The sequence below is a fragment of the Nonomuraea sp. NPDC049129 genome (assembly GCF_040648495.1).
In the GTDB taxonomy this organism is placed as follows: Bacteria; Actinomycetota; Actinomycetes; order Streptosporangiales; family Streptosporangiaceae; genus Nonomuraea.
Genome location: NZ_JBEZDU010000005.1, coordinates 114,678 through 563,843, shown reverse-complemented (window position 1 = coordinate 563,843; position 449,166 = coordinate 114,678). Strand labels below are relative to the sequence as shown.

At 69.5% G+C, this 449,166-nt stretch carries 433 protein-coding genes, 6 tRNA genes, 2 pseudogenes and 1 riboswitch (2 of these 442 running past the window's edge); of the genes and pseudogenes, 239 read left to right on the top strand and 202 right to left on the bottom strand.

Translation table 11 applies throughout. The features are described 5' to 3' along the window. Window positions 1–210: the 3' end of a flavin reductase family protein gene (locus AB0B64_RS18630; protein ID WP_357950005.1), read on the top strand. It extends 276 nt beyond the left edge of the window; only the last 210 of its 486 coding nucleotides appear in the window; the start codon falls outside the window, past its left edge; the stop codon is at window positions 208–210. 34 nt (window positions 211–244) lie between these two features. Here AB0B64_RS18630 and sppA read toward each other — a convergent pair whose 3' ends face one another. The 5 genes from sppA to AB0B64_RS18605 form a co-directional block, all read right to left on the bottom strand. Continuing rightward, a complete protein-coding gene (sppA, locus tag AB0B64_RS18625) occupies window positions 245–1,942 on the bottom strand; it encodes a signal peptide peptidase SppA (RefSeq protein ID WP_357950008.1) in 1,698 nt (565 codons plus the stop codon). An 82-nt stretch (window positions 1,943–2,024) separates the two neighbouring features. Next, the gene (locus AB0B64_RS18620; protein WP_357950010.1) at window positions 2,025–3,422 is read right to left on the bottom strand and encodes a S8 family serine peptidase; all 1,398 of its coding nucleotides are present in this window, start codon (window positions 3,420–3,422) and stop codon (window positions 2,025–2,027) included. 110 nt (window positions 3,423–3,532) lie between these two features. Further along, window positions 3,533–5,413: a S8 family serine peptidase gene (locus AB0B64_RS18615; protein ID WP_358178593.1), complete on the bottom strand. Its 1,881-nt coding sequence runs from the start codon at window positions 5,411–5,413 to the stop codon at window positions 3,533–3,535. 65 nt (window positions 5,414–5,478) lie between these two features. Further along, window positions 5,479–7,638, bottom strand: coding sequence for a 1,4-alpha-glucan branching protein GlgB (gene glgB / locus AB0B64_RS18610; protein ID WP_358178710.1), 2,160 nt, complete (start codon window positions 7,636–7,638; stop codon window positions 5,479–5,481). 127 nt (window positions 7,639–7,765) lie between these two features. Next, the gene (locus tag AB0B64_RS18605) at window positions 7,766–10,852 is read right to left on the bottom strand and encodes a BTAD domain-containing putative transcriptional regulator (protein ID WP_358178591.1); all 3,087 of its coding nucleotides are present in this window, start codon (window positions 10,850–10,852) and stop codon (window positions 7,766–7,768) included. Between the two features lie 82 nt (window positions 10,853–10,934). Between AB0B64_RS18605 and AB0B64_RS18600 the strand changes: the two genes are divergently transcribed. Further along, window positions 10,935–11,774: an NAD(P)-binding domain-containing protein gene (locus tag AB0B64_RS18600; RefSeq protein ID WP_358178589.1), complete on the top strand. Its 840-nt coding sequence runs from the start codon at window positions 10,935–10,937 to the stop codon at window positions 11,772–11,774. A gap of 7 nt (window positions 11,775–11,781) precedes the next feature. Here AB0B64_RS18600 and AB0B64_RS18595 read toward each other — a convergent pair whose 3' ends face one another. The 3 genes from AB0B64_RS18595 to AB0B64_RS18585 all read right to left on the bottom strand — a co-directional run bounded on the left by AB0B64_RS18595 (window position 11,782) and on the right by AB0B64_RS18585 (window position 17,062). Beyond that, window positions 11,782–13,146, bottom strand: a complete 1,365-nt coding sequence (locus tag AB0B64_RS18595; protein ID WP_357950022.1) for an aminoglycoside phosphotransferase — start codon at window positions 13,144–13,146, stop codon at window positions 11,782–11,784. A 3-nt stretch (window positions 13,147–13,149) separates the two neighbouring features. Beyond that, complete coding sequence (treS, locus tag AB0B64_RS18590; RefSeq protein WP_357950024.1) at window positions 13,150–14,850, bottom strand: maltose alpha-D-glucosyltransferase; 1,701 nt, start codon at window positions 14,848–14,850, stop codon at window positions 13,150–13,152. A gap of 70 nt (window positions 14,851–14,920) precedes the next feature. Further along, the gene (locus tag AB0B64_RS18585) at window positions 14,921–17,062 is read right to left on the bottom strand and encodes an alpha-1,4-glucan--maltose-1-phosphate maltosyltransferase (RefSeq protein WP_358178587.1); all 2,142 of its coding nucleotides are present in this window, start codon (window positions 17,060–17,062) and stop codon (window positions 14,921–14,923) included. 238 nt (window positions 17,063–17,300) lie between these two features. Here AB0B64_RS18585 and glgP point away from each other — a divergent pair, with 238 nt between their 5' ends. Continuing rightward, window positions 17,301–19,883, top strand: a complete 2,583-nt coding sequence (gene glgP, locus AB0B64_RS18580) for an alpha-glucan family phosphorylase (protein ID WP_358178585.1) — start codon at window positions 17,301–17,303, stop codon at window positions 19,881–19,883. A gap of 67 nt (window positions 19,884–19,950) precedes the next feature. Further along, window positions 19,951–20,847, top strand: coding sequence for a MurR/RpiR family transcriptional regulator (locus AB0B64_RS18575; protein WP_225292140.1), 897 nt, complete (start codon window positions 19,951–19,953; stop codon window positions 20,845–20,847). On the opposite strand, the gene AB0B64_RS18570 is transcribed toward AB0B64_RS18575, so the two are convergent. Further along, window positions 20,810–22,738 carry an N-acetylmuramoyl-L-alanine amidase gene (locus AB0B64_RS18570; RefSeq protein WP_358178583.1) on the bottom strand — a complete coding sequence of 643 codons (1,929 nt, stop codon included), beginning with the start codon at window positions 22,736–22,738 and terminating at the stop codon, window positions 20,810–20,812. The two genes, AB0B64_RS18575 and AB0B64_RS18570, sit on opposite strands and share 38 nt — an antisense overlap. A gap of 111 nt (window positions 22,739–22,849) precedes the next feature. Here AB0B64_RS18570 and AB0B64_RS18565 point away from each other — a divergent pair, with 111 nt between their 5' ends. Further along, a complete protein-coding gene (locus AB0B64_RS18565) occupies window positions 22,850–23,707 on the top strand; it encodes an NAD(P)-dependent oxidoreductase (protein WP_358178581.1) in 858 nt (285 codons plus the stop codon). A gap of 2 nt (window positions 23,708–23,709) precedes the next feature. Next, window positions 23,710–24,483, top strand: coding sequence for an enoyl-CoA hydratase-related protein (locus AB0B64_RS18560; protein WP_358178579.1), 774 nt, complete (start codon window positions 23,710–23,712; stop codon window positions 24,481–24,483). Window positions 24,484–24,543: 60 nt separating this feature from the next. On the opposite strand, the gene AB0B64_RS18555 is transcribed toward AB0B64_RS18560, so the two are convergent. The 7 genes from AB0B64_RS18555 to AB0B64_RS18525 form a co-directional block, all read right to left on the bottom strand. Further along, window positions 24,544–25,896 carry a glycoside hydrolase gene (locus AB0B64_RS18555; RefSeq protein WP_358178577.1) on the bottom strand — a complete coding sequence of 451 codons (1,353 nt, stop codon included), beginning with the start codon at window positions 25,894–25,896 and terminating at the stop codon, window positions 24,544–24,546. Window positions 25,897–26,053: 157 nt separating this feature from the next. Further along, window positions 26,054–26,788, bottom strand: a complete 735-nt coding sequence (locus tag AB0B64_RS18550; RefSeq protein ID WP_358178575.1) for an SDR family NAD(P)-dependent oxidoreductase — start codon at window positions 26,786–26,788, stop codon at window positions 26,054–26,056. Then, window positions 26,785–27,453 carry a VC0807 family protein gene (locus tag AB0B64_RS18545; protein ID WP_358178573.1) on the bottom strand — a complete coding sequence of 223 codons (669 nt, stop codon included), beginning with the start codon at window positions 27,451–27,453 and terminating at the stop codon, window positions 26,785–26,787. Before AB0B64_RS18545 ends, AB0B64_RS18550 begins: the two co-directional genes overlap by 4 nt. Beyond that, window positions 27,450–28,448 carry a permease prefix domain 1-containing protein gene (locus tag AB0B64_RS18540; protein WP_358178571.1) on the bottom strand — a complete coding sequence of 333 codons (999 nt, stop codon included), beginning with the start codon at window positions 28,446–28,448 and terminating at the stop codon, window positions 27,450–27,452. The genes AB0B64_RS18545 and AB0B64_RS18540 overlap by 4 nt, the downstream gene beginning before the upstream one ends. Further along, on the bottom strand, window positions 28,445–28,789 hold the full coding sequence (locus tag AB0B64_RS18535) for a PadR family transcriptional regulator (protein ID WP_357950051.1): 345 nt from the start codon (window positions 28,787–28,789) through the stop codon (window positions 28,445–28,447). The genes AB0B64_RS18540 and AB0B64_RS18535 overlap by 4 nt, the downstream gene beginning before the upstream one ends. A 631-nt stretch (window positions 28,790–29,420) precedes the next feature. Then, window positions 29,421–29,867, bottom strand: a complete 447-nt coding sequence (locus AB0B64_RS18530) for an ATP-binding protein (protein WP_358178569.1) — start codon at window positions 29,865–29,867, stop codon at window positions 29,421–29,423. Further along, window positions 29,864–30,130 (bottom strand): hypothetical protein, encoded by a 267-nt coding sequence (locus tag AB0B64_RS18525; RefSeq protein ID WP_358178568.1) that lies wholly within the window; start codon window positions 30,128–30,130, stop codon window positions 29,864–29,866. Before AB0B64_RS18525 ends, AB0B64_RS18530 begins: the two co-directional genes overlap by 4 nt. A 261-nt stretch (window positions 30,131–30,391) precedes the next feature. On the opposite strand from AB0B64_RS18525, the gene AB0B64_RS18520 reads away from it, so the two are divergent. From AB0B64_RS18520 to AB0B64_RS18505, 4 genes are all read left to right on the top strand, one after another. Further along, window positions 30,392–31,279 (top strand): helix-turn-helix transcriptional regulator, encoded by an 888-nt coding sequence (locus tag AB0B64_RS18520; protein ID WP_358178566.1) that lies wholly within the window; start codon window positions 30,392–30,394, stop codon window positions 31,277–31,279. 2 nt (window positions 31,280–31,281) lie between these two features. After that, window positions 31,282–31,518 carry a DUF397 domain-containing protein gene (locus AB0B64_RS18515; protein ID WP_358178564.1) on the top strand — a complete coding sequence of 79 codons (237 nt, stop codon included), beginning with the start codon at window positions 31,282–31,284 and terminating at the stop codon, window positions 31,516–31,518. A 456-nt stretch (window positions 31,519–31,974) separates the two neighbouring features. Continuing rightward, window positions 31,975–32,178, top strand: coding sequence for a DUF397 domain-containing protein (locus AB0B64_RS18510; protein ID WP_358178562.1), 204 nt, complete (start codon window positions 31,975–31,977; stop codon window positions 32,176–32,178). Between the two features lie 162 nt (window positions 32,179–32,340). Further along, the gene (locus AB0B64_RS18505) at window positions 32,341–32,874 is read left to right on the top strand and encodes a GNAT family N-acetyltransferase (RefSeq protein WP_358178560.1); all 534 of its coding nucleotides are present in this window, start codon (window positions 32,341–32,343) and stop codon (window positions 32,872–32,874) included. Window positions 32,875–33,027: 153 nt separating this feature from the next. Here AB0B64_RS18505 and AB0B64_RS18500 read toward each other — a convergent pair. Continuing rightward, window positions 33,028–33,135: pseudogene (locus AB0B64_RS18500) on the bottom strand (daunorubicin/doxorubicin resistance ABC transporter ATP-binding protein DrrA); the annotation flags it as partial. A 249-nt stretch (window positions 33,136–33,384) separates the two neighbouring features. On the opposite strand from AB0B64_RS18500, the gene AB0B64_RS18495 reads away from it, so the two are divergent. The 5 genes from AB0B64_RS18495 (at window position 33,385) to AB0B64_RS18475 (ending at window position 38,950) form a co-directional block, all read left to right on the top strand. Further along, the gene (locus AB0B64_RS18495) at window positions 33,385–33,789 is read left to right on the top strand and encodes a hypothetical protein (protein WP_358178558.1); all 405 of its coding nucleotides are present in this window, start codon (window positions 33,385–33,387) and stop codon (window positions 33,787–33,789) included. Window positions 33,790–33,945: 156 nt separating this feature from the next. Further along, complete coding sequence (locus AB0B64_RS18490; RefSeq protein ID WP_358178556.1) at window positions 33,946–35,217, top strand: serine hydrolase domain-containing protein; 1,272 nt, start codon at window positions 33,946–33,948, stop codon at window positions 35,215–35,217. 294 nt (window positions 35,218–35,511) lie between these two features. Next, window positions 35,512–35,949, top strand: coding sequence for a Fur family transcriptional regulator (locus AB0B64_RS18485; protein ID WP_357950071.1), 438 nt, complete (start codon window positions 35,512–35,514; stop codon window positions 35,947–35,949). 84 nt (window positions 35,950–36,033) lie between these two features. Continuing rightward, window positions 36,034–38,265 carry a catalase/peroxidase HPI gene (gene katG / locus AB0B64_RS18480; RefSeq protein ID WP_357950074.1) on the top strand — a complete coding sequence of 744 codons (2,232 nt, stop codon included), beginning with the start codon at window positions 36,034–36,036 and terminating at the stop codon, window positions 38,263–38,265. 136 nt (window positions 38,266–38,401) lie between these two features. Then, window positions 38,402–38,950, top strand: coding sequence for an SIS domain-containing protein (locus AB0B64_RS18475; protein WP_358178554.1), 549 nt, complete (start codon window positions 38,402–38,404; stop codon window positions 38,948–38,950). Between the two features lie 4 nt (window positions 38,951–38,954). Here AB0B64_RS18475 and AB0B64_RS18470 read toward each other — a convergent pair whose 3' ends face one another. Continuing rightward, complete coding sequence (locus tag AB0B64_RS18470) at window positions 38,955–39,758, bottom strand: alpha/beta hydrolase (protein ID WP_358178552.1); 804 nt, start codon at window positions 39,756–39,758, stop codon at window positions 38,955–38,957. Window positions 39,759–39,818: 60 nt separating this feature from the next. Between AB0B64_RS18470 and AB0B64_RS18465 the strand changes: the two genes are divergently transcribed. Continuing rightward, a complete protein-coding gene (locus AB0B64_RS18465) occupies window positions 39,819–40,238 on the top strand; it encodes a MarR family winged helix-turn-helix transcriptional regulator (RefSeq protein WP_358178550.1) in 420 nt (139 codons plus the stop codon). 54 nt (window positions 40,239–40,292) lie between these two features. Here the strand turns inward: AB0B64_RS18465 and AB0B64_RS18460 are convergent, their stop codons facing one another. The 3 genes from AB0B64_RS18460 to AB0B64_RS18450 form a co-directional block, all read right to left on the bottom strand. Next, window positions 40,293–40,838, bottom strand: coding sequence for an RICIN domain-containing protein (locus AB0B64_RS18460; RefSeq protein ID WP_357950084.1), 546 nt, complete (start codon window positions 40,836–40,838; stop codon window positions 40,293–40,295). 248 nt (window positions 40,839–41,086) lie between these two features. Beyond that, entirely contained in the window at window positions 41,087–41,626 is a 540-nt protein-coding gene (locus AB0B64_RS18455; protein ID WP_357950087.1) for a DinB family protein, read from the bottom strand. Between the two features lie 53 nt (window positions 41,627–41,679). Continuing rightward, window positions 41,680–42,657 carry a phosphotransferase gene (locus AB0B64_RS18450; RefSeq protein ID WP_357950090.1) on the bottom strand — a complete coding sequence of 326 codons (978 nt, stop codon included), beginning with the start codon at window positions 42,655–42,657 and terminating at the stop codon, window positions 41,680–41,682. 390 nt (window positions 42,658–43,047) lie between these two features. Here AB0B64_RS18450 and AB0B64_RS18445 point away from each other — a divergent pair, with 390 nt between their 5' ends. The 11 genes from AB0B64_RS18445 to AB0B64_RS18395 all read left to right on the top strand — a co-directional run bounded on the left by AB0B64_RS18445 (window position 43,048) and on the right by AB0B64_RS18395 (window position 55,400). Continuing rightward, window positions 43,048–43,536, top strand: coding sequence for a hypothetical protein (locus tag AB0B64_RS18445; RefSeq protein ID WP_357950093.1), 489 nt, complete (start codon window positions 43,048–43,050; stop codon window positions 43,534–43,536). After that, window positions 43,527–44,732: a DUF6395 domain-containing protein gene (locus AB0B64_RS18440; RefSeq protein WP_357950096.1), complete on the top strand. Its 1,206-nt coding sequence runs from the start codon at window positions 43,527–43,529 to the stop codon at window positions 44,730–44,732. Before AB0B64_RS18445 ends, AB0B64_RS18440 begins: the two co-directional genes overlap by 10 nt. Continuing rightward, window positions 44,720–44,980: a hypothetical protein gene (locus AB0B64_RS18435; protein ID WP_358178548.1), complete on the top strand. Its 261-nt coding sequence runs from the start codon at window positions 44,720–44,722 to the stop codon at window positions 44,978–44,980. The genes AB0B64_RS18440 and AB0B64_RS18435 overlap by 13 nt, the downstream gene beginning before the upstream one ends. Continuing rightward, window positions 44,977–45,819 carry a M55 family metallopeptidase gene (locus AB0B64_RS18430; RefSeq protein WP_357950102.1) on the top strand — a complete coding sequence of 281 codons (843 nt, stop codon included), beginning with the start codon at window positions 44,977–44,979 and terminating at the stop codon, window positions 45,817–45,819. The genes AB0B64_RS18435 and AB0B64_RS18430 overlap by 4 nt, the downstream gene beginning before the upstream one ends. Window positions 45,820–46,030: 211 nt before the next feature. Further along, window positions 46,031–47,581, top strand: coding sequence for an FAD-dependent oxidoreductase (locus tag AB0B64_RS18425; RefSeq protein WP_358178547.1), 1,551 nt, complete (start codon window positions 46,031–46,033; stop codon window positions 47,579–47,581). Between the two features lie 59 nt (window positions 47,582–47,640). Beyond that, a complete protein-coding gene (locus AB0B64_RS18420) occupies window positions 47,641–48,153 on the top strand; it encodes a YbaK/EbsC family protein (protein WP_358178545.1) in 513 nt (170 codons plus the stop codon). A 134-nt stretch (window positions 48,154–48,287) separates the two neighbouring features. After that, the gene (locus AB0B64_RS18415) at window positions 48,288–50,378 is read left to right on the top strand and encodes a protein kinase (RefSeq protein ID WP_357950110.1); all 2,091 of its coding nucleotides are present in this window, start codon (window positions 48,288–48,290) and stop codon (window positions 50,376–50,378) included. 16 nt (window positions 50,379–50,394) lie between these two features. Next, window positions 50,395–52,194: a serine/threonine-protein kinase gene (locus AB0B64_RS18410; protein ID WP_358178543.1), complete on the top strand. Its 1,800-nt coding sequence runs from the start codon at window positions 50,395–50,397 to the stop codon at window positions 52,192–52,194. A 34-nt stretch (window positions 52,195–52,228) separates the two neighbouring features. Further along, a complete protein-coding gene (locus AB0B64_RS18405) occupies window positions 52,229–53,446 on the top strand; it encodes a serine/threonine-protein kinase (protein WP_358178541.1) in 1,218 nt (405 codons plus the stop codon). Between the two features lie 200 nt (window positions 53,447–53,646). Next, window positions 53,647–54,426 (top strand): electron transfer flavoprotein subunit beta/FixA family protein, encoded by a 780-nt coding sequence (locus tag AB0B64_RS18400; protein ID WP_358178539.1) that lies wholly within the window; start codon window positions 53,647–53,649, stop codon window positions 54,424–54,426. Window positions 54,427–54,446: 20 nt separating this feature from the next. Continuing rightward, complete coding sequence (locus tag AB0B64_RS18395) at window positions 54,447–55,400, top strand: electron transfer flavoprotein subunit alpha/FixB family protein (protein ID WP_358178537.1); 954 nt, start codon at window positions 54,447–54,449, stop codon at window positions 55,398–55,400. Window positions 55,401–55,418: 18 nt separating this feature from the next. Here AB0B64_RS18395 and AB0B64_RS18390 read toward each other — a convergent pair whose 3' ends face one another. From AB0B64_RS18390 to AB0B64_RS18360, 7 genes are all read right to left on the bottom strand, one after another. After that, window positions 55,419–56,861 (bottom strand): HAMP domain-containing sensor histidine kinase, encoded by a 1,443-nt coding sequence (locus AB0B64_RS18390; RefSeq protein WP_358178535.1) that lies wholly within the window; start codon window positions 56,859–56,861, stop codon window positions 55,419–55,421. Beyond that, entirely contained in the window at window positions 56,858–57,565 is a 708-nt protein-coding gene (locus AB0B64_RS18385) for a response regulator transcription factor (RefSeq protein ID WP_357950122.1), read from the bottom strand. The genes AB0B64_RS18390 and AB0B64_RS18385 overlap by 4 nt, the downstream gene beginning before the upstream one ends. A 48-nt stretch (window positions 57,566–57,613) precedes the next feature. Beyond that, on the bottom strand, window positions 57,614–58,378 hold the full coding sequence (locus AB0B64_RS18380) for a hypothetical protein (RefSeq protein WP_358178533.1): 765 nt from the start codon (window positions 58,376–58,378) through the stop codon (window positions 57,614–57,616). Next, the gene (locus AB0B64_RS18375) at window positions 58,375–59,274 is read right to left on the bottom strand and encodes an ABC transporter ATP-binding protein (RefSeq protein WP_357950127.1); all 900 of its coding nucleotides are present in this window, start codon (window positions 59,272–59,274) and stop codon (window positions 58,375–58,377) included. The genes AB0B64_RS18380 and AB0B64_RS18375 overlap by 4 nt, the downstream gene beginning before the upstream one ends. Before the next feature lie 155 nt (window positions 59,275–59,429). Continuing rightward, window positions 59,430–60,104: a rhomboid family intramembrane serine protease gene (locus AB0B64_RS18370; protein ID WP_358178531.1), complete on the bottom strand. Its 675-nt coding sequence runs from the start codon at window positions 60,102–60,104 to the stop codon at window positions 59,430–59,432. A gap of 76 nt (window positions 60,105–60,180) precedes the next feature. Next, window positions 60,181–61,359 carry an MFS transporter gene (locus tag AB0B64_RS18365; protein ID WP_358178529.1) on the bottom strand — a complete coding sequence of 393 codons (1,179 nt, stop codon included), beginning with the start codon at window positions 61,357–61,359 and terminating at the stop codon, window positions 60,181–60,183. A 111-nt stretch (window positions 61,360–61,470) separates the two neighbouring features. Beyond that, the gene (locus AB0B64_RS18360) at window positions 61,471–61,977 is read right to left on the bottom strand and encodes a TetR/AcrR family transcriptional regulator (protein WP_357643534.1); all 507 of its coding nucleotides are present in this window, start codon (window positions 61,975–61,977) and stop codon (window positions 61,471–61,473) included. A gap of 53 nt (window positions 61,978–62,030) precedes the next feature. On the opposite strand from AB0B64_RS18360, the gene AB0B64_RS18355 reads away from it, so the two are divergent. Next, entirely contained in the window at window positions 62,031–63,194 is a 1,164-nt protein-coding gene (locus AB0B64_RS18355) for a cysteine desulfurase family protein (RefSeq protein WP_357950135.1), read from the top strand. A gap of 262 nt (window positions 63,195–63,456) precedes the next feature. On the opposite strand, the gene AB0B64_RS18350 is transcribed toward AB0B64_RS18355, so the two are convergent. After that, window positions 63,457–64,509 (bottom strand): DUF695 domain-containing protein, encoded by a 1,053-nt coding sequence (locus tag AB0B64_RS18350; protein WP_357950137.1) that lies wholly within the window; start codon window positions 64,507–64,509, stop codon window positions 63,457–63,459. A 79-nt stretch (window positions 64,510–64,588) separates the two neighbouring features. On the opposite strand from AB0B64_RS18350, the gene mnmA reads away from it, so the two are divergent. Next, window positions 64,589–65,650 carry a tRNA 2-thiouridine(34) synthase MnmA gene (gene mnmA, locus AB0B64_RS18345; protein ID WP_358178527.1) on the top strand — a complete coding sequence of 354 codons (1,062 nt, stop codon included), beginning with the start codon at window positions 64,589–64,591 and terminating at the stop codon, window positions 65,648–65,650. A 41-nt stretch (window positions 65,651–65,691) separates the two neighbouring features. Here the strand turns inward: mnmA and AB0B64_RS18340 are convergent, their stop codons facing one another. Continuing rightward, on the bottom strand, window positions 65,692–66,324 hold the full coding sequence (locus AB0B64_RS18340; protein WP_358178525.1) for an MBL fold metallo-hydrolase: 633 nt from the start codon (window positions 66,322–66,324) through the stop codon (window positions 65,692–65,694). Between the two features lie 23 nt (window positions 66,325–66,347). Here AB0B64_RS18340 and AB0B64_RS18335 point away from each other — a divergent pair, with 23 nt between their 5' ends. The 8 genes from AB0B64_RS18335 to gatB all read left to right on the top strand — a co-directional run bounded on the left by AB0B64_RS18335 (window position 66,348) and on the right by gatB (window position 76,918). Continuing rightward, window positions 66,348–67,340 carry a methionine synthase gene (locus AB0B64_RS18335; protein WP_357950146.1) on the top strand — a complete coding sequence of 331 codons (993 nt, stop codon included), beginning with the start codon at window positions 66,348–66,350 and terminating at the stop codon, window positions 67,338–67,340. Window positions 67,341–67,354: 14 nt separating this feature from the next. Then, complete coding sequence (locus AB0B64_RS18330; protein WP_358178523.1) at window positions 67,355–67,774, top strand: hypothetical protein; 420 nt, start codon at window positions 67,355–67,357, stop codon at window positions 67,772–67,774. Window positions 67,775–67,860: 86 nt separating this feature from the next. Then, the gene (ligA, locus tag AB0B64_RS18325; protein WP_358178521.1) at window positions 67,861–70,044 is read left to right on the top strand and encodes an NAD-dependent DNA ligase LigA; all 2,184 of its coding nucleotides are present in this window, start codon (window positions 67,861–67,863) and stop codon (window positions 70,042–70,044) included. A 150-nt stretch (window positions 70,045–70,194) separates the two neighbouring features. Continuing rightward, window positions 70,195–72,267, top strand: a complete 2,073-nt coding sequence (locus AB0B64_RS18320; RefSeq protein WP_358178519.1) for an EAL domain-containing protein — start codon at window positions 70,195–70,197, stop codon at window positions 72,265–72,267. 126 nt (window positions 72,268–72,393) lie between these two features. Beyond that, entirely contained in the window at window positions 72,394–72,693 is a 300-nt protein-coding gene (gene gatC / locus AB0B64_RS18315; protein ID WP_101787882.1) for an Asp-tRNA(Asn)/Glu-tRNA(Gln) amidotransferase subunit GatC, read from the top strand. Then, window positions 72,690–74,180, top strand: a complete 1,491-nt coding sequence (gene gatA / locus AB0B64_RS18310) for an Asp-tRNA(Asn)/Glu-tRNA(Gln) amidotransferase subunit GatA (protein WP_358178517.1) — start codon at window positions 72,690–72,692, stop codon at window positions 74,178–74,180. The genes gatC and gatA overlap by 4 nt, the downstream gene beginning before the upstream one ends. A gap of 35 nt (window positions 74,181–74,215) precedes the next feature. Beyond that, window positions 74,216–75,271 carry an AAA family ATPase gene (locus AB0B64_RS18305; protein ID WP_358178515.1) on the top strand — a complete coding sequence of 352 codons (1,056 nt, stop codon included), beginning with the start codon at window positions 74,216–74,218 and terminating at the stop codon, window positions 75,269–75,271. Window positions 75,272–75,412: 141 nt separating this feature from the next. Further along, the gene (gene gatB / locus AB0B64_RS18300) at window positions 75,413–76,918 is read left to right on the top strand and encodes an Asp-tRNA(Asn)/Glu-tRNA(Gln) amidotransferase subunit GatB (protein WP_358178513.1); all 1,506 of its coding nucleotides are present in this window, start codon (window positions 75,413–75,415) and stop codon (window positions 76,916–76,918) included. A gap of 137 nt (window positions 76,919–77,055) precedes the next feature. Here the strand turns inward: gatB and AB0B64_RS18295 are convergent, their stop codons facing one another. Continuing rightward, entirely contained in the window at window positions 77,056–77,745 is a 690-nt protein-coding gene (locus AB0B64_RS18295) for a TetR/AcrR family transcriptional regulator (protein ID WP_358178511.1), read from the bottom strand. Window positions 77,746–77,829: 84 nt separating this feature from the next. Here AB0B64_RS18295 and AB0B64_RS18290 point away from each other — a divergent pair, with 84 nt between their 5' ends. Beyond that, complete coding sequence (locus tag AB0B64_RS18290; RefSeq protein ID WP_358178509.1) at window positions 77,830–78,744, top strand: TIGR03564 family F420-dependent LLM class oxidoreductase; 915 nt, start codon at window positions 77,830–77,832, stop codon at window positions 78,742–78,744. Between the two features lie 67 nt (window positions 78,745–78,811). Here the strand turns inward: AB0B64_RS18290 and AB0B64_RS18285 are convergent, their stop codons facing one another. Next, window positions 78,812–80,002, bottom strand: a complete 1,191-nt coding sequence (locus AB0B64_RS18285; RefSeq protein ID WP_358178507.1) for a hypothetical protein — start codon at window positions 80,000–80,002, stop codon at window positions 78,812–78,814. A 285-nt stretch (window positions 80,003–80,287) separates the two neighbouring features. Beyond that, on the bottom strand, window positions 80,288–80,518 hold the full coding sequence (locus tag AB0B64_RS18280; RefSeq protein WP_357950173.1) for a hypothetical protein: 231 nt from the start codon (window positions 80,516–80,518) through the stop codon (window positions 80,288–80,290). 161 nt (window positions 80,519–80,679) lie between these two features. Here AB0B64_RS18280 and AB0B64_RS18275 point away from each other — a divergent pair, with 161 nt between their 5' ends. Beyond that, complete coding sequence (locus AB0B64_RS18275) at window positions 80,680–81,057, top strand: hypothetical protein (RefSeq protein ID WP_358178505.1); 378 nt, start codon at window positions 80,680–80,682, stop codon at window positions 81,055–81,057. Window positions 81,058–81,436: 379 nt separating this feature from the next. Here the strand turns inward: AB0B64_RS18275 and AB0B64_RS18270 are convergent, their stop codons facing one another. The 4 genes from AB0B64_RS18270 to AB0B64_RS18255 form a co-directional block, all read right to left on the bottom strand. Continuing rightward, window positions 81,437–81,886 carry a VOC family protein gene (locus AB0B64_RS18270; RefSeq protein ID WP_358178503.1) on the bottom strand — a complete coding sequence of 150 codons (450 nt, stop codon included), beginning with the start codon at window positions 81,884–81,886 and terminating at the stop codon, window positions 81,437–81,439. Window positions 81,887–81,981: 95 nt separating this feature from the next. Continuing rightward, window positions 81,982–83,508, bottom strand: a complete 1,527-nt coding sequence (locus AB0B64_RS18265) for a tripartite tricarboxylate transporter permease (RefSeq protein ID WP_357950181.1) — start codon at window positions 83,506–83,508, stop codon at window positions 81,982–81,984. Then, window positions 83,509–84,021 (bottom strand): tripartite tricarboxylate transporter TctB family protein, encoded by a 513-nt coding sequence (locus AB0B64_RS18260; RefSeq protein WP_357950184.1) that lies wholly within the window; start codon window positions 84,019–84,021, stop codon window positions 83,509–83,511. Continuing rightward, window positions 84,021–84,995, bottom strand: coding sequence for a tripartite tricarboxylate transporter substrate binding protein (locus AB0B64_RS18255; RefSeq protein ID WP_357950187.1), 975 nt, complete (start codon window positions 84,993–84,995; stop codon window positions 84,021–84,023). The genes AB0B64_RS18260 and AB0B64_RS18255 overlap by 1 nt, the downstream gene beginning before the upstream one ends. Before the next feature lie 157 nt (window positions 84,996–85,152). On the opposite strand from AB0B64_RS18255, the gene AB0B64_RS18250 reads away from it, so the two are divergent. The 3 genes from AB0B64_RS18250 to AB0B64_RS18240 all read left to right on the top strand — a co-directional run bounded on the left by AB0B64_RS18250 (window position 85,153) and on the right by AB0B64_RS18240 (window position 89,498). Beyond that, a complete protein-coding gene (locus AB0B64_RS18250; RefSeq protein ID WP_358178502.1) occupies window positions 85,153–86,727 on the top strand; it encodes a sensor histidine kinase in 1,575 nt (524 codons plus the stop codon). Then, window positions 86,724–87,386, top strand: coding sequence for a response regulator (locus tag AB0B64_RS18245; RefSeq protein ID WP_358178501.1), 663 nt, complete (start codon window positions 86,724–86,726; stop codon window positions 87,384–87,386). The genes AB0B64_RS18250 and AB0B64_RS18245 overlap by 4 nt, the downstream gene beginning before the upstream one ends. A 345-nt stretch (window positions 87,387–87,731) precedes the next feature. Beyond that, complete coding sequence (locus AB0B64_RS18240; RefSeq protein ID WP_358178499.1) at window positions 87,732–89,498, top strand: VanW family protein; 1,767 nt, start codon at window positions 87,732–87,734, stop codon at window positions 89,496–89,498. 63 nt (window positions 89,499–89,561) lie between these two features. Here AB0B64_RS18240 and AB0B64_RS18235 read toward each other — a convergent pair whose 3' ends face one another. Next, complete coding sequence (locus AB0B64_RS18235) at window positions 89,562–90,635, bottom strand: PQQ-dependent sugar dehydrogenase (RefSeq protein ID WP_358178497.1); 1,074 nt, start codon at window positions 90,633–90,635, stop codon at window positions 89,562–89,564. A 29-nt stretch (window positions 90,636–90,664) separates the two neighbouring features. Here AB0B64_RS18235 and AB0B64_RS18230 point away from each other — a divergent pair, with 29 nt between their 5' ends. The 6 genes from AB0B64_RS18230 to AB0B64_RS18205 all read left to right on the top strand — a co-directional run bounded on the left by AB0B64_RS18230 (window position 90,665) and on the right by AB0B64_RS18205 (window position 98,464). Beyond that, a complete protein-coding gene (locus AB0B64_RS18230; RefSeq protein ID WP_357950199.1) occupies window positions 90,665–91,573 on the top strand; it encodes a 2-hydroxyacid dehydrogenase in 909 nt (302 codons plus the stop codon). Between the two features lie 237 nt (window positions 91,574–91,810). Then, window positions 91,811–94,444, top strand: coding sequence for an EAL domain-containing protein (locus AB0B64_RS18225; RefSeq protein WP_358178495.1), 2,634 nt, complete (start codon window positions 91,811–91,813; stop codon window positions 94,442–94,444). A 202-nt stretch (window positions 94,445–94,646) separates the two neighbouring features. Further along, entirely contained in the window at window positions 94,647–96,383 is a 1,737-nt protein-coding gene (locus AB0B64_RS18220) for an acetolactate synthase large subunit (RefSeq protein WP_357950204.1), read from the top strand. Beyond that, window positions 96,380–96,904 carry an acetolactate synthase small subunit gene (gene ilvN, locus AB0B64_RS18215; RefSeq protein ID WP_225292071.1) on the top strand — a complete coding sequence of 175 codons (525 nt, stop codon included), beginning with the start codon at window positions 96,380–96,382 and terminating at the stop codon, window positions 96,902–96,904. Before AB0B64_RS18220 ends, ilvN begins: the two co-directional genes overlap by 4 nt. Before the next feature lie 22 nt (window positions 96,905–96,926). After that, entirely contained in the window at window positions 96,927–97,910 is a 984-nt protein-coding gene (gene ilvC, locus AB0B64_RS18210) for a ketol-acid reductoisomerase (RefSeq protein WP_357950756.1), read from the top strand. A 341-nt stretch (window positions 97,911–98,251) separates the two neighbouring features. Continuing rightward, window positions 98,252–98,464, top strand: coding sequence for a hypothetical protein (locus AB0B64_RS18205; RefSeq protein ID WP_358178493.1), 213 nt, complete (start codon window positions 98,252–98,254; stop codon window positions 98,462–98,464). Between the two features lie 596 nt (window positions 98,465–99,060). On the opposite strand, the gene AB0B64_RS18200 is transcribed toward AB0B64_RS18205, so the two are convergent. Together AB0B64_RS18200 and AB0B64_RS18195 are read right to left on the bottom strand one after the other, a co-directional pair. Beyond that, entirely contained in the window at window positions 99,061–99,600 is a 540-nt protein-coding gene (locus AB0B64_RS18200; RefSeq protein WP_358178491.1) for a hypothetical protein, read from the bottom strand. A 20-nt stretch (window positions 99,601–99,620) separates the two neighbouring features. Next, a complete protein-coding gene (locus tag AB0B64_RS18195) occupies window positions 99,621–100,748 on the bottom strand; it encodes an XRE family transcriptional regulator (protein WP_358178489.1) in 1,128 nt (375 codons plus the stop codon). Window positions 100,749–101,182: 434 nt separating this feature from the next. On the opposite strand from AB0B64_RS18195, the gene AB0B64_RS18190 reads away from it, so the two are divergent. Together AB0B64_RS18190 and AB0B64_RS18185 are read left to right on the top strand one after the other, a co-directional pair. Further along, window positions 101,183–101,395: a hypothetical protein gene (locus AB0B64_RS18190; protein ID WP_357643600.1), complete on the top strand. Its 213-nt coding sequence runs from the start codon at window positions 101,183–101,185 to the stop codon at window positions 101,393–101,395. A 105-nt stretch (window positions 101,396–101,500) separates the two neighbouring features. Then, complete coding sequence (locus tag AB0B64_RS18185; protein WP_358178487.1) at window positions 101,501–102,676, top strand: low temperature requirement protein A; 1,176 nt, start codon at window positions 101,501–101,503, stop codon at window positions 102,674–102,676. On the opposite strand, the gene AB0B64_RS18180 is transcribed toward AB0B64_RS18185, so the two are convergent. Then, window positions 102,673–103,296, bottom strand: coding sequence for a TetR/AcrR family transcriptional regulator C-terminal domain-containing protein (locus AB0B64_RS18180; RefSeq protein WP_357950218.1), 624 nt, complete (start codon window positions 103,294–103,296; stop codon window positions 102,673–102,675). The two genes, AB0B64_RS18185 and AB0B64_RS18180, sit on opposite strands and share 4 nt — an antisense overlap. A 68-nt stretch (window positions 103,297–103,364) precedes the next feature. Here AB0B64_RS18180 and AB0B64_RS18175 point away from each other — a divergent pair, with 68 nt between their 5' ends. Next, a complete protein-coding gene (locus tag AB0B64_RS18175; protein WP_358178485.1) occupies window positions 103,365–103,922 on the top strand; it encodes a peroxiredoxin-like family protein in 558 nt (185 codons plus the stop codon). A 4-nt stretch (window positions 103,923–103,926) separates the two neighbouring features. Here the strand turns inward: AB0B64_RS18175 and AB0B64_RS18170 are convergent, their stop codons facing one another. Together AB0B64_RS18170 and AB0B64_RS18165 are read right to left on the bottom strand one after the other, a co-directional pair. After that, entirely contained in the window at window positions 103,927–104,517 is a 591-nt protein-coding gene (locus AB0B64_RS18170) for a class I SAM-dependent methyltransferase (RefSeq protein ID WP_358178483.1), read from the bottom strand. Between the two features lie 131 nt (window positions 104,518–104,648). Beyond that, window positions 104,649–105,587 carry an adenosine deaminase gene (locus AB0B64_RS18165; protein ID WP_358178481.1) on the bottom strand — a complete coding sequence of 313 codons (939 nt, stop codon included), beginning with the start codon at window positions 105,585–105,587 and terminating at the stop codon, window positions 104,649–104,651. A gap of 88 nt (window positions 105,588–105,675) precedes the next feature. Between AB0B64_RS18165 and AB0B64_RS18160 the strand changes: the two genes are divergently transcribed. Next, window positions 105,676–106,812 carry a helix-turn-helix domain-containing protein gene (locus AB0B64_RS18160; RefSeq protein WP_358178479.1) on the top strand — a complete coding sequence of 379 codons (1,137 nt, stop codon included), beginning with the start codon at window positions 105,676–105,678 and terminating at the stop codon, window positions 106,810–106,812. A 3-nt stretch (window positions 106,813–106,815) separates the two neighbouring features. Here the strand turns inward: AB0B64_RS18160 and AB0B64_RS18155 are convergent, their stop codons facing one another. Further along, entirely contained in the window at window positions 106,816–107,997 is a 1,182-nt protein-coding gene (locus AB0B64_RS18155; protein WP_358178477.1) for an amidohydrolase family protein, read from the bottom strand. A gap of 218 nt (window positions 107,998–108,215) precedes the next feature. Between AB0B64_RS18155 and AB0B64_RS18150 the strand changes: the two genes are divergently transcribed. From AB0B64_RS18150 to AB0B64_RS18135, 4 genes are read left to right on the top strand one after another with little or no spacing between them, the layout of a single operon-like run. After that, a complete protein-coding gene (locus AB0B64_RS18150; RefSeq protein WP_357950232.1) occupies window positions 108,216–109,259 on the top strand; it encodes an ABC transporter substrate-binding protein in 1,044 nt (347 codons plus the stop codon). After that, complete coding sequence (locus AB0B64_RS18145) at window positions 109,256–110,008, top strand: ABC transporter ATP-binding protein (RefSeq protein ID WP_357950235.1); 753 nt, start codon at window positions 109,256–109,258, stop codon at window positions 110,006–110,008. The genes AB0B64_RS18150 and AB0B64_RS18145 overlap by 4 nt, the downstream gene beginning before the upstream one ends. Beyond that, window positions 110,005–110,763 (top strand): ABC transporter permease subunit, encoded by a 759-nt coding sequence (locus AB0B64_RS18140; protein WP_358178475.1) that lies wholly within the window; start codon window positions 110,005–110,007, stop codon window positions 110,761–110,763. Before AB0B64_RS18145 ends, AB0B64_RS18140 begins: the two co-directional genes overlap by 4 nt. Beyond that, a complete protein-coding gene (locus AB0B64_RS18135; protein ID WP_358178473.1) occupies window positions 110,760–111,539 on the top strand; it encodes an ABC transporter permease subunit in 780 nt (259 codons plus the stop codon). Before AB0B64_RS18140 ends, AB0B64_RS18135 begins: the two co-directional genes overlap by 4 nt. 14 nt (window positions 111,540–111,553) lie before the next feature. On the opposite strand, the gene AB0B64_RS18130 is transcribed toward AB0B64_RS18135, so the two are convergent. The 4 genes from AB0B64_RS18130 to AB0B64_RS18115 all read right to left on the bottom strand — a co-directional run bounded on the left by AB0B64_RS18130 (window position 111,554) and on the right by AB0B64_RS18115 (window position 115,439). Then, window positions 111,554–111,952: a hypothetical protein gene (locus AB0B64_RS18130; protein ID WP_358178471.1), complete on the bottom strand. Its 399-nt coding sequence runs from the start codon at window positions 111,950–111,952 to the stop codon at window positions 111,554–111,556. Window positions 111,953–112,146: 194 nt separating this feature from the next. Next, entirely contained in the window at window positions 112,147–112,926 is a 780-nt protein-coding gene (locus AB0B64_RS18125; RefSeq protein ID WP_357950245.1) for a CAP domain-containing protein, read from the bottom strand. A 281-nt stretch (window positions 112,927–113,207) separates the two neighbouring features. Continuing rightward, window positions 113,208–114,752, bottom strand: coding sequence for a D-alanyl-D-alanine carboxypeptidase/D-alanyl-D-alanine-endopeptidase (dacB, locus tag AB0B64_RS18120; RefSeq protein WP_357950247.1), 1,545 nt, complete (start codon window positions 114,750–114,752; stop codon window positions 113,208–113,210). 138 nt (window positions 114,753–114,890) lie between these two features. Continuing rightward, a complete protein-coding gene (locus AB0B64_RS18115; protein ID WP_357950249.1) occupies window positions 114,891–115,439 on the bottom strand; it encodes a DUF1707 and FHA domain-containing protein in 549 nt (182 codons plus the stop codon). Between the two features lie 88 nt (window positions 115,440–115,527). On the opposite strand from AB0B64_RS18115, the gene AB0B64_RS18110 reads away from it, so the two are divergent. From AB0B64_RS18110 to AB0B64_RS18100, 3 genes are read left to right on the top strand one after another with little or no spacing between them, the layout of a single operon-like run. Then, on the top strand, window positions 115,528–116,040 hold the full coding sequence (locus AB0B64_RS18110; RefSeq protein ID WP_357950251.1) for a PadR family transcriptional regulator: 513 nt from the start codon (window positions 115,528–115,530) through the stop codon (window positions 116,038–116,040). After that, window positions 116,037–116,717 (top strand): ABC transporter ATP-binding protein, encoded by a 681-nt coding sequence (locus AB0B64_RS18105; RefSeq protein WP_358178469.1) that lies wholly within the window; start codon window positions 116,037–116,039, stop codon window positions 116,715–116,717. The genes AB0B64_RS18110 and AB0B64_RS18105 overlap by 4 nt, the downstream gene beginning before the upstream one ends. After that, window positions 116,714–119,275, top strand: coding sequence for an FtsX-like permease family protein (locus tag AB0B64_RS18100; RefSeq protein WP_358178467.1), 2,562 nt, complete (start codon window positions 116,714–116,716; stop codon window positions 119,273–119,275). Before AB0B64_RS18105 ends, AB0B64_RS18100 begins: the two co-directional genes overlap by 4 nt. A gap of 161 nt (window positions 119,276–119,436) precedes the next feature. Here the strand turns inward: AB0B64_RS18100 and AB0B64_RS18095 are convergent, their stop codons facing one another. Then, entirely contained in the window at window positions 119,437–120,291 is an 855-nt protein-coding gene (locus AB0B64_RS18095; protein ID WP_358178465.1) for a hypothetical protein, read from the bottom strand. Window positions 120,292–120,529: 238 nt separating this feature from the next. On the opposite strand from AB0B64_RS18095, the gene serA reads away from it, so the two are divergent. Beyond that, complete coding sequence (gene serA, locus AB0B64_RS18090) at window positions 120,530–122,119, top strand: phosphoglycerate dehydrogenase (RefSeq protein WP_358178463.1); 1,590 nt, start codon at window positions 120,530–120,532, stop codon at window positions 122,117–122,119. Window positions 122,120–122,578: 459 nt separating this feature from the next. Here serA and AB0B64_RS18085 read toward each other — a convergent pair whose 3' ends face one another. Genes AB0B64_RS18085 through AB0B64_RS18065 form a run of 5 tightly spaced genes read right to left on the bottom strand, consistent with a single transcriptional unit; the run spans window position 122,579 to window position 127,290 of the window. Continuing rightward, window positions 122,579–123,388, bottom strand: coding sequence for a class I SAM-dependent methyltransferase (locus tag AB0B64_RS18085; protein ID WP_358178461.1), 810 nt, complete (start codon window positions 123,386–123,388; stop codon window positions 122,579–122,581). Window positions 123,389–123,417: 29 nt separating this feature from the next. Then, entirely contained in the window at window positions 123,418–124,293 is an 876-nt protein-coding gene (locus tag AB0B64_RS18080; protein ID WP_358178459.1) for an ROK family protein, read from the bottom strand. After that, window positions 124,290–125,474 (bottom strand): sugar ABC transporter permease, encoded by a 1,185-nt coding sequence (locus tag AB0B64_RS18075; RefSeq protein ID WP_357950271.1) that lies wholly within the window; start codon window positions 125,472–125,474, stop codon window positions 124,290–124,292. Before AB0B64_RS18075 ends, AB0B64_RS18080 begins: the two co-directional genes overlap by 4 nt. Then, window positions 125,471–126,190: an ATP-binding cassette domain-containing protein gene (locus tag AB0B64_RS18070; RefSeq protein ID WP_357950274.1), complete on the bottom strand. Its 720-nt coding sequence runs from the start codon at window positions 126,188–126,190 to the stop codon at window positions 125,471–125,473. The genes AB0B64_RS18075 and AB0B64_RS18070 overlap by 4 nt, the downstream gene beginning before the upstream one ends. Next, window positions 126,190–127,290 carry a sugar ABC transporter substrate-binding protein gene (locus AB0B64_RS18065; protein ID WP_358178457.1) on the bottom strand — a complete coding sequence of 367 codons (1,101 nt, stop codon included), beginning with the start codon at window positions 127,288–127,290 and terminating at the stop codon, window positions 126,190–126,192. The genes AB0B64_RS18070 and AB0B64_RS18065 overlap by 1 nt, the downstream gene beginning before the upstream one ends. A 107-nt stretch (window positions 127,291–127,397) precedes the next feature. Here AB0B64_RS18065 and AB0B64_RS18060 point away from each other — a divergent pair, with 107 nt between their 5' ends. The 3 genes from AB0B64_RS18060 (at window position 127,398) to AB0B64_RS18050 (ending at window position 130,979) form a co-directional block, all read left to right on the top strand. Continuing rightward, window positions 127,398–128,573 (top strand): ROK family transcriptional regulator, encoded by a 1,176-nt coding sequence (locus AB0B64_RS18060; RefSeq protein WP_357950280.1) that lies wholly within the window; start codon window positions 127,398–127,400, stop codon window positions 128,571–128,573. A 64-nt stretch (window positions 128,574–128,637) separates the two neighbouring features. Then, window positions 128,638–129,684: a 3-isopropylmalate dehydrogenase gene (locus AB0B64_RS18055; protein ID WP_357950283.1), complete on the top strand. Its 1,047-nt coding sequence runs from the start codon at window positions 128,638–128,640 to the stop codon at window positions 129,682–129,684. 197 nt (window positions 129,685–129,881) lie between these two features. Continuing rightward, a complete protein-coding gene (locus AB0B64_RS18050) occupies window positions 129,882–130,979 on the top strand; it encodes a branched-chain amino acid aminotransferase (protein WP_357950286.1) in 1,098 nt (365 codons plus the stop codon). Window positions 130,980–131,458: 479 nt separating this feature from the next. Here the strand turns inward: AB0B64_RS18050 and AB0B64_RS18045 are convergent, their stop codons facing one another. After that, a complete protein-coding gene (locus AB0B64_RS18045; RefSeq protein WP_358178455.1) occupies window positions 131,459–132,028 on the bottom strand; it encodes a TetR/AcrR family transcriptional regulator in 570 nt (189 codons plus the stop codon). 89 nt (window positions 132,029–132,117) lie between these two features. On the opposite strand from AB0B64_RS18045, the gene AB0B64_RS18040 reads away from it, so the two are divergent. From AB0B64_RS18040 to AB0B64_RS18020, 5 genes are all read left to right on the top strand, one after another. Next, a complete protein-coding gene (locus AB0B64_RS18040) occupies window positions 132,118–133,083 on the top strand; it encodes a 2-dehydropantoate 2-reductase N-terminal domain-containing protein (RefSeq protein WP_358178453.1) in 966 nt (321 codons plus the stop codon). Window positions 133,084–133,394: 311 nt separating this feature from the next. After that, window positions 133,395–133,697 (top strand): hypothetical protein, encoded by a 303-nt coding sequence (locus AB0B64_RS18035; RefSeq protein WP_358178451.1) that lies wholly within the window; start codon window positions 133,395–133,397, stop codon window positions 133,695–133,697. A gap of 8 nt (window positions 133,698–133,705) precedes the next feature. Continuing rightward, entirely contained in the window at window positions 133,706–134,119 is a 414-nt protein-coding gene (locus tag AB0B64_RS18030; protein ID WP_358178449.1) for a hypothetical protein, read from the top strand. Between the two features lie 156 nt (window positions 134,120–134,275). Beyond that, window positions 134,276–135,040, top strand: coding sequence for a GNAT family N-acetyltransferase (locus AB0B64_RS18025; protein ID WP_358178447.1), 765 nt, complete (start codon window positions 134,276–134,278; stop codon window positions 135,038–135,040). Window positions 135,041–135,462: 422 nt separating this feature from the next. Next, window positions 135,463–136,089 (top strand): Uma2 family endonuclease, encoded by a 627-nt coding sequence (locus tag AB0B64_RS18020; protein ID WP_358178445.1) that lies wholly within the window; start codon window positions 135,463–135,465, stop codon window positions 136,087–136,089. A 117-nt stretch (window positions 136,090–136,206) separates the two neighbouring features. On the opposite strand, the gene AB0B64_RS18015 is transcribed toward AB0B64_RS18020, so the two are convergent. From AB0B64_RS18015 to AB0B64_RS18005, 3 genes are all read right to left on the bottom strand, one after another. Beyond that, window positions 136,207–136,437: a hypothetical protein gene (locus tag AB0B64_RS18015; protein ID WP_358178443.1), complete on the bottom strand. Its 231-nt coding sequence runs from the start codon at window positions 136,435–136,437 to the stop codon at window positions 136,207–136,209. Between the two features lie 50 nt (window positions 136,438–136,487). Beyond that, window positions 136,488–136,844 carry a hypothetical protein gene (locus AB0B64_RS18010; protein ID WP_358178441.1) on the bottom strand — a complete coding sequence of 119 codons (357 nt, stop codon included), beginning with the start codon at window positions 136,842–136,844 and terminating at the stop codon, window positions 136,488–136,490. Window positions 136,845–136,941: 97 nt separating this feature from the next. Beyond that, window positions 136,942–138,111, bottom strand: a complete 1,170-nt coding sequence (locus tag AB0B64_RS18005) for a helix-turn-helix domain-containing protein (RefSeq protein WP_358178439.1) — start codon at window positions 138,109–138,111, stop codon at window positions 136,942–136,944. Window positions 138,112–138,170: 59 nt separating this feature from the next. Between AB0B64_RS18005 and AB0B64_RS18000 the strand changes: the two genes are divergently transcribed. Continuing rightward, window positions 138,171–138,506, top strand: a complete 336-nt coding sequence (locus tag AB0B64_RS18000; RefSeq protein WP_358178437.1) for a hypothetical protein — start codon at window positions 138,171–138,173, stop codon at window positions 138,504–138,506. Between the two features lie 7 nt (window positions 138,507–138,513). On the opposite strand, the gene AB0B64_RS17995 is transcribed toward AB0B64_RS18000, so the two are convergent. Both AB0B64_RS17995 and AB0B64_RS17990 read right to left on the bottom strand, forming a co-directional pair. Further along, window positions 138,514–138,813, bottom strand: coding sequence for a heavy-metal-associated domain-containing protein (locus tag AB0B64_RS17995; RefSeq protein WP_358178436.1), 300 nt, complete (start codon window positions 138,811–138,813; stop codon window positions 138,514–138,516). Continuing rightward, a complete protein-coding gene (locus AB0B64_RS17990; RefSeq protein WP_358178434.1) occupies window positions 138,810–139,097 on the bottom strand; it encodes a nuclear transport factor 2 family protein in 288 nt (95 codons plus the stop codon). Before AB0B64_RS17990 ends, AB0B64_RS17995 begins: the two co-directional genes overlap by 4 nt. A 223-nt stretch (window positions 139,098–139,320) precedes the next feature. On the opposite strand from AB0B64_RS17990, the gene AB0B64_RS17985 reads away from it, so the two are divergent. Next, window positions 139,321–139,935, top strand: a complete 615-nt coding sequence (locus AB0B64_RS17985; RefSeq protein ID WP_358178433.1) for a TetR/AcrR family transcriptional regulator — start codon at window positions 139,321–139,323, stop codon at window positions 139,933–139,935. Between the two features lie 528 nt (window positions 139,936–140,463). Then, window positions 140,464–141,717: an ATP-binding protein gene (locus tag AB0B64_RS17980; protein WP_358178432.1), complete on the top strand. Its 1,254-nt coding sequence runs from the start codon at window positions 140,464–140,466 to the stop codon at window positions 141,715–141,717. Window positions 141,718–141,815: 98 nt separating this feature from the next. Here AB0B64_RS17980 and AB0B64_RS17975 read toward each other — a convergent pair whose 3' ends face one another. Continuing rightward, window positions 141,816–142,283: a cupin domain-containing protein gene (locus tag AB0B64_RS17975; protein ID WP_358178430.1), complete on the bottom strand. Its 468-nt coding sequence runs from the start codon at window positions 142,281–142,283 to the stop codon at window positions 141,816–141,818. A 141-nt stretch (window positions 142,284–142,424) separates the two neighbouring features. On the opposite strand from AB0B64_RS17975, the gene AB0B64_RS17970 reads away from it, so the two are divergent. Beyond that, window positions 142,425–142,790, top strand: a complete 366-nt coding sequence (locus AB0B64_RS17970; protein ID WP_358178428.1) for a VOC family protein — start codon at window positions 142,425–142,427, stop codon at window positions 142,788–142,790. On the opposite strand, the gene AB0B64_RS17965 is transcribed toward AB0B64_RS17970, so the two are convergent. Continuing rightward, window positions 142,771–143,985, bottom strand: coding sequence for an FAD-dependent monooxygenase (locus AB0B64_RS17965; RefSeq protein ID WP_358178426.1), 1,215 nt, complete (start codon window positions 143,983–143,985; stop codon window positions 142,771–142,773). The two genes, AB0B64_RS17970 and AB0B64_RS17965, sit on opposite strands and share 20 nt — an antisense overlap. Window positions 143,986–144,182: 197 nt before the next feature. Here AB0B64_RS17965 and AB0B64_RS17960 point away from each other — a divergent pair, with 197 nt between their 5' ends. Further along, complete coding sequence (locus tag AB0B64_RS17960) at window positions 144,183–145,424, top strand: helix-turn-helix domain-containing protein (RefSeq protein WP_358178424.1); 1,242 nt, start codon at window positions 144,183–144,185, stop codon at window positions 145,422–145,424. Between the two features lie 294 nt (window positions 145,425–145,718). On the opposite strand, the gene AB0B64_RS17955 is transcribed toward AB0B64_RS17960, so the two are convergent. Next, a complete protein-coding gene (locus tag AB0B64_RS17955; protein ID WP_357950319.1) occupies window positions 145,719–146,111 on the bottom strand; it encodes a nuclear transport factor 2 family protein in 393 nt (130 codons plus the stop codon). A gap of 144 nt (window positions 146,112–146,255) precedes the next feature. On the opposite strand from AB0B64_RS17955, the gene AB0B64_RS17950 reads away from it, so the two are divergent. Further along, window positions 146,256–146,819 (top strand): PadR family transcriptional regulator, encoded by a 564-nt coding sequence (locus AB0B64_RS17950; protein ID WP_357950322.1) that lies wholly within the window; start codon window positions 146,256–146,258, stop codon window positions 146,817–146,819. Between the two features lie 109 nt (window positions 146,820–146,928). On the opposite strand, the gene soxR is transcribed toward AB0B64_RS17950, so the two are convergent. Further along, complete coding sequence (gene soxR / locus AB0B64_RS17945; RefSeq protein WP_357950325.1) at window positions 146,929–147,378, bottom strand: redox-sensitive transcriptional activator SoxR; 450 nt, start codon at window positions 147,376–147,378, stop codon at window positions 146,929–146,931. A 153-nt stretch (window positions 147,379–147,531) separates the two neighbouring features. On the opposite strand from soxR, the gene AB0B64_RS17940 reads away from it, so the two are divergent. Further along, a complete protein-coding gene (locus AB0B64_RS17940) occupies window positions 147,532–148,317 on the top strand; it encodes an erythromycin esterase family protein (RefSeq protein ID WP_358178422.1) in 786 nt (261 codons plus the stop codon). Window positions 148,318–148,380: 63 nt separating this feature from the next. Here the strand turns inward: AB0B64_RS17940 and AB0B64_RS17935 are convergent, their stop codons facing one another. Beyond that, a complete protein-coding gene (locus AB0B64_RS17935) occupies window positions 148,381–149,025 on the bottom strand; it encodes an O-methyltransferase (RefSeq protein ID WP_358178420.1) in 645 nt (214 codons plus the stop codon). Between the two features lie 211 nt (window positions 149,026–149,236). On the opposite strand from AB0B64_RS17935, the gene AB0B64_RS17930 reads away from it, so the two are divergent. The 3 genes from AB0B64_RS17930 (at window position 149,237) to cimA (ending at window position 152,351) form a co-directional block, all read left to right on the top strand. Then, window positions 149,237–149,878, top strand: coding sequence for a TetR/AcrR family transcriptional regulator (locus AB0B64_RS17930; protein WP_357950334.1), 642 nt, complete (start codon window positions 149,237–149,239; stop codon window positions 149,876–149,878). 62 nt (window positions 149,879–149,940) lie between these two features. Beyond that, window positions 149,941–150,591, top strand: coding sequence for a thioredoxin domain-containing protein (locus tag AB0B64_RS17925; RefSeq protein WP_357950337.1), 651 nt, complete (start codon window positions 149,941–149,943; stop codon window positions 150,589–150,591). Between the two features lie 179 nt (window positions 150,592–150,770). Beyond that, window positions 150,771–152,351: a citramalate synthase gene (gene cimA, locus AB0B64_RS17920; RefSeq protein ID WP_357950340.1), complete on the top strand. Its 1,581-nt coding sequence runs from the start codon at window positions 150,771–150,773 to the stop codon at window positions 152,349–152,351. A 5-nt stretch (window positions 152,352–152,356) separates the two neighbouring features. Here cimA and AB0B64_RS17915 read toward each other — a convergent pair whose 3' ends face one another. The 4 genes from AB0B64_RS17915 to AB0B64_RS17900 are packed head-to-tail and all read right to left on the bottom strand — an operon-like array spanning window position 152,357 to window position 157,283. Then, a complete protein-coding gene (locus AB0B64_RS17915; protein WP_357950343.1) occupies window positions 152,357–153,379 on the bottom strand; it encodes an ABC transporter permease in 1,023 nt (340 codons plus the stop codon). Beyond that, window positions 153,372–154,877, bottom strand: a complete 1,506-nt coding sequence (locus AB0B64_RS17910) for a sugar ABC transporter ATP-binding protein (protein ID WP_357950346.1) — start codon at window positions 154,875–154,877, stop codon at window positions 153,372–153,374. The genes AB0B64_RS17915 and AB0B64_RS17910 overlap by 8 nt, the downstream gene beginning before the upstream one ends. After that, window positions 154,867–155,934: a sugar ABC transporter substrate-binding protein gene (locus AB0B64_RS17905; protein ID WP_358178418.1), complete on the bottom strand. Its 1,068-nt coding sequence runs from the start codon at window positions 155,932–155,934 to the stop codon at window positions 154,867–154,869. Before AB0B64_RS17905 ends, AB0B64_RS17910 begins: the two co-directional genes overlap by 11 nt. 41 nt (window positions 155,935–155,975) lie before the next feature. Further along, a complete protein-coding gene (locus AB0B64_RS17900) occupies window positions 155,976–157,283 on the bottom strand; it encodes an enolase C-terminal domain-like protein (RefSeq protein WP_358178416.1) in 1,308 nt (435 codons plus the stop codon). A 226-nt stretch (window positions 157,284–157,509) separates the two neighbouring features. Here AB0B64_RS17900 and AB0B64_RS17895 point away from each other — a divergent pair, with 226 nt between their 5' ends. Next, window positions 157,510–158,226 carry a FadR/GntR family transcriptional regulator gene (locus AB0B64_RS17895; protein WP_357950355.1) on the top strand — a complete coding sequence of 239 codons (717 nt, stop codon included), beginning with the start codon at window positions 157,510–157,512 and terminating at the stop codon, window positions 158,224–158,226. A 353-nt stretch (window positions 158,227–158,579) separates the two neighbouring features. Here the strand turns inward: AB0B64_RS17895 and AB0B64_RS17890 are convergent, their stop codons facing one another. Next, a complete protein-coding gene (locus AB0B64_RS17890) occupies window positions 158,580–159,050 on the bottom strand; it encodes a MarR family winged helix-turn-helix transcriptional regulator (RefSeq protein ID WP_357950358.1) in 471 nt (156 codons plus the stop codon). 150 nt (window positions 159,051–159,200) lie between these two features. Here AB0B64_RS17890 and AB0B64_RS17885 point away from each other — a divergent pair, with 150 nt between their 5' ends. Genes AB0B64_RS17885 through AB0B64_RS17875 form a run of 3 tightly spaced genes read left to right on the top strand, consistent with a single transcriptional unit; the run spans window position 159,201 to window position 161,450 of the window. Beyond that, window positions 159,201–159,824 (top strand): NAD(P)-binding domain-containing protein, encoded by a 624-nt coding sequence (locus tag AB0B64_RS17885; protein ID WP_357950361.1) that lies wholly within the window; start codon window positions 159,201–159,203, stop codon window positions 159,822–159,824. Between the two features lie 52 nt (window positions 159,825–159,876). Next, window positions 159,877–160,818 carry an SDR family oxidoreductase gene (locus AB0B64_RS17880; RefSeq protein WP_357950364.1) on the top strand — a complete coding sequence of 314 codons (942 nt, stop codon included), beginning with the start codon at window positions 159,877–159,879 and terminating at the stop codon, window positions 160,816–160,818. A gap of 56 nt (window positions 160,819–160,874) precedes the next feature. After that, a complete protein-coding gene (locus AB0B64_RS17875) occupies window positions 160,875–161,450 on the top strand; it encodes an NAD(P)-binding domain-containing protein (RefSeq protein WP_358178414.1) in 576 nt (191 codons plus the stop codon). Between the two features lie 245 nt (window positions 161,451–161,695). On the opposite strand, the gene AB0B64_RS17870 is transcribed toward AB0B64_RS17875, so the two are convergent. Next, on the bottom strand, window positions 161,696–163,327 hold the full coding sequence (locus tag AB0B64_RS17870; RefSeq protein ID WP_358178412.1) for a heparinase II/III family protein: 1,632 nt from the start codon (window positions 163,325–163,327) through the stop codon (window positions 161,696–161,698). Between the two features lie 139 nt (window positions 163,328–163,466). Between AB0B64_RS17870 and AB0B64_RS17865 the strand changes: the two genes are divergently transcribed. Further along, complete coding sequence (locus AB0B64_RS17865; protein ID WP_358178410.1) at window positions 163,467–164,063, top strand: cyanamide hydratase; 597 nt, start codon at window positions 163,467–163,469, stop codon at window positions 164,061–164,063. Window positions 164,064–164,104: 41 nt separating this feature from the next. Here AB0B64_RS17865 and AB0B64_RS17860 read toward each other — a convergent pair whose 3' ends face one another. From AB0B64_RS17860 to AB0B64_RS17835, 6 genes are all read right to left on the bottom strand, one after another. Then, window positions 164,105–164,686 (bottom strand): alkaline shock response membrane anchor protein AmaP, encoded by a 582-nt coding sequence (locus tag AB0B64_RS17860; protein WP_357950376.1) that lies wholly within the window; start codon window positions 164,684–164,686, stop codon window positions 164,105–164,107. After that, a complete protein-coding gene (locus tag AB0B64_RS17855; protein WP_357950379.1) occupies window positions 164,683–165,360 on the bottom strand; it encodes a DUF6286 domain-containing protein in 678 nt (225 codons plus the stop codon). Before AB0B64_RS17855 ends, AB0B64_RS17860 begins: the two co-directional genes overlap by 4 nt. Before the next feature lie 16 nt (window positions 165,361–165,376). After that, window positions 165,377–165,913, bottom strand: a complete 537-nt coding sequence (locus AB0B64_RS17850; protein ID WP_357950382.1) for an Asp23/Gls24 family envelope stress response protein — start codon at window positions 165,911–165,913, stop codon at window positions 165,377–165,379. Continuing rightward, window positions 165,910–166,095, bottom strand: a complete 186-nt coding sequence (locus AB0B64_RS17845) for a hypothetical protein (RefSeq protein WP_357950385.1) — start codon at window positions 166,093–166,095, stop codon at window positions 165,910–165,912. Before AB0B64_RS17845 ends, AB0B64_RS17850 begins: the two co-directional genes overlap by 4 nt. After that, a complete protein-coding gene (locus AB0B64_RS17840) occupies window positions 166,092–166,433 on the bottom strand; it encodes a hypothetical protein (RefSeq protein ID WP_357950388.1) in 342 nt (113 codons plus the stop codon). Before AB0B64_RS17840 ends, AB0B64_RS17845 begins: the two co-directional genes overlap by 4 nt. A 101-nt stretch (window positions 166,434–166,534) precedes the next feature. Continuing rightward, window positions 166,535–167,002: an Asp23/Gls24 family envelope stress response protein gene (locus AB0B64_RS17835; RefSeq protein ID WP_357950760.1), complete on the bottom strand. Its 468-nt coding sequence runs from the start codon at window positions 167,000–167,002 to the stop codon at window positions 166,535–166,537. Window positions 167,003–167,200: 198 nt separating this feature from the next. On the opposite strand from AB0B64_RS17835, the gene AB0B64_RS17830 reads away from it, so the two are divergent. Next, on the top strand, window positions 167,201–167,977 hold the full coding sequence (locus AB0B64_RS17830) for a fumarylacetoacetate hydrolase family protein (protein ID WP_225291995.1): 777 nt from the start codon (window positions 167,201–167,203) through the stop codon (window positions 167,975–167,977). Further along, window positions 167,970–169,343: a glutamate--tRNA ligase gene (gene gltX, locus AB0B64_RS17825; RefSeq protein ID WP_357950391.1), complete on the top strand. Its 1,374-nt coding sequence runs from the start codon at window positions 167,970–167,972 to the stop codon at window positions 169,341–169,343. Before AB0B64_RS17830 ends, gltX begins: the two co-directional genes overlap by 8 nt. A gap of 99 nt (window positions 169,344–169,442) precedes the next feature. On the opposite strand, the gene AB0B64_RS17820 is transcribed toward gltX, so the two are convergent. Next, window positions 169,443–171,410, bottom strand: coding sequence for a M3 family metallopeptidase (locus AB0B64_RS17820; protein ID WP_358178408.1), 1,968 nt, complete (start codon window positions 171,408–171,410; stop codon window positions 169,443–169,445). A gap of 164 nt (window positions 171,411–171,574) precedes the next feature. Between AB0B64_RS17820 and AB0B64_RS17815 the strand changes: the two genes are divergently transcribed. The 4 genes from AB0B64_RS17815 (at window position 171,575) to AB0B64_RS17800 (ending at window position 172,512) form a co-directional block, all read left to right on the top strand. Continuing rightward, a tRNA-Gln gene (locus AB0B64_RS17815) sits at window positions 171,575–171,646 on the top strand. A gap of 55 nt (window positions 171,647–171,701) precedes the next feature. Beyond that, window positions 171,702–172,265, top strand: a complete 564-nt coding sequence (locus tag AB0B64_RS17810; protein ID WP_358178406.1) for a hypothetical protein — start codon at window positions 171,702–171,704, stop codon at window positions 172,263–172,265. 80 nt (window positions 172,266–172,345) lie between these two features. Continuing rightward, window positions 172,346–172,421 (top strand) — tRNA-Glu (locus AB0B64_RS17805). A gap of 18 nt (window positions 172,422–172,439) precedes the next feature. Next, window positions 172,440–172,512, top strand: a tRNA-Glu gene (locus tag AB0B64_RS17800). Between the two features lie 144 nt (window positions 172,513–172,656). Here the strand turns inward: AB0B64_RS17800 and AB0B64_RS17795 are convergent. Further along, window positions 172,657–174,375: a hypothetical protein gene (locus tag AB0B64_RS17795; protein ID WP_358178404.1), complete on the bottom strand. Its 1,719-nt coding sequence runs from the start codon at window positions 174,373–174,375 to the stop codon at window positions 172,657–172,659. A gap of 58 nt (window positions 174,376–174,433) precedes the next feature. Next, window positions 174,434–175,150 carry an IclR family transcriptional regulator gene (locus AB0B64_RS17790; RefSeq protein WP_357950403.1) on the bottom strand — a complete coding sequence of 239 codons (717 nt, stop codon included), beginning with the start codon at window positions 175,148–175,150 and terminating at the stop codon, window positions 174,434–174,436. Between the two features lie 97 nt (window positions 175,151–175,247). Here AB0B64_RS17790 and leuC point away from each other — a divergent pair, with 97 nt between their 5' ends. From leuC to AB0B64_RS17770, 4 genes are all read left to right on the top strand, one after another. Then, window positions 175,248–176,636 (top strand): 3-isopropylmalate dehydratase large subunit, encoded by a 1,389-nt coding sequence (gene leuC / locus AB0B64_RS17785; protein ID WP_358178402.1) that lies wholly within the window; start codon window positions 175,248–175,250, stop codon window positions 176,634–176,636. 12 nt (window positions 176,637–176,648) lie between these two features. After that, window positions 176,649–177,236, top strand: a complete 588-nt coding sequence (gene leuD, locus AB0B64_RS17780) for a 3-isopropylmalate dehydratase small subunit (protein WP_357950408.1) — start codon at window positions 176,649–176,651, stop codon at window positions 177,234–177,236. After that, on the top strand, window positions 177,215–177,454 hold the full coding sequence (locus AB0B64_RS17775; protein WP_357950411.1) for a hypothetical protein: 240 nt from the start codon (window positions 177,215–177,217) through the stop codon (window positions 177,452–177,454). The genes leuD and AB0B64_RS17775 overlap by 22 nt, the downstream gene beginning before the upstream one ends. Before the next feature lie 98 nt (window positions 177,455–177,552). After that, window positions 177,553–177,852 (top strand): HU family DNA-binding protein, encoded by a 300-nt coding sequence (locus AB0B64_RS17770; protein ID WP_225291986.1) that lies wholly within the window; start codon window positions 177,553–177,555, stop codon window positions 177,850–177,852. A 52-nt stretch (window positions 177,853–177,904) separates the two neighbouring features. Here the strand turns inward: AB0B64_RS17770 and AB0B64_RS17765 are convergent, their stop codons facing one another. Both AB0B64_RS17765 and cofC read right to left on the bottom strand, forming a co-directional pair. Further along, on the bottom strand, window positions 177,905–178,135 hold the full coding sequence (locus tag AB0B64_RS17765) for a hypothetical protein (protein ID WP_357950414.1): 231 nt from the start codon (window positions 178,133–178,135) through the stop codon (window positions 177,905–177,907). Between the two features lie 75 nt (window positions 178,136–178,210). After that, window positions 178,211–178,846, bottom strand: coding sequence for a 2-phospho-L-lactate guanylyltransferase (gene cofC, locus AB0B64_RS17760; RefSeq protein ID WP_357950417.1), 636 nt, complete (start codon window positions 178,844–178,846; stop codon window positions 178,211–178,213). 74 nt (window positions 178,847–178,920) lie between these two features. Here cofC and AB0B64_RS17755 point away from each other — a divergent pair, with 74 nt between their 5' ends. The 3 genes from AB0B64_RS17755 to AB0B64_RS17745 all read left to right on the top strand — a co-directional run bounded on the left by AB0B64_RS17755 (window position 178,921) and on the right by AB0B64_RS17745 (window position 181,843). Further along, entirely contained in the window at window positions 178,921–179,631 is a 711-nt protein-coding gene (locus AB0B64_RS17755) for a lysophospholipid acyltransferase family protein (RefSeq protein WP_357950420.1), read from the top strand. Between the two features lie 4 nt (window positions 179,632–179,635). Then, window positions 179,636–180,646, top strand: a complete 1,011-nt coding sequence (locus tag AB0B64_RS17750; protein ID WP_357950423.1) for an NAD(P)H-dependent glycerol-3-phosphate dehydrogenase — start codon at window positions 179,636–179,638, stop codon at window positions 180,644–180,646. A gap of 102 nt (window positions 180,647–180,748) precedes the next feature. Further along, window positions 180,749–181,843, top strand: a complete 1,095-nt coding sequence (locus tag AB0B64_RS17745; protein ID WP_357950426.1) for a D-alanine--D-alanine ligase family protein — start codon at window positions 180,749–180,751, stop codon at window positions 181,841–181,843. A 4-nt stretch (window positions 181,844–181,847) separates the two neighbouring features. On the opposite strand, the gene AB0B64_RS17740 is transcribed toward AB0B64_RS17745, so the two are convergent. Together AB0B64_RS17740 and AB0B64_RS17735 are read right to left on the bottom strand one after the other, a co-directional pair. Then, on the bottom strand, window positions 181,848–182,288 hold the full coding sequence (locus AB0B64_RS17740) for a DUF3515 domain-containing protein (RefSeq protein WP_357950429.1): 441 nt from the start codon (window positions 182,286–182,288) through the stop codon (window positions 181,848–181,850). Window positions 182,289–182,302: 14 nt separating this feature from the next. Continuing rightward, entirely contained in the window at window positions 182,303–182,536 is a 234-nt protein-coding gene (locus AB0B64_RS17735; protein WP_225291979.1) for an Lrp/AsnC ligand binding domain-containing protein, read from the bottom strand. 47 nt (window positions 182,537–182,583) lie between these two features. On the opposite strand from AB0B64_RS17735, the gene AB0B64_RS17730 reads away from it, so the two are divergent. From AB0B64_RS17730 to thiD, 3 genes are all read left to right on the top strand, one after another. Further along, window positions 182,584–183,612: a thiamine-phosphate kinase gene (locus AB0B64_RS17730; protein ID WP_357950432.1), complete on the top strand. Its 1,029-nt coding sequence runs from the start codon at window positions 182,584–182,586 to the stop codon at window positions 183,610–183,612. A gap of 127 nt (window positions 183,613–183,739) precedes the next feature. Next, window positions 183,740–185,704 carry a hypothetical protein gene (locus AB0B64_RS17725; protein WP_358178400.1) on the top strand — a complete coding sequence of 655 codons (1,965 nt, stop codon included), beginning with the start codon at window positions 183,740–183,742 and terminating at the stop codon, window positions 185,702–185,704. Between the two features lie 104 nt (window positions 185,705–185,808). Continuing rightward, window positions 185,809–186,603: a bifunctional hydroxymethylpyrimidine kinase/phosphomethylpyrimidine kinase gene (thiD, locus tag AB0B64_RS17720; protein ID WP_358178398.1), complete on the top strand. Its 795-nt coding sequence runs from the start codon at window positions 185,809–185,811 to the stop codon at window positions 186,601–186,603. 167 nt (window positions 186,604–186,770) lie between these two features. On the opposite strand, the gene rpmB is transcribed toward thiD, so the two are convergent. Beyond that, window positions 186,771–186,956, bottom strand: coding sequence for a 50S ribosomal protein L28 (gene rpmB, locus AB0B64_RS17715; protein ID WP_049556934.1), 186 nt, complete (start codon window positions 186,954–186,956; stop codon window positions 186,771–186,773). A gap of 201 nt (window positions 186,957–187,157) precedes the next feature. Here rpmB and AB0B64_RS17710 point away from each other — a divergent pair, with 201 nt between their 5' ends. From AB0B64_RS17710 to ftsY, 12 genes are all read left to right on the top strand, one after another. After that, window positions 187,158–188,792 carry a DAK2 domain-containing protein gene (locus tag AB0B64_RS17710; RefSeq protein WP_358178396.1) on the top strand — a complete coding sequence of 545 codons (1,635 nt, stop codon included), beginning with the start codon at window positions 187,158–187,160 and terminating at the stop codon, window positions 188,790–188,792. A 34-nt stretch (window positions 188,793–188,826) separates the two neighbouring features. Continuing rightward, window positions 188,827–191,004 (top strand): ATP-dependent DNA helicase RecG, encoded by a 2,178-nt coding sequence (gene recG / locus AB0B64_RS17705; RefSeq protein WP_358178394.1) that lies wholly within the window; start codon window positions 188,827–188,829, stop codon window positions 191,002–191,004. Window positions 191,005–191,434: 430 nt separating this feature from the next. Continuing rightward, complete coding sequence (gene rsmD / locus AB0B64_RS17700) at window positions 191,435–192,001, top strand: 16S rRNA (guanine(966)-N(2))-methyltransferase RsmD (protein WP_358178392.1); 567 nt, start codon at window positions 191,435–191,437, stop codon at window positions 191,999–192,001. A gap of 15 nt (window positions 192,002–192,016) precedes the next feature. Next, the gene (coaD, locus tag AB0B64_RS17695) at window positions 192,017–192,493 is read left to right on the top strand and encodes a pantetheine-phosphate adenylyltransferase (protein ID WP_219530151.1); all 477 of its coding nucleotides are present in this window, start codon (window positions 192,017–192,019) and stop codon (window positions 192,491–192,493) included. A 174-nt stretch (window positions 192,494–192,667) separates the two neighbouring features. Continuing rightward, window positions 192,668–193,114, top strand: a complete 447-nt coding sequence (locus AB0B64_RS17690) for a YceD family protein (protein WP_357950450.1) — start codon at window positions 192,668–192,670, stop codon at window positions 193,112–193,114. Between the two features lies 1 nt (window position 193,115). Further along, window positions 193,116–193,295, top strand: a complete 180-nt coding sequence (rpmF, locus tag AB0B64_RS17685; RefSeq protein ID WP_033409409.1) for a 50S ribosomal protein L32 — start codon at window positions 193,116–193,118, stop codon at window positions 193,293–193,295. A gap of 239 nt (window positions 193,296–193,534) precedes the next feature. Further along, a complete protein-coding gene (gene rnc, locus AB0B64_RS17680) occupies window positions 193,535–194,254 on the top strand; it encodes a ribonuclease III (protein WP_357950763.1) in 720 nt (239 codons plus the stop codon). Beyond that, window positions 194,255–195,100 (top strand): bifunctional DNA-formamidopyrimidine glycosylase/DNA-(apurinic or apyrimidinic site) lyase, encoded by an 846-nt coding sequence (gene mutM / locus AB0B64_RS17675; protein WP_357950453.1) that lies wholly within the window; start codon window positions 194,255–194,257, stop codon window positions 195,098–195,100. Between the two features lie 67 nt (window positions 195,101–195,167). Further along, complete coding sequence (locus AB0B64_RS17670; protein ID WP_357950456.1) at window positions 195,168–195,437, top strand: acylphosphatase; 270 nt, start codon at window positions 195,168–195,170, stop codon at window positions 195,435–195,437. A 191-nt stretch (window positions 195,438–195,628) separates the two neighbouring features. After that, window positions 195,629–195,823 (top strand): hypothetical protein, encoded by a 195-nt coding sequence (locus AB0B64_RS17665; protein WP_090938435.1) that lies wholly within the window; start codon window positions 195,629–195,631, stop codon window positions 195,821–195,823. A 184-nt stretch (window positions 195,824–196,007) separates the two neighbouring features. Next, window positions 196,008–199,691, top strand: coding sequence for a chromosome segregation protein SMC (smc, locus tag AB0B64_RS17660; RefSeq protein ID WP_358178708.1), 3,684 nt, complete (start codon window positions 196,008–196,010; stop codon window positions 199,689–199,691). A 143-nt stretch (window positions 199,692–199,834) separates the two neighbouring features. Further along, the gene (ftsY, locus tag AB0B64_RS17655) at window positions 199,835–201,022 is read left to right on the top strand and encodes a signal recognition particle-docking protein FtsY (RefSeq protein WP_357950458.1); all 1,188 of its coding nucleotides are present in this window, start codon (window positions 199,835–199,837) and stop codon (window positions 201,020–201,022) included. An 85-nt stretch (window positions 201,023–201,107) separates the two neighbouring features. On the opposite strand, the gene AB0B64_RS17650 is transcribed toward ftsY, so the two are convergent. From AB0B64_RS17650 to AB0B64_RS17640, 3 genes are read right to left on the bottom strand one after another with little or no spacing between them, the layout of a single operon-like run. Continuing rightward, window positions 201,108–201,890 carry an ABC transporter ATP-binding protein gene (locus tag AB0B64_RS17650; protein WP_357950460.1) on the bottom strand — a complete coding sequence of 261 codons (783 nt, stop codon included), beginning with the start codon at window positions 201,888–201,890 and terminating at the stop codon, window positions 201,108–201,110. After that, window positions 201,887–202,969 carry an iron chelate uptake ABC transporter family permease subunit gene (locus AB0B64_RS17645; protein WP_358178390.1) on the bottom strand — a complete coding sequence of 361 codons (1,083 nt, stop codon included), beginning with the start codon at window positions 202,967–202,969 and terminating at the stop codon, window positions 201,887–201,889. Before AB0B64_RS17645 ends, AB0B64_RS17650 begins: the two co-directional genes overlap by 4 nt. Next, entirely contained in the window at window positions 202,966–204,000 is a 1,035-nt protein-coding gene (locus AB0B64_RS17640; RefSeq protein ID WP_358178388.1) for an iron ABC transporter permease, read from the bottom strand. Before AB0B64_RS17640 ends, AB0B64_RS17645 begins: the two co-directional genes overlap by 4 nt. Window positions 204,001–204,206: 206 nt before the next feature. Between AB0B64_RS17640 and AB0B64_RS17635 the strand changes: the two genes are divergently transcribed. Then, window positions 204,207–205,172: an iron-siderophore ABC transporter substrate-binding protein gene (locus AB0B64_RS17635; RefSeq protein ID WP_358178386.1), complete on the top strand. Its 966-nt coding sequence runs from the start codon at window positions 204,207–204,209 to the stop codon at window positions 205,170–205,172. 137 nt (window positions 205,173–205,309) lie between these two features. Here the strand turns inward: AB0B64_RS17635 and AB0B64_RS17630 are convergent, their stop codons facing one another. Next, a complete protein-coding gene (locus AB0B64_RS17630) occupies window positions 205,310–206,386 on the bottom strand; it encodes a PLP-dependent cysteine synthase family protein (RefSeq protein WP_357950470.1) in 1,077 nt (358 codons plus the stop codon). Window positions 206,387–206,630: 244 nt separating this feature from the next. On the opposite strand from AB0B64_RS17630, the gene AB0B64_RS17625 reads away from it, so the two are divergent. Next, window positions 206,631–207,215 (top strand): sigma-70 family RNA polymerase sigma factor, encoded by a 585-nt coding sequence (locus AB0B64_RS17625; protein WP_225291958.1) that lies wholly within the window; start codon window positions 206,631–206,633, stop codon window positions 207,213–207,215. A gap of 28 nt (window positions 207,216–207,243) precedes the next feature. Here the strand turns inward: AB0B64_RS17625 and AB0B64_RS17620 are convergent, their stop codons facing one another. Both AB0B64_RS17620 and AB0B64_RS17615 read right to left on the bottom strand, forming a co-directional pair. Continuing rightward, on the bottom strand, window positions 207,244–208,188 hold the full coding sequence (locus AB0B64_RS17620; RefSeq protein WP_358178384.1) for a sensor histidine kinase: 945 nt from the start codon (window positions 208,186–208,188) through the stop codon (window positions 207,244–207,246). A gap of 193 nt (window positions 208,189–208,381) precedes the next feature. Next, window positions 208,382–209,215: an EamA family transporter gene (locus AB0B64_RS17615; RefSeq protein WP_358178382.1), complete on the bottom strand. Its 834-nt coding sequence runs from the start codon at window positions 209,213–209,215 to the stop codon at window positions 208,382–208,384. An 89-nt stretch (window positions 209,216–209,304) separates the two neighbouring features. Between AB0B64_RS17615 and AB0B64_RS17610 the strand changes: the two genes are divergently transcribed. From AB0B64_RS17610 to AB0B64_RS17585, 6 genes are all read left to right on the top strand, one after another. Continuing rightward, entirely contained in the window at window positions 209,305–209,880 is a 576-nt protein-coding gene (locus AB0B64_RS17610; RefSeq protein WP_357950478.1) for an XRE family transcriptional regulator, read from the top strand. 173 nt (window positions 209,881–210,053) lie between these two features. Continuing rightward, window positions 210,054–210,482 (top strand): hypothetical protein, encoded by a 429-nt coding sequence (locus tag AB0B64_RS17605; protein WP_358178380.1) that lies wholly within the window; start codon window positions 210,054–210,056, stop codon window positions 210,480–210,482. 64 nt (window positions 210,483–210,546) lie between these two features. Next, complete coding sequence (locus tag AB0B64_RS17600) at window positions 210,547–210,852, top strand: hypothetical protein (RefSeq protein WP_357950483.1); 306 nt, start codon at window positions 210,547–210,549, stop codon at window positions 210,850–210,852. 22 nt (window positions 210,853–210,874) lie between these two features. Beyond that, entirely contained in the window at window positions 210,875–211,711 is an 837-nt protein-coding gene (locus tag AB0B64_RS17595) for a polysaccharide deacetylase family protein (RefSeq protein WP_357950485.1), read from the top strand. Window positions 211,712–211,768: 57 nt separating this feature from the next. Continuing rightward, complete coding sequence (locus AB0B64_RS17590; RefSeq protein WP_357950488.1) at window positions 211,769–212,419, top strand: DUF2461 domain-containing protein; 651 nt, start codon at window positions 211,769–211,771, stop codon at window positions 212,417–212,419. 20 nt (window positions 212,420–212,439) lie between these two features. Next, window positions 212,440–213,933, top strand: coding sequence for a DUF2079 domain-containing protein (locus AB0B64_RS17585; protein ID WP_358178378.1), 1,494 nt, complete (start codon window positions 212,440–212,442; stop codon window positions 213,931–213,933). On the opposite strand, the gene AB0B64_RS17580 is transcribed toward AB0B64_RS17585, so the two are convergent. From AB0B64_RS17580 to AB0B64_RS17570, 3 genes are all read right to left on the bottom strand, one after another. After that, on the bottom strand, window positions 213,896–216,433 hold the full coding sequence (locus AB0B64_RS17580; protein WP_358178376.1) for a hypothetical protein: 2,538 nt from the start codon (window positions 216,431–216,433) through the stop codon (window positions 213,896–213,898). The genes AB0B64_RS17585 and AB0B64_RS17580 overlap by 38 nt on opposite strands. Before the next feature lie 116 nt (window positions 216,434–216,549). Continuing rightward, window positions 216,550–218,400 (bottom strand): translational GTPase TypA, encoded by a 1,851-nt coding sequence (gene typA, locus AB0B64_RS17575; protein ID WP_358178374.1) that lies wholly within the window; start codon window positions 218,398–218,400, stop codon window positions 216,550–216,552. A gap of 58 nt (window positions 218,401–218,458) precedes the next feature. After that, complete coding sequence (locus AB0B64_RS17570) at window positions 218,459–219,040, bottom strand: TetR/AcrR family transcriptional regulator (protein ID WP_357950499.1); 582 nt, start codon at window positions 219,038–219,040, stop codon at window positions 218,459–218,461. 100 nt (window positions 219,041–219,140) lie between these two features. Here AB0B64_RS17570 and AB0B64_RS17565 point away from each other — a divergent pair, with 100 nt between their 5' ends. The 5 genes from AB0B64_RS17565 (at window position 219,141) to AB0B64_RS17545 (ending at window position 226,165) form a co-directional block, all read left to right on the top strand. Next, window positions 219,141–219,884 (top strand): AMP-binding protein, encoded by a 744-nt coding sequence (locus AB0B64_RS17565; RefSeq protein WP_357950501.1) that lies wholly within the window; start codon window positions 219,141–219,143, stop codon window positions 219,882–219,884. Between the two features lie 53 nt (window positions 219,885–219,937). Next, a complete protein-coding gene (locus AB0B64_RS17560) occupies window positions 219,938–222,355 on the top strand; it encodes a LuxR C-terminal-related transcriptional regulator (RefSeq protein ID WP_358178373.1) in 2,418 nt (805 codons plus the stop codon). 56 nt (window positions 222,356–222,411) lie between these two features. After that, window positions 222,412–222,843, top strand: coding sequence for an AMP-binding protein (locus AB0B64_RS17555; protein WP_358178371.1), 432 nt, complete (start codon window positions 222,412–222,414; stop codon window positions 222,841–222,843). 28 nt (window positions 222,844–222,871) lie between these two features. Further along, window positions 222,872–225,349 (top strand): LuxR C-terminal-related transcriptional regulator, encoded by a 2,478-nt coding sequence (locus AB0B64_RS17550; protein ID WP_358178369.1) that lies wholly within the window; start codon window positions 222,872–222,874, stop codon window positions 225,347–225,349. 63 nt (window positions 225,350–225,412) lie between these two features. Further along, window positions 225,413–226,165 (top strand): alpha/beta fold hydrolase, encoded by a 753-nt coding sequence (locus AB0B64_RS17545; RefSeq protein ID WP_357950511.1) that lies wholly within the window; start codon window positions 225,413–225,415, stop codon window positions 226,163–226,165. A 192-nt stretch (window positions 226,166–226,357) separates the two neighbouring features. Here the strand turns inward: AB0B64_RS17545 and AB0B64_RS17540 are convergent, their stop codons facing one another. After that, on the bottom strand, window positions 226,358–227,791 hold the full coding sequence (locus AB0B64_RS17540; protein ID WP_358178367.1) for an aldehyde dehydrogenase: 1,434 nt from the start codon (window positions 227,789–227,791) through the stop codon (window positions 226,358–226,360). A 130-nt stretch (window positions 227,792–227,921) separates the two neighbouring features. Then, window positions 227,922–230,939 (bottom strand): M14 family zinc carboxypeptidase, encoded by a 3,018-nt coding sequence (locus AB0B64_RS17535; protein ID WP_358178366.1) that lies wholly within the window; start codon window positions 230,937–230,939, stop codon window positions 227,922–227,924. Between the two features lie 201 nt (window positions 230,940–231,140). Here AB0B64_RS17535 and AB0B64_RS17530 point away from each other — a divergent pair, with 201 nt between their 5' ends. Further along, on the top strand, window positions 231,141–232,031 hold the full coding sequence (locus tag AB0B64_RS17530; protein ID WP_357950518.1) for a hypothetical protein: 891 nt from the start codon (window positions 231,141–231,143) through the stop codon (window positions 232,029–232,031). Window positions 232,032–232,069: 38 nt separating this feature from the next. Here AB0B64_RS17530 and AB0B64_RS17525 read toward each other — a convergent pair whose 3' ends face one another. After that, complete coding sequence (locus tag AB0B64_RS17525) at window positions 232,070–233,398, bottom strand: GH1 family beta-glucosidase (protein WP_358178364.1); 1,329 nt, start codon at window positions 233,396–233,398, stop codon at window positions 232,070–232,072. A gap of 93 nt (window positions 233,399–233,491) precedes the next feature. Here AB0B64_RS17525 and AB0B64_RS17520 point away from each other — a divergent pair, with 93 nt between their 5' ends. Beyond that, window positions 233,492–234,142 carry a TetR family transcriptional regulator gene (locus tag AB0B64_RS17520; RefSeq protein WP_357950523.1) on the top strand — a complete coding sequence of 217 codons (651 nt, stop codon included), beginning with the start codon at window positions 233,492–233,494 and terminating at the stop codon, window positions 234,140–234,142. A gap of 91 nt (window positions 234,143–234,233) precedes the next feature. Here the strand turns inward: AB0B64_RS17520 and AB0B64_RS17515 are convergent, their stop codons facing one another. Then, window positions 234,234–235,157 (bottom strand): aldo/keto reductase, encoded by a 924-nt coding sequence (locus tag AB0B64_RS17515; protein WP_357950526.1) that lies wholly within the window; start codon window positions 235,155–235,157, stop codon window positions 234,234–234,236. 97 nt (window positions 235,158–235,254) lie between these two features. On the opposite strand from AB0B64_RS17515, the gene AB0B64_RS17510 reads away from it, so the two are divergent. The 5 genes from AB0B64_RS17510 to AB0B64_RS17490 all read left to right on the top strand — a co-directional run bounded on the left by AB0B64_RS17510 (window position 235,255) and on the right by AB0B64_RS17490 (window position 240,643). Continuing rightward, window positions 235,255–235,614, top strand: a complete 360-nt coding sequence (locus AB0B64_RS17510) for a MerR family transcriptional regulator (RefSeq protein WP_357950528.1) — start codon at window positions 235,255–235,257, stop codon at window positions 235,612–235,614. 35 nt (window positions 235,615–235,649) lie between these two features. Next, the gene (locus tag AB0B64_RS17505; RefSeq protein ID WP_357950531.1) at window positions 235,650–237,080 is read left to right on the top strand and encodes a penicillin-binding transpeptidase domain-containing protein; all 1,431 of its coding nucleotides are present in this window, start codon (window positions 235,650–235,652) and stop codon (window positions 237,078–237,080) included. A gap of 468 nt (window positions 237,081–237,548) precedes the next feature. Continuing rightward, a complete protein-coding gene (locus AB0B64_RS17500; RefSeq protein WP_357950534.1) occupies window positions 237,549–238,847 on the top strand; it encodes an ABC transporter substrate-binding protein in 1,299 nt (432 codons plus the stop codon). Between the two features lie 60 nt (window positions 238,848–238,907). Beyond that, the gene (locus AB0B64_RS17495) at window positions 238,908–239,789 is read left to right on the top strand and encodes a sugar ABC transporter permease (protein ID WP_358178362.1); all 882 of its coding nucleotides are present in this window, start codon (window positions 238,908–238,910) and stop codon (window positions 239,787–239,789) included. Beyond that, a complete protein-coding gene (locus AB0B64_RS17490) occupies window positions 239,786–240,643 on the top strand; it encodes a carbohydrate ABC transporter permease (RefSeq protein WP_358178360.1) in 858 nt (285 codons plus the stop codon). The genes AB0B64_RS17495 and AB0B64_RS17490 overlap by 4 nt, the downstream gene beginning before the upstream one ends. Here AB0B64_RS17490 and AB0B64_RS17485 read toward each other — a convergent pair. From AB0B64_RS17485 to AB0B64_RS17445, 9 genes are all read right to left on the bottom strand, one after another. After that, the gene (locus AB0B64_RS17485; RefSeq protein WP_357950542.1) at window positions 240,633–241,652 is read right to left on the bottom strand and encodes a 2-hydroxyacid dehydrogenase; all 1,020 of its coding nucleotides are present in this window, start codon (window positions 241,650–241,652) and stop codon (window positions 240,633–240,635) included. The genes AB0B64_RS17490 and AB0B64_RS17485 overlap by 11 nt on opposite strands. Continuing rightward, entirely contained in the window at window positions 241,649–242,263 is a 615-nt protein-coding gene (locus AB0B64_RS17480; protein WP_358178358.1) for a histidine phosphatase family protein, read from the bottom strand. The genes AB0B64_RS17485 and AB0B64_RS17480 overlap by 4 nt, the downstream gene beginning before the upstream one ends. Next, entirely contained in the window at window positions 242,260–243,756 is a 1,497-nt protein-coding gene (locus AB0B64_RS17475) for an FGGY family carbohydrate kinase (RefSeq protein ID WP_358178357.1), read from the bottom strand. Before AB0B64_RS17475 ends, AB0B64_RS17480 begins: the two co-directional genes overlap by 4 nt. Further along, complete coding sequence (locus AB0B64_RS17470; protein WP_358178355.1) at window positions 243,753–245,228, bottom strand: FGGY-family carbohydrate kinase; 1,476 nt, start codon at window positions 245,226–245,228, stop codon at window positions 243,753–243,755. The genes AB0B64_RS17475 and AB0B64_RS17470 overlap by 4 nt, the downstream gene beginning before the upstream one ends. Further along, window positions 245,228–246,460, bottom strand: coding sequence for a sugar ABC transporter permease (locus AB0B64_RS17465; protein WP_357950554.1), 1,233 nt, complete (start codon window positions 246,458–246,460; stop codon window positions 245,228–245,230). Before AB0B64_RS17465 ends, AB0B64_RS17470 begins: the two co-directional genes overlap by 1 nt. Next, a complete protein-coding gene (locus AB0B64_RS17460; RefSeq protein WP_225291926.1) occupies window positions 246,457–247,248 on the bottom strand; it encodes an ATP-binding cassette domain-containing protein in 792 nt (263 codons plus the stop codon). The genes AB0B64_RS17465 and AB0B64_RS17460 overlap by 4 nt, the downstream gene beginning before the upstream one ends. Before the next feature lie 18 nt (window positions 247,249–247,266). Continuing rightward, window positions 247,267–248,355, bottom strand: coding sequence for a sugar ABC transporter substrate-binding protein (locus AB0B64_RS17455; protein WP_357950557.1), 1,089 nt, complete (start codon window positions 248,353–248,355; stop codon window positions 247,267–247,269). Between the two features lie 256 nt (window positions 248,356–248,611). Then, window positions 248,612–249,577 carry a sugar-binding domain-containing protein gene (locus AB0B64_RS17450; protein WP_225291924.1) on the bottom strand — a complete coding sequence of 322 codons (966 nt, stop codon included), beginning with the start codon at window positions 249,575–249,577 and terminating at the stop codon, window positions 248,612–248,614. 122 nt (window positions 249,578–249,699) lie between these two features. Continuing rightward, a complete protein-coding gene (locus AB0B64_RS17445; RefSeq protein ID WP_358178353.1) occupies window positions 249,700–250,686 on the bottom strand; it encodes a winged helix-turn-helix domain-containing protein in 987 nt (328 codons plus the stop codon). Window positions 250,687–250,797: 111 nt separating this feature from the next. Between AB0B64_RS17445 and AB0B64_RS17440 the strand changes: the two genes are divergently transcribed. After that, window positions 250,798–252,093: an MFS transporter gene (locus AB0B64_RS17440; RefSeq protein ID WP_358178351.1), complete on the top strand. Its 1,296-nt coding sequence runs from the start codon at window positions 250,798–250,800 to the stop codon at window positions 252,091–252,093. Here AB0B64_RS17440 and AB0B64_RS17435 read toward each other — a convergent pair. Next, a complete protein-coding gene (locus AB0B64_RS17435; protein WP_357950565.1) occupies window positions 252,059–253,027 on the bottom strand; it encodes a LacI family DNA-binding transcriptional regulator in 969 nt (322 codons plus the stop codon). The genes AB0B64_RS17440 and AB0B64_RS17435 overlap by 35 nt on opposite strands. Before the next feature lie 81 nt (window positions 253,028–253,108). Between AB0B64_RS17435 and AB0B64_RS17430 the strand changes: the two genes are divergently transcribed. Further along, window positions 253,109–254,290: an MFS transporter gene (locus AB0B64_RS17430; RefSeq protein ID WP_358178349.1), complete on the top strand. Its 1,182-nt coding sequence runs from the start codon at window positions 253,109–253,111 to the stop codon at window positions 254,288–254,290. A 13-nt stretch (window positions 254,291–254,303) separates the two neighbouring features. Beyond that, window positions 254,304–254,963: a hypothetical protein gene (locus AB0B64_RS17425; RefSeq protein ID WP_358178347.1), complete on the top strand. Its 660-nt coding sequence runs from the start codon at window positions 254,304–254,306 to the stop codon at window positions 254,961–254,963. Window positions 254,964–254,978: 15 nt separating this feature from the next. Here the strand turns inward: AB0B64_RS17425 and AB0B64_RS17420 are convergent, their stop codons facing one another. Continuing rightward, window positions 254,979–255,536: a cysteine dioxygenase family protein gene (locus tag AB0B64_RS17420; protein WP_358178345.1), complete on the bottom strand. Its 558-nt coding sequence runs from the start codon at window positions 255,534–255,536 to the stop codon at window positions 254,979–254,981. After that, window positions 255,533–256,393: an amidohydrolase gene (locus AB0B64_RS17415; protein ID WP_357950577.1), complete on the bottom strand. Its 861-nt coding sequence runs from the start codon at window positions 256,391–256,393 to the stop codon at window positions 255,533–255,535. Before AB0B64_RS17415 ends, AB0B64_RS17420 begins: the two co-directional genes overlap by 4 nt. 213 nt (window positions 256,394–256,606) lie before the next feature. Between AB0B64_RS17415 and AB0B64_RS17410 the strand changes: the two genes are divergently transcribed. Continuing rightward, window positions 256,607–257,611 (top strand): LacI family DNA-binding transcriptional regulator, encoded by a 1,005-nt coding sequence (locus AB0B64_RS17410; protein WP_358178344.1) that lies wholly within the window; start codon window positions 256,607–256,609, stop codon window positions 257,609–257,611. A gap of 197 nt (window positions 257,612–257,808) precedes the next feature. On the opposite strand, the gene AB0B64_RS17405 is transcribed toward AB0B64_RS17410, so the two are convergent. Further along, on the bottom strand, window positions 257,809–258,243 hold the full coding sequence (locus AB0B64_RS17405) for an aromatic amino acid lyase (protein ID WP_358178342.1): 435 nt from the start codon (window positions 258,241–258,243) through the stop codon (window positions 257,809–257,811). A gap of 5 nt (window positions 258,244–258,248) precedes the next feature. Continuing rightward, on the bottom strand, window positions 258,249–258,626 hold the full coding sequence (locus AB0B64_RS17400) for a phage holin family protein (protein WP_358178340.1): 378 nt from the start codon (window positions 258,624–258,626) through the stop codon (window positions 258,249–258,251). A 154-nt stretch (window positions 258,627–258,780) separates the two neighbouring features. Between AB0B64_RS17400 and AB0B64_RS17395 the strand changes: the two genes are divergently transcribed. Continuing rightward, window positions 258,781–259,056 (top strand): hypothetical protein, encoded by a 276-nt coding sequence (locus AB0B64_RS17395; protein WP_225291914.1) that lies wholly within the window; start codon window positions 258,781–258,783, stop codon window positions 259,054–259,056. Between the two features lie 149 nt (window positions 259,057–259,205). On the opposite strand, the gene AB0B64_RS17390 is transcribed toward AB0B64_RS17395, so the two are convergent. Together AB0B64_RS17390 and AB0B64_RS17385 are read right to left on the bottom strand one after the other, a co-directional pair. Next, window positions 259,206–259,985, bottom strand: coding sequence for an FAD:protein FMN transferase (locus AB0B64_RS17390; RefSeq protein WP_357950589.1), 780 nt, complete (start codon window positions 259,983–259,985; stop codon window positions 259,206–259,208). A 49-nt stretch (window positions 259,986–260,034) separates the two neighbouring features. Then, the gene (locus tag AB0B64_RS17385) at window positions 260,035–260,748 is read right to left on the bottom strand and encodes a hypothetical protein (RefSeq protein ID WP_358178338.1); all 714 of its coding nucleotides are present in this window, start codon (window positions 260,746–260,748) and stop codon (window positions 260,035–260,037) included. Window positions 260,749–260,800: 52 nt separating this feature from the next. Here AB0B64_RS17385 and AB0B64_RS17380 point away from each other — a divergent pair, with 52 nt between their 5' ends. The 3 genes from AB0B64_RS17380 to AB0B64_RS17370 all read left to right on the top strand — a co-directional run bounded on the left by AB0B64_RS17380 (window position 260,801) and on the right by AB0B64_RS17370 (window position 262,490). Beyond that, window positions 260,801–261,193, top strand: coding sequence for an OsmC family protein (locus tag AB0B64_RS17380; RefSeq protein ID WP_358178336.1), 393 nt, complete (start codon window positions 260,801–260,803; stop codon window positions 261,191–261,193). A gap of 250 nt (window positions 261,194–261,443) precedes the next feature. After that, window positions 261,444–262,367 carry a nucleoside hydrolase gene (locus tag AB0B64_RS17375; protein WP_357950598.1) on the top strand — a complete coding sequence of 308 codons (924 nt, stop codon included), beginning with the start codon at window positions 261,444–261,446 and terminating at the stop codon, window positions 262,365–262,367. Between the two features lie 46 nt (window positions 262,368–262,413). Beyond that, window positions 262,414–262,490: transfer RNA gene (locus AB0B64_RS17370), tRNA-Lys, on the top strand. A gap of 131 nt (window positions 262,491–262,621) precedes the next feature. Here the strand turns inward: AB0B64_RS17370 and AB0B64_RS17365 are convergent. From AB0B64_RS17365 to AB0B64_RS17355, 3 genes are read right to left on the bottom strand one after another with little or no spacing between them, the layout of a single operon-like run. After that, complete coding sequence (locus tag AB0B64_RS17365; protein ID WP_357950600.1) at window positions 262,622–263,455, bottom strand: ABC transporter permease; 834 nt, start codon at window positions 263,453–263,455, stop codon at window positions 262,622–262,624. Continuing rightward, a complete protein-coding gene (locus tag AB0B64_RS17360; protein ID WP_357950602.1) occupies window positions 263,452–264,417 on the bottom strand; it encodes an ATP-binding cassette domain-containing protein in 966 nt (321 codons plus the stop codon). The genes AB0B64_RS17365 and AB0B64_RS17360 overlap by 4 nt, the downstream gene beginning before the upstream one ends. A gap of 60 nt (window positions 264,418–264,477) precedes the next feature. Further along, window positions 264,478–265,203 (bottom strand): helix-turn-helix domain-containing protein, encoded by a 726-nt coding sequence (locus AB0B64_RS17355; protein WP_357950605.1) that lies wholly within the window; start codon window positions 265,201–265,203, stop codon window positions 264,478–264,480. Between the two features lie 168 nt (window positions 265,204–265,371). On the opposite strand from AB0B64_RS17355, the gene AB0B64_RS17350 reads away from it, so the two are divergent. After that, window positions 265,372–265,593 carry a hypothetical protein gene (locus AB0B64_RS17350; RefSeq protein WP_358178334.1) on the top strand — a complete coding sequence of 74 codons (222 nt, stop codon included), beginning with the start codon at window positions 265,372–265,374 and terminating at the stop codon, window positions 265,591–265,593. A gap of 79 nt (window positions 265,594–265,672) precedes the next feature. Further along, on the top strand, window positions 265,673–265,918 hold the full coding sequence (locus AB0B64_RS17345) for a hypothetical protein (protein WP_357950609.1): 246 nt from the start codon (window positions 265,673–265,675) through the stop codon (window positions 265,916–265,918). A 93-nt stretch (window positions 265,919–266,011) separates the two neighbouring features. Here the strand turns inward: AB0B64_RS17345 and AB0B64_RS17340 are convergent, their stop codons facing one another. After that, a complete protein-coding gene (locus tag AB0B64_RS17340; protein WP_357950612.1) occupies window positions 266,012–266,860 on the bottom strand; it encodes a DeoR/GlpR family DNA-binding transcription regulator in 849 nt (282 codons plus the stop codon). 298 nt (window positions 266,861–267,158) lie between these two features. Between AB0B64_RS17340 and AB0B64_RS17335 the strand changes: the two genes are divergently transcribed. From AB0B64_RS17335 to AB0B64_RS17315, 5 genes are all read left to right on the top strand, one after another. Next, entirely contained in the window at window positions 267,159–268,466 is a 1,308-nt protein-coding gene (locus tag AB0B64_RS17335; protein ID WP_357950615.1) for a sugar ABC transporter substrate-binding protein, read from the top strand. A gap of 220 nt (window positions 268,467–268,686) precedes the next feature. Beyond that, complete coding sequence (locus AB0B64_RS17330; protein ID WP_357950617.1) at window positions 268,687–269,490, top strand: sugar ABC transporter permease; 804 nt, start codon at window positions 268,687–268,689, stop codon at window positions 269,488–269,490. 6 nt (window positions 269,491–269,496) lie between these two features. After that, window positions 269,497–270,339, top strand: coding sequence for a carbohydrate ABC transporter permease (locus AB0B64_RS17325; protein ID WP_358178332.1), 843 nt, complete (start codon window positions 269,497–269,499; stop codon window positions 270,337–270,339). A gap of 53 nt (window positions 270,340–270,392) precedes the next feature. Beyond that, entirely contained in the window at window positions 270,393–271,253 is an 861-nt protein-coding gene (locus tag AB0B64_RS17320) for a ketose-bisphosphate aldolase (RefSeq protein WP_358178330.1), read from the top strand. Between the two features lies 1 nt (window position 271,254). After that, complete coding sequence (locus AB0B64_RS17315; protein WP_357950627.1) at window positions 271,255–272,454, top strand: ADP-dependent glucokinase/phosphofructokinase; 1,200 nt, start codon at window positions 271,255–271,257, stop codon at window positions 272,452–272,454. A 12-nt stretch (window positions 272,455–272,466) separates the two neighbouring features. Here the strand turns inward: AB0B64_RS17315 and AB0B64_RS17310 are convergent, their stop codons facing one another. The 3 genes from AB0B64_RS17310 to AB0B64_RS17300 are packed head-to-tail and all read right to left on the bottom strand — an operon-like array spanning window position 272,467 to window position 274,318. Beyond that, window positions 272,467–272,907, bottom strand: a complete 441-nt coding sequence (locus AB0B64_RS17310) for an NADAR family protein (protein ID WP_357950767.1) — start codon at window positions 272,905–272,907, stop codon at window positions 272,467–272,469. Beyond that, the gene (locus AB0B64_RS17305; protein ID WP_357950630.1) at window positions 272,838–273,734 is read right to left on the bottom strand and encodes an FAD-dependent monooxygenase; all 897 of its coding nucleotides are present in this window, start codon (window positions 273,732–273,734) and stop codon (window positions 272,838–272,840) included. Before AB0B64_RS17305 ends, AB0B64_RS17310 begins: the two co-directional genes overlap by 70 nt. Then, window positions 273,731–274,318 (bottom strand): TetR/AcrR family transcriptional regulator, encoded by a 588-nt coding sequence (locus AB0B64_RS17300; protein ID WP_357950633.1) that lies wholly within the window; start codon window positions 274,316–274,318, stop codon window positions 273,731–273,733. Before AB0B64_RS17300 ends, AB0B64_RS17305 begins: the two co-directional genes overlap by 4 nt. A gap of 71 nt (window positions 274,319–274,389) precedes the next feature. Between AB0B64_RS17300 and AB0B64_RS17295 the strand changes: the two genes are divergently transcribed. After that, complete coding sequence (locus tag AB0B64_RS17295) at window positions 274,390–275,067, top strand: HD domain-containing protein (protein WP_358178328.1); 678 nt, start codon at window positions 274,390–274,392, stop codon at window positions 275,065–275,067. A gap of 4 nt (window positions 275,068–275,071) precedes the next feature. Here the strand turns inward: AB0B64_RS17295 and AB0B64_RS17290 are convergent, their stop codons facing one another. Next, a complete protein-coding gene (locus tag AB0B64_RS17290) occupies window positions 275,072–275,782 on the bottom strand; it encodes an FCD domain-containing protein (RefSeq protein ID WP_357950638.1) in 711 nt (236 codons plus the stop codon). A 190-nt stretch (window positions 275,783–275,972) separates the two neighbouring features. Between AB0B64_RS17290 and AB0B64_RS17285 the strand changes: the two genes are divergently transcribed. From AB0B64_RS17285 to AB0B64_RS17255, 7 genes are all read left to right on the top strand, one after another. Next, window positions 275,973–277,580 (top strand): ABC transporter substrate-binding protein, encoded by a 1,608-nt coding sequence (locus AB0B64_RS17285; RefSeq protein ID WP_358178326.1) that lies wholly within the window; start codon window positions 275,973–275,975, stop codon window positions 277,578–277,580. A gap of 4 nt (window positions 277,581–277,584) precedes the next feature. Further along, window positions 277,585–278,544: an ABC transporter permease gene (locus AB0B64_RS17280; protein ID WP_358178324.1), complete on the top strand. Its 960-nt coding sequence runs from the start codon at window positions 277,585–277,587 to the stop codon at window positions 278,542–278,544. Next, window positions 278,544–280,478, top strand: coding sequence for a dipeptide/oligopeptide/nickel ABC transporter permease/ATP-binding protein (locus AB0B64_RS17275; RefSeq protein ID WP_357950646.1), 1,935 nt, complete (start codon window positions 278,544–278,546; stop codon window positions 280,476–280,478). The genes AB0B64_RS17280 and AB0B64_RS17275 overlap by 1 nt, the downstream gene beginning before the upstream one ends. Continuing rightward, the gene (locus tag AB0B64_RS17270; protein ID WP_357950649.1) at window positions 280,471–281,460 is read left to right on the top strand and encodes an ABC transporter ATP-binding protein; all 990 of its coding nucleotides are present in this window, start codon (window positions 280,471–280,473) and stop codon (window positions 281,458–281,460) included. The genes AB0B64_RS17275 and AB0B64_RS17270 overlap by 8 nt, the downstream gene beginning before the upstream one ends. Next, a complete protein-coding gene (locus tag AB0B64_RS17265) occupies window positions 281,457–282,362 on the top strand; it encodes a dihydrodipicolinate synthase family protein (protein WP_357950652.1) in 906 nt (301 codons plus the stop codon). Before AB0B64_RS17270 ends, AB0B64_RS17265 begins: the two co-directional genes overlap by 4 nt. Window positions 282,363–282,434: 72 nt before the next feature. Then, window positions 282,435–283,121 carry a hemerythrin domain-containing protein gene (locus AB0B64_RS17260; protein WP_358178322.1) on the top strand — a complete coding sequence of 229 codons (687 nt, stop codon included), beginning with the start codon at window positions 282,435–282,437 and terminating at the stop codon, window positions 283,119–283,121. Next, window positions 283,118–283,615, top strand: a complete 498-nt coding sequence (locus AB0B64_RS17255; protein ID WP_357950657.1) for a DUF4232 domain-containing protein — start codon at window positions 283,118–283,120, stop codon at window positions 283,613–283,615. Before AB0B64_RS17260 ends, AB0B64_RS17255 begins: the two co-directional genes overlap by 4 nt. 74 nt (window positions 283,616–283,689) lie before the next feature. Here AB0B64_RS17255 and AB0B64_RS17250 read toward each other — a convergent pair whose 3' ends face one another. The 3 genes from AB0B64_RS17250 to AB0B64_RS17240 form a co-directional block, all read right to left on the bottom strand. Continuing rightward, window positions 283,690–284,634: a sugar kinase gene (locus tag AB0B64_RS17250; RefSeq protein WP_358178320.1), complete on the bottom strand. Its 945-nt coding sequence runs from the start codon at window positions 284,632–284,634 to the stop codon at window positions 283,690–283,692. A gap of 164 nt (window positions 284,635–284,798) precedes the next feature. After that, entirely contained in the window at window positions 284,799–286,604 is a 1,806-nt protein-coding gene (locus AB0B64_RS17245) for a protein kinase (protein ID WP_358178706.1), read from the bottom strand. A gap of 92 nt (window positions 286,605–286,696) precedes the next feature. Further along, window positions 286,697–287,251 (bottom strand): GNAT family protein, encoded by a 555-nt coding sequence (locus tag AB0B64_RS17240; protein WP_357950663.1) that lies wholly within the window; start codon window positions 287,249–287,251, stop codon window positions 286,697–286,699. A gap of 110 nt (window positions 287,252–287,361) precedes the next feature. Between AB0B64_RS17240 and AB0B64_RS17235 the strand changes: the two genes are divergently transcribed. After that, window positions 287,362–287,643 (top strand): hypothetical protein, encoded by a 282-nt coding sequence (locus tag AB0B64_RS17235; RefSeq protein ID WP_357950666.1) that lies wholly within the window; start codon window positions 287,362–287,364, stop codon window positions 287,641–287,643. Window positions 287,644–287,713: 70 nt separating this feature from the next. Here AB0B64_RS17235 and AB0B64_RS17230 read toward each other — a convergent pair whose 3' ends face one another. The 3 genes from AB0B64_RS17230 to AB0B64_RS17220 are packed head-to-tail and all read right to left on the bottom strand — an operon-like array spanning window position 287,714 to window position 290,914. Then, window positions 287,714–289,540 carry a transketolase gene (locus AB0B64_RS17230; protein ID WP_357950668.1) on the bottom strand — a complete coding sequence of 609 codons (1,827 nt, stop codon included), beginning with the start codon at window positions 289,538–289,540 and terminating at the stop codon, window positions 287,714–287,716. 46 nt (window positions 289,541–289,586) lie between these two features. Next, a complete protein-coding gene (locus AB0B64_RS17225) occupies window positions 289,587–290,651 on the bottom strand; it encodes an SDR family oxidoreductase (RefSeq protein ID WP_357950771.1) in 1,065 nt (354 codons plus the stop codon). A 5-nt stretch (window positions 290,652–290,656) separates the two neighbouring features. Beyond that, window positions 290,657–290,914, bottom strand: coding sequence for a hypothetical protein (locus tag AB0B64_RS17220; RefSeq protein ID WP_357950670.1), 258 nt, complete (start codon window positions 290,912–290,914; stop codon window positions 290,657–290,659). A 55-nt stretch (window positions 290,915–290,969) separates the two neighbouring features. Between AB0B64_RS17220 and AB0B64_RS17215 the strand changes: the two genes are divergently transcribed. From AB0B64_RS17215 to AB0B64_RS17205, 3 genes are read left to right on the top strand one after another with little or no spacing between them, the layout of a single operon-like run. After that, a complete protein-coding gene (locus AB0B64_RS17215; RefSeq protein WP_357950673.1) occupies window positions 290,970–291,962 on the top strand; it encodes a DNA topoisomerase IB in 993 nt (330 codons plus the stop codon). 47 nt (window positions 291,963–292,009) lie between these two features. Further along, the gene (locus tag AB0B64_RS17210) at window positions 292,010–292,258 is read left to right on the top strand and encodes a BON domain-containing protein (RefSeq protein WP_357950676.1); all 249 of its coding nucleotides are present in this window, start codon (window positions 292,010–292,012) and stop codon (window positions 292,256–292,258) included. Beyond that, window positions 292,251–292,976, top strand: coding sequence for a metallophosphoesterase (locus tag AB0B64_RS17205; RefSeq protein ID WP_357950678.1), 726 nt, complete (start codon window positions 292,251–292,253; stop codon window positions 292,974–292,976). The genes AB0B64_RS17210 and AB0B64_RS17205 overlap by 8 nt, the downstream gene beginning before the upstream one ends. Window positions 292,977–293,006: 30 nt before the next feature. Here AB0B64_RS17205 and AB0B64_RS17200 read toward each other — a convergent pair whose 3' ends face one another. The 3 genes from AB0B64_RS17200 to AB0B64_RS17190 all read right to left on the bottom strand — a co-directional run bounded on the left by AB0B64_RS17200 (window position 293,007) and on the right by AB0B64_RS17190 (window position 295,664). Further along, the gene (locus AB0B64_RS17200) at window positions 293,007–294,791 is read right to left on the bottom strand and encodes a SpoIIE family protein phosphatase (RefSeq protein ID WP_358178318.1); all 1,785 of its coding nucleotides are present in this window, start codon (window positions 294,789–294,791) and stop codon (window positions 293,007–293,009) included. A gap of 136 nt (window positions 294,792–294,927) precedes the next feature. Further along, a complete protein-coding gene (locus AB0B64_RS17195; RefSeq protein ID WP_165959640.1) occupies window positions 294,928–295,077 on the bottom strand; it encodes a GPGG-motif small membrane protein in 150 nt (49 codons plus the stop codon). Window positions 295,078–295,178: 101 nt separating this feature from the next. Beyond that, window positions 295,179–295,664: a DUF1360 domain-containing protein gene (locus AB0B64_RS17190; protein WP_357950683.1), complete on the bottom strand. Its 486-nt coding sequence runs from the start codon at window positions 295,662–295,664 to the stop codon at window positions 295,179–295,181. 86 nt (window positions 295,665–295,750) lie between these two features. Between AB0B64_RS17190 and AB0B64_RS17185 the strand changes: the two genes are divergently transcribed. Further along, entirely contained in the window at window positions 295,751–296,347 is a 597-nt protein-coding gene (locus AB0B64_RS17185) for a nucleotidyltransferase (RefSeq protein ID WP_357950686.1), read from the top strand. A 103-nt stretch (window positions 296,348–296,450) separates the two neighbouring features. Here AB0B64_RS17185 and AB0B64_RS17180 read toward each other — a convergent pair whose 3' ends face one another. After that, complete coding sequence (locus tag AB0B64_RS17180; protein WP_357950689.1) at window positions 296,451–296,795, bottom strand: PRC-barrel domain containing protein; 345 nt, start codon at window positions 296,793–296,795, stop codon at window positions 296,451–296,453. A 356-nt stretch (window positions 296,796–297,151) separates the two neighbouring features. Here AB0B64_RS17180 and AB0B64_RS17175 point away from each other — a divergent pair, with 356 nt between their 5' ends. The 5 genes from AB0B64_RS17175 (at window position 297,152) to AB0B64_RS17155 (ending at window position 303,127) form a co-directional block, all read left to right on the top strand. Continuing rightward, window positions 297,152–297,985 carry an SAM-dependent methyltransferase gene (locus AB0B64_RS17175; RefSeq protein ID WP_358178316.1) on the top strand — a complete coding sequence of 278 codons (834 nt, stop codon included), beginning with the start codon at window positions 297,152–297,154 and terminating at the stop codon, window positions 297,983–297,985. 256 nt (window positions 297,986–298,241) lie between these two features. Further along, on the top strand, window positions 298,242–299,300 hold the full coding sequence (locus AB0B64_RS17170) for an EamA family transporter (protein ID WP_358178314.1): 1,059 nt from the start codon (window positions 298,242–298,244) through the stop codon (window positions 299,298–299,300). Window positions 299,301–299,467: 167 nt separating this feature from the next. Continuing rightward, complete coding sequence (secA2, locus tag AB0B64_RS17165) at window positions 299,468–301,648, top strand: accessory Sec system translocase SecA2 (RefSeq protein ID WP_358178312.1); 2,181 nt, start codon at window positions 299,468–299,470, stop codon at window positions 301,646–301,648. A 45-nt stretch (window positions 301,649–301,693) separates the two neighbouring features. After that, window positions 301,694–302,068 (top strand): VOC family protein, encoded by a 375-nt coding sequence (locus tag AB0B64_RS17160; protein WP_357950700.1) that lies wholly within the window; start codon window positions 301,694–301,696, stop codon window positions 302,066–302,068. A 174-nt stretch (window positions 302,069–302,242) separates the two neighbouring features. After that, entirely contained in the window at window positions 302,243–303,127 is an 885-nt protein-coding gene (locus tag AB0B64_RS17155; protein WP_357950702.1) for a DMT family transporter, read from the top strand. Here AB0B64_RS17155 and AB0B64_RS17150 read toward each other — a convergent pair. Next, complete coding sequence (locus tag AB0B64_RS17150) at window positions 303,030–304,295, bottom strand: FAD-dependent monooxygenase (protein ID WP_358178310.1); 1,266 nt, start codon at window positions 304,293–304,295, stop codon at window positions 303,030–303,032. The two genes, AB0B64_RS17155 and AB0B64_RS17150, sit on opposite strands and share 98 nt — an antisense overlap. A gap of 82 nt (window positions 304,296–304,377) precedes the next feature. Between AB0B64_RS17150 and AB0B64_RS17145 the strand changes: the two genes are divergently transcribed. Continuing rightward, on the top strand, window positions 304,378–304,962 hold the full coding sequence (locus tag AB0B64_RS17145; RefSeq protein WP_358178308.1) for a TetR family transcriptional regulator C-terminal domain-containing protein: 585 nt from the start codon (window positions 304,378–304,380) through the stop codon (window positions 304,960–304,962). A gap of 183 nt (window positions 304,963–305,145) precedes the next feature. Here the strand turns inward: AB0B64_RS17145 and AB0B64_RS17140 are convergent, their stop codons facing one another. Further along, window positions 305,146–307,659: a hypothetical protein gene (locus tag AB0B64_RS17140; protein WP_358178306.1), complete on the bottom strand. Its 2,514-nt coding sequence runs from the start codon at window positions 307,657–307,659 to the stop codon at window positions 305,146–305,148. Between the two features lie 12 nt (window positions 307,660–307,671). Beyond that, window positions 307,672–308,250, bottom strand: coding sequence for a GNAT family protein (locus AB0B64_RS17135; RefSeq protein WP_357950711.1), 579 nt, complete (start codon window positions 308,248–308,250; stop codon window positions 307,672–307,674). A gap of 107 nt (window positions 308,251–308,357) precedes the next feature. On the opposite strand from AB0B64_RS17135, the gene AB0B64_RS17130 reads away from it, so the two are divergent. Genes AB0B64_RS17130 through AB0B64_RS17120 form a run of 3 tightly spaced genes read left to right on the top strand, consistent with a single transcriptional unit; the run spans window position 308,358 to window position 311,805 of the window. Then, window positions 308,358–309,560, top strand: a complete 1,203-nt coding sequence (locus tag AB0B64_RS17130) for an acyl-CoA dehydrogenase family protein (protein WP_358178304.1) — start codon at window positions 308,358–308,360, stop codon at window positions 309,558–309,560. After that, on the top strand, window positions 309,557–310,717 hold the full coding sequence (locus tag AB0B64_RS17125) for an acyl-CoA dehydrogenase family protein (RefSeq protein WP_357950716.1): 1,161 nt from the start codon (window positions 309,557–309,559) through the stop codon (window positions 310,715–310,717). Before AB0B64_RS17130 ends, AB0B64_RS17125 begins: the two co-directional genes overlap by 4 nt. Then, entirely contained in the window at window positions 310,714–311,805 is a 1,092-nt protein-coding gene (locus tag AB0B64_RS17120) for an acyl-CoA dehydrogenase family protein (RefSeq protein WP_357950719.1), read from the top strand. Before AB0B64_RS17125 ends, AB0B64_RS17120 begins: the two co-directional genes overlap by 4 nt. On the opposite strand, the gene AB0B64_RS17115 is transcribed toward AB0B64_RS17120, so the two are convergent. Then, window positions 311,764–312,354 carry a TetR/AcrR family transcriptional regulator gene (locus tag AB0B64_RS17115; protein WP_357950722.1) on the bottom strand — a complete coding sequence of 197 codons (591 nt, stop codon included), beginning with the start codon at window positions 312,352–312,354 and terminating at the stop codon, window positions 311,764–311,766. The genes AB0B64_RS17120 and AB0B64_RS17115 overlap by 42 nt on opposite strands. A gap of 170 nt (window positions 312,355–312,524) precedes the next feature. On the opposite strand from AB0B64_RS17115, the gene AB0B64_RS17110 reads away from it, so the two are divergent. After that, window positions 312,525–313,289 carry a nuclease-related domain-containing protein gene (locus AB0B64_RS17110; RefSeq protein WP_357950725.1) on the top strand — a complete coding sequence of 255 codons (765 nt, stop codon included), beginning with the start codon at window positions 312,525–312,527 and terminating at the stop codon, window positions 313,287–313,289. Here the strand turns inward: AB0B64_RS17110 and AB0B64_RS17105 are convergent. Both AB0B64_RS17105 and AB0B64_RS17100 read right to left on the bottom strand, forming a co-directional pair. Next, a complete protein-coding gene (locus AB0B64_RS17105) occupies window positions 313,286–314,647 on the bottom strand; it encodes a VWA domain-containing protein (RefSeq protein ID WP_358178302.1) in 1,362 nt (453 codons plus the stop codon). The genes AB0B64_RS17110 and AB0B64_RS17105 overlap by 4 nt on opposite strands. Further along, complete coding sequence (locus AB0B64_RS17100) at window positions 314,644–315,480, bottom strand: MoxR family ATPase (RefSeq protein WP_358178300.1); 837 nt, start codon at window positions 315,478–315,480, stop codon at window positions 314,644–314,646. The genes AB0B64_RS17105 and AB0B64_RS17100 overlap by 4 nt, the downstream gene beginning before the upstream one ends. Window positions 315,481–315,580: 100 nt before the next feature. On the opposite strand from AB0B64_RS17100, the gene AB0B64_RS17095 reads away from it, so the two are divergent. Then, window positions 315,581–315,654 (top strand) — tRNA-Lys (locus AB0B64_RS17095). A 143-nt stretch (window positions 315,655–315,797) separates the two neighbouring features. Here the strand turns inward: AB0B64_RS17095 and AB0B64_RS17090 are convergent. The 3 genes from AB0B64_RS17090 to AB0B64_RS17080 form a co-directional block, all read right to left on the bottom strand. Continuing rightward, window positions 315,798–316,295, bottom strand: a complete 498-nt coding sequence (locus tag AB0B64_RS17090) for a universal stress protein (protein WP_357950733.1) — start codon at window positions 316,293–316,295, stop codon at window positions 315,798–315,800. A 39-nt stretch (window positions 316,296–316,334) separates the two neighbouring features. Beyond that, window positions 316,335–317,765, bottom strand: a complete 1,431-nt coding sequence (locus AB0B64_RS17085; RefSeq protein WP_358178298.1) for an MFS transporter — start codon at window positions 317,763–317,765, stop codon at window positions 316,335–316,337. 128 nt (window positions 317,766–317,893) lie between these two features. After that, window positions 317,894–318,052 (bottom strand): hypothetical protein, encoded by a 159-nt coding sequence (locus tag AB0B64_RS17080; RefSeq protein WP_358178297.1) that lies wholly within the window; start codon window positions 318,050–318,052, stop codon window positions 317,894–317,896. A gap of 237 nt (window positions 318,053–318,289) precedes the next feature. Here AB0B64_RS17080 and AB0B64_RS17075 point away from each other — a divergent pair, with 237 nt between their 5' ends. The 4 genes from AB0B64_RS17075 (at window position 318,290) to AB0B64_RS17060 (ending at window position 322,094) form a co-directional block, all read left to right on the top strand. Further along, window positions 318,290–318,571, top strand: a complete 282-nt coding sequence (locus tag AB0B64_RS17075) for a metal-sensitive transcriptional regulator (RefSeq protein ID WP_357956311.1) — start codon at window positions 318,290–318,292, stop codon at window positions 318,569–318,571. Window positions 318,572–318,593: 22 nt separating this feature from the next. Beyond that, window positions 318,594–318,806, top strand: a complete 213-nt coding sequence (locus AB0B64_RS17070; protein ID WP_357956308.1) for a cation transporter — start codon at window positions 318,594–318,596, stop codon at window positions 318,804–318,806. Continuing rightward, window positions 318,803–319,777, top strand: a complete 975-nt coding sequence (locus AB0B64_RS17065) for a hypothetical protein (RefSeq protein ID WP_358178295.1) — start codon at window positions 318,803–318,805, stop codon at window positions 319,775–319,777. Before AB0B64_RS17070 ends, AB0B64_RS17065 begins: the two co-directional genes overlap by 4 nt. Window positions 319,778–319,850: 73 nt before the next feature. Continuing rightward, on the top strand, window positions 319,851–322,094 hold the full coding sequence (locus AB0B64_RS17060; RefSeq protein WP_357956305.1) for a heavy metal translocating P-type ATPase: 2,244 nt from the start codon (window positions 319,851–319,853) through the stop codon (window positions 322,092–322,094). Between the two features lie 71 nt (window positions 322,095–322,165). Here AB0B64_RS17060 and AB0B64_RS17055 read toward each other — a convergent pair whose 3' ends face one another. The 3 genes from AB0B64_RS17055 to AB0B64_RS17045 all read right to left on the bottom strand — a co-directional run bounded on the left by AB0B64_RS17055 (window position 322,166) and on the right by AB0B64_RS17045 (window position 323,613). Further along, window positions 322,166–322,384: a hypothetical protein gene (locus AB0B64_RS17055; protein ID WP_357956304.1), complete on the bottom strand. Its 219-nt coding sequence runs from the start codon at window positions 322,382–322,384 to the stop codon at window positions 322,166–322,168. A gap of 168 nt (window positions 322,385–322,552) precedes the next feature. Continuing rightward, entirely contained in the window at window positions 322,553–323,089 is a 537-nt protein-coding gene (locus AB0B64_RS17050; protein WP_358178293.1) for a hypothetical protein, read from the bottom strand. A 227-nt stretch (window positions 323,090–323,316) separates the two neighbouring features. Then, the gene (locus AB0B64_RS17045) at window positions 323,317–323,613 is read right to left on the bottom strand and encodes a hypothetical protein (RefSeq protein WP_357956300.1); all 297 of its coding nucleotides are present in this window, start codon (window positions 323,611–323,613) and stop codon (window positions 323,317–323,319) included. Between the two features lie 134 nt (window positions 323,614–323,747). On the opposite strand from AB0B64_RS17045, the gene AB0B64_RS17040 reads away from it, so the two are divergent. From AB0B64_RS17040 to AB0B64_RS17025, 4 genes are all read left to right on the top strand, one after another. Beyond that, complete coding sequence (locus AB0B64_RS17040) at window positions 323,748–325,115, top strand: tetratricopeptide repeat protein (RefSeq protein WP_357956297.1); 1,368 nt, start codon at window positions 323,748–323,750, stop codon at window positions 325,113–325,115. Between the two features lie 13 nt (window positions 325,116–325,128). Further along, a complete protein-coding gene (locus AB0B64_RS17035) occupies window positions 325,129–325,611 on the top strand; it encodes an NUDIX domain-containing protein (protein WP_357956294.1) in 483 nt (160 codons plus the stop codon). Beyond that, window positions 325,611–325,931, top strand: coding sequence for a cyclic-phosphate processing receiver domain-containing protein (locus AB0B64_RS17030; RefSeq protein WP_357956293.1), 321 nt, complete (start codon window positions 325,611–325,613; stop codon window positions 325,929–325,931). The genes AB0B64_RS17035 and AB0B64_RS17030 overlap by 1 nt, the downstream gene beginning before the upstream one ends. Window positions 325,932–326,117: 186 nt before the next feature. Further along, the gene (locus tag AB0B64_RS17025; protein WP_357956291.1) at window positions 326,118–326,408 is read left to right on the top strand and encodes a hypothetical protein; all 291 of its coding nucleotides are present in this window, start codon (window positions 326,118–326,120) and stop codon (window positions 326,406–326,408) included. A gap of 64 nt (window positions 326,409–326,472) precedes the next feature. On the opposite strand, the gene AB0B64_RS17020 is transcribed toward AB0B64_RS17025, so the two are convergent. Further along, window positions 326,473–327,807: a hypothetical protein gene (locus AB0B64_RS17020; RefSeq protein ID WP_358178291.1), complete on the bottom strand. Its 1,335-nt coding sequence runs from the start codon at window positions 327,805–327,807 to the stop codon at window positions 326,473–326,475. Here AB0B64_RS17020 and AB0B64_RS17015 point away from each other — a divergent pair. After that, a complete protein-coding gene (locus tag AB0B64_RS17015) occupies window positions 327,801–328,292 on the top strand; it encodes a hypothetical protein (protein ID WP_358178289.1) in 492 nt (163 codons plus the stop codon). The genes AB0B64_RS17020 and AB0B64_RS17015 overlap by 7 nt on opposite strands. A gap of 91 nt (window positions 328,293–328,383) precedes the next feature. Here AB0B64_RS17015 and AB0B64_RS17010 read toward each other — a convergent pair whose 3' ends face one another. After that, complete coding sequence (locus AB0B64_RS17010) at window positions 328,384–328,968, bottom strand: NUDIX domain-containing protein (RefSeq protein WP_358178287.1); 585 nt, start codon at window positions 328,966–328,968, stop codon at window positions 328,384–328,386. A 172-nt stretch (window positions 328,969–329,140) separates the two neighbouring features. On the opposite strand from AB0B64_RS17010, the gene AB0B64_RS17005 reads away from it, so the two are divergent. From AB0B64_RS17005 to AB0B64_RS16970, 8 genes are all read left to right on the top strand, one after another. Further along, window positions 329,141–329,779 (top strand): sigma-70 family RNA polymerase sigma factor, encoded by a 639-nt coding sequence (locus tag AB0B64_RS17005; RefSeq protein ID WP_357956280.1) that lies wholly within the window; start codon window positions 329,141–329,143, stop codon window positions 329,777–329,779. A 69-nt stretch (window positions 329,780–329,848) separates the two neighbouring features. Then, the gene (locus AB0B64_RS17000) at window positions 329,849–330,088 is read left to right on the top strand and encodes a zf-HC2 domain-containing protein (RefSeq protein ID WP_357956278.1); all 240 of its coding nucleotides are present in this window, start codon (window positions 329,849–329,851) and stop codon (window positions 330,086–330,088) included. Window positions 330,089–330,237: 149 nt separating this feature from the next. After that, window positions 330,238–331,443 (top strand): ergothioneine biosynthesis glutamate--cysteine ligase EgtA, encoded by a 1,206-nt coding sequence (egtA, locus tag AB0B64_RS16995; protein WP_357956276.1) that lies wholly within the window; start codon window positions 330,238–330,240, stop codon window positions 331,441–331,443. After that, entirely contained in the window at window positions 331,440–332,732 is a 1,293-nt protein-coding gene (egtB, locus tag AB0B64_RS16990; protein WP_357956273.1) for an ergothioneine biosynthesis protein EgtB, read from the top strand. The genes egtA and egtB overlap by 4 nt, the downstream gene beginning before the upstream one ends. 1 nt (window position 332,733) lies before the next feature. After that, window positions 332,734–333,432: an ergothioneine biosynthesis protein EgtC gene (gene egtC / locus AB0B64_RS16985; RefSeq protein ID WP_358178285.1), complete on the top strand. Its 699-nt coding sequence runs from the start codon at window positions 332,734–332,736 to the stop codon at window positions 333,430–333,432. An 18-nt stretch (window positions 333,433–333,450) separates the two neighbouring features. Then, window positions 333,451–334,422 carry an L-histidine N(alpha)-methyltransferase gene (gene egtD / locus AB0B64_RS16980; protein ID WP_358178284.1) on the top strand — a complete coding sequence of 324 codons (972 nt, stop codon included), beginning with the start codon at window positions 333,451–333,453 and terminating at the stop codon, window positions 334,420–334,422. 176 nt (window positions 334,423–334,598) lie between these two features. Next, a complete protein-coding gene (locus AB0B64_RS16975; protein ID WP_357956265.1) occupies window positions 334,599–336,371 on the top strand; it encodes a cellulase family glycosylhydrolase in 1,773 nt (590 codons plus the stop codon). 56 nt (window positions 336,372–336,427) lie between these two features. Next, window positions 336,428–337,492: a cellulose binding domain-containing protein gene (locus AB0B64_RS16970; protein ID WP_357956262.1), complete on the top strand. Its 1,065-nt coding sequence runs from the start codon at window positions 336,428–336,430 to the stop codon at window positions 337,490–337,492. Window positions 337,493–337,508: 16 nt separating this feature from the next. Here AB0B64_RS16970 and AB0B64_RS16965 read toward each other — a convergent pair whose 3' ends face one another. Further along, complete coding sequence (locus AB0B64_RS16965; RefSeq protein ID WP_358178282.1) at window positions 337,509–338,444, bottom strand: carbohydrate kinase family protein; 936 nt, start codon at window positions 338,442–338,444, stop codon at window positions 337,509–337,511. A 10-nt stretch (window positions 338,445–338,454) separates the two neighbouring features. Continuing rightward, complete coding sequence (locus AB0B64_RS16960) at window positions 338,455–339,639, bottom strand: hypothetical protein (RefSeq protein WP_358178280.1); 1,185 nt, start codon at window positions 339,637–339,639, stop codon at window positions 338,455–338,457. Window positions 339,640–339,888: 249 nt separating this feature from the next. On the opposite strand from AB0B64_RS16960, the gene AB0B64_RS16955 reads away from it, so the two are divergent. Further along, a complete protein-coding gene (locus AB0B64_RS16955; protein ID WP_358178278.1) occupies window positions 339,889–343,029 on the top strand; it encodes a BTAD domain-containing putative transcriptional regulator in 3,141 nt (1,046 codons plus the stop codon). Between the two features lie 163 nt (window positions 343,030–343,192). Here the strand turns inward: AB0B64_RS16955 and AB0B64_RS16950 are convergent, their stop codons facing one another. Both AB0B64_RS16950 and AB0B64_RS16945 read right to left on the bottom strand, forming a co-directional pair. Further along, a complete protein-coding gene (locus AB0B64_RS16950; protein ID WP_358178276.1) occupies window positions 343,193–345,181 on the bottom strand; it encodes a tetratricopeptide repeat protein in 1,989 nt (662 codons plus the stop codon). Between the two features lie 383 nt (window positions 345,182–345,564). Further along, window positions 345,565–345,818: pseudogene (locus tag AB0B64_RS16945) on the bottom strand (Scr1 family TA system antitoxin-like transcriptional regulator). A gap of 228 nt (window positions 345,819–346,046) precedes the next feature. On the opposite strand from AB0B64_RS16945, the gene AB0B64_RS16940 reads away from it, so the two are divergent. The 4 genes from AB0B64_RS16940 (at window position 346,047) to AB0B64_RS16925 (ending at window position 349,123) form a co-directional block, all read left to right on the top strand. Further along, entirely contained in the window at window positions 346,047–346,952 is a 906-nt protein-coding gene (locus AB0B64_RS16940; protein WP_357956247.1) for a LysR family transcriptional regulator, read from the top strand. Between the two features lie 328 nt (window positions 346,953–347,280). Next, window positions 347,281–347,439, top strand: a complete 159-nt coding sequence (locus tag AB0B64_RS16935; RefSeq protein WP_357956244.1) for a hypothetical protein — start codon at window positions 347,281–347,283, stop codon at window positions 347,437–347,439. Between the two features lie 135 nt (window positions 347,440–347,574). Next, on the top strand, window positions 347,575–348,750 hold the full coding sequence (locus AB0B64_RS16930) for a mannonate dehydratase (RefSeq protein ID WP_358178274.1): 1,176 nt from the start codon (window positions 347,575–347,577) through the stop codon (window positions 348,748–348,750). A 13-nt stretch (window positions 348,751–348,763) separates the two neighbouring features. After that, the gene (locus tag AB0B64_RS16925) at window positions 348,764–349,123 is read left to right on the top strand and encodes a DUF4259 domain-containing protein (protein WP_358178272.1); all 360 of its coding nucleotides are present in this window, start codon (window positions 348,764–348,766) and stop codon (window positions 349,121–349,123) included. 80 nt (window positions 349,124–349,203) lie between these two features. On the opposite strand, the gene AB0B64_RS16920 is transcribed toward AB0B64_RS16925, so the two are convergent. The 3 genes from AB0B64_RS16920 to AB0B64_RS16910 form a co-directional block, all read right to left on the bottom strand. Beyond that, entirely contained in the window at window positions 349,204–349,866 is a 663-nt protein-coding gene (locus tag AB0B64_RS16920) for a DUF4097 family beta strand repeat-containing protein (protein WP_358178704.1), read from the bottom strand. A 324-nt stretch (window positions 349,867–350,190) separates the two neighbouring features. Continuing rightward, entirely contained in the window at window positions 350,191–350,580 is a 390-nt protein-coding gene (locus tag AB0B64_RS16915; protein ID WP_358178270.1) for an Appr-1-p processing protein, read from the bottom strand. A gap of 64 nt (window positions 350,581–350,644) precedes the next feature. After that, window positions 350,645–351,799 carry a beta-1,3-glucanase family protein gene (locus AB0B64_RS16910; protein ID WP_358178268.1) on the bottom strand — a complete coding sequence of 385 codons (1,155 nt, stop codon included), beginning with the start codon at window positions 351,797–351,799 and terminating at the stop codon, window positions 350,645–350,647. A 147-nt stretch (window positions 351,800–351,946) separates the two neighbouring features. Between AB0B64_RS16910 and AB0B64_RS16905 the strand changes: the two genes are divergently transcribed. The 4 genes from AB0B64_RS16905 to AB0B64_RS16890 are packed head-to-tail and all read left to right on the top strand — an operon-like array spanning window position 351,947 to window position 354,764. After that, window positions 351,947–352,627 (top strand): class I SAM-dependent methyltransferase, encoded by a 681-nt coding sequence (locus tag AB0B64_RS16905; protein ID WP_358178266.1) that lies wholly within the window; start codon window positions 351,947–351,949, stop codon window positions 352,625–352,627. Window positions 352,628–352,673: 46 nt separating this feature from the next. Then, a complete protein-coding gene (locus AB0B64_RS16900; RefSeq protein WP_358178264.1) occupies window positions 352,674–353,129 on the top strand; it encodes a MarR family transcriptional regulator in 456 nt (151 codons plus the stop codon). Continuing rightward, window positions 353,126–353,953: an ATP-binding cassette domain-containing protein gene (locus AB0B64_RS16895; RefSeq protein WP_357956226.1), complete on the top strand. Its 828-nt coding sequence runs from the start codon at window positions 353,126–353,128 to the stop codon at window positions 353,951–353,953. Before AB0B64_RS16900 ends, AB0B64_RS16895 begins: the two co-directional genes overlap by 4 nt. Next, the gene (locus AB0B64_RS16890) at window positions 353,913–354,764 is read left to right on the top strand and encodes an ABC transporter permease (protein ID WP_358178263.1); all 852 of its coding nucleotides are present in this window, start codon (window positions 353,913–353,915) and stop codon (window positions 354,762–354,764) included. Before AB0B64_RS16895 ends, AB0B64_RS16890 begins: the two co-directional genes overlap by 41 nt. A gap of 1 nt (window position 354,765) precedes the next feature. Here AB0B64_RS16890 and AB0B64_RS16885 read toward each other — a convergent pair whose 3' ends face one another. From AB0B64_RS16885 to AB0B64_RS16825, 13 genes are all read right to left on the bottom strand, one after another. After that, window positions 354,766–355,998 carry an amidohydrolase gene (locus tag AB0B64_RS16885; protein ID WP_357956220.1) on the bottom strand — a complete coding sequence of 411 codons (1,233 nt, stop codon included), beginning with the start codon at window positions 355,996–355,998 and terminating at the stop codon, window positions 354,766–354,768. After that, window positions 355,995–357,977, bottom strand: coding sequence for a hydantoinase B/oxoprolinase family protein (locus AB0B64_RS16880; protein ID WP_358178262.1), 1,983 nt, complete (start codon window positions 357,975–357,977; stop codon window positions 355,995–355,997). The genes AB0B64_RS16885 and AB0B64_RS16880 overlap by 4 nt, the downstream gene beginning before the upstream one ends. A gap of 2 nt (window positions 357,978–357,979) precedes the next feature. Next, window positions 357,980–360,043, bottom strand: a complete 2,064-nt coding sequence (locus AB0B64_RS16875) for a hydantoinase/oxoprolinase family protein (RefSeq protein WP_358178260.1) — start codon at window positions 360,041–360,043, stop codon at window positions 357,980–357,982. Beyond that, entirely contained in the window at window positions 360,040–360,852 is an 813-nt protein-coding gene (locus tag AB0B64_RS16870; RefSeq protein WP_357956212.1) for an ABC transporter permease, read from the bottom strand. The genes AB0B64_RS16875 and AB0B64_RS16870 overlap by 4 nt, the downstream gene beginning before the upstream one ends. Then, entirely contained in the window at window positions 360,845–361,708 is an 864-nt protein-coding gene (locus AB0B64_RS16865) for an ABC transporter permease (protein WP_358178258.1), read from the bottom strand. The genes AB0B64_RS16870 and AB0B64_RS16865 overlap by 8 nt, the downstream gene beginning before the upstream one ends. Beyond that, window positions 361,705–362,874 carry an ABC transporter ATP-binding protein gene (locus AB0B64_RS16860; protein WP_357956207.1) on the bottom strand — a complete coding sequence of 390 codons (1,170 nt, stop codon included), beginning with the start codon at window positions 362,872–362,874 and terminating at the stop codon, window positions 361,705–361,707. Before AB0B64_RS16860 ends, AB0B64_RS16865 begins: the two co-directional genes overlap by 4 nt. After that, the gene (locus tag AB0B64_RS16855) at window positions 362,853–363,905 is read right to left on the bottom strand and encodes an extracellular solute-binding protein (RefSeq protein ID WP_357956205.1); all 1,053 of its coding nucleotides are present in this window, start codon (window positions 363,903–363,905) and stop codon (window positions 362,853–362,855) included. Before AB0B64_RS16855 ends, AB0B64_RS16860 begins: the two co-directional genes overlap by 22 nt. A 204-nt stretch (window positions 363,906–364,109) precedes the next feature. After that, a complete protein-coding gene (locus AB0B64_RS16850; protein ID WP_357956203.1) occupies window positions 364,110–364,919 on the bottom strand; it encodes an ABC transporter permease subunit in 810 nt (269 codons plus the stop codon). Continuing rightward, complete coding sequence (locus tag AB0B64_RS16845; RefSeq protein WP_357956201.1) at window positions 364,916–365,584, bottom strand: amino acid ABC transporter permease; 669 nt, start codon at window positions 365,582–365,584, stop codon at window positions 364,916–364,918. The genes AB0B64_RS16850 and AB0B64_RS16845 overlap by 4 nt, the downstream gene beginning before the upstream one ends. Before the next feature lie 2 nt (window positions 365,585–365,586). Continuing rightward, window positions 365,587–366,423, bottom strand: a complete 837-nt coding sequence (locus AB0B64_RS16840; protein WP_225292269.1) for a glutamate ABC transporter substrate-binding protein — start codon at window positions 366,421–366,423, stop codon at window positions 365,587–365,589. A gap of 9 nt (window positions 366,424–366,432) precedes the next feature. Further along, on the bottom strand, window positions 366,433–367,176 hold the full coding sequence (locus AB0B64_RS16835) for an amino acid ABC transporter ATP-binding protein (protein WP_308016144.1): 744 nt from the start codon (window positions 367,174–367,176) through the stop codon (window positions 366,433–366,435). A gap of 95 nt (window positions 367,177–367,271) precedes the next feature. Further along, complete coding sequence (locus tag AB0B64_RS16830; RefSeq protein WP_358178256.1) at window positions 367,272–368,108, bottom strand: glutamate ABC transporter substrate-binding protein; 837 nt, start codon at window positions 368,106–368,108, stop codon at window positions 367,272–367,274. Beyond that, the gene (locus AB0B64_RS16825) at window positions 368,105–368,791 is read right to left on the bottom strand and encodes a response regulator (protein WP_358178254.1); all 687 of its coding nucleotides are present in this window, start codon (window positions 368,789–368,791) and stop codon (window positions 368,105–368,107) included. Before AB0B64_RS16825 ends, AB0B64_RS16830 begins: the two co-directional genes overlap by 4 nt. A 169-nt stretch (window positions 368,792–368,960) precedes the next feature. Here AB0B64_RS16825 and AB0B64_RS16820 point away from each other — a divergent pair, with 169 nt between their 5' ends. Further along, window positions 368,961–371,894, top strand: a complete 2,934-nt coding sequence (locus AB0B64_RS16820) for a response regulator (protein WP_358178252.1) — start codon at window positions 368,961–368,963, stop codon at window positions 371,892–371,894. 63 nt (window positions 371,895–371,957) lie between these two features. On the opposite strand, the gene AB0B64_RS16815 is transcribed toward AB0B64_RS16820, so the two are convergent. Next, complete coding sequence (locus AB0B64_RS16815; RefSeq protein ID WP_357956191.1) at window positions 371,958–372,383, bottom strand: hypothetical protein; 426 nt, start codon at window positions 372,381–372,383, stop codon at window positions 371,958–371,960. On the opposite strand from AB0B64_RS16815, the gene AB0B64_RS16810 reads away from it, so the two are divergent. The 3 genes from AB0B64_RS16810 to AB0B64_RS16800 are packed head-to-tail and all read left to right on the top strand — an operon-like array spanning window position 372,361 to window position 373,916. Beyond that, window positions 372,361–372,711: a hypothetical protein gene (locus tag AB0B64_RS16810; RefSeq protein WP_357956189.1), complete on the top strand. Its 351-nt coding sequence runs from the start codon at window positions 372,361–372,363 to the stop codon at window positions 372,709–372,711. The two genes, AB0B64_RS16815 and AB0B64_RS16810, sit on opposite strands and share 23 nt — an antisense overlap. Continuing rightward, window positions 372,711–373,589: a hypothetical protein gene (locus AB0B64_RS16805; protein WP_357956186.1), complete on the top strand. Its 879-nt coding sequence runs from the start codon at window positions 372,711–372,713 to the stop codon at window positions 373,587–373,589. The genes AB0B64_RS16810 and AB0B64_RS16805 overlap by 1 nt, the downstream gene beginning before the upstream one ends. Window positions 373,590–373,598: 9 nt before the next feature. Next, window positions 373,599–373,916 (top strand): YbaB/EbfC family nucleoid-associated protein, encoded by a 318-nt coding sequence (locus tag AB0B64_RS16800; protein WP_357956184.1) that lies wholly within the window; start codon window positions 373,599–373,601, stop codon window positions 373,914–373,916. 10 nt (window positions 373,917–373,926) lie between these two features. On the opposite strand, the gene AB0B64_RS16795 is transcribed toward AB0B64_RS16800, so the two are convergent. Then, a complete protein-coding gene (locus tag AB0B64_RS16795) occupies window positions 373,927–374,313 on the bottom strand; it encodes a nuclear transport factor 2 family protein (protein ID WP_357956182.1) in 387 nt (128 codons plus the stop codon). Window positions 374,314–374,315: 2 nt separating this feature from the next. Beyond that, a complete protein-coding gene (locus AB0B64_RS16790) occupies window positions 374,316–375,128 on the bottom strand; it encodes a glucose 1-dehydrogenase (RefSeq protein WP_357956180.1) in 813 nt (270 codons plus the stop codon). A 67-nt stretch (window positions 375,129–375,195) separates the two neighbouring features. Between AB0B64_RS16790 and AB0B64_RS16785 the strand changes: the two genes are divergently transcribed. The 3 genes from AB0B64_RS16785 to AB0B64_RS16775 all read left to right on the top strand — a co-directional run bounded on the left by AB0B64_RS16785 (window position 375,196) and on the right by AB0B64_RS16775 (window position 377,275). Continuing rightward, window positions 375,196–375,624, top strand: coding sequence for a MarR family winged helix-turn-helix transcriptional regulator (locus AB0B64_RS16785; protein ID WP_357956179.1), 429 nt, complete (start codon window positions 375,196–375,198; stop codon window positions 375,622–375,624). A 94-nt stretch (window positions 375,625–375,718) separates the two neighbouring features. Beyond that, window positions 375,719–376,375: a CDGSH iron-sulfur domain-containing protein gene (locus tag AB0B64_RS16780; RefSeq protein ID WP_357956176.1), complete on the top strand. Its 657-nt coding sequence runs from the start codon at window positions 375,719–375,721 to the stop codon at window positions 376,373–376,375. A gap of 42 nt (window positions 376,376–376,417) precedes the next feature. Beyond that, the gene (locus tag AB0B64_RS16775; protein ID WP_357956173.1) at window positions 376,418–377,275 is read left to right on the top strand and encodes an aldo/keto reductase; all 858 of its coding nucleotides are present in this window, start codon (window positions 376,418–376,420) and stop codon (window positions 377,273–377,275) included. Between the two features lie 17 nt (window positions 377,276–377,292). Here AB0B64_RS16775 and AB0B64_RS16770 read toward each other — a convergent pair whose 3' ends face one another. After that, on the bottom strand, window positions 377,293–377,829 hold the full coding sequence (locus AB0B64_RS16770; protein WP_357956171.1) for a PadR family transcriptional regulator: 537 nt from the start codon (window positions 377,827–377,829) through the stop codon (window positions 377,293–377,295). 56 nt (window positions 377,830–377,885) lie between these two features. Here AB0B64_RS16770 and AB0B64_RS16765 point away from each other — a divergent pair, with 56 nt between their 5' ends. The 4 genes from AB0B64_RS16765 (at window position 377,886) to AB0B64_RS16750 (ending at window position 381,792) form a co-directional block, all read left to right on the top strand. After that, window positions 377,886–379,334, top strand: coding sequence for an MDR family MFS transporter (locus AB0B64_RS16765; protein ID WP_357956169.1), 1,449 nt, complete (start codon window positions 377,886–377,888; stop codon window positions 379,332–379,334). Between the two features lie 47 nt (window positions 379,335–379,381). Then, window positions 379,382–379,582, top strand: a complete 201-nt coding sequence (locus AB0B64_RS16760; RefSeq protein ID WP_357644044.1) for a DUF5302 domain-containing protein — start codon at window positions 379,382–379,384, stop codon at window positions 379,580–379,582. 165 nt (window positions 379,583–379,747) lie between these two features. Further along, a riboswitch (cyclic di-AMP (ydaO/yuaA leader) is annotated at window positions 379,748–379,882 on the top strand. 180 nt (window positions 379,883–380,062) lie between these two features. Next, window positions 380,063–380,821: a hypothetical protein gene (locus AB0B64_RS16755; protein ID WP_357956164.1), complete on the top strand. Its 759-nt coding sequence runs from the start codon at window positions 380,063–380,065 to the stop codon at window positions 380,819–380,821. A 125-nt stretch (window positions 380,822–380,946) separates the two neighbouring features. Further along, entirely contained in the window at window positions 380,947–381,792 is an 846-nt protein-coding gene (locus tag AB0B64_RS16750; RefSeq protein WP_357956162.1) for an alpha/beta hydrolase, read from the top strand. A 115-nt stretch (window positions 381,793–381,907) separates the two neighbouring features. Here the strand turns inward: AB0B64_RS16750 and AB0B64_RS16745 are convergent, their stop codons facing one another. The 4 genes from AB0B64_RS16745 to AB0B64_RS16730 are packed head-to-tail and all read right to left on the bottom strand — an operon-like array spanning window position 381,908 to window position 383,964. Then, on the bottom strand, window positions 381,908–382,279 hold the full coding sequence (locus tag AB0B64_RS16745) for a hypothetical protein (RefSeq protein ID WP_357956160.1): 372 nt from the start codon (window positions 382,277–382,279) through the stop codon (window positions 381,908–381,910). 18 nt (window positions 382,280–382,297) lie between these two features. Continuing rightward, window positions 382,298–382,672, bottom strand: coding sequence for a roadblock/LC7 domain-containing protein (locus tag AB0B64_RS16740; protein WP_357956157.1), 375 nt, complete (start codon window positions 382,670–382,672; stop codon window positions 382,298–382,300). 29 nt (window positions 382,673–382,701) lie between these two features. Beyond that, on the bottom strand, window positions 382,702–383,583 hold the full coding sequence (locus AB0B64_RS16735; RefSeq protein ID WP_357956155.1) for a hypothetical protein: 882 nt from the start codon (window positions 383,581–383,583) through the stop codon (window positions 382,702–382,704). Window positions 383,584–383,586: 3 nt separating this feature from the next. Then, window positions 383,587–383,964 (bottom strand): roadblock/LC7 domain-containing protein, encoded by a 378-nt coding sequence (locus tag AB0B64_RS16730; RefSeq protein WP_357956153.1) that lies wholly within the window; start codon window positions 383,962–383,964, stop codon window positions 383,587–383,589. Window positions 383,965–384,198: 234 nt separating this feature from the next. Here AB0B64_RS16730 and AB0B64_RS16725 point away from each other — a divergent pair, with 234 nt between their 5' ends. Then, entirely contained in the window at window positions 384,199–384,801 is a 603-nt protein-coding gene (locus AB0B64_RS16725) for an NAD(P)H-binding protein (RefSeq protein ID WP_357956151.1), read from the top strand. Between the two features lie 29 nt (window positions 384,802–384,830). Here the strand turns inward: AB0B64_RS16725 and AB0B64_RS16720 are convergent, their stop codons facing one another. Then, on the bottom strand, window positions 384,831–386,096 hold the full coding sequence (locus tag AB0B64_RS16720) for a DUF4032 domain-containing protein (RefSeq protein WP_358178250.1): 1,266 nt from the start codon (window positions 386,094–386,096) through the stop codon (window positions 384,831–384,833). A gap of 22 nt (window positions 386,097–386,118) precedes the next feature. On the opposite strand from AB0B64_RS16720, the gene AB0B64_RS16715 reads away from it, so the two are divergent. Beyond that, window positions 386,119–387,687 (top strand): DUF885 domain-containing protein, encoded by a 1,569-nt coding sequence (locus AB0B64_RS16715; protein WP_358178248.1) that lies wholly within the window; start codon window positions 386,119–386,121, stop codon window positions 387,685–387,687. Window positions 387,688–387,691: 4 nt separating this feature from the next. On the opposite strand, the gene AB0B64_RS16710 is transcribed toward AB0B64_RS16715, so the two are convergent. The 3 genes from AB0B64_RS16710 to AB0B64_RS16700 form a co-directional block, all read right to left on the bottom strand. Next, window positions 387,692–388,330 (bottom strand): class II aldolase/adducin family protein, encoded by a 639-nt coding sequence (locus AB0B64_RS16710; RefSeq protein ID WP_357956144.1) that lies wholly within the window; start codon window positions 388,328–388,330, stop codon window positions 387,692–387,694. A gap of 104 nt (window positions 388,331–388,434) precedes the next feature. Next, complete coding sequence (locus tag AB0B64_RS16705; RefSeq protein WP_358178246.1) at window positions 388,435–389,085, bottom strand: NAD(P)H-binding protein; 651 nt, start codon at window positions 389,083–389,085, stop codon at window positions 388,435–388,437. A 46-nt stretch (window positions 389,086–389,131) separates the two neighbouring features. Further along, a complete protein-coding gene (locus tag AB0B64_RS16700) occupies window positions 389,132–389,773 on the bottom strand; it encodes a DsbA family protein (protein WP_358178244.1) in 642 nt (213 codons plus the stop codon). 140 nt (window positions 389,774–389,913) lie between these two features. On the opposite strand from AB0B64_RS16700, the gene AB0B64_RS16695 reads away from it, so the two are divergent. Further along, window positions 389,914–390,825, top strand: coding sequence for an AraC family transcriptional regulator (locus AB0B64_RS16695; protein ID WP_357956137.1), 912 nt, complete (start codon window positions 389,914–389,916; stop codon window positions 390,823–390,825). Window positions 390,826–390,937: 112 nt separating this feature from the next. Beyond that, window positions 390,938–391,525 (top strand): HD domain-containing protein, encoded by a 588-nt coding sequence (locus tag AB0B64_RS16690; protein WP_357956135.1) that lies wholly within the window; start codon window positions 390,938–390,940, stop codon window positions 391,523–391,525. Window positions 391,526–391,692: 167 nt separating this feature from the next. Here the strand turns inward: AB0B64_RS16690 and AB0B64_RS16685 are convergent, their stop codons facing one another. Then, a complete protein-coding gene (locus AB0B64_RS16685) occupies window positions 391,693–392,277 on the bottom strand; it encodes a TetR/AcrR family transcriptional regulator (RefSeq protein WP_358178242.1) in 585 nt (194 codons plus the stop codon). 73 nt (window positions 392,278–392,350) lie between these two features. On the opposite strand from AB0B64_RS16685, the gene AB0B64_RS16680 reads away from it, so the two are divergent. The 7 genes from AB0B64_RS16680 (at window position 392,351) to AB0B64_RS16650 (ending at window position 399,260) form a co-directional block, all read left to right on the top strand. After that, window positions 392,351–393,424, top strand: a complete 1,074-nt coding sequence (locus tag AB0B64_RS16680) for a PfkB family carbohydrate kinase (protein ID WP_358178240.1) — start codon at window positions 392,351–392,353, stop codon at window positions 393,422–393,424. A gap of 52 nt (window positions 393,425–393,476) precedes the next feature. Continuing rightward, the gene (locus AB0B64_RS16675) at window positions 393,477–394,691 is read left to right on the top strand and encodes an aminotransferase class III-fold pyridoxal phosphate-dependent enzyme (RefSeq protein WP_357956127.1); all 1,215 of its coding nucleotides are present in this window, start codon (window positions 393,477–393,479) and stop codon (window positions 394,689–394,691) included. A gap of 192 nt (window positions 394,692–394,883) precedes the next feature. Continuing rightward, window positions 394,884–396,329 carry an N-acetylglucosamine/diacetylchitobiose ABC transporter substrate-binding protein gene (ngcE, locus tag AB0B64_RS16670; protein WP_357956125.1) on the top strand — a complete coding sequence of 482 codons (1,446 nt, stop codon included), beginning with the start codon at window positions 394,884–394,886 and terminating at the stop codon, window positions 396,327–396,329. Between the two features lie 3 nt (window positions 396,330–396,332). Beyond that, the gene (locus tag AB0B64_RS16665) at window positions 396,333–397,247 is read left to right on the top strand and encodes a sugar ABC transporter permease (RefSeq protein ID WP_357956123.1); all 915 of its coding nucleotides are present in this window, start codon (window positions 396,333–396,335) and stop codon (window positions 397,245–397,247) included. A 1-nt stretch (window position 397,248) separates the two neighbouring features. Then, the gene (locus AB0B64_RS16660; protein ID WP_358178238.1) at window positions 397,249–398,124 is read left to right on the top strand and encodes a carbohydrate ABC transporter permease; all 876 of its coding nucleotides are present in this window, start codon (window positions 397,249–397,251) and stop codon (window positions 398,122–398,124) included. 9 nt (window positions 398,125–398,133) lie between these two features. Continuing rightward, window positions 398,134–398,409, top strand: a complete 276-nt coding sequence (locus AB0B64_RS16655) for a 4a-hydroxytetrahydrobiopterin dehydratase (protein WP_358178236.1) — start codon at window positions 398,134–398,136, stop codon at window positions 398,407–398,409. A gap of 71 nt (window positions 398,410–398,480) precedes the next feature. Then, a complete protein-coding gene (locus AB0B64_RS16650) occupies window positions 398,481–399,260 on the top strand; it encodes a hypothetical protein (RefSeq protein ID WP_358178234.1) in 780 nt (259 codons plus the stop codon). A 368-nt stretch (window positions 399,261–399,628) separates the two neighbouring features. On the opposite strand, the gene AB0B64_RS16645 is transcribed toward AB0B64_RS16650, so the two are convergent. Beyond that, a complete protein-coding gene (locus tag AB0B64_RS16645) occupies window positions 399,629–401,026 on the bottom strand; it encodes a M6 family metalloprotease domain-containing protein (protein WP_358178232.1) in 1,398 nt (465 codons plus the stop codon). 138 nt (window positions 401,027–401,164) lie between these two features. Between AB0B64_RS16645 and AB0B64_RS16640 the strand changes: the two genes are divergently transcribed. Together AB0B64_RS16640 and AB0B64_RS16635 are read left to right on the top strand one after the other, a co-directional pair. Continuing rightward, the gene (locus tag AB0B64_RS16640; RefSeq protein ID WP_358178230.1) at window positions 401,165–402,265 is read left to right on the top strand and encodes a low temperature requirement protein A; all 1,101 of its coding nucleotides are present in this window, start codon (window positions 401,165–401,167) and stop codon (window positions 402,263–402,265) included. Next, window positions 402,262–402,591 (top strand): nuclear transport factor 2 family protein, encoded by a 330-nt coding sequence (locus AB0B64_RS16635; RefSeq protein WP_358178228.1) that lies wholly within the window; start codon window positions 402,262–402,264, stop codon window positions 402,589–402,591. The genes AB0B64_RS16640 and AB0B64_RS16635 overlap by 4 nt, the downstream gene beginning before the upstream one ends. A 64-nt stretch (window positions 402,592–402,655) precedes the next feature. On the opposite strand, the gene AB0B64_RS16630 is transcribed toward AB0B64_RS16635, so the two are convergent. Further along, window positions 402,656–403,027, bottom strand: a complete 372-nt coding sequence (locus AB0B64_RS16630; protein ID WP_358178226.1) for a hypothetical protein — start codon at window positions 403,025–403,027, stop codon at window positions 402,656–402,658. Continuing rightward, complete coding sequence (locus AB0B64_RS16625) at window positions 403,024–403,578, bottom strand: MarR family transcriptional regulator (protein ID WP_358178224.1); 555 nt, start codon at window positions 403,576–403,578, stop codon at window positions 403,024–403,026. Before AB0B64_RS16625 ends, AB0B64_RS16630 begins: the two co-directional genes overlap by 4 nt. 212 nt (window positions 403,579–403,790) lie before the next feature. On the opposite strand from AB0B64_RS16625, the gene AB0B64_RS16620 reads away from it, so the two are divergent. Next, window positions 403,791–404,174 (top strand): hypothetical protein, encoded by a 384-nt coding sequence (locus AB0B64_RS16620; RefSeq protein WP_358178222.1) that lies wholly within the window; start codon window positions 403,791–403,793, stop codon window positions 404,172–404,174. 152 nt (window positions 404,175–404,326) lie between these two features. On the opposite strand, the gene AB0B64_RS16615 is transcribed toward AB0B64_RS16620, so the two are convergent. Beyond that, a complete protein-coding gene (locus AB0B64_RS16615) occupies window positions 404,327–405,286 on the bottom strand; it encodes a pirin family protein (RefSeq protein ID WP_358178220.1) in 960 nt (319 codons plus the stop codon). A gap of 123 nt (window positions 405,287–405,409) precedes the next feature. After that, window positions 405,410–406,951 carry a serine hydrolase gene (locus tag AB0B64_RS16610; RefSeq protein ID WP_358178218.1) on the bottom strand — a complete coding sequence of 514 codons (1,542 nt, stop codon included), beginning with the start codon at window positions 406,949–406,951 and terminating at the stop codon, window positions 405,410–405,412. Between the two features lie 192 nt (window positions 406,952–407,143). On the opposite strand from AB0B64_RS16610, the gene AB0B64_RS16605 reads away from it, so the two are divergent. Together AB0B64_RS16605 and AB0B64_RS16600 are read left to right on the top strand one after the other, a co-directional pair. Next, the gene (locus AB0B64_RS16605; protein ID WP_358178216.1) at window positions 407,144–408,886 is read left to right on the top strand and encodes a sensor histidine kinase; all 1,743 of its coding nucleotides are present in this window, start codon (window positions 407,144–407,146) and stop codon (window positions 408,884–408,886) included. Then, window positions 408,879–409,547: a response regulator transcription factor gene (locus tag AB0B64_RS16600; RefSeq protein WP_357956092.1), complete on the top strand. Its 669-nt coding sequence runs from the start codon at window positions 408,879–408,881 to the stop codon at window positions 409,545–409,547. The genes AB0B64_RS16605 and AB0B64_RS16600 overlap by 8 nt, the downstream gene beginning before the upstream one ends. Window positions 409,548–409,564: 17 nt before the next feature. Here the strand turns inward: AB0B64_RS16600 and AB0B64_RS16595 are convergent, their stop codons facing one another. Beyond that, window positions 409,565–410,410, bottom strand: a complete 846-nt coding sequence (locus AB0B64_RS16595; protein ID WP_357956090.1) for a fused MFS/spermidine synthase — start codon at window positions 410,408–410,410, stop codon at window positions 409,565–409,567. Window positions 410,411–410,511: 101 nt separating this feature from the next. On the opposite strand from AB0B64_RS16595, the gene AB0B64_RS16590 reads away from it, so the two are divergent. The 4 genes from AB0B64_RS16590 (at window position 410,512) to lat (ending at window position 414,693) form a co-directional block, all read left to right on the top strand. Continuing rightward, window positions 410,512–411,972, top strand: coding sequence for a penicillin-binding transpeptidase domain-containing protein (locus tag AB0B64_RS16590; protein WP_358178214.1), 1,461 nt, complete (start codon window positions 410,512–410,514; stop codon window positions 411,970–411,972). 76 nt (window positions 411,973–412,048) lie between these two features. Then, the gene (locus AB0B64_RS16585; RefSeq protein WP_357956085.1) at window positions 412,049–412,696 is read left to right on the top strand and encodes a hemolysin III family protein; all 648 of its coding nucleotides are present in this window, start codon (window positions 412,049–412,051) and stop codon (window positions 412,694–412,696) included. Window positions 412,697–412,796: 100 nt separating this feature from the next. Then, a complete protein-coding gene (locus AB0B64_RS16580; RefSeq protein WP_357956083.1) occupies window positions 412,797–413,330 on the top strand; it encodes an HdeD family acid-resistance protein in 534 nt (177 codons plus the stop codon). A 76-nt stretch (window positions 413,331–413,406) separates the two neighbouring features. Next, on the top strand, window positions 413,407–414,693 hold the full coding sequence (gene lat / locus AB0B64_RS16575) for an L-lysine 6-transaminase (protein WP_358178212.1): 1,287 nt from the start codon (window positions 413,407–413,409) through the stop codon (window positions 414,691–414,693). A gap of 378 nt (window positions 414,694–415,071) precedes the next feature. Here the strand turns inward: lat and AB0B64_RS16570 are convergent, their stop codons facing one another. Beyond that, window positions 415,072–415,809, bottom strand: coding sequence for a TetR/AcrR family transcriptional regulator (locus AB0B64_RS16570; RefSeq protein WP_357956079.1), 738 nt, complete (start codon window positions 415,807–415,809; stop codon window positions 415,072–415,074). Between the two features lie 269 nt (window positions 415,810–416,078). Between AB0B64_RS16570 and AB0B64_RS16565 the strand changes: the two genes are divergently transcribed. Beyond that, on the top strand, window positions 416,079–417,542 hold the full coding sequence (locus AB0B64_RS16565) for a serine hydrolase domain-containing protein (RefSeq protein WP_358178210.1): 1,464 nt from the start codon (window positions 416,079–416,081) through the stop codon (window positions 417,540–417,542). 258 nt (window positions 417,543–417,800) lie between these two features. Here AB0B64_RS16565 and AB0B64_RS16560 read toward each other — a convergent pair whose 3' ends face one another. The 9 genes from AB0B64_RS16560 to AB0B64_RS16520 all read right to left on the bottom strand — a co-directional run bounded on the left by AB0B64_RS16560 (window position 417,801) and on the right by AB0B64_RS16520 (window position 427,667). Beyond that, window positions 417,801–418,571 (bottom strand): helix-turn-helix transcriptional regulator, encoded by a 771-nt coding sequence (locus AB0B64_RS16560; RefSeq protein ID WP_357956075.1) that lies wholly within the window; start codon window positions 418,569–418,571, stop codon window positions 417,801–417,803. Between the two features lie 370 nt (window positions 418,572–418,941). After that, entirely contained in the window at window positions 418,942–419,169 is a 228-nt protein-coding gene (locus AB0B64_RS16555; protein WP_357956073.1) for a response regulator transcription factor, read from the bottom strand. A gap of 156 nt (window positions 419,170–419,325) precedes the next feature. After that, window positions 419,326–419,401, bottom strand: a tRNA-His gene (locus tag AB0B64_RS16550). 66 nt (window positions 419,402–419,467) lie between these two features. After that, entirely contained in the window at window positions 419,468–420,061 is a 594-nt protein-coding gene (gene orn / locus AB0B64_RS16545) for an oligoribonuclease (RefSeq protein WP_358178208.1), read from the bottom strand. Window positions 420,062–420,131: 70 nt separating this feature from the next. Next, window positions 420,132–421,265, bottom strand: a complete 1,134-nt coding sequence (locus tag AB0B64_RS16540) for a DUF2510 domain-containing protein (RefSeq protein ID WP_358178206.1) — start codon at window positions 421,263–421,265, stop codon at window positions 420,132–420,134. A 102-nt stretch (window positions 421,266–421,367) separates the two neighbouring features. Next, complete coding sequence (locus tag AB0B64_RS16535; RefSeq protein WP_358178204.1) at window positions 421,368–422,723, bottom strand: hypothetical protein; 1,356 nt, start codon at window positions 422,721–422,723, stop codon at window positions 421,368–421,370. A 23-nt stretch (window positions 422,724–422,746) separates the two neighbouring features. Further along, window positions 422,747–424,375, bottom strand: coding sequence for a serine/threonine-protein kinase (locus AB0B64_RS16530; RefSeq protein ID WP_358178202.1), 1,629 nt, complete (start codon window positions 424,373–424,375; stop codon window positions 422,747–422,749). Between the two features lie 113 nt (window positions 424,376–424,488). Continuing rightward, window positions 424,489–426,942, bottom strand: a complete 2,454-nt coding sequence (locus AB0B64_RS16525) for a serine/threonine-protein kinase (protein ID WP_358178200.1) — start codon at window positions 426,940–426,942, stop codon at window positions 424,489–424,491. Between the two features lie 86 nt (window positions 426,943–427,028). Continuing rightward, window positions 427,029–427,667, bottom strand: coding sequence for a pyridoxamine 5'-phosphate oxidase family protein (locus AB0B64_RS16520; RefSeq protein WP_357956063.1), 639 nt, complete (start codon window positions 427,665–427,667; stop codon window positions 427,029–427,031). 71 nt (window positions 427,668–427,738) lie between these two features. Here AB0B64_RS16520 and AB0B64_RS16515 point away from each other — a divergent pair, with 71 nt between their 5' ends. Continuing rightward, window positions 427,739–429,124, top strand: coding sequence for a PLP-dependent aminotransferase family protein (locus AB0B64_RS16515; RefSeq protein ID WP_358178198.1), 1,386 nt, complete (start codon window positions 427,739–427,741; stop codon window positions 429,122–429,124). Between the two features lie 45 nt (window positions 429,125–429,169). On the opposite strand, the gene AB0B64_RS16510 is transcribed toward AB0B64_RS16515, so the two are convergent. Next, window positions 429,170–430,276 carry a DegT/DnrJ/EryC1/StrS family aminotransferase gene (locus AB0B64_RS16510; RefSeq protein ID WP_358178196.1) on the bottom strand — a complete coding sequence of 369 codons (1,107 nt, stop codon included), beginning with the start codon at window positions 430,274–430,276 and terminating at the stop codon, window positions 429,170–429,172. After that, window positions 430,273–431,355, bottom strand: a complete 1,083-nt coding sequence (locus tag AB0B64_RS16505) for a GNAT family N-acetyltransferase (protein ID WP_357956056.1) — start codon at window positions 431,353–431,355, stop codon at window positions 430,273–430,275. Before AB0B64_RS16505 ends, AB0B64_RS16510 begins: the two co-directional genes overlap by 4 nt. Window positions 431,356–431,508: 153 nt before the next feature. On the opposite strand from AB0B64_RS16505, the gene AB0B64_RS16500 reads away from it, so the two are divergent. The 9 genes from AB0B64_RS16500 to AB0B64_RS16460 all read left to right on the top strand — a co-directional run bounded on the left by AB0B64_RS16500 (window position 431,509) and on the right by AB0B64_RS16460 (window position 441,553). Continuing rightward, window positions 431,509–432,549 carry a phosphotransferase family protein gene (locus AB0B64_RS16500; RefSeq protein ID WP_358178194.1) on the top strand — a complete coding sequence of 347 codons (1,041 nt, stop codon included), beginning with the start codon at window positions 431,509–431,511 and terminating at the stop codon, window positions 432,547–432,549. Window positions 432,550–432,602: 53 nt separating this feature from the next. Next, entirely contained in the window at window positions 432,603–433,352 is a 750-nt protein-coding gene (locus tag AB0B64_RS16495) for an SDR family oxidoreductase (protein WP_358178192.1), read from the top strand. 94 nt (window positions 433,353–433,446) lie between these two features. Next, the gene (locus AB0B64_RS16490; RefSeq protein ID WP_358178190.1) at window positions 433,447–434,832 is read left to right on the top strand and encodes a xylan 1,4-beta-xylosidase; all 1,386 of its coding nucleotides are present in this window, start codon (window positions 433,447–433,449) and stop codon (window positions 434,830–434,832) included. A gap of 428 nt (window positions 434,833–435,260) precedes the next feature. Next, entirely contained in the window at window positions 435,261–437,138 is a 1,878-nt protein-coding gene (locus AB0B64_RS16485; RefSeq protein WP_357956332.1) for an ABC transporter ATP-binding protein, read from the top strand. 331 nt (window positions 437,139–437,469) lie between these two features. Next, the gene (locus AB0B64_RS16480) at window positions 437,470–438,897 is read left to right on the top strand and encodes an ATP-binding protein (RefSeq protein WP_358178188.1); all 1,428 of its coding nucleotides are present in this window, start codon (window positions 437,470–437,472) and stop codon (window positions 438,895–438,897) included. 65 nt (window positions 438,898–438,962) lie between these two features. Then, window positions 438,963–439,382 (top strand): roadblock/LC7 domain-containing protein, encoded by a 420-nt coding sequence (locus tag AB0B64_RS16475; RefSeq protein WP_358178186.1) that lies wholly within the window; start codon window positions 438,963–438,965, stop codon window positions 439,380–439,382. Beyond that, window positions 439,379–439,738, top strand: a complete 360-nt coding sequence (locus AB0B64_RS16470) for a DUF742 domain-containing protein (protein WP_357956041.1) — start codon at window positions 439,379–439,381, stop codon at window positions 439,736–439,738. Before AB0B64_RS16475 ends, AB0B64_RS16470 begins: the two co-directional genes overlap by 4 nt. A gap of 31 nt (window positions 439,739–439,769) precedes the next feature. Next, window positions 439,770–440,327, top strand: a complete 558-nt coding sequence (locus AB0B64_RS16465; protein WP_357956039.1) for an ATP/GTP-binding protein — start codon at window positions 439,770–439,772, stop codon at window positions 440,325–440,327. Beyond that, the gene (locus AB0B64_RS16460; protein WP_357956036.1) at window positions 440,324–441,553 is read left to right on the top strand and encodes a cytochrome P450; all 1,230 of its coding nucleotides are present in this window, start codon (window positions 440,324–440,326) and stop codon (window positions 441,551–441,553) included. Before AB0B64_RS16465 ends, AB0B64_RS16460 begins: the two co-directional genes overlap by 4 nt. A gap of 60 nt (window positions 441,554–441,613) precedes the next feature. Here the strand turns inward: AB0B64_RS16460 and AB0B64_RS16455 are convergent, their stop codons facing one another. From AB0B64_RS16455 to AB0B64_RS16445, 3 genes are all read right to left on the bottom strand, one after another. Further along, window positions 441,614–443,206 (bottom strand): alpha/beta hydrolase, encoded by a 1,593-nt coding sequence (locus tag AB0B64_RS16455; RefSeq protein WP_358178184.1) that lies wholly within the window; start codon window positions 443,204–443,206, stop codon window positions 441,614–441,616. A gap of 120 nt (window positions 443,207–443,326) precedes the next feature. Continuing rightward, entirely contained in the window at window positions 443,327–443,752 is a 426-nt protein-coding gene (locus tag AB0B64_RS16450; RefSeq protein WP_358178182.1) for a nucleoside deaminase, read from the bottom strand. 11 nt (window positions 443,753–443,763) lie between these two features. Next, window positions 443,764–444,618 (bottom strand): LLM class flavin-dependent oxidoreductase, encoded by an 855-nt coding sequence (locus AB0B64_RS16445; protein WP_357956028.1) that lies wholly within the window; start codon window positions 444,616–444,618, stop codon window positions 443,764–443,766. A 93-nt stretch (window positions 444,619–444,711) separates the two neighbouring features. Between AB0B64_RS16445 and AB0B64_RS16440 the strand changes: the two genes are divergently transcribed. Next, window positions 444,712–445,167: an Lrp/AsnC family transcriptional regulator gene (locus tag AB0B64_RS16440; RefSeq protein WP_357956026.1), complete on the top strand. Its 456-nt coding sequence runs from the start codon at window positions 444,712–444,714 to the stop codon at window positions 445,165–445,167. Here the strand turns inward: AB0B64_RS16440 and AB0B64_RS16435 are convergent. Both AB0B64_RS16435 and AB0B64_RS16430 read right to left on the bottom strand, forming a co-directional pair. Then, window positions 445,146–446,327: a DUF418 domain-containing protein gene (locus tag AB0B64_RS16435; RefSeq protein WP_357956024.1), complete on the bottom strand. Its 1,182-nt coding sequence runs from the start codon at window positions 446,325–446,327 to the stop codon at window positions 445,146–445,148. The genes AB0B64_RS16440 and AB0B64_RS16435 overlap by 22 nt on opposite strands. Window positions 446,328–446,405: 78 nt before the next feature. After that, window positions 446,406–449,166, bottom strand: partial view of a hypothetical protein gene (locus AB0B64_RS16430; RefSeq protein ID WP_358178180.1) — the 3' portion only. 104 nt of this gene lie beyond the right edge of the window; only the last 2,761 of its 2,865 coding nucleotides appear in the window; its start codon lies beyond the right edge, outside the window — the gene reads right to left on this strand; its stop codon occupies window positions 446,406–446,408.

Below are 449,166 nucleotides of genomic sequence, written 5' to 3'. Positions count from 1 at the left end.
GCGGGCATCGCGCACCACCGCGGCACCCTCTCGGACGCGCTCGTCGTCGAGGGCGGCGTCGCGGCCCTGGAGGCGGAGACCACCCAGGTGGTCCCCGCCGGGGATCACACGCTGTTCATCGCGCGTGTGCTCGCGGTGCCGTATGTCACGCCCTCGCTCCAGCCGCTGGTCCGGCTCCGCGCCCGCTACCGCCCGATGGGCGGCTCCTGACGAAAGAGCCCACCGGACATCACGTACGGCGGTCTCAGCGAATCGTGTACCAGCTCGGGAGGGTCAGCGGCCCGGCGGCCGGGAGGCCCAGCTCGGCGGAGAGCCGGGCGAGCGGCCCCCAGGCTTCCAGGCGGACGCGGGCCAGCGCGGCGGCCTTGTCCTCGCTCGACTCCGGCCCCAGCAGCCGCTCCAGCGGGTTGAGCCGCGGATAGACCCGCACGGGCGCCTCCGCGCCCAGGCCCGCGCGCTTCCTGGCCATGCCGAGCGCGTCCTCGAGGCCGCCCAGCTCGTCGACCAGGCCACAGGACCGGGCGTCGGCGCCGGTCCAGACGCGGCCGCGGGCCAGCTCGTGGGCGCGCTCCCGGGTCAGGCCGCGACCCTCGGCGACCTTGCCCACGAAGTCATCGTAGATACGGTCGAGCCAGGCGTTGACCCGCTCCCACTGCTCGGGGGAGAAGGCACGCGTCGCGGAGAACATGCCCGCGTTGGCGCCCCCGGCCACCAGCTCGGAGTTGACGCCGACCTTCTCCAGCAGCTCCCGCATCACCGGCTTGCCGGCGAACACGCCGATGGAGCCGGTCAGCGTGCCGGGCTGGGCGACGATCACGTCGGCGGCCATCGAGACGAAGTAACCGCCGGACGCGGCCACGTCGCCCATCGACACGATCACCGGCTTGACCTTGCGGGCCAGCACGACCTCACGCCAGACCGTGTCCGAGGCCACGTACGAGCCGCCGGGGCTGTCCACCCGGAACACGATCGCCTTGACGTGCTCGTCGCGCCGGGCGGCCCGCAGCGCGGCGCTCACCGTGTCGGAGCCCATCGCGCCGCCGCCGCCGAGCGGGCTGCGTCCGCTGCGGCCGGACCTGATCTGCCCGTTGCCGTGGACGAGCGCGATGCCGTCGGCCGTCGGATGCGGCAGCTTGCGTACGGCCGCGGCCTTGGCGTAGCGGGAGACGTACTGCAGGTGCGGCTCACCACCCGCGGCCCGCTTGACCTCGTCGTACACCTCGTCGCGGTAGGCCAGCCCGTCGACCAGGCCGGCCTCCAGCGCCTCGGCGCCGATGAAGGGCCCCTGGTCGATCAGCTCGCGCACCTTGGCCGGGTCGAGCCGGCGGCCCTCGGCGATGCCCGCGCCGACCTGCTCGATGACCGACTCGACGATGCGGGTCATCGACTCGCGGTGCGGCTCGGTCATGTGGTCCTGGGTGAACATGTTGGCCGCGGTCTTGTACTCGTGCCGCTGGCCGACCTCGTAGTCGACGCCCAGCTTGGCCAGCGTGCCCTTGACGAACCGCTGCTCCAGCGCCACGCCCGTCAGCCCCACGTCGCCGCTCGGCTGCAGGTAGATCCGCTCGAACGCGGTGGCCAGGTAGTAGGGCACGGTGGCGTTGCCGAACTCGCCGAACGTCTCGGCGAAGGCGACCGTCAGCTTGCCCGAGTCCCGGAACTGGGTGACCGCCTGGCGCAGCTCCTGCACCATCGCCAGACCGAGCGGGTTGCCGCCCATCTTCACGATCAGTGCCTTGACCCGGGAGTCCTGCCTGGCCCGCTTGAGGCCCGAGAGCACATCGGCCAGCCGCGTCTTGCGCATGGACAGCACAGCGGAGAGCGGGTCCGCCGGTGGCCCTTCGGTGAGCCCTTCGGTCAGATCGAGCTCGAGTACCAGCGGGGCGGTGCGCCGCTGGCGAAACCTGTCAACGGTATCCAAGATCGCCTTGCCTGCGTCCATAAAAGCCACCCTAAGCGGCAGGAGTCGGTCATGGGTTGACCAAACTCCTGCCGAGGGCCGGACGGCAGGCCGGGGCGAGGGTTTAGAGAGCGGACCGGGCCGGGAGGATCGCCCTGGCCAGGTTGATCCGTTCGGTGCTCACCTCGGTGAATTCGCTGCTGTAGGAGATGTCCATGCCGGTGTTCTGCAGCTTCGCCATGACCTGGGCGACGCTCAGGCCGGGAAAGGCCTGCTTCATCACCGCGAACCCGCCGGTCACGTGCGGCGCGGCCATCGAGGTGCCGCTCAGCTCCGCGAAGGTGCCACCGGGCACCGACGAGTTGATCTTGACGCCGGGCGCGAACACGTCCAGCATCGCGCCGCGGTTGGAGAACGAGGCGATCTGGTCACTGTCGTCCGTGGCGCCCACCGCGATGGCGCTGGAGACGCAGGCCGGAGAGGCGACGCCGTCGTTGCCGGAGTTGCCCGCCGCGATCACGGGCGCCACACCGAGCGCCCGCAGGGCGTCGAACTGCGCCTTGTGCGCGCCGGCCCGCGGGTCGTTGTCGCACGGCTCGGTCCACATGCGGCCGCCGCCGAGGCTCATGTTCACCGCGGCGATGTGCCGCGCCTTGGCCGCCTTCGCGACGTACTCCAGCGCGAGCTTCTGGTCGGAGGTGTAGCTCAGGAAGCACGGGGTCGCGGGGGCTCCCGCCGCGCCGCAGGCCGTGGCGCTGTTGATGCGGGTGAAGACCTGGATGGGCAGGATGGCCGCGGCCGGGGCCACGCCGTTGGACGGAGCGCCCCGCACCATCGCGCCCGCCGCTATGCCCGCCACGTGCGAGCCGTGGCGGCACTGGTTGACGCCGTTCGCGATGCACAGCGGGGTCTCGGCGTTCGCCGCGCCGAGGCCGGTCTGGCTGGGCTGCCCGTTGGGGCAGAGCGAGACGGCCTCGACGCTCGGGTTCGCGGAGGAGAAGCAGGCTTCGTCCGTGATCCGGCCGGCGAAGAACGGATGGTCCTCGTCGATGCCGGTGTCGAGGATGGCGACCGTGGCGCCCTTGCCGGTCCAGCCGGCCGCGTTGGCCCGGTCGGAGCCGATCACCTTGGTGCTGACGTCCAGGAGTTTGGAGTTGTCGTCCATGAAGGCCGAGCTCAGCTCGTCCTGGTAGACGGATTTGACGCGGAGGTCGTCCCTGAGCGCGTCCAGGCACGCGTCGTCGAGTTCGGCCACGAAGAAGTTCGGCGACTTCGCCGTCTCGACGATCCGCGCGGCCGCGGAGGCCGCCATGATGTCCCTGGCGACGGCCTCGCCGTCCTGGCCAGGATGGAGCTCGACGATCGAGCGGACGCGCTGCGTCCTCTGCATCTCAGCGATGAGCGCCGGGCTGATGAGCGGGCCGCCGGCGCGGCTGTCCGCGCTGCCGGCCGGGGCCGCGACGAGCGCGGCCGAGACCGTGGCGAGCGCGACCATACCGGTCAGCAGCGGTCGTAGCTTCACTGGTTCCTCCGTGGTGGGGAAAGGCATACTGCCTGCACAGTCCCCACCCGCGAGAAGGGTGATGTCGCTGTTTCCCAAGTGACGCATCTACGCCAGAGAAACCTTTGCCGCTACTTCGGCAGGACGCTCTTCGCCGCCTTCTTCAGCGCGGCACTTGTGGCTTTGGTGGTGAGTCGCACCTTTTCGGCGGACTTCAAGGTTGTTGTCCCGTTGGTTCCGTGGGCCCAGTTCAGCCAGCCCGTCAGCAGGGCGGCGTCCAGCTTCGCGCGGTTGGTCTTGCTGGCCTTCAGCACCCGGTACGCGGTGCCCAGGGATGACGCCTTGGTCAGCTCGGGGAAGACCGTGCTGGCCTTCTGCACCAGGCTCAGGTAGCAGGTGAGCGTGGCGTCGGGCAGCTTGCCGGTGCTCCGGTGCAGCTCCACGGCCCATTTCTTGGCCGTCAGGCGGGTGCCGGTCGTACCGCGCGTACACACCGTGGCGGGGGCCTTGGGCGTGACCGTCACGGTCACGGTCACGGTGAGGGTCGGCAGCGGGACCGGCGTCGGGCTCGTCTCCGACGGCTCGGGCGTCGGCGTGGGGCCGCTGCTGTCCGACGGCTCGGGCTCGGGGTCGGGGTCGGACGGGTCGGGGTCGTCGGGGGCCGGAGCCGGGGTCTGGGTGATGGGCGGCTGCGGCGCGCTGCCGGTCAGCGCGGCGAGCACGTCCAGGCGCGGCGTGGTGACCTGGGTGCCGTCGGCGACCTGATAGACGTACGGGCGGCCGCTCGACTTGAGCTTGTCGATCAGCTCGGTCATCGGGGACTGCGGGGACTGCGCCTTCAGCAGCGCCAGCGCGCCCGCCACGTGCGGCGTCGCCATCGAGGTGCCGCTGTAGATGGCCGTCTGGTTGTCGGGCACCGAGGAGTCGATGTCCACACCCGGCGCGAACAGGTCCACCCCGGCGCCCCGGTTGGAGAAGTCGGCGATCGCGTCGCTGTCGTCGTTCGCGCCCACGGCCACCGCGGAGGTGATGCAGGCGGGGAACGAGGCGCCCTCGGAGTACTCGTTGCCAGCCGCGACCACGGTCGCGATGCCCTTGGCCAGCAGGGCGTCGATCTTCGGCTTGAAGATCGCGCCCTCCTCGCTGTCGTCGCACGAGGTCTCGGGCAGCCCGCCGCCCAGGCTGAGGTTCACCGCGGCGATCGGCTGCGCCGAGGCGGCCACGTAGTCCATGGCCAGCCGCAGCGACGACTCGTACGCCAGCAGGCACGACGGCTCGCCGTAGCAGACCGACTCGTCGTTGACCCGGCTGAACACCTGCACCGCGACGATCCCCGCGCCGGGCGCGACGCCGCCGTTGCCCGCCGCGATGCCCGCGACGTGGGAGCCGTGGTCACACAGGTTCTCCCCGTTGGCCAGGCACTTGGCCGTCATGGCGTCGGCCGCGCCCTTGCCGGTCTGCGTGGTCTGGTGGTTCGGGCACAGCGACTCCACGCCCTCGTCCACCGCGGAGAAGCACGCCTCGTCCACGATCCGGCCGCCGAAGTTCGGGTGGTCCTCGTCGATGCCGGTGTCGAGGATGGCCACCGCCTGGCCGGTGCCGACGAAGCCCTGGGCGTGCGCTTGGTCGGCGCCGATCTGGGTGAGGTTGTTCGCCGCACTCGGGGGATAGGCGCGATCACGGTGGATCGAGGTGACGCGCGAGTCCGCGGCGAGCGCGGCCAGCTCCTCGGCCGTGCCCTGGACCACCATGAACGGCTGGCTCTCCGGCCGCAGCACGACGTCCACGCTCTCGGCCGCCGCCTGCTTGGCCACCGGCGCGTTCTGCGCCGGGTCGCTCAGCTCGACGATGGCGCGCACGGTGCCGCCGCTGAGCGCCAGGCCGTCTTCGAGCTTCTCCTGGGTCGCGCTCGGCGACGGGGTCGGGGTAGACGTGGGGTCGTCGGCGAAGGCCGGAGCGGCCGGCACTAAGGCCAGCAGGATCGCGCACACGATCAAGGAGCGAAGTCGCACGATCCCGGAGTTTAAGGGGATTTATCCGGCGCGCACAGGGGTGGCGGGCCCCTCTCAGCGAACTCTCACTCACTTCCCAGCGCGTCGTGACGCAGCCACACGGCGCCCAGCGGCGGAACCCGCAGCGTGGCGGAGTGCGGCAGGCCGTGCCAGGGCTCCTCGACGGCCTGGACCTCGCCCATGTTGCCGACCCCGCTGCCCCAGTAGTCGTAGGCGTCGGTGTTGACGATCTCCGTCCACTGCCCGCCGTACGGCAGGCCGAGCCGGTAGTTCTCGTACGGCCCGCCGCTGAAGTTGGCCACGCACGCCACCGCCGACCCGTCGGCCGCGTAGCGGACGAACGAGAAGGTGTTACCCCGCGCGTCGTCGGCGTCGATCCAGCGGAAGCCCTCGGGCGCCGCGTCCTGCTCCCACAGGGCCGGGGTCTCGCGGTAGAGCCGGTTGAGATCGCGCACCAGCCGTTGTACGCCGGCGTGCCCGTCGAACTCCAGCACCCACCAGTCGAGCCCGCGCTCCTCCGACCACTCCGAGCCCTGGCCGAACTCGCCGCCCATGAACAGCAGCTGCTTGCCCGGGTGCGCCCACATGAACGCGAGCAGGGCCCTGAGCTGGGCGAAGCGCTGCCATTCGTCGCCCGGCATCTTGCCCAGCAGCGAGCCCTTGCCGTGCACGACCTCGTCGTGGGACAGCGGCAGCACGAAGTTCTCGGAGTAGGCGTACATGAGCGAAAAAGTCATCTGATGGTGGTGGTACTGCCGAAATATCGGCTCATGTCGTAGATAGCTGAGCGTGTCGTGCATCCAGCCCATGTTCCACTTGAAGCCGAACCCGAGCCCGCCCAGGTGCACGGGCCGCGACACGCCCGGCCACGCCGTCGACTCCTCCGCCACGGTCGTGATGCCCGGAGCCTCCCGGTAGCAGACGGAGTTCATCTCCTTGAGGAACTCCACCGCGTCGAGGTTCTCCCGGCCGCCGTAGATGTTCGGCGTCCACTCACCCTCGCGCCGCGAGTAGTCGAGATAGAGCATCGAGGCGACCGCGTCGACCCGCAGCCCGTCGATGTGGAACTCCTTCATCCAGTAGAGCGCGTTGGCGACCAGGAAGTTGCGCACCTCCCGGCGGCCGAAGTCGAAGACGTAGGTCCCCCAGTCGGGGTGCTCGCCACGGGCCGGGTCGGCGTGCTCGTACAGCGGCGTGCCGTCGAAGCGCGCCAGCGCCCAGTCGTCCATCGGGAAGTGCGCGGGCACCCAGTCCAGCAGCACCCCGATCCCGGCCTGATGCATCCGGTCCACCACATGCCTGAACTCATCGGGCGTCCCGAACCGGGCCGTCGGCGCGTAGTAGGACGTCACCTGGTAGCCCCACGACCCGCCGAACGGGTGCTCGGCCACCGGCAGTAGCTCCACGTGCGTGAAGCCCATGTCCTGGACGTAGTCGACGAGCTGCTCGGCCAGCTCCAGATAGGACAGACCGGGCCGCCACGACCCCAGGTGCACCTCGTAGACGCTCGCCGGACCCCGCTGCGCGTTCTTCTCGGCGCGCTCGGTCATCCACGAGTCGTCTTCCCAGGTGTAGGCGGACTGCTCGACCACGGAGGCGGTCTGCGGCGGCACCTCGGTACGCCTGGCCATCGGGTCGGCCTTGTCCCGCCACACGCCGTCGGCGCCGAGGATGTGGAACTTGTACCGCTCGCCCCGCCCCAGCTCGGGGATGAACAGCTCCCACACGCCGGAACGGCCCAGCGAACGCATCGGGAAGGCGGTGCCGTCCCAGTGGTTGAAGTCGCCGACGACCCGGACGCCGCGCGCGTTCGGCGCCCAGACGGCGAACGCGGTGCCGTCGACGTCCTCGTGCCGCATCACGCGCGCGCCGAGCACCTCCCACAGCCGCTCGTGGCGGCCCTCGCCGATGAGGTGCAGGTCCACCTCGCCCAGCGTGGGCCAGTGGCGGTAGGGATCACGGGCCTGGTACGGCTCGGAGCCCGCGTACTGGACGCTGAAGGAGTAGGAGGGCACCTTGTCGAGCCCCTTGACGGTGGTCTCGAAGACCCCGTGGGCTTGATGCTTGAGATCGTGGGCCGTCCCGTCGTCCAGCACCACGCGGACCCGTTCGGCCAGCGGGCGCAGCGTACGGAAGGTGACACCGCCCTCGACGGGATGTGCTCCCAGCACGGAATGCGGATCGTGGTGTGCTCCGCCCGCGAGTCGGTCGAGCTCTGTCCTCATCGGCATGCTCCCACCCTGCCCTACGTCAGACCTACAACCCAGGCACTGCCCGCATTCACGCAGACAATCACCGAAAGTGCGAAATCTTGGGTTTATCGCGAGCCAACGACGGGGGTAAATGCCCGCTTTAAGAAGGGTTCTGGATGGTCTGCGGGGGCGCAAGCGCCGTCCGTACCGAGGCCGCGATCCGGTCGACATCGCCGCGTTCCGCCTCGGGCAGCGGGGCGCCCACCGACACCCTGAGCGCATCCGCCGTGGTCAGGAGCCCGGCCGCCTCCTCGTGCCGGCCGTCGAGCGCGTGGGCGCCCGCCAGGCCCTCCAGGGCGAGCGCGATCGCGCGCGGATCGCCCACCCGCCGCGCCACCGCCAGCCCTTCGCGCTGCCACTCCAGCGCGGCCACCGCGTCCCCGCGCTGCTCGGCGACGAACCCCAGCTCGGCCAGGATCAGCGCCGCCCCCGGCTCGCCGGCCACCTCACGCACCCAGCGCAACCAGCGGCGCAGCAGCCGTTCCGCCTCATCGAGCCGCCCCTGCCGCCGGGCGACCAAGGCCAGCCCGACCTCGGCGAACTCCTCCAGCGGCACATCCGACCGGGCGACGGCCAGCCGCCGGGCCCGCTCGTGCAGCTCCCGCGCCCCGTCGAGGTCTCCGGTCAGCAGCGCCACCCGGCCCAGCCTGGACAGCGCGCCGGACACCTCGCTCTGCAGCCCAAGCTCCTCGGCGCCGCGCAGCCCGTCGCGCCGCAGGTCGGCGGCCCGCACGTAGTCGCCGGTGATCTCGGCCAGCGTGCCAAGGTTCTCGGCGGCCCGCATCTCACCCCACCGGTCGCCCACCTCCCGGAACAGCTCCAGCCCCTGCTCCCCGTCCTGCCGCAGCGCCGCCAGATCGCCGCGCAGCAGCGCCCGCCTGGCCCGCAGGCTCAGCGCCGCCGCCGTGCCCCACCGGTCGTCCAGGGCGAGGAAGGACTCCAGCGCGCCGTCCAGCAACGCGTCGGTGACCACCGGGTCGTCATAGCCGTACAGCGTGAAGGCAAGGAACCACCGCGCCCTGGCCCGGCGCACCGGATCCGTGATCGCGGCCGGCAGTTGCTCCACACCGGGGGCCCGCCCCTGCCCGGACAGCATCCGCAGCCCGGCCAGCCAGACACGGGCCTGCGCGTCGTCGGCGGCGGCCAGCACCGCCTCCAGGGTTCGCTGTCCCTCGCCGAGCCTGCCGCGCAGCACCCAGTACCAGGCCAGCGCGTTCACCAGCCGGACCGCCACGTCCGTTGCGCCGCGCCGGAGCGAGGTCTCGATCGCGGCGCGCAGGTTGGCCGCGTCGGCGTCGAGCAGCGCGAGCCAGTGTCGCTGCTCGGGTCCGCGCAGGCCCGGCTCGGCGCGTTCGGCGAGGTCGGCGTGGTGGTGGGCGTGCCGTAGCCGGACCGCCTCCGTCTCACCCGCTTCGGACAGCCGTTCCAGGCAGTACGCGGCCACCGACTCCAGCAGCCGGTACCTGCCGCCGGGGGTCCGTACCACCAGCGACCTGTCCATCAGCCTGGCCAGCAGGTCGAGCACGTCCAGGCCCGGTTCGGCGCAGATCGCCTCGGCGGCTTCGAGCGTGCAGCCGTCGGCGTGCACGGCCAGGCGCCGCAGCACGACCCGCTCGCCGTCGGTCAGCAGCTCCCAGCTCCAGTCGATCATCGCCCGCAGCGTCCGCTGCCGCGCGGGCGCACCTCGATGTCCCGTGGCGAGCACCCGGAACCGGTCGTCGAGCCGGGCGGCCAGCCGACGCGGAGTGAGCGCCCGCAGCCGGGTGGCGGCCAGCTCCAGCGCCAGCGGGATCCCGTCGAGCCGCGCGCAGATCTCCGCCACGCCGTCGTCGTCCGGCCCGATGCCCGCCCTGGCGGCGAGCAGCCGTGCGGCGGCCTCCGGCCCGAGTGGCGGCACGCTCCACAGGACCTCGCCGGGGACACGCAGCGACTCCTGGCTGGTCGCCAGGACGCGCAGCTCGGGCGCGGCCCGCAGCAGCCGCTCGGCCAGCTCGGCGACCTGGTCGACCACGTGCTCGCAGTTGTCGAGGACGAGCAGGGTCGCGCTGGTACGGAGCGCGGCGGCGAGCCGGTCGACCACGGACCCGGGCGAATCATCCCTGACCCCCAGCACCGTCGCCACCACCTCGGCCACCACGCCGTCGGTGGGGGAGGTGGCCGAGGCCAGCTCGACCAGCCACACCCCGCCGGGGAACGGCCGGCCGGGCTCGGCCGCCGCCTCCAGGGCGAGCCGGGTCTTACCGACCCCGCCCGGCCCGGTCAGCGTGACGAGCCGCCCGGCCCGCAGCAGCGACCGCACCTCGGCCACCTCCGCGTCCCGGCCGATCAGCTCGGTGAGCGGGGCGGGCAGGTTCGTCGCGGGCGGCCCGGCGAGCGATCCGGCCGGACCGGAGCCCTGCGGCGCTCCAAGAGGCGCGGGCGGATGGGAGTGCGTCGGGTCCATGGGCAGTGCGGGTGGGTCGAGGATCGGGTCCTGGCGGAGGATCGCGGCGTGCAGTGCCGTCAGTTCGGGTGCCGGGTCGATGCCCAGCTCCTCAGCCAGCAGCCCGCGCAGCTGCGCGTAACCGGCCAGCGCCTCGCTCTGCCGCCCCGCCCGGTACAGCGCCCGCAGGTGCGCGGCCCGCAGCCGCTCCCGCAGCGGGTGCGCGGTCACCAGCTCGGCCAGCTCGGCCGCCAGCGCCCCGTGGTCGCCCAGCTCCAGCCGCGTCTCGGCCAGCTCCTCCAGCGCGACCAGCCGCTGCTCCTCCAGCCGGTCGACGGCCGCTCTGGCGAAGTCGCCGAACTCGGCGTAGGGAGCCCCCCGCCACAGGCCGAGCGCCTCGGTCAGCAGCGCCTGCCGTACCCGCGCGTCGTCGCTCCGCCCGGCACGGGCGAGCAGGGACTCGAACAGGCCCGCGTCCACCTCCTCCGCGTCCACCGCGAGCAGGTACCCCGGCGGCCGGAAGGCCACCAGTGAGCGGTCGCCGAGCGCCCGGCGCAGTTGGGAGACCTTGACGCGCAGCGCGGCGGGCGCGTCGGCGGGCGGGCGGTCGCCCCACAGGTCCTCGATGAGCCGGTCGGTGGAGACCGGCCGCCCCCGGTGCGCCAGCAGGTCGGCGAGCAGCGCGCGGACCTTGGCCTCGGGCACCTGGACCGGCTGCCCGGCCGGCGTCCACACCGAGAGGGGGCCCAGCACCCCGAATCTCATCAGCCCCCCATAACAAACTCCGAACCCGACCATAACCCCCGGCCAGCAATGTGGAAGCCGTCAACGGAAAGGACTGCTCAGCATGCGTATCTCTATCCTCGGCCTGGGCCTCATGGGCCAGGCCCTGGCCCGGACCCTCGTCGGGGCCGGTCATAGCGTCACCGTGTGGAACCGTACGGAAGGCAAGGCCGACGGCCTGGGCGCCACCGCCGTGGCGACCGCGGCGGAGGCGGTCGCGGCCAGCCCGCTGGTGATCGTCTGCGTGCTCGACTACGCGGCCGTACGGGAGCTCCTCGGCTCGGTACGGCTGGACGACCGGGTCCTGCTGAACCTCACCAACGGCAGGCCGGCGGAGGCCCGCGACATGGCGGAGTGGGTGGCCGAGCGCGGCGGCGACTATCTGGACGGCGGCATCATGGCCGTGCCCCAGATGATCGGCACGCCCGGCGCGCTGATCCTCTACAGCGGCTCGCCCACCGCCTTCGAGCGTTACGAGGAGGCGTTGGGCGTGCTGGCCAGGCCCCGCTACCTGGGGGCGGACGCGGGGCTCGCACCGCTGTACGACCTGGCCATGCTCACCGGCATGTACGGCCAGATCGCCGGGTTCCTGGAGGCGGCGGCGCTGATCGCCTCGGAGAAGCGGCCGGTGGCGGAGTTCACCACGGAGCTGCTGGTGCCATGGCTGAACGCGATGGCCGGGCAGCAGCCCCGGATGGCGGCGGACATCGAGGCGGGCGCCTACATGACCGACGTCTCCAACCTGGAGATCAACCAGGTGGGCATGGTCAACCTGATCCGCGCCTTCGAGGAGCAGGGGGTGAAGCCGGACCTGCTGCTGCCCATGAGGGAGGTCCTCGACCGGCGGGTGGCGGCCGGCAACGGCGCCCACGGCCTGTCGAGCCTGATCGAAGAGCTCCGTTAGCGACAGGTCAGCGGCGGAAGGCGGCCAGCGGGATGCGGATCCATGAGGGCCGGTTGCGGGCCTCGTAGACCACCTCGTACACCGCCTTCGACAGCTCGAACGCGCGCAGCAGGGCCGCGTCCGCCGAGGTGATCACGCCGCCGCCCTCGGTGTAGCCCTCCAGGAAGGCGGCCCTGTTGCGGTCGGCCCACTCGGCGGCCCGCTCCTCCAGGGATTCGGGCTGTGAGTGGTCGGCCAGCAGGTGCCTGGCCGCGTAGTCGAACGAGCGGAGCATCCCGGCCACGTCGCGCAGCGGGGACGACAGGGCCCGGCGTTCGGCCAGGGGCTGGCCCGGCTCGCCCTCGAAGTCGAGCACCACCCAGCCGGTCGCGATGCGCATCACCTGGCCCAGGTGGTAGTCGCCGTGCACCCGTTGCACGGGCACCTCGACGGTCAGGTCCTCCACCGCGTGGTAGGCGGCCTCCAGCGCGTCGACGTGCTCGCGCAGCTCCGGCACCTCGCCCACGGCCCGGCCCAGCCGCCGCCGGAAGCCCTCGGCCATCCGCTTGACCTCGTGCACCTCGATCAGGTCGGTGGGGAAGGCGGTGGCCAGCTCGTGATGGACGTGGGCGGTGGCCACGCCGAGCCGGTGCGCCTCGGCGGCGAAGTCACCTCCGACCTCGCCCGCCGAGAGCTCGGGCATCGAGCCGTACAGGTCCCGCACGCTGGCCAGGGCCAGGTCCCAGCCGTCGTTGGCGGTGGAGAGGTATTCCTGCATGATGGCCAGCGTCGTGGCGGTGCCGTCGAGGTCGGTCTCGATCCAGCCGTACGGCTTGGCGATGTGCGCGGACTCCAGGGCGTCCAGCGCGGTGACGATCTCCAGCTCCGGGTTCACGCCGGGGATCAGGCGGCGGAAGAACTTGCAGATGTAGGCGTCCCCGTACACCAGGGAGGTGTTGGACTGCTCGGCGCCGAGCACCAGGCTGCGCGGTGAGGTGTCGATGGTGACGCCGGGCAGGTGGCGGAAGCGGACGGTGTCCCAGCCGCAACCCTCGGCCATGCACTCCAGGACCCAGTGGGTCAGGGCTTGGTCGTGGACGGCGTCGTAGACGTACCACTCGGGATGGTCGGGGCCGTTTTCGAAGGCGTAGGGGCCGTGCGTGCCGATCAGCGCGTGTTTCAGCCGGTCGGGCAGCTCGGTCCGCATTCCGAGCAGGATCTGGTAGCGCTCTCTCGACGCTCCCTGCCAGACGGACACGATCAGGTGGCGGAGGCCGGGGTCGTCGGCGTCGATCACGACGTCCGACTCGATCGACAGGGAGTCGATCGCGCGCCCCTTGCCGCCGAACCATCGTTGGCGACTGATCCATGCGGCAAGGAGCTCGTCAAGCACGTCTTACTCCTCCTGGGTGAAGGCCGGTGGGAGTGTGAACCAATAGAACCCATGCCCGGGAAGCGTCAAAAGATACGGAAGTTCGCCAATTGCCGGGAATGGAACTCCACCCATCGTCTCAACGGGCGAGACGCCGACGAATCTGCGCAGGTCAAGCTCGACCGGCTGGGGGAAGCGCGAGAGGTTGTTCACGCACAACATCCGGTCGTCGCCCAGCTCGCGGACGAACGCCAGCACGCTCGGGTTGGAGGAGTTGAGCTCGGTGAACTCACCCAGGCCGAACACCGGGTGCCGCTTGCGGATCTCGATCATGCGCTTGGTCCAGTGGAGCAGCGATCCGCCGCTCTTCTGCTGCGCCTCGACGTTGAGCCCCTGGTAGCCGTAGATCGGGTCCATGATGACCGGCAGGTAGAGCCGTCCCGGGTCGCAGTCGGAGAACCCGGCGTTGCGGTCGGGGTCCCACTGCATGGGCGTGCGTACGCCGTCGCGGTCGCCGAGCCAGATGTTGTCGCCCATGCCGATCTCGTCGCCGTAGTAGAGCACCGGCGAGCCGGGCAGCGACAGGAGCAGCGCGGTGAACAGCTCGATCTGGTTGCGGTCGTTCTCCAGCAGGGGTGCCAGGCGCCGCCGGATGCCGACGTTGGCCCGCATGCGCGGGTCCTTGGCGTACTCGGTGTACATGTAGTCGCGTTCCTCGTCCGTGACCATCTCGAGCGTCAGCTCATCGTGGTTGCGGAGGAAGATCCCCCACTGGCAATGTTCCGGAATCTTCGGGGTTTGGGCCAAGATTTCGGAAATGGGGTAGCGCGACTCCCTGCGTACGGCCATGAAGATGCGCGGCATCAGCGGGAAGTGGAACGCCATATGGCACTCGTCGCCCCCGCCCACCGGGTCGCCGAAGTACTCGACCACGTCGGAGGGCCACTGGTTGGCCTCGGCGAGCAGCACCCGGTCGTTGTAGAGCCGGTCGACCTCCTTGCGGATCCGCTTGAGGTAGTCGTGCGTGCGCGGCAGGTTCTCGCAGTTGGTGCCCTCCTCCTCGAAGAGGTACGGCACGGCGTCGAGGCGGAACCCGTCGATGCCCAGGTCGAGCCAGAAGCGCAGCACCTCCAGCATCGCGTCCTGCACGGCCGGGTTCTCGTAGTTGAGGTCCGGCTGGTGGTGGAAGAAGCGATGCCAGTAGTACTGGCCGCGGACCTGGTCATAGGTCCAGTTGGACGTCTCGGTGTCGATGAAGATGATCCGGGCGTCGGGATAGGCGCTGTCGTTGTCCGACCAGACGTAGAAGTCGCCGAACGGCCCCTCCGGGTCGTGGCGCGCGGCCTGGAACCAGGGGTGGGCGTCGCTCGTGTGGTTCATCACCAGGTCGGCGATGACTCGCATGCCGCGTTTGTGGGCCTCATCGACGAGCTTCACGAAGTCTCCGAGATCGCCGAACTCCGGCAGGATCTTCATGAAGTCGGCGATGTCGTAGCCGCCGTCGCGCAGCGGTGACTCGTACAGCGGCAACAGCCACAGACAGTCCACGCCGAGCCACTGGAGATAGTCGAGCTTGCTGATCAGGCCCTTGATGTCACCGGTGCCGTCGCCGTTGGAATCGGCGAAGCCCCTGATCAGAACCTCGTAGAAGACCGCGCGCTTGTACCAGTAGGGGTCGCGCGGCTTCTCCTCGTCGAAGGGGTTGGGAATGGGTGTGGAGCTCATGAGCACTCCCTTGGGCTCATGAAGGAGGCGCTTTCACACACGTTGAAGACTCCCCGCTGAATTCTGTGTTCTACCGTGGCGCGGCTCGTACGGTGAAGATGTGGGCTGGCTGGATGTGGGGGTCGAGGCGAACGTAGTTGTTCTGCCGCCAACGGTACGACTCGCCCGACAGTTCGTCGTCGACGACGAACTCGGCATTCCAGTCGAGACCGAGGGCCGGCATGTCCAGCTCGACCGCCGCCTCGTGGGTGTGGTGTGGGTCGAGATTGACAACCGCCAGGACGACATCGCCCAGCCCGTGCCGTCGTGTGGCGGGGTCATAGGCGCCCGGCAGGCGCTTGGAGAAGCACACCATGTCCGGTTGGTCAACCCGGTGGAACCGTAGATTACGCAACTCCTGCAGCGCTGGATGTGCTCTTCGGAACAAATTCAGGTGGGTGATGAACGGCGCCAGGCTCCACCCTGCCCGCTCTGCCTCCGCCCAGTCCCGCGGTTTGTACTGATATTTCTCACTATCTAGATATTCCTCACTACCCGGGCGGACAGGGACATTTTCCCCAAGCTCGTACCCGGAATAGACGCCCCAGGTGGGTGAGGCGAGCGCGGCGAGCACGGCACGGATCCGGAAAGCAGGATTTCCGCCGTGTTGCAGGTATTCGTGAAGAATATCCGGTGTGTTAACGAACACATTGGGTCGCAGGAAGTACGACGTCTCCCGGGCCAGCTCGGCGAGGTAGGTCTCCACGTCGTGCTTGGAGTTCTTCCACGTGAAGTACGTGTAGGACTGGTGGAAGCCCACCTTGGCCAGCGTCTGCAGCATCGCCGGCCGGGTGAACGCCTCGGCCAGGAAGATCACGTCCGGGTCGGTCGCGTGGATGTCGGCCAGCAGCCGCTCCCAGAACCCCACCGGCTTGGTGTGCGGGTTGTCCACGCGGAAGATCCGTACGCCGTGGTCCATCCAGTGCCGCAGGACCCGTCTCACCTCGACGTAGATCCCCTCGGGGTCCTTGTCGAAGTTGATCGGGTAGATGTCCTGGTACTTCTTCGGCGGGTTCTCGGCGTAGGCGATCGTGCCGTCGGCCCTGATCGTGAACCACTCCGGGTGCTCCTTGACCCACGGATGGTCGGGGGAGCACTGCAGCGCGAAGTCGAGCGCGACCTCCATGCCCAGCTCGCGGGTGCGGTTGACGAACTCGGCGAAGTCCTCGATCGTCCCCAGGTCGGGATGGAGCGCGTCGTGGCCGCCGTCGTCGGAGCCGATCGCCCAGGGCGATCCCGGCTCGTCGGGCTCGGGGCTCAGGGTGTTGTTGCGCCCCTTGCGGAACGTGAGGCCGATGGGATGGATCGGCGGCAGGTAGACGACGTCGAAGCCCATCTTGGCGATCGCGGGCAGACGCTTGGCCGCAGTCTGGAAATTTCCGGACTTGGAGACGCCGGACTCGTTGATGACCGCGCCCTCTGACCTGGGGAAGAACTCGTACCAGGAGCCGTACAGCGCCCGGCGCCGGTCCACCCTGATCGTCCGCGGCCGGGCCCTGGTCACCAGGGCGCGCAGCGGGTGCGCCTCCAGCAGCGCCGCCGTCTCCGGCAGCTGCGCGATGGACAGCCGGGCCCGGGGGTCCAGTTGCTCGTCGCGGAGCGTGGCGGCGACGGCCAGCAGCGCGGCGCGGTGGCCGCACGTGCTGTCGCCGTTGCCGTTGACCTTGGTGGATGGCTTGGTGGATGGCTTGGTGGATGGCTTGGTGTCGGTGGCCCGGCCGGTCCTGGTGTGGGCCGCGGGATGCCCGTTCCCGTTGCCGGGGGCGGGACAGTCCGCCTGCCGTACGGCCTTGGCGGCGCGCTCGAACAGCCGGGCGCCCTCCTCGCACATGAGGTCGCTGTCCATGCCCCGCGGGATCTTGATCTCCGCGTCGTGCAGCCAGGTAGCGATGGGGTCGCTCCACGCCTCCACCCTGAACAGCCAGTCACCCTCGGCCGGCAGGCACACGTCCAGGCCCCACCTGTCGGTGCCCGGCGCGAGCTCGCGCATCGGTCTCAGGCGGCCTCGCTTCCCATCGGGCGCGGTGAGCACAACGCCCGCGGCCACGGCGTCGTGGCCCTCTCTGAACACGGTCGCCGAGACCTGAAAGGTCTCGCCGGCGACCGCCTTGGCGGGCCACTGCCCGCAGTCGACGACGGGGGAGATGTCCGTGATGGGAATTCGTCCGATCATCGCATTTCAAGGTTGCGACGGCACGCTCGGTACCGCCGGAGGCTTCCGTGGTAGGAACGATCCTTGCATGTAAATTGTGGGCAGCAGTGGAGGACCTCCCGAGTGTCCCCAGGAGAACCGACATTGGTGGAAGTTGCCCCAATATTTCCTCTTCATGCTTCTTCTCGGAAGGGGTTTGAACGGCCTTGCCGAAGGTGAGGGACTGAGAGGTCCCTCCTAGCCCATAGGGTTCGAAAACGTGAGAGCAATCCGCCGGTTCACCGTCCGCACTGTCCTGCCCGCGGAGTTGGCCGCCCTCGGCGAGCTCGTGCACAACTTGCGCTGGTCATGGCACCCGGAGACGACCGACCTCTTCGCCGAGGTCGACCCGCGTCTCTGGGAGCAGGTAGGGCACGACCCCGTCGCCCTCCTGGGCGCCGTCGACCACGCCAGGCTGGCCGAGCTGGCCGCCGACCGCCGATTCCTGCGCCGTCTCGCCGATGCCGCCGACGACCTGCGCGAATACATCACCGCGCCGCGTTGGTATCAGACGCTGCCCGACGCCGCGAGCGCCATCGCCTACTTCTCCCCCGAGTACGGCATCGCCGCCGCACTCCCTCAATACTCCGGCGGCCTGGGCATCCTGGCCGGCGACCACCTCAAGACCGCCAGCGATCTCGGGGTGCCGATCCTCGCGGTCGGCCTGCTGTATCGCCACGGCTACTTCACCCAGTCGCTTTCGCCAGAGGGCTGGCAGCTGGAGCACTACCCGTCACTCGACGCGGGCGGCCTGCCGCTGACCCTCCTGAAGGAGGAGGACGGCACCCCCGTCAAGATCCGCATCTCCCTGCCCGGTGAGCGGGTGCTGCACGCGCAGATCTGGGTGGCCCAGGTGGGCCGGGTGCCGCTGCTGCTCCTCGACTCCGACGTGGCCGACAACGACGCCGCGGCCCGCGACGTCACCGACCGCCTCTACGGCGGCGGCACCGACCACCGGCTGCTGCAGGAGCTGCTCCTGGGCGTCGGCGGCGTACGGGCGATCCGCGCGTACTGCCGCATCACCGGGCACGCCGAGCCCGAGGTGTTCCACACCAACGAGGGCCACGCCGGCTTCCTCGGCCTCGAACGCATCCGCGAGCTGACCGAGTCCCGCCTCTCCTTCGACGAGGCGCTGGAGGCCGTACGCGCGGGCACGGTCTTCACCACGCACACACCGGTGCCCGCGGGCATCGACAGGTTCCCCGTCGACATGATCGAGCGCCAGTTCGGCGGCGACAACGCCTGGCCGACCGTGCCCGTCGAACGCATCCTCGCGCTCGGCGCCGAGGACCAGCCCGGCCGGTTCAACATGGCGATCATGGGCATGCGGCTGGCCCAGCGCGTCAACGGCGTCTCCGTGCTGCACGGCGCGGTCAGCCGCGAGATGTTCAAGAGCCTGTGGCCCGGCTTCGACGTCGACGAGGTGCCGATCGGCTCGATCACCAACGGCGTCCACGCACCCACCTGGGTCGGCCGCGAGCTCATGGAGCTGGCCGGCCGCGAGCTGCCCTCGCTGATCGAGCGGGCGCGCGGCTGGGAGGGCGTCCAGAAGGTCCCCGACTCGGACCTCTGGGACATCCGGGGTACGCTCCGGCGCCGGCTCGTCGAGGGGGCCAGGGTCAGGCTGCGCAAGGCGTGGCGCGACCGCGGTGCCTCCGACGCCGAGCTCGGCTGGATCGACGACGTGCTCGACCCCGACGTGCTGACGATCGGGTTCGCCCGGCGCGTGCCGTCCTACAAGCGGCTCACGCTCATGCTGCGCGACGCCAAGCGCCTGTCGGACCTGCTGCTCGACGCCGACAAGCCGGTCCAGATCGTGATCGCGGGCAAGGCCCACCCCGCCGACGAGGGCGGCAAGAAGCTGATCCAGCAGATCGTCAAGTTCGCCGACCGGCCCGACGTGCGGCACCGCATCGTGTTCCTGCCCGACTACGACATGGCGCTCGGCCAGCTGCTCGTCCAGGGCTGTGACGTGTGGCTGAACAACCCGCTCCGGCCGCTGGAGGCGTCCGGCACCTCGGGCATGAAGTCGGCGCTGAACGGCGGGCTCAACCTGTCGATCCGCGACGGCTGGTGGGACGAGTGGTACGACGGCACCAACGGCTGGGCCATCCCCACAGCCGACGGGGTGACCGATCCCGACCGGCGCGACGAGCTGGAGGCCGCCGCCCTCTACGACCTGATCGAGAACGAGGTGGCCGACCGCTTCTACGACCGGGCCGGTGACGGGCTGCCGCGCCGCTGGCTGGAGATGGTCAAGCACACGCTCACCTCGCTCGGCCCCAAGGTGCTCGCGGGCCGGATGCTGCGCGACTACGTGGTCGGCCTCTACCTGCCCGCCGCGCGGGCCGCCCGCGCGCTGGAGGCCGACTCCTCCGCCGGGGCCAAGGCGTTCGCGGCCTGGCGCGTCCGCGTCACGCGGGCCTGGCCGGGCGTCCGGGTCGAGCACGTGGAGTCGTCGGGCGTCGGAGACGCGCCCGAGGTCGGCGCGGCGCTCGAAATACGCGCCACCGTCGCGCTCGGCGACCTGGAGCCGGGTGACATCCTGGTCGAGGCCGCCTACGGCCGGGTCGGGCCGCACGACGAGCTGATCCACCCGGCCTACGTCGAGCTGCGGACCGAGGGCGCCGACGACGACGGCCGGGCCCACTACGTGGGTGAGGTGCCGCTGGACCGTACCGGCGCGTTCGGCTACACGGTCCGGGCGGTCCCGCACCACCCGCTGGCCGCCTGCCGCGCCGAGCTCGGCCTCATCGCCGTTCCCGAGGAGCCCGCGGGGATGACGAACGGCATGCTCCGCTGAACGTGGTGATCGGGCTGGGTGGGCCGTGCAATAGGGAAAACGCTGGAGGAGCGTCATAATCGAGACCGTGGACGACAGCGCGAACGGCCTGCGGGCAGACACTCTGGTGGCGACGGTCCGCGGCGTGCTTCCGTCCCTGACTCCGGCCGCGCAGACCGTCGCCCGGCTCATCCTGGAAGACCCGGCGACGGTGGCCCGCAGCACGATCACCGAGCTGTCCGCCGCCTCGGGCACCAGCGAGGCGACGATCGTACGTACGGCCAGGCTCCTGGGCTTCGCCGGCTACCCGCAGCTGCGCCTCGCCCTGGCCGCGGCGGCCGCCCAGCCGGACCGTCTGGTGCCGGGTGACCTGGCGCCCGACGATCCGCTGTCGGAGGTCATCCAGAAGGTGGCCAGGGCCGAGTCGGAGGCGATCAACGACACGGTCGCCCAGCTCACCTCGGAGCGCCTTGGCCTGGTCGTCGACGCGATCGTCGGCGCCCGGCGGGTGGACGCCTACGGCGTGGGCGCCTCGGGTCTGGTCGCCGAGGACGTGGCGCAGAAGCTGCTGCGCATCGGCCTGTCCAGCCACGCCTTCCAGGACGCCCACCTGGCGCTGACCAGCGCCGTGCTGCTCAAGCCCGGCGACGTGGCGATCGGCATCAGCACGTCGGGCGAGACGCCCGACGTGCTCGAACCGCTGTCGAGGGCGGGGGAGGCCGGCGCGACGACCGTCGCCATCACCAACAACCCCCGCTCGTCGATCGCGGAGCTGGCCGAACACGTGCTGATCTCGGCCGGGCGCGAGACGGAGTTCCGTCCCGGCGCCCTGGCCAGCCGGATCAGCCAGCTCCTCGTCGTCGACTGCGTGTTCGTCGGCGTCGCCCAGCGCACCTTCGACTCCTCTCAGGAGGCGTTGCAGAGCACCAGGCGCGCCGTCAAGGAGTTCACCAGGCGAGCGACACCCGCACGTCGTCAGCCTTGACGAACATCACCCGGTGCCCGAACTGGATCTGCAGGTACTTCGTCTTGCCCTTGACCACCTTGTGGCCGGCCTCGTCGAAGGTGACCGCCCGGTAATACTCGGTGGCCGCCTTCCCGGCCAGGGTGTACTTCTCTCCGGCCGAGAACGTGTACTGCAGCGGGGTCACCGCCTGGTACGGGATGTCGGCCGGGTAGGCCTCCTGCTCCGGGTAGGCCCTGCCGTACACCGGGACGGTCGCCAGACCCGGTTTGGGCGTGACCACCAGGCCCGCGGACGGGACGGCGGTCGGCGCGGAGCGCGGGTTGTAGAACCAGCTCTTCTGGCCGAGGTACCAGATCGCGGTCCAGTCGCCCTGCCGGTCGGCGACGGCGAACCGCTGGCCGGTGCTCGCCCTGGCACTGTGGTCGTACACGCTGTACAGCGAGTCGTTGGTGCCCGTCGGGTGCTTGCCGATATCCTTGATCAGCGGCGCGTCGTCACGCGGCTCGGTGCGCAGCCACACGGTCCCGGCGGGGAGCGGCGGGCAGGCGGCCTCCGGGTTCTTGCGGTCGCAGCCGTAGAAGTACGGCTTGTTGGTGGCGAAGTCGGGCCTGATCATGATGGAGCCCGCCTTGGGGCCGCCGAAACCATGCAACGGCGCGCCGATCAGGTCGAAGTAGTGCTTCCAATCCCAGAACGGGCCCGGGTCCTCGTGCATGCCCCGCACCGTGGTCGGCAGCGTGCCCGGCACGTTGTCGTGGCCCAGGATGTGCGCCCGGTCCAGCGGCACGTCGTACCTGGCCGCCAGGTAGCGCACGAGCTTGGCGGACGAGCGGTACATCGCCTCGGTGTACCAGGTGCTGCCCTCGGCCAGGAAGCCCTCGTGCTCGATGCCGATCGACTTGGCGTTGATGTACCAGTTGCCGGCCTGCCAGGCGACGTCCTTGCCCTTGACGTGCTGGGCGATGTGGCCGTCGGTGGAGCGCACCGAGTACTGCCAGCTCGCGCCGTAGTTGACGTCCTGGTTCAGCTTGATCGACGGGAGGAAGTAGCCCTCCATGTCATGGATGACGATGTACTGGATCTTCTGGCTGACGGGCCGGTTGGCCAGGTCGTAGTGGCCGTAGTCGCCGTTCGGCTTCTGCGCGTAGGCCGACGGGATCCACTCGCAGGAGATCGACCTCGGGCATTCGACACCGTCGCGGCGCGGCGGCCGCAGGCCGAGCTTCTCCAGCCACTTCTCGATCCGCTCCAGGCCGGGGATCGGCGTGAGCTTGACCTGCTGCCCGTCGTCGGTGACCCGCTCGGCGCCGTCCTCGATCGTGCTGTAGACCTCGTCGGCGAAGACCTTGGCCGCCTCGGACTCGTCGGCGCCGGAGTATTTGGCGACCGCCCCGTACCACTGGGCCGGGTCCGCGCTCAGCGGCGCGCCGATCGACTTCTGGTAGTCGGCCAGCAGCGCCGCGCCGCCCCTGATGTTCGTGGCGGCGTCGGACCGGAGCGCCTCGTGGCTCGCGCCGGTCAGCTGGGCGGCCTTCTCCATGGTCTTGAGCGAGGCTGGGATCTCGGTGGGCGCGACCGCCGTCGCGACCGGGGGTAACGGCCTGGTCTCGTCGCCGCGCGCGTCCTCCTCACCCTCGCCGTGGTGGTTGGACCCGGTGAAGGCGGCGGCGTCGGTCAGGTGCATGGGGCCGAATCCGGCGTCGTTGCTGGGCTGCCCGGCGTGGGCGTCCCAGCGCGACTCCAGATAGGAGACACCGAGCAGGACGCTCTCCGGAACCTGGAACTCCTTGGCGGCCGCGGCGAACGCCGCCTGCCGATCCGGGGGTTGCTCGGCAGTGGTGCCGGCCGCGGCCGTCATGTTGACTAATGGCAGCAAGGCGACCACCGCGATCGCCAGTGCTCTGCGCATCTACTGCTCCTCGACTGGGGGAATATCGGAGCCAGCGTCTCAACAATTTCCTTCTTCGGCGAGAGCTTTGCGAAGACATTTTTCAGGACATCACGCCCTATGGTGGGGCGGGTGACGTCGATCGTGACCGGTGCGGCCGGGTTCATCGGCCGCGCGCTGACGTCGGCCCTGCTCGCGTCCGGCTCTCCGGTCATCGCCATCGACCGCCTGCCTGTCGAGGAACAACCCGGACTCACCGTGATCAAGGCCGACCTGCTGGACCTGGAGCCAGGGGCCTTCTCCGGCGCGGAAGAGGTCTACCACCTGGCCGGGTGCGCGGGCGTGCGCGACGCCGCTCCCGGAATCGCCTGGCGACGCCATCGGGACAACGTGCTCGCGGGCGCGCGGGTGCTGGCCCTCACGCCGCCCGGCGTCCCGCTCCTGATCACCTCCTCCAGTTCGGTGTACGGCGGAGCGTCCCACGGCCGGCCCAGCGCGGAGTCCGACCCGGTCCGCCCCGCCGGCGGCTACGCCACGAGCAAGGTCGCCCTCGAACGGCTCTGCCTCGACCGCCCTGACATCACGATCGTCCGGCCGTTCACCGTCGCGGGGGAGGGGCAGCGGCCCGACATGGCGCTGTCGATCTGGTTACGCGCCGCCCAGGAGGGCCGTCCTTTGCGCGTGCTCGGCTCGCTCGACCGTACGCGGGATGTCACCGACGTACGCCAGGCCGCCCGCGCGATGATCGAGCTCATCGGCGCGCCCGGCATCGTGAACCTCGGCACGGGCCGCGGCCACACCCTGCGGGCCATGGCGGAGGCGGTCGCCACGGTGACCGGAGCCGATCTCACCTTCGACGTCGTGCCCGCCCCGCTCGAGGAGCCCGGCGACTCACTGGCCGACACCCGCCGCCTCCACTCGCTGCTCGGCTGGACGCCGCGTACCGATCTACTGGACTTGGTCCGGCGCCAGCAGCTTGTAATGTCCTGAGCATGGGTGATTTCGTACGCGTTGAAGTGGCCGACCAGATCGCCACGATCCGGCTTGACCGTCCCAAGATGAACGCCCTCAACGGCCAGATGCAGCACGAGCTCGGCGAAGCCGCCCGAGCCGTCGACGCCGATCCCGAAGTGCGCGCCGTCGTCGTCTACGGCGGCGAGCGGGTCTTCGCGGCCGGCGTCGACATCAAGGAAATGGTCGTCATGTCCTACGCCGACATGGCCGCCCACTCCCGCGGGCTCCAGGGCTGCTTCACCGCGGTGGCCGCCATCGGCAAGCCCGTCATCGCCGCCGTCACCGGCTACGCGCTGGGCGGCGGCTGCGAGCTGGCCCTGTGCGCCGACTTCCGGGTGGCCGGCGAGTCGGCCAAGCTGGGCCAGCCGGAGATCCAGCTCGGCCTCATCCCCGGCGCGGGCGGCACCCAGCGCCTGCCCCGCCTGATCGGCCCCGCGCGGGCGAAGGACCTCATCTACTCGGGTCGCCACGTACCGGCCGCCGAGGCGCTGTCGATCGGGCTGGTGGATCGGGTGGTGCCGGACGAGGAGGTGTACGCGGCGGCGCTGGCCTGGGCGGGGACCTTCACAGGCGGGCCCGCGGTGGCGCTGCGGGCCGCCAAGCAGGCGGTGGACCAAGGGGTGGAGGTCGATCTGGATACGGGGCTGGAGATCGAGCGGCTGCAGTTCTCGGGTCTGTTCGCGACGGACGATGCCAAGATCGGGATGCGGGCGTTCACGGACAAAGCCGAACCGAAGTTCACGGGCCGCTGACGGACAGCCACTCGCCATCGGCCACTCGCCGTCGGCCGGCGGCGAGTGGCCGCTTCGGGCTTAGGCGTGGCGGCCTGGGATGACGACGGTCGTGAGTGCCCGGGGCTGGAGGACCACGGTCCCACCGGTGACCGGACTCGCGGTGAGCGCGTTGGCGTTGTCGGTCACGTACGCGGTGGCCCGGCCGTACACACCGTGCCACGTCACGGCGGCGGTGCCGGTGTTGAGCACCTCGACCACCTGGGAGCCGTCGGGGTTGCGGAACGCTGAAACTTTCAGCGCCGGATCGGCCGCCGCCGCGTCCACCCGTACCGCGCCGGGCCGGATGAACCGGCTGTACGCCGCCAGCGCCCACAGCCGCTTGGAGACGTGATACGTACCCGCGGCCTCGTCTATCTGGAGCAACGCCCGGGTGGCGCCGCGCGAGGCGCCCAGCCAGTAGACGTAGCCGCTGACGTTGCCGAGCGTGAGCGCGTCATGGACGGCCTGTGCGATCGTGAAGCCGTCGTAGCCGCTGCCGTCGTCCCAGCTCTCGTCCCAGGTGGAGCCGTTGGGGTTCCACTCAGACATCCAGGTGTTTCCGCTGGTCGGCAGCGGTCCGTCCACTGGGCTGGCGTACGTGTGGCCGGTGTGCGTCTTCACCCAGCGGCGGGCCTCGGGGTCGGCCTCGATCGCGGCCGTGTACGCCTTGGCCTCGGTCCAGCCGAAGGAGTCACAGCAGGCCACCTTGAGACCCTTCACGCCCTTGGCGATCGGGCCGAGCACCTTGACGAACTCGGCGGCCTGCTGCGGGGTGAACCGCATGGAGGCGTACGTCGCCGTCCAGTCAGGCTCGTTGGTGAAGCCGAGGTCGGTGATCCTGATGCCCTCACGAGCGTAGAACTTCGCGTATTGCACCAGGTAGCGGGCATAGGCTTGCCGCCACTCCGGCTTGAGCGTGCCGCCGTTCTTGTCGTCGCCGTTGTCCTTCATGTAGGCGGGCGCGCTCCAGGCGTCGGCGTAGAACCGCTCGACCCCGTACCCCTTGGCCGCCTTCGCCACCCAGACCTGGCTGTTGTCCTCGCCGTCCCACACGTACTTGGGCGGCGCGTCCGGCCCGCCCGGGTCTTCCGGCTGGATGGAGACCATCTGGTCGTACGGGCTGCCCACGGGAGCGGAGCCGATGCCGAGCCGCAGAATGCTGAGCCCGGCGCCCTTGTCGCGGTTGAACCACAGGTCGAGGATCTCGCGCCGCTGCCCCTCGCCGAGCGCCTTGACCAGCTCGTTGCGGCGGAACGCCTGGGAGATCCCGAACCCGTCGATGTGCTGATGCCGAACGCGCTCGCGTACGGTGATCGCCGGGGGATCCGCCAGGGCCGGGGCCTGGATGATGGGTAGACCGAGCAGGGTGATCGCGACAACGCCTCGTAACATGCCGCCTCCGAAACTTTCGGAACCTTCGTGATAATTTCGCCCCCGGAACCGTAAACACCCACCGCCCCTTCGTCAACCTCTTCGGTGGTCGGCCGCCTGCTGCCTGCCATCAGCTGGTGCTGCTGAGGTCGATCGTGTTGAGGGGCCGGGTGTTCCGTCAGCTGGTGCTGCTGAGGTCGATCGCCGGAAACGTCACCGGTGTCGGTGGTTGGCCGGCCTGCACTATCCAGGCTTCGCCGGTCGCGCCGTGTCGGGTGAGGGTTTGGACCGCGTCGGCGACTTCGTCCGGGTCGGCGATGGCGAGGTGGCTACTGAGAACGTGGTCGCGGATACCGGCGAGCATCGGTGTGTCGACGAAACCCGGGCAGACGGCGTTGATGGTCACACCGGATTCGGTCAGGGCGGGCGCGAGTGACCGTACCAGCCCGATGATGGCGTGCTTACTGGCGGAGTAGACGGGGTCGAACGGGTTGGGCGCGATGCCGGCGAGGCTCGAAGTCACCACGATGGCGCCGCCGCCCGCCGAGACCAGCGCCGGCAGAGCCGCGCGGATGCCGAACATGGTGCCGTCGATGTTGACCGCGATGATGCGGCGATAGCAGTCGAGGTCGAAGTCGTCGCCGGCGCCACCGGCGCCGCCCGTCCCGGCGTTGAGATGCACGATGTCGAGCCTGCCGAAGGCGTTCACCGCGGCCTCGACGGCGATGTGGTTGTCCCGCTCGCGAGCGACATCCGCCGGCACGAACACACCTCCGACCTCGGCGGCGACGACCGGGCCCGCCACCTCGTCGAGGTCCGCGATCACCACGCGGGCCCCGGCCCGGGCGAAGCGCCTGGCCACCGCGGCGCCGATGCCGCTGGCTCCTCCGGTGATCAGCACCACGGTCGTCATGAGGACGCCTCCCGTTCCTGCCCGGTCTCGATGTCGACGCGCGCGCCCGCGCGCCGCAGGTAGATCTGGCTGCTCACCTCGAGGGCGACGAACACCGCCACGTACTGCAGCCCGCTGACCAGCGGCACCCGGTCCACGGGGAGTGTGTACGCCAGCACCACCCGTACTCCGGCGTCCAGCACCAGCCCGACGCCCCAGATCGCGGTCGCCACCCGCATCATGTGCCGGAAGGCCGGTGAGTCACGCCACGCGATCTCGGCGCGTTCGTGGGTGGCTCCGGTGGTGAACGAGCGAATGGCCTGGTGGTAGAAGGGCATACGCGGCAGTGTCGCGAGCATCCACAGTCCCGCGACGGCGGTCATCCAGCCGTCCTTGGCCAGCAGGAAGCGCGTGCTGCCGGTGAGGAACGACACCGCGACGCTGAGCACAAGGATGCTCAGGGTGAACACGGCGAGCCCGTCGACCCGCCTCCGCTTGGTCACGGTCCACACCGCTCGAACCCCCGGCGGTACCACCCCCAGGGCTAGCGCGAGCCACTGGCCGACACCGGCGGCGCGTAGGCCGTAGAAGATCGCGAGCGGGGCCGCCACGTTGAGGACGAGGTTGATGACGACCTCGCGTCGCGGGTCAGGCGATTTGCCGCCTGTGGTGGCAGGTGCGGTCATCTCTGTGCCCCCACCTGCAAGGCAATCGAGTCGACCTCGCCGCCGCCGCTGCGCGGTCGCCAGGCCCGGAAGAGGGAGCCGGTGGTGACGAGGGCGAGGATGAGAACGGCGAGCCAGGCGATCCAGCTGCCCGGCGTGGCGAGGTCGCCCGTGTCCTGGGTGAGGGCGTGGTTGAGCACCTGAGCCTGCCAGAACAGCCAGGCGAGCGGTACGGTGCCCGCGAGTGTGAGCGCCGTGGCGGCCACGGCCGTGGCGGGACTCCACTGGCGCAGCCGGAAAGTCACGGCTCTGACGACGAGAGCCAGCACGGTGACGGCGATGAAGTAGGGAACCCAGAAGGCCCAGAGCCCGGGGTTGACGATCGGCACGGACGCGCCGTCCGCGGTGGTCACCGGCGAGAGCACCCGCTGCGCGAACAGCGCGGCGATCAGCACGACGGCCAGGACGATCTCGACGATCAGGTCGCTCCAGCGCGCCGGTCGCGGATTCTCGATCGTGATCAACCGGTCCGGCGTCCAGGGCTCGATGGGTTCGGTGGTCTCGGGGTGGGCGCCGCGCTGGCGATCGGCGATGGCGAACAGGGCGGTCACGCCGACCACGAGGTACATCGCCACGGTCAGCGTGATCCCGATGGGGCGGAAGATCGCCGTCCACGCGTTCTCGCCGTGGGCCCGCAGGACGAGGGCCAGGACGACGTACAGGGCCGGCAGCACCGACCAGCACGCCACGCGCAGTGCGTGGACATAGCCGGGGTAGGTGTCGGGGCCGATGAGGGCCATGGCCCGGTGAACGTAGCGGGCGGCCAGGTGTGCGGGGTCGCCCAGCTCGCGTAACGCCGCGTACTCGGCATCGGCCGGCGCCTCGCCGTGGGCGGTGCGGGCCTCGATGTCGTCGGCGATCGCGGCACGCAGCTCGCGCTCGATCTCGCGGCGGTGCCTCTCGGGTAAGTGTCGTACGGTGTGGGCGACATAGCGGTCGGTCAGCGAAGTGGTCACAGTTCCTGCCCTTCGATCTCCAGGCGGGTGAGGGCCTTGTCGATCCCCTGCCACTCACGCAGCAGTGCCCGAGCGAGGCGGATGCCGTCCTGGCTGGTGCGGTAGAACTTGCGCGGACGGGCCTCACTGGTGTCCCACTCGCTGGTCAGCAGACCTTGGCTCTCCAACCGGCGCAGCAACGGGTAGAGGGTGTTGGCCGCGACCGGCACCCCCGCGCGATCAAGCGCCTCCAGCAGGCCGTAGCCGTACCCCGGCGTCCGCAAGGCCAGGAGGCTGGCCAGCACCACAGAGCCACGGCGCAGCTCTTGCCGGTGCGCATCGAGCAATTCGGACTCGTTCACATCGGACACGATAGTGTGCGTCACACAGTATCGTCTAGGCCACAACGATGTGCTGCACCTGCCTCCGGCTATGGCGCCAGGCGCATCACAGCCGCTTGGACCAGCCCCACCGCTGACATCGCCACAGGCGTTCACAAAGGGCTCGCCGATCGGCGCTTCGCGCTTTGAAGACTCGGCGTTCTTCCGTGGCGCTTGCGCGCACTGCACGGCCTTCGCTTCGCTCAGACGCCCCCCTGACCGCGGGCTCCGCCCGCGCGCGCTTCGCCACTGGTTTGCTTCCAGACAAATTGTCATTCGTTGGCCATAGGGGATTAGCAGGTATTTCTGCGGCGGCTATCGCACATGGCCAAAAAGCAGAGAGCTCCAGAAAGCGTCCGCAACCTCGTCTATCCAGCGATCTGTCTCATGAACCACCCTTTTCCCCTGACGCTCATTGTGCGACGGATGTAGCGCACCCCGCCGAGCGCGACCAGCTCGTACACGACCGGCTGACAGTCGCAGGTCCACCGCAACACCCGCGCTTCAGGCTCGCCCTCATGCGGCGGCATCCACAACAGCGGTTCGTATTCCGGCCGAGTGGGAATGTGCGGCGATTCGCAGTGCGGCGGAAAATCCCATCGAACCATCCAGCTCACGCCCCGATCTCTCGCGTCAGAGCATTGCCGGTCGCCTCGCACATCACCGTGGCGAACTCCGCCCAGACCGTGAGGTGGCCAGAGCCCAGCCGTCGCATACCCCATGTGGTCGAGATCTGCTCCACCAGCCTCAGGCCCCGCCCGCGAGAGTCCAGGTCATCGGACACGCGCGGACACGGAATGGTGCGGGCCCCGTCATCGGTCACCTCGATCCGAGCCACGTCGGTACCGAAGCCGACGACATCCACCGCGACGAGGCCACCACCACGACCCGAGGCCGTGTGCTGAATGGCGTTCGCGACCAACTCGCTGACGATCAACCGCGCGTTGTCCGCGTCTCGATGACCTGCACCCAGCAGGATCGCCGCGACGCTGCGACGAGCCACAGGTACCACCCAGGCGTCGCCGGGGAACACCATCTCGCCCAGAAACCGCTCCGTCACTGCGCCTCCTCCCAGACCCGTGCAACCGCGTCCTCGTCGTACGCGGCCACCCACCGACCCTGACCGTGACCCCAGGTGAAGACCCAGTCCTCACCCCTCAACGCAGCCCGCACCCGCAAAGCGCCCCGCGCCCGAGGGATGGAAATGAACGGCTCGTGCCTTCGAGGCCACTGCATCGCCAGCGCCACCCCGAGCTGAGCCAGATCCCACGTCAATCGCATTAAGTGAATGAACTGTTCCTCATCGTGATCGAAGGTACGCATGCCAGCACCTCGCTTCGGGGTGAGCGCGACTGTGTCCTTGAACTCCGTACCGGTTGCCCACGAGCTTCGCCGCGAATTGCCTCAAGTGGGCAATTCATCGCATTTCGTAATCATGAAATGGAATGATTTGCCCGCTCAGCTGCTACTCCACGGGCGATTCCCTGGCCGTTGGCGCTACCATAGTGCCGATGGGCATCGACGATTGGCAAGATGCCATCTTGATTTGTCACTTGCATGTAGCCACGGGGTGCGGAACTCTGATTGCGCAAGGAGCAAACACTTAACGTCGAGGTGAATATGGCCGCCGGGAGTAGCCCCACCGTGAGGCGCCGACGCCTTGCCAGCGAGCTGCGCCGCTTGCGCAAAGAATCGGGACTAACGTCGGAAGCGGTAGCCATCCAGCTCGAATACGACCAATCATGGGTAAGCCGCATCGAGTCGGGACGGCGTGGTATTCGCATCCCGGACCTGAAGGCGCTCCTCGACGTGTACGGGATCACGGATCAGGCTCGCGAAGAGCTTCTGCAACTGGCACGTCAAGCTCGGCAACGAGGATGGTGGCATACGTACGTAGACGTCATCCCGGATTGGTTTCAGATCTTCGTCGGCCTGGAGGCCGAAGCCTCCGAACTGCGCCGGTACGACACCGAACTCGTGCCTGGACTGCTCCAGACTGCCGACTACTACCGTGCTTACCTCCGGGTGGCCCCGATGCCCTGGAAGCCGGAGGAAGTTGACCGGATGATCGAGTTTCGCAGGGTCAGGCAAGAGCGAATCACCACCGGATCGCTACGGCTTTGGGCCATCATGAACGAGGCCGTCATCCGACGGCACGTCGCCGGTCGCCAAACCATGAAGGCCCAGCTAAACCATCTGATCGAGATGTCAGAGACGCCGAACGTCACCCTTCAAGTGCTTCCCTTTGCGGCAGGGCCACACCCAGCCATGGACGGCGGCTTTGTGATCATCGGCTTCCCAGAGGCAAATGACCCTGACGTGATCTATCAGGAGAGTCAATCAGGTAGCCTCTATATGGAGGAGTCGGCCTTGATAGACCGGTATAACGTGGTATTCAACCATCTAATGGCCAAGGCGGACGACCCAGATAGAACCCGCGATCTACTCATCTCGGCGGCGAAGGAAGCGTGAGAATGAGCAAGCAGAAGGGCGCAGAGGCGGGGATGGAGGCAGAATTCTCCCGTGCGGCGTGGCGCAAGAGCAGCTACAGCAACGCCGGTGGCGACTGTGTCGAAGTCGCCCCTCTGAGCGGGGGCCGCATTGGCGTCCGCGACACCAAGGACCGCAACGGCCCCGTACTCGTGTTCACATCTGACGAGTGGCACGCCTTCCTCAAGGGCACCAAGGGCGGCCAGTTCGACCTGATCTAGCAGGACGCTCCACAACCAACAGCAAAAGCGCCCGAGTCGTTTTCGCGGCGACCGGGCGCTCTGAGCGGGCTCCTTGCGCGCCCTACAGACAGACGGACCGCAGCGACCTGCATGGGGTTTGACGTGATCCATTTAGGGGTCATAGCTTGACGGTCGGCTTGCCAGCCCCGTCCGGTCCCAGGATGCCGATGACCTTGCCCATGGGGATCTCCAGGTCCACCCGTCCAGCGCGGTCGTCTCGCCGTACCTCCTGATCAGCCCTTCGGCTCGGATCACGTGCATCGTCCCGCCCGGCTGCTCCGCGGAATGAGATATTTGGGAGATTTCGCACGGAAGTAGAGCGCGCGACGATATAGGAACGTATTGGAGCGACTTCAAGCCATGGCGGTCAGTCCGGAAGCGACACGCGATCTGGTCGCTTGTGTGCTTGCGAGCACCAAGTGAGAGGAGTGCGGGATGGCGAAGAAGGAAGTCGATCTCTCCCGTGCCCAATGGCGCACCAGTAGTTTCAGCGGCTCGAACGGTCAGTGTGTGCAGGTCACTTTCGTTCCCGACCATGTGGCCGTTCGCGACAGCAAGGACCCGCAGGGGCCGGCGCTGATCTTCACCCTCGACGAGTGGGCCGCCTTCCTGGCAGGAGCCAGGGACGGCGAGTTCTGAGCAAGGGCATCCGTCCTTGCCGCAGACAGCCATGAACGCCCGGTCGCCCTCTACGGCGATCGGGCGTTCACGTACTGACAGGGAGCCGCAAAGGCTTCGATCATGCCTCCGGCGAGGGCTCCGCTGCGGAATGACCAGGCCAGGCCAGTTAGTGTCTACGCCATGCCTGACGCGATCACGGTCCACCCCGCGGAGCCGGGTGACGGGGACGTCCTCGGCGAGATCCACGCCCTGTCTTGGGGCGTCTCGCATGGCCCGTTTTGCACGCCGAAGGTCGCTGCGGCCGGGGTCGAGGAGCGGCGCACCAAGTGGCACGGCATTCTGGCCGAGGTCGAGGCCAAGGGCCTGGGCATGGACACGATCCTGCTGGCGCGCTTGAACGAGCGGCCGGGGGCCTTCGCCCGGTTCGGGGCCTCCACTTCCCGCCCCGGCCACGCGGAGATCCATACCTTCTTCGCCCACCCGGACGTCTGGGGCAGCGGCATCGCGATGGCCCTGTTGATGGCCGTCTTGGACCGAGTGCGAGACGCCGGGTACGACGACGTGCATCTGTGGACGCTCCGGGACTCCGCCCAAGCGCGCCGCTTCTACGCCAAGAATGGCTTCGCCGAGACCGGCAGGACTCACGACCACGACTTCGGTGAAGGTCCCCCGCTGGCCCTGGTCGAGTTGGAGCGAGCCGTGCCTGGCCGCTGAAACGCTCGATCGGCGACTTCGTCGTGGCTGACCTCCATGGCCTGGTCCGCATCGTCAAGCGTCAGCTCAAGAAGATCCAGTACCGGCCTCATCTGATCACCACAGGCCGGCCTGACTCTCGAACCACCATGATCATCCCGCTTGCCGGCCCCTATTTGGCCCCGGGATGCCGATGACCTTGCCCACGGGGACCTCCAGGTCCACCCCGTTCAGCGCGGTCGTCTCCCCGTACCTCTTGATCAGCCCTTCGGCTCGGATCACGTCCGTCGCCGTCTCCTCATCGTTCGACGAGCTAGACGATGCCGGGAGCCGCTGATACGGCGCTAACAGCGGCCCCGGGACAGGCATGCGTTGCCGTGTCAGCGGCCGCGTCAGCACGGCAACGGCCCGGTATCAGAGCGGTCGGCGATCGTAAACGCCATGAACGGTTCAGCGATCGCGGCCTCAAGGCCGGGTGCGATCTCCGTCCGTTCCTTGAACTTCGTAACGGATCTGAAGGAGCACAACACGATGTCGATCACCCTTAACGACCAGGACAAGCTCACCCTGCGGACCGCCGGCTGGGGCGCCGTCTCCCTGATGTCCGCCGCCGGTGCCGCCGGCTCGGCCCACAAAGCCGCCACCGAGGCCTCCATCGCCCTGATCTCCGCGACCGGGCTGGTCGGGCACGTGCTCACCAAGGCGCCCAAGGGCGTGAAGTACGGCAAGACGGTGGCCTCGCTCGCCGACCAGGTGCTGCCGGCGCTGACCGCATCCATGAGCCTGCTCAAGGCGCAGGCTCCGGAAGAGGCCGACAACTTCCGCCGTACCGTCGTCGTCGCCATCGAGGCAGCCGGCCGGCCCCAGAAGGGCGCGCCCAGCCCCACCATGACCGAGATGGCCCGCAAGATCACTGAGGCCCTCGACGCCGCTTGACGGATGCCGACCTGCGACAGCCACAGCTCGTCACGGGGTCCTCTTCGGACCCCGTGACATGGCGGCGTGATGTCCCAGGCAGGGGCGTTCCAGAAGGCAGTGCAGCGGCTCATCGATGAGCTCTTCGCCTAAGCGCGACACCAGAGACGAGGAACTATGAAACCCGCATTCCCACCAGCGATCAGGGCGACCAAGGTCTTCCGGCGAGTGGCTCTCACGGCGCTGGCGGCCGCGCTGTTAGCTGGGGTGGCCACACCCGGGGTGGCCGCGGCCGACAGTGTGGCCGTGCCGAAGGCCGCCGCCGGGCCGGATCGCCCGGAGCTGCAGCAGGTCATCCAGGAGGTCGTCGATTCCGGTTACGCCGGGCTGCAGCTACGCGTACACGATCAGCAGGGCGACTGGGTCGGCAGCGCCGGGGTGCGCAAGCTGGGCGAGGTCGCCAAGCCGCCGACCAACGGCCGGTTCTGGATCGGCAGCTCCACCAAGAGCTTTACCGCGACCCTGGTGCTGCAGCTGGTGGCCGAGGGCAAGATCGGGTTGGACGCCCCGGTAGCCGGCTACCTGCCCGAGCTCGGGCTGGACCGGCGGATCACCGTGCGGATGATGTTGCGGCACACCAGCGGGTTGTTCAACTACACCGGCGAGTACTACACCGACGGGACGTACGTGCCGGGGATCCCCGCCACGGGCAAAGATTGGGTGGACAACCGGTTCCACACTTACCAGCCCGAGGAGCTGGTACGGCTGGCGCTGTCCAAGCCGGCGAAGTTCGCGCCGGGGACGAACTGGAGCTACGCCAACACCAACTACACGCTGGCCCTGCTGCTGATCGAGAAGGTCACCGGCCGCTCGTACGCCGAGGAGATGCGGCGGCGGATCCTGGGGCCGCTCGGCCTGCGGGGCACCGTGGTGCCGGGCAACCGGACCGAGCTCCCCGGACCGTACGCCCACGGCTACTACCGTTACCAGGACGCCGACCAGTGGAAGGTGGTCGACGTCACCCGTCAGAACCTCTCCCTGCTGGCCGGCGCCGGTGACATGATCTCGACCACCCAGGATCTCCAGACGTACTTCTCCGCCCTGCAGAGTGGCAAGCTCCTGCCGGCCTCGCTGCTGGCCGAGATGCGCAAGCCGGACCCGAGGAGCACCGGCCTCTTCGGCCAGTACGGACTCGGTCAGTATGTGCTGGACACCGGCCCGGACTGCGCCGGCATCATCCTCAACCACGACGGCAGCCCTCCGGGGGGCTACGGGTCGCTGATGTACAGCACGCCTGACGGCAGCAGGACCCTGACCGCCTCGCTGACCATGGGGGACGCCGCAGTCGACCAGTCAGTGGTGTTCCCGAAGGCCCTGGACAAACTCATCAAGGCGGTGTTCTGCGGCGGGCAGGCGGGGGCGGCAGACCAGGCCAACCTGGTTCAGTAGAGCGAACCGTACGGCTTGAGGGTGGACTCCCTCCGGTCGTGCATCAGGTGGAGCAAACCGGCCACGCCGAGCTCGTTGAGCTCGGTGTGGCCGTCGCCTTGGTTCCACAGCTCGGGCCTATGTGGTGGCTGGTGTCACGTTGGTTGACGGCGTCCTAGGGCGGCCGCGCTCCCCAGGCTCACTCTCCAGACGGCGTGTCGCGCCGCTATGAGATGAACGGTGCCCAGGTGCGCACTAGACTTGGATAATTCGTTATCTTGTACCATTCGTGTTTATGTAGGTAGGTTTGGTCGCATGACCGCATCCAGCACTCCGACCATCGCCGAGGAGTTGCGCGGCGCCGGCCTGCGGGTGACAGCGGCCCGCGTCGCGCTGCTCCAGGCCGTCCGGGACGGTGACCACCTCGGCGTCGAGGCGATCGCCTCCGGGGTGCGCGATCGCGTGGGCCACATCTCGCTGCAAGCCGTTTATGAGGCGCTCCACGCGCTCACCGCGGCGGGACTCGTACGCCGCATCGAACCGGCCGGCAGCCCGGCACGGTACGAGGGGCGCGTGGGGGACAACCACCACCACATCGTGTGCCGGTCGTGCGGTGCCGTCGCCGACGTCGACTGCGCGGTCGGCGAGGCGCCCTGCCTGACCGCCTCCGACGAGCACGGCTTCGCGGTCGACGAGGCCGAGGTCATCTATTGGGGCCTGTGCCCCGGCTGTTCAACCGCCCGTACTTCCTGAGCTGTTCAACCGCCCGTACTTCCTGAGCTGTTCAACCGCCCGTACTTCCTGAGCACGTGATCCACATAGTCCGGAAGGATTCCCATGACCGAGAACCATGACGCGATCGTCACCGACCCGAAGACGGAGGGAGCAGGTGGCTGCCCGGTCGCGCACGAGCGCGCCCCGCACCCGACTCAAGGCGGCGGGAACCGCCAGTGGTGGCCGGAGCGGCTCAACCTGAGGATCCTCGCCAAGAACCCCGCCGTGGCCAACCCGCTCGGTGAGGAGTTCGACTACGCCGAGGCGTTCAAGACCCTCGACCTCGCGGCCGTCAAGCGGGACATCGCCGAGGTCCTGACGACCTCGCAGGACTGGTGGCCGGCCGACTTCGGCAACTACGGCCCGTTCATGATCCGGATGGCGTGGCACAGTGCGGGCACGTACCGGATCAGCGACGGCCGCGGCGGCGCCGGGGCCGGGCAGCAGCGCTTCGCCCCCCTCAACAGCTGGCCGGACAACGGCAACCTCGACAAGGCGCGCCGCCTGCTGTGGCCGGTCAAGAAGAAGTACGGTCAGAAGCTCTCCTGGGCCGACCTCATGATCCTCACCGGCAACGTGGCCCTGGAGTCGATGGGCTTCAAGACCTTCGGCTTCGGCGGCGGTCGCGCGGACGTCTGGGAGCCCGACGAGGACGTCTACTGGGGCCCCGAGACCACCTGGCTCGGCGACGAGCGCTACACCGGCGACCGGGAGCTCGAGAGCCCCCTCGGCGCGGTACAGATGGGCCTCATCTACGTCAACCCGGAGGGTCCGAACGGCAACCCGGACCCGCTCGCCGCGGCTCGCGACATCCGTGAGACCTTCCGCCGGATGGCGATGAACGACGAGGAGACGGTCGCCCTGATCGCGGGCGGTCACACCTTCGGCAAGACCCATGGCGCGGGCCCCGCGGACAACGTCGGCCCCGACCCCGAGGCCGCCTCGATCGAGGAGCAGGGCCTCGGCTGGCGGAACTCCTTCGGCACCGGCAAGGGCGCCGACGCGATCACCAGCGGCCTTGAGGGCATCTGGACCAACACCCCCGTGACGTGGGACAACAGCTTCTTCGAGATCCTGTTCGGCTACGAGTGGGAGCTGTTCAAGAGTCCCGCCGGCGCCAACCAGTGGCGGCCGAAGGACGGAGCCGGGGCGGACACCGTCCCCGACGCCCACGACCCGTCGAAGCGCGTCGCACCGACGATGCTGACGACCGACCTCGCGCTCCGCGTCGACCCGATCTACGAGCAGATCTCGCGCCGCTTCCTCGAGAACCCCGCCGAGTTCGCGGACGCCTTCGCCCGCGCCTGGTACAAGCTGACCCACCGCGACATGGGCCCGATCGTGCGTTACCTCGGCTCGGAGGTCCCGGCCGAGACGCTGCTGTGGCAGGACCCGCTCCCCGCCGTGACGCACGAGCTCGTCGACGCCGCGGACATCGCCGCACTCAAGGGCCAGGTCCTGGCCTCGGGCCTGTCGGTGTCCCAGCTGGTGTCCACCGCGTGGGCGTCGGCGTCCTCCTTCCGTGGCAGCGACAAGCGCGGCGGCGCCAACGGCGCGCGCATCCGCCTCCAGCCCCAGAGCGGGTGGGAGGTCAACGACCCCGACCAGCTGGCGATCGTGCTGCGTACCCTGGAGGGCATCCAGAGCACCTTCAACGCCGCCCAGACCGGCGGCAAGCAGATCTCGCTCGCCGACCTGATCGTGCTCGCCGGTGCCGCGGCCGTCGAGCAGGCCGCCAAGACCGCCGGCTTCGACGTGGAGGTCCCCTTCACGCCGGGTCGCGTGGACGCCGCGCAGGAGCAGACCGACGTGGAGTCGTTCGCCGCGCTCGAGCCGGTCGCCGACGGGTTCCGCAACTACCTCGGGAAGGGCAACCGGCTGCCGGCCGAGTACCTGCTGCTCGACCGGGCGAACCTGCTGACCCTGAGCGCCCCCGAGATGACGGTCCTCGTCGGTGGTCTGCGCGTCCTGGGCGCGAACCACCAGCAGTCGTCGCTCGGCGTCCTCACCGCGACCCCCGGGTCGCTGACGAACGACTTCTTCGTCAACCTGCTCGAGCTGGGTACGACGTGGAAGGCGACGTCCGAGGACGCGACCACGTTCGAGGCCCGCGACGCCGTCACGGGCGAGGTCAAGTGGACCGGTAGCCGGGTCGACCTCGTCTTCGGGTCCAACTCCGAGCTGCGCGCGCTCGCGGAGGTCTACGCGAGCGACGACGCGAAGAAGAAGTTCGTCGAGGACTTCGTCGCCGCGTGGGACAAGGTCATGAACCTGGACCGGTTCGACCTCGTCTGATCCTTAAGGTCTGATCCTTAAGGTCTGATCCGTCTGACCGTTGACGTCCAGGTCGGCCCACACCTCGGCCGACCTGGACGTTTTGTCATATGAACGGGCAGTACCGGGTAGCCATGCAGGTATGTCACCGGGTGTCGTGAATGACGACCTCTTTCGCGGCGTGCTCGACGAGCTCGGCGCCGTGCTCGCGAACGTCGACGAAGAGTCGATCGACGCGGCCTGCCGGCTGATCGCCGACGCCAGAACGATCGGCGTCTACGGCTGCGGCCGGGAGGCGCTGCAGATCAAGGGTTTCGCGATGCGCCTGTTCCATCTCGGTCTGCCGGTGGCGGTGGTCGGCGACATGACCATGCCGGCGCTGGGGCGCGAGGACGTCTTCCTCGCCACCTCCGGCCCCGGCGAAGCGTCCACGGTCCTGGCGCTGATGCGGACGGCGACAGCGGCGGGTGCGACGAACCTGCTGCTGACCGCCGAGCCCGAGAGCGGCGCGGTGGACCTCGCCGACGCCGTGCTCGTGATCCCGGCGCAGACCATGGCCGGCGACCGGCGTGCATCCGTGCTGCCGATGGGGTCGGCCTATGAGGGCGCGTTGTTCGTGCTGTTCGAGGTGATGGTGCTGAAGCTCGGGGCGCTGATCGGCGCCACAGGAGAGGCGATGCGCGCCAGGCACACCAACATGGAGTGACAGGTCACTGGGCCTTGACGGTGGCGGTGCTCGTCTGGCGCATGTACGCGTCGATCAGGGCGAAGGTGGCTCCCGGCTGCTCGATCTGTGGCAGGTGGCCGGCCTCGGGGATGATCTCAAGCTGGGCGTTGCCGAAGGCGGCCGCGTACGCCGCGCCGTAGGCGGGGGTGACGATGCGGTCGCTTTCCCCCCAGAGCAGCAGGGTGGGCAGGTCGACGCGGGCCAGGCGGTGGGCGAGCTTGGGGTCGTGCATGTACGGGTCGCCGGCCAGGACGCGCATGGTGGCCATGTTGCCCTGCCGGAGGGCGAGTTGCCCGGCGGGGATGTCGGCGGGATCGACGTAGAAGCGGTCCGAGTCGTGCCAGGAGTACTCGGCGACGCCACGAGCGTCGAGAGCGAAGAAGTCTCTGATCGGCTCGGTCTCGACATGCACTCCGACGGGGTCGATCAGGACGAGCCTGGTGATGATCCCCGCGTTGTCGCGTACGGCCATCTCGGCGGCGGTCCAGCCGCCGAGTGAGGAGCCGATGACCAGCACGTCGGACAGCTGCCGGTCGTGAAGATAGTGCAGGTAGGCGAGGGCGAGATCGTCGATGCCGGTGAACCAGCCGGGGCGGTCGGTGCCGTCCCAGCCGGGGTGCGTGGGGGCGATGGCGTGGCCGGTCTGCGCGAGATGGTCGACGAGCCCGGCGACGGTGGCCGGGCCGCCACCGCCGTGCAGGATCAGGACGGGCCGGCCGGTTCCGGCCTCGGACAGGGTGAGCGGTAGGTCCGGGTAGAGCGCGATGGTGTGGCTTGTCGTAGGCATGGCCACACCATAACTAAACTTGTTGATATAAGCTAGTTGAGTAGCTGCTAAACTCGATTCGTGTTCGGTGAACTGCAGGTCCTTGGAAGAGCGGTCAAGCAAGCCCAATACCGGCAGCACCGGGCGCTGGACAGCCGGCTCGCCGCCATCGGCACCACGCTGGCCCAGTGGGATGCCCTGCGGGCGATCAGCCGGTCACCTGGGGCGCCGGCGCGCGCCCTGGCCTCGGCGACATTCCAGAGCGAGCAGGCGTTCGGCACACTTGCCGGCCGGCTGACGGCTCAGGGCCTGATCGAACGCCGGCCAGGTCATGGGCGACGCATCGAGCACCATCTGACACCGGCCGGCGAGCAGATGCTCGACGCGGGGCACCGGGTCGCCGACGAGGTCCTGACCGACTGCTTTGCCCCCCTGTCGCCAGGCGACCGCGCGACCCTGCTCGATCTCCTGCAGCGCCTCAACTACGGCGAAGACGCCTGACGCCGTACACCACGCGCGTGTGGTGTACGGCGCCGCCATCTCAGGTGTCGTCGCTCAGGCGAGTCGCCACTCCTGGTTGCGCTGTCCGATCAGGCAGGTCCACTGATGGACGTTGGCTCCCTCGGCCGTGCTGACGCCCGCCACGTCCAGGCACTTGCCGCTGTGGCGAGCGACGAGGGAGAAGTAGCCGTTGTCCTTCTGGACGAGCCGCCACTCCTGGTTGCGCTGCTGGTTGAGGCAGGTCCACTGGTGGACGTTGGCGCCGTCGGCCGTGCTGACGCCCGACACGTCCAGACACTTGCCGCTGTGCGTCGCACGGAGGGTGTAGTAGCCGTCGCTGGTCGCCACGAAGTTCCACTCCTGGTTGGCCTGCCCGTTGATGCAGGTCCACTGGTGGACGTTGGCCCCGTCGGCGGTGCTGACGCCCGCCACGTCGAGACACTTGCCGCTGTGACGGGCCACCAGGGTCGCCGAGAACTTGGGAAGGAGCCGCTGCGCCGCGCCGGCGGTGTCGGCGTTCGCCGCCGACGCCGCCGTGAACGGGGCAACGAGCAGAGCGGCCGCGACAGCGACTGCTTGACCAGCGTGAATGAGTGTCATCGAACCTCCTGAGACGCTCTCGAAAGATCAGCAGGTCCGTCGTAACATGAATCACTCAGCGCATCGGCGAGTCGCTATCCGTGATGATATTCGTGTCGCGTGGCGTAGATGAGCTGGTTTACGAGGCGGCGAGTGCCGCGTCCAGGTGGTCCGGGTTCGGGCCGCCTCGCAGGGGTCCACCGGGTTGATCGATCAGGTGGGTCGTCCGTTCGGCCAGATGGGTCGCCTGGGAGTCGCCCGTTCGGTGGCTACTCCCCGGTGCGTCCGTCCACCGCCTCGCGGAGGAGGTCGGCGTGGCCGTTGTGCCGCGCGTACTCCTCGACCAGATGGAACAGGATCCACCTGAGGCTGGGTACCCGGCCGTCGGCCCAGGGGCGCACGGCCAGCCGGTCCAGGCCGCCGTCAGCCAGCGCGTCCGCGACCAGGGAGCGGGAGCGGGCCACGGTGTCCTGCCAGAGCGTGAGGAGTTGCTCAGGGGTGTCCTCGGTGGCCGAGTGCCAGTCCCAGTCGATATCGGCCTCCCAGTCCACGGTGTCCCACGGGGGCTCCGGGGCGTGCCCGTACAGTCGCTGGGAGCACCACCAGCTCTCGACATAGGCCAGGTGCTTGAGCATCCCGCCGAGGGTCATCGTCGAGGCGCCGACGGTCGCGTTCAGGCCGGCCGCGTCCAGCCCGGCGCACTTCCACTCCAGGGTCGCGCGCTGGTAGTCCAGGTAGCCGAGGAGGGTGGCGGTTTCGTCGGCCGCGACCGGAGGTTCGGGGCGGCCATGCTCGTCCAGGTCAATCACGCGCGGGGAGTCTACCCACCTTCCAGGGCGGCCGTCGCCCTCGCCCCGGTGCGTTAGCGGCCGCGCGTGAGTTCCAGCACGTCGGTCAGCTGCCGTGCGGTCGGCAGGATGCGCAGCGCCTCGTCGATCTCACGTTCCGCCCACTCGCGGTGCCGCCGCTCGGCGTGCGGGTCGAGGGCGACGCGGGCCTGGACCAGCAGGAAGTTCAGGTGGGACGCGAGAAGCATGGTGAAGTCCGCCGGGCCCGTGATGCGGCCCGGACCGCCCTCGCTTATGTACGCCTCATACATGCCGCGCATGGCTTCGAGGTCGGCGGTCGAGTCGTCGCAGAACCAGTCGAACAGCGCCCGCGCCAGTTCCCGGCCCGGCATGGCCGGTCCGAGGTTGTCCCAGTCGATGACCACGAGCGCGCCGGCGGAGTCGGCGAGGACGTTCTCCGGGTGCAGGTCGCGATGGCAGACGATCAGCTCGGCGGGATCGACCGGCGAGACGGCCGCGCACAGCTCTGGGAGCGTGGCCAGCAGATCGGCGAGTCTCGCGGCCCACACCGCACCCGATGTGGCCACCTCCGCCCACTCGGGCGTGGTGGGAACGCGGTCGTACCAGCGAGCGGGCGGTCCGCCGTCCGGCTCGACCGTCGCGGCCGGGGCGCACCGGTGCAGGCGTGCGAGCAGCGCCCCGATCTCTCCCGGTGTGGCCGGTGCCGTCAGCTCGACCGGCCGCAGGTCGAGCCAGTCGTACACGCGCAGCCACGTCCCACCGGGCGGCTCAAGCAGATGGCGCCCGTCGCGGTCGGGGTGACTGGCCGGCAGCCGTACCCCTGCCTCGGCCGCCCGCCGCCCGAACGCCAGCTCCGCCTGGATCAACGCCTCCGACGGCGGCTCGGCGAAGATCTCCTTGAGCGCGTAGCGTGCCGGGCCGACGTCCAGCCGCCAGATCTGCCCCAGCGCGCCCCGCGGCCCTGCGGACACCACAACGTCCTCACCCCACCCGAACGCCTCCCGTACGTGGGCGACCAGCTCATGGACCATGATCAGACTCCTGAGGACAGGAAGGACGACACGACCAGACTCCTGGAGACAGCAGGACGAACGGCGGACGGCGGACGGCGAACGGCGGGTGGCGGGTGGCGGACGGCGGGTGGCGGACGGCGGGTGGACGCGGCGACAATCTGGGCGACACTGCTGCTCCCGCCGCCGACGCCACGGATGCTGCTGCCGTGCCTGACGCCGCCACTGCCGACGACACCACCGCCGCGGACGCCGCCGAGATTCACACAACTGAGTATGGGCGATACGAGTGGTGGGACGCCTGCCGATTTATCCGTCGCGACAGCGGAAGTTGACACCAGTTAGATAGCTTGGTTGCCATTCGGAAACAGCGTCCTAGCGGCCGTGGATTTGCCACTATCGTGGCGTTTCATGATGCGCGTCCTGGTCCCCGCCCGCCTGCGCAAAGCCGTGCGCACGTGGTTCGATTCCCGCTACATCTCCATCGGCGATCACCGTCAGGACATCAGGGACGCTCTCTGGGAGGTCCAGACCCTGCGCCGGGAGATGGCGAGCCTGCAGGACGAGGTCGAGCGTCTACGAAACGCCAGACCCGCCACCACCACCCCCACCAGCGCCCCCACGGACAAAGCCCGGCTCGACGACACGCACCGCCTGGCTCAGGAGACGGCCAAGGCGCTGGACGGCGTGCTCCAGAACGAGGTCCTCCTCTGGCAGGCGATCGACGACCTCAAGTCACGGACGTCAGATTCCGGGGAGGGCGTACGAGCCTCCAGGTCCGGCGACGGCACGCAAACGCCGGGCCCGCGTGACGGCGCGGAGGTGTCGAGTTCGGGGGATGGTGCTCAGGCGTCGGGTCCGCGTGAGGCTGCGCGGACGGAGGATTCGTCATGCGCGTGAGCTGGTCGGGAGGCGAGCTGACGTTCCGGCTCGGGGCCGACGACGAGATCACCGGCAGAGCTGCCGACGAGCACCCGGTCAAGCTGGCCACCAACTCCTGCACCATCGCCGGGGTGCCCGGAGACGCGCACCCCGACCTCTTCGCCGTCGCCGCGTGGACCGTGGTGGCGCCGTGGACGCGTAAGGAGATCGTGTTCGACCGGGCCATCTCCCCTGAAGTGGCCGCCGCGCTGCACGACGGGTGGGGGATCGAGGCCGGGCCGGTTGGCGCGGAGGCCCGGCGTACCGGGACGAACCTGGCGATCTCCTACAGCGGTGGCGCGGACTCCGTGGCGGCGGCGACCATCTATCCCGAGGCGCCGTTCGTGCACTTCCGGCGTGTGCCGCACCCCCGCGTGCCGAACCGGTGGCCGCACTACCGCTCCGACGTCCTTGCCAGGCTGGCCAGGCGCACCGGACGGGAACTCACCGTGGTGGACTCCGACCTGGAATTCACGTTGTCCGAGCCCCGGCCCGGATACCCGGAACACCACGCGGTCGCGGCAGGGGCGTTATTGCTCGCCGACCAGATGGATCTCGGTGGACTGGCGTTCGGGTATGAACTGGGTTCACGGTGGCTCGGCGGGGATCGCTATCTTCTGCGTTACACGCCCGACAACCTGATGTGGGCGCCGCACGGGGCGTGGGGGCGGTTGTTCGCGGCGGCGGGCGTACACATCGTGCTTCCCGTGGGCGGCGTGAGTGAAGCGGTCACCATGCGGCTGGCGCTGAACTCGGAGCTCAAGGAGCACGTCCGATGGTGCCTGCAGGGCACCGACGGTCCGTGTCGCAGATGTGGCAAGTGCCTGTACAAGGAGCTCATTCAGGCCGCCGTCGAACGGCGGCCGCTCGACACGCCCTTCACCGCCGATGACCCCCGGGTGCGCAAGTGGCTCCAGCCTCCGCCGTACGGGGGACAGGAGATGGTCGAGTACGGCCTGGCGAGGGTGCCCGGCATCGAGGACACGCTGTTCGGGAAGGCGCTCGACTATTTCGACGCCACGGAGGAGTCGACGAGCTGGCTCGACCATTGCTACCCGCCGGCGCTCGACGAGATCCCGGCCCAGTGGCGTGAGCAGGCGACCGGGTTCATGACGTCCAAGGTCGGGCTCATGACCGAGGCCGAGGTCCGCCGGGTGGAGACATGGGGTATGTGACGCTCTCACGCCCTGTTCGATCCCTCTTGCTCGGCCCGCCGATGGCCGATACGGCTTCGGCCTATCGGCCTTCGGTCGATTCCCCGGCGGTCGATCGGCCTTCGGTCGGTTCTCCTTCGGCCGATCTGTCGTTGGTCGATACGATTTCGGCCGATCTGCTGTTGATCGATTCGGTTTCGGCGGATCCGCCTATGGTCGATACGCCGTTGGTCGATGTCGGGTGCGCAGGTGAGGGAGTGGGACTGTGAAGGTGTACTTGTCGGTCGACATGGAGGGCGTGACCGGGCTCACCGACCCTGAGGAGATGCACGCGGGCAAGCGGGGCTATGAGCGGGGCTGCGAGCTCATGACCGCCGATGCCAACGCCGCCGTCGAGGGGGCGTTCGCGGCCGGGGCGACCACGGTGCTGGTGAACGACGCTCACGGGTCCACCAAGAATCTGCGGATCGACCTGCTGGACCCGCGCGCCACCCTCATCCGGGGGCCGGGTAAGGCACAGCGGATGGCGCAGGGGGTTGACGGGTCGTTCCAGGCCGCGTGTTTCGTGGGGTACCACGCCCGCGCGGGGGTGACGAACGGTGTGCTCAACCACACCTGGATGGGCAAGGAGATCCAGAACGTCTACCTCAACGGCGAGGTGTGCGGTGAGACGCGGCTGGTGGCGGCGTGTGCGGGGTTCCACGGTGTTCCGGTGGTGCTGGTGACCGGTGACGAGGCCGTCGGTGAAGAGGCGCGCGAGTTGCTCGGCGATGTGGAGACGGTGGCGGTCAAGAAGGGGATCGACAAGTTCTCGGCCGAACTGCTGCCGCCGAGCGTTGCCCAGGCTCGGATTCGTGAGGCGACGGCTAGGGCGTTGGGGCGGTTGAGCGACTTCACGCCTTACCGGGTGGCTGCGCCGTACACGCTGGGGGTGGAGTGGAACTCCACCGCCATCGCGGCCGCCGTCGGACTTGTTCCCGGCGTGAAGGCGGTGGGATCGCGTCACACCGAGTTCACTACCGATGACTTCGCACAGATCATGGCGCTGTTCGGTATCTTCGCCACGATCGGTGGTCAGATCTCCTGTGGCAGCGGCCCCTACGGTTGAACGCCGCAAAGAGCAGACGCCCGCCGGCTGGTGAATGGCAGGTCAGCGCATACGGGTTGGTGAATGGCCGGTCGGCGCATGCGGGCCGGTGAGGAGCAGGTCGGCGTACGCAGGCGGGTGATGAGCCGGTCGGCAACGCAGGCGGGTGAAGAGCAGGTCAGCGCACGCAGGCCAACGGAATGGCAGGCCCGCATAGTTGGGAGCGAGTGGCATGGAGGGCGCGGCGCTGACCCGGCGGGGGTTACTCGTCGGTATCGGGGCGGTGGGTGGTGCGGGAGCCATGTACGCCGCCATGGGCGCGCTGGGTCTGGCGCCGTCCCAGCAGGACAAGGACTTCGCCGCGCCCCAGCAGGGCGACTTCTCGCTGCGCGGCAAGGCGGCCGCCAAAGTGGTGATCATCGGGGCGGGGGTCGCCGGGCTGACCGCCGCGTACGAGCTGGGCAAGGCCGGCTACGACTGCACGCTGCTGGAGGCCAAGGACCGGGCCGGCGGCCGGAACCTCACGCTGCGTGGCGGCGATCGGCTCACCGAGCTCAACGGTCCCGCGCAGGAGGTGAAGTTCGGCGAGGGCGTCTACTTCAACGCGGGCCCGGGGCGGATCGCGCCGTGGATGGTCACCCTGGACTACTGCCGCGAGCTGGGCATCCCGATCGAGACGTTCATCAACAACAACGGCCAGGCGCTCGTCCACACCAACGGGCAGACAATCCGGGCAAGGGCCGCGCGTGCGGATATGTACGGGTATGTGGCGGAGCTGCTGGCTAAAGCGACGAATGTTGGGGCGCTCGACAAGAAGGTCGGTAAGGACGATCAGGAACGACTGCTGGAGTTTCTGCGCAGGTTCGGCGATCTGGGGCCCAAGCTCGATTACGAAGGCTCCGACCGCCGGGGTTTCGTGAAATATCCGGCGCTGGACGGCGGCACCCCCATCGCGGCCCCCGGCACCCTGCACGCGGTCCTCGCCGCCGGCACCGGCCGTTCCATCACCAACGACTTCGGCTACGAGCAGTCGACCCCCATGCTGCAGCCCGTCGGCGGCATGGACGCCATCGTCGTCAAGCTCACCGAGGCGGTCGGCGCGGACCGGATCAGGACCGGCGTCAAGGTCACCAAGATCACCAACCTGGCCGACGGCGTCGAGGTGACCTGGGACGGCGGCTCTCTCAAGGCCGACTACTGCATCGCCACCCTGCCGCCCCACCTGCTCGCGAAGATCCCGCACAACCTCGGCGCCCCCGTCACGGCCGCGCTCAAGACGCCCATCCCGGTGGCAAGCGGCAAGATCGGCCTGGAGTACGGCCGGCGCTGGTGGGAGCTGGAAGACCGCATCTACGGCGGCGTGACCGAGACAGACCTGGACATCACCCACATCTGGTACCCGTCGGCGGGCTTCCACGCCCAGCGCGGCGTGCTCGTCGGCTACTACAACACCGACCAGAACGCCGAGCTCTACGGCGCCCTCACCCCGGATGACCGCAGACGCCGCGCCCTCACCCAGGGCAGGAAGATCCACGGCGACAAGTACGGCAAGGACCTCCTCTCCAGCGTCTCCATCGCCTGGGACCGCCAGGAGCACATCCAGGGCGGCTGGGTACGCTGGCCCGCCTTTGATTCGTCCTTCACTCTTCTGCAACGCCCCAGCGGAAGGGTTTACTTCGCGGGCGACTGGCTCACCCATCTGATCGCGTGGCAGGCGGGCTCCATGGAGTCGGCCCGTGGCGCCGTCACCCAGCTGCACCAACGGGTGCTGCAGTCACCGTGACGTCGCGCGCTGCTCAGGTGACCGGCGTAAGGTCCTGGGTGAGCGATCGAGGAGATGGGATGACGTTGGACTGGGTGCCCGCGACCGACCGGACCGACCTGCTGGCCGATCCGGTGGCCCTTGCCGTGCAGGGGCTGGCGGGCGTCGAAGTGGCCGAGATCGACCCCGAGCTGGCCGATACGGCGGCGTTCTGCGAGCGCTACGGCGTGACGCTCGACGAGTCGGCCAACTGCGTGGTCGTCGCGGCCAAGCGCGGCGGCGAGACGCGCTATGCGGCGTGCATGGTGCTCGCGACGATGCGGGTCGACGTCAACGGCGTCGTACGCAGGCATCTCGACGCGCGCAAGGCGAGCTTCGCCCCGATGGCGGAGGCGGTCGAGCTCACCGGGATGGAATACGGCGGCATCACCCCGCTCGGCCTGCCCGCCGACTGGCCGATCCTGGTGGACACGAAGGTCGCCGAGCACGACAGGGTAGTGATCGGAAGCGGGGTTCGGCGGTCGAAGTTGGCCGTCTCCGGGGCCGCGCTCGCCGGGTTGAAGGGGGCGGAGACCCTTCCCCTGGCCAACTGAAGCCAGAAACTGAAGCCAATTCGAGACCGTTGAATGGGAAACCGATGGGCCCCTTCGGGACGTTGTACGAGTGGGAATGTGGCCTCATGGTTCATCTCGTGGGCGGGGATTAAGCCGGTATGGTGCTTCATGCCATGAACGATGACCGACTCGGCCCTTACCGGCTGCTCAGGCGGCTCGGCGAAGGCGGGATGGGCGTTGTCCACCTCGCTGTCGACCCGCAGGGTAGGCAGGTGGCGGTCAAGGTCCTGCGCGCGGAGGTCGCCGGCGACGAGGTCGCCAGGCGGCGTCTGTCGCGTGAAGTCGAGACCATGCGCCGCGCGCGCAGCAAATACATCGCCGAGGTGATCGACGCCGATGTGACGGGTCATCGGCCCTACATCGTCACGCGTTACGTCGCCGGGCGGCCACTCGACGAGATCGTCAAGGACGACGGTCCGCTCGACCTGCCCGCGCTGGTCAAGATCGCGCACGGGGTCGCGACCGCGCTGGCCGCCGTGCACGCGGTCGGCGTGATCCACCGCGACCTCAAGCCGGGCAACGTGCTGATCATCGACGGCGAGCCGGTCCTGATCGACTTCGGCATCGCCCAGGCGGTCGACGCGACCAGGCTGACGCAGACGGGGATGTTCATCGGCACGCCCGGATACCTCGCCCCCGAGATCATCGAGGGTCAGGAGGCCGGGCCCGAGGTCGACATCCACGCCTGGGCGGGCACGCTGCTGTACGCGGGCACCGGCCAGCCGCCCTTCGGCAAGGGCACGCTGGAGATGATCTTCTACAACATCACCGCGGGCAAGGCCGACGTGAGTGCGGCCCCGAAGGAGCTGCAGCCGCTGCTCAAGGCGGCCTTCCAGCGCAACCCCGCCAAGCGGCCCAAGGCGGCCGAGCTGGCCGAGCAGACTGCCAGGATGCTGCCCAGGCCGCCGGGCAACGAGCGCGACGAGATCTCGACCGTGCCCCGGTCCGATCGCTCCAACCCGTCGCTCGAGCTGCCGACGCCGCAGCCGCTGGCCGACAAGCCCTCGTACGACATCTCGACGCCGCCCATGACGCCGCGCCGGCTCGTCGACGGCCAGCTGCGCCAGCAGCCCCCGCACCCGGGCCAGCCGCACCAGGGGTCCGGCCCGAACTGGCAGCCCCAGGGTCAGCCGCCCCAGCCGCCGCCGCAGGAGCAGCAGTACGTCTCGCTGCTCCCCGAGCAGCAGGGCGACCCCTATCCGACCCGCCGGGTGACCCCGGAAGAGCTGCGCAAAATGCAGCGCGAGGCCAACCCGCAGCCGTGGCAGGTCTCCGGGCAGGGCAACAATCAGCAGGGCAACAATCAGCCGAGCAACAGCCACACGCCGTCGCCGGCCGACGCCGACGTGCCCACCCGGCGCGTACGCCCCGACCCGCCCGACGTCCCCACCCGCCGGGTACGCCCCGAAGCGCCCGACTACGGGCGAGGCAACCCGGTCCAACCGCCGCCCTACATCCCGGTCCAGGGCCAGTTCCCGCACGATCCGCAGGCGCAGCCCTACCTGCCGCACGAGGCGCAGACCAGGAGAGACGCCTATGGGCAGCAGCCCGACCTGCGGACCAAGCGCGAGCCGTTCATCCCGGCGGCCCGCCCTGGGCAGGTGCTGCAGCGGTCCCGGGCCTACGGCCTGGCGAGCGCGATGCTGCTGATCGTGATGATCATGGTGGCCGTGGTGGCGCCCGTGCTGGTGGGCCTGCTGGTGATCCCGGTCGTGGTGCTGCTCCGCGCGGCCGACCTGGCCCAGCCGGAGCTCGTCGCGCGCAGGTCCACCGGGTCGGCAGCGCTGGACGTGGTGCGCGTCTTCGCCTTCCCCAAAAAACTGGCCAAGTCGGTGGGGATCACGTTCGCGCTGTTCTTCTACGCCCTTATTCTGGGGCTACCGGTGACGCTGCTGCTCACCGTGTTCGTCAAGATGAACCCCTACAACGCCTTGGCCTGGGGCGCGGCGATCGCCCTGTGGACCGTCTGCGCGGGCCCCGGAGTGGAGGGGCCTGGAAGGCAAATGCGCAGAACCCTCTCATCGCTCGTACCCTCGAGAACAGCGGCGATGGTGATGGTGGGAGTTCTCGCGGCGGGGGCCGCGCTCTCCCTGATCCTCGCTTACAGCTCGTTCGACAACGCGAGGAGGGCCGTATGGGCTCCGCTGAACGTCGGACCTGTGGTGACCCAGCTCAACGGACTGAAGGGGAGCACAGGGGGATGACGCCGGGACGGTGGCGATGAGCACGCAGGCGCCGGAGCGGCTCGGCCCCTACCGGCTGGTCAGGAAGATCGGCGAAGGCGGCATGGGCGTGGTCCACCTGGGCCTCGACACCGAGGGCCGCGAGGTCGCCATCAAGGTCCTGCACCCGCATGTCGCGGCCGACCTGAAGGCCCGTGACCGGCTGACGCGCGAGGTCGAGACCATGCGCCGGGTGCGCAGCCCGCACGTGGCCGAGGTGCTCGACGCCGAGCTCGTCGGCGGCCAGCCGTACGTCGTGACCCGCTTCGCCCCCGGCCGCACACTCGAGGAGACGGTGCTGGCGGAGGGCGCGCTGGAGGCGCGCGAGGTCATCAGGTTGGCCCAGGGCCTGTGCCAGGCGCTGGTGGCCATCCACGCCGCCGAGGTGATCCACCGCGACTTCAAGCCGTCCAACGTGATGCTGGTCAACGGCGATCCGCTGGTCATCGACTTCGGCATCGCGCACCTGGTCAACGCGACCCGGCTGACGCAGACGGGGATGTTCGTCGGCACGCCCGGCTACCTGGCGCCCGAGATCATCCGCGACTCGGAGATCACCCAGGCGGCCGACGTGCACGCGCTGGCCTCCACGGTGTTCTTCGCCGCGACGGGCGCGCCGCCGTTCGGCACGGGCACGTTCGAGGCGGTCTGCTTCAACATCATGGAAGGGCGCGCGCAGATCGACAAGGCGCCCGCCTGGCTGCGCGGCTGGCTGAGCCGCGCGCTGCGGGTCGAGCCCAGTGCCCGGCCCGGCGCCCAGGAGCTCCTGCGGATGGCCAGGGCGCTGGACCCGTCGGTGACCTCCTTCCACGAGACGTCCGCCGACGGGCCGACCGGGACCAAGCGGATGGGCAACCGGACGCGGGTCATGGAGAACTACTCCGACCTGCTGCCGCCGGTCGCGTACGGCACCCCGCCCGCGCCCGCGCGCGAGGAGAAGCCGCCGCGCGAGGAGCGGCCGCCGCCCTACGTCCCGGCGCCGATGCCGGAGCGGCACCCGGCCCCGCGCGTCGACCAGCGGGTCGCGGGCTACCCGGCGCCGCCGACACACCCGCCCGCCTACCGCCCGGCCACCCAGGCGGGTCAGCAGCGGCCGGTCGCGCCGCCGCCTCCCTACACACCGCCGGCCGAGCGCAAGCGCTACCTGGTCGGCAGCCAGTTCGTCGGCCTGCTGCTGCTGGTCACGCTGACCGCGCTGGCCGTCGTGCTGCCCGTCGCGGTGAGCGCGGTGGCGGTCGCGCTGGCGTTGGTGCTGCGGGTGGGCGAATACCTCTTCGGCGACATGGTCAAGCGCCGGCAGGTGCGGGGGAGCAGCGCGGCCGATCCGCTGCTCGTCCTGGTCGGCACGCCGTGGGCGCTGGTCAAGGCCGCGCTTGTGACGCTGGTCCACGTGCCGCTGGCGCTGATGTTCGGCGTCTGTGTCTGGGGCGTGCTGCGCTGGGGTGGCGGGATGAGCGTCAACGCCGCCGCCGCGTACGGCGCGGGCGCCTTCACAGCCGGGCTGTTCGTGCTGCCGGGCGGCGGCGCGCCGCGCAAGGCGGTCACGCGCTCGCTCACCGGCATCCTGCGCACTCCCGGCGCGGCCCTGGTCGCCGCACTGATCGTCGGTACGGCCGCGATGTTCGCGGTGATGTTCGCGATGGGTCAGGCCCCGACGTGGGCGCCCTGGCGGGCTCCGGAGACCGTGATCAACGAGCTGACCAGCGACGCGCGACGGAGCACGATGGGCTTGATCACCGGCCTGATCAACGATCTGCTCGACGGCGTGGGGATGGGGTTCCTGTCACCCTGGTCGTAAGTGTCTTGGCCCGCTCCGGGGGGAGAAAAGGGGTATGAGCGAGCGGCTGGGCCCGTATCAGTTACTCTCCCGGCTCGGGGCGGGCGGGTTCGGTGAGGTGCACCTGGCGCTCGACCCCGAGGGCCGTACGGTGGCGGTCAAGGTCCTGCACCCGCACGTGACGGCCGGCAGCGGCGCGCTGACCCGGCTGGCGCGCGAGGTGGAGACGATGCGGTTAGTGGGCGGGCCGCACGTGGCCGAGGTGCTGGACGCCTCGCTCGACGTCGACAAGCCCTATCTGGTGACCCGTTACGTCCAGGGCAGGCCGCTCAGCGCGGTCCCCACGCCGGTGGCCGAGCTCCGGCAGCTGGCCGCCGGACTGGCCGACGCGTTGCTGGCCATGCACGAGGCGGGCGTCGTGCATCGGGATCTGAAACCGGCCAACGTGATGATGGCCGAAGGTGAGCCGGTGGTCATCGACTTCGGCATCGCCAGCGCGCTCGACTCCCTCTCGGTCACGGCCTCGGGGGCCGTGGTGGGCACGCCCGGCTATCTGGCGCCCGAGGTGCTGGAGGGCAAGGAGTCGGGGATGGCGGCCGACGTGTTCTCGTTCGGGGCCACGCTGGCCTACGCGGCCACGGGGCGGCAGCCGTACGGGCAGGGACCGGCCTCGGCGGTCGCCTACCGCGTCGTGCACCACGACGCCGACCTGGAGGGGGTCCCCGACTGGCTGAGCCCGCTGCTGCGCGAGTGCCTGGCCACCGACCCGCTCGCGCGGCCGACGGCCGCGCAGATCTGCGCCAGGCTCGGCGTCGAGGCTGTCCATTACGCCATCCGCCCGCCCGCCACGGCCCTGCGCCCCCGGCCCGGTGAGGCGCACGACCTGGAGACCCGGGAGTGGCGGCCGGGCCAGGAGCGGGTCCGTCCGTCGGTCGAGGAGTCCAGGGCCAGGCATCGAGAGAAGGTACGCAGGCGCTGGCTGATCGGCTCCGGGCTGTTCGTGGCGCTGCTGGCCGCCGCCGCGCGGGAGCCGCTGCCGGAGGTGACGCTGTTCCTGCTGGCCGCGTACGCGCTGGTGGCGGTGGCCGACGCGGGGGTGGCGCTGTTCAGGCGCGGCCGCTTCCGGATGAGCCGGATCATCTTCGATTTCGCCGGGATGCTCGGCGCCGCGGGGCTCTGCCTGGGGCTGAGCACGGTCTTCAGTACGTTCACACTCGCACTGTTCGCCGGTACGGCGCTGGTGGTCGGGGTCGTCTTCCTGATGTCGGCCTGAACTCAGGCAACGGAATAAAGTTCGGTAGGGTGGTGGGTGCTTTGTCGTAAGCCTTGCTTGCTTGCGCCTAAGCTACTCATGGGTAACATGGCCGCGAGAGCACCCGCTGTCACGGCCCCCATGGGACACCTGGCAGTCTGTCAGCAAGCATCAGGCGCCGAGCGTCGGCGCACGCGAACACGGGAGGTCGGCCACCGGCCATGAACATCGTCGTCTGCGTGAAGCAGGTCCCCGACACGGCGACCGAGCGCAAGCTCCGGTCCGATGACAAGACGCTCGACCGTGACGCCGTCGACGGCGTGGTGAACGAGCTTGACGAGTATGCGGTCGAGGAGGCCCTGAAGCTCAAGGAAGCCCACGGCGGTGAGGTGACCGTTCTCACCATGGGACCGGGCCGGGCCACCGAGACCATCCGCAAGGCCCTGGCCATGGGCGCGGACAAGGCCGTCCACCTGACGGATGACGCGCTGCACGGCTCCGACGCCCTGTCGACCTCCTATGCGATGGCGCAGGTGCTCAAGAAGATCGGTTTCGACCTGGTCATCCTGGGCTCGGAGTCCACCGACGCGCGTACGGGCGTGCTGGCCGCGATGCTGGCCGAGCGCCTGGGCGCACCCCAGCTCACCCTCGCCAAGAAGGTCGACATCGAGGGCTCCGAGATCGTGATCCAGCGGATCACCGACTACGGGTTCGACAAGGTCGCGGCCCAGTTGCCCGCCGTCGTGTCCGTGGTGGAGAAGATCAACGACCCGCGCTACCCGTCCTTCAAGGGCATCATGGCGGCCAAGAAGAAGCCGGTGGAGACGCTGGCCATCGGCGACGCGGAGATCGCGGCCGACCAGGTCGGCCTGGACGCGGCCTGGTCCGAGGTCGTCGAGTTCGCCGCGGCCCCGCCGCGCGCGGCCGGCACGATCGTCAAGGACGAGGGCGACGGAGGCTCGAAGGCCGCCGACTTCCTCGCGTCCAAGAAGTTCATCTGAGCACGGGAGAGACAGCTGATATGTCGGAGATTCTCGTTCTCGTCGAGCACGTCGACGGCGAGGTCAAGAAGGTCACACTCGAACTGCTGACCCTGGCCCGCTCGCTCGGCACACCGGCCGCCGTCTGGGCCGGACCCGGCATCACCGACGCGGCCAAGGCCAGGCTCGCCGAATACGGTGCCGAGAAGATCTACGTCGCCGGAGCCGACGAGATCGTCGACTACGTCGTCGCGCCCAAGGCCGAGCTGCTCGCCCAGCTCGTGGCCGACAAGTCGCCCGCCGCCGTGCTGGTGGCCGCCACGACCGAGGGCAAGGAGGTCGCCGGCCGGCTCGCGGTCAAGACCGACTCGGGCGTCATCACCGACGCCGTGGGCCTCGGCGAGGGCTTCGTGGCCGACCAGTCCATCTTCGGCGGCGGCGTCAACGTCCGCTCGAAGGTGCGCAAGGGCACGCCGATCGTCGCCGTACGCCCCAACTCGACGGCCCCCGAGGCCGCCGCGGGCGCGGGCACCGAGGAGCAGGTGTCGGTCACCCTGACCGAGTCCGCCAAGGCCGCCCGTGTCCTGGAGCGCGTGAAGCAGGAGAAGGGCGCGCGCCCCGAGCTGACCGAGGCCGCGATCGTGGTCTCCGGCGGCCGCGGCGTCGGCTCGGCCGAGAACTTCTCGGTCATCGAGGGCCTGGCCGACGCCCTGGGCGCGGCCGTGGGCGCCTCCCGCGCCGCCACCGACGCGGGCTGGTACCCCCACCAGTTCCAGGTGGGCCAGACGGGCAAGACGGTGTCGCCGCAGCTGTACATCGCGGCCGGCATCTCCGGCGCGATTCAGCACCGGGCCGGGATGCAGACCGCGAAGACCATCGTCGCGATCAACAAGGACCCGGAGGCGCCGATCTTCGAGCTCGCCGACTACGGCGTCGTGGGCGACCTGCACCAGGTGGTGCCGCAGCTCACCGAAGAGGTCACCAAGCGCAAGTAGCGCTTGCCGGGGCCGGAGTCACTGGTCGATGGCGGGGAGCAGGACCTGGAAGGCCGCTCCCCGCCCCGGCGCGGAGCGGACCTCCACGCGTCCCCCGTGGGCGGCGACGATGGAGCGCACGATGGCCAGGCCGAGTCCCGCCCCTCCCGTGGACCGGGTCCTCGAGCCGTCGGCGCGGTAGAAGCGATCGAAGACGCGGGCCGACTCCTCGGCGCTGAGCCCCGGCCCTTCGTCCTCGATGACCAGCACCGCCTGGTCGCTGAGGGTGCCGACGCCGATCCTGACCGGGGAGCCGGCCGGGGTGTGGGTGACGGCGTTGCCGACGAGGTTGCTGACCACCTGCCGCAGCCTGGCCTCGTCGCCCAGCACGGGGGCGCTGGCCGCGGGGCCGCCGGCGGGGCCGGTGAACGCGATCGGCCTGGACGGGTCCAGCGCGGCGAAGTCGTGCCGCGCGTCGGCGGCCAGCGTACGCAGGTCCATGGGCGTGAGGTCGAGCCCCGCGGTCGTGGGTTCATCAAGGAAGGCGAGCAGCAGCAGGTCGTCCACCAGCCGCGCCAGACGCCCGGACTCGCTCTCGATGCGGGCCAGCGCCGCGTCGGCGTCCGTGCCGCCCATGCGATACAGCTCCGAGAACCCCTTGATGCCGAACAGCGGGGTACGCAGCTCGTGGCTGACGTCGGCGACGAACCCGCGCATACGGGCCTCGGACTCGGCGCGGGCGGCGAACCCCTGCTCGATCTGGGCGAGCATGCCGTTCAGCGCGTGCGCGAGCCGCCCGACCTCCGTCCCCGGCATGGCCAGGTACGGTACGCGCCGGGTCAGATCGCCGCCCGCGATGGCCGCCGCGGTCTCCTCGACCCGCCGCAGCGGCGCGAGCCCCGTCCGGATCGCCACGCCGCCGACGAGAGCGAGTACGGCCAGCAGCACCGAACCCGCGATGAGACAGACGACCCGCACCCGGTCGATCGTGGCGTCCATGCCGTCGAGCGAGAGCGCGACGACGACACTGGCGTGAGCGGAGCCGTCCCGTCCGGCCTTGGGCAGCGCCACCGCCCGCCATCCCGTGCCATCGGCGCCGCTCACGGTGAACGGCCGCTTCGCGCGGGTGGCGACGGTCGCGGAGTCCAGCCGGGGCAGTTCGGGGCGTCCCCCGGTGGTCAGCTCCCGCAGGAGCGTGCCGTTGGCGGACAGGTAGGCCGCGTACCCCCGCTCGTCGGGGCCGGACGGCGACCCGCCCGGCGCCAGGGGGGTGTTCGCCGCGCCCTGTCGCAGCCGGACGGCCAGGTCGGGCGGGATCATGGACAGGGCGCTGCCCATGGGTTCCAGCTTCGCGTCGATCCTGCTCAGCAGCTGGGATTCCAGCTGCTGCACGACCACCGAACTGATCACCACCAGCCCGACGAACAGCAGCGCCACCGTGATGGCCAGCAGCCTGAGCCGCAGGGACAGGCGCCTGATCATCGCTTGGGCCTGCGCAGCACGTATCCGACGCCGTGCACGGTGTGGATCAGCTTCGTCTCACCGGTGTCGATCTTGCGGCGCAGGTAACTGACGTAGGTGTCGACGATGCTGGAGTCCCCGGCGAAGTCGTAGCGCCAGACGTGTTCGAGGATCTGCGCCTTGGACAGCACCCGCCCGGCGTTGAGCACGAGATGGAGCAGCAGCCTGAACTCCGTCGGAGACAGCCGTACGGCCTGACCCGCCCTGGTCACCTGGTGGCCCTCGGGATCGACCTCCAGGTCGGCCACGCGCAGCGTGTCGTTGCCGGGAGCCGCGCCCGTGCGCCGGAGTATGGCGCTGATGCGGGCCAGGAGCTCCTCCAGGTCGAACGGCTTGGTCACATAGTCGTCGCCGCCCAGCCGCAGCCCGTTGATCTTGTCTGCCGTGGCGTCGCGGGCCGTCAGGAACAGCACCGGCACGGGTCCCGGCCGGCCGTCGCCCCGGGGCAGCAGCCTGAGTCGGCGGATGACCTCGAAGCCGTCCAGGTCGGGCAGCATGACGTCGAGCAGCACCAGGTCGGGCGGGTCGGCTCGGGCCGACTCCAGCGCCTGGACACCGCTCTCGGCCGAGCTCACGGTGAAGCCGGCGAAGCGCAGGGTCGCCGAGAGCAGCTCCCTGACGGTGGGTTCGTCGTCGACCACGAGCAGCCGTTCGCCGTCACCCAACTGCTGTCCTCCCTGTTGTGACCGAGCCTACGAGTCCGTACGAGCGGATCAGAGATCGCGGGCCTCGAACCGTACGAACGCGACACCCAGCATGACCGCCGTGAACCCGACGAGGATCCCGAACCCCACCCAAGGGGACAGGCCGGCGTCGGCCCGGCCCGAGGCGGCCGCGAAGGCCGCCACGTTCGGCCAGTAGACGCCCAGGAGCTCGCGCAGCCAGCCAGGAGAGGACCCGGCGAAGATCGGGATCAGCAGGAACGCGGTGCTGACGTTCACGGCGGCGGCCGTGGCCCGCATCAGGAAGCCGAGTGCCAGCCCGAAGAGCGCCAGCAGCGTGAGCACGAGCGGGCCGAGCGTCAGGACGCGGACGAGGGCGGCGTCGCCGAACCAGACGGCCGGCGCCCCGCGAGCCGAAAGCGTCGCCATGCAGGTCAGGACCATCAGCCACACGGCCGCCACGCTCACCGGAAGTGCGGCCAGCACGGTCATCCCGGCCTTGACGGTCAGCAGCCGTCGCCGGCCCACGGCCGCGGCGCTCGCGCGGATCGTGCCCGAGCCGTACTCGGACGAGGCCACCAGCGCGCCCAGCCCCGCGACCAGCAACTGCACGATGAACAGGCCCCGGGTGGCCGAGGTCATCGGGTCGAAGTCCAGCCGGTCCTGTACCGAGGCGGCGGACTGGTTGGCGCTCGCGGTGCCGAACAGCCAGCCGAACATCGTCGAGATCGCGACGATCGCCACGGAGAGGACCGTCGTGGAGCGGATGGTGGCGAACTTGGTCCATTCGGCGCGCAGCACACCCGCGGCGGTCATCGGGGCACTCCGTACTCGACGCTGTCACGGGTGAGCTCCATGAAGGCCTCCTCCAGGCTGGTACGGCGTGGGGCGAGCTCGAACAGGGGCACGGCCTCGGTGGCGGCCAGCCGCCCGATGTCGGGCGCGGTCAGGCCGGTCACGATCAGCTCGCCGTCGAGGCCCGCCCGCACCCGGGCTCCGGCCAGCAGCAGCAGCCGGGTGAACATCACGGCCTCAGGTGTACGGACGAGCACCCCCTCGCCGGTGTCGGTGAACGTGGCGGTGTCCGCGTCGGCGATGAGCTTGCCCTTGCCGATGACCACCAGCCGGTCGGCCGTCAGCGCCATCTCGCCCATCAGGTGGCTGGAGACCAGCACCGTGCGCCCTTCGGCGGCCAGGCCGCGCATCAGCGTGCGGATCCACAGGACCCCCTCGGGGTCCAGCCCGTTCACCGGCTCGTCGAACAGCAGCACCGGCGGGTCGCCGAGCAGGGCGGCGGCGATGCCGAGCCGCTGGCTCATGCCCAGGGAGAACGTCCCCGCCTTCCTCTTGGCCGCGTCCCGGAGCCCGACCAGGTCGAGCACCTCGGCGACGCGCCGGTCATGGATCCCGTTGGTCTGGGCAAGGTAGCGCAGGTGGTTGTAGGCGCTGCGGTGCGGATGCACGGCCTGCGCCTCCAGCAGTGCCCCCACCTCCCGCAGCGGCTGGGACAGGTCGCGGTACGCCCGCCCGTTGACGGTCACCGAACCCGCCGTGGGCAGGTCGAGGCCGACGATCATCCGCATCGTGGTGGATTTGCCCGCGCCGTTCGGCCCGAGGAAGCCCGTGACCAGGCCGGGCCGTACGGTGAAGGTCAGGTCGTCCACGGCGAGCACCTCGCCGTAGCGTTTCGTCAGTCCGTTGAGCTGGATCATGCGGCCAGCGTCGTACGCCCAGATGGAGGGCTTCTGGGGAGATCTGTGAGATTCCTGGGAACGCGAGCCCCCGAGCAGCGGATCGGCATGGAGCGTGGCCGGAATCCACAGAGAACTTCCAGCTCACGCCTCGGCGAGCGTCTCACGGCCCGCTTTCACGCGAGCGATGTAGGCCGATACGTCGAACGGGACGTTCCTCTCAGAGCCCATGCCGCGATCATGCCACCCAGCAGAGCAGCGCCGTGGAGGTCGGCGAGGGCGGTGACCGTGACGGCGACGACCGCGAGGACGACGGGGAAGAGCCACAAGGGCAGCCGCTCGTGGCGGGTCACCAGCTGGAACCCGACCGCGGTGAGGGCGATCGTCACCACCCAGCTCCAGATGCCGCTGGAGGGCGCGAGGGCGGACGCGCCCAGCATCACCGCGTAGAAGGCGCCCACGGAGCGCTCCAGTGACCCCTCGCAGGCGATGGCCAGCCCCGCCGCCAGGCCGCACAAGGCGATCGAGTTTCCGGCTCCCGGGTCGTTGAACAGGTATCCGGCCGCCTGCCCGGCCACGGCGCCCGCGCCGTACAGGATGAGCCAGCGGGCGGGCCCGAGCGAGCGCTCGGCGAGGTAGCCGAGCACCGCCAGGAACGCCAGGTTGAACAGGGTGCCGAACACGCCGCTGTCCTGGACGACGAGGGAGGTCCCCAGCCGCCACCATTCCCCGGCGCGGATGGCCGCCGGGTCGCGCATGAGTGCGGGCTCCAGGCCGGGGAGGAAGAACTGGAGGACACTCGGCACGGCGGTCACGACGAGGACCGAGGCGGTGACGATCGGTTTGACCATGGGCTCAGCCTCACACTGATCTGCGGATCGCGGCAGTGCAGAATGTAAGCCACTGAACCAGGACAAATGTCACGGGTCAGGCAGTGGCGAGTTCGGGCTCCCTGACGGCCGGGCTGGCAGTGACCACCGCGGGCTCCTCGCGCGGCAGGAAGCGGGCGGCCACCGCGATCGCCACGCCCAGCACCACCGCTATCCCGAGCGCGACACGCAGCGACGTGGCGTCCGTCAGGAAGCCGATCACCACCGGGCCGAGCAGCAGTCCCGCGTAGCCCATGGCCCCCGCCTGGGCGATCGCCGGGCCGGGGGTGTCGGTGGCGGTCCCGGCCAGCGAGAGCGTCATCGGCGAGATCGTCGCCACGCCGAGGCCGACGAAGAACATCGCCAGCACCGCCACCAGCGGCGCGGGCGCGACCAGGACGACCGCGAAGAACCCCGCCGTGGCCACGCCGGAGGCCGTCATGATGCCGCGTACCCCGAAGCGCGTCCGCAGCCTGTCGCCGGTGAGCCTGGCGACCAGCATGCCCACCTCGAAGACCGGGTAGCCGAGCGCGGCCAGCGCCTCCGGCGCGCCCAGGGTGTCGCGCATGAACAGCCCGTTCCAGTCGGCGACCGTGCCCTCCACCATGAACGCGAAGAACATCAGAGCGCCGAGCAGATAGACGATCGGGGGCAGGCGGCGACCGGCCTTGGCGGTGGTCGACACGGCCGGGGCCTCGGGCAGGTACGTACGGCCCAGCAGGACCATCACCGGCAGCGAGACCAGGCCGACCAGCGCCACGTTCACGGTGAACGACAATCCCAGGGCGATCGATAGGCTGCCCACAGCGCCGGCCGAGATCGCGCCCACGCACCAACCCGCATGCATGCCGTTCAGCAGTGGGCGCCCGTAGGCCCGCTCGACCGTGGACCCCTGGGCGTTCATCGCGATGTCCACCATGCCGAACGCCATGCCGAAGAACGCGGCCGCGACCAGCAGCAGCGGGAGGTTCGGCGCGAAGGCCACGCCCACCAGGCCGAGCGCCGTCAGCGGGCCGCCGATCCGCAGGACGGTCTTGCTGCCCGCCCGGCTCATGACCCGGCGCATGGACTGCATGGTGATCAGCGCGCCCACACCCCACGCCAGCAGGATCAGGCCGACCGCCGACTCGGACAGCCCGAGCTTGTCGGTCAACGCCGGGATGCGCACGGTCATCGTGCCCACCAGGAGTCCGGCCAGGACGAAGGTAAGGACTGCCCCGAAACGGGCAATCCTCAAGTCGCGAACCATTGGTACATACCTCGCAAATCACTCATTAACTGGCATGCGGCGCGGCCCGGAGCTCATAGTGCGAGCTCGGGCGCGAAGAAAGGTGGTGGAAGGGGGAGGTTAGGGTTTGAGGAGGGCGCGACAGCGAGCCTCCAGGGCGCGCAGGTCGCTCTCGGCGTGGAGGCCGGGATCGTGGCTCGCCACGTCCCACAGCCCTTCACACGCCAGCCGGACGATCTGGGACGCCACCCGGTCGGGCTCGTCGTCCAGCCCCTCGCGGTGCCAGCGGGCCATGGCCTCGCGGATCGGCGCGAGCAGGAAGAGATTGCCCGACGCCCCCGTGACCACGGCCCATCGTCGCAGTCGGTTGGAGCGCACGGCCTCAAGCGTCGCCGCGAGGTAGCGCTCGGTGTAGGTGGGGTCGCCCTGGGCGGCCATCAGCTCGTCGAAGTCGTCGATCAGCCGCTCCACCATGCCCTTGATCAGGGCTTCCTTGGAGGAGAAGTGATAGAGGAGGCCGCCCTTGCTCACACCGGCCCGATCGGCCACCGCGGACAGGGTCAGCGCGGTCGAGCCCTGGTCGCAGAGGAGATCCTCTGCCGCGTCCAGTAGCTCGTCCCTTCTCATGCCTCTACTGTACCGTCCGGACGGTACAGTGGCAAAGGGGATACGATTTCCTGGTGAGCAGACCGTCGGCCTACCTTGATCACGCGGCGACCACGCCCATGCTTCCCGAGGCGATCGAGGCCATGACGGAGCAACTCGGCCTGGTCGGCAACGCGTCCTCGCTGCACGCGACCGGCCGCCGAGTGCGCAGAGTGGTCGAAGAATCGCGCGAGACCATCGCCGACACGCTGGGCGCCAGGCCGAGCGAGGTGGTGTTCACCTCGGGCGGCACCGAGGCCGACAACCTCGCCGTCAAGGGCCTCTACTGGGCGCGCCGGCCGAGGAAGCGGGTGCTGGTCAGCTCGGTCGAGCACCACGCCACCCTCGATCCGGCCCACTGGCTGGCCGACAGCCAGGGCGCGCGCGTCGAGCTGCTGGAGGTCGACGAGCTCGGCCGGGTGCATCCCGACACGCTGCGCGCCGCCATCGCCCGCGACCCCGACGACGTCGCCATGATCAGCGTCATGTGGGCCAACAACGAGGTGGGCACGGTCCAGCCGGTGCACGTGCTGGCCGCCATCGCCCACGACAGCGGCATCCCCTTCCACACCGACGCCGTGCAGGCGGTCGGGCAGCTGCCGGTGTCGTTCGCCGACTCCGGCGCCGACGCGCTGACGGTGACCGGCCACAAGGTCGGCGGCCCGATGGGCGTGGGCGCGCTGCTGCTGGCCCGCGGGATGACTCCGGTCTCGGTCATGCACGGCGGCGGCCAGGAGCGAGACGTACGCTCAGGCACGCTCGACGCGCCCGCCATCGCCGGCCTCGCCACCGCCATCCGGGTCGCGGTCAAGGAGCAGGAGTCGCTGAGCCGCCGCCTGACCGCGCTGCGGGACGAACTGATCCAGCGCGTACGGCAGGCGGTCCCCGACGTGCTCCTCAACGGCGACCCGACGGACCGGCTGCCGGGAAACGCCCACTTCTCCTTCCCCGGCTGCGAAGGCGACGCCCTGCTCATGCTGCTCGACGCCAAGGGCGTGGAGTGCTCGACCGGGTCCGCCTGCTCGGCCGGGGTGGCCCAGCCCTCCCACGTACTCCTGGCGATGGGCGCCGACTCGGCGGCGGCCAGGGGCTCGCTCAGGTTCTCCCTCGGCCACACCTCGACCCACGACGACGTTGACCGGCTGATCGAAGTGCTCCCGGCGGCGGTCGAACGCGCCCGCCGCGCCGGCCTGAGCTAGCCGTACTGACCACGGACGTTCGCCGGGCATCCGCTCCCCCAGAGGGGATCCCTTCTCAGGAACCCCGAAGGGGGTCCCTCGCTAGGGACCTTAGCCACGACGGACCGGTTTCTTCCTCTCCCCCGGAGGGGGTTTCCCTCCCTGGGGACCTCAGCCCCGACGGACCGGCTTCTTTCTCTCCCCCGGAGGGGGTATCCCTCTCAAGGGACCCCAGCCACCACGGACCGTCACAGGGGCCGAGACGGTCGCGTGACGGACCAAATCAGTTGATGAAGGCCACCACCGCGCTCCACGCGGGATCGGTGGCCACGTCGACCCGTGGCTCCCCTTCCTCCCAGCCCACGATCAGCTCCTTGGCGTGGATCGCCGCGTCGCCGGTCGGGTCGGCGTAGATGTGGATGACCCGGTGGCTCTCCGCGCTCAGGTGCGCCACCAGCACGGCGTCGTCGTGGAGCTTGAGCAGCCGCGCCGCCAGCCGTTCCTCGAAGTCGCGCAGCGCCGTCAGCGACTCCCCGACGGGCAGCCCGTTCTCGTCGCGGTGCGCGTACGGGAGCGTGATCGCGATGTGCTGGTCGAAGAGCGGATAGTCGACCGGCCGCAGCGGATAGCGGGCGGTGGCGACCAGCGGCGCGCCGGCCGCCGTCTGGCCCTCCAGCAACGCCCACTGCTCCTGTTCGTAGCCGGAGGCCAGGTCGGCCACCACGGCGGGCAGGTGTACGGCGGCGACCGAGTCGATCGGCTGGAACGTCGCCGGGGTGATCTCGCCCACCCAGCGGGCCACATCGTCCTCGCCCAGCAGCCAGTCGAGGGCCAGCAGCGTGGTCTCCAGCCGGGTCTCCTCGTCGAGCTGGCCGAAGATCGGGTGGTAGGCGGCCACGTCCACGCGCGGCGAGTTGGGCGGCACCCGCAGCCCCAGCATCAGCTTGTCGAAGGCGAACTCGAAGCCGCCCACGTCGATCGTCAGCTCCAGCGCCTGCGGGTTGACCTGGCGCGACGGATGGAACTCCCACAGCAGGTCGGCGGGCGGCGCCCCCTTGACCAGGCGGTGCGCCAGCGAGCGCAGCTCGGCGTCGCCGGCGGCGGTCACGACCAGCGCGTGCGCCGCGTCCCTGCCGGGAGCCACCTCCCAGACCAGGCCGGGATGCACCGCGGCCACGGCCGGGGCGATCTTCTCCCACAGCAGCTCGGCGTCACCGGCGGCCACCAGCGAGTCGAGCTCCGGCCTGGTCTCCTCCCACCACGCCCAGAACGGCGCGATGCCGTCACTCGGCTCGATGGGCTCTTCGTCGTCGTCCTTGCGCCCGAACAGTCGCATGGCCTGAATACTCCCAGACGCGGAGCCCGGTTGTGCAGATGGCCGAGCAGGCTTGGCGGGACAGTACGCTGGAATGGTCATGGGATTGCGTGTGCTTGCCGCCATGTCGGGCGGCGTCGACTCCGCCGTGGCCGCCGCCCGGATCGCCGAGGCCGGTCACGACGTCACTGGTGTGCATCTGGCCTTGTCGGCCAACCCCCAATCCCACCGCACGGGGGCCAGGGGCTGCTGTACGGTCGAGGACTCCCGCGACGCGCGGCGCGCCGCCGACGTGATCGGCATCCCGTTCTACATCTGGGACATGGCCGAGCGCTTCCAGCGCGACGTGGTCGAGGACTTCGTGGCCGAATACGCGGCGGGCCGCACGCCCAACCCGTGCCTGCGGTGCAACGAGAAGATCAAGTTCTCGGCGGTGCTCGACCGGGCGCTCGCGCTGGGCTTCGACGCGGTCGCCACCGGCCACCACGCCAGGCTGGTCGACGGCGTGCTGTCGAGGAGCGCCGACCAGGGCAAGGACCAGTCCTACGTGCTGGGCGTGCTCACCCGCGAGCAGCTCGGCCACGCGATCTTCCCGTTGGGCGACTCGACCAAGGCCGAGGTACGCGAGGAGGCCGCCAGGCGCGGCCTGACGGTCGCCGACAAGCCCGACAGCCACGACATCTGCTTCATCGCCGACGGCGACACCCGCGGCTTCCTGGCCAAGCGGCTCGGCTCGGCCGAAGGGCCGATCGTCGACCAGGAGGGCGAGGTCGTCGGCAACCACCACGGCGCCCACGGCTTCACGATCGGCCAGCGCAAGGGCCTGCACATCGACCGGCCCGCCGCCGACGGCAGGCCGCGCTACGTGCTGTCGATCGAGCCCGTGTCCAACACGGTCACGGTGGGGCCGCGCTCGGCGCTGGAGGTCACCTCGATCACCTGCGGCCGGCCGGTCTGGAACGGGCCGACGGCCTCGCCGGGCGAGCTGAGGGTGCAGCTGCGGGCCCACGGCGAGGTCTACGGGTGCCACTTCGAGGAGGTCGGCGACGGGCTGCGCATCACACTCGACCGCCCCGCCACGGGGGTCGCGGCGGGGCAGGCGGCGGTGCTCTATTCGGGCGAGACCGTGATCGGCTCGGCCACCATCGCCTCGGCCGGCTGATCTAAAAGCAGCCCGGCTGATCTAAAGCAGCTCAGCTGATCTCAGGGCAGGTCGACCGACTCGCCGACCTTGAGCCGCCGCATGTCGGCGTGCTGCTTGTCGGACTCCAGCTTCAGGTAGTTGTCGATCAGGCTGAGGCCGATGTCGTTGAGCAGCCCGTCATGCGTGGAGAACGCCCTGGCCGGCCGGATCGTCCGCAGGTAGTCGACCATCTCCAGGAGCTTCAGCCAAGGGGCGTTCGTCGGCACCAGGAGGGTGGGCACCTCGACGCCCGGCACCGTCAGCGCGTCACCGGGGTAGAAGACCTCGTCATCGAGCATGAAGCCGACATTCTGCGCGATCGGCACGTCAGGGTGATTCTTGGCATGCCACTCGCCGAACACCTTCACCTCGAACCCCGCCGCGGTGAAGTCGTCGCCATGCCGTACGACCTGCACCTTCCCCGGAACCTCCGTCAACTGGGCGGCGACCGCCTCGCAGGTCCAGATCTCCAGGTCGGAAGAGGCGGCCTTGAGCCGCTCGACGTCGACGTGGTCCATGTGCTCGTGGGTGATGAGCACCGCGCCAGCACCGTCGAGGACGGGGCCCTCGGTGAAGGCGCCAGGGTCGACGACGAGGACGTTGCCGTCCTTCTCCAGCCGCACGCACGCGTGGCCGTATTTGGTCAGCTTCATATTCGAGAGCCTACGCTTGGCCCATGTCGATGTTCGAAGCCACCGGGGTTGGGTCGCATCCGGGTGAGGATCATTTCGAGGCCCTCCGAGTGGTATTCGGTGAGTTGCCCGGCCTGCCGTACCTGCCCGAGTTGCCAGGCCGCGGCGTGGGCGCCGACCTGGTGGGGCGGACGGCGGCGCTGCTCGTGGACCTGCCGGTGGAGGTGCAGCCGTCGGGCTGGCGGCTGTCCGACCGGCCCGGTCGCGACCACCATCGGGCGGTCGACCATCTCAGGCGTGATCTCGACGGCCTGGAGGAGGTCGGGCACGACTACGCGGGGCCGCTCAAGCTGCAGGTCTGCGGGCCGTGGACGCTGGCGGGCGCCATCGAGCTCAAGTACGGCGACAAGATGCTCTCCGACGCCGGAGCCGTACGCGACCTGACCGCCTCGCTCGCTCAGGGCGTCGCCGACCACGTCGCGGAGGTGCGGCGGCGGCTGCCCGGAGTCACCGAGATCGTCCTGCAGCTCGACGAGCCCGGCCTGCCCGGCGTGCTCGCGGGTACCGTGCCGACCGCCTCGGGCTTCGGGCGGCTGGCCGCCGTGGAGGGCTCGCGGGTGGCGGAGTCGCTGCGCCTGTTCGGCGACCCGATCGTGCACTGCTGCGCGCCGTCGGTGCCGCTCCGCCTCCTTCGTACGGCCGGTGTCCGCGGCGTCTCGGTGGACGCCTCCCTGCTCAGCCGCAGGGACGACGACGCCGTGGGGGAGGCGCTGGAGGCGGGGCTGCTGCTGTTCCTCGGGGTGGTGCCGGGGACCGACACCCGGTTGCCCGATACCGGCGTCGTCGCCAGGCCGGCGGTGGATCTGTGGCGGCGGCTCGGGTTCCCGCCCGACAAGCTGGCCGGGCAGGTCGTGCTGACCCCGGCCTGCGGGCTCGCCGGAGCCTCTCCCGGCTACGCGCGGGCCGCCCTGGCCGCCTGCCGCAAGGGTGCCCAGGTGCTGCGTGACGATCCGGCAAGCGGGCTGCAAGCCGGATGAGTAGCCTCACGTTCATGATTTTTCGCACTGTGGCGGTCGGCGTCACGCTCCTGATCGCGTCCGCGTCGATCGCCGCTCCGGCCGCGGCCGCCGCCAACCCGGAGATCTGGAACTGGGGCTCCATCTACTCCTCCGACAAGGCGGGCAAGGCCAAGGGCAAGGTCGTCCTCGACCGGCCGGGGTTCGTGGTGAACGGCAAGCTTTACGACTTCCCCGGGCGGAGCGGGTGCTCGTGGCTGAAGTTCCGGTGGGTCAAGGATGACGGTGGCAGGGGCGCCAAGACGTTCCGCAATTGCTCGAGGACCAAGCCGCTGACGTTCTCCTTCCCGACCGGTTACATGCTCTCGATCGAGGGCCGGGTCTGCCGCGGCACGGCCGTGAAGGTCACCGGCAAGTGCTCGGGATGGGACGGCGTCTGGTCCCAGGGCGGCTGACCTCCGCCTCGGGCGTTGTGGAAGGTGCCCGTTGTCGGTGCTCGGCGATAGCGTTTGCCTAGGGTGTTTGACGGAAGGAGACCCTGGTGAGCGAGCCAAGCGTCGATGGCGTGCCCGTGGCCGCGCGTGAGCGGCACGCCGAGGTGAGCGAGCTGGTGGAAGAAGCCCGCTATCGCTATTACGTGCTCGACCGGCCCACGGTCAGCGACGCTCAGTTCGACGAGTGGTTCAACGAACTGCTCGCGCTGGAGGCGGCGCATCCGGGTCTCCAGACGCCCGACTCGCCGACGCAGAAGGTCGGCGCGCCGGTGGCCGGCGACTTCGCCAAGGTCGACCACCTGGCGCCGATGGAGAGCCTCGACAACGCCTTCGACCCGGCCGGGATGGCCGCGTGGCAGGCGCGGGCCGAGCGGCTGGCCGAGGGCGAGCCAGGCCCGTACCTCTGCGAGCTCAAGATCGACGGGCTGGCCATCGCGCTGGTCTACCGCGACGGCCGCCTGGAGCGCGGCGCGACCAGGGGCGACGGCAGGACGGGCGACGACGTGACGCCCAACGTACGCACCATCGAGGGCGTGCCCCACCGGCTCAAGGGAGCCGACGTCCCCAGCCTGATCGAGGTCCGGGGCGAGGTCTACATGCCGGTCGCGGAGTTCGGGCGGCTCAACGAGCAGCTGGTCGCGCAGGGGATCGCCCTCTTCGCCAACCCGCGCAACGCCTCGGCCGGCTCGCTGCGCCAGAAGGATCCGCGGATCTCCGCCCAGCGCCCGCTGCGCATGATCGTGCACGGTGTCGGCGTCTGGGAGGGCGCGGCCGAGCCCAAGGCGCAGTCCGAGGTCTACGAGCGGCTGCGCGAGTTCGGTCTGCCGGTCAGTGACCTCTACCAGGTGGTCGGCGGCCCCGCCGAGGTCGACGCCTTCATCGAGCACTACCGCGTGCACCGCCACGACCCGCCCTATGAGATCGACGGCGTGGTGGTCAAGGTCGACGACTTCAGCACCCAGCGCGAGCTCGGCTCCACCTCGCGGGCGCCGCGCTGGGCGATCGCCTTCAAATACCCGCCAGAAGAGGTCAACACCAAGCTGCTCGACATCCAGGTGGGCGTCGGCCGCACGGGCCGCGTCACGCCGTTCGGTGTGATGGAGCCGATCAGCGTCGCCGGTTCCACGGTGGAGCGCGCCACGCTGCACAACGCCGCGGTGGTGGCCGCCAAGGGCGTGCTCATCGGTGACACCGTCGTGCTGCGCAAGGCGGGCGACGTCATCCCCGAGATCCTCAGCCCGGTCACCGACCTGCGTGACGGGTCCGAGCGGCCGTTCGTCATGCCGACCCACTGCCCCGAGTGCGGCACGGAGCTGGCCTACGAGCAGGAGGGCGACGCCGACCTGCGCTGCCCCAACGCCCGCGGCTGCCCCGCGCAGATCCGCGAGCGGTTGTTCTTCGCGGCCAGGCGCAGCGCGTTCGACATCGACGGGCTCGGCTACGTCGCGGCGACCGCGCTCAGCCAGCCGTTGCCGCCGCAGGAGCCGGTCGTACGCACAGAGGCCGACCTGTTCGATCTGACGCTCGACCAGCTGATCCCGATCAAGTCGGTGGTCCGCGACAAGGACAGCGGCCTGCCCAAGATCGATCCGAAGACGGGCGAGCAGAAGGTCGTCTCGTTCTTCTCCAACATCAACGGCGAGCCCAGCCAGAACGCCCACAAGCTCATCGAGGAATTGGCGCGGGCCAAGCAGGCGCCGCTGGCCAATGTCCTGGTCGCGCTGTCCATCCGCCATGTCGGGCCGCCCACGGCCCGCGACCTGGCCGCCGCCCTGCGCTCGATCGACGCCGTCATGGCGGCCTCGGAGGAGGAGCTGGCGGCCATCAAGGGCATCGGGCCGCGGGTGGCCGCCACGATCCGCGCCTGGTTCGAGGTCGACTGGCATCGCGAGATCATCACCCACTGGCGGGCCGCGGGTGTCCGCATGGAGGATGAGCCCGCTCCCGAGAAGGGGCCGCAGACGCTCGAGGGCCTGACCTTCGTGGTGACGGGCACGCTGCCGGGCTTCACCCGCGACTCCGCCGCCGAGGCGCTCAGCGATCGGGGCGGCAAGGTCGCGAGCTCGGTGTCGAAGAAGACCTCGTTCCTGGTGGCGGGCGACAACGCCGGGTCCAAGTACGACAAGGCGGTCAGCCTGGGCGTGCCGATCCTCGACGGCGAAGGCTTCGGGGTGCTCCTCGCCGAAGGGCCGGAGGCGGCTTCGCGGGTGGCCGTCACTCCCCAGCCGTAGATCATATACGCGCTGTTGATGACGGGTATACTAAGAGTGATTTCGGGGTATATGTCCGAAGGATAAGTGACGGAACGTACGCGGTTGGTTTCGCGAAGTGGGGTGAAGGTCGTACCCTCCCATAGTGACCTAATGGGGGTTCTGTTACTGATGGCTGACCCAACCGACACCCGCGACACAGGGCCACGCGCCGGGACGCCTCTGTGGGCGTTCCTCGTTGGCATCACCGTGATCGGCTCCACCGCGCTGGCCGTGGCCATGCTCAGACTCGACCCGGCCGGCCTGGCGGAGCTCGCCCGTACACCCTTGTTCTGGGTGCTGACCGCGCTCGTGGTGCTGGGCGAGCTCAGGCCCGTCATGGTCTCCTCGGCGACCGCCGTCGGCGGCACGTACCCCTCCACCATGTTCACCTTCGCCGTGCTCCTGCACTTCGGCCTGCCCGTGGCGGTGCTGATGCAGGCGGTGGCCGTGGTCATGAACGGCATCGTCACCCGCAAGGCGTGGCATCGGGTGATGTTCAACATCGCCCAGTCGACGCTCGCGCTGACCTCCGCCGCCGTCGTGCTCGGCCTGTTCGGGATCGTGCCGAGCCCGGCCGCGCCGTGGGTGCCCAGGGGCGCCGACCTGCTGGCGATCTTCCTGGCCGGCATCGCCTACTTCACCGTCAGGGCCGCGCTGGTGAGCGGCGCGGTGGCGCTGCACGAGCGCCGGTCGATCACCCGCGTACTGAAGGCCAGTCTCGGCCCGCAGAGCCTCGTGTACGCCGCGCTGCTCGGCCTGGCGCCCCTGGTCGTCGTCGTGATGACCCATTCGCCCACTCTCGTACCGCTGTTCGTGGCGCCCCTGGCGGCGGTCTACTTCACCGCCACCCTGTCGATGCGCCGCGACCACCAGGCCATGCACGACGAGCTGACCGGCCTGCCCAACCGCAAGATGCTGATCGTGAGCACCGAGGAGGCGCTCGCCGAGGCCCGCCAGGACGAGCGGGTCGGCCTGTTCCTGCTCGACCTCGACCGGTTCAAAGAGGTCAACGACACGATGGGCCACCCGGTCGGTGACCGGCTGCTGCAGATGGTCGCCCACCGGCTCACCCATTCCGTACGCCCCGGCGACGTCGTGGCCAGGCTGGGCGGTGACGAGTTCGCCGTACTCCTGCCCTCGATCAGGGACGCCCACGCGGCCCGCGAGGTGGCCGCCCGGCTGCGCGCGGCGCTCACCGAGCCGGTACGCCTGGAGGGCATGTCGTTCGACCTGGACGGCTCGGTCGGCATCGCGCTCTACCCCGACCACGCCCCTGACTTCGAGCTGCTGCTCCAGCGCGCCGACGTGGCCATGTACCTCGCCAAAGAGGGCCGCACCGGCGTGGAGCTCTACCAGCCGGACAAGGACCGCAACTCGCCCGAACGGCTCAACCTCCTCGGCGACCTGCGGCGGGCCGTGGACAACCGCGAGCTCAGGCTGCACTACCAGCCCAAGGTCGGCATGGCCACCGGTGCCGTACACGGCATGGAAGCCCTGCTGCGCTGGCATCACCCGGTGCACGGTCAGATCCCGCCGTCGGAGTTCATCCCGCTGGCCGAGCAGTCCTACCTCATGCGCCAGCTCACCGAATACGTCATCGAGGCGGCCCTGGAGCAGGCCGCCCGCTGGTGGCACAGCGGCCTGCGGGTGCAGGTCTCGGTCAACATCTCCGCCCGCGACCTGCTCGACTCGGCCCTGCCCGAGCAGCTGGAGGCAGGGCTGGCCAAGCTCCGGCTGCCGCCGTCGGCGATCCAGCTGGAGGTCACCGAGCGCATCCTGATGGGCGACCAGGCCTACACGCACGAGACGATCAAGGCGCTGGCGGTGCTCGGCGTGCCGCTGTCCCTGGACGACTTCGGCACCGGCTACTCCTCGCTGATCAGGCTGCAGCGGCTGGCGGTGTCGGAGGTCAAGATCGACGCGTCGTTCGTCCGGCGCATCGCCGAGTCCGACGACGACTACCGGATCGTGCGCTCCATCGTCGACTTGGTCCGCTCGCTCGGCCTGAGCTCGGTCGCCGAGGGCGTCGAATCCGACGACGTGGCCATCCGGCTCACCGAGATGGGCTGCGACATGGGTCAGGGCTGGCTGTTCCACAAGCCCATACCGCCCGCCGAGGCCACGGTCTGGCTGCGCGAACACATCGAGACCCAGCCGGAGATCGAGTACGGCTACCGCTCCGGGGTCACCCAGACCGCGTGACCCGGCGCAGCGGCCGCCGCGAGGGTGGAACCCCTGTGGCGAGGGTTAATGGGTTCGGTGCCGCTCCGTCAAGGCCCCTAGGATGACAGTGTCCCAACTCCATCCACGAAACGGGTTACACGACTCATGTCCGCCATAACCCGCGACGAGGTCGCACACCTGGCCCGGTTGTCCAGGCTGGCCCTCACCGACGACGAACTCGACCATTACGCCACGCAGCTCGATGCCATCATCGAGTCGGTCGCGAAAGTGGCAGAGGTCGCCGCCGAGGACGTTCCGCCTTCGTCGCACGCGCTTCCGCTGACCAATGTCTTCCGCGCCGACGAGGTGCGACAGTCCCTGACGCCCGAGCAAGCGCTGTCCGGCGCGCCGGCCGTCGAGGACGACCGCTTCCGGGTGCCGCGCATCCTTGGGGAGGAGGCATGAGCCTGATCCACAAGACCGCCGCCGAGCTGGGCGCACTGATCGCCGGTGGCGAGGTCACGGCCGTCGAGGTGGCCGAGGCGCATCTCGACCGCATGGCCGAGGTCGAGCCCAAGATCAACGCGTTCCTGCACGTCGATCGCGAGACCACCGTCGAGCAGGCCAGGGCCGTCGACGCCCGGCTGGGCGCCGGTGAGCGGCTCGGCCCGCTGGCCGGGGTGCCGATCGCGCACAAGGACATCTTCGCCACCTCCGACATGCCGACGACGGCCGCGTCCAAGATCCTCGAAGGCTGGCGCCCGCCGTACGACGCGACCGTCACCAGCCGCCTGCGCGCGGCCGGGCTGGTCATCCTCGGCAAGACGAACCTCGACGAGTTCGCCATGGGCTCCTCCACGGAGAACTCCGCCTACGGCCCCACGCGCAACCCATGGGACCTGTCCAGGATCCCCGGCGGGTCGTCCGGTGGTTCCAGCGCCGCCGTCGCCGCGTACGAGGCTCCGCTGTCCACCGGCACCGACACCGGCGGCTCGATCCGGCAGCCCGCGTCCGTGACCGGCATCGTGGGCATGAAGCCCACCTACGGCGGTTCGTCGCGTTACGGCCTGATCGCGTTCGCCAGCTCGCTCGACACGCCGGGCCCGTTCGCCCGCAACGTGCTCGACGCGGCGCTGCTGCACGAGGCGTTCTCCGGGCACGACCCGATGGACTCCACCTCGATCGACGCGCCCGTGCCGTCCGTGGTCGAGGCCGCCCGGCAGGCCGACATCTCCGGCATGCGCGTCGGCGTGGTCAAGGAGTTCGGCGGCGACGGCTACCAGCCGGGCGTGCTGGCCCGCTTCCACGAGGCTGTCGAGCTGCTCGAATCGCTCGGCGCCAAGGTCGTCGAGGTCTCCTGCCCGTCGTTCTCGACCGCGCTGCCCGCCTACTACCTGATCGCGCCGTCGGAGTGCTCCTCCAACCTGGCGCGCTTCGACGCCATGCGCTACGGCCTGCGCGTCGGCGACGACGGCACTCGCAGCGCCGAGGAGGTCATGGCGCTGACCAGGGCCGCCGGCTTCGGGCCCGAGGTCAAGCGGCGCATCATGCTCGGCACCTACGCGCTGTCGAGCGGCTACTACGACGCCTACTACGGCCAGGCGCAGAAGGTCCGCACGGTCATCTCGCGCGAGTTCGAGGCCGCCTACCACCAGGTGGACGTGCTGGTATCGCCGACGACGCCGACGACGGCGTTCCCGATCGGCGAGCGCGCCGACGACCCGATGGCCATGTACCTCGCCGACCTGTGCACGATCCCGTCCAACCTGTCGGGCAACGCGGCCATCTCGGTCCCGTGCGGCCTGGCCGACGAGGACGCGCTGCCGGTCGGCCTGCAGATCATGGCCCCGGTGCTGGGCGACGACCGCTGCTACCGGGTCGGTGCCGCGGTCGAGCAGGCCCTGGAAAGCCGCTGGGGCGGCAGCCTGCTGTCCAAGGCTCCGGCGCTGTAGGGAATTTTGATTTTGTAGGGAGAGGGGACGGCGGCGTGCTCACGCGCATCGAGATCGACGGGTTCAAGTCCTTCCTGGACTTCGAGCTCGACGTGCCGCCGTTCCTTGCCCTGGTCGGTCCGAATTCGAGTGGTAAGTCCAACCTGCTGGACGCGTTTGGCTTCGCCCGTGCGGCGCTCGTGGCAGGCAGGCCAGGGCTGAGCACGTCAAACGACCCGCTGCCCGCAGTACCCCGTGGTAAGCCGCAGGAGTTGTTTCACCGGCCGGTGGGGTCTGCTTCCGTCTCCAGGTTCACGATTGGCGTGGAAGCAGACATGCGGGCGTCGGATGGGCGAGATAAGACCTATGCCAGTGTCACGGCGAGCAAGGAGCCCGCTGACTGGGCTCTGACGGCGGTGCCTGGGTGGTCGGACAAGATCTGGCCGCAGGAAGCAAGATCTTGGCACTTCCATCTGCCTGACTTGGCGGCCATCCGGAAGCCGGTTACGGCGCTCGACCGCGGGCCGCTGGCGGAGAATGGCGCAAATCTGGCCGCTGTGCTGGGCCGGATGTCCCTCACCGGTGAGCTCGGCGAGCTGATGGTCGACCTGGCGGCGCTTCTACCTGATGTGACGGGCGTCCGCCCGGTGCTCGACGAGCGGCAGCAGGAGTGGTCCTTCGACATCCTCGTGGACCGAGAGCCGATGCCTGGCAGGCTCGCGTCAGACGGCACGCTCAGGGTGCTCGCCCTGCTCGCGGCCCTCTATGACCGGACATCTTCGGGTCCGCTGATGGTGGAGGAGATCGAGAACGGCCTCTATCCGAGCAGGCTCGGGGAGCTTTTGATGAGGATCGCTCAGCGAGTCGGTGCCATTGCGAGCCCCTGGCAGCAGGTGATCCTCACCAGCCATTCGCCCGTGGTCGTCTCCACTTTGTACCGGACCGCCCCGGAATCGCTTGTCTTCCTGGAGGCGGCCTGGCGTGCCGGAGGTGGTCACCCGCGATCTCGGTTGACCCTCGCCAAGCCTGTTCGTGCTGAGGGCGAGCCGGGTGCCTTCACATCTCCTCGCCAGGTTCGCTCCTATCTGAGCGCCGTTGAGCAGGCTGCATGAGCCGTCTCCTCATACCTGGGCTCGTCGTGGCGGGCGACATCGGTGAGCGAATGCGAGCTCTGAGGCGCTGGGGAGCCGTGGATTCCTCTGTGCGCCTGATTGATAGCGTGAAATGCGACGATCTGAACTAAGGACTTCATCATGACTGTCGGTACGCACATGCCGTACGACGAAGCCCTCGCCCGGTTCGAGCCGGTGCTCGGGCTGGAGACGCACGTCGAGCTCGGCACCGCGTCGAAGATGTTCTGCGGGTGCAAGACGACCTTCGGGGCCCCGCCCAACACTCAGGTCTGCCCGACCTGTCTGGCGTTTCCCGGCTCGCTGCCGACGGCCAACGCCGTCGCGATCGAGTCGACGATCCGCATCGGCCTGGCGCTGAACTGCTCGATCGCCGAGTGGTGCAGGTTCGCCCGGAAGAACTACTTCTATCCGGACATGCCGAAGAACTACCAGATCTCCCAGTACGACGAGCCGCTCTGCTTCGACGGCTACCTCGACGTCGAGGTCGACGGCCGGACCGTGCGCGTCGAGATCGAGCGGGTGCACCTGGAGGAGGACACCGGCAAGTCCACCCACGTGGGCGGGGCGACCGGCCGCATCCAGGGCGCCGACTACTCGATCGTCGACTACAACCGCGCGGGCATCCCGCTGGTGGAGATCGTCACCAAGCCGATCGAGGGCACCGAGAGCCTGGCGCCCGACGTGGCCAAGGCGTACGCGACCGAGCTGCGCGAGATCATGCGCACGCTGGGCGTTTCCGACGTGCGCATGGAAGAGGGCTCGATGCGCTGCGACGTCAACGTCTCGCTCATGCCCCGCGGCTCGTCCGAGTGGGGCACCCGTACCGAGACCAAGAACGTCAACTCGCTGCGCAGCGTCGAGCGTTCCGTGCGGAGCGAGATCGAGCGGCAGGCGGCGATCCTCGCCGACGGCGGCCGGATCATCCAGGAGACCAGGCACTTCCACGAGGACACCGGCGTCACCACGCCCGGCAGGTCCAAGGAGGAGGCGCAGGACTACCGCTACTTCCCCGAGCCTGACCTGGTGCCGATCGCGCCCGACCCGGCATGGGTGGCCACGCTCAAGGAAGCGCTGCCCGAGCTGCCGTCGGTCCGGCGCAAGCGGCTGCAGGCAGAGTGGGGGGTGTCCGACCTCGACATGCAGGCCATGCACAACGCCGACGCGTTCGACCTGGTCGAGGCCACGGTCGCGGCGGGCGCGCCGGCCGCCGACGCGCGCAAGTGGTGGATGGGCGAGCTGGCGCGGCGCGCCAACGAGTCCGCTGTGGCCCTGGCGGACCTGCCCATCACGCCCGCGCAGATCGCCCGCGTCACAGAGCTGGTGGCCTCGGGGGCGCTCAATGACAAGCTGGCGCGCGAGGTGCTCGAAGGCGTGCTGGCCGGAGAAGGCTCGCCCGACGAGGTGGTCGAGCGGCGTGGCCTGAAGATCGTCAACGACGAGGGCGAGCTGTCGGCGATCGTCGACCAGGTCCTCGCCGCCAACGCCGACGCGGCCGAGAAGGTCCGCTCCGGGAAGATCGCCGCGGCCGGTGCGCTGGTGGGCGGCGTGATGAAGGCCAGCCGCGGCAAGGCCGACGCCGCTCGGGCCCGCGAGCTGATCCTGGAGAAGCTGGGCGTCTCCGAGTAGGACGATCCGCTCGACTCAGGCCCCGTCACCGAGTGAGGTGGCGGGGCCTCTTTGGTGGTACGCCAAGGGGGCCGTTGGCCGGTCAAGTGGTCGGGCCGCGCCCCTCGGGGTCATCACGGGGTTGGGCCGCTCAGGGGTTAGCGGTCAGGCGGGGCCAGTGGGCGGTCGGCGTCGTTGGGGGCTGAGGTGGTCGTCACCAGGGAGAGCAGGCGGTCGATGAGGCCTTCGTCGTCGGGGGACTGCTCACTGGCCCAGCCGATCGCGTTGGCCAGCCGGAGGAGGTCCGTGATGTCCAACCCATCGGGTGCGGAGCCAGCGCGGCGGGCGTGGTCGAGCAGCGCGGCGCCGGTGGCGGTGATCTCCTCGTGGCAGGCCGCCAGGGCGCCGTCAGCGGGCCATGAGGCCAGTTGCGTCGCGACCAGTCCGCGCATGGCCGTCGCGTGTACGGCTACGGCCCGCAGCCACGCCCTCAACGCCCCGTCCGCCGATGCCGCGGAAATCGCCGACGCCCCGTGAATCGCTGACGCCCCGGGTGGCCCCGACGCCCCGGATGGCGCCGACGCCCCAGGCGATGTCGATGTCTCGGGAAGCGCGGACGCCTCGGAGAGCAGTGCCTGCCCCTGTGCGCAGAGCGCCGCCACGTCGTCTCTGATCACTGCCACCAGCAGGTCCTGCAGCGTCGGGAAGTGCCGGTAGAGGGTGCCCGGCCCTACCTCGGCCTGTTGCGCCACCTGGTTGAGCGAGGAGTCGGGGCCGTGCTCGGTGAAGACGGCCCTGGCCACTCGTACGATCCGCTCGCGGTTGCGCAGCGCGTCGGCCCGCATCATCAGGCGCTCCCTGGTTGCTAAGTGGAGAGGTTCTCCCTATCGTATCGAACCGGAGAAGTTCTCCGTTAATGGGGAGTTGAACACGTGAAGATCGGAATCGCCGTCGGCGACGTACGCGGTCCCGCGACGCTGGAGGAGCTGACCGAGCAGGTCAGGACCGCCGCCGAGCTCGGCTACAGCACCGCCTGGGCAAGCCAAGCGCTCGGCTGGGACGCCCTCACCGCGCTGACCGCCGTGGGCGGGCGGGTGCCGGGCATCCCGCTCGGTACGGCCGTCGTCCCGGTGCCGCAACGCCATCCGCTGGTGCTGGCCGGTCAGGCGCTCAGCGTTCAGGCCGCCACGGGTAACCGCCTCACGCTCGGGATCGGCGCGGGGATCGCGATGATGGTCGAGTCGATGTACGGCCTGCCCGCCGACAAGCCCGTACGGCGGATGCGCGAATACTTGTCCGTGCTGAGACCCCTCCTGCGAGGCGAAACCGTGGCGCACCACGGCGAGCTGCTCACGGCCTCGGGCACGGCCGCCGTGCCCGGCGCGGAGCCGCCTCAGGTGCTGCTGGCGGCGATGGGTCCGGCCATGCTGTCGCTGGCAGGAGAGCTCGCCGATGGCGTGGTGACGTGGATGACCGGCCCGCGCACGCTGGCCGGGCACATCGTGCCGTCCGTCACCAAGGCGGCCCAGTCCGCCGGACGCCCCGCGCCCCGGGTGATCGCCGGGCTGGCGGTGTGCGTGACGGACGACGAGGTGGGGGTGCGCGGGCGCGTCGCGGAGCAGTTCGCGCTGGCGGGTCAGGTGCCGGAGTATCGCGCCATGCTCGACCGCGAGGGCGTGGCCGGACCGCAGGACGTGGTCATCGTGGGCGAGGAGGCGGCGGTGGCCGAGGGGATCGGCAGGCTGGCAGAGGCGGGCGTCACGGAGTACCTCGCCGCTCCGTTCGGGACCCCCGAGGAGCAGCACCGCACCATTCAGGCGGTCGCCGCCCTCGTCACGGGGGCCTAGGACGACCGCCTGGCCGGGGCCAAGACGGCGCCAGCCACCGTGTGCCCTCGTTGTGCCCTGCCCAAAGCTACGAAGCGGGAGCGAGGCGACGGGCGGCGTAGTCGCCGAACTCCCGGGCGGTTGTCGAGGGTCCGCGTGCGGCCAGCTCCGCGCGGAACGTCCGGAGCAGCCCCATGCCACGGTCGGTGTCCGCCTGGTCTGCGAGCAGGTCGACCACAGCCCGCGCGGTCGCACACCCTTCATCCATCCGCCCGCGTCGAAGTTGGGCCGTGGCCACCCGGCCGAGCCATGTCGCCCGGTCGCGCGGGTAGCGATCCCCGCATGAGGTGGCGGCGGCGACCAGCTCGCGCTCGCTGCCCGCGTAGTCCCCCAGGTCGTACAGTGCGCGGCCGAGCTGCGCCGTGATACGCGCCTCGTCCAGCCAGTACGCCCACGGCGGGGAGTCCCCCGACACCGCGCGGTTGAGCAAGGCACCGGCCCGGGTGAGCGCGGCCCGCGCGGTCGCCGGGTCGTCGACCTTCGCGTACGCCCGGCCGACCCGGGCCCAGGTCATCGCCTGCACGACCTCCGGAATCCGGGCCGGCTCCGCCGCGGCGGTGTCCATGAGCTTGGTCGCGTCGGTGAGGCGTCCGGTCGCGTACGCCTGGATAGCCATGAATCCGACGATGTTCACGCCGAGTGCCCGGTCACCGATCGCGGAGGCGGAGCGGAGCGCGGCGAGGTAGTACGCCTGGGCGGCAGCGTGCTGGCCCGAGTCGAACGCGGCCCACCCGGCGAGGCGGGCTATCTCCGCGGCCGTGCCGTACAGGCCGCGGCCGACGTCCGCCGAGTAGGTGCCGTTCTTCAGCAGCTCGGTGACGAACCGGAAGTCGGCGTGCAGCGCGTCGAGCAGCACCGCCCCGCCGTGCTCATCGTCCATCCGCCGACGGGCGGCGATGAGCTGTTGAAGCTCGGCGACGAGGGCAGCGCCGACGTGGCGACCGCGTTGCTGAGCGGCGATCCACGGCTCGGGGTTGATCCGCCATTCGTAGACGGGGAGCAGGAGTTCGGCCCCCGTGAGGATGAGGAACTCTCGGCGATCCACGAGCGCCCCTTTCGCGACGTCGTCGAGTGCGTTGACCGTGCCTTGCTGATCCCATGTCTCTGTTGCGCACGCTGCGGCCCCGGTGGGAAGCCAGTGCGGCCAGCTCGCGCGTACGTCGTGGGCGACCTCGAACAGGTCGCGTAGCGCCCGCTGGGCGGCAGCGTCGGGAGTCACGCCCCGCTCCCATCGGGTAACGGTCTTGCGAGTGGTGCCCAGTCCTTTGCCACGTAGCAGTGCGGCCAAGGTCTCCTGAGACCACCCGCGCTGCTGTCTGGCGTCGGTGAGCCGATGCCGTGCTGGTGGAGCGAGATCGGCCATAAGACCCCTCCTGACCCCTGTCTGCCTCCGGGTGTCCCCAGAGGGACACCCGGAGCCCTCCTGAAGACCCCTGTCGACGTCTTTGTTCACCTCTGCGCCTCGACTTCCATGGGGAGTGTGAAAACACGAGGTGTTGCCGTACTAGCTGGCCGAGTCCGCTGTGCGCCCGGTCCGTTGAGCCCACGCCAGGATCTGGTCTTCCCACCAGTAGTCCATGTTGGCCACCTTGCCGGCGGCCGGTGGGAAGGGCTCCACCCGCTTGGCCCCGGCCGCGCGCTTGCGCCAGGCGTTGACGGTGTTGACGCTCACGCCGAGCAGGGTGGCGACGTCGCTCATAGCGAGCGGCCGAGGACGCGCAGTGAGGTCGGACATGAACGTCAGTGTATGCGCGTTCGGCGCGCGCGGAAAGAGGGTGCACCTAACTTCGGTACAGCGAGGAGTGTACGACCAGCTCAACCCAAGTCGGGCCTGCCCGGTGCTGGAACACCGAAGCAGGCCCTTGATCCCCGATCCGACCTGGTGGGCGGTGTTCGATGAAGAGCTATCCCATTCGCCGCTGCCCAACCTGGTGCGAGATGCTGGTGCACCGCGGCCCAGAGGCCATCGAGCAGCACCAGTGCCACGTCGCCGACTTGATCCAGGACGGGAGCTACATGTCCGTGTTCCTGGAGCAGCCGAACGTGGAGTGGATGGACGAGCCGCCTAGGATCCGCATGGATGCGTTCGGCATCTTCGATTGTGCGTTCGACACTGATCTCGTGCTCACGCCCGATCTGGCCGCAGAGATCGTCGAGCTGCTCGACGGCGTCGACGGCCAGGAGGACCTCCGCGAGGCTCTCGCCGAGGCGGTCGCGCTGTCCCGGCTTCGCCCGTCGATTGGCATGTACCTCGCGATGACGGGGCAGCACTGATGGCCGACCCCGACGCCGTGCCGTGCCTGGAGTGGTGCCGCGGGCACGGCACGGGCCCGACGCCCGCCGTTACCTCGAATACATTGATCTTTTCAGTGGGCTATCCGCGGTTGTCGAGCGCCCAGACAATGAAGTTCGATTCGCCACTGTGCCGGATCGTCAGCGCTGGCTTGGCAGTCGGCTCTCGTTCACAACTGCCGAGCACACAACATGTTCGGCACATGAGCTGCCCGGCCCGCCGCGTCGCCCCCGTCGTGGCGGGCCGGGTCGGTGGCCCCGTGACTCGTTGGTTCGCAGTCCCGATGTCTGCGGCCGGAGGGACGGCGCGGAGCCACCCTCCGCCAGCCGAGGCCCGTATTCCACCGCATGCGTTGCGGTCCTAGCTGATGCAGAACTCGTTGCCCTCCGGGTCGAGCAGGGTGATCGCGTAGTAGTCGGGCAGGCCCTCCACCACGAGCACCTTGGACAGCGTCGCCCCCAGCCCGACCAGCCGCTCGGCCTCGGCGTCGAGCTGGGCCCGGCGGACCTCCACCGGCCGGTCCCCGGAGGTGACGGACAGGTCGAGGTGGAGGCGGTTTTTTAGCACCTTGCCCTCGGGCACCTTCTGGAACCACAGCCGTGGGCCCACACCGGCCGGGTCGATGACCGAGTCATAGCCGCCGTCGCCCGTCAGCTCCTCCTCGGGCAGCCCCCGGGAGCGCCAGTAGTCCTGCCAGGTGGTGAAGCCCTGCGGGGGCTCCTCCAGCTGGTAGCGGAGCGCCTCGGCCCAGAACCGGGCCAGTTTGTCGGGGTCGGCGCAGTCGAACGACACCTGTATCTTCACGGCCATGCCTGCCATGATGCCCGGCTGGCACGACATAAACGGGGCCCCACCGGTTCGGACAGGCCGGTGGAGCCCCAGAGGAAATCCCACAGGGCCGCCGCCTAGTCCTCCTCCCGGGACGCGGGCGTGGCCGGTTCGACGTGGCGCCGTTCCATCAGCTTCCTGAACAGTGGCGCGAGCAGGGCGGCCAGGGAGAGCAGCAGGAGGATCACCGCGATGGGGCTGCGCACCAGCGCTGTCACGTCGCCCCCGCCGATGGCCAGCGCTCGGCGCAGCTGGATCTCCGCCATCGGCCCCAGGATCAGGCCGATGACCGCCGGGGCGACCGGCAGGCCGAAGCGCCGCATCGCGTATCCCAGCAGGCCCAGCAGGAAGAGCGCGACCAGGTCCACCACCGAGCCGTTCAGCGCGTACACGCCGAGCGCGGCGAACAGCACGATCCCCGCGTACAGGTACGGCCGGGGGATGCGCAGCACGCGAGCCCACAGCGGCGCCAGCGGCAGGTTCAGCACCAGGAGCATGGTGTTGCCGATGAACAGCGACGCGATCATGCCCCACACCAGGGCCGGGTTGTGGTCGAACAGCTGCGGACCGGGCTGCAGGCCGTACTGCTGGAAGGCGGCCAGCAGGATCGCGGCCGTCGCGGACGTGGGCAGGCCCAGCGTCAGAAGTGGCACCAGGGTTCCGGCGGCCGAGGCGTTGTTGGCGGCCTCGGGGCCGGCGACGCCCTCGATGGCGCCCTTGCCGAACTCCTCCTTGGCCACGCCGCGCGCCAGTCGCTTCTCGGCCGCGTACGACAGGAAGGTCGGGATCTCCGCGCCGCCGCCGGGCAGCGCGCCGAACGGGAAGCCGAACGCGGTGCCGCGCAGCCAGGGCAGCCACGAGCGGCGCCAGTCGGTACGTCCCATCCAGGCCCGCCCGACCGGTACCACCTCGGGCAGCGAGTGGCGCAGCCGCGAGGCCACGTACAGGGCCTCGCCCAGCGCGAACAGCCCGACGGCCACGACCACCACGTCCACGCCGTCGAGCAGCTGGTCCAGGCCGAGCGTGAGCCGTGCCTGGCCGGTCTGCTGGTCGATGCCGATCAGCCCGATCACCAGGCCGAAGCCGAGCGAGGCCAGTCCGCGCACGACCGAGCGCGACAGCACCGACGACACGGCGGTGAAGGCCAGGATCGCCAGCGCGAAGTAGTCCTCGGGCCCGAACGAGATGGCGAAGCTCACCACCGCGGGCGCCGCCACGACCAGCAGCGCGGTCGCGATCGTGCCCGCCACGAACGAGCCGATGGCCGCCGTGGCCAGCGCCTGCGCCGCCCGCCCGCGCCGGGCCATCTTGTTGCCCTCCAGCGCGGTGATCATCGAGGACGACTCACCGGGGGTGTTGAGCAGGATGGAGGTGGTCGAGCCGCCGTACATGCCGCCGTAGTAGATCCCGGCGAACATGATGAACGCGCTGGTCGGCGGCACGGTGAAGGTGATGGGCAGGAGCAGCGCCACGGTCATGGCGGGGCCGATGCCGGGCAGTACGCCGACGAGGGTGCCGAGGGTGACGCCGATGAGGGCGTACATGAGGTTGATCGGCGTCAGCGCGCCGGCGAACCCGTCGAGCAGCAGCTGGAACGATTCCACCTAGATCACCCCCCGCAGCAGCCCGCCCGGCAGCGACACGCCCAGGCCCTTGACGAACAGCAGGTACGTGGCGATCCCCAGGACCACCCCGACACCCGCCGCGCGCAGCTTGTGCTCCGCGCCGAGCACCACCGAGAGCCCGAAGAACAGCAGGCTCGCGGCGATGATCCAGCCGAGCACGTTCAGCACCGCGGTGAACGCCAGGAAGATCCCGCTCACCAGTCCGACACTGCGCCAGTCGGCGGGGGCGTCCACGTCGACGTCCTCGCTCTCCTCGGGGTCGCCGCTGCCGCCCCTGAGCACGTCGGCCACATAGAACAGGCCGATGGCGATCATGGAGCAGCCCACCAGCATCGGGAAGAAGCGCGGCCCGATGCCGAGCTGCGAGGCGGCGGCGGACACGTCGAGCGTCCCGAGCACGACGAACACGCCGAGCGCCAGCACGATGACGGCCAACCCCAGCTCGGGCCGCCACCGCCAGCGCTGCTTCTGGCCAGTGTTGTCAGCGGACATCAGGAGACGACACCCAGCTCGGCGATGATGGCCTTGACCTTGGCCTGCTCGGCGTTGAGGTAGTCGGCGAACTGCTGACCGGTCTGGAAGGAGTCGATCCAGCCGTTCTTGGCCACCGCGTCCTTCCACACCTGCGAGTCGTGCATCTTGGTCACCTGGTCGGTCAGCGACTTCTTGGCCGCCTCGTCGAGCCCGCCGGGCGCCACGAAGCCGCGCCAGTTGGTCAGCTCCACGTCCAGGCCGGACTCCTTGAGCGTGGGCGCGTCGAGGTCGGGCAGCCGCTGGGCCGAGGTCACGGCCAGCGCGCGCAGCTTGCCGGACTTCACGTGCTCGGCGAACTCACCGACGCCCGAGATGCCCGCGCTCACCTTGTTGCCGAGCAGCTCGTTCAGTGCCTCGCCGCCGCCGGAGTGGGCGATGTAGTTGACCTGCTTCGGGTCCACGCCCGCGGCCTTGGCCATCAGCCCGGCCGCGATGTGGTCGGTGCCGCCGGCCGAGCCGCCGGAGATGGACACCTTCTTCGGGTCGGCCTTCCAGGCGGCGACCAGGTCGGCCACCGACTTGAACGGGGAGGCCGCCGGGACCACGATGATCTCGTACTCCTCGGTCAGCTTGGCGATCGGCGTCGTCTGGGCCAGGGTGACCTTGGACTTGTTCTGCTCGATGGCGCCCACCATGACCAGGCCCATGGTCATCAGCAGGTTGCCGTTGCCCTTCTCGCCCGCCAGCTGGGCCAGGCCGATCGTGCCGCCCGCGCCGGGCACGTTGAACACCTCGACCTTGCGCTTCGGGTCGACGGACTTGAGCGCCTGCTCGGCCGTACGGGAGGTCTGGTCCCAGCCGCCGCCCGGTGAGGCGGGAGCCATGATGCGCAGCGCGCCCGTGCCTCCGCCGTCGGAACCTGAGCCGGCGCCGCAGCCGGACACCGCGGCGACGGAGAGCGCCGCGACGGCGGCGAGTATGCGGAGACGCATGATCACTCCAAAGGGGGGATTTCACGTTACGGAATACTGGATGGTGAAGTCCGTTGCCGATGGAGTCGACCCTTTTCACGATAGCTGTCATATAGGTCGTATTGGTCGCAACCCCCCTCGCAACCCCCCTGTGACCTCGGCATGTTTCCATGGTGCGGTGAGACGGGTACGTGACGCCTCCCTCGGAACCCAGCTGTTCGTGCTCCAGATGGTCATCGTGCTGCTAGCCGTCGGAGGCACCGGAGGCGTGTGGGCCGAGCACACGCGCGCGCAACTGGACTCGCTGCATCAGCAGCGAGCGCTGGCGATCGCCCAATCCGTGGCGGGCCTGCCTCAGGTCCGGGCCGCGTTCAATGTCAAGGATCCGCAAAATGTGCTGCAGCCGCTCGCGCTGAGCGTCCAGCAGTCGACCGGCGCCGATTATGTGGTCATCGCCAACCGCGAGCAGACGCGGTACGCCCACCCCAACGCCGCGCTGATCGGCAAGCGGCTGTCCACCGACGGCACCACGGTGCTGAACACCGGCAAGAGCTGGGTCGGCACCGAAACCGGCACGATCGGCACCACGGTCAGGGGCAAGGCGCCGATCTTCGACGAGTACGGCGACGTCATCGGCCTGGTCTCCGTCGGCGTGCTCCAGACCACGGTCACCGGCCAGCTGGCGGGCGCGCTGCCGCCGCTGGTGTGGACCGCGCTGGCCGTGCTGCTGTCCGGTCTGGCCGCCGCGGCGCTGATCACCGCGCGGGTGCGCCGGCAGACGTTCGGCCTGGAGCCGCGCGAGATCGCCGCGCTGCTGGAGCAGCGCGAAGGCGTGTTGCACGGGGTCAAGGAGGGCGTGCTGGCGCTCGACCTCGCGGGCCGGGTGACGCTCGTCAACGACTCCGCCCGCGAACTGCTCGGCGAGGTGGGCGAGGACCTCACCCAGATGCCGGTCTCCGAGCGGATGCGCGACGTGCTCGGCGGCGCAGACCCGGGGGAGGACCGGATCGTGCTGCACGGCGAGCGGGTGCTGGTACTCAACCGCACACCGATCTCCGTACGCGGCCAGCACCGCGGCTGGGTGGTCACCCTCAGGGATCGCACCGAGCTGGTCCGGCTGGCTCGCGAGCTGGACGACACCAGCAGTGCCACGGGGGCGCTCAGGGCGCAGGCGCACGAGTTCGCCAACCGCATGCACACCGTCGTCGGCCTGCTCGAACTGGGCGAGCACGAGGCCGCGATCGGTTTCATCACCAGCACCACCCGCGGCACGTACATCACCGACCTGCGCGAGCGCGTCCAGTGCCCGACGCTGGCCGCGCTGCTGCTGGCCAAGTCGGCGGAGGCGGCCGAGCGCGGCGTCCTGCTGGTCCTGTCCGAGGACTCCGCCGTGGAGCAGGGCGCGCTGGGCGATCCGCAGGACGCGGTCCTGGTGGTCGGCAACCTGGTGGCCAACGCGATCGACGCGCTCGACGGGGCCACGGGCACGATCGAGGTGTCGGTGCTGACCGACGCCGACGGGCTGCACGTCCGGGTCGGGGACTCCGGTCCCGGTATCGCTCCGGACCTGGTCGAAGAGGTGTTCAGGGAGGGGTTCACCACCAAGGCCGCCCATTCGGGGCCACGCGGGCTCGGCCTGGCGCTGACCCGGCAGGCGTGCCTGCGCAGGGGCGGCTGGGTGAAGGTGGGCAACGCGGACGGCGCGGTGTTCACGGCCCTGCTGCCGGCCCCGGTTCGCGAGCGGGTGCGATGAGCGAGATCCGGGTGCTGGTCGTGGACGACGACTTCATGGTGGCGCGCATCCACAGCGGCTACGTGGCGCGGGTGCCCGGCTTCCGGGTGGTGGCCGCCGCGCACACCGGGGCCGCCGCGCTCGCCATGGCCGCCGAGCTCCGGCCGGACCTCGTCCTGCTCGACATCTACCTACCTGACATGTCGGGACTTGAAGTGCTCAAGGCGCTGCAGGACGTGGATGTCCTCATGATCAGCGCCGCCCGCGACGTGTCCACGGTCAGGGAGGCGATGCGCGGCGGCGCGGTCAACTATTTGATCAAGCCGTTCACCGCCGCCGCGCTGACCGAACGGCTCCAGCAGTACGTCGACACCCGCAAGCAGCTCACCGCCATTGGCGCGGAGGCCCGCCAGGACGACGTCGACCGGCTCTTCGGCACGCAGCCCGTCGCGGCGCCGCTGCCCAAGGGCCTGTCGTCGGCGACGTGCGCGCTGGTCGCCGACACCCTCCGGACTTGTGGCCGCGACCTGTCGGCGGCCGAGGCCGCCTCGCTCGCGGGGCTGTCCCGCGTCAGCGCCCGCCGTTACCTCGAATACCTCTGCGTCGCCGGGCATGCCGAACTCAGGCCCCGGTACGGTACGGCCGGGCGCCCCGAACATCGCTACCGGTGGCTAGGTTGACACACTTCCGTAGTCATTTCTCGTGACATATCCCAATGCGCGTGCCTTACTGTTGCCTGAGGATGTGGCTGCGGAGCGGGAGGAGATTGAGGCGTGCGTAACGCCGGACCGATCGAATCGCCGACCGACCCTTTCGCTTCAGTGCCTCTGCCCATGTCAGGCGGTAGCAAGAAGCCACGGGTCGAGGGCTTGCCCCCGGGAGTTTCCCGTGACATCTTCGGGCCGCCCGGTCAGCCGGAACCCCGGCCGGCGACTCCGAGCGTTGCGAACGGGTCCAATGGGCAGAACGGTCAGAACGGCAGCGGCGCTCTGCCGCCGGTGGCGCCTCCGCCCCAGCCGTGGCCGGTGAACGAGGGGCGCCGGCAGGAACCGCCCGCCCCCGTGTTCGGTGTCTCCGGCTCCGAGCGGCTGCCCGCCTTCATCGACCCGGAGCCGCCCCGCCGCCGTCGCCTCCTGCCCGCGTTGGTGCTGCTCGTGGTGATCCTGGCCGTGCTGGCGTACCTGGTACCGGCCGTGCTCATGTCGGGGTCCGTACTGCGGGGCACGCGCGTGGCCGGGGTGGACATCGGCGGGCTCACCGTGACGCAGGCGGCGGACAAGCTCCGCACCGAGCTCGCGGCCAAGCTGAACAAGCCCGTCGTCGTCGACATCGCCGGGCGCAAGGAGACCATCCAGGCCGACGAGGCCGGCCTTGAGCTTGACGTGGTGAGCACGATCGGGCAGGCGCCCAGCGGCTTCCCCGGCCCGGTCGAGGTGTGGAAGGGGCTCACCGGCACCACCGAGCTCCAGCCGAAGATGACCATCGACTCCTCTCAGCTGGCCAGGACCGTCGAGGGCCTGGCGGAGACCTATGACAAGAAGCCGCGTGACGGCCGGGTGGCCTTCAAGAACGGGCAGCCGGTCTCGTCGGAGCCGCGCGACGGCGTGGTGATCGACCGGACGGACGCCGTCCGCGTGATCACCGACGCCTTCCTGCGCGGCCGCGACTCCGCCGTCCTCACGCTCAGGCCCGCCAAGCCCGTCACCACGCCGACCGCCCTCAAGCAGGCCGAGGCCGCCGCCAAGCGGGCCGTCGCCGCGCCCCTCACGCTGAAGCTCGGCGCCAAGCAGGCCCAGCTGCTCCCGGCCGTGATCGCCGCCAACCTGACCTTCGTCTCCGACGACGAGGGCGGGCTGACCCCGCAGTTCAACGCGGCCGCGGCGCTCTCCTCGGTGGAGAGCAAGCTCGTCGACGCGGCGCAGGCGCCGCAGGACGCCACCTACCAGATCGTCAACGGCAAGCCGGTGCTGGTCCCCGCCCGCCGCGGCAGGGGTATCGACGCCAAGCAGCTGGCCCGCGACGTGGCCAAGGTGGTCAGCGGCAACGGCGCGCGGACCATCCCCGTGACCCTGTCGGTGGTCCCGCCGAAGGTGACCACCGAAGAGGTGACAGGGCTCGGCATCAAGACGAACATCGCCGAGTTCACCACGACCTTCGACTGCTGCCTGCCCCGCGTGACGAACATCCAGCGGATGGCGGCCCAGGTCGACGGCTACCTGGTGAAGCCGGGGGAGACGTTCTCGCTCAACGAGGCCGTGGGCGAGCGCACCGTCGAGGGCGGCTACGTCCAGGCGGGGCAGATCGTCGGCGGCCGGATGGTGTCCATCGTGGGCGGCGGTGTCTCGCAGTTCGCCACCACGATGTACAACGCGGCCTTCTTCGGCGGGTTCGACGACGTCTCCCACACGCCGATGGACTACCACGCCGCCCGCTACCCGGCCGGTCGTGACGCCGCCCTGCTGTACCCGGACCTGGACCTCAAGTGGCGCAACGACTCCGACTTCGGCGTGCTGATCAAGACGGCGTCGACCGGGACCTCGGTCTCCGTGCAGCTGTGGAGCACCAAGCGGTACGACAAGATCGACGCTGTCGAGTCGGAGAAGCGGGACTTCACCCCGTTCCGTCGCGAGACCAGCTCCGCCCCGGGATGCATGGCCACGGTCGGGGAGCAGGGCTTCACGATCGACGTGACCCGCGTGTTCATCAAGGACGGCAAGGAAGTCAAGCGGGACAAGAAGCTGACCACGAAGTACCGGCCGCAGGCGCAGACCACGTGCGTCGCTGGTAACTAGCGCGGTGGATACCCCCTTCGGGGGAGCGGACGAAGGCGGTCCGTCGTTGCTGCGGGTTGGCGGCTAGGAGCGGCTTGGGTTCACGGACAGGATGCGGTCGTCGCCGTCCCTGGGGTCGCCGCGGCCGTCCTTGTTGCTGGTGGACAGCCACAGCGTGCCGTCGGGGGCCGTGGCCAGGCCGCGGAGCCGGCCGTACGTGTCGGTGAAGTGGGCGACCGGCGTGCCGGGCGAGCCGTCCTGACCGAGGGGGATCTGCCACAGGCGCTCCCCGCGCAGCGCGGCCACCCAGAGGGAGCCCGCCGCGTAGGCCGCGCCCGACGGTGAGGCCTCCGACGTGGGCCAGGTGATGATCGGGTTGACGAACCTCGGGTCGTCGCCCTTGCCCTCCACCTCGGGCCAGCCGTAGTTGGCGCCCGGCTTGATGAGGTTGACCTCGTCGAAGGCGTTCTGGCCGAACTCCGAGGCGTACAACCGGCCCGCCGGGTCCCAGGCCAGACCCTGGACGTTGCGGTGGCCGAGGCTGTAGACGAGCGTGCCGAACGGGTTGCCGGGCGCGGGGGCGCCGTCCACCGTCATGCGCAGGATCTTGCCGCCGAGGGAGTCGCGCCGCTGGGCGAGCTGCCGGTCGCCCGTCTCGCCCGTGGTGGCGTACAGGAAGCCGTCGGGCCCGAACGCCAGCCGGCCGCCGTTGTGGATGGCGCCCTTGGGGATGCCGCGCAGGATCACCTTCGGGTCGGACACGGTGTCGCCGGTGAAGCGGTAGCGGACGATCCGGTTGTCGTCGGCGGCGGTGAAGTAGACGAAGACCTGATCTCCCTTGACCGCCACGCCCATCAGCCCGCCCTCGCCGTCCGGGGTGACCCCGTCGATGCGGCCCACCTCGGTGACCTTGCCCGCCGGCGTCACGCGCAGCAGCCTGGCCGTGTCGCGCTCGGTCACCAGCGCGTCGCCGCCGGGGACGAAGGCGATCCCCCACGGCACCGCCAGATCACGCGCCACCGTCTTCGGCTCACCGGGCGGCGGCGCGGCGGCGACGGCCGCGTCCGGCACCGCCCCTCCGGCACTGGAGCAGGCGGTCAGCACAGCGGTCAGCAGGGCGAGCGGCATCAGGGTCATGAGCTTTCTCATGTGGTTCATACTTCCTCCCTAGCCGTAAGGTTCTCGGCATGAAGATCTGGGTCCCGTCTGATGCCGTTGCCGGGGTTTTGACCGATCTGCCCGGGGTGGAATGCGATATTTATGACGGTACGGGGCCAGTTCCCGATGGCGTAGGCCAGGTGGAGGTGTGGATCCCGCCGCTGATCACCGTTCCGGACGTGCCGGGCCTGCTGGCCGCGATGACCTCGCTGCGTCTCGTACAGACCGTGAGCGCGGGGGTGGAACCGTACCGGCCCCACATGCCGGACGGCGCGGTGCTGTGCAACGCGCGCGGCGTGCACGACGCCGGGACCGCCGAGTGGGCGGTCGGCGCGATGATCGCGGTGCTGCGGGAGTTCCCGGGGTTCGTCGACGCGCAGCGTCAGGGGGAGTGGACCTACCACCACACGGACGTACTGGCCGATTCCACCGTGCTGATCGTGGGCTACGGCTCCATCGGGGCGGCGCTGGAGCGGCGGCTCGGCGGCTTCGAGGTCGAGGTCGTCCGGGTGGCCAGGAGCGCGCGTGACGGCGTGCACCCCCTCGACGAGTTGCCCGCGCTGCTCCCGGCCGCCGATGTCGTGGTGCTGCTCGTGCCCGCCACGTCGGAGACCGCCGGGATGGTCGACGCCGGGTTCCTGGCCCGGATGAAGGACGGCGCGGTGCTGGTCAACGCGGCGCGTGGCGGGGTCGTCGACACCGACGCCCTCGTCGCGGAGCTGAAGACCGGCCGGCTGCGCGCGGCCCTGGACGTGACCGCCCCCGAACCCCTGCCGGCGGGCCATCCCCTGTGGAGCGCGCCCGGCTTGCTGATCACCCCGCACATCGCGGGCAGCACCCCCGCGTCCGGGCGGCGCATGCTGCGCCTGATGCGCTCGCAGCTCCTCCGCTACCTGTCCGGTGAGCAGCTGAACAACATCATCACCGACACGTATTGAGAGGATTCCGGAACGTGGCTGGCCCGTGACCTTCGGTGCGTACGGTTGCCTCTAACCGAGGATTCCTGACTCGCTGTCAAGTGAATCTTCGGGGCAATTGGTCTGTGTGGTTATCAGATCGGTGACGACATCGCCGTTGTCACCACCCGCACACCCGCAAACGCACACACTGGCGATGTGATCGACCGGACTTCGGCGATCACTGGACAGTGTTCGAGACGGGATGGGCTAACGACTGTGATCCGCTGGCGTGATCCACGGGCACCGCTGACCGCCGCAGCGGCGTTCGGTGCGGCGGGGTTCGCGGCTGCGCTCCTTGCGGGCGGCCCGGCTCTGCTCACCGGCGCGATCTCCGGACTCCTCGCGGCGCTGCTCGCCGCGGTCTCCCTGCTCGTCGCCTCGGTCAAATTGGACGAGCACCGCTCGACCGCGCTGGGCGCTCGCTGGATGGGCAGCGGCGCCATCGTCTGGGCCGCCGGAGTCGGGGTGCGTCCGATCGCCGACACCTCCAGCGTCGCGGTGAGTTTCGCGGACCTGCTCGTGCTGCTCGGCGTGGTGCTCACCGCGGGCGGCGTCCTCATCGCGGCCCGGCGCAGGCTGCCCGCCACCGTGGTGCTGCGCCACGTCACCGGCGCCTACCTGTGCGCCGCCTCACTCTTCGTGATCGCCTGGGTGGTGGCGCTGCGGCAGGTCTACGCCGAGGCCGCAGACCCGGCGATGTTCACCTTCGCCATGCTGCCACCGATGATCGCGCTGCTGGTGACCTGCGCCGTGATCCCCTCCGTGATCACCAGCAGGACCGCGGCCTGGCCCCTCGGGCTCGCGGGCACCGGCGTGCTCGCCACCACCTCGATCGCCGGGGTGGCTGCCGCGACCGCGCGCCTCACCGGCGGAGTGCCGCCGACGTGGAGCATCATGATCACGCCCGTGGCGTTCCTGCTCCTGGCCGCCATGCCCTGGGGGCCGCGCCCCGCCGAGCCGCAGGCCCGCGCGAGCGGCAGCGGCATCGGCAACCTGATCGCGACGGTGCCGATGGCGCTGGTCGCGATCGCGACCTGCACGCTGCTCGTGCACCTGGTGGGCGGCCAGCCGCAGACACCGGTCACCGGGGTCGTCGTGCTCATCGCCTCGGTGGTCCTGCTCCTGGTCGTACGACTGTTCGTGCTCGCGGCCGCCAACATCCGGCTGCGCAGGAAGGTCTCGCTCGGCGACCGGCAGCTCAGGGAGCTGGCCGAGAGCACCGGCGACGTGGTGTTCATCTGCGACTACGACGGCCTCATGTACGAGATCGGCGCCGGGATGCAGGTGACCTACGGCTACCGCCCCGAAGACCTCGTCGGCGGGTCGATCTTCGACTACATCCACCCAGAAGACGTCCCCGGCATCCAGGCCGCGCTGAACGCGATGGGCCTCGACGACGAGGGCGCCACGTCCGGCGCCTGCCTGATCGCCTGCCGCGTACGCGCGGCCGACGGCACCTGGCGGCCCACCGAGTCCGTCGCCACCCGCCACGTGGGCGGTGAGGACCAGCTGCTGGTGACCACCCGGGACGTGAGCGACGAGGAGGCCCTGCGCAACCAGGTCGCCCACCTGACCTTCCACGACGGCGTCACCGGGCTGCCCAACCGCTCCTACTTCGAGGAGCGCACGCGCGAGGTGCTGTCCGGCCGGATGTCCGGCCACGTGGCGGTGATCTTCCTCGACCTCGACGGGTTCACCTCGGTCAACGACTCCGTCGGCCATGCCAGCGGCGACTACCTGCTCGGGCAGGCCGCGCGCCGGCTGCGCGGGGCCGTGCGCCCCGACGACACGCTCGCCCGGTGGGGCGGCGACGAGTTCGCGGTGCTGCTGGAGACCGGCGGTGAGGCGCAACTGGCGGTCGATCTGGCCGAGCGGTTGGTCAGGGCGGTCTCGCAGGAGCCGTTCCGGGTGGCCGACCGCGACGTGGCGCTGACCGCGAGCGTGGGGGTGGCCTTCGCCGAGGAGGACATGCCCTCTGGGGATCTCATCCGCAACGCCGACGTGGCGATGGCCAGGGCCAAGGAGCTGGGCGGGCGGCGGGTGGAGGTGTTCGCCGCGCAGATGCACGCCGACGTGGTGCGCAGGCTGGAGCTGGCGGCCGACCTGCAGCGGGCGCTGATCGAGCACCAGTTCGCCATCGAATACCAGCCGGTCGTCGACCTGGCCACCTCCCGGGTGACCGCGGTGGAGGCGCTGGTGCGGTGGTGGCGCGGCTCGGAGTTCGTCCCGCCGGACCAGTTCCTCGGCCCGGCCGAGGACACCGGCCTGATCGTGCCGCTGGGCGAGTGGATCCTGCACGAGGCGTGCCGGGAGGTGGCCGCCTGGCGGGCCTCCTCCTGGGACATCGGGCTGTCGCTCAACCTGTCGGCCCGCCAGATCACCGCGCCGCGCTTCGTCGAGACGGTCGAGGAGGCGCTCGCCGAGAGCGGGCTGCCCGCCTCCGCCCTCACCCTTGAGGTGATCGAGGAGATGCTCGTCGAGGACGCCGAGGAGACGGTCAAGCGGCTGTCCGAGCTGCGCGCTCTGGGCGTACGTCTGGCCATCGACGACTTCGGCACCGGCTACGCCTCGCTGGCGTTCCTCAGGCAGCTCCCGGTCGACATGATCAAGATCGACCCGTCGTTCGTGTCCGGGCTGGGCCGCGACGAGACCCTGACCCTGCTCACCCGCACGATCGTCCGGCTCGGCCATGACCTGGGCCTCATCGTGGTGGCCGAGGGCATCGAACGCCCCGAGCAGCTCGAACTCCTGCGGGAAATGGGCTGCACCAGGGGCCAGGGTTTCCTGGTGGCACGCCCGATGGCGGCTCGCGGAGTGGACTCGCTGATGAGGACCAGTCTCACGGTTTGAGACATCTGTCCCAAGAAGTTGACATCAGGGCCCGCACAGGGGCTAAGGTGTGGCCATGCTTCGCAGTGAGATCCTCGTAGTACTTCGCCGGCGCGCAGGCCGATAGCGAAGCACTACAGCCTGCGCGCCGCCCCACTCCCACCCTCGGGTGGATGGGGCATTTTTTATGTCCTTAAGGTGTAGCCACGCAAGGAACGAGCCGATGACCGAACGGATGACAGGTGCACAGGCCCTGGTCAGGGCGCTGGAGCACGTGGGAGTCGACACTGTGTTCGGGATCCCCGGCGGCGCCATCCTGCCCGCCTACGATCCCCTGTACGACTCGACCAAGGTCCGGCACGTGCTCGTACGGCACGAGCAGGGCGCGGGCCACGCGGCCGAGGGATACGCGCAGGCCACGGGCAGGGTCGGGGTCTGCATGGCGACCAGCGGACCGGGTGCGACGAACCTGGTCACGCCCATCGCCGACGCCTACATGGACTCGGTGCCGATCGTGGCGATCACCGGCCAGGTGGCCAGCGCGGCGATCGGCACGGACGCCTTCCAGGAAGCCGACATCTCCGGCATCACCATGCCGATCACCAAGCACAACTTCCTGGTCACCGATGCGCTGGACATCCCCCGCACGATCATGGAGGCCTTCCACATCGCCTCCACGGGCCGTCCCGGTCCGGTGCTGGTCGACATCTCCAAGGACGCGCTGCAGGCCGACACCACCTTCAGCTGGCCGCCGACCATGCAGCTGCCCGGATACCGGCCGGTGACCAGGCCGCACTCCAAGCAGATCCGCGAGGCCGCGAAGCTGATCGCCGAGGCCAGGCGCCCGGTGCTCTACGTGGGCGGCGGCGTGCACAAGGCGGGCGCCTCGCCCGAACTCCTCAGGCTGGCCGAGCTCGCCAACATCCCGGTCGTCACCACGCTGATGGCGCGCGGAACGTTCCCCGACAGCCATCCCCAGCACATGGGGATGCCGGGCATGCACGGCAGCGTCACGGCCGTCGGCGCGCTGCAGAAGTCCGACCTGCTCATCGGCCTGGGTGTGCGCTTCGACGACCGGGTGACGGGCCAGCTCTCGACGTTCGCGCCGCACGCGAAGGTCGTCCACGCCGACATCGACCCGGCGGAGATCTCCAAGAACCGCCACGCGGACGTGCCGATCGTGGGCGACTGCAAGGAGGTCATCACCGACCTGATCGCCGCCGTCGAGGCCAGTGGCCAGCAAGGCGACTACGCCGCCTGGTGGAAGCTGCTCAACAGCATGAAGGAGACCTACCCGCTCGGCTACGAGGAGTTCGAGGACGGGTCGCTGGCCCCCCAATACGTCATGGAGCGGCTCAGCGCCATCGCCGGGCCCGACACCTACTACGTGGCGGGCGTGGGGCAGCACCAGATGTGGGCCTCGCAGTTCATCGACTACGAGAACCCCGGCACGTTCATCAACTCCGGCGGCCTCGGCACGATGGGATTCGCCGTGCCGGCCGCGATGGGCGCCAAGATGGGGCAGCCGGGCAGCACGGTGTGGGCCATCGACGGCGACGGCTGCTTCCAGATGACCAACCAGGAGCTCGCCACCTGCGCCCTGGAGGGGGTGCCCATCAAGGTCGCGGTCATCAACAACGGTAACCTCGGCATGGTCCGCCAATGGCAGACGCTCTTCTACGACGAGCGCTACTCCAACACCAACCTCCAGACGACGCGCCGCATCCCTGACTTCGTCAAGCTGGCGGAAGCCTATGGTTGTGTCGGTCTGCGCTGCGAGCGGCCGGAGGACGTCGACGAGACCATCAAGAAGGCCATGGAGATCAACGACGTGCCCGTCGTGGTCGACTTCGTGGTCCACCAGGACGCGATGGTCTGGCCGATGGTCGCGGCGGGCACGAGCAACGACAGCATCAAGATCGCCCGTGACATGGCGCCGAAGTGGGAGAGCGAAGAATGAGCAGGCATACGCTTTCTGTGCTTGTCGAGAACAAGCCGGGCGTCCTCGCGCGTGTGTCCGCGCTGTTCAGCAGGCGCGGCTTCAACATCGACTCGCTGGCCGTCGGGCAGACCGAGCACGACGACATCTCACGCATGACCATCGTCGTGAGCGTCGAGGAGCTGCCGCTGGAGCAGGTCACCAAGCAGCTCAACAAGCTGGTGAACGTCCTCAAGATCGTCGAGCTCGACCCGACCCAGTCCGTGCAGCGCGAGCTCATGCTGGTCAAGGTCAAGGCCGACGCCGACAGCCGCTCGCACGTGCTGGAGCTCGTCCAGCTCTTCCGCGCCCGCTGCATCGACGTGGCGGCCGACGCCGTGACCATCGAGGTCACCGGCACTCCGGACAAGCTCGAGGCCTTCGTCAAGGTGCTCGAACCGTTCGGGATCAAGGAGCTCGTCCAATCGGGCATGGTGGCCATCGGCCGCGGCGCCCGTTCCATCACCGACCGGTCCCTCAGGGCACTGGACCGTACCGCCTGAAAGGTTTATGCAAGTGACCGAGATTTACTACGACGACCAGGCCGACCTCTCGATCATCCAGGGGCGTCACGTGGCCGTGCTGGGGTACGGCAGCCAGGGCCACGCCCACGCGCTCTCCCTGCGTGACTCGGGTGTCGACGTGCGCGTCGGCCTGCCGGAGGGCTCCAAGAGCCGGGAGAAGGCCGAGAACGACGGTCTGCGTGTCCTGACGCCTTCGGAGGCGGTCGAGGAGGCCAACCTCACGATGATCCTGGCGCCGGACCACATCCAGCGCCACCTGTACGCCGAGCATGTCGCGCCGAACCTCGTCGAGGGTGACGCGCTGTTCTTCGGCCACGGCCTGAACATCCGCTACGGCCTCATCGAGGCCCCCGAGGGCGTCGACGTCTGCATGGTCGCCCCCAAGGGTCCCGGTCACCTGGTGCGCCGTCAGTTCGAGGCCGGGCGCGGCGTGCCGGTTCTCGTGGCGGTGGAGAAGGACGCCTCGGGCAAGGCGCTGGACCTGGCTCTGTCGTACGCGAAGGGCATCGGCGGCACCCGGGCCGGCGCGCTGCGCACCACCTTCACCGAGGAGACCGAGACCGACCTGTTCGGTGAGCAGGCCGTGCTGTGCGGCGGCGTGTCGGAGCTGATCAAGGCCGGGTTCGAGACGCTGATCGAGGCCGGCTACCAGCCCGAGGTCGCCTACTTCGAGTGCCTGCACGAGATGAAGCTGATCGTCGACCTCATGTACGAGGGCGGCATCTCCAAGATGTACTGGTCCGTCTCCGACACGGCGGAGTACGGCGGCTACACCCGTGGCCCGCGCGTCATCACCGACGAGACCCGCGCCGAGATGCGCCGCATCCTGGGCGAGATCCAGGACGGCACCTTCGCCCGGCAGCTGGTGGAGGAGTTCGACGGCGGCCAGAAGGAGTTCACGCGTCACCGCGAGGAGCTGGCCGAGAACCCGATCGAGAAGACCGGCGCCAAGCTGCGCCCGATGATGAGCTGGCTCAAGGCATAACCAAAGGGCCACCAAAGGGCCTCGCTACGCTCGGGCTGTTCTTTCTTTGGGGCTACAGGCGAGGTCCTCGTTTCGGGGGCTTCGCCCAATGGCTCGGGCTGTGTTTTGTGGGGGGCTCGGCGCCCCCCACACCCCCACAAGGGCGTGGTCCTCGCTGCGCTCGGGCGCTTTGCCCGAGGCGAGGGCTGCGCCCTCGCGCTGTCGCCAGGGATCGTTGTGCCATCCTCATGAGGGATTCGGCCGGAAGCGACAGAGAAGAATTACGGAAGCCTTCGCTGCGACGCTTTTCGGGTAATCCGAGCGAAGGCAGGTTCTCCATGCGGAACAAGATCATGAGAGTGATGGTCCCGGCAGCCGCCCTGGCGATGGCGGCGACACTCGGCACCAGCGTGTCCGCGAGCGCGGATGTGGCGACGACCAAGGCCGGCCACATCAAGAGCGTCCACAAGACCCTCAAGGCGTGCGAGGCGGCGGGCCGCAAGTACTCCGGGGACGGCGAGTACTGGGACTGCCAATGGGACAGCCCTTTCTGGGCGCTCTGGGTCCTGAAGTAAGGCGCCGGACCTTCCTTTGCGCCATCCGGGAGAGGTCGTCCGCAAGGGCGAGAGCCGCATCCTCACGCTGCGGCGAGGTGCGGCTGTTTGGGCCCTCATTCTGGGCTGAGCCCATGAGGCCCTTAACGCGTGTCAGGCGACACGTACCGAGTTAGGTCCGCTGATCGTCACATCGACATGTCCGCCGAGCACCAACTCGGCTGTGGGTAGCCTGGTCGGCTCTCCAATCTCCCCACACCATGTCGTCTGCGTGGTGCTCATCGGTATTCGCTTCGCCTTCCTGAGCGCCGCCGCGTACTTGATCCGCTGATCGACCGCCTGCGGTAGCCACCCCCAGAAAACGGGCTGGCCTGCGGCCGATTGAGGGTGGTCCCAGCATGGTCCTGCTGATTTCCGTTTCGGCAGTGGGGAATGGCGGTTGCTGCCTCCAGGGAAGACGAAGCAGCCCGACCCGGCTGGCCTAGGAGGAACACGGCCAATGATCGGAATGACGAAACCGCAGCAACGACAGGAATGGATGCGCGCGCCCGACCGGTCGGCGTGGTGGTCCAGCCCGAGAAAACGTCACTACCTAATGGTGATGTCTCTTCCATGCTTCAGGGAGAGTTGTGGCGTGAAAGCGGTAGGTTCTGCGACCTGGCCCACCCGAACAGATCCGCACGTGCCGCGCTCGGGAAGCGGGCGTCGGTGTCCGCCAGGCATCTGATCAAATCCTGGGCGCTGGATTCGCTCAGAGCGCTGGCGCGGTATCCATTGATGATGAGTTGCAGCGTGCGGTGCACGCGCACGCCGCGAGAGCGTCCCACGCTGCAGGCGACTTGGTCATCGACATATGCGGTGGCCGAGTGAGCCTCGGCCCAGGCGAGGACGGACGCTTCTCCTGCGTTGCGCTGGATGTTGCCGAGCCGGTTCATATACTGCCCGAACAAATACAGTTCATCGAGGTCATCGCATGACACGGTCGCGATCCAGTCAAGGTCCATGACCTTTAGTATTTCCGGATACTCGTCCGTTCCTTTGCGGAGTTCTCCTAGTACGGCTTTGGTGGTCACGCATTCAAAATCGGCGACGAGGTGTCGCAGTGCGGTGAGCTCGCCGGCCCGGGCGAAGTGGTTGAGCGGGCTCGCGTCGAACACGAGTATGCCCTTTGGTGCCATCAGATGATGTCTTCGAACTCTGAGGCCAAGGCTTCGATGGGCATCTCGTGCGGGCGAGGCAGATCCTCGGCGGCAACAGTTCGCCGGAGCAATTCGATCGTCCGGTCCGCGGTGATGACGCCTCTACGGTATGCGCGAACGGCGGCCTGAGAATAGGCCGGAGCCAATGCGACCGGCTGGAGTTCTTCGTCGAAGCGGGCGCCTACTTCCAGGTAGTCGCCAGACGTTGGGCGTCTGACCTTGAGAAGCTCGAAGTCGCTACGAGAGATCAGTTCCAAGGTCAGCGCATGTGAGATGGTCGCTGACCAGCTCACCCGAAATTCTGCGGCCAGCACGACCAATCGATGTCGAGGATCGGGCCATTGCCCCGACAACTCCGTCCAGCGGGTGTGGAAGGAGGAGCGAGGCATCAGGAAATGGATGGCGAACACATTGATCAATGCCTCACGGTCCGCACGGGTCGTCCCGAGGCCGAAATCGGCGGTGTATTCGTCGGCCAGCAGATGGTGGCCCAGCTCATGGGCCAGGTTGAACCGCCGCCGACCAGGGTCGGCTGTGCCGTTGACCAGGGCTACGCCGATATCGCCGAGTCGGACGTAGCCGCCGTCTATTACGCTCGGCCCGAGGTCCAGAGAGAACGCGAGAAGCCCGAGGGGTTCCACCGCCGCCTGAAGGTCGAGGAGGGGGCCGTCCCCACGTCCCAACAGGGAGCGTGCCTCCAACGCCCTGGCCTCTGCCTCGTCACGGGAGGTGACGCCTGGATGAAGCGCTGCGGACGGAACGGACAGGACATTAACGTCGTTCAGCAGTTCGACATCGCGGCAGGTACGTTCCAGCTCGTCTTCCAGTCGCTGTACGTTGCGGTCCGCCGACAGGCCGTCACGATGGCTCGCGATCACGGCTGGGGGCTCGGTGAGGAACCACTCCACGGATCGCCCAAGGGCGTCGGCGAGTTGCGCCAGCTCCAGGGCGTCAAGATGGCGCTGGCCAAGCTCGATGCGAGTGATCGCGGAGCGGTGGAGTCCCAGGCGATCACCGAGCTCACGTTGCGTGAAGCCGCCACGTTCGCGGGCCGTGGCCACTCTGCTTCCCACTTCGGCCCAGCTGCCCAATCGCGCACGTTCCATGACGCGTACTCCCTAGGTGCGGTGCGATTTACGCACCTCCTCAGGATACACATGGCCATCAGAGGCGCTAGGACCGTGATTGAGGCTTCTGTAAGGAGTGTCTCGCGGTTGCTTGACCAGTACTGGGCGGCGCATACGAAGGGCGAGGAGTTCGATGGCGGCGGTCAACGCCAAGCAGGAGAGTGCGGGCTTGGCCTTCACGCACAGTGAGGCGGACGAGTGTGTAGGTCGGTCACCGGCGCTTTGCCCACGGACGGACGATCTGTTCGGCGTAGCACGCCGGACCCTCCTTTGTGTCATGCGGGAGAGGTCGGCCGCAAGGGCGATAGCTGCTGATATTGACTAGATCACTTGATATGTCTTGCCGCTCACCCGGCTCGTTCGCCGCTGCGATGATCTCTGTGCATTGCCCCAGCGGTGAAAGGGAGTCAAGAATGCGTGTACGGACAGCGGTAGCGGGCGCGGGAATCGCCGTCCTGGCGGTCCTGGGACTCGGCCTGCCCGCCCAAGCGGCCGACTGGGTGTCCTACGGACAGTTCCCCACCAAGAAGAAGTGTGTCGACGCGGGCCAGCAGTATGTGCGTGAGAACTTCAACGCGTACAAGTGCACCGAAATACCCGGAGCCTGGGTCCTCTGGCTCAAGTAGCCCCGCTGCCGGTCCCCTGCTCGCCGGGGACCGGCACTCGTTCGCCGCCGGTCGGCAAGGCAGGCGCCTGTCAGCGAGGCAGGCGCAGGTCAATAGGGTAGGCACATGTCGCCGCTCCGGACCCGCATGGCCGCTCGCGATCTGACAGAGCCGCATCGTGTCTCGAGCCCGCTCGAGCTGCTCTTCGATCTCACCTTCGTCGCCGCCGCGTCCCAGATCGTGGGCCGGCTCGCCCACGCCACCGAGCAGGGGCACGGCCTCGAAGCGGTCGGGCCCTTCCTGATGGTCTTCTTCGCCATCTGGTGGGCGTGGATGAACTTCACCTGGTTCGCCTCCGCGTACGACACTGACGACGTCCCGTACCGCGTCATGACGCTCCTGCAGATGGCCGGCGTGCTGGTGCTCGCGGCCGGGGTGCCCGCGGCGTTCGAGGGCGACTTCACCGTCGTGACGATCGGCTACCTCGTCATGCGCGTCGGGCTCGTCAGCCTGTGGCTGCGCGCGGCGGTCGCGCACCCCGAGGGACGGGCGACGGCGCTGCGCTACGCGATCGGCATCTCGTTCGTTCAGGTGCTCTGGGTGTCCAAGCTCGCGCTGCCGGGGGGCGGGCCGGTCTGGTTGTTCATCGTGTGCGCGGTCCTCGACCTCGCGGTGCCGCCGATCGCGGAGCGTACGGGCTCGACGAGCTGGCACCCGCACCACATCGCCGAGCGCTACGGGCTGTTCACCATCATCCTGCTCGGCGAGAGCGTGCTCGCGGCGACGAACGCGGTGCAGGGCGCGGTCGCCCACGGGCTGAGCGTCGAACTCGTCGTCATCGCGATGACCGGCCTGGTCATCCTTTTCGCGCTGTGGTGGATCTACTTCTCCGAGCCCGCCGGCCACGGACTTGAGGAGCGACGGGAACAGTCCTTCGTCTGGGGATACGGGCACTATCTGATCTTCGCGGCGCTGGCCGCGCTCGGCGCCGGGCTCGAGGTCGCGGTGGCGTCGGCAGGGGAGGGGGAGCACCACATCGCGGCGGATGCGCGGGCCGTGGTGGCCTCGGTCGCCATTCCGGTCGTCGTCATGCTCGTCCTGCTGTGGGCGCTGCATGCCCCCTTGGTGAGCAGGACCGTCGTGCGGCCGGAGGCGATCGGCGTGGCGGCGGTGCTCGTGGTGCTCGCCGTGTTCGCGGCGCCCAGCGTGGGGGTGGCCGCGGGACTCACCGTCATCGCCGCGGTGCTCGTACTCCTGCTCGTGACGACACTCGCGCGCGAGGGGCGCAGGCCGCTCCCCTAGCGCATGTGCGTGCCCCCGCCCATGCCGCGCAGCAGGAGGGCAAGTCCGCCCCGGAACTCCTCGTCCGTGGTGACGTCGTGGGCGTGCCGGGCGGTCTCGGACAGGTAGGGGAGCTCGGCCCGGTCCGCGATGACCTGGGTGCCCGCTCCGGCCAGCGGTCCGAGCTGTTCGAGCTGGATCGCCCCCACCACGTACGCGAGCAGGGAGCGCAGCGCGATCACCCGCTCGCGTCCGTCCAGCCCGGCCTCGGCGAGGATGGCGGCCAAGGGCTCTGACCAGCGCAGTATGGCCACCGACCGGTGCCGATGGGCGATGATCAGCGGCACGAGCCACGGGTGGGAGCCCACGACGTCGCGCAGCCGCTCGACCATGATCTCGATTCGCTCGTGCCAGGTCCGGTCCTTGTCGGGCGGCATGGTGTCGACGGTGTCGAGGACTCGGTCGATGACGAGTTGTTCGAGCTCGCCGCGGTCGTCGACGTAGCGGTAGAGGCCCATGGTGCTCATGCCGATCTCCTGCGCGACCGCGCGCATCGACAGCCCGGCGAGTCCGTCCCGGTCGATGACGGCGAGGGCGGCCGTGGCCAGCTGGTCGGGAGTGAGTGAACGGGGTCGCGGCATGACAGTTGACAGCGTACGGCATACGCCTATCATCGTAAGCGTATGCCGTACGCCTATAGGGGGTTCACATGCGCGTCGTCGCTGCCAGAGAGCTGAGCGCGGTGTCCGGTGAGTCGGTCGCCATCCCTGACCCGGAGCGGCTGGTCCACCTGCAGTTCCGGCGGTTCGCCGGGTGCCCGGTCTGCAACCTGCACCTGCGGTCCATCGTGCGCGGGCACGACGAGATCGAGGCGGCGGGCGTCCGCGAGGTCGTGGTCTTCCACTCACCGGCAGAAGAGCTGGCCGAGCACACGCCCGATCTGCCGTTCCCGGTGATCGCCGACCCGGACAAGCTGCTGTACGTCGAGTTCGGCGTGGAGTCGGCGGCCCGCTCGCTGCTCGACCCGCGCGTGTGGGGAACGATCCTCCGCGTGGTCGCCGTGATTACGTGGCGGGTCCTGCGGGGTCGCGAACGCGGCCCGGCGGCCAAGCCGCACGGCGGTCGGCTGGGCCTGCCCGCCGATTTCCTGATCGGGCGGGATGGCCGGGTGCTCGCCGCCAAGTACGGCGAGCACGCCTACGACCAGTGGTCGGTCGACGAGATCATCGACCTGGCGTCCCACGCGCCGAAACCCGTCCAGAAATAGCTTCTCAAGACGGCAGCCGCACCACCGTGAGCACCCCGTCGCCGACCTCGTGGAGCTGTACGGCGAACCGTCCGTCCGCCGTCACCAGGTCACGAAAGGCCGCCACCTGCTCCTGATGGCTGAGCGCGTTGTCCACCGCGACGACACCCCGAGGGGTGAGCACCCGCTGCAACTGCGGCCAGTAACCCACGTACGCGGGCCGTTCCGCGTCGAGCACCACCAGGTCGACCGACCCGTCCGGGCTGGCCGCCAGCACCTCCCCGCCATCCGCGTGGATCACGGTCACGTGGTCGGCCACCTCGGCCGCCGCGATGTTGGCCCGCGCCTGGGCGACCCGTGCGGCGTCGATCTCCACCGTCTCCAGATGCCCGCCGGTGTCCCGTACGGCGTCGCCGAACCAGATGGCCGAATAGCCGTTGGACGTACCGATCTCCAGCACCCGCCGGCTCCCCTGGACGCGGATCAGCAGCGCGACGAGACCCGCCGCGCCCGGGGTCATGTTGCGCAGCCGCAGCAGCCGGTCGGCCAGGGGCGCGTCGTGGTCGCGGCCCAGCTGGTAGAGGCTGTCGAGGTAGTCGGCCAAGGATGTGTTCACCTGCGCTCCTTCCTTCTCCTACCGAACCTAGAGTCAGCTCGTCCGGCGCCGTCATCCGCCCCGCGGTTTCGGGTCCCCGAGCACATCAGTTCGTCCAGCGAGGCGAGGCCCTTGCGGATGCGCAGTTCGCCTTATTGACCGGCTGACGGAACCTCGACGAACGATGCCGCGAAGGAGTTGCGGGCGATCTCATCCAGCTGCGTCTCCGTCATGCCCAGCTCGTCGCGCAGCGCCCGGTAGTTGTCTTCGACGTAGCCGCCGAAGTACGCCGGATCATCGGAGTTGACGGTCACCATCAGGCCCTCGTCCAGCATCGCGGGCAGGATGTGGTCCCGCAGCGACGGCACCGTGCGCAGCCGGACGTTCGACAGCGGGCACACCGTCAGCGGGATCCGCTCCTCTCGCAGGCGGGCGACCAGCGAGGGGTCCTCCATGGCGCGGATGCCGTGGTCCACCCGCTCCACCTTGAGCACGTCCAGGGCCTCCCACACGTAGTCCGGGCCGCCCTCCTCGCCGGCGTGCGCGACCCGGCGCAGGCCCTCCGCGGCCGCCATGTCGAACACCCGGCGGAACAGCGACGGCGGATGACCGACCTCCGCCGAGTCCAGCCCGACGCCGATGAAGTGGTCCCGGTACGGCAACGCGGCCCGCAGCACCTGCTCGGCCTCCTCAGCCCCCCGGTCACGCAGGAAGCACATGATCAGGGCCGCCGAGACGTCGCTGTCCTTGAGGGCGGCCGACAGCCCGCCGAACACCGCCTCCAGCGATACGCCCCTGCTCAGATGCGCCTGCGGGTCGAAGAAGATCTCGGCATGCCGTACGCCCTGCGCCTGGGCCCGCCCCAGGTAGGCAGTGGCGAGGTCGTAGAAGTCCCGGTCGGTGCGGAGGACCGCCATGTTCTCGTAGTAGATGTCCAGGAACGACTGGAGATCGGCGAAGTCATAGCGTGCCCTGATGGCCTCCGCGTCGAAGGTCGGCAGCTCGATCCCGTTGCGCCTGGCCAGCTCGACGACGAGCTCGGGTTCGAGGGTGCCTTCGATGTGCAGATGGAGTTCGGCTTTGGGACGCATGTGATCGAGTAAACCTGACAAGACGCCGGCCACGGTATCGTGCGAACCTCCGAACTCTCGCCCGATGACCTGGCATAACATCACATTCATGAGGCTGGCGGATCTGGTGGCGCGCGAAGACCTGAGTCTCGTGCCGGTGACCGGACATGACGGGCTCGGCAGGGAGGTGGGGCGAGCCTATCCGACGGATCTGCCCGACCCGCGACGCTACCTGCGCCCCGGCGACCTCGTCCTGACCAGCGGGGTCTGGTACACCCAGCCGTCCGACTGCGAGACGTTCGCCGACGCGCTGTGGACGAGCGACGCCGCCGGGTTGATCGTCGGGCTGGTCGTGCTGGGGGAGCTGCCGGAAGCGCTGGTCAAGGCGTGCGAGCGCCGCCGGTTGCCGCTGCTCCTGGCCGCGCCCGACCAGTCGTTCGGCGCGATCACCGAGGTGGTGATCGAGGAGGCGTTCGCGGCCGAGCGGCGCAGGGACGAGCGGGCCCGTGCGCAGACGCTGCTCGACCTGCTGGGCACGCAGCGGATCGCGCCCGGTGAGGTGTCAGCCCACCTGCGGCTGCTCGGCGCCGATCCAGGGCAGCCGACCACGGCCATGGTGGTGGCCAGGACCGGCGGGTCCGGGGACGACGACGTGCCCGCGATCATGTACGCGCTGGCCAGGAGAGGGCGGCAGCTGGTCGTCGGCGGGCGGTCCGACGAGGGGATCGTGCTGGTCAACGGCAAGGTGTCGCGCCAGGCGCTGACCGACGAGTTGCGCGCGCTGGTGACCAACCGGCCGGGGATGCGGGTGGCGGCCGGGATCAGCGACGCGACCGCCAGCGTGTCGCAGCTCGGCGAGGCGCTGGAGTCCGCGCGGCGGGGCATGGAGTCGGCCCGCTACGGCGAGGGGCCGGTGTCGGTCATGTCGGTCGCCGACGTGGACAGCCACGAACTCCTGCTGGCCCAGCTGCCCGTGAGCGTGCGGCGCTCGTTCAGGGAGCACCTGCTCGGGCCGATCATCGAGTACGACGCGCGGCACGGCTCCGAGCTGCTGCGCACGCTCGACGTCTTCCTGGAGACGTGCGGCTCCTGGCAGCGGACGGCCGACGAGCTGTATGTGCACGTCAACACGTTGCGCTACCGCATGCAGCGGATCGAGGAGCTGACCGGGCGGCGGATGTCGTCGATGCGCGACCGTACGGACCTCTATCTGGCCCTCAGATCAGGGCAGTCGTCCGACGGATAGCGGTCAGGGCAGCTCGCCCGCGACCAGACGTCCTCGTGAGACCACGGCGACGATGTTCTCCACGGCCAGGTCCGCGATCCGTTCCCACGGGCGCCCGCGCAGCACGATGAAGTCGGCCCCGAGTCCGGGCTCGATCCGGCCCACCGGCACGCCGATCGAGTCGGCGGCGTCCGAGGTGGCCGCGCGCAGCGCCTCCGAGGCGGACATGCCCAGGATCTCGGTCATGTGGACCACCTCGGCGAGCTGGTCGCCGAACTGGACGTGGTGCCCGTTGGCATCGGTGCCCAGGACGAAGCGGACACCCAGCCGCGCCGCCTCGGCGAGCAGCACGTTGCGCGTGGCCACGAGCTCGGCGGCCTTGGCCATCGACTCCGCGGTGACCGGGACCCGGCCTTCGGCGATGGCCTCGTTGATCAGCAGGGTCGGCGCGACGGGCGTGCGGCGGGCCGCGAGCACCTCGGCGAGATCCGCGCTCAGCAGCGTGCCGTGCTCGATCGAGTCGACGCGCTCCTCGACGGCGACGCGGATGCCCTCCTCGGAGTGGGCGTGGGAGGCCACCAGCATGCCAAGCGCGTGCGCCTCGTCGACGACGGCCCTGATCTCCTCGCGCGTGTAGTTGCGCCAGCCGTTCTTGTCGCCGATCGACAGCACGCCGCCGCTGGTGGTGAGCTTGATGCCGTCCATCCCGGCGCGGGCCCAGGTGCGTACCAGCTTGCGGCACTCGTCGGGCCCGTCGGCGGTGGGCTTGCGCTGCGGGATCGCCGGCGGCACGAACAGGTCGTTGTGCCCGGCGGTCATGCCGACCACGCCGTGGACCTGGACGCGCGGGCCGGGCAGCACGCCCGCGTCGAAGGCGCGGCGCAGCGCGATCTGCGCCTCGTCCCCGGCCAGGTCGCGCAGGGTCGTCACGCCATGGCGCATGGCCCGCTGGGCGTGGGCGACACCGTGCAGCACCTGCTCGTCGCGGGTCGTGACGAGCGGCCAGGTGGCGAAGTCGGGCATCGGGCCCGCACCGGCGTAGCCGATCAGGTGCACGTGCGTGTCGACCAGGCCGGGCAGCACGCACAGCTCGTCATACCGCTGCGTGGCGGGCCGCACCTCGCCGATCCGGTCCGGTTCCCAGCTCAGCTCGACCGGGCCGCGGAATTCGGTGCCGTCCCAAAGGGGGATTCCGTCCAGTTTCATGTCACCAAAAACGCTACCGGACGCCTTCTACCGCTGGAGGGATCTACGGACCTCGCCGAGCGCTCTCGTAGGGACCTACAGGGTCTGAAGCGCCGGTGCTGGGCTTTTCCACATCCGGGCCCCGCACCCCATGCGATGTCCGATTTTTCGTCACACGATGGTAATAATCGGTGTATAGCTTCCTGACCTGCAGGTTCACGGCTCTTCCAAGGAGAATTATGGCTACCCTCGACCGTCGCGCGTTCCTGCGGACGACGGGAATGGCCGGACTGGCGCTCGGCCTGGCCGCCTGTGGCGACAGCGGGACGTCCGGCGCGGGCGGAAGCGGGTTCGGCGCGGTCAAGATCCAGCTCTCCTGGAAGAAGAACGTCGAGTTCGCCGGCGAGTACTTCGCCGACAGCAAGGGCTACTACAAGGCCGCCGGGTTCTCCCAGGTGGAGCTGCTGTCGGGCGGCGGCTCCGGCACCTCGGTCGAGTCGGGCCTGACCACCGGCCGCTGCTGGATCGGCCTGTCGACGCCGACGATCACCGCGCCCGCCGTGCTCCAGGGCGCGCCGCTCAAGATCGTGGGCGCGACCTTCCAGAAGAACCCCTTCGCCATCGTCTCCCTCGGCAAGAACCCGATCAAGGACCCCAAGGACCTGGCCGGCAAGAAGATCGGCGTCCAGGACTCCAACGAGCTGGTCTGGAACGCGCTGCTCAAGTCCAACGGCATCGACCCGTCGAGCGTGACGCGGGTGCCGTTCCAGTCCGACCCGTCGATGCTGACCTCCGGCCAGCTCGATGGCTATGTCGGCTTCGTCACCAGCGGCCCGGTGCGGCTGAAGATGCAGGGCGTGGACGCGGCGCACATGCTGTTCGCCGACCACGGCCTGCCGCTGGTCGCCGAGACGTTCACGGTGACGCAGGAGACGATCGACAAGGAACGCGACAAGCTCAAGGCGTTCCTCACGGCGGAGATCAAGGGCTGGAAGGACGCCGTCGCGGACCCGGCCAAGGCCGCCGAACTGGCCGCGAAGACGTACGGCAAGGATCAGAACCTCGATGTCGCCGAGCAGACCGAGGAGGCCAAGATGCAGAACGACCTCGTCGTCACCCCCGACGCCAAGGCCAACGGCCTGTTCACGATGACCTCCGAGCTGATCGAGCAGAACATCGCCTCCCTCGCCAAGGCCGGGCTGACCGTCAAGGCCGAGAACCTCTTCGACCTGTCGATCCTGGACGAGATCTACAAGGCCGACGCGAGCCTCAAGCTCTCATGACCGGCATCGGCATCACGGGGCTGAGCAAGACGTTCGGCAGCGGGCTGACCGCCGTCGAGCACGTCGACCTGGAGACGCCGAAGGGCTCCTTCCTGTCCCTGCTCGGCCCCTCGGGCTGCGGCAAGTCGACCGTGCTGCGCATCCTGGCCGGGCTTGAAAAGCCCACCACCGGCGAGATCCGGGTGAACGGCGAGACCCCCGAGGAGCTCCGCAGGAGCCACCACCTCGGCATCGCCTTCCAGGACTCGGCGCTGCTGGCCTGGCGCAGCGTCGCGGCCAACATCCGGCTGCCGCTGGAGGTCGCGGGGATCAAGCCGGAGCCCGGCGTGATCGACGACCTGATCAAGCTGGTCGGTCTCCAGGGCTTCGAGAAGGCGCGGCCCGCCGAACTGTCAGGCGGCATGCGGCAGCGCGTGTCGATCGCCCGCGCGCTGGTGGTCAAGCCCAGCGTGCTGCTGCTCGACGAGCCGTTCGGCGCGCTGGACGACATGACCCGCCAGCGGCTCAACCTGGAACTTCTGCGCATCTGGACCGAGAAGCCCGCCACCACGCTGATGGTCACCCACGGCATCGGCGAGGCGATCTTCCTGTCGGACGTGGTGGCCGTCATGAGCCCGCGTCCTGGCCGCATCGAAGAGGTGGTCCCGATCGACCTGCCGCGTCCCCGGGTGCCCGAGATGATGCGTACACCGGAGTTCCACGCCATCCACGACCACCTCAGCGACCTGCTGTTCGGGCACGGCTCGTGAAGCGGATCCACGGCCTGCTCGGCGTCGTCGCCCTGATCGCCCTGTGGTGGCTGGTCGCCGTGACGGTCTTCGCCGACGGCGGCGCGGTCCCGACGCCGTGGGCGGTCCTGGCCGGGATGGGCCACGACGGCTGGGGGTTCTACGGCCCCAACACGACCGCCACCGTCAGCGCCGCGCTCCAGGGCTTCCTGTGGGGCAACGGCCTGGCCATCGGCGTGGCGCTGATCGTCCTGCTCGTCCCGCGCCTGGAGGCGGTGGCGACCCAGCTCGCGGTGATCAGCTACTGCATCCCGCTGCTGGCCATCGGCCCGATCGTCCTGGTCGTCTTCGGCGGTGAGGCCGCCGTGGTGTTCCTGGCGGCCGTCTCCGTCTTCTTCACCACGCTCATCGGCGCGCTGCTCGGGCTGCGCTCCGCCGACCGGACCAGCCTCGACCTCATCGCGGTGTACGGCGGCGGCCGCCTGGCCAAGCTGCGGCACGTCCAGGTCATCGCGGCGCTGCCGAGCACGTTCGCCGGACTGAAGATCTCGGCCCCCGGCGCGCTGCTCGGCGCGATCATCGGTGAATACCTCGGCAGCAACGACCAGGGCCTCGGCGTCTCCCTGATGATCTCCCAGCAGCAGTTCCAGGTCCCGCGCACGTGGGGGCTGGCGCTCGTGGCCGGCCTGGTCGCGGGCCTCGGCTACGCGATCGTCGCACTGGTCGCCCGCGTGGTGACACCCTGGTCATACGGCAGAGCGCGGTCCTCCTCATGATCGGCCGCATCGTGTTGCGCGTCGTCGGCCCGCTGCTGCCCTCCGTCGTCATCGTGGTGGCCCTCTGGTGGCTGTCCCTGGAGGCGTTCGGCATCAGCCCGCTGGTGGGCAAGCGGCCCCCGCAGGTCTGGGAGTACCTGTTCGGCTCGTCCCCGGCCCATCGCGACGCGGTCTTCGCCGCCCTGGGCATCACGATCAGGGACGCGGCCATCGGCTTCGTCAGCGGGATGGTCGCGGCGGTGGTCGTGGCGATGGCGTTCGTGCTGTTCAGGACCGTCGAGCAGACGTTCATGCCGGTCGCGATGCTGCTGCGCTCGGTGCCGCTCGTGGTGATGACGCCGCTGATCACGCTCGTCTTCGGCCGCGAGCTCCTCGGCGTCGCGGTCATCGGCGGCATCGTGGTGTTCTTCCCCGCCCTGGTCAACGTCGCCTTCGGGCTGCGCTCCGCCTCACCGCAGGCCACCGACCTGATCATGGCGTACGGGGGCGGGCGGCTGACCGTGCTGCGCAAGGTGGCCGTGCCGACGGCGATGCCCTCGGTGTTCGCCTCCATGCGGATCTCCGTGCCCGCCTCGATCATCGGCGCGCTCATCGCCGAATGGCTGGCGACCGGGCAGGGGATCGGCGCCGGGATCCTGCGGGCCATCGGCGGGTTCCGGTATGACGAGGTGTGGGCGGACATCGTGGTGGTCACCGCCGTGTCGATCCTGGCGTACGCGGTCGTGGGCGTCGTCGAATCCCTGGTCCTGGCCCGCTTCTCGGACAACCGCCCCTGACCCGCGCCCGCGAGTCAGGGGCGGCGGATGGGGCAGGGGTGGGTGACGTGCCGGTTCGGGCAGCAGATCACGCTGATCGTGGCGAACCTGCCCCCGGTCAGCCACTCACCCCACTGCACGTCCACCCCACGGGGTAGCGCGTCGGCGGCGCCGTCGAGCCGGGCCGTCAGCCCGACGCGGTCCGGGCGCGGGAACGCACCCCTGATCTGCGCGTACTGCGTGGCCAGCCACTCCACCGCCCGCCCCGGGTCGTCGAAGGTGGCGCGGATCCGGGAGGCCGGTCGGGCCAGCCAGTCGCCGGTACGCATCGGCGGAAGGAGCGAACCGGCGAACTCGGGCGAACCCGGACGCCGCTCGTCCTCCCTTTCGCGCTCCTCGCCGCTGCCTATCCACATGTACGCGTGCCAGTGCATGAGATCCCCACAGTTCGGTTGCCCCGTACAGGGTCATTCCCGGAAAAGGGTGCGGGCCCGGTCGCGGTCCGCTGTGCGGGGGGAGGCGCGACCGGGCCCGCCGGATGGGAGCGCCGTGGCGTTGCGGTGGGAACCGGCGCGGTGGCGCGCCTGGTGGAGGCCCGACGCTCCCTGGCTGGGTGGGGTTCTGTGGTCTAGTGGGCGGCGAAGTCCTGGGTCCAGTAGGGGCCCTTCGTGGACTGGCCGACGCCGATATGGGTGAAGGAGCAGTTCATGATGTTGGCGCGGTGTCCGGGGCTGTCGAGCCAGGCTCGTACGACCGCGGCGGCCGTCGGCTGGCCCATGGCGATGTTCTCGCCCCAGGTGCTGACCGGCGCGAAGCCGGCCGTCGATATGCGGTCACCCGGAGTCCGGCCGTCCTTGGAGTCGTGGTCGAAGTAGTCGCGCGCGGCCATGTCGGCGGAGTGCCGCTCGGCCGCCGCGTGGAGCTTGGGATCGTGGGTGAGCGGGCGGCAGCCCTTCTTGGCCCGCGCCTGGTTGGTGAGGCTGACGACCTGGTCCTCGGCGGCCGAGGCGGTGCCGGTCGTCGCCGGCGTCCGGGTCCCGCAGGACAGGGCCACCGGCCGTGACCGGCTCGGCTTGCCCTGGTAGTCCATGGCCAGGACGTAGTAGCGCCCGGGAGTCGCGCAGCCGGCGCGGACGCTGATCCGGCCGTTCAGCACGAGCTTGGCGCCGCTCTTCAGCGTACGGTCGGGGCGACCGGCCACGTCCCGGACGATCCGGACCCTGAGCGTGGCCTTGGTGTCGCAGCCGATCCTGCTTGCCGAGCCGACGATCACGCCCTTGGACAGGGACGGCTTGGCGGCCACGACCCGGCACGGAGCCTTCGTGGTCGCCGCCTGGGCGGCGGGCGTGGGGATGCTCAGTGCGGCCAGACTTCCGAGGCAGACGAGTGCCTGGAGTTGCCTGCGCATCCTGTCCCTCCGGTGCTGCTAGATACGGCGTCGATCCCGCATTCTGGTGTGCCCGCAACGGCCATGTCCCGAAAAACACCGCTATATCTGGAGTACCAGGTGACCCAATCGTAACGATTGCCCCACCGACCTCGGTAAACCTTCTCTGTCACCTGCGCGTCTTGTGCGAAAAATTAGGGCCGTGCGGCGAAATGCCGCACGGCCAGGGGTGGAACTCGGAGCGGATGGTTGGGAGCCGTCAGCTCCCAAGCGGACCGGAAGGCGTCAGCACGCGGTAGGCGTCAGCACGCGGCGGGCTTGAGCCAGGAGCACTCGAGGTCGCCGGTCGCGCTGTCATCCGCCGCGCGGAGCTGCGACACGGCGTCCACCGGCGCGGTCCGCGAGAACTGGGCGAGCCGGATGGCGATTTTGTCCTCGATGTCCTTCGGCGAGCCCGACAGGTACTGGTTGAGCATGATGGAGAACACCAGCGGCTCGCCCTCCGCGCTGTTCACGTAGCCCGACAGCGACGTGACGCCGGTCAGCGACCCGGTCTTGGCGTGCACGTTGTTGGCGGCGGCGGTGTTGCGCATCCGGCTGCGCAGCGTGCCACCGGTGAACCGGTCGGCGTTGCCCGCGATGGGCAGCGCGTCGTACCAGGTCTTGAACCACGGCTTGGCGCGTACGGCGCTGAGCAGCTGGACGATCGAGCCCGGGGCGAAGCCGTCACGGCGCGAGAGGCCGGAGCCGTCCCGCATGTTGAGCACCTGTACGCCGTTGGCCTTGGCGAAGTCGGTGCTCACCTTGAGCCCGGCCGCCCAGGTGCCCTGGCCGGAGACCTTGCGGCCCATCGCCTTGGTCAGGATCTCGGCGTGGATGTTGTTGCTGAGCTTGAGGAAGGGCACCAGCAGCTCGCTCAGCGGCATCGACTGGTGCTCGGCCAGCGTGGTCGCGCCGGACGGGGCCGCGCCGGTGACGGTCGGGCCCGCCACGCGGACGCCGTGCTTGGCCAGCGACTTGCGGAACAGCGACGCCACATAGCGGGTGGGGTCGTCCACGGCCACCCACTCCTGGTACGGGTCGGCCACGGTGCCGGTGATGACCACGGTGTTCGTGGAGTGCTGCCGTTCGATGAGCACGTCAGTCGTGGTGCCCACGGTGGCCTTGTTGACGATCTTCAGGTAGTCGGTCTCGGGCGTCGTCGACACCTTGACCTCGTTGCCGGCGGCCGCCACGGAGACGATCACCGAACCGGCGTCGTAGTCCCGGTCCGGGGAGGCGGTCAGCGCGGAGATCTGCGCCGCGTAGTAGGCCGTCTCGTCGTCCCAGGTCCAGTCGTTGCCGAGCCGTACGGAGTCGAACCACGTGTCGTCGGCGACCAGCTTGCCCGCGACCAGCTTGACGCCCGAGGCGGCGACCTTGGCGGCCAGCGCGTCGTAGTCCTCGGCCAGCATCGTCGGGTCGCCGGTGCCGCGCAGGACCAGGTCGCCGGTCAGCACGGAGCCGAGCTTGCGCCCGCCGCTCAGCACGGTGGTGGGGAAGCGGTAGTCCAGGCCGAGCGTGTCGACGGCGGCGGCGGAGGTGAACAGCTTGGTGTTGGAGGCCGGGATCATCAGCTTGCCGGCGTCCGTGGCGTACAGCTCGTCGCCGTTGGCCGCGCTCTTGACGACCACGCCGGCCCGCCCGACCGTGAGCCGCGAGTCGGCGAGTATCTGGTTGATGTCCTGGGTCAGGTCCGCGACGCCCGCCGTGGGTTCGAGCGCGACGGCGGGGGAGGAGGGGCTGGACGCCCAGGCGAGGGCCGCGACGAGCGCGCCCGCGACGAGGGATGCTGAAGTACGCCGCATGGGGTCTCCAATGAGGACTGGGGGTCTAGCTTGGGATCATGCGGCAGCGCACGCAGCCTGTAATCCGCAAATATCCGTATTTCTTGGGTCAGTCGTACGCACGCCGTCACGAAGGCGGGCCCGTGCCCGGGAAAGTGCTCAGGAGAGCTGGCCGGCGCTCACCATGAAGCCGCAGTCGCCGAAAGAGACCTCATCGCCCGACTTGATCTTGGCGGGTCCCACCAGTCGCCAGCCGTTCAGCCGTGTGCCGTTGAGTGAGCCCAGGTCGACCAGCATCCATCCGCCGTCGTCCTCGCGCCGCAGCTCGGCGTGCACCCGCGAGACCGTCAGATCGGACAGCACCAGGTCGCAGGCCGACCCGCGACCGACCACGTAGCGCATGCGGTGGTCGTCGGGCAGGGCCAGCCTGGGCAGTCGCGGCCGGCGCCACGCGGCCTGGAGGCGGGTGGTGAAGTCGGAGACGTTCGACACCGCGTCGGTCACTCGCTGGCGGAACGTCCGGCGGCGGGGCAGATCGGCGACCAGTTCGTCGAGCTCGTGGCGGTTGCGCGCCCGCAGGGCCTGATCCACCCGGCCGACGAAGGTGTCGTGGGAGATCCGGCCTTCGACGGCGCGGTCGCGGAGCTCGTCGATCGCGCGATCGCGTTCCCCGTCGGACGCGCGGAACGGTGGATGCGTCGAGCTCATGCCCCGAGTATCGGCCTGAACGGCGTTCCCTGTCCAGAATATGCGAATCAGTTGCGTTGAGCATACTCAGTATGCATACTCAGTATCCATGTCGATCAGACACGGACTGCTCGCGTTGCTGAGCAGGGGGCCGCGTTACGGCTACCAGCTCCGGGTGGAATTCGAGGCGTCGACGGGGGCGACCTGGCCGCTCAATATCGGCCAGGTCTACACGACGCTCGCCCGGATGGAACGTGACGGCCTCGTCGAGCCCGGAGGGGCCGACGAACAGGGGAGGGCCGTCTACACGGTCACCGAGGCCGGTCGGGCCGAACTGGGGCGATGGTTCAGCACCCCCGTCGACCAGACCGACCGGCCTCGGGACGAACTGGTCATCAAACTCGCCATGGCCGTCGCCGCCGGGGACGTCGACGTGCCAGCGGTGATCCTGGCCCAGCGCACCGCCACCATGCGCGCGCTGCAGGAGCTGACCAAGGCGAAACGGGCGAACACCGAAGGGCTCGCGCAGCGGCTCGTCCTCGATTCATTGATCTTTCAGGCCGAGGCGGAACAGCGCTGGCTGGACCACTGCGAGGCCGTACTCAAGGAGAAGAACACATGACTGTGCTGAGACTGGACGAGGTGACGCGCGTGCACGGTCAGGTGCACGCGCTCAAAGGGGTGAGCCTCGAGGTCTCCAGCGGCGAGCTGGTCGCCGTCATGGGCCCGTCGGGCTCCGGCAAGTCGACCCTGCTCAACTTAGCGGGCGGCCTCGACCGGCCGACCTCGGGCAGCGTGACGATCGAGGGCACGGACCTGGCCGGCGTGACGGACCTGGCGGCGCTGCGGCGCGGCAGCGTCGGGTACGTCTTCCAGGACCTGAACCTGATCCCGTCACTCACGGCCGCCGAGAACGTGATGCTGCCGAGGGAGCTCGACGGCGTCCGCTCCCGGCAGGCCCGTGAGGAGGCGCTGGCCGTACTGGCCTCGGTGGGGGTGGACCATGTCGCCGACCGCTTTCCCGGGGAGCTGTCCGGCGGGCAGCAGCAGCGCGTGGCGATCGCCAGGGCGCTGGTCGGCGAGCGGCGTCTGGTGCTGGCCGACGAGCCCACGGGGGCGCTCGACACGGCGAGCGGCGACGAGATCCTGCGACTGCTGCGCGAGCGCTGCGACGAGGGCGCGGCGGTGCTGCTGGTCACCCACGAGCCCCGCTACGCCGGATGGGCCGACCGCGTGGTGTTCCTGCGCGACGGGGAGATCGCCGACTCGACGGCCGTACCTCTGGAGAGCGCCCGATGAGCGCCTTCGCCGCCGCGCTGCGGATCTCCCGCAGGGACGCGCTGCGGTTCAAGGGACGTACGGCGCTGATCATGGTGATGATCGGCCTGCCGGTGCTGCTCATCACCGGCGTGCTCACGGGGTACGCCACCCTCGACGTGAACGAGCGGGAGGGGCTGACCGCCCTGCTGGGCGGGGCGGACGCGCGGATCGCCACGACGCACTTTCGCGCGCCGATCGAGCAGGATGTCTTAGGCCGGGGCGTGACCAACGGGCCGGAAAAGGATTCCACGGCCGCGCCGTGGAAGCAGGCCGAGGCGGCCGCGCTGGTCGGCGGCCGGATGATCCCGTACGACAGGGGCAGTGTGCTGTTCGCGGGCACGGACGGCTACGAGATGGTGTCCGCCAGTGAGGTGGACCTGCGGGATCCGATGACGCGGGGGCTGCGGCGCCTGACGGAGGGCAGGTTCCCGGCCGCTCCCGACGAGGTCGTGGTGACACCCGCGGTCTTGGAGATGGGGGTCAAGGCCGGCGACACGGTCGCCGTGACCCGGGCGAACAAGCGGGTGCGCGTGGTCGGCGTGATCGAGTACCCGAACAGACCGGGCATGACGGAGTTCGTCGGATTGCAGGGCGTGCTTCTGCTGGACAAGAGCGACGGCAGCGGCACCGGCTGGCTCGTGGACACCGCCGCGCCGTTCGACTGGTCGCGGGTGCGGGCGCTGAACGCCCACGGGCTGATGGTCGAGTCGAGGGCCGTCATCGAGAATCCGCCCGCCGCGGCTCGCCGCCTGATCGCCTCGGACGGTGACCTGCCGATCAAGATCGCACTCACTGTCGTCTTCATCGTCATGGAGACGGCGCTGCTGGCCGGGCCCGCGTTCGCCGTGGGACTGCGGCGGCGACGCCGGGAGCTGGCCGTGATCGCGGCACAGGGCGGTTCGGGCGCGCACCTGCGGGCCATCGTGCTCGCCGACGGGCTGGTGCTCGGCGGTGCGGCGGCGCTGGCCGGGACGGTCCTCGGCGTCGGAGGCGCCTTGGCGACGGTGCGGTGGGCCGGGCAGCTGCTCGGGTCGCTCGGCCCGTTCGAGGTGCCGTGGGCGAGTGTCGCGGGCGTCGCCGTGCTGGGCGTGGTCAGCGGGCTGATCGCCGCCCTGGTGCCCGCCGTGCAGGCCGCGCGGCAGAGCCCCGCCCAGGTGCTGGCGGGCCGTGAAGGCGAGCTCCGCGACCGTGCGGGCCGTCCGGTGCTCGGTCTGCTGCTGGTGGTGGCCGGGCTGGTCCTGGTCTGGCTGGTCCTGGTCCGGCTGAGCACGCGCGGCGAGGAGTTTCCGCTCGTCGCGGCCTTGGGGCTGGTCGTGCTGGGGCTGGTCGCGTTGATGCCATGGCTGGTGCGCCGGACGAGCCGCTTCGCCGCCCGGCTGCCGCTTCCGCTTCGCCTGTCGGTCCGTGACGCCTCGCGCCACCGCTCCCGTACGGCCTCCGCGACGTCCGCCGTCATGGCGGCCACCACGGCGGCGGTCGCGTTCGGCATCGGGCTCGCCAGCTCAGACGCGGCCTACAACGCCGCCTACCACCCCTACGCCCCGACGGGCAGCATCAAGATCGAAGCCGAGAACCTGGACGACAGCGGCTGGGCCAGGCTGCGGGCGGCGGCCGAGCGCGAGCTGCCGAAGACGCGGTTGATTCCAGGCCCGGTTCCCATGGACTCTCAGGGCAAACGGGGGTGGATCGACATCGAGCGCCGCTGCGCTGGGCAGTGCGAGGACTCCTTTTACGGAGGTGAGCTTCCGGTCGGCGACGTGCGGCTGCTGGCGTTCATCCAGGGACGTCAGGATCCGCAGGCCGCCGCGGCCCTGACCGCGGGCAAGATCGTGGTGTTCGATCCGGAGCTGATCAAGGACGGCCTGGCCACCCTGAAGTTTTACACGTCGACTGGCGAGATCAGCCGCAAGCAGGTTCCCGCCGTGCTGGCGAGTGCCGCCGACTCGCGGGTCAGCGGCGGGGTCATTCCACCGGCCGTCCTGCGGCCCGTTGGGCTGCAGGTGAAGGAGCGGCGGCTGTACGCCATGGAGCCGTCGGCCGATCAGGAGCGCCTGAGGAAGCATTTCTCAGTGGTCGGAGACCAGATCGACGTCTACTTCGAGTACCCCAGGGACGGCGAGCTCGCGGGGGTCCTCTGGATCCTGCTGGGTGCCGCCATGGTGCTGGTGCTCGGCGGCACGTTCGCGGCCACCGGGCTGGCCGCGGCCGACATGCGCCACGACCTGAACACCATGTCGGCGGTCGGCGCGCCGCCGCGCGTCCGGCGACTGGTGGTGGCCGGTCAGGCGGGTTACATAGCCGGGCTGGGCGCGCTGGTCGGCGTCGTGACCGGGGTCGTGGGCGGAATCGCGCTGTCGTGGCCGATGAGCCGCCATAACGGGGTCCAGGGGGCGGATTGGTTCAATCCCGGACCCACGACGATCTCCATCCCTTGGCTGTTCCTCGTCGCGTTCGCGGTGGGATTGCCGCTGCTGGCGGCGCTGGTGGCCTGGGCGTTCGCCAGGACGCGGCTGGAGCTGACCCGCCGCCTGGCGTAAGCCGTACCCGCGTGTTCGTGACCGCGGTCCGCTCGATGCGGGCCGCGGTCATGCGCGTCCGTGGCCCGGTGTCAGCCGGGCCACGGGTCGGGCCGGTTTCGGCCGCGCCAAAGGTCGAGCCGGTTTCGGGCCGCCGGGGGTTCGGGCCGCCAGGGTCGTGGCTAGTCGATCACGTCGGCGCAGACCACGTGGGCGCCGATCTCGATCATCCGGCGTTCGCTGCGCGAGTCCGCCACCCGGGCCATCAGGATGGGCGCCCCGCTCGCCGCGAACTGCGGCAGCCGGGCGCGGGCCCCACGGTGCAGGTCACGGACCACGTCCTCGGCGGCCGACATGTGCACCTTCACGTGCAGCATGATCCCCGGGGCCCCCGAGGCGGTGCGCGCCTCGGAGATCCAGACGTGGTGCACGAGCGGGTAGTCCATGAGCAGGTTCCCGATGGCCCGCCGCAGGGCGGGCAGGATCGGGTGCGTGCACCGGCGGTAGCCGGGGTCGACCTGCTGCATGGGCCCCGACAGGTGCGGTCGCGGCGCCGGTATCCACGGCAGCGCGGGCGCGTCCGGCGAGGGCGGCGCCACCTGGGCGAGCGCGGCTCCCCGTGACACCGTGGCCATCGCGCCCGTCGCGTACGCGGCGGGGACGGCTCCCGACAGCACCGGATGAGGCCCCGATCGCGTCGAAGCGAGGAAGTGCTGGAGGTCGTCGATGGGCACGGCCGCCGCCGCGGGCCCCGCCGCGTCGATCACGATCTCCCGCACACCCGTGACGCGCTGGATGTCGAGGATCGTGTCCGGATCGCAGGCGGAGAGGGAGTGACTGCCGCGGTGCCGGGCGTACGTCGCCGCGCCCGTGTATCCGAGCAGCACTCTGTCGCCGGCCTGGGTCGTACCCAGGACGACTGATCGGTCTGGTCGCACTGCCACCAGAACCCCACCGTCAGCGAGCGCCGCCAGCAGGCGATGTGGGCTGCCATGCTGGGCGAGCACGTCGGCAAGCGCAGGATTCCCGATGCTCATATGACGAACCATAGGTAGTCGGTCACGGCTTATCAGGCTAATAGCCAAGAAATCCCCCGATCAAGACAAAGATGGGAGCAGTGTGGATGAGTTTCCGGGAGCCGGGGTACGGAGGCGCTGTCTCAGATCCTGGGTCACTCGTGAACACGTTCACAAGCGCGGATAGACTCGGGGGGTCCGAGGGGCCCTCTGAGGTGTCCCTCAACGCCCGCCCGCATGCCCCTAAGGATTCACTTCCATGAGCAAGCCCGTCGTACTGGTCGCAGAGGAGCTGTCCGAGGCAGGCCTCGCCGTACTCGCCAACGATTTCGAGGTCCGCCACACCGACGGCGCCGACCGCTCGCAGCTGCTGCCCGCGCTCGCCGACGTGGACGCGCTCATCGTCCGCTCCGCCACGCAGGTCGACGCCGAGGCCATCGCCGCGGCGCCGAAGCTGCGCGTGGTCGCGCGGGCCGGTGTCGGGCTCGACAACGTCGACGTCGAGGCGGCCACCAAGGCCGGTGTGATGGTGGTCAACGCCCCGACCTCCAACATCACCAGCGCCGCCGAGCAGACCGTCGCGCTCATCCTGGCCAGCGCCCGCAACACGGCCCAGGCGCACGCCGCGCTGAAGAACGGCGAGTGGAAGCGGTCCAAGTACACCGGTGTCGAGCTCGACGAGAAGGTCGTCGGCATCCTCGGCCTGGGCAAGATCGGTCAGCTCGTGGCGCAGCGCCTGCAGCCGTTCGGCGTCGAGCTGATCGCCTATGACCCCTACCTGCCGCCGGCCCGCGCCGACCAGATGGGCGTCAAGCTGGTCAGCCTCGAAGAGGTCATCAAGCAGGCCGACTTCATCACCGTGCACCTGCCCAAGTCCAAGGAGACGCTCGGGCTGATCGGTGACAAGGAGCTGCACGAGGTCAAGCCGTCGGTGCGGATCGTCAACGTGGCCCGCGGCGGCATCGTCGACGAGGCCGCGCTCTACTCGGCGATCAAGGAGGGCCGCGTCGCCGGGGCGGGCATCGACGTGTTCTCCAAGGAGCCCTGCACCGACAGCCCGCTGTTCGAGCTCGACCAGGTCGTCGTCACGCCGCACCTGGGCGCCTCCACGCACGAGGCTCAGGAGAAGGCCGGCACCCAGGTCGCGCGGAGCGTCAAGCTCGCCCTCGCCGGTGAGTTCGTGCCCGACGCGGTCAACGTCCAGGGCGGAGCCGTCGCCGAGGACGTCAAGCCGGGCCTGCCGCTGGCCGAGAAGCTGGGCCGGGTCTTCACCGCGCTGGCGGGCGAGGTCGCCACGAAGCTCGACGTCGAGGTGCGCGGCGAGATCGCCTCGCAGGACGTCCGGGTGATCGAGCTGGCCGCGCTCAAGGGCATCTTCGCCGACGTGGTCGAGGACTCGGTCACGTACGTGAACGCGCCGCTCCTGGCCAAGGACCGCGGGATCTCCGTCAACCTGGTGACCAGCTCCGACAGCCCCGACTGGCGCAACGTGGTCACCGTGCGCGGCGTGCTCGCCGACGGCCGCCGTGTCTCGGTCTCGGGCACGCTGTCGGGCCCGCGCCAGATCACGAAGATCGTCGAGGTCAACGGCTACGAGATGGAGATCGAGCCGACCGCGCACCTGTCGTTCTTCACCTACACCGACCGGCCCGGCATCGTCGGCGTCGTCGGCCGCCTGCTCGGCGAGCACGGCGTCAACATCGCCTCGATGCAGGTGGCCCGTGACGCCAAGGGCGGCAAGGCGCTGATCGCGCTGACGGTCGACTCCGCCATCCCGGCCGAGGTGGTCGAGCAGATCGGCACCGAGATCGGCGCCGAGAGCGGCCGCTCGGTCGACCTGGAGGACTGACCCCTTCTTCAGAGCGTTCCAGGATCAACGGCTGTCGCGTCCGCGGCAGCCGTTTTTCTGTCTCAGGATGCGAGATAGTAGGACGTCCAACGAGACAGCCAAACTACCGCCAGGTATTCTTTCGGAAGATGCGCCAGGTTCTCGTACTTATTACCTGCCGCGGCGGGGCCTGTTAGGGCAGGTCGACGACCCGCCGTGGTGTGCGGCGTTGCGTCGACCGGTAAGCCCCAACGTCCGGTCCGCGATCCGGACCCCACGAGCTCAGGCCCGGTCGGATTCGTGACCGGAATCCGACCGCACAGCACACGACGCCCCGCGAAATGAGATGAGACACACATGTACGAGATGTATGCCTGGAACTCCACCGACGAGACCGCTGACGAGGCGACCGAGGCCCTGCAGACCGCCCTGGACCGCAGGGACAACGGCGGCGCCCCGCAGAACACCAGCCGGTAACGCTTAGAACTCCAGCCGGTAGAAGGCCGCCATCCTCCTGAATCCGGGCACGACCTTGGCGAGCCCGACCGAGATCCGGTGCGACGCCGACAGGCGGCCGTAGCCGGGCAGGTCGAAGGCGCTCATCGCGGTGACGAGGCGGAGCTTCGGACTGATCGACAGCAGGTCGGCCGGGCCGTCCATGCCCCAGTGCATCGTGGCCTCGGCCTTCCTGACCGGTTTGTTGAGCTTCTGCAGGCGCAGGCCGAAAGGGCTCAGCGCGTCGAAGACGAACTGGCCGCTGGGGAACCGATCGACGATCGCCCTGACCAGCGCGCGGCCCTCCGCCGGGTCGAGGTAGTAGAACAGGCCCTCGGCGATGACCAGCACCGGCTTGCCCGCGGGCACCTGGTCCAGCCAGCCGAGGTCGGTGACCGAGGTGCCGATCGTCCGGCGCTCCTCCGGATACAGCCGCCGCCGTAGGTCGATGACGTCTGGATAGTCCACGTCGTACCAGTCGACGCTCGGCGGCGGGTCCAGGCGGTGGGCCCGCGTGTCGAGACCGCAGCCCAGGTGCAGCACGGTCGCCTCGGCGTGCCGGGCGAGGAACTCCCTGGCCCAGCCGTCCAGGAAGCGGGCCCGGATCGCGACCGAGCCGGCCATGCGCTGGTCCATGCCGGTGTCGCTGAAGTCGTGGTCGATGCGCTCGACGGTCGCGGCCGCCAGGCGGTCGTCGAGTATGGGATGCGGTGAGCGGGCGTCCAGTGCCCTGCCGTACAGGGTGGCGAGGAGCGTGGCCTTCTCGGCGGCCAGGCGCACCTTTTCGGGAGCCATGCCGTCGAAGCTACACCTGTTTCACAAATTCATGAAGCCTGTGAAGCGGCGTGGGCGAGGGCCAGCGCGCCGAGCAGCGGGGCGTCGTCGGCGAACCGCGCCGGGCGTACCTCGGGCGGGAAGGGTACGGCCCGTCGCAGCTCGGCTGTCAGACGGGGCATGATCAGGTCGGCCGCGCCCATCATGCCGCCGCCGACCACCAGGCACTCGGGGTCGAAGGTCGCGCACAGGTTCGCCGCGTTCATGGCCAGCAGCCCGAGCGCCTCGTCCACCAGCTCCGCGACCGCCGAGCCGGGGGCCGAGGCGGACAGGGCGAACAGGTCGGCCGCCGTGGTCTCGCGGCCCAGCAGGGCCGTGCCCCGGGCCGCGAGTGCGCCGCCCGAGACCCGCTCCTCCAGGGGAACGTGCCCGTCGGCGAAGGCGGGCTCGCCCGGAACGGCCTGCAGGTAGCCGATCTCGCCGGCCGCGCCGTGCGCCCCGGACACCACCTGGCCGTTCACCACCAGCGCGGCCGCCAGCCCGGTGCCCAGGTTCAGGTAGACGCCCGCCGACACGCCGCGCAGCGCTCCCCAGCGCAGCTCGGCCGCGGCAGCCGCCTTCACGTCGTTGTCGATCGCCACCGGGATCGCGCCGTACTCCTCCCGCAGCAGCCGGGGCAGCTCCAGCCCCTCCCAGCCGGGCACGTTGGGGGCCAGCCAGATCCGGCCGTCGCGGATGACGCCGCAGGTCGAGAAGCCCACGGCGGCCGGCGCGCCATCCAGGTCCCGGGCCGCCGCCAGGGCCCGTTCCAGGGTGCCGGCGCCGGTGTCGAGCCGGATCCGCTCGACGATCTCCGGTCCGTCGGAGCTGGACACGCCGACGGCGACCTTCGTGCCGCCCACATCGATGCCCAGCACGCGGCTCACTGGGCGGCTCCCCGGCGGGCCAGCGAGTCGATCGCCACGGCCAGGGCCAGCACCGCGGCCGTCACCATGAAGCGTACGGAGGAGTCGACGCTGAGCAGGTACATGCCGCTGGTGATCGACTGGATCACCAGCACCCCGAGCAGCGCGTCATAGGCCCGACCCCGGCCGCCGAACAGCGAGGTGCCCCCGATGACCGCCGCGGCGATCGCCATGAGCAGGATGTCGCTGCCACCCGACTGCTGGTTGACCGCCGACAGCCGGCTGGCCGCCAGGATGCCCCCGGCCGCCGCCAGCGTGGAGGCCAGCATGAACGCCAGGATCCTGATGCGCGTCACGTTGATCCCGGCCCGCCTGGCCGCCTCCGCGTTGCCCCCGACGGCGTACACATGCCTGCCGAACGCGGTATGCCTGAGCACGAGATCGAACACCACCACCAGCGCGCCGAAGATGATCAGCAGCAGCGGCACGCCCCGGTCGGCCGACATGATGACCACGCCCGCCGCGAGCAGGACGGCCAGGCCGCCCGTTCTGACCAGCAGCCACCACAGCGGGGTGACGGGCAGTCCGGCGGCCAGCCTGAGACGCCGGGTGAGCAGCGCCGCGCCGCCCGAGACGAGCACCAAGGTCGCCACCAGCAGCCACGACAGCCAGGACGGCAGCCAGGTGTCGCTCAGCTTCGAGATGAACCCGGTGAACGGCAGGTTGATCGTGCCGCCCTGCCGCAGCAGGAACAGCAGCAGCCCGAGCCAGCCCATCAGCCCGGCCAGCGTGACCACGAACGACGGCATCCGCAGCTTGGTGAACATCAGCCCGTGGATCAGCCCGATCCCCGCCCCCGCGGCGAGTGCGATCAGGATGGCCGCCAGCGGGTTCCAGCCCTGCTTGACGTGCATGATGGTCATGATCGTCGCGCACAGGCCGCTGACCGAGCCGGCCGACAGGTCGATCTCGCCGAGCAGCAGCACCATGATGATGCCCAGCGAGATCGTGCCGGTCGCGGCCATCTGCAGGGCCAGGTTCGTGAGGTTCTCCGGCGCCAGGAAGCGGTCGTTGAGCGCGCTGAAGACGATCGCGATCGCCACCAGCCCGCCGACGACCGGCCACGCGCCGACGTCGCCCTGTCTCAGCCGCTCGACGGCGACCTTCGGCGTGTACGGCTTACGCGCCAGCGTGTCGGTCATCGCCCTGCCCCCGTGATCGCGGCCACGATCTCCTCCTGCGTGGTGTCGGCCGTACCGAAGTCGCCGGCGTTGCGTCCCAGCCGCAGCACCACCACGCGGTCGCTCACCTCCCGGACGTCGGCCAGGTTGTGCGAGATGACCAGGACCGCGAGCCCGCGGTCGCGCAGCCGCCCGATCAGCGCGAGCACCTGGGCGGTCTGCTCCACGCCCAGCGCGGCGGTGGGCTCGTCCAGGATGACCAGGCGCGGCTCGCCGATCAGCGCCCTGGCGATCGCCACCGACTGGCGCTGACCGCCCGACAGCATGGCGACGGGCACCCGGATGTCTCTGATGCGTACATCGAGCTGCTGGAGCAGATCACGGGTGGCGCGTTCCATCGCGATGTGGCGCAGCAGCGACCAGCGGCGGCGTTCCGTACCGAGGAACAGGTTGGCCACCACGTCCAGGTTCTCGCAGAGCGCGAGGTCCTGGTAGACGGTCGAGACGCCGAGCGCCTGCGCGTCGTGCGGGTTGGCGATTTTGACCGGCGTGCCGTCGAGCGTGATCGTGCCCTCGTCGGGGACGACCACCCCCGAGATGGCCTTGACCAGCGTGGACTTGCCCGCGCCGTTGTCGCCCATGAGGGCGGTGACCTCGCCGGGGCGCAGGTGGAGGCTGGCGCCGTCGAGCGCCTGGACCGCGCCGTAGCGCTTGGAGATGCCTGTCGCGGAGAGCACTACTGGATGCCCGCCTTTGCGCAGGCCGCCTTGACCTCGGCGGTGCAGATCTGGTCGGCCGTGTAGAACTTGTCCTTCACGATGGTGTCCTTGACCTTGTCCGCGGTGACGGCGATGGGGTCGAGGAGGAAGGCGGGGATGTCCACGGTGCCGTTGTTGACCTTGCTGGTCGCGGCGGGCTGCTCGCCCTTGGCCACGGCCACGGCCAGCTCGGCGGACTTCTCCGCCTCAGCCCTGATGTCCAGATATATGGTCATGTACTGCTCGCCGGTGAGGATGCGCTGCACGGCGGCCAGCTCGGCGTCCTGTCCGGTGATCGGCGGCAGCTGCTTGTAGCCCGCGCGCTTCATGGCCGCGATGGCGCCGCCCGCCATGCCGTCGTTGGCCGACAGCACGCCCACGATGTTGTCCCGGCCGATGGCGGTGATCGCCTGCTCCATCTGCTGCTGGGCCTTGTCGGGACTCCAGTCGGGCGTGTCGAACTCCCTGCCGACCTTGACCTTGCCGTCCAGGACGCTCTTGGCGCCCTTCTTGTAGTCGGCCGAGCTGGGGTCGGTCGGGGCGCCGTGGATCTCCACGATCTGTCCCTTGGCCGTCGTGCCCTTGGCGTTCATCGCGTCGAGCAGGGCCTGGCCCTGCATCTCGCCGACACGGACGTTGTTGAACGAGACGTAGTACGCGTAGTCGATGCCGGAGATCAGCCGGTCGTAGGCGATCACCGGGATCTTCTTCTGCTTGGCCTGGTTGACCAGCGGCGCCACCGCGTTGGCGTCGACGGCGTCCAGCACCAGGACGTTCGCGCCCTGGGTGAGGGCCGCCTCGACCTGTTGCTGCTGCTTGGCCGCGTCCTGCTCGGCGTTGCTGTAGAGGATCTTGCAGTCGGCGCAGAGCGACTTCACCTTCGCCTCGAACAGCGGGCGGTCGAACGCCTCATACCGCGTGGTCTTGGACTCGGGCAGGAAGAGGGCGATCGTCTTGGATGCCGCCCCGGCGCTCGCGCTCGCGCTCGCCGTGTTGCCGCCGGTGCCGGCGGAGTTTCCGCAGGCGGCGGCGGTCAGCAAGAGCGCTGCGGCCGGAATCAGTCGCCATGCTCGGTCCATCGCACATCGTCCTCTCGAGTGGCCCCGCCCGGCTGTTCGTTGTTTGGTAAGAAAGCTAATTTACTACCAGGGTTGTTGGCTAGAGTTTGGCGCGAGGAGGGCTGAAGATGCGAGGTGGGCTGGGAAATCCGCGGCTGCTGCGGGTGCTGAACGAGCGTCGGCTGCTCGACCAGCTCCACGCGAACGGCCCGGCGTCACGGGCGGATCTGGCCAAGATCACCGGACTGTCGAAGCCGACGGTCTCGGCGGCGCTCGCCGGGCTGGAGGAAGACGGGCTGGTGCACCTGGTCGGCGAGGTGTCGGGCCGGCCGGGCCCGGTGACCTCGCTCTACGACATGAACGCGGCCTCCACCCACGTGGCGGGCATCGACATCGGCCGCGACTGGATCCGCGTCGCCGTGGCCGACCTGCGCGGCACGTTCGCGGGCCGGACCGACGGGCGCAACACCGCCCGCGACTCGGCCGAGCTCGCGGTCCTCGTAGGCGACCTCTGCCGCGCCGCGGCCAGGGAGGCCGAGCTCGACTGGTCGGTGATCGCCTGCGCGGTGGTCGGCTCGCCCGGCGTCTACGACCCGGCCCAGGGCCGCCTGGACTTCGCGCCCAACCTGCCGGGCCCGCCCGACCTGGCGGGTCGCCTCCGGTCGGCGCTCGACGTAGAGCTGACCATCGAGAACGACATCAACCTGGCGGCGGTCGGCGAGCACACGTACGGGGAGGGGCGCGGCAAGGCCAACTTCGCCCTGGTCTCCATTGGTACGGGCGTCGGGATGGGCATCGTCATCAACGGCGAGCTCTATGTCGGAGCCAGGGGAGCGGCGGGAGAGGTTTCGTACGTCCCCACGGACTCGCCCCCTTACGTCCCACCCTTTACGGACGACGCCCTGGCCCACGGTGCCACGGAGACGGTGACCTCGGCCCCCGGCGTGGTCCGCGCGGCCAGAGCGGCCGGGCTGGACCTCGAGACGGCCAAGGAGGTCTTCGCCGTGGCGGCGGCCGGTGATCCGGCGGCCCGCTCAGTGGTGGAGGCCGAAGGGCGGCGCATCGGCGGTCTCCTGGTGGCGGTGGCGGCGGTCCTGGATCCGGAGGTCATCGTCCTGAGCGGCGGAGTGGGCCGCAACCTGGACCTGCTGGGCGCGGCGATAGAGGATCGGATAGCTGAGCTGGGCCCCCTGCGGCCGATGGTGGTCGCCAGCGCTTTGGGGGACAGCGGAGTATTGCTGGGCGCGGTCGCCCATGCCCGAACCAGGGCATGGGACCTGATCTTCGACGCCAGACAGGGCTGAAAGGTCTTGTCCAAGACGTGAGATGTCGTGCTCGTCAGTCGAGACAAGCGGGTAAGGTACGCACATGGAGTCGCGGAATATTCGCCTGGCCGTCATCCCCGGAGACGGCATCGGCGCCGAGGTCGTCGCCGAAGGGCTGAAGGTCCTGGAGGCCGTCGGGACCAAGATCGAGGCCACCCACTACGACCTGGGTGCCGCCCGCTATCACCGTACCGGTGAGACGCTGCCCGACGCCGTGCTCGAAGAGCTGCGCGGCTATGACGCGATTCTGCTCGGCGCCGTGGGCGATCCCAGCGTGCCGCCCGGCATCCTGGAGCGCGACCTGCTGCTCCGCCTCCGCTTCGTCTTCGACCACTACGTCAACCTGCGCCCGGTTAAGCTGTTCCCCGGCGTCGAGACCCGGCTGGCCGACACACCCACCGAGAACATCGACATGGTCGTCGTCCGCGAGGGCACCGAGGGCCTCTACGCGGGCACCGGTGGCGTGATGCGCCGTGGCACACCTTACGAGATCGCCACCCAGGAGTCGCTCAACACCGCCTACGGCGTGGAGCGGGTCGTCCGCTACGCGTTCGAGAAGGCCAAGTCCCGCCCGCGCAAGAAGCTGACGCTCGTCCACAAGACCAACGTCCTGACCTACGCCGGCGACCTCTGGCAGCGCACGGTCAACCGCGTGGGGGAGGAATACCCCGAGGTCACCACCGACTACTGCCACATCGACGCGGCCTCGATGTTCTTCGTGAGCCAGCCTGAGCGGTTCGACGTGATCGTCACCGACAACCTCTTCGGTGACATCATCACCGACCTCGGCGCGGCGATCGCGGGCGGCATCGGCCTGGCGGCCAGCGGCAACATCAACCCGGAGCGCACCGCGCCCAGCATGTTCGAGCCGGTGCACGGCAGCGCCCCCGACATCGCCGGGCAGGGCAAGGCCGACCCGACCGCCACGATCCTGTCGGTCGCCATGCTCCTGGAGCACCTCGGTCTGTCCGCCGAGGCGGCCAGGGTCGAGCAGGCCGTCGCCGACGACATCGTCGAGCGCCTGGCCGGCTGGGCCGGCCGCACCACAAACGAGATCGGTGACGACATCACCGCGCGAGTATCGAGCTAGGGCCGCCCAGCTCCCCAAGCGCCTGGCGGTCCACATAAGGACCGCCAGGCGCTTTTTCACGTCTAAACGGCCAAAGCACCCCATTAGCCACTTGCAATCCCAAATAGCGAGACACTAGGAAGTACAGGCCTGCTCATAGCAGTGACTGTCCCGAACCGTAAAGTTTGTCCAGGACCGTAGAGAGAAGGACCTCCGTCATGACCATCGCTCAGAAGCTCAGCTTCGACGTGCAGCTATCCGACCACGCTCGCACTGCGGCCGAGCGGGAGCAGGTACTGGCGAACCCCGGGTTCGGGCAGACCTTCACCGACCACATGGTCTCGATCGACTACACCGAGGGCGAGGGCTGGCACGACGCCCGGCTTGAGCCGTACGGGCCGCTGTCGCTCGACCCGGCCACCTCGGTGTTCCACTACGCGCAGGAGCTGTTCGAGGGGCTCAAGGCGTACCGCCAGGCCAACGGCTCGATCGCGACCTTCCGCCCGTACGCCAACGCGGCCCGCTTCAACACCTCGGCCGAGCGCATGGCGATGCCGACGCTTCCGGAAGAGGTGTTCGTCGAGTCGCTCGAACTCCTCGTCCAGACCGACAAGGACTGGGTCCCCACGACCGAGGGCCACAGCCTCTACCTGCGCCCGTTCATCATCGCGACCCAGGTCGGCCTCGGCGTCAACTACCCGTCCCGCACCTACCGGTACATGGTCATCGCCTCCCCGGCGGCCTCCTACTTCACCGGCGGCGTCAAGCCCGTCTCCGTCTGGCTCTCCACCGAGTACACCCGCGCCGCCCCCGGCGGCACCGGCTTCGCCAAGTGCGGCGGCAACTACGCCGCCGCCTTCGTCGCCCAGCGGCAGGCCGTCGAGCAGGGCTGCGACCAGGTGGTGTGGCTGGACGCGCACGAGCACCGGTACGTGGAGGAGATGGGCGGGATGAACCTGTTCTTCGTCTTCGGCGACAAACTTGTCACCCCCGCGCTGACCGGCACCCTGCTGCCCGGCATCACCCGCGACTCCATCCTGTCCCTCGCCGCCGACCTGGGTCTGGAGGCGTCGGAACGCCTCATCTCGACGGAGGAGTGGCAGGCCGGCTGCGAGTCGGGCGAACTCACGGAGGTGTTCGCCTGCGGGACGGCGGCAGTGGTGACCCCGGTGGGCTCCGTCAAGGGCACGGACCGCGCGTGGACCGTGGGCGACGGCAACCCTGGGGAAGTGACGATGCGCATCCGGGAGGAACTGGTGGGCATCCAGTACGGCTCCCGCCCCGACACCCACAGCTGGGTCCACAAGATCAGCTAACACGCCTCCACCGGGCATCTTTCGCCACCCACCCGTGTGGTTGGCCGTCTGATGCCCACCCTTCTACAACGGGCCTCCGCTTCGCTCCGGACGTTCTCCCAGGCGGGCTACGCCCCCTGGAGGACCTCGCTCCGCTCGGACAGCCTTCCCAGCGCTTCGCCGGGTTGGCCGGTTGGAACGCGTGAGATGCCTGGCCGGAGGCCCATGGCACGGTGAAGCCTCGCCGATCAGAAGACTTCTCCGGGGGTCGCTCCGCTCGCTGGAGGCTTGATCCTCGCGTTTGTGCAGCTAAGAGGCTGTTAGAGAAGGCAGTAGCGACTTGCGGTGCAGCGACCTCGCTGCGTGTCGGGAGCGAGGCGCGGGAACAACAGTGATGTCGCAGGCATGGTGGTCACATTGAGGCGGTCTCGGTTGTGATGAAGTCGACATAACCGAGGCGCCCTCAGAGCTTGAGGCATGCGACCTGGTGTCCCATCTTGTCATTGCGGGCGGCGTAGTCCGTCCAGTACGAGGGTGATGAGATCGTCGGCCTCGGCCCGCCAGTCGGGGCGGTCATGGGCCGCACCGATGCCGTGCAGCGCCATCATCACGGCACCGGCGTCCACGTCGTCGCGAACGGCGCCGTCCCGGACGGCGGCGGCTACCAGGTCGGTGACAGCCTGCTCCAGCGCCCGGCTGCCCTCGGCGAGGGCACCCGAGCGATCGGCCCATAGCGTGGCCAGCGTCCGGGCCAGGCCCTCGTGGGCATCGATGTGGTCGACCATGCCGCGTAGGAACGTTGCCAACGCCTCCGCTGCGGGCAGCGTGGCCTGTAGCTGGCGGGCGCGGTCGCACAGCGCGGCGACTTCCCCGTGGTAGACCGCCTCGGCCAGCGCCTCCCGGGTGGGGAAGTGGCGGTACAGCGTGCCCGTGCCCACCCCGGCCAGGCGAGCGAAGTCGTCGAAGCGCAGGTCGAAGAAGCCTCCGGCGTCGAAGACCTCTCGCGCCTTGGCGATCAGGACATCGTGGTTGCGTCGGGCGTCGGCCCGCAGCGGCTTGTCGGCGGTCATGCGCTACCTCGCGTTGACAAATGGAGATGATCTCCATATTTTGAAAGTGGAGATGACCTCCAAATCGATTGTACCCCACGAGGTGCAGCGTGAAGATCCTGATGTTCGGCCGAGGCGTGATCGCCACCATCTATGGCTGGGCCCTGGAACGGGCCGGGCATGAGATCGAGTTCTACGTCCGGCCGGGCCGCGCGGCGACGTACGGGGAAGCGATCGACCTCGACCTGCTCGATACGCGGCGCCGGGTGTGGGGGCAGCGCGTCGTCGAGCAGTGGCCGGTGCGCTACCGCGAGGCGCTGGAGCCGGATCACGACTTCGACCTGATCGTGCTCAGCGTGCCGCACCACCGCCTCGCGGAGGCGACGGCCTTCCTGGCCCCGCGGGTCGGCCAGGCCACGGTGCTGGTCTTCGGCAACATCTGGACCGAGCCGCCGGCCGCGATCGGCGCACTCCCCGTCGACCGGATCGCCTGGGGCTTTCCCCAGGCCGGTGGCGGTTTCGGCGCGGACGGCGTGCTCCGTGGGGGGATGCTGCCGTCGGCCATCTTCGGCACCCTCGGCCAGCCCCCGACCGACCGGGAGCGGGCCGTGCGCCAGGCGTTTCGCGAGGCCGGGTTCCGGCCTAAGGAGCGGCCTGACTTCCGCGGCTGGCTGTGGGTCCATTTCGTGTCGGATGCCGGCCTGTTCTCGCAGGGCTTGAGGCTGGGTTCCCTGTCCAAGCTGGCCGGGTCGACGAGCGACTTCCGCGAGGCACTGCTGACTGGCCGCGAGCTGCTGCCCCTCCTCAAGGCGCGCGGCATCGACCTGCGACGTCACCGGGGCGGTGTGCTGCTGTTCCGGGCGCCCACCTGGCTGATGGCGCCCGTGCTCGCCTGGCTGACTGCTCATGTCACGCCGCTGCGCGTAAATTTCGAGGCGCACTCCCACCCCGACGCCGAGGAGCCGCGTGAGATCTGCCGAGACACCCTCGCGGAAGCACGACGGCTGGGCATTGCGGTACCACGACTGGAAGCGGCGGAACCGAACTTTGCCCGTGAGGGGACGGGCCGAGTCTGAATTTACCGATGTTGTCGGTCCCGGTGGTCCATTGCGGCTCCTTGGTCCGCCGCATCCCAGAGCCAAACCCGGTCGCACTGTCGATCAACTGCCGTTCACACACGGCTTTCGGTGTCCAGCCTCTATCGCCTGTCCGTGACGTCGTGGAAGGAAAAAGTCATGACTACCGCCGAGAAGCATGAGTTCCCATGGCCCGTACGTGCCCGTTCGCGCCGTCGCCGGCGTACGAAGAGATCCGCGAAGAAGAGCCGGTCTTGCGGGTTCGTCTGCCAGACGGCGGGTGGGCCTGGGTGGTCAGCCGCCACGAAGACGTGCGAACCGTGTTGAACGACCGGCGGTTCAGCGCCGACCGGCAGCATCCGGACTTCCCGCATCTGGTCAAGGGCGAGGCGGCGTCCCGGCGGCCGGACGAGGAGCGCACCCTGATCGAGATGGACGCACCCGAGCACGGGCCGGCGCGCAAGGCCGTACTCGGCGAGTTCACGGTGCGCCGGTTGGAGGCGCTGCGGCCGCGGATCCAGGAGATCGTCGACGGGCAGATCGACGCGCTGCTGGCCGGGCCGCAGCCCGGTGACCTGGTGAGGCGCTGTCGCTGCCGGTCCCGTCCCTGGTGATCTGCGAGATGCTGGGTGTGCCCTACGCCGACCATGAGTTCTTCCAGAAGCACACGGTGAAGATGTTCAAGCAGTCGACACCGCCCGAGGAGCGGTGGGCGGCCATGGGGGCCATCCAGGGCTACATGGCCGACCTCATCGCGGAGAAGGAAGAGAACCCGCCGGACGACCTGCTCGGGCGGCAGATCGTCAAGCTGCGCGCGGACGGCACCTACCGGCGGACGGCACTAACCGGCATGGGCGTCCTGCTGCTCTTGGCCCTGCTGCTGGACGCCCGCGGTGTGGTGGCCGAGGTGAAGTTCGGCGGCCAGCACGACGAAGGCATGCAGTCGTGGCAGGGGAAGTTCGAGGCGGCCCATACGTCTACAGATATCAACTCATCGACCAGCGCGTATTGGACGTATCATCCCTGGTCCTCCTAGCGTTCGTCGGATGACGGAGCGACGCGCGATCCTCAGCGGATCGACCTTCGGGGAACAGCCTTTTGAGGAACAGATCGGGTACGCCAGGGCCGTGGGCGGCCGCGTGCACGTGTCGGGGATCACCGGTTCGACTACTCAACAAGGATGACCTCGGCCGTGATCAGGGAACTCCATGCGAACGAGGAGTTCGAGCAGGTCGAGGAGTTGTTCGAGCGGATCTGGAGGTTCGAGCCGGACAGCCGGCCGCCGCTCACCGCCGGGCTGATGCGGGCGCTGACCCACGCGGGCAACTACGTCTCCGGCGCCTTCGACGGCGACCGGATGGTCGGGGCGGCGGTGGGCTTCTTCGGGCAGGACTCGACCCTGCACTCGAACACCACGGGCGCGGCAGCGGGACAGGGCATCGGCTTCGAGCTGAAGCTGCACCAGCGGCTGTGGGCGCTGGACCGCGGGGTCTCCCGGATCACCTGGACCTACGACCCGCTGGTCCGCCGCAACGCGCACTTCAACCTGGCCAAGCTGGGCGCGCGGCCAACAGAGTACCTGCCGAACTTCTACGGCGTGATGGCCGACGCCATCAACCAGGACGACGAGTCCGACCGGATCCTGGCCGTGTGGCCGCTGACCGATCCGCGGGTCGAGGCAGCGGTCCGGCGGCTGCCGTACCTGCCGGCGGTGTCGGAGGACGCCGTGGTCGGGCTGGGCGACGACGGCGACCGCCCGGTCGAGGGCCGTACTGACGGGCGCGTGGTGCTCGTCGCCGTCCCCGAGGACATCGAGCGGCTGCGCGCGGTGGACGCCGGCGCCGCCAAGGCGTGGCGGCACGCCGTGCGCGACGTGCTGGGCGGCCTCATGGAGGAGGGCGCCACGGTGACCGGCTTCCATCGCAAGACCTACTACGTGGTGGAGAGGAACACCTGAAGATCACTGGGGTGGAGCTGCGGCGGATGTTGACCAGATCGTCCTGCCCTTGATCGCCAGCCACGATAGGGACATCGAGGCGCAACGGTTCCCCTTCGAGCCGTAAGAAGGCTGGGGCTTGGCGGTTGCGATTCATACGGCCGAGTCCGTCATGTCAAAGGGTACTGCCGTGTCGAGCCGTTGCTGCCGACGCAGCCCGCACCACTGAGATGCTGCGTCGGGTTGGCTGGTTGGAGTTGCCTGGGATGCCCTGGTTGGAGGCCCATGGCGGCGCTCCAGTTCGGGCTCGGTATCTACAGAGGCGGCCCTTCCTGCCGCACGGGACGGCTCAAGGGGCTGTAATCTGCGCTCCCGTGTGCTCCCCACCAGATGAGGGATAGACCGTAGGCTTGGCTCGGCGGTCAGTGATGAGGAGATGCCGAATGACAGCTCTACCGGATGACAGTTGGCTTCTCAACATCCGTCCTCAGCCCGCGCTGGTCACCGCCGAGGAGTATGAGGCGCTTCCGGAAGAGATCGCCAAAGCCATCGAGATCGTTGATGGTTACGTGGTCTACTGCGCAGCACCTACGCCAGATCATCAGACCGCCGGTCGGCGGCTGGCCAACATGCTCGAACGCCATGCCCGCGAGGCGATGGGCAAGGGCCACGAGTGTGTCACCGTGAACAACGATGTGGATCTGCGTCTCAGGGATCTGCCACTGCTCAACCGGCGTCCCGATGTCGCCCTCTATCGGTGCCTGGACCGCGAGCGGGGCGAACGGCTCCGCGCCGAGCACGCGCTGCTCGTCGTGGAGATCGTTTCTCCGGGATCCGAGACACAGGACACGACCGACAAGCTCGGGGAGTACGCCAAGGCCGGCATTCCGCACTACTGGATTGTCCGGCTTGACCGCTCTGGTGTGTCGATCATCGAACGCTATCGGTTGGACCGAGCGGCCATGCTTTACAAGCACATCGGCACGTTCATGAAGGACGAATCGGGTGGCGCTCCCAGTGTCAGCAACCCGATCCCCATGGTGATCGACTGGTCAGAACTGCAGTTCTGAGCCAAACCGCCAACCTGATCCTTGCCAGGGTCCAGCCTTCCCGATGCTTCGCCGGGGTTCGCCGGTTGGACTACGCGAGATGCCTGGCCGGAGGCCCATGGCGCGGTGATGCCGGACCTACCGTGCCTCGCCGCACAGCAGCGCGGCCCACACGTCGTGGGCCTGGCGTAGCGGCCAGCGAAAGGTCTCCTTGATGTCATGCTGGGGCTCGCATTGGAGCGTTCGCCGGATGAAGGACTGGCCACCTGCCTGGCACAGCTCGTAGAACGTCGCGCGGCATTCACAGGTCCAGGCCAGGACGCGAACCCGGCTCACCCCGCAGAACGGCGGGTGCCAGACCAACTGCATGTGGTCTTGCTGCGGCAGAGGGAGGTGCGGACTCAGGCATGCTGAGTCGATCACGATGAGTGGCCCATCAACAGCGCGGACAGCGGATGATTCTGGCGGAGGTCTTTGTAGCGAAGAGCGACTCGACGAGCAGTGGTTACCGGGTCGTCGACCGGAGTCAGCGCGTAGACCCATCGCCCACTGCGCGCAGATTTCCGCCCAGACCACCAGCGGTAGCACCAGCCGTCGGTCCAGACCACCAGATCGACCCATACGGACACCAGAGCAAGCCCGTGTCCTTCCTGGATGTCGGTTCGGATTCCCAGCGCCACCAATTCATCGCTCAATCGCGTGGCGGCGCGCAAGGGCGTTACCGGCGATTTCCCGTGTGCGTTGATGGGACGGGAGCCCATGGAGGCCGGATGCATGCTGCAACGCTATGATCAGGCCAAATAGGCTCGGAAGTGCGATTTCGTGTCACTTCCTGATGGCCTGCAGCGGAAGTGACACGAGCGGTGCCATAACTCAGTATTCAAGTCGCACAAAGTCCGCGAGATCACACATTTCATCGGTGAGAGAGCGCCGTCTGCCAATGATTCCCTTCAGGATGTCTCTGGCATAGCTCTGGTTCGTCATCCACTCCGGGGCATTGTGCCGAACACCCTGCAAGATCTCAAAGGCCTCACTCTGCCGATGCATCCGGCGGTGCGCCTCGGCCACGTCGAGGAGATGCCGATTCCGGTTGTTCGAGGTGGGGCGCAGGTCGGTGAGGGGGATCGTCTGGGAGAGCTGGAGGACCTTGTCCGGCCGGTCCTCGATCATGGCGTTCTCCACCCGCTTCATCGCTACAGTCACTGGCCCGAAGGTGCGAAGGAAGTCATCGCCCGGCGTCAGGTCACGGCCCATGGCCACGGCTGCGGTGCGCGCGAGGCGGATCGTGTCGTCCGCCTCCCCGGGCCGGTTGTCGCGGATGGCGGCGGCAGAGGAGCGCAGCAGCAGCCAGCCCCAGGCGGACAGTTGGTGCGGGGTCGCGCGGGAGATACGAGGTTCCACGTCATCGGCCCAGCGCGTCGCCATCTGGCGGGCTTCGTCGAGGCGGCCCTGACGCAGAAGAAGCCAGCAATGTGTGCTGATCGTCGCCGCCGCGTCCAGGGAGTCGTTCATGTCGTCCATGGCCCGGGACAGCGCGAACTCGGCCTCGTCGAACTGGCGTGTCTGGGTCATCAGCCAGCCGACGAGGTGCAGCAGCCTGCCTCGTACGTGACGCTGTGACAGGTCCACATCTACCAGCGCGTCCGCGTCCCTGAGCATTACCGGCAGCATGGCGGCGATCTGCGAGTAGCGGTCCTGTTTCCACAGCGGCATCGACGCTTCCAAGGCGCCGCCCAGGCCCTCTCGCGTCGGCGCCTCTGTGGGCTGACCGTCGAGTCCGTGGAGTGCCCGTTGTACCGGCGCCCACAGGTCGAGTGTCTCTTCGTCCGCTGGCTCAGCGTCCAGTCGGGCCATGAGTGAGGTCGTCGGCACCTTGAGGGCCACCGCGACCTTGCGCAGCGTCTCCAGCCGTACGTCTTTTCGCGCGTCCTGTTCCAGCTTGCGGATAAGCGAGGCGGATACGCCAGCGAGGTCGGCCAGGCCCTGCTGAGTCAAGCCCCGGCGCTTCCGGACGCTGCGAATGCGTTCGCCTATCGTGGCCATGAATCCATGCTAGAGACGGGCCGCCGAGCGGCGGGCTGACAGTGACGAGGATGCGCCGAATGACAGCTCTGCTGGATCTCCGGCCCGCGCGTCCCCTCGTGTTCGATGCCGACACCATGACGGCCGCCTATGGCATGCTCCAGCTCATCGTCGCGCTCACCCAGGCGGGCTGTGAGCACGGGGGGTGGGCCGCACAGTGTGCGGGCCACCTTCCGGCCAGCTCCTGCCTCTACACCGACGTCAATGACGCCGAAGAAGCCGATGTTGTCGCTGTGGAGGGGGCGAGATGTGCGAAAGGATCATCTCCCGCGGGTGAGCCGGAGCGCCGGGAATGCCATCGGAACTCGCCCTTGCCCCAGCACCTGCGAGTCGCCACCGAGCGCCAGGAAGCCTGACTGCCGATCAGGGGAGCCGCTCGCCGGGGCCCGCATGCGGGTCACCTCGGTGATCACGCTCGGTTGCGGCGGGTGTGCGGTCGTCTCGCGCCGACCTGTTCGCGTGGGTGAGTTCGTAGCCGGCCTCTTCGACGGCGGCGCGCACGTCCTCGGTGTCGAGTCCCTCGTCGCTGGTTACCGAGACCCTGCCGCTATCGACGTCCACCGTGACGGCGGTGACGCCGGCGATGCGTTCGATCTCCTCGGTGACGAAGGTGGCGCAGTGTCCGCAGGTCATGCCCGCGACGGTGTAACTGCTCTCGGTCATGTCGATGCGCCCCTTCCGTCGGATATGGCGGGCGCCGCCTGGTCCGGGTTGGCGGCTGGAACGGTCCGGGTGAGCATGTGCGCTTCGCGCATCCGCCCGTCGGCGGCGAACCGCCCGAAGAAGCAGACCTCGATCTCGATGTACTTGCCGCGCCGCTCGACGTGCAACGTATAGCGGGCGGCGATCTGGTCACCGTTTGCGATGGCCTCCTGCACCTCTGTCCGGTTGCTGGGTCGGGTCTTGCGTATCGGGCGGGTGTGCGCGATGAGCTTGTCGCGGTCCATCCGGTGTCCGTCGGCGACCTGGACGATGTCCGGGGTGTGGTACCGGTCGAAGATCAGCGCCGGATCCTCGTCGCTCTGAATGGAAAGACATGATGAAGTCGGCGATGAACTGCTTCGGCTCGGTGTCGGCAAGTGTGCGCATGGCGCTCCCGTTGATTGGGCGTACGATCTCTTACGCGCTGTAAGATATGCCGAAATCAACAACTTTGACAAGGTGTAAGAAATGACCTCGTCTCCGGCTCGCAACCGTCGCGCCGATGCCCGCCGCAGCAGGGCCGCCATCCTGGACGCCGCCGTCCAGATCCTCGGCGCCCAGCCCGACGCCGAAATGGAAACGGTCGCCGCGAGCGCTGGCGTGACCCGCCAGACCGTCTACGCCCACTTTTCCTCTCGAGAGCAGTTGCTGCTGGCGGTCGTCGACCGGATCACTGAGGAGGTCGTCGCCGCCATCGACGCCACCGAACCACAGGCCGGACCGGCCACTGACGCCCTGCTGCGCCTGCTCGACGCCAGCGATCAGACAGCTCGCCGCTACCCCGCGCTGCTGCAGAAAATCAGCACACTGCCGGTCAGCCCGCAAGCCGACCACGACCGGCACTCGTCTGTCGCCGACCGGATCGGACAGGTGATTGAGCGCGGCCAGCAGGCCGGAGAGTTCGACGACCGGCTCCCGCTCGGCTGGCTGGTCGCCGCCACCGTGAAGCTCGCCCACAGCGCAAGCGAGGAACGGCAAGCCGACCGGATGACCAGCCAGGAAGCCGAACACGCGCTTCGCATCAGCGTGCTCCGCATGCTTGGTGTCGCCACAGAAGAAGACGGTCCATCTCGCTCTCGGTGAGCCCCAGCGACCTTCGACCAGGCTGAGGAGTTCCTGCGCGATCAAGACCCCGACGGCCCCACCTCCTGGACCATCCCGGCAGGAGGCGATCGCGCACTATGGGACGCGGTCGGTGCCGCGATACTCCTGGGCGAACTCGTCAGTCACCGTCCCGGCAAGGGGGACACGACGCTGGCCGCGCTCATTCGTATGGCAGGGCACCCCCACCGGCCCGAACTGGACGACGCTGATCAGCTCACTCTCGACCTATAACCCGAGAGCGGAGGCATCTGATGGTGGTGCCGTGCGATCACGCCACCATCGGTTCAACGTCGATCGCCTACGCTCAGCCGTTCGTACCTCGACCAGGCCCTAAGCCGCTCTGCCGGCCGGCAAGTCCGTCGTCTCAGACGTCGGCCATGGCCCGTGGTCTGTCGGTTTTTCTCCCTGTCAAATGTCGGTTTGCTGTCTGCGGTCTGTCGGTTTTTTTTACCGTCAAATGTCGGTTGGGCCTTACGCTGGTGTCGATCGTCGCAGGGAGGGGCTGCCATGTCCGAGTTGATCTCACGCCGGGTGACCGGCCATGCCGAGGAGTTCCTCGACGCCTTCAGAATCGTGATTGTCAACGGACCGAGGCAGTCAGGCAAGACCACCCTGCTTCACCAACTCAACAAGGGGGGAGGGGGAACCTACCTCACTCTGGATGACGGTCCGTTGAGATCGGCCGCGCAGGCCGATCCGGCTGTCTTCATCGCGGATGGGTCGCGTCCGATGATGATCGACGAGATTCAGCGGGGCGGAGACGACCTGATCCTGGCGATCAAGGCGGAGGTTGATCGGAAGGCTGAGCGGGGGCAGTTCGTGCTGGCGGGTTCCACGAGGTTTCTGTCCACGCCGTCGTTGAGCGAATCGCTTGCCGGCCGCGCGGGGATCCTTGAGGTCTGGCCCTTTGCCCAGGAGGAGCTTGCCGGAACGGGCGAGTCCTTTCTTGTGACGGCCTTCAATGATCCTGGAGCGTTGCGCTCTTCGTCACTCAGCGACTACAGCCGGAGGGACTACTTCGAACTGATCTGCCGAGGTTTCTATCCGGAGGCGGTCGCGATGAGATCGGAGTTCACCCGGGACAGGTGGTATCGGACCTACGTCCAGTCGGTCATCGACACGGACATCAGGGAGATGGCGAGAGTCGATGAGCCGAGCAGTCTCCGGCAACTTCTCAACCTCGCCGCGGCGAGTACGGCGCAAGAGCCGAACTTGGTCAAGGTCGGCAACGATCTCCAACTCCATCGGAGTACGGTCACCCGTTACATCGGCTTGCTGGAAACCGTCTTCCTGATCCGTCAGGTTCCGGCGTGGTCGCGGAATCTGGTGGCCCGGTCGATTCGTCGTCCCAAGCTCCACGTCACCGATACCGGCCTCGCCGCTCATCTGATCGGTGTCGACGCGGACGGCCTATCTGCCAGGGTCTCGCCTGTGCGAGGTTCCCTTGTGGAGTCGTTCATCGTCAACGAGATCGCCAAGCAGGCCACGTGGGCGCCGTTCCGCGTCGGACTCCATCACTGGAGGGTCAGCCAGGGCGCTGAGGTGGACCTCGTACTCGAACGAAACAACGGACGGATCGTCGGTGTGGAGGCCAAGGCCACCGACTCTGTGAATCAGGATGATTTCAAGGGTCTTGTCGCTCTACGCGAGAGTCTCGGCGAAGATTTCGTACACGGGTTCGTCTTCTACACAGGAGTGAGGTCGCTCTCCTTCGGAGACCGGCTGACGGCATTGCCTCTCAGCGCCCTCTGGGACAGGTAGCACTTCCGGACTGCGATCACCCGCCGTGCCCCGCGCCGAGCACTCAACATCTCGCGCGGGTTTGGTCGATCGTCACGGCAGTACGTACCCAGCAGCGGCTAGAACGAAGTCGTATGGTGGCGGGCCCGGAACTCCGCCAAGAGCTCGTCGGTCACCTCCGCGCCACCCGCCACGGCCGCGTGCACCTCGCGGAAGTAGCCCTCGTACCCGGCCGGCGTGTAAAGGCACAATGCCTGGACCGGCTCGGTGCCGGCGTTGCGGAAGCCGTGCGGGGTTCCGCGCAGCGCGGCGAGCAGGTGTCCGGGGCCGACCGTCACCTCCCCGTCGCCCTGGTGCAGGGTCAGGTCGCCCCGCAGGACGTAGAAATATTCGTCGTGCTCTTGGTGTACGTGCGGGCGGGCCCCCATAACGCCTCCCGACAGGGTGAACTCCTCGAACGCGAATCGGCCGCCCGTGTGCTCACCCGTCAACCGGAAGAAGTGCGCCACGCCGGCCACGTCGATCAGCTCGCCGTCCTCGGGGCGGCGCAGAATGGGGCGCGGCTCCGGCATCTGCTTATCGATCATCTCAGCATTATCGGCTGACGGCACCAGAGCGGCCTTCAAGGACGCTCGCTGCAGAGACCGGAGTCGCCGATGAGTTTCGGATGGGGGAGTGGTCTCACTCTCGAAACAACGACTGGACGACGACGGGAAGGGGCGGCTTCGGTGGACTTGTACAGCGTCGTGTGCGTACGTGACCTGGCGACATCGCAGAAGTGGTTCGAGGTGTTCTTCGGGCGGCCGGCGGACGAGATCATCGGCGAGGAACTCCTGTGGCAGGTTGGTGAGAACGCGTGGGTCGTCATCGACGACCGGCACATGCGGGCCGCACGGGTGGGCGGCACCATGATCACGTTCGGCGTGACCGACCTCGATGACATCCTGGCCCGGCTGGCCGCGTACGGCGTCCAGCACGAGCCCGTGGAGACCTACGGCAACGGTGTGCGCCACGTGGAAGTCCTCGACCCGGACGGCAACAGCCTGTCGCTCGCGCAGGCACCCGCCCACACCCTCAGTACGCCGCGAGCGTAAGCGCGTTGGCGGCCTCGTTGAGCGGCTTCATGATCGGCCGCATCGCCAGGTCCTTCCACGGCAGGCGGTTGACCAGCCGCATCATCGTGGTCTGCATCTTGATCTGCATCGGGCTGCCCGCGACCATCTGCGCGGCGTTGCTCGCGCCGAGCGTCACGTTCACATCCACGTACTCGCGCATGGCTTCCCGATATCCGGCATAAGCCGCACGATGGTCGCCTGCCGCCGCGCTCAGTTCGCCGGCCAGCACGTACGCACCCACCAGCGCTAGGCTGGTGCCCTGCCCGGACAACGGGGACGGGCTGTAGGCGGCGTCGCCAACCAGGGCGGTCCGGCCGGTAGACCAGTCGTCCATGCGAACCTGGCTGACCGGCGTGAAGTAGAAGTCCGGCGAATGCGGCATCGCTCGTAGCAGCGTGTCACTCTCCCAACCGACGCCGGCGAACGCCTCGGTCAGTACGCGCTGCTGGGCGGCCCTGTCGGAGCGGTCGGGCAGGACGGCGGGGCTCGGGAAGACGAACTGCGCCTTCGCGGTGTCGGGCCGGGTGGCGTAGACGTTCACCACCTTGCCGGGCGTCGGATAGAGCAGTTCCCAGTGGTCGAGTCCGAGGTGGTTGGGGACGGTGAAGACGGCCGCGTGCATCCCGAGGGGGTGTACGTAGCGCTCCTCCGGACCGAAGGCCAGGCGGCGCACGGTCGAGTGCAGGCCGTCGGCGCCGATGACGAGGTCGAAGCGGCGTGGCGGGGCGTGTCGGAAGGTGACGTCGACTCCGTCGGGGCCTTCGCGGAGCGAGGTGATGGTGTCGCCGAACAGGTATTCGCAGCTGTCACGTGTCGCGTCGTAGAGGAGCCGGGCGAGGTCGCCGCGCATCACCTCGTCGTCGCCGGGAGCGCGCATGCCGATGAGGTCGGGGCCCAGGTTGGCCAGTGGCTTGCCGCTCTTGGCAACCCACGAGCCGCCGCGGATGGCGGTACTTGCCCGCCGTACGGCCTCCAGCATGCCCATCCGCTCGACGACCTGCATGGCCACGCCGCGCAGGTCGACCTTGTAGCCGCCCTCGCGCACCTCGGGCGCCAGTTCGACCACGGTAGGGGTGAATCCGTAGCGGCGCAGCCAGTAGGCCAGAGCGGGGCCGGCCACGCTGGCGCCGGAGATCAGGACGTTGCGGTTGGCGAGTCGCCGTGAGTTCGTCATGCCAAGAACCGTAACAGCCTTGCCAGACACTTGGCAATAGCTTTCCAATTAAGTTGCCATCATGCTCTGACTGGCCTACTCGACCCTGCTAGAAGCTTTGGCAAGGATTTGCCAGGTGTATGTCACGTGGCTAACATGAACTGCGGCAGAGGGCCGGTCGGCCCGGCGCTTCGACCTGGCAAGGAGACGACAGGCAGATGTTGACGCAGCCAGCCTTCGGCCGACGGCTCAAACAGCTGAGGACCGAACGCGGCCTGACCCAGGCTGAGCTCGCGGGCGAGGGCATGTCCACCGGCTACCTCTCCCGCCTGGAGTCCGGGGCCCGGCCCCCCACCGATGAGGCCGTGACCCACCTGGCCCGCCAGCTGGGCGTCGCTCCCCAAGACCTGGCCGAACCGCCGGCCTGGTCGCTGGCGCGCAGCCTGGCCACCACCGTCGGACTCGACGTGGACGAGGCGGGCGAGCTGCTGGCCCGAGCTCTGCGTACGGCGGGCGGCGAGGACCACCTGCTGCGTTGGCAAGCGCTCTGGCAAGTCGCCGAATGGCGACGTCTCACCAATGAGCCCACCGAGGAGCGCACCTGCCTGGACGAGCTGGTGGCGCTCGCCGACGAGCTCGACCTGCCCGAGCTGCGCGCCCGAGCCGGGGCGCGGCTGGCGCGCGCGCAACGCGGGGCGGGCCAGGTGCCGGCCGCGGTCGAGGCCGCGATCGGCGCCTACCGCCTGGCGGTCGACGAGGGCCTGCCACCGCATATCGTGGCCGACACCCTCTTGGCGCTGGTGTCCTCGCTGGCCGAGGCGGGCCGGATGGCCGAGGCTCGACAGCACGCCGACGAACTGCTCACCCTGGTCGCGGGCTTGCCCGCCGGCAGGCTCCTGGCGGAGGCTGCGTGGACCGTGGCCGGCGTCCGGCTCCGACAGGGCGAGCCCCAGGTCGCGCTGAAGCTGGTCAATGACGCACTGGAGCAACTCCAAGGCCGCCTCGACCCGGCCATGTGGGTACGGCTGCGCATCGTCGCGGCCCGCCTCCACCTCAATTTCACCCCGCCCGAGACCGAGCCCGCGCGGCGCCGTATCGAGGAGGTCGAGGCGTGCCTGCCGTTCGCCGGCACGCCCACGGTCGAGCAGGAACTACTCGCGCTACGCGCCCGACTGGCCTTCCACACCGGGCACACCGACGAAGCCCGCGCCCTGCTCGACCAGCTCGCCGACGCGCACGACCACCTGGCCTACCAGGAGCAGATCCGCTTGGACGTACTGCGCAACCAGCTCCTGCTGCTGGACGGGAAGCAGGACGAAGGCATGCGGGGCCTTCGAGCGCTGGCCGAGCAGGCGCAGGAGCGCGCCAACTTCGACCTTGCCGCGGAGATCTGGCGCCACGCCGCCGAATCACTGGCTCGAACCGGCGGCGAGAACCAGCCACGGGAACCCGCCACGTAGGCCGTCACGAGGAGGAGCACCAACAGAGCAGCGTAGGCTTGCACAACAGTCCATCAGCACTTACCGTCACATCCGCCCTACTCCCAGGATTGAGGCGAAGCGGGCTCAGCGGGCGATGCGTGCCGTGGCGCAGATCTCCCGCCACGTCTCAGGTGTCGACGCGGCTGTGCTCAACGCCGGAGCGGCCCGCGTCAAGGGAAAGTTCCGGGAGCGTCCGGTGTCGATGGGCCGGCTGTGTGACGTGCGGTCAGTCCCGTGTCGCCTGCTCCGTGATGACGGTCGCATCGAAGCCGGTCACGCGCCCAACGCCTCTTGCTTGATCTGCTCGAACTGCGCGCCCATCGCCTCGGCCAGCGCGTTGGCTCCTGACAGCGGCCGCACCATGACCGTCAAGTCGTCGATGAGGCCGTTGTCGTCCATGTGCAGGAAGTCGCAGCCGTGGACCTGCTTGCCGTTCACCTTCGCCTTGAACTCCAACGCGAGGTCACGGCCGTCCGCGTTGGCGATCTCGCGGACGTAGTGGAAGTCCTCGAACACCCTCGAGACGCCACGGATGATCGCCGCCGTGAGCGCCCTGCCCGGATAGGGCTGGTACGCGACCGGGCTGGTGAACACGACGTTCTCGGCGAGTAGCGCCTCGATCGCCGCCATGTCGTGGGCCTCGACGGCCTTACGGAACGGATGCACGCCTACCCCTACTCAATTTGTTGACTATACGCCGTTGACAGTAACTCCGACGTGGTGTGCCGTCCAGGGGATGGGCGAGTGTCGATAGTCACATCGTTGACTAGGAAATGGGACGGTTAATCAACCCGGCGATATCGTTGGCAGATGTCGTTGCGCCACGCGGTGATGGCCGCGCTCCTGGAGGGCGAAGCGTCCGGATACGACCTGGCCAAGGGGTTCGACGCGTCGGTGGCCAACTTCTGGATGGCCACGCCCCAGCAGCTGTACCGGGAGCTGGACAGGATGCGGGCCGAGGGCCTGGTCCAGGCGCGCGTCGTCGAGCAGGAACGCCGCCCCAACAAGCGGCTGTTCTCCCTGACCGAAGTCGGACGCCAAGCGCTGCGTGATTTCACCGCCGCACCGCCGCGTCCGGGCGCGATCCGCGACGAGTTGATGGTGAAGGTTCAGGCCGTGGACGCCGGCGACTCCGAGGCCGTGCGCGCCGCTGTGGAGGAACGCATGGTCTGGGCTCAAGCCAAGATCGCTCGATACGAACGGCTACGCGCCCGGTTGCTGAACGGCCGCAGCGAGGAGGAGTACCTGGCTCAAACCGACCACATCGGCCCCTACCTGACCCTGATGCGCGGCTTGGCCTTCGAACGCGAGAACCACCAGTGGGGCGAGTGGGCCCTGGCCGTACTGAAGCGGCGCTCGACCGCCACCACCTGAAGCCCCCGAACGCGGCCCCGTGGATTAGGTGCGTCCGTGGGGGAATTGAGGCATCTGTTCAGCTTGGCCCGGCTGGTCGGCCGAGCTTGGCCTCCCATCAGGGGCTTGATCAAGGCTCCAGCAGGCGGCGCGGGCCCGGGCCCTGCTGGGCGAGCGTGTCGCCCGGATTGACCAGTACGCACTGCTCGAACGACAGGCACCCGCACCCGATGCACTCCGTGAACCGGTCCCGCATCCGTTCCATCCGCTCGATCCGGGCGTTGATCTCCTCGCTCCAGCACTCCGACGCCCTGACCCAGAACTCCCGCGTCGGCGGGACGCCCTCCGGCAGGAAGGCCAGCACGCTCCCGATCACCGACAGCGGTATGCCTACGCTCTGGGACGCGCGGATGAACGCCACCCGCCGCAGCGTGGTGCGGTGATAGCGACGCTGGTTGCCGGTGGTCCGGCGGCTGTCGATGAGCCCCTGCCGTTCGTAGAAGCGCAGCGCGGACGCGGGTACGCCGCTGCGCTCGGACAGCTCACCGATGGTCAGTTCCTTGGCGATCGCTTCGGGCATGCCCCGAGCCTAGCTTGACTTAAACATTGGTTTAAGTACGAGCCTGCTCTCATGACTGATATTGCCGATGCGACGGCGGTCTGGATCAACCGTCACGCCCACCCGCTCGATCCACGGGACCCGCTCCCTGATCTACGGCCATTGCGAGACATCGTGCGTGATGCCACGGTCGTCGCCCTCGGCGCTTCGACCCGTCAGGCCCATGAGCTGTCGGTCTCCGCGCATCGGATGGTGCGGTTCCTGGTCGAGGAGCTGGGGTTCCGCTCGCTCGCGCTGGAGGGGGACGACCCGGCCCGCGTCGGGCTCGACGATTACGTCCGTACGGGGAAAGGCGACCCGCGCGCGTCGCTGGCCGGTGCGCGGGCCTTCTGGCGGACCGGGGAGATCCTCGACCTGGTCCACTGGATGCGGGCCTACAACGAGGACCATCCTGATGATCCGGTACGGTTCGCCGGCGTGCGGCCCCAAGCCGGGCCGGCCGTCGGTATGAAGGCCATCGAGCAAAGGATGGCCGAGGACACGATCTGGTGGCACGAGCGCACCGGAGACAAGATCGTCTATTGGGGCGGCCTCGCGCACACCAGCATGAGCCCCGGCAACGTGGGCGGGCATCTGCGCGAGCGCTTCGGAACCGGCTACCTGTCGATCGGGCTGACCTTCGGACACGGCACATTGCCGTTCGAGGTGCCCGCCCCGCCTCCGGACTTCGCCGAGACGGCCCTGAGCGCCGCCGATCTCGACGACTTCCTGCTGGACCTGCGCGTCGAAGCCCCGGCCGCCGTACGGGCCTGGCTCGACGCGCCGGCCAGGACGCGGCTCATCGGGCCCCGCTACGACCCGGCGGACGACGCCGCCTACCACCTGTCCGGAGGCTCGTTCGGCGGATGGTTCGACGCAGTCGTCCACCATGAGCGGGTGACGCCCGTCCGCGAGCTGTAGGCGGCTGGTCTGCGAGCCGCGGGTCGCCGGGCGGCAGGCGGCTGAAGCGTAGTCTGACGGGGTCTAGTGGCGGCGCACCATGGTGAGCCCGTCGGCGATCGGCAGGACGACCACGGTGACCCGGGGATCCTCCCGCACGAGGTCGTTGAACTCACGCATCTGCGCGGTTCGCTCATCCGTGACGGCCGGGTCGGCCACCCGGCCGCTCCACAGTGTGTTGTCCACCATGAGCAGGCCGCCCGGCCGCAGCCGGTCGATCAGCAGCTCGTAGTACGCCGGGTAATTGGGCTTGTCGGCGTCGAGAAAGGCCAGGTCGATGGGCCTCTGGAAGGCGGCGAGCGTCTCGCGCGCCGGGCCCAGGGTCAGGGTGACGCGGTCGGTCACGCCGGCCTTCTCCCAGTAGCGGCGGGCGATGGACGTCCACTCGTCGCTGACGTCGAAGCAGTGCAGGGTGCCGCCGGACAGGCCCCTGGCGATGCAGAGCGACGAGTAGCCGGTGAACGTGCCCACCTCGACCGCCACCTCCGGCCGGGTGAGCTGGGTGATCATCGTGAGGAACGTGCCCTGATCGGGCGTGATCTGCATGCCCGCGCTGTCGCCTGTCGCCGCGATCGTCTCGGCGGCGAGCTCCTCCAGCAGGTGGTCGGGCGGGGTGGAACGGTCGAGGATGTACTGGGCGACGGCGGGGTCGAGAAATTCAGCTTTCATGATTTCTATTCTTAATGGGCATGGGAGCAGCTCCGGCCACTAGCCGGGCACAATGTGGAAAGTCATAATCCCCGATATCTAAAGACATAAAACGTCCGATATGTCAAACGGGTACTCTTACGGGGTGGGTGAAACGGCGACCTCGGCGAGGGGCCTAGGGGCGACCGGGAAGGCTGCTCCGCGCGGGCGTATCGCCAAACGAGAAGCGATCATGACCGCTGCAATGAGGGTGTTCGTGCGCGACGGTTACTCGGGCGCGAGCATCGAAACCATCGCCGCTGAAGCGGCGGTATCCAAACAGACCATCTACAACCATCTGGGCGACAAGCAGCGCTTGTTCGAGTCCCTGATCGACGAGAACTTCGATCGGGTCAATGCCCAGCAATTCGCCATGATCGAGACTTTTCCCGATCGACCGGCGAACCTCATGGTGGAGCTGACGGCGTTCGCCGGTGCTCTCATGCGTGAATGTCTCATGGACGAGCGGGCGCGCGCCTTGCGCACACTCGTCCAGGCAGAGGGATCTCGGCGTCCCGACATCGCCAGGCAGTGGCGGCAGCGTGGTCAGGGCCAGCTCGCGGGGTCCCTGGCCGCCAGGTTCGCCAGGCTGGCGCTGGCCGGGAAGCTCTCCCTGGCCGACCCCGATCAGGCGGCGCGCGACTTCCTGGCGTTGATCACGTATGACGCCCAGGTCGGCTGGACCATCGGCGACGCGTCGATGCGAGACGACGAGCTCGACGCCTCCATCGCCGCCGGGGTCCGGACGTTCATGCGCGCGTACGGGAACGGCAACGGACACCACAACGGCAACGGCAACGGCAACGGACACCACAACGGCGCGGCTGGAGGCTGACAGACGCCCGCCCTTGCTCTTCGGGTAAGGTCTCGGCGATCAATGAGCTAAGGGCGGGCAAAATGAACAAAAGGGTGACGGCTGTCGTGGCCGTGGGCGTGGCGCTCGTCGTGCTGCTGACTGTCGTGGCGTTCTCCGAGCCCGGCACGTCGGCGGCGCAGGGAGTGCGACTCACCCGGCAACCCGACGGTTCCATGGTGCTCGCGGACAGGGGCGGCGACGCCCCTGTGCTCGACCTCTACGAGGACTTCGACTGTCCCGTCTGCAAGGAACTGCACACCAGGGTCAACGCGACGATCGAGCGGCTGGCCAAGGAGGGCAAGGTCAAGGTCGTCTTCCATCCGGTGACGGTCTTCGAGGACGAGCCCATGCGCTCCAACTCCGTCCGCGCCGCCGCAGCTGCCCGCTGCGTGCCCGAGGAGAGCTGGCTGGCGTTCAGGGAGGAGCTGTACGCCATGCAGCCCTCGCCACACGGACTGGCCTCGGGCTTCGACGTACAGGAGCTGGCCAAGGCGGCCAGGAAGGTCGGCGCGGACGTCGACCAGTGCGTGATCTCGCAGTCGTACGCCGACGCGCACCTGCAGGAGAGCGCGAAGGCGGGGATCGACGGGACGCCGACCCTGCTCCTCGACGGCGAGGTGCTGGGCAACGAGGCGTTCGACCCGGTCACCCTGGAGCGGGCCATCACCGGCGGAACAGGCATCACCGTCTGACACGTCCCAAGGATTGAGATCGATGTGCCGACCAGTGGATAGGTGTGGCAGACTCACAAGCACCATGTTCTACGGTCTGCTCATTATCAGCAGGCGCGCTGGCTGACAAAGGGACACCGCCAGCGCGCAGACCTCTCACGTCCGTGAGGGGTCTTTTTGTTTTCCAGGGAGACGACACCATGGCCGACGACCGCTTTCACGTCTATGACACGACGCTGCGTGATGGCGCCCAGCAGGAGGGCCTCACCCTCACCGTCGCCGACAAACTCGCCGTCGCGCGGCAGCTGGACGGCCTGGGTGTCGGCTTCATCGAAGGGGGCTGGCCCGGCGCCAACCCCAAGGACACAGAGTTCTTCAGGCGCGCTCAAACAGAGCTCGACCTGAAGCACGCGCAGCTCGCCGCGTTCGGTGCGACCCGCCGAGCAGGTGTGAAGGCAGCCGACGACCCGTTGGTGGCCGCCTTGCGCGAATCCGGCGCGCCGGTCGTGACCCTTGTCGCCAAGAGCCACGACCGGCACGTGGAGCTGGCCCTCCGCACGACTCTCCAGGAGAACCTCGCGATGATCCGCGATACGGTCTCCCACCTTCGTGCGGGGGGACAGCGAGTCTTCCTCGATGCCGAGCACTTCTTCGACGGCTACAAGTCCAACCCAGCCTACGCGCTCGAGGTCCTGCGCACGGCGGCCGAGGCGGGGGCCGACGTCATCGCTCTGTGCGACACCAACGGCGGCATGCTTCCCGACGAGCTGGCGGACATCGTCCACGCCGCCGTCCAGACCAGCGCCCGTGTCGGCATCCACTGCCACGACGACACCGGCTGCGCGGTCGCCAACACGCTCGCCGCCGTCAAGGCCGGCGCCACGCACGTGCAGGGCTGCGCCAACGGCTACGGCGAGCGGTCCGGCAACGCCAACCTGTTCACCGTGGTCGCGAACCTCCAGCTCAAGCGGGGCTTCGACCTGGTGCCGCAGGAGTCGCTCGCCGACATGACGCGCATCGCCCACGCGATCACCGAGGTCACCAACGTCACGCCCAACTCCCACGCGCCCTATGTCGGCATGTCGGCGTTCGCGCACAAGGCAGGGCTGCACGCCAGCGCCATCAAGGTCGACCCGAACCTCTACCAGCACATCGACCCCGCCCAGGTCGGCAACGACATGCGCATGCTGGTCTCCGACATGGCCGGCCGCGCCTCGGTCGAGCTCAAGGGCCGCGAGCTGGGCTACGAACTCACCCCCGAGGCCACCAAGGCGCTGGTCGAGCGGGTGAAGGACATGGAGTCCAGGGGCTTCACCTTCGAGGCCGCCGACGCCTCCTTCGAGCTGCTGCTGCGCGACACCGTCCACGGACAGCGCAAGCGCCACTTCGAGGTCGAGTCGTGGCGGGTGATCGTCGAGCGCACCAAGGGTGGCGAACTGGTCAGCGAGGCCACGGTCAAGCTGCACGCCAAGGGCGAGCGCATCGTCGCCACCGGCGAGGGCAATGGCCCGGTCAACGCGCTCGACCGGGCGGTACGCCTGGCGCTGGAGAAGCTCTACCCCGAGCTGGCCAGGCTGGAGCTCATCGACTTCAAGGTGCGCATACTCGAGGGCACCCACGGCTCCGACGCCATAACCCGCGTGCTCATCACCTCCAGCGACGACACGGCCGAGTGGTCCACGGTCGGCGTCGCCGAGAACATCATCGACGCCTCCTGGCAGGCGCTGGAGCAGGCGGTGACGTACGGCCTGCTCCGCGCGGGCCACGAAGCCGGCTCGTAAGGCGCCTACTCCTGGACCTTGCCTCCGGTGAGCCGGGACAGGACCAGGGCGATGATGATGATGGCGCCGTTGAGGGCCTGGATCCACTGGGCGGGCACGCCGGCCAGGGTGAGGACGTTCTGGATCATGTAGAGGAGGAGGATGCCGGTGAACGCCCCGAACATCGTGCCTTTGCCGCCGTTGAGGCCGACACCGCCGATCACGGCCGCGGCGAACACGGTGAAGATGGCGCCATCGCCCTGAGCAGCGGCCACCGAGGCGAGGTGACCCGACATCAGCAGGCCGCCGAGCGCGGCGAGCAGGCTGGCGCCCACCAAGGCGGTCCACAGCACCCGGTCGGTACGGATGCCGGCCGCCTTGGCCGCGTCCACGTTGCCGCCGATGGCATACAGGGCACGGCCGTACTTGGTGAAGCCGAGCAGCACGATGCCGGCGGCGAACAGCAGCAGGCACAGCCAGATCGAGGCGGGCACCCCCAGCCACATGGCCGAACCGAGGTAGAGCATCGACGACGGCAGGTTGAAGAAGGTCTGGCCGCCGGAGATGCCCGTGAGCAGGCCGCGCAGCACGATCAGCATGCCGAGGGTGACGATGAAGCCGTGGAGCCCGAACCGTACGATCAACAGGGCGTTGACCATACCGATCAGCACCCCGACGGCCAGGGTGATCGGAATCGACCAGGCGCCAGGCACCAGGCCGAGCCCGGCGCCCGAGCCGGCGGCGACGGTCAGCCAGGCGGCCACGCCCGGCGCAAGGCCGAACGTCGACTCTAGCGACAGGTCCATCTTGCCGGCGACCAGCACGATGGTCTGGGCCAGCACCAGGAGAGAGATCTCCGACATGGTCTGCAGGATGTTGATCAGGTTGTCGCCCTGCAGGAAGATCGGGTTGACGATCTGACCGACGACGGCGATCACGATGATCGCCGGGATCAGCGCGAAGTCGCGCAGCCGGGCGAGCCGCACCTGTGGCCGTGCCCGCTCCTGAGGGGCGCTCCCGGTGACGGGCGTGAGGGTTTTCTCAGGCATCGAGCCGGACTCCTTCCATGGCCGCCACCACGTCGTGGTCGTGCCACCCGGCGGCCATCTCCGCGACGATGCGACCCTGGAACATCACCAGCAGCCGGTCGCAGAGCCGCAGGTCGTCGAGTTCGTCGGAGGCGATCAGCACGCCGGTCCCCTCGGCGGCCGTCTCCTCGACCTTGCCCAGCAGGAACTCCTTGGACTTCACGTCCACCCCGGCGGTGGGGGTGATCAGTACGAGCAACCGGGGATCGGAGGCCAGCGCCCTGGCCATGACGACCTTCTGCTGGTTGCCGCCGGACAGGCCCATCACGGGCAGGCCGGGACCGGGCGTCTTGATCGCCAGGTTGGCGATCAGGGTGCCGGCCAGCCGGTCGCGCCGCCTGCCGCTGATCAGGCCGGCCTCGCCGAGCCGTTCGGGGACCGTCATGGTGGCGTTGTTGGCGATCGACATCATCGGGACGAATCCCTGATGGTGCCGGTCGCGGGGGACGAAGCCGACGCCCGCGGCGAGCGCGTCAGGCACGCTGCCGGGACGAGGGACCCGCCCGGCGACCTCGATCGTGCCTGAATCGGCCGCGCGCAACCCGGCGATGGTCTCGGCCAGCTCGGTCCGGCCGCTGCCGGCCGCCCCCGCCAGGCCGACGATCTCGCCGGCCTGGATCTGGAAGCCGACCTCTCTGTACGCGTCGCCGTACGACAGGCCGCGCACGCCGAGCACCACATCGGCGCCGGCGGGCACGGCCGTCCGGGAGGAGGTGCCGGCCAGGCCGGCGGCCTCTCCCGCCAGGGCCGCCACCAGCTCGGCGTGCGGCAGGCCGGCCACCGTGGTGGTCAGGATGTGCCGGGCGTCGCGGAAGACCGTGACCGTGTCGCAGATCTCGTAGATCTCCTGCAGGTGGTGGCTGATGAACAGGAAGGTCACTCCCTGCTCCTGCAGGGTGCGGATACGGGTGAACAGGCGGGCGATGGCGGCGGCGTCGAGCTGGGCGGTCGGCTCGTCGAGGATGATGAACCGGGCACCGAAGGACAGCGCACGGGCGATCTCCACGAACTGCCGCTGTTCGACGTCCAGTTCTCCGGCGGGCAGCCGTACGTCCACGTCCACCGACCACGTCTCCAGCAGGGCGGCGGCCTTGCGGCGCAGGTCCGGCCAGTTGACGAAGGCGGCGTGGCGGTTGAGGTAGAGGTTCTCGGCCACGGTGAGCTGGGGGATGATCGTGGACTTCTGGTAGACGCAGGCCACCCGCTGCCGCCAGGCGTCACGGTCGGCGAGGCGCGGGGCGGGTTCGCCGTCGAACCGCACCTCGCCCTCGTCGGGTGCCTGGAGCCCGGTGAGTATCGAGACCAGGGTGGACTTGCCTGCCCCGTTGCGGCCGACCAGAGCGTGGGTCTGGCCGGGCATGATCCGGATTCCGGCGCGGTCCAGCGCGACGGTCTCGCCGTATCTCTTGGTGACGTCCACCGCCTCGGCCAGAGGCGTGGGCGCCTGGTCAGCCGCCAAGATTGTTGCCCCAGAGCGAGGATTCGCCCGGCTTGACGCTCGTGACGCCCCCGTAGGTGCCGCCGTCGGCTGTGACCAGCGGCGCGGAGAGCTGGTCCTCCAGCAGGCCAGGGCGCACCTGGATGATGGTGCTGTCGTGATCGGTCGCGCCGGGCTTGAACGTCTTGCCGTCGATGGCGGCCTTGGCGTACTGCAGCGCGTACTTGGCGTACTGGTCGGCCGGCTGGGAGACGGTGGCGTCGATGTTGCCGGCGGCGATCTCCTTCAGCTCCTGGGGGATGCCGTCATTGGAGACGACGAAGACGTGCTTGGGGTTGTCCGGGGGGACCAGCAGGCCGCGCTGCTGGAGCACTTGGAGGGTGCCGGACAGGGCGAAGCTCGATTGCATATAGACGCCCTTGATGTCCGGATTGGCGGTGAGCCGCGTCTGGAGCTTCTGCGAGGCGATCGCGCCGTCCCAGTTGGCCGCCTCGCCGAACACCGTGATGCCGGGGTAACTCGCCTTCATGCAGTCGTTGAACGCCTCGGTGCGGTCACGGCCGTTGATGGAGGCCAGGTCGCCCTGGAGCATCACGACCTTGCCCTTGCCGCCCAGCTTCTCGCCGAGGAACTTGCACGCCTTCTCGCCGTACGCCCGGTTGTCGGCACGCACCACCATGAAGGCCTGGCCCTGCTCGGGACGGGTGTCGACCATGACGACGGGGATCTTCTTGGCGTTGAGCTGCTGGAGGGTGGCGGCCACGGCAGCGGTGTCCTGCGGCGCCAGCACGATGCCCTTGACGCCCTGGCTGATGAGACTCTGCACGTTGGCGGTGAGCTTGGAGATGTCGTTCTGCGAGTTGGAGGTCTTCAGCTCCAGGCCGTTCTCGGCGCCGAACTTGGGGACGTACTTGATGAAGGAGTTCCAGAAGTCGGTGTCGGAGCGGGGGTAGTCCACCCCGACGACTGGCTTGCCGCCTCCTGAGGCGGTCGTGCCGCTGCCCGCGCCACCCCCGCAGGCCGCGGCCAGTCCGGCCGACAGGGCGACGGCCGCCCCCAGGGCGAGTCCTCGTTTCATGCCTGTTCCTTTCCTGCGCTGTTCCGGGTCGCTGTTCTGGGTCACAGCCGGAGGTCGGCTGTCCACTGGGGACCGTGCGGGTAGGCGTACTCGGCGCGGGATTCCGGACGCATCTCGGCGCCCCCGCCCGGCCGTTCAGGGGCGAGGTATCGGCCTTCCCGGATCACGACCGGGTCGGTGAAGTGCTCGTGCAGATGGTCGATGTACTCGATGACGCGGTCCTCGGCGGTGCCGCTGACGGCCACGTAGTCGAACATCGACAGGTGCTGGACCATCTCGCACAGTCCGACGCCGCCCGCGTGCGGGCACACCGGGACCCCGAACTTGGCGGCCAGCAGCAGGATGGCGATGTTCTCGTTGACCCCGGCGACCCTGGCCGCGTCGAGCTGCAGGATGTCGATCGCGTCCGCCTGCAGGAACTGTTTGAACATCACCCGGTTGTGCGTGTGTTCGCCGGTGGCGACCTTGATGGGCGCCACCCGCTTGCGGATGGCGGCGTGGCCGAGCACGTCGTCGGGCGAGGTGGGCTCCTCGATCCAGTACAGGTCGTACCGCGCCAGCGGGGCCAGCCACTCGATCGCCTGGCCGACGTTCCACGCCTGGTTGGCGTCCACGGCGATGCGCACATCGGGTCCGACCGCCTCCCGGGCCAGCCGTACGCGCCGGACGTCCTCGGCTTGGTCGGCACCGACCTTCAGCTTGATCTGGCGAAAACCGTCAGCGACCGCTTCCTTGGCCAGCCGGACCAGCTTGTCGTCGGTGTAGCCGAGCCAGCCGGGGGTGGTGGTGTAGGCGGGGTAGCCCTCGGCTAGCAGACGGGCGTGGCGCTCGGCGCGGCCCGGCTCGGCGCGGCGCAGGATGGCCAGCGCCTCCTCCCGGGTGAGGGCGTCCTCCAGGTAGCGGAAGTCAACGACGTCGACGATCTCCTCCGGCGACAGCTCCGACAGCAGCCGCCACAACGGCTTGCCCGCCCTGCGCGCACGAAGGTCCCACAGCGAGTTGAGCACGGCTCCCGCCGCCATGTGGGTGACGCCCTTCTCCGGGCCGAGCCAGCGCAGCTGGCTGTCGCCGGTGAGCAGGCGGGACATCCCGCCGAGGTCGCCGAGCACCTCGGCCACCGGCCGCCCGGTGACCAGCGGTGCCAGCGACTCCACCGCGGCGACGGCGATCTCGTTGCCGCGCCCGACGGTGAAGGCGAGCCCGTGGCCTTCCTGCCCGTCGCCGGTCCGCACGATCACGTAGGCGGCCGAGTAGTCGGGCTCGGGGTTCATGGCGTCGGACCCATCGAGGTGCCGTGAAGTCGGGAACCGGATGTCGTGGGCCTCGACCGCAGTGATCAGCTCGGGCACGATGAGGTACCTCCATGGGATGTTTCCCAGCAAGTCAAATTTTTGACATGGGATGTCTTTGTAATCCCGGCCCTTGCTTCCTGTCTAGAGGTAGCCGAAAAGGACCTTAGACAGCCCATGTCTGTTCATCGCCAGATCTGGTTCTCGCTTAGACATGGGATGTCTGTTATGTTTCCCGTGTGGCTCGCGTGCCGATCGAGCCGCTCCACCCCGGGAGGCCGTACCCATGTCCCTGACCGACGAGGCGATCTCCCGCATCCGGGCGCTCATCCAGTCGGGCGAGCTGTCCCCGGGAGCGCGGCTGCCACCGGAGCACCAGCTCGCCGCCCAGCTCGGCGTCTCCCGTAACCCGTTGCGCGAGGCGGTCAAGGCGCTGGTCGTGGCCCGGGTGCTCGACATACGGCGGGGCGACGGCACCTTCGTGACCAGCCTGGAGCCACGGCTGCTGCTGGAAGGGCTGGGGCTGGCTGTCGAGCTGCTGCGCGACGACACCCTGCCGGAGATCGTCCAGGTACGGCGGATGCTGGAGCCCGCGGCGACCGGTCTGGCCGCGTCCCTGATCTCCAGCGAGCAACTTGAGGAGATCGGCGAGCACCTGAACGCCATGCGCGCCGCCAGTGACGACGTGGAGAAGCTGAATCACCACGACGCCGCCTTCCACCGCGCCGTGGTGCGGGCGACTGGTAACGAGACGCTGTCCACCCTGCTCGACGGCATCTCCGGCCGTACGCTGCGGATGCGGGTGTGGCGCGGCACCGTCGAGGCGGGCAGCTCGCACAAGACCGTCGCCGAGCACGAGGCGATCTACAACGCCCTGGCCGCCGGCGACGCGACTCTCGCCCAGGCCGCGGCGCTGATGCACATCAGCACGACCGAGAGCTGGCTCCGCTCGGTGCTGGGAGACGTCGAGGGCTCCCGTGACCAGGAGGAGTACACATCATGAAGGTCCGCCTGGCATGCGGGAAACCGGGCTGACGGCCGAGTTGCCCGAGAGGCCACTCTCGACGTGATACCTGGTTCTCTGCGACTGCGATCATTCCGCTGAAGGCCATGTAGGCCCTGAAACGGTCCCGAAACTCAAGTTTTCCGACCAAGATCATTAGTGCGTGTCAGTTTCCCAAGTCGTCTGCACGTGAGCCGCGCCTTCCAAGGGCATGTCGCTGATCAAGTCAGGCGTTGAGCGGGTCGTAGCTGTGGGTCGTGCATCGCGAACAGCTATGCCGGCGCCCGCGGGATGCTGTAGGCAGCGGTCTGACACGCACGCAGTTCGTGAGCGATGAGGTCCGGGATCGGGTATCAGTGCTTGTGTTCCAGCGCCGCCAGCCGTTCGGCTACTTTGTCGCCGATGGTGACGAGTATCGCCATCTCTGTCGCAGTGAGATGATCAATGAGCACGTCGCGGACGTCGGCCACGTGCTGCGGAGCCGCGATTTTGATCAGGTCGCTGCCCCGGGGAGTAATGGCGACTACCGCCCCCCGTTGGTCGGCGAGGCACCGCTCGCGGGACACCAGGCCGCGATTCTGCATCCGGCCCAGGTGCTGCGACAGGCGGCTCTTCTCCCAGCGCAACAACTGGCCGAGTTCGAACGACCTCAGCCGGCCTTCGGGCGCCTCAGAGAGATGGGCCAGGACCTGGTAGTCAGCGCCGGACAGCCCGCACCGGTTGCGCAGCTGCCGCTCGATGAACTCCGACAGGCCGTCCTGCATCTTCATCAAGCTGCGCCAGGCCTGCTGTTCTCGCTCGTCCAACCACCGCGGCTCGGTCACGCACGTCACTTTACCGTCTAGTTGACATGGTAACCAAGCGCCACGTACATTCTGGTTCACACGTTAACCAAATGGGTGTGTCGATGACACAGCCGTTGACAACGACGGGTGGGCATGGCGTCCTATCCAGCTCCAGAAAGCAGGCACTCCATGATCAGCATCAGCATTATCGGCCTGGGGAGTATGGGCCGCGCCATTGGCGCCCGCGCGGTCGAGGGCGGCCACGCCGTCGAGGTCGTCGGTCGCGACGCGGCCAAGGCCAAGGACCTGGCCCTCGCGCTCGGCGGCGGCGCCACGGCCGGGACATTCGGCACCGCCCCAGCCGGCGACATCGTCATCCTCGCCGTGCCGAACGCCAGCGCCGTGCCGGTCGTCGCCCAGTACGGCGACGCGCTAGCCGGCAAGGTCATCATCGACATCACCAACCCCATGAAAGCCGACGCCACCGGGCTGACCACCCCTGACGGCACTTCCGCCGCGCAGGAGATCGCCAAGGCCGCCCCGGCGAGCGCGCACGTCGTGAAGGCGTTCAACACCGTCTTCGGCCACGTCCTGACCCCGGGGCGCCCATTGGACGTGCTCTTCGCCGGCGACGACGCGCGGGCCAAGGCAAGCGTATCGGCCTTCATCGAGAGCCTCGGGTTGCGCCCGCTGGATGCCGGAGGCCTGGAGATGGCGCACTGGCTGGAAGGGACGGGCCTGCTGATGATCAACCTGGGCCGCCACGGCGTAGGGGACTTCAACTTCGCCCTCGGCGTCAGCAATCTCAGCTGAGCACACCCGCACCACCGATTCTTGCGCCAGCTCACTCATAAGGAACAGCAGAATGCGCGTTTTCGTCACTGGCGGGACCGGCCATTCCGGTTCGTACATCGTCCCCGAGCTCATCGCCGCCGGGCACGAGGTCACCGGCCTGGCCCGGTCGGACACTGCCGCGGCGGCGCTGTCCGCGCTCGGCGCGAAGGTGCGTCGCGGCGACCTCGGGGATCTCGACGGGCTCAAGGAAGCGGCTGCGGACTCCGACGGCGTCATCCACGTCGCGCACCGGCAAGACCTGCTTTTCTCCGGCGGGATCCACGCCGTGGCCGCCGCCGAGCTCCCGATCATGCTCGCCTACGGCGAGGCACTGGCGGGAACCGGAAAGCCGCTGGTCGCGGCGGGGAGCATCGGCTCGCCCGGGCAGGGATTCCTGGGCCGGACGGCCACCGAGGAGGACCCGGCCCTTCCCAGTGGCGATGAGCACAAGGGCACCCTGCGGGCTCGTAACGTCGTGGAAACCGCCGTAGTCGGCCTCGCCGAGCAGGGCGTGCGGTCTTCGGTCGTGCGGATCGCCAACATCGCGCACAGCACGACCGATCGTGCCGGCTTCCTCCCGACGCTGATCGCGCTCGCGAAGGAGAAGGGCTTCATCGGCTACCCCGGAGACGGCGCGAACCTGTGGAACGCTGTGCACATCCGCGATGTCGCCTCCTTGTTCCGCCTGGCGCTGGAGAAGGGCCCGGCCGGCAAATACTGGCACGCGGTCGACGACGGGGGCATCCCGTTCCGCGAGATCGCCGAAGCCATCGGCAGCCGTCTGGGCCTGCCCGCCGTGAGCGTTCCCGTGGACGAACTGGTGCTGCCGGGATACTTCGGGTTCCTCGCGAACATCGTCACGCAGAGCTACCCGGCGTCCAACCTCGTCACCCGCCGGACCCTCGGCTGGGAACCCGCTCAGCCCCGCCTGCTCGCCGATCTGGACAACGGCCACTACTTCCCCGCCGGCTGATGACAGGACCCGAGTCTCAACGAGTCCGGCACATGACAAGGAGGGCGGCTCAGAATATGACGACTGTGGGATTCATCGGCAGCGGCGCCATCGACAGCACCATCGCGCGGCTCGCCGTCGAGGCCGGGCATCAGGTCGTGCTCAGCAACTCGCGCCGTCCCGAAACGCTCGCGGACACGGTCGCAGAACTGGGGCCGCGGGCGTCCGCGGCGACGAGCGGGGAGGCCGCGGCGGCCGGTGACATCGTCGTGGTCACGGTGCCGGTCAAGGCGTTCCCCAACTTGCCCGCCGTGCCACTGGCCGGGAAGACGGTCATCGACACGTGCAACTACGGCCCCGAGCGTGACGGGCACATCCCCGCGCTCGACAGCAAGTCGCTCACCTCAAGCGAGCTGCTGCTGCAGTATCTCCCGGACGCCATGGTTGTGAAAGCGTTCAACAACATCTTCTTCAAGCACCTGTTGTCACTCGCCCGCCCGGCGGCGGGGGCGGCCGACCGCTCGTACCTGCCGATCGCCGGGGACTCCGCGCCGGCGAAGGCGGCGGTGACCGAATTCATCGAATCCATCGGGTACAGCGTGCTGGACGCGGGACCACTGGCCGACAGCTGGCGGCAAGCGACGGGCACCTGAAATCGTCCCAGCGGCTCCTGAGCGGGTCGGCCCCCGCGCGGCCAAGCCCACGCCGTCGGCATCGCGACATCAGAACGCGGTCCTGCGCCGTCAGGTCCCACGGGAGCGTTACGAGCCGACCGATCGCCTGTGGTCGGCTGTCTCACCAGCCCAGGTCATACCGTGATGGCGATCACCACGGCAATCCGGCGATCTTCAATCAACCTGACGTGCGGAAAACGGGGCTAGCCGTTCTAGCCAACCGGCTAGAGCAGGTTGGCGGGGAAGGTCAGGCCCTGGACCTTGACCTTCCCGCCCGAACAGGACACCTTCGGCGAATCGGTGTCGGGCACGATGACCGTCAGCAGTGACTTGGCGGCGGGGGAGACGACGACGTTCGTCGGCACCTTGGACAGGTACGTCGGCGACACCCACCCCAGTTTCCCGCCGCGCTGCACCTGCTGCCCACCCACCGGCTTGCACCCCGCCAGCTGGACCATCGTGACCCGGTACTTCCCGTCGCCCAGCACGACCCGGCCGCCGCCGTTGGAGATCACCTTGAGTGACGGGGCGAACCGCCACAGGTTCTTGACCTTCTTGCCGCCGGACGCGGTGTCGAGCACCGCCATCACGTCCTGGCCGTGGTTCACCAGCACCGATCGGGTACGGGAGGTGCCATAGGCCTTGTCGGTCAGCCGGAAGGCCTGCCGGTCCTTGCCGTACGAGGACTTGATGAGTTTGCTGGCCGTGCGCGGACGGAAGCGCCCGCCCACCACGGACGGCACGTTGTGGGCCTCGGGGGAGAGCGTCCAGTAGCGGTAGGAGCTCTTCTCGTAGGAGTTGAAACCGCCGTCGACCAGGATGTCGCGGCCCTGGGCGTAGTAGGTCACGCTCAGGTGGTCCTCGTGGCCGTGGAACTTCAGGCCGGGGCCGAACCTGATCGAGTAGAAGGCGGATTCGGGCTTGCCCCAGTCGGTCCGGCCGTACACGTAACCGGCCTTGTAGACCTTGACCTTCTCCTTGGGCGTGCCGGTCTCGATCTTGGGTTCGACCTCGGCGCTGCCGTCGCCGATCGGCACCATGAAGCCGTTGGGCTGGGTGGAGTGGGCCACGAACGTCTTGAGCGCGTCGGCCCGCCTGGTGATGTCGCCGGGCACCTTGCGGCCGCAGTCCTTCATGTTGGTCATCGCGACCATGAGCCTGCTGTGCACGTAGACGGCGTAGCGCGGCGCCTGCTCCATGAGCGCGCCCTGGGAGTCGACGTCGAGCTTGACCGTGCCGGTCAGCCGCTTGACGGCCAGGCTCAGCCAGTCCTTGCGGCCGTAGCGGCAGGCGATGCCCATGAGCGCGATGTCCTGGTCGATCCCGTGGTTGTGGCCCTTCTTGTACAGCCGCGAGTCGGTCAGGAGCTTGCCGTGCTCGGCCAGCGTCTGCTTGAGCCAGGCGTCCTTGACGTGCATGCTCAGGCAGACCAGTGCCTGGGAGCGGAGGGAGACGGGGTGGTCCTTCCAGGCGTACGACGGGGTGCCGCGGGCGCCCCGCCTGTTGCTCTGGGCCCAGTCCTTGGTGATCTCCACGGCCCGGTCGAGGTAACGCTCCTCGCCGCTGTTCTCGTACGCCACGACGAGCGTGCCCATCCAGCGCAGCGACTGGAAGACGAACTCCCACGAACGGTTGTGGTACGGGCTCATGCTCCAGTTGATCTTCTTGCCGATCTTCACCGGAGGCTGCTCGACCAGGGGCAGCTCACCCCGCATGACCTCGTCCGCAGTGGGCGTACCGGGCAGCCAATCGCCCTGGCACTGCGAGGTGCGCTTCACCGACGTGTCGGCGTGCGCGGTGCTCACCAGCCCGGTGGAAACGAGCATGAGAGCGAGGGGGATCGCAAGGCGGCGCACGCCGGTTCCTTCCGGGCAAAAAGATGGGGGCGGAACATGCTGACCGAATCACGATCAACTGGTCAAGTTGGGTGCCGGATCGTTAGCGGCTCGATGCGGCTCGGTTTCCGGGCCGGACATTTCACGACATGCTGAGGGCATGAGATACGACGACATCGTGATCCCGGACACCCCCGTCTGCCGGGGCGCCTTGGAGGTGGCGACCAGGTATCACTCGCCCTCGTTGCTCAACCACTCCGTCCGCGCCTACCTGTGGGCGGCGGCGTACGCGGGGCTGCACGAGATCGCCTTCGACACCGAGCTCCTGTACGTGTCGTCGATGCTGCACGACATCGGGCTGACCACGGAGTTCGACAGCCACACGGTGCCGTTCGAGGAGGCGGGCGGGCATGTGGCCTGGGCGTTCGCGGCGGGGGCCGGGTGGCCGGTCGAGCGCCGGGTCCGGGCCGCCGAGGTGATCATCCGTCACATGTGGGACGCGGTGCCACTGGCGGAGGATCCCGAGGGACACCTGCTGGAGCTGTCGACCGGCATGGACATCTCGGGACGGCGTACCGAGGAGATCCCCGCGGAGTTGCGGCAGGAGGTGCTCGCCCGCCATCCGCGGCTGGAGATCGCCAAGGAGTTCGCGGCCTGCGTGACCGAGCAGGGCACCCGCAAGCCGTCCAGCCTCGCGGGCCGGTTCGTCCGGGCGGGCATCACCGACCGCATCGCCCGCAACCCGCTGGATGGCTAGCGCCGACCAGCGCCGACCAGCGCTTCAGCTGGAGCGACGTCTCAGTGGACGACGCGGTGTGCGGCAGGGGCGGGTTCCAGGGTCACCCGGGCCACCGCCGGTACGCGATCCTGATCCAGCGCGCTGCGCATGTGCGGGATCGCCACGCCCGACAGGTGGTCCCTGAGCTCGCTCATCGGCGCCTGCTCGTCCGCCACGAGGCGCAGCCGTACCAGCAGCCGGGCGCCGGAGCCGCCGAGGTCGGCCCTGGCACTCAGCACGGCGGGGTTGGTCTCGACGTCCGCCGCGACCGCGGTCGTCATGCCCTTCGCGGTGAGGTCGGTGACGCCTCCGGGGCCGGTCTCCAGCCGCAGCGAGTCGCGGCTGTCGCGGCGCCCCTGGACGAACAGCCAGCGCAGGCCGAGCAGCGCCACGATCACGGCCACCAGCGCGATGGCCCACCAGATCCACGGGCTCCAGGCCGCGAAGAACGACCGCACGGAGAAGTTCACGATCGGCGTCAGCGCGCGGGCCCGCCCGAACGCCCCCAGGCCGCGGGCCAGCGCGTAGACGCCGAGCAGGAGCAGCACGATCCCGGTCAGGGCCAGACCCCAGCGGTTGCCGCGGCTCGTTCTGCGGTTCACTTGCGCTCCCTCACGTTGACCTTCACGTGGTACGCCTCGATGGGGCTCAGCGCCACGAGCCTGGACAGCACCGCGGTGTGTACGGCCGCACCGAACCGCTCCCGATCCCACCCGGCGGTGGTCGCGGTGACGGCGGCCGTGTGGCCGCGGACCGAGGCGCGGGCCGCGTGCACGCCCGGAACCCCTTCCGCGGCATGCGCCAGTGCCCTGGCGAAGCTCCTGCGCCGCATGCCGATGATCAGGTCCGCGTCCCCGGTACGTACCGGCACCAACCGCGGCCTGCCGGGCACCAGTGCGGCCACGATCAGCGCCAGCCCGACCAGCGCGACGATCGCGGCGCCGAACAGGAACAGCCCGTTGTTCCACGGAGTGGACGCCGCCCAGCTCAGCATCCGGTCCAGGCGAGCCCACCGCAGCGGCCGCCCGGCGAGCGCCGAGATCGTCTGCGCGGCCACCACCACACCCAGGATCGTGAGCAGCGCGGCCACCACGACGGCGGGTACGGTCCGCCGCGGCCTGAAGGCCCGCATCGCCGCCCGATCCGCCGCCCGCCCGGCGCCGCTCGCGGGCCGGTCCGTCACCTGGCCGATCGCACCGCCCAGCGGCGCCTCCATCGCCTGGTCGCCCAGGGTCGTCGTCACCGGTTCATCCGCCCCGTGGGCTCCGGTACTCATGGCGAAACCTCCGGACTCATGGCGAAACCTCCGGCGGTGTCCGCGGCGGCGGCTTCGGCGGTGCCTGTCGTGCGGTCTCCCGCGAGGTCTCCTGCGGTGCCTCCGGCAAGGACTCCCGCGAGAAGGTCTCCCGCGAGAAGGTCTCCCGCGAGGACCCCCACGTCGGCGCCGGTGGGGCCGTGAGTTCCGCCATCGTGATGTCCACATGGGACACCTGGAGTCCCGTCAGCGCGGCGATCCTGCTCGCCACGTGGCTCCTGATCGCGGCCGCCACCACGCGCAGCGGCATCGGATAGGCCACGGACACGGTCAGCCCGATCTCCACGGTGTCACCCCGCACCGTGGCGCTCGCCGGGCGCGTCCCGCGTAGCCCGCCGCGCTCGATCACCTCGCCCACCCCAGCCACCTCACCGGCGGCATGGCGGGCGATCTTGACCGCCACGCGGTCCGTGACCTCGGTACGGCCACGCCCCTCGGGAGGTACCGCCGGAGTAGGACGCTGCCCCGGCACCAGCACGGCGGACGCCTGAGACGCGGGCGTGTCCGTGGTCATCTCCGCCTCACGGTGAGGTTCGACAGGTTCACCTCGCCGCCCTCCATGATGCGGCCCACCAGAAGACCGATCGCGCCCAGGACGAGCACGAGGAGGAAGGCGCCGAGCCCGCCGATGGCGCCGACGATGCCCAGCACCATGCCTACGGCCATGCCGATCACGGGCAACCATGAGATGTTCATCTTGAGGTCTCCTTCACCGCGTCTTCGGGCCTCTTGTCTGTGGGCACCGTGTTGTCTGTGGACACCGTGTCTTCGGGCACCACGTCGTCGATCAGGATGTTCACCGGACGGTCGCCGGCCAGGTCGGCCACCGCCCGCCGCACCTCTTCCGCCGTCTCAGGCAGTGGGCGGCCAAGGCGCGCCACGATGGCGATGGTCACCTCGCGCTCGTCCACGGAGACGCCCATGAGGCGCTCGCCGGGCAGGTAGGTCGCCACCGTCCCGAAGAGACCGCCCGACAGCCCGGCCACCCCGGCGCAGGCGCGAACCCGCTCGGCGACCGACTGGGCCTCGCTCATCGGGGCCTCGGCCGTTCGGGCGCCACTCGCTCGAGCGTCGCTCGTCTGGGCATCACTCGCCGGGGCGCCGCTCGTCTGAGCGCCGCTCGTTTGGGCCTCGGTCATTGGACCCTGGGCCCCTGCTCCGACTTGCCGCGAGACTGCTCGCCCGCGGCGGTGCCCATCCCGCTCTCCTCCCCGGCGGGTGTGTCCCGCATGGGCATGTGTACGTCGTCGACCCTGATGTTCACCTCGGTGACCTCGAGCCCGCACATGCGCTCGATCGCGTTGATGACGTTCCTGCGCACGGCCCCGGCCAACTCCGGGATCGCGATGCCGTACTCGGCGACCAGGTCGAGGTCCACGGCCGCCTGCCGCTGGCCCACCTCCACCGAGACGCCCTGAGAAAGGCTCTTGTCGCCGCCGACCATGCCGCGCATGGTGCTGAGTGCTCTGGCGGTGCCGCCACCCATGTCGTACACGCCGGACACTTCGCTCGCCGCGATGCCGGCGATCTTCGCGACGACCACGTCCTCGATGGTGGTGGTGCCCTTGTCGGTCACCAGTGACCCGGACGGGCCGCCTTCCATCGTCCTGGCCCGCGGTACCGTGCCCTGCTGATTGACTACCGTGTCAGCCACGATCCGTCACCTCCTGACACTCGATGTGTCACAAAGCCCTCGTAACCTCCAGGCAACCGAAAATGCGCGACAAAACGGACTTTAGGTACGTTTATGACCGATTCATGAGGCGGGCGGAGGGGGTGGCGGCGGCGATAGCCTTGTCAGGTGCGTATAGCGAGGTTCTCCACAGGCGAAGGCGTGTCGTTCGGCGTGGTCGAGGGTGGCCCTGGTGAGGAGTTCGTGTCCGCGATCTCCGGGCACCCGTTCGGGGACGTCCAGTTCACCGGCGAACGCCACCCGCTGTCCCAAGTGCGGCTGCTGGCCCCGATGCTGCCCAGCAAGGTGGTGGCCATCGGCAGAAACTACGCCGAGCACGCCCGTGAGCTGGGCAACGAGGTCCCGGACGAGCCGCTGATCTTCATCAAGCCGTCCACCTCCGTGATCGGCCACGGCGAGCCCATCGCCTACCCGACGTCGCTGTCCCACCGCGTCGACTACGAGGGCGAGCTGGCCCTGGTGATCGGCCGGCTCTGCCGCGAGGTACCGGTCGAGCGCGCCAAGGACGTCATCTTCGGCTACACGTGCGCCAACGACGTCACCGCCCGCGACCTGCAGAAGAAGGACGTCCAGTTCACCAGGGCCAAGGGCTTCGACACCTTCTGCCCGCTCGGGCCGTGGATCCAGACGGATCTCGACCCCTCCGACCTGGCGCTCACGACGACGGTCAACGGTGAGGTGCGCCAGAGCGGCCGTACCAACCAGCTCATCCACGACATTCCCGCGCTGGTCGCCTACGTCAGCGCGGTCATGACGCTGATCCCCGGTGACGTGATCCTGACCGGCACCCCGGCGGGCGTCGGCCCGGTCGAGGTCGGTGACGAGGTCAGCGTCGGCATCGAAGGCATCGGCACTCTGACGAACAAGGTGGTCTCCCGTGACTGATCTACGGGTGCGTTTCGCCCCGTCGCCTACCGGTATGTTCCACGTCGGCGGCGCCCGTACGGCGCTGTTCAACTGGGCGCTGGCCGAGCAGTCCGGCGGCCGCTTCGTGCTGCGCGTCGAGGACACCGACGCGACGCGCAACCGGCCCGAGTGGACCGAGGGCATCATCTCGGCGCTCGACTGGATCGGCATCAACGGCACCAACCCGGTGTTCGAGGGCCCCTATTTCCAGTCGGCCTACGAGCCGCAGCACCGCGAGGCCGTGGCCAAGCTGCTCGCCGACGGCAAGGCGTACTTCTGCGACTGCACCCGCGAGACGCTCGTCGCCCGCACCGGCTCCGAGCACAAGGGCTATGACGGGTTCTGCCGTGACCGGGGCCTGACCGAGGGCGCCGTCCGCTTCCGCACCTCCGACGAGGGCGTCACGGTCGTCGAGGACGTCATCAGGGGCCGGGTGGAGTTCCCCAACGACGCCCAGGAGGACTTCGTCATCGCCCGCACCGACGGCTCGCCGCTCTACGTGCTGGCCAACGCGGTCGACGACATCACCCAGGGCATCACCCACGTGGTGCGCGGTGAGGAGCACCTGGGCAACGCGGCCAAGCAGCAGCTCCTGTGGCCCGCGCTCGGCGCCAACCCGCCGGTCTGGGCGCACCTGCCGGTGATCGTCAACGAGCAGCGCAAGAAGCTGTCCAAGCGCCGCGACAAGGTGGCACTGGAGGACTACCGCGCCGAGGGCTACCTGGCCGAGGCCATGGTCAACTACCTCATGCTGCTCGGCTGGGGCCCCGGCGACGACCGCGAGATCATGCCGTGGGTGGAGATGATGCCGCTGTTCAAGCTGGAGAGCGTCAACTCCGCCAGCGCGTTCTTCGACGAGAAGAAGCTGCGGGCCTTCAACGGCGAGTACATCCGGGCCCTGCCCGTCGAGACGTTCGAGGAGCGCTGCTCGTCCTATCTCGAGGCCGACTGGGACCGGGAGATGTTCAGCAAGGTCGCGGCGCTGGCGCAGACCCGCATCACCGTGCTGTCCGAGATCAGGCAGAACGTCGACTTCCTCTTCCTCGACGAGCCCGTGTTCGACGAGGCATCCTGGGACAAGGCGATGAAGAACTCCCCGGTGGAGATCCTCGGTGGCTACCTGGAGCGGCTCCAGGGCGTCAGCTGGGACCCCGATTCGCTGAAGGAGGCGCTGGAGCAGGTCGGCGCCGCCCACGGACTCAAGCTGGGCAAGGCCCAGGCGCCCGTACGCGTCGCCGTCACGGGCCGGACGGTGGGCCTGCCGCTGTTCGAGTCGATCGAGGTGCTCGGCCGCGAACGCACCGAGGAGCGGATCCGCGCCGCCCTGGCCCGCCTCCAGGGCTGACGGCAACGATCCGGCGGGCACTCAGGGGTACGGCGCGCCGCCGCGCCCCTGAGCCGGTCGAGCACGCCGGACAGGGGGCAGCGGACAGACGCGGGGAGGTCAGAGGAGGCCGCGGCGCTCCAGCAGCGGCTGGATGCTGGGCTCCCGGCCGCGGAAGTTGCGGAAGGCGGTCAGCGGGTCGATGCTGCCGCCCCTGGACAGCAGCTCGCGGCGGAAGTGGTCGCCGTTCGCCCGCTCCAGACCGCCGTTCTCCTTGAACCACAGGACGCTCTCGGCGTCCAGCACCTCGCTCCAGATGTAGGAGTAGTAGCCGGCGCTGTAACCCCCCGCGAAGATGTGCGCGAAGTAGTTGGTCCGGTAACGCGGCCGGACCGTCGGCAGGGCGATCCCGGCCGCCTCCAGCGCCGCGGACTCGAAAGCCTCGGCGTCGGCCACCGCCTCGCCCGCGGCCAGCTTGTGCCAGGCCCAGTCGAGGAGCGTCGCGGCCAGATATTCGACCGTCATGAAGCCTTGGTTGAACTTCTCCGCGGCCTTCATCTTCTCCACCAGCTCGGCGGGCATCGGCTCGCCGGTCTCGTGGTGCTTGGCGTAGTTGGCCAGGATCTCCGGCCAGGTCGCCCACATTTCGTTGACCTGGGACGGGTACTCGACGAAGTCGCGCGGCACGCTGGTGCCCGACACGCGGGGGAAGCGCACCTCGGAGAACAACCCGTGCAGCGCGTGCCCGAACTCGTGGAAAGCCGTGTTGACCTCGTCGTAGGTCAGCAGCGTCGGCCCGGAACCCGGCTTGGTGATGTTGAGGTTGTTCATCACGACCGGCAGCTCACCGAACAGGCCCGACTGGTCGACCAGGTTGTTCATCCACGCGCCGCCCCGCTTGTTGGGCCGGGCGTACGGGTCTAGCAGGAACAGGCCGAGCCGGCCGCCGTCCTCGTTGAACACCTCGTAGACGCGTACGTCCTCGTGGTAGCCCTTCAGGTCGGGCCGCTCGGTGAACGTGACGCCGTAGAGCCGCGTGGCCGCGTAGAACACGCCGTCGCGGTAGACGCGCCACAGCTCGAAGTAGGGTCGCATGGCCCCGGCGTCGAAGTCGTAGCGGGCCTGGCGCACCTTCTCCGAGTAGTAGGACCAGTCCCACGGCTCGACCGCGAACCCGGCCTGCTCGGTGAGCGCCTCCGCCTCTTTCTTCGCATTGCGTACGGCCGGCCCGACGAGCTGCCCCAGCATGGCCTCGACCGCCTCCACGGTCTTGGCCGTCTGGTCGGCGACCGTGTGGGCGGCGTGGTTGGGGAAGCCCAGCAGCGCGGCGCGTTCGGCCCGCAGCGTGGCCATCTTGATCGCCAGCTCGAAGTTGCGCGGCGCCCGCTCCACGCTCAGCGTGTAGAGCCTGCGGCGCACGTCGCGGTCGGTGAGCTGGGCCAGCGCCGGCTGGTTGGTGTAGTTGAGCAGCGGCAGGACGTAGCGCCCGTCCTTCGCCAGCGACTGGATCGTGGCCTCGTCGAAGCCGTCGAGATCCTTGGCGTCGTCAACGACCAGCGCGGACTCGCTCAGCGCTTTCAGCAGGTTCTGGGCGAACTCGGTGGACAGCCGGGACAACTCCTCGTTGAGCCGCCGCAGCTCGCCCTGCTCGGCCTCCGTCAGGTCGGCGCCGGCCCTGACGAAGTCCTCGCGGTATTTCTCCAGCAGCCACGACTCCTCGGGGTCGTCCGTGGTCACCCGCTTGACGCGGGCCCAGAGCGCGCGGTTGAGCCGGATCGCGTCGCTGTGCTTGGCCAGCGCGGGCGAGATCTGCTTCTCCAGCTCCAGGACGCCCTCCGTGGAGTTGGAGGAGACGATGCTGAAGAAGGCCGCGGACACGCGCTCCAGGATGCGCCCGGAACGCTCCAGTGCGGCGATCGTGTTGTCGAAGGTGGGCGGCTCACCGCTGTCCGCGATCGCCTCGACCTCGGCCAGCCCTTCCGCCATCCCGCGCTCGAACGCGGGGAGGTAGTGCTCCTCGCGGATCTCCTCGAAGGGCGGCAGCTGGTAGGGCAGGCTGCTGGGGGCGAAGAAGGGGTTCTCTGCCAACGCTTGGGCTCCTCCACGTGGTGCTTTGTCCCCCTCAGCTTGGCACGCCCGGCCCTCTTCCGCGCCCTGGAAGAAGGCGGTTCGGCAATCGTTTTGGTCTTGGCGCCCAAGCTGGGCTATTCTTTCGGACGTCGCCTTAACGCGCCCCACGGGGTTCGGGCCGGTGGGGTATGGTGTAATTGGCAGCACGACTGATTCTGGTTCAGTTAGTCTAGGTTCGAGTCCTGGTACCCCAGCGCTTAACGGATGTCTCATAGAGGCGTCCGTTTTTTGCTTGTGGATGAATTTCGGATGCGGCCGGGGTCGTTCCTCGCCTTCCTGGCTCCCCTCCTGATGCCCCTCGTGCTCTTCTTCCCCGTGTGCCTGCTGCTCGGTGCGATCGTGACGGGCAGCACGGCCGCCGGAGTGCTGATCGGCGCCCTCGGCGTCGGCGCGCTCACCGGCGTGCTGGCGATCAAGCACCGCCGGATGGTGGCGGGCACCGTCGTGCGCTTCTCCCCGCAGGGCGTGGAGCTGGCCGACGCGCACGGCTTCCGCCTCCGGCTGGCGTGGGCCCGGATGGAGCGGATCGACGTCGTGGAGAGCCGGATGGCCAGCCCTCGTCCGATCGGCCGCCTCGGCGGCGTCCGGGTGCGGGCCGACGCCCTGCGGTCCGTCGGGCTGATCGGCTGGGGCGAGCGTGACGTGCCGCCGCGGATACCCCCGTGGATGCGGGCTCAGCTCGCCGCGGTGCCCGTCGATCCGGAGACCGGCCTCCAGTGGCTCGGCATTCCGCTCGGTGCCGTCGATCCACTCTGGGAACGCGGCCCGATGGGCGACTGGGTCCGCCGCCATAGGCCCGATCTGCTGGCCTGATAGTGGTTTGGTGGTGCTCCGAGGGTGCGGTAGAGTTACCTGCGTTGCCGGGGGAACCTGGCAAAATCGCTTGTGGACAGGGTCCCGTCGTCTAGTGGCCCAGGACGCCGCCCTCTCAAGGCGGTAGCGCCGGTTCGAATCCGGTCGGGACTACCACTGCCACAAGCTCACGAAGGTCCCGTCGTCTAGTGGCCCAGGACGCCGCCCTCTCAAGGCGGTAGCGCCGGTTCGAATCCGGTCGGGACTACATTTCATCACCGCTCTCGGTCGCATTTCGCGCCGGGGGCTTTTTCTTTTGCCCGTCCAAGCCGGTGGCCCGCCCAAGACGTCGCTGGAACGGCGATGGCGCCGCTCCAGCGACTGGAGCGGCGCCATCCCGTACGGAAAGTGCCTAGGAGTTGGAGCGGGCCTTGAACAGCGCCCGCCGCGCCGCCTTGGCGACCTGCTTGTCCGGGTGGACCTGAGAGATCAGGTCCAGCAGCTCCTCCACGTGCGCGTGCGGGATCTTCCAGATCACCTCGAGCAGGTTGTTGAGCAGCTCCGGCCCGATGTCCCGCAGGCTCCCGATGAACTCCGACCGGCCGAGCCCGGCCGAGATCGTCCACATGTCGAGGATCAGCCAGTGGGTGTCGTCCTGCGTCGGCTCCGGCGCGCCCTCCACCTGGAGCTGGCTCAGGTGCGTGGCCGCGTAGGGGCGCAGCGAGGACTGCTTCAGCGCCTCCTGCCAGGCCGGGATCGCCGCCTCGCCGAGCGTGCCGACCACGCTGGCCGCCTGCACCCGGATGAGCGCGTCCGACTCGTCCTGGGCGGCGGCCTCCAGCAGCTCCTCGGCTGCCTTGCCGGGCTCGCGCAGCCGCATCCAGTCGGCGAACTCGGCGTCGGCCTCCTCCTCCGGCAGCTCGGCGCTGAGCGCGAGCAGCTCGTGGGCGCTCATCGACTCGATGGCCGGCCGCGCGTCGACCTCGATGTCGGAGTCGTCCACCAGGTGGACGACGCCCTCGGTGCCGAGCGGCGTGAGGCTGACCGTCTGGCCGGTGACCTCGACCATGCCGTAGCCGGTCAGCCAGGCGAGCGCCCCGGCGAGCGGGTCGCCCGCCGCCTCCCAGGCGTCGGCGCCCAGCTCGTCGAGCTCCGCGGCCGCCTCGGCCAGCTCCTGGCCGAGCTCCGCGAGGTCGCGGGAGCCGCCACCGAGGAGCAGCCTGACCAGCGCCCCCCGCGTGAGGCCCGCCAGGGCCATGGTGAGGTCCTCGTCGGCCAGTTCGGGGTCGCCGTAGTCGACCGAGTGCAGGCCGAGCATCCAGGCGTCGAGCACGTCCTCGTCGTCGTCGAACGGCCACTCGGACGTGTCGTCCTGGACGCCCACGGTGTTGGCGTCACCCGGCTCCAGGAACTCCAGGTCGACGGCGAGGTTCCAGACGTTCCACAGGTGCGGGACGGCCTCGGCGAGCGAGCCCTCGGTCTCCGGCCTGGGCAGTCCGACGGCGGTCAGCGCCTCGGCCACCTCGTCGTCGGAGAGCAGGGTGTCTTCCCCCACCCTGCGCCCGGAGCCCACCCACACGGCCAGGTCGCGCGCCTGGGCGATCAGCGGCACCTCGCGGGCGGCCGTGGCCAGCTCGGAGTCGGGGCGCAGCCTGATCGTGTCGAGGTCGGCCAGCGCGTCGGCGAACGGCTCGAAGTCGCCCAGGTCGCCGATCTCCTCCTCCTCATCGTCGTCGCCTTCGGCGTCGTCGTCGAGGAGGTCCTCCATCAGCTCGACGAAGTCGTCCTCGACGTCGTCGAGCTCGGCCTGCAGGTCGGAGAGGGAGTCAGAACCCTCGGTGAGCCGTCCGGTCTGCGAGAGGAACGTCAGGTACGCGTCGACGGCCGGGAGCATCCCGTCGGCCGCGGCGTCGGGGTCCTCCACGACCTTGGGCATGCGGTCGAGCAGCAGGTTGCGCAGGTCGGCACGCTTCCACGTGCCGAGATCCTGGGAGAAGGCGAGGCGGTGCCACAGCGCCGCTGGTCCCACGAGCTCGGGGTCGCTCTCGGGCGCGTTGTCGCGCGCCCAGATGATGAACTCTTCGAGCAGGGGTCGCAGCTCAGTGGCGGCTACCTCGATGCGATCTGTCACGCACTCAGGCTAGTGCGCCCGCGAGGCACTCGGCTCCCCAAATAGGCGCTTTTGCTGATCATGACGTGCGGCGCATCGCTTCCGTGATGCGTTCGGCCGCCGCCATGACGGGCACCGCGTGCAGCCGGCCGGGGGCTCTCGTCAGCCGTTCGATGGGCCCGGAAACCGAGACCGACGCGATGACCTTGCCGCCGCTGCCCCTTATCGGCGCGGAGACGCTGGCCACCCCCTGCTCGCGCTCGCCCACACTGTGCGCCCATCCTCTGCGCCGCACCGACGCCAGCGTGGCGGCGGTGAACTTGGCGCCGCGCAGCCCCCGGTGCAGGCGGTCGGGCTCCTCCCACGCCAGCAATATCTGGGCGGCGGAACCCGCCGTCATCGGCAACGCCGAGCCCACGGGCACGGTGTCGCGCAACCCGCTGGACCGTTCGGCCGCCGCCACGCAGACCCGCTCGTCACCCTGGCGCCGGTAGAGCTGCGCGCTCTCGCCGGTGAGGTCGCGCAACTGCATCAGCACGGGCGCGGCCACCGCGAGCAACCGGTCCTCACCCGCCGCCGTGGACAACTCGGAAAGCCGTGGGCCGAGCACGAACCTGCCCTGCGTGTCACGGGTCACGATGCGGTGGTGCTCGAGTGCGACGGCGAGCCGATGGGCCGTGGGCCGGGCCAGGCCGGTGGCCTGGACCAGCTGTGCCAGCGAAGCGGGACCCGCTTCGAGGGCATTGAGTACCAGAACGGCCTTGTCCAGTACGCCGACTCCGCTAGAGTTGTCCATACACCGATACTGACGTCTCGACATATGAGAAGGCAAGTCGGAGGACACTCCCGCGAGGGAGCGCGATGGGGAGCATCGCATCAACCAGGAGGAGATCATGGCCCGCACATTGGCGGAGAAGGTCTGGGAGCAGCATGTCGTGCGCCGCGCCGACGGCGAACCCGACCTCCTCTACATCGACCTGCACCTCATCCACGAGGTGACCAGCCCGCAGGCGTTCGACGGTCTCCGTCTCGCCGGGCGGACCGTGCGCAGGCCTGAGCTCACCATCGCCACCGAAGACCACAACGTGCCGACCGTGCTCGGCCCGATCGCCGACCCGGTGTCCAAGACGCAGGTCGAGACGCTGCGCAAGAACGCCGCCGAGTTCGGCATCCGGCTGCATCCCATGGGTGACGCGGGTCAGGGCGTGGTGCACATCATCGGCCCGCAGTTCGGCCTGACCCAGCCGGGCATGACGATCGTCTGCGGTGACTCCCACACCTCCACGCACGGCGCGTTCGGCGGCATCGCGTTCGGCATCGGCACCTCCGAGGTCGAGCACGTGCTGGCCACCCAGACGCTGCCGGCCTACCGGCCGAAGACGATGGCCATCGAGGTCTCGGGCGAGCTGCCCGTCGGCGTCACGGCCAAGGACCTGATCCTGGCCATCATCGCCAAGATCGGCACCGGCGGCGGCCAGGGCTACATCGTCGAATACCGTGGTGAGGCCGTACGCAAGCTCTCCATGGAGGGCCGCATGACGGTCTGCAACATGTCGATCGAGGCCGGCGCCCGCGCGGGCCTGATCGCGCCCGACGAGACGACCTTCGACTACCTCAAGGGCCGTCAGCACGCGCCGACCGGCGAGGCGTGGGACCAGGCCGTCGAATACTGGAAGGCGCTGCGCACCGACGACGACGCCGTGTTCGACAAGGTGGTCGAGATCGACGCCTCGACGCTCACCCCGTACGTCACCTGGGGCACTAACCCGGGCCAGGGCCTGCCGCTGGACGCGTCCGTGCCCAGCCCCGAGGACTTCGCCGACCCGATCGCCCGCTCGGCGGCCGAGCGGGCGCTGGAGTACATGGGCCTCACGGCCGGCACGCCGCTGCGCGAGATCGAGGTCGACACGGTCTTCGTCGGCTCGTGCACCAACGGCCGCATCGAGGACCTGCGCTCCGCCGCCGAGATCCTGCGCGGCCGCCAGGTCACCACCCGCACGCTGATCGTGCCCGGCTCGATGCTGGTCAAGCTCCAGGCCGAGCAGGAGGGCCTGCACGAGGTGTTCAAGGCCGCCGGCGCCGAATGGCGCGAGGCGGGCTGCTCGATGTGCCTCGGCATGAACCCCGACACGCTCCAGCCGGGCGAGCGCAGCGCCTCCACCTCCAACCGCAACTTCGAGGGCCGCCAGGGCAAGGGTGGCCGCACCCATCTGGTGTCGCCGCAGGTCGCCGCCGCGACCGCCGTCACCGGCCGCCTGACCGCCCCCGCCGATCTCGTTTAGGAGAGCCTTCCGATGGACGCCTTCACCACCCACACCGGTACGGCGGTGCCGCTGCGCCGCAGCAACGTCGACACCGACCAGATCATCCCGGCCGTCTGGCTCAAGCAGGTCAGTCGGACCGGGTTCGAGAAGGGCCTGTTCGCCGCCTGGCGCGAGGACCCGGCGTTCGTGCTCAACGACCCGGTCTACAACGGCGCCTCGATCCTCGTCTCGGGCCCTGACTTCGGCACCGGCTCCTCGCGCGAGCACGCCGTGTGGGCCCTGCAGCAGTACGGCTTCCGCGCCGTGATCGCCGCCCGCTTCGGCGACATCTTCCGCAACAACTCCACCAAGATGGGCCTGCTCCCGGTCGTCCTGCCGGGCGACAAGGTCGAGGCGCTCCAGGCGGCCGTCGAGGCCGACCCGGGGCTGGAGGTGACCGTCGACCTCGTGGAGCGCCAGGTCCGCTGGGCCGGGGAGAGCGTCGGGTTCGAGATCGACGACTACACCCGCTGGCGCCTCATGGAGGGCCTCGACGACATCGGACTGACCCTGCGTCATGCCGACGATGTGGCGACGTACGAGAATGGTCGGCAGCCATGGCTGCCGACGACCGTCTAGAAGACGACGAACTGGCGCGGCGGCTGCGCGAAGCGCACCGCCGCGTCCGCATGCTGCCCGCCGCCGAGAAGGAACGGCTGGGCCGCCGTTACGTCGCGATCTGCGATCTGGCGAAGCGGGATCCGGAAAGGGCGGCGACCCGCCTCGACGCGTTTCTCGCCACACTCGACAGCGATTTCGACACGCCACGCGCACCCGAAAACACGCTCGGTGATTGAGTTCCCCCGCGATCCCGCCTACTTTCGAGCGCGTAAGGGGTTTCTACCGAGAACTCATGAGCTGGAACCCCGAGCCGTAACTGGGGGAGCAGACCTTTATGAACAAGCGGGAACTCGTCGACGCCATCGCAGACCGGGTGGGCGACAGGAGGACGGCCACGGAGGCCGTGAACGCGATCATCGACGCCATCCAGAAGGCGGTCGCCAGCGGAGACAAGGTCTCGATCACCGGCTTCGGCGCGTTCGAGATGGTCCACAAGGGGGCCAGGAGCGCCCGTAACCCGTCTACGGGTGCCGAAATCGCGGTCCCGGAGAGCTGGGGGCCCAAGTTCCGTCCGGGTTCGGACTTCAAGGAACTCGTGAACGTCGGCGGCAAGAAGCTCTCGAAGAAGAAGTAATCACAGGAAGTAGCCGGGCGCCCGGTCCCCTGTCGGGGGGCCGGGCGTTTCCTTATCCCTGGGACTCCTGGATTCCCGGCGAATCAGGGAGCGGAAAGGTCGACAGCGTTATGTAGGTGATCTCGTCACCCGTCATCGCGAGGCGGACCCGCTGCCCCGAGCGCAGGAGCCGCAGCGGCCCCGCGTCGAAGGCGGGCGTGCCGAACTCCAGCACGGTCCCGTCATCGAGGAAGACCGAGCCGGAACGCGTCACCGGATCGAAACTGCGTACCGTCGCCTGCATGCGGCCCAGCGTAAACGGTGCGTCCGCGCCCAGCGAGACCCCGGCACGTCACGAAGACGATCACAACTCGCCGGGTCACGCAGGCGGCCACAGTTCGGCGACGACCGCCGCGGTGTGCCGTCCCAGTCCCAGGGCGATGGCGGCCCGCAGATCGTCGGGGGTGTCCACGTCGCGCCTGACCGAGTCGATGTCCTCCGTACACAGCTCCTTGGCGCCGCCCGCCAGGTGCCTGGCCCGCGACTCCCCGCCGAAGCGCGGCGTGAACGGGCGGCCCGGCCGTACCCCGTAGAAGGTGGTGCCGACGTCGAGCGCGTCGGGCACGAAGGACTGGTCGAACTCCGCGGCGCGGGCCAGCGCGGTGGCCAGCTCCGCCGGGCGCAGGGCGGGCAGGTCCGCCTGCAGGGCACCGATCCCGTCGCCGGGCGCGATGCGTACGGCGTGCGCCGCGCCCGTACGCAGGGCGGTGTTCAGGCCGCGGTCGGGGTCGTGCACCACCTCGGCCCCCAGCGCGGTCAGCGGCCCGGCGGCGGCCGGGTCGGCGGTCACCACGATTACCCGGGCCACCAGCGGGCAGGAGAGCGCCGCCGCGACGGTGTCGCAGGCGACGGCGACGGCCAGCCGGGTGCGGTGCGGACCCGTGGCGGCCGCCAGTCGAGTCTTGGCCGCGACCAGCGTCTTCACCGGAATGACCAGTGACCAGCGGATGCTCATAGGGTTAAGCATCGCGCCTCGACATCCCATGCGGCCAACCGGGAGACTTGGGGCGCAGACCGTAGGAGGAGATCATGAGCCGCCCCACGCGCCCATCGCGTTTCTGGGAGACCCTGGCCGTAGTGATCGTGAAACCACTGTCATGGCTCCTGATCAAGAAGGACTGGCGCAAGGGCGAGCGCATTCCTCGCACAGGCGGCATCATCATCGCGACGAACCACCTCTCCTGGACCGACCCCGTGCTGCTGGCGCACTTCCTCTACAACAACGGGCGGTGGCCGGTCATCCTGGCCAAGGCCACGCTGTTCAAGGTGCCGTTCCTGGGCAACGCGGTCCGCTCCCTACGGGCCATCCCCGTCGAGCGGGGCAGCGACGAGGCGGCCAAGTCGCTGCACGAGTCGGCGGCGCGGCTGAAGGACGGCGCCGCGATCCTCTTCTATCCCGAGGGCACCTGCACCCGGGATCCCGACCTGTGGCCGATGGTCGGCAAGACGGGCGCGGCCAGGCTGGCGCTGGAGAGCGGCGCGCCGGTGATCCCGGTGGCCCACTGGGGCGCGCACGAGCTGCTGCCCTATGGGGAGAAACGGCCAAGGTTGTTCCCGCGCAAGACGTTCCGCGTGATGGTGGGGCCGCCGGTCGACCTGTCGGCGTACACAGGGCAGGAGCCGCAGGCCGACGTGCTGCGCGCGGCCACCCACGACATCGTGATGGCGATCACCGAGCAGCTCGCCGCGTTGCGCGGGCAGCAGGCTCCCGCGGCCCCCTATGACCCGGCCGGACGGTGATGGCATGACGAAGGTCGCGGTGTTCGGCACCGGATCGTGGGGCACCACGTTCGCGATGATCCTGGCCGAGGCGGGCAACCACACTGTGCTGTGGGGCCGCCGGCCGGAGCTGGTCGCGGGGATCGAGCGCAGTCACGCCAACCTCGACTACCTGCCCGGCGTGGCGCTGCCCCCGTCGTTGCGCGCGACGACGGACCCGGCCGAAGCGCTCGACGGCGCCGACTTCGTGGTGCTCGCCGTGCCGTCGCAGTCCCTGCGGCCCAACCTGGCCGCCTGGCGTGAGCACATCCCGCGCGACGCGGTCCTGGTCAGCCTGATGAAGGGCATCGAGCTCGGCACGACCAAACGGATGAGCGAGGTCATCCGCGAGGTGGCGGGGGTGCACGAGGATCGGGTCGCCGTCGTCTCGGGCCCCAACCTGGCCAAGGAGATCGCCCAGCGCCAGCCCGCCGCCACGGTCGTGGCCTGCGTGGACGAAGGGGTCGCCGCGCGCCTGCAGGCGGTCTGCCACCTGCCGCCGTGGTTCCGCCCCTACACCAACACCGACGTGGTCGGCGTCGAGCTCGGCGGTGCGGTCAAGAACGTGATCGCGCTGGCCGTCGGCGTGGCCTCGGGCATGGGTATGGGCGACAACGTCGGCGCCATGCTGATGACCAGGGGACTGGCCGAGATCTCCCGGCTGGGCGCGGCGCTCGGGGCCGACCCGCACACGTTCGCCGGTCTGGCCGGGATGGGTGACCTGGTGGCGACCTGCACCTCACCGCTGTCGCGCAACCGTACGTTCGGCGAGAACCTGGGCCGCGGCATGACGCTCGCCGAGGTCATCGCCGCCACCAGGCAGACCGCCGAGGGCGTCAAGTCCTGCGAGTCCGTGCTGGAGCTGGCCAGGAAGCACGACGTGGAGATGCCGATCACCGAGGTCGTGGTCGGCGTGGTGCACGACGGCATGTCGCCGAGCGAGGCCGGAATGCTGCTCATGTCCCGCTCGCCCAAGCCCGAGCGTTACGGCGTATGACACGTCTTCCGCTTGCCTGATTTGTGGTCCGGCGTGCGTATGGCGACGTCATCCGCGCGCTTGACTCGCTGTGCGGCGTACGCGCCGGTAGATTCGGACCTCATGAGCAAGCCACGCGTCGCCGTCGTTTTCGGAGGTCGCAATTCCGAGCACGCCGTGTCCCTGATGGGAGCCGGCAGTGTCCTGGAGGCGATCGACAGGAGCAAGTACGAGGTGATCCCCATCGGGATCGCCCAGGACGGCAGGTGGGTGCTGGCCGCGTCGGACCAGCGGTTCGCCATCGAGGCGGGCGAGCTGCCCGCCGTCGACACCACGGGCGCGGCCCTGGCGTTGCCCTCCGGCAGCGCCTCGCTGGTTGCCTACGACCCGGGCAGCATCCCGGTCGAGCTGGGCAGCGTCGACGTGGTCTTCCCCGTCATGCACGGCCCGTTCGCCGAGGACGGCACGATCCAGGGCCTGCTGGAGATGGCCGGCGTGCGTTACGTCGGCTCCGGCGTGCTGGCCAGCGCGGTGGGCATGGACAAGGCCCACATGAAGACGGTCATGGCCGCCGCCGGACTGCCGATCGGACGCCATGTGGTGGTGCGCGAGCGCGACTGGCGGCTCTACCGGGAGCGGGTGCTGAAGGAGGCCGAGGAGCTCGGCTGGCCGGTGTTCGTCAAGCCCGCCAGGGCCGGGTCGTCACAGGGCATCTCCAAGGCGCACGACCGGGCCTCGCTGGAGCGGGCCGTCGAGGTCGCCCGCGAGCACGATCCCAAGGTGCTCATCGAGGCCGCCATCGAGGGGCGCGAGATCGAGTGCGCGGTGCTCGAGTCACTCGGCGACGAGCCGGCGATCGCCTCGACGCCGGGCGAGGTCAAGGTCCAGGGCGGTCAGGAGTTCTTCGACTTCGAGGCCAAGTACTACCCCGACCAGATGTCGCTCACCGTGCCCGCCGACCTCCCGGAGGCGGTGGCCGAGGAGCTGCGGGAGATGGCCGTACGCGCGTTCGAGGCGCTCGACTGCGAAGGGCTGTCGCGGGTCGACTTCTTCTACACGCCCGAGGGGAAGCTGATCTTCAACGAGATCAACACCATGCCCGGGTTCACCTCGCTGTCGGTGGCGCCGCAGCTGTGGGCCGCCTCGGGGCTGTCGTACCCGGCGCTGGTCGACCGGCTCATCCAGCTCGCCCTGCACCGTTCACCCGGGCTGCGCTGACTGACTACGGGGTGGGCTTCTGGGAGGCCGACGCCTGGCTGATCGGCCCCGAGAGGTCCGCGAGGACCGAGGGGGCGACGTGGGTGCCCGCGATCGTGACCTCGACATAGGCGGGGTCCTCGATCGCGGTGTACAGGGTCGGCTTGTCGGGGTCGGCGAACCAGCCCACGCCGTCGATCTCCTGCAACGTGTCGGTCGGGGACATCCGCGCCGGGCGCGGCACACCGCAGCGGAGCGCGATCTCCGCCTCCCCCCAGACCGTGACGTACGGGGACGCGGGCGTGGACTCACCGCGTGCGGCGCCGTCAAGCGTCTTGGGCAGCCGCCCGGCCAGCCTCTCGCAGGCCGCCGCCGCCTCCCCCTGAGGCTTGGGCGGCTCCACGCGAACGGCGCCGCCACACCCCGCGAGGATCAGCAGGGCGAGCAGGACAGTGGTGCGGCGCATGAACTAGATTTACCTCAAATATGGACGATCGGGCACGTCAGAGTACGTGTGATGCCCTCCACGGCCTGAATCTGGGCGACCACCAGCTTGCCCAGTTCGTCGACGTTGTTGGCCTCCGCGCGCACGATCACGTCGTAGGGGCCGGTGACGTCCTCCGCCTGCGTGACTCCGGGAATGCCGGAAATCTCGCGGGCCACGCTCGCGGCCTTGCCGACCTCGGTCTGAATAAGGATGTAGGCCTGCACCATTACGTCCTCCCGGGCGATTCGATCACGCCGAAGGGCCACCGTACCCTGTGTGCGTCAGGAGGTGCGTCATCACAGTCGGAGATCTCGGCGAATTCGGAGCGGTGTCTCGTATTTCCGGGCGTTTGCCGCAAGGTGCGACGGTTCTCCTCGGACCGGGCGACGACGCCGCAATGGTAAGGGCGCCCGACGGGCGCGTCGTGGTGTCTACGGACCTGCTACTCGAGGGTAGGCACTTTCGCCGCGATTGGTCCAGCGGCTATGACGTGGGGCGCAAAGCCGCAGCTCAAAACCTTGCCGACGTGGCCGCGATGGGGGCCGTGCCGACGTCCATCGTGGTCGGCCTGGGGATGCCCGCGGACCTGCCGGTGGAGTGGCTCGACGCGCTCGCCGACGGGTTCCGCGACGAGTGCGCGATCGTGGGGGCGAGCGTCGTGGGCGGCGACATCGCGCGCGGCGACCTGGTCGTCATCGGGGTGACGGCGCTCGGCGATCTGGGCGGCCGAGCGCCGGTGACCCGGTCGGGCGCACGCCCCGGGCAGGTGGTGGCGGTGGCCGGACGCCTTGGGTACGCCGCCGCGGGGCTGGCACTGCTCGAATCCGGCTGGCCGCCCAGCCAGCCTTCGGAGCCGAGCCGTGTGGAGGGGATGCCCCTCTCTCCGCCCTTCTCTCCGCAGGGAGAGGCGCTCTGGGAGGCCGTGGCCGCGCATCGGCGGCCGTGTCCGCCGTACTCCTCGGGGCCCCAAGCCGCGGAGCTGGGGGCGAGCGCGATGCTCGACGTGAGTGACGGCCTGCTTCAGGACCTCGGGCACATCGCGGCGGCCAGTGGCGTACGCGTCGAGCTGGACCCGGCCGCGTTCGTCGTTGGGGAGCCGGTGGCGGCGGTGGCCGAGCGGCTGGGGGCCGATCCGCTGGACTGGGTGCTGTCGGGCGGTGAGGATCACGCGCTCGCGGCGGTGTTCCCCGCCGGAGTGGCGCTGCCGCCTCCGTGGCGAATCGTGGGGGACGTAGTGGCAGGTCAGGGAGTTCACGTCCGAGGGCGTGAAATTGGTCACGCCGGATGGGATCACTTTGCGTGACAAGCCGCCGCGATTTGTGTAAGGTTTGGCGGATTTGGGGTGTGACTACCGGGATTACTGGGACAAAGCCGTAGTAAAGGTGTTATGAAGATTGGCGGCCACTGTAACCTGCAGAAAGGGCAGCCATATGGGCCGCCACGGCACAGGTGGATCCGACGACGAGGATGAATGGGGGAACGAGGGCTCCGACGATTCACAGGAGGACCCCAGGTTCACCACCGACCCCGCCGCGAGGTGGGCCGCCGTCCCGGATCCGACCGCCAAGAGCGCCTTCTGGGGCCCGGACGAGCCAGGAGCCGAGCCACCCGGCTGGCCCTCGCCGCCCGACCAGGTGGAGGTGACGGGCCAGTGGGCGCCGATGCCGAAACGGGAAGGCGGACCGGCCCCGACCGGGCCTGCTCCCGGCGTACGGCCTGACCCGTTCGAGACGACGGGCGCGTTCGCGCCGCCGCCGCGGTCGAAGGCCGCCGGCCGGCCCCCGGAGTCGTCCTCCGAGCCCCCGAGCATGTTCAGCCGCCCAGAAGGACCCACGGGCGGTTTCACCCGCCCCGAAGGACCCGCAGGGGGCTTCACCGGGCCCGAAGGGCCCGCACGCGGCTTCACCCATCCGGAAGGGCCCTCAGGCGGCTTCACTCGCCCCGAAGGGCCCTCGGGCGGCTTCACTCGCCCCGAAGGGCCCTCGGGCGGCTTCGCTCACCCGGAAGGACCCGCGGACGGCTTCACCCGGCCCGAAGGGGCTTCGGTCCTCCCCTTCATGCGTCCCGACGGGTCAGCCACGCGGCCCCAGGGGCGTCCTGAGGGCTCTGGGGCGTTCCCAGAGGGGCCTTCCGAGACCACGGGGGCCTTCATCATGCCCCCCGAAGGTGGGTTCAACCAGCCGCAGCAGCCGCCGGCGGGCGGTGCCGGACAGTCCGACCGTCCCGAGGGGCCGTTCGAGACGACCGGCGCCTTCACGCGTCCGGAATGGGACACCCCCGGCCGGCCATCGGGACCCGCCGGCGAGCCCGGCTCGAACGAGACACGTGACTTCAACGAGCCCTTCGGCGCCACCCAGGTCTTCGGTTCCACCGAGGTGTTCGGGCCGCCGTCGAACGAGCCGCCCGCGCCGGGCGACATCAAGGTGTACGGCGCGCCGACCATGGTCGACGCGCCCACGCCCGCCTGGGCGGACAGCGCCGACAACGGCTTCCTCGGCTCGGGCTGGTCGTCGGACGAGCCGATCGACGAGCCGGAGCCGCGCCGCCGCCGTGGCCGCAAGAAGCCGCCCGCCGACCCCGACGTGCTCGCCGCGCCTCCCAGTGGCGGGCGGGGCAAGGTGGCGCTGCTCTCGGTCGCCGCCGTGGCGGTCGTCCTCGGCGGTACTGTCGCCGGCGTCAAGATGATGAGCTCCTCGAACGATCCGGCCAAGTGCGCCGGCGCCACCTGCGCCGCCGTACAGGTGACCAACCAGCCGGGTGCGAAGCCCAGCGAGTCCCCGGCGGATGAGGAGCCCACGGAGGAGCCCTCCGAGGAGCCGACCAAGGAGGAGACCAAGGCCGCCGACACCCCGAAGCCGTCGGCCACGGTCAACGTGCACACGCCGCACCGTAGCGCCTCCCCGACACCGACGCCGACCAAGACGAAGACGAAGAAACCGGTCAAACCCACGAGGGAGCCGGCCGACCCGAGCCCGACGGAGAGCCCCACGGAGGAGCCGACCGAAGAGGCCACGACGGTCAACAACCCCGACACCCAGACCGGCACTGTCACGACGGCCCCCGTACCCACCGACCCGGCCCAGGCCGCGGGCGGTCAGTCGGTGAGCCTGAACTTCGACGTGACCAACCAAGGGCTGGTCGGCTACACCGCGCACCTGGACGTCGTCAACTCCTCCCTGGCGGCGCTGCCGTCGCTCACGGTCTCCCTGCCGATCCGCGGCCGGGTACTGGACGTGAAGGGCGCCGGGTGGACGCAGGACGGGGATCAGCTGATCATCGACCTGCCCGAGTCGCTCGCCGAGGGCGGCACCGCCCAGCTGACGATCTCGGCCACGGGCCGGGGCGCCGCGCCGGCGAACTGCGGCCTGGTGGGCGGGGACTGCGCCGTCAGCTAAGCAGCCATGCCGGTGGGGGAGGGGCCGTCAGCTAGTCGGCCCTCCTACCGGGGACGGGCCGTTGGCTAGCCGGCCATCCCGGCGGGGGATGGTTGGATGGGGATATGACGGTTACGACCCCTCCATGCGTGCTGACCGTCGCCGGGTCCGATTCCGGCGGCGGGGCGGGTATTCAGGCCGACCTCAAGACCATGCTCGCCTTGGGCGTCCACGGCATGAGCGTCATCGCCGCGGTCACCGCGCAGAACTCGCTCGGCGTCCAGGGCTACTGGGAGCTGCCGCCCGAGGCCGTACGGGCGCAGCTCGACTCGGTGCTCGGCGACATCGGCGCCCGGTCGGTCAAGACCGGCATGCTGGCCTCACCCGGACTGGTCGAGGTCGTGGCGGCGGCGCTGGGCGCGTACTCGGCGCCGGTGGTGGTCGACCCGGTCGGCGTGTCGAAGCACGGCGACCCGCTGCTCGCGCCCGAGGCCGTCGAGACGGTCAAGACGCGGCTGCTGCCGGTCGCCACCGTCGTCACGCCCAACCTGTGGGAGGTCGAGCAGCTCACCTCGGTCAAGGTCGAGGACGAGGACGGCCTGCGCCGCGCGGCCGACGCCATCCTGGAGCTGGGCCCCGCCTGGGCCCTGATCAAGGGCGGCCACCTGCCCGGCGAGCCCGTGGACCTGCTCACGGACGGCACGAGCGAATATCGCTTCTCCGCGCCGCGCCTGGACAACCGGCACACGCACGGCACAGGCTGCACGCTCGCCTCGGCCATCGCCTCCCACCTCGCGCTGGGGGACGACGTGCCGACGGCGGTGGGCAAGGCGAAGGAGTACGTGACGGGCGCCATCGCCAAGGGCTTCCCGCTCGGCGACGGCATCGGCCCGGTCGACCACGCCTGGCGCTGGCGCTGACCCGAGCCATCCGGGGGCGCTGAGTCCACCCCGGCTGTCGGGGGCATCCCGGACGCCGGGTCACCCCCCGATGCCGGGAGAATCCCCCGACGTCGAGTCACCCTGGACACGGCGAAAGCCCGCCGCTCGGTGTCGAGCAGGCGGGCTTTGGCGAAAGTCGGGACCGGCTAGCGGGTGACCTTGCCGGCCTTGATGCACGAGGTGCACACGTTGAGCTTCTTCGGCGTGCCGCCGATGACCGCGCGGACCGTCTGGATGTTGGGGTTCCAGCGACGGCGGGTGCGGCGGTGCGAGTGGGACACGTTGTTGCCGAAGGTCGGCCCCTTGCGGCAGACATCGCAGACGGAAGCCACGGTATCGCTCCTTAAAACAGTCGATGTAGCCCTGTCCGCGTGATGCTTTCCGGGCGAAGGGCATGCCGGGACAACCGGCCAGCCTGACGAGGATATCCGATCCGCGCCACTGGGCGCGAACCACGAGCACTAGACGGGCTCAAATGCGGAGATATCCTCCTGCATTAACGGTAGCGCATGCGGGGAGGTCGGAGCGCGCAGATGGAGGTTCTCGACCCGCCCGCGGTACGCCGCTGGGCCCGCCTGGCCGCCGACGCGCTGGGCGGCGCCAGGGCGGAGATCGACGCGCTCAACGTGTTCCCGGTCGCGGACGGCGACACCGGCACCAACCTGCACCTGACCGTGCTCTCCGCGGCCGAGGCCGTCGAGGCGCTGCCGGACGACGTGGACGCCGCGGTGATGTGGCAGACGCTCTCCTACGGCGCGCTGATCGGCGCCAGGGGCAACTCGGGGGTCATCGTCAGCCAGGCGCTGCGCGGGCTCGCGGAGGTGCTGAAGGACGGCGCCGACTTACGCGCCGGGCTGCTGCGCGCCGCCACCTTGGCCAGGGAGGCCGTGGCCAGGCCGGTCGAGGGCACCGTGCTGAGCGTGCTGGAGGCGGCGGCACAGGCCGTACAGGAGATGCCCGTACAGGAGGTGCGCAGCCAGGAAGTGCGCGCCCACGAGGTGCCCGGCCAGCAGGATGAGCAGCAGGAAGTGGTCGGCCAGGAAGTGACGGGCGATCTCGCGGCGGTCGCGCGGCGGGCGGCCGGTGCGGCGCGGGCGGCGCTGCGGCGTACGCCCGAGCAGCTGGATGTGCTGGCGCGCAGCGGCGTCGTGGACGCCGGCGGTGCCGGGCTGGCGATCATCCTGGAGTCGCTCGAACGGGTGATCACCGGCTCCTACAGCGACCGCTACGACGTGCCCGCGCCGACCTCACGGATCTCGCCGATGAGCGAGGTGGGGGCCGGCTATGAGGTGATGTACCTGCTCGACGCCGACGACGCCGCGGTGGCCAAGCTGCGCGAGGAGCTCGACGCGATGGGCGACTCGCTCGTCGTGGTCGGTGGCGAGGGCCTGTGGAACGTCCACGTCCACGTCGGCGAGGCGGGCCCCGCGGTCGAGGCGGCGCTGCGCGCGGGGCGGCCGCACCGGATCAGGATCACCTACCTGGCCGAGCGTACGCACCGGGCCAGCGCGGGCCGGGGCGTGGTGGCGGTCGCGGCGGGCGACGGGATCGCGGCGCTGTTCGAGGAGTGCGGCGCGGTGGTGGTACGCCGCGTCCCCGGCACGCGGCCCACGCTGCCCGCGATGCTGGCCGCCATCCGGGAGGCGGGCGGCGAGGTGGCGGTGCTGCCGAACGACGAGGGCGCCGGGGCGGTGGCGACCGCGGCGGCCGAGGTCGCCCGTGAGGACGGCGTCGTGGTCAGTGTGCTGCCCACCAGGGCCACCGTGCAGGGGCTGGCCGCGCTGGCCGTGCACGATCCGCTGCGCCGCTTCGACGACGACGTGGTGGCCATGACCGACGCGGCCGGGCACACGCGCCACGGGCACCTGGTGGTGGCCGACCGCGAGGCGGTGACGAGCGCGGGCGTGTGCCGTCCCGGTGACGTGCTCGGGCTGATCGACGGCGACGTGTCGGTGATCGGCGGGACGCTGGAGGAGGTGGCCACGCTCGTCGTGGACCGGATGGTGGCGGGCGGCGGCGAACTGGTCACCCTGGTCACGGGGGCCGACGCGCCGGTACGCCTGGCCGCGCACGTCGAAGCCCACCTCAGGGTCATCAGGCCCGACGTGGACCTGGTCGTCTACGACGGAGAGCAGGGCGGTTATCCACTGCTCATCGGTGTCGAATGATTCCTGTCGGCCGCAGGCGGTAGAACATAGTCCCGTGAGCCGTTTCGACGAGCCCCTGACGAAAGCGCTCGACCCCAAGACCGCCAAGCTGCTGCACAGCGTGCTCGGCCTGGAGACGGTCGGCGACCTGCTGCGCCACTACCCGCGCCGCTACGCCGAGCGCGGGGAGCTGACCTCGCTCGACGCGCTGGAGGTCGACGAGCACGTCACCGTGGTCGGCGAGGTCACGAGGCTGATGCGCAAACCCATGCGCAACCGCGGCGGCACCTGGCTGGAGGTCGAGGTCGTCGACGGCGGGCGCAACAAGATCTACCTGTCTTTCTTCGGCAAGGGCTCCCACGTGGCCGAGTCGCGGCTCAAGCCGGGGCGGCGGGGGATGTTCGCCGGGAAGGTGGGCATGTTCGGGTCCAGGACGACGCCGCGGTGGCAGCTGTCGCACCCGGAGTTCGAGCTGTTCGAGGAGGGTGAAGCGAGCGCCGAGGACTTCGCGGCGGCGCCCGTCCCGATCTATCCGGCGGGCAAGGACCTGACGCCATGGGCGATCAGGCGGGCGATCGGCGTGGTGCTCGACACGCTCGGGCCCCTCGACGATCCGCTGCCCGCCGAGCTGCGGGACCGGCGCGGGCTGGAGGGGCTGGGCGAGGCGCTGGAGTCCATCCACCGGCCGAAGGACTTCGCCGACATGCGGCGGGCGCGTGAGCGGCTGAAGTTCGACGAGGCGTTCGTCCTGCAGGCCGTGCTGCTGCAGCGCAGGCAGGCGGCGACCGCGTGGCCGGCCAGGTCCCGGCCCCGGCGGGCCGACGGCCTGCTGGCCGACTTCGACGGGCGGCTGCCGTTCTCGCTCACCGAAGGGCAGGCGCTCGTCGGCGAGGAGATCGCGGCCGACCTGGCGCTGGAGCATCCCATGCACCGGCTGCTGCAGGGCGAGGTGGGCGCGGGCAAGACCGTGGTGGCGCTGCGCGCGATGCTGCAGGTGGTCGACGCGGGGGGCCAGGCGGTGTTGCTGGCGCCCACCGAGGTGCTGGCCCAGCAGCACCACCGCTCGATCAGCGGCATGCTGGGCGACCTCGCGCAGGGCGGCATGTTCGGCGGCACGGCCGTCACCCTGCTCACCGGCTCCATGGGCGCGGCCGCGCGCAGGTCCGCGCTGCTCGACGCCGCCTCCGGCACCGCGGGCATCGTCGTGGGCACGCACGCCCTGCTCCAGGAGCATGTCCAGTTCGCCGATCTGGGGCTGGTCGTGGTCGACGAGCAGCACCGGTTCGGTGTGGAGCAGCGTGACGCGCTGCGCGAGAAGGCCGGCGGCGGCCGTCCGCACGTGCTGGTCATGACCGCCACCCCGATCCCGCGTACGGTGGCCATGACGGTGTTCGGCGACCTGGAGGTCTCGACGCTGTCGCAGCTGCCGTCGGGCCGCGCGCCGATCACCACCCACGTCGTGCCCGCCGCCGAGAAGCCGCACTTCCTGGAGCGCACCTGGGAGCGGGTCCGCGAGGAGGTCGCCCTCGGCAGGCAGGCCTACATCGTCTGCCCGCGCATCGGCGACCTGGAGGGCGACGAGGGGGATCTGCAGGCGCCGCCGTCCGACGACGAGCGGCGCCCGCCGCTGGCCGTCCTCGACGTGGCCGAGCTGCTCTCCAGCGGCCCCTTCCGCGACCTGCGGCTGGGCGTCCTGCACGGCAAGCTCCCGCCGGAGGAGAAGGACGCGATCATGCGCGCGTTCACCCGTGGCGAGCTCGACGTCCTCGTCGCCACCACGGTCATCGAGGTCGGCGTCGACGTGCCCAACTCGTCAGTCATGATCATCATGGACGCCGACCGCTTCGGCGTCTCCCAGCTCCACCAGCTCCGCGGCCGGGTCGGCCGGGGCGGTCTGCCCGGCCTCTGCCTCCTGATCTCGGACTTCCCCGAGGGCACCCCCGCCCGAGCCCGCCTGTCGGCCGTGGCGGCGACCCTCGACGGCTTCGAGCTGTCCCGCGTGGACCTCGAACAACGTCGCGAAGGCGACGTCCTGGGCGCGGCCCAGTCGGGCAAACGCTCGTCCTTGAAGCTGCTCCAGCTCCTGCGCGACGAGGACGTCATAGAGGCGGCCAGAGACGAAGCCGCGGCCCTGCTGGCCGCCGACCCGGACCTGAAGTCCAACGACGCCCTGCGCGCGGAGATAGACCGCCTGCTGGCGGACGAACGGGCCGAGTACTTGGAGAAGACCTGATCCAAGGGCAGCTCCGGGCATGAGATGCCACGGAATCGAGTAAGGATCGCACGTAACGGCGCCCGGCTCTGTGCGGGTTCAGCGGCCGTTTTCCTGGAGGCCCCCAGCCACGTATGGCGGGTGGCGGCCAACCCGGCCGTGCCGTAAAAACAAAAAAAGCCCTTGATCTTGATGTTGATGTGGGCCCCAGCCGCGGGGACGGCCTCCCCCCGAATGCCGTCCCCGGCTGGGCCCACCCTCGGGTCAGGTGCCGAGGGAACCGGCGTGCGGAAGGGCTCACGATCACGCCGGTCGGCCTCCAACTGGGTCACCTTGAAGGCCGCAGGACCCATCATGCGAGACCCTCCCCGCGATGGGAATCACCCTTGCGTACTCGAGGCCGACACTTGTCCACTCTTGACCTGCGTCGACATGCGGAACAATGGTCCTCATGACTCGGATCATCGCGGGGAGCGCGGGTGGCAGGCGGCTGGCCGTGCCGCCGGGGCGCGGGACGAGACCGACCAGTGACAGGGCGCGAGAAGGGATCTTCTTGACCCTTGACTCGCTGCACGGGCTGGCGGGCGCCCGGGTGATCGATCTGTACGCGGGGTCGGGGGCCGTCGGGCTGGAGGCGCTGTCCCGGGGGGCCGCCCACGCGGTGCTCGTCGAGTCCGACCCGAAGGCCGTCCGCACGATCAGGGCGAACGTCGAGACGCTGGCGCTCGACGGGGCGCGGGTGGTGGCCGACAAGGTCGAGCGGTTCCTGGCGAAGCCCGAGGAGGAGGGCTTCGACATAGTTTTCGCGGATCCGCCCTATGCCGTCACTGACGACGAGGTCACACGCGTACTGGAGTCACTGCGCGACAACGGCTGGCTGACGGATGGGGCTTTGGTGGCGTTCGAGCGGGAAAGCAGGGGAAAAGCCCTGGTGTGGCCCGAAGGCTACGCAGAGGAGAGGGTCCGTCGCTACGGCGAAGCATCCGTTTGGTACGGTCGCGCCGCCGGGAACCCGTAGACCTGGGGAGGCGTTTTGCGCCGCGTTGTCTGCCCGGGGTCATTCGACCCCATCACCAACGGCCACCTCGACATCATCGGCCGGGCTGCCCGGCTGTACGACGAGGTGACCGTGGCAGTGCTCATCAACCTCGAGAAGAGCGGCCTGTTCACGGTCGACGAGCGGATCGAGGTCCTGCACACCGTGACCAAGGAGTACGCGAACGTCAAGGTGCAGAAATTCCATGGCCTGCTCGTAGACTTCTGCAAGCAGAACGACATCCCCGCGATCGTCAAGGGGATCAGGGTGGTCAGCGACTTCGACTACGAGCTGCAGATGGCACAGCTCAACTACCGGTTGTCGGGGGTCGAGACGCTGTTCATGCCGACCAACCCCGAATACTCCTTCCTGTCCTCCAGCAGGGTCAAGGAGATCGCCCGATACGGTGGTGACGTGTCCGGACTGGTGCCTGACCTGGTGCACGAGCTCCTCATCGAGCGGCTCAGGAGCTGACACCGACCTGCTATCCTTTGATTTCGGCCTTGTACGACGGCGACATTTCGCCATGCCTAGCGAGAGCAGATGACTCAGCACCTCGACCCCCGCTCCCCTTGGGTGATCTCCACTCACGACCTGGGTAGGCGACCGGGCTCGATGAAGCGGATGACCCTGTCCCTCCCGGCACCGGTGGATCTCGGCGTCGACATGATCGGTGTCCCCAAGGACGCCGAAGTCGAGCTGGATCTCCGGCTCGAAGCAGTGATGGAAGGCGTGCTCGTCTCGGGCACGGCGCAGGCCCCGCTCGCCGGGGAGTGCGCGCGGTGCCTCGACCCGGTCACCTCGGAGATCGAGGTCGACCTGCAGGAGCTGTTCTTCTACTCCGACGAGGACGCCTCGGAGGAGGATTCACTGCTCGACGGCGAGCTGCTCGACCTCGAGCCGACGTTCCGCGACGCGGCGGTGCTCGCACTGCCGCTGAGCCCCGTCTGCGGTGAAGACTGCGCGGGTCTCTGCACGGAATGCGGGGTCAAGCTGGCCGAGGCCGGCGACGATCACCGGCACGAGAAGATCGACGCTCGCTGGGCGTCGTTGCAAGGTCTGGTTACCGAGAACGATAACGATCAGGAGAAGTGACGTGGCCGTCCCGAAGCGAAAGATGTCGCGGAGCAACACCCGCGCCCGTCGCTCCCAGTGGAAGACGACTGCTGTCGCCCTGGTGAGCTGCCCGCAGTGCCGTTCGCCGAAGCAGCCGCACATCGCGTGCCCCACCTGCGGCACCTACAACCGCCGCCAGGTGATCGAGCCGTCCGCCTGATCGCACCACCTGGTGAGCGGACCATGACCGCTCGAAGGGTTGACGCACTGCCGACCGGGTGCCATTGTGCCCCGGTCGGCGTTACCGTCTGACGCGTGCGGTGGCGGTTCGCCCGCGGCCGTGGTGGACGCCGGGGTTTGATCCCCCCGACGCCCACCACGTTTTCGGGCATCTTCCGCAGCCGTCGCGCCATGTGAAGATGTCCGAGGAGGAAGCACGTGGGCACAGGTCCTAAGCCGGTGGCCGTCGAGGTCGCCCGAGAAGAGCTGGAGCGGGTGCTGCTGGTCGGCCTCGGCTCCGACATCCTGGAGCGGGCGCTGACCCACCGCTCCTACGCGTACGAGAACGGTGGCCTGCCCACCAACGAGCGCCTGGAGTTCCTCGGCGACTCGGTGCTCGGCCTCGTCGTGACCGACACCCTCTACCGCAACCACCCCGACCTGCCCGAAGGCCAGCTGGCCAAGCTGCGGGCCGCGGTGGTCAACATGCGTGCCCTGGCCGATGTGGCCCGCACGCTCGGCCTGGGCCGGTTCCTGCGGCTCGGCAGGGGCGAAGAGGGCACCGGCGGCCGCGACAAGTCCTCGATCCTGGCCGACACGCTGGAGGCGCTGATCGGCGCCGTCTACGTCGACAAGGGTCTCGACGAGGCGTTCCGGGTCGTGCACCTGCTGTTCGACCCGCTGATCGTCCGCTCGGCCTCGCTGGGCGCCGGCCTCGACTGGAAGACCTCGCTGCAGGAGCTCACCGCCTCAGAGGCGCTCGGCGTGCCCGAATACCACGTCGAGGAGAGCGGCCCCGACCACGCCAAGTCGTTCACCGCCGAAGTGCGGGTGGGCGGCGAGTCCTACGGCGCGGGCACCGGCCGCAGCAAGAAGGAAGCCGAGCAGCAGGCGGCCGAGGCGGCGTGGACCCGCATCAGGGCCCGCCGCGAGCAGCGCGAGAGCCAGCCGGCGGGCTAGGTGCCAGAGCTGCCGGAGGTCGAGGTCGTCCGCCGCGGCCTCGCCGAATGGGTCACCGGCCGGGAGATCGCCTCAGCCGAGGTGCTCCATCCCCGTGCCACCAGGCGGCACGTGCCGGGCGTCGAGGAGTTCTGCGCGCGTCTGAGAGGCCGTACGGTGCTCTCCGCGGAGCGCCGCGGCAAATACCTGTGGCTGCCGCTCTCGGGCGACGACGAGGCGCTCCTGGCGCACCTGGGCATGAGCGGTCAGCTGCTCATCGTGCCGCCCGACTCGCCGCTGGAGAAGCATCTACGCGTACGCCTCAGCTTCGCCGACGGCGGCTCCGACCTCCGCTTCGTGGACCAGCGGACCTTCGGCCACGTCATGCTCACCCCCCTGGTCGAGGGCATCCCCGCGCCGATCGCGCACATAGCCCCCGACCCGTTCGAGAAGGCGTTCGACGAGGCCGCCTTCGCCACGAACCTGCGCAAGAAGAAGACCGAGATCAAACGGGCCCTGCTCGACCAGTCCTTGATCAGCGGAGTCGGCAACATCTACGCCGACGAGGCGCTCTGGCTGGCGAAACTCCACTGGGCCCGGCCCACCCAGACGCTCACCCGCCCCAAGATCGCCGAGCTGCTGGCCGCGGTCCGCCAGGTCATGGGCGCCGCCCTCCTGCAGGGCGGGACGTCCTTCGACAGCCTGTACGTCAACGTCAACGGGGAGAGCGGCTACTTCGAGCGCTCCCTGGAGGTCTACGGCCGGCGCGACCAGCCCTGCTCCCGCTGCGGCACCCCGATCAGGCGCGACCCGTTCATGAACCGCTCGTCCTACAGCTGCCCGACCTGCCAGCGCAAGCCTCGCTGAGCGGAGTCCTGCGGAGGACCGTGTGGTGGCCTGGATTCGGCTTGCGTAAAGGAAAAAGGGGGATCCCATGGTGCGGTTGACGGTGTGGGTGCGGGGGCGAGTGCAGGGCGTGGGCTTCCGATGGTGGACGCGCGCACGGGCTCTGGAGCTCGGACTCACGGGCTGGGCGAGGAACGCGACCGACGGCCGGGTGGAGATAGTGGCGGAAGGCACACAAGAGTCCTGCGTCAAGCTGCTGGAGCTGCTCAGAGGTTGCGACACGCCGGGCAGAGTCGATGGAGTGGTGGAACGATGGAGCGAAGCCCGAGGTAGTTTGGTGGGGTTTGTGGAGAGGTAAGGGGTTTCGTTAAACAGCTCAAATAGGGTATAGTTGTATGTCGGGAGTGCCCGAGGGTAGGTCTATGCGGTTCGTTCGACTTGACCGCCCACACTGCCGGTGCGACTCTTGTTAGGTACCACGCGCACCCCTCCCGCAGAATAAGAAGTGCGCGAACCAGTCTGGTCACTCAGCGTGGAGGACCCTTTACCATGGCGAAGGCTCTACTCGGCCACGTCGGCGGTCCTGACCCTCGAATGGTCTCGGAGATGCGCCGTCTGCAACAGCGGATCCGGGATTTGGAGGCAGAACTCATCCGACTCCAGGCCACGAATGACGCTCTTGCGGCGCAAACCCGCGACGAGGCGCTCAGCCGTATGCAAGAGCGCGAGCCGGCACTCACCTAAGAGTGTCCGGAGCGCACGACACCCCAGGGACGTCTCGAAGAGGCGTCCCTTGTTATTTGCATATTCCCTAGAGTTTTGTGCCTCCTTTACCAGACCGGCGCGGCCTCGACCGCACCCGCCCTCGTAGGGCAGGGAAGACCAGTAGGCTTTCCCGAAGTCGGTTCTCGCAGAAGGGGGCGTGGTCTTGCACCTGAAGACCCTCACCCTGCGCGGCTTCAAGTCGTTCGCCTCCGCGACCGCCCTCCGCTTCGAGCCCGGCATCACCTGCGTGGTGGGCCCCAACGGCTCCGGCAAGTCCAACGTCGTCGACGCCCTGGCCTGGGTCATGGGCGAGCACAGCGCCAAGTCGCTGCGCGGCGGCAAGATGGAAGATGTCATCTTCGCCGGCACCTCCTCCAGACCGCCGCTCGGCCGCGCCGAGGTGACGTTGACCATCGACAACTCCGACGGCGCGCTCTCGATCGACTACACCGAGGTCACGATCAGCCGCCTGATGTTCAGGTCGGGCCAGAGCGAATACGCGATCAACGGCGACACCTGCCGCCTGCTCGACATCCAGGAGCTGCTGTCCGACTCGGGCATCGGCCGTGAGATGCACGTCATCGTCGGTCAGGGCCAGCTCGACGCCGTGCTCCACGCGGGCCCCGAAGACCGGCGCGCCTTCATCGAAGAGGCCGCGGGCGTACTCAAGCACCGCAAACGCAAGGAGAAGGCGCTCCGCAAGCTCGACGCCATGCAGGCCAACCTCACCCGCGTCCAGGACCTCGCCACCGAGCTGCGCCGCCAGCTCAAGCCGCTCGGCCGGCAGGCGGAGATCGCCCGCAAGGCCGCCGTCATCCAGGCGGACCTGCGCGACGCGCGGCTGCGCCTGCTGGCCGACGACGTGTGCGTGCTACGCGACACGCTGGAGCGCGAGGCGGCCGACGAGGCGGCGATCCTGGCCCGGCGCACCAGGGTGGAGTCCGAGCTGGCCGAGGGCCAGCAGCGGGAGGCCGCTCTGGAGAGCGCCGAGGCCGAGGCCCAGCCCCGGCTGAGCGCCGCCCAGGAGACCTACTTCCGGCTCTCCTCCCTGCGCGAACGCATCACCGGCCTCGAACAACTGGCCGCCGAACGGCACCGCCACGCGCTCGACGCGGCCGCGATCGAGCGGCGCGGACGCGATCCGGAGGAGCTCGAACGCGAGGCGGCCGAGGTACGCGAGCACGAGCTGATCCTCCGGGCGGAGCTTGAGCAGGCCCAGGACCTGCTGGAAGAGGCGGTCCAGCGGCGTGCCGAGTCCGAGGCCGAGCTGAGCGCCGAGGAGCAGCGGCTCGCGATGGCCTCGCGGGCCGCCGCCGACCGGCGCGAGGGCCTGGCCAAACTGCGCGGCCAGGTCGATTCCGTACGCAGCAGGGCCCGTGCCGCCGAAGACGAGATCGGCCGCCTCACCCGCGCCGTGACCGAGGCCGCCGGACGTGAGCGCCAAGCCCGTGAGGACCTGGAGGCGCGGCGGCTGGAGGAGCCCGCCGTCGACCCGGCGCTGGCCGCGGAGCTGGTCACCGCGCAGTCGCTGGTCGACGAGGCCAAGGCGGCGGCCGACGAGGCACGCGCGGCGGTCGAGCAGGCCAAGTCCGCGCTCGACGCGCCGCGAGCGGCCCTTCAGTCCGCCCGGTCGGGCATCGGCACGGCCCGCGCCACCGACCAGGAGGCCCAGCGGTCCGTGGCCGCTCTCCGGGCTCGCTGCGAGGCCCTGGAGCTCGGCCTGGCCAAGGGCGACGGCGGGGCGGCCCTCCTTGAGACCGACCTGGCCGGGGTGCTCGGTCCGCTGGCGGCCTCGATGCAGGTAACACCGGGCGCCGAGCCGGCGGTCGCGGCCGTGCTCGGGCCGATCGCCGACGCGATCGCCGTCAAGACGGTGGACACCGCGATCGGCGCCCTCGAACTGCTCCGCGTCAAGGAGGCGGGCCAGGCGACCCTCCTGGTGGCGGGTTCCGGCGGACAGGTCGCCGACCAGGTACGCGCGGCCGCGCCTGAGGGGAGTCGCTGGATCGCCGCGCTGGTGACGGTGCCCGGACACCTCAGGGCCGCCCTCGACCATGTGCTGGCCGGCGTCGTCGTCGTGGACGACCTCGAGGCCGCCCGCGCGATCGTGGACGCCCATCCCGAGCTGCGGGCCGTGACCAAAGGCGGCGACCTCGTCGGCGCCCATCTGGCCAGCGGCGGCTCCGAGGGCGGCACCTCCGTGCTGCAGGTGCGGGCGGCGCTCGACGACGCCGTCGCGGACCTGGAGGAGGCCGAGGGCAGGGCCGAGGAGACGGCCGCCGCCCTGGAGGAGGCCGCGGCCGCCGAGCAGGCCGCGCAGCTGGCCCTGGAGTCGGCCCAGAGCCAGGTCAACGAGGCGCAGACCGCCGCGGGCACCGCCCAGGCCGGGGTCAACGCCGCCCAGGGCGCGCTCGACCAGGTCAGAGCCAGGCAGCGGGAGGCCGACCAGCGCAACGCCGCGGCGGCCAAGCGGCTGGCCCAGCTCGAAGCCGCCGCCGACGCAGCGCGCGCCGAGGCCCAGCGCCTCGCCAAGAGCGTCACGACGGCTGAGGAGTCCCGCGCCGAGGGGCTGGAGGAGCTGGCCGAGCTGGAGATCCGGCTGGCCGAGGCCGAATACGCGCAGGAGCTGGAGACCGAGCCGACCACCGAGGTCCGCGACGAGCTGGCCGCCACCTGCCAGGTCGCCAGGCAGCGCGAAATGGAGACCCGCCTGCAGGTCCGCACCGCGGAGGAGCGGGTCAAGGGCATCGAGGGCCGGGCCGACGGCCTGATCAGGGCGGCCCAGCGCGAGCGCCACGAACGCGCCGAGGCCGCCGCTCAGCGGGCCAGGCGCAGACGGCAGGCCGCGGTGGCCGAGGCCGTGAGCAGCGGCGCCAAGCAGGTGCTCACGGTCCTGGCGACGTCCATCCAGCTCGCCGCCCGCGAACGCGACGAGGCCGACCTGGCCCGCGTCGCGATCGACGCCGAGCTCAAGCAGGTCCGCCTGCACGTACGCGAGCTGGGCCAGGAGCTCGACAAGCTGGTCAACCGGGTCCACGGCAGCGCGGTCGCCCGCACCGAGCAACGGCTCCGCCTCGAACAGCTCCAGCAGCGCGCCCTGGAGGAGTTCGGCGTCGAGCCCGAGTCGCTGATCTCCGAGTACGGCCCGGAGGCCCCGGTCCCCGGCGACCCGCCCGTCCCCTACGTACGGGAGGAGCAGGAGAAGCGGGCCAAGATCGCCGAGAAGCAGATGAACCAGCTCGGCAAGGTCAACCCGCTGGCCCTGGAGGAGTTCGCGGCGCTGGAGGAGCGGCACGCCTTCCTCAACTCGCAGCTCGAAGACCTCAAGAAGACCCGGCGCGACCTGCTGCTGGTGGTCAAGGAGGTCGACGACCGGGTGGAGCAGATGTTCTCCTCCGCCTACGAGGACGTGGCGCGGGAGTTCGAGCAGATCTTCACCAGGGTGTTCCCCGGTGGCGACGGCCGCCTGGTGCTGACCGAGCCCGGCGACATGCTGACCACGGGCATCGAGGTCGAGGCCCGGCCGCCCGGCAAGAAGGTCAAGCGGCTGTCGCTGCTGTCGGGCGGGGAGCGGTCGCTGACCGCGGTGGCGTTCCTGATCTCCATCTTCAAGGCGCGGCCCTCCCCGTTCTACGTGATGGACGAGGTGGAGGCGGCCCTCGACGACACCAACACGCAGCGGCTGCTGCGGCTCTTCGAGGAGCTGCGGCAGAGCTCCCAGCTGATCGTCATCACCCACAACAAGCGGACGATGGAGATCGCCGACGCCCTCTACGGCGTATCGATGCGCGGCGACGGCGTCACCCAGGTGGTCAGCCAGCGACTCCGGGAGCGCGAGTCCGCCTGACGTCGGCCCGGTCGTCCGGTCCCGATGGTCCGGTCCCGATGGTCCGGTCCTGACGGTCGGGCCTGATCGTCCGGGCCCCGATCGGGCCGGTCCGCGCGGCGCGGGTCATCAGCATGCCGGTCCATCTGGAAAACTGACCTGTTGTGGATGGTTACCTCGGCGTCATCGTGATCGTGGTCGTCGTCGCCCTGCTGGCGGCCGGCGGCCTTTTCCTGCTCTTCAGGCCCGGTGGCAAGGGCGCGCCGCCGGTCGAACCGCCCCAGATGCCCCAGGCGCCCACGCTCCCCGAGCAGCGTCCGGCGCCCAGCGCGGAGGAGGGTGAGGGGGGAGGGGCGACCACCACGCTCCCGCCGCCCGCGCAACCCGCTGTCGTCACGCCCGAGATCGAGGTGCCGCCGCCGTCCGCCGGCCGGATGGTGCGGCTGCGCTCCCGGCTGGCCCGCTCGCAGAGCACACTCGGGCGCGGCCTGCTGGAGCTGCTGTCCCGCGACCGCCTCGACGACGAGGTCTGGGACGAGATCGAGGAGAGTCTGATCACCGCCGACGTCGGCGTGGCGCCGACGCGCGCCATGGTCGAGGAGCTGCGGACGAAGGTCAAGGTGCTCGGCAGCCGCACCCCCGAGGAGGTGCGCAAGCTGCTCCGGGAGCAGCTGCTCGCCCAGATCAACCCCGATCTGGACCGTACGCTGCACGTCCAGAAGCACGGCGAGCGGCCCGCCGTCGTGCTCGTCGTCGGCGTCAACGGCACCGGCAAGACCACCACCACGGGCAAGCTGGCTCGCGCGCTGATCGGCGACGGCAAGAAGGTCGTGCTCGGCGCGGCGGACACGTTCCGGGCCGCCGCCACCGACCAGCTCCAGACCTGGGGAGATCGGGTCGGCGCCGATGTCGTACGCGGGCCGGAGGGCGGCGATCCCGCCTCTGTCGCCTTCGACGCTACGGCCAAGGGCATCGAGGAGAAGGCCGACGTCGTCATCATCGACACCGCCGGCCGCCTGCACACCAAGACCGGCCTCATGGACGAGCTGGGCAAGGTCAAGCGGGTCATCGAGAAGAAGGCCACGGTCGACGAGGTGCTCCTCGTCCTCGATGCCACCACCGGCCAGAACGGGATGCGGCAGGCTCAGGTGTTCGCCGAGGTCGTCAACATCACCGGCATCGCGCTGACCAAGCTCGATGGCACGGCCAAGGGCGGCATCGTCATCTCGGTCCAGCGGGAGCTGGGGGTTCCGGTCAAGCTGGCGGGGCTCGGCGAGGGTCCAGACGACCTGGCGCCCTTTGATCCCGAGGTGTTCGTGGACGCCATTCTCGGCGACGACAATTCCAAGTAAATCGGGATATGAGGATGTGCGGCGGGTTGCGTGCCGACCGGCCGTCAGGGAGGCGTGCCGCCAGGGGGTTCAGGCGTGAGTGCCCTCAGCGGTGTGTGCCGATGGGGATGACGAGTGGCGTGCCCGCCACCGGGTCGGCGATGATCTTGGCGTCCAGTTCGAACACCTCCCGCAGCAGGTCCTCCGTCAGCACCTCATGCGGGTCGCCCGCGGCCACCACGCGGCCCTCCCGCATGGCCACCAGCCGGTCGGTGTAGCGGGCCGCCAGGTTGAGGTCGTGCAGGACCATGACGATGGTCCGGCCCGCCGCCCCGTGCAGGTGCCGTACCAGCTCCAGGACCTCCACCTGGTGCGCCAGGTCCAGGAACGTGGTCGGTTCGTCGAGCAGCAGCAGGTCGGTGCCCTGAGCCAGCGCCATGGAGATCCAGGCCCGCTGACGCTGCCCGCCTGAGAGCTCGTCCAGGGGGCGTTCGGCGAGGTCTGCCAGGCCGGTCATGGCCAGTGCCTCGTCCACGGCCGACTCGTCGTCCGACGACCACTGCCGGTACCAGGTCTGGTGCGGGTGCCTGCCCCTGGCGACCAGGTCGGCGACCGTCAGCCCTTCCGGCGCGGTGGGCGCCTGCGGCAGTACGCCGAGGATCTTGGCCACCTCGCGGGTGGGGGTCCGGTCGATGCGCTTGCCGTCGAGCAGCACCTCGCCGCCCTGCGGCCGGAGCAGCCGGCCGAGCGCGCGCAGCAGGGTGGATTTGCCGCAGCCGTTGGGGCCGATGATCGTGGTGACCGTGCCCGCCTCGATGCCGAGGTCGAGCCCATCGACGATGGTGCGATCGCCGTACCCGAGCTTGACGTCGACGGCCTGGAGCCTCATTTGCGCGCCTTCCAGATCAAGTGGATCAGGTACGGGGCGCCGAGGACCGCGGTCACGACGCCGACGGGCAGTTCGATCGGGGAGAAGACGGTACGCGCGATCAGGTCGGCCGCGGCGGTCAGCACGGCGCCGACCACCGCCGACGACAACAGCGGCGGCTGGCCGTAGCGGGTCAGCCGGAGCGCGACCTGCGGCGCGGCCAGCGCGACGAACGCGATCGGGCCCGCCGAGGCCGTGGCGACGGCGGCTAGGAGCACCGCGGCGAGGATCATCAGCGCGCGCGCCGGGTTCATGCGCAGGCCGAGCGCGGTGACCGTGTCGTCGCCGAAGCGCAGCGCGTCGAGCGAGCGGGTGCCGAGCAGCGTCAGCGGCACGAGTACGGTCAGCGCGAGCGCCACGGGCAGCACGTGCTCCCAGCCCCGGCCATTGAGCGACCCGCTGATCCAGACCATGGCCCGGCCGGTGTCGTTGACGTCGCCGATGGTCAGCAGCCAGTACTTGACGTTGGTGAACACCGCGGCCACGCCGATGCCGACCAGGACCAGCCGGTAGCCGTCGAGCCCGCGCCGCCAGGCCAGCGCGTACACGATCACGGCTCCCGCCAGGCCGCCGACCAGGGCCAGCAGGGGGATGCCGAGGGTCGAGAGCAGCCCGCTGACCCCGCCGTACGCGCTGCCGCTGGCCACCACCCCGGCCACGACCGTGACGGAGGCGCCGGTGGTGACACCGAGGATCTCGGGGCTGGCCAGCGGGTTGCGCGCGATGGACTGGATGATCGCGCCGGACAGCGCCAGCGCCGCGCCCACCAGGGCGCCGGTCAGGGCGCGCGGCAGGCGAAGCTCCATGATCACGAAGTGTTCGGCGCTGTTGACGTCGAACGTGCCGCCCAGCACCTGGGACAGGCTCATCGGGATGTCGCCGATGCGCATGTTCAGGGCCATGAGCAGGCCGAGGAGCGCCAGCCCGCCGAGCGTGAGGGCGACGGCGCGCGGCCGTACCCGCCAGGACAGGCCCGCCACCCGCAGCGGGATCGTCGTCATCACGGCCCAACCGGTCTTCCTGAGCGGGGTCGTCGTCACAGCCGCACCGGCTTCCTGCGGCGGACCAGGACGACGAAGAAGGGGGCGCCGAGCAGCGCGAGCACCACACCGACCTCCAGCTCGCCCGGCGGGGCGACCACGCGGCCGATCACGTCCGCGAGCAGCAGCAGCGCGGCGCCGACCAGCCCGGAGTACGGCAGCAACCACCGATGGTCGGTGCCGGACAGCGGGCGGACCAGGTGCGGCACGATCAGCCCGACGAACGCCAGCGACCCGCAGGCGGCCACCGAGGCGCCGGTGAGGAGGGTGACGGCGGCGACACCGACGGTGCGGGTGAGGGCGATGTTCTGGCCGAGGCCGCGGGCAACGTCCTCACCCAGGGCCAGCGCGTTCAGCCCCGGGGCGTTGACCATCGCCAGCACCAGGCCGGCCAGGATGAACGGCAGCACCTGCCAGACCACCTCGGAGCCCCGGGCGGCGATGGAGCCGGCCTGCCAGAACCTGAAGACATCCATCGCCTGCTCGTCCAGGAGCACGATGGCCGAGGTCAGCGCGTACAGGAAGGCGCTCACGGCGGTGCCCGCCAGGGCGAGCGTGACCGGCGTCGGGCCGCCGCGCCCGCCGACCATGCCGAGCGCGAAGACGCCGACGCTGGCGATCAGCGCGCCGGCCAGGCCGAACCAGATGTAGGCGAGCAGGCTGGAGGCGCCCAGCAGGATGATCGAGGCGACCATCGCGAACGCCGCCCCCTGCGTCACGCCGAGCAACCCTGGGTCGGCGAGCGGGTTGCGGGTGTGGCCCTGCATGAGCGCGCCCGCGACGCCCAACGCTAACCCGGCCAGTACGCCGAGCACGGTCCTGGGGACGCGTAGCGAGCGGATGACGATGTCGTTCTCGGTGCCGGTCGGGGCGGTGAGCGCGTGCCAGGCGTCGGCCGGCGGTACGGACTTGGCGCCGATCGTGATGCTCAGCACCACGCCGATCACGACGGCCCCGAGCAGAGCCAGGAGAACGGTGAGCCGCCGATGCTGAACGCCGTGCGGCCGCGGCGTCACAGCCGTAACGGTCACGCTGGTTTCCTTCCTGCCTATTCGCCGCACTCCGTGCGGCGGGCTCGGTCGCCCGATGCCGCCGTCTTCCTCCGTCTTCCTCCGTCGCTCTGGTCGCTTCGCTCCCGGCGCTCCCTCTCCTGTTTGCCTGACCTTGGTGAAGTATGCCAGGTTAGGCAGGGCTAACCTTAATTAGGGTTGCCTAACGTTTGCTGGGAAGGGATCAGATGAGACCGTTGCGCGCTCTGGTGGGGGTCGTATTCGTGGCGGTGCTCGCCGCCTGTGGTTCTTCGACTCCGGTTGCGCAGAAGCCGGCGGAGCCGTTCCGTACCGTCAAGCACGCGATGGGTGAGACCAAGATCCCGGCACAGCCCAAGCGGGTGGTGGCCCTGGACCAGAGCTTCGTCGACGCGGTGCTGACGCTGCGGACGCCGGTGGTCGGCTACACCACATACCGGTCCATCGACACGAAACTACCCGATTACCTGGGCTCCGTCGCCGCCGAGTACGGCAAGGAGGCCACCCCGGTCGGCACCCTGGAGCAGCCCAGCCTGGAGAAGATCATCGCGCTCAAGCCCGACCTGATCGTCTCGGCCAAGGTCCGCCATGAGGCCCTCTACGACAAGCTGTCCAAGATCGCCCCGACCGTCTTCAGCGAGACCACCGGTGCCATCTGGAAGGTCAACATTCGGCTCATGGGGCAGGCCCTGGGTCAGGAGCAGCTCGCCGATACGACGATCAAGTCGTACGAGGAGCGCGCCACGAAGATCGGCACTGCGATCAAGGAGAAGGACGGGAAGCTGCCCACCATCTCCATCGTCAGGTTCGCCGGTGAGCCGACGACGCGGCTGTACGTCGAGAACTCCTACTCGGGTGTCGTGATGAAGGATGTCGGCTTCCCGCGCCCGGAGGGCCAGCCCACCAAGCAGGACGCGATCGTGGTGGACGTGAGCCAGGAGCGCATCGGGGACCTGGACGCGGATCACCTGTTTGTCGCGACATATCCGGATCCGTCGTCTGAGGGGCCCAAGGAGAAGTTCGTGGGCAACCCGCTGTGGGGGAAGCTCAAGGGTGAGAAGCACGAGGTCAGTGACCTGACCTGGATGAGCGCGGTCGGCATCCAGGGCGCCCATGCGATCCTCGACGACGTGGCGAAGCTCTTCGCCGTCGATCCCGCCAGAACCACGTCCTAGCCCGCCAGAACCCCTCCTAGCCGGCCAGAACCACTTCCGGGGCCGATCCGGCCGGCGCCTCTTCCTGAGTCGATCCGGCCGGAACCGCTTCCTGAGCCGATCCGGCCGGAGCCGCTTTCTGGTCGGCCGTGACCAGGTCAGCCCGCGGACAGGAACGTACGCAGGTCTGCCAGGTGGGGTGTGAGGTCCAGGCCCTGGGCGGCGAGCCAGTCCTGGTCGCAGTAGGTGCCCCGGTAGCGCTCGCCCCCGTCGCAGATCAGGGTGACGATGCTGCCCTGGGCGCCGGACTGGCGCATCTCGCGGATCAGGTCCACGCAGGCGGCCATGTTCGTGCCGGTGGAGCCGCCCACGTCGCGGCCCGTCACCTCATGGACCCAGTGCATCGCGGCGATCGAGCGGGCGTCCGGAACGGTGATCATGCGGTCGATGACCATCGGCTGGAACGAGGGCTCCACCCTCGGCCGGCCGATGCCCTCGATGCGGGAGCCCCGCGCGGTGACGGACGTGTCGCCCGACACCCAGCTCGGATAGAAGGCGGAGCCCTCCGGGTCGGCCACCGCGAGACGCGTGGGATGGCGGCGGTAGCGGATGTAGCGGCCGATCGTCGAGGAGGTGCCGCCGGTGCCCGCGCCCACCACGATCCAGGTGGGCTCCGGGTGGGGCTCCATGGACATCTGCGAGTAGATCGACTCGGCGATGTTGTTGTTGCCCCGCCAGTCCGTGGCCCGCTCGGCGTAGGTGAACTGGTCCATGAAGTGGCCGTTGGTCTCGGCCGCCAGGCGGTAGGACTCGTCATAGATGGTGCCGGGGTCGTCGACCAGGTGACACTTGCCGCCGTAGAACTCGATCAGCGCGATCTTCTCCGGTGACGTGGACGCGGGCATCACCGCGATGAAGGCCAGACCGAGGAGCCGGGCGAAATATGCCTCGCTGACCGCCGTCGAGCCGCTCGACGCCTCCACGACCGTGGTGGCCGGCCCGATCCAGCCGTTGGCCAGGCCGTACAGGAAGAGAGATCGAGCAAGTCGGTGTTTGAGTGAACCAGTGGGGTGGACTGACTCGTCTTTCAAGTAGAGGTTTATGCCCCAGTGCGAGGGAAGCGGGAAGACGTGGAGGTGCGTATCACAGCTCCGGTTGGCGTCGGCTTCGACCTTACGAATCGCCTCCGTCACCCACAGTCGCGTCTCCATGTCATGCCGATCCACGAAATCCATGGTCTATACGCTATCCCATGTGACTCTGACCACATTAAGTGCGAAATTGGGGGTATAGTGTTATGCTAATGAGACTGGTCCCGCCGTGGACGTGATGACGCACGCCGCGAGCAGGTGGACCTTTAACCTCTCTGACCTGGCGGAACCGTTAACGCGGCCCTTACGTGCCGATTGCGAAACTGGTACCGAGGCCAGCGGCTTGGCCGAGATGGGGGATAGCGCAAGGGGGAATGATTTGATCACCATGACCGATGAACAGCGACAAGACTGGTTCGAGCGCGACGTCGTGCCCGTGACGTCGCAGCTGTTCGCCTCCGCCATGCGCCTGACCCGCAACTCCGCCGACGCAGAGGACCTGGTCCAGGAGACCGTGGCCAAGGCGTATACCTCGTACCACCAGTTCCGTGAGGGCACCAACCTGAAGGCCTGGCTGCACCGGATCCTCACCAACAACTTCATCAACGACTACCGCAAGAAGCAGCGCTCGCCCAAGCTGGCCGCCGCCGAGGAGATCGAGGACTGGCAGCTGCACGCCGCCGAGTCGCACAGCTCCACCGGCCTGAAGTCGGCCGAGACCGAGGCGATCGAACGGCTGCCCGACAACGTCGTGATGAACGCGCTGCGCTCCCTGCCGGAGGACTTCCGCGTCGCCGTCTACCTGGCCGACGTCGAGGGGTTCGCCTACAAGGAGATCGCCGAGCGCATGGGCACGCCGATCGGCACGGTCATGTCCCGGCTGCACCGGGGCCGCCGCCAGCTGCGCGGCATGCTGGAGGGCTACGCCCGCGAAGAGGGCGCCCTGCGCGTGCCGGCCCAGAGCGCCGCATAGCAGCCCAACCCCTATACCCAGGTGCCGTCTAGCCGTCCAACCCCATATGGAGCCGTACGCGGAGTGTTCCGTTCTCGGCGCGTAGGTCGACGTAGTCGCAGAGCTGTCGGCTGATCCAGAGCCCGTATCCTCTAGGGGATTCGGGCTCAGGCGGTATATAGCCCGGTAAAGGGTCATCGAGCGCGCCGCCCGGGTCGGCGATCTCGCAGATCATCTCCCCTCCGCTCACCCACATCTTGATCATGCCGTGGCCGGCGCCGTGCTCGACGCTGTTCGCGGCGATCTCGGAGACGCTGAGGACCAGGGAGCCGATGAGGTTCACGTCCATCCCCGCGGCGCTGGCGTAGTCGCGTACCGTGTGCCTGAGCCCCTTGATCTCCCGCGCCGTGAAACTGACCGTCGCCACCCGCCCGCTCGGCGCGGGCAGCGGCTCCAGGTCGCCGTTCAGTACGAGCTCGTGCGGCCGGACGAAGCCCGTGCTGACCGCCTCGCCGGTGGCGTCCAGCAGCAGGGGATGGATCGCCGGTTGATACTCCAGCACCGCCGCCGGGGTGGTTCTCGGGTTGTAGAGGCACAGCGCGACCGCTTTGGCGTCCTCCAGGGCGGCGTTCAGCACCGATTCGTACCGGATCCACTCGCGGGTCGCGCGCTCGCCACGCTCGGGCCAGGGAATCTCGCCGATGACGAGCGTGCGCCGCCCCCGGGTGTACTCGTGGTAGGCGGCCAGGGTCCGGGGCGGGTGGATGTACCAGGTGCGGGAGTCTCTGCGGTCGATCTGCCGGGCTTCGTCGCCCAGTGCCTCGTCGAGCAGCCGGAGCTTGTCCGCCGAGGTCGCCACGATGACCCGCCTGTCGTGGGCGAGGGCCGCGCGCACGCGCGGCACGGTCAGCCTCAGGAAGGCGGCATTCGAGTCGTACGACACCGCAACGTGCTTGAACGACTCGTGGTCTGGACGAGCCCGATCAGGGCGCACGGCCGAAACGTAGCAAGCGCTTGCAATCTGCGCAACGGCTGCGGTCAGCACCGCGCCGGACGGCCGAATTGACGCGCCAAGCGACCGCAACTGTCGCGCAGAGACCTCACACGACCTCGCACCAAGCGACTGGAGAGACCTCACGCGAGCCGTGCCAAGCGGCCGCGGAGACCCCGGGCGAAGCGCAGCCGCGTCAGGCGACCGCGATGAGCGCCACCGCGCCGAGCGCGCACGCGACGCCCGCCACCTGGATCGCGTGCAGCCGCTCGCCCAGCACCCGCCTGGCCAGCAGCAGCGTGCTCGCCGGATAGAGGGACACCAGCACCGCCACCAGGCTCAGCAGGCCCTGCTGCTTGGCCTCCAGGTACAGGACGTTGGCCAGCATGTCGAGCACGCCCGCCGCGATGATGATGTGCAGCGATCGGCCGCTCGGCTTCAGCGTGCGCCGCGTCGCCACCGCGAGGGCTACCACCAGCGCCACCGAGGACAGTCTGGCCCCCACCAGGGGCCACAGCCCACCGTCGGCGGGAGCCAGGGCGAGCAGGATGAAGAAGCCGCCGAACCCGGCGCCCGCGGCCAGTGCGATGAGCACCGAGCCGATCGAGCCGCTCTTGGCGGCGGAACGATCCTGGCTGACCAGGAGTACGGAGCCGAGGGCCAGCACCACCCCCACCAGCGCCACGGGCTCGGGGCGCTCGCCGGTCGCCAGGCCGTACATGACAGGGAGTGCCGCAGACGTGACCGCGGTCGTGGGCGCCACCACCGACATGACGCCGACGGCGAGCGCCCGGTAGAAGAGCACCAGCCCGGCGGCGCCCGCCACGCCCGCGCCCAGCCCCCAGAGCAGCGCCGCGTCGCTGAACACGCCCGGAAGCAGCGGCAGCAGGACGAGGATCACGGCCAGGCCGGAGAGCTGCGAGAGCGCCACGACCGAGAACACCCGCGATCGGCGGGTGGCCAGGCCGCCGAAGAAGTCGGCCGTGCCGTAGACCACCGCGCTGGCCGTCGCGAGGATCACCGTGAGCATGCTCCACCGTCCAGTTCATCAGAGTGCACTGCTAGTACAACTCATTAGAGTACAACACAGTGCAAATCGCCTTCACTACACTGCACTGCATGGAGGATCCGGAGACGATCACGCAGGCCATCGCCAACAACGTGCGCGCTCAGCGCGCGCACCGCGGGCTCACCCTCGACGCGCTGGCCGCCAGATCGGGAGTGAGCAGAGGCATGCTGGTCCAGGTCGAGCAGGCCCGGACGAACCCCAGCGTCTCCACGCTCACCCGGATCGCCTCCGCGCTGGGCGTGACCGTGGCCAGGCTGGTGGAGGTCTCCGACGTGCCGGTGGTGCGGATCGTCGAGAAGGCCGACGTGGTCACGTTCGACCAGGGCGAGGTGCAGGCGAAGCTACTGGTCGGGGCCGATACGCCGATGATCCTCGAGCTGTGGGACTGGCGGCTGCCGCCCGGCCGGCACCACGACGGCGACGCCCACCCGCCGGGCACCCGCGAGATGCTGACGGTCCTGGAAGGCGAGCTGACACTCACGGTGTACGGCAGGAGCCACGTGATCAAGGCCGACTCCGCCGTGCTCTTCACCGCCGACAGACCCCATCGCTACGCCAACCAGGGATCCGAGGAGCTCCGGCTGGTGATGGTGGTCGCCGAGCCCAGAGAGGCGCCTGACCAATAACGTCGAACAACCTCCGGATCACCTTCTGGAGTTTCATCTGAATGGTGACGCGGAAACCCGGTCCTGCAGGGCCGGGAGGAAGCCCCACCCCTCTTTCGAAAACAGCATGGAAAGGCTCGGTGACGTTAGGTAATATGTGCGGTGGGTGATGGCGCTGTGACAGGAGGTGCGCGATGGCGATCCGCCACTCCGCCACCAAACGCCACGGCCTGCCCATGGTCGTGCGGTTGCGGCTCACGCCTACCCCGGTCCAGGCTGAGGCGCCGGCGGCGGCGGTGTCGCTGTGGACCCCCACCGGCCGCGTCACCGTGCCCTACACCGGCCGGCCGGAAGACCTCAAAGCCGTGGACACGCTGCCGGTCGCCGGCAACGGCCACGTCCGCACGCTGCGGGAGCGGCGGCACCGGCAACGCTGCCGCATGCAGAAGAAGGGGACTTCTGCGGCGCGGCGGGTGCCGCGCCGTCTGTCCGGGCGTGAGCACCGGATGATGACCGACCTCAACCACCAAATCTCGAAGTTTGTGGTGCGTGAAGCCGAACGCACCGGCCGTGGCGTCGCCCTGGAGAACCTTCAGGGCATCCGCGATACAGCATGTCCTTGACGGCTGATGCCGGATGGTGGGTACATCCCGGTGTGTGCGACGTAACGTCAGCTGGGGGTGGCGCGTGACCGAAGGGCGCACGGCGACGGAGAAGCTCCACGCGGAGCTGCACGGTCTCGGTGTCACCAGCGCCTACGAGGTGGGCGACGACGCCACCCTATCGGTGTGGATCGGCCTGGTCGTGCATTACCGAGACGGGTTTTACCGCTGGCAGGAAGGGCCCGTGAAACGTCGGCATTTGGGTACGGATCCGGTTGGATGTGCCATACGAGTGGCGCGTCGATACACCGAACTGCAGGCCGATATCCCACTCTGGTGGGAGGACCTGGCCAAGGAGCTGCGGGGTAACCCGGTACAGGAATATCCGTAAACCCCGCTCTCAGGGGGGCGGCATGCGGGGCTGGGCGGTATCTCTGGCATTGCTCGTCTTCGTGGAGCTCGTCTTCGTGGAGCTCGTCGTCGTGGCGGGATGCGGGACCCGGCCGATGATCCAACCCCAGCTGACCCGCCCACAGGCGCCCATCGACCCGAAGAAGCTGGCCAGGCGGCTCGAAGCCATGCAGCCCGGCTGGCCGGCGGCCCGCAGGATCAACTGCAGGCGCATGAAGTGCGTCGCGCTCACCTTCGACGACGGGCCCGGCGACTACACCGCAAGGCTGCTGGACCTGCTGAGCGCCCGGAAGGTCAGGGCCACCTTCTTCGTCGTGGGGCAGATGGTCGCCGCGCACGGGGGCGCCCAGCTCGTACGCCGCATCGTGGCCGAGGGGCACGAGCTCGGCAACCACACGTGGAACCATCCACCGCTCACCGGGCTGACGGACCGAGGCCTGCGCTTCCAGCTGAAGCACACGAACGACCTGGTGGAGCACGTGACCGGGGTCCGGATGCGGGTGATGCGCCCGCCGTACGGGGCGACGAACCGCCGGGTGGCCGCCGAGGCGCGGCGCCTGGGGCTGGCGCAGGTCCTGTGGAGCGTCGACACCCTGGACTGGCAGGACCGGGTGCCCGCCCTCGTGGCCAGGCGCGCGGGCAAAGCGGCAGTGGGGTCGATCGTGCTGATGCACGACATCCACCGCAGCACCATCCAGGCGGTCCCTACCCTGCTCGACCTGCTGGCGAAGAAGGGCTGCGTGCCGGTGACGATCTCGGAGCTGTACGGCAGGACGCCGGCGCCGGGCCGGATGTACGCGGCCCGGACGTACACGGCCCGAATGTACAAAGCCCGATGAGCCGGTACGGCCGTGCGGCGCGTCAAACCGTCGGCCGGCCGTGGCACTCTTGACCACATGGGTTTCACCGGTTTCCCCGACGAGGCGTTCGTGTTCTACGAGGGGCTCGAGGCGGACAACAGCAAGACATATTTCACCCGGCACAAGCACTTCTACGAGGACGCGGTGCGCGCGCCGATGCTCGCCCTCACCGAGGAGCTGGCGGCGGAGTTCGGCCAGGCCCAGCTGTTCCGCCCCTACCGTGATGTCCGCTTCGCCAAGGACAAGTCACCGTACAAGACCCATCAGGGCGCCTTCGTCGACCTCACGCCCGGCATCGGGTTCTACGTCCAGATCGGCGCCGACGGACTGTTCACGGCGGGCGGCTGCTACACCCAGGCGTCCGACCAGGTGGCCCGCTACCGCGCCGCGGTCGACGAGGACCTGACGGGCAAGCCGCTGGCGGACATGGTGACGGCCTTGCGGGCCGAGGGCTACGTCATCGGCGGCGACCGGCTCAAGACCCGTCCCCGTGGCATCGCGGAGGACCATCCCCGCCTCGACCTGCTGCGCCACAGGTCCCTGCACGCGGGCCGCCGATGGGAGCCCGAGCCGTGGGTCCACACCGCCGAGGTCCTCGACCGGGTCCGCGCCACCTGGCGTGCCTTCGGGCCGCTGGTGGACTGGATGTGCGCCCACGTACGCGCCAGCGAGTTGCCGCGCCGCTGACCATGGGAGGTCAACCGAGCGTGACGGTGGGCGGGGACGACGCGGCGTCGGTCATCGCCGAGACGGGGGATCGGACGCGCCGCGATCGCGTCACGCTGGCGGCGATCACCGCCACGGCGGCCGCCCTCTACACCACCCTTTCTCTCACCAAACTGGCGAACTTCAAGGCCGGCGCCTACGACCTGGTGATCTTCGACCAGGCCATACGCTCCTACTCCCAGTTCCGCCTGCCCATAGCCATCGTCAAGGGCGTCCACAACGGCTTCGGCCCGGACTTCTCCACCCTCGGCGATCACTGGTCGCCCATCCTCGCCCTCCTGGCCCCGCTCTACTGGCTGTTCGACGGCCCGGTGACGCTGCTGGTCGCCCAGGCGGTGCTGCTGGCCGCGGCGGTGGTCCCGCTGTGGGTGTTCACGCGGCGGGCGCTGGGGCCGGGCGCCGCGCATCTCGTCGCCGTGGCCTACACGCTCTCGTGGCCCGTGGTGGAGACCGTCGCGTTCGACTTCCACGAGGCGGCGTTCGCGCCGCTGCTCACCGCCGTGCTGCTCGAACGCCATCAGGCCGGTAAACGGGTCGGCGTGGTGACGGCCGCCCTGGCGCTGCTGTGCGTCAAGGAGGACATGGGGCTGCTGGTCGCCGGGTTCGGGCTGGTCCTGCTCACCCAGCGCGGCTGGCGGGTCCTGGGCGGCGCGTTCGTGGCCGGCGGGGCGGCCTACACGTGGCTGGCGTCGCAGGTGCTCATCCCGCTGTTCGGGGGGCGGGCCGACTACTACTGGGCGTACGGCGCGCTGGGGCCGGACATGCGAGGCGTCGCGCACACCGCCCTGACCGATCCGCTCGCGGTGCTCGCCCAGTTCGGCAGCCCACCGGTCAAGCTCGTCACGCTGGCCCTGCTGCTCGGCATCACGCTGCTGGCGGCGCCGCTGTCGCCGCTGCTGATCATGGCGGTGCCGCTGCTGGCCGAGCGGATGCTGGCCAGCTCGTTCCCCAACTGGTGGGTGGCCGGCTACCACTACAACGCCTTCGTCGTGGTGGTGGTCTTCGCGGCCGGAGTGGACGGCGTCCGGCGCCTACGCGCCCGCCACGCGCCCAGCGGGGATCGGTTGACGAGGGTCTGGGCTCTGGGGGTGGTCGGGTTCGCGCTGGTCTCCGTGCCGTTCTTCTCCCTGGCCGGGCTCGCCGACCCCGACTCCTACCGGCACGACGCCCGCGAGCGGGCCGCGGCCGCCGCCGTCGCCGTGGTGCCCGACGGGGTGCTCGTGGAGGTGGCCAACAACCTGGCGCCGGCCCTGTCGGGGCGGAGCAGGGTGCTGCTGTGGGACCGCACTCAACGCGGGGCGCCGTGGGTCGTGGCCGACGTGGGGCGTAAGACCTTCCCGTTCGTGAACGTGGCCGAGCAGCGGGAGCGAGTACGGCTCCTGGTCGGCAGCGGCTACGAGGTCCGGTTCTCCCGGGACGGCTACGTGGTCCTGGCGGCTACGGCCCGGACGACGAGGACACCTGGTCCCCCTTGAGGATGCGGTCCACGGTCTGGCCCGCCGCCGACGTCGCCGCCGTGGTGCCCGCCGCGATGACGACGGCCAGCAGCGGCGTGGCCAGGCTGCGTACGCTGCGTATGTTGCGCACCCGCGCCCACGGCTCCCCGGCCAGGTGCATGACGCGCCACTCCCAGTACAGTCCGAGCCCGATGCAGACCAGCGCCACCTCGCCCACCACGATGGCCACCACCTGCACCTTGACCGCCATCCCGATGTCCGGCTCGAACAGCGTCGGCAGGTACGCCGACAGCTCCGTGACCAACGCAGCCGCCATCAGGTGGAGCGCCTTGGTCATCGGCTGGGTGCCCCGGACGCGCGGGTAGAAGTAGCCGAACACGAAGCCGAAGGCGGGCAGCGTGAGCAGGTACCGGGAGTCGAACACGAAGCTGCTCAGGTCGGCCCCCGTCGGCCAGCCGAACACCAGCACGAAGGGCAGGCTCAGCAGCAGGCTGATCACGAACGCGTACACGCCGTTGTGCCAGGGCGTGCACCCGGCGGCGGTCGCCAGGGCCGTCTCGGGGTGCCGCCCGTGCTCCTCCAGCGCGGCCTCCAGTTCGTGGCGCCGCGTGTCGAACTCGGTCATCGTCAGCTCGCCGGCGCCCAGCTTGCCCCGGCCGATGCGATAGAGCTCCTGCTCGGAGATGAGCAGGAGCCGCTTGTGCAGGGCGGCCCTGACCAGCTGCCGGTGCTCCTCGGCGGTGGCGGGCTCGACGACGGCCGGGTGGGGGCGTACGAGGAGCCAGCGGGCCGTCACCCAGGCGGCGATCGAGGTGATCGTCAGCTGCGGCAGCGCCACGTTGGCGTCGGTGAGCGTGGTGCTGCCCCGAGGGGTGAGGTAGAGCACCATCAGGCAGGCGATCACCGTGGGGTGCGTCGCCGGGTGGTCGAGCGCGGTCAGCGAGCCGCCGAGCCGCCGGAGCCGGAGCACCAGCAGCGCGAACGCCAGCAGCAGTAACCCGAGCACTCCGCGTACGAGCGGGTCGAGCGGCAGGATGCCGATCTTCGGTATGTTCGACATGTCCGCGCCGCCGAAGGGCAGGTTCCACGACCCGCTGTCCAGCCATTCGGTCGGCCAGCCCTGCACCAGCAGGCTCACCAGCACGGCGCCCACGACCGCGGTGCGGGTCCACATCTTGGTGGCCACGGCGATGGCGGCGACCGGGATCACCGCCCAGCCGAGGGCCAGCACCAGCCGGATGCTGTCCGGCGGGTACACCCCGGTCAGCAGCGCCCGCCCCCACAGGGCGAGCGCCAGCAGGCCGATCGCCGCCTCGGCCGCCAGTACCGCCAGCCGTACGATCACCACGCGGACCCCCAGGTCCACGCTGAACACCACCGCCGCCGCGGCGGCCGTCACGGCCGCGACCACGGAGCCGATCAGCAGCGTCTGGGCGGGCAGCTGCTCGTGCAGCCACGACCAGGACAGCATGCCGAGGCCGACGAGGCAGGCGAGCCCGGTGACCACGAGCATGTCGCGGGTGGTCCACGGCGGGCTGGTCGGCAGGACCCGGCTCGCGTGCCGCGCCGTGAGCGCCGGCAGCGCGAGGAACAGGGCCACGTACGCCACGGGCCGCCAGTCCGGCGCCAGGAGCGGGAGCAGCACCAGGGGCGTGATCAGGGCGATCCCCAGGAGGAGTTCGCGGTTGGGCTGCCGGTTCCACCAGGCCAGGCCGAGCGAGCGGGCCAGGAAGGCGGCCAGCGCGATCGCGGTGAGCACGCCGAGCCCGGCCGTCCACGAGAAGTCGTCGGTCTCCTCCGCGTCCGGGAACCCGTAGGAGTCCTGGGCCAGCGTCACCTTCACCAGGTACGACCCGACGGTGAATTGCAGACGCTCCGACTCCTCCCGCTCGGGATCGAGCCCTTGGGCCTGCAGCACGGTCCAGTCGCCCGGCAGCAGGCTGATCGTCCGCTGGCTCACGATGAGCGGCTTGGCGCTGGGGGCGGTGAAGTCGAGCGTCATCAGATCGCTGGGCTCGAACTGCCGCAGCAACGTCACCCGGAACTCGGCCGTGGTCAGCCCGCCGGTTGTGGTGAGGATCGGCGCCGGCCGTGTGGTCGGGGCCAGCCAGTCGCCACCCACCTTGATGGCCCCGAACCCGTCGTCGGTGAATTGCTGGATGCCGCCGGGGAAGCTGCCGCCCTGCCGCAGCGTCTCGACCAGGGGGTCGGCCCGGTTCATGCGCAGCCGGTGCGTGATGGTCACCTTCACCTGGCGCTGCCGCTCGTCGAGCCGCCCCTGGGGCACAGCGCTCAGGTCACCCGGGAGGGCCCTGGTCACCACGACCTCGGTCGTCGCCTGCCGGGCGAGCTTCACCTGCGGGTCGCCCCGGTCCTCCAGCTCCCATGGTTCGGGCACAGTGGGACCCGCGGACCGCGTGGACAGCGGCACGGGCCTGGCCGCCACCGTGCACCAGACGATCGCTCCCGCCGAGACCATCGCGAGCCCGAACGCGATGAACATCCGGAGCTTCCCCACAAGTGGATGATTCACTCACGGAGGGAGTTGTTCTCGCCACTCCGGTCACGGTGTGGTCACACCTGACTTCTACCGAATGTCAGGAAGAAGTCAGGTGTGGTCGGTGAGTGCCTGAATCAGGCGCGCTTGGCGCGAGCCGCGGAGCGGCCACGCGTGGAGGCGTCGAGGACCACCTTGCGGATGCGCACGTGGTCAGGGGTGATCTCCACGCACTCGTCCTCGCGGATGAACTCCAGCGCCTGCTCCAGCGACAGGTTGCGCGGCGGGATCACCTTCTCGGTCTCCTCGCTGGTGGAGGAGCGCATGTTGGTGAGCTTCTTCTCCTTGGTGATGTTGACGTCCATGTCGTCGGACCGGGAGTTCTCGCCGATGATCATGCCCTCGTAGACCTCGGTGGTCGGCGACACGAACAGCGTGCCGCGCTCCTGGAGGTTGAGCATGGCGAAGGCGGTCACGGGACCGGAGCGGTCGGCCACCAGGGAGCCGTTGTTGCGGGTGCGCAGCTCGCCGAACCACGGCTCGTAGGAGTCGAAGACATGGTGCACCAGGCCGGTGCCGCGCGTCTCGGTGAGGAACTCGGTGCGGAAGCCGATCAGGCCACGCGCCGGCACCACGAACTCCATCCGGATCCAGCCGGTGCCGTGGTTGGTCATGTGCTCCATGCGGCCCTTGCGGACGGCGAGCAGCTGCGTGATCGCGCCCAGGTATTCCTCCGGGCAGTCGACCGTGAGGCGCTCGACCGGCTCGTGCACCTTGCCGTCGATGATCTTGGTGACCACCTGCGGCTTGCCAACGGTCAGCTCGTAGCCCTCGCGGCGCATCTGCTCGACCAGGATGGCCAGCGCCAGCTCGCCGCGGCCCTGCACCTCCCAGGCGTCGGGCCGGTCGGTGGGGAGCACGCGCAGCGACACGTTGCCGACGAGCTCCTTCTCCAGCCGGTCCTTGACCATGCGGGCGGTGACCTTCGAGCCCTTGGACTTGCCGACCAGCGGCGAGGTGTTGGTGCCGATGGTCATCGAGATGGCGGGCTCGTCGACCGTGATGAGGGGCAGCGGGCGCGGGTCCTCGGGGTCGGCCAGCGTCTCACCGATCATGATCTCGGGAATGCCGGCGATCGCGATGATGTCGCCGGGACCGGCCTCCTCGGCCGGCTTGCGCTCCAGGGCCTCGGTCATGAGCAGCTCGGTGATCTTCACCCGCTGGATCGTGCCGTCGGTACGGCACCAGGCCACCTGCTGGCCCTTGCGCAGCACACCCTGGTGCACCCGGCAGAGCGCGATGCGGCCCAGGTAGGAGGAGGCGTCGAGGTTGGTGACGTGCGCCTGCAGCGGGGCGCTGGGGTCGTAGGTGGGCGCCGGGATCGTCGACTTGATGATGTCGAAGAGCGGCTCCAGGTCCTCGGCGTCCGGCATGCCGCCGTCCTCGGGACGGTTCAGGGAGGCGCGGCCCGCCTTGGCGGAGGCGTAGACGATCGGGAAGTCGATCTGCTCCTCGGTCGCGTCGAGGTCCATGAAGAGCTCGTAGACCTCGTCCACGACCTCCTTGATGCGCGCGTCGGGCCGGTCGACCTTGTTGATGCAGAGGATGACCGGCATCTTGGCGCCGAACGCCTTGCGCAGCACGAAGCGGGTCTGCGGCAGCGGCCCCTCCGACGCGTCGACCAGCAGCACGACGCCGTCGACCATCGACAGGCCGCGCTCGACCTCGCCGCCGAAGTCGGCGTGGCCAGGGGTGTCGATGATGTTGAGGGTCATGCCGCCGTGACTCACGGCGGTGTTCTTCGCGAGAATGGTGATGCCCTTCTCGCGCTCGAGGTCGTTGGAGTCCATGACGCGGTCGTCGACATCCTGGTTGGCGCGGAACGCCCCGGACTGCCAGAGCATGGCGTCGACCAACGTGGTCTTGCCATGGTCGACGTGCGCGATGATCGCGATGTTCCGCAGGTCGTCGCGGCTGTTCAAAGGCATGATGACGTCTCGCTCTGTGATCGTGGGGTCGGCCACGCGAAGTCGCGGCCTTATAAGTCTAGTTGATCCCCTCTGATGGCAGGAGCGGGACGAGATGCCGCCTGGCGTAGGCACGGGCTTCGTCGTCGCTGTCCAGCGGAATCGCACTGTCCGGAGTGAGCACGAACGACAGCGCGATGCGGATGAACATCTCGGCCACTGCCTCGGCGTCCGGGGCGTCTGAGGCATTGAGATGGCCGGCGAGATACGCCCTGGCGGCCGCGAGGTAGGGGCCCGCCTGCACAGTAAGGTGCGGCAGGATCATGTCGGGCTCGGTCGCCAGCAGCCTGCTCAGCAGCGGATGCCCCCGCACCAGGCGCAGCGTGACCGCGAACCCCTCCGTCACCCGGTCGGCCATGGTCGGCAGCGGCCCGACCTCCTGCTCGAACGCCCGCAGGAACCGGTGGAGCTCGCGCAGCATCACGCCCTGGATCAGGTCGCTCCTGCGGGCGAAGCGCCGGTAGACGGTGATCCGCGACAGGCCCGCCTGCCGGGCGACGTCGTCGACGGTCAGGCGGCGCAGGCCGTGCTCCAGCATCCGCGCGTAGGCCGCGTCGAGGATGCGCCCAGCCGTGGTCGGCTCGCCGGAGTCGTCCTGCATGGATCAAGACTATGGGCGGCTCGCCGGGCACCGGACGTACATAGCGGGTTGCACATTTCTACGCATGTCCCGGCCGGTGCCGGATGCCTACATTGGCGGCATGACCTGGACAGAGCTGGTGCTGGGCGCCTCTCCCGTACAGGGCGACCAGCCCGCGGTCAGTGACGTCAGAACCGGCGAGGTGCTGTCCTACAACGCGTTCGCGCGGAAGGTCACGCACGCGGCGGCGGGGCTGCGCCGTCACGGTCTGCGCTACGGCGACCGCGTGATCGTCGACATGCCGCTCGGGGTGGGATTCGCCATCGCCGTCCACTCCGTCGCCTGGTCCGGGGGAGTGGCGGTGCTCGGAGACTCCGGGACCGCCCGCATGATGATCGCCCAGCGCGGCTACGACCCGCTCGCGGTGGATGTTCAGAAGGTCTTCACCTTCGAGCCGACGCCGGGGGAGCTCCCGTTCAGCGACCTGCTGGGTGAGCGTTCGGTCCAGTTCGGGCCGCTGGCCGGCCCCGCGCTGAGCGTCGGCGGCGAATACGTCTACGACCACGACGAGCTGGCGTCGGACCTGCGCAGTCTGTCGTCCCGGCTGCTGGTCAACGAGGACGACGTCGTGCTCGCCGCGGTCAGCGATCCGCTCAAGGGGCTGCGGGTGCTCGATCTGGCGTTGATGTCGGGCGCCCACGTGGTCATCGCGCACGAGCCGAGCCTGATCGGCTGCCGCGTGCTCGCGCACGTGCACGCGGCCACCCTGGTGATCGCGCCGAACGAGGTGGTCAGACGCCTGCTCGGCGATCCGACATTGCGCGTTGTGGACGAAAGGGCCGTCGTCAGCTCGCTCAGCCGGTGAAAAGTGCGACACTGTGGGAGAGTGTGATCCTTCCGCGACGCAGGGTAACCACAATGTCCGAGCCCCCCAGGCACAATCTTCCGGCCGAGCCCAACAGGTTCGTCGGTCGCGAGCGCGACGTCGACGACCTGTGCGGGCTGCTGGGTGAGACGCGCGTGGTCACGTTGTGCGGGGTCGGCGGCATCGGCAAGACCCGCCTGGCGCTGCGGGTCGCCGCGCGTCTGGTGCCCTCCTATCCGGGCGGCGTGTGGCTGGTCGAGCTGGCCAGGCTCACCCGGGGCGAGCTGATCCTGCAGGCGATCGGCCGGGCCGTCGGCATCCACGAGGAAGGCACCCGCCCGCTGCTCGACACGGTGGCGGCCCGTCTGCGTGACACGCCCGCCCTGCTGCTGCTGGACAACTGCGAGCACCTGGTCGACCAGTGCGCGGAAGTGGCCGCCGAGCTCATCGCGGCGTGCCGGGGCCTCGGCATCCTGGCCACCAGCCGCGAGCCGCTGCGCATCGCCAGTGAGCTGGTCTGGCGGGTGCCGCCGCTCGACCTGCCCGACGAGCGGCATCCCGACGCCGAGTCCGTGCTCCTCTTCGTCGACCGCGCCACCGCCGCGGGCACCAGGCTGAGCCCGGCGAGCCTGGACGATGTCGTACGGCTGTGCCGGGCGCTCGACGGACTGCCGCTCGCGCTGGAGCTGGCCGCGGCCCGCACCAGCCTGCTCAGTCCCGGGCAGATCGTCGATCGGATCGACGGCCGCTTCTCGCTGCTGACCACCGGCGGCCGTACGGCTCCGCCCAGGCAGCGCACGCTGCTGGCCGCGGTCGAATGGAGCTACGACCTGCTGTCGGCCAAGGAACAGGTGCTCCTGCGCAGGCTGTCGGTGTTCGCCGGGTCCTTCGACCTCGAACTCGCCGAGCAGATCTGCGCCGACCGGCCCATCTCCGAGACGGAGATCGTCGACCTGCTCGGCGCCCTGGTCGACAAGTCTCTCGTGCTGTGCGACGAGGAGCGCAGGCGCTACCGGCTGCTGGAGACCATCAAGCACTACGCGGCCGAGCGGCTGGCGGAGGCGGCCGAGCGCGAGGTGCTGCGCGATCGGCACCTGGAGGTGCTGTGCGAGCTCCAGCTGCGCCACTTCGGCACCGAGATGGTCGAGCCCGACCTGCCGTGGCCGGTGCGGCTGGCCGCGCTGGAGGCCAGCCGGAGCCTGGTGGACGACCAGCGGGCCGCGCTCGACTGGGCGATCGAGTCCGGCAACGCGCCGCTGGGCCTGCGCCTGTGCGCCTACAGCACCAGCCTGCTCCCGGTCAGCAGCGCCAATCCGGCCGAGATCGTCGGCTGGGTCGAGCGGCTGCTGGCCCTCGACCTGACCCAGGTGTCCGACGAGCAGATCGCGCATGCCCACGCGTACCTGGCCTATGGGCTGGAGGGTCGCGACGAGCTGGCCCGCTCGCTGGAGTACGCCATGGCGAGCCTGGCGGGCCTGGGCGCCGACAACGTCTTCCCCAGCTGTGTCATGCACAGCCTGACGGTCGTGGTGCTGTTGCGCATGGGACGAGGTGACGAGGCGCTGCACCACGCCGAGACCGGCCTGGCCCTGGCCACCGCCTCCGGCGACCAGTGGAACCAGGCGGCCGGGCTGGCCGGGCTGTCGGCGGTCGCGCTCACCCGCGGCCGGCTGCGCGAGGCCCAGTGTCACGGCGAGGAAGCCCTGGCCAAGGCCCGCCAGCACGGGCACCGCTGGCTGCTGGCCAGGACCGCGACCCAGCTCGGCGCGGTCGCCGAGGCGCGCGGCGACCTGGTGAAGGCGATGGCCCAGTACGAGCTGGCGGTCCCGTGGCTGGAGGAGCTCAATGGCACCATCGAGCTGGCCCGCTGCCTGGCCAGGATCGGCCGGGTCGCGGCGCTGCTGCACGAGTTCGAGGTGGCCAGGGAGCGGCTGGCCGCGAGCCTGAAGCTGAGCAGGCTGACCGGGCAGCGCCAGAGCGTGGCCCGCTGCCTGGTGAGCCTTTCGGTGCTGGCGGAGACCGAAGGGGACCTGGAGAGCTCCGTACTTGCCGCCGCCTCGGCCACCGCGCTGCGCGAGTCGATGGGCCAGCACTCCGCCACGATCCGCATCGAGGAGCTGCTCACCCGCGCCCGCGCCAAGCTCGGCGAGGGCCGCACCGCGACGCTCTGGTCGCGGGGCAGGACGATGAGCCCCGACGACGCCGCCCGCCAGGTCCTCGCGGGCGAGCGGCCGGTCCCGGCCGGTCCGGTGGCGACCGAGCCCGTCAGGCACTCGCTGCTGACCGCCCGGGAGCAGGAGATCGCGGCCCTGCTGACCAGGGGCCTGTCCAACCGGGCCATCGCCGAGGAGCTCGTCATCAGCCCCGCGACCGTGGCCAGGCACATCGCCAACATCATGGAGAAGCTCGGCTACACCTCGCGCGCTCAGATCGCGGTGTGGGCGGCCGAGCAGCCGCGCGGTTCTGCATAGCGATCTGCATATTCCGCCCCATGTGTGCATGAGATGCCCTCCATAGCGTGGGCGCCATGGAGGAGCGCATCGTGATGGTGGACTCTGGCACCGGCCTGTGTCTCACCGAGGGGGAGCTGGACGAGAGGTCGGCCGCCGCGACCGTCCAGCTGCGACGCCGGGGCGTGCGCGCGGGCGACACGGTGCTCATCTGCCTGACCGTCGGTCCCGACCTGCTGGTGGCCACCGACGCGGTGATAGCCGCCGGCGGGATCGTCTGGCCGGTTCCACCGGAGCTCGACGAGGGCAAACTGCGGGATCGGATCATGGCCAGCCGGGCCCGCCTGATGATCTCTGACCTGCCGCGGGCGATGAACGCGGCGAGAGAGTCACCCGTACGCATGGTGGTGAGCGTCGCGGAGCTACATTCGTATCCGGTCAGTCGCGAACTCTGCACGGAAAGTGATCCCACCGGGCGGCGAACCAAGGGAGACTGTGAGGGAGTGTGATCCTCCCGCCAACACTTGGACCTCCGCCATGACTCCGCAAGTCCAGCACAACCTCCCCGCCGAACCCAACCGTTTCGTCGGACGGGCGCGCGACGTGGCCGAGCTGTGCGCGCTGGTCCGCGGTGAGCGCGTGGTCACGCTCAGCGGAGTGGGCGGCATCGGCAAGACCCGCCTGTCGCTGCGGGTGGCGGCCAGCGCCCTGTCCGGCTTCGCCGACGGCGTGTGGCTGGTCCAGCTCGCCCGCGTCAGCGACCCCGAGCTGATCGTGAAGGAGATGGCCGACGTGCTCGGCGTCCGCGAGGAAGGCTCCGAGCGGCTGCTCGACGGGCTGCGGATCCGGCTGCGCGGCACCAGGACGCTGCTCCTGCTCGACAACTGCGAGCATCTCGTCGAGCCGTGCGCCGAACTGGTCGCCGGCCTGCTCGCCGACTGCCCCGAGCTGAGATTCCTGCTCACCAGCCGCGAGCCGCTGCGCATCCCCGGCGAGCTGATCTGGCGGGTGCCGCCGCTCGACCTGCCCGACGAGCGGCATCCCGACGCCGAGTCCGTGCTGTTCTTCGTCGAGCGGGCGGCCGCGGCCGGGGCCCGCGCCGTGACCGACAGCATGCCCGACGTCATCCGGCTGTGCCGGGCGCTCGACGGGCTGCCGCTCGCCCTTGAGCTGGCCGCGGCCCGCAGCAGCCTGCTCAGCCCGGGGCGCATCGCCGACCGGATCGGCGACCGGTTCAAGCTGCTGACCACCGGTGACCGAACCGCCCACGCCCGCCAGCGCACGCTGCTGGCCACGGTCGAGTGGAGTCACGACCTGCTCGCCCGTAAGGAGCGGGTGCTGCTGCGGCGGCTGTCGGTGTTCGCCGGGCGCTTCGATCTCGACCTGGCCGAGCAGGTGTGCGCCGACGGCGACCTGCTGCGCCGCGGCGAGGTGCTCGACGTGCTCAGCGGCCTGGTCGACAAGTCGCTGGTGCTCCACCACGGCGACGGCGGCCGCTACCACCTGCTGGACACCATCAGGCACTACGCCGCCGAGCGATTGTGCGAGGCGGGCGAGGAAGCGCGGCTGCGCGGCGGCCACCTCAAGGTGATCTGCGCCGAGATGGAGCGCTGCAACGAGGCCGGTTCGCTCCACCGCCGGTTGTCGTGGCCGGCCCGCGCCGTCCACTTCGCCAGGGGGCGCCGCCTGCTCGACGACTGCCGGGCGGCGATCGACTGGGCCGTCGAGTCCGGTGGTGCCGAGCTGGGGCTGCGCCTGGCCCACGCGGCGCTGACCATCCTCGCGGTGCGCGGCGATCTGCGGGAGAGCGTCGGCTGGTACGAACGGCTGCTCGGCCTCGACCTGTCGGGCGTGCCCGACCAGCTGATCGGCGTGGCCAAGGGCGGCCTCGCCTACGGGCTCGAGACGCGCGACGAACTCGACCGGGCCGCGGCGCTCATCGAGGAGAGCATCGAGGAGCAGCGGCGCCACCCCTATACGCACTGGCTCGGCGTCACCTACGGCGTGGCCCTGACCGTCTTCTTCCGCACCGGCCAGACCGGCATGGCCCTGCGCCACCTGCGCGAGCTCGAAGTGGCGGCCGCCGAGCACGACGACCTGTTCAACCTGACGACCGCCCGCATCGCCCGGCTCAACCTGGCGCTCTTCCAGGGACAACCGCGTCAGGCGCAGCGGTTCGGCGAGGAGGCGCTGGCCCTGGCCATGGAGACCGGCCACCACTGGACCCTGGCCAGGGCCCTGACCCACCTGGGCGCGGTGGCCGAGGCCAGGGGCGACCTGGCGGCCGCCATGCGGCACCACACGGCCGCGCTGCCCATCCTCGAGGAGCTCGACAACCGGGTCGAGCTGGCCCGCTGCCAGGCCAAGGTCGGCAGGGTGGCGGCCAGACTGCACGACTTCCCCGCCGCCCGGCGCAGCCTGGCCGCCAGCCTGGTGCTGAGCACGCAGACCGGTCGGCGCAGCGGCGTCGTCCGCGCGCTGGTCGCCCTGTCCGTACTGGCGCAGGCCGAGGGCGATCTCGACGGGGCGGTCGTCGCGGCCGCGGCGGCGAGCGCGCTGCGCGAGTCGATCGGCCAGCACGACGCCCCGGCCCGCACCCAGGAGCTGCTCTCGCTCGCCCGCGACAAGCTCGGCGAGGGCCGGGTGGCGCTGCTCTGGGCCAGCGGCATCGCGCAGGATCCCGGCGCGGTGGCCCGGCGGATCCTCGACCAGAAGGCCGACGCCGGAGACGTGCACGAGCCCGCCGCCCTGCTCCCGTCCCTGCCCGCCACGCTGTTCGTGTCCTCGTCGGGCCCGGCCGCCCGCGAGCCGCGCTACGCGACGCTGACGGCGCGCGAGCGGGAGATCGCCGGGCTGCTCACCGAGGGCCTGAGCAACCGGGCCGTCGCGGCGCAACTGGTGATCAGTCCGGCCACGGTGGCCAGGCACGTGGCCAACATCATGGAGAAGCTGGGCTTCGGCTCGCGCGCCCAGATCGCGGTATGGGCGGCCGAGCACGGCCTCGACAACCGGTGACCATGAGCGCCGTATGGGCGGCCGAACATGGCCTCGGCAACCGGTGACCATAAGCTCGGAAACATGGCGCTCGCTCCAAACTTCCCGGTCATGCTCCGCACCGAGGACGGCGTCCGCATCGACGCCGCGCACACCCCGTCCACCCGCTCCGGCCTCGGCATCGTGGTGGCGCACGGGTTCACCGGCTCATGGCGCGACCCGGCCACGCGGCGCATCGCGCACGTGCTGAGCGGCTACGGCGGCGTGGTCGCGTTCGACTTCCGGGGGCACGGCCGTTCCGGTGGTGAGTCGACCGTGGGTGACAAGGAGATCCTCGATGTCGACGCCGCCGTACGGCACGCGCGGGTGATCGGCTATTCCAAGGTCGCCGTGGTCGGCTTCTCCATGGGCGCCGCCGTGGCCGTACGCCACGCGGGACTGCTCGGCGGCATCGACGCGGTGGTGTCGGTGAGCGGCCCGGCCCGCTGGCACTACCGCGGCACCAAGCCGATGCGTCAGGTGCACTGGGCCATCGAGCGGCCGATCGGCAGGTGGGCGGCCAGGGTGGCCAAGCGCACCAAGATCGCTCGCGGCGAGTGGGACCCGATCCCGGTGCCGCCCCACGAGGCCGCCGCGCTGATCTCTCCGACGCCGCTGCTGATCGTCCACGGCGACGCCGACGGGTTCTTCCCGCTGGAGCACGCGCACCAGCTCTACGAGGGCGCCCGCGAGCCCAAGAAGCTCTGGATCGAGCGCGGCTACGGTCACGCGGAGTCCGCGGCGACCCCGGAACTCATCCGCCGAATCGGAAAGTGGATCAGTACGAACCTTTTCTGAGTAATAGACGTCTATCTAGGGCGTAAGGAAGAAATCCGCCGGGAGAAAGTCCTACGGGAAGGAAACCGTCGAGGCGGTGGACGTAGGACATACTTCGTGGAGTAGCGGAGACCACACCAAGCGTTGCGGGGGCGCGCTGGGTGCGGGGCGCCGTGAGAAGGGCTCCGGTACGTCGTACCGGAGCCCTGTTCCTTAACCCAGGCGGGCGATCGTCTTGTACTCCAGGTAGCTGCTGAGGCCCTCGGGGCCCAGTTCGCGGCCCACGCCGCTGGCCTTGTAGCCGCCGAAGGGCGCGTTCGACTCCAGCATGAAGCAGTTGATCCCGTAGGTGCCCGTGCGGACCTGGCGGGCCACCTCCATGCCGTGGTCGGCGTCGGCCGTCCAGACCGTGCCGGCCAGGCCGTAGTCGCTGTCGTTGGCGATGCGGATCGCGTCCGCCTCGTCCTCGTACGGGATCACCGACAGCACCGGGCCGAAGATCTCCTCGCGGGCGATGCGCATCTCGTTGGTGACGCCCGCGAAGACGGTCGGGGCGACGTACCAGCCGCGGTCCATCGGCCGGTCCAGGCCGCCGACGACGACCTTGGCGCCCTCGTCCATGCCGGCCTGGATGTAGCCCTCGACGCGGTCCTGCTGCCGCTTGGCGACCAGCGGGCCGATGCCGGTGCCGGGGTCGGCGGGGTCGCCGACGGGCTGGGAGGTGACCATGTTCGCGACCGCGTCCACGACCTCGTCGTAGCGGGTCCGTGAGGCCAGGATGCGGGTCTGGGCGACGCACGCCTGGCCGTTGTTCATCAGCGAGGCGATGGCCAGCATGCCCATGCTGGAGGGCAGGTCGGCGTCGTCGAGGATGATCGCCGCCGACTTGCCGCCGAGCTCCAGGCTGACCCGCTTGAGCTGCTCGCCGCAGATGGCGGCGATGCGGCGGCCCGCGGCGGTCGAGCCGGTGAAGGCCACCTTGTCCACGCCCGGGTGGGAGACCAGGTGCTCGCCGGCCTCGCGGCCCGCGGGCACGATGTTGAGCACGCCGGCCGGGATTCCGGCCTCAATGACCATCTCGGCCAGCAGGTACGCGTCGAGCGGCGTCTCCGGCGCGGGCTTGAGCACGATCGCGCAGCCGGCCAGCAGCGCGGGCGCGATCTTGGTCATGGCGACGAACTGCGGGACGTTCCACGGCACGATGGCCGCCACCACGCCCACCGGCTCCCGCCGCACGGTCGTCGGCCCGAACAGGCCGGGCCGCTGCTCCTCCTGGGCGAAGGTCTTGCCGTAGTCGGCGTAGTACTGCAGCATGCCGAGCGGCTGGGGCGCCTGCGCCAGGTTGGAGAAGGTGATCGGTGAGCCCATCTCCTCGGTGATGAGCGCGGCCATCTCGCCCTGACGGGCGGCGTAGATCTCGGCCAGCCTGCCGATCACCTCGGCCCGCTCGGCGAACGTCATGCGCGGCCACGGACCGTGGTCGAACGCCTGCCGCGCCGCGGCCACCGCGCGGTCCATGTCCTCGGGCGTGCCGTCGGGCACGCGGCCCACGACCTCTTCGGTGTGGGGGGAGATGACGTCGATGGTGCCGGTCCCGGCCGGGGCCACCCATTCGCCCCCGATGAACAGCGTGTCGTGCTGGCGCATGTCGTGAGCCTCCTGCTTGACCGAATGCTTGCTTGGCTACGGTGCTCCTCAAGGTGACCGAACCATGTTCTGTCCACGCGCGCAAGAGGGGTCCGGCACGCGCGTACGCGTACCGGACCCCTCCGGTCGATCAGCCGAGCAGGTGCCGCAAGGACCGCTTGACCAGGTCCGTGCGCATGGCCTGGGTCGTCAGGCTCTCCACGCCGAAGCCGAGGTAGACGGTGTCCTTGGTGGCGATGCCGCCGCCCTCCTCGAACACCTGGTCCGTGCGGGCCCAGGTGTTGATCGAGGGCGAGGTGCCCTCAGGAGGCGCCGCCGCGCTCCAGCCGCCCAGGTCGCTCTCGAACGAGGTCTGCTCCGCCGTCGCGCCGTTCAGCGTGACGGTGAAGTCGTCGAGGAAGACGCCCGCGCCCTGGGTGCTCCAGTCGCTGATGTACGAGACGGACAGCTCCACCTTCTTACCCGCGTACGGGGTCAGGTCGACCTTCCACTGCTGCCAGCCGGCCGAGTTGCCCGAGGCCGCGTTCCACGAGCCGGAGGTGCCGGTCGGCTCGCAGTTGGCGCCCTGGTAGCGCTGGGTGAACGGATGGAGCGCGCGCCAGCCCTCGCCGCCGCTGGGCGGGTCACAGCTGCTGCCCGTGCTCTGTGAGGTGTGACCGTTGACGTCGGGCAGGGTCGTCCAGTCGTCGCCGCCCACGGTGTGCGCCTCGACGGTCAGGAAGTCCCAGTCGGCCTCGGTGTCGTACGAGGTCCAGAACGACAGGTCGCCACTGGTCTTGCCGGTCAGGTCGACGGTCTTGGTCAGCCGCTTCCAGGAGGCGTCGGCGATGCCGCTGTAGACGTCCCAGGAACCGGTGTGCGGGTCGAACGGTCCGCCGGGCCGTGCCCACTTGACCGGCGCGGAGCTGGCGAACTGCGGGAACTGGGCGGCCGGCAGGATCGCCGAGGTCGCCACGAACGAGTTGGTGTGGCTCGGCTCCAGCGTGCCGGTGAAGCCCTTGAACCGGCCGCTCACGCCCTGCAGCGCGTACGGGAGGCCTGTGTCGGGGTTGGCGCCCGAGTCGTCGAAGAAGACGTAGGCGCCCAGCCAGTACTGCTGGAAGTCGTTGAACACCTGGATGCACGGCGGGTCGTTGGGGGTCGCGCATTCGGGCTGGGCCGGCTGGTCGGGCTGGTAGTAATAGGCGCCGTTGTTGTTGGCCGCGTATGACGGGTACTTGCCCGAGTGCAGGAGCTTGCCGCCCTCGTTCAGGTAGTCGCGCACGGCCAGCTCGGTGTCGACGCCGCCCTTGGAGGTGGTGCCGGCCACCTGGCCGACCGATCTCGGGATGATGTCGTCGCCCGTCTCCCAGACCACCGCCTTGTAGTGGCTGAGCACACCGAGCGCGTGCGGAGCCTTGCGGCCCATCTTGTCCATGTCATAGACGTCGGAGCTGTAACCGGCCTCGTCGAGCGCCTTGACGTAGTCGTCGGCGTACTTGGCCTCGGTCACGCCCTGGACGGGGCTGAGGCCCGTGACGTCCTCGGTGGCCAGCACCAGCACCTTGCCGCCGATGTCACTGGCGACCTGGTAGGTGAAGTCTCCGCTCTTCCTGCCGATCGAGCTGAACCAGACCTTGACCTTGTCCCCGGGCCTGGTGCCGGTGATCTTGCCGCGCATCCAGTGGTAGTAGGTGTCGTAGCCCTTGCCGTAGCGCTCGCCGCCCCGCCACTCGCCGGTCAGTACGGTCTTGGTCCGGCCGCCGTTGACCTGGTAGTTCAGGAAGATCGGGCCGAGCTTGCGCTTGGCGTCGACCTGGACCACCTGGTCCCGGCCGTAGCTGACCTCGAACGGGTCGAGCACGAAGTCGGCCGTTGCGTTGCCGAGGTGGTTGACCGGCTCGGACCAGTTGGTGGCCGACTTGGCCACGTCCAGGGCAAACGGGATGTTCTTCTCGAACTCCGCCTGGACCAGCGCCTCGTCGTCGGGGAAGACGAACCCGCAGCCGTCACAGCCCTCGTCGAGCTCCGGCGTCCAGGCCAGCGTGCCGTACGAGGCGTGGGCGTGGTCGGTCGTCTCGCCGTTGGTGGTGTAGAGCTCCGCCGACAGGTCCGGGTCGAAGCCCGGGATCGCCGGCTTGGCGTCGTTCCCGGAGATGGCCTCGTAGATCGGGTTGTCCGCGGTCTTGGTGGCGACCTGCCAGCCGATCGGATAGAGCAGCAGCGGGCCGAAGGAGTGGTAGTTCACCTGGCCCTTGAACCTGATCCGCTTGAGCAGTCCGTCGAGCGCCCTGGTCTCGGGCTCGCTGGCGGGCGCCGCGCCGCGGTAGGTCTCGCTGCTCGGGATCGACGAGGAGCCCTCCTCGTCGTAGTGGAAGTTGGTGGGGTAGTTACGGTTCGGGTCGACGCCGTCGCCGGTGGTGATCCGCCCGTCGCCGTCGTTGTCACGCAGATTCTTGCGCCACAGGCGGTTGCCCTCGGTGAAGGTGAAGTCGTAGCCGTCGGGGTTGGCGACCGGCACGAACCAGAGCTCGGTCCTGTTCAGCAGGTCCTTGAGCGCGGCCCGGTTGGCGATCACATGCTTCAGCAACCGCATGTCGACCTCGGTCGAGATCCACTCGCGGGCGTGCTGCGTCGCCGAGTACAGCGTCGCCGGCTTGATGCCGTCGGGCAGCACCCTGGCCAGGGCGGTGACCTTGACGGCGAGGATGTCCTGGCCCTTCAGCGTCTTGCCGAGGGACTCGATCTTCACTATGTCCTTGTTCGCGTTGGCGATGGCCTTGAGCTGGTCGGCGATGCCGCCCGGCTCGGAGTAGGACTTCCAGACGGTGTAGCCGCCGGTGGCCTGCGCCTTGGCGGCCTCCAACTGGGTCTGGCCCTGCGGGTTGCGTACGGGCTCCGGCTTGTAGCCGAGTTTGCGCAGGCCGTCGAGGTCGGTCTGGGCGGCGGTCACCTCGACGTGCTCCTTGCCGCCCTTGGTGTCCTGCTGGACGACGTCGAAGCCCTTCTCCTTGAGGGCCTGCCCGGTGCCGGGCGTGCTCTCCAGTTGGTAGAGCTCGATCCTGTCGCGGGGTGGTAGGGGGTCCACCGACGCCTGGGCCTCCAGGGCGACGAGGGACGTGCCGAGGCCGAGGACGACGGCGGTGGACAGGGTCAGTAATCGAGACACGAGGTCTGCCCCTTCGCAGAGACGAGTTTCGTCGCCATCTCAGACCGATACGTCGCGCTCGGCAAGGCCCAATCTTTATGCCTGCCTTAGATCGGACAATCTTCAGATAATTCGCCAAAGGGGCGCGACTTGCCGTGTTCAGGTGACAATATTCAAGATCATCTTCTATAGTTTCGGTCCGTCGATGAGGGGAGGACGGACGTGAAAATCAGTCGCTTCGCCCTATTCGCCATCGTCCTGGTGGGGCTGTTCGCGTTCCCTCTCCCGGTCTCCGCGGCTCCCAACCCGGCCGAGTTGCGCAAGCTGACCAAGCAGGCGTCCCAGCTCAACGACCTCTATCGCGGCCAGATCCAGAGCCTGGAGGAAGTACGGATCCAGGCCAAGAAGGCCACCGACAACTCCGGCGACCTGGAAGCCCGGCTCGCCAGCGCCAAGGCCGAAGTGACCTCGATCGCCCAGAGCACCTACATCGCGGGCCCGCTCGACGGCGTCCAGTTGATCGCCCCGGGCGTCGACCCCACTGTCGCGCTCGGCCAGGCGGCGAACATGACCTATCTGGCCAACGAGCGCATCAGCAAGGTGCAGAGCATCCAGGCGTTGATCGACAAGGCGGCGGACGCCAAGCGGACCGCCGCCGAAAAGATCGACAAGCTGAAAAAAGAGATCAAGACCATGCAGGGCAAGCGCCGCGAGATCGAGCGGCTCCTCGCCAAGTACGGTTTCCAGCAGCCGGGCGGCTCCTCGGGGCTCACGCCGCGCATGATCGCGGTGCGTGCCGAGATCATGCGGAACTTCCCCATGCCGTACGGGGTGGGCTGCCTGCGGCCTGGTGACCCCGGTGAGCACGGCAAGGGGCGGGCCTGCGACTTCATGATGTCGAGCGGCGGGCGGGCGGCCTCGGGGGCCGACGGCGACCGGGGTGACGCGCTGGCCGAGTGGCTGATCAAGAACGGGCCCCGGATCGGGGTGATGTACATCATCTGGAAGCAGCGGTATTACGACATTCGGTCGGGGGGTGGTTGGGACCCGATGTCGGATCGGGGTGGGGTCACCGCCAACCACTACGACCATGTGCATGTGTCGGTGTTCTAGCGGCTGTGCGGAACGACGGTCCGTTGTGGTTGGGGTCCCTACAGGGAGATACCCCCTCCGGGGGAGCGGGAGAAGGCTGCGATGAGGTCGCGGAGCCAGGCGTATGACGCCTTTGGCGTGCGGTGCTGGGTGGTGAAGTCCACGTGGACCAGGCCGAAGCGCTGGTGGTAGCCCTCGGCCCACTCGAAGTTGTCCAGCAGTGACCAGACGAAGTAGCCCCGGACGTCGACGCCCTCCGCCGCCGCCTGTTCCACCGCTCTGATGTGGCCGTCCAGGAAGGCGATGCGGCCCTGGTCGTCGATCGTGCCGTCCGGGCCGGGGACATCCTCCTGGGAGCAGCCGTTCTCCGTTACGTACACCGGCGGCAGCGCGGAGCCGTACCTGGTGCGCAGGCCCGTCAGGAGTTCGCGCAGGCCGTCGGGGACGACCGGCCAGCCGAAGGCCGTGGTGGGGTAGCCGGTGATGCCGTGGTCGGTGAAGGGCAGGCCGTCGTCCGTGGGCGCGCCGATGCGGGTGGGGTTGTAGTAGTTGATGCCCAGGCCGTCCAGGGGCGCGGAGATGACGGCCAGGTCGCCGTCGCGGACCACGTCCATGGCGCCGATGGCCTTCAGGTCCGGATACTCGCCCAGCAGGATCGGGTCGTTGAACAGGCGGTTGTGCAGCGTGTCGTACGCGTCGGCCGCCGCCAGGTCCGCGGGCTCCGCCGAGGCGGGCCAGACCGGGGTGCAGTTGTTCGTGATCAGCACCTGCCGCGCCCCGGCCGCGCGCAGCGCCTGTACGGCCAGGCCGTGGCCGAGCAGCTGGTGGTGGGCGACGGGCAGGGCGTCGAACAGCAGGGCCTGGCCGGGGGCGTGGACGCCCATGCCGTACCCGAAGGCCATGTGCACGAACGGCTCGTTCAGCGTGATCCACATGGGCACCCGGTCGGCGAGGCGCTCGGCCACTATCGCCGCGTATTCGGCGAAGTAGTAGGAAATATCGCGGTTCATCCACCCGCCCATGTCCTGCAGCGCCTGCGGCAGGTCCCAGTGGAACAGGGTCGGCACCGGCGCGATCCCCGCCGCCAGCAGGCCGTCGACCAGCCGGTCGTAGAAGTCGAGGCCCCTCGGCTCCACCCGGCCCGTGCCCAGCGGAAGCACGCGGGGCCAGGCGATCGAGAAGCGGTAGGCGTTGACGCCCAGGCCGGCCATGAGCGCGAGGTCCTCGGGCCAGCGGTGGTAGTGGTCGCACGCGACGTCCCCGGTGTGCCCGTCCCGGATGTGGCCCGGCTCGTGGGCGAAGGTGTCCCAGACGGAGGCGCCCCTGCCGTCATCCTTGACGGCGCCCTCGATCTGGTAGGCGGCTGTGGCCGTACCCCATAGGAACATGCGCACTCCTAAGCGATCATCCGAGTGGGACTCATGTTAACTCGCGGAGGCTCGGGGGAGCCTACCTGGCGGTAATACGCCAAGATGGGGGGCATGACGAGTACCCTGCGCCGGCGTCCAGCCCAACGCCGCAGCGTGGAGCGAGTCGAACGGATGCTCGACGAGTGCGCACATTTGCTCGACGAGGTCGGTTACGAGGCACTGACCACCAAAGAGGTCGCGCGCCGGGCCGAGGTGCCGATAGGCACGTTCTACCAATTCTTCTCCGACAAGCAGGGTCTGGTGCGAGCGCTGGCCCTGCGCAACCTCGATGCCTTCCTGCAGCGCATCACCGAGCGGCTCACGGAGCGGATCGCCGAGTCCGGTCTCGACCACTGGACCGACCTGGTCGACCTGGCCATCGACGAGTTCGTGGTGATGAAGCGGACCACTCCGGGATTCGCGGTGGTCGACTTCGGGGAGGTGCTGACGGCGCCGGGCGGGCCGGCGCTCAAGGGCACCGACCGGATGCTCGACGCCGCCCTGGAGAACAACGTCGTGGTCGCCGACCGGCTGCGAGCCCTCACGGTCGACCTGCTCGACGCTCCTGTCGGGCCGGGGCTCGACCGCGCCCTGCTGGTGGCGGTCGAGGCCACGGACGCGGTGCTCAAGCTGGCCTTCCGGGTGCGTCCCGACGGTGATTCCGACCTGATCGCCGAGTGCAAGCAGCTGGTCCACCGCTACCTGGCCGACCACCTGCCCTGACGGTCCGTCTGTCGCTGACGGACCGCCTGCTTCTGTGTCTGCGGCACTTCGCGGGAGCGCTCCCGCAACACGCCGGGCCGCGGTGCCGGTCTCAGCACGCCGCGTCCAGCCGGGCGCGTAGCTCGTCGTCCAGCCGTACGTCCGCCGCGCCCAGAGCCTCCTCGAGCTGGGCCATCGTGGAGACGCCGACGATCGGGACGTGCCCGTCGGCCAGCAGCCAGGCCAGCACCACCTGGTTGGGCGTCGCCCCCACCTCCGCCGCCACCGCACGCAGGACCGCGAGCCGCCGGGTCGTACCCGGATGCTGGTAAATGTCGGGGATCGGGCGGTCGGGCCGTGTGTAGGCGCCCGCCATCAGCGTGTTGTACGCCCACAGCGTCACGTCGGGCTCGGCGCGTACATACTCCAGCGTCTCGTCCGTCGCCAGCGCGTGGCCAGACTCGGCCAGCCGCGTGAGCGGTCGCGGGCGCAGGTAGGTGTGCCGGAGCTGCAGGCATGTGTACGGCAGCCAGCCCCGCGCCGCCGACAGGTTCCTGGCCCGCTCGGCCCGCCAGGTGGCCAGGTTGCTGGCCCCTACGCTGCGGATCCTGCCCTGCCGGGCCAGGTCGTCGAATGCCCCCAGGGTCTCCTCCAGGGGTACGGAGCGATCCTCGATGTGCGACCAATACACATCTATGTAGTCCGTCCGCAATCTCCGCAGGCTGCCCTCGATCGCCTTGCCGATGGAGGCGGCGGACAGTCCCTCCGCCGAGGCGAGCGTGTCGTCGCCGGGTACGGTGGGCCGGGCGCCGGTTTTCGTGCTCAGGAAGATCCGGTCCCGGTTGCCGCGCGCCGCGAGCCAGGAGCCGATGGCCAGCTCGCTCTCGTCGCCCGTGCACCCCGGCACCCAGAACGGATAGTTGTTGGCCGTGTCCAGCATGGTGCCCCCGGCCTCGACGAACCGGTCCAGAATGGCGAAGGTGTCCTTCTCGTCGACCGCGGTGCCGAACGGGATCGTGCCCAGTGCGATGTTCATGGCCGTGATCGTGAAAGCTGGAGTGCGCTCCATGTCAAGCCGGCCTCTGCTGAGAAGTGGTTGACCTGGAGTCGGCTCCAGGTGCGATGCTTCTGCCGTGAGCGTCTACACACCCGCGGAAGTGGTCGAGGAGACCGGCTTCACCCTGGACACGTTGCGCTACTACGAGAAGATCGGCCTGCTGGAGCCTGTCGGCCGCAACGCCGCAGGTCAGCGCCGGTTCACCGAGGAGGACGTCGGCTGGCTCGGCACGATCCGCTGCCTGCGCGACACCGGCATGCCGATCGCCGAGATGCTCCGCTTCGCCGACCTGGTGCGGCAGGGCGACCACACGATCGCCGACCGCATCAAGCTCCTGGAGGAGCACGACGGCCGCGTCCGGGAGCAGATCGCCAACCTCACCGAGCGTCAGCGCTACATCCACAACAAGATTTCCTACTACCGCAGAGTCGTCTAGCCCTGTCTTTGGGGTCCGGTTGTTAGACCGGGACCATGGCCGGGCCCAGGGCGAGACGGATCAACATCCCGCTGCGCCGCGTCGCCAAGGGGTGCGCGATGCTGCTGTTCGCGGTGCTGGCCAACATCACGGTGATCCAGGGGTTCGGGGCGCGGGGGCTCAACGCCGATCCGCGCAACCAGCGCTCCGCCATCGCCAGGTTCGACCATCCGCGCGGCGACATCCTCACCTATGACGGCACGACCGTCGCCGTGAGCCGTCCGACGGCCCGCGGGCCGTACGCGTATCGCCGCGTCTACCCCCACGGCGAGCTGTACGCCCCAGTGACCGGGACGGCGTCGCTCAGCCGGACCACGGGCATCGAGGGGGCCGCGGACGACGTCCTGTCCGGCGACGACTCGAGGATCCAGGTCCGTTCGCTCGTCCGGCACGGCAGGGCCCGCGGCGCCGACGTCCGGCTCACGATCACCGACCGCGCGCAGACGGCCGCGTACGAAGGCCTCAGGGCGGCGGGCCGGCCGGGCGCCGCGGTCGCCGTCAACCCGGCGACCGGCGCGATCCTCGCCCTGGCCAGCTACCCGTCGTACGACCCCAACGCCTACACCACCACCGACCCCGCCGAGCTGGCCAAGACGGACCGGCGTCTGCGCGGCGACCCCGCCGGGCCGCTGGTCAACCGGGCGGTCAGCCAGAGATATCCGCCCGGCTCCGCGTTCAAGCTGGTCACCACGGCCGCCGCGCTGTCGTCGGGCGAGTACTCGCCCACCTCACGGGTCGATGCCCCCGCCCGGCTGCGGCTGCCCGGCAGCACGGCCTACCTGCCTGACACGGGCGGGTCCTGCGGCGATGCCCGTCCGACGCTGCCGGACGCCTTCCGGTCCTCCTGCGACACCGCCTTCGCCGGCATCGGCCTCCAGCTGGGGCAGGACATCCTGCGTGACCAGGCGGAGGCGTTCGGCTTCAACGACCGCGACCTCACGATCCCGCTGCAGGTCACCGCCAGCACCTACCCCCCGAACATGAACCGGGCCCAGACCGCCCTGTCGGCCATCGGGCGGCATGACGTCCGGGCCACGCCGCTGATGATCGCCATGCTGTCGGCCGCCGTCGCCAACCACGGCGTCCTCATGCGCCCGTACCTGGTGGAGGATGTACGTCTTCCGGACGGCTCGCTCATCGATCGGGCCGACCCGGCGCCGTACCGGGTGACCATCCCCGCCACCCTGGCCCGCCAGCTCACCTCGATGATGCTCACGGTCACCGGTGCCGGCGGTTCCGGTACGGCGTCCGCCATCCCGGGGGTGGAGGTGGCGGCCAAGTCGGGGGCAGGGGAGGACCACGCGCTCTTCACGGCGTTCGCCCCGGCGGACACGCCGGAGGTGGCCGTGGGCGTGGTCCTGGAGCACGCCGCGCCGTCGACCGCCGCCCTCATCGCCCGCGCCGTCCTGGAGGCGGCACTCTCCTGAAGTGGTACGCCAACACGCGCTCACCGGGATGACCTCGGCACTCTTCTCCTCCTACATATGGCGCTGCACAGACCTCTCTACACATCTCCGGGGTCGAACGGTTACATCCTCGAATGGCCATCTCGACGCATGCGGTGTCCCGTCCACATGTCTAACGTTCTGCATGTGATCGACCGCACCTTGCGATCTCGCCTCTCAGTCAGGGGGCGTCGTGGCTCGATCCAATGGGGCGTCGCGTGTCCAGGCGGAGCTTGGCCTCCTCGGAGGGGTGGGGGTCTGGTTCCGGACGCGTGACAGCGGGCTCGAGCCGCGCAGGGCTCGGGCCCGCCCACCATCTGCTGGTCGTCGCGCCTATGCGGACCTGTTATCAGCACATGCCTTGACGGCTCCAAGTGCGAAGTGGGTTGATTGCCCTACTGACAACGTTGTCAACCTTCACCACTCGGGGTTTCGAAGGGACGGTGTGCGATGCGACGACGGTGGTTGGCGGCCGTCGCGATCACTATGGCGAGCGTGCTCGGCCTGGCCGGCTGCGGTGGTAGCGGCGGCGGCGCAACGGCGAGCCCGCAGGCCACGGGTGGCGGCGAGAAGAAGCAGGTCGAGGTGTTCTCGTGGTGGACCGGGCCGGGTGAGGCCGACGGTCTGAAGGCGATGCGGGAGATCTTCGAGAAGGAGAACCCGAACTACACCTTCTTCGACGCGGCGGTGGCGGGCGGCTCCGGCGACAAGGCCAAGGCGCTGCTGCAGTCGAAGTTGCAGGCGGACACCCCGCCGGACACTTTCCAGGGTCACGCGGGCGCCGAATTGCAGGGCTACATCAAGGCAGGCGACCTGGAGGACCTCAACTCCCTCTATGACGAGTTGAAGCTGAAGGACGTCTTCCCCTCCCAGCTGATCGACCAGATCAGCGTGGACGGCAAGATCTATTCGGTGCCGGTCAACATCCACCGGTCGAACGTGCTGTGGTTCAACCCGAAGCTGCTGAAGGAGGCGGGGATCGCGGCCGCGCCCAAGTCGGTCGACGAGTTCATCGCCGACCTGGGCAAGGTGAAGGCCAAGGGCAAGATCCCGCTGTCCATCGGCTCGGAGTGGACCGTGGTGCACCTGATGGAGAGCGTGCTGCTCGGCTCGCTCGGCACCGACGCCTACAACGCGCTGTTCAAGCCGGGCGCCAACTGGGGCAGCCCCGAGGTGAAGAAGGCGCTGGAGAGCTTCAAGACGATCATGTCGTACGCGGGCGACCCGCAGGACGACTGGCAGCCCGCGGCCAAGCAGGTGGCCGACGGCGAGGCCGCGTTCAACGTCATGGGCGACTGGGCCTACGGCTACTTCCACAACCCGCCGGACGGCGGCCTGGGCAAGAAGTCGAAGGAGGACTTCGACTGGGCGCCCTCTCCCGGCACCGAGGGCACCTACCTGTGGCTGTCCGACAGCTTCACGCTGCCCAAGGGCGCCAAGAACCGTGACGGGGCCATCGCCTGGCTCAAGGTCGCGGCCAGCAAGGAGGGACAGGACGCCTTCAACCCGAAGAAGGGCTCCATCCCCGCCCGTAAGGACGCCGACCAGTCGCTCTACACCGACTACCTGGCGGACGCGCTGAAGGACTGGTCGAGCAACAAGCTGGCCGGCTCCATCCAGCACGGGGTGTCGGTGAACCAGCCGTGGCTGGCCTCGATCACCGAGGCGGTCGGCCTGTTCATCGGCAGCAAGGACGTCGCGGCCCTGCAGAAGGGGCTCGTCGACGCGGCAACGGCCAACGCGCAGTAATTGCGGTCACCCGGGTACGGCAGGCGTTTCGCGCCTGCCGTACCTCTTGGAGGGGATGTTGTGAGGCGGGCACGCACCTGGCTGCCTGGGTTACTCCTCGTCACGCCGTCCATCATCGCGATCGGCGTGTTCGTGTACGGCATGCTGGGCTGGAACTTCCAGCTGGCCATGACCGACAAGCACGACGAGGTGTCCGAGGGCAAGTTCGTCGGGCTGAAGAATTTCGTCGACATCTGGGACCTGCCTCGATGGCACATCTCGGTGCAGCACGCGATCATGTTCACGCTCGTGTTCGTGCTGGGCGCGCTGGTGCTCGGCTGGTTCCTGGCCTTCCTCATGGAGAAGGGGATCAGGGGCGAGGGGACGTTCCGGGCGATCTACCTGTTCCCGATGGCCATCTCGTTCGTCGCGACCGGCATCGTGTGGCGGTGGCTGATGAACTCGGGGATGGAGCAGCGGGCGGTCGGGCTCAACCGGCTCTTCGACTGGATCGGGCTGCCGCAGTGGCAGTGGTTCCGGGATCCGGACTGGGGGATGGCCGCGATGGCCCTTCCGGCAGTCTGGCAAATGTCCGGATATGTCATGGCACTGTTCCTGGCGGGGTTCCGTGGTGTGCCGGAGGAACTGCGCGAGGCGGCGCGGGTCGACGGGTGCAACGAGTGGGGCGTCTACCGGCACGTCGTGCTGCCGATGCTCCGGCCCGTGACGCTGTCGGCGCTGATCATCCTCGGGCACATCTCGCTCAAGGTGTTCGACCTGATCGTGGCGGTGTCGGGCAAGCAGATCATCACCGACGTGCCCGCCGTGTTCATGTGGGTGGCGGTGTTCGACTCCCACGACCCGGCCAAGGGCGCCACCATCGCCTCGTACATCGTGCTGAGCGTGGCCGTCTTCGTCATCCCGTACCTGATCTGGTCCGTGCGTAAGGAGAGGCGTTCATGACCGCGGTGATCGGGCGCCGGCGGGTGTCCACCGGGGTGCGGCTCGTCCTGCTGATCGCCTTCGTGGTGATCTTCCTGATCCCGATCTACGTCCTGCTGGTCACCAGCTTCAAGCCGCTGACCGAGGCGGACCCGAGCCAGGCGTGGAACCTGCCGCGGACCTGGACCTTCGAGGCGTGGCGCGTGGCGTGGGAGAAGCTGGCCCCGGGCCTGTGGAACTCCGTCCTGCTGGCCGTGCCGGGCTCGCTGCTGTCCTGCGTGCTCGGCTCCATGAACGGCTACGTGCTGTCGAAATGGCGCTTCCCGGGCGCGGATGTGCTGTTCACGCTGTTCCTGTTCGGCATGTTCATCCCCTACCAGGGGGTGATGATCCCGCTGGTGCAGCTCCTGGTGAACCTCAACGAGCTGACCGGGCTGCAGGGCGTCTTCTACGGCGGCATCCCCGGGCTGACGCTGGCGCACGTGGTCTACGGCATCCCGATCTGCACGCTGATCTTCCGCAACTACTACGTCACCATCCCGGACGAGCTCATCGAGGCGTCTCGGGTGGACGGCGCGGGGATGCTGCGTACGTACTGGTCGGTAGTGCTGCCGGTGTCCGCGCCGGCCATCGCGGTGGTGATCATCTGGCAGTTCACCTCGATGTGGAACGACTTCCTGTTCGCCGTCTTCCTCACCGGGCCGACCAGTTGGCCGACGACCGTCATGCTCAACAACATCGCCGGCGCCCAGGCCACGCCGTACAGCCAGCAGATGGCGGCGGCGATTCTGGCGTCGGTGCCGACGATGCTGATCTACGTGCTGCTCGGCCGGTTCTTCATGCGCGGGCTGATGGCCGGCGCGCTCAAGGGATGAGCGCCGCCGGGTTGGCCCAGTGCTTGAGCGGCTCCTTGCGGACATAGCGGGCCACGTCCTCGGCGACGATCTCGGCGGCCTTCATGGCCGTCTCCTTGCTGGCGCCGGCCAGGTGCGGGGTCATCACCAGGTTGGGGGTCGTGAGGAGCCGCGACCCCGCCGGGATGGGCTCCTCGGGGAAGACGTCCACCGCGGCGCCGAACAGGTGACCCGACTCCAGCGCGTCGCACAGGGCGTCGTAGTCGAGCAGCGAGCCGCGCGCGCAGTTGACGATGACGGACCCGCGAGGCATCGCGGCGATCTGCGGCGCGCCGATCATGCCGATGGTCTCGGGGGTGGCCCGCGCGTGCAGGGAGAGGAACTGGGAGCGTTCGAGCAGCTCGTCCAACTCCACCTGTCCTGAAATTTCCACGTAAGGGTCGTAGACCAGGACCTCCGCCCCGAAGCCCTCCAACATGCGGGCCACCCGGCGGCCGATCGCCCCATAGCCGACCAGGCCCGCCGTGGAGCCCTCCAGCTCGGGCCCGACGTTGTCATAGGTGTAGTAGTCGCCCCGCCAGACGCCCCCCGCCAGGTCGGCGTGCGTCTGGGGGATGCGGCGGGTGGCCGCGAGGAGCATGGCCAGCGTGTGCTCGGCGGTGGCCACGGCGTTGCGTCCCGGCGCGAACGTGACCGCGACCCCCGCCTCGGTGGCCGCGTCCAGGTTGGCGTTGACCGGGCCGCCCCGGCTGACACAGAACAGCTTGAGCTCCGGCGACGCGTCCAGCACCCGCTTCGTCAGGGGGGCCATCTGGGTCACGCAGACCTCGACGCCGCGCAGCGCCTCGATCAGCTCGTCCTCCACATCGGACGCCTCGTCCACCTCGCTCACCCGGCCGAACGGCACCTCCGGCCACGGCAGCGTCAGCTCGCTGATCTCCACCTCACCGGGAACCGCGTGCCGGAGCGCGTCGATGAAGAGGCGGTTCTGGACGAAGTGGTCGCCGGCGGCGAGGACTCGGATGGTCAACGAAGAGCTCCAATCGGGGAGTTGTACCGCAGGATCGCCACCTGGCCGTTCCGCGGGCGGATCTCGGTGATGGCGCAGTTGTCCAGGCTCGGGAAGAGCCGCCGGTACTCGTCCAGCGGCACGCCCATGAGCCGGCACAGCGCGATCCTGATGACGGTCGTGTGGGCGACGACCATCACCCGGCCGTCGGGATGGGCCGCGGCGATGTCCCGCAGACACTCGGTGAACCGGTCGGCCGCGAGCTTGGGGTCCTCGCCGCCCGGCAGTGGGTTCGTGGCGGGATCGGCCTCGAAGGCGGCGCGGGCCTCGGGGAAGAGCTCGCGCATCTCCGCCGCGGTCAGCCCGTCGGCCTGGCCGAAGTCGAGCTCCCGCAGCCGCTCGTCCACCCGCAGGTCGACGCCCGCCGCCTCGGCGCTGGCGGCGGCGGTGATGCGGGCCCTGCTCAGGGTGGACGCCCAGACGGCCGCAAGCCCGGCCCGGCCCGCCCAGGAGGCCAGCTGCCCGGCCTGGTCGAGGCCGCGCGGGGTCAGCTCGACGTCGCTGAGCCCGGCGTAGCGGTTCTCGGCATGCCAGACGGACTCGCCGTGGCGCACCAGTGCGATGTTGGTCATGGCGCGGTCCTCTCACGGGCGTGGTCGGCGGCGCTCGCGGGCAGCCAGCCGCGTCCTTCCAGTTCGGTGACGAAGCGTAGGTAGGTCTCGTCCATGCGGGGTCCGGCCGGGTCCACGACCGCGCGGGTGCGGATCATCCCGGCCGCGTCGCCCTTGTCTCCCGCGGCCAGTACGGCCATGCCGAGCGCGGGCTCGGCGTTCTCCCGCAGCGTGACGGGCCGCCCGAGGACGTCGGCGCGCAGTTGGTTCCAGTACGCGCTCCTGGTGGCTCCGCCGGTGAGCACGATCTCCCCGTCCGCCGGGGCGCCCAGCAGGTCGAGATAGTCGAAGCAGAGCCGCTCGACGAACGCCGCGCCGCGCAGGATCGCCACGTAGCGCTCCACGTCGTCGGCGGGCCGGCCGAGCGTGAACCCCTCGGCCTCGGGCGCCACGAACGGGAACCGCTCCCCGCGCGACACGAGCGGATAGGTGACGACTGGCTCCCCGGCGCCGCCGTTGGCGGCGGGACCGAAGTGGGCGGCGGGCCCGAAGCCGGCGGTGGGGCCGTAGCGGGCGGCGGCCCGGGTGCTCAGCGCGTCGAGGTCCTGTCCGGCGAACTCGCGGGTCAGCACCCCCGCGCCCGTGCTCGACGCGCCACCCGGCAGCCACGAGCCGTCCGGCGCGCGGTGCGAGTAGACGACGCCCAGCGGGTCGTGGATCAGCTCCCTGGTGACGCCCTTGAGCACCAGGGTGGTGCCCATGACGGAGTTCCAGCTGCCCGGCGTCATCGCTCCGGCGCCGAGCTGCGCCGCGCACCCGTCGGTGGTCCCGGCGATCACCGGGGTGCCGACCGGGATGCCGGTGCTCGCGGCGGCCTCGGCGCAGACCGTGCCGAGCGTGGTGCCGGGCCGTACGACGTCGGGCAGTGTCTCGGCGGGCACCCCCAGCTCGTCGAACACCTCGTACGGCCACCGCTCCTCGATCAGGTCCACGCCGGTCTTGAGCGCGTTGCTCAGATCGGTGGCCACGTCGCGCCCGACCAGGCGCCGGTTGACGAAGTCGTTCTGGTGCGCCAGCCGCGCGCCCGGCGGGGCGTCAGGCAGCAGCCACAGCAGCTTGGGCAGCGCCCAGTTGGCCTGCATACGCTGGTAGCCGAGCCGCTGCCAGACGGCCGCGCCGACCGAGTCGATCCGCGCCACCTCGGCCGCCGCCCGCCGGTCGTCGTACATCAGACCGGGGGTCAGCGCGGTGCCGTCGGGGCCGGTCAGCAGGATCGTGCCCGAGGTCGCGGCCACGGCGACGCCGCGGATCCGCTCCGGCGGCACGTCGCGCAGCGCCTCGCTGGTGGCGGCGGAGAGCTGCCGCCACCACTCCTCGGGGTCCTGCTCGTGCCGGGGCCCGTCGCGGTGGCTGGTCAGCGGCCTGCTCGCCGCGCCGAGCACTTCGCCGCCGTCCGTGACGGCCATCGCCCGGACGCTCTGCGTGCCCAGGTCCACACCGATCCAGACGCTCACGAGCGCCCCCGCATCTCGGCGAGCAGCGGCCATGATCGGGCGCTGGTCTCGCGCAGGGCCAGAAAGTCCTGGTACGCCGTGCCGTACGCGCCGGACTCGGGTCGTACGGCATCCCGCAACCGGACGTACCGGTCGGCCGCCGCCTCGATGCTCGTGGCCGCGCCCGTGGCGGCCAGGCCGACCAGGAAGGCGCCCCTGGCGCCGACCTCGGCGTCTCCCGATCGGAAGACCGGCAGGCCGGTGACGTCGGAGATCATCCGCAGCCACAGCGCGCTGGCCGAGCCGCCGCCGCACACCCGCAGCTCGTGCGGCCCGTCACCGGAGGCGGCCAGGCAGTCCTGGATGACGAGGGTGAGCCCTTCGAGCACGGCCCGGGCGACGTGCTCGCGCCCATGCTCGAAGGACAGGCCGAGGAAGGCGCCCCTGGCCAGCGGATCGGAGAACGGCGCGCGCTCACCGGCGGGGGAGAAGTAGGGCTGGAACGACAGCCCGCCCGCGCCCGGCGGGCCGGTGGCGGCCAGCTCGCCCAGCTCGGCCGGGCCGTCCAGGCCGAGCAGCCGGCAGGCCCACTGCAGAACCTCGGTCCCGGCGAAGGTGGGGAAGGCGCGCAGGTAGCCGTCGGGCATCGCGATCGTGATGCCGACGGGCTCGCCGTCCAGGTCGGGCCGCTCGACGACGGTCTCCGTGCAGAGCGTGGTGCCCAGGATGCTGCACGCCTGGCCGGGGCCGACGGTGCCGGCGCCGATCGCGGTGGCGGCGATGTCGTAGGGCGCCATCACGACCGGTGTCCCGGCGGGCAGCCCGAGGAGCTCGGCGGCCTCGCGGGTCAGGGCGCCCACCCGGCGCGTGTCGTCGCGCAGCTCGGGCAGCAGGCGATCGGCCCACTCCAGGCCGAACATGGCCAGGAGCGCGGGGGAGTAGGCGCGGGTGCGCAGGTCCATGAAGGGGGCCGAGCCGTCGGACTCGTCGGCGGCCAGCTCGCCGGTCAGCCTGGAGAAGATCCAGCCGCCGCACGACAGGTTGGCGGCCGAGCGGGCCAGCCGGTCGGGGTCGTGCTCGTTCAGCCAGGTCAGGATCGCGTGGGGGAGCCCGGAGGCGGCGGAGGAGCCGTTGACGCGGAAGGCGTCGGCGGCCAGCCCCGAGCGGTTCCAGTGGTCGACCGTGGCGGCGGCGCGGCCGTCGTTCCACAGGATCGCCGGACCGGTGGGGCGGCCCGCCCCGTCGACCAGCCAGCAGCCGTCACCCTGCGCGGTCACGGCCACGAAGTCGGGCGCGGTGCCGAGCCGGGACGCGACCTCGCGGACCGTGCCGGCGACCGCGTCCCAGACGGAGTCCATGTCCTGCTCGGCCTGGCCGGGCGCGGGCCTGGAGACGGTGGTGCCGTGCCGGGCGACGGCCGTCTCGGCGCCCGTCTCGTCGTATCCGACGGCTTTGATGACCGTGGTCCCCGCGTCGACGCAGATGACCGCCATCAGGCGCGTCCGTGGGAGGTCCGCGACTTGCGGGCGATCGAGTCGACGACGACCGCGAGCAGCAGGACGATGCCCGTGACCACGAAGCGGATGGAGGAGTCGAGGTTGAGCAGGGTCAGCCCGCTGGAGATCGACTGGATGACGATGATGCCGAGCAGCGCGCCGAAGGCCGTGCCGCGCCCGCCGAACAGGCTCGTCCCGCCGATCACGGCCGCCGCGATGGCGTTGAGGTTGACGTCGCCCGCGCCGCTGCTCTGGTTCGCCGCGGCCAGCCGGGCCGCCGCGAGGATGCCGCCCACCGCCGCGAACGACGAGCAGAGCACGAACACCGAGGTGTAGATGGCCCTGACGTTGATGCCCGCGCGGCGCGCGGCCTCCACGTTGCCGCCGACCGCGTAGACGGCCCGGCCCCACTTGGTACGCGACAGCATGTAGTGCATGATCAGCACCAGCGCCACGAAGAAGATGAACATCCAGCCGATGCCGCGGGTCTGCCCGAGGTAGTAGACCACGAAGGCCAGCACGGCCAGCAGCGCCAGGCTCCTGACCAGCAGCATGGACAGGCTCCTGGCCGACAGCCCGGCGCGCCGCCGCTCCTGGGCGTGCAGGTAGCCGCTGGCGAACAGCCAGACGGCCGCGATCACCGCGAAGCAGTACGACAGCCAGGCCGGTACGAAGTCGAGCTGCGCGAAGTTCACCAGGCCCGAGTCGAACGGCAGGTTGATCGAGCCCTTGGTGCCCAGCACATAGAGCTGCAGTCCGAGGAAGGCCAGCAGCCCGGCCATCGTGATGACGAAGCTCGGCACCCCGAAGCGGTTGAACAGCTGCGCGTACACCCAGCCGATCGCCGCGCCCATGATGACCGCGGCCAGGATGGCCAGCCAGACCGGCAGCCCCTTGACCACGAAGAGCACGGCGAGCACGGCCCCCGACAGGCCGCTGACCGAGCCGACCGACAGGTCGATCTGGCCGACCAGCAGCACGCAGACGATGCCCAGCGCGATGATGCCGGTCGCGGCCGACTCCAGGGTGAGGTTCACCAGGTTCGCGCTGGACAGGAAGATCGGGTTGAGGATCTGCAGCACCGTCCAGATGACGATGAGCCCCACCACGACGGGGATCACACCCAGGTCGCCGCCACGGGCCCGCTCGACCACGTCGGCGATCGCGCCGCGCACCCCTTCGTTCGCGCTCAGCCGCTCGTCCTGGCGGTCCGTGAGCGTGCTGTTCATGAGGGCAGACCTTCCTTGCGGCGCGCCTGGCGCTGGGAGACCGCATTGTCGGTGGCGCCGGTGATGGCGGCGATGATCTCTTCGGTGGAGACCGCGCCCACGTCGAACACCCCGTTGTTGCGGCCGAGCCGGAGCACGGCCACGGTGTCGGCCACGGCCTGCACGTCGGCCATGTTGTGGCTGATCATGATGACGCCGAGGCCGTTCTCGCGCAGCCGCTCGACCAGGTTGAGCACCTCCGCCGTCTGGGCGACGCCCAGGGCGGCGGTCGGCTCGTCGAGGATGATCACCTTGGGGTCGCCGAGCAGCGACCTGGCGATGGCCACCGTCTGGCGCTGGCCGCCGGAGAGCGCGGCCACCGGCACGCGGACACTCGGGATCTTCGCCGACAGCTGGCGGAGCAGGTCCCAGGAGCGGGTCTCCATCGCCACGTCGTTCAGCCGGAGCGGGCGGACCTCCTGGCCCAGGAACAGGTTCTGGATCACGTTGAGGTTCTCGCACAGGGCGAGGTCCTGGAACACGGTGGCGATGCCGAGCTTGTGCGCCGCCGCCGGCGTCGGGATGTGGATGTCCCGCGACTCGAAGGTGATCGTCCCCGAATCGGGCGGATGCACCCCCGACAGGATCTTGACCAGCGTCGACTTGCCCGCGCCGTTGTCGCCGACGATGGCCATGACCTGGCCCGCCGCGACATCGAGGTCGATGTCGGTGAGCGCGGCGACCGCTCCGAACGTCTTGCTGATCCCTCGCAGGGACAGAACGCTGTCCGCTTGCTGTGTGGGCGACAAGGCCGCTCCTCCCTAGCCTTACTTGATGCCGAGCTCGGCGCAGCCCTTGGCGTATTCGCCGGTGCACACTTCGCCGGCCTTCATGATGCCGCTGTCGAACAGGACCGCCTTGATGTTCTCCTTGGTCACGACCGTGGGGACGAACAGCTGGGACGGGGTGTTGTAGAGCGTGGTCTTGCCCGCGGGCTTCTTGCCCTGCATGAACTGGTAGGCGACGTCGGCCGACGCCTCCGCCACGATCTTGATCGGCTTGGAGATCGTGTTGTACTGGTCGCCGGCGATGATCCGCTGGGCGGCGGCCGGCTCGGCGTCGTTGCCCGTGACCGGCGGCACCTTCACGCCGGCCGCCTTGAACGCGGCGATCGAGCCGCCGCCGGTGCCGTCGTTGGCCGCGACCACGCCGGCGATCTGGTCCTTGAACTGCGTGATCTGGCCGCTGACCCAGGTCTGGGCCTTTTCCGGCTGCCAGTCGGGAGTGTCGTACTCGGCCAGCAGCTTGAAGCCGCTCGGGTCGATCGCGCTGTGGATGCCCTTCTTGATCAGGCCGGCCGCCGCGTCCGTGGGCGAGCCGTTGACCTCCAGGAGGCCGCCCTGGATGTTCTCCTTCTTGAGGTGGTCGACCAGGGACTGGGCGATCATGTTGCCGATCTTCTCGTTGTCGAACGAGATGTAGTAGTCGGCGGGCGTGGCCGGGATCGGCCGGTCGTAGGCGATGACCGCCACTCCCTGCGACTGCGCCGTCTTGACCATCGTGGCCGCGGCGGCCGAGTCGACCGGGTCGAGCACGATGGCCTTGACGCCCTGCGCCAGGGCCGAGTTCGCCTGTTGCTGCTGCTTGGCCGCGTCGGAGTCGGCGTTCTGGTAGATGACCGTGCAGCTCGGGCAGAGCTGCTTCATCTTGGCCTCGAACAGCGGCTTGTCCTGCAGTTCGTACCTGGTGGAGGCGAGGTCGGGCATGAGGAAGGCCACCTTGGCGTTCTCCGCGCCGCCGCCCGCCTTGGTGCCGCTGTCACCACCGGTGGAGCCGGAGCCGCAGGCGGCCAGCGCCGACCCTGCGATGACTACAACCGCGGCGAACGCGGAGGTCCGCATCTGAACTCTCTTCACGGGATATTTCCTCACTCACTACGTCCTCACGGACTCGCTGATCGCGTCGCTCCCCCGAAAACGCCACGGGAGACAAGCCGCTCACAACCGGCCACGTCCTGTGGTGTGGCTCACGCTAGCGCGAGGTCTGAATAATTGTCCAGCAAAAGTGTTCAGGGCCTAGGCCTGGTTTTGGGCAAGAAGTGGTCGTTTGGGGTTCGTTCCCGGTTTGTCGGGTGTTTATCGGGACGTCGCTGTCAGGAGCGTCGGCTGCTTGTCAGGAACGGCGTGCCGCGGCGAGCAGGCCCTCGGCGGTCAGGACGTCGGTGACCAGCTGGTTGAAGTAGCCGCCCTTGGCGCCCGCGATGATCGACAGCACCTTCTCGGCACCCACCGCGACGGCGATCGACGACGGGATGCGGCGTAGTTCGTGCAGGCCGGGGGCCACCAGGCGCTCGCTGCCCGGGTAGGAGACCGGCTCGCCGGCGCGGTCGTACACACGCATGCAGACGTCGCCCACGGCCTCGCGCAGGCTCTCCGCGTCGCGCGGCATGAAGGCGGGCACGACCTGCCGCATCAGCGGCGCGGAGCCGACGCCGACGATGGCGCACTTGGCGTGCGCCCACAGGTCCATGACCTTGCGTACCGACGGCTCGTGCTGGAGCGAGTAGAACAGCTCGGGCCCCGGCAGCGCGGGCGCGTACAGGTAGCTGGGCACGCCGCCGACGCGTTCGGCCAGGATGCGGGTGGTCTCGTTGGTCTGGAACCACGGCTGCGGCTCCTCCTGCCCGCCGACGGCCGGTGCGATGGTGACGCCGGGGAACTGCCCCAGCCCCTCGCGCGCGCACTCGTACACCGTGCTGCCGGACGAGACCAGCACCACGTCGCCCGACTCCAGCCCGACCCCGGCCAGGGCACGGGCCAGCCCCGGCGCCAGCCAGGGTCCCAGCGCCGGGCCGCTGACCTTGGGGACCAGGTGGACGCGCCGCAGCCGCAGCGCCTCGGCCACGCTGGCGGCCAGGGGGCCGTCCTCGAGGGTGGCGGGCCGGTGCACCTTGATCTCGACGATGCCCTGGCGGCGGGCCTCGGTGAGCAGCCGGCTCACGGTCGCCCTGCTGACGCCCAGCCGCTTGGCGATGTCGGCCTGGGTGGCGTCTTCGAGGTAGTACTGGGTCGCCGCCGCGTACATGAGATCGTGCGGGAACCGGGCCTGCGCCTCTGGCGCGACATCGGCGGCCTTCATGCGCGCGCTCCCTCGGCCTGAACAGTTGTGCTGGACAGATGTGACTATACCTTCGTGCCCTCGGATCACGGGGGTATCGAGTCTGCCGAACTATCATCGGTCCTCGCGCGCGTACCCGTGCTTCAGTTGTTTCCCGCTACGAGGGCGTCGCCGAGTGGAGTGCGGGCGTACAGGACGGCGCGGCCGGTACGGGTGCCCGCGATGAGGCCGGTGCGGCGCAGGGCGGCCAGGTGGCCGCCGGTGGTGCCGAGGCTGTGCCCGAGCAGGGCCGCGAGGTGGGTGGTGGTGGCGGGCACGGCGAGCTCGGCGAGAATGCGGGCCCGGGTGCGGCCGATCAGCACCGCCAGGCCCGCCCCCGCACCCGCCGCGGGCACCTCGACGGCCGTGCCACGGGCCGGGTACGTGAGCGCGTACGGCCACGCGTCCTCCAGGTAGGCGCCCACGGCGGGCACGAACGCCGACGGCAGGAACAGCAGCCCCTTGCCGCCGAGCCGGTGCCGCTCGTCGCTCTGGCCCATCCGGACCTCGATGTACCCGTCGCCGTGCCATCGGACCTGCTCGCTCAGGTCGTCGAGCGCGGCCGCCCAGCCGTACGCGGCGAGCCGGCCCGCCCGCTGCACCACGTCGCGTTCCAGGATCGCCTGGAAGCGCGGCCAGTCCTTGGAAAGGATCTCCGTCCACAGCGTCTCGTAGGCGTCGGCCAGTACCTGGACGACGTCGGGTCCGAGCAGCAGCGCCCTGGTCCACTCCGGCACGGGTGGCCGCTGGGCCAGGACCGAGGCGATCTCGGCGTGCGCCTGCTCGACCGGAGTCGTGCGCATGGCGGCCAGTTCGGTGTCGAACGGCACGCTCATCCCGGCGGGCGGCGGCGCGATGAAATCGACGTTGCCGGTGCCCTTGTTGCCGGTGATCGCCGCCATGGCGCGCAGGGCGGGGAGGCGGCCGGCGAGCTCCTTGTACCGCTCGTGCCATCTGTCCACCCACCGCCGGTGCGCGCCCGCCCTGGTCCGCCCTTCGAGCACCCACTGCGCGTGCATGGTCTCGATCAGCGGCGAGATGGCAAACCGGCTGGCCACCACGTCCTGCGGGGTGACCTCGATCCTGAACACCTTTCGTTTATATCCGAAAGATTCGCCCTCGCCGGGCGTGGTCCCGCAGCATCGTGACCGGCGGCTCCGAGACCTCCCTCCGGAGCCGCCCTTTCACGATGGGGGTGCGGGTTGACCGAGCGTGGGGCCACCTTCGGGCAGGTGTTCGCGGTACGGGAGTTCCGGGTGCTGTTCGGCAGCTTCGCGCTGCTGATCTCCGGGGACTCGATCAAGATGCTGGCGCTGTCGGTGCTGGTGTACGCGGAGACGGGGTCGCCCGGGCTCTCGGCCGCCGCGTACATGGTCGGGTGGCTGCCGTACATCCTGGGCGGGATGTTCCTGCTCTCGCTGGCCGATCGGCTGCCGCCGCGGGCGGTGATGGTCGCGGGGGAGCTGGTCAGGGTGGTGGTGTGCCTGTTGCTGGCCTTCGCCGGACTGCCGGTGCCGGTGATGCTCGGGCTGGTGCTGGTGACGGGGTTGTTCGCGCCGGTGTTCGGGGCGGCGCGCAGTGCGTTGCTGCCGGACGTACTGCCCGGGGACGCGTTCGTGCTGGCCCGGTCGCTCATGGGGGTTACTTCGGCGGGCGCCCAGATCGCGGGGCTGGCCGTGGGGGGTGCCTTCCTGGCGGTCACGGGGCCGCGCGGGGCGCTGGCGATCACGGCAGGGCTCTCGGCGGTGGCCGCCCTGGTGCTCCGGTACGGCCTGCCTTACCGGCCCGGCCGGGGCGCGGCTGCCGGTAGTACGGCGGCTGGTGGCGCGGCGGTGGGTGGTGCGGAGGCGGCTCGCGGCGCGGGCGGTGGGGCCGTGCGGGTGACTCTGCGGGTGAATCGGTCGCTGCTGGTCGATCGGCGGGTGCGGGGACTGCTGCTGGCGAGCTGGCTGCCGAGCACGTGCATGGCCGGGGCCGAGGCGATGGTCGTGCCCTACCTGGGTGGCCAGGGGCAGGCGGGGGTGGTGCTCGCGGCGGCGGCCGGTGGGATGGCGGTCGGGGAGTTCGTGGTGGGGCGGTTCGCGGCTCCGGCGGTCAGGGAGCGGTTGTCGCTGCCGCTGGCGGTGCTGATCGGGCTGCCGTGGCTGGCCTTCCTGGCGGCGCCCGGCGTGGCGTGGGCGGCGGTGCTGGCCGCCGTGTCCGCCGCCGGGGTGTCCTACCAGCTCGGGTTGCAGCGGCGCTTCGTGGATTCGGTGCCGGAGGAGGCGCGCGGCCAGGCGTTCGGACTGCTGTCGGCCGGGCTGATGACCGGGCAGGCGATCGGCGCGGCGCTGATCGGTGTCCTGGGGGAGGCGATCGGTCCGGGACCGGCGATCTTCGCGGCGGGCGTCGCGGGCGTCCTCGTCGCCCTGGCCCTGTCCGGCGCACTACGCCCGGAAGCTCGCCCCGTCTCCGCCTCGGAGGTCACGGAGGTAGTTCGCCCGAGCCGCGGGGGATGAGGCGTACCGGCAGCTCGACGTGCTCCGACGGCCCGCCGTCCCCCGCCAGGCGGCGGAACAGCAGCTCGGCGGCCACCCGGCCCATCCCGGCCGGGTCCTGGGCCACCACCGTCACGCCGGGCGTCAGCAGGTCGGCCAGCTCGAAGTCGTCGAACCCGACCAGCCCCATCCGCCGCCCGCCCAAGGCACGCAGCGCCGTCACGGTGAGCCGCCCGTTGCCGGTGAACAGGGCGGTCGGCGGCGCGTCGAGCGCCAGCATGCGCTCCAGATCGTCCCTGACCGTCTCGGGCGTGGGGGCGCGCATCGCCACCAGCCGGGGATCGAAGAGCGGGCCGAGGGCCGCGCGGTAACCCGCCAGCCGCTCGGCCGCCGTGTAGATCGACGGATGGTCGCCGAGCATGGCGATCCGCCGGTGGCCGTGCGCCAGGAGATGGCCGACGGCCTCCCTGGCGCCGCCCGCGTTGTCGCTGAGCACGGTGTCGACGTCCAGCCCTGGTCCGGGCGGCCGGTCGGCGAACACCGCGGGCGTCCCGGCGTCGAGCTCGGGACGCAGATAGGAGTGGTCGTCACCGGCCGGCACCACGATCAGACCGTCGACCCGGCGGGCGCAGAAGGTGCGTACCAGCTCGCGCTCCCTGGTCGGCTTCTCGCCGGACGAGCCGCTCAGCAGCAGGCAGCCCTCGACGATGACCACGTCCTCGACCGCCCGGCTCAGCCCCGCGTAGAACGGGTCGGCGACGTCCTCGATGACCAGCCCGACGGTCGCGGTGCGGCCCCTGCGCAGCACGCGCGCGCTCTCGTTGCGGCTGTAGCCCAGCCGGTCGATGGCCTCGCGCACCCGTTCGGCCGTCGCCGGGTTGACGCCCGGCTCGCCGTTCACGACGCGCGAGACCGTCTTGAGCGCCACCCCGGCTGCCGTGGCGACATCCTTCATCGTCGGTCTCACCCTTGGATCCTTTCCCAAGTAAGACGGCCAGACAACGTTGTCAGAGCGTTATGCGAGAGTAGAGGTTCTATGCCCCTGAGATCCGCACTCCTCGTCGCCGGGTTCGTGCTGGCCGCGCTGAACCTGCGGCCCGCGATCGCCGGTATCTCCCCGCTCCTCGACGAGATCATGAACGACGTGGGCCTCACGCCCGCCGCCGGCGGCGGGATCACCACGGTGATGGTGGTCTGCCTGGGCGTGTTCGGGCCGATCGCGCCGCTGCTCGCGCGCCGGATCGGGCTGGACCGCACGCTGCTCGCCGGGCTCCTCGTGCTCGCCGCCGGCGTGGTGCTGCGCGGCCTCGACGGCATTCCCGCGCTGTACGCGGGCTCGGCGATCGCGGCCACCGCCATCGCCGTGATGAACGTGGCCATGCCCGGCATCACCAAGGAATATTTCCCCGACCGGGTCAATCTGATGACCGGCGTCTACAGCTCCGCGATCGTGGGCGGCGCCGCGACCGCCTCGGCACTGGTCATCCCCGTCGAGCACGCCACGGGCTACGGCTGGCGCGGTATGTCGGCGCTGATGGCCGTACCCGCGCTGATAGCCGCGTTGCTCTGGCTGCCGCAGGCGCTGCGCGGGCAGGCGGGGCCGCAGGGCGGGCCGCGGCCGTTCGGGGTGGTGCTGCGCAGCCGGGTCACCTGGTATGTGACCGCGCTGATGGGCCTGCAGTCGTTCACCTTCTACGTGCTGCTGGCCTGGCTGCCGACGATCTTCCATGACGCAGGACTGCCCGCCGACCAGGCCGGCTACCTGCTCAGCGTGACGAACCTGGTCCAGGTGGGCGCCACGCTCGGCGTGCCGATCCTGGCCGGGCGGCGGCCGTCGCAGGTGCCGTTCGTGATCGGGGCGGGGCTGCTGACCGTGGCCGGCTACCTCGGCATGTTGCTGGCCCCGGTCGCCGCGCCCTGGCTGCCGTGGCTGTGGATGGTCGTGCTCGGGGTCGGGCAGGGGGCCTCGTTCGCGCTGGCGCTGCTGCTGATCGCGCTGCGTGCGCCCGACCCGGCGTCGGTGACCGCGCTGTCGTCGGTGGCGCAGTCGGTGGGGTACGCGGTGGCCGCGCTGGGGCCGGTGCTGTTCGGGCTGCTCAGGCAGGTGTCCGGCGGGTGGACGGTGCCCTTGCTGACGGGGCTCGGGGTGCTGGGGGCGCAACTCCTGGCCGGCTGGTTCGCGGGACGCCCTGCTACGTTGGACAAGGCTTACCGGTAGCGGAAGGACTCACGTGCTGACGGAGGCGCTCCAGCGGTTGGCCGACGAGCGCGGCGGGGTGATCGGGGTCGAACCCGGCCTGGTCATCACGCCGGACGAGACCTGGACGGCCGCCTCGGAGCTGCTGCGCCCGCCGTACGCCCTGCTGGAGGAGCTGGTCGAGCAGACGGCGGCGCGCTGGAGCGCCCCGCGCCACGTCGGTGCCGCGCTGTTCTGGAAGACCTACGGCTACTGGCACACGCTGCCGATGGCGCTCGGCTGGGCGCTCGACGGGCGGGTGCCGACCATGCGGCCGGCCGAGACGTACTTCAAGGTGTCCGGGGCGGGGGTGACGATCGCGGCCTCCCGCGTGAGCTGGGGCTCCGGCGTCGCGCCGATCAGGCGGGCGCTGGCCGAGTCGCAGGAGCCGCTCGTACGCGTGCTCAGCCGGATGGCCAGAGTGGGTGAGCGGACGCTCTGGGGTTCGACCGCGGAGGCGTTCGCCCACCCGTTGACGCAGTTCGTGGCGGGTGACTACATGGCGCTGCTGGCCGAGATCGGCAAGCCGGTCGACGGGCTGATCGAGCCCGCCGACGACGGCTACTTCCGCAGGACCTGCTGTCTGTGGATCGCGCTGCCCGACGTGGAGCCCTGCGCGAGCTGCTGCGTGCTCAGGCCACCACGCCGTTCCTAGCCACTACGGCCTCTCCTAGGCCACCACGGCGTCGTCCATCGGACGAAGCTCGTCGGCGTAGCTGACCGAGACGCGGCGCATGACGCCGGTGTCGTCGATGGAGTACTGGCCGAGCCGCCACAGCGGCGGCGAGTAGGCGTGGATCGAGACGCTGTTGTCCACGGCGCCGTTGAGCCGGTGGATGTGGTCCGGGCCGAACGAGAACGACTGACCCTCCGACACCACGGTCTCCAGGTGCTCGCCGCCGATGCGCGGGTTGCACTCCAGCAGCGCCCCCTGGACCACGTGGACCGCGCCCGAGGAGATGTCGTGGTCGTGCCAGCCCGTGTCGTCCTCGGGCCGCCAGCACAGGAGCCAGACGTCGACGTAGGCGTCACGGTAGAGCGAGGCATAGTGCCGGCCGCCGTCGGCGGGGAACTCCACCTGATCGCGCCACTCGGCCGGGTTGGCCGCCAGCTCGTTCACCAGCTGGCGCAGCTCGCGCCGGTCCAGTGTGCGCTCCGGGAGCTGAGCACAGGCACCCCCGTCCTGGGTCTGGTTAATGCCGGGGTGCTCGATGGTCTGCTCGCTCACGTACGGGTCTCCTTTCGGCCGAGTAGACGACGGGGATTGGTGACCCGGATGGCGTGGGCGGCTGCCTCGCCGAGTCCCGGGTCTGGTGCGGTGGCGTAGGGGGCGTCGGAGCCGTTGACCACGACGTCGACGCCGAGCTCGCGGACGATCGCGTCGATCGCGCGCGGGCCGTACGAGGAGGTCTCCACGAAGCAGCCGGGGTCCACCAGGCCGCGGCCCGTGCCGCCCCTCGCGATCAGTCGCTCCGAGTGGAGCGGGGCCAGCCCGGCCAGCAGCGCGAAACACACGCGCAGCCTGGGGTGGCGCGGTCTGACGACCGCGTGGAAGTAGTGCCACGACGCGTGCATCTGCTGGACGTACGGCACGAGCGCGGGCCACCAGGACGGTGTGCCGGGCGTGGCCGCGGCCGGGCCCGGATGGACGAACAGCGGCAGGTCCCGCTCCGTGAGCACGTCCAGCAGCCGGTCGTCGGGCAGGGCCGTCGCCGGGATCTGCAGCCCGGCGAACCCGCGGTCGAGGTCCTTGGCCAGGCGCTCGGGATCGGGCTCGCTGTGGCAGGTCGAGGCCCACGCGCCGAACGGCGCGGGCAGCCCGAGCGCGCCCTCGTGATAGGCGTCGAGCAGCGGCCACGCCTCCTCCGGAGGCAGGAACTCGATGCCGAGCGGGCTGGACAGCGAGACCAGGGCCAGCTCCAGCCCGGTGACGTCCCGGTCGGTGTGGTCTGCGGGGTCGACCTCGTAGGGCGGTTCGCCGTCGAGGATCAGCGTCCAGCCGTCGAGGTAGGGGGGTGCGGTCCGATCGCGGAGCGCTTCGACGAATGTTCGGGTCCACAAATGCTGATGGATGTCGATGATCACGACCACACCTCCCTCTATTTCCTACTAGTATTGCAGGTAAACCTATCACGCTGGAACTTCGAGACTGTGAACCGTTTCAGTGATACGGTTCAGTGAACCGCTTCACTGGACAAATGTCAACGGTGGGCCGCTTGCCCCCCGATAGGGACGAACCCCGCCGGCGGCTTCTTTGGCATGCGAGCTTCTGTCGGTGCCACGCAATAGGCTGGCTAGATGCCACGGAAGAGAGCGACGATCCGGGAAGTGGCCCAAGCGACCGGTCTGTCGCCGGCCGCTGTCTCTTACGCGCTGCGTGGCATGCAGGTCTCCGAGGAGACCATGGAGCGGGTCCGCGCCGCCGCCGCCGAGCTCGGCTACGAGGCCGACCCCATCGCCAGGGCCCTGGCCAGCGGGCGCACCAACATGATCGGGCTGCTCTGCGGCTCGCTCGAGGACCTCTGGCAGCAGTCGCTGGCCGTCGGCATCAGCAGGGGCCTGCGGGAGAAGGACCGCTACGCGCTGATCCTCGACGCGGTCGGCGACCCGGCCCGCGAGCGGGCGCTGGCCCAGCAGCTGCGCGACCAGCGGGTCGACGGCATGATCGTGCAGCCCGTCGATCCGGCGGCGCCGTTCTGGTCGGAGCTGTGCGAGTCGCTGCCGGTGGTGGCGATCGGTGACTCACTGGCGGGCACGGCCGGCGAAGTGGTCTTCGACAACCGCGGTGGCGTCACCCTCGCGCTGGAGCACCTCCACGCGATGGGCCACCGGCGGATCGCCCTCCTGACGCCGACCATGACCAGCACCCCCGACCGGCCGGCCGACGTGCTCGTCACCGCCGAAGCCGACCGCCTCGGCCTCGACATCGTGGTGGCCACCGCGCCCCACGGCCTGGCGGCGGCCACCGACGCGGCCCACCGCATCCTCGACGCGCATCGGCCCAGCGCGGTGTTCTGCTTCGCCGACTCGATCGCCTATGGCGTCTACGCGGCGGCGGCGGAGCTGGGGCTGTCGATCCCGGGCGACGTCTCGGTCATGGGTTACGACAACCACCCGATGTCGGGCCTGCTCACACCGGGGCTCACAACGGTCGACTGGGACATCGACGGCATCGTGCGGGCTGCGGTCCGCCTCATGTCGGCGGCGGCCGACGGTGGGACGCGGCGTCGGCGGGTGGTGCAGCAGCCGACGCTCCGCGAACGCGGCTCGGTGGGGCAGCTGCCGGTCGTGGGCGGTCCGTAGCGGCGGGACTGCCTGTCTTCGGCGGGCTACTGGCCGTGGGCGGGGCTGCGGCGGTGCGCGGACAGGGTCTTCCGCGGGCCGTAACGGCGGGATATTCGTACCGGTCAGCGGCCGTCTTCCTGGAGGCCCTCAGCCCCACTGGCCGGGGTGGAGTCGGGCCTCCTGTACGGCGGCGGCCAGCGGCTCGGCCGAGGCCGCTACGGCGACGAAGCTGAAGGCCGCCACGTCGACGGCGGCGTCGAGCAGGACACGCACCCGGTGCACCGCGATGGCGGCGTCGGCCAGCGTCGCGGCCCCGGAGCTGATGAACGGCAACCGCCGGGATCGACGCCCGAGCCGCCCGCCAGCAGCTGGTGGAGCCGTACCACCAGCATCGCCTTGGCCTGTTCTGGCGCCACGAGCGGCCCCGCCCCGCCCGCGTGGCTGCGCAGCAGGTCGAGCCCGCCCTCCTCGACGGCCACGTCCTTGTTGGCCCCGACCCCGGTGCTCTGCCCATAGACGGGGCCGGTCAGCTCCTGGGCGGCCCGCCACGCGGCCCGGGCCCGATCCAGTGAGGAGATCGTGACCCGGGCCGCGCCGTACGCCGCCGCATGGACCTGCGCGCAGGTCAGACCGGCACCGTCGAGCTCCACCGAGCTCAATCGTTGTCGGGGATGAACAGGCCGAGCAGCCAGCTGACGACGCTGATGATGATCGCGCCCCAGAAGGCGGCCGGATAGAAGTTGGCGACATGGAAGGGGATGTCGAGCTGGCCGGAGATCCAGCTCGTCAGCAGCAGCATGGCCGCGTTGATCACGAGGAGGAACAACCCCAGCGTCAGCACGATCAGTGCACAGCCCAGCGTTTTGATGATCGGCTTCACGATGGCGTTGATGAGGCCGAAGATCAGGGCGACGATGAGCAGGGTGCCCCAGTATTTGTGGGTGTTCGACCCGGCGATCTGAATGCCAGGGACGAACTGGATGGCGACCCAGAGGGCGACCGCGGCCGCCAGGGTTCTGATGATGAATCTCACGCTGGTTGATCCTCCCATTACCGATCGGTGCTCCGATAGAGGCACTCCGTGATGAGCGGATATGTGCCACCCAGCCACCCACTGTGATAGGCGTTGTCGATAGGCGTTACCGAGGGCCAACGCTGGGAAGAGGCAGTCGGGGGAAGGGAGCGAGATGGACTCGGATGGATTCGAATCGCTGTCGGCCAGTGAGCTGCACGATCGCGCGGTCAGCTACGCCGTACGTCACGGCGATCTGGGCTTTCTGTGGAATCTGTTGCGGGTGATCCCGGCGGCCGAGGCCGCCAGCGGTCACGACACGGAGACCGCCAACGACCTCAGCCGGGTGTCCGCGCTGCTCAGCGATGCCCTGGCGGCCGGCGAAGGCGAGCTCGGCGAGGCTCTGCGGCCGGTCTACATCGAATATCTGAGCAAGCATCCCGAGGCCTAGCGCTTCCACCCCACAGCTGTTCTGTTCCACACCGATCGAAAGCCGCGCGACCGGCAAAGCCGCGCGACCGGCAAAGCCGCGCGACCGGCAAAGCCGCGCGACCGGCAAAGCCGCGCGACCGGCGAAGCCGCGCCGCCCGAAAGGCCGCCTCAGCCCGCCAGGAGGGCTTCCGGGCTGCTGTAGGCGGCGAAGCCGGGCGTGGTGATGACCTCCTGGCCGTCCCGGCCGATGATCATCGTCTGGTACGGCCCGGCCGCCGCGAGCTCCATGGCGAAGCGCCTGCCCAGCACCGGCCCCATGGCGTACATCGCCGTCGCGTAGGCGTCGGCGGCGCCCAGGTCGGGGCCGAGCACGGTGACCGACCCGAGGGTGTCCTGCTTGATTCCGGTGCGCGGATCGACGACCTTCGCGCCGCCCGTGGTGGCGATGCCCAGGTCGTGGGTGAACACGACGGTGCGCACCCGATCGGTACGCGGATCGCGCACGCCGATCTGCCAGCGCTTGCCGGGGGCGGCCGAGCCGCGCACCCTGATGTCCCCACCGGCGTTGATGCGGTGATCGACGGCGCCGGCGTTGGTCAGCGCGCGGGAGAGCCGTTCGAGCGCCCAGCCCTTGATGTAGCCGGAGGCGTCTATGACGCCGTTGATGCGGGACTCGAACCACCCGCCGGTCGCCTCGCTGAGCTCGTCGCAGCGATGCAGCACCTCGATGAGCTCCGGGACCTGCCGGATGGTCCCGCCGCGGTTCAGCGCGCTGATCTGGCTGCTCTCCCTGTCGGGGTTGAACGTCTCGTCCACCCAGCGCAGCCAGGCGAAGGCGTCGTCGAGTACGGGGGCCAGCTCGCGCCGTGGCAGGGCGGTACGGATGTCCACGCTGACCGGTATGCCCATGACCATTTCGACACGGGCGCTTCCGGGGAAAGTCGTCACCTTGCCTCCTTGTTCGCAGCAACCGTCCCACGGCGCGCGTAATGCCTGGTTAAACCCTAGGCTTGCGTTTGAACCGAGTTGTCCTGACCTGCGCCTTTGGTACGGATAGCCGGGTCAGGGCGCCCCGGACGTACCTCTGGAAGGGCCGGGGTCCGGCGACGATCACGGTGCGTTCGGCGATGTCGGGCACTTGGCGCCGCAGCCCCGAGGCGCTGAGCCGCTCCTTGGCCCGGGGGTCGTGCTCCTCGCCCTCGACGAGCACCAGGCCGTGCTCGGCCTCCAGCTCGCGCAGCTCGTCGGTCACCCGGTCGGTCCGGTAGACGGTCACGGTGTCGCCCGTGCGGGTGGCGAGCAGGTCGCGCAGCCCGGCGGGTTCGAGGTCGGCGACGATGAGCAGGGAGCCCCGTGTGGTGGCCCGTACGCCGTGGTGCCAGACGGCCATCACGGCCGCGATGCCGTACAGGAGGAGCGAGCCGGTGCGGCTGGCGCTGGTCACATAGGCGGTGGAGCTGAGCTGGTGCGTCACCAGCAGCGTGCCCGCCACGTACCCGGCCAGGCGCAGGCGCCGCCTGACCTGCTCCGAACGGAGGAGTTCCGGCGCCCTGGCGGACAGCAGCCCGAGCGTCACCAGCAGTCCGGCGACGGCCCACGCGGAGGGGCGCCACGGGTAACCGAACCCCGGTTGGATCGCCCCGAACTCCGCGACCGCCACACCGCACCAGAACACGATGAGAGGCTGATTCGCCTTTGCCTCGCTAGCCATGGGATAGACGATGCTCGCCGAACATGAGAGTCGTCTGAGTAGTGTCTAAAACATGGCTAACGTACGTGTTGAGCGGACCGAAGACGGCGGATTCCGGGCGACGAACGCCCGTGGCGCGGAGGTACGGATCGGGACCGGCGACGAGGAGGGCGCGTTCACGCCCGTCGAGCTGCTGCTCGCGGCGGTGGGCGGGTGCAACATCGTGACCGTGGAGCCCCTGACCGCCAAGCGCGGGCAAAGGCTGATCCGTCTGGCGATGACCGTCGAATCGGAGAAGGTCGAGCCGAACCTGCTGGGTCCCGTCACGGTGACCTATGACGTCGAAGTCCCCTCCGAGCAGGCGGATGAGGTCTTCCGGGCGGTAGCGGATCGGGTGCACGCGAAGTACTGCACGGTCAGCCGCTCCCTCCAGGAGGGTACGGAGGTCCGTTTGGTAATCCCGTAACCGGATTAGGCGGACATTCGACCCCCCTATGACACGTTCGTTGCATTCGTCTCGGTAGTGTCGAGGCAGGTCAAGAGTCCTGCGACTGACTTGCAGACTTTTACCGAAGAGCGGACGCGGAGGGGGACCGTCGTTCGCAGTGCGGGACCGCCGACGTTTTTGGGGGAAAGCGTCGGCCTGGACCGCCCTCGGTCGGGGCCGGACAGTTGGGGGACTGTCCGGCCCCGATTCATGCGTATTGTTCGGTTCTGTGACAAAGGTCCTCATTGACTGCGATCCCGGCATCGACGACGCGCTGGCCCTGGCGCTGGTGGCGGGCACCCCGGCCCTCGAACTCGTGGGCATCACCACGGTAGGCGGCAACGTCGACCTCGCGCTGACCACGGCCAACGCGCTGGCACTCAGGGAATTTCTCGACCTCGGCGACGTTCCGGTCGTTCCGGGCAGCGCGGGCGCGCTGGTGTGCCCCACGGTCCGCGCCGCCGACATCCATGGCCTGTCCGGCCTCGGCGACGCCGTCCTCCCACCGGCGACGCGCCCCGTTTCCGACGGCCACGCCGTGGACTTCATCGTGCAGAGCCTGCGAGCCGCTCCGGGCGAGATCACGCTGGTCGCCATCGGCCCGCTGACCAACATCGCGCTGGCCGTACGCCGGGAGCCACGCGTCGTGGAGTGGGCCCGCGACTTCGTGATCATGGGCGGCTCCTTCACCCGCGGCAACACGACCCCCGCGGCGGAGTTCAACATGAAGGCCGACCCGGAGGCGGCCGCCATCGTCTTCGACGCCGGCTGGACGGTGAAGATGCTCGGCCTCGACGTGACCCTCACGGCCGCGGTGACCACCGATGTCCTGGACCGGATGCGTCCGCTCGGCCGGCTGTCCGACCTGCTGGTCCCGGCCGCCCAGTCCTACGGCGAGGTCACGGCCGACTCCGGACCGGCCATCCATGACGCGTGCGCCGTGGCGTACGTGCTCGACCCCACGCTTTTCACCTGCGTACCGGCGCGGGTGGATGTGGAGACGATCGGCCGGCACACCTCGGGAATGACGGTCACCGACTTCAAGCTCCGTGACGCGCGGCCCAACGCCCTGGTGGCCACATCGCTGGATGTGAAGCGGTTCTGGGAGACGGTGCTGGAGGCCTACGAGGGGCTGGGCGAGCGGCTCGGATGATGTGCTGGGTGGTGCGCGGTGGCTGCTACAGTTACTTCTGTTGCGGGCGCCGCTAGCTCAGTTGGTTAGAGCAGCTGACTCTTAATCAGCGGGTCCGGGGTTCGAGTCCCTGGCGGCGCACCAGCGAAGGTCTTCTGGCCAGGTAAAACCGCCTAGTTCGCTAGGCGGTTTTACTGTTTTCTGGGCCGGGATCGACGTCTTCAGGCGGTGACACTCCCCACTCATGACCCCGCCGTCGCTGGAAAAGGACGGCTCTACCGGGTGGTTCGCTGGAATCTCCATGTCGCCAGTGGGATGAAGACGACGAGGATGGCGATGGACCAGGCCAGCGTGGCGGTGAGGGGGTGCTGCAGCGGCCATGATCCCTCTGCGGGGGTGATGGTGGGGTTTCCGAAGAGTTGGCGGCTGGCGGCGACGAGGGCGCTGATGGGATTCCAGTCGGCGATGAAGCGTAGCCAGGCGGGCATGCCGTCGGTGGGGACGAAGCTGTTGGACAGCGCCGAGATCGGGAAAAGGATGGGGATGAGCGCGTTCGCGGTCTCGGGGCTGATGGAGAGGCCGACGGTGACGCCGATCCAGCTGACCGCGAAGCGGACGAGAAGGATGAGGCCGAATCCGGCCAGTGTGGCGGCCAGGCCGTTGTGGGCTCGCCAGCCGACCAGGAGTCCCACGCCGGCCATCATGGCGGTGGTGACGATGCCGGTGGCCAGATCGGCGAGGGTGCGGCCGAAGGGGATGGCCGATCGTGCCATGGGCATGGAGCGGAATCGGTCCATGACGCCTTCGGCGATGTCCTTGGAGATGAGCAGGGCGCTGGCGATGACTCCGGTGATGGCGGTCATGGCGAACAGCCCCGGCATGAGATATTCGCGGTAGCTGCCGCCGCCCGGCACGTTGATGGCGCTTCCGAAGACGTAGCCGAACAGAAGCACCATGATGACCGGGACGATCATCGCGCCGACCAGTTCGCCGGGGTGGTGGCGGAGTTGGCTGAACTCCCGGCCGGCCACCGCCCACCCGTCGCGGATGGCCCAGCCCAGCCGGGAGAGCGGGCCCGCGACCGCGGGCGCTGCGGATGTGGACGTCACGGTGTCTCCTGCTCTTCGGTGGTGGTGTGGCCGGTCAGACGGAGGAAGACGTCGTCGAGTGTCGGTCTGCGCAGGGTGATGTCCTCGACAGTGACGTCCGCCGCGTCCAGCGCGCGGACGGCGGTCAGCAGATCGTCCCTGGCACCTTCGGTCAGCGCGCTGACCCGGCGGGCACCCGGGGTGATGTGGGGTTCGGTGGTGAACGCCCGGGCGAGTGCCGCTGCGGCGGCCGGCAGGGTGGCCGGGTCTTCGACCACGACCTCGATGCGTGCGCCGCCGATGCCGGCTTTGAGGTCGGTAGGGGTGCCGTCGGCGATCAGCCGGCCGCGGTCGATGACCGCGATCCGGTCGGCGAGCTGGTCGGCCTCGTCGAGATATTGCGTCGTCAGGAGCACCGTGGTCCCGTCGCGGACCAGGCCGCGGACCAGGTCCCAGACCTGGTTGCGGCTGCGTGGGTCCAGCCCGGTGGTCGGCTCGTCGAGAAACAGCACGGCCGGCTCGATCATGAGGCTGGCCGCCACGTCCAGGCGGCGCCGCATGCCGCCGGAGTAGGTCCGCACCACCCGTCCGGCGGCCTCTAACAGGTCGAACCGAGCCAGCAGTTCCTCGGCACGCTGCCGGATCAGTTGTCCCGGCAGATGGTAGAGGCGGCCGAACAGGCGTAGGTTCTCTCGTCCCGTCAACTTCTCGTCCACAGCGGCGAACTGGCCGGTCAACCCGATCTGATAGCGCACCGCGGTGGCCTGGCGGACGACATCGTGTCCGGCCACCCGGGCGGTGCCGGCGTCCGGCCGCAGAAGGGTCGACAAGATCCGGATCATCGTCGTCTTGCCCGCGCCGTTGGGGCCGAGCAGGCCGTAGACGGTGCCGGTCGGAACGGACAGATCAACGTCCTGCAGGGCGGTCGTCGAGCCGAAGCGTTTCACGATGCCGCGCGCTTCGACAACGGGCTGCATTGTCATACCTGCTCCCAGAGAGTTGCGAGTGGCGCACCTTGGGGGGCTTCTCCGGCGGCGGAGCCACTACTCGGATGGCGTTTCCGATCCGCCGAGGCCGGTGTCCAGGATGTCCAGTGCGCGGCCGACCGTCTCGGTGAGGGCGGCAGTGATCTGCTCGGCCGGTTGGCCTTCGGCCCGTAGCCGCATCGCCTCTTCGACCATGGCGGTGACCGTGGTCAGGATGAAGGCGGCGAGTGCGCGCGCCGCGACGGGTCCCAGGCGCGCGGGCACCCGGTCGGACAGGATCGCCGCCAGGTCCTCCTGGTAACGGCTGCCGCGCCGCCGCAACGCGTCCTGTATCGAGGGGCTCTTCATGATGATCGCCCCCACGCGGGCGAGGCGCGGGTCGCCCCCGGCCCGCCCGCCGCCGCCTTGCGGGTCGCCCGCGGCCCGTCCGCCGCCTTGGGGACCTGCGGCCCGTCCGCCACCGCCTTGGGGGGCCTTCGGTGTCTCCGGCAGTTTCGCGAACATGCGCGGCAGTTCCTCCTTGAGGAACTCCGGTAGCGGGGTGCTCAGGGGAAGCTGGTCGATCAGGTCGATCACGTCGGCCTCCACCGGGCGGTGCCAGGCGAGGAGGAGGTCCTCCTTGGCCGGGAAGTGGTTGACGACGGTCTGTTTCGCGACGTCCGCGGCCTCGGCGATCTCGGCGATGGTCACCGCGTCGTAGCCGCGCTCGCTGAACAGGGTCAGGGCCGTGTCGGCGATCCGTTCCCTGGTCTGGATCCGCCGCCGTTCGTGTCGGGTCTTCACGGTCTCTTGGTGAGGCTGGTCTGTACTCATAGAAGTACCGTACCAAAGTTGGCCTCATATCAATATTGGGATCAGTCTTATTTTCCGGAGTCGATGGCGTTCCGATGGCGCCTGGTGAGGTTGCCCTCAGTACTCGCGGATCCTTCCGACCGACGATGAGGACAAAGCATGGGCAGCAAGGTTCAGATCGGCCTGGCGGTGAGCCGGGGCACGGGTGCCGAACTGGCGAGCGCGTTCGAGCAGGTCATCGGGAAGCTCGGGGACATCTACGCGGTGCGGCCCGTGATCAGCCGATCACCTCGGATCTACGGCTCGTACTTCTCGCTGCTTCCAGAGCTCGACCGCCGGGCGCATCAAAGAGGCGACGGCCGAGGACGCGCGCCACTATGAGGAGTTCTGCCGCGGTCAGGCGAGCCGGGGAGTCACGGCGATATTCCGGACCGCGATCAACGCCCAGTCGCTGTACATCGTGCGAGAGCGCCTGCACTCGGTCAAGGTCGACGCCCTCGACACGGATCTCGTGTCACTCCTCCTGGCCCGCGACCAGGCCCAGGGTTTCTACACCGGCTTCAACACGTACGACGACGGTGTCGTGACGCGCACGTTCCAGTTCAGCAGGCACACCACTGAGAAGGTCGTCTCGTTCGCGCTGGTCCTCGCCCGTGGCACGGGGGGTTTCCACTCCGCCCTGGTGCTGACCGCGTCCGACGACTGACCAGACCAGACCCCACTCAGACGGCGACTGACCAGGTCAGACCCCACTCAGACGACGGCCGACCAGGTCAAGGAACGGCCAGCGGTGCACGAACTACTGGGGATCCTGATGGGCTTCAGGGGCGCCTTCGACGGTCTCCGGCGTGATCAGCTCTACCTCGTTCTCCTTCAGCGCCGCCAAAAGATCAGGCGGCGGGGTGGAGTCCGTGACGAGGTAGTCGGCGCCCCCGAGTTCGGCCACCTGGGCGAAGAGTCGGCGACCGAACTTGGAGGAGTCAGCCAGTATCGCCACGCGCGCCGCCCGAGAGATCATCTCTCGCATCATCGCCGCCTCGGCGAGGTTGCTCGTGGTGTAGCCGGCGGCCGCCGAAACGGCGCCGACCCCGATCAACGCCAGATCGCAGCTGATGTCCAGCTCGCTTCCGCCGGACGCCCGGAAGCTGACGGGGCCGATGGTGGCCAGCGTGAGAGTGCGGACCGCGCCGCCGACGACGTACACGTCTCGGACCGCCGAGGACGGCAGCGCCGGGGGTACGAGCAGGCTGTTCGTCACCACTGTCAGGTCCCGGTGGTTACGCAGGTTCCGGGCCACGGCGAGAGTGGTCGTACCGCCATTGATCATGACGATGGACCCGTCTTCCACCAGCGACCCGGCGAGTACCGCGATCTTCTCCTTCTCGCGTTCCTCCATCTTGAGCCGCACGTCCACGGCCCGGTCGACCCGGGAGAGGGTCGACTGACTGACCGCTCCGCCATAGGTGCGGACCAGGACGCCGTCGGCGCTCAGCTGGTCCAGGTCCCGGCGGATCGTGTCGATGGAGACGCCGAAGCGCTCCGCGAGCGCGCTGACCGTGACCTGCCCGGTCTCTGCGACGTATGCCGCCAGTTGGGCTTTACGTCCGGCGGGTAGACGACGCTGCCGATCCTCTTCGTCAAGGGTCACTGACCCTCCCATCTCTGCGGTAGTTGCGTTGTGGATCAACGCAACAGAGGGGTGATACAGGTCCTAGAACTGCAGACTACCGCATAACACTGCTTCTTCCAGGCGAGATGCTGCTTACTCCGCGGGCTTGGGGGCTGCGATCCACCCGCAACTGTGCGTCTCTTCCCTTTTCTTTGCCGAACTGTGCGGTTTCTAGCGGAACTTTGCTGTTGCTAGGTCTTGTGAGGCGACGTCACGCGTTGTTAATGTGGCGGAAACCGGCAAAGAGCGGTAACACCTGTACAGCAAGGAGGTCGCGATGACCGGAGGCAGCACCCGGTTGCAGGGCCGGACACGGCGACTACTCGGGGTGGTGGCGGTGGCGGTGCTCAGCGCCACGGCCGTGGGGTGTGGTTCCAATTCGGGAACCAGCGCGGGATCAAGCGGCGGCGGCCCCGTCACGCTGGAGTTCGCGCAGTGGTGGGCGCCGGAGCTACCGGCGGGATCGTTCGACAAGCTCATGACGGAATTCACCGCCCAGAACCCGAACATCAAGGTCAAACTGCTGAGCGGTCCGTACGCGTCCACCAAGCAGCAGTTGGTGTCCGGAGCGGCGTCGAGGACGTTGCCTGATGTCGTGGGCCTCGACGGCGCATGGGTGAGCGACTTCGCCAAGCAGGGTGCCATCGCCGACCTGTCCGAGCTCATGGCGAGTGCGAAGTACGACTCGAGCCAGCTCGCCAGCCAGATCCAGGTCAAGGGCAAGACCTACATGATCCCCGTGGTGAACTTCGTCTACCCCCTGTTCGTCAACAACGATCTGCTCGAGAAGGCGGGGGTCAAGAAGCCGCCGAGCACACGCACGGAGTTCCTGGACGCGGCCAAGAAGATCAGCGCGCTCGGCGGCAACGTCAAGGGCTGGGCCCTGCCACTCGACACCGCCGTCCCCAACGGCATTCAGAATGACGTGATGTCATGGCTGTGGGCATCGGGCGGCAGCATGCTCACCAAGGACGGCAAGCCCGACCTGACCGGCCAGGGCGTCAAGAGTACCGTTGAGTACGTCAAGAGCCTGAACGACGCGGGTGTCATCGCTCCCGGATCGCTCACCATGAAAGAGCAGGACAAGGTGGAGAAGTTCTCCACCGGCCAGGTCGGCATGATGATCGATTCCTTGGCTCACATCACGCTGATCAAGAAGAACAATCCCAAGCTCAACTTCACGGTGGTGCCGATCCCGGCCCAGGACGGCTACACCGGCAAGCGCGGCATCCCGTACGCGTCCTGGGGCATCGGCGTCGCCGACTCCTCGGAACACAAGGCCGAGGCGTTCAAGCTGGTCCAGTTCTTGATGGACAAGAAGGCGAACGCGGAGCTGAGCACGTTGGCGAAGGGCTTCCCCGGCAACAAGACGGCCGAGCCGGACTTCAGCAAGAGTGACTCGCTGTTCAAGACGGCCTTCGACATCTACAAGGCGGGCTACCCCGCCAACGAGTTCGTGGGCTTGCCGAAGGCCGAAGACCTCATGCGCAGCTTCGACGAGCAACTGCAGCTCCTGCTCACCGGCAAGCAGAGCATCGACGACACCCTCAACAAGGCGCAACAGGCCTGGGCACCGGTGCTCTGACCTTCCGCACTTCGTGGGCCGCGCCGACCGTGCGGCGCGGCCCCGAACCAAGGAGACATCGATGGACACCGCGAAACTCGATCCCGCGGCCTCCCCGGGAGCCGCACCATCGGCATCGGAATCCCCTGTGGGCCGACGAAGAAGTACGCGGCCTTTCCCCGTACAGCGTGTTGTCCCGTACGGCTATCTCTCGCCGACGCTGATATTGATCTTTGTGTTGATGATCATCCCCATTGCGATGGTGGTCAGCTATTCGTTCAAGGACAACGTGATCGTCGAGCAGAATCCGGTCTTCGCCGGTCTCGCCAACTACACCACGGTGCTCACCGATCCCAACTTCCTGGCCGCGCTGAAGAACACGTTCATCTTCATCACTCTGAGCACGGTCGCGCACCTGGGCCTCGGGCTGGCCTTCGCGACGATGCTCAACACGCCGTTGCTGGGCGGAGTGACGAAAGCCATCTTCCGCATCGTCTACATCCTGCCCTGGCTGTTCACGGTCGCCGTGATCGCGGTCATCTGGCGGCTCATGCTGGACCCGTCCGGGGTGGTCAACTACATCCTGACCACGATCGGCGTACTGCGCGCGGAAGTGAGCTGGCTCTCCGACCCGAACATGGCGCTCTGGGCGTTGACCTTCATCAACATCTGGGCCGGCTTCCCCTTCTTCATGATCAGCATCCTGGCCGGATTGCAGGGAATCTCGCCCGTTCTGTACGAGGCGGCCTCCGTGGACGGCGCGACCACTTACCGCAAGTTCCGCAATGTGACGCTTCCCCAGTTGAAGCCGGTGCTCCTGAGCATGGCCGTGCTCGATCTCATCTGGACCTCTCAGCAGTTCGCCCTCATCTGGATGACCACCGGCGGCGGCCCGCTGAATGTCACCGAGATGCTCAGCACCTACACCTACAAGCAGGCCTTCAGCAGTTACGAGTTCGCCACCGCGTCCGCCGCCGCCGTCATAGTCCTGCTGCTCACGATGATTCTGGCCGTCTTCTACGTTCGCCTGCAAAAGGAGAGGTGATCACCCGTGCTCACCCGCAAAAGGCGGCGCCTCTACGCGAAGAGCGCCGTGCTCGCAGGCTTGATCGTCGGCGCGCTCTTCGCCGGCCTGCCGGTCGTGTGGATGCTGTCGACGTCGTTCAAGACCAATGGAGAAGTCTTCCAGGTTCCGCCACGGCTGATCACCGACAACTTCTCGTTCGACGCCTACGCGAAGATCCTGGGCGACGCGGCCGAGTTGCGGTTTTTCATCAACAGCTACATCGTCGCGCTGTCGGTGACGGTGCTGACATTGTTCGTGGCGATACTCGCGGCATATGGATTCAGCCGCTACAACTTCCCGTTGAAGCGATCCATCAACGTCGTGATCGTCAGTGTTCAGGCTGTGCCGCCGATCACGCTCGTCATTCCCTACTTTGGTCTCGTGGTGGGGCTCGGCCTGTATAATACTTATGCGGGGTTGATTTTCACGCACATGGTCTTCACCTTGCCCTATGCGATCATCATGATGACCGCTTATTTCAATACCCTGCCCCGGGAATTGGATGAATCCGTCAAGGTGGACGGGGCGTCGAGCTGGACGGCTCTCTGGCGGATCCTGGTGCCCATTTCGGTTCCCGGGCTGGTCGCCGTGGGCGTCTACACCTTCATGATCTCGTGGAACGAATACCTGTTCGCGCTGACCCTCACCCGTACCGACGACATGCGAACCGTCCCCATCGGCATTCAGTTGTTGATGGGCCAGCACTCCTACGAGTGGAACCAGATGATGGCCATGAGCATTCTGGGATCCATTCCGGTGCTCCTGTTGTTCCTCATCTTCCAGCGGCGATTCATCGGCGGCCTCACCTCGGGTGCCGTCAAGACCTGACGCATCATGCCCGTCCCGCGGCATAATCAACTATTCAGAGGAGAAATACAGTAATGCTGACGACCGGCAAGGTGCTCCTGGCCGCCGCGCACGAAAACAACTTCGCGGTGCCCGCCTTCAACATCAGCGACTACGCCATGTTCAACGGCATCGTGGACATCAGCGAAGAGAAGAACGCGCCGCTCATCGTCGGGATCCATCCTGACGAGGTGCGGCACCTCGGAGTGGACGTGATCGCCGCGATCACCCAGCGGGCCCATCGCTCGTCCGTGCCGATCGCGATTCACTGGGACCACGGCGCGACCTATGAGGAGATGCTGACCGCGATCAGGATCGGCTTCACCTCGGTGATGATCGACGCCTCGATGAAGTCCTTCGAGGACAACGTCGCGCTCTCCAAGAAGGTCACCGAGACCGCGCACGCGGTCGGCCTGTCGGTCGAGGCGGAGCTGGGGACGATCGGCAAGGCCGACAACGAGGCCGAAGACGGCAGCGACGCGATCATCTACACCGACCCGGCGGACGCCGTGACCTTCGTACGGGAGACCGGGGTGGACAGCCTCGCCGTGGCCATCGGCACCTATCACGGCATCTACCCGAAGACCCTGAAGCCGGAGCTCAAGCTCGACCTGCTGAAGGAGATCAAGGACCGGGTCAGGATCCCCCTGGTGCTGCACGGCGGCTCGGGCAACCCCGACGAGGAGATCGCGGAATCGGTCAAGCTCGGCATCAACAAGATCAATATCTCCAGTGACATCAAGCTCGCTTACCACATGAAGATGCGCGAAGTCCTGGCCGATGAGAGCCTGCGTGAGCCGAACTCCATCCAGCCGCCGTGCATCGAGGCGATGAAGGTCGTGGCCGCGCAGAAGATCGACCTCTTCGAAGCGACCGGCAAGGCGTCTCTCTACTGACATGGCCAGCCATGTGGTCCTGGGTTTGGGGGGATGCGTCGACTACGAGCTCAAGCTGTCCTCGGCGGTCTTGGAGCAGCTGGTCGACGAGTATGAGATCCACAATGCCGAGCTGACGTCATCGGTCACCGTGACCGATGAGCGCGAGCTGGTCATCTCGATTCTCACCTACCTCAAAAAGGGCGGAGGAGGCGAGCACTTCGTCGCCTCCTCCGAATGCCTGAGCGCGTTCGCGGGGCGGTTCCCCAAACGAACGACTCTGGGCGGCACCTCCGTCCGGGCGGCGCTGGAGATGAGCCGGCTCGGCGTACCCTCCACCCTGCACCTGGTCAGTCTCAACGACATCGTCCGCCGCCTGCTGCCGGCAAGCTGCGACTACATCTGCAGCGGCGACCGGGACACCCTCTATCCGCACCTGATCGTGCAGTACGACCAGGACCTGCGGGTTCGAGCAGGCGACATCGACATCCGGGCGCCGTTCCCGAACAGGTTGATCTACGTCAACGACCCGGCGAACGAGTCCATGCTGCTGAGTGATGAGCTGGGCTCGTTGCTCCGCGACGCACGGGTCTTTCTGATCTCGGGATTCAACGCGATCAGGGACCAGCAGAAACTCGACCGGCGTCTCACCACGCTGAGAAAGCACATGCGACAGCTGCCGGCCGAGGCGGTCGTCTACTACGAGGACGCCGGATTCCACGAGCCGGGCCACAGCCAATTGGTCCGCGACGCGCTTCTGGAAGTCATCGACGTCTACGGACTGAACGAAGACGAGCTGCAGCTGCACCTGGGCTACGCCGTCGACCTGCTCTCTGTGACGGAGGTGGCCCGCGCCCTCGAATCGCTGCGCGCTCTCATCCCCGCGCCGACCCTGGTCGTGCACACCAAGTACTGGTCGGCGGCATTCGGCGAGAGAGCCGGCGAGTACGCGGAGCCGCTGAACGAGGGCATCGTGATCGCCAGCACCCGCTACTCCCACGGCGATGGTTACACAGAGCACCAGTACGAACTCATGCGCAACCGGCCAAGGCGACCGGAGTCAGTGGAGTTCGCCGCGGCGCTGGAAGACCGAATGGGCGAGGTCGTTCGCTGCCTGCCCGGCTTCGACCTTGACGTCGCCGCACCCACGACCATCGGGCTCGGCGACGCGTTCGTCGGCGGTTTCCTGGCCGCGGTCGCCCAGGGCCGGTCAAGCACATGAGCTGACCCGCGCCTACGAAGCCGCGGCGAGCGTGTCCCGTACGGACATCAGGCCGAAGCCGAGAAGGTTCAGGCCCTGCCAAGTCACCGGGGAGGCAGCGCGCTCGTCGTTGGCGGTCAGGCCGATGCCCCAGATCCGGTCGTGGGGGCTGGCCTCGACCAGGACCCGGTTCCGGGTGCCGAGCAGGAAGTCGGCCAGTTCGGGGTGCTGGGCGAACTTGGCGAGGTTGCCGCGGACCACGATGTCGAAGCGGTGGGCGTTCCAGACGTCCTCCTCGAAATCGCGCACGCCCCGGCCGAGTTTCTTGGCTTCGCCGGGATGACCTGCGGCGAGGATCTCGGCGGCGGTCTGGTGGTCGTCGAACAGCCACGCCTTGTGAGCCATCATGTAGTGCTCGGCGGAGGCGAAGGTGTGGCCGTCCTCGCTGAACGTGACCGGCCACCACTGGGACAGGCAGCCGGGGCCGACGCCGCCGCGAGCCGGGCGATGGCCCCAGAAGAAGAGATAGCGCAGAACCTGGCCCGCCTGCTCGGCGGCGATCGCCTCGGCCACGGTCTGGGGAAGCGCGATGCGGGGGAGTTCGTCGGACACGCCCACACCGTCCCACAGTCGCGCTCGGATCCGCCAACGGCCGAGGCGTGCCGCGTGCGGACGCGTTCCTTGGAGCGGCTGAAAAGCCCGGGGAAGATCGTGATCTGTTGACGGGGCTTTACCGCATCGGCCCGGACCTCCGGGTCCGTGAAGATCCACGCGGCCGTGTGGAAGCCGAGGTGGCGCAGGAAGTCGCGCTCCTCGCCGAACACCAGGCCGCGGACCGTCGAGTGGATGCCGTCGGCGCCCACCAGGAGGTCGGCCTCCAGCGTGTCGCCGCCGACGGTCACCCGGACGCCGTCCGGGTGGTTCTCGACGCCGGTGAGCGCGGCGCCGTAGCGGAGGTCGACGCGGTCGGAGAGATATTCGCGCAGGGACCGTTCGAGGTCGGGGCGCATGATGCTGATCAGGCGGCCGTCCACCACCTTGGCGAACTGGTCGAAGCCGAGCCCGGAGCGGCGGCGGCCCTCCTCGTCGCGGTAGGTCATCTTCGTCACCACGTAGCCCACCTCGTGCAGGCGAGGAAGTACGCCCATGGCCTCCGCGGCGTCGAATCCCGGACCGAAGAAGTCGATCATGTAGCCCTGGGTGCGGGGGCCGGGGGACCGCTCCAGCACCACCACGTCCCAGCCGATGGCGTCGAGGCGCTGGGTCAGGGCCAGCCCGCCGATGCCGGCACCGCAGATCACGGCTTTCGTGAGAGCTCCCTTCTGTCGAGGAGCCGTCTGAGTACGGGGGCGACGGCCGGGGCGGTCAGGTCGGGAGTGAAGGCCCGGTGCAGCATGAGGCCGTCGATGGCGGCGGCGACCACCGCCGCCGTCTGGTCCGGCGCCGCCACGCCCTGGGCGGCCAGCCGCGAGGCCAGCCGGTCGCGGAAGGCGTTGATCACCTCGGCCAGCGATCGGCGCAGCGTCTCGTCGCGGGTGGCCGCCAAGTACGTCTCGGTGAACAGCAGCGACATGGGGTCGCGGCCGTCGTGCTCGTCCAGCGTGGCGAGCATGAGGTCCAGCGCCTCCTCCGCCGTGCCGGCCTGCTCCAGCAGCGGGCCCACCCCCTCGACCAGGCCCCGCATGGTGCCGATGGCGGCCTCCGTGAGCAGCGCGTGCACCGAGGAGAAGTGGTAGTGCACCAGTCCGGGCGTGACCCCGGCGCGCTCGGCGAGCATCCGCGTGCTCACCGCCGACCAGCCGCGCTCGGCGATCAGCTCCGCGGCCACGCGCAGCAGCCGCCCGCGCACCTCGCGCCCCTGGTCCGCCGACTTGGGTCCCGGCATGGACTCCTCCGTTTGGACGTACGCCCTGGGCGATCGTCCAAGGCGATTGACCAGAGGATAGCATCCGAGGCATGACTGAGATCTTCACGAGCTGGAAATCCTGGCAGGACGCCGAGCGACCGCTGGCCGCGGCGCTGCCGGGGGAGACGGTCGTGATGCTGGAGGAGGCCGTGGCCTTCGCCGAACTGCGGCACGGGGATCAGTTGCGGCCGACCGGCGTGCCCTACCTGGAGCATCTGCTGGAGGCATTGGAGGTCGCGGTGCGCGGGGCGGCGGTGCGCGACCCGGACGTGCTGGTGGCGATCGTGCTGCACGACGTGGTCGAGGACACCCCGTGCACCCGCGCGGAGATCGCCGAGCGGTTCGGAGAGCACGTCGCCGAGCTGGTCGCCTGGGTGACCAAGCCCGACGTGGCCGCCTCACAGGACGAGCCGGGCGTGGCCGCCCCACAGGACGAGCCGGGCGTGGCCGCCGGGCAGGACAAAGCAGCGGCGAGGGCGGCGGCGAAGGCGGCGGTGAAAGCGGCCTACCTGCGGGGGCTGGCGGCAGCGCCGCCGCAGGCCGTGCTGGTCAAGCTGGCCGACCGGGTGAGCAACGTGCAGGAGCTGCACCGGGTGCCGGTGGACTTCCAGCGGCGATACCACCGGGAGACGGTGGAGCACATCGTGCCGCTGGCGGCGACGTCACCGTGGTTCGCCCGCTGGTTCGCCGACTGGCGGGACGACTGGCGGGCCTTCGAATCGGAGTAACCCCTCAGCGGGTGTGGAGGCGGGCCAGCCGGTTGCGGACGCCGTCGAAGTGGGCGAAGACCGCCGCCACCGCCGCGGTCTTGTCACCGGCCTGCACGGCCGTGTAGATGTCGCGGTGCCGCTTGGCCACGTCGGCCGGGGGCTCGTCGGGCGTGCCGAGCTGGTCGCGCAGCTGGTGGTAGACGTCCCAGAACGCCCCGAGCAGCTGGCTGACCAGCGGGTTGCCGAGCGGGCGGTAGAGCAGGTCGTGGAAGAGCCGGTCCGTCTCCGGTGACACGTCGCCGACCAGCGCCTCGCTCTCCATGCGGGCCATCACGTCGGCCACCGGTGTCAGGTCGGCCTCGGGGCCCAGGTCGATGAGCCGCTGGACCAGGCCGGCCTCCAGGATCTCGCGGATCTCGGTGAGGTGGGTGAGGTGGCTCTTGCCGTCCTGGAGGGTGATGCGGCTGTGGAAGGCCAGCTCGTCGACCAGCCCGGCCAGCGACATCCGGCCCACGAACATGCCGAAGCCGTGGCGGATGTCGACGATCCCGACGGCCTGGAGCGCCTTGAGCGCCTCCCGGACGGAGTTGCGGCTGACCTGGAGCTCTTCCATGAGCTCGGTTTCGGTGGGCAGGGGATCACCCGCCACGAGCCCGCGCCGGAGGATGAGCTCTTTGACGCCCTCCTGGGCCTCGACGGCACGGCTGGGCCGCGGGCGCGGGACAGTGGTCATGAAAAATCCCTTCGTCGTAAGCGCTTAGGTAACATTCCGGAAATCTCCTGTTGACCTCAACCGGGTCCGGCCCATAGCGTCCACCCTACGCACAACATAGGACATGGGATGTCCCACGTTCTACATTAGGACCGTAACGAAGCGGCCTAATGCGGATCGCAGGATCTGCACCAACCCCCAGGAGGCATCCGTGAGCTCTGAGTTCAGCCGCCGTGATTTCCTGCGCTACAGCGGGGCCACGGGTGCGGCGGCGTTCATCGCCACCACCCTCTCCGCCTGCTCGGGTGGCCCGGCCTCGACCGGTTCGGTCGGCGCCGGATCCAACAAGGACCTGATCACCGCCGTCATCGGCTATGGCAACGACCAGAGCTGGGATCCGACGCAGACGGCCTCGGCCTTCGCGATGGCCGGCATCCAGCACGTCTACGAGGGCCTGCTCGACACCGACCCGATCACCCGCGAGCCGTACCCGGCTCTGGCGACCGCGCTGCCGACGGACCTGAACGCCACCTCGTGGAAGTTCACCCTCCGCGACGGCGCGAAGTGGCACGACGGCCAGCCGGTGACCGCCGACGACGTGGTCTTCACCTTCCAGCGCATCCTCGACCCGGAAGCCAACGTGCTGACCGGCAACTTCTTCAAGTCCTGGCTCCAGGAAGTGAAGAAGATCGACGACAAGAACGTCGAGCTGGTCTTCAAGTTCGCCTTCCCCGACGCGGCGCCCAGGCTGACCATCGCCAAGATCATGCCCAAGCACGTCTTCAGCCAGCCGGGCGCCTGGGACCAGGCCAAGACCGGCAAGGCCGTCGGCTCGGGGCCGTACAAGCAGACCGCGCACAACCCCAAGAGCAACACCACCTTCGAGGTGTTCGCCGACTACAACGGGCCGCGCCCGGCGACCGTCAAGAAGATGAACTGGCTGACGATCGTGGACGCGGCGGCCCGCGTCGCGAAGATCTCCGGCGGCTCGGCCGAGGCGCAGATCGCCGACAACATCCCGTACGCCAACGTCGAGCAGCTCAAGCAGCAGGGGCTGAGCGTCGAGGGCGGCGCGGGGATGAACCACATGTTCCTGATGTTCAACACCGGGACCAAGCCGTTCGACGACGTCCGCGTACGCCAGGCGCTGCACTACGCCATCGACAAGAAGAAGCTGATCGACGTGGCCCTCAAGGGGCACGGCACCGCCTCCAGTTCCTTCCTCAACGAGGGCCACCCCGACCACAAGCGGGCCTCGGTCGTCTACGACTACGACCAGGAGAAGGCCAAGGCGCTGCTCAAAGAGGCGGGCGTGACCAACCTGACGGTCAACCTGATGGCCGTCAACGTGAGCTGGATCGCCGACTGCCTGCCGACCATCGCCGCCTCCTGGGAGGCGATCGGCGTCAAGACGACGCTGGAGCCGCAGGACACCGCAGCGCTGTTCGCCAAGATGGACCAGTTCCAGGACTACCAGGTGGTCGCGGCGGCCTCGAACCCCAATCAGTTCGGCATGGACGCCGACCTGATCATGCGCTACAACTACGTGGCCGGCGGCCTGTGGATGAAGTACAGCCACTGGGGCGACAGCAAGGACGCCAAGGCCCTGTTCACCCAGATGGACGAGGCCACCAAAGAGCCCGACAAGGCGGCCAAGACCGCGAAGGTCCAGAAATATCTGGATCTCATCGCGGAGCAGGCGGTTCTCTACCCCGTCGTCCACACCGAGCTGATGACCGCCTGGGACCCCAAGAAGCTGACCGGGATCCGTGCGCAGGCATACCCGGGCATCAACGTCCTCCAGGCCAAGCGCACCTGAGCCCATGGCCTTCATCGTCAGAATGCTCTTCCGGCGGATCCTGGTCCTGGTTCCGCTGGTGCTCGGGGTCGCCGCGTTCGTGTTCATCGTGATGCGCTTCTCCAACAGCAAGCCGGAGTACGCCTACTTCCAGGGCGCGAACCCGACCCCCGAGCAGATCCACCAGTTCCAGGTCGAGAACGGCCTGCTCGACCCGCTGCCACTGCGCTACCTGCGCTTCGTCGGCGACCTGGTCCGCGGCGACCTGGGCACCAGCGTGCTCACCAAGAAGCCGGTGCTCGAGTCGGTCACGACCGCGTTGCCGCTGACGCTCCAGCTCACGCTGCTCGGCCTGCTCGTCGCGGTCGTGCTGGCGCTGATCTTCGGCGTCACCGGGGCGTTGTTCCGTGACCGCTGGCCCGACCAGGTGATCCGCGTCGTGTCCCTGGTGGGGGTGGCGGCCCCGGCCTTCTGGCTGGCGCTGCTGATGATCCAGTGGCTCGCGGTGGGGGAGGGGCTGTTCCCGACCGGCGGCTACATCAACCCCGCCGACTCGACGAGTGGCTGGCTGCGCTCGATGACGCTGCCCGCGCTGTCGCTGTCGCTGCCGGTCGCGGCCCAGCTCACCAGGATCATCCGCACCTCGATGGTGGAGGAGCTCGACCGCGACTACGTACGCACCGCGATCGGCAGCGGGCTGCCGCCGATCGTGGTGGTGGGCCGCAACGTGCTGCGCAACGCGCTGATCAACCCGCTGACCGTGCTCGGCCTGCGCATCGGCTACCTGATCGGCGGCGCGGTGGTCATCGAGCAGATCTACGGCCTGCCCGGCATGGGCCAGCTCATGATCAACGCGGTGCGTGACGGCGACCCCGCGGTCGTGCAGGGCGTCGTGCTGACCGTCGCGGTCGGCTTCATGGTCGTCAACCTGCTGGTCGACGTCCTGTACCTGCTGGTCAACCCCAGGCTCAGGAGCGCCACCTGATGAGACGTGGACTGACCGAACGCCTCGCCAAGCCGGGCGTCAACCTCAGACGGCTACGGCCGCTGTCGTGGATCGCCGTGGGCGTCGTCGCCGTGATCGTGCTGGCCGCGCTGCTCGCGCCGGTGATCGCGCCGCACTCGCCGTACTTCCAGGAGATCGCCGGCGGCGGCCCGTCCGCGAGCCACTGGATGGGATTGGACAGCGCCAACCGCGACATCCTGTCCAGGCTCCTGTACGGCGCGCGCTGGTCGCTGCTCATCGGCCTCGGCGCGACCGTCCTGGCCCTGGTCGTGGGGGCCGTCGTCGGCGCCGCCGCGGCCACCTCCCGCCGGGCCGTCGACGAGACGATCATGCGCTTCCTCGACGTGATCATGGCCTTCCCCGGCATCGCGCTGGCCGCGGTGCTGGTGGCGGTGTTCGGCGGCAGCATCCCGGTGCTGGTGATGGCGATGGCCTTCCTCTACATGCCCTCGGTGGCGCGCGTCGTACGGGCCAACGTGATCGCCCAGTACGGCGAGGACTACGTCGCGGCCGAGCGGATCATCGGCGCCCGCACCCCGCACATCCTGATCCGGCACATCGCCATCAACTGCGCCGCGCCGGTGCTGGTGTTCTGCACGGTGATGGTGGCCGACGTGATCGTGTTCGAGGCGTCGCTGTCGTTCATCGGCGCCGGAGTACGCCCGCCGAACCCGTCGTGGGGCAGCGTCATCGCCGACGGCAAGAACATGGTGCTCCTCGGCGGCTGGTGGGCCACGGTCTTCCCCGGCCTGCTCATCCTGATCACCGTGCTGGCCCTGAACATCCTCTCCGAGGGCATCTCCGACGCCTGGGCCGCGCCCGCGACCCGCAAGGCCGCCATCAAGAAGGACGACGCGTTCGAGGCGGCCCGGCCGGGCTCGGGCGAGGTCGTCGAGCTGCCGGGACTGGCCGAGGCCGCCCGCAGACTGGCCGAACGGGCCCGCCCCCTGCCCTCGGGCCCGCCGATCCTCGCGGTGGAGCGGCTGCGCATCGGCTTCGCCGAGGGCGTGGACATCGTCGACGGCATCGCCTTCGAGGTACGTCCGGGCGAGGTCCTCGGACTGGTCGGCGAGTCCGGCTGCGGCAAGTCGCTGACCGCGCTGACCATCATGGGCCTGCAGCCCCGCGACGCCCGCGTCAGTGGCCACGTACGCTTCGACCAGCAAGAACTCCTCTCCCTGCCGCGCCGCGCCCGCCGCCGCCTGCTCGGTCACGAGATGGCGATGATCTACCAGGACGCGCTGTCGTCGCTGAACCCGGCCATGACCATCAAGGCCCAGCTCAAGCAGGTCACCCGCCGTGGTGGCCGCCGGACACCGGCCGAACTGCTCGAGCTGGTCGGCCTGGACGCCCGCCGTACCCTGTCCTCCTACCCGCACGAGCTGTCCGGCGGGCAGCGGCAGCGGGTGCTGATCGCGATGGCGCTGTCGCGCGAGCCCAAGCTGATCGTCGCCGACGAGCCCACCACCGCGCTCGACGTGACCGTCCAGGCGCAGGTCATCGAGTTGCTGCTGGAACTGCGCGCGGAGCTCGGGTTCGCGCTGATCCTCGTCTCGCACGACCTCGCGCTGATCGCCGACGTCACCGACCGCGTCGTGGTCATGTACGGCGGGCAGATCGTGGAGACCGGCGCCACGGCGACGCTGGTCGGCGCGCCCGCCCACCATTACGCGCGCGGGCTGCTCGGCTCGGTGCTGTCGCTGGAGTCGGGGGCCGAGCGGCTGACGCAGATCCCCGGTGTGGTGCCCGCGGCGGCGGACTTCCCGGCCGGTTGCCGCTTCGCCGACCGGTGCCCGATGGCCACGGACGTGTGCCGTACCGACACTCCGATGCTGGAGGGGGACACCCAGCGGCACGCCGTGGCGTGTCACCATCCCGCCGTCGTCCTCGTGGGGAGTGATCAGCATGCTTGAGCTGAAGGACGTGCACGTCGTGCACAAGGCCCGCTCGGGCGGGGTGTTCTCGCGGGACCGCGTCTACGCGCTGACCGAGGCGAACCTCTCGGTCAGTCCCGGTGAGACGGTCGGCGTCGTGGGGGAGTCGGGCTGCGGCAAGTCCACGCTGGCCAAGGTGCTGGTGGGCCTGCAACGGCCGACCTCGGGCACCGTGACCTTCCGGGGCAAGGACCTGTGGGCGCTCAAGGAGGGGGAGCGGCGGGGGCTGATCGGATCCAGCGTCGGGATGATATTTCAGGACCCGTCCACGGCGCTCAACCGGCGGCTGCCCGTCAGCAAGGTGCTCCGCGACCCGCTCAACGTGCACGGGCGCGGCACCCCGGCCGAGCGGGACGCCCGCGTCCGCGAGCTCCTCGACCTCGTCGGCCTGCCCGCCGGCGCCGCCGACCTGCTGCCCGGCCAGCTGTCCGGCGGGCAGCGGCAGCGCGTGGCCATCGCCAGGGCGCTGGCCCTCGAACCCGACCTGCTCATCGCCGACGAGCCGACCAGCGCCCTTGACGTGTCCGTACGGGCGCAGATACTCAACCTGCTGCTCGATCTGAAGGAGCGGCTCGGGCTGGCGCTGGTGTTCGTCTCGCACGACATCCAGACGGTCCGGCGGATGAGCGATCGGGTGGTGACCATGTACCTGGGCAGGATCGTCGAGCAGACCCCCGCGCACGCCGTACCCCTGAACGCCCGGCACCCCTACACGCGGGCGCTGTTCTCCGCCACGCCGGGACTGATCTCCCCGATCAACCCGATCCCGCTGGTCGGCGCCGTGCCCTCGGCCACCAGGCCGCCGAGCGGCTGCCCGTTCCGCACCCGATGCTGGCGGGCGGACGAGGAGTGCGGCGCGGCCTGGCCCGCGGCGCGCAGCGACGCCGACCACCTCTTCCACTGCTACCACCCGGTGGCGGCGGGAGCCACCGACCTCGAACTGATCCAGGAGCGCCCATGACATTGACCGGTGTGATCCCCCCGGTGTGCACCCCGATGACCGCCGACGGCCAGGTGGACGCCGCGTCGCTGATCCGGCTGGTGGACCACCTGCTCGACGGCGGGGTGGACGGGCTGTTCGTGCTCGGGTCGTCGTCGGAGGTGGCCTACCTGCCCGACGCCCAGCGCCGGGTGGTGCTCGACACCGTGGTCGGTCATGTGGGCGGACGGGTGCCGGTGCTGGCCGGGGTGATCGACATGACGACGCCGCGGGTGCTCGAACACGTGCGTGTCGCCGTCGAGGCCGGGGTGTCGGGGCTGGTGGCGACGGCGCCGTTCTACACGCGCACCCATCCCACCGAGATCCGCACCCATTTCCGGACCATCAGCGCGGAGAGCGGCTTGCCGGTCTACGCCTATGACCTGCCGGTCGCCGTGCACACCAAGCTGACCGCCGAACTGCTGCTGGGGCTGGCCGCCGAAGGGGTGCTGGCCGGGGTCAAGGATTCGAGCGGGGACGACGGCGGTCTGCGGCAGGTGATCCTGGGCCGCGAGGCGCCGTTCAGCGTGCTGACCGGTTCCGAGGTGACGGTGGACTCCGCCTTGTGGATGGGCGCCGACGGGGTGGTGCCCGGTCTGGGCAATGTGGATCCCCACGGGTACGTCCGGCTCTACCAGGCGGCCCGGCGGGGCGACTGGGAGGCGGCCCGGCTTGAGCAGGAGCGGCTGGTACGGCTGTTCGAGATCGTCACGGTCGGCGGCGACCGGATGGGCGGCAGCTCGTCGGGGCTCGGCGCCTTCAAGGCCGCGCTGCACCTGCGCGGCGTCATCGACCACCCGGCCACCGCGCTGCCGCAGGTCCCGCTGAACGACGAGGAGACCGGCCGCATCGGCAAGCACCTGGCTGCCGCGGGTCTGTTGTAGCAGCAGGGCAGGTGGCTGCGCCTTGCATCAGTGGACAATCGTATGGCAATCGGCGTCCCGCATCCTGTCCTGGTGACTACTGACAACGCCCCTGCCATCTGGGAGATGGTGGTCGTCCACCGCGTGTTCCGCCGCGAGTTCAGGCTGGCCCCCGAGCTGATCCGGCAGGCGGCCCCCGGCGACACCGAGCGGGCCGCCACGCTGTCCGCGTACCTGGGCGAGATCCTGGCAGGCCTGCACCACCACCACGAGGCCGAGGACAAGCTGCTCTGGCCGGTGCTCCTGCGCCGCGTACGGCTGGAGGGCGCCCTCATCCGCACGATGGAGGAGCAGCACGAACGCGTCGCCGGCCACATCTCCGTGCTGGAGGAGCTGCTGCCCGCCTGGCGGGCCGAGGCCGACGCCGACCGGAGGGACCGGCTGGCCGACACGCTGACACTGCTCCACGACGAGCTGCTCGTCCACCTCGACCAGGAGGAGGAGCGCATCCTGCCGCTCGTCGCCGCGCACCTGACCAAGGCCGAATGGGACACGCTCTCGGAGTACGCCCGCGCCCAGCTGCCCAAGGACCGGCTGCTGGTCAACCTGGGCGCGCTACTGGAGGACGCCACGCCATGGGAGCGCGAGGCCTTTCTCCGCCTGATGCCGATGGCCGCCCGTGTCCTGTGGAGACTGATCGGCCAGCGGCAATACCGGCGCGAATGCCAGAAAGTCCGGCTTAGAACTTTTGGTGTGGTGCACGCGTCAAAAAGCCCATGAAGACGTTCAGGATCGCCGCACTCGTGGGCGGGCTGCTGCTGATCGGCGGTGCCGCGCCCGCGCTGGCGCAGGAGACCGGGCAGCTGGCCGCGGCTCCGCAGCGCTGCTCCACCACCCAGCTCCAGGTGCGCTTGGGCCGGGTGGACGCGGGGGCGGGCAACCGCAACGCGCCGCTGGTGTTCACCAACCGGTCGCGCGCCACGTGCACCCTGCAGGGCTATCCGGGGCTGGTGATGTTCGACAAGCAGGGTGACGCCCTGCGGACCCGCGTCCGCCGGACACCGGGAGCGCGGCCGAAGGTGACGCTCAAGCCTGGCGGCAGTGCCCGCGCCGTCCTCCACTGGACGGTCGTGGAGACCGGCACCGAGACCGCCTGCCCGGGTGCGGCCCGGCTCATGGTCATCCCGCCGGACGAGCGTGCGCACACGGAGATCGCGTTCGCCGTCGACCGCGTGTGCGACCAGGGCCGACTCGACGTCACACCGATCAAGTGACCGACTGGCGGCCCTGATGGCATGCCGGTCAGGTGTCCGACCGGCGCAGGCGCGGCCGTGCCGGGGTGGGGTGACTAGCGACTGACCCCGTCGGCGGGCCGCTGGAGCAGGTTCAGGTCGGCCCGGCTGGGCAGGCTCTCCCAGTCGCCCTGCGAGGTCACCGCGAAGGCCCCCGCCGCGCACGCCGTGCGCAGCCGCTGGTCGGCGTCCGCGCCGGCCAGCCAGTCGGCCAGCCACCCGGCCGCGAACGCGTCCCCGGCGCCGACCGGGTCCACCTCCGTCACCGGGTACGGCTGAGCCTGCCGCACGGAGCCGCCCGAGAACTCCAGGGCCCCCTTGGCGCCGGACTTCACCAGCACGTGGGCGGGACCGAGCGAGCTGAGCGCCTTGGCCAGGTCGGCGCCCCCTTCGACGTCGGTGACCAGCCGGCCTTCCGCCTCGGTCGCGAACAGGACGTCCACGTCGCCGATCGTCTCGCGCAGCCAGGCGCCGGCCTCCTCGGGCGTCCACAGCGCCCGGCGGTAGTTGATGTCCAGCGACACGAACACCCCGGCGGCGCGGGCCACGGCGATCGACCGCCGTACGGTCTCGCGGGCGGACGCCGACAGGGCCGGGGTGATCGCGGAGACGTGCAGCACCCGGGCGGCCTGGATGAGCGCGGGGTCGACGTCTTCGGGCGTGATCCGGGAGGCGGCGCTCCTCGCGCGGTAGTAGCGGACGTCGACGAGGTCGGCCGTCCGACGGCCCTTGATCATCAGGCCGGTGGGCGCCCCCGGATCCGTGACGGTCCGGACGTCGACGCCCTCGCCCTGGAGCGTGAAGCGGATCAGCTCGCCGAACTCGTCGGCGCCGACCCGGCTGATCCAGGTGGCGCTGTGACCCAGGCGGCTGACGCCGATGGCCACGTTCGACTCGGCGCCGCCGACACCCAGGTCGAAGTCGCGGGCGAAGCGCAGCGGACCGGTGCGCCGGGCCGCGAACAGCGCCATGGTCTCACCGAAGGTCACCAGATCGGTCATCGAGTCGAGCTCCCAGCTATTCGAAGATGCGCGGTGCCGTCGTAGGGACGTTCGGCCGCCCCACAGGCTACCCGCCGACCAGGAGCGGCATCACGGTGGCGCCCGTGCAGCGCCGGGCCGGGCAAGCATCGGGCAGCCATGCATCGGGCCGGCCAAGCGCCGGGTTAGCCGAAGATCTGACGCTCGCGCCGGGTGTAGCCCGGTCTGGTGGCGGCCGCGAGCAGGCGCAGCGGCCGGCCCGCCCTCTTGAGCAGGCGCGCGGCCTCCTCGGGCGTGGCGTGGCGGAGCAGCCACGGAGTGGTGAAGGCCAGTTCGCGGAGGGTGGCCCGCCTGGCGACCTGCCGCTCCACCCGTACATAGGCGTCGAACGGCACGAAGCGGAAGACGATCGGGAACAGCTCGGACTCCTCCTCGGCGAGGTGCTCCTCGAGCGGCTCCAGCAACTCGCCCAGCTCCCGGCCGAGCGCGCCCGGGTCGCCGCTCAGCGCGGCGCGGCAGCGGTCCAGCAGCGGGCCGAACGCCTGGCGGCCGACGCTGTAGGAGGTCAGGTCGACGGACTGGCCCGCCGCGCGCTCGATGGCCGGCCACAGCAGTTCGCGCTCATTGGCGTGGTGGTGGTCGACCTGGGTCAGCAGCGAGGCCGTGTAGCCGCGCACCGCCCTGCCCTTGGCCGTGCCGAGCTCGGCGGGCCCGGTCAGCAGTTCGGCGAGCCGCCGCAGGTCGGTCAGCATGGCGCGGTGGACGACGTACATCGAGGTGAGGTCGGCCATCGAGGTGAGGTCCGGCATCGGGCTCGAATCGGTGTGGGGCGCGTCGGCTTCGCGGGCGCCGGCCGCCCGCCGGGCCGCCGGGCCGTTCGTCCGCCGGGCCGGCGCGTCGCCTGAGCGGCGGGTCGCCGCGTCGTGCGCCGCCCAGTCGCGCAGCCGGGGCCAGGCGCGGAAGAGCGCGGCGCTGGCCGGGGCGACCCGGTCGTCGCTGATCGCCACCAGCTTGCCCACCTCGGTCGTGACGGGCTCGACCCGGACGCTGAGCCGTACCAGCAGGCCGGCGGCGACCAGGCGGGTCAGCACGCCCCCCTCCTCGCCGTCGTCCTTGACCTCCTCGCCGTCGAGCAGGCGCAGCAGCAGGCCGGGCAGCTCGCCCTGCTGCGCAGGGGTGAGTGAGGCGTACACCTTTTCGGCCACCTCGCCGAGCGAGCGCGGGCCGGTCAGCCCGCCGGGCGGGCGCAGCTCGGCCGGACCGCGGGCCGGCAGCTCCGTGGCGGAGGGGCGGTCGGCCGGGTTCTTCGACAGAGCGCGCCCCACCAGGTCGCGCAGCCGCGGCGGCAGCTCGCCGAGGTCCGGGTCGACGGTCAGCAGCCGGTGCATGATCGCGCCGAGGCTCTCGCCCTGGAACGGGTCGCGGCCGGTGGCCGCGTAGAGCACGACCGCGCCCCAGGCGAACACGTCGGCGGCCGTCCCGGCCCGCTGACCGGTGAGCACCTCGGGCGCCAGGTAGGTGTGCCGCCTGCCGACCGGATCGCCGGCCGCCATGCCGTAGTCGATCACTCGCGGGCCGTCGGGGGCCAGCAGCACGTTCTCGGGCTTCAGATCGCGGTGGGTGATGCCCGCCTCGTGCAGCGTCCTGAGCGCGGTCGCCAGGGCGAGCGCGAGCGCGAGCAGCTCGTCACCCGCGTACGGCCCGTGGACCGCCACCGCCTGCCGCAGATCGGGCCCGTCGGCGAACTCGCTGACGATGTAGGGGCTCTCACTGTCGAGCCCGACACCGACCACCCGGGCCAGATGGCGCGGCTTGATCAGGCCGACGGCCTCGGCGAGCTGTCTGGTGACCTCGCCCCGAGGCACCTTGATCGCGAACCGGCGGCCTTCGTCGTTGTAGGCGTCGTAGACCACCCCGCGCCCGCCCGCGCCAAGCCGCCCGGCCAGCCAGTAGCCGCCAAGTCTCTCGGGGTCACCGGGCACCAAGCGCATCGTCACTGCTGCTTAGATGCACGAAATCGTGATTTGGTTGCAAGACGTCACAGGTCCCCCGCGCGCCCCGGAGGACCCGTGCGTCATGATCATTATGTCAGGCTTTCCGATCTTGGCCGCCATTCGGTCCGCAGTACCGACATGGTGATGGCATCATGCCACTCGCCGTCCCAGAGCAGCGCGTCACGTTGTACGCCCTCCTCGACGAATCCCACCTTCTTGTAGACGTGCCTGGCACGGTCGTTGAAGGCGAAGACCTCCAGGCCGATCCGGTGCAGCGGAGTCGTCGTGAAGGCATGGTTCAGCAGCAGGTCGATGGCCTCCGTGCCGTAGCCCTTGCCGAACGCGCGAGCGCCGATCAGCGCGATCCGCATGCTGCACGAGAGATTGCCCGCGTCGAGCTCGTTGAGCACGATCTCGCCCACGAAGCCGCCTTCCGCGATGATCGCCAGGTCGAGGCGGTCGGCGTGCTGACTCCTCGTCGCGTACCAGTGGCGGCTGGCCTCCCGGTCGAACTCGCCGTGCGAGCCGGTCAGCCGCCGCACCTCGGGGTCGGTGACCAGCTCGAACAGATCGTCGGCGTATTCGGGACCGACCGGGCGCAGGGTCACTCGATCGCCCTGGAGAGTGGGCTTTTCAGCGAACATCCCCCCTCACTATCAAGCCTGGTCAGCAGGGGCAAACCCGACCCGGCCATGACCGCTGGTTTGTTTTTCGACATGGGGATAGAGGTTCATCTTGTCAAGGAGGTAAAAACATGACCATCGCCGGAAGCATCATCCTCATCATGCTGGGTGCGATTCTCACCTGGGCCGTCGAATTCGATCTTGCCGGTATCGACATCAACGTGGTCGGCGTCATCCTCATGCTCGGTGGCGTGGTCGGCCTGCTGTTCGGGATCTACCGGATCAGTGTGACCCGCAGGGCTGTGGCCCCCATCGACGAGCCGGTAGTCCGTCAGGACGTCTACGAGGAGCCCCAGGCTCGCCGGACCACCGTGTACGAGGAACGTCGCCGCTATGACGAGCCGCCCCTGTAAATCCTCCGGCCACAAGAAGGCCAACCCGCGGGCCGGCGCCAAGGCCCGCGGCTTACCCCCACAACCCAGCTCACAGCACCCGCTTGACCGCCTCGGCTATCGCGTGGCGGTCAATGCGGGCGTCTGCCAGCTGCTCCTGCGGCGTCGCCGACCCGGGCAGCTCCCGTACCGCCAGCTTCACCACGCGCGGCCCGAGCTCGCTGACGGCGTCCTGCACGGCGTCACCCAGCCCGCCCTCCGGCCGGTGGTCCTCCACCGTGATGAGGGTGCCGGTGGTGGTGGCCGCCTCCATCAGCGCGGCCGTGTCGATCGGCTTGATCGAGTACATGTCGAGCACGCCCACGGGGATCCCCTCGCGGCTCAGCTCGTCGGCCGCCGCGAGCGCCTCGTGCACGGTGATCCCGGCCGCCACGATCGTGGCCCGATCCGCCGCCGACTGCCGCAACACGGACGAGCCGCCCACGGGGAAGCGCTCGCCCGGCTCGTAGATCACCGGCAGATCGCCACGGGTGGTACGCAGGTACGACACCCCTGAGATGTCGGCCATCGCGGCCGTCAGCGCGGCGGCCTGGTTGGCGTCGCACGGGTAGAGCACCGTGCTGCCGTACACCGCGCGCATCATGGCCAGGTCCTCCAGCCCCATCTGCGACGGGCCGTCCTCGCCGATCGACACGCCGGAGTGCGAGCCGACCAGCCTGATCGACGCGTGGCTCACCCCGGCCATCCTGATGAAGTCGTACGCCCTGGTCAGGAAGGCCGCGAAGGTGGCGGCGTAGGGGATCCAGCCGCGCACCTGCAAGCCGATCGCCATCGCGACCAACTGCTGCTCGGCGATGTAGCACTCGATGAAGCGCTCGGGGAACTCCTTGGCGAAGTCCTCGGTCCTGGTCGAGTCGGCCACCTCGCCGTCGACCGCGACCACCTCGCCACGGGCCGCGCCCAGCGCGACCAGCGCCGCGCCGAACCCGTCCCGGGTGGCGACCTCGTCGCCGGTCTTGTACGCGGGCAGCGCCAGGTCCCCGCTGTGGAAGCGGAACGGCTCACCGTTGGGCTCGGGCGGCCGCACCTCGACCCGCACGTCCCGTACGCCGCCCAGCTCGCCGATGGCCTTGTCCGGGTCCTTGAGCGCCTTGCCGTGGGCGCCCTCGCGGTTCTCCACCTCCAGGACGCCCTCGCCCTTGCGCGTCTTGGCGAGGATCACGGTCGGCCGCCGGCGGGTGTTGCAGGCGTCGTTGAGCGCGAAGTCGATCTGTCCTGGGTCGTGCCCGTCGATCTCGATCGTGTGCCAGCCGAACGCCCCGAACCTGCGGGCGTACGCGCCGGTGTCCCAGCCATGCCGCGTCGGGCCACGCTGGCCCAGCCGGTTGACGTCCACGAGCAACGTCAGGTTCGCCAGCCCCTCGGCACCCGCCTGCTCGGCGGCCTCCCAAATGGACCCCTCGGCCAGCTCGCTGTCACCGCAGAGCACCCACACCTGGTACGGCAGGCGCTCCAGCCGCCCGGCCGTCGCCACCCCCACCCCGATGGGCAACCCCTGCCCGAGCGAGCCGGTGGCGACGTCCACCCAGGGCAGCTTGGGCGTCGGATGGCCCTCCATACGGCTGCCGCGCTTCCTGAACGACAGCAGCTCCTCGTCGGTGATCGCGCCCACGGCCTTGTACAGCGAGTAGAGCAGCGGCGAGGCGTGACCCTTGGAGAAGATGAGATGGTCGTTGGCGGGGTTGCCGGGATTCTGAAAGTCGTAGCGCAAGTGGCAGGCGAACAGCACCGCCATCAGGTCGGCGGCCGACATCGACGACGTCGGATGGCCGGAGCCGGCGGCGGCCGAGCTGCGTACGGAGTCCACACGCAACTGCGCGGCGAGTTCGGACAGGAAATGCAGATCGCGATCAGGCATCAGGTCCCTCCTCGTGGTTGCCCGCCGCCTACCCCCTCTGGCTTGCTTAACGCCCCGGTCTGCCGCCCCGGCTGAGGACCGCGAGGCCGGTCGCCGTCGCGGCGGCGGCCAGGGTGAGGAGCACCGCGCGCCGGTGCTGCGACAGCCAGAGCTGCGGGCTGCGGGCGTGCGAGCGCTTGTCGAAGCTGCCGTGCGCGCCGTAGTCGCGGTCGTCGTCCACGGGCTCCCAGAGGTTGGCCGCACCGCTGGGCGGCTTCTCGTCCGTCACTTGGGAGTCCACGCCGGTCCGCGCCAGGTAGCGGTCCACCAGGGCGGGCGCGATCCGCTGCGCGACCAGGGTGGCCGCGGTCGTGGCGCCGACCCAGTACTCCTTGCGCTCCGGGTGCTCGGCGGCGTACACGATGCCGTGGGCCGCGACCTCGGGCTGGTAGATCGGCGGCACCGGCTGCGGGTGGCGGCGCAGCTTGCTGAGCACCCAGTCGAACTGGGGCGTGTTGACCGCCGGCAGCTGCACCATGGTGATCTTGACGTTGCTGCGGGCCGCCATGAGCTCGACCCGTACGGACTCGGTGAAGCCCTTGATCGCGTGCTTGGCCCCGCAGTACGCCGACTGCAGCGGGATCCCCCGATACGACAGGGCCGAGCCGGTCTGCACGATGACGCCCCTGTTGCGGGGCCGCATCAGCTCAAGCGCCACCCGCGTGCCCCAGACGTAGCCGAGGTAGGTGACCCTGGTCGTCCGCTCGAACTCCTCCGGGGAGACGTCGGAGAACCTGGCGAACACCGAGGAGAACGCCACGTTGATCCACACGTCGATCGGGCCGATCTCCGCCTCGATGCGTTCGGCCGCCTGGCGTACCTGGTCGTACTCGGCCACGTCCGCCTCATAGACCTGCCCGCTCCCGCCCGCCACGGCGACGTCCACGGCGGCGGCGCCCAGGCCGGTCGTCCCGCGGGCGATCAGTGCCACCTTGGCGCCCTTCGCCCCGAGTTCGCGCACCACGGCGCGGCCCACGCCGCCGCTCGCGCCCGTCACCACGACCACGCGGTCACGCAGGTTGTCGGTGATTTCCGTCTTGGTGGTCAGATTCTCGGCACTCTGTGGCGCCATGAAGGTCATCCCGCCTCTCCTGATCTACCGCGGTGCTGCCGCCGGATGGCCAGCACCATGTCAATGACCGTGGCGATCGCCGCCACGACCGCGATGCCCGTCATCACCGGGGCCCTGGCGATGACGCCGAGCACGGCGAACGCGAACAGGAACATCAAGATGAAGGAGCCCACCCTGATGTGCGCCACATCGCGCGGTGTCGCGGGGACCATCGCGTGGGATCGCTCATCCCGGCTCTCTTCCCAACCGTTGTTCTCAGGCATAGGGCCCACCTGCCCCCGCCGTTTGCCGCGTAACGTCGCGGGTAGCCGCGCCGGCGTGCCTGAACTACGGCCGAGTGACCAGAACGAGCCGGGGATCGCGCGCCGTCGGCGCGGTCGCGGATTCAGCTACCACCGGCCCGACGGCGGCACGGTGCGCGACGCCGGGACGCTGAAGCGGATCAGGGCGCTGGCCATCCCGCCGGCCTGGACCGACGTGTGGATCTGCGCCTCGCCGGACGGGCACCTCCAAGCGGCCGGCACCGACGCCGCCGGGCGCAGGCAGTACCGCTACCACGACGACTGGCGCGAGCAGCAGGACCGGGAGAAGTTCGACCGGGTGCTGGAGCTGGCCGAGCGGCTGCCCGCCTTCCGCGAGAGCGTCGAGAAGCAGCTCTCCGGGCGCGGGCTGACCAGGCAGCGGGTGCTCGCCGCCGCCGCGCGACTGCTCGACGTGGGCTTCTTCCGGGTCGGCGGCGAAAGCTACGACTCCTACGGCCTGGCGACGCTCAAGATGGAGCACGTGTCCTGCGGCAAGGGCGTGATCACCTGCTCGTACCCCGCCAAGGGCGACATCCCCCGCGAGATCGAGGTGGCCGACCCGGGGGCGTGCGCGGTGATCAGATCGCTCAAGAGGCTCAGGGCCGAGGGCGAACTGCTGCGTTACCGGCACAACGGCGGCTGGGCCGACGTACGCAGCGAGGACATCAACGACTATCTGCGCGAGACGATCGGCTACGAGGTGACCGCGAAGGACTTCCGCACCTGGCACGCGACCGTGCTGGCCGCCGTGGGGCTGGCGGTCTCCACGCACGCCGGGACCGGCAAGCGGGCGGTCACGCGGGTGATGAAGGAGGTGGCCGAGTATCTCGGCAACACCCCCACGGTCGCTCGCGAGTCCTACGTCGACCCGCGGGTGATCAAGGCGTACGACCAGGGCAAGACGATCGCGGGCGCGCTGACCGAGCTCGGCGCCGACGCCGGCTTCGGCCAGCTGGCCACGCGTGGCCCGGTGGAACGGGCGGTCATCGGCCTGGTACGCGCCGTTTGAGCGGTTTCCCTCCGGGCATGCGGCGTCTGGAGAAGGAGGAAGTTGCGATGGAAGCTCCGCAGTACGTCGCGGCCAGGGTCCAGCGGGCGCTGGCCGAGGATGCGCGCACGCACGAGCTCGGCATCCGGGTCGACATCAGAGGCGATCAGCTGTTCCTGCGCGGCCAGGTGGACGGCGCCGAACAGCGCGAACGGCTCGGGGCGGTGGCCCACGAGACGGCGCCGGCCCTCCACCTGCACAACGAGATCAAGATCGTGGAAATCATCGAGCCCGGAGAGGATGAGCACCTTGACTGACCTGCGTATAGCGGCCGTGGGGGATGTTCACCTGGGCGAGGACAGCCGGGGCCACTACCGGAAACATCTGGAGGGCATCGAGGAGCGCGCCGACGTGCTGATGCTGGCGGGCGATCTGACCCGCCACGGCACGCTGGCGGAGGGCCGGGTGGTCGCCGACGAGTTCCGAGACCTGCCCGTCACGGTCGTCGCCGTGCTCGGCAACCACGACTACCACTCCGACCAGCAGTACGAGATCGCTTCGGAGCTCCGCGACGCCGGGGTGACCGTGCTCGACGACGACGGCGCCGTGCTCCAGTGCGGCGAGACGAAGCTGGGCGTGGTCGGCGGCAAGGGCTTCGGCGGCGGCTTCGCGGGCAAGAGCGCGAGCGAGTTCGGCGAGCGGGAGATCAAGAACTTCGTCGCGCACACCCGGCACATCGCCGAGGCGTGGAAGGTGGCGCTGAAGGAGGTTCAGGCCGATCATCGCCTGGTGCTGTCGCACTACTCGCCGATCAAGGAGACGCTGGAGGGCGAGCCGCCCGAGATCTACCCGTTTCTCGGTAGCTACCTGCTGGCCGAGGCGGTCGACACCGCCGGGGCGGACCTCTTCGTGCACGGGCACGCGCACAAGGGCACCGAGAAGGGCATGACACCGGGCGGGATCAGGGTGCGCAACGTGGCCCTGCCGGTGCTCGGCAGGGCGTACGGGGTCTACTGCCTCGACGACTGCGACTGACCGATCTGCGCCTGACCGATCTGCGACTGATCACAGGATGCGGGCGGCGACGATGCAGACGTCGTCGTCCGAGGCCCGGCCGCCCAGGTGCGACAGCACGCAGTCGATCATCTTCTCCGGGTCGTCGCCGACGCACTGGCTCCCGGCCTGGGCGAGGGCGGCGATCCCGGTGTCGAGGTCCTGGCTGCGCCGTTCGATGACGCCGTCGGTGTAGAGCACCAGGGTGTCGTCGGCCTCCAGCTGCGTGGTGGCCAGGCCGTACTGGGCGGCCTCGAAGGCGCCCAGCATGGTGCCGGGCACGCCTTCGAGCAGCTCGGCGTGGCCGTTCCTGACCAGGACCGGTGGCGGGTGGCCGGCGTTCGTCCAGGTCAGCGTGCGGTCCGCGGGGTCGAAGTGGCCGATGATCGCGGTGCCGGTGACGGTCACACCCTCGTTGGAGTGGACGAGCAGGTCGTTCAGCCAGGTAGTGAGCTGGTTGGCGGGCGCGTGCGTGTAGGCCAGGCCGGCCAGCGCCGAGCGCATCTGCAGCATCAGGCTCGCCGCCGCCAGCCCGTGGCCCATCGCGTCGCCGATCGCCAGCAGCACCCTGCCGTCGGGGATGGGACGGGCCTTGAACCAGTCGCCGCCCAGCCGGGCCAGCTCCTCGCCGGGCAGATACCGCACCCCGATGGACAGGCCGGGCAGCTGCATCAGCCCCCGGCGTACCGGCAGGATCGTGTTCTGGAGCTGGACGGTGACGCGGTGCTCCTCCTCGGCCCGCTCCCGCTGCCGGGAGGCCTGCGCGTGGGCCACGGCCAGGGCCCGCTCCCTGCGGCGGTTCTTGGTCACGTCCTGGACGAGGAAGCGCACCTTGATGGGCAGCCCGTCGGTGTCCAGGACCGGCTCGCTGACCACACTGAGGTGCCGCAGCCCGTGCCGGTGCTGGATGCGGAACTCCGTCTCGACCGCCTCGCTGTGCTCCAGGAGCGTGCGCAACTGGTCGTCCACGATGGACAGGTCCTCGGGCACCACCACGAGGGGCAGCTCCTCCAAGGGCATCGGGCCCTCGCCGTGTTCCCTGCCGAACATCTCGTACATCTGCGGCGTCCACAGCGTCCGCTCGGTGGCCAGGTTCCATTCGCCCCAGCCCAGCTCGGCCAGCCGCTGCGCCCGCTCCCAGCCGGCGACCAGCACTTCCTCATCGTCCAGCGCGCGCCAGGTGACGAGCAGCCCGTTGTCCATGCGCACCGCGCGGACGGTCATCGTGGCCGGCCAGAGCAGGTGGTCCCGTGCCTCGACGAACTCCAGCGGCCCCCGGTGCAGCGTCTCACCGGTCTCCAGGACGTGCAGGAGGTCGTCGAACAGCCCCGAGCTGGCCGCGCCGGGGCTGGTCTCGATGAGGCGGCGCCCGCGCAGCTCCTCGGGCGTCCGACCGGCCGGCTCGCCGGCCTGCTGGTTGGCCGCCGCGATCAGGAAGTCCACGACGCGGCCCGTGGCGTCGCGCACGGGGGTGAGGAAACACGCCGGGACGTGCACGCTTTCGAGAACTCCGGTGACCCAGCCGGGCAGCTTCGGTGGCTCGACGGGCTTGCCGGGCGGCCGATCGACCCCCATGGCGACCTCGACCAGCGAGATCCCACTGTCGTGCGCCATTCGTGACAGCTCGTCGGCCGCTTCCGCGGGCCTGACGTTCAGCCGTATCGCCAGCCGGGCGGTGGCCTCGTCGACGATCGCCTCGTTACGCATCCGGCGACGCAGCCGCGTCAGCAGCTCGCGAATCCCGGCGGCCGCCGCGCCACAGTCGTAGCGGCCGCCGAACGGCGGGTAATTGCTCACATCCTTCCCATTCCCTAGCAGAGGGCGGGAAAGAGGTGCATACGTTGCGATATTTCAGCAAAGAGTGGACAGTCCACTGGGCCGGACTCGAAGACCGGCCCAGTGGAGGGGACGGTGGGACGGGGCGTCACGCCCCTTACACATTGAAGATGCTGACACCGCCGGGACCCACCAGGAAGCCGAGTACGATGAGCACGATTCCCCAGAGAAGGTCGCGCCGGGCCAGGATCACATAGATCCCGGAGATGACGAGTATGACGGCGATGATCCAGAGCAAAGTAGCCATGAGCCGCCTCTGCCCTCAGCCATCGGCCTTTAACATGCTTTTCTCCGAAGCACCAGGTAGAAAGGTGTATAAGCCAATTTCTTGGCCTGCGAAGGGGCTCGCTAATCGGTCGCCTTGATGAGCTTGGCGTAGCCCAACTGGAGCCAGTCGGCGACGGCCACCGCGGTCATCGTCGCACCCGCCAGCCGGGTGAACCGGGGCGCGAAGACCATCCCGGCCGCGTACACCGTCGCCGCCCACTGGGCGATGCAGAACGGGCAGCCGAGCAGTTCGCCAATCGTGTTGCGGGGCGTCTCCTTCAGCTCGGCGGGCCCGCTCACTCCCTCGTAGCGGGTGAAGGGCGCCCGTATCGGGCTGGTCACCGGATCCTTGGCGATCAGCCGCGCCACCTTGTGCGTGCAGGCGGCCATCAGCGCCACGTCCATGAACCCGACGTGCTCGGGCGGCCGCCGCCCGGTGAGCGCGGCGGCCGCCACCGCCGTCGCCACCGCGCCGCCGTAGACGGCCATGATCCGTGCGTAGGTGCCGAGTGGCCGGTCGTGCTCGCCTTCGTAGTCCCGTTCTGTCTGCTCCAGGAAGTCGGTCATAAGGGCAGGCGCTACCCTCGGCCTCCAGCTCTACTCCGCCGCGCGGGGTAACGCCTACTTGTCGATCGTCCGGGTAGCCCGATCCCATGGGCAGCCATAGTCATGCGGTCACTGATGCCATCCTCGACACACTCAAGCGCGCGAGCTCCGGATTGAAGGACGCGGGGGTGAAGTTCGCCCTGGCGGGCGGCTGTGCGGCCTATGCCAGAGGTGCGGCTCCTTCGCTGCACGACGTCGATTTCGTACTGACCGAGCATGATGTGCCGGCCGCGTTGGAGGCTCTGCGGGGGATCGGCTTCAAGACCGCCAAACCGCCGGAGGACTGGCTGGTCAAGGCATTCGACGAGGACCGGCTGGTCGATCTGATCTTCCGGGTGTCCGACCAGGCGATCACGGACGAGCTCCTCGACCGGGCCGAGCCGATGACGGCGTCGGCGGTCATCGTGCCCGTGCTGGAGGCGACCGACCTGGTGATCTCGTGGCTGTTGCCGCTGTCGGAGCACGCCTGCGACTACGGGGCGCTGCTGCCCCAGGTGCGGGCCCTGCGCGAGCAGGTCGACTGGCCCCGGGCGGCCGCCGTGGTCGCCGGATCGCCGTACGCCACGACGTTCATCACGCTGCTCGAACGCCTGGCCGTACTGGAAGCGCCGGTGAAGGCGAACGGCGACCCGCACTGGCCGTGACCGTATGACGCGTCGGTGGTCGCGACGGCGGCCGCAATGGCGGTCGTGAGACGGCGAGAGCCGCGCCCGTGGTCGGGCGCGGCTCTCGTCTCGTACGGGGAGCTTAGTGCGGGAAGCGGCCGTAGTAGTCACCCAGCCGCGTCCTGTACTCGGGCTCCTTGAAGCTGCCCTCGTCGAACTCGGGCGCGTCCTTGATCTCGGCCTTGGTACGCGAGACGTGGACGTTGCGCTCCTGCGGGTCGATACGTGTGACGACCTTGGCAGGGAGCATCACCTTCTTGCCGAAGATCCACGGGCCGGTGTCGACGATGATGTAGCTCTCGCCGACCTCGTACGTGGCTTCATCGACGGACCCGATTTTCCCGTCCGTCGCCTGGACGTGGTAACCCACGAGGTCCAGACTCTGGCCGCGATTGTAGACGTCAGGCTGATAGTCCCAGAGCTCCATGGCTCATCCTCTCTCCGTCTTTCGTCTTTTCTCGGGCAGGCCCTCCGCTACCCCGTCTATGGCCGCTAAACACCGCGCTCTCGTATAGCGGTCGTCAATGAGCCGTCAAGGCGGCTGGGCGCCCCTCCTCATGACGAAGGGGGCGAATCACATGAAGAATCGGCGTTCGCGCTGGTCGCGCTCCAGGTGACCGGGCCGCTGGCCAAGCCGTGGCCGGCCACCGCGGGCGCGCTCACGTACCCGCTCGCTCAAGCGCCTGATGGCTCCCCGGCGGCGCCCCGCCAAGGTGGCCAGCAGTTTCGGAATAGCCAGCTAGCGGATAACATCCGCGTCACAGATGAGGTGAAAGGGGACAGGTGACTCTCGGGTCCGAGTGGGCGCCTCCCGGCGTGGACAGCACCACGCCGAGCGTCGCGCGCGTGCACGACGCCCTCCTCGGCGGCACCGAGAACTTCGCCGCCGACCGGGCCATCGCCCGCCGCCTGAAAGAGGCGGTGCCCGAGGTGGTGAACCTCGTCTGGTGCAACCGCGCGTTCGTCGGCCGGGTCGTCGACTTCTTCGTCCGTGAGGCCGGGATCCGGCAGATCATCGACCTGGGGTCCGGGCTGCCCACGATCGAGAACACCCATGAGGTCGCCCAGTTCGCCGACCCCTCCGTGCGAGTCGTGTACGTCGACTCCGACCCCATGGTCGAGCCGCACGCGCGGGCGATCCTGAACGGGAACGAGAACGCGCTGGCGATCACCGAGGACGCCAGGGACGCGGCGGCCGTGCTGCGGCATCCGAGGCTGACGCGGCTCATCGACCTCTCGCAGCCCGTCGGGCTGATGGCCATCGGGCTGCTGCACCTGTTCCCCGACAGGGACAATCCGCACGGGCTGGTCAAGCGATACATGGACGCGCTGGCGCCGGGGAGCTACCTGGCGGCGTCCAACATGCTGGCCTCGGTCAGCCCGCAGGCCCAGGCGCTGGAAGCCATGCTGCACGCGACGATGGGGACGGGCTACTTCCGGTCGCGGGAAGAGATCGAGCGCTTCTTCGACGGGCTGGTGCTGGAGGAGCCCGGGGTGGTGCACTTCCCGGAGTGGCGGCCGGACGAGCGGCTGCCGGGGCCGTTGGCCACGTGGGAGGCGCTCCTGCTGGGCGGCGTGGCCCGCAAACCCGCCTCAGCTGTCCGGAAGCCCGGCTGACGTCCGGGCGCTGGCCTCCGACGTCCGGGAACCTGGCTGACGTCCGGGCGCTGGCCTCCGACGTCCGGGAATCTGGCGAATCGTGGTGGATTGTCGGCGCTAGAGTGGGCGTCGTGCCGCGTCGACTGATCTGTTCCCCTCCGCCCGCCGAGTAGCGGGCGGCTTTTCCCGATTTTTCCGGATCTGACCAGATCTGGGGGTGGCTGCTGCCCGCGCGCCGGGCCCACTTCCACCACTCCATCCGGAGAGATCAGTCATGTCCCATGTCTCCGCGCGGCGGGGCGCCTTCTTCATGTCCGTGGCCGCGACCGCCTGGGGCACCGGCGGTGCCGCCGGTTCCCTGCTCTTCCAGTCGGGCGGGCTCGGCCCCGTCGACGTCTCGTTCTGGCGCTACCTTTTGGGCGCTGCCTTCCTGTACGTCACCACCCGCCTCACCACTCGCCCCACCTCTCGCCCCACCGCGACCGCCGTTCGGCGAGCCGCCGTTCGGTCGGCCATCGTTAGGCCAGTTGTTGTGCGGCCGGGTGATGTCGGCGGGCGTCGGCCTTCTCTGCTGTGGGCGCGTTTCGACCGGCGGCTTCTGGTCGTCGGGATCGGGATGGCCGTCTATCAGACGGCCTACTTCGGCGCGATCGCCCAGTCCGGCGTCGCCATCGCCACGGTGGTCACGATGGGCGCCACGCCGGTGTTCACCGCACTGGGCAGCCGCTTCCTCCTGGGGGAGCGCGTCACCCGCACCGCGCTCGCCGCGCTGGTCGCGGCGCTGGGCGGCCTGCTCCTCCTCACCGGTGAGAGCGCCTTCACTGGGGAGAGCGCCCTCACCGGGCAGAGCAACCTCTCCGGGGTGAGCGCCGTCCTCTCCGGGAGCGTCGGCGGTGGGCGGGCGGCCGGGATCGTCCTGGCTCTGGTGTCCGCCGCCGGGTACGCCGGCGTGACCCTCTATTCGCGCCACCACCGCGACGACCCCCAGCGCACGGCCATGGGCGGGTTCGCCGTCGCGGCCGCGTGCCTCGCCCCGTTCGCCCTGGTCGACGGGGTGCTACCGACGGCCGGGGCGACACCTGTGGCCCTGCTGCTCTACCTGGGCGCCGTGCCGACCGCGCTCGCGTACGGGCTGTTCTTCCGCGCCCTGACCACGCTCAACGCCACGACCGTCTCCATCATCTCGCTCGGCGAGGCGGTTGGCGCGGCCGTGCTCGGCGTGGTGCTGTTCGGTGAGCGGCTCACGCCCATGGCATGGTGCGGATGCGGGTTGCTGCTGGCGGCGGTGGTGGTTCCGGCCGTTCAAGCAGGGCGTACTACAGAGAAGGATTAGCGGTCGCGGAGCGGAGTGGCGATTGCGGGCGTCCTATGAGTTAGGGTCCGGTACGGCGATGCTTGCCGTACCGTCGCTCCGCTCCCGATAGAGCGCACTTGACACTAAATGGGAACGGCGCTGACAAAGCATGCGTTGGAGGGATTGTGGCGTCGATTTCCGGAATAGTGAGAAACCTCCTGGATCGTCCGGGCGGGGTGAACCTCAGCCCGTACAAAAAGATCGTCAAGGCGGCGGGCGAACGAGCCGAACGCGTCAGCGCGCTCGAAGAGTTGCCCAGGCCGAAAATGGATGATCTGGCGGAGTTCTGCGCCGTAGCGCGGGAGGCCGCCGACCGGACGCTCGGGCTCAGGCCGTACGACGTGCAGCTTCTTGGCACGCTCGCCCTCCTCGACGGGCAGATCGCCGAGATGGCGACCGGTGAGGGCAAGACGCTGTCGGGGGCGATGGCCGCGGCCGGCTACGCGCTGCAGGGCAAGCGCGTGCACGTGATGTCCGTCAACGACTACCTGGCCAGGCGCGACGCCGAGTGGATGGCGCCGTTCTACGAGGCCATGGGCGTCTCGGTGGGCTGGATCGACCAGAACTCCACGCCCGACGAGCGGCGCGCGGCCTACGCGCAGGACGTCACGTACGGACCCGTCAGCGAGATGGGCTTCGACGTGCTGCGCGACCGGCTGCGCACCGACGCGGCGGAGATCATCGTGCCCGCGCCCGAGGTGGCGCTGGTCGACGAGGCCGACTCGGTGCTCGTGGACGAGGCGCGGGTGCCGCTGGTCATGGCGGGGGCGGCGGACGAGGGCAGCGCGGTGCCGGAGATGGCCGCGCTGGTCAGGCAGCTGATCCGGGGCTACCACTATGAGATCGACGACCAGGCGCGCAACGTCTACCTGACGACCAAGGGCGCCGACAGCGTCGAGGGCATGCTGGACGTCGAGCTGTACGACGAGAACGAGCCCGGCACGCTGATCGAGCTCAACCTCGCCCTGCACGCCCATGCCCTGCTCACCCGTGACGTCGACTACATCGTGCGCGACGGCAAGGTCCAGCTCATCAACCCCTCGCGCGGCCGGGTGGCCGTGCTCCAGCGCTGGCCCGACGGCCTGCAGGCGGCCGTGGAGGCCAAGGAGACGCTGCCGCCGAGCGAGAAGGGCGAGATCCTCGACTCGATCACCGTCCAGGGCCTGATCCGGCGTTATCCGCAGATTTCCGGGATGACGGGCACGGCGGTCGCCGTCAGCGAGCAGCTCGGCGAGTTCTACGGCCTCAAGGTCGCGGTGATCCCGCCCAACCGGCCGTGCGTCAGGAAGGACGAGCCGGACCGCATCTATCCGACCGTTCCGGACAAGGACGCCGCGCTGGTCGAGGAGATCCAGGAGGCGCACGCCACCGGCCGGCCCATCCTCATCGGCACGCTGGACGTGGCCGAGTCGGAGAACCTGGCCAAGCTCCTGCAGCGGCGCGGCCTGGAGCCCGTCGTGCTCAACGCCAAGAACGACGCCGAAGAGGCCGCGATCATCGCCAAGGCCGGCGAGCGCGACGCCATCACCGTCTCCACGCAGATGGCCGGCCGCGGCACCGACATCCGGCTCGGTGACGGCGTGGCCGAGCTGGGCGGCCTGTACGTGATCGGCTCGGGCCGCCACGCGAGCAGCCGCCTGGACGACCAGCTGCGCGGTCGCGCGGGCCGTCAGGGCGATCCCGGCGCCTCGGCGTTCTTCGTCAGCATGCAGGACGACCTCATCACCCAGTTCGTCCCCGACGAGCGCCCGCCCGCCGCCGACGCCGACGGCCTGGTACGCCACCGCCGCGGCCCCTACCTCGTGGCCCACGCCCAGCGGGTCGCCGAGGGCGTGAACCTGGAGATCCACCGCAACACGTGGCGCTACACCCGCCTGCTGGAGCACCAGCGCGAGCTCATCCTGGAGTGGCGCGACAAGGTCCTGCACGGCGACTCGGCGGCCAAGGCGCTGGCCGAGGCCGACCCCGAGCGCTGGGAGTCGCTGCCGGAGGACACCCGCGACGAGACGGCCAGGCAGATCGTGCTGCACGCGATCGACCGCTGCTGGACCGAGCACCTGGCGTTCCTGACCGACCTGCGCGAGGGCATCCACCTGCGGGCGCTCGGCCGGATGAGCCCGATCGACGAGTTCCACCGGGAGGCCGTGGCGGAGTACAAGTCGCTGCTGTCGGAGGTCGAACGCCGCTCGGTCGAATCGTTCGAGGCACCGGAGCCCGACCTCAAGCGCCCCACCGCGACCTGGACTTATCTGGTGCAGGACAACCCGTTCGGTACGGAGTGGGACAGGATCCTCAAGCGTGTGACATCGGCCACTCGTCGCGGCTAGGCGTACCTGACAAAAGATGGCAGGTATGCCTGCGAGCCTTTCATCATGACAACTCACGCGAAGCTCATCGCCTTCACCATCGACTGTGCCGAGCCCAAGAGGCTGGCCGAGTTCTGGCACCAGGTGACCGGGCTGGACATCCAATACTCCGAGGACGAGTACGCCGCGGTGGGCGACGGGACGACGAACATCTACTTCGGCCGCGTCGCCGACCGCAAGCCGGTGGAGTGGCCCAGCTCGGACAAGCAGTTCCATCTCGACTTCCGGGTGCCGGACGTGGAGCGGGCGGTGGAGGAGTACATCGCCCTGGGGGCGACCAAGCCCGAGTTCCAGCCCGGGGTCACGGACGGGAAGGTCGGGTGGATCGTGATGCAGGACCCGGAGGGGCACGCGTTCTGCGTCTGCCCCGAAAAGTCCTGAAAAATCCTGACACGTCCCGTCGTCCCGCTGTGTGGCTGGGGTGATGGACCGGACTGGTGCGGCGGTACGTCCGTGATGAGGGATGTCTGGCCAAAAGGATGATTCAAGCACTTAGCTTCCCTCATAAGCTGGTGCAATGCTCTTGGAAGGATCCATGTCCCTGCGCGGGCGCCGATGACCTGGGTCGGTCTCGTGATCGCGCTGGCCGGGGCACTCGGATACGCGTTCGGCGCGGCGCTGCAACAGTACGAAGCCGTAGCGGAGGGCGCCTCCCTCAGGCTGGTGAGGCGTCCTCGCTGGTGGATCGGCGGGGTCATCGGCTTCGTCGGCGCGTCCCTGCACGCCGTGGCGCTGAGCCTCGCGCCGCTGGTCGCCGTACAACCGATCAGCGTGGCCACTCTGGTGTTCGCGGTGCCGCTCGCCGCGCTGATGTACGGCCGCCGCCCGTACAAGGCGGAGATCCTCGGCTCCATCGCGGTGGCCGTCGGGTTGCTCTGGCTCATGGTGCTGGTCCCGGCGCACAACGTCAGACCGAGTCTCGGCAGCGGGGCCGCGATCGGCTTCATCGTCGTGATCGGCCTGATCGTGCTCGCCGCCGAACTGTTCGCCAACAGGCTGCGCGGACCCAGCAAGGCCCTCGTCCTGTCCGTGGGCGCCGGCGCCGTGACCGCGAGCGTGTCAACGTTCGTCCGGGCGGTCGGCGGTGGCATGAACGGGGACTGGGGCAGGCTGTTGCACTGGTTCACACTCGTCATACCTGTGCTGCTGGTCGGCGCGGTCGTGATGCTGCAACGCTCTTACGCGGTCGGCTACTTCGGCATCGCGTACGCGGGCGTACAGGTCGTGGACCCGATCACCTCGGTGCTCGCCGGCGCGATCCTCCTCGGCGAACCACTCCCGACCAGCCCGTCCACGGCGATCCCGGCCATGCTGGCGGCCGCACTCACCATCGGGGGAACGATCACACTCGGGCGGCTGGCCCCTGATCACTCCCAGCCTGTCGGGGTGGACGCCACCCGAGGATCTCGTTCATTGACCGCAACATCAGATCTGGTGTGATCCGCGAGGCCAGCGCCACCCCCGCGTTCCGCAGCCCGACGGCCACCGGATTCCGTAGCTTGGTCACCTTGCAGATGGTCATCGCCTGGCGCACGATGCCCGCGGTCCGCTCCAGACGCGCGGCCGTATAGGCGGCGAGCCCACCCCCAGCGCCGAGGTGCCCACCTGGGTCATTCGCGTCGAGGTGCCCACCCGCGCCATTCGCGTCGAGGTGTCGGCCTGGAGAACCACCATTAATCCAGAAGTCGCCGCAGACGGTGAGGGCGAGAACGACGGCGTCCTCGATGGCCTGGCAGGCGCCCTGGCCGAGGTTGGGCGTCATGGGATGGGCCGCGTCGCCGACCAGCGCCACCCGGCCTCGGTGCATGGCGGGCAACGGTGTGTCGAAGTAGTAGAGGTCATTGCGGAGGATCCGTGCGTTGTCCGACGCGCGGATCAGGGCGGGGATCGGATCGTGCCAGCCACCGAACCTGCGCAGCAACTCCGCGCGCTCGTCCGCGTGCACGGCTCCGGCGGGTGACAGGTCCGTCGCGTAGTAGTAGATGAGTTCGTCGTTCAACTGGTGAGCCCCGAACACCAGGCCCCTGCCCCACGTCTCCGTGCTCGGGACCTCACGGTCGAGCGCGGGCACCAGCCCCCGCCAGGCGGTGACTCCCGAGTACACCGGACCGGGGTGCTCAGGGAACAGCGCGGTGCGCGTCGCCGAGTGGATGCCGTCGGCGGCCACGATCAGATCGGCCTCCATGTCACCGGCACCGGTGCGGACGATGCCCTGGCCGGCGTCCACCCCGGTGACGGTGGTGTTCAAGCGCAGGCGCTCGTGACCCAGGCTCTCTATGAGCAACTCGACGAGGGTGGCGCGGAGCAGGATGACGATCGAGTCGCCGTAGAGCTTCTGGGCCTTGTCCTCGGTGGTGTGCGTCAGCCAGCGCCCGTTCTGCTGTCGTACGCCCACCTGGCCCTGGATCCTGGACAACTCGCGCACGCGGTCGCCCAGGCCGATCACGTCGAGTGCCTTCAACGCGTTGGCGGCGACGGCCACCCCGGCCCCGACGGGCTCCAGCGCGGCCGCGCGTTCGAGCACGGTCACGTCCCAGCCCTTGCGCCGCAACGCGATTCCCGAGGTCAGCCCGCCTATACCGCCACCGATCACCACGGCTCTGCCCATGCCTTGCCTCCCAAACTACGTCTGTAGTTTCACCCTACTACGCCTGTAGTCCGGTGGCACTACCGGTGTAGTCTTGCTGCTCGTGAAGCGCTCTGAGACCGTCGCGGACACGGCCATCACCCTGCTGGCGGAGCGCGGCATGCGCGGCCTCACCCACCGGGCCGTCGACGAGGCAGCGGGCCTCCCGCCCGGGTCCACGTCCAACCTGGCTCGCACCCGCGCCGCGCTGCTGGAACTGACGCTTTCCCGCCTCACGGACCTGGAAGTACAGGCATTGGCCCCGGTCTACCGGCTCCAGGGCGCGAACGCCGCAGCTGACCCGTTCCTGGAGTCCGATCTGCCGGAGCTGGTGGCTGAGGCGCTGCACGTTCAGCTCGGCGACTCCAGGCGCACGCTGGCCCGCTACGAGCTGGCGTTGGAGGCGACCAGGCGGCCTGAGCTGCGCGAGATCTACGACAAGGCGGGGCGCCGCTTCCGCGATCCCGTCGTCGGGCTGCTGGCCGCCCTCGGGTCGCCGGATCCGGCGCGGCATGGGCGGCAGTTGGTGGCGTTCGGCGAGGGCATCATGTTCGACGCCATCGCGGGGGCGGGTGCCGTGCCCTCGCGCGACGACCTGCGGGAGGCCGTACGGGACCTCCTGCGGGGGATGCTGGGGTCAGGCACCTGAGGCGGCGCGGGCCATCGCGCCCGGCCACCTGCGCATGCGGGCATCGGCGTGCGAGTGTCTGCGCATGCGGGCATCGGCGCCCGGCCACCTACGCATGCGGCCATCGGCGTGCGAGCGCCTACGCACGCGGCCACTGACGTGCGAGCGCCTACGCACGCGAGCACCTCCACGTGGTGGGGTGAGCTAGCACACCGGTCGATACGGCACCTCGGCCAGATAACGGTCCCAGTCAGTCTGGGACAGCCCTCCGTACCGGCCGCAGATCGACGCCGCCGACCCGGCCGGATCCGGGGGCGGGGTCGCGTGGGCGAGGTCGATGGTGAGGACCGTGCCGTGGCCGGCCAGTACGCGCAGCCAGCGTCCGCCCGGCGCGAGAGCGGCCTGGACGGGACGGTCGGCGCCGGCCGCCGGGACCTGGCGGTCCGTGAGGCGGGTGCCGTCCGCGACCCGCCAGACCCGGACACGGTCGCTGTCCGTGCTGGCCAGGAGCTGGCCGTCGGCGCTGAAGGTGAGGCTGCCGGGAGAGGGCCGGAGCCGCACCGGGAGCACGGGCACGCCGTCCAGCGTGTAGATCTGCACGCCGGTCTCCTCGGCGATCGCCACCCGTTCACCCTCGGGGCTGAACACCGTGTACTCCCACGGCATCCGGTCCAGCCAGGGCGCCGGCGTACGGGCGCCATGGCCGGACAGGCGGACCACCTCCGAACGCGTCCCCGCGAACACCAGCGCCACCTTGTCACGCGGCCCCACCACCGCGTACTGGCCGACGAACGCGGCCCGGCCGGTCCGCAGGTTCCAGGCCCATCGCTCGCCCGACTGGCGGGCCGCGGCGAACAGCAGACCGCCCCCCGGACTGAACCAGGCCGCCTGCTGCCCCGGCGCGCCCAGCCCCCGGCCGAAGGGCCGTCCCACGCCCGCGCCCGAGGTCGTGTCCCACAGGTAGGACCGGTCGACGCCGACGAGCGCCAGTGTCCGGCCGTCGGGGGACCAGGCCAGCGCCCGTACGCTCTGGGCGGGACCGGCGGTCATGGCCAGCTGCCTGCGGGAAAGGGGGTCGTACACCCGGATCGTCCCGTCGGTCAGCGCGGCCAGCCGGGTGCCATCGTCGCTGAGGGCGTCGAGCGAGTGCGGACCGCCGTACGGGTCGGCGAACACGTCCACCGCCGGATCGGCCGCCGAGTCCGCCAGCGCGGCACGGGCCTCCGCGACCGGGGCCAGGCGCCACGCGGCCAGGCTCAACCGGCGCGCCGTCACCGGGTCGGCCGCCCGCAGCGCCCGCGCCCTGGACGCTGCCACCCGCGCCATCGCCTGGTCCAGCCGCCCCTCGGCGCTGCTGTTGTGCCAGACGGCGACGACGACCGCCGCCAGGACCGCCACGAGGGTCACCGACGCCAGGGCCGCCATGGCCCGCCGCCGACCGCGTGCGCGACCGCGTACCCATGCGCGTCCGCCGTCCAGGAACGCCTGCTCGGCGGCGCTCAGCGTCACGCGCCGCCGCCCGCTCGCCGCCCACGCCAGCGCCCGGTCCAGGTCGTCCTCCTGGAACAGGTCGCTCTCCCGCCGGCCGCCCGACTCCCACCGCCGCGCCGCCCTGGTCAGGTCGCGGTGTACGGCGAGGCCGTCGCGTTCGGCCTCCAGCCACTCGTGCAGGCGCGGCCAGGCCCGCAGGAGCGCCGCCTGGGCGATGACCAGGCCGCCCGCGTCGGTGCCGCTCTGGTCGATGTCCACGCCGTCCGCGTCGGAGTCGCTCTGGTCGATCAGCCCCGCTTCCGTGTACGCCCTGAGGACCCGGTCCATGGCGGCCTGTTCCGGAGGGCGGCCGGTGACCAGCTCGGTACGGGTGGCGCGACGGCGGGTGTCGGTGCCGTCGGCCGCCATGCCGACCAGGCGCAGGAACACCTCGGGCACCAGGTCCTGGTCGGCGGGGCTGAGCTGGAGGTAGAGGCGTTCGGCTCGCGCGCCCAGTGGGGGGTCGTCCACCGGCTCGGGCGGGAGCAGGCGCCCCTGCTGCGACTGCGGCACGTCGAGCAGGGACAGCAGCAGTTGGTGCGCGCTCGGCCGCCGGTCCGGATCCCGGCGCAGGGCCGCCAGCACGAGCTCCCGAAGCGGCCGATCGAACCGATCGAGCAGCCGCTCGGGCCGCCCAGGCTGGCCGGGTTGAGTGGGCCGGCCGGAGGGCTGGCCCGGCGATGGGTCCAGCCCGTCGGGTGGCGCGGGGCCGTATGCCGCGAACACCAGCAGCCGGCCCCAATCCCGTACATCCCCCGGCGGCCCACTCCCGTCGGTCGCGGTCCCGAGCCCGACGAGCCGTGGCCCCTCCGCCCCCAGGACGACCCGGTCCGGCGTGAGCCCTCCGTGCACCGCCCCGGCCTCGTGGATCGCCGCCAGCGCCGTCGCCGTGGCCGCCGCCAGCCGGTACAGGTCGTCCCCGCCGTACGGCCCCCGCCGCCCGACCACCTCCGCCAGCGTCGGCCCGGGCACGTACTCGCTGACCAGATACGGCGCGTCCCCGTCGAGACAGGCGTCCACCACCCGCGCGACGCACAGCGACCGGACCTGTAAGGCCGCCTTGACGGGGCCCGGGGGCCGCGCGGGGAGGCGGGTGAGCGCATATCGAGTGCCCAACTCGTCGTAGGCGTCATGGACGGCACCGCCGAGCCGGGAGCCTAACCAGTAGCCCCCCAGCCGGTCGGTCATGCGGCCCTTTCGCTAACGGATCAGGCGAGCTCGGTGGTCCGGCCACTCCTCTTCGAGGATGCCGAAATAGACCGTGTCACGCCAGGTGCCGTCCGGCCTCCTGCGCTGGCGGCGCAGCGTCCCCTCGTGCACACCGCCGATGCGCTTGATGGCGTTCTGCGAACGTAGGTTGAGGACGTCCGTCTTGAGCAAGACGCGGTTGTAGCCCAGCTTGTCGAAAGCATGGTCGATGAGCAACACCTTGCAGGCGGTGTTGACCGCCGTACGCCAGACCGTCCGGCCGTACCAGGTCCAGCCGATCTCGATGCTCTTCTCGAACCCGGGCACGTCGCCGTACGTGGTCCAGCCGACGGCCAGCCCCGACGACCTGAGCACGACCGCGAACGGGATGTGCTTGTCGTCCGAGATGAGGCCCTGAGCGAGCCCCGCCAGCTCCGACTCGGCTCGCGGTGGTTTGGCGGGCATCCAGCGCCAGACCTCCTCATCCCCGCCCCCGGCCAGGAACAGGTCGGGAATGTGCTCCATCGTCAACGGCTCAAGGCGGACGACGTCGTTCTCGAGCAGCACAGGGGAGGGCAGGTTCGCGGTCATAGCGGTCACCCTAAAAGAAGATCCGGATCGCCTTTATGGCCACCTGAGCCGGTTTCTCGGCGACCACCTGTCGACACTCATACCGGCCGGTCGGTAGGCTCCGGGGTATGGACTTCGCCTTCGACAGTGTCACCGAGGACCTGCGTGAGCGCCTGCTTCTCTTCATGGACGAATGCGTCTATCCAGCCGAAGCCGCCTTCGAGGAGCAGGCCGCGACCAGCGGATGGAGCTCCCCGCCGCTCGTCGCCGACCTCAAGGACGAGGCCAGGAAGCGCGGCCTGTGGAACCTGTTCCTGCCGGGAGAGCACGGCGCGGGGCTGACGAACCTGCAGTACGCGCCGCTGGCCGAGATCATGGGCCGCAGCCCCAACCTCGCCCCGGTGGCCACCAACTGCGCCGCGCCCGACACCGGCAACATGGAGGTCCTCTCCATGTTCGGTAACGAGTGGCAGCGCAAGGAGTGGCTGCAACCGCTGCTCGACGGGCAGATCCGCTCGGCGTTCGCGATGACCGAGCCCGACGTGGCCTCCTCCGACGCCACGAACATCGCCACCTCCATCGCCCGCGACGGCAACGAGTACGTCATCAACGGCCGCAAGTGGTTCATCTCCGGCGCGATGAACCCCGACTGCAAGATCTTCATCCTCATGGGCAAGACCAACCCCGACGCGCCCAAGCACCGCCAGCAGAGCATGGTCCTGGTGCCGCGTGACACGCCCGGGATGCGGATCAAGCGCGGCATGCACGTGTTCGGCTACAGCGACGCCGACCACGGCGGCCACGCCGAGATCGCCTTCGAGGACGTACGGGTGCCGGTCGACAACCTGATCGGCGAGGAGGGCGGCGGCTTCGCGATCGCCCAGGCCAGGCTCGGGCCGGGCCGTATCCACCACTGCATGCGGCTGATCGGCATGGCCGAGCGCGCCGTCGAGCTGATGTGCCGCCGCGCGCTGGGGCGTACGACGTTCGGCAAGCCCGTCGCCCAGCAGGGCGTGATCCAGGAGTGGATCGCCGAGTCCCGCATCCGGATCGAGCAGCTGCGGCTGCTCGTGCTCAAGACGGCCTGGCTCATGGACACCGTCGGCAACCAGGGCGCCCACACCGAGATCCAGGCCATCAAGATCTCGACCCCGATCGCCGTGGAATGGATCCTCGACAAGGCGATCCAGGTGCACGGCGCGGGCGGCGTCTCGCAGGACTTCCCCCTGGCGGGGCTCTGGGCGGGAGCCAGGTCGCTGCGCCTGGCCGACGGTCCCGACGAGGTGCACAAGCGCTCACTCGCCTACCGCGAACTGAAGAGGTACATGTGAACGAGGCGGAGATTAAGGAGCGCGTCGACGCGCTCCTCGGCGCCAATGATCCGAAGAACCGGCTGGAGTTCCTGCGGGCCAGGTTCGACGCCGGGCTGGCGTGGGTGTGGTTCCCCGAAGGGCTCGGCGGCCTGGGCGTGTCGCGGGACCTGCAGCAGGTCGTCGAGCGGGAGCTCGCCGACACGCCGCAGCTCAACACCGGCGTGCAGGGCATCGGCCTGGGCATGGCGGCGCCGACGGTCCTGGCGTTCGGCACCGAGGAGCAGCGGCGCCGCTTCCTTCGGCCCTTGTGGACGGGCGAGGAGATCTGGTGCCAGCTCTTCAGCGAGCCGGGCGCGGGGTCCGACCTGGCGACGCTGGCCACGAGGGCGGTCAGGGACGGCGATGAGTGGGTCGTCGACGGCCAGAAGGTCTGGACCTCCGGCGCGCACCACGCCCGGTGGGCGATCCTCGTCACCCGTACCGACCCGGACGTGCCCAAGCACCGCGGCATGACGTACTTCATCTGCGACATGCACGCGCCAGGCGTCGAGGTGCGCCCGCTGCGGCAGATCACCGGAGAGGCCGAGTTCAACGAGGTCTTCCTGACCGGCGTCCGGCTCTCCGACGACCTGCGGCTCGGTGAGGTCGGCGACGGCTGGCGGGTCGCCCAGACCACGCTGATGAACGAGCGCGTCGCGATCGGCGGGGCCCCCGTACGGCGCGGCGGCGGCATGATCGGGCCGGTGCTCGACACCTGGCGCGAACACCCCGAGCTGCGCACCCACGACCTGCACCAGCGGCTGCTGTCGCTGTGGGTCGAGGCGGAGGTGACTCGCCTGTCCGGCGTACGGTTGCGCGAACAGCTCGTCGCCGGGCACCCCGGTCCTGAGGGGTCGGGCATGAAGCTGTCGTTCGCCAAGCTGAACCAGGAGCTGTCGGGCCTCGACATCGAGCTCCGGCGCGACCTCGGCTACGACGACTGGACCTTCCGCCGATCGGAGGACCTCGACTTCTACGGGCGTGGCGCCGGCTACCGCTACCTGCGCGCCAAGGGCAACTCGATCGAGGGCGGCACCTCGGAGATCCTGCGCAACATCATCTCCGAACGAGTGCTCGGCCTGCCCTCAGAACCCCGCGTCGACAAGGACGTCCCTTGGAAGGACCTGCCACGATGACCCTGCTGTACTCGGAGGTCGAGGAGGAGCTGCGCGCCGCCGTGCGCGGGGTGCTCGCCGACCGCTGTCCGCCGGCCGCGGTGCTCAAGCGGGTGGAGTCCGACCCCTACGACCTCGACCTGTGGAAGACGCTCGCCGGGGAGATCGGGGTGGCGGGCCTGCTCATTCCCGAGCAGTACGGCGGGGCGGGCGCATCGGCCCGTGAGGCCGCTGTCGTGCTGGAGGAGCTCGGCCGGGGTGTCGCGCCGGTGCCGTTCTTCACCAGTGCCGTGCTGGCCACTCAGGCGCTGCTGGCGACGGGCTCGGCCGATCTGCTGGGCGGGCTGGCGGAGGGGCGGACGACCGCGGCCCTGGTGGTGTCGTTCGCCGCCTCGCCGTACCGGCCGAGGCGGGGCTCGTCGGTGAGCCTGGACGGCGGGACGCTGTCCGGGACCGTGTCCGCGGTCGCGGGAGCGGAGGTGGCCGACGTGCTGCTGGTGCCGGTCGGCGGCCAGCTGTACGCGGTCGAGGCCGCCGACGCCGCCGTCCAGGTCGTACCGTCGCTGGACCTGACCCGGCCGGTCGCGACGGTCACCTTCTCGGCGGCGCCCGCGCGGTCGCTGGGCCCGTGCGACCTGGTCGAGGTGCTGCGGTCCGGTGCCGGGCTGCTCGCCTCCGAGCAGCTCGGGGTGGCGGAGTGGTGCCTGGACACCACGCTCGCCTACGTCAAGGAACGCCACCAGTTCGCCCGCCCGGTCGGGTCGTTCCAGGCGATCAAGCATCGGCTGGCCGATCTCTGGCTCGACGTGGTCAGGGCGCGCGCCGCCGCGCGTGCCGCGGCCGGCGACGACTCGGCCGTGACGGTCGCCGTGGCCCAGGCGTGGAACGCGGGTGTGGCCGTACACGCGGCTGAGGAGGCCCTGCAGCTGCACGGCGGGATCGGGATGACCTGGGAGCATCCCCTGCATCTCTACCTCAAGCGTGCCAAGGCCACAGAGACGGCGCTCGGCACGCCCGGCGACCACCGGGAGGCGCTGGCATCACTGGCCGACGTGCCGGCGCCGGCCTCACTCGTCGACGGGCCCGGCCCCGAGCGAGGTCAGCAGTAGGTCGGCGAAGTGCTTGCCCACCTGGGCGCCGGTGAGCGGTCCGTCCGTGTGGAACCAGCTGCCCAGGTGGTGCACCGAGCCGAAGAAGTAGTCGACGACCAGCTCGGCCGGGACGCGTTCGCTGAACAGCCCCTCGCGCTGGCCCTCGATCACCAGGTCGCGGAAGCGCTCGTGGTAGCGGCGGCGTTCGGCGCGGACGGTCTTGCGCGTCTCGGGCGCCAGCAGGTGCATCGAGCGGAAGAAGATCTTGGAGTCGTCGAGGTTCGCGGTGGTGGTCTCGATGACGTCGGCCGCCGCCGCGTGCAGCCGCTCGGCGACCGTCCCGGGGCCGTCGGCGATGTGGGTCAGGCGCTCCATCTGCATGCGCAGCACGCGCGCGTAGATCTCGTGCAGCAGATCATCTTTGGAGTCGAAATAGTGGTACATGGCGCCCTTGGTGACGCCGGCGGCCACGACGATCTCCTGCACGGACGCGCCCTCGAAGCCCCGCTCCGCGAACAGCCGGGTCGCCTCGCTCAGCAGCCTCCTGCGTACCGGTTCTTCCTTCACGCGTCACAGCATACCGACTGGTCGGTTGATGGACTTCCCGCAGGTGCTATTTCCGTCACCTTAGGGTCCCCTTGCTTCCGTTGGGGTCAGGTGGGGTATTAATTGACTCAGCGAGGGATCTTCGGCGTGGCAGATCCTGATGGTTCAGCGACTCATTGGGGGAGTTTGCCGTGCCTGGTGGCTCGATCTACGTGCAGCAGGACGAGAAGTTCACTGGGGCCTCGCCTCAGTGGTACTACGAGAAGTTCTGGCGGGAGGACGCCAACAACCGCAAGCGATCAAGGATGATCAAGGCGGGCGTGGGCTTCGTGGCCGGCATCGGCCTGGCGATCCGGTTCGACCTGGCGCTCACCGCCTTCTACGGCGTCGCCCTCGCGGGCATCGTGGCCGGCGTCGACTGGTACATCGCCTGGCGCTCCTTCCACGCGACCGCGGTCTGGCGTGGCCGGCGGCGCGGTGAGGTGATCACCGGCCGGATGCTCCGCCGCTCGCTCGGCAAGCTCGGCTACAGCGTCCTGGACGGCCGGGCCATCAGGGATCAGGCCTCCATCGACCACCTCGTGATCGGCCCCGGCGGGCTGTGGGCCATCGACAACGAGTCGTGGAGCCCCGACACCGAGATCGCCACCTACAACGGGCGGCTGTTCTTCGGCGAGAAGTACGGCACCAAGGTGGCCAAGTCTCTCATCGAGACCTCCAACGCCTTCGCCGAGCTGCTGACTCGCGAGACCGGCATCCCGGTGACGATCACGCCGCTGCTCGCCGTGCACTGCGGCCTGCTGCCGCGCGGCGGCCAGGTCACGGCGGAGGGCCTCACGCTGCTCAAGCCGAGCCTGGCGGCCCGGCGCGTCAAGGCGACCGCCGGCGAGGTGCTCGACGAGCAGCAGATCGAGCTGCTCACCCGCACCGCCGCCCGGGAGCTCCAGCGCGCCTAGGCCAAGTCCTGGATGAACGCGCTGAGCTGCGCGACGTTGCGGCACTCGTACATCGGCACGACCGCGTCGTAGTCGGTGGCGATGGAGTCGCCCGTGTCCCACTGCTGCCGGGGCTCCGGGTTGAGCCAGTAGGCGTGGCGGGCCTTCGCGGCCAGGGCGCGCAGGGTGTCGACGGCGGCCGGCTGGTAGTTGGAGCGGGCGTCGCCCAGGATCAGCAGCGAGGTCTTGGGGCCGATCGCGTCGCCGTAGCGCTCGGCGAAGCGCTCGAAGGAGTGGCCGTAGTTCGTGCGCCCGAAGCGGACCATGTCCGCCTCGTTGGCCAGCCGGGTCATCGCCTCCACCACGTCCGCGCCGGGGACGAAGAAGCGGGTGATCTCGTCGACCGTGTCCACGAACCCGAACGCCCGTACCTTGGTGAACTGCTCCCTCAGCGCGTACGTGAGCAGCAGCGTGAAGTGCGCGAACGACGAGACCGAGTCGCTGGTGTCACAGAGGATCACCAGCTCGGGCTTGTGCGGCCGAGGCGGCTTGAAATGGGTGGTCAGCGGCACGCCGCCGCTCTGCAGCGAGGCCCGCATGGTGCGGCGGAAGTCGAGCCGCCCGCGCCGGCCCTTCCTGTGCTTGATCGTCAGCCTGGCCGCCAGGCGCCGGGCCAGCGGGTAGACCTCGCGCCGCAGCCTGGCCAGGTCCGCCTTGGTGATGCGCAGGAAGTCGAGCTGGTCGAGCGGGGGGCGTACGGCCGAGCGGGCGATGCGTTCCACGCCGGAGTCCTCGGCGATCCGGCGGCGCACGTCGGTGGCGACCGCCTCCTCGAAGCGCCTGATGCCGGAGTTCACCCGCTGGCGGGCGGTCTTCTCGGCCAGTCCGCCGCGCTCCTGGCCGGCCAGGACCTCCTGGAGGATCCGGGCCATGAGCGTCTCGGGGGACAGGGCGCGCAGGACGCTGTAGGAGAACCAGTTCTGGCGGCCGGGACCAGCCGGCTGGCGGCCGAACCGCCCGACCATGGCCCTGGCGAACTCCCGCATCTCGGCCTCGCCGCCCCTGGTCAGCAGCCTGGCCAGCTGGTCACGCAGCTCATTGAGCTCGGCGGTGTCGCTGTTTATGGCGTTTTCGGCGTACAGACCGGTCGTGGACGACGGGAACCACAGGTCGAACAGCATGTCGAACCCGGTCCGATACGCTGGCTTCTTGACCAGCGTCGCCGCGTAGGCGGCGCGCAGCGACTCGCGCTCGGTCAGATCGATCACCCGCAGCGCCCGCGCCGCGTCGAGCCCTTCGGCCAGCGACACGGGCAACCCCGCCTCGCGCAACGCGTGCACGAACCCGACATGCCTGTCGACCAGCGAGGTGTCACTCATGAGGGCAGCCCGAGCTCCTTGACCGCCCGAGCATGGTCGGAGGCGTGCTTGAGCACCACGCCCAGCGTGCCGGCCACCGTCGGCTCGTCCAGCTCGTCGCGCCCGAGCGCGAGCAGCGTGTTGGCCCAGTCGACCGTCTCCGCCACCGACGGCGCCTTCTTCAGCTCCATGGCGCGCAGCGTGGCGACCGTCCTGGCCAGCTGCTCGGCCAGGTCCGCGCGGATCGTCGGCACCTGGCTGAGCACGATGTCGCGCTCGCGTTCGGGCGTCGGGTATTCGATGTGCAGATAGAGGCAGCGCCGCTTGAGCGCCTCGGACAGCTCGCGGGTCGCGTTCGAGGTCAGCACGACGTACGGCTTGCGGACCGCGCTGATCGTGCCCAGCTCGGGGATCGTCACCTGGAAGTCCGACAGGAGCTCCAGCAGCAGCCCCTCGACCTCCACATCCGCCTTGTCCGTCTCGTCGATGAGCAGCACGGTCGGCACCCCGGCCCTGATCGCCTTGAGCAGCGGCCGCTCCAGCAGGAACTCCTCGCTGAAGATGTCGTCGTCGGCGCTGGTGGCCTGGATGCGCAGGAGCTGCTTCTTGTAGTTCCACTCGTACAGGGCCCTGGCCTCGTCGAGCCCTTCGTAGCACTGCAACCTGACCAACTGGGCGCCGGTCGCCAGCGCCACGGCCTTGGCCAGCTGCGTCTTGCCCACCCCCGCGGGGCCCTCGACCAGCAGCGGCTTGCCGAGGGCGGCGGCGAGGAACACCGAGGTGGAGATGGCGTCGTCGGAGAGATAGTCAACGGCGGCGAGCCGCTCGGTCACGTCGGCGGGCGAGTCGAACATCGATGCTCCTGTCTGCTTGCCGAACTTTATTCTAGCGGCTGGCAGGCGGGTGATACCGATTCGACCAGGATGCGGAGTGCCGGTATATTCCTCTCTGCAAGCGCCGCTAGCTCAGTTGGTTAGAGCAGCTGACTCTTAATCAGCGGGTCCGGGGTTCGAGTCCCTGGCGGCGCACCGCACGGAAACCCTAGCTCATCGATGTTGAGCTGGGGTTTCTCGTTTTTCAAGTAGCTCTGGCCGAGCCGAGGCGCTCCCATGGTCGCTCGGTGGTGCTTCTCCCGGCTCCCTGGAACGGGGAGCCGGGAACGGCAGGCGTCTCAGCGAACGGCGCGATGCTCAGTGTGGCGACGGGCGTCCGCGAGCGGCTTGGACGGGATGACCAGTGTGGGCCTGCCCGAGGTGTGGACCACGTGGGTGGAGGTGCTTCCGGCGACAAGTGCCCGTAGTCCTTGCCTGCCTCGTGAGCCGATCACGATGAGCGAGGCGTCGATCTCCTCCGCGACATCGGCGATGGCGTCGGCGACGGTCTCCTCGGGGATCGAGGCGACCCGGGGTTCGGCCTTCAGCCCGAGTCCGCGGGCGAGATCCGCGCCTTCGGTGGCCAGTCGTTCGGAGGCGTCGAGGGTCTTGTCGTCGAAGTCGCGCAGCTCGTCCAGGGCGGGGTGGCCTTCCAGGTGTGCGGCGAGGCTCTCCAGTGGCTGCCGGGCGTAAAGGACCACGGCGGGGGCGCCGGGAAAGAGCCGGGCGGTCTCTTCGAGCGCATGGCGGGCGCCTGATGAGCCGTCGTAAGCGATGAGGATCGGTGTGGTGGTCATGGGTTACTCCTTGAAAGCGGGGCTCAGAGAGCAAGGTGGTCAGTGGCCGCTGTGCGTGGTGGCGGGCTCGGACGCGGCCGGCTCGGTGCGGTGGGAGCGCAGCGTCAGCCCGGCGAGCAGGGCGCCGACGGCGGCGATGCCGGCGGCGCCGATGAAGGCGGAGGAGAAGCCGTTGGTCAGGGCGGGCAGGTTGCCGAGTTGTCCGGCGCCGTTGGCGGCGGCGACGGCGGTCATGGCGGCCAGGCCGAGGGCCGAGCCGACCTGGTAGCTGGTGTTGACGATGCCGGAGGCGAGGCCGCCTTCCTCGGGGCGGGCGGAGGAGATGGCGGTGCCGAGTGAGGGGATGAAGGCCAGGGACATGCCGAGGGCGGCGACGAGGCTGGCGGGCAGCACGTCGGTGGCGAAGCTGCCGTTCGGGCTGATCAGTGACAGCCACCCCATCCCTGCGGCGAGCAGGGTCAGGCCGACCACGGTGGTCGCCTTGGGGCCGAAGCGGCCGATCGCGCGGGGTGCCAGGACGATCATGCCGACCATGATGAGGACGGTCATCGGCACCAGCGCCGCGCCGCTCGGGAAGGCGCTGTAGCCGAGGACCTGCTGCAGGTAGAGGTTGAGGAAGAACCACATCGGGATCCACGCGCCGCCGAGCAGCAGTTGGGTGAGGTTGGCGGCGGAGAGGTTCGGAGCACGGAAGATCGACAGCCGCATCAGCGGCTCGCGGCGGCGGGCCTGGATCGCGACGAAGCCGCCGAGCAGGGCCACGGCGCCGACCAGCACGAGCCAGGTCTGCGCCGAGCCCCAGCCGATCTCAGGTGCCCGGACGATGGCGTACACGGCGGAGGCGAGGCCGGCGGTGACGGTCAGCGCGCCGACCACGTCGATGGAGCCGCGCTGGGACTGTACGGCGGGCATCAGCGGCTTGTTGGCCAGCAGGACCACGATGGCGATGGGGATGTTGATGTAGAAGACCCAGGGCCAGCTCAGGTATTCGGTGATGACGCCGCCGAGGAAGACGCCGGCGGTGCCGCCCGCCGGTGCCGCGGCGCCGTACAGGGCCATGGCCTTGGTGAGTTCCCGGGGGTCGTGGCCGAAGAGCATCATGAGCAGGGTGAGGGCGGACGGCGCGATCAGGGCGGCGCCGGCGCCCTGGATCACGCGGCCGGCCAGCTCCACCCACACCTCGGGGGCGATGCCGGCGACGAGCGAGCCGGCCAGCAGGATGACCCAGCCGGCGCCGAACACGCGGCGGGCGCCGAACAGGTCGGACAGTCGGCCGCCGAGCAGCAGCAGGCCGCCGAATGCGACGACGTAGGCGTTGAAGACCCACGACAGGTTCTCCTGGGAGAAACCCAGGTCCTCCTGGATGCGGGGGAGGGCCACGCCGATGATCGACGTGTCCATGATGACGATGAACTGAGCGGTGGCGATCAGGGCCAGGGCGGCCCATCGCCGGGGAGATGGAGCAGACATCAGCGGTTCTCCATGCCATACGGGGGTAGGGTATGCGGACTCGCAAACGATTCCGCGAGAGGCGGGTTCGTGTGCGACTCGGGGTATTGCTGGCTTAATGAATACCCTCGGGGGGTATCTGTCAAGCGCTACCGACCCACTTCTTGCCGGCGTCGAAGCGCGACGAGGGTGATCGCCGCTGATGGAAGCGCCAGGGCGAAATCGATGGCCATGCCCACCGTCAGCCCGACGAGTTCCTGGATCCAGCCGAGTGCCCCGTACAGCGCGCCCCCGAGGGCGGCCGACATGCCCAGGACCATGCCGGCCGCGGTCGCCGGTGACTCCGGAGCCAGGTCGCGTCGTTGACGACATGAACCGCGGCGAGGAAGGCGGCCAGTCGGGTCCCGCTGAGCACGCCCGGCCTGCGCATCACATGTGGCATCTCATCCTCCTGGATTTCGTCAGCCTTGTTGGGCTTCTGTTGTCCGGAATACCGTAGGGGGGTATGGTGTTGTTCCCGGCGACGAAGGATGGGAGGTCCGGACATGGCCGGATATGGCGGAACCAAGAAGGATCACGCGATGCGGTTGCGCCGCGTCGAGGGGCAGGTCCGCGGCCTGCAGCGCATGGTCGAAGACGACAAATACTGCATCGACATCCTCACTCAGGTGTCCGCGGCGACCAGTGCGCTGAAGTCGTTCTCCCTGTCGCTGCTGGAGGAGCACCTGGCCCACTGCGTCGCCGAGGCCACGCGGAAGGGCGGCCCGGAGGCCGACGCGAAAGTCAAGGAAGCCGCCGACGCCATCGCCAGACTTGTCCGTTCCTGATCGACCTTGAGGAGAGACCGATATGAGCACTGCCACCTACACCGTCAAGGGCATGACCTGCGGCCACTGCGTCAGCTCGGTCAAAGAAGAGGTCAGCGAAGTGGCCGGCGTGACCAACGTCGAGGTGGACCTGGCCACCGGACTGCTGACCGTTGACAGCGACGACTCCATTGACCCGGCGAAGATCGTTGCCGCGGTCGAGGAAGCCGGATACGAAGTGGCGAATCAGTCGTGAACACCGCAGCCAAGCTCGGCGCCTATGTCCTGGGGCTGGCCGTCGTCTTCGGCGGCGCTCTTGGGGCGGGCAAGGCGGTAGGGCCGGTCGGGACGCCCCCGGCCGAGGATCACCGCGCCATGACGGCGCCCACCACGAGCGCGAGCGCGGGTCACGACCAGCACGCCACCCAGCAGGCCAAAAGCGATACCCCTGGGGGGCTCCAAGTGTCCGAGAACGGTTACACCCTCGTCCCACTCACCGAGGCACTCAAGCCCGGTGAGCCCGCAGACTTCCAGTTCACCGTGACCGGCCCCGACGGCAAGCCGGTCACCGACTACAAGGTCGAGCACGACAAGAAACTCCACTTCATCGTGGTCTCCCGCGACCTGGGCACCTTCCAGCACCTGCACCCCACTGAGGCGGGCAACGGCGTGTGGTCGGTCAAGCTGACGCTGCCGGACGCGGGCACGTACCGAGCCTTCGCCGACTTCTCACCGGTCGGCGGTGAAGCCCTGACACTGGGCACCGACCTGGCGGCGGCGGGCGACTACGAGCCCAAGGCCCTGCCCGGGGAGAGCCGCACCGCGACGGTCGACGGATACACCGTCACCCTTGACGGAGACCTGGCCCTCGGGCAGTCGAGCAAGCTCACGTTGAAGGTCGCCAAGGACGGCAAGCCGGTCACCGACCTGCAGCCCTACCTCGGCGCCTACGGTCACCTGGTGGCCCTGCGCGCCAAGGACCTGGCCTACCTTCACGTCCACCCGGACGGTGAGCCCGGCGACGGCAAGACCCCGGCAGGCCCCGAGATCGTCTTCTACGCCGAGGTGCCCAGCACCGGCGACTACCGGCTGTTCCTGGACTTCCAGCACGACGGCGAGGTCCGTACCGCGGACTTCACCCTTGGCGCCGGCGAGCAGTCCGCCCTCCCCAAGGCGACTCCGACGGCCACCCCCAGCGGCCACGGCGCTGATGGCCACGGCCACTGAGTGAGAGAGCGGAGCGAGAGAGCGGAGCGAGAGAGCGGAGCGAGAGAGCGGAGCGAGAGAAAGGAGCACGGTGATGACTTCGGTCACCGATGACCGGCAGAACGCGGTCGAACTCTCGATCGGCGGCATGACCTGCGCCTCGTGCGCCAACCGCATCGAGCGCAAGCTGAACAAGATGGACGGCGTGACCGCCACGGTCAACTACGCCACGGAGAAGGCGAAGGTGACCTTCCCCGATGGCGTGGATCCGCAGCAGTTGATCGCGGAGGTGGAGAAGACCGGCTACACGGCCGCGCTCCCCGCCCCTCCCAAGACGGAGGGGGCGCAGGCGGTCGCGCAAGAGCCGGAGGACGAACTCCGACCCCTGCGCAACCGCCTCATCACCTCCGTGGTGCTGGCTGTGCCCGTGATCGCGATGGCGATGATCCCGCCGCTGCAGTTCACCAACTGGCAGTGGCTGTCGCTGGTGCTGGCCGCGCCGGTGGTGGTGTACGCGGGCTGGCCCTTCCACAAGGCCGCCTGGACCAACCTCCGGCACGGCGCCGCCACGATGGACACGCTGATCTCGATCGGTACGCTGGCCGCGCTCGGCTGGTCGCTGTGGGCGCTGTTCTTCGGCACGGCCGGCACGCCGGGCATGACGCACCCGTTCGCGTTCACCATTGAGCGCACCGACGGCACCGGCAACATCTACCTCGAGGCCGCGGCAGGGGTCACGGCGTTCATCCTGGCGGGACGCTATTTCGAGTCCCGCTCCAAGCGGCGGGCCGGGGCGGCGTTGCGGGCGCTGCTGGAGCTCGGTGCCAAGGACGTCGCGGTGTTGCGCGACGGCGTGGAGACCCGGATTCCCGCCGACCAGCTGACGGCCGGGGACCGGTTCGTCGTACGGCCGGGCGAGAAGATCGCCACGGACGGCGTCATCGAGGAGGGCACGTCGGCGGTCGACGCCTCCATGCTGACCGGTGAGTCCGTGCCGGTCGAGGTCCGTGTGGGCGACGCGGTCACCGGCGCCACCGTGAACGCCGGCGGCCGGCTCGTCGTACGGGCGACCCGGGTGGGCGCCGACACCCAACTCGCCCAGATGGCCAAGCTGGTGGAGGAGGCCCAGACCGGCAAGGCGGCCGTGCAACGGCTGGCCGACCGCATCTCCGGCATCTTCGTCCCGATCGTGATCGCGCTGGCCATCGGTACGCTCGGCTTCTGGCTGGGCACCGGCGACGGCGTGGGCGCGGCCTTCACCGCCGCGGTCGCGGTGCTGATCATCGCCTGCCCGTGCGCGCTCGGCCTGGCCACGCCGACCGCCCTGCTGGTCGGCACCGGCCGGGGCGCCCAGCTCGGGATCCTGATCAAGGGTCCGGAAGTGCTGGAGTCCACCCGCAAGATCGACACCGTGGTGCTGGACAAGACCGGCACGGTCACTGAGGGCCGCATGACCCTCACCGATGTCCACGTCGCCGATGGCGAGGACGAGGCCAAGGTGCTGCGCCTGGCCGGGGCGCTGGAGCACGCCTCTGAGCACCCGATCGCCCGGGCCATCGCCAAGGGCGCCGCGGCCCGGGTCGGCGAACTGCCCACGCCGGAAGACTTCGCCAACGTCGAAGGACTCGGCGTGCAGGGCATCGTGGACGGTCACGCGGTGCTGGTCGGCCGGCCCCGGCTGCTGGAGGAGTGGTCCCAGCACCTGCCCGCCGATCTGGAGCGGGAGCTGCACGCCGCACAGGCCGCCGGTCGCACGGCCGTCGCGGTCGGGTGGGACGGACAGGCCCGTGCCGTGCTGGTGGTGGCCGACGTGGTCAAGTCGACCAGCCAGGAGGCCATCACCCAGCTCCGCGCGCTCGGTCTCACGCCGGTTCTGCTGACCGGTGACAACGAGGCCGTGGCCCGTACGGTGGCGGCCGAGGTGGGCATCGCCGAGGTGATCGCCGAGGTACTGCCCGCCGACAAGGTGGACGTGGTCAAGAAGCTGCAGGCCGAGGGCCGGGTCGTGGCCATGGTCGGCGACGGGGTCAACGACGCCGCCGCGCTGGCCCAGGCCGACCTCGGGCTGGCGATGGGCACCGGCACCGACGCCGCGATCGAGGCGAGCGACCTCACGCTGGTACGCGGCGACCTGCGGGTGGCCGCCGACGCGATCCGGTTGTCCCGGCGCACGTTGTCCACCATCAAGGGCAACCTGTTCTGGGCCTTCGCCTACAACGTGGCCGCCCTTCCGCTGGCGGCGCTGGGTCTGCTCAACCCGATGATCGCCGGCGCCGCGATGGCGTTCTCCAGCGTCTTCGTGGTGAGCAACAGCCTCCGGCTGCGCCGCTTCAAGTAAGAACCGCATCGAAATGGCTCCGAGCAGCGCGGCTCGGAGCCATTTCGATGCGCTCGGTGTGGTGCTGCCGCCTACGGCTGGTAGATGGTCCGGAAGGTGGCGCCGCTGTCCACCGACTCGTAGACCATGCCGTTCATGGCAGCGGCCAGGAGATGCTCGGCGGACACCGCCGTGAAGGCGACGGGTCGCATGGGCAGGCGTCCCCCTGGCTGCCAGGTCGCTCCCGGGTCGGTGCTGCTCCGCACCTGCCCGTCAGGGTTCACGCCGACCAGACCTTTCTCGCCGGTCACGTCCAGGAACGTACTTAACGACTTCGGTCCGCGATTCGGGGGGCTAATGCCTCGGCTTCTGCGCCACTACCTTGCCTTCCGGGTATCACGTAAACCTACTTGGGTCCGTCCTGCCCTTATCCTTGCGCTCAAGGAGGGCCAGCCTGATTTCAGCAGGCTGGGCCTCCCCTAAGACACCAGGAGCCGCAACGCCTCAGGCGGCACCTCCTCGACCGGGTCGGGCAGGGCGAGGTCAGCCCACACGAAATGGCCGAGCGCGTCACTCCCGCACGCACCCGTCGTCACCGCCAACTCCGCCACGATCGCCAGACCGCGTCCGCTGAGCGCGAACCCCGCCAGATCCTCCAGGCCTTCGAGATCGTCGTCCAGGGTGGGCTCGTGAGAGCACGGGGTGGGCTCTCCGATCAGCCACCCCGCTCCGCCCAGATCGACGACACCGACCCGCACCAGCGTCCCGAAGGCCAGCTCCACGCCGAACCAGCCCCCCGGCCGCCCCGAACGCGTGTAGAGCACGCTGTTGTTGGCTAGCTCGTTCACAATTAGACCGGCGTCGTCCTCGCGGCCGGTGCCGGTGAACAGTTCCTCCACCAGCTTGCGCGCCCGACGCACCTGCTCGGGTACGCCCGCGAACGTGTAGCGGAGCACACCAGGCGGAGCGGCGGCCCGCCAAGCATTCGCCGAGGCTCCGGTGGTTGTGTTGTGCATGGGTTCTCCCTTGTTCGGGTGCCGACCGCCGGGCGGCGGCCGGAAGATCAAGACTCCGCCCGCTCCAGCAGGCGCCGATATGGGGTCCGCCGCCATCGTGGTCACCTCTTACCGGCCGCCTCTCTCCCACGTTCGGCTGGCGCCGCTCCCTGACGTCTCACCCCGGGAAGGGGCGATCGTCACTGCCGATGTTGCTCGGCCCCGGTAGCGGCGCGGAGGTGTCACCTTTAGCACCCGCCTAGGAGGATCGGACCGCCCCCTGAGGCGTGTGGATGGCGGGGGCGAACGGGAGCCTCGGGGTCGAGGGTGACGCGGTGACCATCCACGGTGATGCCGGGGATGCGGTTCCAGCGCGGGTCGAACGTCTCGGGCAGCTCGACACTGATCTTGTCGTGGATGGCAGTGGACACTTGGGTTCCTCCGTTCGAGGAGACGAGGTGCTCCCCGAGGAGCTCGGGGACGAGGTCCCTCGGATGCTTTCGCTCCACACCTGTGACGACGTCGAGGCCGGTCTGAGCGGTCATCAGTCGACTCCTTCCGCGGACGCGTTCTCACGCTCCGTATTGGGGTTGCTGCTAACAGTGGCCCCGCACGAACAGGACCGCTATGGTCGAAGGAGTCGCAGAGCGTTTAATCGGTTTATTTATAGGGAGTTCCGATGGCGAGGCCCCCTGGCCAGCGCTCCCCGAATGACCGGCTGCGGGAGATGATCTCGGCTTCCGGCCTGGGCTATGAGGGAGTTGCTCGCGCCGTCGTGCGTGTCGCTGCGGAGAACGGCGAAGCGCTGCGCACCAACAAGTCGGCCATCGCGCACTGGGTGGCGGGCATCGAGCCGGGTGAACGCACCATCGGCTACCTCGTCGAAGCACTCTCGCGCCGCGCCGGGCGTCCGGTGACCCGCCAGCAACTCGGGTTCTTCGCCGATGAACCGCCAGCGCTCGAGGGTACAGAGCCCATCGAGACCGCGACCCTTCTCGGCCGAACCGATGTCGAGAACAGGCGCTATCTCGCTACGGCCGTCTACACCGCCGCCCACGTGAGAATGCCCCTCGACTACGACGCCGAGGCAGTGAGCAGGCTCCTCCGGGCGCGCACAGGACTGTCCCGAGTCGGAGCGGCCGAGGTAGTTGTCGTCCGGCAGATCACCAAGGCGTTCGGCGCGGCCGACGAACGCCTCGGCGGCGGACACGGGCTGTCCACCGTCGCGGCCTACCTTTCCGACACCGTCGCCCCCATACTGTCGGGACGCTTCACCGACGAAGCAACACGACGCGACGCATTCAGCGCCGCAGCCGAACTTGCCTGGCTACTCGGATGGAAACACCACGACCTCAGCCACGAAGGCGCGGCCCAGCGGTATTACCTCACCGGCTTCCAACTCGCCATCGAAGCCGACCCCGGCGCCCACGCCGCCTGGATGATGCGAGCGATCGCCCACCAAGCACTCAGCTTGACGGAACGCCACCACAGCCGAGATCTCATCGAAGCCGCTCTCAAGCGAGCCGAAGGTCGCTGCGACGGCGCGACCAAGGCGCTCCTACACATCACGCACGCAAGGTCGAACGCGGCACTCGGGGAGAAGGCCGGCGCCGCACGAGCACTTCTCGCGGCAGAAGACGCACTGAGTCGTTCCGGAGATCCGCAGCCCTCGTACTCGCTGCTCATGGGACCGGCCTCGGGAACCGTCGACTCCCACACCGCGAGAACCCTGACCGAGATCGGTGATCACCTCGGCACCGAGGCTCGCCACCGGGCGGCGTTCACCTCCTGGGACCCCGCCGCCTACCCGCGCGTCCATCTACTCACTCACATGGACCTCGGCGACTGCCTCGCCGTCCAAGCACGAGCCGACGAAGCGATCGGAGCCTGGAGCCAGGCACTCGACCTCGCCGAAGGGATGGCGTCGGGCCGCAGCAGGACCGCCCTGGCGGGAATCCGCCCGACCCTCGCCGTCTACAAACACCGAGGCGTCCCTGGAGCAGCCCTACTGGAACAACGCATCCGGCATGCGGCCACCGCCGCATGAAAGGATCGCACCCATGCCCATGCCCGGCACCGCACTGCCCCCCGCACTCGAAGCGCACACCCTCCTCGTTGCCGCCGTCATCATCCACGACCAGGAGCAGAGACGGGTACTGCTCATCCGGCGAGGACGCCAGGCGAAGTTCGCCCCTGACCATTGGGACCTCCCCGTCGGCAAAGCCGGTAAGGGCGAAGTGATCACCCAGACCGCAGTCCGCGAACTCAAGGAGGAAACCGGCCTGGTTGTAGACCCCGCCGACCTCCGCGTGGCCGGTCTGATCCACTGCGCCTGGGGCGTCGAAGCACCGAACGGCTTCGTCACCGTCGTCTTCGTCGCCAGCGAATGGAGCGGCGACCCCTTCAACGCCGAACCACACAACCACGGTGACGTCGCGTGGCATCCGGTCGACGAAGTGCCCGAGGCATTCGTGTCGACCACCCGGACCGCACTGATCAACTACCTCAACAGCGGTCCCATGGTGACCACCGAAGGCTTCTGATGTCGGAATCGCTCATCCTCGGCATCGATGACCTGCGGCCGCTGCCCAGAGCTTCACAGGTCGCCCGCACCAGCAAGGAGGGCATCCGGCTTCTCCAGGAACACCGCGACGGCTTCATCGACGAACTCTGGCTCGACCACGACCTGGGCGGCGACGACAGCATCATGCCTGTCGTGACGCTCCTGGAGGAGGCGGCCTTCAACGGGCAGCCCTTCCATATCGGAGCGATCTTCGTCCACAGCGCCAACCCGATCGGTGCGGAGACGGTCGTCCGCGTCCTTACACGGTGGGACTACCGAGTCCGACGAGCAGTCGCCTGAATCGACGGAGCCGCCCGCTTGCCAGCGTCGTGAAAACCAGGTTGGCCCAGTCCTCTGCGCCCGGTATCGTCCACCGTCCTGACCTTGCGATCGATTGATCACCTCTGGAAGGGGGCAGCGCTCGTGTCCGGTGGAAGCGCAACGACGACCCTCTGGCGTCCGACCGGCCCAAAGGAGCTGGAGCTCGTGCGAGCCCTGAACTGGCGGGCGTGGCCGCCGCGCCTGACCGAGCAGCCGATCTTCTACCCGGTTCTCAACGAGGACTACGCGATCAAGATCGCCCGGGACTGGAACGTCAAGCACGATGGTGCCGGGTTCGTCACCCGCTTCGAGGTCGAATCTGAGTTCCTTTCGCGCTACCCGGTCCAGCAGGCCGGTGGCCAAACGATCCTGGAGCTATGGGTTCCCGCCGAGGATCTCGACGCCTTCAACGCTCACATCGTCGGGCCGATCGAGGTCGTTCACGAGTTCCGCTGAAGGCCCCAGCCCACTCAGGGGCTGTCCCAGGGGGACCAGATCCCAGTGATCAGGCCCAGCCACCTCACCCTCCTCCTCGATTTACCGACCGGCCTGGCTGTGCCCAGGGAGGTGGCCTGTCCCGCGCGGCCGAGATCGCTTTTGCGGTGGGCCGTCCAGCAGACTGCGGAACCCTTTCGAGCGGTATGCCCAACGCCTCCGCCCAACGACGACGCCAGGCGAGTCCACGTTGAGCCCTGCGTTCCACGCGGGTTTGAGCCTTGCGGCGGCGGCGCTCGACCTCGGCTAGGGCTGCGCTCTCCGACCGGAGCCAGGGCGGCGGATTTCGCATCAAACCTGCCACATGCTGGGCCGACCAGCGGCCGCTACTGGGGCGCACCTGCCGGATCACATCGACCGGCAGGCTGAACAGCTCGGCCACCGATGCGTCGGAGAGCCTGGTGGCTGCGCGGATGGCCGCGTCGACGGCTGCCTGCTCGGCGCTTTGGCGCCGGGACGCGTCCGCCACGGCACGGCTTGCCGCCGCTTGGGCGGCTCGGCGTAGCTCCTCATCGGCTCGGGCGTGCAGGAACCAGGCCGGTGGTGCGGAAAGCAGCTCACGCAGGGCCGGAGCGAACAGGTGGTCGCCAAGGCGCGGAAAATCGGCGGGGAACGCATCAACAGGCACGCCGAGGGCATCCGTTGGCGCGGTCAGCAGGGTGACCGCCTCGGTTGCGAGGGGAAGGAGCGAGCCGAGCATGGCATCGAGGTCAGGGCGGGAGAGCCGGGCCGTGCGGAGCGTCGCGAGGAGTTCGGTGATACGAGGGTCATGAAGATAGGCGAGGCGACGAAGCGGACCCGGTCTGGTGCCGGAAGCCTCCATGAGCGCGGCCGCCCAGACGAGCACCTGGATCGGGTCTCCGTCGTGACAGGGCATGGCCCGTTTCAGCAGGGCCCGTGCTGCCACCGCCCTCTCCTTGTTGAGCTTGCGGGTCGCCGCTGCCTTGCGCGCTGCTTCGGACCGCGAAAGGGCCCGGGCCGCGGCGCGCAGTTCGGTGTCGGCCCGGACGAGGTCGGCGAGCGCGTCGATGTCGGCGGCGCGGTAGTAGCGGATGGTGAGTGTCCGGCCGTACTTCTGGATCTCATCGACGGCGACGGGCGCCAGTCGGTCGGCGAGGCGTTTGAAACGTTGAGGTGAAATGCCCAGCCTGATCGCCGCCTGGGTGGCGTTACAGCGATGTTCGGCGGCGAGCAGGCGTTGGAAGCGCTCGGTGTCCGCCTTCGCCGCGTTGACCGAGACGGGGTCGAATGTGCGGTCCGGCAGGCGGCGGAGCAGGCTGGTCTCGACCGCGAGCTCGACTTCCCAGACGGCGAGGCCGAGCTCCTCGCGCACCTTCTTCATGCCCAGACCGCGTGCCATGGACAACAGAGTGTCACCGGCCTACGACAGTTTCCAGGCCCGCGATCCTGCAGGGGTTCCTCACCTTCTGGCGGCGCAACGGCGAGATCCTGCAAAGCCGCGAGACCTATCACGAGGCCGCCTGTCACCTGATCTTCATGGCTTGGCTGCATCGGGTGGTCAACGGCGGCGGTGTGATCGACCGTGAGTACGCCCTGGGTCGTGGGCGCATCGACATCTGCGTCCAATGGCCCTACACAGACGCCGATGGCAAGCGCTGCTGGCAGTGGGAGGACATCGAATTCAAGGTTCATCAACCCAGACAGCCCGACCCCGTCGAAGACGGCCTGCACCAGCTCGACGGTTACCTCGATCGCCTCGACCTGAGCCACGACACCCTCATCGTCTTCGACCGCCGGCCCACCGCCCCACACCTTCTGGAGCGCAGCGCCATCGAACAGGTCACCAGCCCGCGCGGTCACGCCGTCACCCTCGTCCGGGCATGAAGGGTCACACGCCGACATCCAGGGAGTCAGGCCAGGTGACGCCGACCCCCCAGGTCATTGCTGACCAGGGGTTTTGGCGTTCCTGGCTGCTCTAATGTGACGTACGGGCCTGCAGGAGGTCGGCCAGGAGATGGAGCAGGGCCGCCGCCGTGGTCGCGGACGTGATGGCCTGCTCGCTGATCAGCCGCTGGATGCCCAGCACCGGCAGCCATTCGGCCCGCTCTCGTTCGTCAGCCCGTTCGTCAGCCCGTTCGTCAGCCTTTTCGCCGACCGGCGCAGTCTGGTCGTCGGTCGGCGTGGCGACGGGGGTGGCCTGGTAGGCGACGAAGATCACGTGGTCGCTGTCCGCGACGTCCTCGGCGGTGCGGATCCGGATCAGCGGCATCAGGGGACCGGGCCGCCAGCCGGTCTGCTCCTCCACGAGACGGGCCGCGGCCCTCTCCGGGTCCTCGTCCGGGCCGATCTCGCCGAGCGGGATCTCCCACCCCCACGTGTCGGTGACCGGGCGGTGCCGCCACAGCAGCAGAGCGCGCCCGGCGTGAAAGACCACCGCTCCGGCGGCCTGCGGTGTGCGGACGAAGGGTTGCTCCACGTGCCCGCCGTCGGTCAGTTCGAGGTCCACGACGCGAAGATCAACCCCATTCGCCGCGTAGAGCAGCCTTTCCGACCGACTCATGGGACGCTCCTCACCGATTCGCCGGGGACTCGCTCCTTCGAGCATACGCACGGGGATGACCCGGCATCCCGGGCGCATGGACGTCGGCGGGGGAGATTAGCCTGGTAAAGGCCGGGGTCGGTTCGACCTGGATGTCATTGATGTCCCGACGTCTGACCGGAGGGAAGCGATCGTGGGGTCTTTCGCGGGCGGAGAGTTGCCTTCGGATGACGTCATCGTTCCGGCCCTGCGCGCGGGCGATGAGGCGATGTTCGCGGCGCTGCTCGACACCTGGTCCCGGGGCATGCTCCGGGTGGCCAGGTCGTACGTGCCCACCGACCACGCCGCGGAAGAGGTCGTCCAGGACACCTGGCTGGCGGTGATCGGCGGGATCGACGACTTCGAGGGCCGTTCGTCGGTCAAGACGTGGATTTTCCGCATACTGGTCAACGCGGCGAAGAAACGCGGCGTACGCGAGAGGCGCACGCTGCCGTGGAGCGCCGTCAAGGACGACGGCGGCGCGATCGCGGGCCAGAGCCTCGACCCGGTGCCGCCTGGCGGTTGGCGGGATCCGCCCGCGGCATGGCCGACGCCCGAGAAAGAGGTGCTGGCCTCGGAGGTGCGCGGCCTGATCGGCGAGGTACTGGCCAGGCTGCCGCCCCGGCAGCGGACCGTGATCACGCTGCGGGACGTGGAGGGCTGCACCTCCGACGAGGTGTGCGAGATCATGAAGATCTCCGCCGCCAACCAGCGGGTCCTGTTGCATCGCGCCCGCGTCGCGGTGCGCGGGTGGCTGGCGGACTACTTCGAGTTCGCGAGACAGCCGGACTGACCTCATCCGCTCCGTGCGGCGGCACAATAGGTGAAACGGTTCATTCAGCAGACGAGGGCGGTCAACGTCGTGAAGCGCTTCACATGCGGCGAGCTGGTGGGACTCCTCACCGCCTACCTTGACGACGCCCTCGATCCGCCCGAGCGCGAGGGTGTGCACGCCCACCTGACCGGCTGCGAGGGGTGCGGCCGCTACTTAGAACAGTTCCGCGCGACCATCGTCGCCCTGGGCGACCCGCCCCCGGAGAAACTCTCCGCCGACGTGCGCGATCGGCTCATGTCCGCGTTCCGCGAGCGCCGGCGGCCATGAGGCGCGAGCCCCCCATGTGACCGCTCATCCAATTACCCGAATTCCGTGTGTAACGCTCGCGCGGTTCGTGGGTCTGTAGATGGGGCCACCGTTGCCTGCGGTGGACCGCTGGACCATCAGAGACCCATGCGCCACGCGAAGGGGAAACGATGATCGGGCTTACGGCCGAGAGTCCGCCGTTGCAGGACGCCTCGGAGGTGGTGGACTTCGCGCGTCGCTGCTTTTGTCCCGCCGCCGCGGACCTGGTGGGCGTGGAGCTGGAATTCCTGATCTTCGACCGTACGGCGGCAACGAGGCATGTCCCGCTGGCCAGGATCGAGCGGGCCATGCCCGAGCTGCCCGGTGGCAGCCGGTTGACCTTCGAACCGGGCGGGCAGCTCGAACTGTCCGGCCCGACGGGCCCGCTGCCGGAGTCGCTGGCCCGCCTGGCCGCCGACGTGGCCGCCGTGCGCGCCGCCCTGCGGGCGTCGGGGCTGGTGCTGGCCGGTGTCGGTCTCGATCCTGTACGGCCGGCCCGGCGCCAGCTGCGCCTACCCCGGTACGACGCGATGGCCGAGTTCCTCGGCGTGCCGTACGGACAGCTCATGATGTGCTCGACCGCGTCGATCCAGGTCAACCTGGACCTGGGCGAGCGGCCGGCGGCGCGCTGGGAACGGGCGCACGCGCTCGGCCCCGTGCTGATGGCGGCCTTCGCCAACTCGCCGCTGCGCGATGGCCGGCCGTGCGGCTGGATGTCGGGCCGCCAGGCCGTCTGGGATCACCTCGACCGCACCAGAACCTCGCCCGTCCCCGCCTCGGACGATCCCGCCGCGGACTGGGCCGAATACCTGCTGGATGCCCGGCTCATGCTGGTACGGGAGGACGAGCAGAGCTATCGCACCGTCCGTGACGGCTCCAGCTTCCGCGACTGGCTGAACGCCGACGGCCGGCGGCGGCCCACCGCCGAGGACCTGGCCTACCACGCCACGACGCTATTTCCACCAGTGCGGCCCCGGGGCTGGCTGGAGATCCGCTACCTCGACGCCCAGCACCCGGCGATCTGGCCGGTCTGTGTGGCCGTGACCCATGCCCTCATCACCGACGACCGCGCCGCTGACGCCGCGATGGCCGCCGCGGAGCCGTACCGACGGCTCTGGGGGGTGGCGGCGCGGTGCGGGCTGGCCGACCCGCGCCTGCGCCGGGCCGCCGAGGAGTGCTTCCGCGCCGCGCTGGAGGCGCTGCCGCGCTGCGGCGCGGGTCCCGGCCTGGTCGGCGAGGTGGCCGCGTTCGCCGACCGGCACGTGAGCGCGGGCCGCTCACCGGCCTCGTACCTGCTGGATCTCCCGAACTGGCCGAGCGACGAAGGATGGGAATGAACGACATCAAGGAACGTATCGCGGCCGAGCTCATCGCGGTGCGCGACCGGTCACTCACCTACACGGCCGCGGAGGACGACCTGCTGGTACGCCAGCACTCCCCGCTGATGTCGCCGCTGGTCTGGGACCTGGCGCACGTGGGCAACTACGAGGAGCTCTGGGTGCTGCGTGAGGCCGGGGGCATCGACCCGCTCCGGCCCGAGATCGACGACATCTACGACGCGTTCAAGACACCGCGCAAGGATCGCCCCAGTCTGCCCTTCCTGGGTCCGGCCGAGGCCCGCCGCTACATCGAGGGCGTACGCGGGCGGGTGCTCGACGTGCTCGACGCGATCGACCTGGACGGGCCCGCCCCGCTGCACCGCGACGGCTTCGTGTTCGGCCTGGTGATCCAGCACGAGCATCAGCACGACGAGACCATGCTCGCCACCCTGCAGCTGTCCGGGCAACCCGGGCTGGTGCGCGACGGTGACCTTCCGCCGGGCCGGAGCGAGGGTCCGGAAGAGGTCTTCGTGCCCGCGGGCTCCTTCCTCATGGGTACCGACACGCTGCCCTGGGCGTACGACAACGAGCGGCCGGCGCACCGGGTGGACCTGCCCGCGTACTCGATCGACCGGCTGCCTGTCGGCAACCGCGCCTACGCGGCGTTCATCGAGGACGGCGGCTACGACGACTCGCGCTGGTGGTCGGCGGAGGGCTGGCAGTGGCGGCAGCGGAGCGGCGTCTTCGCCCCGCTGTTCTGGGTCAGGGACGGGGGCGCCTGGTGGCGTACCCGTTTCGGCCGTACCGAGCCGGTCCCGATGGACGAGCCGGTCCAGCACGTGTCCTGGTACGAGGCTGACGCCTATGCCCGCTGGGCGGGCAAGCGGCTGCCCACCGAGGCCGAATGGGAGAAGGCCTGTGGCTGGGACGCTCGCTCGGGGAAGGCGCGCCGGTACCCCTGGGGTGAGGACGCCCCAGGCGCCGAGCGGGCGAACCTCGGGCATCGCGCTGCCCATCCCGCGCCGTTGGGCGCCTACCCGGCCGCGGCCAGCCCTTACGGGGCCGAGCAGATGGTGGGAGATGTCTGGGAATGGACCGCCTCCTGGTTCCAGCCCTACCCCGGTTTCCGCAGCTTCCCGTACAAGGAATACAGCGAGGTGTTCTTCGGCGAGGAGTACCGGGTGCTGCGCGGCGGCTCCTGGGCGGCCGATCCGGCGGCGGTGCGGACCACGTTCAGGAACTGGGACTACCCGATCCGCCGGCAGATCTTCAGCGGCTTCCGCTGCGCCCGTTCGGAGCTGGTCTAACGTGTGCAGGCACGCGGCCTGGCTGGGCGCCGCCCGCCCGCTCGCCGCGCTCATCAACGAGCCGGAACATGGGCTGCTGAAGCAGTCGTACGCGCCGCGGCGGCAGCGTTTCGGCATGATCAACGCCGACGGGTACGGCATGGGCTGGTATGAGCAGGAACCGGTGCGCTATCGCCGTGCCATCCCCATGTGGGCCGACGCCAACCTGCCCGGACTCGCCCGGATCGCCCGCTCGACCTGCCTGCTGGCGGCCGTACGCTCGGCCACCGTCGGCATGCCGATCGAGGAGAGTGCCACCGCGCCGTTCACCGACGGGCGGTGGCTGCTCAGCCACAACGGGCGCGTCGAGCGGGACGCGGTCAGAGATCTGGCCGACAGCGCGGAAAGCGCGTGCGACGCCGCCTGGGTCGCCGCGGCCGTGTTCCAGCGCGGGCACGCCGGGCTTGGCCTGGGCGAGGCGCTCGCCGAGGTGGTCGTCCGCGCCGGGGAGAAGGACCCCGGCGCCCGCCTGAACCTGCTCGCCTGCGACGGCGCGTCGATCGCCGCGACCGTCTGGGGCGACACCCTCTTCCATCACCGACTCCACGACGGCGTGCTGGTGGCCAGCGAGCCGCTCGACGACCTGCCCGGATGGCAGGCCGTACCCGAGCGCAGCCTGCTCACCGTCACCCGCGACGACGTACGCGTCCAGCCGTTGTAATCCACTTCAGGAGGCATCGTGCCTGTCAGCCAGTCGACCGTGCAGGTGATCAACTATCTTGACCGCGACTATCTGCGCCAGGCGCTCGAACACGATGTCAGGGCCGGGCTGACGGCCGTGCCCAAGTGGCTGCCGCCCAAGTGGTTCTACGACGCCGCGGGCAGCGAGTTGTTCTCCCGCATCACCCGGTTGCCCGAGTATTACCCGACCCGGCGCGAGCTGGCCATCCTGCGCGCGCGGGCCGCGGACCTGGCCGCCGCCAGCGGCGCGGACACGCTGGTCGAGCTGGGCTCGGGCACCAGCGAGAAGACCGTTCTGCTGCTGGAGGCGCTCGCCGCGCGTGTCTACACGCCGGTGGACGTCGACGCGGTCACCCTCACGGAGGCGGCGCACCGGCTGGCCGGGCGCTTCCCCGGGCTGCGGGTGAAGGCGGTGTGCGCCGACTTCGAGCGCCATCTGGCGCTGCTGCCGCGTACCGGAAGGCGGATGGTGGCCTTCCTCGGCGGCACGATCGGCAACCTCGAACCAGCCGCCCGCGAGGTGTTCATGAAAGACCTGCGGGCCACGCTCCAGCCCGGGGACACGTTCCTGCTGGGGGCGGACCTGGTGAAGGACACCGAGCGGCTGGTGGCGGCCTATGACGACCCGGCCGGGGTGACGGCCGCCTTCAACAGGAACGTGCTGCGGGTGATCAACCGGGAACTGGAGGCGGACTTCGACTCGGAGGCGTTCGAGCACGTGGCGCTGTACGACGAGCGGCAGGAGTGGATCGAGATGCGGCTGCGGGCAAGCCGCGACATGCGGGTGCGGATCGGCGGGCTGGGGCTGGTCACCGACTTCGCGGAGGGGGAGGAGATACGGACGGAGATCAGCGCGAAGTTCCGGCCAGAGGGGCTGTGGGCGGAGCTCGTGGGGGCGGGCTTCAAGGTGCGCCGTCGCTACACGGACCCGGCCGGGGACTTCACCCTGGTCCTGGCCGAGCCCAGCTGAAAGTTTCAGCAGCGTCGTCGGCCTTGCCCAAGGTCGGCGTAGGTGCCATGCGCTGAGGCGTGGGGAGGCTCTTGCGAGGCGAATCAGGGCGGCAGATCGTTGGGAGCGCTCCCAAGTGTCGGAGCTTGGCCGCTTCAAGAAAGCGGTGTCCATCGGTTTCGTCACGGAGGGCTCTCATGCCGATCGTGTTACGCAAGGCCTTGACGGCCGCCGCCGCTGTGGTGCTGGCCGGATTCGGCCTCGCCACCGTCCAGAGCGCGGCCGACGCCGCCGTGTCGTGTTCGGCCACCTACACCAAGAGCTGGGACAACGGCAGCGCGTTCGGCGCCACCATCGCGGTGACCAACACCGGCGACGCGTTGACCAGCTGGACGCTGAGCTTCGACTTTCCCAACAACCAGGTGATCACCCAGATGTGGGAGGGCGTGCCCACTCCGGCGACCCCCACCCCGGCGGGTGCGGCCATCACCGTCAACCCGGTCTCCTACAACGCCGCCAAGGCCGCCGGGGCGACCTGGAGTCTCGGCTTCAACGGCACGTACACCGGTGGCGCCAACACCAACCCCAGCGTCTCCTGCACGGGAACCGGCGCCGGAGGGACGCAACAGGCGCTGATGGTCTCCGCCACCAGCGTGAGCGTGCCCGAGGGCGGGACCGGCGGCTACACGGTCCGCCTGCGCTCGCAGCCGACCGGCAACGTGACGGTCACCAGTACGGCGGGCAGCGGTGACACCAACATCACCGTGACCGGGGGAGCCTCCCTGACCTTCACCACGGCCAACTGGAACACCCCGCAGACGGTGACGTTGAGCGCCTCGGAGGACAGCGACACCACGAACGGCACCCGGCCGATCACCGTGGCATCCAGCGGCTTGACATCGGTGACGGTGAACGCCACCGAGGCCGACAACGACGGCGGTACGGGAGGCGCGGCGCCCGCGCTGCACGTCTCGGGGAACCGGCTGGTCACCGCTGCCGGCGCCACCTACCGCATGCTGGGCGTCAACCGGGCCAGCGGCGAGTTCGCCTGCGTACAGGGCAAGGGCATGTGGGACAGCGGCCCGGTGGATCAGGCCTCGGTCGACGCGATGAAGGCGTGGAACATCCGCACGGTCCGGATCCCGCTGAACGAGGAGTGCTGGAACGGCACCAACGGCACCCCCAGCGGCCCCGCGTACCAGCAGAACGTCAAGGACTACGTGAACCTGCTGGTCGCCAACGGCATCACGCCGATCGTGGAGATGCACTGGAACTACGGCCTGTACACCGGTCAGGGCGCCGGTTGCTCCGACACCACGGCGACCTGCCAGAAGCCGATGCCCGACGCCCAGTACGCCCCGACGTTCTGGACCGGGGTCGCCAATGCCTTCAAGGGCAACAACGCGGTCGTCTTCGACCTGTTCAACGAGCCCTACCCGGACGCGGCCGCGAACTGGGACGCGACCGCCGGCTGGAAGTGCTGGCGCGACGGCGGCACCTGCACCGGCATCGGCTACCAGGTGGCCGGCATGCAGTCGCTGGTCAACACGGTGCGCGCCACCGGCGCCACCAATGTGATCATGCTCGGCGGGCTGGCCTGGTCCAACGACCTGAGCCAGTGGCTGACGTACAAGCCGACCGATCCGACCGGCAACCTGATGGCCGCCTGGCACACCTACAACTTCAACACCTGCTCCAACACCGCCTGCTGGAACAGCCAGGTCGGCGCCGTCGCGGCCCAGGTGCCGGTGCAGGCCGGTGAGATCGGCCAGAACTCCTGCGCGCACGACTACATCGACCAGGTGATGAGCTGGGCCGACGCGCAAGGCGTCGGGTACACGGCCTGGACCTGGAACCCATGGGGCTGCAGCCAGGGCAACGTGCTCATCACCGACTACAACGGCACGCCCACCAGCACGTACGGCGAGGGCTTCAAGGCACACCTGCTCACCCAGAACCCCCTCTCGTAGCAGCACTCGACCGGGCCCGTCATCGGGCGGGCCCGGGTGTCTACCTGGAGCCGCTCATGCGCCGCAGATCCCACCTGTACGCCGTCCTCGTCACGCTCCTCGTGGCGGTCGCCTTCGGCGTTGCCCTGCCCGCGCTGTCGGCGACGGCCCCCGTCCGGATCATGCCGCTCGGCGACTCCATCACCGCCGGACCCGGCTGCTGGCGCGCCCTGCTCTGGAACCACCTGCAAACAGCCGGATACACGAACATCGACTTCGTCGGCAGCGTCCCCGACGGCGGCTGCAACTACGGGTTCTCCTACGACGGCGACAACGAGGGCCACGGTGGCTACGCCGCGACCGGCATCGCCGACCAGAACCAGCTGCCGCCGTGGCTGGACGCGGCAAAGCCCGACATCGTCCTCATGCACCTGGGCACCAACGACATGTGGGGCGGCTTCCTCCCCACCGCCACTGTCCTGGCCGCATATACCAAGCTGGTCGGCCAGATGCGGGCGAACAACCCGAACATGAAGATCCTCGTGGCCCAGATCATCCCCATGAACCCGTCCGGCTGCCCCACCTGTGCGGCCAGTGTGGTGGCACTCGACAACGCGATCCCGGGCTGGGCCGCCGGCCTCACGACCGCGCGGTCGCCCATCGTCGTCGCCGACCTATGGACCGGTTTCGACACGGCCACCGACACCGGTGATGGAGTCCACCCGAACGACACCGGCTTCCGGAAGATGGCCGACCGCTGGTACCCGACGCTCGCGCAGGTACTCAACGGCGTGACCCCGCCGACCTCCCCCTCCCCGTCGGTGACCCCTCCGCCGGCCCGGTGCACCGCCACCTACAAGGTGATCTCCCAGTGGGGCGGCGCCTTCCAGGGCGAGATCACGGTGAAGAACGACTCTTCAACCGCCTCCTCCGCGTGGACGACCACCTTCACCTTCGCCAACGGCCAGCAGATCAACCAATCCTGGAACACCACACTCACCCAGAACGGAGCCGCCGTCACGGCACGCAACGCGAGCTACAACGGCAACCTGCCGGTCGGCGCGGCCACCACCTTCGGCTTCACCGCCACCTGGAACAACACCACCAACGCGCTGCCCCAGGTGAGCTGCTCACTCGGCTGAGGTTCGACACCGCCGCCTACGGCAGATCCCAGCGATCGAGGTACGTGGTGACGGGATGGCTCCCGCACAGCCGGGCCAGCTCCTCCTCCGTCAGCGAGGCCGTACTGGGAAAGGTGTCACCCACCTTCCAGCCCGCGTGGAGCACGGCTTCCTTGAGCGCCGTGACGGGGTTACGGGTGGCGAGCCAGCCGTGCAGGAACGACGCGAACAGCGCGTCCCCCGCCCCGGCGGTGCTCAGCACGCCGCGCGGCGCGACGGCCGCCGCCTTGATCAGGGTGCCGTCGCGCAGCCCCATGAGGCACCCGCGCCCGCCGAGGCCGACCGCGGCGATCGCGCAGCCGGGATGGCGTTCGAAGACGCTCGCCACCCACTGTTCCGGCGGGCCGGCCAGCCGTTCGTGGCTGCAGAAGACGATGTCGGCGACCTCCAGCCAGGGCCGGTTGTACGCGTCGTCGATGTCCGTGATCAGATGGACGTCGACCGCGATCGGCACGTTCCGTGCCCGTGCGTGGCCCAGCAGGGGCCGGACGAACGCGGTGTTGGTGAGCACCGCGAGATCGACGTCGCGGACCAGGCGGCGGAACACCTCGACGGGATATTCGGCGGTGTTGACCGCGGCGACGTACGGATGCCCGGAGCGCCGTCCGTCCGGCGCCACGAGCACCACGCCGAGCGATGAGTGCGGCACCTTCACCACCCCCGGCCCGAGCAGCCCGCGGGCGCGTAACGACGCGTTGATCGCCTCACCCGCGACGTCCTCACCCACGAAGGTGCACAGGCGCGCCTCGTCGCCCAGGGTGCGCAGGGTGTCGGCGATGTGGCACGCGGCCCCGGACACCTCGGCCCGCATCCAGTCGGGGAACCGCAGCGACGTGTACGGGAGCGGGAACTCCTCGACCGGCATGGCCATGTAGAGGCTGCTGACACCGGCTACGACTATCTTGGTGCCCACTGCTCCTCCTTCAAAGATGGGGTGGGGGGACCGGATCGGTCCGCGGAATGGTGAGTGGCTGCGTCATGCGCATCAGCCGGTACATCAGGCGCCGCATGTTCCGGTCGAAGCAGCCGGGGGCCGAGGTGAGCCGGGCCACGACGGCGTCGTGCCGCCCCTGCCAGTGGCCGGTGGCGGCCGCGCGCAGCTGGGCCGCCAGCGGCCCATGGGGCCGTAGCCGGGGCGCCGCCGAAGCCAGCAGCCCTCCGGCGGACTCCGGGTCCACGTCGTCCTTCGCGTCGCCCACCAGCAGGACCGGGGCGCCGCAGACCGCGCCGTACACCGCGACAGAGCCGTGGTCGCCCACCACGTGATCGGCGGCCACCAGCGCACCACGCCAGTCCGCCTCGGGCGGTATCAGGACGAGCCCGTCACGCAGGCAGTCGGCCAGCCAGGCTCTCACCTGCCAGACGCCGTGGCCGAACCAGACATTCGGATGGAAGAGCGCGGCCACGCGGTAGCGGTCGCGGGGCAGCTCGGCCAGCATCCGCCGGAACAGCTCCGCACGCCGCCCGAAAAGGGATCGTGTCCCCCAGGTCGAGGTCACCACCACGAGCTCGCGGTCGTCCTGGACGCCGAGGGCCTGGCGGTAGGCACGCCGCTCTCCGGCGCTGGCCACCAGCCGGTCATGGGAGGCGTCGCCGACGACCTCGGCGACCGCGACGGCCTCCGGACAGCTCCGCGCCAGCCGCCCCCGCTCCGCGTCGTGGGCGAGCACGATCGCCGACGGGACCACCATGCCGTCCCGGACCAGCTCCTGAGCGCTGAGCCCGTACACGCCGCGGGCCGCGACGGCGCCACCGCCCAGCCGGCGGCTGACTCTCTTCTGGTAGCCCGCGCCGTGCGGGATGACGATGATCGGCGCGTGAACGTCCTCGATCCCCCCATAGGCGGCGGACACGGCGAGGTCGAAGCGCTGTCGAATAGCCAGCCGCCACGGCATCACCACGCCGCCGATGCGCCCGAGCAACTCGCTCACCCCGTTGCCGAAGACATCCGGGGCCCTGGTGAAGACCACCTGGACCCGCAGATCGGCGGCGAGCAGACGGACGACGTCCAGCAGAATCTGCCCGGACGTGACCGTGTGAACGATCACGAGTACGGTCCGCAGGCCGCGGCGCGTCACCCAGCGCGCCGCATCCGGCCCGACCGGCACGTGGTACCCCTCTGAACAGGACATCGGGCTTTCGACCCCCCATTTCGCGTACGACGCGGTTTCGCGCCGCCGTATTCGCCCGGCCGTAATCCCCGTTTCAACGGCTCTATCCAAGGGTCCACCGCTTGCCTGGACAAAACCTTGCAACAATCGTGAAGTTGAAGAGTCAGATCAAAGGTGCGTATGGACCATTAAGCGAATGCGCGGGAAACTGGCGGCACGTGGGTCTTTAGCGGTGAAAGGACACTCGTGGAGTTCCGAATACTCGGCTCCGTGGAGTTGTGGTCCGACGGGGAGGCATGTGAGCTCGGATCGGCCAAGGAACGGTACATCCTGGCCATCCTGCTCCTGTCGCCTGGGCAGCCCGTGTCCATCGAAACCATGATCAACCGGGTTTGGGGCGACGCGCCGCCGGCAAAGGCGCGCGAGAGCGTCCATAGCTATATCGCCCGGCTGCGCGGACGCCTGAATCGCCGGTTCGGGGATAGCGGGGCACGACTGATTTCCCGTTCCGGGGCTTACCTTCTGGAAGTCGATCCCGAGCAGATCGACCTGTATCGTTTTCGGCGGCTGAACGTACAGGCGCGCGCTATCGCGGCCAGCGGCAACCCGGAGGACGCGCTGCGCCTACTCCGCGAAGCGGAGAATCTGTGGCGGGGCGATCCGCTTTCCGGCCTGTCCGGGGAATGGGTGACGCAGGTCCGTACGAGCCTGGAGAGCGAGCACCGGGCGGCGATCGGCACCCGCCTGGCGATGGAGCTCGACGCGGGCCGGCACGCCGAACTGGTGGGGGAGTTGTACGGGCTGGTCGATCAATATCCGTATGACGAGTCGTTCGTCGAGCAGCTGATGGTGGCCCTGTATCGCTGCGGTCGCCAGGGTGACGCGCTGACGGCGTACCACCGGGCCAGCCACCGCCTCTCCGACGACCTCGGAGCCGACCCCGGGCCTTCCTTGCGCGGTACGCACGACCGCATGCTCCGCGGCGATCCGGACCTGGCCGTGCCGCCCGCCCGTCACCGCACTCCCGGCGGGCCGCTCGCCGACAACCTGCCCCGCGACATCGCGGACTTCACCGGGCGAGAGACGGAGCTGAACCAGCTGTACGCCGTGTTGGATCGTTCCCCGTCGGCGGTCGTGATCGAGGCCATCGACGGCATGGCCGGGATCGGCAAGACGGCCCTCGCCATCCACGCGGCGCACAGGCTGGCGGACCGGTACCCGGACGGGCGGTGGTACCTCCATCTCCGCGCGCACGATCCCCACCAGCCGCCGCTCGATCCCGCCGAAGGTCTCGACACCCTGCTCCGGCTTCTGGGAGAGGATCCCAAGCGCATACCTGGGACGCTGGAGCCGCGTGCCGCGCTGTGGCGGGCGTGGGTCGCCAACCGCAGGATGCTGATCGTGCTGGACGACGCGGCCGGCGCCGACCAGGTGCGGCCATTCCTTCCCGGGGCACCTGGCTGCCTCGTGCTGGTCACGAGCCGGCATCGGCTCGCCGGCCTCGAAGGCGCGCGCCCGCTCCCGCTGGACGCTCTGGCGCCACCGGAAGCGGCGCTGCTCTTCCGCCGGATCGTCGGCCAGGACCGGCAGCTCGACGCGGGTGACGTCAACCAGCTGGTCCGTCTGTGCGGCTACCTTCCGCTCGCGGTCACGATCATGGCCAACAAACTCCGCCATCGGCCGGCCCGCGGGGTCGGAGACCTGGTGGCCAAGCTGTCCCGCTCCAAGGACCGGCTGGCCGAGATGCACGCGGGAGACAGCGACCTCGTCACCGCGTTCGAGCTGTCGTACCGGGAGCTGTCCCCGGAGCTGCGGCACGCCTTCCGTCGCCTGGGCCTGCACATCGGCGCCGACCTCACCGCGGGCGCGGCGGCCGCGCTGATCGGCTGCGACCTCGAGCGGGCGGAGCGCGTCCTGGAGGAGCTGATCGACCGCCATCTCGTGGAGGAGCCGGACTCCGGCCGGGTCCGCTTTCACGACCTGCTGCGCGCCTATGCGGCGGAGCGCGCGGCCGAGGAGGAACCCGTCGAGGAGCTGCGGCGAGCCGTCCACCGGCTGCTCGACCTCTACCTGTACACCGCCGACCAGGCCGATCGCGTCCTTTACCCGCACAGGCGCCGCGCCGCCGTGGACGTCACCCATCCGCCCGTAGATCCGCCGTCCGTGAGCGACCCGCGTGCCGCCACCGAGTGGCTGCGCGCCGAGCGGGCCAATCTGCTCATGTGTGTACGTCACTCCGCCGAGCGGGGCTTTCCGGCGCATGCGGCCCAGCTCTCGCAGGCCGTCGCGACGTACTTCGAACGATCGGCGCTCTGGGAGGACGCCGCCCGCGTCCACGAGCTCGCCCGCCAGGCCTGCCAGGAGATGGGCGACCGCGAGGGGGAGGCTCGCGCGGAGCTCGAACTCAGCCTGGTACGCAGCCGTACAGGCGACTACGCCGTCGCTTTCGAACATGCCCTCAACGGCCTCAGCGCTTTCCGCGCCCTCGGCGACCGGCGCGGCGAGGCCGACGCCCTGGACCATCTCGCCCTCGTGCACTGGCTGTCCGGGCGCAACCGTGAGGCACTGGCTTACGCGGAGGAGGCGCTTGGGCTGTTCCGTGCCGTGGAGGACCGGTATGGGGAAGGGAACGCGTTGCTGCATTCGGGGATCGCGCTGTCGTACCTGGGGCGTACGGAGGAGGCAGTGGCCGTCTTCGAGAGCTCGTTGGAGATCGTGGAGGAGATGGGGGACGTCGCAACCAAGGCGATGTTGTTGAACAATCTCGGGGAATTGCACCTCAACCGTGGTGATCATCGGGAGGCGCTCGGACTCTTCCGGGACTCGCTCGCTGTCATGCGCGAGACGGGGTGGCGGCAGAACGAGGCCGTGGCCTTGAACAACGTGGCCGGCGTCATGGCCCGTGAAGGGCGCCGCGACGAGGCCTTGCATTTCTATCGTGAGGCTTTGTCAACTTATCGCGAGACCGGTGATCGCCGGAACGAGGCGGACGCGTTGAGCAATATCGGGTCGATGTACCTGGACGCGGGGCTGACCGCTGAAGCGCTGATCCATTTCCAGAAAGCGCTTGCCCTTTCGGGCGATATAGGGGATTTGTACGAAACTGCGCGTGCGCTCCAGAGGATTGGTGACACTCAGCAGGCTAGTGGGCAGTTTGTCCTTGCTCGGGATACTTATGAGCGTGCGCTCTCTTTGTCCAGGGATGTGGCGGATCCCCAGTTGGTGGCGGGTTCTCTCCAGCGTCTCGGTGAGAGTCTTCTGCAGATTCATGGGAGGAGTGCGGCGGAAGAGGTGTGGCGGGAGGCTTTGGGGATATTTGAGCGGTTGGGCGCTCCAGAGGCTAGGATTCTGCAGGATCGCCTCAACGGTCACGATGTAGCGGGATAAAAGCTGGCGCCCAATCTCCTTATTGCCCTATCTAAAAGGATATGCTTCACTTGCCGCGGTGAACGCGACAAGTTCTAGAAGGGTAAGAAAATGCCCCATATCTTCCCAATGATGATGATGTGGGTCCTGGAGGCGCTGAAGGTGGTTTTCAGCTAAGGGACCCTCAAGAGAGATGGTCCAGGCGGCCCCTGAGCCGGAGATAGGTCGCAGACTCGGCCTCGCCAAGCACTTCCAGCGCCATCTCATAGCAGTGATGTGCCTCTTCCGGTCGGCCGGTACGTTCGGCCAGTTCGCCCAGGCCCTCGAGGGCTGCGGCCCGGCCGACCGAAGATCCCAGCTGGTCCATGATCTCCAGCGCGGAACGCAGCTCACGATCCGCCTGCTCCTGATTGACATGGGCATACCCAAGAAGGAGCCCCACTCGGGCCCGGTTATAGAGGTCGTCGACCTCGCTCAGCATCCTCCGCGACTGCTCCAGATGGATCACCGCGTCAGATCCCCGCCCCTGAGCCACGAGAACGCCGGCGAGATCCGTAAGTCCCAGCGCGGCCTGCCGGTCGGCCCCCGACTCCCGGTACATAGCGATCGAGGCGGTGAACCTGGCGATCGCCACCTCATGGTCACCCCGCGCCGCCGAGACCAGCCCGAGCCGCCGCAGTGATCCGGCCTCTCTGCCCCGCTCGCCGAGCCGACGCCAGATCTGCAGCGCCTCCTCGAACCGCTCGACGGCGTCGTCGTAGCGCCCCAGGTCGTACAGGCTCAGCCCCAGGCGGTTCAGCATCTTCGCCTCGGCGTAGGGGTCTCGGGCCGCGCGCGCCGCCGCCAGCCCCGTCTCCTCCACCCCGACCCGCTCCACCTGATGGCCCATGTACAGGAACAGCGACCACATGGAATCGGCGAGCTGCCATGCCGAGACCTCCCGCCCCCGTGTGTGTGCCAGGGTGACGGCGGCACTCAGGTTCGCGCGTTCGGCCGCCAGCCAGCCGAGTGCGTCCTGTGGGCCGCCGAAGTCCGTCGGCTCGGCGGGCGGCGGTTCGGCATCGCGAGGCAGCCCGGTGCGGTACGGCCGGAGCTGCCGTTCCGCGTGCGCGGCCGTGGCGAGGTACCAGGCGAGCAACCGCCCCTCCGCGCCCTCACGGGCTTCGCGCTGGTCCTCCGCCTCGGCCAGTTGGGCGGCGTGCAGGCGGACCAGCGCGTGATGGAAGCGGTAGCGGCCGTCGGAGATGTCGGTCAGCAGGTTCGCGTCGGTCAGCTCCCCGAGCAGCCGCCTGGCCTCCAGCCGGGGGATGTCGGCGAGCGCGGCCACCGCGTCACCACCGAATGTGCTCCCTGGTACGAGAGCCAGATACCGGTACAGCCGCGCAGTTTCGGGGCCGAGCGCTCGGTAAGAGAGGTCGAGCGCGGAGCGGACTGCCATGTCGTCTCCGATCGTCAGCGTCCGTTGCTCCTCGGCCAGCGCGGTGACAACCTCGCGCAGCGGCCAGCTCGGCCGCGCGGCCAGGCGGGCCGCCGCCACGCTCAGGGCCAGTGGCAGCCGCATGCACAGTTCGACCAGTTCGGAGGCTGCCTCCCGCTGCCGGTCCACCCGGTCGCTCCCCAGGGTGTCGCGGAGAAACGCCAGGCTCGCCGCGGCGTCGAAGCGGTCGACGTACACCCCGCGCGCACCCTGCGCCAGCAGGCTGGTCAGCCGGTGCCTGCTGGTCACCACAGTGACGCTCGTCGGCGAGGCCGGAAGCAGCGGGCGTACCTGAGCCGCAGTCAGCGCGTCGTCGAGCACGACGAGCAGCCGTTGGTCATGGGTCACGGTGCGATACAGCGCCGCCCGCTGGGCCGGTTCGCCCGGTATGAGCTCCGCCGGGATGCCGAGGGCGTGCAGGAAGTCGCCCAGCACTTCCTGAGGGGAGGCCGGGGCACGGTCGGAATGTCCGCGCAGTTCGGCGTACAACTGCCCGTCGGGGTAGTACGAGCGGATCATGTGCGCCCAGCTCAGGGCCAGCACGGACTTGCCCACGCCCACCGAACCCGTTATCAGCACGGTGACCGGCACATCCGCCGCGTCCTCCCGCAGGCCATCGAGCTCGGCGATGGCGGCTTCACGGTCGATCAGACGCGGGCGCGGGGGAAGCTGGCTCGGCGCGGGCAGGGAGGCCACTTCGTGGAAATGGACTCCGCCGGATATGTCACGGGCTTGGACAAGCGAACCATAAACTATCCCACCCGCCTCGTTATACACAATTTCTGACAGTTTTCTCTTGGCTATCACGCCGTTTCGACACCAATCCATGCCTAGGCCCGGCTTCTGCGCCATACAGACGGAGCGGTCCGGAATGCGGGCATCAGCTGCAACGATGACGGATGAAAAAACATGCTGCAATATGCCGAGGATTCATTTCGGGCATGATGCTCTGTATTCTGCCGCTGACATAGGCGGTGATATTGGCCTGCACCAGTCGGAACGCCCACAGGGTGACTACACGACACCGCAGCGAAACGGTCGCCCATCGGAGATTCTCGGTGCGGCCATTACATACAGGCTCAAGGGGTGAGCCCCTCTTGATGGACGACGGGAGGATCTTCTTCGTCAGGAAGGTCGAGAACAGTGAACTCGCCGTCCAGTCCGGTATGACCACCCGCGCCGAAAGGGATCAGATAGATCGTGATACGTGCCTCCGCCGGATGGCCTCGTCCAGGATCACGGTGACCTCGGGCGGCATGTCCTGGATCAGCAGCTGCTGACGGGTGATCCGTGCCTCGGCTCGGCGCTGGATCTCCTCCCGCGAGCCGTCCACCAACGTGGCCGCGACGCCTGGGCGTACTGGGGCGTCTGCAGCAGTCCGGAACCCCGAGGCTGGGTGGCCCGACCACGACCGGAGCTGTTCGTGAACGTTTCGACCGGACGGGGCCTCGGCATGATCCGTGAGGAACGATTGCGAGCCGCATCTGCGAGCGCGCACAGCCGGTGACTGCGTAAAATGCCCGTCCAACCCCGTTGGTGGATGGAGAGATACCTTCCCCGTATGATGTACACCTTTGAGCAACTCCGAGGCTTTGTCGCCGTAGCCGAGGAACTGCACTTTGGTCGGGCGGCCATGCGGCTTCGCATGACCCAGCCGCCGCTGAGTCGGCAGATCCGGAAACTCGAATCAGCCGTGGGCGTGCAACTGCTCGAACGTGACAACCGGCGCGTGGCGCTCACGCCGGCCGGTGAGGCCTTCCTCGGCGAGGCTCGGCGCATTCTGGCCATCGCCGAAGCCGCGTCCGATCTGGCGCAGCGCGTCCACTTCGGCACTTGTGGCTTGATTCGGCTCGGCTTCACGGCCACAGCCACGTTCAGTGTCCTTGGCCGTATGCTCAACCAGCTCGAACACGAATTGCCGGACGTACAGATCGAACTGTTTGAAATGGTGACCCGCGAACAGGTCGCAGCTCTCGCCGGCGAGGACCTCGACCTCGGACTGGCACGCCCACCGTTCGACCCCGAGTTGTTTGATTCCCTCTTGGTGTATCGCGAGGCACTATTGCTGGCGGTGCCCGCCGGGCACCGGCTGACCCGACTCGATCGGCCCGCGCACGCCGACGACCTCGGCACAGAGCCGTTGATCTTCCACGGGCAGCAGCGAGCTCGCTACTTCTACGACCTGGTGGTCAGCACTGTGCCGCTGACCCAGGAACGAGTGGTGCACAGCGTGAGCCAGGTGCTCACCATGCTGTGGTTGGTGTCCGCCGGTCGTGGTATCGCCTTCGTTCCCGCATCCGCCGCCCGGAACAACGTCCCGGGGGTTGAATACGTACCCCTGGCCAGTCGCCATCCCGAACCCGTCGAACTGCACCTACTATGGTCGCGGCACTCGCGTAATCCAGCGCTCAGCCGGGTGCTGCACGCCCTGGGGACCGGTTGCCCCGATGGTCCGCCCACGCGGTGACCTTGGTGTTTACTGAGCGCCGCCGCCGATGATGCCATCACGGTATCAAGTGATACGGAAATGCTCTTGGACAAGCATCATCGATGCTCCTAGCGTGACGGCGTGGCGCTGACCCCCCTTCCGAACCGGCCAGCCGATTGACCACCGGCCTGCTCGCGTTTCCCGTGACCCACTTTGACGATCAACTCGCCGGCGACGACTCCGATACCGTGACCACCTCGCACGGCAGGCGGAACTCGGTATGGCTGGACCAGGTGTGGTTCGATTCGCCTCGCGTGGACCTGCGAACCTGCCCGGAGTGGGACCGGTCGAGTCGATCAGAACCGACGTGACCGAAGTGCTGCGAACGCAACGCTTCGACACGCGCGCCGAAGCCGAGGCGGTCGCCCGCTCCGTCCGCGCCGGCTGGACCTGTCGGGTCGACCTGACGCCATCGAGTGCCATCGCCATTCCCGACGACGGGTCACCGGTCTTCAGAGCCGGCTAGCACCCGTACCCGGCATAGACGCACATGAGACAACGCGGCGTCCTTCCCATCAGCCATCTCGTTGCACACCGGGGTTTCGTCATCACGCCTCGTCCGCACCCCCCAGAAGGGAAACCGCACATGGAATCGAGCAACGTGGATCGCAGAACACTGTTCCGCGCCGGCGCCGCGACGGCCGGGGCCGGCCTCGCGTCGATGATGGCCTCGTCAGACCCTGCCGCGGCAGCATCCGCCGACGCCCAGGAGCCGGGCAACACCGCCAAGCCCCGCATGGTGCTGGGCACCCAGCGGCGCTCGCCGTCTGAGGCCGCGCTCCAGGAGTTCAAGCGCCACGGCGTCGCCCGAGTGTGCGGCTACCCGGTGGACCCGCCCTACGACCAGAAGACCGGCGATCGCGGGTATTGGCTCGTGTCCGAAGTGGAGCAGGAGAAGGAGCGCATCGAGAGCCAGGGCCTGGAGATGGACATGGTCGCCCTGCCGTTCCTCGAATCATCATTGATCGACACCGACTTCCGTCCCGCGATCATGATGGGCAAGAGTCCTGAGCGGGAGCGGGACATCGAGGACATTCAGCGGATGATCGAGGCCTGTGGCCGTGCCGGCGTCGGAACCATCAAATACAACATGAGCATCCTGGGTGTGATGACCACGGGTGAGGTGCCCGGCCGCGGGGGATCGAAGCTACGCCAGTTCCGTGCGAGCGACCTCGACTACACCTTGCCGGACACCATCGCGGGCAAGGTCGATCCGGACACGTACTGGGAGCGCATCGACTACTTCCTCGAGCGGGTCGTCCCGGTGGCGGAGCAGTACAAGGTGCGTCTCGCCTGCCACCCCCAGGATCCGGGAACGCCGCCGGGCGGGTACCGCGGCGTGGTCGAGAACGTCCTCAGCGTCCCCGGTGGCAAGGGCCTGTTCACGTTCCTGGACCTGCGCCGCAACCGCTACCACGGCCTCAACCTCTGCTGCGGGACGCTGGCGGAGATGCTGTGGAACCCGAAGCGAGAGATCTACCCCATCGTCCAGCGGCTGGCCGCCACCAAGCGGGTGTTCAACATCCACCTGCGCAACATCAAGGGGCGGCGCAACGACTTCATCGAGACGTGGGGCGGCGAGGGTGACATCGACCACGCGGAGATCATCAACATCCTGGCCGACGCGGGATACGACGGGGCGATCGACCCCGACCACGTACCTCCGAGTGACGCCGACCCATCGAAGTCGCAGGCATACGCGCAGGGGTACGGCTATATCCTCGGCATGATCGCGGCCGCCGAACACCGAGCAGCGCGACGGAACCCCCGAGAGTAGCCGTTCCGCGGCGTTGGCCACCGCAAGATCGCTCAACGCAGCCCCTGAGCGGCGTCCGGCTCTGCTCCGCAAGGCGCTCAAAGCCGCTGCGGGTCGTACGAGATATCTGGACAGCGACGAGGCATCGGAGGCTATCGCGGCAGCGGCCATTGTCGCCTCTCAGCGCAGCGGTGTGCCGATCACCTCGCCTTATGCGCCGGACTTCCTGCTGGAAGGCGGCAGAGTGGAGATCGATGACGAACTCGTGGCGCTGGCCGTGCGGGCGTTGGACCGGGTGATGGGCGAGGACTCGGAGTGGCTGGCGCTCTGGGAGGAGAGCGGCTCCTCTCCGGAGGCCGTGGCCGTCATAGAAGGCATTCGCCGTGCTCTCTAGAACGGCTCCGGTCCACATGGATGGACCGGGGCCGTTCGTCGTCACCGGGCCTGGTCTGCCTCTCCTTGGGAGGCTGCGGGTCACAGGCTGCGGGCGGTGATGTCGCCGCTGGAGGTGGTGGCGTGGATGTCGAGCTCGGCGGTGCCGTCGTTCTTGAGGGTGTTGGCGATGCGGCCGTGGGTGGTGCCGGCGTCGAGGGAGGCCGAGACGCCGGCGGCGGCGCTGATCGTGATGTCGCCGGACTGGGTGCGGAGCACGACCTTGCCGCCGGTGGCCTCGGCGATCCGGATGTCGCCCCGCGCGGTGCTGATCTCCGCGGCGCCGCCCAGCCGGCCGACCTCGACGTCGCCGTCGGTCGCGGTGAGGCGCAGGCTCGCGGTCTCGTCCAGCTTGATCTGGTGGTAGGCGCCTTCGAAGGTGACGTCGCCGAGGCGGCCGACGGTCCGGAGCTCGGCGCTGCCCGACTTCGCCTCGACGCGGGAACCGGTGGGCAGCTGGATCGTCACCTCGATGGATCCGGTCGGGCCGAGGTACTGGTTCTTCGTCGCGGTCTCGATCCGCAGGACGCCGTCGGCGTATTCCACCGTGGTCTGCTCGGCGGCCTTGACGTCACGGCCCTTGGAGGCGTTGGCGGGCAGGACCTCAACCGTGGTGTCGGCCCGGTCGGCAGCGATGAACTGAACGCGCCCGGCGGGGATGTCCAGGACGGCGGTGATCGGGGCGAGGGTGTCGAACTGCTGCATCATGTGCTCCTTGTGCGGTGTTCTTTCGATGTCCACCATCGCCAATCGCTCTGATACCGGGCTGTCGCCGTCTTGACGCCGCCGCTGACATAACGCGGAGAGCAGCCGGCCGGGCCCCGGATCCACCCTGCCGAGGTGATGGAATGCGGTGCCGGCGGTGTAGGAGCTCGTCCTGCCCGGCCTGCTCAGCGACCTGTCGCCTGTGGATCTTCATGGGGAGAGCGGTGCGGGAGGAGGAACGGTGGGCGCTTACTCCAGGTCGTAGACGGTCACCGGGATGCCTTTTGTAACGAGCCGGTGGGTGATGAGCGGTTCGATCCGGTCTCAGGTCCCGCCGGCCAGGCCGCAGCCGATCCGTGGCATATGCAGGCTCGCGCCAAGTTCGATGGCTTTGATGGCGACGGCTTCCAGGCTCCGGTCGACCGCGTCGTAGCGGATGGGCGGCCCTTCCTTGGTGGGCCGGATGCCGTGCTGGCCGATCATGTTCGCCACCCACAGGGACTCCTCGACCTGCACCAGCTGCACCTGGCCCAGCTCGAATCCCGTACCTGAGCGGTGCCAGGCGCGGAACTCGGCCTCGGGTTCCGGCCAGCGGCGGGAGACGGCCAGGACGAACCCACGGCCCCAGCCGCCGACGTCATTGCAAATGTGGCAGATGATGCGCGGCTCGTTGCCGGCCGGGTCGGTCGCGTCGCCCGTGAGATAGGTGATCACAGCCTGGACCTTAGACAGGGAGACCGACACTTCCTGTCGGACCGGAAGTCCGTCAGACCGGAGGTCAGGCGGCCCCGTTGAACGGCGTGAGTCGTAGCCTCAGTGACGTCGGCGCCAGGTCCTGTACATAGGACGCGTAGTTCGCGACGTCGTCGAACGGGAACCCGTACGCCTTGTGGTCCCGGGTGTTCTCGTGCAGGACCCGCGCGTAATGGTTGCTGATCGACGTGAGATAGAACGTGTTCCGGTCGGTCGTCGGCTGGTCGGGGTGGTTGTGCAGGGTCGAGCGGTTGAACGCGGCGCCGAGGATCGCCGCGACCGGGCCGGAGGTGCCGCCGGCGTCCAGGGCGCCGTTGCAGTAGAAGATGTCGCGGGTGCTCGGCCGGGCGAACGTCCGGATGCCGTTGTTGAAGACGAGTTGGCCGCCGGACACCCGCCCGGTGTAGGTGGTCCCGCCGACCGTCACCCGCAGGTTGGCCGACGCGTACGTGTTCCAGACCTGCGTGATGTACGGATCGAAGTACGTGGAAGAGAAGATGCCCGAGTCGATGCCGTGTCCCGGAGCGATCACCCGGAGGTTGTCGCCGACGATGAGGGGCCGGAAGGCGGGGTTGGCCGCGATGCCGGCGAAGATGGTGTCGCGGCCGTTGGGGACGAGGGTGCCGACGGTCTGGCTGGACTGCCCGTCGAGCCGGAGTTCCATCGGGATGCTGAACATGTCGACCATGGTGGTGTTGCAGAACATGCCGTCGCTCTTGAACGTGAACTCCATGAAGTCGTGCAGCACGCCGTAGCTGGGGTCCGAGCTCACCCAGCCGGCCGGGTGCTGTAACGCCGGTCGGCCGTTGCCGTCCGTGACCACCCTGAACTTCACCTTCTGGCCGATGGAGACGTAGATGCGGCCGGACATCCATGGCAGGTTGAGGCGGGTGTCGCCGTTGGCGGCGAGCGGGATGGACAGGTCGGCGAAACCGTCGGGGCCGTTGAGTGAGGCCGATACCGGCACCCTCGTGCCGTCCGCGCGGACGTAGACCTGCTGGCCGGTGGCCAGGTCGGTGCCGACGATGTAGAGGAAGATCGCGTTGTTGGCGTACCGGAAGGTGTGGTTGACGACGGTCAGGGGGAGCACCGTGGCGGCCTCGGCTCGGGGGGCGAGGGCCAGCACCGGAGTGGCGGCGGCTACCGCCGCGCCGGCGAGTAGGGTTCGTCTTGTGATCATGGTTCGGGCTCCTCACGATCGTGCCGGCTGCGCGGTCACCTTGCCGTCCTGAAACTAAGAGAGCGCTCTCTCAAGGCATTTGGTTAAGTTTCTTTTCTGTAAAGCGGGCTGTCAAGGGCCTGGGTGGCGGTCAGTGGAGGTGAGGTCGTGAATCTGCTCGACGACGACGCGCTCGAGCGTTCCTCCGTCGTGGCCAACTGCCGGATGAACCGCGAACGCCGCCTGCCCGGCTACAACCGCGAGCTGGGCATCGACGTCGTCGACACACTGCGTGCCCGGCGGCGCGCGGGGGAGCCCGTGCGTTGGCTCGATCTGTGCTGCGGGACGGGGTACGCCCTCGGCCAGGCCGCCGATCTGCTCGGCGGCGAGGGCGGCGAGGGTGGCGAGGCTGAGATCGTCGGTGTGGATCTGGTCGGCTTCTTCGCCCGCACGCCGTGCCCGCCCCGCCTGCGGCTGATCACCGCCTCCGTCACCACATGGCGGCCCGAGCATCCCTTCGACCTGATCACCTGCGTACACGGGTTGCACTACATCGGTGACAAGCTCGGGCTGCTTGCCAGGATCGGCACGTGGCTGGCCGATGACGGACTGTTCCTCGCGAACTTCGACGTTCGCGCCATCCGTCTGGAGGGCGGCGCGCCCGCGGGCCGCCGCCTCACCACGTCGCTGCGCTCGCAGGGCGTGAGGTACGACGGCCGGACCCGGCGGATCGGCTGGACGGGGCGGCGTCTCATCGACCTGCCGTACCGCTACCGGGGGTCTGACGATCAAGCCGGTCCCAACTACACCGGCCAGCCCGCGGTCAACTCGTACTACGAATACTGCTGAGCTGGGGTCTTCCCATTAGCTCGTGAGCAGAGCTAATCTTTTTGGGATGAGCGCAGCGGACCTTCCTGACGCCCTCGTCGGTGTCCTGACCGGTATCCAGCGGCTCATTCGGCGTCGGCTGCGCCAAGGGATGACCGGGCCGCCGCTCCGTGGTGCCCAGGTCGAGTTGCTGCGGCTGGTCGGCGCCAATCCCGGCATCGGCGTCTCGGCGGCGGCCAAGGAGCTCTTTCTGGCGGGGAACTCGGTGTCCACGCTGGTCAATCAGCTCACCGCCGCCGGGCTGCTGCGGCGCGAGATCGGCCATGACGACCGCCGCTCCGCCCGGTTGCTGCTCACCCCCGAGGCCGAGGCGCGGCTGCGGGCGTGGGAGGAGCGGCGGGCCGCGCTCGTTCGCGAGCGGGTGGAACGACTCAGCGAAGTAGACCGGGTCGCGCTGGCCGCCGCGCTTCCGGCGTTGCGCCGGCTGGCCGAGGGTCTGCGAGAGGAGGCGGAAATGATATGAGTGACGACGCACCGGCCGTCGCCTGTACGGGCCTGCGCTACTCCTTCGGGCAGACCAGGGCCGTGGACGGCCTTGATCTGACGGTCGTCGCCGGTGAGGTGTTCGGTCTGCTCGGTCCCAACGGCGCGGGCAAGACCACCGCCATCCGCTGCGTGACCACGCTGCTGCCCATCCCGTCCGGGATGGTGCGGGTTTTCGGGCACGACGCGGCCACCGAGCAGATGGCGGTACGCCGCCTGCTCGGCTACGTCCCTCAGCAACTGTCGGCGGACGCGAGCCTGACGGGGCGGGAGAACGTCTCCCTGTTCGCCCGCGTCTTCGACGTCCCCCGCCGTGAGCGGGCGGCCCGTGTCGAGCAGGCACTCGAGGCCGTGGGGCTCGGCGACGCCGCCGACCGGATGGCCGCCACCTTCTCCGGCGGCATGGTACGCCGCCTCGAACTCGCCCAGGCGCTGGTCAGCGCGCCGCGCCTGCTCATGCTCGACGAGCCGACGATCGGGCTCGACCCCATCGCCCGCACCAGCGTGTGGGAGCACATCATGGCGGTACGCGCCGCCACCGGGATGACCGTCCTGGTCACCACGCACTACATGGACGAGGCCGACCAATACTGCGACCGGGTCGCGCTCATGCACCAGGGACGCGTACGGGCGCTCGGCACACCGCAGCAGCTCACCGACGACCTGCGCGCCCGCCTCGGCGACGGCTCGGCCCCGACGCTGGAGGACGTCTTCCGTGACGTCGCCGGCAGCGGCCTCGGCGACGGAGGAGGGGAGTTTCGCGATGTCCGACGTACCCGCACCACTGCCACTCGACTCGGCTGACAGGAGCGGCTTCGACCTGCTGCTCGTTCCGCCGCGTGCCCGCACCGGGTGGCGGGTGCTGCCCGCCAGGGTCGCCGCGATGTGCGTGGTGGAGCTGCAGAAGCTGCGCCACGATCGCACCGAGCTGTACACCCGCGCGATCCAGCCGGCCCTGTGGCTGTTGATCTTCGGCGAGACCTTCACCCGCATCAAGGCGATCCCCACCGAGGGCATCCCGTACCTCGACTATCTGGCGCCCGGGATCATCGCCCAGTCCACCATGTTCATCGCCATCTTCTACGGCATCCAGATCATCTGGGAACGCGACTCGGGTGTCTTGACCAAGCTCCTGGTCACGCCGACGCCGCGGGCCGCGCTGGTCACCGGCAAGGCGTTCGCCGCCGGGGTCAAGGCGATGATCCAGGCGGTGGTCGTGGTGCTCATCGCCGCGCTGCTGGGCGTGAGCATGACCTGGAACCCGGTACGCCTGGCCGGGGTCATCGTGGCCGTGGTGCTCGGCTCGGCGTTCTTCTCCTGCCTGTCGGTGACGATCGCCGGGATCGTGCTGACCCGCGACCGGCTGATGGGCATCGGGCAGGCCATCACGATGCCGTTGTTCTTCGCGTCCAACGCGCTCTACCCGACCACGGCCATGCCCGACTGGCTGCGGTACATCAGCGTGATCAACCCGCTCAGCTACCAGGTCGACGCGCTGCGCGGGCTGCTGCTCGGCATCCCCACGAACCTGCCGCTGGACTTCGCGGTGCTGCTCGCGGCCGCGGCGCTCGGCATCACGGCGGCCTCCTGCCTGCTGGGGCGGCTGGCGCGGTAACTCACCGGCTCAGCCAGGTGAGGGCGCCGGTGACCAGGGCTTCGACGCCCATCGGCAGGGTGGGGGAGATCAAGGGGGCGAAGAAGGGGGAGTGGTTGCCCGGTACGTCCTCGGCCAGGCGGCCCTCCCGCTCGGCGCGCGCGTACTGGGACGGATCGATGCCACCGAGACCCCAGAAGACGGAAGGCACCCCGGCGGCGGTGCCGAAGACGCCGAAGTCCTCGCTGCCCATCATCGGCGCCAGGTCGGCCACCCGGGCGGCCCCGAAGCGGGTGGTGAAGGCGCCGGTCACGTCGGCGGTGGCGCCGGGGTCGTTGGCGGTCAGGGGGAAGGCGTTGAGGGTGTGGAACGAGGGCGGCCGGGGCGCGCCGGACGCCGCGGCCTCGGCGTTGACGACGCGTTCGATCGCGGCCAGCAGGGTGCGGCGGACCTCGGGGGAGAAGGTGCGGATGTTGAGCGTGATGGACGCCTCGTCGGCGATGACGTTCTCCTTGTGGCCCGCGTGGATCTGGGCCACCGTCAGCACGGCGCGCTCGAAGGGGGACACCTCACGGGAGACCACCGTCTGCAGGCGCATCACGATGGCCGCGGCCAGGATCACGGGGTCGACCGTACGTTCCGGCTGAGAGCTGTGCCCGCCCCTGCCGTACAGGCGGATCTCCATGCTGTCGGCGGCGCCCAGGATCTCTCCCGACCGGATGAACACCGTGCTCGCCGGTCGCGGGAGGACGTGCTGCCCGAGGACGACGGCCGGCCGGCCGGTCAGGTCGAACAGCCCGTCGTCCACCATGGCCTGAGCCCCGGCCGCGATCTCCTCCGCGGGCTGGAACAGCGCCACGAGCGTGCCCGCCCACTGGTCGCGGCCCGCCGACAGCAGGTGCGTGGCCCCGGACAAGCAGGCCACGTGCATGTCGTGGCCGCAGGCGTGCATGAGTCCGTCATTGGTGCTCGCGTACGGCAGGCCGGTGCGTTCCAGCACCGGCAGGGCGTCCATGTCGGCGCGCAGCGCGACCGTCGGCCCCTCCCCGTTGCGCAGGACGCCCGCCACGCCGGTGCCGCCGATGCCGGTGCGCACCTCGAACCCGGCCTCCCGCAGGCGATCGGCGGCGATGCCCGCCGTGCGCTTCTCCTCGAAGGCGGGCTCGGGGTGCTGGTGCAGGTCCCGGTAGAGCGCGGCGAGCTCGTCCCGGGCCGCGTCGTCGAGCCGGCCCATCACCGCGTCGATTCCCCTCATGCGAGTCCTTCCAGCGTGATGATCTCCTTGATGAGGGTACGGCGGGCGGTGTCGAGCTGGTCCGGGGCAGGGGTGATTCGGGGGAAGCCGTCGGGCAGTTCGCGGAGTACGGCGTGGTACAGGGCGCTACGGCGAGGCTGACGCGCCGGTCGCGGCAGGCGGAACAGCGCGGCCACCAGCCGGTCCACGGTGCCGGTGTCGAAGACGGACTCCCACGCCTGCCGCTCGGGCCCGAATCCGAAGCCCTCGCGAGGGTCGAGCAGCCGGGTCGCGGCGGTGGCCGCCTCATCGACCGCGAGCCCGACATCGGTGCTGTCGAGCACCACGCCGTACTCGCGCGCCGCCGCTTCAGGCGAGACCACCCCGCGCTCCACGTCGCGCAGGACGGCGGCGGGGTCCCTGGTGTACGGGTCGCCGTAACCGCCCGCGCCCGAGGTCAGGAGGGTGATGACGTCCCCACGCTCCAGCGGCAGCACATCGATCTTGAGATGCCGGCGCTCTCCCGGCGTGCCCGGGTTGACGATCAGCTCCGTAGGCGCGCCGGGACCGCCGCCCCGCACGCCCCACGGGCGGAAGCACAGCCGTTCCAGCCCCCGGGCCAGCAGTTTCGAGCCGTCGTCCAGCACGCGGAAGGTCAGTTCGAGACCGCAGCCGCCGCGCCAGCGCCCGGCGCCCCCGGAGTCCGCCCGCAGGCCGTAGCGGAGGATCTCGACGCCGATCTCCGTCTCGACTGTCTCCACCGGGTTGTTGGACAGGTTGGAGATACCGCTGTCGCGGCCGTCCACTCCGTCGGCGCCGTCGCGGGCGCCGGTTCCGCCGACCATCGGCTCCAGCACCTGGACGTTCTGCTGCTCGGCCACTACGACGGGCACCACCAGGCCGCTGGAGGCCGCCGGGAGGATCGCCGGAGCGGCGAGCCCCAGCGCGCCGCCGACGGCGTCGTTGACGCGGGACGCCGAGGCATGCCGTACGCCCACGGCCGCCGGGCGCACCGGGTTGACCAGCGAGCCCTCCGGCGCGGTGACGCTGATCGGCTCGATGAGCCCGGCGTTGAGCGCGATGCCCGGGTCGAGCGTGCAGATGAGCGCGAGCACCCGGGTGGTGATCCAGGCGTGCGGCCGGCCCAGGGTCGCGATGTTGAAGGCCGCGGCGACCTGCGGATCCGTACCGGTGAAGTCGAGGTGCAGCTCGCCCGCGTCGAGGGTCGCGGTGACCGACAGGCGTACCGGGATGCTGGAGACCGCGTCGTCGTCGAGGTAGTCGACGAACCGGTAGGTGCCGTCGTCGAGCCGGGACAGGGCGGCCCTGGCCTTGCCCGCGGTGTAGGAGACCAGGTCGTCCTGCGCCGCGAGCACCGTGTCCACGCCGTGCTGGGCGATGACGCCCGCGAGCCGTTCGCGGCCGGTGCGCAGGGCGGCGAGCATGGCCCGGATGTCGCCCAGGTTGGCTTCCGGCGTGCGGCTGTTGGCCGTGATCAGCGCCTCCACGTCGCGGCTCGGCTCGCCCGCGCTTACCAGCTTGACCGGCGGGATCTGCAGGCCCTCCTGGTAGATCTCGTCGTTGATCGGCGACAGGCTGCTCGGCACCCGGCCGCCGATGTCCGAGCAGTGGATGAACGCCCAGCCGTAGCCGACCACCTCGCCCTCATGGAAGTACGGCTCGATGACCTGGATGTCGGTGAGGTGGGTGGCGAGGCCGCCGGACCGGTACGGGTCATTGGTGATGATCACGTCGCCCGGCTCCAGCGGCCCGGCGCTCCGTACCGCCTCCAGGAGGTTCAGCCCGACGAACCCCGACACGCCGATGCCGCGCGGGTAGGCGACGAAGCCGCCGTCGAGTCCGGCGAGCGCGCAGCAGAAGTCGGCGGTCTCCTTGACGTACAGAGACCGGCTCGTACGCTGCAGCGTCAGGCACATCTCCTCGGTCAGGGCGCTCAGCCGGTTGCCGACGATCTCCAAGGTGACGGGGTCGAGCCGCACGATCAGGCCTTTCGATGTAGATGCAGGTTCCCGGCGCCGTCCACGTCCCCGGACCAGCCGGGCGGGACGACCACGGTGGTGTCGTCCTGCTCGACGATCGCCGGGCCGTCGAACGCGTCGCCCACGCCCAGGGTCGTCCGCAGGTGGACGTCGGCGGCGTGCCACGCGCCGTCGAGCAGGACCTGCCTGCGGCCGTGCGGGGTGGGACGTCCCGTTCCCGGGCGTACAGCGGCGGACGGCAGCTCGGCCACCGGCCCGACGACGCCCAGCCTGGCGGTGCCCAGCTCGATGGGGGCGTGCTGGTCGCGGAAGCCGTACAGACGCTCGTGCTCGGCGTGGAACGCCTCGGAGATCGCCGCCACCTCGAACCGGCCGGGATCCAGGGCGACACGGAGCTCGTACGCCTGGCCGGAGTAGCGCATGTCGGCCGAGTAGGACAGCGAGGAGCCTGCCGCGGCGGCGGACTGTTCGGTGAGCCAGGCGCGGGCCTGGCCGGACAGTTCGCCGAGGATGTCGGCGAGGCGGGCGGCGCTCGTGGGGTCGAGGCGGCGGCGCAGGCTGCGGGCGAAGTCGCGGCGCAGGTCGGCGCCCGCCGCGCCCAGGGCGCAGAAGGTGGCGGCCGTGGGCGGTACCACGATGTGGGTGATGCCGACCTCTTCGGCGAGCATCGCGGCGTGGGTCGGGCCCGCGCCCCCGAACGGGACGAGGGTGAACAGCCGGGGGTCGAGGCCGCGCTGGGCCATGATCTTCTGGAGCTCGGTGGCCATGCCCGCCGTGGCCACCCGCAGCGCGCCCGAGGCGACTCGGTGCGCCGCCTCCTCAGCGGCGCCGTCCCCCGCGGAGCCCAGGCGGGTGGCGAGGTCGGCGAGGGACTTGCCGGCGGCGTCCGCGTCGAGCCGCATCCGGCCCCCGAGGAACGTCGCCGGATCGATCAGCCCGGTCGCCAGGTAACAGTCGGTCACCGCCGGACGGTCCCCGCCCCGGCCGTACGCCACCGGGCCGGGCTCGGCCCCGACGCTCTCGGGCCCGACCTTGAGCACCCCTTGATCGTCCACCCGGACGACGGACCCGCCGCCCGCCCCGATCGCGCTCACCGCGACGACGGGCACGATCAGCGGCAGCCCGCCGACCGTGGTGTGCGTCGCGAGTTCGGGCGAACCGTTGACGGTCACGGCGATGTCGCTGCTGGTGCCGCCCATGTCGAAGGTGACGATGGCGCCCATGCCGAGCCGGGCGGCCGCGGCCACTCCGGCGGCCGGGCCGGACAGCACGGTCTCGATGGGCCGTTCGGCGGCGGAGCGCAGGCTCATCGACCCGCCGTTGGACGCGCTGATGAAGATGGGGGCGGGCACGCCCAGCGCGCGTACCCGGCTCTCCAGCCGTCCGAAGTAGTCGCGCATCAGCGGCTGGATGTAGGCGTTGAGGCAGGCCACCAGCGCCCGCTCGTACTCGCGTACCTCGGGCCAGACAGTCGCGGAGGCCATCAGCGGCAGCTCCGGGAGCCGCGCCCGCAGGCCGGCCGCGACGCCCTCCTCGAAGTCCGGGTCGGTGTAGCCGTGCAGGACCAGGACCGCCGCCGCGTCGGCCCCGATGGCGCGCAGCCGGGCGGCGACGCGGTCCAGTTCCGGCGCGTCCGGTTCGGCCACCGGCACGCCGCCGGGGCCCAGCCGGGCGGAGATCTCGACGATCCGGTCACGCGGGACGAGTGGTTCCTCCTTGCCCGCGTACAGGTCGAAGGAGGACGGCATGCGGCTGCGGCCGATCTCCAGGATGTCCCGGTAGCCCTCGGTCACGACCAGGGCGATCCGCGCGCCACGGCGCTGGATGATGGCGTTCAGCCCGATCGTGGTGCCGTGCGTGATACCGCCGATCTCCTCGGGCCGCAGGCCGGCCTGCGCGAGGATGGCCGCCAGCCCGTCCGCGACGGCTCTGGAGGGGTCGGCGGGCGTGCTCGGCTCCTTGTGGTGGACCACCAGGCCGCGTTCCGGTACGGCGGCGACGAGGTCGGTGAACGTGCCCCCGACGTCGATGCCGATCCGCGCCATCAAGGGAACAGCCGTAGTCACAAAGCCTCCGAAATACGAGCGAACCTATCGGCGATCACCATCACGACCACGCTCGCGGCCATGAGGAGCGTGGACACCGCGGCCATCGACGGGTCGAGCTGGTACTGCACGGCCGAGAAGATCCGCAGCGGCACCGTCGTGGTGTTGGCACCGGCCACCAGAGCCGTCACGGCCACCTCGCCCAGCGACGTGACCGCGGCGAGGATCGCGCCCGCGAGGATGCCCGGCCGCAGCAGCGGCAGCGTCACGGTGAAGAAGACCCGGGCCCGGCCCGCGCCCAGGCTGGTCGCGGCCCGTTCGAGAGCCGGGTCGAGGTTCGCCGCGCTCACCATGACCGCGCGCACCACGAAGGGCAGCGCGACCAGCGAATGGGCCAGCCACAGCCCGGGGACGCTGTTGATCAGGCCGACGCCGTGGAAGTAGTAGAGCAGACCGAGCGCGGTGATGATCTCCGGGACCATCAGCGGCGACAGCGCCAGCCCCTGAAGCAGCCGCCGCCCGGGGAAGGAGCCCCGCGCCAGACCGTAGGCGGCGAGGGTGCCGATCACCACGGTCGTCGGTACGACCATGAGCACGAGGATCCCGCTCAGCCGGAACGACACCTGCCAGTCGGGCGAGCCGAGCACCTCGGCGTACCAGCGCAGTGACAGCCCGGACGGCGGGAAGGCCATCGAGGCGTCCCGGTTGAACGAGCTCACCACCAGCACCACCAGCGGCGCGATCAGGAACAGGAAGACGGCCGTCGCGCAGGCGCCGCCCAGCAGCCCCACGGCCCTGTCGTAGCCGAACCTCCGTCGCCGCTCAGCCATGGAGCCGCCGTTCCCAGATCCGGAACCCGCCCGCGAGCAGCGTCGTGGACAGGAGCGTGAGCGCCAGCAGCGCGAAGCTGAGCGCGGCCGCGACCGGATAGTTGAACACCGTCTCCACCTGGTCGTAGACGCGGATGCCGGCCAGCGGCTGGGTGACGCCGCCGACCAGCAGCGGCGTGATGTAGATCCCCATGGCGAGGGCGAAGACGATGAGCGCGCCGGTGACCACGCCGGGCAGGCTGAGCGGCACCGTGACCCGCAGGAACGTCCGTATCGGCCCGGCGCCCAGCGTCTGGGAGGCCCGGTGCAGGTTGTGGTCCAGCCCGCCGAGGGCGGTCGTGAGCGGGATGATCGCGAACGGCAGCAGCACGTGCGTGACGGCGATCACGACCGACGGGTAGCTGGTGAGCAGCCGCGCGGGCTCGTCCCGCAGGCCGGTGGCGACGAGCAGCCGGTTGACGACCCCGTTGCCGGACAGCAGGACGACCCATCCGTAGGTGCGTACGACCACGCTGGTCAGCAGCGGCGAGATCACGATGACGAACAGCAGGGTGCGCATCGTCCCGGGGGCGCGGCGGGCCAGGACGTACGCGGCCGGGTACGCGAGCAGCACGCACAGAGTCGCCACCAGCAGCGCGGTGGCCAGGGTCTCCAGCAGCGAGCCGTAGAAGTAGGGCTCGGTGAAGACCCGCTTGTACTGGTCGAGGGTGAAGCCGGGCAGCGCCGTGTTGTAGGAGTCGACCGGGCTGAAGCTGAGCCGGAGCAGCTCCACGAGCGGCACCAGGAACAGCGCCGTCAGGAAGACGACCAGCGGAGCCACGTACGTCAGACCGGCCCATCGTTTGGCACGGGTCATCCGCCCGCCCCCACGTCTCCGTCCGCGCTCACGTCTCCGGCGTCTCCGGTGGCTCCCACGTCTTCGCCCGATCCCGCTCCCGTGTCGAGGACGATCACGTCCGCCGGGTCCCAGTGCGCGACGACGCCCGAGCCCGCGCCCGGTGGGTCGGCGGAGTCGGCGCCCGTGTCGGCGACCTGCACGGTCAGCGTGCGCCCGTTCGCCAGCCGCACCTCCACGTGCCAGGCGTCGCCCGCGAAGGCGCGGTAGCCCACGGTCCCGGGCACGCCCTGGCCATCAGCGCCCAGCCGGATGCGTTCGGGACGAATCGCGACCACAGCCCGGCCGCCCTGCCGGACCGGTAGCGGGCCGGCGTCGAGCAGGATCCCGTCCACGTCGAGCCGGCCGTCGGCCACCGTGCCCTCCAGGACGTTGGCCGCGCCGATGAACTGCGCGACGAACCGGGTCGCCGGCCGGCGGTAGACCTCGTCGGGGGTGCCGAGCTGCTCGATCCGGCCGCCGTTCATGACCGCGATCCGGTCGGACAGAGCCAGCGCCTCCTCCTGGTCGTGGGTGACGAAGACCATCGTGGTGCCGATGCGGCGCTGGATGGCCCGCAGCTCCACTCGCATCTCCCTGCGCAGCTTGGCGTCGAGGTTGGACAGCGGCTCGTCGAGCAGCAGGACGGCGGGCCGGATGGCGAGGGCGCGGGCGAGGGCCACCCGCTGCTGCTGCCCGCCGGACAGCTGCCGGGGGCGGCGGTCCGCGTAGCCCTCCAGGCCGACGAGGCGCAGGGCCTCGCGTACCCGCTCCTCCCGCTCGGCCCGGTCCAGCCGCCGGATCCGCAGCCCGTACGCCACGTTGCCGGCGACGGTCATGTGCGGGAACAGCGCGTAGCTCTGGAAGACCATGCCGAGCCCCCGCCGGTACGGCGGGCGGTCCGTCACGTCGGCGCCGTCGATCACGATCCGCCCGGCCGTCGGCTGCACGAAGCCGGCGACACAGTTGAGCAGGGTCGTCTTGCCGCAGCCACTGGGCCCGAGTATCGAGAGGAACTCGCCCTTGCGGATCGACAGCCGCTCCAGTTCGAGCACGCGGGCGCCCTCGTAGCCGGCGGCCAGGCCCTCGATCTCGACGTGTCCGGCGCCTTCCTCGGGCAGTTCGATCAGCCGAAGATCTGGTTCCACCGCTGCTGCCATTCGTTCAGCTTGGGGGTGGCGACCGCGTAGTCGACCCAGATGAACTTGCGATAGACCTCGGGGCCGTGCTGCACCCGCTGGTCGAACTCCTTGCTGTAGGTGATCGTGTCGTTCCCGGCGGCGTACCAGGTGCCCTCGGCGAAGGGCTTCTGGTTGGGCGCCGCAGTCAGGTAGTCGAGGAACTTGGTGGCGAGAACGGTCTTCGCCGTGCCGGCGGCGACGAAGTACGAGGTCAGCGCGCCCACCGGACCGGACTTGGGATAGGTGTAGCCGATCGGCGAGCCGGCCTGCTCCATGGCGAAGGCGCGGCCGTCCCAGAAGGGCATGATCCAGGCGTCGCCGTTCTCCATGACCGTGGCGGCGTTGCCGGCGTTGGCCGGGAACGACGACACGCAGCCCTTCAGCTTCGCCAGCTGGGTGAACGCCTTGTCCACCGCGGCGGGGTCGGACAGCTTGCCGCCCTGGGAGGTGACCAGGGCGGAGAAGAACTCCAGGCCCGGGTTGTAGGTCAGGGGCGGCAGCGCGACATGGCCGCAGTACTGCTTGTCGAAGATGTCCGACCAGTCGGCGGGCGGATTCTTGATCTTGTCGGTCCGGTACATCAGCCCGGTCGAACCCGTGGTGAGCGGCACCCCGTACTGCTTGCCGTCATAGGCGGACTTCTCGGTCAGTACGGGGTCCAGCTCCTTCCAGTGCGCCAGCCGGTCGGTCGGAAGCGGCTGGAGCAGGCCGGTGGCCGCGGCGGGGCGCGAGGCGTCGGGCGTGAAGGCGATGACGTCGAACGGCGGGTTCTCACCGCCGGCCGCGCGCAGCTTGGTGAGCCATTCGGCGTTCGCGCCGTAGACGAGGTTCACCTTGACGCCGGTGTCACGCTGGAACGGCTCGACGAACGACTTCTTGAACAGCTCACCCCAGGCACCCGCGAACGCGGTGACCGTGATCTCCTGCTTCGCCGCATTCGTCGAGCCGCCGCCCGTGTCCACTCCACCGCACGCCGCGAGCCCCAGCACGATCGCCACGCCCGCTGCCGCAAGGCGTGTTGTTCCGCCCCTCATCAATCCCTCTCTGTCTGAGCCGCCGGTCAGGCCCGAAGACAAAAACCGACTATAACAGTCGGAATGATGGGTTACTTTACCCTATGCCGAGTTTGGGCTGGTGCGCCCCATACCCCACTTATTGCGATGTATGGCAGTCTGACTGGCTGTATGGGGTAAATGGCGGGGTCACCGCCGGCTGAGCCAGTGAGCGAGCCGGTCCAGCGACAGGTTGATGCCGATGAAGATGGCCGCGATGAGGATGGCCGCCGGGATGACGTTCGAGAAGTTGGCCGCGATCCCGTTCAGCCCCCGGTCCACCAACTCGTCGTAGCCCACGATCAACCCGAGCGCCGAGTCCTTCAGCAGTACCACGAACTGGCTGATCACGGCCGGCATCATGGCCCGGAACGCCTGCGGCAGCAGCACCAGCCGCATGACCTGCCCCTTGCGCAGCCCGATCGCGTGGGCCGCCTCCGCCTGGCCGCGGGGCAGGCTCAGCACCCCGGCCCGGATGATCTCGGCGATCACCGACCCGTTGTAGAAGGTCAGTCCGAACACCACGGCGGTGAAGGCTGAGACGTTGGACCCGGTAAAAACGTAGGACCCGAAGAAGGCGAAGAAGATGAGCAGCAGCAGCGGCACGGCCCGGAAGAACTCGACCACGGCCGCCGCCGGCCACCGGATCCACCGGTGGTCCGAGAGGCGGGCCGTCGCGAAGACCAGCCCGAACAGGCCCGCCAGCACGACGCCCGCCACTGCCGCGGCCAGTGTGCCCGCCAGTCCCGGCAGGATGAAGGTGGTCCACACCTCCGGCCGCAGCAACGGCGTCCACTTGCCGGCCGCCCACTGCTCCTTGGCGTCGAAGCGTACATAGGTCACATAGGCCAGCCCCAGCAGGACCAGCGCGATGACCCCGGCCAGCACCCGGTTGCGCCGCGCGCCGCGCGGCCCCGGCGTCTCGTAGAGGTTGGCGTAGCTCACCGGGCCACCGCTCATCGGGCCACCGCCAAGCGCCGTGACAGCCAGCCGAACAGCAGGCCCATGGGCAGGCACAGCAGCACGAACCCGGCCGCGAACCCGAGGAAGATCTGCATCACCTGGTCTCCGTACGTCTCGATCATCTCCCGCATCCGCACCGACGCCTCGCTCACGCCCACCACGAGCGCGATCGTGGTGTTCTTGGTCAACGCGATCAGGATGCTGCCCAGCGGCGCGATCACCGCGCGGAACGCCTGCGGCAGCGTGATCAGCCCCAGCGTCTGGAGGAAACCGAGCCCGAGCGAGCGCGCGGCCTCGGCCTGGCCGACCGGCACGGTGTTGATGCCCGCGCGCAGCGCCTCGCAGACGAACGCCGAGGTGTAGGCCGTCAGGCCGATGCAGGCCAGCCAGAAGTTGTTGGTCGCGATGTCGGACGAGAGCTCCACGCCCAGGTTCGCGCCGACGCCGAGGCCGGTGAACAGCAGCAGCAGCGTCAGCGGGGTGTTACGGGCCACGGCCACGTAGACGCCGGCGGCGCGGCGCAGGGTCGCCAGCGGCGCCACGCGCATGGCCGTCAGCAGCGTGCCGAGCACCAGCGAGCCGAGCGCGCTCACCGCCGTCAGCCGCACGGTCATCCAGAAGGCCGCGACGACGGTGTCCCACTCCAGGAGCAGCGCGTCCATGATCAGTACTGCTCCAGCTTCGGGGCCTCCGGCACGGTGAAGCCGGCTCCGCCGAAGCTGCTCTCCAGCGCCTTCTTCCAGCTACCGTCGGCGAACATCGTGGTCAGCGCCTCGTTGACGGCCTTGCGGCCCGCCGAGTCGTCTTTCTTGAGCCCGATGCCATACTTCTCCGTGCTGAACGGCTTGCCGACCAACTTGAGCTTGCCGGTGTGCTGGGCGGCGTACCCGGCGAGGATCACGTTGTCCGTGGTGATCGCGTCGAGCTGGCCGCCGAGCACCCGGTCCACGCACGCGGAGTAGGTCCGCTCCTCCTGCAACTGCACCTGCTTGGCGTAGCTCTCCTTGACCTTCTGCGCCGGGGTCGAGCCGGCGACCGAGCACAGCTTCTTGCCGTTCAGCGTGTCGGGGCCGGTCAGCGCCGTGTCGTCCGCCCTGACCAGCAGATCCTGACCGGCCACGAAGTACGGTCCGGCGAAGGAGACCTTCTGCTTGCGCGCGTCGGTGATGGAGTACGTCGCCACCACCATGTCCACCTGGCCCTGCTGCAGGAACGCCTCCCGGTTGGCCGACACCGTCTCCTTGAACGTGATGTCCTTGGCCTCGACGCCGAGCGACTTGGCCACGTACTTGGCGACCTCGATGTCGAACCCGGAGAAGCCGCCGTCCGGCGTCCGCAGGCCGAGCCCCGGCTGGTCGGCCTTCACCCCGATGACCAGCTTCTTGTCGTTCTTGGCCTTGTCCACGACCGAGTCGTAGGTGTCCTGGCCGCCGCCGCAGGCAGTGGCGGTGGCGGTCAGGGCGACGACGGCGAACACCGCGTAAAGGGATCTTCCAAACATGACGCGTCCTTAGTGAGTGAGGATCTTGGCGAGGAACGACTTGGCGCGCTCGCTGCGCGGGGTGCCGAAGAAGTCGTCCGGGGCGTTCTGCTCGACGATCTCGCCGTCGGCCATGAACACCACGCGGTCCGCGGCCCGGCGGGCGAAGCCCATCTCGTGCGTGACGACGACCATGGTCATGCCCTCGCGGGCCAGCGCCGTCATCACCTCGAGCACCTCGTTGACCATCTCCGGGTCGAGCGCCGAGGTGGGCTCGTCGAACAGGAGCACCTTCGGCTCCATGGCCAGCGCGCGGGCGATCGCGACGCGCTGCTGCTGGCCACCTGACAACTGCGCGGGGAACTTGCCCGCCTGGCCGCCGATGCCGACGCGCTCCAGCAGCTCGTACGCCTTCTTCTCGGCGTCCGCCCTGCTCTTCTTCAGTACGTGGACCTGCCCGAGCACGACGTTCTCCAGGACCGTCTTGTGCGCGAACAGGTTGAACGACTGGAACACCATGCCGACCTCGGCTCGCAACCGGGCCAGCTGCCGCCCCTCCTCGGGCAGCGGCGTGCCGTCGATCGTGATGGTGCCGGAGTCGATGGTCTCCAGCCGGTTGATCGCGCGGCACAGGGTGGACTTGCCGGCGCCCGACGGGCCGATGATCACCACGACCTCGCCCCGCCGTACGCTCAGCTCGACGTCCCTGAGCACGTGATGATCGCCGAAGCGCTTGTTGACCTGGTCGAGGACGACCAGCCCTTGATCGGACACGGGTGATGCTCCTTCCGTCCGCGTTGGCGCAACGGTAGGAGCGGCTTGTGTCACGCAGAGGGTTGTGCGCGTTCTGCTCAGTGATTGACCGGCCGTCAGTGAGTGACGGGCGGCTTGGCCTGTGCGGCGGTCGCGCCGGACAGGCCGATGGTGTCCCTGAACGCCCGATCCCACCGGCCGTCTCGCAGACAGCGCCCGATCAGCCCGCTGAGGTAGTCGCGGAACACCACGTCCTCCTTGCGGACGCCCATGCCGTACGGTTCGCGGCCGAACGGCCGGCCGACCAGCCTGAGCGCGTCCGGCCGCCGGTTCACCAGGCCGAGCAGGATCGTGTCGTCGGTGCTGATGGCGTCGATGCGGCCGGCTGTGAGGGCGGGCACGCATTCGCTGGAGTTGTCGACCACCACCAGCCGGGCGCCGGGCACGCGGTCCCGCAGCCGGTCCAGGGAGGTGGAGCGGGTGGTCGTGCACACCGCCCGGCCGTCGAGGTCCGCCACGTCGTCGATGCGCTTGTCCCCGGCTCTGACCAGCACGTCCTGCCCGGCTTGGTAATAGGGCTCGGTGAAACCGACGACCTGGCTCCTGGCCGGCGTGATGGAGTAGGTGGCGATGACGAGGTCCACCACCCCCTGCCGCAGGAAGTCCTCGCGCTGGACCGGCAGGGTCTCCACGAAGCGGACGTTGCGCTCACTGCCGGTCAGGTCCTTGGCGACCATCCTGGCCATCTCCGCGTCGAACCCGGTGATCCGCCCGCTGTCCGGATCCTTGAACCCGAACAGCGGGTAGTCGAACTTGATCCCCACCGTGAGCAGGCCGTTTCGCTGGACGCGGGCCATGGTGGAGCCCTCGGAGAACGCGGGCTCTCCGGAGGAGCCGCAGGCCGCCAGCGCCAGGCACGCGAGTACGGCGAGCAGCGCCCTGACCGGCTTCACCGCACCCAGTACCGGTGCTGCGGGCGGCCCGTCGGTCCGTACCTCAGCCTGGCCTCGACCTGTCCCCGTTCGACCAGGTGTTCCAGGTAGCGGCGGGCGGTCGCCCTGCTGACGCCGATGGCCTCGGCGAGTTCGTGCGCCGACAGGTCCTCCTGGGCCGCGGCCAGCCCGTCGAGCACCGCCTGCTCGGTCGCCGCCGAGATGCTCTTCGCCCGGGGAGACGCGTCCAGATGCAGCGAGCGGAAAATCCGGTCGATCTCCTGCTGCTCGACGAACCTGCCGCCCGAGCCCAACTGCTCGACCGTCGCCGCGTACCGCAGCAACGTCTGCTCCAGAATCCCGGCCCTGGTCGGCTTGACCAGGTAGTACAGGGCGCCGCGCTGCATGGCCGCGCGCACCGCGGCCGACTCCTTGTGGCCGGAGATCACGATCACGTCGGTGGGTGGCTGGTCCGGGCGCCGCAGCCGGTGCGCGACCTCCAGCCCGGGCAGGTCGGGCAGGTGCAGGTCCAGCAGCACCAGCCGCGGCGCGAACCGGTGGGCGGCGGCGAGCGCCACTTGTCCGGTGTGTGCGATCCCCACCACCTTGAACCCGGAGACACGGTTCACCTGGGCGTGCAACGCGGCGGTCACGACCGGGTCGTCGTCCACGATGAGAACGGTGATGTCCGCCGCTCCAGGCATCGCCACACTCCTAGCTCGACTGTGATCGACGCGGGCATCTTAGGGATGTCGTGTTACAACCAATCGCCTTCTGCTCCTTTTGCTCAGGGCGGGGCTTCGCCCCAAGCTCTTCCCTCCTACTGTGTGATGCGTGTCAGCGGCCGGTGAGCCGTGGGGGAGGTGATCACTGGTGAGAGAGCGCGGATGGCTCCTGGCAGTGACGGCGCTGTGGATTCTGCTCGGCCTGCTCCCGCTGGCGCTGCTGACCTCGTCCAGCATCACGCTGTCGGCGGAAGCGGTCGGCGACGAGGTCGGCGACCGGGTGCGAACCACCGCCTCGGTCAGCCGGGTCGTGGTGGAGCAGCAGCTTGGCTCGCTCAAGCAGCTCGTCAGCGCGTACGCCCAGCGGCCCGCGGTGCGCGCCGCGGCGACCTCTGGCAAGGCGGTGAGCCGCGAGACGATGATCGGGTTCCGCGAGGAACTGGGCAGGATGCGCGCCGGAGTCGGCGGCGTGATCGTGATCGGGCTCCGGGGCGACATCGCCGGCGCCGAGCCGACGAGCGTGCTGCCCCAGGACGTCAGCAGCACCGACTGGTACGTCGCCGTCCGCGATCGCCTGCGACCCTACATCTCCCAGGCGTACACGCCCACGATGCGCGGCGTGTCCAGGGCCGTCGCCGCGGCCGCCGTGATCCCGAGCGCCGACGGCAAGAGCGTGCTGGGCGTCCTGGCCGTCGTCTACAGCCTGGACGCCATCCAGGACTTCGCCTCGCAGGCCGCCGAGGCGCAGGGGATCCGGCTGCTCATCACCGACCAGTCGGGCGTGCTCGTCGCCGACCCCGGCAGGAAGCTCTACGCCCTCACCTCCCTGCGCGAGGACCCCAGGGTGGACGCGGCGCTGGCCGGCCGTACCCTCTTCACCACCCACCACGACGCCGGCGGGAAGGTGCTGTCGGCGTCGGAGCCCATCCCCGACGTCGGCTGGACGGTCACCGCCGAGGTGCCCGCCGACGCGGCGCTCGCCTCGGCCGAGCAACTCCGGGTACGGGTGCTGTCGATCGCCGCCGTCCTGGCGCTGCTGATCCTCATCGGGTTCGGCCTGCAGATCCACACCACGCGCGGCCGGCGCCGGGCGCAACGGACGCTCGCCCGGTACGCCGCCGAGCTGGCCGTGGCCCGGGACGAGGCCGTGAGCGCGTCCGGCGCCAAGTCCGAGTTCCTCGCCAAGATCAGCCACGAAATCCGCACCCCGATCAACGGCGTCCTCGGCATGAACTCCCTGCTGCTGGAGACCCGGCTCGACGGCGAGCAACGCCACTACGCGAGCACGGCGCAGGAATCCGCGCGGAGCCTGCTCCGGCTGCTCGATGACTTCCTCGACCTGTCGAAGATCGAGGCGGGGCATCTGGAGGTGGAGTCGGTGCCGTTCGACCTGCTCCGGCTCTGCGACGAGGTGGTGGCCCCGTTCGCGCCGCACGCCTACCAGCAGGGGCTCTGGCTCACCTCGCGGCTCGGCGACAGCCTGCCGCAACAGGTGCTCGGCGATCCGGTACGTCTCGGGCAGGTGCTCACCAACGTCGTGGGGAACGCGCTGAAGTTCACCGTCAAGGGTGGCGTCGACCTGGAGGTGACCCTCGACGAAGGCGGTCCCGGCGACGACCGGGTCACGCTGCGGTTCACGGTGACCGACACCGGTGTGGGCGTCGGGCAGGGCGACCTGGAGCGGGTCTTCGGCATCTTCCGTCAGGTCGACTCCCCGATCACCCGGCGGACCGGCGGGAGCGGCCTCGGCCTGGCCATCAGCAGGCAGCTTACCGAGCTGATGGGCGGTGAGATCGGGCTGGACAGCGTCGAGGGAGTGGGGAGCCGGTTCTGGGTGACGCTGCCGGTGGACGTACTGACGTGGTCGGCCCCGGCCGCGCCCGCGCTGCGCGGACGGCGGGTGCTCGTCGCCGACGCCCGGCCGGAGGACCTCGCGCTGGCCGGGCGCATCCTGGACGATGCCGGTCTGGTGGTGGAGACGGCCTCCGACGGCCCGGCCGCCCTGGCCGCCCTGCGAGCCGGCGCCGCGGCGGGACGTCCGTTCGACCTGGCGGTCATCGACCTCGACCTCGATTTCGCGTTGGCCGACGGGGAGCCGGCCGATCCGCTGCTCCGAGACGCCGGTGTCGTCGTGCTCGTCACACCGGGGCGCCCGGGGCGCGCCTGGCCGATCTCGGTGGCCGAGCGGACCGTGCAGTCGGTGACCCGGCCGCTCAGCCGCCGCCGGCTGCTCGCCGCCGTAGAGAACGCGCTGACTCCCGCGCAGGGCGCTGGGCCGGGTTCCGTACCTGCCTCCGCGCAGGGCGCTGGGCCGGGTTCCGTACCTGCCTCCGCGCAGGGCGCTGGGCCGGGTTCCGTGCCTGCCTCCGCGCAGGGCGGCGAAACGCCGGATGTGCCGGTCGACGGCGCCGCACCGGCGCGGATCCTGGTCGCCGAGGACGACGAGGTGAGCCGCCAGGTGGCCGAGCTGGTCCTGCGGAGGGCGGGCCACCACGTCGACTCCGTCGCCGACGGGAAGCAGGCCGTGGCGGCGGTGCTCCTGGGCGGGTACGACCTGGTCTTCATGGACTGCCAGTTGCCGGTTCTCGACGGCCTGGCCGCGACCGCCGAGATCAGGCGGCGCGAGGAGCCGCGCACGCCGATCATCGCGATGACCGCCGCCGCGATGCCGGACGACCGGCTTCGCTGCCTGGCGGCGGGCATGGACGACCACCTGGCCAAGCCGGTGGACTGGCAGTACGTCGTGACCCAGGTGCCGCTGTGGGCCGCCACGTCAGAGGTCCCGCCGGAGCTGGCGGGGCTGTCGCAGGGGGATATCACGGAGATCGCCGAGGTGTTCCTCTCGACGGCCATGGCGATCTATGACGAGCTCCGCCAAGCCGAACGCGGTCAAGACCTGGCCCGGGTGGCCGCGCTCGCGCACCGGTTGAAGGGCAGCTGCGCGACCGTCGGGCTCATCGAGGCGGCCGAGGTGTGCGAACGGGTCGAGGTGTCGGCCATGCGCGGGGTTGCCGAGCGGGAATCGGTCGATCGGCTGGGTGGTTTGTTGCGCGAGCTGCCGACTTGGATGTCAGCAAATTAACCCTGGTGACGGATTTATTAACGTGTGAGTAATTTTCTGTCACTAGCGTGCTTATGTCGCGAATTAACGTATTTGTAATGGGGGAAGGTAAATGGCGGATTCGACTGAGGAGCCCAGTCCCACGGGCACCCCCACCCCGTCGGACACTCCCACCGCGACACCCACGCCCACGGACTCCCCGGCACCCACGCCCACGGATACACCCACGCCCACCCCGACCCCGTCGGACACGGCGACCCCGACCCCGACCCCGTCGGACACACCCACCCCGACCCCGTCGGACACGGCGACCCCGACTCCGTCGGACACCCCTTCCCCATCGGGCACCCCCACGCCATCGAGCCCGCCGTCCAGCACCCCTCCGGACGCGTCGAGCCCTACGCCGACGCCCACCCCCTCGTACACCCCGACCCCGACCCCGACCCCGCCCCCGACGCCCGGCGGGCCGCCGGGCGCGTCGGGCCAGGTGCAGATCGACTGGAACTCCATTCGCGAGCTGGCCGGACTCTTCGACAAGCTGGGCGACGACGTCGTGGAGCGCCGCCTGAACTCCTGGAAGCTGGGAAGCACCTCCGGCCTCGTCGGCGGCGACGAGGAGGGTATCGATTGGGCCGAGTGGTACCACGCCGGTTACGCCGCCCTGACCCATCACATGGACGCCATCGCCGAGAAGAACTTCACAGCGGCCGGCAATCTGCGCAGCCTCGAGAAACTCTGGGACTACCTGGAGCAGGACATCATCGCGTCCCTGCCCGCGGCCCTGGACCTCCCTGACGCGCCGATCCCCGTGACGCCGCCGGCCAGGGAAGGTGCCTGATGTTCGATCCGTTCCAGGCGCTCGCCTGGTTCGCCGACGTACACGTGCCCGTGGCCGACGTGTCCAACCTGCGGGCGCGCGCGACGGAGCTGCGCGAGTTCGCCAAGGCGATCGGCACGCTCGCGCAGCACACGGAGAGCGGGGTCGCGGGCGTGCTCAAGACGAACGACAGCCGGTCGGTCGACCGCTTCGCGGACGTGTGGCCCGACCAGCTCGCCCCTCGCTACGCCGCCATGCGGGCGGCGCTGAACGAGCTGGCCGACGGCTGCGACGACTACGCCGACGCGGTGGAGGAACACCGGGAACAGCTCAAGATCATCGGCACCCAGCTGGCCGCCATGGCGTTCACCATGATGTTCGGCTATCTCTACCCGGCGGCCAGGATCGCGGCCGAGGGCGTGTTCAAGTGGCTCGTGGCGCGGGCCAGGCTGGAGAAGACGATCTTCCAGAAGCTGATGAAGACCATCCTGGCCGCGAAGGTGGGCAAGTTCAACGTGGGCACGTACGCGGTGCGCGAAGGACTCGACGCCGTGGCCGACTCGGTCGTGTGGGCCACAGTGAAGACCGGCGTGCACGCGGCGAGCTCCGCCGCCACCGGCCAGCCGATGGGCAACCTGTGGGAGTACGCGGGCAAGCACTTCGTCGCCGAACTGGCCTATGACGGCGGTATCAAGGCCCTGCGCGACGTACGCAAGTTCATCCCGGCCACCAGATTCACCGAGACCATGCTCGGCACCGGTCCCATGGGCAACTTCTTCCGGCGGACCACGTCGGCGGCGACCCTCTACGCGCTGGTCGCCAACGGGGACATGTCCGTCCAGGGATCGCTCCGATCCGCTTTGGCGCACGCCCCCCGGGCGTTCATCCTCCACCGATAAGGAGCCGGCATGACCATACCCAGGAGCGGCGATCCGGAGATCGACCGGGCGCTGGCGCAGCTCGCGGTACAGACGGCTCAGTTCGAGGAAGTGGGGCGCCGACTGGAGTCGGCCAGGGGGCGCGGTGTGGCGGCGGACGGGCAGGTGACGGTCGAGGTCCTGCCCAGCGGCGGGCTGGCGAGCGTGCACATCGCGCCGCGAGCGATGCGGCTGGGCTCCGAGGCGCTGTGCGAGGCCCTCATGGAGGCGGCCCGGCAGGCCGAGGAGGACGTGACCGCCCAGACCTTCGCCGCCACCCAGGCCCTCTTCGAGGAGCCCGGCCGCTGACGTCGCGGGGTCAGGGGCGGGCCGGCGGCGCCGCGATCGGGCTGTAGTGGAGGCTCGCCAGCAGGCGCCGGTCCCCGTCCTTGACCGAGATCTGGGTGACGCGGAAGCGTCCGTCGGCCGGTGTGCCCTGGTACGCGGCGCGCTGCGCCAGCACGCCGATGGCCACCGCCGTGTCGCCGTATTCCCGTACGGTGACGTCCGCCCAGCTCATCTCGTGCGTGACCATGCCGCCACCGCGGTAGCGCGCCAGCCACTGGTCCTTGTTCAGGATGAAGCCGAGCGGCCCCACCAGGGTGAAGTCGGGCACGGCGAGCGCGTCGAGCGCTGCGGTGTCGCCGCGGCGCTCGGCCTCCATCCACTGCCTGCTGAGTTCGTCGAGTCGCTGGTCGATGGTCATGATCAGATCTCCTGTCTCTCCATAGGCTGGCCCTGGCGGTACATGCGCGGGGGCTTGTTGCCCGCCGCCTGCCCGCCGTCGATGGGCAAGGTCACTCCGGTGATGAACGACGACTGGTCGGAGCAGAGCCACACGACCGCCGCGGCCACCTCTTCCGACCGGCCGATGCGCCGCATGGGCGTCGACAGCCCGGCCAGGCGCTGCGCCTCCTCGCCCGCCGCCTCCAGGTGATGGGTGAGGATCGGGCCGGGGGCGACCACGTTGACCCTGATGCCCTGGTCGGCGTAGTCGAGCGCGGCCACCTTCGTCAGTCCGATGATCCCGGCCTTGCCCGCCACGTACGCGCTCAGGCCCGAGTGGCCCTGGAGCCCGGCGAGCGAGGCCATGTTGACGATCGACCCGCCACCCGAGGCGAGCATGGCCCGGATCTGGTACTTCATGCCGAGGAAGGTGCCGCGCACGTTCGTGCGAATGCCCCGGTCGAACTCGTCGGGATCGATGTCGGCCAGCGGCGCGGGCATCGGCCCGTCGGTGGCGTTGTTGAAGGCCGCGTCCAGCCGGCCGAAGGTTTCCAGCGCCCGCTGGACCAGCCGCTCGCTCGACGCCGCGTCACCGACGTCAAGGGATACGGCCAGCGCTTGCCCGCCGTCGAAGCGGATGTCCGCGGCGACCTGTTCGACCGCCTGCGTGTCGCGGGCGCCGAGCACCACGGCGGCGCCGGCCTGGGCCAGGGCGCGAGCGGTGACGGCACCGATGCCGCGGCTGGCCCCCGCCACGACCGCGACCTTGCCATTGAGGGAAGGGTTTGGCTGCATGCCCTTGACGATAGATATCGAAGCATTAGATGTCAAACGATTAGATGTCACTGCTAAACTTGGCGGCATGATGCCACCCTTCCGGCCACCGATCGGCCTGCTGCTCACCAACACCGCCAGGACCGTGAGCCGGGCCTTCGACGACGCGCTCGCCTCCGTCGGCGGGTCGGCCCCGGTCTGGCAGATCCTCATCTCGATCAAGTCCCGGCAACTGGGCAACCAGCGCGAGCTCGCCGAGGCGGTGGGCATCCAGGGGGCGACGCTGACCCACCACCTCAACGCGATGGAGAGCGGCGGCCTGCTGACCCGCCGCCGGGACCCCGCCAACCGGCGCGTCCACGTGGTCGAGCTGACCGAGGAGGGGGAGCGGTTGTTCCACCGGCTGCGTGAGGTGGCGATGGCCTTCGACACCCGCCTGCGCGTGGGCCTCAGCGAGGAGCAGACCGCCTCGTTCGAGGAGATTCTCGCCCAGCTGGCGCAGAACATCCGCGACTAGACAGGCGGCCAGACCGGCCTCGGCCTGCGGGTTTCGGCCGATGCCTGCCGGGAAGCATGGTCCACGGCCCCCCGCCCGCGGGAGGTGGAGACGTATGCGCATCGAGGTGACGCCTGACGGTCCCTACGTGGTGACCGGATCGGTCCCCATGGCCAGGCAGGTCATCGGCGGCGACGCGATGGGCCAGTCGACGAAGTGGGTCCAGGGCGAGGAATATCCGGTCGCGGAGTCGTACGAGCTCTGCCGCTGCGGCCGTTCGCAGAACAAGCCCTACTGCGACGGCAGCCACGAGCGGGTCCGGTTCGACGGCACGGAGACCGCCTCGCAGCGGTCATACCTGGGGCAGGCGGAGGAGCAGGCCGGGCCCGAGCTGGCGCTCACCGACGCGCCCGCGTTCTGTGCCTTCGCCCGCTTCTGCGATGCGGACGGGCAGGTATGGAAGCTCCTCAAGATCCCCGGACAGGGCGAGACCGCCGCGCGACAGGCCGCGCACTGCCCGTCGGGCCGGCTCACCGCCTGGGCGTCTCGCGCGCCGATCGAGCCCGAGTTGCCGCCGTCCATCGGCATCGTCGAGGACGAGGTGGCGGGCGTGGGCGGGCCGATCTGGGTACGCGGCGGCATTCCGGTCACCTCGGCCGACGGCCAGGACTACGAGGTACGCAACCGGGTCACGCTCTGCAGGTGCGGAAGCTCGAGGAACAAGCCGTTCTGCGATGGCTCGCACGTGACCATCCGCTTTGCCGGCGCCTGACCCCGGTTCGACCTGACTCCGCGGCATGAGGAGGATGGGTTCATGAACACACGATCTATTGGCCAGGCCCATGTCGGCGCCATCGGGCTCGGCGCCATGCCCATGTCCGTAGCGGGGCACATGCCCGACGAAGCCCAGTCGATCAAGACCATCCACGCGGCGCTCGACGCGGGAGTCACCCTCATCGACACCGCCGACGCCTACACACCGTCGGCCGACCAGGTGGGTCACAACGAGCGGATCGTGGCCAAGGCCCTGGCGAGCTGGAGCGGCGACACCGGCGACGTGCTCGTGGCCACCAAGGGCGGCCACACTCGCATAGAGGGTGGCGGGTGGCAGGTCAATGGCCGGCCGGACTACCTGGCCGAGGCGTGCGAGCGCTCCTTGAAGGCGCTGGGGGTGGAGGCGATCGGGCTCTATCAGCATCACCGGCCCGACCCCGCCGTGCCGTACGAGGAGACGCTCGGCGGCCTGCGCGACCTGCTCGACGCGGGGAAGATCCGGATGGCGGGCATCTCCAACGCCAATCCGGAGCAGATCAGGCTCGCCCACGAGATCCTGGGCGGGCGGCTGGCCAGTGTGCAGAACGAGTACTCGCCGAAGTTCCGGACCAGCGAGCCGGAGATCGACGTGTGCGCGGAGCTCGGGGTGGCGTTCCTGCCGTGGTCGCCGCTGGGCGGCATCAGCTCGGCGTCCGAGCTCGGCGGCAAGCACACGGCGTTCGGCACGGTGGCGGCGGCGCGGGGCGTGTCGCCGCAGCAGGTCTGCCTGGCCTGGGAGCTGGCGCGCAGCCCGGTGGTGATCCCCATCCCGGGGGCCAGCAGGCCGGAGAGCATCATCGACTCGGCCGCCGCGGCCGACCTCGTCCTCACCGCCGAGGAGCTGTCCCTGCTTTCTTAGCTGGACGCTTCTTAGATCTATAGCAAGTGGGCTGGGGCCGGCTGGTCGGCCGGCTCCAGCCCGCGCAGCTCGGCCAGGGTCTCATCGGCCCAGGCGAGCGCCGAACGGCCCTGTGTGAGGCCGAGGTTGAGCGCGTACCGGCCGAGCCTCGATCCGTCCTCGGGTTTGCACTCCAGGACGGCCAGCCGCTGCTGGAACCCCGCCCTGATGCGCTCGACCACCGCGATGGCCGACTCCCTGTCGAGCAGCGGAAGCAGGAACGCCTGGAGGGCCACCTCGCTGCGTATCGCACCGACCGGTTCGTGCTCGACCAGCCAGGAGCGCACCTGCTCCGCGCCCTCGGGCGTGATCGCGTACATCTTCCGTCCGCGCGCCCCCTCCGACTCGACCGCCACCAGCCCGTCGGCGGCCATCTTCACCAGCTCCGGGTAGATCTGCGTGTGCCCGGCCTGCCAGACGTGATTGAGCGACCGCTCGAAGGATTTCGCCAGGTCGTAGCCGCTGGCCGGCCCCTTGGCGTCGAGGAGCCCGAGCAGCGCGATCCGTAGGGACATGTCGGCAAGCATAGCAAAGGGTTGACATGTCAATCCTTACATGTCACTCTCCACACGTGAATACTGACACGAAGCGCAGAGGCGATGGCCTCCTGCTGGTCGCCGTGCTCGGCGGCATGTTCTTAGGAATGCTCGACCAGACGATCGTCGGTACGGCCCTGCCGCGGATCATCACGGAACTGGGCGGCGTCGATCTCTACACCTGGGTCGTCACGGCCTACCTGCTGACCTCGACCGTGACCGTGCCCCTCTATGGAAGGCTGTCGGACCAGCACGGCAGGAAGCCGCTGCTGCTGATCGGCATGTCCGTGTTCCTCCTGGGGTCGGCGCTATGCGGGGTGGCGCAGGACATGACGCAGCTCATCCTGTTCCGCGCGTTGCAGGGCTTGGGCGCGGGCGCGCTGCTGCCGCTGTCGATCGCCCTGGTGCTCGAACTGTTCCCGCCGGAGAAGGGCGGAGCCCGGGTGCAGGGCGCGATGGGCGGAGTGATGGCGCTCAGCTACCTCGCCGGGCCGTTCCTGGGCGGGCTCTTCACCGACCACGCGAGCTGGCGCTGGGCCTTTTATGTGAACGTGCCGATCGGCCTGGTGCTGATCGCGATCATCGTGCTGCGCCTGCCGCGCCGGCCGGGACATGGCGGCGGGCGGCCCGACTACCTGGGAATCGGGGTCTTCACAGTTGGCATTAGCTCGCTGCTCATCGGCCTGACCGAGAAGGGGCTCGACGGCCACACCTGGACCAGCGTGCCGGTGATCGGGCCGATCGCGCTGGCTCTGGTGTCGCTCGTGGTGTTCGTGGTGGTGGAGATGCGGGCCGAGGCGCCCATCATGCCCCTGCACCTGTTTCGGAACCGTACGTACACGCTGGTCAACGTGACCTCCTTCTTCACCGCCTTCTGCATGTTCGCCGGCGTGGTGTTCCTGCCGCGCTACTTCCAGGAGGCGCTCGGCGCCAGCGCCACCGAGTCGGGGCTGCGGATCTACCCGCTGACCCTGGCCATGGTGGTGGGCAGCATGGTCGTGGGCGCGCTGATCAGCCGGACGCGCGTCTACAAGCCGTGGCTGGTGGCGGCGCCGTTCCTGCTGGTCGTGGGCACGCTGTTGTGCGCCGGTCTGACGCTGGACACGCCGCCCTGGGTGCTCGTCGGGTGGATGGCGCTGATCGGCCTCGGCATGGGCCCGATGCTCTCCGGCCTGACCGTGGCCGTGTCGAACTCGGTGCCGCCCCAGTACATGGGTACGGCCTCGGCCAACCTGACGTTCTTCCGCCAGATCGGCGGCTCGGTCGCCCTGGCCCTGGCCGGCACCGCCTACACCTCCGTCATCGCCACCGAGGCGCCGCTGCACGGACTGGCCGCCGCGCACGCCTCGGCCGCGGCCCTGGTCATCCCCTCGCTGGGGGTCGCGGGCGCCCTCGTGGCGCTGGTCGCCCTGATCGCCATGCCCGGTGTGCGGATCGACCGGGAAACCCCACAGCCCAAGGTCGAGGCCAGTTTCGCGTCCTGAGCGCCGTCATGCGAAGCTGTCCTTGTCCCCAACACCAGGAGGTCCTCATGGCGGAAACACCGGAGCCGGAAGTCGACGAAACTCCCGAGGACGAGATGAAGCGCAAGTTCCGCGAGGCGCTGGAGCGCAAGCGTAACCAGCATGCTGACTCGAGCGCGGGTGGCAGGGGCAACGACCCTTCCAAGATTCACGGCGCTCACGGGCCCGCCGCCAGCAAGCGTTCTTTCAGGCGGAAGAGCGGCGGTTGACCTGAGCTTTTCTGGGGGTACGGCATGCCGTACCCCCCTTTTTTCTTGACCCTCTAGGTAGATCTTCGCCCGTTTCATGGGCTTATGTTTGCCTTTGTCCGGTTCGGTACCTATAGTTCATGGAGTTACCAGCCGGTGACTTTGGGGCTTCAACAGGGGAGTACCAACCGGCAGGCGCCGAATCCCGCTCGCGGGAACCGGGGAACCAACGTTCCTTAGGGGTGAATCCGACCTCGGTCGGTAGGGCATCTCCACGTCCGAACCCGTCAGCTAACCCGGTAGGCGAGATGGAGAGGACACCTACCGCATGCGTAACCCCCGCGTCGTGCCGCCAGCCCGCGTGTTGTCGTCCGCAGACTGACCGGCGCCTTCCCCCCGCTCTTCCACGCTCCGCGTAGCGACCGTTTGGCGTCTTGCCCGGCTACGCCCACCTTTCACGAGCGCGATCCCCTTTTCCCGTATAAAGGACTTCACTGCTTCATGTCTGTTCGCTCTGCTATGCTCACCGCCGCCCTCGTAGGCGCGATCTCCATCAGCGCAGGCACCGCCGCACACGCCGACACCGGCAACGACAAGAAGGTCCTGCTCAAGGGCAAGACCACCGCGTCCTACTTCTGGGACGACTCCTCCGGCCGCGCCGGGGACACCGGGCTGCCGGCCAGCGGCAAGCCCATGCAGAAGGGGCTCGCCGCCAGCCCGAGCTGGCCGCTCATGACCGAGGGTTACGTCGTCTACAAGGGCAAGAAGATGCCCTTCTTCGTCGGCGACCGCGGTCCGGGCGTGCCGTCCTCCAGCGGCGTCATGCTCGACCTCGACGCCAAGACTTTCGCCGCCCTGACCGGTGGCCGCTTCAACTCCAGCACGCTGGGCGTGGACGGCAACGGTGGCGCGGGCCACATCAAGATCGACTACGTCATCACCAAGTGGGGTAGCGGTCCGGGCAAGAAGAACTACCCGCAGCCCTTCTCGACCGGTGCGTACGCCGTCGTGGACCGCAACCCCGCCAAGCCCCCGAAGATCGTGGCCGAGGGCGACAAGCCCGCCGCGGTCAAGCCCGCTCCCGCCAAGGCCGTGCCGGTGGCCGCCAAGAAGGCCGACAAGGCTGAGGAGAAGGTCGCTGACAAGAAGGTCGTCGAATCGAACGCCATCGGTGGCGCCGCCGCGGCGGTCGCGCTGGCGATGTTCGGCGGTGGCGTGACGGTCGGCCGCGACCGGATCCGCAAGCTCGTCCGGCGCTGACAACCGTCAGGTCCGAAGACGGTTTTGCTGACGGCCGTCAGGTCCGGAGCCGACGGCCTTGATGGTCGTCGGTTTCGGAGCCGGCGGTCTTTGCGTCGCGGGAAACAGAATGTCATTCTGACCTCGTGACCACGCTTGCAGCCGCGAACGGCATCGAGATCGCGTACGAGACCTTCGGCTCACCCGGCGGACGTCCCCTGCTCCTCATCATGGGGCTCGGCGCCCAGCTCATCCACTGGGACGACGAGCTCTGCGAGCTCCTGGCGGAGCAGGGCCATCACGTTGTCAGATTCGACAACCGTGACTCCGGACTCTCCACACACCTGCACGACGAGGGCGTTCCCACACTGGGGACGTCCTCTTCGTATCTGCTGGATGACATGGCCGACGACGCGGCCGGGCTGATGGACGTCCTCGGCTGGCCCGCCGCCCACGTCGTGGGCGCCTCGATGGGCGGCATGATCGCCCAGACGCTCGCCATCCGGCACCCCGAGCGGGTCCTGACCCTTACCTCGATCATGTCGACGCCCGGCCCGGACGTGGCCCCGCCCACGCCGGAGGCCAGCGCGGTGCTGCTCGCCGCGCCCCCGACTGATCGGGACGCCGTGCTCGCCCAGTCCTTGAGGACCTGGGCGGTGATCGGCTCGCCCGGCTTCGACATGGACCGGGAACGCATCCTCCGGCTGTCCGGCCAGGCGTACGACCGGTGCTTCGACCCGCCGGGCACGACCCGGCAGCTGGCCGCGATCATGGCCTCCGGCGACCGCACGGAGCAGCTCGGCACGCTGGGGATCCCCGCCCTGGTCATCCACGGCGAGGCCGACCGGCTCGTCCCGGTCGCCGCCGGCCACGCCACGGCGGCGGCGATTCCAGGCGCCACGCTGCTGACGTTCCCCGGCATGGGCCACGACCTGCCCCGGCCGCTCTGGCCGGACATCGTCGGCGCCATCACCAAGCTCACCACGAGCTGACGCACCAGGAATCAGGCCGGTCAGGGATCAGGCTGTTCAGGGACCAGGCTGTTCAGGGATCGGTGGAGGTCGGTGGCTCGTGTCCGCCGCGCCCGGACGCGAGCCACCGGATCTCTCAGACCTCCAGCTTCTCCTCGATCCCGCGGAGCTGGTGCCGGGCCAGGGCCAGGTTGGCCCGCGCCCGGTCCAGGGCGAGATAGAGGAAGAGCCCCTTGCCGCCGCGGCCGGTGATCGGCCGGATGATGTGGTACTGGCCGCCGAGCGTGATCAGGATGTCCTCGATGGAGTCCTTGAGCCCCAGCGAGTCCATCGTGCGCAGCTTGGCCTTGACCACCTCCGTGTTCCCCGCCGCGGCGACCTGGAGATCCAGGTCCTTGGAGCCGCCGAGCGCCCCCAGCGCCATGCCGCTGCCGTGATCGACGATCACCGCGCCGAGCGAGCCGTCGATCGTCATCATCTCCTTGAGAGAGACGTCCATGCTGGCCATGCCTTCCTCCGTTCAAGCTCAGTGAATCCGTGCTGAGATGGCGGCCACGCTGGCCGCCGTCTTGCGCCCCTCCAGCCGGAGCAGCCCGAGATTGGTGCCGGGCTCAGCCAGGACTGCGAGGACGATGGTGGGGCCCGCCGCGTAGAAGGCGGCGAAGCCGGCGGTGCCGGAGATGAGCGTCTCCTCCAGTACGCCCTGGCCGGTCATGATCGTCATTCGCCTGCTCAGCGCGAGCAGCGCCGCGGACAGCGCGGCGACCTGCTCGCCACTGTCGTCGGCGTTGTCGCAGGCGATGCTCATGCCGTCAACCGTGCAGGCGACGCTCCCGCTGATGTCCGGAGTGCGCTCGCGCAGGAGAACCATCTCCCTGAGCACCTCTTCACGCAGCTCCACCGGTGGCCTCCTTTGCGGGCGGGGGAACCTCATGTCAGCTCCTCCAGCGCCTTCTTCAGGCGCATCAGCAGGGCCAGGTCCGTGGGGTCCGCCGTGACCGGCGGGCCGAGCGGCAGGCCCGGGGTGCGGGGATCGTGCGGCGGCCGTTGGCCGGCGGCCACGCGCCCCCGCTGCGGCAGCGCCCCCTGCCCGTCTCCGGCGGTCTTCGCCCTGTGCTCACCGGTCTTCGTCGCGCTCTCTTCCGGGGCGCGCGTGGTGGTGGTCGGCTCCACGGGCGGTGCCAGCAGCCCGGCCGCCGCCATCCTCCGTACGGCCAGCAGCACCGAATAGCCGGACCTGCCGATCCGCTTGGCCAGGTCGAGCGGTGTCGCCTCGGCCCCGGCCCCGGTGAGGACCTCCCACTGGACCGAGTCCAGAGTCACCCCGCTGCCCGGCAGCCACTGCGCCGGCCGTACCGGAGCCGTGTCCAGCTGCGCGGACGGCCAGATCTGCGCGAGATAGGCGCGGCGGCGCGCGCACTCCCGCAGCAGGCCCGCCACGTCGAAGAACCACTGCCCGCCCAGCCAGTGCTGCTCGCCCGGCCGGAATTTCGGCCGCGACCCGCCGGCCGGCAGCAGGAAGAACGCGGCGTCCAGGACGGCCCCGAGCACGCAGTACTGCAGCTCGCCCAGCGTGACGGGCCCCTCCTCCAGCAGGCGCGCGCAGCCCCCGTCGGCCTGCAGCCTGCGCAGCGCCGTCTCCGGCAGCCGCCCGCGCGCCGCCAGCAGCCGCTCGACGCCGGGGGTCTGGGCGCACTCCATGTACGTGACCCGGCCCTCGCTGAGGAAGATCGTCCCGGCCCGGCCCACGCGGAGGGCGCCCGTGGCCCGTTCACGGGCTAGACCGGTCAGAAGCGTGTCCAGCGGTGCCATGGCTCAGGTGAGCAATTGGCGGGAGATGTTCAGCAGGCGGTATCGCGCCAGGGCGAGATTCGACCGTTCCAGGTCGAGGCGCAGGTAAATGACGAGCGGCCCCTCGAATACCGTTTCGAGGAATCTCAGTAAATGATGGCCTTTGTCGGTAGTGACCAGCATGTCGTCGATCCGGACAGTTTCGCCGGGGCAGGAGCGGGCCAGGCCGTCCATGGTCGCGCGCAGTGTCTCGGTCAGGGCGGCGGCGGAGCTCTCGGCGTCCACGCCCTGCGGCGGTCCGCTGATGGCCACGGCCATGCCGCTCGTCTGGTCCACCAGCATCGCGTCCAACGCCCCTGGTATCGCCATGACCTCGGTCAGGCAGTCATCCAGTCCCAGCACGTGACCCTCCCACGCCGTCATGAGGACTGGGACAGCGTAGGAGCGGCGGATGACGGCCGGGTGATCGGATAAAGCGAGATATGTATGAGGTTAAAGATGTCTACGGCCAAGGTGGAGAAAAACCTAACCGCGACGGAGATTTCCTGATTAGGGGTATTGCTTGCGACATTTAAGAGTATTGCTCACATTATTCTCGGCCCAGCTCGCCAGTATCCAATGGATACTCTGGAGAATATGAAGATTCTTCTCTTTGGCGCGACCGGTATGGTCGGTCAGCGCATCGCCGCCGAGCTGGCGGCCCGCGGCCACGAGGTGACCGGTGTCAGCAGGTCGGGACCGGTCAAGGGAGATGTGCGCGACGCCGCCACGCTGGGCCGCGGCCATGACGCCGTGATCTGCGCGATCGCTCCGCCCCGCGACGGGAGCGAGCCCGAGGGGCCGTTCCTCGACGCCCATCGCGCCCTCATCGACGGCGTCCGCGCCGCCGGGGTCGGGCGGCTCGTCGTCGTCGGCGGCGCCGGCGGCCTGGAGGTGGCGCCCGGTGTCGACCTGGTCGACACGCCCGGCTTCCCGGACATGTACAAGAAGGAAGCGCTGGCCCAGCGGAGCGCTCTCGGCCTCTACCGCGAGGTCGACGACCTCGACTGGACCTACGTCTCCCCGGCCGCGGAGATCGCGCCCGGAGAGCGCACCGGACACTTCCGTGTCGGCGGTGACCAGCTTCTCACGGACGCCGAGGGCAACAGCCGCATCTCCGCCGAGGACTACGCGATCGCGATCGCCGACGAGGTGGAGAAGGGCGAGCACCCGCGCCGGCGCATCACGGTCGCCTACTGAACTCCGTCCGACTCCTTAAGGTCCGACTCCTAAAGGTCCGACTCCTCAAGGTCCGACTCCTCAAGCAGGTCGTCCGCCTCCTCCATGAGGCCGCCCGGCTCCTCGGGCAGGAGGGCCTTCTCGTCGGGCTTGTGGACGAGCACCTTGTCCACGTACGACTTCACGGCGGCCGCGATGCCCACGTCGGCCCCGGCCGCCTCCGACAGGTACCACCGGTGGTCCAGCACCTCGTGGAACAGCTGCGCGGGCTCCAGCTTCCCGCGCAGCCGGGCCGGAATGCCCTCGACCGTCGGCTGGAACACCTCGGCCAGCCACCGGTGCGCCACGATCGCCTCGTCCTCGTGCCGCAGGCCCTTGGCGACCCGGAACCCGTCGAGGTCGTTCAGCAGCCGCCTGGCCTGGTTCTCCTCGACGTCGAGCCCGGTCAGCCGGAGCAGCCGCCGCTGGTGGTGCCCGGCGTCGACCACCTTGGGCCGGACGATGAGCCGCCCGGTGCCGACCTTGCGCCGCACCATCATCTCGGCCACGTCGAAGCCCAGCAGGTTGAGCCGCCTGATCCGCTGCTCCACCCGGTGCCAGTCGACCTCCTCGATGATCTCGTCCTGGGTGATCTCGTTCCACAGCCGGTGGTAGCGGGTCACGATGTCCTCGGCGGTGTCCATGGGGTCGATCGACGGGTGCAGCAGCCCGCCCGCCTCCAGGTCGAGCATCTCGCCGAAGATGTTCATGTGCGCGGTCTCGATGTCGCCGAGCCGCTGGCCCTCGCTGATCATCGGATGCATCTCGCCGGTCTCCGCGTCCACGAGGTAGGCGGCGAAGGCGCCCGCGTCCCTGCGGAACAGCGTGTTCGACAGCGAGCAGTCGCCCCAGTAGAAGCCGATCAGGTGCAGCCGCACCAGCAGCACGGCCAGCGCGTCCAGCAGCCGGGTGAGCGTGTCGGGCCGCAGCGTGCCCGACATGACCGCGCGGTAGGGGAGCGAGAACTGCAGGTGCCGGGTGATCAGCGCCGCGTCGAGCCCCTCGTCCCGGCCGGTGACGAAGGCGATCGGCTCGACCGACGGCGCGTCGAGCCTGGCCAGGTCCCACAGCAGCTGGTACTCCCGCCTGGCGTACCGCTCGCTGATCTCCTTGATCGCGTACACGTTGCCGGACAGCCGCACGAACCGCACCACGTGCCGCGAGATACCGCGCGGCAGGTCGACCATGTGATGCGTCGGCCAGTCGGCGAGAGGGACCTCCCAAGGCAGGCGGATCAGGTCGGGGTTGCCGAGCGCGCCGGTGATCTGTAGGGGCATATGCCCAGGATATTGTGCGGACGTGGACGAGTTTCTCAAGTGGTACTTTTCCGGTCGTCCCGTCGTCGCCAGCACCCTGGGAGCCGACGGCTACGATCACACGCTCGGTGACTTCACCGCCGCCGCCTTCGCCGCCCGTGAGCGGGAAGAGGTCGTCTGGCTGGACCGGCTCTCCAGACTGGAGACGCCGACACCGGACGACGCGATCGACAGGGATCTCGTCCTGTCTCAGCTGAGGGGCTCCATCGCCCTCGCCTCCTGGCCGGACTGGCGGCGCGACCCGGCCGTCTACCTGTCGGCGATCTTCACCTCCATGTTCACGCCGTTCCAGCGGCGGCTCAAGCCCGAGCCCGAGCTGGTGGCCGCCGCCCTCTCCCGGCTGGCCGAGGTGCCGGACGTGCTGGCCGCCTGCCGGGCCAACCTCGACGCCGAGCTCGCGGCGCCGCTGCTCGTCCAGCGCGGCCTCGGGCAGGCGCGCACCGGGCGCAACTTCCTCACCAAGACCATCCCGTCGATGGTGACGGACCCGGAGCTGCGCGCGCGGCTCGCGTCCGCCGCCGAGCCGGCCGCCGCCGCTTTCGATGCGTTCGTCACCTTCCTCGAAGAGTTCAAGTGCGGCGGCACCTGGCGGATGGGCGAGCGGCTCTACTCGACGCTGCTGCGCGAGCGCGAACTGCTCGGGTACGGCGCCGCCGAGCTGCACGAAAAGGGTAAGGCGGCCTGGGCGTCGCTGGACGCGCGGATGCGCGAGGTCACCAGGCGGCTCAACGGCACCGAGGACTGGCGCGCCGCGATGGAGTCCTTGATGGACGACCATCCCGCCACACTGGCCGACATGCGGGCCGAGTACGAGGCCGAGACCCACCGGGCCCGCGAGTTCGTCAGGGAACGCGACCTGGTGACCTTCCCCGAAGGGGAGGAGTGCCTGGTGCTGCCCTCGGCCGAATACACCAGGCCGGTCCTGGCCGTGGCCCACTACCTGTCGCCGCCGCCGCTGAGCAGCTCGCGTACCGGCGTGTTCTTCGTGCCGTACACGCCTGACGGCTTCACCGAGGAGCAGGTACGGCAGCGCCTGCGGACGAACTCGCGGGCCCAGATGCCGTCGATCGCCGTCCACGAGGCCTATCCCGGCCACCACTGGCACCTGTCGCACATGGCGAGCAACACCCGGACCGTGCGCAACGTGTTCCGCACCCCGTACTTCACCGAGGGCTGGGCCCTCTACGTCGAGAAGGTGCTGCACGAGCAGGGCTACTTCGACACGCTCGCCACCGAGCTGGCGCACCTGGACTGCCGCATCTTCCGCGCGGCCCGCATCGTGGTGGACACGGCGCTGCACTGCGAGGACATGTCGATCGAGGAGGCGGAGACGTTCATGGCGACGAAGGCGTCACTGTCGCCCGGAACGGCGCAGGGGGAGGTCAACCGCTACTGCGCCTGGCCCACGCAGGCGCCGTCCTACCTGACGGGCGCGATCGAGATCGACCGGATCAGGGAGTCGTACGACGGGTCGCTGAAGTCGTTCCACGACAAGATCGCGGGCTCGGGCGGCCTGCCGCTGGGACTGGCCGAACAGGCGGCCCACCTGTAACCCCTCAGTTGTTGCGGCGGGGGAAGGCCGGGGGGTTGAGGGAGCGGTCGATCACGGCCGCGAGCTGCTCGTCGGTCAGGATCGTGGGCTTGCCGACGCTCAGCCCCCGCACGTACACCTCACACAGCCATTCGAGTAACCGGGTGGCCTCGAAGGCCTGCTCGAGCGTGGCGCCGATGGTGACGCCGCCGTGGTTGGCCATGAGCGCCGCCTGCTTGCCGTCGAGCGCCGCCCGGACGTTGGCCGCCAGCTCCGGCGTCCCGTACGTCGCGTACTCGGCCACCCGCACCACCCCGCCCAGCAACAGCGCGTTGTAGTGGACCGGTGGCAGCTCGGTCATCGTGGTGGCCACGACGGTCCCGAACACCGAGTGCGTGTGGACGATGGCCTGCGCGCCGGTGGTCTCATAGACGGCCAGGTGCATCGGGGTCTCCGAGGACGGCTGCAGGTCGCCTTCGACCAGGTAACCCTCGATGTCCACGATCGGGCACATCTCCGGCGTCAGCCGGTCGAGCGCGACCCCCGACGGGGTGACCGCGACCAGGTCGCCCTGGCGCATGCTCAGGTTGCCCGACGTGCCGATGACCAGGCCCTGCTCGACGGCTCTCTGTCCGTACTCGCACAGCTGCTCGCGGAGGCTCATGGCGGAGCAATGTAGTCGGTCGTCCGAAATGCGGCAATGCCAGGGGTGTTCGGCCCGCCGCTTCCCACGGGAAGTGGCGGGCCGGACACGTGTGCGCCTGTCGGTCAGTAGCCGACGGCGAAGCGCTGCCGGTGGTGGGCAGGCCGTTCGATCTCGTCGAGGAGGGCGACAGCGTAGTCCTCCACAGAGATGGTGCTGTTGCCGTCGCCGTCGATGACGAGGTCGTCCAGGGCGGTGCGGTAGCCGCCGGTGCGGGTGCCGGGCTCGATCATGGCCGCCGGGCTGATGCTGGTCCAGTCAACGTCGGTGACGGTCCGGTAGTAGTCGAGGGCGTCGCCGTGGGAGTGCATGATCGGCAGCAGGAAGTCGGGCAGGCCCGGGGCGTCCCACACCTGCTTGCCGTCGGGAGTGCGCAGGGAGCCGGCGCCGCCGACGGTGATCAGGCGGAGTGCCTGCCCACCGAGGGTCCGCAGCGCTTCGGTGAGGGCGATGGCGGCAGGCTTGATGGTGGCGACGTGGCCGGGGCCGTCACCGCCGCCGACAGCGCTGACGAGGACGTCGTGGCCCTTCGCGGCGGCGGTGACCGACTGGGCGTCGAGGACGTCGCCGGTGGTGATGCTCAGGTTCGCGTGGCGTTCGGTGACCTTGGCCGGGTCGCGGACGACGGCGGTGACGGTGTGGCCACGGTCGAGGGCCTCGCGGACGATGGCCGAGCCGATGGTGCCGTTGGCGCCGAAGACGGCGATGTTCGTCATGGCAGTGCTTTCCTTCTTCGTCTGTCGTGATGGTTCGGGGGGCAGGTCAGGTGGAGGCGGGGGCCAGGTGCCGATCGAGGGCCTCGGTGAGCCGGCGGGCGCTGGAGAGCGGGCCGCCGAGCCGGTGGATGCCGGTGGGGGCGTGCAGGAGCAGCGTCGGGTAGGCGTCGACGCCGAGCCGGCGCAGTTCCCGGAAGCCGCCTTCGGCTTCGGCGCGGGTGGCCGGGTCGAGGAAGGCTTCGGCGACGGCGTCGGCGTCGAGGCCGTGCCCGGCGGCGATGGATCGGTACACGTCGACATCGGAGAGGCTGTGGCCGTCGACGCACCAGGCGTGGTTGAGGGCGCTCGCCAGTTCAAGGCTGCGTTTGGGAGCCTGGCGGCTCAGCGCGACCAGCCCGGTGGCGGCGTCGGTGGAGTCCAGCACCATGGTTCCCTCGGCCAGGGTGCGCTGGTAACCGTCACCGAAGGCGACGCCGGTGGCGGCGGCGATGCGCCGGGTGGCGTCCGGGATGTGCGGGTACGCCGCCACGGGCATGGCGTGCGGGCCGGAGAAGAGGCCCCCGGACAACACCCGCAGCTCGATACGGTCCGCGTTGCCGTCGGCGAACTGCCGCAGCGCCGGACCCATGCCGTAGCACCAGCCGCAGTAGGCGTCGAACGCGTACGTCAGACGGATGCGGTCTGTCATTCGGTGCCTCCTGACATTGGTAGAAGTCAGTCATCGATATCGGCCGGGAGCTGCGACGCCCTTGCCGCCGCATATGCTCTCGACTGACTTCAAAGGTAGGAGCCGGGAAAGGTTCCGCCCAGGTACGGCGAGGACTCATCGTGGTGAAAAACGGACACGAGGCGATCCCGGAGATCCAGTACGTCCCGCCGCCGGCCGGCGCGGTCGGTGTCGAGGTGATGCCGATCGCCGAACTGCGCCGCCGCATGCGTGGGCCCGGCGGGGCGGAAGGCGCCCGGGACGCCGAGGGGGCCGGCCGCGCACAGCGCCCGGACTTCCATCTGCTCCTCACGGTGGAACAGGGGCTGCTGTGGCACATGGTCGACTTCGCCGACTACGCCGTCACCGACGGCACCTTGCTGTGGGTCCGCCCCGGCCAGGTACAGCGCTTCGGCGACCTCAGCGCGGCGACCGGCACCCTGGTGCTGTTCCAGCCCGACTTCCTCGACCCCGCCACCGCCACCGACGTCCGCCTCGACGACCCCTTCGGACGCACCCTGTGGCAGCTCGCCGGAGAGGACGCCCCGGCCCTGCGCAGGGCCCTTGACCACCTCGCCTGCGAATACGGCACCACCCACGTGCCGGCTCCCACCCGCTCCGCCATCCTCCAGCGGCTGCTCGCCGTGCTCCTGCTGCGCCTGGCCCATCTGACCGCACCCGTGGGCACCCTGCCCGCCGAGCACGCGGAGACCTTCCAGCGCTTCCGCGCCGCCGTCGAAACCGAATTCACCCGGGCCCGCGACGTCGGACACTACGCACGCGCCCTCGGATACTCGCCGCGCACCTTGACCCGGGCCGCGCTCGCCGCGGCCGGCGTCGGCGCCAAGGAGTTCATCGACCGTCGCGTCGTGCTGGAGGCCAAACGCCTCCTCGCCCACGGGGACGAACCTGTCGCGAGCATCGGGGTCCGCCTCGGATTCCTCGACACCAGCAACTTCGTCAAGTACTTCGCCCAGCGCACCGACAGCACACCGGCCACCTTCCGTGGTCGGTATCGCTCGGCCCGGGCATGACGAGGACCGCCACCTGGTGCCGATCAATCCGTCGAAGTCATGGCCCGATCCTGGCGGTGCATGGCACTCGGGCCTCTTCTCGTTCTTCGCCCCGCCCTCATACGGTCGCGGCATGAACGACATACTCGCCCTGCCCACGGGGCCGCTGGCCGACGCGAGCCTCGCCCTCGTACGGAAGTCGGAGAGCACGCCGATCGCCGAGCACAGCATCCGCAGCTTCCTGTTCGCCCGCCTGCTGGCCGAGCAGGAAGGCTCCCTGAACGACGCGGCCTACGACGAGAACCTGCTCTTCGCCGCCTGCGTGATGCACGATCTGGGGCTGGGCACCCTCGCGACCGGCCAGGCCCGGTTCGAAGTGGAAGGCGCCGATCTGGCGGCATCCGTGCTGACCGAGCACGGCGTCGCCGCGACGGACGTCGACCGGGTGTGGGAAGCGATCGCCTTGCACTCCTCCGTGGGCATCGCCGACCGGCGCGGAGTACTGACCTACCTGACCCACAAAGGTGTCTTCACCGACGCCGGTAGTTTCACCGACCTCGGCGCCGCGACGCTCCAGCCGATCTACGCCACATACCCCCGACCCGCCGACCTGCGCTTCATGCAGGACGCGATCGTCGAGCATGCCGCCCGCTCCCAGGCCGCGGCACCGCCATACTCGATCGCAGCCTGGTACCTACGCGAGCGACAGGCCGAAGAGTGACCTCCGCACCTGGCCGAGGATGAGGGCCGAATCGGGTGACCAAGCGCCGTTGCGGCGGGACGTCGCGCCCGGTCAGCGGGCGTCTCCCTGGACAGACGCCCGCCACGTGCGGCCGTTGGCGGGTTGGGCGGCTTGCCGTACAGGATGGAAGGTCTTTTTAAAGACCATCACAGATGGTCGAGAGTGGCGAGCATCAGGCGCTCCAGGTCCACGCGGGCCAGGCGGCCGGGATAGAGCAGCAGGTGCAGGCTGAGCCCGTCGACCAGCGCCAGGAGGCGCTCCGTGATGTCGTCGAGGTTCTCGTCGGTGGTGAGCTCGCCCGCCGCACGAGCCTCGCCGAGCAGCGTCCGTACAACGCCGCGGAGCTCGGCGGCCTCGGTCCGCTGAACCTCGGCGAGCCGCTCCGAGGCCAGGCTGCGGCTCCAGAAGCTGACCTCCAGACGCGTCTCCTGGGTACGCTCCGCGTCGAGGGGCAGGTTGTCCAGCAGCAGCTCACGCAGGGCGGCCAGGCCGGTGGCGCCCTCGATCTTGCGTGTCAGGCGCTCGCGGATGCGCTGGTGGGACTGCCGCAGCGCCGACAGCAGGATCTCGTCCTTGTCGGCGAAATAGTGCGCCAGCACGCCGTTGGAGTAGCCCGCCTCCTTGGCGATGGCCCGGGTCGTGGCGGCGTCGATGCCGTCCCTGACGATCACCCGGCGGGCGGCTGAGAGCACCTCGCGCCTGCGCTCGTCATGGTCAACGATCTTCGGCATCCAGGTGGCCCCCTTCTTCGGCGCTGTCCTGAGCATATTGACTTTTTATTCGGACGTCTGTCTATTTAGACCCATGACCGTCGCCACGATCGGCGTGCACATCGTCGACATCCTCGCCAGGCCCGTCTCGTACATCCCGGAAGGGCAGGACACCGCCCTGGTGGACCAGATCCGGCTGACCGCCGCGGGATCCGCGGCCGGGACGGCGGTCGACCTGGTCAAACTGGGCAACGAGGTCGTCTCCATGGGCGCGATCGGGGACGACGAGCTCGGGGACTTCCTGGTGGCGGTGATGGCCAAGCGCGGCGTGGACGTTTCCCTGCTCACTCGCAAGGCCGGCGAGCAGACGGCGGCGTCGATCCTGCCGATCAGACCCGACGGCGGGCGCCCCAGCTTCCACGTCCCCGGGGCGAACCTCGGGGTCACGCCGGCGGACCTGGACGAGGCGCGGCTGCGTGGTGTGCGGGCCGTCCATCTGGGCGGGATGGACGTGACGTTCGGGCTGGGGGATCCGGCGTTCTTCGCGCTGCTGGACTCGCTCCGGGCGGCCGGGGTGATCGTGACGATGGACCTGCTGTCGGAAATGCCGGACTTGTTGGGGATGGCACGGGCATTCCTCCCGCACGTGGACTATGTCCTCCCGAACGACTCCCAGGCGCTCCTCATGGCAGCCGGCCTCACCGCCGACTCCGGCTCCGACTCGGGCACCGACTCGGGCTCCAGCTCCGACATCGGTTCCGGCTCCGGCTCCGACATCGGCTCTGGCTCGGCGGCGGGAGACACCTCCGCCGCCGAGGGCGATTCGCCTCCGTCGGCTTCGTCGCCTTCCGTGGCGGAGGTGTCAGCGGCGGCCCTGGCGTTGCTGGGGGAGGGGCCGCGCGGGGTGCTCGTCACTATGGGGGCCGAGGGAAGCCTGGTGGTGACCGAGGCGGGGATCGAGCAGGTGCCCGCGCTCAAGGTCGAGGTCAGCGACACGACCGGCTGCGGGGACGCGTACTGCGCCGGGTTCATCACCGGGCTGCTGCACGGACAGGACGTGGTGGGCGCCGCCCGCTGGGGCACGGCCGCCGCCGCCCAGGTCGCCACCGGACTCGGCTCGGACGCGGGCCTCACCGACCTCGAATCCACCCTCGCCCTCCTGGCATGACCCTGCCGCCGGCTGCTGTATTCGACTCGTGGAACTTGGAGAGGGATTTCAGATGACAGACGCTGAGCTTCGTCAGCGGGCGTTGAAGGTCGTGCCCGGCGGCATGTACGGGCATCTCAACGCAGCGATCTTCGCCCCCGGATACCCGCAGTTCTTCGAGCGCGGCGAAGGGTGCCGCCAGTGGGACGTGGACGGCCGCGAGTACATCGACTTCATGTGCAGCTGGGGCCCGGTGGTGCTCGGGCATCGGCACCCGCGCGTGGAGGAGGCGGCCGCCCGGCAGCTGGCTCTCGGTGACTGCCTCAACGGGCCGGGGCCGATCATGGTCGAGCTGGCCGAGCTGCTGGTCGACACCGTGCCCAGCGCCGACTGGGCGATGTTCTCCAAGAACGGCACCGACGCCACCACCCAGGCTCTCATGGTCGCCAGAGCGGCCACCGGCCGGACGAAGGTGCTGATGGCCCACGGCGCCTACCACGGGGCCGACCCCTGGTGCACGCCGTCGCTCGCCGGGACGACGCCGAACGAGCGGGCCGACCTGGTGGAGTTCGACTACAACTCGATCGAGTCGCTGGAGGCCGCGGCCGCCACGGTCGAGGGGGAGGTCGCGGCGATCATCGTGACGCCGTTCAAGCACGACTCCTTCGAGGACCAGGAGCTGGTGGAGCCCGCTTTCGCGCGGGCCGCGCGGGCGCTGGCCGACCGGATCGGGGCCGCGCTGGTGATCGACGACGTCCGTGCGGGGTTCCGGATCGACCTGCGGGGGTCGTGGGAGCCCTATGGCGTACGGCCGGACCTGACGGCGTGGTCCAAGGCCATGGCGAACGGCTACGCCATAGCCGCCGTGACCGGCACGGACGCGCTGCGCGGACCGGCTCAGACGCTGTATTCGACGGGCTCGTTCTGGTTCTCGGCCGTGGCGATGGCGGCGGCGAAGGCGACGATCGAGACGCTGCGCGACACCGACGGCATCGCGGCCATGGAGCGGGCCGGGACGCAGCTGCGTGACGGGCTGTACGGGCAGGCCAAGGCGCACGGGTTCGTGGTGAATCAGACCGGACCTGTGACGATCCCGTGGCTGAGCTTCGACGGCGACGCAGACCTGTCGACCGCCATGTACTGGAGCGACGCCTGCCTGCGGCATGGCGTGTACATCCACCCGTGGCACAACTGGTTCATGTCGGCGGCGCACACGGAGGAGGACGTGGCCCGGGCTCTGGAGGGCACCGACCTGGCCTTCGCCGAGACCCGGGCGCACTTCGGCTGACGGGACCCCGAGCGCGCTTCGGGCCGGCGGTGGGTGGCCGTTTGGGCGGCAGGCATCTAATGTCCTTTCTGCGGAGGATCGCGGCAAAGGTGTTACGGCTCGATTGCGCCCCTTGACGAGTGCGCCCGGCCGTTCGTACCTTCGGGCAAACGGTTAGGAAACTTTCCTAATTCGTCCTCTTCAGGAGCCCCCATGACCCACCCGGGAGAGATCACTCGGCGTCAGCTGCTGCGCCGAATCGGCATGACCGCGTTCGTCGCCGGCCCCGGCGCGGGCCTGCTGAGCGCCTGCGCCACCAGCGGTGCCGGCGACGAGCCCACCGTGACGCCGACCGGCTCGATCGCCGTCTCCGCCGACCCGAAGAACCCGTTCGGCGTCGACGCCAAGAAGCCGCTGGAGGTCACGATCTTCAGCGGTGGCTACGGCGACGCGTACGCCAAGGACCTGCACGAGAAGATGTACGAGAAGAGGTTCCCCGGCGCGACGGTCAAGCACAACGCGACCCAGCAGATCGGCACCCAGCTGCGCCCGCGCTTCGCCAGCGGCGACGTGCCCGATGTGGTCAACAACTCGGGCCCCGAGGCGCTCGACCTGGCCGCCATGGCCGGCGAGGGCCAGCTGGCCGACCTGACCGCGCTGTTCGACGCGCCGTCCTTGGACGACCCGGCCAAGAAGGTCCGCGACACCGTGACGCCGGCCGTACTGGACAACGCGAAGATCGACGACAAGGACCTGGTCCTCAACTACACCGTCTCCCACCGCGCGCTCTGGTACAACGCCAAGCTCTTCGCGGACAAGGGGTGGGCGCTTCCTAAGACGTGGGCGGAGTTCAAGGCGCTCGGCGACACGGCGAAGAAGGAAGGCATCCTGCTGTTCGCCTATCCCGGGCAGAAGGGCCCGTACTACCAGCTCTGGAACGCCCTCTACACGGCCGCCAAGATCGGCGGCAACCAGGTCCTCATCGACATCGACAACCTGGTCGACAACGCCTGGAACGCCGAGCCGGTGAAGCAGTCGGTGACCGCCTGGGTGGAGATCCAGACGCTTTATGGCGATAAGGCGTACTTCGGCCTCGACCACACCCAGACCCAGGTCAAGCAGCTCCAGAACAAGCTGCTCTTCTACCCGGTCGGCTCGTGGATCGAGAACGAGATGGCCAAGGACAAGCCCAAGGACTTCGAGTACGCCATCGCGCCGATCCCCGATGTCACCGCCGCCGACAAGATGCCGTACGGGGCCATCCAGGTGGGGGTCGGCGAGAACTTCTTCGTCTCCGCCAAAGGCAAGAACCCGCAGGGCGGCCTGGAGTATCTCCGCATCATGCTGTCGAAGGAAGGGGCCAAGGGCTTCACCGAGAAGACGCTGAACCTCACCGTGGTCAACGGCGCGGCCGAGGGGCTGGATCTCACCCCCGGCCTCAAGAGCGCGGCCAAGGCACAGGACGCCGCCGGCCAGAACATCATCACCGACGCCCGTTTCGAGGGCTGGTACAAGGAGTTGTTCGACTACGGCACCCAGCAGATAAACGTGGTCATGGCCGGGCGCATCACGCCCGAGAAGTTCTGCCAGAACATGCAGAAGAAGGCGGACGCCATCAAGAAGGACTCGTCCGTCGTCAAGCAGACGCGGAGCAACTAGCCCATGGAGCGGTTGCGCAAGTACGGGTTCGTCGCCGCGTTTCTCGCCGTTCCTGTCGCTCTCTACTCGGTGTTCGTGATCAGCCCCTACATCCAGGCGTTCCAGATCTCCCTGACGGACTGGAACGGCTACAAGTCGCGGCTGCACTACATCGGGCTGGACAACTTCACCCGGTTATTCGGGGACGAGGTCTTCTGGCGGGCCCTGCGCAATCACGGAATCCTGCTGCTCGTGCTGCCGCTCGTGACGGTCGCCATCGCGTTGTTCTTCGCGTTCCTACTGAACCTGGGCGGGGGAACGCGCGGCGCGGGAATGAAGGGGATCTGGGGGTCGAGGTTCTATCGGGTGGTGTTCTTCTTCCCCCAGGTGCTCGCCGTGGCCGTGGTCGGGGTGCTGTTCAAGGCGGTCTACCGGCCCGACGAGAGCGGCGTGATCAACGGACTCCTGGTCAAGCTGGGCCTCGATCCCGTCGGCTGGCTGATCGAGCCGAACCTGGCCCTCTGGGCGATTCTGGCGGTGATGATCTGGCAGGCCGTCGGATTCTACGTGGTGCTCTTCTCGGCGGGAATGGCCGCCATTCCGAAGGACTATTTCGAGGCGGCGGCGCTCGACGGGGCCGGGCGGGCGCGGCTGTTCTTCTCGATAACGCTGCCACTGCTGCGCGACACCATCCAGGTGGGCTGGGTGTATTTGGGGATCGCGGCGTTCGACGGGTTCGCGCTGATCCTCGTACTCGCCGGGGACAAAGGAGAGCCCGACGGGGCGACGACCGTGCTGCCCGTGGAGATATGGAAGACCGCGTTCACCTATTCCAAGGTCGGCTACGCCTCGGCGATGGGGGTCGTGCTGTTCTTTCTCACCGTGACGTTCGCGGTGCTGACCTTGCGCACCACGCGGCGCGAGAGGATCGAGCTCTGACATGGCATCGACTTCCTCCGACATGGCCACGCCTCGTCCGGCCAGACCCCGGCTCGGGGTCCTTGGCGGCCTTTCGCATCTGGCGCTCTTCATCTGGGCGCTGCTGATCATCCTGCCGCTGCTCTGGACGTTCCTCGCGTCGTTCAAGAACAACACGGAGATCTTCGGGGACGCGCTTCAGCTGCCCGGTCAGTTGCGGCTCGACGCCTGGGGGAGGGCCTGGGACAAGGCCCACGTGGGGCAGTACATGCTCAACACCGTTGTCGTCGTATTTTTCAGCACTTTGGGGACGATGCTGTTCGGCTCGATGGCGGCGTATGTGCTGGCCCGCTACCAGTTTTTCGGCAACAGGGTGATTTATTACTTCTTTGTGGCGGGGATGGCGTTCCCGATCTTCCTGGCGCTGGGGCCGCTGTTCTTCGTCGTCCTCCAGCTCGGGCTGCTGAACTCCCACATCGGGCTCATCCTGGTCTACATCGCGTACTCGCTGCCGTTCACGGTCTTCTTCTTGGCCGCATTTTTCCGTACATTGCCGGACACCGTGGCCGAAGCGGCGGCGATCGACGGCGCCTCCCACACCCGCACGTTCTTCCAGATCATGCTCCCCATGGCCAAGCCCGGCCTGATCAGCATCACCATCTTCAACGTGCTCGGCCAATGGAACCAATACCTGCTGCCCCTGGTCCTGCTCACGGACGACAAGGACAAGTGGGTCATCACCCAGGGCATCGCCGACATCTCCACCATCGCCGGGTACGAGGCGGACTGGCCGAGCCTGTTCGCCGCCCTCAGCATGGCGATCATCCCGGTGATGATCGTCTACATCATCTTCCAACGCCAGATCCAGTCCGGCCTCGGCGCGGGGGCGCTGAAGTAACGTGAGCTTATGGACGTCGACAGCAAGCTCAACGACCTGCCCGAATGGCGCAGGGAGGGCGAGGAGATCCGGCGTACGATCACCGCGCCCGACTTCCCCACGGCCATCCGGATCGTCGACGAGATCGCGGTCCAGGCAGAAGAGATGAACCACCATCCCGACATCGACATCCGGTGGCGCAAACTGCACCTCTCGCTGACCACCCACGACAAGGGGCGGCTCACGGAGAACGACTTCACCCTGGCCGGACTCATCGACGGGATCGCCGCCAAACACGGTGCGTAGTGGGTCGGTTACTGGTTAGAGTGGTGGCCCCGTGAGCCTGGCCAGGGCTCGTCACCGCTTTGGGGGTTCCCATGCGCCTGCCCACGCCTGCCATCGCACAGCGGATGCCCGCGTCCGTCCGGTCACTGAGGGCGCGCGCCGGCAAGCCTCGCGCGCAGCTGAGCCCCGGCTACCCCGACTTCGTCATCGTGGAGCAGTCCGCCGCCCCACTCGACACAGACTGCGCGACTGCCCGCGACACCGTCGGTGGGACCGTCCGGCCGGGCGTCACGGCCCGTGGGGCCGCTCGCCCGCTGAGGGCGCGTTCGGCCGCGTTGCTGCTCGCCCTGGCGGTCGCGGGCTGTGCGCAGAGCCCGGCCGATCCCGAGGCCGACGCGCCCGTGGGAAACGCCGTCCACAGCTCCGACGCCGCTGCGGCGCCCACCACGCTCACGGGCGCCGGAGTGTTCAAGCCGCGCACCACGATGGCCATCGTGTACAACCGCAAGCTGGTGCCCAAGGGGGCTCAGGCGAGCGTGACCGCCGAGTCCACGGGCGGCAAGACGGTGACCTCGCTGGTGGTGGAGGGCCTGGTGCCCAACCATCGATACGGCGCCCACCTCCATGTCGCGCCCTGCGGAAAGGGCCCCGCCGACGCGGGGGCGCACTTCCAGCACATAGCCGGCCGAGCCGACGCCACCAGCGAGGTGTGGCTGGACCTGAAGACGGACGGCTCCGGCGCCGGGCGCGCCACCGCCCGCCACGACTGGCCGCTGACGGGCGAGGTGCCCCACTCCTTGGTCCTCCACGCCAGGCCGACCACCCCCTCCGAGCAGCCCGCCCCGCGCATCGCCTGCCTCACGCTCAACTGAGCGTTTTTACGGGCGATTTTTACGGGCGATTTTTTACGGCCGGCCACACCCACCCCACCCACCGTCCCACCTGGGCTCCGTCCAGGGGCACGCTCCTGCGGTTCACGGGGCTGGGCGCCGTGACGTGCGCACTCTTGGCCGCCCGCAGGGCCCATTCGTAGACCGGTGTCAGCACGTATGACGAGAGGTTCGTGGATCGCTGTCAGCGCGTACGACGGGAGGTTCGTCGACCGCGGTCAGCCCGTACGACGAGAGAATGGCGGACCGCGGTCGGCGCGTGCGACGAGATAGAGCCAGTCACGGCAGATGCTGGGCGGTCGCGGCACTCGCCCAGCATCTGCCGTAGTCGGCCCCGTCATGGACTGCCCTTACGAGCTGACCACGACGTCGATCGTCATCTCGTCATCGCCCGGCGTGCCGGAGACCTCGATGGTCACGCCGGTCCATCCGCCCCCGGGCAGATCGAGCGGGGGCCTGGTGTCCCGGCCGATGCTCGTGTTGCCCAGTGAGGGATACAGGTCGTTGGCGTCACCTCTGTTCCCCAGGCTGCCGATCTGGGCGAGCTGGCGCAGGCCGTCGGCCTGCATCAGCTCGATCGCCAGGCGCCGCTCGTCGTCGACGTTGGGAATGGCCTCGTCCACGACGTAGGCCGCGATGCCCTGGTCGGGCAGGAACTCGTCCTGGCCCCGCTTGCGGCGGTATTCGACGACGATGTACTGCGAGTCCTTCATCGTCCGATCGTTACGGATGACGATGAAGTCACCGCCCTCGGCCACCGGCCGGAGCGTGATGCCGTGGGTGGTCTCGGTGACCAGCCGTGGGGTGACCCAGTCGTGGAACATGCGCAGCATGCTGGTCGGGTACACGGGCGTGACGCCGCGGTTGCCCCACGAGCCGGCCGCCATCAGGCAGAAGTTGCCCAGCCCGTGTGACTTGGCGCCGGTCTGCGCCCGGTCGGTGTCGTAGTAGTCGGCCCAGCGCGCCGCCAGGTGCCCCCACTCGTGGGCGCAGACGCCGACGTTGCAGTCCTCGGGCACGGTCAGGAAGGTGCTCACCTCCAGGTCGGGCCCGACCGAGATGGGCTCGTCGCCGACGGTCCACTTCAGGCTCCAGATGTACTGGAGCCCCTCGGCGTCGGCGAAGGTCTCGGCGCCCGGGCCGGCGTGCACGACGAACAGCGCGGTGACCTGGTGCTCGTCGAGTACGTCGTAGGAGGGGTCGATCTCGACGCCCGCCGCCAGAGCGGCCTGCACGGCGTCCCGCGCCATACCCTGGGCGTTGCGCGGGAAGTGGTCCTCGTCCAGCCCCGACTTGTTGTTGGCGTAGAAGGCCAGCGTCTGCGGCAGCCGGAACCAGCCGAACACCTCGCCCTGCACGTCGATGCCGTGGTCGTCGCTGAAGCCGCTGACCTTCCGGTAGAAGTCGCGCATGCTGCCCGGCTGAGTGCCGAACAGCAGCCGCCTGAAGTGCTCCGCGTCATGAGCCGGATCGTGCGGTCGGTCATCGAAGTCGACCAGCAGCACCAGCGTCTTGATGACACCCTTGAGCTTCTTCGGCGGCCGGTTGATCAGGCTCACGTCGGGAGCCTGCGGGGTGAGGTTGCCGTCATCCAGGCCCACCGAGCGCGGCCCACGCCGCTCGGAACGCCACATCGCGTAGTAGTCCTCGAACGTCAGGTGCTCGGGCAGCAGCCCGGCCGCCTTCAGTTCGTAGAAGCGGGTCTCCAGCTTGGCCAGCGCATCCGGCGCTAATGGAACGAAGTGCATGGTGTCCCCCCATCGTCCGTCCTTCCGCGAAGGTAGGCCGGATAATGGGGTCTGTCCTGAGTACCCCATACTCAGCCGGTGCCGTGCACACCAGAACTCCAGGGCGACATAATTACACGATTACATGCGGAGGTACGGGTGAGCAGGAGTTGGCAGCCGCCTAGGTTACGGCTGTTCGAGGGAGTGCAGCGACGGGCCACCTGGCTGGAGCTGCTCTATGACCTGGTGTTCGTGGTGGCCGTGGCCGAGTTGGCCGATGTGCTGGCCGAGGGGACCGAACCAGGGCGGATTCTGGCGTTCATAGGGCTGTTCGTGCCCATCTGGTGGGCCTGGGCGGGCTACGTGTTCTACGCGAACAGGTTCGACACCGATGACGTGAGCCATCGCCTGCTCGTATTACCCCAAATCCTGGCCGTTGGCACGATGGCCGCGAGCTTGGGCGACATCGAGCAGCGTTCCGCGTTGTTCGCCCTCTCCTACGTGGCCGTGCGGATCCTGCTCATCGTGGCCTACCTGCGCGCCGGGCGGCATGTGCCCGAAGGGCGGTCGCTGACCAGCAGCTATGTGGCCGGGTTCACGGTGTCGGTGGTCATCTGGACGGCGTCGCCGGCCGTCGAGCCGCCGCTGCGCTATGTCCTGTGGGCCATCGCCATGGTCATCGATCTGGCCACGCCGCTCCTGGCGCGACGGTACCAGGGCGCGCTGCCGCCGCAGAGTGAGCACCTGCCCGAGCGGTTCGGGCTGTTCGTGGTGATCGTGCTGGGCGAGGTCGTCGCCGCGGTGGTGGTCGGGCTGAAGAGCCACGCGGTCACGCCCGGCACACTGCTGATCGCCCTCGCGGGCATCGCGATCGCCATGGCGTTCTGGTGGCTGTATTTCGGGCACATAGACGAGTCGGTGGTGCTGCGTACCCAGCTGGCCGGACAGGTCTGGGTCTACTCCCATCTGCCGCTGTCGCTGGGCCTTGTCGCGTTCGGCATCGGTGTCGAGCACGCGATCACCCACCCGGGGACGGGCTGGGCCGTCGGGGTGCCCGCCGCGGTGGTGTTCGTCACCCTCGGCCTCCAGCACCTGTGCTCCGGCGACCGGCTCGCGACCGGCATCCGCATGGCGGCCGCCGTGCTCACGCTCGTCACCTCCGCGCTCCCGGCCGCGCTGGCGTTCCCTTTGATTCTCTTGTACGGCGGAGCGCAGGTCGCCTACGATCTTCGCCGTCCCCTGCCCGGAGGAGAGGCATGACCGTGATGGAGCTGTTCGACCGCCAACTGGCCGCTATCGCGGATCGGGACCTGGAGGCCCTGCTGGCGCAGTACCACGAGGAGGCCATGGTCGTCCGCTTCGACCGCGTGGCCAGGGGAGCGGCGGAGATCCGGGAGCTGTTCGGCGCCTATCTGGCCGCCGAGCCGCAGGTCGTCGAGGTCATGTCCATCCAGGCGGTGGACGACGTCATCTTCTACAACGCCCTCATGACCATCGCCGGCAACAAGGTCACCACGTTCGGCACGCTAGTGATCAAGGACGGCAGGATCTGGCGCCAGACCGCCGCCGCCCTGCCGTCCCCCTGACCGCGCCCAGCCCGTCAGCTGAGCCCAGCTCGTCGGCCCAGTTCGCCTGTCAGCTCAGCTGGGCTCAGCCCATCACTTGTCTCATCGGCTGCCACGGCGTGGCGTCGAAGATCAGCATGATGGAGACGATCCGGCCGTCGACGAGCTGGAAGTGCTCGGCGGTGCGCTGGGTGCCCACCGGCGTGGCGGTGTGCACGTCGTACACGAGCGTGGCCTCCGACTCGCCGTAAAGCTCGCTGATCAGATCGACGCCGGTGACCACCTGGACGAAGCCGGTGATCCCGGCCAGGTGGCCGGCGGCGTCGTCGGAGCTCATGAGCGGGCTCCGGAAGCTGAACCCGTCACCGATGAGCGCGGCGGCCGTGGCCACATCGCCACGGAAGCGCGCCTCGTGGTAGCCGCGTACGACCTCACGCGTCCGGTTCTCGCCGCTCATGAGGCACCTTCCAGATACTGCGCGAGCCGGCGCTGATTGTCGGCCACCCGCAGGCACAGGTCCCGGAACCGGGTCAGGTCGTCGGCCGTGAAGTCCCTGAACATCGCCGTCATCGCCCGCTGCGACGGCTCGCTGAACGCCTTGATCCAATCCTGTCCCTCTGCCGTGATCTGGGCCAGGACCGAGCGCCGATCCCGCTGGTCGGGGACCCGCCGCACCAGACCCTCACGCTCCAGCGTGTCGACCAGCCCGGTCACGTTACGGGAGCTGACACCCGCGGACTGGGCCAGCTCCCCGATGCTCACTCCGTCTCCTTCGGCGGCGCCGAGCCGCATCAGCAGGTCCATCGCGCCGGAGCTCAACCCTCTGCCCTGGCTGCCGTGGGCGCGCATGCGCTCGATGGCGTGGAAGGCGGTGCGAACGGCGGCCGCGGCCTCCAGCGCGGCGGTGTCGCCTCCGCCGGTGAACTGCCGCATGGCGGTCCTGGTCGCGGGATCGAAGAGGCTTCCATCGGGGTCAGTGTGGAAATCTGATTTATGTACTTCATTCATGATGAAGCAGCACATTAGTACGTACTTCACTACTTGTCGACCGGCCGGAGCCGGGTTCGCAGGGCTCCCGGACGGGCCTCCTCGCGACCGGCGGGGCCGTCCGGCCATGGGCCGCCCTCGACGAGCGCGCCGAAATCGGCTCGCACTTTTTATGAACTTTGCCGCCGATGCCGTCGTCTTTCCTACGGAAATGCAAAACGACAGGGGGCATTGTGAAAAAGCTGCTACTCGTCACCGCCATCGCCGGACTGGCGCTCGCCACCGTGGGCACCACCGCCGCTTCGGCAACCGCACGGGCGATTCCCCGCGCATCCCTGAGTGACGGGCACGGGGGCGTGCTCGCCGAAGCTCAATTGGAGAGCGACACGAGAATCATCGTCTGCGACCGGAACGCCGACCACCGCTACGCGATGGCCAAAGTCAGATACCAGGGGCACACCTACCAGTACGCCAACTACTACAAGAACCAGGACTGCCTTGAGCAGCGGACCAGGCGCATGTCGCACGGCAAGATCGAGCTCTGGGCCTGTGTGAGCAAGCCGTACAAGGTGAAATTCGACCACTGCGGGCCGAAGAAGACAGTGGTCCGTCCGTAGCCGCCGCGTCGCCCTTTGAACACAATGGGCCGCCGTGAATAACGGCGGCCCAGTTCCAATGACTTGGCGGCGCGCTCAATAGCGCCCGGTCAATAGCGACCTACTCGATAGCGACCCGCTTAATAGCGGGCCGCTCAATGCGATTCTCGTAATCAGGCGGCGGGAATGGAGCCCAGACGCCCCGCCTGATAGTCCTCGAAAGCCTGGGCCAGCTCGGCGCGGGTGTTCATGACGAACGGGCCGTAATGGGCCACCGGCTCGCCGATCGGCTGACCGCCGAGGATGATGACCTCCATCGTGTCCTTCGCCGACAGCGTGATCGTCTCACCCGACGTGGTCAGCCCCGGACGGTCGCCGAAGCCGTCGAACACGGCCAGCTGGCCGCTGACCAGCGGGCGCCGCTCGCTCCCGACCGTGCCGCGTCCCGACAGGACGTAGGCGAGGGCGTTGAAGTCCTTGCGCCACGGCATCGTCAGCCGCGCACCCGGGCTGATCGTGGCGTGCAGCAGGGTGATCGGCGTCTGGGTGCTGCCGGGCCCGGTGTTCCCGGCCAGGTCGCCCGCGATGAGGCGGATCAGGGCGCCGCCGTCATGGCTGCTGAGCAGCGCGACGCTGGAGCTTCCGATGTCCTGATATTTCGGGGCGATCATCTTCTTGGCGCCCGGCAGGTTCACCCACAGCTGGATGCCGTGGAACAGCCCGCCCTGCTGCACCAGCCACTCCGGCGGCGCCTCCTTGTGCAGGATGCCGGCGCCGGCGGTCATCCACTGGGTGTCGCCGTTCGTGATCGTGCCGCCGCCTCCGTTGGAGTCGAGGTGCTCCATCACGCCGTCGATCATGTACGTGACGGTCTCGAAGCCGCGGTGCGGGTGCCACGGAGTGCCCTTGGGCTCGCCCGCCGCGTAGTCGACCTCTCCCATCTGGTCCATCATCACGAACGGGTCGAGGTACTCAGGCTTGATGGCGGCCAGGGCCCGGCGTACCGGGAAGCCCTCGCCCTCGAAGCCGCTCGGCGCGGTCTCGACGGCGAGCACCTTGCGGCCCTGCGCCTCGGTCAGCGGCTCCGGCAGGCGGGGCAGGCTGAGCGGGTTCTCTACGGTGACGGCGGGCATGTCGGGCTCCCTTCGGCGGAATCTGCTGTTCTCAACCAAGTTGAGAATTCAACTATTCCAGGCGAGCGGTCCCGGCCGCCAGGAGCCCGGGCTCAGGCGGCCAGGAGGCCGAAGGGCCCAGGGTCAGGACGACTTGAGCAAGGCGAAGGCGCCCCGCGAGAGTGCGACGAGCTCCTCGTACACCTGGTCCTCCTTGAGGGCGGCGGACGGGTCGGAGGCCATGGCCGTGACCACGAAGGTGCGCCCGGACGGCGTGCGGGCCAGGTAGCTCAGGTCGAGCACGCCCTGCTCGGAGCCGCCCTTGTACCAGACGGTGGGCCACTCCTTGGCCGGCAGCTGGATCCCGCCGGGGTTCTGCGACATGATCTCGCCGACCCGCTTGTCACGGCTCTTCGCCAGTCCCGCGTACGCGCGGCAGATGTCGGCCGGGGAGCCGAACCACTCCAAGGTGTCCAGCTCGCGCGGCTCGGCCCACGCCCTGATGCCGGACCGCGGGAGCTTGTCGACGACCGCCGACAGGTAGTCCCGCCGCCCGGCCGTGTCGCGCGACAGGAACTCCTTGGAGTATCGCGGGTAGTCGGCGCCCTTGAGCGCGAACAGCTCCCTGGTGGTCAGGAACGGCGTGTTCCGCTTCACCTGGCCGTGCCAGGACCGTACGCGGTCCTCGACCGCCGTCCGGCCGGCCTGGTGGAGCAGCAGGTCCGCCCCCGTGTTATCGCTGATGGCGATCATCATCTTGGCCGCCTCCAGCACCGGCACCTGGCTGTTGTCGGGGCGGTCCTGGAGCTCGCCGCTGGGCAGGCTCTTCAGCTCGGGCTTGATCGTCATCGCGGTGTCCCACGAGAACCTGCCCTGCTCGATCTTCTTGGCGACGGCCCCGAGGACGTACAGCTTGAACATCGAGCCGAGCGGGCGCGCCTGCCGGCCGGCGATGGCGTGGACCGGTCGGCAGGTGCCATCGCGCTTGACCTCGGCGGCGAGGAACCCCACGCGGGCCGCCGCCTTGCGCGCCCGCCGATCCAGCTCGTCCCAGCTCGTGGGGGAGGGCTGAGGCGTGGCCGGTTCGGTGAACCGCACGCCGTTGATCTTGCCCGTGGCGTCCACCGAGAGCGTCAGCTTGAGCGTCTGGGCGCCGACCACCACATGCGCGATCAAAGCGGCGGGCGTGGCTCCGATGATCTTCTGCAGCTGGATCCCGCGCAGCCCGGCCAGGGTCTCGTTGACCTTGTCCGCCGGGACCTGCTCCAGGAACGCCGGGGCGAAGTGCTCGGCCAGCTCGGCCTGCCCGATCGGCGCCCTGGCGGGGGCGTCGAGCAGCCAGCGCAACTGCTGCCCGACGGGCGTACTGGGAATCTCCACGGGCGGCGCGGTGGTCGCCGAGGGGGTGCTTGGAACGTTCCTACCAGCGGCGGAGAACGTGAGCGGGCTCACAGCGGACACGGGCGAGCTCGTGTCGCCCGCAGGCCGGTATGCGGCGACCCCGGACAGGCTCGTCACGCCCTCAGGCCGGTTAGCGGCGACCCCGGGCAGGCTGGTGACGGCGTCAGGCCGGTTAGCGGCGACCCCGGGCGGGCTGCTGGTGGTGGTCCCTGTCGCGCAGGCGGTCAGTGACACGGCCACGGCGGTGACCGCGACAGCGAGGGCGGGCTTCGACGGAGAGTGCATGGTGGCTCCTTCGGCTTCGCGTTCGACTTCGATTTCGACTCAGACCCAGGTGGAACACGTGCCTCCCACTCAACAGACCCCGTCCTGCATACCCCACCCGGTGAGCCGCCGTCTTGAGACTGCGGATAACCGCATCGAGTGTGCGGTTATCCGCATAGACGCAGCCCACCGCCCCCGCGACGATGGGGCCTTATGAGTTCCAGGTTGGTGGCCGGGCTGCTCGCGGCGACCGCGGCCGCGGGTCTGATCGCGGGCGCGTTGCTGGACAGCGGCCTGCCCGCCCCTGCGACGCAGTGGGCGTACATCGTCATCGGCCTGGTCTTGCCGGCACTCGGCTGGCTGCTGGCAGTGCGCCGGCCGCACATCCGCTATGTCTGGCTGCTCCTGGCCACGGCGGTCTGCCTGGGTTTGAGCACTTTCGGCGTCGGGCTGAGCAAGCTCGACGTGGCACCGGTGGTCGTCCGCGTGCTGGTCGCGGTCTTCGCCGTCTACTACGGCCTGTTGTGGATCTTCGTCCCGCTGCTGTTCCCCGAGGGCCGGCTGCCGTCGCGCCGCTGGCGGCCCGTCGCATGGATCGGGGGCGTGGCGATCGCCGTCCACTTCACGGGCAACCTCCTGATCGGCCCCATCTCCTCCGCCACGCCCGGCCAGCTGGTGCTGGCCGGCTCGGCGGACCTGGTTGCCGCGCTCATGTCCGCGGTCGGCCAGCTCGTCACCTGGATCGTCACGTTCGTCGTGTTCTGCGGGCTGGTGATCCGCTGGCGGCGGAGCGGGAGCGGCGAGCGCGGCCAGTACGCCTGGATGGTCGCGGGAATGACCGCCAACCTCGCCGGGTTCCTGCTGCTCTCGTTCTTCCTCTTCGGGCTCGCCGCGCCGGTGGCCGGGGCGGCCGGCGCGCTGGCCGTGCTCGGGTCGCTGCCCGTGGCGATCGCTGTCGCGGTCGTCAGGCACCGGCTGCTCGACCTCAGGATCGGCATCAGGGGCTCACGGCTCCTCGTGGTGTTCGACGTCCGGCCGACCGTGGACGAGATGCTGACGAGCCTGGGCACGGCGTTAGAGGAGACGCCCGAGCCCGTGGAGCAGCTCGGCAGGCTCGCGGCGGCCGTACGCGATGGGTTGGCGGTCAGGTGGGCGGCGGTCACGCTCGCCGACGGCACCCGCGTGGTCGCCGGGCGGGAGGAGGGCGCCGCGGCGCTGACGCTGCCCGTGCGGGGCGGTTTGGGGCGGATCGAGTGCGGGCCCAGGGACGGCGACCGCCTCACCGCCGCCGACCGGCGGCTCCTGGCGGCGCTGGCCGTGCCCGCGGGGCTCGCCATCCAGAGCGCCGGGCTGGCCGGCCGCCTGGTCAACGCCCAGGAGGCCGAACGCCGGCGCATCGAGCGCAACATCCACGACGGCGTGCAACAGCAACTCGTCGCGCTCATCGCCGGGCTGGAGCTGGCTCGCGCCACCGGTGGCGGCCCCGACATGCTCGCCGAGCTGCGCGAGCAGGCCCGCCAGACGCTCAACGACCTGCGGGAGCTGGCCGCCGGCATCCATCCCAGCTCGCTCAGCCAGGGCGGCCTGGTGGAGGCCGTGGAGGAGCGCTGCGCCCGGCTGCCGGTGCCGACCACGGTCGTCGCGAGCAGGGAGCTGCGCGCCCAGCGCTTCCCCGACGAGGTGGAGGGCGCGATGTACTTCACCGTGAGCGAGGCGGTGGCCAACGCGCTCAAGCACGCGGGCGCCACCAAGATAGAGGTACGCCTGGCGCGGGCGGACGGCCGCCTGCGTGCGACCGTCACGGACGACGGGCGGGGCTTCGATCCGTCGGCCGTCGGCCGCCGGGGGCTGGCCACGCTCGCCGACCGGCTCGACGCGCTCGGCGGCGGACTTGATCTTGACAGCGGACATGGAGAAGGGACACGGATGAACGCCTGGGTGCCGGTCGATGCCTGAGCGGATCCGCACGATCGTGGCCGACGATCACTACCTGGTACGCGAGGGCACCCGGCGGCTGCTGGAGACCTCGGGCGAGGTCCTGGTCGTCGGCGCGGTGGGCAACGCCGACGAACTGGTCGACGCCACGCGCAGGCTCGGCCCCGACGTGGTGATCACCGACATCCGGATGCCGGGAGGGGACTGGCGCCAGGGGTTCGAGGGGATCGACGCCGCCCACCGCGTCCACGCCGATCATCCGGGCGTCGGGGTCGTGGTGCTGTCGCAGTTCTCGGACGCGCTGTTCGCCTTCGAGCTGTTCAAGCACGGCACCGAGGGGTTCGCCTACCTGCTCAAGGACAGGGTGGGTGACCTCGACGAGCTGCTCGGCGCCATCAAGGCGGTTGCCTCTGGTGGCTCGGTCATCGACCCCAAGGTGGTGGAAGGGCTGCTGGCCAGGCGCGACGTGCGGGGCGAGCAGGAGGCGCTGACGTCGCGCGAGCGCGATGTGCTGCGTGAGATGGCACATGGCCGCTCCAACGGCGCCATCGCCAGGGCGCTGCACCTGTCGGTCTCGTCGGTGGAGAAGAACGTCAACTCCATCTTCGCCAAGCTCGGTCTGGAGAACAGCGGCGACGTCCACCGCCGGGTCGCCGCCGTCCTGGCCTACCTGGGGCCCTGAGCCCGGTTATCAGCTTCTCAGCCGAAGACGGCCGGGGGTGGCACCGGGGCCAGCACCGCGTCGCCGTCCTTGATCGGGTGGGCACCCGCGACGAAGTTCGTCAGCGCCTCCCCGTACACACACCTGGCCTGGGTGAGGCCGCCGGCCGCGCGGCGGGTCAGCAGGTCGATCGGCAGCTCCGCCCGCGAGGCGGCGACGATGAGGTTGCCGAAGCGGCGCCCGCGCATGACGCCCGGCTCGGCCAGCAGCGCGACATGCCGGAACGTCCCCTGGACCGTCGCCACGAGCCGCCTGGCGAAGGCCAGGCCCTTGCCGTCCGCCATGTTGATCAGCAGCGTGCCCGACGGGCGCAGCACCCTGGAGATGTCGCCCATGTACTCCGTCGTGGCCAGCTCGACCGGCATGGTGGCGCCGGAGAAGGCGTCGAGGACCAGCAGGTCGGCCGAGTCGTCCCAGACCTTGGCGGTGCCCTCGCGCCCACCCTGCACGATCACCTTCAGCCGTGGCACGGACCGCAGGTCGAGCTGCTCGCGGATCAGGTTGACCAGGAGCCCGTCGGGTTCGAGGACGATGTGCCGGGACCCTGGCCGGGTGGCCGCGACATAGCGCGGGATCGTGCACGCCCCGCCGCCCACGTGGACGCAGGCGAGCGCGCCTTCCGGAAGAAGGTCGATCACGTCCGCCATAAGCCGTACGTACTCGAATTCCAGATATGTAGGGTCTTGTAAGTCAACGTACGACTGAGGTACGCCATCCTTGGACAGTACCCAGCCGTCCTGCCTGTCCAGGTCCCGGAGCAGTTCGATCTCGCCGAACGTCACCGGGTAAAGGCCGGGCATCGGCTCCCGCTGTCCTCGTGCCACGATGATCCCCTCCTGGGAGTAACCGTATGCGACGACGAAGGCTGATTGTGCTGGTTATCGCCGTTGTTGCGGTAGTAAGCGCAGGTGTCTTCGCGACAGTGGTGTCCAAGCGGGTCAAGGGCAGCGCCGCGCAGACCTCGGCCGCCTACTTCACGGCATGGCAGCGGGGGGACCTGCGGGCCATGGCCACCCTGGTCTATCAGCCGCCGGCGGACTTCGTCACCCGGCACCGGTCGTTCTCGGACGACCTGCATGTTCAGGACATCCAGTTGCGGCCCGGGGCCGTGAAGAGCACGGGGGAGACCTCGGCCGAGGTGCCGTTCACCGGGAGCAGGACGCTGAGCGAGTTCGGGGCGTGGCCGTTCAGCGGTACGTTGCGGCTGGCCGTGCGCGACCGGACCTGGAAGGTGCTCTGGGCGCCGGAGACGCTGGATCCCCGGCTCAAGGACGGGGGCACGGTGCGGCTGGCCGAGTTCGACCGGCCCGCGGTCGAACTGGTGACCAGCGAGGGTGACAAGATCCCCAATGACAGCTACGCCGACTCCTATCTCGCCGAGCTCAAGCCCGAGTTCGACGAGGTGGCGCAGGGATGGGCGCTGGAGTCCGCCCTGCCTGGACAGCAGGCGCGGCGGCTCATGACCGTCGAGCCCAAGGTGAACCTGGAGCGTACGACGCTGTCGCGGTCGGTGCAGGCGGCGGCCGCGCGGGCGCTCGACGGGGTGCGGGACGCGTCGATCATCGCGATCCGGCCCAGCACCGGTGAGGTGCTCGCGGTGGCCGATCGGCTGGAGGGAAACTACAGCGCGTTCCGCGACTTCTTCCCGCCCGGGTCCACGTTCAAGACGGTTACGGCGGCGGCGCTGATGGAGGCGGGCCTGGATCCGGCGGCGGAGGTGGACTGCCCGGCCACGTACACGATCCCGCACTTCAGGACGGTCAAGAACGCGGGCGAGCAGGCGCACGGCCAGGTGACGTTCGCCGACGCGTTCGCGTACTCCTGCAACACCACATTCGTGCGCGAGGCCGTCGCCCGATTATCGGGTGACGATCTTGTCGAGACCGCCGCGAAGTGGGGGTTCGGCGGTGCCAAGCTGGCCACGGGCCTGGGCGGCAACTGCGGGCGGATGGACCCGCCGGACGGCATGGACGAGTTGGCGGCCGACTCCTTCGGCCAGGGCACGGTGGAGGCGACCCCGCTGTGCATGGCGATGGTCGCGGCGGCGGTCGAGAGCGGCACACTGCGCGTGCCGCGCATCCTGTCCAAGGCCGCCGCCGAGCGGATCGACGGCCCGGCCGCGAAACCGGTCGAACTCGACGAGGGGACGATCGCGGCGCTGCGGGAGATGATGGCCGCCGTCGTCGACCACGGTACGGCCGCCGCCGCCGGGCTGCCCGCGGGCGTGTCCGGCAAGACGGGCACGGCCGAGGCCACTGGCGGGCGCGAGCACGGCTGGTTCATCGGCTACCGCGACGACCTGGCCTTCAGCGTCTTCGTACGCAACGGCGGCTCGGGCCGGAGCGCCGCGCTGCCGGTCGCGGCACGCTTCCTCAACGGGATATGACCTTTGGGATATGACCTTCGTCTCGTCGAGGTCCCACACCCTCAACGTGGCCATAACCTACGGTACCGTAGGTTATATGACGACCATCACCGCGAAGCCGAGGCTACGAGGCTGGTTGCACACTGGAGCGTTGCCCGTGACGCTGGTCGCCGGGTTCGCGCTCGTGGCGCTCGGCCCCACCCTGCAGGCCCGTCTCGCGTCCGCGATCTACGCGATCACCTCGGGTCTGCTCTTCGGCATCTCGGCCACCTACCACCGCGGCACGCTGGGCCCCCGCCTGGCGGAGGCGCTGCGGCGCTTCGACCACGCCAACATCTACCTGATCATCGCGGGCACCTACACGCCCTTCGCGCTCCTCGCGCTCGACGGCGCCGCCCGCGTGGCCGTCCTGGCGGTCGTCTGGGGCGGCGCGCTGTCCGGGGTGCTCTTCCGGGTGTTCTGGATGAGCGCGCCGCGCTGGCTGTACACGGTCCTCTACCTGGCGCTCGGCTGGACCGCGATCTTCGTGCTGCCGCAGCTGCTCGCGGGCGCGGGCGTGGCCGCCGTCGTGCTGGTCGCCGTCGGCGGCGTCTTCTACAGCGCCGGAGCCATCGTGTACGGTCTGCGCCGCCCGGACCCGGCGCCCGGCTGGTTCGGCTACCACGAGGTGTTCCACGCGTTCACGATCGCCGCCTACCTGGTGCAGTACGTCGCGGTGTCGATCGTGGTTTACTCCCACGCCTAAGGGCCTGCTCGGTTAGGTGCTTCGCCCCGACAGTGGCGGGTTACCGAGTTTTGACCGCGCTGTGGGCTGCTTGCGCGATCGATCGGGAGATCACACCAGTATGGAGCAAATCGCACGCAACTGGTGGCTCGTCCTGATCCGCGGCATTTTGGCGGTGATCTTCGGCATCCTGGCGCTGATCTGGCCCGCGATCACGCTGCTCGTGCTCGTGATCTTCTTCGGCTCGTACGCCATCGTCAGCGGGCTCGTCTCGGTGTTCTCCGCCTTCCGGCATGGAACGGACTCCCGCGTCTGGCTCATCATCTCCGGGATTCTCGGGATCCTGGCGGGGATCATAGCTTTCGTCTGGCCGGGCAAGACCGCGCTGGTCCTGCTCTTCGTGATCGCGTTCTGGGCGATCCTCAGCGGAGCATCGGAGATCGTCGCGGGCGTGCAGATGCGCAAGGTGATCGAGAACGAGTGGATGCTCATCATCGGCGGGATCCTGTCCATCGTCTTCGGCGTCCTGCTGCTCATCTGGCCCGGCGCGGGACTGCTGACGTTGGTCTGGCTGGTCGGGATCTTCGCCATCCTGTACGGCATCGCGATGATCGTGCTGTCGTTCGAGGTAAAGAAGTTCGCCCATGCCGCCTGAATTCCGGAGATTTTCCGCATAGACCTAGGTTCGGCCGGGAAACGTATGCCATGTCTGGTTTCAACGTGGAGGTGACATGGACGTACACGACCGCCTTGCCCGCCATCTGCTCGTCGACGGTTACCGGCTCGTGCTCGATCTGGAGCACAGCCAAGGCTCCTGGCTCGTCGACGCCGGCAACGGCCGCCGATACCTTGACTTCTACACGTTTTTCGCCAGCGCGCCGCTCGGCGTGAACCCGCCCTTCGACCCGGACTTCGTCCGGCTTCTCGGCGAGGTGGCCCGTAACAAGCCCGCCAACTCCGACATGTACACCGCCCACCTGGCGGACTTCGTCGAGACCTTCTCCCGTGTCCTCGGTGACCCCGAGCTGCCCCACCTGTTCTTCGTCGAAGGCGGTGCGCTGGCCGTCGAGAACGCCCTGAAGACCGCCTTCGACTGGAAGAGCCGGCGCAACGAGGCGGCGGGCCGCTCCCGCGACCTCGGCACCCAGGTCATGCACCTGACGAAGGCGTTTCACGGCCGCAGCGGCTACACCTTGAGCCTGACCAATACCGAACCAGGTAAGACCGACCGTTTTCCCCAGTTCCGCTGGCCGCGCATCGACGTACCCGCCGTACACCTCGGAGATGTGGAGGCCGCCGAGGAGCACGCGCTCGCCCAGGCGCGCGCCGCCTTCGAGGCGCACCCGCACGACATCGCCTGCTTCATCGCCGAGCCCATCCAGGGCGAGGGCGGCGACAACCACATGCGCCCGCAGTTCCTGCAGGCGATGCAGCGGCTGTGTCACGAGTACGACGCGCTGTTCATCATGGACGAGGTGCAGACTGGCGGCGGCACCACGGGCACCCCCTGGGCCTACCAGCAGCTCGGCCTGGCGCCGGACATCGTGGCCTTCGCGAAGAAGGTCCAGGTGGGCGGCATCATGGCGGGCCGCCGCGTGGACCTGGTCCCCGACAACGTCTTCCAGGTCAGCGGCCGGATCAACTCGACCTGGGGCGGCGGGCTGGTGGACATGGTCCGCTCGCGCGGCCTCCTGGAGATCATCGAACGCGACAACCTCATCCCGCGCGCCGCCACCCTCGGCACCGTCCTCGTCGAACGCCTCGTCAAGCTGCAGGCCGAACACCCGGACCTGGTCTCCAACGCCCGGGGGCGCGGCCTGATGTGCGCGTTCGACCTGCCCGACGGGGCCACGCGCGACGCGCTGGTCACGCGGTTGCGGGACGAGGCGGGCGTGCTGCTCCTGGCGTGCGGGCCGCGGTCGGTACGGCTCAGGCCCGCGCTCAACATCCCCGAATCCGACCTGGAACACGGCCTCACGGCCATCTCGGCGGCCCTCCCACTGATGGCGCGGGCCTAGGCCGCCTGGCCTCTGGCACGCGTCCACGGGGCGTCGTCCACGTGATGTCGTCCATGCGGCGTCGTCCACGCCCCGCGGGCCAGCGACACGGCACTGGCTCGGGGGGCGATTTATCCGGCGTTGACGGTGTTCCCGCTGATCAGCGAGCCGAGCGTTTCCCTGCCGCAAAACGCGGCCCGCGCCACCAGCCCCGACGCCCCGCCCCAGCCAGAACCGCGCCCGTGTCCTGCTCGACACCTACGCCGGACTCGACCCGCATCGTTCGGCTCGACGAAGCCGAACACCATGGCCGGCTCGGAGCCGGCCGCGAAAGCGCTCCGCATCGGCCGCCTGCAGAAGTGGGCTACCGGTTCCGCTCCGTCGCCCTCCGGCCGTGTCTCAACGGGCGGGGGTGCGGCCGAGCCTGGTCTCCAAGCCATCCAGGATGCGCTCGACGCCGTAGACGAAGGACTCTGCGCGGATCTGCTCCGGATCCTTGGTCTGCTCCGCGGCGCGCCCGTCGCGCAGGAGCGGGTAGTCCTGCAGGGCCTGTTCGGTGGTCGGTCGCAGGCTCTCAAGCCAGTCCTGCTCGTTCTGGCCACTGCGGGCGAGCACCGACAGGTAGGCGGCCTCGCTGGTGGTCATTCCGATGACGTAGGCGATGAGCAGATTCATGGCCTGATCGGCCTCGTCAACGGCAATGCCCGCCGCCTTGAACAGGGCGAGCATGCGCTCCGACTGCCGCATCAGGTTGGGCCCGAGGTAGGCGAGCCCGATCTGGCCGAGCACGGAGACGACCCAGGGATGACGCAGCACCATCGAGCGCAGGCTGTGGGCGGATTCGGTGACGGCCACCCGCCAGCGTGCGGGGTCGGCGGCGGGCACCCGTACCTCGCCGTAGATCTCGTCCACGACCAGCTCGATCAGCTCGTCCTTGTTGGCCACGTGCCGATAGAGAGACGTGGCTCCGGCGCCGAGCCGGGCGCCGAGGCTGCGCATGCTCAGGGCGTCGATGCCCTCGGTGTCCAGGAGGTGGATGGCCTCGGACACGATCCGGTCGCGACTCAGCGACGGCTGCTCCCGTTTGGGACGCGGGCGGGCCCATACCGAGGGGATGGGCTGCTTCTCGGCTGGCATCAGGTCTCCTCGTTGCGGGACCCCCATGGTAGCGTACGGCGTTCGCAGCATGCGTACAGTGATCCCACCCTGTGACCAACGAAGGCCCGCCAAGCTGCACGGCCGCACGGCTGGAGCGCCGCACCGCTGCGGCTGCTGCACGGCCGCCCCGCCGCTGGGCGGGGCCCCATGTCTGCTGACCGCCTCGACCGTTTCACCGTGCGCTGTTGCGTACACCGATCCACTATGCGTACAGTGTGCGCATCAGGGAACGTCGTACAGGAGGAAGCATGGCGACGAACGTGCAGTGGACCGAGCAAGGTGGCTGGACGGCCAGCGGCGACTGGGGGAGTGCCGGCTCGCAGGGACAGACCTTTGACCTGGCCCGCTGGCAGGCGCGCTTCGACGAGCTGCGCCGGCGGCATCACGTGCCGGGCGCGTCGCTGGCGGTGCTGGTCAACGGGCGGGTGCACGAGCTGGCGAGCGGCGTGCTGCACCGGGGCACCGGCGTGGAGGTGACGACCGACTCGGTGTTCCTGTCCGGCTCGATCGCCAAGGTCTACACGGCCACTCTGGTGATGCGGCTGATCGACGAGGGCCGGCTGACGCTGGACACCCGGGTGGCCGACGTCCTGCCCGAGTTCGCTACTCCCGACCCCGTGGCCACCCGGACGATCACCGTCCGCCAACTCCTGTCGCACACCGGCGGCGTCACCAACGACTTCAATTACGACGGCGGGCGCGGCGACGACTGCCTGGCCCGCTACGTCGAGGCCGCCCGGGACGTGCCGCTGGACTGCCCGCCCGGCACTGCGATCTCCTACGGCGGGCTCGGCTACATCGTGCTGGGCCGCCTCATCGAGGTCCTCACCGGCCGCACCTGGGACCAGGCTCTCAAAGACCTGCTGTTCACCCCGCTCGGCCTGGAGCGCTCGATGACGCTGCCGGAGGAGGCGCTGCGCTTCTCGGCCGCGATGAGCCACCTGGGCGAGCCCGGCGCCGACCCCGACCCGGCCCCCGCCTGGGACCTCATGCCGCGCTCGGCCGGCCCCGCCGGCCGCGTCATCACCTCCGCCGGCGACATGGCCCGCCTGGCCGCCATGCACCTGGCCGGCGGCGGCCCGGTGCTGTCGGCCGAGGCGGTCGCCGCCATGCAGCGCCGCGAGACCGACGTGCCCGACAAGTGGACCGTCTCCGCCGACGGCTGGGGCCTCGGCTGGACCCTCTACGACTGGAACGGCGTTCCCGGCTACGGCCACGACGGCGCCGCCATCGGCCAGTACGCCTACCTGCGCGTCGTCCCGCACGCCGGTCTCGCCCTGGTCCTGCTGACCAACGGCGGCAGCGCCCGGCTCCTGTACGCCGACCTGTTCCGCGACCTGCTCGCCGAACTCGCCGGCGTCACCATGCCCGCCCCCTTCGGCCCGCCCGCCGAACCCTCCACCGTGGACATCACCCCGTTGCTCGGCACCTACCGGCGCGCCGGCGTCGTCATCACCGTCAGCCAGGACAGCGGAGGCGCCGGTGATGACGACGGTGACAGCCTGCGCATGCGTTACGAGTTCGTGGACGACATGAAGGACATGTCCCCGCCCCTGGACATGGAGCTGCTCCCGGTGACCCAGACCGTCTTCGCGGCCACGGGGGCGGGCCCGTCCTTCAGCGAGGACTACATGCCCGTCGTCTTCTCCACCCTGGCCGACGGCACGGCCTGCGTGTACGTCGGCATGCGCGCCACCCCCAAGATCGCCTGACGCCGGCGAGCAGGCATACGACCTGGCGGAGGTGATGCGGGCCACCGGACAGCCCGCTCACCCTCCACGCCGGACTCTCACTCGCTACCTGGAGCAGGCAGGGGCAGAGTGCCGGTGGAAGCTCCGGTCAGGCGGCGACGCCGCGTGAAGTCCGCGACGCCTGCTTGCGTGGGAGGCCGGGAGGGGGTTAGTGGCGGGGGAGCGGGCGGGTCGAGCCCAGGCCGACAGCGGTCATGGGCGGGGTCGGCCAAGTCGGGGTCAGTGGCGGTGGCGGGACCGCAGGAAGGCCGCTGTGGCGGCGTCGGCGGGCAGGAACGCCTCCAGCTTGAGCTCGGCCAGCGTGACGTCCACCGCGGTGGCGAAGGACGTGAGCGTGGTCAGCAGCCGCAGCTCGGCGTCGCCGGTACGCAACCGCAGCGGCACCGCGAACCCGAGATGATCGCTCCCCGGCACCGCGTCGGGCACATAGGACTCCAGCTCGGCGATGAACGCGTCGAGCCGCGGATCCGGGCTGCGGAGGAGTTCGGCCCGCAGGCTCTCGATGATGTGCCGGCCCCAGTCCGCGAGGTTGACCACCCGAGGGGCCATGCCCTTGGGATGCAGGGCGAGCCGCAGCACGTTGACCGGCGGCTTCAGCAGCTCGGGCGCCGCCCCCTCGGTGAGGACGCCGAAGGCCGCGTTGGCCGCCAGCAACTCGCCGTAGGGCCGAACGACGACCGCCGGATACGGCAGGTGCCCGTCGAGGATGCTGTCCAGAGCCTCGCGTACGGGGCGCAGCATGGCGTCGTCCAGACCCGACTCGGGGAACACGGGAGCGTAGCCGGCCGCCAGCAGCAGGCCGTTGCGTTCGCGCAGCGACAGCTCGAGTGACTCGGCCAGGCGTACGACGATGGCCCGCCCGGGGCGGGAACGGCCTTGCTCGATGAAGCTGAGGTGACGCTGGGTGGTGCCGGCCCGGTTGGCGAGCTCCAGCTGGCTCACCCGCCGACTGCTACGCCATCGCCGCAGCTCGCTCGCGAATCGTTCCACGCCCCCTTTCTAGCCCACCCGGGTGACGGAGCACGATTCCCCGCAGGGAATCGCCGGGCCTCCCCGCAGGGCGTCGTCAGAGGGTGGGCTCGGGCTCACAAATGGCCCTTAGACGGTCTCACCGTCTCGTAACGGCGGCTGACCGCCTCCACCGGAGGAGCGTTCTCCTGGACAGAGCTCAGCCACGTGTGGCGGGTGGGGGTGCCCCATGCCGGCCGTAAAAAGACATGCGGACCGTAAGACAAAGGCCCCGCAACTCCCGCGCGGGGATCTGCCACGCGCGGGGATTCGCCACGTGAGGTGGGCCGCCATCTGAGAAGGGCCGTCACGCGAGACAGCCCGACACGGCGAGACGCGCGAGATCGCCGGGTCAGGGCAGGGGACGAGACTGCCAGAGGCCGATCGCGGTGACGCGTGAGTCCACGCCGAGCTTGGCGTAGATGCGGTTGACATGGTTCTTGACCGTTTTCTCGCTGAGAAACAGCCGCTGCGCGATCTGCCCATTCGACTGCCCAGTGGCGATCAGGTCCATGACCTCGGTTTCGCGCTTGCTCAGGGACGTGAACACGCTATCGAACGCTGCGTCTTCGACTCTCATCCGGCCTCCGGGGGCGCGCGCAGACGGTCAGATCGCCGAGGCCCCCGCGCATCCGGCGTAAGCGGTAGACAGCGAGCATAACTCGCAATGTCATGTTTTGGGGACGTTGCCGTAGAAAAACGACAACGGCCGGTCCCGAAGGACCGGCCGCGTGCATGGGGTGAGTGAAGGGACTTGAACCCTCGACATCCAGGACCACAACCTGGCGCTCTACCAGCTGAGCTACACCCACCATTGGCCGCCGACGTGGCGGCACAGGAAAAGTGTAGCGTTCTTCGGGAGTCTTTACGCCACTCGATTAGCCGCTGACACGCTCGGCGACCGCTCTGGCGGTGGCCGAATCGGGGCCGGGCTGGCCGACGAAGATGGCCGCCCGGTAGTAGCGGAGCTCCCTGATGCTCTCCGTGATGTCGGCCAAAGCGCGGTGTCCGCCCTGCTTTTCCGGGGCGGCGAAGTAGACCCGGGGGTACCAGCGGCGGACCAGCTCCTTGATCGACGACACGTCGATCATCCGGTAGTGCAGATAGCCATCGACCACGGGCATGTCGCGCGCGATGAACGTGCGGTCGGTGCCGATGGAGTTGCCGCAGAGCGGCGCCTTCTTCGGCTCGGGGATGTGGCGGCGGATGTAGTCGAGCACGAGCGACTCCGCCTCCGCCAGCGTCACCCCGCCCGCCATCTCGGGCAGCAGCCCCGAGGCGGTGTGCATCTCGCGGACCACCTGCGACATCTGCTCCAGCGACTCGGGCGGCGGCTTGATGACCACGTCGACGCCTTCGTCCAGCTGGTTGAGCTCGCTGTCGGTGATGATGCACGCCACCTCGACGAGCGCATCGCGACCCAGGTCGAGCCCGGTCATCTCGCAGTCGATCCAGACCAGCAAGTCACTCATTCGATCTCCTCGCCCAAGCGGCTCGGAGTCATCCGCCCGCCTGAATACCCCACCAGCCTAGTGCCACCGGTTACGCGGGCTTGAGCGAGCTGAGAACCTTCTCGACCACGTCGGTGCCCAGATTGTCCGGAACTGACACGTATACGAGGGCTGGGCTCTGGCCCGCGCCGCGATCCATCACCACGATCGCGCCGTTTTCCTTGTTCCACTTGTAACCTTTGGCCTTCGACTCCTTCGAGAAGTCGAGTTGGAACTGGAGCACCCAGGCGGACTTGTCGCCGATTTTGAGTGCTTTGTCCTGAATGATCTTGTTGGTGTGGGTAACTGGGTAGTACTGGGCGAAGTCCACGAACACCGTCTTGGCCGTGTCCCCCAGCCCGTCCGTCCCCGTGTAGGGGTATCTCTTGCTGAGCAGTCCCGTGTAGACGTTGCCGCTCCAGTCGTCCTTGCCGTTGTACTTCTCCTGCGAGGTCGCCCCCACGCCGCTCGACCAGGCCTGCTGGGACGGGTCGCTGCCGTTCAGGGAACTGGCGGCCGGCACCTTCCAGCCCTCGGGCACCTGGTACGACAGGTTGGCCTGCGGGTCGGTGATGCGGCCGTCCTGGGGCTGTGGCAGCTCTGTGATGCTCGGTGGCGGCTCGGTGGTCTCCTGCTGCTGCGGCAGCTGCTCCGTCTCGCTGGGCGTCGGCGACGAGGCGAGGGTGCCGTCGGTGTTGCGGTTGACGAAGAAGATCCCGGCCACCACGATCAGGCCGACCACCACCAGCGCCGCCAGGCCGCCGAACACCCACGGCAGCGGATTGCTCTCCTTCGGCGGCGTACCGTAGCCGGGTCCGGGCAGCGGCGTGTTACCCCACTGACCCTGCCCGTAGGGGGCCGAGCCCTGACCAGGTTGCCCATAAGAGGGCTGGTTATAAGCGGGCTGGCCCTGGGTGGATTGCCCGTACGCGGGCTGTTCCTGCGTCGGTTGCCCGTACGCGGCCTGTCCGTATGTCGGCTGCCCGAACTGCCGCGTCGGGTTCGCCGGCGTGGCGGACCAGTCGGGGCTCGACTGCTGCTGCGGTCCGGACGGCGGTTGCTGTTGCGGTGACGCCCCCTGCTCCAGCGGGTGGGTGGCGTCCGTCCACTGGCCGCCGTCCCACCAACGGAGTTGGGGCGATCCGTACGGGTCGGGGTACCAGCCCGCGGGGGTCTGCGTGGTCATGTTCGTCAGCGTAGTAACAACAGCTTTGATATGCATTGCTGGCTCGGCACCAACGCTCAAGATCAGCGCCCAAGATCAGCGCCCAAGATCAGCGCTCAGGGATCAGCACTTGTACGTGAAGCTCGCCTTGTCCGTCCTGAGCGGGCCGGGAGAAAGCACCCGCAACGTGGCCGTGGCCTTGACGGTGCTCTTGCCCTTGAGCGTCCACCGGAGCGGCACGGTGTAGGAGGTCTGGTCGGCGGTCGTCTGGAGTGTCTGCTTGACGACCTCCTTGTCCAGGTTCTTGCGCCACTCGTAGCTGATCTGGCCCGCCTCGCCATTCGTGACGATCTTGCCCGTGACCACGACGGCGCTGTCGCAGCCCTGCGTCTTCTTCGGGGCCACGACGTCGATCGACTTGATCGCCAGCTCCGGCGCGCCGCTCAGCTTGAGCCAGGCCAGGATCGCGCCGCCCATGATGACCGCGAACAGTATCGCCGAGAGGATGGTCCGGCGCCGCCGCGCCCGTGCCGCCTTACTTGGCTTGCCGCCGCGCTGGACCGTTCCGACCTGCTCCCGGCCCTCGCGCCAGATCCGTTCGGCCGTGGTGCCGGCCTGCGGCGACTCCGTGCTCACTCCAGAGCTCACGCCGGGCCCGAAGTGCACCGGCGCTTGGTGCGGGCTGGGAACGGCGAGCAGCGTGACGATGTCGCCCTCGTCGAGCGGCGGCTGCGCCTCCACGGGAGGATGCGCGAACGCCGACCTGCCCCGGGCCGCCTGGGCCAGCTGATCGTGCCTGATCGCCCCACCCGGCAGCGCAGCGGGTTCGGAGAGCACGACGGACCTGGCGGTGCCCAAGCCGTGCGTCGTCGTGGTGACCGCGGCCCGCTCGAACAGCGCCGCCGCGCGCGGGGCGCTCCGCGTGACCGAGGCGGCCAGCGCCCGCGCCAGGGACGCCCACGCCGCCACGTCCCGCTCCGGTGGGGAGACCTGGCCGCGGATGGCGTCGGATAAGCCGCGTTCCGACAGCAGCGCCGCGCCTTCGGCGGTGATGACCACCGAGCCGGGATGCACCGAACCGTGGGTGACCCCGGCCGCGTGCAGCGCGAGGAGGGTCTGGGCCGTCTCCGCCAGTACGGCCGCCGCGCCGCTCGCTTCGATCGCCCCCGAGGCCAGCAGGTCCGACAGCGTCGGGCTCACGGCCTGCGCGGTGAGCAGCCAGACCTGCTCGCCCGCCGCGACGACGTCGGCGACGGGGATCAGCCCGGCCAGCCCGCCCAGGACCAGCCGCTGGTCGGTCAGAACCGTCGCCACGACGCGCTCGCGCACCCCGGGCAGCCCGATGATCTTCGGGTCGAACAGCAGGGCCCCTGCCCGGCGCCCGTCGGGCGAGATCGCGTCGATCCAGTTGCCCAGTTCGGTGTTCCAGGTGTGCTCGGTGAGCCGGAAGCCGGCGATACCGTTTCTCGGGTTGTCCATCGCCGTAGCCCCCCGACGCCTTTCTAGCGCTTTCTCCGATGTCGTCCCGCCATACGGCGCTTAACCGCAAGTGTGACCGGAAGCGCGCCAGACGTCACCAGCACGAGCCCCAGGAGGGCGCCGTCCTGCGGTGACGGAGTCCGCGTGGATCCTTCCCCGCTGCCGCTGCCTTCCCCGCTGCCGGGGCTGCTCGGCGGGTTGGAGGAGGGCGCCGGGCTGCTGAGGGTACGCGTCGGACGGACGGTCGGGGGCGCGGTCGTGGGCGCCTTCGTGGCGGCGGCCGTGGCCCCCGACGGCGGGCTGTCGACCGTGCCGGTGAACTCGGGCTCGGCCGACTCGACCGGCGGCGGAGTCTTGATGACGGTCTTCGACGGCCTGGGCTTCACGGTCCTGATGGGCTTGCGAGTCGGCGTGGGCGTCGGCGTCCGCTTCGGCGTCGCGCTGGTGACGGGCGGGGGCGCGGTGCTCGCCGGGGTCGTCGGCTCCGGCGTCGTCTCCTTCGCCGTCGGCGTGGGTTCCTCGGAGGGCTCCTCTTCCTCCTCGGCCGCGGCGGACGGCTCCGGCGCCGTCGTGGTGGGCGTCACCTGCGTGGTCTGCGCCTGCAGGGCGGGCTCGCTGGACATGGTCTTCACCAGGACGACCGCCACGCCGATCAGCAGGCCCGTGCAGGCGGTGCCGACCAGGATCTTCGTGGAGAGCCTGCTCAGCAGCCCGCGCGGCTCGGTGAAACGGGTTTCGGCGAGCGAGGTCTGCGTCTCGGCCGGCACCTCGGGCGGGCTGGGGAACAGCATGAGCAGCAGGCCGGACAGCCGGGCCAGGCGGCGCCTGCCGCGCTCCTCCCAGTCGGACCCGTACGCCCTGGCCGCGACCGCTTCGAGCTCGGCCAGGAAGGCGTCGGCGGACGGCGGGCGGTCGAGGGCGTTCTTGGCCAGGCCGCGCTCGACCAGGTTCCGCAGCGGGCCGGGCACCTCCTCGATGGGCGGTGGCGAGCCTTGGTGCTGGCGGGCCAGCGCCGCGAGGTTGGGCGAGCGAAAGGGGCGGGTGCCGGTCAGGCACTCGAAGAACACGATGGTGGCGGCGTACACGTCGGTGGCCGGTGCGGCGGAGGCGCCCGACCACTGCTCGGGCGCCATGTACGGCGGGGTGCCGGCGGCGCTCGCGTCCTCGCCGGTCCTGACCGCGATGCCGAAGTCGACCAGCTTGCTGGAGCCGTCGCCCTGGACCATGACGTTCTCGGGCTTGAAGTCGCGGTGCACGACGCCGATCGCGTGGGCCGCGGCCAGGCCCTGTAACGAGCCCTTGAGCACCAGCAGCGCGGCCTCCGGGCCCGTGGGACCCTCCGACCTCAGCAGCTCCCGTAAGGAGACCCCGTTGACGAGCTCCATGACGATGGCCGCGCCCCCGCCGGCCTCGACATAGTCGATCAGGCGGGCGTTGTGCGGGCTGCGCATGGTGCCCAGCAGCCGGGCCTCGTGCCGGAACCGGGCCACGAAGCCGACATCGGACCGGAGCTCGTCGGACAGGTACTTGACGGCCACCTCCACGCCGTCGTGATCCCGCCGGGCCAGCACGACCCGCCCGGCGGATCCCGCGCCGAGTTGGCGAATCTCGGTGTAGCCCGGGACCCCCCACTGACCATGGTCGTCGTACATGCGGTCTCCCTCTGCGGTCCTCTGGGCCCCCACCCTCATCAGACGGACCGTAGCTTAACCAGAGGCGACCGCTTTCCCACAGTTAATGTCCGGACACAGTATGAATCTGGAGGTCAACCGATGGTGCCCGAATCGTCGTCCGACGGGGTGTCGGGGGCCGGGGTCTTCGGTCCGTCCTTCGTGGGGTCGTCCTTCGTCGGGTCGTCCTTGGGTGGGTCGTCGTCCGTGGGCGGGTCCTCCTGGCAGGCCGCGGTCTTGCCGCCCGAGCTGTCGCCGCCGTTGTCCGCCGTGGGCCGGGTGGCGGCCGTCACGAGCCAGGACGTGCCGCACGGCACCTTGTCGAAGGTGTAGCTCACGGTCCTGGTGTAGGAGGTGTCGCCGGACAGGGTCAGGGTCTCGGTGTGCGCGATCCGGCCGCCCAGGGAGAAGGCGACGCTGAGCCGTACCGGCTGGTCGTTGTCCGTGGTGACGGCGACGACCGCGGTGGCCGGGCCGCGCGGGCTGAGCGAGGCCCGCACGATCGACACCTTCCGCACGCTCGGCGGGCAGGTCACCCTGGTCCGGGCGGTGGCCGTCCGGTCGCCCGCGCGGACCACGACGGAGACGGTGGTGTCGCACGGGCGGGACCTGAAGGTGTAGGTGAACGTCCGCGAGTAGGCCGTCCGGCCGGACAGGGTGGCCGAGCGGGTGGCGACCTGGTCGCCGTTCAGCGCGAACGCGGCCTCGGCGGGCACTTCGGCGGTGCCGCTGGTGGTCATCCTGACCCGGGCCTGAGCCGTACGGCCCGGCGAGGCGGCCAGATCGAGCGAGACCCGCAGGCCCGTCACCCGCGTGGGACACGGCGGTACGTTCACCGTGGCCGTCCGCGCCCCGCCGGGAGCGGCAGGGAAGGTGGTGACGGTCAGCGTGACGGTCTTGCCGCACGGGCGCTCGTCCGCGGTGTAGCTGAGCGCGCGGTCATAGGACCGGTCGCCGCTCAGCCGCAGGGTCTGGCTGCGGACGCCGACGCCGCCCACGGACCAGGCGGCGGTCGCCGTGACCGGTCCCGTGCCGGTGGTGCGGATGGACGCTGTGGTGCGGATGGACAGCGAGGAGCCGGCCACGTTGTCGTCGTTGAACGTCAGCCCGCCGAGCGTGAGGCCCGCGACCGAGGTCACCGGGACCGGCGTCGGCGTCACCGTCGGCGTGGTCACGGTGACGATGGGCGTCGGCGTGATGGTCTTGGGCGGCTTAGGCGTCTTGGTCGGCGTGGGCTTGCCGGGTTTGGTGACTGTGGGCGTGGGTTTAACAGGCTTGGTGACAGTGACCTTGGGACTAGGCGTGGGCGCGGGCTTGGTGGTCGGTGGCGTGGTGGCCACCACGGGCTCGGCGGTGTGCGGCTTGGGGCTGGGGGAGGCTACGGCCAGTGCCGTCGGCTGGTCGCGGGGCAGGCCGACCGGGGACTCCTCGGGCGGCTGGCTCAACGTGACCGGCGTGGCCGGCGGTGAGCCCTCCTCGGCCGGTCCCTGCGACTGCGAGGGCCTCGCCAGGGCCACTTCCACGGCCTGGTCGCGGCTCGACAGCACGACGATCACGGCGATGGTCGCGACCGCGGCCACCCCCACGCCCATGGCCAGCCGCGCCGCGTTGTGCTTGGCCGTACGCAGCGTCGTACGGAAGACGGTCTGCGCCAGCGAGGTCGTGACCTCGGCGGGAGGCGTCTGGGGCACGGGCAGGAGGAGGGCGAGCAGGGCCACCAGCCCGGCCAGCCGCCGCCTGCCGCGCTCCTCCCAGTCCTCGCCGTACGCGGCCCGCGCCGCCGCCTCCAGCTCGATGACGAACGCGGCGGCGCTGACGGGCCGCGCGGCCGGGTCCTTGGCCATTCCGCGGGTGATCAGCTCGCGCACCGGCTCGGGCGCGTCGTGGACCGGGATCGGCGCGTGCATGTGCTGGTAGCCGAGCACGCTCGGCTCGGTCGACCGGTACGGCCGGTGCCCGGTCAGGCACTCGAAGAACACCGCCGTCGCCGCGTACACGTCGGTGGCGGGCGAGGCGGGCATGTTCTCCCACAGCTCGGGCGCCATGTAAGGGGGCGTGCCCTCGGCCCGTGAGGCGGTCCCCTGCCGCACCGCGATGCCGAAGTCGACCAGCTTGCTGGCCCCGTCGTCGCGGACGATCACGTTCTCGGGCTTGTAGTCCTTGTGCACCAGTCCGTGCGAGTGGGCTCGGGCCAGGCCGAGCAGCGAGCCCTTGAGCACGGCCAGGGCCGCCTCCGGCCCCGTCGTCCCGTGCTCGCGCAGCAGCGCCCGCAGGGACACGCCGTTGACCAGCTCCATCACGATGGCCGCGCCGTAGCCGTCCTGGATGTACTCCCACAGCGTGGCGATGTTCTGGTCCCGCAGCGTGGTCAGCAGCCGCGCCTCCGACTGGAACCTGGACAGGGCCACCGGGTCGCTGAGTAACCGCTGCGAGAGGTACTTGATCGCGACCTTGACGCCGGTCTCATCGTGCACCGCGAGCACGACTCGGCCGCTGCCGCCCGCCCCGAGCTGCTTGATCTCCGTATAACCAGGAGCGTTCCACTCCATCGCCATCCCCCATCAGGAGTTGGGCCCACCTGATGAGACGTGTGATCAAGGAGAGAAGTTTGCCAGGTGGTTCCTGAATTATGGAACTACCTCCGGCCGCGGATGTGAACAGGTACATCGATACCTTCTGGGAGTGCCGTGTCCGGCAGGGGCTCTCCCCAGGACGTCACGAGCGGCAGAACCCCGGCCCAGATGGGCAGCTCGTAGTCCTCCTCCTCGTCCAGAGGACCGCCGCGCCGCATCTTCACCGACGCCTCTTCGAGCGACAGGGCCAGTACGGCCGTCGCGGCCAGCTCCTTGGGCGAGGGCTCCCTGACGTAGTCCCACTGGCCCGGCGCGAGCTGCTCGGACACGGCGCGGAGCCCGGCCAGCCGCTCTTCCGGGTCCGTCAGCAGTCGGGCGCGGCCGTAGATGATCGCGGAGCGGTAGTTGACGGAGTGGTGGAAGATCGACCGGGCCAGGACGATGCCGTCGAGGTGGGTGACGGTGACGCACACGTCCGTGCCCTCGCTCGCGCGCAGCGACCGCGCGCCGGTGGAGCCGTGCAGGTAGAGGGTCTCGCCCAGGCGCCCGTATCCGGTGGGCACCACCATGGGGTGGCCGTCGACCACCACACCCAGGTGGCAGATCAGCCCGGCGTCGAGCACCTCGTACAGGTCGTTCCTGTCGCTGCTGCCCCGGTCCTTCGAGCGGCCGAGCGTGGTGCGGGGTGTGGTGGAGAGCATGGGGCCACGGTAATGAGAAAGTGGACATAGCCTGTAGGGCCACTAATGACCGCTTCCCGGAGACCACTTTCGTGCGCACCCTCGTCGACCTGCCCGTATCCCTGTCCAGGGAGTCGGGTGTCCCGCTCTCGGCACAGCTCACCGGCTGGCTGCGCCAGGCCATGCTCGCCGGGACGCTCGCGCCGGGGGAGCGCCTGCCGTCCTCGCGCGGGCTCGCGGAGCAGCTCGGTGTGAGCAGGACCGTGGTCACGGAGGCGTACCAGCAGCTGTACGCGGAGGGGTGGCTGGAGGGGCGGCACGGCTCCGGCACGTTCGTGGCCGCGCTGGAGGCGTCACACCTGGCCGTCGAGCCGCCGGCCGCGCCGCAGCCGCCGCCGCGTCCACCGGCCGAGCGGATGATCGACCTGACCCCTGGCACTCCCTGGGTGCGCGACTACGACCACGCGGCCTGGAAGCGGGCCTGGCGCCGGGCCGCCGACCTGCCCCCTGGCGCACACCCGGACCCGTACGGCCTGCCGTACCTGCGCGAACTGCTCGCCGACCACCTGCGGCGGGCCAGGGCCGTGACGGTCGGCCCCGAGAACGTCCTGGTCACCAGAGGCACCGGCAACGGCCTCGACCTGTGCGCGCTCGCGCTGCTGCGTGAGGGCGGCCGGGCGGGCGTCGAGGATCCCGGCTATCACGTGGCGCGTACGGTGTTCGGGGCCAGGGGCGCGAAGGTCGTGCCGTGCCCCGTCGACGAGGAGGGCGTGATCGTCGAGGCGCTCCCCGACGACCTCCGCGTCCTCTACACCACGCCAGCCCACCAGTACCCGCTCGGCGGGCGCCTGCCGATCCCGCGCAGGGAACGGCTGCTCGCCTGGGCCAGGAGCACCGGCGCGATCATCGTGGAGGACGACTACGACGCCGAGTTCCGCTACGACGTCGCGCCGCTGCCCGCCCTCTACGGCCTCGACCCCTCGCGCGTCGTCCTGCTCGGCACGCTCTCGAAGACGCTCGCCCCCGACATCGGCGTCGGCTGGCTGGTGGGCTCGCCCGAGCTGCTCGACCGGATCGCCGCCATCCGCGTCTCGATGTCCGACCGCACCAGCGGCCCGGTCCAGCAGGCCGTCGCGACCCTCCTGGAGCGCGGCGACCTCGACCGCCACCTGCGCAGGATGCGCCTGGAGTACGCCCGCAGGCGCGGCGCGATCGTCGAGATCCTGGGCCCGGTGTGCCGCCTGCGCGGCGACACGGCCGGCCTGCACCTGGTGGCGGAGCTGCCGATAGAAACGGTCCCCGGGCTGGTCGCTTCCGCGCGGCGGCAAGGCGTGCTGCTCGACTCCACCGCCCGCCACCACTACGGCACCGAGCGCCTGCACGGCCTGGTGATCGGGTACGGTTCGGCCACGCTGGCCGAGGTCAGGCGCGGCTGCCGGACGGTCGCCGAGCTGATCCGCTCGGCCACCGGCGCGTAGCTCAGCCATCCGCGCGGAGCTCAGCTACCGGCGCGCCCGGCCGTCTCAGGCGGGCTCGAGCTCGCGCAGGATCGGCAGGGAGCGGGCGGCGTAGAGCGGGTCGACGGGCAGGGCGTGGCGGGCCCACCAGCGGGCCGGGGCCGGATCGGGGGAGGGGTCGGTGAAGGCGGGCGCGTAGTCGTCGTACGGCGGGTCGTAGAGGTAGCCCGTCACCACCCCACGCCGCTCCAGCGCGGCGATCGCCGCGTCCCGGTCGCGCACCAGCAGCGGCACCCGGAACAACGGCTGGCCGACCTGATCCTTTACGCCCGCCGCCACCGACGGCAGCTCCGCCAGCGAGCGCACCCCCGCCAACCGGCGGGCCCGCTCCCCGGGCACCTTGGCCAGCCGCCTCGACTGGTACCAGCGGGCGAGCGCCCCTCTCCGGGCGCGGTAGTCGTGCAGGTCGGCACGGACCCACGGATCGAACGGCGGCAGCGACGGCACCTGCTTCATGGCCGCCGCGAGCTCGTCGGCCCGTAGCGGGATGCGGTAGCCCTCGCGCGACTCCTCCATGCCCAGCAGGCGCGAGAGCCGGAGCGCGGGCCGGACCAGGTCGAGCCGGAGGGCGGCCTGGCGGGCCATCGAGGTGGTCACGGCCAGCAGTTCGGCGCGGAAGGCGCCCGGCTCCAGCAGCGCGTCGCGGGCCCGTTCGAGCGCGCGCAGGTCCGCCTGGCTCTCCACCGCGAGAACCCCACCCGAGCCCGCGCCCGGGTGCTTGGACAGGCTGAAGACTCCGGCCTGGCCGAACGTGCCGAGGGGGCGGCCGGCGACGCTGGTCTCCATGGCGTGGGCGACATCCTCGATCAGGATTTTTCCCGTGAAGGCGGACACGGTGTCCGGCAGGCCGTACAGGTTGGTGGTCAGGACGGCGTCCACCTGGCCGAGGTTGACACGGGTGGCGTCGATGTTGCCGTCACGGCGCGACAGCGGCGCGATCACCGGGCGCAGGCCCGCCGCCAGCACCAGGAAGAGGATCTCGTCGGCGGAGATCGGCGACATGAGCAGCCGCTGGCCCGGCGTGCACCAGTGACGCAGCGCGAGGTAGAGCCCGAGGCGGTTCGAGGGGAGCAGCAGGCAGTGACGCCCGGTGCGCTCGGCGATCCCCCTCACGACTGCAGGGCCGTGCGCAGTCGCCCGAACGTCTTCAGCGCCCGGTCGGCCGTCCTGTGCAGCAGCGGGTTGGCCAGCACGGTGGCCCGGGTCTTGCGCGCGGGCACCCGCAGCAGCCAGTGGACGGCCGAGGCCGCGCCGACCGTGGCGACCCGCCCCTCGGCCACCTGGAACTCGCCGTTCTTGAGCTTCTCCTTGTACTCCTTCTCGCCCCGGCCCATGTCGATCACCTGGATGCCGGAACCGGCGGCCTGCTCGGCCATCGCCAGGTGATGGATGAGGCCGGGGGAGTATTTGGCGTAGTGGGTGTCGTAGGCCGGGAACCAGCCCGCGAGCGTGGTGCGCGTGCGGAGACCGAAATGCCCGGCCATCGGCAGGTCGTTCACGTAGATCATGTCGAGCACCCCGGCGAAGCCCTCGGTCTGCGTGGCCAGCAGCCGCTCGACCAGCTCGACGATCCACTGCTGCGCGAACCGGTCGGTGCGCCCCGTGCGCCGGTATTGGTCGGTCTTCCAGCCGAGCAGCGTGTGCAGCGGCGCCGGGTCGGTGGTCGCGTAGTCGTGCCGGATCGGCCCGACGTCGCGCTGGAGCTTGCGCGACTTGGCCAGGGTCGTCTTGTACGTCTTGCCGGAGTGCAGGCGCAGGAACTCGGTGTAGGGACCGTGCCCCTCACGCAGGTCGATGATCGGCGACGGGTGACGCTCGTGCCGCCCGGAGATCAGCGGCTGTCCCGCGACCAGGTGGTCGAACTCGTAGACCGACAGCCCGCACTGTTTGATCAACCGGCGTGGGTCGATCTCCAGGTCCTTGGCGTGGACCAGGCCCTGCGCGTCGGTGAGCCCGGCGGCCACCGGCTTGCCGATGCCCATCGGATGGCGCTCGAAGGGGAAGAACCCCACGATGTCGGGCCCGTCGTAGAGCACCGCGACGCGCACCATGTCGCGCAGCTCGCCGACCGTGATCGTGAACTCGGGAGACAGGAACGGATTGTCGAAGGCCGCGTGCCCCTCCTGGAGAGCCCGCCATCGGCTCAGCTCAGGTGCTCCCAGCTCGCTAGGGTGAGCAAGTGTGACGCGCATGGGCTCCTACGTTCGGCATACCTTCAGTTAGTTTGGAGGTAGCTGTGTATACCCAGGGTAAATGGTCTCGCATGATGGTCGTCTCCGCAGCTCCGGAACGTTACACAACTCTCAGCTAGCGTTCAGGACAGAGTGACGTTCTAATGTGTGTGCATGACCGTACCTGGGATTGACCGGCCCCGGCTGTTCGGCTGGATGGGCGCGAACGTGCCCGAGGCGGGCGAACCCCTGTCCGTCTCCCTGATCTCCGGCGGCAGGTCGAACCTCACGTACCTCATCGAGACCCGCGAACGCCGGGTGGTGCTGCGTCGCCCGCCCCTCGGTCACGTGCTGCCCACCGCGCACGACATGCGGCGCGAGTGGCGGGTCATCTCCGCGCTCGCGGGAACGCCGGTCCCGGTGCCGGAGCCGGTCGCGTTCTGCGCCGACGAGGAGGTCATCGGAGCGCCGTTCTACCTGATGGGGTACGTGGACGGCCTGGCCGCCAGGACCCGCGAGCAGCTCGGCGAGCCCGCGCCCGCCGAGACGCGGCGGCTGGCGGAGCGACTGGCCGAGGTGCTGGCCGCCATCCACGCCGTCGACTACCAGGAGGTCGGGCTCGGCGACTTCGGCCGCCCGGACGGCTACCTGGCCAGACAGCTCGGCCGGTGGTGCCAGCAGTGGGACCGCTCGAAGACGGCCGACCTGCCGGAGTACGACCGTCTGGTCACGCGGCTGCGCGCGGGCATGCCGGCCCACTCGGCCAGCACGCTCGTGCACGGTGACTACCGCCTCGACAACACGCTCGTACGGCTGGCGCCCGGTCCGCCCGAGATCCTGGCCGTGGTCGACTGGGAGATGTCCACCCTCGGCGACCCGCTGGCCGACCTGGGGCTCACGCTCACCTACTGGCAGGACTCCGGTGACGAGGAGCGGGCGGGGATCCCGGTGGCCGGAGATGTGACGCTCACCCCCGGGTTCCTCAACGCCGCCGAGTTCGCCGCCCACTACACGAAGGTCTCCGGCCGTGACATCTCCGACCTTCCGTTCTACGTGGCGTTCGGGAACTTCAAGCTCGCGGTCATAGTCGAAGGTATCCACGCCCGTTTCCGGCAGGGTAAGACCGTGGGTGAGGGCTTCGAGAACATCGGCTCCGCCGTACCCGCGCTCATCGCCCGCGCGCATCGCATGCTGGACCAGCCCGTGAACCCCTGAGCGTGAACGCCGGACCCGTGAACCGCCCGAGCATGAGCCCCTGAGGAGCGCACATGAGCACTGTGGCACTGATCACCGGAGCGGCGAGCGGCATCGGCGCCGCGGTGGCACGGCGGCTGTCGGCGGGCGGGGCCAAGTGCGTCCTCCTCGACCTCGACGCCGAAGGGGCCGAGCGCCTGGCGAAGGAGGTCGGCGGCGTCTGGCTGGCCGGTGACGTCGGCACCGAGGAGGCTTCGCGGCAGGCCGTCGCGCTCGCCGAGGAGACCTACGGCCGGCTCGACCTGGTGCACCTCAACGCGGGGATCTCGGGCGGGGTGGACCTCGCGGCGTTCGACGTCGAGCGGTATCGCCAGGTCGTCGGAGTGAACATCGACGGGGTGGTCTTCGGCGTCGCCGCCTGCCTGCCGTCGCTCAAGCGCTCGGGCGGTGGCGCGATCGTGGTCACCTCGTCGCTGGCCGGGCTCGTCGGCTTCGCCGGTGACCCTGTGTACACGATGACCAAGCACGCCGTGGTGGGGCTCGTCAGGGCGCTGGCCGCGCCGCTGGCCAAGGAGCGGATCCGGATCGGCGCGGTCTGCCCGGGGTTCACGGACACGCCGCTGGTGGCGGGAGCGCGCGAGATGTTCGTCAACGCGGGGTTCCCGTTGCTGAGCGCCGCCGACGTCGCCGCGGCCGTCGAAAGCGCCTTCTACGCCGACGAACCCGGCACGCTCCTCATCGTGCAACCGGGGAGACAGCCAGTGCCGTACCGTTATGCGGGAGTCCCCGGACCGGCTGGAGGGCAGCGCCCGCCAGCCCCTTGATCGACCGCAAGTCCCTTGCAAGTACTGATATATACCGTGGGAAGGGCTGGGAGAGGCGTCCCGGCCCTTGTCTACGCGCGAGGGTGGAGGCACCATGATTCCCACCGATGGCAAACACGCACGCAGACGGCCGCCATGGCCGATCGCGCTGGGCGTCGGCATCCTCGCGGTCGCGCTCGTCGCGGCGATCATGGTGTACGCGGGCACGCGAGGCGGCCCCCGCGACGAGTACAAGGGCGGCGAGATCGCCCAGACCCAGCCGAGTGAGCCGCCGCCCACACTGGAGCAGCCGCCGGCCCTGGACGACTGGCCGCGCTGGGGCGTCACCCACACCCAGTACAGCGCCGACAACGTGCCCCGCGAGATCACCGAGCGGGCCAAGAACATCCTCGGCCGCGTCCCCATGCTGCAGAACCAGCACATCATGGGCTGGGGCGTGGGCAACCCGGAGCCGAGCCCGGACCAGTACAACTTACGGGACCTCGACCGGCGGCTGAAGCTCATGGCCTCCTCGCGGGCCGTCCCGGTCATCACGCTGTGCTGCGCGCCCGACTGGATGAAGGGCGGTCAGCCCGGCCGTACGGACTGGTCCAAGAACCACACCGTCGCCCCCAAGCGTGAGCATTTCGACGATTACGCCAAGCTCGCCGCGCGGATCGCCAGGCAGTATCCGACGGTGAAGTACTTCATGGTGTGGAACGAGTTCAAGGGCTTCTGGAACGCCTCCACGAACCGCTGGGACGCCGAGGGCTATACCGAGCTGTACAACAAGGTCTACGCGGCGCTGAAGAAGGTGAACGGCGACATCCAGGTCGGCGGCCCGTACATCCCGGTCGAGACCAACTCCGGCAGCGGCCCCTCCGAGCTCAGCGGCCCCTGGGGCACGGTCGACCAGCGCGCGCTCGACGCGATCGAATACTGGATCGAGCACAAGAAGGGCGCCGACTTCATCGTGGTCGACGGCGCCTCGATGACCAACGACAAGGCCAACGTCCCGGACGACTTCGCGGCCCAGGCCAAGTTCAGTGCGGTCACCGCCTGGCTCAGGCAGAAGAGCAACGACATGCCGGTGTGGTGGGCCGAGTGGTACGTCGAGCCCACCAACTCCGGCTGGAGCGAGGACAAGCGCACCGCCGTACAGGCCACGACGCTGATGGAGTTCGCCAAGAGCGGTGTGACGACGGCGCTCTACTGGAACCCGGAGCAGAAGGACGGGACGGAGTGCCCCGGCTGCCTCTGGTCGTCCGGCACGGGCCAGGAGCTGCCGATGGCGGGGCTGCTGAGCGGGTTCGCGAAGTGGTTCCCCGCCGGGGTGAAACTGGATCCGGTCACCACCTCCGACCAGCGCATCAAGACGCTGGGGCAGGAGCGGCAGATGGTCATGGTCAACACGGCCGACACGAGCGTCACCGCCACCGTGGACGGCAAGCGGGTGACCTTGAAACCGTACGAGATCCAGTGGGCGGGACGCGGCGCCTGAGGCCGGTCAAGGGCTCTGTTCGTCTGCTCGGACGGACGGGCGGGGCCCTTCTCTCACCATTCTTCGGAACAATCATTGCCGTCCCCCGGAATTCCATTGCCCAGGGCGACTTGCGGCGGACGGAAAAACGTCAAACCGCTTTTCCACTTCTGTGGTGATCGAGGCGTCGGCTTGGGTTTGGCCAGGTCCCAGCGGGGTTCTGGTATGGGGCGGGATGTGCGCGCTTTAGCGGTGATTTACATATCACACACGCGCAGATCTTTTCCATGAGCACCGGTCAAATCCGATCAAAGAACGCCCCCAAGCCCTGATTTTTCACCATTTGGGTGCTAGCGTCCTATTTTGAAAGCCGAAATAGTGCTACTGGCACAGGGGGGAATCATGACTCTCGGTAAGCTCTTCCCGGCTCACCGTAGCGACTGGTGGGGATGGGGCCGTCGCGGTTGTGGTCGACGTCGCTGGTGGGGTGGATGCGGCGGCGGCTGCGGTGGCGGCTGGCGCAGGCGGTGGTGGTGGTAGAAGAGGTGCCACCTGAGAGCCGTCGGGTTACCCAACGGCTCTCACTCTCCGCTCAGCCCCTGGCGCCGACGGTGTCCATCCGGAACACCTTCCGGGAGTTCTGGCCGGACACTCGTGGCGTCAGGGCGCTGTTCGCGGCCGGGGTCGTTTTCGCGATCTTGGCCGCTCTGTGTGAGGTCGCCGCGATCGCCCTGTTCGGCTACATCACCGACAAGGTCCTCAGCGAACGGGACCTGGGCGCCTTCTGGGCCCCCGCGGCCGCCTGGCTCGGCCTGGCGGTTCTGGCCGGTCTCGTCTCCTTCGCCGGCGCGTACATCACCGCCGCGGGCGCGGAACGCTTCCTCCTCAAGCTCCGCGACCGGGTCTTCGGTCACGTCCAGACCCTCACACCCGACTTCTTCGAGAACCGCCGCACGGGCGACCTGATGGCCCGGCTCACCGACGACATCGAGGCCATCGAGGAGCTCGTCGGCTCCGGCCTGGTCAAGATGTTCACCACCGTGGCCAGCGTGATCTTCTTCGCCGGCGCGGCGTTCATCATCAGATGGGACCTGGCGCTGGTCACGTTCGCGCTGATCCCGGCGTTCCTGGTGGTCTCCAAAGTCTTCGCGTCCCGGTTCAGGAACGCGGCGGCCCGCGAGCGGACCAGCAACGGCTCCATGAACAGCGTCATCGAGGAGAGCCTGTCCAACCAGTCGCTCGTCCAGGCCTACAACCAGCAGGAGACCGAGGCCAGGCACCTGCACCGCGAAGGTCGCACCTGGTTGCGCGCGAACCTGTCCCAGGCGTGGCTCTCCGGCCTCTACGGCCCCGCCGTACAGGTGCTGGAGACCATCTGCCTGATCGTCATCCTGGGCTTCGGCGCCTGGGAGATCACCCAAGACCGCCTCACGCTCGGTGGCCTGCTCGCCTTCGCGGCCTACCTCGCCTATCTCTATCCCGCCGTCCAGGGTCTGGGCCAGCTGGCCCTCACCGTCTCGGAGGCCGCCGCCGGTTCGGACCGCGTCATGGAGGTCCTCTCCGTACGCCCGTCCGTCGTCGACCGTCCTACCGCCGTGCCGGTGGTCGGGCGCAGCAAGGGGCGGATCGAGTTCTCGCGGGTCGGCTTCACCTATCCCAAGCGGATCAGGGCGACACTGCGCGAGCTGTCGTTCGTGATCGAACCGGGGGAACTCGTCGTCTGCACCGGAGCCAGCGGTGCGGGCAAGTCCACGCTCGCCAAACTGCTCCTGCGTTTCTACGACCCGAACACCGGCCGCATCCTCCTGGACGGGGTGGACCTGCGCGACCTGACCCGATCGTCACTGCGCGACACCATCACGCTCCTGCACCAGGAGAACCTCCTGTTCTCCGGCACGGTGCGTGACAACATCGCCTACGGCTCTCCGGGCGCCGACGACGCCGCCGTGATTCTGGCGGCCGAGCTGGCCGACGTACACGATTTCATCCAGACATTGCCCCAGAAGTACGACACGCCCATCGGTCAGCGGGGCCGCCTCATGTCAGGCGGCCAGCGCCAGCGCCTCGCCATCGCCCGCGCGATCCTGCGTGACACGCCGGTGCTGGTGCTGGACGAGCCGATGACCGGGCTGGACGTGGTCACGGCCGAGCGGGTGATGGTGCCGTTGCGCCGGTTGATGGAGGGGCGGACGACGCTGCTCATCACCCACGACCTGCGGCATGTGCCGGAAGGGGTGCGGCGGATCGACCTGGAACCGGTACGACGTTCGGATCGGATCCGGCTCCGGCCGAAACGAAGTGACCTCGGGGTGCATGGCGCGTACTGACCTGACAATTCACCGGCCTGGGCGGGGAACCGCCCAGGCCCTGTCATGTGAACGCCACCCCCACCCCGGCCAACTGTGCCATGATCAACAACGCTGCGGATGTCGAAGCGCGACCGCCGCTCAGTAGCCGGGAGCCTACTGATCCGGCATACTCCACACCCAGCAAGATCTGTTGTCAGATCCGGCGCCCTTGCTCAAGGAGCTCGACTATTGGGCAGGGCAGGCGACAATGGCCGCAATTGGTGACCAAGTGCCCACGTAAAGCGAAGATTCCCCTACAATCCGATCAAGACTTCCAGGCCGTATGTTTCTGACCTCCGACGAGGACTTGATGTCAGCAACTCACATACCTGTTCACCGTCGGGCCCTGCTCGTACCGCTTGGCGTCGCCGTCGTGGCCGGCGTCGCGTGCGTATGGGCCGTGGCCGAGGCGCCGGTCGAGGGGCGGACGCTCGTGGCCTGGTGCCTGGGCATAGCCGCCCTGCTGCTGTGCGCCGCCATCACCTATGGCTTGTACGGCCGGCAGCAGGCGAGCCTGCTGCGTGACCGGCTCGCCATGAGGGAGGCGGACCTCGCCCAACTGGCCGACCACACACTGCCCGCGCTGGTGAAGAGGTTGCGTGACGGGGCATCGGTCGACACCGCGCTCGCCGAGGTGCCCAGGCCCGCCGACCTGGCTCAGCAGCGCATCCTGTGGACGCTGGCGCAGGAGGTCGGCAGAGGAGACCGGATGCGCGCGGCCGCGATGTCGGCCTGCGCCAACGCCGCCGGCCGGGTGCAGGCACTGGCGACCAGCATGCTGGCCGATCTGCGGGAGATGGAGGACCGGCATGACGAGAAGGTCCTCGGGGACCTGCTGAGGCTGGACCACAGCACCGCCCAGGCGGGCCGGCTGGCCGACAGCATCGCCGTGCTGACCGGTTCGCGTTCCGGGCGGCGCTGGACCAAGCCGATCGTGATGGAGAGCATCATGCGCGGCGCGGTGGGCCGGATCAGCGCCTACCAGCGGGTTCGGGTGCACTCGGCCAGCACCGTCGCGATCGCCGGGCACGCCGCAGAGGGCGTCATGCACGCCCTCGCGGAGCTGATGGACAACGCCACCAGCTTCTCGCCTCCGTCCGAGGAGGTGCACGTGTACGTCGAAGAGGTGAGCACGGGCATCGTGATCACCATCGAGGACTGCGGTCTGGTCATGAGCCCCGTCGCGCTGGCCCGCGCGCGGCAGGCCGTCTCGTCCGAGCCCCTGGACCTGACGACGCTGTCCGGTACGCGCCTGGGCCTGGCGGTCGTGGGCTGCCTGGCTCGCAAGCACGGTCTGACCGTCTCCTTCAGGCCGTCCTCACGCGGGGGCACCGGAGTGGTGGTCATGATCCCGCAGAAACTGGTCACCCAGCCCGCGCCGGCTCCCCAGGTGGAGGCCCCGCGTAGGCCGAGCGTCCCGGCCGCCCGCCGGGCCACCTCGGCCCCCGTCCCCGCGCCGGCCGACCCCGCGAAGGCCGACCCCGTCGCGGATGGCGAGCTGCCCAGGCGACGGCGCGGTCAGACGCTCGCGGCGGCGACGTCCGCGGCTCCCGTGCCCGAGCAGGCTCCGGCGCGGCCCAGGCCGTCCCTCTCCGAGGCCGGAGCGAGATTCAGCGCTTTCCGCCAGGCCAGCCGTGGGGCCGGCGCCGGCGCCGGCGCCGCCGCGGCGGGCCAGGAAGTGGAACACCCGCAAGCAGAGGGCCCGGCAGCAGAAGGCCCGAAAGACGACACCCGGTGACCAACTTACAGATTGGAGGGAGGGCTGCTCGTCCGGCGACGCCGGATGACCGTCCCAGACTCTCGATGAGAAACTCAGACCGCGACCTCGCCTGGCTGCTGGAGAACCTCCTGGAGAGGACACCGCAGACCCGGCACGTCTTGGTGCTGTCGAAGGACGGCCTCAAGCTCTCCCACACCCACGGGTTGTCGGTGGACCGGGCCGATCAACTGGCCGCCATCGCCTCGGGCATCCAGAGCCTGGCCCACGGGGCGTCGATGGAGTTCGGCGACGGTTCCGGCGGGCTGCGGCAGTCCATGACGGAGTTCCACGGCGGGCTGCTGTTCATCGTGGAAGCGGGAGAAGGCGCCCATCTCGCCGTCATAGCGAGCGACGACGCCGACCCCGGCATCATCGGCCACAACATGAACGAACTGGTCGAGCAGCTGGGGGAGTATCTGACCGCCCCGCCGCGTGAACCTCAGCAGAGCAGCCGCTCGCTATGATCTCGCGGCGAGTGGCCAGCGAGAACCCGGATCGGCTGTACACGGTCACCGGGGGGCGCAGTCGCGCGGACGAGAGTGCCATGGACGTGGTCACGCTGATCGTGAGCGAATGCGATCCGACCCCCGGCATGCAGTCCGAGCACGTCAAGATCCTCCAGATGTGCCGCCAGCCGATGGCGGTCGTGGAGATCTCCTCGGAGCTGAGACTGCCCGTCAGCGTCGTACGGATTCTGCTGTGCGACCTGCTGGACACCGGACGCATCACCGCCCGCCATCCGCCCAAGGCTCCCGCCAAGGCGCAACTGCCCGATCCCGAAATCCTGGAGCAGGTGCTTGTTGGACTTCAGAACCTCTGACCCACCCGGCCGTACACCGCTACAGAGCACGATGACCACCGGTCTCAAGATCGTGGTCGTCGGCGGGTTCGGCGTGGGCAAGACGACCATGGTCCGCTCGGTCAGCGAGATCCGGCCGCTGAGCACCGAAGAGACGATGACCCAGGCAGGCATGGGGATCGACGACGCGAGCGGCGTACAGACCAAGACCACGACCACGGTGGCCTTCGACTTCGGCCGCATCAGCCTGAACGAGCAGATGGTGCTCTACCTGTTCGGGGCGCCCGGCCAGGACCGGTTCTGGTTCCTGTGGGACCGGCTGTTCTCCGGGACGCTGGGAGCGGTCGTCCTGGTGGACGCCCGCCGCCTGGCCGACTCGTGGTACGCCATCGACCGGCTCGAACACCACGGAATGCCGTTCATCGTCGCGCGCAACAACTTCGACGAGCCGACGCACCCCCTGGAGAAGATCCGGGAGGCGCTGGACCTGTCCGAAGAGGTTCCGCTGATCGACTGTGACGCCCGTCAACGTGACTCGAGCAAGGCCGTGCTGATCGCCCTCGTCAACCACCTCCACGCGATGTCCTCCGCCCAGGGGGTTACCCGATGACCGATACCCACTACACACCCGAGCCCATCCGGATGTACGGGCCCCAGTTCCAGGAGGATCCGGAGCAGCTGTACCGGGACATGCGCAAGCTGCACGGGCCCGTCGTCCCGGTCCTGATGGAGGGCGATATTCCCGCCTGGCTGGTGGTCGGCTACCGCGAGCTGCGCTACGTCCTGAGCAATCCGCAGCTCTTCGGCCGAGACTCCCGCCGGTGGAACGCCTGGGACCGCATCCCGCCGGACTGGCCGCTGATGGCGTTCGTCGGCTACCAGCCGTCCATTCTGTTCACCGAAGGCGCCGAGCATCAGCGGCGGGCCGGCGCCCTCAGCGACGCCCTCGCCTCCGTCGACCAGTTCGAGCTGAGATCGCAGTGCGAGAAGGTCGCCGACAGCCTGATCGACGCGTTCACCGGCCACGGCCGGGCCGACCTGATCGCGCAGTACTCTCAGCCGATGCCGCTGCTGTCCATGGTCACGATGTTCGGGTTGCCGGAGGCGGAGACGCCCCGCATCGTGGCCGACGTGACCATGGTGCTGAACGTCGGCCCGGAAAGCGCGGAGGCGTACGGGCGAGTCACGACCGCGATGCAGCGGCTGATCGCCACTAAACGCGAGCGCCCCGGCCCGGACCTGCCCTCACGCCTGCTGGCCCATCCCGCGGGGCTCAGTGATGAGGAGATCGTCCAGGACCTGGTCGTGCTGTTGAGCGGGGGCCAGGAACCGACCGCCAACTGGATCGGTAACACCCTGCGGTTGATGCTGACCGACGAACGGTTCGCCGTGACCCTGTCGGGCGGCCGCCGCAGCGCCAGCCAGGCCCTGAACGAGGTCATGTGGGAGGACTCGCCCGCCCAGAACAGCCTGGGCCGCTGGGCGGCGCACGACACGCAGCTGGGCGGGCAGCGCATCCGAGCCGGGGACGCGCTCATCATCGGTCTCGCCGCCGCGAACGCCGACCCGCAGGTGCGGCCCGACTCCTACGGCGGCTCCGCCGGCAACCACGCGCACATGTCCTTCGGCCACGGCGAGCACGGCTGCCCGCACCCGGCGCCGGAGCTCGCCGAGGTCATCGCCTATACGGCCGTCGAGGTGCTGCTGGACCGGCTCCCGGACATGGGGCTGGCGGTGCCCGCCGACCAGCTCGTCTGGCGGCCGTCCTTCCGGCTGCGCGCCCTGACCACCCTGCCGGTCGAGTTCACGCCCGGCTACCTCAGGGGACCCGGCTAGGACCGCTGAAGTCGTGTGTCCCCTGACACGTCAGGGGACACACGACCGGTCAGCTCGCCGTCAGTGGACCGGGCGGCCCGTGATGGACCGCGGGGAGTCCTGCGGGGCCAGCGTCGTCGCGGGTGGTTCCGTCGGGAACTGCGTGGCGCAGTGCGTTCCCGGCGCGGGCAGGGTGCGGTTGATCAGGTACTTCTCGATGTAGTCGCGCGCACAGGTGCTGTTGCGGAACTGGCCGTGGCCGACGCCGTCGTACTCCAGTACGACCGAGCGCGGGATCTGCCGTGCGGCGGCGTAGTTCCAGGCCGCCGGAGTGGCCACGTCATCCTTCGCCTTGATGACCAGGATCGGCGGAGTGCCGCTGATCTTGAGGCGATGCTGCGGGTTGGACGTCTTGCCCTGCCAGTTGAGGCAGCTCATGACGTCGGTCCAGAACGGGGAGAGCTCCGTGTGCGGGGCGATGGCCTTGAGACGGCGCTTGTAGGCGTCGAGTTCGGCGAAGCTTCTGATGTTCCACTTCCAGTCGGAGCACCAGATGACCGGGTAGGCGTAGTTGACGCCCTCGGCGGTCGACGTCGAAGCCTCGGCCGAGGCCCTGGCCGTCGATTTCGCCTCCGCCGATTCCGCGGCCACCGGCTTGTCCGCGACCTGCTGCTCCGCCTGGCCGACCGCCAGCGCCTTCAGCCGCTCGGCCAGCGGGAAGAAGCCCGTCGACGGCTTGTACATCGGCTCGAACACCTCGATCCGAAGCTCCTCGTCCGAGATCACGGCGCCGGTCTCCGGGTCCTTCAGGGTGCCGGCCCTGGCCTTGGCCAGCAGGCCGTCCAGGACCGCCGTGGCGTCCTGGCCGTGCAGCGCGCAGGCCGCCGTCTCGCCGCACCACTTCGCGAACGCCAGGTAGGAGCCTTCGAGGTCCTCGGTGGCGGTCTTCATGTACTGGTAGGCCGAGGTGATGCTGTGGTCCATGTTGGAGTCGATGGCCATCGCGCGCAGGTTCTTCGGGAACATCTCGGCGTACTGCTGGCCGACCTGCGTGCCGTAGGAGATCGCGAAGAAGCTGATCTGGCGCTCGCCGAGCGCCGCGCGGACCGAGTCCACGTCGCGCACCACGTTGGTGGTGCCGACGTGGTCGAACAGCGGGCCCGTGCGCTCGCGGCAGTCCTTCGACAGCTTGGCGTTGAAGGCCAGCCAGTTCTGATACTCCGCCTCGTTGGCCGGATAGGTGAGCGGGGTCTCGTTGACCACGTCCTCGCCGCACAGAATGGGCGTGCTGCGGCCGACGCCGCGGGGGTCCACGCTGACGATGTCGAAGTACTGGCGCAGCGGGCTGTCGTCGGGGATGCCGCGGCCCATGATGTACGCGTTGAGGCCGGATCCACCGGGACCGCCCGGATGCACGAACAACACGCCCTGCCGCTTGGCCGGGTCGAGCGCCTTCAACCGGCCGATGGCCAGGTCGATCTTCGCGCCATCGGGCTTCGCGTAGTCCATCGGCACCTTGATGGTCGCGCACTCGCCCTTGTACGTGGTGCCACATTCCGCCCAATCGATCGCGGTCGATGGGGCTGCCTGCGCTGTCTGGGCTGATGCCGCTCCGGCGAGCTGGGTCATCAGCGCGGCACCGGCCAGTGCCGCGGTGAACAGTCGTAACCTCACTGTCTATCCTTCCCATGCATCAAGCGGGCACATCGGCGCCGATGTGCCCGCTTTGATCATCCTGGCGGACGACAGTGCGGTTTGCGGGGCTTTACTGGGCTTGTTGATGAAATACGAGCACTAGACGTAGTAGCCCTCGACCGGGGCCCGAGCCTCCTCGTACAGTGCCGGTCCGTCGAGTCGCGCCCCGGTGTTCCCGGCGGGTGGCTTGAGGCCGCCGAGCTGTTCGGTGGACAGCGCGAACACCACCCGCCCGAGCCCCGACCGCTCGATGGCGCCCGTGCACATGCCGCAGGGCTGGCAGCTGGTGTACATGACGGTGGTCGCCGCGGCCTCGGGGCTGAGCTCACGGGCCGCCCAGCGGGCCAGCTTCAGCTCGGGGTGCGCGGTGATGTCACCATCGCTGATGGAGGTGTTGACGTCCTCGGCGAGCACGCTGCCGTCCGGCCCCACCAGGAGCGATCCGAAGGGCGGGTTGCCCGCCGCCCGCGCCTTGGCGGCCAGCCCGATGGCCCGGCGCAGGAACTGCTCGTCGTCGTGTGTCATGGTCGCTCCGTTCATAGGTGGTTCGCGTGAAGGTCCCAGGAGGCGGCTACGGCCGCGAGGGCGTGCCAGGCCACCTCGGGGTGGCACGTCTCCTGCGGGTCGCCGTCGAAGGGGTCGAGGACGACGGTGTCCGCGCCGAGGAGGCGTAGCTGTTCGAGGTCGTCCACGATCTGCTCGATCGTGCCCTCACCGGCGCGCCGCTCGGGATCGGTGATCGGGGACGTGGTGAGCCTGAGGATGATGCGGGGTGCCTGGGCGGGCATCGGGCGGCCCTGCTCGTCGGCGAGGGACTTGAGCCGGCCGAAGGCCTCGCGCAGCCAGGGCAGGGTGCTGCGCAGCGGGTGCCAGGTCTCGCCGAGGCGCACCGCGCGGCGCAGGCCGGCGTCGCTGTTGCCGCCGATCCAGATCGGCACCGGCCCGCCGCGGTAGTCCGCGCCGTCCGCCCAGGCGGCGCGCAGCGCGTCGAGGTATTCGTCGGTCAGCGCCCCGCGCCGGTGGAACGGCATGCCGAGCGCCTCGAACTCCTGCCGCGCCCACCCCACGCCCACGCCGAGGACCAGCCGCCCGCCGCTGAGGTCGTTGAGGTTGGCGGCCATCCGGGCGACGAGCAGCGGATGCCGGTACGGCATGATCAGCACCGTGGTCCCGAGCCTGATCCGCTCGGTGATGCCCGCCAGCCAGGCCAGCGTGGTGAAGGGCTCGTAGAACGGGGCCGGATACTGCTGGGCCACGTCCGGTGTCACTACCACGTGGTCCGACAGCATCAGCAGGTCGTAGCCGAGGCCCTCCACCGTCCGCGCCCAACGGCGCAGCACGTCGGGGTTGGTGCCTGGTCCGAAGTTCGGGACGTTCACGCCTATTCGCACCCGTGCAGGCTAGCTAATGGGTCATAGCGGTAGGAAGGGAGTTCTCCCTGCGCACGGGACGATTGGCCGGGGAATTGCCGGTATTTTGGGCCGATGACCGAGAGCCTTGACGCGACGGACTGGGCGATCATCGCCGAGCTCCAGAGAGACGGGCGCGTCGCGCTCACCGAGCTGGGGCGGCGGGTCAACCTCAGCTCCTCCGCGACGACCGAGCGGGTCAAGCGGCTGGAGGCGGTCGGCGTCATCACCGGCTACCGAGCCGAGGTCGACCTGGAGAAGGTCGGCTACGCCGTGCTCGCCGTGGTGCGGCTCAAGTATCCAGGCAGTCGGCACGAGCCGCTGCATCGGCTGCTCGGTGAGCGCTCCGAGATCCTCGAATGCCTGCGCACCACCGGCGACGACTGCTACCTGCTGAAGGTGGCCGCGGCCTCCATGGCCCATCTCGAACGGGTCGTCGACGAGCTCGCCCAGTTCGGCAGCACCACCACCAACCTGGTCTACAGCCGGACGCTGCCCTACCGGGGGCCTCAGGCGCGCGCCGACTTCTGATGAGCGCCCCGCTGGCCGGGCCGGCTCCAGTACGTCACGGCGCGGAGCAGCCATTCCACCGGCCCGTACCGGTGCCCACGCAGCCACCAATGGCTGAGGAAGACCTGCGCGACGAAGACGACCAGCGCGATCACCACCTCCACAGGTGGGCTGACGCGGTCCACGAGCGCCAGGCCGTACCCCGTGAAGATCAGTGAGCAGATGAGGGACTGCCCCAGATAGTTGGACAGCGCCATCCGGCCCGGCGCCGCCAGCGCCCGTCCGATGCGCGGCAGGTGCGGCAGGAGTCGCAGGAACGTCGCCGCGTAGGCGGCGGCGAGCAGGGGAGCCGTGACCAGGTCCACGGCCTCGCCGAGGAACTTGTTCACGCTGCCGTGCCAGGCCGACAGCGTGTAGACGAACGCGCCGCCCAGCCCGACGGTGAACCCGAGCCACTGCAGTCGGCGGAGCGTGGCCGTGTGCGCGGACACGTCGCGCAGCACGCCCAGCTTGCCGACCGCCAGACCGATCAGGCAGGCGGCCAGTACGGCCGGACCCTGGAAGAGCACGCGCAGCACGACGATGAGGGAGAGCTTGCGCAGGTGCTCGCCGATGATCTGGAAGCCCGAGCCGCGCAGGGCCGTGTCGGAGTGCACCGCCTCCGCCACCCCGTGCGAGACCGTCCCGGCCGTGTCCAGACCGACCATCGCGAGGACGGCCAGCAGCACGAAGCCCAGGGCCAGCATGGAGGTCAAGGCGATGGCGAGCATGACCGCGGTCTTGGGCGAGACCTTGCGGAGCAGCAGCAGGGCCAGGCCGACCGCGGCGTAGGTGGTGAGGATGTCACCCGGGAACAGCAGCACCGCGTGGGCCAGCCCGATCAGGAACAGCCCGGCCAGGCGGCGCAGGAACATCGGCACGAACGCCTTGCCCCGCCGTACGGCCGAGTCGACCTGCAGCGTGAAGCTGTAGCCGAACAGGAAGGAGAACAATAAGTAGAACTTGTTCTCCATGAACAAGGTCACGGTCCACCGCACCGCCCAGTCGAGCGGTGAGATGAACGCGGGCTCCGCCATCCCGGCCATCCGGTAGCCGGACGCCAGAAAGGCGATGTTCACGACGAGGATGCCGAGCAGCGAGAAGCCGCGCAGGGCATCGACCGAAGTGATGCGTGTAACCATGGATCGCCCAGGGGAAATGGCGGGGTGTGTCCTCATCAGCGAACATCATTCCGCAAAACCTGTGGGTTTCCTGTGAATCTAGGTATTTGATGCGATATAGATAAATCGCTCGATGATCACGCCCACGGCCACGGCGAATGCCGGGATGGCCACCCACAGCAACCGCCGGCGCGCCTTGACCGCCCGGTTCGGCCCGTTGAGCCGGATCACCTCGTAGCCGAACAGAGTTACCCAGGTCACGGCCAGTGCCGCGAGGCCGACCGGCGTCCAGGGCGAGGTGGGGTCGCCGCGTCCTGTGTACGGGAGGGGTTCCGGGATCTCGGTGCCCTTGACGAACTTCTTCCAGGTGTACAGAGCGGCGTCCTTGTTGGCGTAGACCCTCTTGACATCCGGCGAGGCGTCCAGCGCGGCCCTGAACCTGGGACCCCAGTCTGCCGGGAAGCCCTCGTTGAGCTGCAGGTAGGCGATCTGACCGGTGCTGACGGCGAGATAGGTGTTGCGCGGGCTCGCCTTGAGCGTCGCGACCGCCTTGGCGATGTTCGTCGGATCCTGGTAGACGAGCGCCTGGCCGTTGAAGTTGACCAGTTCGATGTCCTTCTCGCCCCACGGCAGCGTCGGCGTGACCTCGGGACCCTCCTTGGCCGTCAGGTAGAGGACCTTGGCGCTCGGCTTGTCGTGCGCGTAGATGTAGTGCATCGCGGCGACCTCGCCGGTCGTCACCCGCTCGAACTTCTCGTTGCCATAGCGGGCGATCAGGAACGCCCCCGCGAACACCACCGCGAAGCAGGCCGCGAGCACGACCGACAGCTTCCTGGTCAGCTCGGGGTTGAAGCGGACATTCCGCTTGCGCATGGGCACGGTCTCTTCGCGCACGTCCGCGCTGTCGGCGGGCAGGTTCGGGAAGAACGCGTACGCGGCCAGCAGGCAGGCGCCGGGCAGCGCGAACATGTAGATGCGCAGCCCGATCTCGCCGCCGTAGCTCTGCAGCCCCAGCGCCAGCACCGGCACACAGAGCAGGATCAGCGCCGCCCGGTCGACCACCCCGCGCCGCAGTCGCCTGAACAGGCCGGTCGCCGCCAGGGCGAGGATCACGACCAGGATGCCCAGCCGCGCCTGCAGCACCATCGCGTGCGCCGGGTCGCTGCCCGCGATGCGGTCGCCGGTGTTGCGCTGCAGGTTCGTCAGAATCCGGCCCAGGCCGCCGAAGATCGCGTCGATCTGGCCCGCCCAGAAGCCCACGGTCTCGTAGCTGATCCAGGCCAGCACGGCCAGGCCGAGGAAGAACGGCAGCGCCCAGGTCAGCTTGGTCCGCTTGAAGATGAGGAAGGCCGTCACCACGCCGAGCATCATGAACGGCGTGATCTGGTGCGAGGCCGTCGCCGCGAAGAACAGCGCGAGCAGCATCAGCAGCATCAGCAGCCGGTCGGCCCGGAACGTACCGGTGTTGGCGATCTCGCCCGGCGTCATCGCGTCGAGACGGCCGAGCAGCTTGCGCAGCCCCTTCGGCGCGATCGGCTTGGTGCGCGGCTCCACCCGCCCGAACCAGCGCAACAGGATCGCGACAAAGGCCAGATAGAGCGCGAAGGTAAAGCCCTGCGGCGAGAAGTAGTCCTGCCCGATCCACTGCACCAGCACGAACAGCAGCGCCGCGTACCAGCGCGCCCGCGTGGTGGCCACCACCTGGCGCAGGATCAGCACGAACGGCAGCAGGTAGAGCAGGTTCGTCAGCAGCGGCGTCCACTGGAGGATCGTGGTCATGTCGCTGATGCCGGCGGCCTTCGTCACGAAGGCGAACAGCGCGAAGTAGCCCGGCCAGCCCATGCGGGCGTCGATGCTGATCGCGGTCTCGCCGGTCCGGCCGATGAAGTCGACGAAGCCCGCGTGGATGTACGCCGTGGGGAACCTGGGCTCGCTGGCCACCAGCGAACCGGCGCCGTGCAGGGCGAAGGTGATGACGGCGATCTGGAACAGCAGGAGGAACTTACGGTCGGTGCTCTGGGCGACGGTGACGAAGAACGACACCAGCATGATCAGGATCGCGGCGAACGCGCTGGCCGGGAGGGCGGCGATCAGGCCGAGACCGTTGATGTCGGCCGGGTCCACGCCGCGCAGCGGGCCCGGGGCCACGCGCAGGGCGAGGACGTACATGATCAGGCCCTCGACCGTGAGCAGCGCGGGGAGCCACATGGGCGCGCTGCGCCCCAACTGCCGCAGCCGCTCGCCCAGGCCCCTCGCCTTGGCGGGGGCGGGTTCGGTAGCGGCGGGTGTCTTGGCCGGAGGCTTGGCCGGGGTCTTGGTGGCGGTTGAGGCGGGGGGTGGGGCGGGGGGCTCGACGGGCGTTTTCGCGGGAGCCGGGGGAGCTTCCACGGCCAGACTCGCGACTGGGGCGGCCGCCACCTTCGTCGGCACGGTCCCCGCGGCATCGTCATCCGCGGCGGACACCGCCTCGTCCGCGGCCGGACCCTTGGCGCCCTTCGGCTCCTTCGCGGCCTTGGGCGCCTGCGGGCCCTCAGCCTCCTTCGGGTCCTTGGCGGCCTTGGGCTCCTGCGGGCCCTCAGCCTCCTTCGGGCCCTTGGCGGCCTTGGGCTCCTGCGGGTCTTCGGGCCGCTGCGGGTCCTCCGACTCCTTCGCATCCTTGGTGTCCTCGGGGGCTCTTGGCGGCGAGCCGATGTGGAGGGTGGCGGGCAGGCGGATGGCGGGCAGGGTGCCCGTCTCCGCCTCGTCATCACCGTCGTCATCACCGTCGTCGTCACCGTCGGCGACGTCCGTGGCGGGGCCGGTCGGGCCCTTCGGGACCGGCGGCCGGGGGATGATGCCCGTGGCGTCCGGATCGAAGGGC

What these genes read in the sequence shown, in the direction of transcription:
- sppA (WP_357950008.1), bottom strand. Translation starts at nt 1,942, where the DNA reads ATGGACGCAGGCAAGGCGATCTTGGATACCGTTGACAGGTTTCGCCAG.
- glgB (WP_358178710.1), bottom strand. Translation starts at nt 7,638, where the DNA reads ATGAGGACAGAGCTCGACCGACTCGCGGGCGGAGCACACCACGATCCG.
- AB0B64_RS18605 (WP_358178591.1), bottom strand. Translation starts at nt 10,852, where the DNA reads ATGAGATTCGGGGTGCTGGGCCCCCTCTCGGTGTGGACGCCGGCCGGG.
- AB0B64_RS18600 (WP_358178589.1), top strand. Translation starts at nt 10,935, where the DNA reads ATGCGTATCTCTATCCTCGGCCTGGGCCTCATGGGCCAGGCCCTGGCC.
- treS (WP_357950024.1), bottom strand. Translation starts at nt 14,850, where the DNA reads ATGAGCTCCACACCCATTCCCAACCCCTTCGACGAGGAGAAGCCGCGC.
- AB0B64_RS18585 (WP_358178587.1), bottom strand. Translation starts at nt 17,062, where the DNA reads ATGATCGGACGAATTCCCATCACGGACATCTCCCCCGTCGTCGACTGC.
- AB0B64_RS18570 (WP_358178583.1), bottom strand. Translation starts at nt 22,738, where the DNA reads ATGCGCAGAGCACTGGCGATCGCGGTGGTCGCCTTGCTGCCATTAGTC.
- AB0B64_RS18560 (WP_358178579.1), top strand. Translation starts at nt 23,710, where the DNA reads ATGGGTGATTTCGTACGCGTTGAAGTGGCCGACCAGATCGCCACGATC.
- AB0B64_RS18555 (WP_358178577.1), bottom strand. Translation starts at nt 25,896, where the DNA reads ATGTTACGAGGCGTTGTCGCGATCACCCTGCTCGGTCTACCCATCATC.
- AB0B64_RS18550 (WP_358178575.1), bottom strand. Translation starts at nt 26,788, where the DNA reads ATGACGACCGTGGTGCTGATCACCGGAGGAGCCAGCGGCATCGGCGCC.
- AB0B64_RS18545 (WP_358178573.1), bottom strand. Translation starts at nt 27,453, where the DNA reads ATGACCGCACCTGCCACCACAGGCGGCAAATCGCCTGACCCGCGACGC.
- AB0B64_RS18525 (WP_358178568.1), bottom strand. Translation starts at nt 30,130, where the DNA reads ATGCGTACCTTCGATCACGATGAGGAACAGTTCATTCACTTAATGCGA.
- AB0B64_RS18515 (WP_358178564.1), top strand. Translation starts at nt 31,282, where the DNA reads ATGAGCAAGCAGAAGGGCGCAGAGGCGGGGATGGAGGCAGAATTCTCC.
- AB0B64_RS18510 (WP_358178562.1), top strand. Translation starts at nt 31,975, where the DNA reads ATGGCGAAGAAGGAAGTCGATCTCTCCCGTGCCCAATGGCGCACCAGT.
- AB0B64_RS18505 (WP_358178560.1), top strand. Translation starts at nt 32,341, where the DNA reads ATGCCTGACGCGATCACGGTCCACCCCGCGGAGCCGGGTGACGGGGAC.
- AB0B64_RS18495 (WP_358178558.1), top strand. Translation starts at nt 33,385, where the DNA reads ATGTCGATCACCCTTAACGACCAGGACAAGCTCACCCTGCGGACCGCC.
- AB0B64_RS18490 (WP_358178556.1), top strand. Translation starts at nt 33,946, where the DNA reads ATGAAACCCGCATTCCCACCAGCGATCAGGGCGACCAAGGTCTTCCGG.
- AB0B64_RS18485 (WP_357950071.1), top strand. Translation starts at nt 35,512, where the DNA reads ATGACCGCATCCAGCACTCCGACCATCGCCGAGGAGTTGCGCGGCGCC.
- katG (WP_357950074.1), top strand. Translation starts at nt 36,034, where the DNA reads ATGACCGAGAACCATGACGCGATCGTCACCGACCCGAAGACGGAGGGA.
- AB0B64_RS18470 (WP_358178552.1), bottom strand. Translation starts at nt 39,758, where the DNA reads ATGCCTACGACAAGCCACACCATCGCGCTCTACCCGGACCTACCGCTC.
- AB0B64_RS18460 (WP_357950084.1), bottom strand. Translation starts at nt 40,838, where the DNA reads ATGACACTCATTCACGCTGGTCAAGCAGTCGCTGTCGCGGCCGCTCTG.
- AB0B64_RS18450 (WP_357950090.1), bottom strand. Translation starts at nt 42,657, where the DNA reads ATGGTCCATGAGCTGGTCGCCCACGTACGGGAGGCGTTCGGGTGGGGT.
- AB0B64_RS18445 (WP_357950093.1), top strand. Translation starts at nt 43,048, where the DNA reads ATGATGCGCGTCCTGGTCCCCGCCCGCCTGCGCAAAGCCGTGCGCACG.
- AB0B64_RS18440 (WP_357950096.1), top strand. Translation starts at nt 43,527, where the DNA reads ATGCGCGTGAGCTGGTCGGGAGGCGAGCTGACGTTCCGGCTCGGGGCC.
- AB0B64_RS18435 (WP_358178548.1), top strand. Translation starts at nt 44,720, where the DNA reads ATGGGGTATGTGACGCTCTCACGCCCTGTTCGATCCCTCTTGCTCGGC.
- AB0B64_RS18425 (WP_358178547.1), top strand. Translation starts at nt 46,031, where the DNA reads ATGGAGGGCGCGGCGCTGACCCGGCGGGGGTTACTCGTCGGTATCGGG.
- AB0B64_RS18420 (WP_358178545.1), top strand. Translation starts at nt 47,641, where the DNA reads ATGACGTTGGACTGGGTGCCCGCGACCGACCGGACCGACCTGCTGGCC.
- AB0B64_RS18415 (WP_357950110.1), top strand. Translation starts at nt 48,288, where the DNA reads ATGAACGATGACCGACTCGGCCCTTACCGGCTGCTCAGGCGGCTCGGC.
- AB0B64_RS18410 (WP_358178543.1), top strand. Translation starts at nt 50,395, where the DNA reads ATGAGCACGCAGGCGCCGGAGCGGCTCGGCCCCTACCGGCTGGTCAGG.
- AB0B64_RS18405 (WP_358178541.1), top strand. Translation starts at nt 52,229, where the DNA reads ATGAGCGAGCGGCTGGGCCCGTATCAGTTACTCTCCCGGCTCGGGGCG.
- AB0B64_RS18400 (WP_358178539.1), top strand. Translation starts at nt 53,647, where the DNA reads ATGAACATCGTCGTCTGCGTGAAGCAGGTCCCCGACACGGCGACCGAG.
- AB0B64_RS18395 (WP_358178537.1), top strand. Translation starts at nt 54,447, where the DNA reads ATGTCGGAGATTCTCGTTCTCGTCGAGCACGTCGACGGCGAGGTCAAG.
- AB0B64_RS18390 (WP_358178535.1), bottom strand. Translation starts at nt 56,861, where the DNA reads ATGATCAGGCGCCTGTCCCTGCGGCTCAGGCTGCTGGCCATCACGGTG.
- AB0B64_RS18380 (WP_358178533.1), bottom strand. Translation starts at nt 58,378, where the DNA reads ATGACCGCCGCGGGTGTGCTGCGCGCCGAATGGACCAAGTTCGCCACC.
- AB0B64_RS18375 (WP_357950127.1), bottom strand. Translation starts at nt 59,274, where the DNA reads ATGATCCAGCTCAACGGACTGACGAAACGCTACGGCGAGGTGCTCGCC.
- AB0B64_RS18370 (WP_358178531.1), bottom strand. Translation starts at nt 60,104, where the DNA reads ATGGTCAAACCGATCGTCACCGCCTCGGTCCTCGTCGTGACCGCCGTG.
- AB0B64_RS18360 (WP_357643534.1), bottom strand. Translation starts at nt 61,977, where the DNA reads ATGAGAAGGGACGAGCTACTGGACGCGGCAGAGGATCTCCTCTGCGAC.
- AB0B64_RS18350 (WP_357950137.1), bottom strand. Translation starts at nt 64,509, where the DNA reads ATGCGACTGTTCGGGCGCAAGGACGACGACGAAGAGCCCATCGAGCCG.
- mnmA (WP_358178527.1), top strand. Translation starts at nt 64,589, where the DNA reads ATGGGATTGCGTGTGCTTGCCGCCATGTCGGGCGGCGTCGACTCCGCC.
- AB0B64_RS18340 (WP_358178525.1), bottom strand. Translation starts at nt 66,324, where the DNA reads ATGAAGCTGACCAAATACGGCCACGCGTGCGTGCGGCTGGAGAAGGAC.
- AB0B64_RS18335 (WP_357950146.1), top strand. Translation starts at nt 66,348, where the DNA reads ATGTCGATGTTCGAAGCCACCGGGGTTGGGTCGCATCCGGGTGAGGAT.
- AB0B64_RS18330 (WP_358178523.1), top strand. Translation starts at nt 67,355, where the DNA reads ATGATTTTTCGCACTGTGGCGGTCGGCGTCACGCTCCTGATCGCGTCC.
- AB0B64_RS18320 (WP_358178519.1), top strand. Translation starts at nt 70,195, where the DNA reads ATGGCTGACCCAACCGACACCCGCGACACAGGGCCACGCGCCGGGACG.
- gatC (WP_101787882.1), top strand. Translation starts at nt 72,394, where the DNA reads ATGTCCGCCATAACCCGCGACGAGGTCGCACACCTGGCCCGGTTGTCC.
- gatA (WP_358178517.1), top strand. Translation starts at nt 72,690, where the DNA reads ATGAGCCTGATCCACAAGACCGCCGCCGAGCTGGGCGCACTGATCGCC.
- gatB (WP_358178513.1), top strand. Translation starts at nt 75,413, where the DNA reads ATGACTGTCGGTACGCACATGCCGTACGACGAAGCCCTCGCCCGGTTC.
- AB0B64_RS18295 (WP_358178511.1), bottom strand. Translation starts at nt 77,745, where the DNA reads ATGATGCGGGCCGACGCGCTGCGCAACCGCGAGCGGATCGTACGAGTG.
- AB0B64_RS18280 (WP_357950173.1), bottom strand. Translation starts at nt 80,518, where the DNA reads ATGTCCGACCTCACTGCGCGTCCTCGGCCGCTCGCTATGAGCGACGTC.
- AB0B64_RS18275 (WP_358178505.1), top strand. Translation starts at nt 80,680, where the DNA reads ATGAAGAGCTATCCCATTCGCCGCTGCCCAACCTGGTGCGAGATGCTG.
- AB0B64_RS18270 (WP_358178503.1), bottom strand. Translation starts at nt 81,886, where the DNA reads ATGGCCGTGAAGATACAGGTGTCGTTCGACTGCGCCGACCCCGACAAA.
- AB0B64_RS18260 (WP_357950184.1), bottom strand. Translation starts at nt 84,021, where the DNA reads ATGTCCGCTGACAACACTGGCCAGAAGCAGCGCTGGCGGTGGCGGCCC.
- AB0B64_RS18255 (WP_357950187.1), bottom strand. Translation starts at nt 84,995, where the DNA reads ATGCGTCTCCGCATACTCGCCGCCGTCGCGGCGCTCTCCGTCGCCGCG.
- AB0B64_RS18245 (WP_358178501.1), top strand. Translation starts at nt 86,724, where the DNA reads ATGAGCGAGATCCGGGTGCTGGTCGTGGACGACGACTTCATGGTGGCG.
- AB0B64_RS18235 (WP_358178497.1), bottom strand. Translation starts at nt 90,635, where the DNA reads ATGAACCACATGAGAAAGCTCATGACCCTGATGCCGCTCGCCCTGCTG.
- AB0B64_RS18230 (WP_357950199.1), top strand. Translation starts at nt 90,665, where the DNA reads ATGAAGATCTGGGTCCCGTCTGATGCCGTTGCCGGGGTTTTGACCGAT.
- AB0B64_RS18220 (WP_357950204.1), top strand. Translation starts at nt 94,647, where the DNA reads ATGACCGAACGGATGACAGGTGCACAGGCCCTGGTCAGGGCGCTGGAG.
- ilvN (WP_225292071.1), top strand. Translation starts at nt 96,380, where the DNA reads ATGAGCAGGCATACGCTTTCTGTGCTTGTCGAGAACAAGCCGGGCGTC.
- AB0B64_RS18205 (WP_358178493.1), top strand. Translation starts at nt 98,252, where the DNA reads ATGGTCCCGGCAGCCGCCCTGGCGATGGCGGCGACACTCGGCACCAGC.
- AB0B64_RS18195 (WP_358178489.1), bottom strand. Translation starts at nt 100,748, where the DNA reads ATGGAACGTGCGCGATTGGGCAGCTGGGCCGAAGTGGGAAGCAGAGTG.
- AB0B64_RS18190 (WP_357643600.1), top strand. Translation starts at nt 101,183, where the DNA reads ATGCGTGTACGGACAGCGGTAGCGGGCGCGGGAATCGCCGTCCTGGCG.
- AB0B64_RS18185 (WP_358178487.1), top strand. Translation starts at nt 101,501, where the DNA reads ATGTCGCCGCTCCGGACCCGCATGGCCGCTCGCGATCTGACAGAGCCG.
- AB0B64_RS18180 (WP_357950218.1), bottom strand. Translation starts at nt 103,296, where the DNA reads ATGCCGCGACCCCGTTCACTCACTCCCGACCAGCTGGCCACGGCCGCC.
- AB0B64_RS18175 (WP_358178485.1), top strand. Translation starts at nt 103,365, where the DNA reads ATGCGCGTCGTCGCTGCCAGAGAGCTGAGCGCGGTGTCCGGTGAGTCG.
- AB0B64_RS18165 (WP_358178481.1), bottom strand. Translation starts at nt 105,587, where the DNA reads ATGCGTCCCAAAGCCGAACTCCATCTGCACATCGAAGGCACCCTCGAA.
- AB0B64_RS18160 (WP_358178479.1), top strand. Translation starts at nt 105,676, where the DNA reads ATGAGGCTGGCGGATCTGGTGGCGCGCGAAGACCTGAGTCTCGTGCCG.
- AB0B64_RS18155 (WP_358178477.1), bottom strand. Translation starts at nt 107,997, where the DNA reads ATGAAACTGGACGGAATCCCCCTTTGGGACGGCACCGAATTCCGCGGC.
- AB0B64_RS18150 (WP_357950232.1), top strand. Translation starts at nt 108,216, where the DNA reads ATGGCTACCCTCGACCGTCGCGCGTTCCTGCGGACGACGGGAATGGCC.
- AB0B64_RS18145 (WP_357950235.1), top strand. Translation starts at nt 109,256, where the DNA reads ATGACCGGCATCGGCATCACGGGGCTGAGCAAGACGTTCGGCAGCGGG.
- AB0B64_RS18135 (WP_358178473.1), top strand. Translation starts at nt 110,760, where the DNA reads ATGATCGGCCGCATCGTGTTGCGCGTCGTCGGCCCGCTGCTGCCCTCC.
- AB0B64_RS18130 (WP_358178471.1), bottom strand. Translation starts at nt 111,952, where the DNA reads ATGCACTGGCACGCGTACATGTGGATAGGCAGCGGCGAGGAGCGCGAA.
- AB0B64_RS18125 (WP_357950245.1), bottom strand. Translation starts at nt 112,926, where the DNA reads ATGCGCAGGCAACTCCAGGCACTCGTCTGCCTCGGAAGTCTGGCCGCA.
- dacB (WP_357950247.1), bottom strand. Translation starts at nt 114,752, where the DNA reads ATGCGGCGTACTTCAGCATCCCTCGTCGCGGGCGCGCTCGTCGCGGCC.
- AB0B64_RS18115 (WP_357950249.1), bottom strand. Translation starts at nt 115,439, where the DNA reads ATGAGCTCGACGCATCCACCGTTCCGCGCGTCCGACGGGGAACGCGAT.
- AB0B64_RS18110 (WP_357950251.1), top strand. Translation starts at nt 115,528, where the DNA reads ATGTCGATCAGACACGGACTGCTCGCGTTGCTGAGCAGGGGGCCGCGT.
- AB0B64_RS18105 (WP_358178469.1), top strand. Translation starts at nt 116,037, where the DNA reads ATGACTGTGCTGAGACTGGACGAGGTGACGCGCGTGCACGGTCAGGTG.
- AB0B64_RS18100 (WP_358178467.1), top strand. Translation starts at nt 116,714, where the DNA reads ATGAGCGCCTTCGCCGCCGCGCTGCGGATCTCCCGCAGGGACGCGCTG.
- AB0B64_RS18095 (WP_358178465.1), bottom strand. Translation starts at nt 120,291, where the DNA reads ATGAGCATCGGGAATCCTGCGCTTGCCGACGTGCTCGCCCAGCATGGC.
- serA (WP_358178463.1), top strand. Translation starts at nt 120,530, where the DNA reads ATGAGCAAGCCCGTCGTACTGGTCGCAGAGGAGCTGTCCGAGGCAGGC.
- AB0B64_RS18085 (WP_358178461.1), bottom strand. Translation starts at nt 123,388, where the DNA reads ATGGCTCCCGAAAAGGTGCGCCTGGCCGCCGAGAAGGCCACGCTCCTC.
- AB0B64_RS18075 (WP_357950271.1), bottom strand. Translation starts at nt 125,474, where the DNA reads ATGACCGACACGCTGGCGCGTAAGCCGTACACGCCGAAGGTCGCCGTC.
- AB0B64_RS18065 (WP_358178457.1), bottom strand. Translation starts at nt 127,290, where the DNA reads ATGGACCGAGCATGGCGACTGATTCCGGCCGCAGCGCTCTTGCTGACC.
- AB0B64_RS18060 (WP_357950280.1), top strand. Translation starts at nt 127,398, where the DNA reads ATGCGAGGTGGGCTGGGAAATCCGCGGCTGCTGCGGGTGCTGAACGAG.
- AB0B64_RS18055 (WP_357950283.1), top strand. Translation starts at nt 128,638, where the DNA reads ATGGAGTCGCGGAATATTCGCCTGGCCGTCATCCCCGGAGACGGCATC.
- AB0B64_RS18050 (WP_357950286.1), top strand. Translation starts at nt 129,882, where the DNA reads ATGACCATCGCTCAGAAGCTCAGCTTCGACGTGCAGCTATCCGACCAC.
- AB0B64_RS18045 (WP_358178455.1), bottom strand. Translation starts at nt 132,028, where the DNA reads ATGACCGCCGACAAGCCGCTGCGGGCCGACGCCCGACGCAACCACGAT.
- AB0B64_RS18030 (WP_358178449.1), top strand. Translation starts at nt 133,706, where the DNA reads ATGCTGGGTGTGCCCTACGCCGACCATGAGTTCTTCCAGAAGCACACG.
- AB0B64_RS18020 (WP_358178445.1), top strand. Translation starts at nt 135,463, where the DNA reads ATGACAGCTCTACCGGATGACAGTTGGCTTCTCAACATCCGTCCTCAG.
- AB0B64_RS18015 (WP_358178443.1), bottom strand. Translation starts at nt 136,437, where the DNA reads ATGCAGTTGGTCTGGCACCCGCCGTTCTGCGGGGTGAGCCGGGTTCGC.
- AB0B64_RS18010 (WP_358178441.1), bottom strand. Translation starts at nt 136,844, where the DNA reads ATGCATCCGGCCTCCATGGGCTCCCGTCCCATCAACGCACACGGGAAA.
- AB0B64_RS18005 (WP_358178439.1), bottom strand. Translation starts at nt 138,111, where the DNA reads ATGGCCACGATAGGCGAACGCATTCGCAGCGTCCGGAAGCGCCGGGGC.
- AB0B64_RS18000 (WP_358178437.1), top strand. Translation starts at nt 138,171, where the DNA reads ATGACAGCTCTGCTGGATCTCCGGCCCGCGCGTCCCCTCGTGTTCGAT.
- AB0B64_RS17995 (WP_358178436.1), bottom strand. Translation starts at nt 138,813, where the DNA reads ATGACCGAGAGCAGTTACACCGTCGCGGGCATGACCTGCGGACACTGC.
- AB0B64_RS17990 (WP_358178434.1), bottom strand. Translation starts at nt 139,097, where the DNA reads ATGGACCGCGACAAGCTCATCGCGCACACCCGCCCGATACGCAAGACC.
- AB0B64_RS17985 (WP_358178433.1), top strand. Translation starts at nt 139,321, where the DNA reads ATGACCTCGTCTCCGGCTCGCAACCGTCGCGCCGATGCCCGCCGCAGC.
- AB0B64_RS17980 (WP_358178432.1), top strand. Translation starts at nt 140,464, where the DNA reads ATGTCCGAGTTGATCTCACGCCGGGTGACCGGCCATGCCGAGGAGTTC.
- AB0B64_RS17975 (WP_358178430.1), bottom strand. Translation starts at nt 142,283, where the DNA reads ATGATCGATAAGCAGATGCCGGAGCCGCGCCCCATTCTGCGCCGCCCC.
- AB0B64_RS17965 (WP_358178426.1), bottom strand. Translation starts at nt 143,985, where the DNA reads ATGACGAACTCACGGCGACTCGCCAACCGCAACGTCCTGATCTCCGGC.
- AB0B64_RS17960 (WP_358178424.1), top strand. Translation starts at nt 144,183, where the DNA reads ATGTTGACGCAGCCAGCCTTCGGCCGACGGCTCAAACAGCTGAGGACC.
- AB0B64_RS17950 (WP_357950322.1), top strand. Translation starts at nt 146,256, where the DNA reads ATGTCGTTGCGCCACGCGGTGATGGCCGCGCTCCTGGAGGGCGAAGCG.
- soxR (WP_357950325.1), bottom strand. Translation starts at nt 147,378, where the DNA reads ATGCCCGAAGCGATCGCCAAGGAACTGACCATCGGTGAGCTGTCCGAG.
- AB0B64_RS17935 (WP_358178420.1), bottom strand. Translation starts at nt 149,025, where the DNA reads ATGAAAGCTGAATTTCTCGACCCCGCCGTCGCCCAGTACATCCTCGAC.
- AB0B64_RS17930 (WP_357950334.1), top strand. Translation starts at nt 149,237, where the DNA reads ATGACCGCTGCAATGAGGGTGTTCGTGCGCGACGGTTACTCGGGCGCG.
- AB0B64_RS17925 (WP_357950337.1), top strand. Translation starts at nt 149,941, where the DNA reads ATGAACAAAAGGGTGACGGCTGTCGTGGCCGTGGGCGTGGCGCTCGTC.
- cimA (WP_357950340.1), top strand. Translation starts at nt 150,771, where the DNA reads ATGGCCGACGACCGCTTTCACGTCTATGACACGACGCTGCGTGATGGC.
- AB0B64_RS17915 (WP_357950343.1), bottom strand. Translation starts at nt 153,379, where the DNA reads ATGCCTGAGAAAACCCTCACGCCCGTCACCGGGAGCGCCCCTCAGGAG.
- AB0B64_RS17905 (WP_358178418.1), bottom strand. Translation starts at nt 155,934, where the DNA reads ATGAAACGAGGACTCGCCCTGGGGGCGGCCGTCGCCCTGTCGGCCGGA.
- AB0B64_RS17895 (WP_357950355.1), top strand. Translation starts at nt 157,510, where the DNA reads ATGTCCCTGACCGACGAGGCGATCTCCCGCATCCGGGCGCTCATCCAG.
- AB0B64_RS17885 (WP_357950361.1), top strand. Translation starts at nt 159,201, where the DNA reads ATGATCAGCATCAGCATTATCGGCCTGGGGAGTATGGGCCGCGCCATT.
- AB0B64_RS17880 (WP_357950364.1), top strand. Translation starts at nt 159,877, where the DNA reads ATGCGCGTTTTCGTCACTGGCGGGACCGGCCATTCCGGTTCGTACATC.
- AB0B64_RS17875 (WP_358178414.1), top strand. Translation starts at nt 160,875, where the DNA reads ATGACGACTGTGGGATTCATCGGCAGCGGCGCCATCGACAGCACCATC.
- AB0B64_RS17865 (WP_358178410.1), top strand. Translation starts at nt 163,467, where the DNA reads ATGAGATACGACGACATCGTGATCCCGGACACCCCCGTCTGCCGGGGC.
- AB0B64_RS17855 (WP_357950379.1), bottom strand. Translation starts at nt 165,360, where the DNA reads ATGAGTACCGGAGCCCACGGGGCGGATGAACCGGTGACGACGACCCTG.
- AB0B64_RS17850 (WP_357950382.1), bottom strand. Translation starts at nt 165,913, where the DNA reads ATGACCACGGACACGCCCGCGTCTCAGGCGTCCGCCGTGCTGGTGCCG.
- AB0B64_RS17845 (WP_357950385.1), bottom strand. Translation starts at nt 166,095, where the DNA reads ATGAACATCTCATGGTTGCCCGTGATCGGCATGGCCGTAGGCATGGTG.
- AB0B64_RS17840 (WP_357950388.1), bottom strand. Translation starts at nt 166,433, where the DNA reads ATGAGCGAGGCCCAGTCGGTCGCCGAGCGGGTTCGCGCCTGCGCCGGG.
- AB0B64_RS17835 (WP_357950760.1), bottom strand. Translation starts at nt 167,002, where the DNA reads ATGGAAGGCGGCCCGTCCGGGTCACTGGTGACCGACAAGGGCACCACC.
- AB0B64_RS17810 (WP_358178406.1), top strand. Translation starts at nt 171,702, where the DNA reads ATGCGGCCGGGGTCGTTCCTCGCCTTCCTGGCTCCCCTCCTGATGCCC.
- AB0B64_RS17790 (WP_357950403.1), bottom strand. Translation starts at nt 175,150, where the DNA reads ATGGACAACTCTAGCGGAGTCGGCGTACTGGACAAGGCCGTTCTGGTA.
- leuC (WP_358178402.1), top strand. Translation starts at nt 175,248, where the DNA reads ATGGCCCGCACATTGGCGGAGAAGGTCTGGGAGCAGCATGTCGTGCGC.
- leuD (WP_357950408.1), top strand. Translation starts at nt 176,649, where the DNA reads ATGGACGCCTTCACCACCCACACCGGTACGGCGGTGCCGCTGCGCCGC.
- AB0B64_RS17775 (WP_357950411.1), top strand. Translation starts at nt 177,215, where the DNA reads ATGGCTGCCGACGACCGTCTAGAAGACGACGAACTGGCGCGGCGGCTG.
- AB0B64_RS17770 (WP_225291986.1), top strand. Translation starts at nt 177,553, where the DNA reads ATGAACAAGCGGGAACTCGTCGACGCCATCGCAGACCGGGTGGGCGAC.
- AB0B64_RS17765 (WP_357950414.1), bottom strand. Translation starts at nt 178,135, where the DNA reads ATGCAGGCGACGGTACGCAGTTTCGATCCGGTGACGCGTTCCGGCTCG.
- cofC (WP_357950417.1), bottom strand. Translation starts at nt 178,846, where the DNA reads ATGAGCATCCGCTGGTCACTGGTCATTCCGGTGAAGACGCTGGTCGCG.
- AB0B64_RS17755 (WP_357950420.1), top strand. Translation starts at nt 178,921, where the DNA reads ATGAGCCGCCCCACGCGCCCATCGCGTTTCTGGGAGACCCTGGCCGTA.
- AB0B64_RS17750 (WP_357950423.1), top strand. Translation starts at nt 179,636, where the DNA reads ATGACGAAGGTCGCGGTGTTCGGCACCGGATCGTGGGGCACCACGTTC.
- AB0B64_RS17745 (WP_357950426.1), top strand. Translation starts at nt 180,749, where the DNA reads ATGAGCAAGCCACGCGTCGCCGTCGTTTTCGGAGGTCGCAATTCCGAG.
- AB0B64_RS17740 (WP_357950429.1), bottom strand. Translation starts at nt 182,288, where the DNA reads ATGCGCCGCACCACTGTCCTGCTCGCCCTGCTGATCCTCGCGGGGTGT.
- AB0B64_RS17735 (WP_225291979.1), bottom strand. Translation starts at nt 182,536, where the DNA reads ATGGTGCAGGCCTACATCCTTATTCAGACCGAGGTCGGCAAGGCCGCG.
- AB0B64_RS17725 (WP_358178400.1), top strand. Translation starts at nt 183,740, where the DNA reads ATGGGCCGCCACGGCACAGGTGGATCCGACGACGAGGATGAATGGGGG.
- thiD (WP_358178398.1), top strand. Translation starts at nt 185,809, where the DNA reads ATGACGGTTACGACCCCTCCATGCGTGCTGACCGTCGCCGGGTCCGAT.
- AB0B64_RS17710 (WP_358178396.1), top strand. Translation starts at nt 187,158, where the DNA reads ATGGAGGTTCTCGACCCGCCCGCGGTACGCCGCTGGGCCCGCCTGGCC.
- rsmD (WP_358178392.1), top strand. Translation starts at nt 191,435, where the DNA reads ATGACTCGGATCATCGCGGGGAGCGCGGGTGGCAGGCGGCTGGCCGTG.
- AB0B64_RS17670 (WP_357950456.1), top strand. Translation starts at nt 195,168, where the DNA reads ATGGTGCGGTTGACGGTGTGGGTGCGGGGGCGAGTGCAGGGCGTGGGC.
- AB0B64_RS17665 (WP_090938435.1), top strand. Translation starts at nt 195,629, where the DNA reads ATGGCGAAGGCTCTACTCGGCCACGTCGGCGGTCCTGACCCTCGAATG.
- AB0B64_RS17650 (WP_357950460.1), bottom strand. Translation starts at nt 201,890, where the DNA reads ATGAGGCTCCAGGCCGTCGACGTCAAGCTCGGGTACGGCGATCGCACC.
- AB0B64_RS17635 (WP_358178386.1), top strand. Translation starts at nt 204,207, where the DNA reads ATGAGACCGTTGCGCGCTCTGGTGGGGGTCGTATTCGTGGCGGTGCTC.
- AB0B64_RS17630 (WP_357950470.1), bottom strand. Translation starts at nt 206,386, where the DNA reads ATGGATTTCGTGGATCGGCATGACATGGAGACGCGACTGTGGGTGACG.
- AB0B64_RS17625 (WP_225291958.1), top strand. Translation starts at nt 206,631, where the DNA reads ATGACCGATGAACAGCGACAAGACTGGTTCGAGCGCGACGTCGTGCCC.
- AB0B64_RS17615 (WP_358178382.1), bottom strand. Translation starts at nt 209,215, where the DNA reads ATGCTCACGGTGATCCTCGCGACGGCCAGCGCGGTGGTCTACGGCACG.
- AB0B64_RS17610 (WP_357950478.1), top strand. Translation starts at nt 209,305, where the DNA reads ATGGAGGATCCGGAGACGATCACGCAGGCCATCGCCAACAACGTGCGC.
- AB0B64_RS17605 (WP_358178380.1), top strand. Translation starts at nt 210,054, where the DNA reads ATGGCGATCCGCCACTCCGCCACCAAACGCCACGGCCTGCCCATGGTC.
- AB0B64_RS17595 (WP_357950485.1), top strand. Translation starts at nt 210,875, where the DNA reads ATGCGGGGCTGGGCGGTATCTCTGGCATTGCTCGTCTTCGTGGAGCTC.
- AB0B64_RS17590 (WP_357950488.1), top strand. Translation starts at nt 211,769, where the DNA reads ATGGGTTTCACCGGTTTCCCCGACGAGGCGTTCGTGTTCTACGAGGGG.
- typA (WP_358178374.1), bottom strand. Translation starts at nt 218,400, where the DNA reads ATGCCTTTGAACAGCCGCGACGACCTGCGGAACATCGCGATCATCGCG.
- AB0B64_RS17570 (WP_357950499.1), bottom strand. Translation starts at nt 219,040, where the DNA reads ATGCAGGACGACTCCGGCGAGCCGACCACGGCTGGGCGCATCCTCGAC.
- AB0B64_RS17565 (WP_357950501.1), top strand. Translation starts at nt 219,141, where the DNA reads ATGACCTGGACAGAGCTGGTGCTGGGCGCCTCTCCCGTACAGGGCGAC.
- AB0B64_RS17560 (WP_358178373.1), top strand. Translation starts at nt 219,938, where the DNA reads ATGTCCGAGCCCCCCAGGCACAATCTTCCGGCCGAGCCCAACAGGTTC.
- AB0B64_RS17555 (WP_358178371.1), top strand. Translation starts at nt 222,412, where the DNA reads ATGGAGGAGCGCATCGTGATGGTGGACTCTGGCACCGGCCTGTGTCTC.
- AB0B64_RS17550 (WP_358178369.1), top strand. Translation starts at nt 222,872, where the DNA reads ATGACTCCGCAAGTCCAGCACAACCTCCCCGCCGAACCCAACCGTTTC.
- AB0B64_RS17545 (WP_357950511.1), top strand. Translation starts at nt 225,413, where the DNA reads ATGGCGCTCGCTCCAAACTTCCCGGTCATGCTCCGCACCGAGGACGGC.
- AB0B64_RS17540 (WP_358178367.1), bottom strand. Translation starts at nt 227,791, where the DNA reads ATGCGCCAGCACGACACGCTGTTCATCGGGGGCGAATGGGTGGCCCCG.
- AB0B64_RS17525 (WP_358178364.1), bottom strand. Translation starts at nt 233,398, where the DNA reads ATGTTCCTATGGGGTACGGCCACAGCCGCCTACCAGATCGAGGGCGCC.
- AB0B64_RS17520 (WP_357950523.1), top strand. Translation starts at nt 233,492, where the DNA reads ATGACGAGTACCCTGCGCCGGCGTCCAGCCCAACGCCGCAGCGTGGAG.
- AB0B64_RS17515 (WP_357950526.1), bottom strand. Translation starts at nt 235,157, where the DNA reads ATGAACATCGCACTGGGCACGATCCCGTTCGGCACCGCGGTCGACGAG.
- AB0B64_RS17505 (WP_357950531.1), top strand. Translation starts at nt 235,650, where the DNA reads ATGGCCGGGCCCAGGGCGAGACGGATCAACATCCCGCTGCGCCGCGTC.
- AB0B64_RS17500 (WP_357950534.1), top strand. Translation starts at nt 237,549, where the DNA reads ATGCGACGACGGTGGTTGGCGGCCGTCGCGATCACTATGGCGAGCGTG.
- AB0B64_RS17490 (WP_358178360.1), top strand. Translation starts at nt 239,786, where the DNA reads ATGACCGCGGTGATCGGGCGCCGGCGGGTGTCCACCGGGGTGCGGCTC.
- AB0B64_RS17480 (WP_358178358.1), bottom strand. Translation starts at nt 242,263, where the DNA reads ATGACCAACATCGCACTGGTGCGCCACGGCGAGTCCGTCTGGCATGCC.
- AB0B64_RS17470 (WP_358178355.1), bottom strand. Translation starts at nt 245,228, where the DNA reads ATGGCGGTCATCTGCGTCGACGCGGGGACCACGGTCATCAAAGCCGTC.
- AB0B64_RS17465 (WP_357950554.1), bottom strand. Translation starts at nt 246,460, where the DNA reads ATGAACAGCACGCTCACGGACCGCCAGGACGAGCGGCTGAGCGCGAAC.
- AB0B64_RS17450 (WP_225291924.1), bottom strand. Translation starts at nt 249,577, where the DNA reads ATGAAGGCCGCCGATGTCGCGCCAGAGGCGCAGGCCCGGTTCCCGCAC.
- AB0B64_RS17435 (WP_357950565.1), bottom strand. Translation starts at nt 253,027, where the DNA reads ATGAAGGATGTCGCCACGGCAGCCGGGGTGGCGCTCAAGACGGTCTCG.
- AB0B64_RS17430 (WP_358178349.1), top strand. Translation starts at nt 253,109, where the DNA reads ATGCCCCTGAGATCCGCACTCCTCGTCGCCGGGTTCGTGCTGGCCGCG.
- AB0B64_RS17410 (WP_358178344.1), top strand. Translation starts at nt 256,607, where the DNA reads ATGCCACGGAAGAGAGCGACGATCCGGGAAGTGGCCCAAGCGACCGGT.
- AB0B64_RS17395 (WP_225291914.1), top strand. Translation starts at nt 258,781, where the DNA reads ATGGACTCGGATGGATTCGAATCGCTGTCGGCCAGTGAGCTGCACGAT.
- AB0B64_RS17385 (WP_358178338.1), bottom strand. Translation starts at nt 260,748, where the DNA reads ATGGCTAGCGAGGCAAAGGCGAATCAGCCTCTCATCGTGTTCTGGTGC.
- AB0B64_RS17380 (WP_358178336.1), top strand. Translation starts at nt 260,801, where the DNA reads ATGGCTAACGTACGTGTTGAGCGGACCGAAGACGGCGGATTCCGGGCG.
- AB0B64_RS17360 (WP_357950602.1), bottom strand. Translation starts at nt 264,417, where the DNA reads ATGACAATGCAGCCCGTTGTCGAAGCGCGCGGCATCGTGAAACGCTTC.
- AB0B64_RS17350 (WP_358178334.1), top strand. Translation starts at nt 265,372, where the DNA reads ATGGGCAGCAAGGTTCAGATCGGCCTGGCGGTGAGCCGGGGCACGGGT.
- AB0B64_RS17335 (WP_357950615.1), top strand. Translation starts at nt 267,159, where the DNA reads ATGACCGGAGGCAGCACCCGGTTGCAGGGCCGGACACGGCGACTACTC.
- AB0B64_RS17330 (WP_357950617.1), top strand. Translation starts at nt 268,687, where the DNA reads ATGATCATCCCCATTGCGATGGTGGTCAGCTATTCGTTCAAGGACAAC.
- AB0B64_RS17320 (WP_358178330.1), top strand. Translation starts at nt 270,393, where the DNA reads ATGCTGACGACCGGCAAGGTGCTCCTGGCCGCCGCGCACGAAAACAAC.
- AB0B64_RS17315 (WP_357950627.1), top strand. Translation starts at nt 271,255, where the DNA reads ATGGCCAGCCATGTGGTCCTGGGTTTGGGGGGATGCGTCGACTACGAG.
- AB0B64_RS17300 (WP_357950633.1), bottom strand. Translation starts at nt 274,318, where the DNA reads ATGCCGGGACCCAAGTCGGCGGACCAGGGGCGCGAGGTGCGCGGGCGG.
- AB0B64_RS17295 (WP_358178328.1), top strand. Translation starts at nt 274,390, where the DNA reads ATGACTGAGATCTTCACGAGCTGGAAATCCTGGCAGGACGCCGAGCGA.
- AB0B64_RS17290 (WP_357950638.1), bottom strand. Translation starts at nt 275,782, where the DNA reads ATGACCACTGTCCCGCGCCCGCGGCCCAGCCGTGCCGTCGAGGCCCAG.
- AB0B64_RS17280 (WP_358178324.1), top strand. Translation starts at nt 277,585, where the DNA reads ATGGCCTTCATCGTCAGAATGCTCTTCCGGCGGATCCTGGTCCTGGTT.
- AB0B64_RS17275 (WP_357950646.1), top strand. Translation starts at nt 278,544, where the DNA reads ATGAGACGTGGACTGACCGAACGCCTCGCCAAGCCGGGCGTCAACCTC.
- AB0B64_RS17270 (WP_357950649.1), top strand. Translation starts at nt 280,471, where the DNA reads ATGCTTGAGCTGAAGGACGTGCACGTCGTGCACAAGGCCCGCTCGGGC.
- AB0B64_RS17265 (WP_357950652.1), top strand. Translation starts at nt 281,457, where the DNA reads ATGACATTGACCGGTGTGATCCCCCCGGTGTGCACCCCGATGACCGCC.
- AB0B64_RS17255 (WP_357950657.1), top strand. Translation starts at nt 283,118, where the DNA reads ATGAAGACGTTCAGGATCGCCGCACTCGTGGGCGGGCTGCTGCTGATC.
- AB0B64_RS17250 (WP_358178320.1), bottom strand. Translation starts at nt 284,634, where the DNA reads ATGACCGATCTGGTGACCTTCGGTGAGACCATGGCGCTGTTCGCGGCC.
- AB0B64_RS17245 (WP_358178706.1), bottom strand. Translation starts at nt 286,604, where the DNA reads ATGCGCTTGGTGCCCGGTGACCCCGAGAGACTTGGCGGCTACTGGCTG.
- AB0B64_RS17240 (WP_357950663.1), bottom strand. Translation starts at nt 287,251, where the DNA reads ATGTTCGCTGAAAAGCCCACTCTCCAGGGCGATCGAGTGACCCTGCGC.
- AB0B64_RS17235 (WP_357950666.1), top strand. Translation starts at nt 287,362, where the DNA reads ATGACCATCGCCGGAAGCATCATCCTCATCATGCTGGGTGCGATTCTC.
- AB0B64_RS17230 (WP_357950668.1), bottom strand. Translation starts at nt 289,540, where the DNA reads ATGCCTGATCGCGATCTGCATTTCCTGTCCGAACTCGCCGCGCAGTTG.
- AB0B64_RS17225 (WP_357950771.1), bottom strand. Translation starts at nt 290,651, where the DNA reads ATGGCGCCACAGAGTGCCGAGAATCTGACCACCAAGACGGAAATCACC.
- AB0B64_RS17220 (WP_357950670.1), bottom strand. Translation starts at nt 290,914, where the DNA reads ATGCCTGAGAACAACGGTTGGGAAGAGAGCCGGGATGAGCGATCCCAC.
- AB0B64_RS17210 (WP_357950676.1), top strand. Translation starts at nt 292,010, where the DNA reads ATGGAAGCTCCGCAGTACGTCGCGGCCAGGGTCCAGCGGGCGCTGGCC.
- AB0B64_RS17195 (WP_165959640.1), bottom strand. Translation starts at nt 295,077, where the DNA reads ATGGCTACTTTGCTCTGGATCATCGCCGTCATACTCGTCATCTCCGGG.
- AB0B64_RS17190 (WP_357950683.1), bottom strand. Translation starts at nt 295,664, where the DNA reads ATGACCGACTTCCTGGAGCAGACAGAACGGGACTACGAAGGCGAGCAC.
- AB0B64_RS17185 (WP_357950686.1), top strand. Translation starts at nt 295,751, where the DNA reads ATGGGCAGCCATAGTCATGCGGTCACTGATGCCATCCTCGACACACTC.
- AB0B64_RS17180 (WP_357950689.1), bottom strand. Translation starts at nt 296,795, where the DNA reads ATGGAGCTCTGGGACTATCAGCCTGACGTCTACAATCGCGGCCAGAGT.
- AB0B64_RS17170 (WP_358178314.1), top strand. Translation starts at nt 298,242, where the DNA reads ATGTCCCATGTCTCCGCGCGGCGGGGCGCCTTCTTCATGTCCGTGGCC.
- AB0B64_RS17160 (WP_357950700.1), top strand. Translation starts at nt 301,694, where the DNA reads ATGACAACTCACGCGAAGCTCATCGCCTTCACCATCGACTGTGCCGAG.
- AB0B64_RS17155 (WP_357950702.1), top strand. Translation starts at nt 302,243, where the DNA reads ATGACCTGGGTCGGTCTCGTGATCGCGCTGGCCGGGGCACTCGGATAC.
- AB0B64_RS17150 (WP_358178310.1), bottom strand. Translation starts at nt 304,295, where the DNA reads ATGGGCAGAGCCGTGGTGATCGGTGGCGGTATAGGCGGGCTGACCTCG.
- AB0B64_RS17140 (WP_358178306.1), bottom strand. Translation starts at nt 307,659, where the DNA reads ATGACCGACCGGCTGGGGGGCTACTGGTTAGGCTCCCGGCTCGGCGGT.
- AB0B64_RS17135 (WP_357950711.1), bottom strand. Translation starts at nt 308,250, where the DNA reads ATGACCGCGAACCTGCCCTCCCCTGTGCTGCTCGAGAACGACGTCGTC.
- AB0B64_RS17130 (WP_358178304.1), top strand. Translation starts at nt 308,358, where the DNA reads ATGGACTTCGCCTTCGACAGTGTCACCGAGGACCTGCGTGAGCGCCTG.
- AB0B64_RS17120 (WP_357950719.1), top strand. Translation starts at nt 310,714, where the DNA reads ATGACCCTGCTGTACTCGGAGGTCGAGGAGGAGCTGCGCGCCGCCGTG.
- AB0B64_RS17105 (WP_358178302.1), bottom strand. Translation starts at nt 314,647, where the DNA reads ATGAGTGACACCTCGCTGGTCGACAGGCATGTCGGGTTCGTGCACGCG.
- AB0B64_RS17100 (WP_358178300.1), bottom strand. Translation starts at nt 315,480, where the DNA reads ATGTTCGACTCGCCCGCCGACGTGACCGAGCGGCTCGCCGCCGTTGAC.
- AB0B64_RS17090 (WP_357950733.1), bottom strand. Translation starts at nt 316,295, where the DNA reads ATGACCACCACACCGATCCTCATCGCTTACGACGGCTCATCAGGCGCC.
- AB0B64_RS17085 (WP_358178298.1), bottom strand. Translation starts at nt 317,765, where the DNA reads ATGTCTGCTCCATCTCCCCGGCGATGGGCCGCCCTGGCCCTGATCGCC.
- AB0B64_RS17080 (WP_358178297.1), bottom strand. Translation starts at nt 318,052, where the DNA reads ATGTCGGCCGCCCTCGGGGGCGCGCTGTACGGGGCACTCGGCTGGATC.
- AB0B64_RS17075 (WP_357956311.1), top strand. Translation starts at nt 318,290, where the DNA reads ATGGCCGGATATGGCGGAACCAAGAAGGATCACGCGATGCGGTTGCGC.
- AB0B64_RS17070 (WP_357956308.1), top strand. Translation starts at nt 318,594, where the DNA reads ATGAGCACTGCCACCTACACCGTCAAGGGCATGACCTGCGGCCACTGC.
- AB0B64_RS17060 (WP_357956305.1), top strand. Translation starts at nt 319,851, where the DNA reads ATGACTTCGGTCACCGATGACCGGCAGAACGCGGTCGAACTCTCGATC.
- AB0B64_RS17050 (WP_358178293.1), bottom strand. Translation starts at nt 323,089, where the DNA reads ATGCACAACACAACCACCGGAGCCTCGGCGAATGCTTGGCGGGCCGCC.
- AB0B64_RS17045 (WP_357956300.1), bottom strand. Translation starts at nt 323,613, where the DNA reads ATGACCGCTCAGACCGGCCTCGACGTCGTCACAGGTGTGGAGCGAAAG.
- AB0B64_RS17040 (WP_357956297.1), top strand. Translation starts at nt 323,748, where the DNA reads ATGGCGAGGCCCCCTGGCCAGCGCTCCCCGAATGACCGGCTGCGGGAG.
- AB0B64_RS17035 (WP_357956294.1), top strand. Translation starts at nt 325,129, where the DNA reads ATGCCCATGCCCGGCACCGCACTGCCCCCCGCACTCGAAGCGCACACC.
- AB0B64_RS17030 (WP_357956293.1), top strand. Translation starts at nt 325,611, where the DNA reads ATGTCGGAATCGCTCATCCTCGGCATCGATGACCTGCGGCCGCTGCCC.
- AB0B64_RS17020 (WP_358178291.1), bottom strand. Translation starts at nt 327,807, where the DNA reads ATGGCACGCGGTCTGGGCATGAAGAAGGTGCGCGAGGAGCTCGGCCTC.
- AB0B64_RS17010 (WP_358178287.1), bottom strand. Translation starts at nt 328,968, where the DNA reads ATGAGTCGGTCGGAAAGGCTGCTCTACGCGGCGAATGGGGTTGATCTT.
- egtA (WP_357956276.1), top strand. Translation starts at nt 330,238, where the DNA reads ATGATCGGGCTTACGGCCGAGAGTCCGCCGTTGCAGGACGCCTCGGAG.
- egtB (WP_357956273.1), top strand. Translation starts at nt 331,440, where the DNA reads ATGAACGACATCAAGGAACGTATCGCGGCCGAGCTCATCGCGGTGCGC.
- AB0B64_RS16975 (WP_357956265.1), top strand. Translation starts at nt 334,599, where the DNA reads ATGCCGATCGTGTTACGCAAGGCCTTGACGGCCGCCGCCGCTGTGGTG.
- AB0B64_RS16970 (WP_357956262.1), top strand. Translation starts at nt 336,428, where the DNA reads ATGCGCCGCAGATCCCACCTGTACGCCGTCCTCGTCACGCTCCTCGTG.
- AB0B64_RS16940 (WP_357956247.1), top strand. Translation starts at nt 346,047, where the DNA reads ATGATGTACACCTTTGAGCAACTCCGAGGCTTTGTCGCCGTAGCCGAG.
- AB0B64_RS16920 (WP_358178704.1), bottom strand. Translation starts at nt 349,866, where the DNA reads ATGCAGCAGTTCGACACCCTCGCCCCGATCACCGCCGTCCTGGACATC.
- AB0B64_RS16910 (WP_358178268.1), bottom strand. Translation starts at nt 351,799, where the DNA reads ATGATCACAAGACGAACCCTACTCGCCGGCGCGGCGGTAGCCGCCGCC.
- AB0B64_RS16900 (WP_358178264.1), top strand. Translation starts at nt 352,674, where the DNA reads ATGAGCGCAGCGGACCTTCCTGACGCCCTCGTCGGTGTCCTGACCGGT.
- AB0B64_RS16895 (WP_357956226.1), top strand. Translation starts at nt 353,126, where the DNA reads ATGAGTGACGACGCACCGGCCGTCGCCTGTACGGGCCTGCGCTACTCC.
- AB0B64_RS16890 (WP_358178263.1), top strand. Translation starts at nt 353,913, where the DNA reads ATGTCCGACGTACCCGCACCACTGCCACTCGACTCGGCTGACAGGAGC.
- AB0B64_RS16885 (WP_357956220.1), bottom strand. Translation starts at nt 355,998, where the DNA reads ATGAGGGGAATCGACGCGGTGATGGGCCGGCTCGACGACGCGGCCCGG.
- AB0B64_RS16870 (WP_357956212.1), bottom strand. Translation starts at nt 360,852, where the DNA reads ATGGCTGAGCGGCGACGGAGGTTCGGCTACGACAGGGCCGTGGGGCTG.
- AB0B64_RS16865 (WP_358178258.1), bottom strand. Translation starts at nt 361,708, where the DNA reads ATGACCCGTGCCAAACGATGGGCCGGTCTGACGTACGTGGCTCCGCTG.
- AB0B64_RS16850 (WP_357956203.1), bottom strand. Translation starts at nt 364,919, where the DNA reads ATGAGCGGTGGCCCGGTGAGCTACGCCAACCTCTACGAGACGCCGGGG.
- AB0B64_RS16845 (WP_357956201.1), bottom strand. Translation starts at nt 365,584, where the DNA reads ATGGACGCGCTGCTCCTGGAGTGGGACACCGTCGTCGCGGCCTTCTGG.
- AB0B64_RS16840 (WP_225292269.1), bottom strand. Translation starts at nt 366,423, where the DNA reads ATGTTTGGAAGATCCCTTTACGCGGTGTTCGCCGTCGTCGCCCTGACC.
- AB0B64_RS16825 (WP_358178254.1), bottom strand. Translation starts at nt 368,791, where the DNA reads ATGCCTGGAGCGGCGGACATCACCGTTCTCATCGTGGACGACGACCCG.
- AB0B64_RS16815 (WP_357956191.1), bottom strand. Translation starts at nt 372,383, where the DNA reads ATGGAGTTCCAGTCGATCTGCACCTGGCCCGACGCGCCCGGCGGCCCG.
- AB0B64_RS16805 (WP_357956186.1), top strand. Translation starts at nt 372,711, where the DNA reads ATGTTCGATCCGTTCCAGGCGCTCGCCTGGTTCGCCGACGTACACGTG.
- AB0B64_RS16800 (WP_357956184.1), top strand. Translation starts at nt 373,599, where the DNA reads ATGACCATACCCAGGAGCGGCGATCCGGAGATCGACCGGGCGCTGGCG.
- AB0B64_RS16795 (WP_357956182.1), bottom strand. Translation starts at nt 374,313, where the DNA reads ATGACCATCGACCAGCGACTCGACGAACTCAGCAGGCAGTGGATGGAG.
- AB0B64_RS16790 (WP_357956180.1), bottom strand. Translation starts at nt 375,128, where the DNA reads ATGCAGCCAAACCCTTCCCTCAATGGCAAGGTCGCGGTCGTGGCGGGG.
- AB0B64_RS16785 (WP_357956179.1), top strand. Translation starts at nt 375,196, where the DNA reads ATGATGCCACCCTTCCGGCCACCGATCGGCCTGCTGCTCACCAACACC.
- AB0B64_RS16780 (WP_357956176.1), top strand. Translation starts at nt 375,719, where the DNA reads ATGCGCATCGAGGTGACGCCTGACGGTCCCTACGTGGTGACCGGATCG.
- AB0B64_RS16775 (WP_357956173.1), top strand. Translation starts at nt 376,418, where the DNA reads ATGAACACACGATCTATTGGCCAGGCCCATGTCGGCGCCATCGGGCTC.
- AB0B64_RS16770 (WP_357956171.1), bottom strand. Translation starts at nt 377,829, where the DNA reads ATGTCCCTACGGATCGCGCTGCTCGGGCTCCTCGACGCCAAGGGGCCG.
- AB0B64_RS16760 (WP_357644044.1), top strand. Translation starts at nt 379,382, where the DNA reads ATGGCGGAAACACCGGAGCCGGAAGTCGACGAAACTCCCGAGGACGAG.
- AB0B64_RS16755 (WP_357956164.1), top strand. Translation starts at nt 380,063, where the DNA reads ATGTCTGTTCGCTCTGCTATGCTCACCGCCGCCCTCGTAGGCGCGATC.
- AB0B64_RS16745 (WP_357956160.1), bottom strand. Translation starts at nt 382,279, where the DNA reads ATGGCCAGCATGGACGTCTCTCTCAAGGAGATGATGACGATCGACGGC.
- AB0B64_RS16735 (WP_357956155.1), bottom strand. Translation starts at nt 383,583, where the DNA reads ATGGCACCGCTGGACACGCTTCTGACCGGTCTAGCCCGTGAACGGGCC.
- AB0B64_RS16725 (WP_357956151.1), top strand. Translation starts at nt 384,199, where the DNA reads ATGAAGATTCTTCTCTTTGGCGCGACCGGTATGGTCGGTCAGCGCATC.
- AB0B64_RS16720 (WP_358178250.1), bottom strand. Translation starts at nt 386,096, where the DNA reads ATGCCCCTACAGATCACCGGCGCGCTCGGCAACCCCGACCTGATCCGC.
- AB0B64_RS16710 (WP_357956144.1), bottom strand. Translation starts at nt 388,330, where the DNA reads ATGAGCCTCCGCGAGCAGCTGTGCGAGTACGGACAGAGAGCCGTCGAG.
- AB0B64_RS16705 (WP_358178246.1), bottom strand. Translation starts at nt 389,085, where the DNA reads ATGACGAACATCGCCGTCTTCGGCGCCAACGGCACCATCGGCTCGGCC.
- AB0B64_RS16700 (WP_358178244.1), bottom strand. Translation starts at nt 389,773, where the DNA reads ATGACAGACCGCATCCGTCTGACGTACGCGTTCGACGCCTACTGCGGC.
- AB0B64_RS16690 (WP_357956135.1), top strand. Translation starts at nt 390,938, where the DNA reads ATGAACGACATACTCGCCCTGCCCACGGGGCCGCTGGCCGACGCGAGC.
- AB0B64_RS16685 (WP_358178242.1), bottom strand. Translation starts at nt 392,277, where the DNA reads ATGCCGAAGATCGTTGACCATGACGAGCGCAGGCGCGAGGTGCTCTCA.
- AB0B64_RS16680 (WP_358178240.1), top strand. Translation starts at nt 392,351, where the DNA reads ATGACCGTCGCCACGATCGGCGTGCACATCGTCGACATCCTCGCCAGG.
- AB0B64_RS16675 (WP_357956127.1), top strand. Translation starts at nt 393,477, where the DNA reads ATGACAGACGCTGAGCTTCGTCAGCGGGCGTTGAAGGTCGTGCCCGGC.
- ngcE (WP_357956125.1), top strand. Translation starts at nt 394,884, where the DNA reads ATGACCCACCCGGGAGAGATCACTCGGCGTCAGCTGCTGCGCCGAATC.
- AB0B64_RS16665 (WP_357956123.1), top strand. Translation starts at nt 396,333, where the DNA reads ATGGAGCGGTTGCGCAAGTACGGGTTCGTCGCCGCGTTTCTCGCCGTT.
- AB0B64_RS16660 (WP_358178238.1), top strand. Translation starts at nt 397,249, where the DNA reads ATGGCATCGACTTCCTCCGACATGGCCACGCCTCGTCCGGCCAGACCC.
- AB0B64_RS16655 (WP_358178236.1), top strand. Translation starts at nt 398,134, where the DNA reads ATGGACGTCGACAGCAAGCTCAACGACCTGCCCGAATGGCGCAGGGAG.
- AB0B64_RS16650 (WP_358178234.1), top strand. Translation starts at nt 398,481, where the DNA reads ATGCGCCTGCCCACGCCTGCCATCGCACAGCGGATGCCCGCGTCCGTC.
- AB0B64_RS16645 (WP_358178232.1), bottom strand. Translation starts at nt 401,026, where the DNA reads ATGCACTTCGTTCCATTAGCGCCGGATGCGCTGGCCAAGCTGGAGACC.
- AB0B64_RS16635 (WP_358178228.1), top strand. Translation starts at nt 402,262, where the DNA reads ATGACCGTGATGGAGCTGTTCGACCGCCAACTGGCCGCTATCGCGGAT.
- AB0B64_RS16630 (WP_358178226.1), bottom strand. Translation starts at nt 403,027, where the DNA reads ATGAGCGGCGAGAACCGGACGCGTGAGGTCGTACGCGGCTACCACGAG.
- AB0B64_RS16625 (WP_358178224.1), bottom strand. Translation starts at nt 403,578, where the DNA reads ATGAATGAAGTACATAAATCAGATTTCCACACTGACCCCGATGGAAGC.
- AB0B64_RS16615 (WP_358178220.1), bottom strand. Translation starts at nt 405,286, where the DNA reads ATGCCCGCCGTCACCGTAGAGAACCCGCTCAGCCTGCCCCGCCTGCCG.
- AB0B64_RS16610 (WP_358178218.1), bottom strand. Translation starts at nt 406,951, where the DNA reads ATGCACTCTCCGTCGAAGCCCGCCCTCGCTGTCGCGGTCACCGCCGTG.
- AB0B64_RS16605 (WP_358178216.1), top strand. Translation starts at nt 407,144, where the DNA reads ATGAGTTCCAGGTTGGTGGCCGGGCTGCTCGCGGCGACCGCGGCCGCG.
- AB0B64_RS16600 (WP_357956092.1), top strand. Translation starts at nt 408,879, where the DNA reads ATGCCTGAGCGGATCCGCACGATCGTGGCCGACGATCACTACCTGGTA.
- AB0B64_RS16585 (WP_357956085.1), top strand. Translation starts at nt 412,049, where the DNA reads ATGACGACCATCACCGCGAAGCCGAGGCTACGAGGCTGGTTGCACACT.
- AB0B64_RS16580 (WP_357956083.1), top strand. Translation starts at nt 412,797, where the DNA reads ATGGAGCAAATCGCACGCAACTGGTGGCTCGTCCTGATCCGCGGCATT.
- lat (WP_358178212.1), top strand. Translation starts at nt 413,407, where the DNA reads ATGGACGTACACGACCGCCTTGCCCGCCATCTGCTCGTCGACGGTTAC.
- AB0B64_RS16570 (WP_357956079.1), bottom strand. Translation starts at nt 415,809, where the DNA reads ATGCCAGCCGAGAAGCAGCCCATCCCCTCGGTATGGGCCCGCCCGCGT.
- AB0B64_RS16565 (WP_358178210.1), top strand. Translation starts at nt 416,079, where the DNA reads ATGGCGACGAACGTGCAGTGGACCGAGCAAGGTGGCTGGACGGCCAGC.
- AB0B64_RS16555 (WP_357956073.1), bottom strand. Translation starts at nt 419,169, where the DNA reads ATGAGAGTCGAAGACGCAGCGTTCGATAGCGTGTTCACGTCCCTGAGC.
- orn (WP_358178208.1), bottom strand. Translation starts at nt 420,061, where the DNA reads ATGAGTGACTTGCTGGTCTGGATCGACTGCGAGATGACCGGGCTCGAC.
- AB0B64_RS16540 (WP_358178206.1), bottom strand. Translation starts at nt 421,265, where the DNA reads ATGACCACGCAGACCCCCGCGGGCTGGTACCCCGACCCGTACGGATCG.
- AB0B64_RS16535 (WP_358178204.1), bottom strand. Translation starts at nt 422,723, where the DNA reads ATGGACAACCCGAGAAACGGTATCGCCGGCTTCCGGCTCACCGAGCAC.
- AB0B64_RS16530 (WP_358178202.1), bottom strand. Translation starts at nt 424,375, where the DNA reads ATGTACGACGACCATGGTCAGTGGGGGGTCCCGGGCTACACCGAGATT.
- AB0B64_RS16525 (WP_358178200.1), bottom strand. Translation starts at nt 426,942, where the DNA reads ATGGAGTGGAACGCTCCTGGTTATACGGAGATCAAGCAGCTCGGGGCG.
- AB0B64_RS16520 (WP_357956063.1), bottom strand. Translation starts at nt 427,667, where the DNA reads ATGCTCTCCACCACACCCCGCACCACGCTCGGCCGCTCGAAGGACCGG.
- AB0B64_RS16505 (WP_357956056.1), bottom strand. Translation starts at nt 431,355, where the DNA reads ATGCGCGTCACACTTGCTCACCCTAGCGAGCTGGGAGCACCTGAGCTG.
- AB0B64_RS16500 (WP_358178194.1), top strand. Translation starts at nt 431,509, where the DNA reads ATGACCGTACCTGGGATTGACCGGCCCCGGCTGTTCGGCTGGATGGGC.
- AB0B64_RS16495 (WP_358178192.1), top strand. Translation starts at nt 432,603, where the DNA reads ATGAGCACTGTGGCACTGATCACCGGAGCGGCGAGCGGCATCGGCGCC.
- AB0B64_RS16490 (WP_358178190.1), top strand. Translation starts at nt 433,447, where the DNA reads ATGATTCCCACCGATGGCAAACACGCACGCAGACGGCCGCCATGGCCG.
- AB0B64_RS16485 (WP_357956332.1), top strand. Translation starts at nt 435,261, where the DNA reads ATGGGGCCGTCGCGGTTGTGGTCGACGTCGCTGGTGGGGTGGATGCGG.
- AB0B64_RS16480 (WP_358178188.1), top strand. Translation starts at nt 437,470, where the DNA reads ATGTCAGCAACTCACATACCTGTTCACCGTCGGGCCCTGCTCGTACCG.
- AB0B64_RS16475 (WP_358178186.1), top strand. Translation starts at nt 438,963, where the DNA reads ATGAGAAACTCAGACCGCGACCTCGCCTGGCTGCTGGAGAACCTCCTG.
- AB0B64_RS16470 (WP_357956041.1), top strand. Translation starts at nt 439,379, where the DNA reads ATGATCTCGCGGCGAGTGGCCAGCGAGAACCCGGATCGGCTGTACACG.
- AB0B64_RS16465 (WP_357956039.1), top strand. Translation starts at nt 439,770, where the DNA reads ATGACCACCGGTCTCAAGATCGTGGTCGTCGGCGGGTTCGGCGTGGGC.
- AB0B64_RS16460 (WP_357956036.1), top strand. Translation starts at nt 440,324, where the DNA reads ATGACCGATACCCACTACACACCCGAGCCCATCCGGATGTACGGGCCC.
- AB0B64_RS16450 (WP_358178182.1), bottom strand. Translation starts at nt 443,752, where the DNA reads ATGACACACGACGACGAGCAGTTCCTGCGCCGGGCCATCGGGCTGGCC.
- AB0B64_RS16440 (WP_357956026.1), top strand. Translation starts at nt 444,712, where the DNA reads ATGACCGAGAGCCTTGACGCGACGGACTGGGCGATCATCGCCGAGCTC.
- AB0B64_RS16435 (WP_357956024.1), bottom strand. Translation starts at nt 446,327, where the DNA reads ATGGTTACACGCATCACTTCGGTCGATGCCCTGCGCGGCTTCTCGCTG.